Source organism: Pseudomonas sp. TE3644 (genome assembly GCF_056278815.1).
In genome coordinates this window covers 342377-800893 of the sequence record NZ_JBWBQF010000001.1, presented here as the reverse complement: position 1 = coordinate 800893, position 458517 = coordinate 342377, and the positions used below count along the sequence as shown (strand labels likewise).

The following is a 458517-nucleotide window of genomic DNA, read 5'->3' as shown; positions in this document are numbered from 1 at the left end:
CCTGCCCGAAGCCATCCCGGTGTTGCGTGACGTGCGCAAGCGCGCATTGGATGGCGCGCTGGTGATGATCAGCGCCAGCGACCCGTTGAACCTGGCCGGCACCCTGCTGCCCGGCGCCAAGGTACCGGCCATCAGCGGCAACCGCCTGGTGCTGCGCGACGGCTTGCCGGTGGCCGCCGTCATCGCCGGCAAACCCGTCTACTGGGAGCCCGAAACCCCTGCCATCCGCCAGGCGCTGCTGCACCCGTAGCCGCAACTGCTTTTGTGGGAGCGGGTTCGACCCGCGAAAAGGGCACCGCGGACTTTCGGGCGCACCGCGGTGTGCCTTTCGCGGGTAGAACCCGCTCCCACGAGCAACAATCGCCCCTGACAGTGCCGGCTACAGGCACTTATGTCTAATACCAGCTACTTTTCTCCAGGGTTACCGTCTTGCGCTTGTTACAGGGGATCCTGCATGAGTCTGTCGCTGCTAAGCCGTTACGCGTTTTTTGCCGCCTGCGTTGTCTTCACCCTCGCCTGCATGCCGTTCATGGACCACGACTGGCTATGGCCCTTCGCCTTCGCCGGTGCGGTGCTGAGCCTGATCGGCATCTTCGATCTGCTGCAAACGCCCCACGCGGTGCGGCGCAACTACCCGATCCTGGGCAACATTCGCTACCTGGTGGAAGGCATTCGCCCGGAGATCCGCCAGTACCTGCTGGAATCCGACAGCGACGCCCTGCCCTTCTCCCGGGCACAGCGTTCACTGGTATACGCCCGGGCCAAAAACGAAACCGCCGACAAGCCCTTCGGCACGCTGATCGACGTGTATCACCCCGGCTTCGAATTCATCGGCCACTCCATGCGCCCCGCGCCACTCAGCGACCCGGCCAGCTTCCGGGTGATCATTGGCGGGCCGCAGTGCACCCAGCCCTATTCGGCGTCCATCTTCAACATCTCGGCCATGAGCTTCGGCGCCCTCAGCGCCAACGCCATCCGTGCGCTGAACCAGGGCGCCAAGCTGGGCAACTTCGCCCACGACACCGGCGAAGGCAGCATCAGCCCCTACCACCGCGAGCACGGCGGCGACCTGACCTGGGAGCTGGGCAGTGGCTATTTCGGCTGCCGCACCAGCAACGGCCTGTTCGACCCGGAGAAATTCGCCGTGCAGGCCCGCGAGCCGCAAGTGCGCATGATCGAAATCAAGATGAGCCAGGGCGCAAAGCCTGGCCACGGCGGGATTCTGCCCAAGCACAAGGTCACCCGCGAAATCGCCGAGACCCGTGGCGTGATGATGGGCGAGGACTGCGTGTCACCATCCCGCCACTCGGCGTTTTCCACGCCGCTGGAAATGATGCATTTCATCGCGCAATTGCGTGAGCTGTCCGGTGGCAAGCCGGTAGGGTTCAAGTTCTGCATGGGCCACCCGTGGGAGTTCATGGGCATTGCCAAGGCCATGCTGGAAACCGGCATCCTGCCGGACTTCATCGTGGTGGACGGCAAGGAAGGCGGCACCGGCGCTGCGCCCGTGGAGTTCACCGACCACATGGGCACACCGATGCGCGAAGGCCTGCTGTTCGTGCACAACACCCTGGTGGGCATGAACCTGCGTGACAAGATCAAGCTGGGCGCCAGCGGCAAGCTGGTCAGCGCCTTCGACATCGCCAGCGTACTGGCCATCGGCGCCGACTGGGCCAACTCGGCGCGCGGCTTCATGTTCGCCATCGGCTGCATCCAGTCGCAAAGCTGCCATACCAACAAATGCCCCACCGGCGTCGCCACCCAGGACCTGCTGCGCCAGCGCGCCCTGGTGGTACCGGACAAGGCCCAGCGGGTGTTCAACTTCCACCACAACACCCTCAAGGCGCTGGCCGAAATGCTGGCTGCTGCCGGACTGGTGCACCCCTCGCAACTGGAGGCCAAGCACCTGGTACGGCGCATGTCGGCCACCGAAGTGAAGCTGTTTTCACAGCTGCATGTGTTCCTCAAGCCCGGCGAGTTGCTGACAGGGGAAGTGAGCGGCGAGTTCTACCAGCGCATGTGGGCCATGGCCCGGGCTGACAGTTTCGAGCCTAACCCCATCTGACCGTAGCCGCTGCCGCAGGCTGCGCTGGCCCTGAATTTCACTGAAGATTTTCAGGGTTCATGCGGGCCAGCGCAGCCTGGCGGCAGCGGCTACGGGCGGTGGCGTGGTAGGATGGGTGACATTTTGCGAGGCCGCCATGCTGATTCCCCACGACCAATTGTCCCCCGAGACCCTGACCCTGCTGATCGAGGATTTCGTCACCCGGGACGGCACCGACAACGGCGATGAAACGCCGCTGCAGACCCGGGTGGAGCGCGTGCGTCATGCCTTGGCCAAGGGCCAGGCCTTCATCGTGTTCGACCCCGAGAGCCAGCAGTGCACGCTGATGCTCAAGCACGATATTCCCAAGGAATTGTTCGACCTTTAAGCCTCACGGCGACACCGCTTCGCCTTGAGGCTGCGGTGCTGCCTGGCGCGCCAACTGCGCCAGGATGCGCCGGTACACCTCGGCGCGATGGATCTCGATGTGCTTGGGCGCCTGCACGCCAAAACGCACCTGGCCGTTGCGCACTTCAAGAATCTTTACCCAGATGTCATCGCCAATGGAGATGGCCTCGCCCACAGTCCGTGTCAATACCAGCATCGTCCCGCCCTCTGTCTCATGGAATGAGCCATGAGACTGCGCCGGGTATTGACGTCGATCAACGCCCACAGGCCAAAACAGCCTCGTCCTACAATATTTGTTGCCTTTTCCTACAGAAATGCCTGATGAATTGGCGTAGATCGGAACGAAGTTTGACCTGTTTGCACCTCATTGCACGCTTATGAACTGTGCAATTTCGGCCCCCACAGAATGATGCTGGCACCGATGACGCACAGCACGGCGCCCAGCCAGTCGCTGCCGGTGGGACGCACTTTTTCCACCACCGCCAGCCAGGCCAGCGACGTGACGATATACAGCCCACCATAGGCGGCGTAGGCGCGCCCGGCGTAGGCGGCTTCGACGCGGGTCAGCAGCAGGGCGAAGCAGGTGAGGCTGAGTAAGGCGGGTAACACCCACAGGGCGCTTTTGCCCAGGCGCAGCCACATGTAGAAGGCGTAGCAGCCGGCGATTTCGAAGACGGCTGCTAGGAAAAACCAGAGATAGTTGAGCACAGGGGAGTCGTTTGGGTGGGGGTGCAAGGTGCAATTCTAGCATTGCTGAGTGTCAGGGATGGCCTCTCGCGAGCAAGCTTTGCTCCCACAGTGTTGAGCCTGCCACGGCGGATGGCACACCACTGTGGGAGCAAAGCTTGCTCGCGATGAGGCCGGACCTGACACCCAGGTTAGCGAGTGATCAACCCGGGGTATGCCGCGCCTTGGCGCGCATTTTCTCGGCCATGCTGGCCATCTCGTCATAGAGCGCCTGCGGGTTGTGCTGCTTGAGCTGCCAGGCCATGCGCCCCTGCTCGTGGGGCAGAATCATGAACTCGCCTTCGGCCACCCGCTGGTAGATGTAGTCGGCGATGTCCGCCGCCGTGATCGGCGAGCTTTCCAGCAGCTTGCCCACCTGGGCCTTCATGGCCGGGGTGGGGCCGCGGAAGGAGTCCAGCAGGTTGGTCTGGAAGAACGACGGGCACACCACGTGCACGCCCACTTCCTGTTGCCGCAGCTCGGCCAGCAGGCTTTCGGACAGCGCCAGCACGCCGGCCTTGGCGACGTTGTAGTTGCTCATGGCCGGGCCCTGCATCAGGGCGGCCATGGAGGCGATGTTGATGATCTTGCCCTTGCTCTTCTCCAGCAACGGCAGGAACGCCTTGCAACCCTTGACCACGCCCATCAGGTTGATTGCGATCTGCCACTCCCAGTCTTCCAGTTGCAGCTCGCTGAAGAAGCCGCCCGACGCGACACCGGCGTTGTTGACGATCACGTCGACACCGCCCAGCTTTTCCTCGCAGGCCTGGGCCAGGGCGGTGAGCTGGCTGTAGTCGCGCACGTCACAGCGTTGCACAAAGCCATCGCCGCCCGCCTCGCGCACCAGTTTGAGTGTTTCCTGCAGGCCAGGCTCGTTGACGTCCGACAGCGCCAGCTGCCAGCCCTCGCGCGCCCAGCGCAAGGCAATTTCGCGGCCCAGGCCTGAACCGGCGCCAGTGATCATCATGCGATTGTGCATAGCCAATGCCCTGTGTTCCTTGAATGGTAGGGGGCAGTCTAGTGAAGGAAGGCAGCGGGCTCATGCACCATCAGGTTAGTGAATGGGTGATGCAAACATTGGCTGTGCGACACTTTTGTGACATTCAGTAATAACCCGCCTTTTGCAATCGCCGAGGAAAAACGCCAACCTCCCCGCCGCTGATCGGCAGCCGGGATCGCGGCGGAACCTGCGACGCTCTGTGCCTATCCTTATTCAATCACCACCCGCTCAAGGCAACCCCTCATGACCACCCAGCGCGACCACCGCATCGACTTCTATCGCGGCCTGGCGTTGATCTTCATCTTCTGGGATCACATACCGCAGAACCCGCTCGCCAATTTCACCGCACGCAACTTCGGTTTCAGCGACGCCGCCGAGATTTTCGTGTTCCTGGCCGGTTACGCCGCCGTGCTGGCCTACGGCAAGATCGCCCTGCGCAGCGGCTACCTGATCGCCACGGTGCGTATCCTGCGCCGCGCCTGGGTGCTGTACGTGGTGCACATCTTCCTGCTGGTGCTGCTGATGGGCATCATCTTCGTGGCCAACAGTCATGTTGAAACCCGCGACATGATCCAGGAGATGAACCTCAACTACTTCATCCTCAACCCCCAGCAGGCGCTGGTGGATGAGTTGCTGTTGCGCTTCAAGCCCAACCTGATGGACCCCTTGCCGCTGTACATCGTGCTGCTGGCGGGGTTGCCCGTGGTGCTGCCGCTGTTGGTCAAGCACACCAGCCATGCCGTAGGCGTGTCGCTGGCCGTGTACGGGCTGACCCAGTGGTTTGGCTGGAACATCCCCGCCCACGGCAATGGCTTGTGGTATTTCAACCCCTACGCCTGGCAGGCGCTGTTTGTGCTGGGCGGGGCGGCGGCGCTGCACAGCCAGGCGCCACAGGTGGCAGACCCGCGGCCGCTGCATCGTCAACCGGTGTTCATGACCTGCGCGGTGGCATTGGGTGTCAGCGTGGTCATTGCCCTGAGCTGGAAGTGGCCGGCCGTGCACGACGCGTTCATGCCGCAATGGATCGCCGAGCGCCTGTACCCCATCAGCAAGACCAACCTGGCCCCGGTGCGCCTGCTGCATTTCCTGGCACTGGCCTACTGCGTGGGCAAGCTGGTGCCCAACGGCCGCTGGGTGCAGCAGTGGCTGGTGCAGAAGGTGGCGATGATGGGCCGCTATTCGCTGGAGATTTTCTGCCTGAGCGTGCTGCTGGCACCGTTGGCCGACATGGCCAACGCCCTGGGCGACGACCGCATGCCGATGCAGATCGCCACCGCGCTGGCGGGGCTGGGCCTGATGTTGGCCCTGGGGCAGTGGCTGGACCTGAACAAGCGCCTGACCAGCCCGACGCCCGTGGCGACGGGCGCGGTCAGTCGCGCCTAGGCGTTGCCCGAGACCTTCATGCGCGCTGCCTGGGTGAAATCCAGCATGCGCTTGAGGGGGCGGATAGCCTGGGGGATCAGCGCCGGATCGACGAAGATCTCGTTGCGGCCTTCACGCAAGGCCGTAAGCGTGCGCTCCAGGGTGTTCATGGCCATCCACGGGCAATGCGCGCAGCTACGGCATGCCGCGCCGTTGCCGGCGGTGGGGGCTTCGACGAAGATCTTGTCCGGGCACAACTGCTGCATCTTGTAGAAGATGCCTCGGTCGGTGGCGACGATGAAGGTCTTGTTCGGCATGGTCTGCGCAGCAGCGATCAGCTGGCTGGTGGAACCCACCGCGTCGGCCAGCTCGATCACCGATTCCGGCGACTCGGGGTGCACCAGGATGGCGGCATCCGGGTACAGGGCCTTCATGTCCTCCAGCTGGCGCCACTTGAACTCTTCGTGGACGATGCACGAGCCGTCCCACAGCAGCATGTCGGCGCCGGTCTTTTTCTGGATGTAGCGGCCCAGGTGCTTGTCGGGGCCCCAGATGATGGTCTCGCCGTTGTCCATCAGGCTTTCGACGATTTCCAGCGCGCAGCTTGAGGTGACCACCCAGTCAGCACGGGCTTTCACCGCCGCCGAAGTGTTGGCGTACACCACCACGGTGCGCTCGGGGTGCTGGTCGCAGAACGCCGAGAAATCCTCCACCGGGCAACCCAGGTCCAGGGAGCAGGTGGCGTCGAGCGTGGGCATCAGCACGCGCTTTTCCGGGGTGAGGATTTTCGCCGTCTCGCCCATGAAGCGCACGCCGGCCACCACCACGGTCTTGGCCGGGTGGTTCTTGCCGAAACGGGCCATTTCCAGGGAGTCGGACACGCAACCGCCGGTTTCCTCGGCCAGGGCCTGGATGACCGGGTCGCAATAGAAGTGGGCCACCAGTACTGCGTCCTGAGCCTTGAGCTCGGCAGCGATGGCGGCGCGGTAGTCGGCTTCCTGCTCGGGCGTCAGCGGCTTGGGCTGCTTGGCATCGAGGTGGGCCTGGACCAGAAGGCGTTCGGAAATCTGCGTCATGTTGGCAAGACCTGCAGGCGCTTGTGCGCGAAAGTCGAGTATACCACCCCAGCTTACGCGAGCCCGGGCGTTGTTTCCCAGGTGATACAAGCCCCCGGGGCCGGGGAAGGCTACAGCCAATCGGATGATTTCCAAAGATTTTTTTGAGCCGTGCAACTCCCTTTGTCAGCTACCGCATCGGCGGTGCCTCCCCCGACGCCATCGCGGCCAAGGCCGGCTCCTACCCCATGATGTAGGAGCCGGCCTTGGCCGCGATGCAGACGACGCAATATTTGAGCGAAAGCTGTCATTCGGCGCCTTTCATCCGCCGCCCATAGCCAAGTGCATGGCACTAGGCTAGCCTGCGGTGTATCAAGGTTTTTCCGCCGTGCGTCCAGCACGACACATCACCCCGCGCACCGTCCCCGGTTGCCGTGGCGGTAGCATTGCCCTCCCCTTCGCGAAACCCTCCTCCGGCTGCTTCAGGCACGCCCGGACGAACCGCCGTTTTCGTCAGAGATCACCACCATGGCCCATGCCCCGAGCTTCCTGTCGGTCGTGTTCGTCGTCCGCAATCACGCCGATGCCCTTGAAACCCTGCTGGCCGATGCCACCCAGGTGGTCAGCGCGATGGTGCGCGACTATGAACTGATCGTGGTCGACAACGCCTCCACCGACGCCAGCATCGCGGTGCTCAAACGCCTGACCGGCGAGACCGGCATCGCCAACCTGCAGGTGTACGCCCTGACCAAGGAGGTGGATATCGACACCGCCTCTTGGGTGGGGCTGGAGAGCGCCCTGGGCGACCACGTGGCCGTGATCGACCCCATGACCGACGACGTGCGCTACCTGCCCAAGCTGTTGGAGCAGGCGCGGCTGGGCGCCGACGTGGTGTTTGTGTGCAACGAACAGCGCCCGCGCCAAGGCCTGGTGTATCGCCTGGCCTTCCGGGTGTTCCACTGGTGCTACCACCGTTTCAACGGCATCAACCTGGCCAAGGAGGCGCCGCCTTACCGGCTGATGTCCAAAGAGGTGATCAACTTTATCCTGCAACACCCCAAACCGGTCATCACCTACCGCCACCTGCCGGCCACCGGTGGCTTTGCCCGCGCCAACCTGCGCTACAGCGAGCCGCCCAAGCCGCAACCGCGCAAGCGCCTGCGTGACAACATCGACCGTGGGGTGGGCCTGCTGCTGTCCACCACCCGCGCGCCGATGCGCCTGGTCACGGCGCTGTCGCTGTTCGGCGCGGTGATGAACCTGCTGTATTGCGTGTACGTGGTGGCCATCGGTTTCTTCAAGGCCGACGTCGCCCCGGGCTGGATCAGCCTGTCGCTGCAGCAGTCGGGGATGTTCTTCCTGATTTCGCTGGTGCTGATGGTATTGGGCGAATACCTGATGAACATGGCCAGCGCCACCCAGCAAGGCCCCCACTGGCACGTGGCGCAGGAGTTCACCAGCGCGCGCATGACCCGCCGTGAGCGGCTCAATATCGAAGAGCCGGCGGTGGACAGCCCCGTGGTGGTCAATGGACGATTCTCGTAATGGTCGACCTTCCCGAACGTTTCGACGCACTGGTCATCGGCGGCGGCTTCTATGGCTCGGCCATCGCCGTGTACCTGGCCGCCCAGCGTGGCTTCAAGCGCATTCTGCTGGTGGAGCGCGAACCGGCGCTGATGCTGCGCGCCTCCCATAACAACCAGGCGCGGGTGCACAACGGCTACCACTACCCGCGCAGCTACACCACGGCCTACCGCAGCCGCATCAACCTGCCGCGTTTCGTGCGCGACTGGCCCGGCGCCGTGCGCCAGGATTTCACCAAGCTCTACGCCATCGCCCGGCACAACTCCAAGGTCACGGCGCGGCAGTTCGAGCGCTTCTGCCGCGACATCGGCGCGCCGATCCAGCCGGCACCCGCGCACCTGAGCGGGCTGTTCGAGCACCGCCTGATCGAGCAGGTGTTTGCCGTGCAGGAGTACGCCTTCGACAGCCGGCGCCTGGCTGAATGGGCCCTGCGCGAACTGGACCATTTTGCCGTGCAGGTGCACTACCGCACCCGCGCCACCGCCATCGAACGCGCCGAGGGGGGGCTGCGCGTCCACCTGGCGCGCGACTCGGGCGAAACCGACCGGGTGGCCTGCCGCTACGTCTTCAATTGCAGCTACAGCGGTACCAATCAACTGGGCGGTGATTTCCCGGGTGTCAGTATCGCGCTCAAGCAGGAAATCACCGAAATGGCGCTGATGGCCATGCCACCCGCCCTGGAGCGCCTGGGCATCACGGTGATGGACGGGCCGTTCTTCTCCATGATGCCCTTCCCCAGCCGCGGCCTGCACACCCTGTCCCATGTGCGTTTCACCCCGCACCTGCATTGGCAGGACGAACGCGGCACCGACCCCTATCGCAAGTTGCAGGAGTACCAACAGCCCAGCCGCATGGACCGCATGGTGCGCGACGTGGGCCGCTATATCCCGGCCGTCCTGGAGGCGCGCCACGTGGACTCGCTGTACGAAGTGAAGACCGTGCTGCAAAGCACCGAAGACAACGACGGCCGCCCCATCCTGTTCGAACGCCACGCGACATTGCCCGGCTGCTACTCGGTGCTGGGCGGCAAGATCGACAACATCTACGACGTGCTGGAGAAACTCGACGATGAAGTACTTTGACCTCTCCAAGCTCTGCACGCTGCTGGCCCTGGCCGTGCTGGCCAGCATCTTCCTGACCCTGTCCGCGCGCTCGGTGTGGCTGGACGAGGCGATGCTGCTCAAGAACATCATCGAGATCAGCAACCCCGCCGACTTCGCCGCCCCCCTGCCCTACTACGACCAGGCGGAGCCGGTGCTGGCGTCGGTGTTCTTCAAGGCGGTGATGTCGGTGTTCCACTATGACATCCGCGCCCTGCGCCTGTCGGTGCTGGGCTTGTCGCTGCTGATGGTGGCGCCCATCGCCCTGCTGTTCCGCCAGCAGCGCTGGGGCCTGTTCGTGTTTCTGGTGGCGTTGATCGGCAACTCGTTCTCCACCGGCTTCCACTTCACCGAGCTCAAGTTCTACTTCCTGGAAATGAGCGGCAGCTTCCTGGCCATGCTCGCCATCCGCGAGGCCGAAGAGCGCCAGGACATTTACTGGACGCTGCTGGTGGCCGCGCTGATCAGCCTGCTGGGGTTCTCGACCCTACTGATCGCCGGCGGCCTGCTGGGCTATGCCTGCGTGTGGTACGTGACCCGCGACGATGGCACCCAGCGCGGCTACAAGATCAGCGGTTTCGTGCTGGCCAGCGCCTGCGTCGCGCTGTCGTACCTGTACATGAAATACCTGACCATGTACCAGATCAGCAACTACAGCACCTATGCCGCAGCCACTCACCTGGACGCCTTGAAAAGCGTGATCAATGCGCTGCTGGGGGCCTATGGCAAGGCACTCATGATTGTGTCGGTGATCGCCAGCGTGACCCTGCTGTTCGTGGGCAAGCGCGGCTACCTGTACAACCTCAACCTGTTTTTCTGCGCCCTGGTCGGCGTCGTGATCGTGGGCAAGATCGCCGGTTTCTACCCCGCCACCTACCCGCGCCACGTGCTGTGGCTGGTGCCGATGAGCCTGGTGATTTCCACCTTCGCGATCCTCTCGTTCGTGCAAAGCCGGCGCCTGGCCCTCAAGGCCCTGGGCTGGGTGATGCTGTTGTTGCTGGGGCTGCAGGCGGGCAAGGCCTGCTACAACGACCTGGGCGGCGAGACCTATCAGTACACCGACAACAATCAGCTTTTCCAGTACCTGTCACAGATGCCGGCCAGCGACATCCTGGTGCATCCCAATGCCCAGCCGTCGCTGGAGTACTACCAGCTGCTGGACCCCGGGCTGGGCAAGCATCATTTCTTCGGCGACAGCGACGAAACTACCCATCGGCGTGACCCGGCCCTGGAAATGACCACCCTGAGCAACGACATCGATCGCCTGCTGGCCGAGCGCCCGAGCAACTCGGTGTACTTCCTGACCTCGCACCTGGACCTGCAACCCGGCGAAACCGGCGTGGGCAACCTGATGCAGCGTGAGCTGGACCAATATCACTGCACCTACACATCGGTGCTCAGCGTCACCGACGCCGAGCTGTTGCACCTCAACTGCCGAGACGCCCAATGAACAAGACCCGCGACGGACTGATCGGCTACAGCGGTTTCGTTGGCTCGACCCTGCTGCGCCAGGCCAGCTTCGATGCCCGCTACCGCTCCACCACCATTGCCGAGATCGACCATGAACAGTTCGATACCCTGGTGTGCGCCGGGGCGCCTGCGCAGAAATGGCTGGCCAACCGCGAACCGGCGGCCGACCAGCGCGCCATCGATACCCTGATCGGCCACCTGGCCACCGTGCGCTGCAAGGTCTTCGTGCTGATCAGCACGGTCGACGTGTTCGCCCATCCGGTGGGCGTGGACGAGTACAGCCCGGTGCAGGAAGGCGACCTGCAACCTTATGGGCTGCACCGTCGTTACCTGGAAAAGTTCGTGGCCAGCCACTTCCCCCGCCACCTGATCGTGCGCCTGCCGGGCCTGGTCGGCCCGGGGCTGCGCAAGAACGTGGTGTACGACCTGCTCAACGACAACAACCTGGGGGCCATCGACAGCCGCGGGGTGTTCCAGTTCTACCCTATGGTCAACCTGTGGTACGACATTCAGATCGCCTTGCAGGCCGGCCTGTCGCTGGTGCACCTGGGCGCCGAGCCCATCAGTGTGGCGCGCCTGGCGCAGCAGGGGTTTGGCCGGCCACTGGAACAGCACCTGGAGCAGTCGCCGGCGATTTATGACATGCGCACGCGTTTCGCCAACCTTTACGGTGCTGCGGGCCATTACCCCTACAGTGTGCGCGACACGCTGATGGCGGTGCGCGCCTACGCCCAGTCGGAGGCGCCGCATGCCGCACTGCCACGGGAGGCCAGCGCATGAGACTGGCCATTTCCAACATCGCCTGGGCGCGCACCGAAGACAGCCCGGTCAGCCAACTGCTGCAACGCCTGCAGATCGATGCCATCGACGTAGCGCCCGGCAAATACTTCGCCGAACCCGCCCAGGCCACCGAAGCGCAGATCAGTCAGGTCAGGCGCTGGTGGCGCTCGCGCGGCATCCAGATTACCGGCATGCAATCACTGCTGTTCGGCACCACAGGCCTGAACCTGTTTGCCGGGCCTGACAGCCAGGCCGCCATGCTGCACCACCTGACCGCCATCTGCCGTATCGGCGCAGGGCTGGGGGCTACCCGCCTGGTGTTCGGCTCACCGAAGAACCGCGACCGCAGCGGCCTGGACGATTCGCAAAGCCTGGAGATCGCCACCACCTTCTTCCGCCGCCTCGGCGACATCGCCCACGACCACGGCGTGACGATTTGCCTGGAGCCCAACCCGGCCTGCTATGGCGCCAACTTCATGCTGACCAGCAGTGAAACCGCACACGTGGTACGGCAGGTCGCCCACAGCGCGATCCGCATGCAGCTGGACACCGGCGCCCTGACCCTGAACGGCGAAGACCCCGGCCGAGTGCTCAATGACTGCGCCGATTTGATCGGCCATATACACGCCAGCGAGCCGCACCTGGTACCCCTGGGCGATGGCACCACCGATCACGCCCGCGTGATGACCGCCCTGCGCGGCCACCTGCCCAATCACGTGGTCACCATCGAAATGCTGTCACCGGCCGGCGAGCCATCATTGCCGGCCGTGGAGCGGGCACTGCGGGCCGCCACCCGGCATTACCGACACCTTGAAAGCGGAGTACGCGCATGAAATGGGCGATCCTGATTCTGGGCATCCTCTCCAACGCCTCGGCCAGCGTGCTGATCAAGATGGCGATGATGCCGCCGCGGCGCTTTCCGTCGCTGTCCGAGCCTGCTGAGGCGCTGAACAACTGGCCGTTCTGGCTAGGCCTGGGGCTGTACGGCAGCGCCTTTCTTCTGTACGCCGCCGCCTTGGCGCGCCTGCCATTGAACGTCGCACATCCGGTGCTCACCGCTGGCGCCGTGGCCACCGTGGCGCTGAGCTCGGTGCTGGTATTGCGCGAACCCTTCCACTGGACCACCGGTGCCGGTGTGTGCCTGGTCATTGCCGGCGTGGCGCTGATTACCGCCCGCGTCGCCTGAGGTATCCGATGAGCTCAGTCCAATCCATTCCTGCGGTGCTCGCCGAGCGCCAGGTGCCGCGCTATGAAATCCCCCTGTGGCTGGGGCGCCAGCACGCCTGGTGCGTGGTGATCCCGGTCATCAACGAAGGCCCGCGCATTCGCCGCTTATTAGAGCGCATGGCGATTCTGGCGCTGGACCGCCTGGTGGATATCATCATCGTCGATGGCGGCAGCCGCGACGGTTCACTGCACAGCGAACTGCTGCAGGCCACGCGGGTGCGTGGGCTGCTGGTCAAGACAGCGCCGGGCAAGCTCAGCGCGCAATTGCGCTGCGCCTATGCGTTCGCCCTGGATCAAGACTACGAAGGGGTGGTGACCATCGATGGCAACGACAAGGACGACCCGCGCGCCATCCCCGATTTTGTCCAGGCGTTGCGCCATGGCGTGGACTTTGTCCAGGCGTCGCGCTTTATCGACGGCGGCGTGGCCGAGAACACGCCCGCGTCGCGGGATTTCGCCATCCGCTATATCCATGCGCCGATGCTCAGCTGGGCCTCGGGGCATCGCTGGACCGATACCACCCAAGGTTTCCGGGCCTACAGCCGACGGTTGTTGATGGACCCCGAGGTGGCGATTTTTCGCGATGTGTTTGTGACCTACGAGCTGCTGGCGTACCTGTCGTACAAGGCGCCGCGGCTGGGCTATCGCTGTGTTGAACTGCCAACGGTGCGGCGCTACCCGGTGGGTGAAGTGCCGACCAAGATCAGTAGCGTGCGGGGGAACCTGGCGGTGTTGGCGGTGCTGGTGAAGGCGTGCCTTGGCCGCTACAACGTATAACAGCAACCATTTGTGTGGGAGCGACATAAACTGCAGACGAAAAAAAGCCGGAGCGTGCTGTGCACGTTCCGGCTTTTTTCTTCTTGCATATGGTGGGTCGTGTGGGACTCGAACCTACGACCAATTGGTTAAAAGCCAACTGCTCTACCAACTGAGCTAACGACCCATTGTGTTAGCACGCTAGCGACTGTGTGTCTGTGTCGCCGCGTTGTGGTGCGTATAATACTGATTTCTAACGAGAATTCAACACCTTATTTTAAAAAAATCAAAAATATCTGGTTGGGTCGCTAACACCGGCTGCGGCGAAGCCTTCAGCACGCAGGCGGCAGCTGTCACATTTGCCACAGGCACGGCCCTGATCGTCGGCCTGGTAGCAGGAAACGGTGAGGCTGTAGTCAACGCCGCGAGCCATGCCGGCCTTGACGATATCGGCCTTGCTGAGGTTTTGCAGCGGCGCCTGGATGGTGAAACCCTGCCCTTCCACGCCCGCCTTGGTGGCCAGGTTGGCCATGCGTTCGAAGGCTTCGACGAACTCGGGACGGCAATCCGGGTAGCCGGAGTAATCCACCGCGTTGACGCCGATGAAGATGTCACGGGCGCCCAGCACTTCTGCCCAGCCCAGGGCCAGGGACAGGAACACGGTATTGCGTGCAGGCACGTAGGTCACCGGGATGCCTTCGGTAGGTGCTTCCGGCACGTCGATGCTGCTGTCGGTCAGGGCCGAACCGCCAATGCCGTTGAGGTTCAGGCCGACGACCTTGTGCTCCACGGCGCCCAGGTCCTTGGCGACGCGAGCGGCAGCGTCCAGTTCGGCGCGGTGGCGCTGGCCGTAGTCGAAGCTCATGGTGTAGACGCTGTAGCCTTCGGCCTTGGCCATGGCGACGACGGTGGCCGAATCCAGGCCGCCGGAGAGCAGGATTACCGCTTTTTTGTCAGTCATGTCTGGTGTCCTTCACGGAAAAGTACGGAAACTGGCGATGCCCCTGTAGCAGCGGCCGCCAGGCCGCGTCACGGGGCGCGCGGTGCATCTGACACTGCGCGTGGCGCCGGACGCGGCCTGGCGGCCGCTGCTACAGAGGTCTGTGCGTGATCAGCGGCCGGGCTCGTCGTTCCACAGCAGTTTATGCAATTGCAGTTGGAAGCGTACGGGCAGGTTGTCGGCGACGATCCAGTCGGCCAGCTCAGTGCCGCTGATCTGGCTCTTGCTGGGCGAGAACAGCACATCGCTGACACGGCGGTCGAGGCCGTACTGGATCAGCTTGGAAACCGCCCAGTCGTAGTCGTCCCGGGAGCAGATCACAAACTTGACCTGGTCATTGGGGGTCAGCAGCTCGATGTTCTCGTAGCGGTTGCGGTGCGACTCCTCGGACGCCGGGGTCTTGAGGTCGAGCACGCGGCTGGCGCGGGTGTCGACCTTGGAAATGTCCAGCGCACCGCTGGTTTCCACCGACACTTCGTAGCCGGCATCGCACAGTTGCTGAATCAGGGGGATGGCATTGGGCTGGGCCAATGGCTCGCCACCGGTGACGCACACGTAGCGCGGCTTGAAGCCGGCCACCTGTTCCATGATGGATTCCAGGGTACGGATGGTGCCGCCGGTAAAGGCGTAGGCACTGTCGCAGTACTGGCAGCGCAATGGGCAGCCGGTCAGGCGAACGAAAACCGTGGGCAGGCCCGCGGTACGAGTCTCACCCTGCAACGAGTAAAAGACTTCGGTAATGCGTAATGTGTCTTGCATAGGGTCCACGGGCGGGACAGCTAAACAGGCTGACCGCCTCCGTTGGGCACTTCGAAAAACCCGCCAACGCGTAGTTCAGGGAAGCGTGTTCAAATAAAAGGGCATCAATTCTAACGAAAAAACCCGCGGCAAGCGCGGGTTTCTTCAAGCAGGCAGTGCCGGCTTACATTTTCTGCAGGTCACGCTGCGCCAGTTGGGCAGCCGAAGTACCTGGGTACTGGCTAACCACTTGCTGCAGGATACCCTTCACGCGGTCGGTGTGACCCAGGCGGCGCTCGACGTCAGCCAGCTTGTACAGCGAGTCGGGCACCTTGGCGTGCTTTGGGTACAGTTGGCTGACCTTGGCGAAGGCCTGACCGGCGCCTTGCAGGTCACCCTTAGCCAGGTTTACTTCACCCAGCCAGTATTGGGCGTTTCCCGCGTATTGGCTGTTGGGGTATTTGCGCAGAAAAGCGGCAAACGCCAGGCTGGCCTTGTCGAAGTCCTTGGCCTTGATCAGGTCGAAGGCGGCATCGTAGTACAGCTTTTCTTTTGCCGGGTCACCCGGCTCGGTGCTGGCCGCAGGCGCCTGGGCGGCTTGCGGTGGCACCGGGGTACCGGCGGCGTTTACATCGCCACCGGCTGGAGAATTCTCGGAAGGTGCGGCATTTGCAGGTGCAGTGCCGGTTCCAATACGACGATCGAGATCCTGGTAACGCTCCAGGCTTTGCTGTTTAAGCTGCTGGATATCGTTTTGCTGGACTTCGACCTGTCCGCGCAGACGCGCGATGTCTTCCTGCATTTGTTGCAGCTGCATGAACAGCTGACCTTGCGCGGAAACCGGGGCTTGCGCCCCGGAATCAGCGTAGGCGCCGCTCGTGCCATAACCCGAAGGTGGATAACTGCTGGCTCCATTGCTGGAACCATCACCATCAACCACAGGAACCTCGGCCCATGCCACGAGTGGCAGGGCGAGAGCCAGAATAGTTACAGCACGGCGGCACGTTCGCATATCGAATTACTTACGCAGTTCGACGCGACGGTTCTGAGCCCACGACTGCTCGTCGTTGCCAGTAGCCACTGGACGCTCTTCGCCGTACGAAACGATTTCCAGCTGAGCTGGCGAAACGCCTTGCAGGACCAGGTAGCGTTGAACGGCTTTCGCACGACGCTCGCCCAGAGCCATGTTGTACTCGCGAGTACCGCGTTCGTCGGTGTTGCCTTCCAGTACGACGTGAGCGCCATTGGCTTTCAGGTCTTTAGCGTGGACGTCCAGAGCGCGCATGGCTTCTGGTTTCAGGTCCGAGCTGTCGTATTCGAAGTAGAAGGTGGTGATTGCGCGCAGAGCAGCTTCTTCGCTCAGGGAGCCATCAACGGCACCGGTGTTTGCGCCGTAACCAGCGTTAGGGTCAACAGCTGCTTGACCAGCGTTGTCGCCGCCTTTCGAAGAGCAACCTACAGCTACGGCCATGGCCAGAGCCAGCGCAGCAAACTTACCAAACTTCAGCATTTCCATCGTGAAACTCCTAATGAACCCCAATGTGTTAAGTAAAACGTGTAGCGCCGCGTCAGTTCAGGTAAGGGGACCAGGACGGTTCTCTGACTTCGCCTTGAGCGGTAGGAAGCGGGAGCCTCACGCGGCCGTTTAGCGACACGAGCATCAAGACTCCCCGGCCCTGCTGGCGGGTGGCGTAGATTACCATGGTGCCGTTGGGCGCAACAGTAGGCGACTCATCAAGACTCGAATCTGTGAGGATTTTTACACTTCCACGCTCAAGATCTTGCGAGGCCACCTTAAAGTTGGTGAAACCGTCCTGGCGATGGATCATTACCAGGGTCTTTTCATCGGCGGAAAGTTTAGGGTTGGCGTTGTAGTTACCAATAAAGGTAACGCGAGTGGCACCGCCACCGCCCAGGGACTGTTTATAGATCTGAGGTTTGCCACCGCGGTCGGAGGTGAAGTAGATGGTGCGACCATCCTTGCCCCAGAACGGTTCGGTATCAATGGACGGATCGTTGGTCAGGCGGGTCAGGCCACGCGAGGCCAGGTCCATCACGTAGATCTCCGGGTTGCCGTCCTTGGACAGCACGAACGCCAGCTTGCTGCCGTCAGGCGAGAACGCCGGGGCACCGTTGAGGCCTTCGAAGTTGGTGATCTGCTGACGGGCGCCGGTGTCGACGTTCTGCACGAAGATGCGCGGACGCTTCTGTTCGAACGACACGTAGGCAATGCGCTTGGCATCGGGTGCATAACGCGGCGACAGGATCGGCTCGCGCGATTGCAGCAGGGTCACGGCGCGGGCGCCGTCGTAGTCCGAGCGCTGCAGGGTGTAGCGGGTGCTGTTGGTGCTGAAGCGTTCGGCCGTTACATAAAGGAGGCGAGTGGAGAACGCGCCCTTGATGCCGGTCAGCTTCTCGAACGACTGGTCGGAGATGTAGTGCGCCATGTCGCGCAGTTGATCCACGCTACCCGACACGCTGCCGGTCAGCACAGGCTGCTGGCTGCTGACGTTGAGCAGTGCGTACGACACCTGCAGGCGGCCGCCCGATGGGACGATGCTGCCGACCATGACGTACTGGGCGCCCAGGGCCTGCCAGTCGCGCCATACCACTTCGCTTGGCTGCGACGGGGTGCTGATCATGTTCTGCTTGTCGATCGGCGAGTAGTAACCGGAGTTACGCAGGTCGTTGCCGATGATCTGGCCCATGTCCTCGGGCAGCACGGAGCCGCCCTGGAAGCCGAAAGGCACGACGGCAATCGGGGTGGCCCGATCGCTGCCGCTGGTGACCAGAATGTTCTTTTCATCTGCCTGGGCAACGGCTGCAACGCAGCACAGTGCAACCAGCAGTCCTCGAAGAAGGTTAATCACAAGGCAAGGTCCTCAGGGGTGAATGTCATCTTGAAATTGCGGTAAGGGTTGAAATCACTTGGTTTCAGGCCCTGCATTTCGGTTAAACGACCAATATTCTTGACCGCAGCCACTGCCGACGCATCGAACGGACCGTCACCGCTGGACTTGGCCACGGTCACGTTGGTCACGGTGCCGTCAGGCAACATGTTGATCTGCAGTACCACTGTCATGTTCTTGCGCGCCGAGGGTGGACGAGTCCAGCCTTCTGCCGCACGCGAACGGATCAGGTCATCGAAGTTGCCGGCGGTTTCGTCGCCCTGCTCGTCCGCCAACGCCTGCTGACGCTGTGGCGTATCGGACAACAGGTCGGCCAAAGCCTGCGCCTTCTTGTCTTCAGCAGCCTTGCGGGCAGCAGCCTGAGCCTTTTTCTTGGCATCGTCGGCAGCAGCCTTCTTCGCGTCTTCGGCGGCTTTCTTCTTCGCTTCCTGAGCAGACTCGGCAGCCTTCTTGGCGTCATCCGCGGCTTTCTTCTTGGCGTCCTCGGCTGCTTTCTTCGCAGCTTCGGCAGCCTTCTTCGCGTCTTCCTCGGCTTTTTCCTTGGCGTCTTCTTCAGCTTTCTTCTTGGCGATGTCGGCCTGCTCGGCTTTCTTGGCCTCGGCAGCCTTCTTGGCGTCGTCGGCCTTCTTGGCAGCATCCGCCGCGGCCGCCTTGGCCTCGTCGGCAGCAGCCTTCTTGGCGTCATCGGCCTTCTTGGCTTCCTGGACTTTTTGAGCGGCTTCTTCCTGCTTTTGTTCCGCGGCCTTCTCAGCTTGCTCCTGCTTCTCCTGCTCTACCTTTTTCTGCTCCATCTGCTCGACTTCGGTCTGTTTGGCAGCCGATTTCTTGGCCTCCCCGGCAATCTTCTGATTGGTCTGGGTGGTGGCCTGGCTCTTGGACTTCAGCTGGTACAGCGTAGCCTGAACGATGGGCCTGGCAGGGGGCAGATCCGGGGTCATGGCAAAGCTTACGAACAGCATGCCAAAAATCAGGATATGCAGCGCAATGGCCCAGACACTGGGCCAGAAATAGCTTTCCGAGGCGGAGGGCTCTCGTTGTCGCATCAGGGCGCCTCGGTAATCAGGCCAACGTTACCGACACCTGCCTTCTGCAACCCGCCCATGGCACCCATCACGGCGCCGTAGTCCACGGACTTGTCGCCGCGAATGAATACCTGGGTGCGTTTGCCGCCTTCGTTGCCGGCGCGAATGATCTTGGTGACGGCGTCGGTCATGGCAGGCAGGGTCATTGCCTTGTCCTGCACCTTGTCGGTATCGACCTGGCTGCCAAGGTTCCAGTAGTAGGTCTTGTCGGCCTTGATCGAAATGGTCAGGACCTGGGTGTTGTTGTCCTGCGGCAAGGCTTCGCTGGAAACCTTGGGCAGGTCAACCTTCACGCCCTGGTTGAGCATCGGTGCGGTGACCATGAAGATAACCAGCAGTACCAACATCACGTCGATGTAGGGCACCACGTTCATCTCGGCGACCGGCTTGCGTTTCTGGCGAACTCGGGCCATGGGTAATTACCTGCTCACTCTTCGCTGGTGTGCACTTTACGGTGCAGGATGGCCTGGAACTCGTCAGCGAACGTGTAGTAACGGCTGATCAAGGTTTCGCTGCGGGCGGCGAAGCGGTTGTAGGCGATCACCGCCGGGATGGCCGCGAACAGGCCGATGGCGGTGGCCACCAGGGCTTCGGAAATACCCGGGGCAACGGTGGCCAGGGTGGCCTGCTGGGCGCCGGCCAGGCCACGGAAGGAGTTCATGATGCCCCACACGGTACCGAACAGGCCGATGTACGGGCTGACCGAACCTACGGTGGCCAGGAACGGCAGGGTCTGTTCCAGCTTCTCTTCTTCGCGGGAGATGGCGACGCGCATGGCACGGCCTACACCGTCCATGACCGCGTCAGGGTCGACACCCGGCTGCTGGCGCAGACGCGAGAATTCCTTGAAGCCGGCACGGAACACCTGCTCCACGCCCGAATCCGGGTCTGGGTTGCTGCCCGCCTGGCGATACAGCTTGGACAGGTCAATACCCGACCAGAAACGCTCCTCGAAGGTATCCAGGGCACGGCGGCCGGCACGAATCAGTGCGCTGCGCTGAAAGATCATGACCCATGAAGTGACCGATGCGGCTACCAGAATCAGCATCACCAGCTGTACAACCACGCTGGCATTGCTGACCAGGCTCCACATGGAGGTATGGTCGACGACGTTAGCTTCCACGCTTAATCTCCTGCTTTTGAGTGTGTACCCGGGCCGTCTGCGTCGGCGAAGGCCGCGCGCAGAGCTTCGGGAATGGCCCGGGGTTTGAAAGTATCGGCGCGCACGCAGGCCACCAAAAACTGCCCTTCGCAGAGCAGCGTCATATCCGCTGCGCGCCAGACCTGCTGCTTGAAGCGCAGGCTGGCACGGTTCAATTCAATTACGTGGGCCGTGACGAGCAACTCGTCGTCCAGACGGGCCGGCACCAGGTAGCGTGCCTCGCTGGAATGCACCACGAACAGCAGGTTCTCGCGTGCCAGAACCGACTGCACGTAACCCAGTTCACGCAGCCTTTCGGTGCGTGCCCGCTCCATGAACTTGAGATAGTTGACGTAATAAACGACGCCGCCCGCATCGGTGTCCTCGTAATAGACGCGACAGCGATGTGCGAACGACTCAACCCCATTTTGCGCGCGCATACTCTAGTGCTTACTCCTCAGGTTGCCAATCCGGCCAGGCAACTGTTTTTTAATCGTTTTTGCGCCGTTCAGGTGGGGCAAAAGGCTGCTTGCACCCTAGGACCGCAAAAACCTCAATTAAATCGCCATCATGGCGTTATTCATCACTCGAATCGACGAACTGCTCGCTTGCAGGCATTTCGCCCAGGCGGTTGGGAATATTCAAGCCGAAATGCAGGTACGCATGGCGGGTTACCACCCGCCCGCGCGGGGTCCGCATGATGTAGCCCTGCTGGATCAGGTAGGGCTCCAGCACGTCCTCGATGGTGTGGCGCTCTTCGCTGATGGCTGCGGCCAGGCTGTCGACGCCCACCGGGCCGCCGTCGAACTTCTCGATCATGGTCAGCAGCAAGCGCCGGTCCTGATGATCGAAGCCACGTTCGTCGACATCCAGCAGGTTCAGCGCCAGGTCGGCAATCGGCTTGGTGATATGGCCCTTGCCACGCACTTCGGCGAAGTCGCGCACGCGGCGCAACAGACGGTTGGCGATACGCGGCGTGCCGCGGGCACGACGGGCGATTTCGAAGGCGCCCTGCTCCTCGATGGGCAAGCCGAGAATGCCGGCAGAACGGCTGACAATCGTCGCAAGGTCCGCCGTGCTGTAGAACTCCAGGCGCTGAACAATGCCGAAACGGTCGCGCAGCGGGTTGGTCAGCATGCCGGCGCGGGTGGTGGCCCCGACCAGGGTGAACGGCGGCAGGTCGAGCTTGATGGAGCGCGCCGCCGGCCCTTCACCGATCATGATGTCCAGCTGGAAGTCTTCCATGGCCGGGTACAGCACTTCTTCGACGATGGGCGACAGGCGATGGATTTCGTCAATGAACAGCACGTCATGCGGTTCGAGATTGGTCAGCAACGCCGCCAGGTCGCCCGGACGCTCCAGCACGGGGCCGGAGGTGCTCTTGATCGACACCCCCATTTCCTGGGCGATGATGTTGGCCAGGGTGGTCTTGCCCAGGCCCGGCGGACCGAAGATCAGGGTGTGGTCCAGGGATTCGTTGCGCCCACGGGCGGCCTGGATGAACAGTTCCATTTGCTCGCGCACGGTGGGCTGGCCGATGTAGTCGGCCAGGCTGAGCGGGCGGATGGCCCGGTCTTGCTGTTCTTCCCGGTCGCGGCCACTGGTGGCGGCGATCAGGCGGTCGGCTTCGATCACTTAAATCATTCCCCTCAGGGCGTGGCGGATCAGGTCTTCGCTGCTCAGGCCCTTGGTCTTGATGGCCGAGACTGCCTTGCTGGCTTCCTGAGGCTTGTAGCCCAGCGAGATCAGCGCGCTGACAGCGTCGCTCTCGGCGCTGGGCACCGGCGCAGCGGTGTTGGGGCCGGTCGGCATCAGTTCGAACATCGCCGGCGCGGTTTCCCAGGCCTTGAAGCGGTCCTTGAGCTCGACCAGCAGGCGTTCGGCGGTCTTCTTGCCCACACCGGGCACCTTGGTCAGCGCGGACGCATCCTGGGCCTGCACGCACCGCACCAGCTCATCCACATCCAGGCTCGACATCAATGCCAGAGCCAGCTTGGGACCTACGCCATTGAGGCGAATCAGCTCGCGAAACAGCTCGCGCTCGCGCTTTTCAAAGAAGCCGTAGAGTAACTGAGCATCCTCGCGCACCACCAGATGGGTGTGCAAAGTCACCGCCTGACCGACCGGCGGCAGGCGATACAGCGTGGTCATCGGCACTTCCAGCTCGTAGCCCAGGCCGTTGACGTCGAGAATCAGGTGCGGTGGCTGCTTTTCCGCCAGGGTGCCGCGCAAGCGTCCAATCACGTTTCAATCCTATGTTCGATACCAGGCAAGCAATGCTCGCCATCATTGCAGGCCCGGCGGGCCATGCAAGTCAAAAATCTTCAGCAGATGATGCTATCAGAGCCGCAGGCGGCCACCGCGGCTGCGCGCCGTGCCCAAACCATGGGGAATCAGGCTGGAACGGGTGTGGGCATGGGTCAGGGCAATGGCCAGGGCGTCGGAGGCGTCGATCTGCGGCTTGGCCACCAGTTTGAGCAGGTGCATGACCATCATCTGCACCTGTTCCTTGTTGGCGCCGCCGGTGCCGGCCACGGCCTGCTTGACCTGGGTGGCGGTGTACTCGGCCACTTCCAGGCCCTCTTCCATGGCCGCGACAATGGCGGCACCGCGAGCCTGGCCCAGCTTGAGGGCGGAGTCGGCGTTGCGCGCCATGAACACTTTCTCGATGCCCATGGTCACCGGGCCGTAGGTCTGGATCACTTCGCGCACGCCGCGAAAGACGATTTGCAGGCGGTCCTGCAGTTCGCCACTGCCGGTACGGATGCAGCCCGAGGCCACGTACTCGCAGCCACGCCCGGTGTCACGCACCACACCATAGCCGGTAATCCGCGAGCCGGGGTCAATACCAAGAATTAACGTCATAAAGCCTGCAGCTGGAAAGTTGCCGAAAAGCAGAAACCGGAACGGCAAAGCCGCGCCTCAATGACGCGATTCTGCCGCTCCGGCCTCAAGAGTAGAACGTAGCGCTGGATCAGCCGAGCTTTTCCATCACCTCGTCCGGGATCTGCGCGTTGGAATAGACGTTCTGCACGTCATCCAGGTCCTCGAGCATGTCGATCAGCTTGATGACTTTTTCCGCGCCATCCAGGTCGAGTTCGGCGCTGGTACTGGGCACCATGACGATCTCGGCGTCGGTGGAGTTGAAGCCCGCCGCTTCCAGGGCGTTGCGCACCGCGTAGAAGCTGGCGAACGAGGTGAACACGTCCATCGAGCCATCTTCGTGAGTGGTGACGTCGTCGGCATCGGCTTCCATGGCCGCTTCCATCAGCGCATCTTCGTCGGTGCCCGGCGCGAAGGAGATCTGCCCTTTGCGCTCGAACAGGTAGGCCACCGAACCGTCGGTGCCCAGGTTGCCGCCCGATTTGCTGAAGGCGTGACGCACGGCAGCTGCGGTACGGTTGCGGTTGTCGGTCATGCATTCGACCATCACCGCCACGCCGCCCGGGCCGTAGCCTTCGTAGCTCAGCTCGACCATGTCGTCGGTAGCAGCCGCACCGGTACCGCGGGCCACGGCGCGATCGATGATGTCGCGGCTCATGTTGGCGCCCAGGGCCTTGTCCAGGGCCAGGCGCAGGCGCGGGTTGGACCCCGGATCACCACCACCCTGACGGGCGGCGACGGTCAGTTCGCGAATCCACTTGGTGAAGATCTTGCCTCTCTTGGCATCCTGACGCTCTTTGCGGTGCTTGATGTTCGCCCACTTGGAATGGCCAGCCATAACAACTCCGAAATTCTCTTATTACGCAATTGCGTGAGTGGATTTGGTGTGGGAGCGGGCTCTGCCCGCGAAGCGAACACCGCGGTGCCTGCTTCGCGGGCAGAGCCCGCTCCCACACAAACCTGCTCACGCCAGGCCGCCCTTTAAAGGCTCAAGCCTGCCATGTAAAAAGCGCATCCGAAGATGCGCTCTGTTTCAGCCTTTACTCAGCCTTTGGCTGTTCGCGCAGGCGGATGTGCAGCTCGCGCAGGGCCTTGGCGTCGACCAGGCCCGGGGCCTGGGTCATCACGCACGCGGCGCTCTGGGTTTTCGGGAACGCGATCACTTCACGGATCGACTGGGCGCCGGTCATCAGCATTACCAGACGGTCCAGGCCGAAGGCCAGGCCACCGTGCGGCGGTGCGCCGTACTTCAGGGCGTCCAGCAGGAAGCCGAACTTCTCTTCCTGCTCTGCTTCCTCGATACCCAGCAGGCGGAACACCGCCTGTTGCATTTCCTTGCGGTGGATACGGATCGAACCGCCACCCAGCTCGGTACCGTTCAACACCATGTCGTAGGCGCGCGACAGGGCGGTGGCCGGGTTGGCTTCCAGCTCTTCAGGCGTGCACTTCGGCGCGGTGAACGGGTGGTGCAGCGCGGTGAAGCTGCCGTCTTCGTTCTCTTCGAACATCGGGAAGTCGACGACCCACATCGGCGCCCACTCGCAAGTGTGCAGGTTGAAGTCGTTGCCGACCTTCAAACGCAGGGCACCCAGGGCTTCGCTGACGATCTTGGCCTTGTCGGCGCCGAAGAACACGATGTCGCCATCGACCGCGCCAACGCGATCCAGGATGGTGTTCAGCGCAGCTTCAGGGATGTTCTTGACGATTGGCGACTGCAGGCCCTCAACGCCCTTGGCACGCTCGTTGACCTTGATGTACGCCAGGCCCTTGGCACCGTAGATGCCGACGAACTTGGTGTAGTCGTCGATCTTGCTGCGCGGCATGCTGGCACCGCCAGGTACGCGCAGGGCGGCAACGCGGCATTTAGGGTCGTTGGCCGGGCCGCTGAACACCTTGAATTCCACGTCCTTGAGCTGGTCGGCAACGTCCACCAGTTCCAGCGGGTTGCGCAGGTCCGGCTTGTCGGAACCGTAGCGGCGCATGGCTTCTTCGAAGGTCATGTGCGGGAATTCGCCGAATTCCAGGTCCAGCACTTCCTTGAACAGGTTGCGGATCATGGATTCGGTCAGGCCCATGATGTCCTGTTCGTTGAGGAAGCTGGTCTCGATGTCGATCTGAGTGAACTCAGGCTGACGGTCGGCACGCAGGTCTTCGTCGCGGAAGCACTTGGCGATCTGGTAGTAGCGGTCGAAGCCGGCCACCATCAGCAGCTGCTTGAACAGCTGAGGCGACTGCGGCAGGGCGAAGAAGCTGCCGGCGTGGGTACGGCTAGGCACCAGGTAGTCACGGGCGCCTTCAGGGGTGGCGCGGGTGAGGATCGGGGTTTCGACGTCCAGGAAGCCGTTCTCGTCCAGGAAGCGACGGATGCTGGTGGTCATGCGCGAACGCAGACGCAGCTTCTCGGCCATTTCCGGACGACGCAGGTCGATGAAGCGGTAGCGCAGGCGGGTTTCTTCGCCCACGTCGGAGAATTCGTTCAGCGGGAACGGCGGGGTTTCGGCTTCGTTCAGCACTTCCAGCTCGTAACCCAGGACTTCGATCATGCCCGACGCCATGTTGGCGTTGCCGGCACCGGCCGGACGCAGGCGGACCTTGCCGGTGACCTTGACCACGTATTCGCTGCGCACACGGTCGGCAACGGCGAAGGTGTCGGCGCGATCCGGGTCGAAGACCACCTGGGCCAGACCTTCACGATCACGGATATCGAGGAAAATCACCCCGCCATGGTCGCGACGGCGGTGGACCCAGCCGCAAAGGGTGATTTCCTGACCGTCCAGGGTCTCGTTCAGTTGGCCGCAATAATGGCTGCGCATCATGATGGTGGTTTCGCTTCTCGTATTCGGTATTCGGGGAAGGCCTTGCACGCCCTGACTGGGGCTAATAGTGCAAGACCTTGCGGGTGCAGTTCAACTCAGTCGGCCTTGTCGCCGCCCGCCAGATTCTTTTTGCTGCCGGTCTTGAAGTCGGTTTCGTACCAGCCAGTGCCGCTGAGGCGGAAGCCTGGCATGGAGAGCAGCTTCTTCAGCTCCGGGGCCTGACAGGCCGGGCAGTCCGTCAGAGGCGACGCACTGATCTTCTGAATGACTTCCATCTGGTGACCACAGGAAGCACATTGATAGTCATACATGGGCATGGGAATGTCTCGGCAACAAATACACAGCACAGGCCGCGCCACGCGGCAAAGAGCGGGATTATATCCTTATACCGCGCGACTGTGCAGCCGTGGCGACGCCCCGAACGTCGCCCACCCCCTCAATGCGCCGTGCCACAGCGGTTGAGCAGATGCACCACGCACACCACGCGCACCAGCCCGCTGAAATTCTTGACCCCGCCGTGGCGCAGATGCACCTCGCGATCGACATGGGACAAGATGGCATTGACCGAACAGTCATTGGCCACGGCAATGCGCTCCAGAATCTTCCAGTACACCCGTTCCAATCGCAAACAGGTGGCAAAACCGTTCAATCGCACGGAGCGGGATAACGGCTGCGCCAACCCCATATTGAAATCCGCCACGAATGGATCCTCAAGTATCTTGCCGGTACGGGAGAGCGAGCGAGTACGTTGAATAATTTCGCTGGACATAATGTGCACCACATCCTTGTGTAGAAAAACACTTAGAAAAAACAAACATAGTTTTATCAGTTCCCTCCCCCATGAGGCCTTAACTATATATTCAGTGCCAGCAGAACAAACACTTGCGCGCGTAGGAACAAGCCGCCAAAGACCCGGAAATAGTTTACCGAGGCAGGCACCCAACACCCCTGAAAACCACGCCGCACGCCACGGATTTCAAGGCATGCAGGCAGGTGCGCAATTCAGGAAAAGCGCACTCGGCAGCAAATGATTCCAGGCCATTACCCACTCACCCTGCGCGCGATTTACAGCACACCCAAGATCCTGATTCCTACTACAGGCAATGCACTTTTCTTATTGCCCGGCTGGCGCCTAGTTTCAACTGGACATCGCCAGCGCAAACGTTTGAGCCGCCCCTTGCACAAATGACCGTCCGATCCGCTGATTTGAGTAGCCACAAGCTTTGCTGTTAAATAGAAGCCCTGCACCGCGCGCACCTTCATCTCGTGCCGGTCGCAGGCTGCATGCGTCCCGTGAACTGCGTCTCATTTTGTTCCGATGCGCACCGTGACGCGCCAGCTCTTCCTCGTGATCCGTCTGAACGTGAGTTAATAAAATGTTGAAAATCGTCCACCTCCTAACGGGTGCCGCAGCCTTGCTGCTGTCCTTCATCCCCAGTCTGCGGGCCGAAGCGGTGCCTTACCTGCAACAACCCGATGCCATCTACCTGGCGCTGTTCGGCCTGCTCAACCTGACCCTGGCGCCAGTGATTCCTTATTGGAACAAAGGCCCACGTCACCAACTGCAAAACCTGGTCAGCATGTTGCTGGTACTGGCCGTTGTGCTGCAGACCGTGACCCTGCTGGCCGAATGGACCAGCGTGGCGGGGTTCGCCCCGATGCTGCCCGCCCTGGCCTGCGCCCTGCTGGCGGTCGTGCTTCACCTGGCCGTCAGCTTCTACAAATCGTCACCTGGCACCGCCGCACCGTCGTACGACATGACCAACCGTGATACCGGTACCGTGAAGTGGTTCAACACCTCCAAGGGCTTTGGTTTCATTTCCCGCGACTCGGGCGACGATATCTTCGTGCACTTCCGCGCTATCCGCGGCGAGGGTCACCGCGTACTGGTCGAAGGCCAGCGCGTGGAGTTCTCGGTCATGAACCGTGACAAGGGCCTGCAGGCCGAAGACGTGATCGCCGCCTCGCCGCGCCGCTGATCACGCCAGCAACAAAAAACCCGCGTCCGGCCTTGGCCGAACGCGGGTTTTTTATGGCTACGGGACCTCAATAATGGGGCGGCGGCGCTTCCTGCTCGCCCATGCCAAACTGCCCCACCATCTCTTCCTGCCGCTTGAGCAGCGCAGCCATCTGCAATTGCAGGCGCTCGACCTGGCGCTGCTGCTGCACCAGCTCATCATTGAGCGCCTGGATGGTGTCGTCCTGGAAAGCCAGGCGGGTTTCCAGTTCCATGACCCGGGCTTCAAGCGTCATGGTCGGCCTCCAGGAAAACAAAGTCAGCGGTCAGCACCTGCTGCAGGCGCTGACGAATCGCCACAACTTGTTCATCGGTGTATGCCTGCGCGGCAACTTTGCCCCACACTGGCGCTGGCCATGCGACATCATCCTTGTGACGAACTATCACATGCATGTGCAGTTGGCTGACAACATTACCCAAGGTCGCGACATTCATCTTGTCAGCGGCAAAACTGTCCTTGAGTACTTGGGCAAGAAAGGTGGTTTCCTGCCACAGCTGGAATTGATCGGTGTCACTGAGCTGAAACAGCTCGCTGATACCTTCGCGGCGTGGCACCAGAATAAACCAGGGATAATTGGCGTCATTGCTCAGCAACAGGCGACTGAGTGGGAAGTCGCCGATGACGAGGGTGTCGTGCTGCAGGCGCGAATCTAAAGAAAACACCGCGATATCTCCGGCAAGGTGAACATTTTTTTAGGCCCATGCACCAGGGAAGGCCCATGAGCGCACAGGATACCCCTGATCGACCGCCGGTTCACGGACAAAGCCTGCAAGCGCCCCCGCACGGCCCGCGCACCAGCAAAAACCGTGCACCGCGCAGGTGCATCACGCACCACGAAAACCCGATGTTGCGTGACCCATCGGGCACGCCAGGCACCCTCGGCAAAACGCGGCGGCGCAATCGTTCGCGACTGACATCCCCCCGCCACCCCGGCGGGTTTGCCAAAGTGCAACTGTGGGCTAGGCTGCCATGGGCAACCGCTACTTTTCGCACCAAAATGGGCCAGAGTGAGTAAAGCCAGTGCGCCAGTCACGCCTAAAATTCCCACTTTTGCCGGACAACGGTAACGCTTTGCGGGCGGCGGAAAATACACCGCGATCACGCGAGCGCCGTCAAGTTCCCCGGCCGCCCCCCGATTTCATGAGGCGCGGCAGCCAAAACGCAAAAAAAGTGAAAAAAATGTCATGCCATGGCACGTTTGGGCGCGCTTGTTGCATTCCTACCCAGCCAAGTCCACAAGCCCCCGGAAACAGGGTGACGAGAGACAACTAACAACAGCAGCACGAAGGAACCATGCAGTTTTCAATAGGGAGCTTAGAATTATTTATCCTATGCTCAAGCCCTTGAAAACAGCGCTGAAGTTGGGCAGCTTTGTTGATCGAAAGCTGTGATTTGCGACAGGCATGGAAGGTTTTGCGACAGCCTCGTAAAGAAGCTGAAAGATTGAGCTGAGAAGTATCGCCATAAAGCGTCAGCGTGATATAAGTTTGCGCGGACACAAAAAGAAAGAGCCGCCCAGATAATAAACCAGGTGGGACGGCAGTACTCTTCCTAAAAACCAAAGGAGCAAATCACGATGAAAGTGATTAAGTGGAGCGCAATCGCACTGGCAGTTACCGCGGCTAGCTCGCAACTGGCTAGCGCCGCAGCATTCGTTAGCGATCAGGCAGACTCCAAGGGCTTTGTCGAAGACAGCACCCTGAACCTGCTGCTTCGCAACTACTACTTCAACCGCAACAAGAAAGGCGGTTCTGCGGACGACAAAGACTGGTCGCAAGGCATCCAGGGCGTCTTCACCTCCGGCTTCACCCAAGGCACCATCGGCGTCGGCGTTGACGCATTCGGTTACCTGGGCCTGAAACTGGACGGCGGCGCTGGCCACTCCGGCTCCAACAACCTGACCACCGAAACCGTCATCAATGATGACGGCACCACGTCGCCAGGCAAGAACCACGACAGCTACGGCAAAGTCGGCGCAGCCGTCAAATTCCGTATCTCGAAAACCATGCTGAAAATCGGCGACCAGCAGCCTTCCACCGCTCCGGTGTTCGCTGTTGGCGGCTCGCGCCTGACCCCGCAAACCGTGAGCGGCATCTCCCTCATGAGCAGCGAAGTCAAGAACCTGGACCTGGAAGGCGGTCACTTCTACTCCGGTACTGGCCCGAACACCACCAACCGTGATGGCGACCTGTGGGCTACCTACGCAGGCGTGCCAACCAAATCGGCCGATTACGCCGGTGGCAAATACGCGTTCAGCGACGCCTTCACCGCCTCGCTGTATGCCGCCAAGCTGGAAGACATCTGGAACCAGTACTACACCAACCTGAACTACGTACTGCCACTGTCCGACGCCCAGTCGCTGACCTTCGACTTCAACTACTACCGCACCACCGATACCGGTAGCGCGAACGCCGGCACCATCGACAACAACACGTTCTCGCTGTCGGCCGCCTACTCGTTCCTGTCGGCACACACCATCACCCTGGGCTTCCAGAAGGTCAACGGCGACACCCCGTTCGACTACATCGGTGTGGGTGACAAGAACAACGGTGGCGACTCGATCTTCCTGGCCAACTCGATCCAGTACTCCGACTTCAACGGTCCGGGTGAAAAATCGTTCCAGGCTCGCTACGACCTGAACATGGCTACCTTCGGCGTCCCAGGCCTGAGCTTCATGGCTCGCTACGCCCACGGTGATGACATCGACGGCACCAAAATGGCCGCTGACAGCCCATACCGTGCTTACGGCTATGGCGAAGACGGCAAGCACCACGAAACCAACGTCGAAGCCAAGTACGTAGTACAGGAAGGCCCAGCCAAAGACCTGTCCTTCCGTATTCGTCAAGCATGGCACCGTGGCAATGCTGACCAGGCCGAAGGCAACATCGACGAGTTCCGCCTGATCGTCGACTACCCACTGTCGATCCTGTAATACCAGGGCAAACGCCCACGGTACCGACAGCTATATAAAGGAAGCCCGGCTCATGCCGGGCTTTCCTTTTTGTGCCCTGTACGTCACCGGGCGTGCACCGTACAATGCCCAGCTTCAATAAAATTCAGCAACAGACACGGCCTATCATGCGCACCAGTCAATATTTGCTCGCCACCCAGAAAGAAATCCCCAACGACGCGGTCGTGATCAGCCATCAACTGATGCTGCGCGCCGGCATGATCCGCAAGCTTGCTTCGGGCCTGTACACCTGGCTGCCGATGGGCCTGCGCGTGATGCGCAAGGTGGAAAACATCGTGCGCGAGGAAATGGACGCCGCCGGCGCCCTGGAAGTGCTGATGCCCGGCATCCAGCCTGCCGAGCTGTGGCAGGAATCGGGCCGCTGGGAGCAATACGGCCCCGAGCTGCTGCGCCTGAACGACCGTCACGGTCGTGATTTCTGCGCCGGCCCCACCCACGAAGAAGTGATTACCGATCTGGCGCGCAACGAGCTGAACAGCTACAAGCAGCTGCCGATCAACCTGTACCAGATCCAGACCAAATTCCGCGACGAAATCCGTCCGCGCTTCGGCCTGATGCGCGGTCGCGAATTCATCATGAAGGACGCCTACTCCTTCCACGCCGACCAGGCATCGCTGCAGCAGACCTACGACCGCATGCACCAGGCGTACTGCAACGTGTTCACCCGCCTGGGCCTGAAATTCCGCCCGGTTGAAGCCGACAACGGCTCCATCGGTGGCGCGGGCTCCCACGAGTTCCACGTACTGGCCGAGTCCGGCGAAGACGACATCGTGTTCAGCGATACCTCCGATTACGCCGCCAACATCGAGAAGGCCGAAGCCATCCCTCGCGAGACCTCCCGTGGCGCCGCCACCGAGGAACTGCGCCTGGTGGACACGCCGAATGCCAAGACCATCGCCGACCTGGTGGAAAACTTCGGCCTGGCCATCGAGAAAACCGTCAAGACCCTGATCGTCCACGCGGCCGAAGAAGGCAAGCTGATCGCCCTGGTGATCCGTGGCGACCACGAGCTGAACGAAATCAAGGCCGGCAACCACCCGCTGGTAGCCAGCCCGCTGGAAATGGCCAGCGACGCCGAACTGCGTGACGCCATCGGCGCCGGCGCCGGCTCCCTGGGCCCGCTGAACCTGCCGCTGCCGTGCATCATCGACCGTTCGGTCGAGCTGATGAGCGACTTCGGCGTGGGCGCCAACATCGATGACAAGCACTACTTCGGCGTGAACTGGGAGCGCGACCTGCCGGTTCCGGAAGTCGCCGACCTGCGCAACGTGGTAGAGGGCGACCCAAGCCCGGACGGCCAGGGCACCCTGGTGATCAAGCGCGGCATCGAAGTGGGCCACATCTTCCAGCTGGGCACCAAGTACAGCGAAGCCATGAAGTGCCAGGTACTGGGCGAGAACGGCAAGCCTGTCACCCTGACCATGGGCTGCTACGGCATCGGCGTTTCCCGCGTGGTGGCTGCCGCCATCGAGCAGAACAACGACGCCGGCGGCATCATCTGGAACGACACCCTGGCGCCTTACCAGATTGCCCTGGTGCCGCTGCGCTACGAAACCGAGCAGGTACGCGAGGCGACTGACAAGCTGTACGCCGACCTGACCGCCGCCGGTTTCGAAGTGCTGCTGGACGACCGCGACAAGAAGACCAGCCCCGGCATCAAGTTCGCCGACATGGAACTGATCGGCATTCCTCACCGCATCGTCGTCAGCGATCGCGGCCTGGCCGAAGGCAACCTGGAATACAAGAGCCGCACCGAAGGCGAGGCTCAAGCCATTCCGGTCGCCGACGTGCTGTCGTTCATCCAGGCACGCGTGCGTCGCTGATTCCAGACACGAGACCCCATGTATAAGCAAAGTGGCTTGAAACTGGGGGGCGCCGCCTTGTGCGGCGCCCTGATGCTGAGCGGCTGTGCCAACCACTTGTCACAGCGAAGCGAGCATGACGAGCGGGTCGAGCGCAAGCTGCTCGACCATACCCTGCAGATCGATGCCGGCAGCCCCGCCGCCCTGGAGCTGCCGCAACGCAAGGTACGCATCCGCGAACAGAAGACCTTCGAGGTCACCGAGTTCGAGGTCACGCGCCGTTATGATCGCTACACGCCCTACCAACCCTGGCGCGAACTGTACGAAGTGCCGCTGGGTGCGGTGGCCGTGGTGGCCGGTGTGGGCGCCAACGTGGTCAACGTGCTGATGTTTGGGCAGTTGCCCGACAGCGTCACCAAGGACTGGATCAACTACGGTTTCGCCGGCCTCAACCCGTTCATGAACGTGCAGTCCAATGGCCGCGCCCAGCAGAACCTTGCCGGCGTGGACCAGGTGCAGAAGGACAAGCGGCTGGAAACCACCAGCCTGCCGTGGGGCGAGCGACCGGTTGAAGTGCAATCGGGCAAGCAGACCTATGAGCTGACCACCGACCGCAACGGCGTGCTCAACGTGAACCTGCTGGACAGCCCGTTTGCCGATCAGGACCTGAAAAACGTCAATCAGCTGAAGATCAGCGTTGAAGATGCGGACGATAACGTGCGTGCTGACTCGACACTGGGCCTGGGCAGCGACTTGCGCGGCAAGCTGGTTGAGGCCCACGCCTTGATTTACGACGATCTGGAAGGCGAAGACGTGCGGCAATGGGTGCATCGGGTCAAACGCCTGTCCGACCTGGGCATGGAAGAGGAAGCCAGCGAACTGGAGCAGAGCCTGATCGAGCTGACACGCAATGACCCGGAGCTGCAGCAGCAGTTTTTGAAGTCGTTGACCCGTGATGCGGGGCGATTGGTGGCTGATCCAGGCCTGTAGCCCTGTAGCCGCTGCCGCCAGGCTGCGCTGGCCCGCATCCCAACTCAGAATTTACCTGTGTATGGGCGGGCCAGCGCAGCCTGGCGGCAGCGGCTACAGCTTCAACTAAAACAACTCCAACTGCTCCAGCGCCCCACGCAAATCCTGCAACCGCACCCCAATCCCCAGCAGCCGCACCGGCTTGCCGCCCCGCGCCACCGCCTGCGCCAGCAATTGCTGGTAACTCTCCAGGTCCCTGCCCGCCCCCGCCTGTTCCAGCGTGGTCTGGGTGAAATCATGAAACTTGACCTTCACGAATGGCTTGCCGGCTTTATAGCTGCTGTCGATGCGCCCCATGCGCGTGGCCAGGGTTTCCATCAGCTCAGGCAACTTGGCCAGGCACGCCGTCACGTCCGGCAAGTCGGTGTCGTAGGTATTCTCGACGCTGATTGACTGGCGCCGACTGTCGTTGTGCACCGGGCGGTCGTCGATACCGCGCGCCAGGTTCCACAGCCGCTCGCCAAAGCTGCCGAATTCACGCACCAGGGCCAGCTTTTTCAAGTCGCGCAATTCCAGACACGTACCGATGCCCAGGCGCGCCAGCTTGTCCGCCGTGACCTTGCCTACGCCATGCAGCTTGTTGACCGGCAGCGCGGCGACGAAATCCTCGACTTCGTTGGGCGTCACCACAAACAGCCCATTGGGCTTGCGCCAATCACTGGCAATCTTGGCCAGGAACTTGTTGGGGGCCACCCCGGCAGACACTGTGATGTGCAACCGGCGTGCAACCTTGCGGCGGATATCCTCGGCGATACGCGTGGCGCTGCCGGAAAAATGCGGGCAGTCGGACACGTCCAGATAGGCTTCATCCAGCGACAACGGCTCAATCAGCTCGGTGTATTCGCGAAAGATGCCGTGGATTTCCCGCGATGCTTCCTTATAGGCGTCCATGCGCGGCTTGACGATGGTCAGGTCCGGGCACAGCTTCTGGGCGTGACGCGACGACATGGCCGAGCGCACGCCGTAGGCACGCGCTTCATAGTTGCAAGTCGCGATCACCCCGCGGCGATCCGCCGAGCCGCCGACGGCCAGGGGCTTGCCCGCCAGAGTCGGGTCGTCCCGCATCTCGATGGCTGCGTAAAAGCAATCGCAGTCGACATGGATGATTTTGCGCTGTGTCATGACCCGGCGTTCTGTCTATAAAGGGAGCGCTTTCCTACAAAGCGTGCCACCAGTATCTCACTCGCTTGGCTTGGATGGCAGGCTTGCGACCTGCGTTGAATTTATTTTCTCAATCAAAAGCAAGCCTGCAATAGGCTTGAGAGGCCCGGCCTGTATGGCCTGCGCCCCTTTCAGAGCACCCTAAGCAATTGAACGAAAAGACTTTTCCCGAAACTGGCATTTGACAGCCCAGGGGAATTCTGTAGAATCAACTCCACAGACGCGGGATGGAGCAGTCTGGTAGCTCGTCGGGCTCATAACCCGAAGGTCGTCGGTTCAAATCCGGCTCCCGCAACCAAACATCAAAGAAGGCCACTTGAAAAAGTGGCCTTTTTTGTTTGTCTTGAGTTTACCCCTTCCCGTAGCCGCTGCCGAAGGCTGCGCTGGCCCTAAGCCCTACTGAAGATCTCCAGGGCTCACTCAGGCCAGCGCAGCCTGGGGCAGCGGCTACGAATATGCTGATAAGTCAGATACTTGCACCATGCGTACAATTTTGTCGAAGGTTGACGATAACAGTTGACACACGCACGCTCTGCTGTAGAATCCGCCCCCACAGACGCGGGATGGAGCAGTCTGGTAGCTCGTCGGGCTCATAACCCGAAGGTCGTCGGTTCAAATCCGGCTCCCGCAACCAAACATCGAAGAAGGCCACTTGAAAAAGTGGCCTTTTTTGTTTGTCTTGAGTTTACCCCTCCCGTAGCCGCTGCCGAAGGCTGCGCTGGCCCTGTGCCTCACTGAAGGTCTTCAGGGTTCACTCCGGCCAGCGCAGCCTGGCGGCAGCGGCTACGAATATCCTGAGAAGTCAGATACTTGCGCAAACCGTGCCAGTTTGTCGCAGGACGGCAATAACAGTTGACACCCCACCGCCCTGCTGTAGAATCCGCCCCCACAGACGCGGGATGGAGCAGTCTGGTAGCTCGTCGGGCTCATAACCCGAAGGTCGTCGGTTCAAATCCGGCTCCCGCAACCATATATCGAAGAAGGCCACTCGCAAGAGTGGCCTTTTTCGTTTGGGCGCAGAAATAAAATGGGCACAATTGTGCCGTATCGTGGTCCACCCTTCCAGCACCGCCAGGTGGAAGAAACATGAAACTTCCCCTATAGATAATGCGTCCGAGCCCGATAAATGATCAAACGGGTTAATATATTCCGAATTATTTTTGTATAGGGATTGGTAACTTGACTGGATACCTTCATCCTGTTGCGCACAATCCACGAGGTGATTGATGCGCCCCGACTCGCCAGAACTGCCTGATACCGTGACTGCCCCACATCCGTTGAACCCAAGCAAAATGCGCTGGCTGGAGCTGCTGAGCAAGTACCGCCAACCCATTGGCCTGGTCGTTACCCTGCTGCTGTTCGGCATCGCGCTGATCGCCTGCCGCCATCTGCTCGCCGAGCTCGACATCTATGCCTTGCATGACTCGGTCGTGGGTACGCCGACCGCCTCGCTGATCGGCGCACTGGCGGCTGCGGCTGCCGGTTTTGTGGTGTTGCTGGGCTATGAATGGTCGGCCAGCCGCTATGCCGCCGTGACCTTGCCGCGCAAGACACTGGTGCTGGGCGGCTTTACCGCCTTCGCCATCGGCAACGCCATTGGCCTGTCGCTGCTGTCGGGCGGCTCGGTACGCTATCGCCTGTATGCCCGCCATGGTGTGGGCGCAGCCGAAGTGGCGCGCATGACCCTGTTCGCCAGTCTGTCGCTGGGTTGCGCACTGCCGCCGCTGGCTGCACTGGCCACCCTGAGCAACCTGCCGGCCGCGTCCGCTGCGTTGCACATGGGCCCTGCCCTGCTGGGCTGCATCGCCGGCGCCGTCCTCGCCGCCACCTTGCTGCTGGCCACCGGCATCTATCGCCGCCGCCTGGGCGAACAGCCCATTGCCGACAACCTGATCGTCAAGGTCGGCCGCCGCACCCTGCGCCTGCCCGGCGTGCGCCTGACCCTGCTGCAACTGGTGATCACTGCGCTGGACGTGCTGGCTGCGGCCACCGTGCTGTACCTGCTGCTGCCCGAAGCACCACCGTTCGGCGCCTTCGTGCTGGTGTACCTGCTGGCCCTGGCGGCCGGCGTGCTCAGTCATGTACCGGGCGGCGTCGGCGTGTTCGAAGCCATCCTGCTGGCCGCGTTCGCAAATGAGCTGGGCGCCGCGCCCCTGGCTGCCGCACTGCTGCTGTACCGCCTGATCTACGTGATGCTGCCGCTGCTGCTGGCCTGTATCGTGCTGCTGGCCACTGAAGCCAAGCGTTTCTTCTTTGCCCAGCAAGCCATTCGCGTGGCCTCGGGCCTGGCAGCGCCGATCCTGGCCTTGCTGGTGTTCCTGTCCGGCGTGGTGCTGCTGTTTTCCGGCGCCACCCCCGAGATTGATACCCGCCTTGAACACCTGGGCTTCCTGATCCCGCACCGCCTGATCGACGCCTCGCACTTCGGTGCCAGCCTGATCGGCGTGCTGTGCCTGCTGCTGGCCCAGGGCCTGCGCCGGCGCCTGTCGGCGGCCTGGATGCTCACCACCACGCTGCTGTTGGTGGGCGCGCTGCTGTCGCTGCTCAAGGGTTTTGACTGGGAAGAGGCCAGCCTGCTGATCTTCACCGCTTGCCTGCTGGCCATTTTCCGCCGCTCGTTCTACCGCCCCAGCCGCCTGCTGGAGCTGCCGTTCTCGCCGTTCTACCTGATGGCCAGCGCCTGCGTGGTGGGCGCGTCGATCTGGCTGCTGCTGTTCGCCTACCAAGACATCCCCTACAAGCATCAACTGTGGTGGCAGTTCACCCTGGACGCCGACGCCCCGCGCGGCCTGCGTTCGGCACTGGGCAGCGCCGTGCTGCTGGTGATCGTGGCCCTGACCTGGCTGCTGCGCACCGCACGCCCCACCATCCACCTGCCCGATGCCGAGGAGCTGGACAAGGCGGCGAAGATCCTGATGACCTCCGACCAGCCGGACGGTGGCCTGGCGCTGACGGGTGACAAGGCGCTGCTCTTCCACCCTAAGGACAACGCCTTCATGATGTACGCCCGCCGCGGGCGCAGCCTGGTGGCCTTGTATGACCCCATCGGCTCCACCCAGCAACGGGCGGAAATGATCTGGCAGTTCCGCGACCTGTGCGATTTCCACCACGCCCGCCCGGTGTTTTACCAGGTACGTGCCGAGAACCTGCCGTTCTACATGGACATCGGCCTGACCGCGATCAAGCTGGGTGAAGAGGCCCGGGTCGACCTGGTGCGCTTTGACCTGGAAGCCAAGGGCAAGGAGATGAAGGACCTGCGCTACACCTGGAACCGGGGCACTCGCGACGGCCTGTCGCTGGAGATCCACGAACCGGGCCAGGCGCCGCTGGACGAGCTGAAGGTGATTTCCGATGCCTGGCTGACCGGCAAGAACGTGCGGGAAAAAGGCTTCTCCCTGGGCCGTTTCAGCCCGGAGTACCTGCAGCATTTTCGTATTGCAATCATTCATTTCGAGGGACGCCCCGTGGCGTTCGCCAACCTGCTCGAGACCCACAGCCATGAGCTGGCCAGTCTGGACCTGATGCGCGCGCACCCCGAGGCACCAAAGCTGACCATGGAGTTCATGATGGTCGGCCTGATTCAACATTATAAGAGTCATGGTTACGCACGCTTCAGCCTGGGCATGGTGCCGTTGTCGGGCCTGCAACCGCGTCGTGGCGCACCCTTGACCCAGCGCCTGGGTTCGATGGTGTTCCGCCGGGGCGAGCAGCTCTACAACTTCCAGGGCCTGCGGCGCTTCAAGGACAAATTCCAGCCCGACTGGGAACCTCGTTACATGGCCGTGCCTGCAGGACTCGATCCGCTGGTGGCACTGGCCGATACTGCCGCCCTGATCGCGGGCGGCCTGACTGGATTGGTGAAACGCTGATGATTCGACGCAACTGGCGTAAAGGCCTGGCGGCCGTGGTGGTGGTGATCGCCGGCGCCGCGGCGGTGTACTGGTACATGAACCGCCCTGCCCCCGCGCCCCTCCTGGAACAAGTGAAGCTGGACGATGGCAACATCGCCACGCTGGTGACGCCTGGCACCCGTATCAAGGCCCGCGTGGTGCTGTCGGTGCCTGCCGAGCAGGCGCTGACCGACAAGCAGCTGACCGACCTGAGCAAGGACGGTTCGGCCCAGCTGGTGCAGGTGCTGCTGGCCAAGTCGGACTGCGACGAGCAGGAAAACGACATCAAGGGTGCCATGCAGCACCTGGACGGCCCGGCCACCGTGTTCGGCGGCATTGGCTCCGGCGCTGCCGAAGCCTGGTCGTGGCTGGCCAAGCAGACCGATGACAAGGCCGTTGCCGTGTCGGTGGGCTTCAGCCTGGAACAGCCTGGCTGCGCCACCCCGCTGCCGAAGAAGGCCGATCATGGCCACTGGGTCGTGGCCTGGAACGACAACCCGGATGACGCCAGCGCTTCCTTCGTGCGCGACACCCCCAATGCCGAGACCAGCATCAGCGACTACGACGTGCACTTGCCACAAGTGCTCAAGAACGAGCTGACCAAGCTGCTGGTGGGCGACAACAAGGACGCCCTGAGCATGCCGGTGGTTGAAGTGCCAGCAGGCCAGGCCACCGACACGGTCACCCTGTTCCTGTCCGGTGACGGCGGCTGGCGCGACCTGGACCGCGACGTGGCGGGCGAGATGGCGAAGATGGGCTACCCGGTGGTGGGCATCGACATGCTGCGCTACTACTGGCAGCACAAGACCCCGGAGCAAAGCGCCGAGGACCTGTCTGCACTGATGCTGCACTACCGTCAGAAGTGGGGCACCAAGCGCTTCATCCTGGCCGGTTATTCGTTCGGTGCGGACGTATTGCCGGCCACCTACAACCGCCTGCCGGCCGAAGACCAGAAGCGTATCGACGGCGTGCTGTTGCTGGCCTTCGCCCGCAGCGGCAGCTTCGAGATCGAGGTTGAGGGCTGGCTGGGCAACGCCGGCAAGGAAGCCCCGACCGGCCCCGAGATCGCCAAGATGCCGCAGAACAAGATTCTGTGTGTGTATGGCGTGGAAGAAGCTGACGAGACCGGCTGCACCGACAGCAAGACCTTCACCGGCGAGAGCCTGAAGCTGCCTGGCGGCCACCACTTCGACGAGGACTACCCGGCCCTCGCCAAGAAGCTGATCGATGCCATCGAGAAGCTGCAGGGCAAGCCACCGGTGGCCAAGGCGAACTGAGTTCGGCCCGGCCAACAAAAAGCCCCCGCACCTGTGAAGGTGCGGGGGCTTTTTTGTGCCTGCTGTCACCGCCCTGCAGCCGCTGCCGAAGGCTGCGCTGGCCCCATGCCTCACTGAGGATCTTCAGGGTTCACACAGGCCAGCGCAGCCTCGCGGCAGCGGCTACATCACGTGCAGCACCACCCGTAGCCGCTGCCGAACGCTGCGCTGGCCCCATGCCTCACTGAGGATCATCAGGGTTCACACAGGCCAGCGCGCCTGGCGGCAGCGGCTACAGGTTACATCTCCACCTGAGTACCCAACTCAATCACCCGGTTAACCGGCAACTTGAAGAAGCGCAGGTTACCGTTGGCATTCTTCAGCATGAAGGCGAACAACCCTTCACGCCACCGCGCCATGCCCACCAGCTTCGACGGGATCACGGTCTCGCGGCTGAGGAAGTAGGTGGTACGCATCGGGCTGAAGTCCAGGTCATCCAGATGGCACAGCTTCAGCGCGCCCGGCACGTCCGGCTCGTCCATGAAGCCATAGTGCAGAATCACCCGGAAGAAGCCTTCCCCGTAGGATTCCACCTCGAAACGACGGTTGGCCGGCACGCGCGGGTCATCTTCGTTGACCACGGTCAGCAATACCACCTGCTCGTGCAGCACCTGGTTGTGCAGCATGTTGTGCAACAGCGCGTGCGGCACGGCGTCGGAGCGCGCGGTGAGGAACACGGCGGTACCCTGCACACGATGCGGCGGCTGCACGCGGATGCTGCTGATAAAGATCGGCAACGGCAAAGCGCCTTCGTCGATGCGGTCCACCAGCAACTGCTTGCCGCGCTTCCAGGTGGTCATCAGGATGAACAGCGCACTGCCGGCCAGCACCGGGAAGGCGCCGCCCTGAACGATCTTGGGCACGTTGGCGGCGAAGAACATGCCATCCACCAGCAGGCACACGCTCATCACCGGCACGGCGAAGAACGGCGGCCATTTCCACATCAGCAACATCACCGCCGACACCAGGAAGGTGGTCATCAGCATGGTGCCGGTTACCGCCACACCGTAGGCCGAAGCCAGGGCGCCGGAAGACTCGAAGCCCAGCACCAGCAGGATCACGCCGCACATCAGCGTCCAGTTCACCGCACCGATGTAGATCTGCCCCTGCTCGTCGCTGGAGGTGTGCTGGATGTGCATGCGCGGGATATAGCCCAACTGGATCGCCTGCTGGGTCAGCGAGAACGCACCGGAGATCACCGCCTGGGAGGCGATCACCGTGGCCACCGTGGACAGACCGATCAGCGGCAGCAGCGCCCAGTTCGGCGCCAGCAGGTAGAACGGGTTGCGCGCGGCCTCAGGGTCGGCAAGGATCAACGCGCCCTGGCCGAAGTAGTTGAGCACCAGCGCCGGCAGCACCAGGATGAACCAGGCACGGGCAATCGGCTTGCGACCAAAGTGGCCCATGTCCGCGTACAGCGCCTCGGCACCGGTCAGCGCCAGCACCACGGCGCCCAGCACGGCCACGGAAATACCGAAGTGGCTGGCAAAGAAGCGCACGCCCCACATCGGGTTGATGGCCTTGATCACCTCCGGCTGCTGGGAAATGCCATAGGCGCCCAGCACCCCGAGCACCACGAACCAGGTCACCATCACCGGGCCGAACAGCTTGCCGATGCGCGCGGTACCGTGGCGCTGGATCAGGAACAGGCCGATCAACACGATCAGCGCCACCGGCACCACCCAATGGCTGATGCCATCGAAGGCCAGCTCAAGGCCCTCCACCGCCGACAGAACGGATACCGCCGGGGTGATCATGCTGTCACCGTAGAACAGCGCCGCACCGATCAGGCCGCATACCACCAGCATGCCGCTGAGCCGCGGGTAACCTGCCGAAGCGCGACGCGCCAGCGCGGTCAGGGCCATGATGCCGCCCTCGCCCTGGTTGTCGGCGCGCAGCACGAACAGCATGTACTTGATCGATACTACCCAGATCAGCGACCAGAAGATCAACGACAGAATGCCCAAAACGCCATCGTGATTGCTGGGAATCCCATAGCCACCGGAGAACACCTCCTTGAGGGTATACAACGGGCTTGTACCGATATCGCCGTAGACTACCCCGACGGCCGCCACCAGCATCGCGATCGGTTTTGCCGACGAATGCCCCGTGCCTGCCTGACTACTTGCCTGAACCATCAACCACTCCTACAACCTTGGACTTTGGGTGTTTCAAAATACTTCGGAACGCAACGCGGCGAAGCATAGCGCAGCACTCGTCGTATTTCCCTGCATAAAGCTGGTCAAGTGGCTTTCTCGTCGCTAGAATTGCGCACTTTTTGATCAGAGGCGCGTAAAGCGCCCGTCAGGGCTGCCACTGGCAGCTCTAATTAACACCGAGGTTAGTCATGTCCACCACTCCCGCGCCGTCCGCCCCAAAGGTTGGCTTCGTCTCTCTGGGCTGCCCCAAGGCCCTGGTCGACTCCGAACGCATCCTGACCCAGCTGCGCATGGAAGGCTATGAAGTCGTGCCCACCTACCAGGACGCCGACGTCGTGGTCGTCAACACCTGCGGCTTCATCGACAGCGCCAAGGCCGAGTCCCTGGAAGTGATCGGCGAAGCCTTGGCCGAAAACGGCAAAGTGATTGTCACCGGCTGCATGGGCGTGGAAGAAGGCGCGATCCGCAACGTGCACCCCAGCGTGCTGTCGGTCACCGGCCCGCAGCAGTATGAGCAGGTGGTGAACGCGGTTCACGAAGTGGTGCCCCCGCGCCAGGACCACAACCCGCTGATCGACCTGGTGCCGCCGCAAGGCATCAAGCTGACCCCGCGCCACTACGCCTACCTGAAGATTTCCGAAGGCTGCAACCACAGCTGCAGCTTCTGCATCATCCCGTCCATGCGCGGCAAGCTGGTCAGCCGCCCGGTGGGTGACGTGCTGAGCGAAGCCGAGCGCCTGGTCAAGGCCGGCGTCAAGGAACTGCTGGTGATCTCCCAGGACACCAGCGCCTACGGCGTGGACGTGAAGTACAAGACCGACTTCTGGAACGGCCGTCCGGTAAAGACGCGCATGCTGGAGCTGTGCGAAGCGCTGAGCAGCCTGGGCGTGTGGGTGCGCCTGCACTACGTGTACCCATACCCGAACGTCGACGACATCATCCCGCTGATGGCCGCCGGCAAGCTGCTGCCGTACCTGGACATCCCGTTCCAGCACGCCAGCCCCAAAGTGCTGAAGCTGATGAAGCGCCCGGCCTTCGAAGACAAGACCCTGGCGCGCATCAAGAAGTGGCGCGAACAGTGCCCGGACCTGATCATCCGCTCCACCTTCATCGTCGGCTTCCCGGGCGAGACCGAAGAAGACTTCCAATACCTGCTGGACTGGCTGACCGAAGCGCAGCTGGACCGCGTTGGCTGCTTCCAGTACTCGCCAGTCGAAGGCGCCCCCGCCAACGACCTGGACGCCGCGATCGTGCCTGACGACGTCAAGCAGGACCGCTGGGACCGCTTCATGGCCCACCAGCAGGCCATCAGCGCAGCCCGTCTGCAGATGAAGATCGGCCGTGACATCGAAGTGCTGATCGACGAAGTCGACGAACAGGGCGCCGTGGGCCGTTGCTTCTTCGACGCGCCGGAAATCGACGGCAGCGTGTTCATCGAAGGCGCCGAAGGCCTGAACCCGGGTGACAAGGTAATGTGCCGCGTGGTTGATGCCGACGAGTACGACCTGTGGGCCGAGCGCATCTAAGCGCCCTGCTCCCTGAAAAAACCTGCCCCAGCGGCAGGTTTTTTTATGCCCTGCACAAACCTGTAGCAGCTGCCGCCAGGCTGCGTCCGGCCGCAACACGGTATCGCCTGCTGACGCGGCCTCACGGCCGCTGCTACAGTCAATGGAGGATCAAGGAGAGACCGACATGGGCAAACATCTGGTCGTGCACACCCCCCGGGCCAACGACTACGCAGAACTGACACGGGTATGGGAAGCCTCGGTGCGCGCCACCCATCACTTCCTGCCCGACAGCTACATCATCCTGCTGCGCGAACTGGTGGAAAAACACTACCTGGACGCGGTGATGCTGATCTGCTGCAAGGACGAGCGCCAGCGCATCACCGGCTTTGCCGGGGTGGCAGCCGGCAAGGTCGAGATGCTGTTCATCCACCCCGACCATCGCGGCCAGGGCGTGGGCAAGCGCTTGCTGCATTTCGCCCTGGACAACCTCAACGCCGACCAGCTGGACGTCAACGAACAGAACGAACAGGCATTCGGCTTCTACCTGAAGCAGGGCTTCGAGGTAGTGGGCCGCTCGGAGGTGGATGGCATGGGCCAACCCTACCCGCTGCTGCACCTGCGGCGCGCGCAGCGACAATCTGCGCGGGCTTAACCGCCGCAGGGCGGTTACACTAGCGCCCTTCTTTCGTTACGGCTGCTGTCATGTCTGATCCCATTCGCCTTTCCAAACGCCTCATCGAACTGGTCGGGTGCTCCCGCCGCGAGGCCGAACTGTTCATCGAAGGGGGCTGGGTGACGGTAGACGGTGAAATCGTCGACGAGCCACAGTTCAAGGTGGCCGACCAGGTCGTGGCCCTGAGCCCCGACGCCAAGGCCGAGCAGCCTGAGCCCGTCACCCTGCTGCTGCACCAGGAAGCCGGCCAATCGCTGGAGCAGGCCCTGGCCAGCCTGGAAGCCGCCTCGCTGTCCACCGAGCACAGCTACAGCAAGCGCCCGCTCAAGGGCCACTTCCTGCGCCTGACCTGTGGCGCCGAGCTGCAGGCCAAGGCCAGCGGCCTGCAGGTGTTTACCCAGGACTGGAAAATCCTGCGCAAACTGACCGCCGACGCGGCCAAGATCGAGCAGGAATACGTAGTCGAAGTCAGCGGCCAGATGGCCGAACACGGCCTCAACCGCCTGATCCATGGCGCCATGCACAAAGGCAAGGCGCTGCCGGCGGTCAAGGCCAGCTGGCAGAACGAGACGCGCCTGCGCATCGCCATGAAGAACCCGCAGCCGGGCATCATCGCCCAACTGTGCGCCAGCGTCGGCCTGACCGTGGTGGGCATGCGCCGCATCCGCGTAGGCGGCGTGTCGCTGGGCAAGGTGCCGGCGGGCCAATGGCGCTACCTGGCCGGCAACGAGAAGTTCTGACCCTCTTTTTTTCGCAACACTCGGGATTTTCACCATGATTCACAATGATGTACTGCGCAGCGTGCGCTACATGCTCGACATCAGCGACGCCAAGGTAGTGGAGCTGATCAAGCTTTCGGGCCTGGAAGTCACCAAGGACGACGTCATCACCTACCTCAAGAAAGACGAGGAAGAAGGTTTCGTGCACTGCCCTGACCTGGTCATGGCGCACTTCCTGGACGGCCTGGTGTTCTTCAAGCGCGGCAAGGACGACAGCCGTCCGGCCCAGCCGATCGAGACGCCGGTCACCAATAACGTCATCCTGAAGAAACTTCGCGTGGCTTTCGAGCTCAAAGAGGATGACATGCACGCCGTGCTCAAGGCCGCCGAGTTCCCGGTGTCCAAGCCTGAACTGAGCGCGCTGTTCCGCAAGGTCGGCCACAACAACTACCGCCCGTGCGGCGACCAGTTGCTGCGCAACTTCCTCAAGGGCCTGACCCTGCGAGTGCGCGGCTAAGATCGACGCATAATAGCCGCTGCCGCCAGGCTGCGCTGGCCATCGCCCACACTGGAGATCTCCAGCGTACAGACGGGCCAGCGCAGCCTGCGGCAGCGGCTACGCATAAACAACTCTTTGAGGTATGCCGAGATGATTTCGCGTTTGTTGCTCGCAATCGCGCTTTCCCTGCCCCTGGTTGCCACTGCCGGCCCAGCCCCCTGGTACAAATGGCAAAGCATCACCCAGAACGGTGCCATGGTTTGCTCCCAGACCAACCCCGGTGCCGGCTGGCAGCGCATGTCCGGCCCTTATGACAATGCCGGTTGCCGTTGACCCCTGCCCATGACCTATAGCGTTTCCCCAATCGGCTTTGTCCGTTCCTGCTTCAAGGAAAAATTCGCCATCCCCCGCCAGCCGCAATTGGCACCCGCCGCCCGGGGGGTGCTGGAGTTGGTGGCGCCTTTCGATCAGGGCGATGCCGTGCAGGGCCTGGAGCATGTCAGCCACGTATGGCTGCTGTTCCTGTTCCACCAGGCGCTGGAGGACAAGCCACGCCTGAAGGTGCGCCCGCCGCGCCTGGGCGGCAACAAGTCCATGGGCGTGTTCGCCACCCGCGCCACTCACCGCCCCAACGGCATCGGCCAGTCGGTGGTGCGGCTGGAGAAGGTCGAGGCGGGCAAGCTGTGGCTATCGGGCATCGACTTGCTGGACGGCACACCGGTGCTGGACATCAAACCCTACGTGCCCTACGCCGACAGCCTGCCCCAGGCCCGCAACGACATGGCCAGCGGCGCGCCTGAGGCGATTGCCGTGACCTGGGCTGATGCTGCCTTGGTGCAGGCCCATGGCCACGCCATGCGCCTTGCAGAGCCCTTGGTGGAACTGATTGAACAGTGCCTGGCCCAGGACCCGCGGCCGGCGTATCAGGTGCCGGCGCCTGAGCGGGAGTATGGGGTGCGGTTCTGGGATGTGGAGGTGCGGTGGCATTATCCGACGCCCGATACCATCCGCGTGCTGGAGGTAGTCCCCGCGTAGCCTGCGGCAGCGGCTACAAGCGGTGAGCACAAAAAAACCGCCCAAATGGGGCGGTTTTTTTATGGGGCGAGGCTTACTTCTCGACGAAGGCGCGCTCGATCAGGTAGTCACCCGGCTCGCGCATACGCGGCGAAACCGTCAGGCCGAAGCTGTTCAGCACTTCGCTGGTCTCGTCCAGCATGCTTGGGCTGCCGCACAGCATGGCGCGGTCGTCCTGCGGGTTGATCGGCGGCAGGCCGATGTCGCTGAACAGTTTGCCACTGCGCATCAGGTCGGTCAGGCGGCCTTCGTTTTCGAACGGCTCGCGGGTCACGGTTGGGTAGTAGATCAGCTTGTCGCGCAGCGCTTCACCGAAGAACTCGTTCTGCGGCAGGTGCTCGGTGATGAACTCCCGGTAGGCGACTTCGTTCACGTAACGCACGCCGTGGCACAGGATGACCTTTTCGAAACGCTCGTAGGTTTCCGGGTCCTGGATCACGCTCATGAACGGCGCCAGGCCAGTGCCGGTGCTCAGCAGGTACAGGTGCTTGCCTGGCTTGAGGTCGTCGAGTACCAGCGTGCCGGTGGGCTTCTTGCTGATGATGATCTCGTCGCCTTCCTTCAGGTGCTGCAGCTGGGAAGTCAGCGGGCCGTCCGGCACCTTGATGCTGAAGAATTCCAGATGCTCTTCCCAGTTCGGGCTGGCGATGGAGTACGCGCGCATCAGCGGGCGGCCGTTGGGCTGCTGCAGGCCGATCATCACGAACTGACCGTTCTCGAAGCGCAGGCCCGGGTCGCGGGTGCACTTGAAGCTGAACAGGGTGTCATTCCAGTGGTGGACACTGAGTACACGTTCGTGGTTCATGTTGCTCATGTACGGGGGCTCCTCAGAAAACGCGTGCGCCGAACGAGAGCGCGATTGCGCAATATTCTAGCCGCAGCGACAATATCTGTTAATTGAATTATCAAGATATGGGTTATCGGTTATATAGATATGCGATTTACTCTACGTCAGCTCCAGGTGTTCGTCGCCGTGGCGCAGCAGGAAAGTGTCTCCCGCGCCGCCAGCCTGCTGGCGTTGTCGCAGTCGGCCGCCAGCACCTCCATCACTGAACTGGAGCGCCAGTCCAGCTGCCAGCTGTTCGATCGCGCCGGCAAGCGCCTGAGCCTCAATGCCCTGGGCCACCAACTGCTGCCCCAGGCCGTGGCCCTGCTGGACCAGGCCAAGGAAATCGAAGACCTGCTCAACGGCAAGTCCGGCTTCGGCTCGCTGGCCGTGGGCGCCACGCTGACCATCGGCAACTACCTGGCCACCCTGCTGATCGGCAGCTTTATGCAGGTGCACCCGGAAAGCCAGGTAAAGCTGCACGTGCAGAACACCGCCAACATCGTGCACCAGGTGGCGCACTACGAAATTGACCTGGGCCTGATCGAAGGCGACTGCAACCACCCGGACATCGAAGTGCAGCCCTGGGTGGCCGACGAGTTGGTGGTGTTCTGCGCGCCGCGCCACCCGCTGGCGGCCAAGGGCCGGGCGACCCTGGAAGAACTGACGCACGAGGCGTGGATTCTGCGTGAACAGGGGTCAGGCACGCGCCTGACCTTCGACCAGGCCATGCGCCATCACCGCTCGCTGCTCAACGTGCGCCTGGAACTGGAACACACCGAAGCCATCAAGCGCGCCGTGGAGTCAGGCCTGGGCATCGGCTGCATCTCGCGCCTGGCCCTGCGCGATGCCTTCCGCCGCGGCAGTCTGGTGGCGCTGGAAACCCCCGACCTGGACCTGACCCGCGAATTCTTCTTCATCTGGCACAAGCAGAAGTATCAGACCCAGGCCATGCGCGAGTTCCTCGAGCTGTGCCGCACCTTTACCGCCGGGGTGCGACGCAGCGACGAGATCGTGCTGCCGACCATCGCCTGATCAGAGCAGGATCACGCCCCACACCAGCGCGATCATGCACAACACCACGAACTGCGCGGCGCTGCCCATGTCCTTGGCATTCTTGGACAGGGGGTGGCGGTCCAGGGAGATGCGGTCGATGGCCGCCTCCACCGCCGAGTTGAACAGCTCGACAATCAGCGCCAGCAGGCACACCGCGATCAGCACGGCGCGCTCCACACGGCTGACGTGCAACAGGAAGGCCAGCGGTATCAGCACCACGTTGAGCAGCACCAGCTGGCGGAACGCCGCTTCGCCGACGAATGCGGCGCGCAGGCCGTCCAGCGAATAACCCGTGGCGTTGAAAATACGTTTCAGGCCGGTCTGGCCTTTGTATGGGGACATGACAAATCAACTGTTGCAGGAGAAAAGGGGCAAGCTAATTCAGCTTTTGTCAAAAAAGTGTGAAGGCAAAATGCCTTACGACGACGAAATTGACTCAAGTTGTTGCAGCAACAGCGCCGCCTGGGTCCGCGTACGCACCCCCAGCTTGCGGAATATAGCCGTGACGTGGGCCTTGATGGTGGCCTCCGACACACTCAACTCATAAGCGATCTGCTTGTTCAGCAGGCCTTCGCAGACCATGGTCAGCACGCGGAACTGTTGCGGGGTGAGGCTGGCGAGCCCTTCGCTGGCCGCCTTGGCCTCGGCGCTGACGCTGACGGCCTCGAACGCTTGTGGCGGCCACCAGACGTCGCCATCCAGCACGTTGCGCACCGCTTCCTGGATCACTTCCAGCGGGCTTGATTTGGGGATGAAGCCGCTGGCGCCGAATTCGCGCGCGCGCACCACTACCGCGGCTTCTTCCTGGGCCGAGACCATCACCACCGGTACCTGCGGGTATTGGCCGCGCAACAGCACCAGCCCGGAGAAGCCATAGGCGCCGGGCATGTTCAGGTCGAGCAGCACCAGGTCCCAGTCGGCCTTGGCGTTGAGTTGGGTTTCAAGCTCGGCGATGCTCGCCACTTCCACCAGACGGGTGTCGGGCCCCAGGCCCAAGGTCACGGCTTGGCGCAGGGCGCCACGGAAAAGGGGGTGGTCATCGGCTATCAGGATGTCGTATGTGGCCATCGATCTAATGATCCTGTTCTGTGCAGGCGCGCAAGGAGTCGGCCCCTGCCGAGGCGACCCGAGCTTTATTTTAGCGCCAACTCACGGTCTGTTTGGCGATTGCGGCAGTTCAGGTGCTCGGGTCGGCGCCAAGGATGCCGACGGCTGACAGGGTGGTCAAGTTTGGCGCTTTGCGGCTAAAGTCGCATCCCTTTTCGTGCAAGCGCCCTGGGGCGCGGTTCACCCCCTTCCAACAAGAGAAAACCCATGCGTCGCCAAGCCCTGCGTGCTGACCTGCTGATGTTGTTGACTGCCATGATCTGGGGATCGGGCTTCATTGCCCAGACCCTGGGCATGAACCACATTGGCCCCTTCCTTTATTCCGGCCTGCGCTTTGCGCTGGGCTCGCTGTGCCTGCTGCCGCTGGTGATTGGCCGCCGCACCAGCCAGCCACCGCGTGAACCGTTCATGACCCGCGGCCTGTGGATCGGCGGCGTGGTGATGGGCTTGGCCTTGACCCTGGGCATCAACCTGCAGCAAGTCGGGCTGCTGTTTACCAGCGTCACCAACTCGGGGTTCATCACCGGCCTGTACGTGATTGTGGTGCCGGTGCTGGGCATGTTGATGGGCCACAAGACCGGCACCGGCACCTGGCTGGGCGCCGGGCTGGCAGTGGCGGGCATGTTCCTGCTCAGTGTGGGCGACAACTTCCAGGTGTCGTCCGGGGACTGGCTGCAATTGATTGGAGCGTTCGTGTGGGGTGCCCACGTGGTACTGGTCGGCATCTTCGCCAGCCGGCATGACCCGATTCGCCTGGCCTTCCTGCAATTTGCCACCTGCGCGGTCGTGAGCCTGCTGCTGGCGCTCGTGCTGGAACCGATCGGGCTGGACGCCATCATCGCCGCCGGTCCCGCCCTGCTGTATGGCGGCATCGTGGCCGTGGGCATTGGTTACACGTTGCAGGTGGTGGCGCAAAAAGACGCCATTGCCTCCCATGCGGCGATCATTCTGTCGCTGGAAGCAGTGTTCGCGGCCATTGCCGGGGCGTGGTTGCTGGGCGAGTCGTTGCAGATGCGGGGGTATGTGGGGTGTGCGCTGATGCTGGCGGGCATGTTGATTGCGCAGTTGTGGCCGCAGCGCGCGCCGGCCGCTGCCACTGCGTAACCGCTTCGCCGCTAAATCGCTCAACCGCTCAACCGTAGCCGCTGCCGCTGCCGAAGGCTGCGCTGGCCGTGGGCCCCACCGGAGAGAGTCGGGGTTCTGGCGGGCCAGCGCAGCCTGGCGGCAGCGGCTACGGTTGAGCGGGTTTACGGGTTGCGGGTTAGGGGTTACTGGTTTCAGGGCTGTAGGGACTGCAGGCGTTGGTGGACCTCGTCCTGCTCGTCGAGCGGCAGTTGGAACTTGGCGGCCAGGTAATGGCCGGTGAATACGTCCAGCCAGGTATCAAGCACAGCGGCGGCGTGCTGATCACCAGCCAACTCCAGGCACAACGCCGCCACTTCAGCCGTGCAGAAATGGTCATCACGCTTGGAGCGCCGCAGCTTGTAGCGCGACAACTGATCACTGGCCAGGCTCAGCACCGGAAAGCGCGCCAGGTACGGGCTTTTGCGGAACATCTTGCGCGCCTCGGTCCAGGTCGCATCCAACAGGATGAACAACGGGCGTTTGCCCTGTTGAGGCTCCACGTGCGTTACCACGCGCTCGGGCGCCACGAACTCGCCCGGGAAGACAATATAAGGCTGCCATTGAGGGTCATCGAGCAACGCCATCAGTTGCGGATCGACCTCGGTGCGCGACCAGATGAACGCCTGGGTGTCGGGCAATATGTCGGCGATCAACCAGCCGGTGTTGGACGGCTTCAGCGGCTCGACATCGTGCATGATCAGGCACACGGCCGCCTGCGCATCGACCGTCGGGCGGAATTTGCACAGGCAGTAGTCGAAGATCACCCGGCAGCCCGGGCAGCGCGGCGCGCGCGAACCACGGTTGACGAAAGGCTTGACGCAACGGGCCAGACGCTCGGCGCGCAGGCGGGAAACAGCATGGGACATGGGCGGGCAAAGCTCGAAAGAGTCGACTGGCAATGGTCGCCAGCCTGAACGAGCGCGAGTTTATCAGAGCTTCAGCTGCCGATCCGTCGGGTTTGCCCCTATAATCGCGGCCTTTATGAACGCATGGACTGGTCACGGGTCCAATTGCCAGTCATTGAATCAGGAGAGCTTCATGCTGCGCTTTATCGCCCCCCTCACCCTCGTGCTGGCCTTGCCCATGGCCGCCCACGCAGCCTCGCTGCAGGAGTTCGAGCTGGGCAAGCTGCTCCAGCAGGTCGCCGAGAAGAGCAACGCCGGCACCCCGCGCGAGATCAACGAAAACATCCTCGACCAAGGTTACACCGTCGAGGGCAGCGAACTGGTTGACCACCTGACCGTGCAAAAAGGCGAAGCCGAAAACATGCGCGCCAACCCGGAGGCCGTGCGCGTGCAACTGGGCCGCAGCGTGTGCAGCAACAAAGGCTACCGCGAGCTGATGGCCAAGGGCGCCGCCATGCGTTACGAGTTCACCGAAAACCACACCAACCTGGCGGTCACCACCCAGCGCTACACGGCGCAGCACTGCGCGCTGCTGGACGCCAAGCCTGCCAAGAAGAAGTAATCAGCCCGCCCGTTCGCGCCGTTGCTCATCATCGGCGCGCAACTCGGCCACCAGTGCCTGCATGTACCGCGAACGTCGCTGCGCCCCGTCCAGCCGCCGCAGGCATTCCTCCTCCAGGGTCACGTTGTTGGCCTGGGCCGCCCGGCTCAGCAGCCGCATCAATTCGTTATCCACTTCCAGACTGATACGCATCATCCCTGTCTCCCTGCGCAAGCAGCATCCGCGACATTACTTTGCCATCTGTGCTTAACCAGTAAACCAGACCTTTGCATAAATCGGATCCGTTCAGACGAGCGGTCGGTGAACATTATTTTTCATGGGGTGCGGTGCATCGCTGCCGAGGCGCAAGCAGTGGGCAGGGTCTAGATTTAAACCAACGAACCTGATGCAGGGTACCGAGGCGACCCTGAAGACCATCACTGCCTCAACCGCCCCGCCGTGGGCTTACTGCAACGTCCAGGGCTTAACCTGGACAGCCAGCGACACAAGCAGTGTCGCGGCCTGGCCGAACTGCTCGGCCCGGCCAAAGGTTCATATGCAGAAGGAGACGTTTGAATGCCTTACGAACCGAATGAGTTCCTGTCCAACCATTTCAACAGCAATGGCCTGGACCTGACCCGCCAGGTCGAAACCCAACTGAACCTGATCGCCCCCAGTAGCCCCAACCTTGCGCTGTACCGCGACATGATCCTGACCGTGATGCGCATGGCGCAGGATGACCGCAACCGCTGGAACGCCAAGATCACCCTGCAGGCGCTGCGCGAGCTGGAGCACGCCTTCCGCGTGCTGGAGCAATTCAAAGGGCGGCGCAAAGTAACCGTGTTCGGCTCGGCGCGCACCCCCTTGGAACACCCGCTTTATGCCCAGGCCAAGGAACTGGGCGCCGCCCTCGCCCGCGCCGACCTGATGGTGATTACCGGTGCTGGCGGCGGCATCATGGCCGCCGCCCACCAGGGCGCCGGGCTGGCGCACAGCCTGGGTTTCAACATTACCTTGCCGTTCGAACAGCATGCCAATGCCACCATGGAAGGCAGTGACCAACTACTGCCCTTCCACTTCTTCTTCATCCGCAAGCTGTTCTTCGTCAAGGAAGCCGATGGGCTGGTGCTATGCCCCGGCGGTTTCGGCACGCTGGATGAGGCACTGGAAGTACTGACGCTGATCCAGACCGGCAAGAGCCCGCTGGTGCCAGTGGTATTGTTGGATGCCCCCGGCGGCAGTTTCTGGCAGGACTGCCTGGACTTCATCGGCAAGCAACTGCGCGACAATCACTACATTCTGCCCACCGACCTCAAGTTGCTGCGCCTGGTGTACAGCGCCGAGGAAGCGGTGCAAGAGATCAATCGCTTCTACGCCAACTTCCATTCCAGTCGCTGGTTGAAGAACCTTTTCGTGATGCGCCTGAAACACCCAATGAACGAGGCGGCGCTGGTGCAGATGCAGCAAGACTTTGCCGACCTGTGCCTGAGCGACACCTTCCACCAGCATGCCTACGACGAGGAGACGTATCAGGAGCCTCAATTCAGCCACCTGACACGCCTGGCCTTTACCTTCAACGGCCGGGATAACGGCCGCCTGCGCGAGTTGGTGGACTACCTCAACCAGCCCCAACACTGGGCTGCAGAGCCTGCGCCTACACTGCCAGCCAGCAGAGGCGCCCGCCCCAGGAAAAGTGCGAAGGTGACGTGATCAGTCGTCCAGCCCACGGCCGCTGAGCAAGCGGCCGATCAGGTCCATCGGGTAACCGCGGTAGGCCAGGAATCGGGTTTGCTGCGCGCGGCTGCGCGGGTCGACCGGCCGTTGACCGGCAAACTTGCGCTGCCAGACTTCGGTCAATTGTTCCATCCAGTTGAACTCGCTTTCACGCAGGGCTTGTTCCACGTCGGCACGCAGCAAGCCACGCTGCCCCAGTTCCTCACGAATACGCACAGGCCCGTAGCCTGAACGGGCACGGTAGTTGATGAAGGCTTCGAGGTAACGGGATTCGGACAGCAGGCCCTCTTCCGTCAGCCGGTCGAGTTGCTGGTCGATCATTTCGGGGAGTGCGCCGCGCTGACGCAGTTTGCGCGTCAGCTCGACCCGACCGTGCTCGCGTCGCGCGAGCAGGTCCATTGCAGCCCGTCGCACAGCGACGGGTGTATCGAGAATGGCAGCCATGACGTGATTAGAAATCGACGTCGGCGTCTACCATTTCGTCTTCGGCAGCAGCTTCGACAGCCGGGGCTTTCTTGGCATCAACACCGCCAGTCAGCAGCTTGTCGCGAATCTGCTTCTCGAGGGCAGCACCGATTTCCGGGTTGTCCGCCAGGAACTTGGCCGAGTTGGCCTTGCCTTGACCGATCTTGCTGCCTTGGTAGCTGTACCAGGCGCCAGCTTTTTCCAGCAGGCCGTGAGCCACACCCAGGTCGATGATCTCGCCGTTCAGGTAGATACCCTTGCCGTAAAGGATCTGGAACTCAGCCTGACGGAATGGCGGGGCCACCTTGTTCTTGACGATCTTGACGCGGGTTTCGCTGCCGACCACTTCGTCGCCTTCCTTCACCGCGCCGGTACGGCGGATGTCCAGACGCACGGAGGCGTAGAACTTCAGCGCGTTACCACCGGTGGTGGTTTCCGGGCTGCCGAACATCACGCCGATCTTCATGCGGATCTGGTTGATGAAGATCACCAGGCAGTTGGCGTTCTTGATGTTACCGGTGATTTTACGTAGCGCCTGGGACATCAGACGGGCTTGCAGGCCCACGTGCATGTCGCCCATTTCGCCTTCGATTTCAGCCTTGGGTACCAGGGCCGCCACGGAGTCGACGATGATCACGTCAACGGCATTGGAGCGCACCAGCATGTCGGTGATTTCCAGGGCCTGTTCGCCGGTGTCCGGCTGCGAAACCAGCAGGTCGTCGACGTTGACGCCCAGCTTGCCGGCGTACTCGGGGTCCAGAGCGTGCTCGGCGTCGACGAACGCACAGGTGGCGCCCATCTTTTGCGCCTGGGCGATCACGGACAGGGTCAGGGTAGTCTTACCCGACGATTCAGGGCCGTAGATCTCGACGATACGGCCTTTTGGCAGGCCGCCAATGCCCAGGGCGATGTCCAGGCCTAGGGAACCGGTGGAGATAGCCGGGATGGCCTGACGGTCGTGGTCACCCATACGCATTACGGCACCCTTGCCGAATTGACGTTCGATCTGACCCAGGGCCGCAGCCAAGGCTTTCTTCTTGTTGTCGTCCATTAAAGTCCTCTCTAAAAATCAATAAGGCCAGAAGGCCGGATAACTGTATAAGTAGCCAGTATTATTCCACAGGGATCAGTGCTCGCCTACCCCCGTGCCGACATTTCTGTTGCCACAAGACGTATCAACCCCTCTAGCGCGGCCTTTACCGTTTGTCGGCGGACCTCATCGCGGTCGCCGGCGAACTGTTGGCGCTCGGAAATCACCTGATCGCCGTCGGCCCAGGCGAGCCAGACGGTGCCCACCGGTTTCTCGGCGCTGCCGCCGTCCGGCCCGGCGATGCCACTGACCGCCACGGCGAAACGCGCCCCGCTGCGCTGGGTGGCGCCCAGCGCCATGGCCTCTACCACCTGCTGGCTGACCGCACCGACGCGGGGGAACAGTTCGGCAGGCACGCCCAGCTGGGCGGTTTTCTGCGTGTTGGAATAGGTGATATAGCCCGCTTCGAACCAGGCCGAGCTGCCCGATATCCGGGTGATGGCCTCGCCGATGCCGCCGCCGGTGCAGGATTCGGCGGTGGTGACCTGGGCTTTCGCTGTACTGAGGTGTTTGCCAAGGGCGGAGGATAAAGAGGTTATCGTATCCATGACATTGGTCCGTGAGGGCTAAGTAGCCGCTCACGGTACTCCATCCTACAAATCAGTCTCAACTGTACGAATCTTGGGACCCGGTACAGCATGCATAGACATCCTGAGGAGCAGCTGGATCTGGAATAGGTGCTTGGCCTTTTGATCGATCACCATTTATCGACTCAATGGATATTTCGATATTGTCATGACCGCCCGGGACTGCAGGGGCGCTCCCGACTGGGACTGCTCCAATGGCAAATCCAGGACCGCCACCTCCACCTGCTGGACTCCCCGAAGGATAGAGCAAATGCACGCTGCCCAAGGATGTAGCACCGGTACTTGGGTCCCAACGGATGGCAGCCACCATCCCCCTATGCTCTGTGTCAATTACCAACCGAGGGACAAGCAGAAGGTTGGGCGCGACCCAATGGTCCGGATACCCCCCAGGCGGTACGTCTGCAAAATACTTCTGTGCAATGGGCGCAATTACTGCATCGTGAATCATGCGAGCAGTGTCGGAAGTCACCAACCCAAGTGCCGACGCACCGACTGCCACAGCAGTGAAGCCCAAACTGGCCGGACCAAATCCTGCCAAGAAGGTGAACGCAGCAGCGGTCCCCGCAACGTTCCCAACGAGACTAATGACGTCCCCAACGCTGAATTGCCGGGTATCTTTATACTCTGCTGTAATTTTTAGAAAAGTGGTCGTACCAGCGAAGGTATTCGTCGCAATATTTAGAAAGGGAACAAACCCACCCATTACGCTGACGATGGATAATACATTTGCAACCGCCGCCCCTGTCTGCGCATGTTGATTGACAAGAGCAAAACCCTGCTTATCCGAGTTAAACTGTTCCACCACGGCAGTTGCACCTGCCGCCCCTCCAACACCATCACCCACATACCCAACAATAATCTCTAATTTAATCGCCATAGCATTTACCTCAAGAGTTTTTCGGCAACGACAAAGAAGCAATAAATACAAGCAACCTGCTTGACAATAACTACCCTTTACGCCAGTACCAAAACGCGAAAAGGAACGAGAGCACTGACAGACCAAAAAAATAGGCAGCATACGTTCGCAGCAATTGCTGACGGCCCAGCCTCACTTGTTCAGCCACAGCGTCATCAAATAAAATGCAACCTGCAGTGTTTGCAGCCGCCCTGATTGTAAAATCATCCCCCCGAACTTCGACACTCAGCCTTACCGTTTCACCAACCGAAAGACGCCGAGCCCCACATCGAGTACCACTGGCAGACAATGGAGCGAAAACCTGTCTGGATGCCGAGCCAGGTTCAACCTTCAATAGAAAACGCAAAATCGTCCGATCGTCATCACTAGCACCTAAGGATTTCCAGATAACACCGGTTGCAGGGATAAGGGGAGCCGACTTTGAAATAGCTCTTTCTTGAAAAAACAAAACCAAAACTAGCCCAATGACCAAAAACGATGAGGCCGTCCATGCAAAAACTTTCACTCGCTGGCGGTCGCTCAACCCAATAAACACCGCCATCATTGACCGACAAGGATTTACTCTCAACGCTTTATTTCGACCCACAAGACTTCCTATTAACAGTGACTAAAAAACAGTCTTGAATGCGATAGTCACCCTCAGCTGATCACAGGCCACGGAAGGCGACCGAGCGCTATGTGGAACCTGACCATTAAAAACAACAAACCTTCCAGAACGCGGCAAGACCGATTTTATGACGTTCATTTTCTGATGATCATAAAAGACCAACTCGCCGCCCCAGCAACTAGCCCAGTGGGAATTACAGAATAATACGACTGTTTTTCCCCGCTCCTGCGGCTTGTTATCACGATGAATTGGGGAGTCCTGACCAAGCGTCTGGCCGTTAGCATATACTCCCAACAAAATTGCATCGGGAATATGCAACTCTTTTATTCTGCTCCAGACAGAAGCAAGAAAACCCCACTCGGGATTCACGGCCAACTCACTCGCACAACACTCGCCTTCCGGACGGCGCGCTCCAGCTATGAATATATGCCAGCAGGGCCTAGCGAAATAGGCATCGCTCCGAGGCCAACCATAGCGCCACATTGCGGCGCTGAACTGAACAGCAATTAGATTCTGCTCCTCGACAGTGATGCCATCGTCATGTACTTGAATATCGTCACTGGTAAAAATCATATACCTTCCTCAAGACGAACCGACTAAGAATCCCCTACCTCCAAACAAGTGGTCGAGATACGCCTCCGCAAAATCGGAACATTCAGTGCTACCCAACAACAGAAGACACCATCGAATCTATGGAATAATTACCAAAGCATCAACAGCACAAATGTAAACTAATTTCTCCGAGATAAAATTTGCACCAGAACAATCGAATACCCACACACTCAAAAGCAGATCGCTAGCCACCCATATTAAAAGTCGCGGAAGATTGCTAAACAAATTGAGTTGTGCCGAATATCCAAAAATATCAAGGGGGCGATTTTTTTACTCGGTCACAAGCGCTTGCGCCGCCCCGCCGCTCCCAACCCCAAGCGCTTAACTACCCAGCGCTCATAAAGGCTGAGCGCCACGTCCGCACCCGCCATGGCGGTCATGCACCCCAGCGCGCTGGCCGACCACAACGAAAACCCAGCACCATAAAGCAGCATGGTACCCGCCAACCCGCAGACCATGCAGGCCCCGGAGCGCATCAGCACGCGGCGCAGCAGGTGCCAGCCTTGCGCGCCCTCCTTGTCGGCGCGCCACATCTCGCCGGTGACGCCACCCAACAGCGCCAGCATCACGACCAGCCAGACGGGGACTTCCTGTAGAAATGCCTGGTTCAATTGCATGTCTCTTCCTCCTGGCAAGACGTTACAAAACCAGACTATGCGCTAATGCATATTTAATCAATGCATAAACGCATATGTCGTAGCCGCTGCCGACAGGCTGCGCTGGCCCTGCCCGCCACTGGAAATTTTCAGGGTTCACACGTGCCAGCGCAGCCTGGCGGCAGCGGCTACGTGATTGCGTCAGGGCCGGCAGGTGCATGTCGTTGGTTTTGGGGCGCTCTGTAGATCGCGCGCCGCCCGCGCGGCGCTTCCCGAGGTCCCCTCCCACATCTGTTTCGGGCCAGTTATGCCTGTGGCATCACCTGGTTCGCCTTGTTGGGCTGGGTTGGGATCTTGGGAGGGCTGTCAGCGGGCGTACATGCCCCACCAGAAGACGTGGCCGAGGATGATGATCTGCTCATCCTGCATCTGGGCGAAGCTGTAGTCTTCGTCGGGGTGTTCTTCGCGGTTGAAACTGCGCAGGCGAATGCCGGTAGGCAGCCTGTAAAGCTGTTTGACGCGCAATTGGCCGTTGTGGTTGATGGCGTACAGGTCACCATCGATGATGTCACCGATGCCGCGCTTGCCGGCATTGACCCCAACCGTAGCGCCATCGCGCAACACCGGGAGCATGCTGTTGCCGCGCACGGTCACGCATTTGGCCTGGTCGAACTGCACGCCGTTGTGGCGCAGGCTGCGCTTGCCGAATCGCAGGCTGGCGCGTTCGCTTTCCTCTATGACGAAGCGGCCCGAACCGGCAGCCAGTTCGACCTCGCGCAGGAAAGGCACGGACACCTCATCGTCCTCCACAGGCGTGTCATCGTCCCACAGGCTGATGTCACGCAGCTCCGCATGCCCATTGCCCGCCAGGCTGGCACGACCGCGCAACTGGTCGGTGCTGACGCGAAAATACTCGGCCAGTTTGGCGATGTGCTTGTCGGCGGGGTCGACGATCTTGCCGCCCAGGATGCGCGACAGGGTGGATTGCGGAACACCTGTGCGGCGGTGCAGCTCCGTGGCGGAGAGGCCGTCGCGCGCGAGCAGTTCCTTGAGAATGAGGGCTACGGTACGTTTTTGCATAAATGCATACTGACTTGCTTTACAGCAATTTACAAACACTGATCAGAATACCGCGTGATATCACCTACAAAAAGCGCCTAGGCGCTTCGTTGTCCGACCTGCGATTCGTCGCCTCGCCGGCGAAGAAAAACAAACTTGCCGCTGACCAGCTTTTTGCGTTTCGCACCCGCCAACGCCCCCGTGAACACAACACCATGCTCGGCACTGAACCACTGAGTGAAGACGTCACGGTTTTGCGAAAGATAGGCCTGGATTCGACCGCGAGCCGCCTCCACGGACGAATGACTACCGAAAACCGTCCGAGGTTCTTCCGACACCCTGCCTTTCTTGATCTTGCCGCTGTGTTTTTTCATACCCGCCTCCACGAAGCTGAGTTGTTGGGCTGACATTAACCCATCGCTTTTTGCAGGTCAAAAAGCAGGTCCATCAACGGATCGCCTTGACCAGCAACTCATACCGCGGCCTTCCACCGCGCCTGAGACGCGCCCTGTCTGATGAAAGCATTTGGTAGCCCAGCCCCTCATAAAGCGGCACCACATTATGATCTGGCTTGGACACGGAAACATGGGTGGCATCGATGACGGCTGCAAACAGCTCTGCCTGAAGCATCGCAACACCGAGAAACCTTTCCTTCAGCGGATGAGCCGGGTCTGGACAGGCCTCCACATAGGCCACATTGATATTCACCCTGGCCTTGGAGATTGTTGCAATCATCAGCCCACATAACCGCTGGTTCACGTAAAAAGAGACATCCATGCGCTTGGGCTTCTTCCTGAATTCACGCAGGATTTTTCGCCAATCCCACTCCACCCGACAGGCAGGATGTCGACGCCAACAATCAACCTCCTGCAGTTCGGGCTCGCCGATGCCTTGCAGCGCGACGGGCAGACCTGATTCATGCTGCAGTACAGGCTCAATCAACCTGAATGCGGAATCTGCAAGTTTTAGATAACGCTCGCGCAGATGGCTTGCCAATGGGAATCCTTCCCGTAAAAAAGAAGCGATATTAGCCCACGATGCAAGAAACCGCCGAGGGCAGAAACGTCTCAATCCGTTGCATGATAGGATTACGGCCTTCACGCCAGGCAGCAGGCGGTTACCGCCATGTTTTCGCGCCCTCGAATTCTCAAGATTCCTTTATAAGCTATTGATGAATAAAGCAATTTCAGACCTCTCCAGCCACACCCCCATGATGCAGCAGTACTGGAAGCTGAAAAACCAGCACCCAGACCAGTTGATGTTCTACCGCATGGGCGACTTCTACGAGATCTTCTACGAAGACGCGAAGAAAGCGGCCAAGTTGCTGGACATCACCCTCACGGCTCGCGGCCAGTCGGCGGGGCAATCGATCCCCATGTGCGGCATTCCGTACCACGCGGCCGAGGGTTACCTGGCCAAGCTGGTGAAGCTGGGCGAGTCGGTGGTCATCTGTGAGCAGGTTGGCGACCCGGCCACCAGCAAGGGCCCGGTGGAGCGCCAAGTCGTGCGCATCATCACCCCAGGCACGGTCAGTGACGAGGCGTTGCTGGATGAGCGCCGCGACAACCTGATCGCTGCGGTGCTGGGCGACGAGCGTCTGTTCGGCCTGGCGGTGCTGGACATCACCAGCGGCAATTTCTCGGTGCTGGAGATCAAGGGCTGGGAAAACCTGCTGGCGGAGCTGGAGCGCATCAACCCGGTGGAGCTGCTGATTCCCGATGACTGGCCCCAGGGCCTGCCGGCGGAGAAGCGCCGTGGCTCGCGCCGTCGCGCGCCGTGGGATTTCGAGCGTGACACCGCGCACAAAAGCCTTTGCCAGCAGTTCTCCACCCAGGACCTCAAGGGTTTTGGCTGCGAGAACCTGACCCTGGCCATCGGCGCCGCCGGCTGCCTGCTGGGCTACGCCAAGGAAACCCAGCGCACCGCCCTGCCCCACCTGCGCAGCCTGCGCCATGAGCGACTTGACGACACCGTGGTGCTGGACGGCGCCAGCCGCCGCAACCTGGAGCTGGACACCAACCTGGCCGGTGGTCGCGACAACACCCTGCAATCGGTGATCGACCGTTGCCAGACCGCCATGGGCAGCCGCCTGCTGACCCGCTGGCTGAACCGCCCGCTGCGCGACCTGAAGGTACTGCAGGCGCGCCAGAGTTCGATCCGCTGCCTGCTGGAAGGCTACCGTTTCGAAAGCCTGCAGCCGCAGCTGAAGGAAATCGGCGACATCGAGCGCATCCTCGCCCGTATCGGCCTGCGCAATGCCCGCCCTCGCGACTTGGCCCGCTTGCGCGACGCCCTGGCCGCGTTGCCGGACCTGCAAGTGGCGATGTCCGACCTTGAGGCGCCGCACTTGGCCCTGCTGGCCACCATTGCCGGCACCTACCCGGAGCTGGCCGACCTGCTGAGCAAGGCCATCATCGACAACCCGCCGGCCGTCATCCGTGACGGCGGCGTATTGAAGACCGGGTACGACAGCGAGCTGGACGAGCTACTGGCCTTGAGCGAGAACGCCGGCCAGTTCCTGATCGACCTGGAAGCCCGCGAAAAAGCCCGCACCGGCCTGGCCAACCTCAAGGTCGGCTACAACCGCGTGCACGGCTACTTCATCGAGCTACCCAGCAAACAGGCCGAACAGGCGCCGGTCGATTACATCCGCCGTCAGACCCTCAAGGGCGCCGAGCGCTTCATCACGCCTGAACTCAAGGCGTTCGAGGACAAGGCGCTGTCGGCGAAAAGCCGCGCCCTGGCCCGCGAGAAGATGCTGTACGACGCGCTGCTGGAAAACCTGATCGGCCATCTGCCACCGCTGCAGGACACCGCCGCGGCCCTGGCCGAGCTCGACGTGTTGAGCAACCTGGCCGAGCGCGCACTGAACCTGGACCTCAACTGCCCGGTGTTCGTCGACGAGCCGTGCCTGCGCATCAACCAGGGCCGTCACCCGGTAGTGGAGCAAGTGCTGACCACGCCGTTTGTGGCCAACGACCTGGCGCTGGACGACAACACGCGCATGCTGGTGATTACCGGCCCGAACATGGGCGGTAAATCCACCTATATGCGCCAGACCGCACTGATCGTGCTGATGGCCCATATCGGCAGCTTCGTACCGGCAGCCGGCTGCGAGCTGTCACTGGTGGACCGCATCTTCACCCGTATCGGCTCCAGCGATGACCTGGCCGGCGGCCGCTCGACCTTCATGGTGGAAATGAGCGAAACTGCCAACATCCTGCACAACGCCACGGACAAGAGCCTGGTGCTAATGGATGAAGTGGGCCGCGGTACCAGCACCTTCGACGGTCTGTCGCTGGCCTGGGCTGCTGCAGAGCGCCTGGCACAGCTCAAGGCGTACACGCTGTTCGCCACCCACTACTTTGAATTGACGGTACTGCCCGAAAACGAGCCACTGGTCGCCAACGTGCACCTGAGCGCCACCGAGCACAAGGAACGCATCGTGTTCCTGCACCACGTGCTGCCAGGCCCTGCCAGCCAAAGCTACGGACTGGCCGTGGCACAGCTGGCCGGCGTACCGAATGCGGTCATCGCCCGCGCCAAGGAACACCTGGGCCGCCTGGAAACGGCGAGCCTGCCACACGAACCCATCGCCAGCGCCCCGGGCCAACCCCAGGTACCGCACCAGAGCGATCTGTTCGCCAGCCTGCCGCACCCGGTGCTGGAACAACTCAGCAAGACCGACATTGATGGCATGACGCCACGTCAAGCAATCGAATTGCTCTATACACTGAAGACTCGGATCTAACGCAGCAGCGCGCAAGCTGATAGAATCCCGCGCGGTTTGGGAATGCCACGAACTCTTAGCCTGGTTCGCGGGCTGACCAGCCCAGACCGAGCGGCCCTTTTTCAGGGGCTTCGCTGCCGCCTTGAGGAGATATTTTGAAATGACCTTCGTCGTCACCGACAACTGCATCAAGTGCAAGTACACCGACTGCGTCGAAGTCTGTCCGGTGGACTGCTTCTACGAAGGCCCGAACTTCCTGGTGATTCACCCGGACGAGTGCATCGACTGCGCGCTTTGTGAGCCTGAATGCCCGGCCGTAGCCATTTTCTCTGAAGACGAAATTCCTGCGGGGATGGAGAACTTCATCGAGTTGAACGCCGAACTGGCGGAAATCTGGCCTAACGTGACCGAGCGTAAAGACCCACTGCCTGATGCGGCGGAATGGGACGGCAAGACTGGCAAAATCGCTGAACTGGAGCGCTGAGGCGTTCCAGGCGGCACCCATGAAGACCCCGCGAGGGGTCTTTTTTTTGCCTGCACTGCCCTGCCCGTAGCCGCTGCCGCCAGGCTGCGCTGGCCCTGAAGTTCACTGTAAATCTGCTGTGCACGCCATGGCCAGCGCAGCCTGGCGGCAGCGGCTACGAGTCAGATTCGAGTTCATGCAGGTAATCGCCAGGCAAAAAAAAGGGGCGGTTTGACCCGCCCACCTTTTCTGTCCCTATTCCCTGTATCCCTGTCATCGTCCTGATGAACCGCGTCCTGCGGTGTCCTGACCCTCATCCTTGAGCGCCTGTGCCTGCTCCTTGGCACAGGTTCGATAATAGAGATTCCAGATGACGATTCAACTGCACAAATCTTTCAGGAAAAGTCTTTTCCGCGGCGAAACACTCTAAAAACCTCAGTAAAAACAACCTCCTGCACGCTACCATGGAGAATCGCCGACAAGCCCAGCGCACAATCGCTTACAGAACGGACCTGCGGCAACCTACCCCGGAAACAACAACGCCCCGAACCAGTCGGGGCGTTTTGCGCTGCGGCAACCAATTACTGGAACAGTGATTCGCTGGACAGGCCGTTTTTCTCAAGGATCTCGCGCAGCCGTTTAAGGCCTTCGACCTGGATCTGGCGTACCCGCTCACGGGTAAGGCCGATCTCCAGGCCTACGTCTTCAAGGGTGCTGCTTTCATGTCCGCGCAGGCCGAAGCGACGCACCACCACTTCACGCTGCTTGTCGGTCAATTCGGATAGCCACTGATCGATGCTTTGCGACAGGTCATCGTCCTGCAGCAGGTCACAGGGGTCGGTGGGACGGTCATCAGTGAGGGTATCGAGCAATGTCTTGTCGGAATCCGGCCCCAGGGACACGTCTACCGATGACACCCGCTCATTGAGCCCCAGCATGCGCTTGACCTCGCCCACCGGTTTCTCCAGCAAGCTGGCGATCTCTTCCGGTGATGGTTCGTGGTCGAGCTTCTGGGTCAGTTCGCGCGCCGCCCGCAGGTAGACGTTGAGTTCCTTCACAACATGAATCGGCAGCCGGATGGTCCGGGTCTGGTTCATGATGGCGCGTTCGATGGTCTGGCGAATCCACCACGTAGCGTAGGTGGAGAAACGGAAACCGCGTTCGGGGTCGAATTTCTCGACGGCCCGGATCAGCCCCAGGTTGCCTTCTTCGATGAGGTCCAGCAGGGACAGGCCCCGGTTGACGTAGCGACGAGCGATTTTCACCACCAGCCGCAGGTTGCTTTCAATCATGCGCTTGCGGCCAGCCGGATCACCTTTTTGCGACAGGCGCGCAAAATGCACTTCTTCTTCCGGAGACAGCAGTGGGGAAAAACCGATTTCATTCAAATACAGCTGTGTCGCATCCAGCGCACGGGTGTAATCGATGTACTTGTGCTGCTTGAGCGCAGTAGAGTTTTTGGTCTTGGCACGAACAGAAGTCACGACCGGTTCTTCGTCCGCCTCCGCGTCCAGAACGATGCCAGTCTCCATAAGGAGTACCTCATCGTCTATGTCAAACTCCGGCGCTTCTTTGTTGAGAGCCATTTGTTATAGTCCTTTGTTGAGTTCGACCTCAAGCTCCAACGTCGCGCTTATCCTTGGCAACGTTAAAGCCTGTCCCCACTACATCAGGAACAGGCTTGGCAACCGGTCAGCGACGCGGCAGGAATTGCAGAGGATCCACTGGCTTGCCCTGGCGGCGAATTTCGAAGTGAAGCTTCACCCGGTCTGTACCCGTGGAACCCATCTCGGCAATTGTCTGCCCGGCCTTGACCTGTTGCCCCTCCCGAACCAAAAGCCTGCGGTTGTGACCGTAGGCACTGACGTAGGTATCGCTGTGCTTGATGATGATCAACTCGCCGTAGCCCCGCAACCCACTCCCGGCGTACACCACTGAACCATCAGACGCGGCAAAAACAGGCTGTCCCAATTCCCCGGCGATATCAACGCCTTTATTCAAACTACCGTTTGAAGCAAATTTTCCAATCAGGACACCATTCGACGGCCAGGTCCAGCCCCCTGCGATCTTCTCTCCCGCAGGCACCGGCACGGGCTCGGGCGCAGCCACGACAGGCGCTGGCGCAGCGGTTTTCTGACCCGGCGCACCCGGCACCGGCGTGAAGATAATGGGCCGACGAGTGACCTTGAACGAGCCCGACGGCGACGCCGATGTATCAGTTTGCGTACTTGCAACCGGTACAGACGGGGCACTGCCGTCACCGAAGCGAATCACCTGTCCCGGATGAATGGTATAGGGCTCGGGAATGTTGTTGCGCGCCGCCAGGGCCTTGTAGTCCCAGGAGTAGCGGAAGGCGATGGAGAACAGCGTGTCGCCGCGCTTGACCCGGTATTGGCCCGTGGTGACCGGCTGGCGCTCGGGCGCGGCCGGTGCGGACGCGCCGCCGCTGCTGCGATCGACCACGCGCACGCCGCCCGCAGGGTGGCTTGCGCAACCGGCCAACGTGGTTGCAAGGGCGAGACCAATCACCAGAAGCTTGTAGCTCGATAGTCCTGCATGCTGCCGAATGACTGTGGGACTCACCCGCCGCTCCCTTGAAAATGGTGGCTGATAGAAAAATAGACTGTTGTGTCGCAATTATAACCATCCACTCGGACAATTCTGACGTATTCGCGTAACAACCTGTGAAGGCTGCGCTGTCAGACACAGGCTGCGCTCGAGAATTCACCCTTGCGTTGAAAACCCGCTCAGGCCAGCGGGCCGTTCAACAGCGGCACGAAACGCACAGCCCCCAGCACATGCCGGGAGAAGCCGTGCTCCTCGCGTACGATCAGCATCAGTTGCTGCACTTCACCGCTGCCCACCGGAATCACCAGGCGCCCCCCCGGCGCCAGCTGGTCGAGCAAGGCCTGGGGTACATCAGTGGCCACGGCGGTGACGATAATGCCGTTGTAAGGGGCCAGCGCCGGCCAGCCTTCCCAGCCATCGCCCCAGCGGAACACCACGTTGCGCAGGTTGAGCTCGACCAGACGCTCCTTGGCGCGGTCCTGCAGCACCTTGATGCGCTCCACCGAAAACACTCGCTCAACCAGTTGCGACAGCACGGCCGTCTGGTAGCCCGAGCCGGTGCCGATCTCCATGACCTTGTCCAACGGCCCGGCCTCCAGCAGCAGCTCGCTCATGCGCGCCACCATGTAGGGCTGGGAAATGGTCTGGTTATGGCCGATGGGCAGCGCGGTGTCTTCATAGGCGCGGTGCGCGAGCGCCTCGTCGACGAACAGATGACGAGGGGTGCGGCGAATCACGTCCAGCACCTGGCTGTTGCTGACGCCCTCTTCGTACAGGCGCTGGATTAGCCGCTCACGCGTGCGCTGGGAGGTGAAACCGATACCGCGCCGGGTCAGATCATCTTGCTCGCGCATCAACGCAGTCCCTCCAGCCAGCCTTCCAGGCCGGCAAAGGCCGGGTTGAATGTGCGGTCCAGTTGCAACGGCGTGACCGACACGTAGCCCTGCATCACCGCGTGGAAATCGGTACCCGGGCCGCCGTCTTCGGCATTGCCGGCCGCGGCGATCCAGTACCCTTCCCGGCCACGCGGGTCGACCATGCGCACCGGGGCCGCCGCACGGGCGCGATGGCCCAGGCGGGTCAGCTGGATGCCGCGGATGCGGTCCAGCGGCAAATTCGGGACGTTGACGTTGAGCACCGTGCGCGGTGGCAGGTCGAGCTGCCCGTGGGCCTCGACCAGATGACGCGCATACCAGGCCGCCGTCGCCAGGTTATCGACCTGGCGTGACAGAAACGAGAACGCGAACGCCGTGCGGCCCAGGAAGCGACCCTCCAGCGCAGCTGCGACCGTGCCGGAATACAGCACGTCGTCACCCAGGTTGGCGCCCATGTTGATCCCCGACACCACCAGATCCGGCTCCTGCGGCAGCAGGCCGTTGAGCCCCAGGTGCACGCAATCGGTAGGGGTGCCGTTGAGGCTGATGAAGCCGTTGGCCAGGCGCTGCGGGTGCAGCGGCCGGTCCAGCGTCAGCGAGCTGCTGGCACCGCTGCGGTCGCCGTCGGGGGCGATCACCGTGCACTCGGCGTAGTCGGCCAGCGCTTCATGCAGCGCGGCCAGGCCGGGCGCGGCGACCCCGTCGTCGTTAGATATCAGAATACGCATGGGCTGTCCGTCTGCCCTGCCGGCACCAGATCGACGAGCTCGCGCACCACGACGGTGGCGAAGCATCCGGCCGGCAGGACGAATTCCAATTGCAGAATGTCAGGCTCCGGATAATGCCACGTCAAACCGCCGATGGGCAGCCGCAGGATGCGTCGTTCGTGCGCCATGCCCGCTTTTGCCAGCCAATCTCCGAGCGGTGCCAACCGCGCACCGACATTCTGCTCCAGTTCATGGATGGCGCCCGCAGCCGGCGAGTCACCTTCGCCCCACATCGGGCCGGTGGGGTGCAGGTCGAGAATGGCCAGGCGCGGGTCGCTGCACTCGGCTTCACCGGCGGGGAAAAAGCTGCGGCTGTCGGTAAACGCCAGCAGGTCGCCGACCCGGGCCTGGTTCCAGCTGCCATCGGCCACCCGCGCTGCCAGCACCTGATTGAACAGGTAGCTGCGCGCCGTGGACAACAGGCGTGAACGCACGTTGCGCTGTTCAGGCAAAGCCTGGCGCTCAGCCCACTGGCGGGCGTCGTGGACGTTGCCACCCTGGAAGCCGAAGCGCTGGGTGCCGAAGTAGTTCGGTACGCCAGTAGTCTTGAGCTGCTCGAGGCGGGCGTCCAGTGCGGCATGGTCAGCCGCAAGGGCGGTCAGGCGCAGGGTGAAACCGTTTGCGGAGTGCGCACCGCGCTGCAACTTGCGCTTGTGGCGGGCAATCTTGAGGATGCTCAGGGTTTCGTTTTCGGCGGCGCTCAGATCCGGGTCGGCCTTGCCCGGCAGATGCAGGCTGAACCACTGACGGGTCAGCGCCTGACGGTCCTTCAGGCCCGCATAGCTGACCGTGCGCAGCGGCACGCCCGCAGCCTTGGCCAGGCGGCGTGCGGCTTCCTCGGTGTTGAGGTTGCGCTTTTCCACCCCACAGCCACAGGTGCTCGCCTTCACCGGCCAACGGGATATCCAGCACTTCATCCACCTGGAAGTCTTCGGCGGTGGCCTTGAGCACGGCACCCCCCAGCGCGGCCCCGGCAGCGCAGGGGCCCAACAGTTCGAGTTCGTTCATGCTGGCAACAACAAGGCGACGGCGTGAACCGCGATACCTTCCTCACGGCCGGTAAAGCCCAGCTTCTCGGTGGTGGTGGCCTTGACGTTGACCTGGTCCAGCTCGACCTGCAGGTCGGCGGCGATCAGGGCACGCATGGTGTCGATGTGCGGGGCCATTTTCGGGGCCTGGGCAACAATGGTGGCGTCGACGTTGCCGACCTTCCAGCCCTTGGCCTGGACGATGGCGACCACGTGGCGCAGCAGCACGCGGCTGTCGGCACCCTTGAATTGCGGATCGGTGTCGGGGAAGTGCTTGCCGATATCGCCCAGTGCGGCCGCGCCGAGCAGGGCATCGCTCAAGGCATGCAGCAGCACGTCGCCGTCGGAATGGGCGAGCAGGCCGAATTTATGGGCGATCTGGACGCCGCCCAAGGTAATGAAATCGCCGTCAGCGAAACGGTGCACATCGTAGCCGTGGCCAATACGCATAAATAGAAAAGCCCTGAAGGAGACAGGGCGTGATTCTACCTGCTTTATGTAACAACCGGGCTGCAAAAAACGGCCCCGAAACGCCGCAGGGCAAGGGCAAAACGACATCATCCGTACACGCAAAAAGCGTAGCCGCTGCCGCAGGCTGCGCAGGCCCCGTGCCTCACTGGAGATATCCAGCGGCCACGAGGGCCAGCGCAGCCTGGCGGCAGCGGCTACGTCAGTTCAGCGCCTTGGCGTGGTAGCGCAGGTGGTCATCGATGAAGCTGGCGATGAAGTAGTAGCTGTGGTCGTAACCCGGCTGCAGACGCAGTTCCAGGTCATGTCCCGCCACTTTCGCCGCCTGCACCAGCGCTTCAGGCTTGAGCTGATTGACCAGGAAATCGTCACGATCACCCTGATCCACCAAAAACGCCTGCGGCGCCTTGCTTTCGGCCATCAGCACCGAGGCATCCCACTCGCGCCAGCGCGAACGCTCTTCACCCAGGTAACGGCTGAACGCCTTCTGACCCCATGGGCAATCCATCGGGTTGCTGATGGGCGAGAACGCCGACACCGAGGCATAGCGCCCCGGGTTGCGCAATGCACACACCAGCGCCCCATGGCCGCCCATGGAGTGGCCGCTGATGCTGCGGCGCTCGGAGGCCGGGAAATGCGCCTCCACCAGGGCCGGCAACTCGCTGACCACATAGTCGTGCATGCGGTAATGCTGGGCCCACGGCTGCTGGGTGGCGTTGAGGTAGAACCCCGCCCCCAGGCCGAAGTCCCAGGCGCCGTCCGGGTCACCCGGCACATCGGCGCCACGCGGGCTGGTGTCCGGCGCGACGATGATCAGCCCCAGCTCGGCGGCCAGCTTGTGGGCGCCGGCCTTCTGCATGAAGTTCTCGTCCGTGCAGGTCAGGCCCGACAGCCAGTACAGCACCGGCAGCTTGCCGCCCTGCTCCGCCTGCGGCGGCAGGTACACGGCAAACACCATGTCACAGCCCAGCACCTCGGAACGGTGCCGGTAGCGCTTGTGCCAGCCACCGAAACTCTTCTGGCAGGAGATGTTTTCCAGGCTCATGACCCACCTCAGAAATGGATGACGGAACGGATGCTCTTGCCTTCATGCATCAGGTCGAAGGCCTTGTTGATGTCTTCCAGGCCCATGGTGTGGGTAATGAAGGTGTCCAGCGGGATCTCGCCCTTCTCGGCCATTTCCACGTAGCTTGGCAGCTCGGTACGGCCACGCACGCCGCCGAATGCCGAACCGCGCCAGACGCGGCCAGTCACCAGCTGGAACGGACGGGTGGAGATTTCCTGGCCAGCACCGGCCACGCCGATGATCACCGACTCGCCCCAGCCCTTGTGGGCGCATTCCAGGGCGGCACGCATCAGTTGCACGTTGCCGATGCACTCGAACGAGAAATCCACGCCGCCGTCAGTCATGTCGACGATGACTTCCTGGATCGGACGGTCGAAGTCTTTCGGGTTGACGCAATCGGTGGCGCCCAACTGGCGAGCGATCTCGAACTTGGCCGGGTTGATGTCAATGGCGATGATGCGGCTGGCCTTGGCCTTGACCGCGCCGATGACCGCCGACAGGCCGATACCGCCCAGGCCGAAGATGGCCACGGTGTCACCCGGCTTGACCTTGGCGGTGTTGAGCACTGCACCGATACCGGTGGTGACGCCGCAACCCAGCAGGCAGACCTTTTCCAGTGGCGCTTCTTTCTGGATCTTGGCCACGGAGATTTCCGGCAGCACGGTGTACTCGGAGAACGTCGAGGTACCCATGTAGTGGAACAGTGGCTTGCCGTTGTAGGAGAAACGCGAGGTGCCGTCAGGCATCAGGCCTTTGCCCTGGGTGGCGCGCACGGCCTGGCACAGGTTGGTCTTGCCCGACAGGCAGAATTTGCACTGGCGGCACTCGGCGGTGTACAGCGGGATCACGTGGTCACCCACGGCCACCGAGGTCACGCCTTCGCCGATGGCTTCGACGATACCGCCACCTTCGTGGCCCAGGATCGACGGGAAGATGCCTTCAGGGTCGGCGCCCGACAGGGTGTAGGCGTCGGTGTGGCAGACGCCCGAAGCGACCACACGTACCAGCACTTCACCGGCCTTGGGCATGGCCACGTCGACTTCGACGATTTCCAGCGGCTTCTTGGCCTCGAACGCTACAGCGGCACGGGACTTGATCATCGAAACCTTCTCCTGAATACATGAATGAGACGATCAGTGTAATTCATCGCTTGATGGGGAATAATCAGGCCAAAGACAAAACATTATTGCTGCACAGGGATAATCATGAGCGACAACCGCTGGGACGGCATCGACGAATTCGTCGCCGTGGCCGAGTGCTGCCAGTTCACGGCCGCGGCTGAACGACTGGGCATTTCCTCGTCGCACATCAGCCGGCAGATCGCCCGCCTGGAAGAACGCCTGCAAACGCGGCTGCTGTACCGCAGCACGCGACGGGTGACACTGACCGAAGCCGGGCAGACGTTCCTGCAGCATTGCCAACGCTTGCAGGATGGTCGCGAGGAAGCCTTGCGGGCCATGGGCGACCTGAACAGCGAGCCCAAGGGTTTGTTGCGCATGACCTGCGCGGTGGCTTACGGCGAGCGCTTCATCGTGCCGCTGGTGACGCGTTTCATGGGGCTTTACCCGCAACTGCGGGTGGACATCGAGTTGACCAACCGCACGCTGGACCTGGTGCATGAGGGCCTGGACCTGGGCATACGCCTGGGGCGCTTGCAGGACTCACAGCAGGTGGCGACACGATTGGCGCCGCGGCGCATGTACCTGTGCGCCTCGCCCTCCTACCTTGAGCGATATGGGCGCCCCCATAGCCTGTCGGAACTGGCGCGGCACAATTGCCTGATTGGCAGTTCGGAGGTGTGGCCCTTGCAGAACGAGGGTCGCGAACTGGCGCAGCGGGTGCAGGGCAATTGGCGCTGCAACAGTGGGCAGGCCGTATTGGATGCGGCGTTGCAGGGGATTGGCTTGTGCCAGCTGCCGGATTATTACGTGCTGGAGCATTTACAGACCGGCGCGCTGGTGTCGTTGCTCGAAGCGCATCAGCCGCCGAATACGGCGGTGTGGGCGCTGTATCCGCAGCAGCGGCATCTGTCGCCGAAGGTGAGGAAGCTGGTGGAGTATTTGAAGGAAGGGTTGGCGGTGAGGCCTGAATATCAGGCAAATCACCTGTAGCCGCTGCCGCCAGGCTGCGCTGGCCCGTGTATACGCTAACGATCTTCAGCGAGGCTTAAGGCCAGCGCAGCCTGGCGGCAGCGGCTACAGGGTTAGCGCGACCTTTGCGCCCACCGCTGGCGCAACCACTCCAGATCCTCAGGCCGGGTCACCTTGAGGTTATCCGAACGCCCTTCGATCAAGCGCGGCGCCTGCCCCGCCCACTCCATGGCACTGGCCTCGTCGGTAATCGCCACGTCCGCCACCAGGCTGTCCGCCAGCGCGCGGTGCAACACCCCCAGGCGGAACATCTGCGGCGTGTACGCTTGCCAGATGGTGCTGCGATCAACCGTTTCCGCCACACGCCCATGGGCATCGGCACGTTTCAACGTGTCCTTGGCCGGCACGGCCAGCAAACCGCCGACCGGGTCATGGGCCAGCTCGCCCAACAGCTTGTCCAGGTCGGTACGCGCCAGGTTGGGCCGCGCCGCATCGTGCACCAGTACCCAATCGTCATCGGCAGCGCCTTGGGCGTGCAGGTGCAGCAAGGCATTGAGCACCGAGTCGGCACGTTCGGCACCGCCGGGGGCGCGCTGGATACGGGGGTCGCGGGCACTGGCCAGGTCAGGCCAGTAAGGGTCATCTTCAGCCAGGCTGACCACCAACCCTTTCAGGCCAGGGTGGTCAAGAAAACAGTCCAGGCTGTGTTCAAGAATGGTTCGGCCGCCCAGTTGCAGGTATTGCTTGGGCCGGTCGGCTGCCATTCGGGCACCAACGCCCGCGGCAGGGATCACTGCCCAGAAGGCAGGGGAAGAGTATGTCATTGAGCCAACTGATAAAGGGTTTCACCGTCCTTGACCATGCCCAGCTCATGGCGAGCCCGTTCCTCGACGGTCTCCATGCCCTTCTTCAGCTCCGCCACTTCCGCATCCAGGATACGGTTGCGCTCCAGCAGACGCTCGTTTTCGGCGTGCTGGTCGGCGATCTGCTGCTCAAGGCTGGTGACCTGAGCCAGGCTGCCATTACCCACCCACAGGCGGTATTGCAGGCCACCCAGCAGCAACAGCAGAACAAGGAACAACCAATAGGGACTGCGCATCAAGGTATCCAGTGGAAATTAACGGCTGTACTGATGGCACGAAGCCTGGCTAGGCCAGGCTTTGTGCTGTACAGCGCTTGCTTTGTACCATCTAAAGCTTAGCCGCGAAACTCGGCACGGCCACGATAGACTGCCTTGGCGCCCAATTGTTCTTCAATACGCAGCAATTGGTTGTACTTGGACACGCGGTCGGAGCGGCACAGCGAACCGGTCTTGATCTGGCCAGCAGCGGTACCCACGGCCAGGTCGGCAATGGTGGAGTCTTCGGTTTCGCCCGAACGGTGCGAAATGACCGCAGTGTAACCGGCAGCCTTGGCCATCTGGATGGCTTCCAGCGTTTCGGTCAGGGTGCCGATCTGGTTGAACTTGATCAGGATCGAGTTACCGATGTTCTTGTCGATGCCTTCCTTGAGGATCTTGGTGTTGGTCACGAACAGGTCGTCGCCGACCAGTTGCACCTTGTCACCCAGCTTCTCGGTCAGCACTTTCCAGCCAGCCCAGTCGGACTCGTCCAGGCCGTCTTCGATCGAGATGATCGGGAAACGCTCGGTCAGGCCTTTCAGGTAGTCGGCGAAACCTTCGGCGTTGAAGGTGTGACCTTCGCCCGCCAGGTTGTACACGCCGTCTTCGTAGAATTCGCTGGCCGCGCAGTCCAGGGCCAGGGTCACGTCGGTGCCCAGCTTGTAACCGGCGTTGGCCACGGCTTCGGAGATGGCCGACAGGGCGTCTTCGTTGGAGGTCAGGTTAGGCGCGAAACCACCTTCGTCACCCACCGCAGTGTTCAGGCCACGGGCCTTGAGCACGGCTTTGAGGTGATGGAAAATCTCGGTGCCCATGCGCAGGCCTTCGGAGAAGGTCTTGGCGCCCACTGGCTGCACCATGAATTCCTGGATGTCGACGTTGTTGTCGGCATGCTCGCCACCGTTGATGATGTTCATCATCGGAACCGGCATGGAGTACACGCCCGGGGTGCCGTTGAGGTTGGCGATGTGTGCGTACAGCGGGATGTCCTGGTCCTGGGCAGCGGCCTTGGCAGCAGCCAGGGACACGGCGAGGATGGCGTTGGCACCCAGCGTGGCTTTGTTTTCAGTGCCGTCGAGTTCGATCATGGCGTGGTCCAGGGCTTTCTGGTCCGCAGGATCCTTGCCCAGCAGCAGCGAGCGGATCGGGCCGTTGATGTTGGCCACGGCTTTCAGCACGCCCTTGCCCATGTAACGGCTCTTGTCGCCATCACGCAGTTCGAGCGCTTCACGCGAACCGGTGGAAGCACCGGACGGCGCGCAGGCGCTGCCGATGATGCCGTTGTCGAGAAGCACGTCGGCTTCCACAGTGGGATTGCCACGGGAGTCGAGAACTTCACGACCTTTGATGTCGACGATTTTTGCCATTGTTATAAGCACTCCAAATTTGACCAAAACGACACTGCTGAGGGAAATCTGTTGTGGCCGAAGGCTCAATACGGCAGGCAGGCCTTCGGTCGACAAGGCTCTGGCCCGAGCGGGCCAGAGTGAATCGAGAGGTACTTTACCGGAAAAAAGTTGTTACGCGGTTTCTACCGTCGGAAAACTTTTAACCAGATCGTCCAACTGCTTGAGCTGTGCCAGGAACGGCTCCAGCTTGTCCAGGCGCAGGGCGCAAGGGCCATCACACTTGGCGTTGTCCGGGTCCGGGTGGGCTTCCAGGAACAGGCCAGCCAGGCCCTGGGACATGCCCGCCTTGGCCAGGTCGGTAACCTGGGCACGGCGGCCGCCAGCTGAATCCGACCGCCCGCCCGGCATTTGCAGGGCGTGGGTGACGTCGAAGAACACCGGGTACTCGAACGACTTCATGATGCCGAAGCCGAGCATGTCCACCACCAGGTTGTTGTAACCGAAGCTGGAACCGCGCTCGCACAGGATCAGCTGATCGTTACCGGCTTCCTCGCACTTGGTCAGGATGTGCTTCATTTCCTGGGGCGCGAGGAATTGCGCCTTCTTGATGTTGATGACCGCGCCGGTCTTGGCCATGGCCACCACCAGGTCGGTCTGACGCGACAGGAAGGCCGGCAGCTGGATGATGTCGCAAACCTCGGCGACCACGGCGGCCTGGGCCGGCTCGTGGACGTCGGTGATCAGCGGCACGCCAAAGGTCTTCTTCACTTCTTCGAAGATGCGCATGCCCTCTTCCAGGCCAGGGCCACGGTAAGAGGTCACGGAAGAACGGTTGGCCTTGTCGAAGCTGGCCTTGAACACGTAGGGGATACCCAGCTTCTGGGTAACCTCCACGTATTTTTCGCAGACCTGCATCGCCATGTCGCGCGACTCGAGCACATTCATGCCACCGAACAAGACGAACGGCTTGTCGTTGGCGATCTCAATGTTGCCTACACGGATGATTTTCTGCGCCATGCTGTATCGCTTCCTTGATCAGGCTTTTTTCTGGTGTTGAGCCAGGGCCGCCTTGACGAAGCCACTGAACAGCGGGTGGCCGTCACGCGGGGTCGAGGTGAACTCTGGGTGGAACTGGCAGGCCACGAACCATGGATGGTCCTTGGCTTCCACCACTTCAACCAGGGCGCCGTCGCCGGAGCGGCCGGACACCACCAGGCCAGCTTCGATCAGCTGTGGCAGCAGGTTGTTGTTGACCTCGTAACGGTGGCGGTGACGCTCCACGATCACGTCCTTGGCGTAGCAGTCGTACACCTTGGAACCGGCGATCAGCTGGCAGTCCTGTGCGCCCAGGCGCATGGTGCCGCCCAGGTCGGAGGCTTCGGTACGGGTCTCGACCGCGCCGGTGGCATCTTCCCACTCGGTGATCAGGCCCACGACCGGGTGGCCGCTGTTGCGATCGAACTCGGTGGAGTTGGCGTCTTTCCAGCCCATCACGTTACGAGCGAACTCGATGACCGCCACTTGCATGCCCAGGCAGATACCCAGGTAAGGCACCTTGTTCTCGCGAGCGTATTGCACCGCGGTGATCTTGCCTTCCACGCCACGCAGACCGAAGCCGCCGGGTACCAGGATGGCGTCAGCGCCTTCCAGCAGGCTGGTGCCCTGGTTCTCGATGTCTTCGGAGTCGATGTAGCGCAGGTTGACCTTGGTACGGTTGCTGATACCGGCGTGGCTCATGGCCTCGATCAGCGACTTGTACGCGTCCAGCAGCTCCATGTACTTGCCGACCATGGCGATGGTCACTTCGTGCTCGGGGTTGAGCTTGGCGTCGACGACCTTGTCCCACTCGGACAGGTCGGCGCTGCCGCACTGCAGGCCGAAGCGCTCGACGACGAAATCGTCCAGGCCCTGGGCGTGCAGCATGCCCGGGATCTTGTAGATGGTGTCGGCGTCTTCCAGCGAGATGACCGCGCGCTCTTCGACGTTGGTGAACAACGCGATCTTGCGGCGCGACGAGACGTCGACGTGGTGGTCGGAACGGCATACCAGCACGTCAGGCTGCAGGCCGATGGAGCGCAGCTCCTTGACCGAGTGCTGGGTAGGCTTGGTCTTGGTTTCGCCAGCGGTGGCGATGTACGGGACCAGGGTCAGGTGCATCAGCATCGCGCGCTTGGAGCCGATTTCCACGCGCAGTTGGCGGATGGCTTCCAGGAACGGTTGCGACTCGATGTCGCCCACGGTACCGCCGATCTCGACCATGGCCACGTCGGCATCGCCGGCGCCCTTGATGATGCGGCGCTTGATTTCGTCGGTGATGTGCGGGATCACCTGAATGGTGGCGCCCAGGTAGTCACCACGGCGCTCCTTGCGCAGCACGTGCTCGTACACGCGGCCGGTGGTGAAGTTGTTGTTCTGGGTCATGGTCGTGCGGATGAACCGCTCGTAGTGGCCCAGGTCCAGGTCGGTCTCGGCGCCGTCGTGGGTGACGAACACTTCACCGTGCTGGAACGGGCTCATGGTGCCCGGGTCGACGTTGATGTACGGGTCCAGCTTCAGCATGGTGACCTTAAGTCCCCGCGCCTCCAGGATGGCCGCCAAAGATGCCGAAGCAATGCCTTTCCCCAATGAAGAAACAACACCGCCCGTGACGAAGATGTAGCGCGTCATGAAAAACCCTAGAAGTCTGCGTTAAAGCGGTCAGAGCCGCCGGGGAAAGCGAAGGAAGGCCGAAGCCCCCGATGGCCAAAAACGGTTTGGCAATCGGCAACTGCCGTGTTTGCTGAGCAAGCACAGAAGTTGTATCAAGAAGGGAGCGTAGTCTACCGGAAACAGCCTTTCATCTCAAACGTTGTGCGTTCGTCGGTGGCAGCCATTGCAAAATAACCGTTGGCTCGCCGCCCAATGGCAGGTTGGCCACAGCCTGCAATTGGCCATCCACGAACAACAACGGCAAGCGCCCGCGCACGAACGCCGGCAGGCCCGATTCGTTGAGCAGGCGCTTGAGATCGCGGTGGCCGCGGCCCTCTACCTTAAGCACTTCGCCGCCCTGGCGGTAGCGAATCTGCACCCTGCCCTGCGGCGTCAGGCCGCACAACTGGACCTGGCCATTGCCGGGCAACGACAGTGCTTCACACGGTTGAGGCCACTCCATCACCCCCTCGGACGGCGTCGACCAGTCGTCGGGCAACCACCACAGCCGCGGGCCGCTGCGCAGCAACTGACCGTCGGCCAGCGCCCATACCGGGGTGGCCGATGGCGTCGCATCGCGCAGGGTGTACCAGCCGGCCCAGTGCTGGGTGTCGGGCAATTGCGTGAGGGACGACAGCCAGTGTTGCAGGGCGTTGCGCTGGCGGCCATCGGACAGCAACAGCAAGGGCGCCAACTCCAGCGATGGCAGGTTCAGCCAGGGGAACGGCGAGGCTGACTGCGCCGACAACAGATCCTGCTCGGCCACTTCCGTCAGCAGCGCCTGCGCCTCGGCCAGATGGCTGGCGGTGCGAGCGAAGGTCTGGGCAAAGCGCGGCCAGCGCCGGGCGATGACCGGCAGCACGTCGTTGCGCAGGTAGTTGCGCGAGAAGCGGGTGTCGGCATTGGACGGGTCTTCCACCCACTCAAGGCCATTGGCCTTTGCGTAGGTTTCCAGCGCGTCACGGCCTGTTTGCAGCAAAGGCCGCAACAGCATGCCCTGCCCCAGCGGACGCTGCGCCGCCATGCCTGTCAGGCCGCGCACGCCAGTGCCGCGCAACAGGCGGAACAGCAGGGTCTCGGCCTGGTCGTCGCGATGCTGGCCGGTGAGCAGGACTTCGCCCGCGCCCAGCGCCTGCTCGAACGCTGCGTAGCGTGCATCACGCGCGGCAGCTTCCAGGCTGGCGCCAGGGGCGACCTGCACACGCACCACGGTCAGCGGCACGCCCAACGCGTCGCACAGGCGCTGGCAATGTTGCGGCCAGGCGTCAGCCGCGGCTTGAAGGCCGTGATGGACGTGGGTGGCGTGCAAGGGGGGAAGCGATTGAGTGCGGGCCAGGATGGCCAGTTGGTGCAGCAGGACAGTGGAGTCGAGGCCGCCGGAGAGGGCGACGTGCCAGCGCGGAGAGTTGCGCCAGGGTGCAAGAAGCTCAAGCAATTGATGCATAAAAACCTCGTAGCCGCTGCCGCCAGGCTGCGCTGGCCCCTGAGTTCACTGAACATCTCAAGCGAGGCAGAGGGCCAGCGCAGCCTGGCGGCAGCGGCTACGGAGCGTGTTTACAGACCGTAGCTCATCAGGCGGTCATAGCGGCGCTTGAGCAGCGCGTCCATGTCCAGGCCCTTGAGCATGGCCAGCTGCGAGCTCAGTTCCTTGCGGATCAGTGCCGAGGCAGCAGCCGGGTCGCGGTGGGCGCCGCCCAGCGGCTCCTGGATCACCTTGTCGACGATACCCAGGCCTTTCAGGCGCTCGGCCGTGATGCCCATGGCTTCGGCGGCGTCCGGGGCCTTGTCGGCGGTCTTCCACAGGATGGAAGCGCAACCTTCAGGCGAGATCACCGCGTAGGTGGAGTATTGCAGCATGTTCAGCTGGTCGCACACGCCAATGGCCAGTGCGCCGCCCGAACCACCCTCACCGATCACGGTGGCGATGATCGGGGTTTTCAGGCGCGCCATGACACGCAGGTTCCAGGCGATGGCCTCGCTCTGGTTGCGCTCTTCGGCGTCGATGCCCGGGTAAGCACCCGGGGTGTCGATGAAGGTCAGGATCGGCATCTTGAAGCGCTCGGCCATTTCCATCAGGCGGCACGCCTTGCGGTAGCCCTCAGGGCGCGGCATGCCGAAGTTGCGGCGAACCTTCTCGCGCACTTCACGGCCTTTCTGGTGACCGATGACCATCACTGGCTGGTCGTCCAGACGGGCAATACCACCCACGATCGCGGCGTCGTCGGAGAAGTGACGGTCGCCGTGCAGCTCATCGAACTCGGTGAAGATGTGCTGGATGTAGTCCAGGGTGTACGGACGGCGCGGGTGACGCGCCATGCGTGCAATCTGCCAGCTGGTCAGGTTGCCGAAAATGCTTTCGGTCAGGGTGCTGCTCTTGTCTTGCAGGCGCGAGATTTCATCGCTGATGTTCAGCGAATTGTCGTTGCCTACCAGGCGCAGCTCTTCGATCTTGGCTTGCAGGTCAGCGATCGGCTGTTCGAAATCAAGAAAATTCGGGTTCATAGGCATCCGTCTTGGGTCGACGGCCAAGCGGCCGGCCGGTTGATCCGTTAAGCGCCCTACCATACGGGAAAGGGCGCATTGAGGTCGAGTTTAACGATCTGGGTCGAGTCTAGTCACCTTTGACAGGCTCAACGATATTGCAGGAAGACGTTCTCACGCCCGAACTGGTCACGCAGCGCTTGAATCAAACCGTCACCCGGGTCGATGCAGTGGTCGTCGCCGAACTGCAGCAACGCCTTGGCATCGGGGCCGGTGTACTCCATGGTGATGGGGCATGCGCCGCGATGGCGCTTGACCAGATCACCGAGCCAGGCCAGCCGGTCGCCCTTCAGGGCATCGGCATGCACCTTCAGGCGCAGGCTTTCGGCCAGGTTGGTGCGCGCGTCTTCCATGGTCATCACGCGGTTGACCCGCAGGCGCAGGCCACCGGAAAAATCATCGTTGCTGACCTCGCCTTCCACCACCACCATGGCGTCGGTCTGCAACAGCGACTGGGCGGCCATGAAGGCATCGGCGAACAGCGACGCCTCGATACGTGCAGAGCGGTCGTCGAGGGTGATGAAGCCCATCTTGTCGCCCTTCTTGTTTTTCATCACCCGCAGGTTGATGACCATGCCCGCCACCGTCTGCGCACCGCGCGCCGGCTTCAGGTCGATGATGCGCTGACGGGCGAAGCGGCGGATCTCGCCTTCGTATTCGTCGATCGGGTGACCGGTGAGGTACAGGCCCAGGGTCTCCTTCTCGCCGCGCAGGCGCTCCTTGAGGGTCAGCTCCTTGGCCTTGCGGTGGCTGGCGTAGACGTCGGCGTCCTCTTCCACGAAAAGGCCGCCAAACAGGTCGCTGTGGCCGCTGTCGTGGGTGCGCGCGGTCTGTTCGGCCGCCTTGATCGCCTCCTCCATGGCCGCCAGCAGCACCGCGCGGTTGCGGTCGATGTTGGCCAGGTAGGCCTTGGGCTCGTCATGGTAGAACGGGCCGAGGATGTCCAGCGCGCCGCTGCGGATCAGGCCGTCGAGGGTACGCTTGTTGACGCGCTTGAGGTCGACGCGCTCGCAGAAGTCGAACAGGTCCTTGAACGGGCCAGACTGACGCGCCTCGGTAATGGCCTCCACCGGGCCTTCGCCTACGCCCTTGATGGCGCCCAGGCCGTAGATGATGCGGCCTTCGTCGTTCACCGTGAACTTGAACTCCGAGGCGTTCACGTCCGGCGCGTCGAGGCGCAACTTCATGGTGCGCACTTCCTCGATCAAGGTCACGACCTTGTCGGTGTTGTGCATGTCCGCCGACAGTACCGCGGCCATGAACGGCGCCGGGTAGTGGGCTTTCAGCCAGGCCGTCTGGTACGACACCAGGCCGTAGGCAGCGGAGTGGGATTTGTTGAAGCCGTAACCGGCGAACTTCTCCACCAGGTCGAAAATGTTACCCGCCAGGTCCGGGTCGATGTTGTTGGTGGCGCAACCTTCAATGAAGCCGCCACGCTGCTTGGCCATCTCTTCGGGTTTCTTTTTACCCATGGCGCGACGCAGCATGTCCGCACCACCCAGGGTGTAACCAGCCATGACCTGGGCAATCTGCATCACCTGTTCCTGATACAGGATGATGCCGTAGGTAGGCGCCAGTACCGGCTTGAGGCCTTCGTACTGGTAGTCCGAGTGCGGGTAAGCCAGCTCGGCACGGCCGTGCTTGCGGTTGATGAAGTCGTCCACCATGCCCGATTGCAGCGGGCCCGGACGGAACAGGGCCACCAGTGCGATCAAGTCTTCCAGGCAGTCGGGCTTGAGCTTTTTGATCAGCTCTTTCATGCCGCGCGACTCAAGCTGGAACACCGCCGTGGTTTCGGCCTTCTGCAGCAAGGTGTAGGTCGGCTTGTCATCCAGCGGGATGAAGGCGATGTCCAGCGGCTCTTCATTGACCTTGGCGCGGTCGCGGTTGATGGTCTTCAGCGCCCAGTCGATGATGGTCAGGGTACGCAGGCCGAGGAAGTCGAACTTCACCAGGCCCGCCGCCTCCACGTCATCCTTGTCGAACTGGGTGACCAGGCCGCTGCCCTCTTCATCGCAATAGATCGGCGAGAAGTCGGTGAGCTTGGTGGGGGCGATTACCACGCCACCGGCGTGCTTGCCCACGTTACGCACCACGCCCTCGAGCTTGCGGGCCATTTCCCAGATCTCGGCCGCCTCTTCATCCACCTTGATGAAATCGCGCAGGATCTCTTCCTGCTCGTAGGCCTTCTCCAGGGTCATGCCCACTTCGAACGGGATCATCTTCGACAGGCGATCGGCCAGGCCGTAGGACTTGCCCTGCACCCGCGCCACGTCACGCACTACCGCCTTGGCGGCCATGGAACCGAAGGTGATGATCTGGCTCACGGCGTTGCGGCCGTATTTCTCCGCCACGTAGTCGATCACCCGGTCGCGGCCGTCCATGCAGAAGTCGACGTCGAAGTCGGGCATGGATACCCGTTCCGGGTTGAGGAAACGTTCGAACAGCAGGTCGTATTCCAGCGGGTCGAGGTCGGTGATCTTCTGCACATAGGCCACCAGCGAGCCGGCACCCGAACCCCGGCCCGGGCCCACCGGCACGCCGTTGCTCTTGGCCCACTGGATGAAGTCCATCACGATCAGGAAGTAACCGGGGAAGCCCATCTGGATGATGATATCCAGCTCGAAATTCAGCCGGTCCACGTAGACCTGGCGCTTGGCCTCGTAGTCCTCGGTGGTGTCGCGCGGCAGCAGCACGGCCAAGCGCTCTTCCAGGCCGTCGAACGACACCTTGCGGAAGTACTCGTCGATGGTCATGCCATCGGGGATCGGGTAGTCGGGCAGGAAGTGCTTGCCCAACTTGACGTCGATGTTGCAACGTTTGGCAATTTCGACGGTGTTTTCCAGCGCCTCGGGCAGGTCGCTGAACAGCGCGTGCATTTCCTCGGCGCTTTTCAGGTACTGCTGGTCGCTGTAATTCTTGTTGCGGCGCGGGTCGTCCAGGGCACGGCCTTCGCCGATGCACACGCGCGTTTCGTGGGCCTCGAAGTCTTCCTGGCGGATGAAGCGCACGTCGTTGGTGGCCACCAGCGGCGCGCCGAACTTGTCGGCCAGGGCCACGGCGGCGTGCAGGTATTCTTCGTCGTTGGTGCGGTTGGTGCGCTGGATTTCCACGTAGAAGCGGTCGGGGAACACCGCCATCCACTCCTGCAGCAGCACTTCGGCGTCCTGCGGGTTGCCGCCCAGCAGGGCCATGCCGATTTCACCTTCCTTGGCCGCGGACAGGCAGATAACGCCCTCGCTGGCTTCGGCCACCCACTCGCGCTCGATGATCACTTGGCCATTGCGTTGGCCATCGATGAAACCGCGGGAGATCAGTTCGGTGATGTTGCGATAACCCTGGGCGTTCATGGCCAGCAGGCTGATACGGCTCAACTGGCCGTCGGGATCCTTGTTCGACAGCCACAGGTCGGCGCCGCAGATCGGCTTGATGCCGCCGCCCATGGCCGTCTTGTAGAACTTGACCAGCGAGCACATGTTGTTCTGATCGGTGACCGCCACGGCAGGCATGTTCAGCCCGGTCAGGGCCTTGACCAGCGGCTTGATGCGCACCAGGCCATCGACCAGGGAATATTCGGTGTGCAGGCGAAGGTGAACGAAAGAAACCGACATGTTGATCCTATAGGTGCACAAAACAACAAAAGCGGGATTGTACCGTAATGGTGGTTACTTGAGCATGTAACCAGGGCAACGCAAACCCAATGCCATACAAACAAGGCGGACGGTGGAGACACCACTGGAATGGCACGCTGAAAACAAACTGTGGGAGGGGGCTCTGCCCCCGAAGCGCCGCGCGGGCGGCGCACGGTCTAGAGAACGCAGCAGAGACAACGACTGGCGCCTGGCGGCAGCGCAGCCTGACGGCAGCGGCTACGTTGATCGCGGGGAGGCTGGGAGGGGTGCGCTGGGGATCTGCTGCGTTCTGGAGACCGCGCGCCGCCCGCGCGGCGCTTCGGGGGCAGAGCCCCCTCCCACAGTTTGTTTTCAGCGCGCCATTCCAGTGGCATCTCCGCTGACCGCCTTGTTTGTATGGCTGGGGAGATTTTGTGGGCCGATGTCAGCTCTCTGCGAGGTCTGTATCCAGCATCGCCCGCGCTTCATACGCCTGACGAACGGGTGCAAACGAACGCCGGTGAATCGGCGTAGGGCCGAGACGTGCCAAGGCTTCCAGATGGACAGGTGTTGGGTAACCCTTGTGACCGCCGATGCCGTAGCCGGGGTAGATCAGCTCGAATGCCGCCATCTCTCGGTCACGGCTGACTTTTGCGAGGATGGAGGCAGCGGCGATCGCCGGCACCTTGGCATCCCCCTGCACCACCGGTGCACTGGGCACCGCCAGTTTGGGGCAGCGGTTGCCGTCGATCAGTGCCAGTTTCGGCGTGACGTGCAGGCCTTCCACCGCGCGCTGCATCGCCAGCATGGTGGCATGCAGGATGTTCAGCTCGTCGATCTCTTCGACCTCCGCGCGGGCGATATGCCAGCTCAGAGCCTTTTCACAGATTTCGTCGAACAGCTTTTCGCGCTTGGCTTCGGTCAGCTTCTTGGAGTCGTTGAGCCCCAGGATAGGCCGATTGGGGTCCAGGATCACCGCGGCCGTCACCACCGCGCCGCACAGCGGGCCGCGGCCCACTTCGTCGACGCCTGCGACCAGGTCTTCGACCAGAGTGTAGTCCAGGCCCATTTGCATTTGTGTGGTCATTGTTTCGCCAGCAGTGCCAGCACACCTTCCGCAGCCTGGTTGGAGGCATCGCGGCGCAGGGTGCGGTGAATGTCGTCAAAGCCCTGGGTCTGTTCCTGGCCGTTGTCCAGCAAGGGTAGCAGCGTTTGCACCAGGGCCTCGGGGGTGGCAGCGTCCTGCAGCAACTCAGGCACCAGCATGCGCTGGGCCAGCAGGTTGGGCAGCGACACGTATGGGCTTTTCACCATACGCTTGAGAATCCAGTAGCTCAGCGCCGCCAGGCGATAGGCGACGACCATCGGGCGCTTGTACAGCAGCGCTTCCAAGGTGGCGGTGCCGGAGGCGATCAGCACCGCGTCGCAGGCCGCCAGGGCGCGATGGGACTGGCCGTCCAGCAGCGTCAGCGGCAGTTCGCGCCCCACCAGCATGGCTTCGATCTGCGCCCGGCGGGCGGCGTTGGCGCACGGCAGCACGAAGCGGATACCCGGCCGCACGGCCAGCAACTGCTGGGCGGCGTCAAGGAACAGCTCACCCAGGCGCCCTACTTCACCACCGCGGCTGCCCGGCATCAGCGCCACCACCTGGCCATCCAGCGGCAGGCCCAGTTCGGCGCGCGCCTGGGCGCGGTCGGCGTGCAACGGGATGGTATCGGCCAGCGAGTGGCCGACGAAGCGCACTGGCACGCCCTTCTCTTCGTAGAACTTGGCTTCGAAGGGGAACAGCGTGAGCATCAGGTTGCAGCCTTCGCGAATCTTCAGCACGCGCTTCTGCCGCCACGCCCACACGGACGGGCTGACGTAGTGCACGGTCTTGATCCCGGCCTGACGCAGCTTGAGTTCGATGTTCAGGGTGAAGTCAGGCGCATCGATGCCGATGAACACATCCGGTTTGCGCTCGATCAGGGTCTGGATCAGCAGCTTGCGCCGGCCCAGCAGCTCGCGCAGACGCCCCAGCACTTCCACCAGGCCCATGACGGCCAGGCGCTCCATGGGGAAATCCGACACCAGGCCCTGGGCCTCCATCAAGGGGCCACCCACGCCGATGAACTCGATGTCGGGATGGCGCGCCTTGAGGGCCTGCATCAGGCCGGCGCCAAGGATGTCGCCGCTGGCCTCGCCTGCTACCAGCGCGACCCGCAGTGTGCCTGGCAACGGCATCAGCGGGTGATGCCGCGGGTCGAGGTCTGGATGGAACGCAGGAACACGTCCACTTCAGGGTGCAGGGCAGCCGGCTCGGCCAGCTCGGCGATGGCCTGGTCGACGGTCAGCCCCTGACGGTAGACCGTCTTGTAGGCACGGCGCAGGGCATGAATGACCTCATCGCTGAAGCCACGACGGCGCATGCCTTCGAAGTTCATGCTGCGCGCCTCGGCCGGGTTGCCGAACACGGTGACATAGGCCGGTACGTCCTTGCCGATGGCGGTACCCATGCCCGAGAAGCTGTGGGCGCCGATATGGCAGAACTGGTGCACCAGGGTGAACCCGGACAGGATCGCCCAGTCATCAACGTGCACGTGGCCCGCCAGGGCGGTGTTGTTGACCAGGATGCAGTGGTTGCCGATGACGCTGTCGTGGCCGATGTGGGCATAGGCCATGATCAGGTTATGGTCACCCAGGGTGGTTTCAGCGCGGTCCTGAATGGTGCCGCGATGAATGGTCACGCCTTCGCGGATGACGTTGTGATCACCGATTACCAGGCGAGTTTCTTCGCCCTTGTACTTGAGGTCGGGGGTGTCTTCGCCTACCGAGGAAAACTGGTAGATGCGGTTGTGCTTCCCGATTTTGGTCGGCCCTTTGAGAATCACGTGGGGGCCAATGACGGTCCCCTCGCCGATTTCAACACCAGCGCCGATGATCGACCAAGGGCCGACCTCGACGCCGTCTGCCAGGATGGCCGACGGATCGATGATGGCGCGAGGGTCAATCAAACTCATAGCTTGCGTTCCGCACAAATGATTTCAGCCGAGCACACTGGCTTGCCGTCAACCGAGGCCTGGCACTCGAATTTCCAGATCTGGCGCTTGCAGCTCAGGAACTTGGCTTCCAGGATCAGCTGGTCGCCCGGCAGCACTGGCTGACGGAAACGCAGCTTGTCCGAACCCACGAAGTAGTACAGGGTACCGTCAGCCGGCTTCACGTCCAGCATCTTGAAACCAAGAATACCAGCTGCCTGGGCCATTGCCTCAATGATCAGCACGCCCGGCATGATCGGGTGCTGCGGGAAGTGGCCGTTGAAGAATGGCTCGTTGATGCTGACATTCTTGTAGGCGCGAATGCGCTGTGCCTCGACGTCCAGCTCCACTACACGGTCCACCAGCAGGAACGGGTAACGGTGAGGCAGGTATTCGCGAATCTCGTTGATGTCCATCATTTCGGGGGGAAGCCTGTATAAAAGATAGGGAGCGCGCGACTGACGCGCAGCACTCCTATTGCAAATCAAGGAGGCAGTTTAGCGGCTGTGCACACTTGATATGGAAATGGTATCAGCCATCAGATGATGCTTTGTCGCCCGGGGTCACGGCTTCGACACGCTTTTCTACCTGTTTAAGACGACGGAACATGTCATCTATCTGTCGCAGGCGTGCGGCGCTCTTGCGCCATTCACCCGCAGGCTGCATCGCCGTGCCGGAGGAATAGGCCCCAGGCTCGGTAATCGAATGGGTCACCATGGTCATGCCGGTGATGAACACGCCGTCACAGATGTCGATGTGGCCCACCAGGCCTACACCGCCTGCCAGCATGCAGTTCTTGCCGATTTTGGTGCTGCCGGAAATCCCGACACACGCGGCCATGGCGGTATTGTCGCCGATCTGCACGTTGTGCGCGATCTGGATCTGGTTGTCGAGCTTGACGCCGTTACCAATGATCGTATCGGCCAGCGCACCCCGGTCGACCGCCGTGTTGACGCCGATTTCGACATCATCGCCAATGCTGACGCCGCCGATCTGGGCAATCTTGTTCCACACGCCCTTCTGGTTGGCAAAGCCGAAGCCTTCGCCACCCAGCACCGCACCCGATTGCACCACCACACGGTCGCCGATGCGCACGTCGTGGTACAGGGTAACGCGCGGGGCCAACCAGCCGCCTTCGCCAATCACGCAACGCGCGCCGATAAAGCAGTGGGCGCCGATGGTGGTATTGGCACCGATGCGCGCACCGCTTTCGATCACTGCAAACGGACCGATGCTGGCGCTGGGGTCAACCACGGCGTCGTCGGCCACCACGGCGCTGGCATGAATGCCGGCTGCCGCCTTGGGCTTGGGATCGAACAGGTGCGAGACGCGCGCGTAGGCCAGGTACGGATCGGCAACGATCAGCGCTGCACCTTCGTAACCTTCGGCATCCGCCGCCTTGAGCAACACGGCAGCGGCCGTGCAGTCGGGCAGGAACTTGCGATACTGGGGGTTTGCCAGGAAGCTCAACTGACCGGGGCCGGCCTCTTGCAAAGTGGCCAGCCCGGTAATTTCGGTTTCCTCGCTGCCCCGCAGGGTAGCACCGAGGAACTCGGCCAATTGGCCGAGCTTCAGGGTAACAGTCATGATCAGCGCGCTTTGTTCATGCGCTCGATGACTTGGCGAGTGATGTCGTACTGAGGTTTGACATCGATCACTGCGCCGCGCTCGAGCACCAGGTCAAAGCCGCCGTTCTTGATCACTTCTTCCACTGCGCCGTCCAGCTTTGGCTTCAGGGTCTTGAGCATGTCACGGTCAGCATTGGCCTTGGCTTCGTTCAGCTCCTTGGATTGGAACTGGTAGTCACGGGCTTTTTGCTTGAAGTCCAGTTCCAGCTTCTCGCGGTCTGGCTGTGGCAGCTTGTCGCCACCGTTGACCAGGCGGTCCTGGATACCCTTGGCGCTGCTTTCCAAAGCCTTGAGCTTGGTCAGCTGCGGGCCGAATTTTTTCTCGGCGTCCACGGCGTATTGCTTGGCGGCGTCGGATTCCAGCAGGGCCATCTGGTAGTTCAGCACGGCAATTTTCATGTCGGCAAACGCGGGGGTAGCGGTAGCGGCCAGGGTGGCTGCCAGAAGAACCATTTGTGTCAACTTACGCACGATGCACTCCTACGGAAACTGTTGTCGTTAGGGCAGACCTTAGAAGGTCTGGCCCAGGGAGAATTGGAAGATCTGGGTTTCGGAGAAATCTGGCTTCTTGATCGGCGTGGCCAGGCTGAAGCTCAGAGGACCCAGTGCAGTGACCCAGGTTACGCCCAGACCGACGGAGGCGGCCATCTGCGAGAAGTCGACGCTGGAACAGGCTTGCGATGTCTTCGAGCAGTTGGTATCGAAGGTGCTACCCATGTCCAGGAACAGCGACGTACGCAGGGAACGCTGGTCTTTCACGAACGGCATTGGGAACAGGATCTCGGCGCCGCCGGTGATCAGGACGTTACCACCAAAGGCTTCAGGGTCTTGGTCCGGGTCTGCCTCGGTGCCACGTACTGGGTCAAGCTTGCTCGGTGTGCTGCGAGGCCCCAGGGTGCTGTCCTTGAAACCACGCACGGAGTTGAAGCCACCGGCATAGTAGTTCTCATAGAACGGCAGACCAGAGGTAGAGCCATAGCCGTCACCGTAACCAAGTTCCGAGTGCAGACGCAGGGTGTAGGTGTCGGAAAGCGGCGCGAACAGTTGGCCGCGATAGTCGATCTTGTAGAACGACAGGTCACTGCCAGGCGTAGTGGTTTCAAACGTCAGGCTCTGCGAGTGACCACGAGTCGGCAACGTGCCTTTGTTGAGCGTCGAGTCAGACCAGCCAACCGATGCCTTCAGGTTGTTGAAACTGTTGCCTTCTTTTTCGATGAAATCGAAGATTTCTTCAACGGTATAGGTACCGGTGCTGATTTTGTCGTGTTGCAGCGTCAGGCCGTAGGTCATGCGCGACGTTTCGCTGATCGGGTAACCGAAGGTCACACCGGCACCGTAGCTGTCCACCGAGTAGCTGGCGATATCGACGTCGAGGTCGCTGTAGTCGGTTTTACGGTAGAAGGCGTTGTAACCCAGGCTGACACCGTCCGGCGTGAAGTACGGGTCGACGTAGCTGAAGTTGTAGCGGGTCTGGTATTCGGACTTGGTCAGGCCGATGGATACCTTGTTACCGGTACCCAGGAAGTTGCTCTGGCTGATCGAACCACCCAGGATCAGGCCGGCGCTCTGGGCGAAACCGACGCTGGCGGTGATGGAACCGGAGGCTTGTTCCTCTACCGAGTAGTTCACGTCAACCTGGTCGTCCACACCCGGTACGGCCGGGGTCTCGACGTTGACTTCCTTGAAGTAGCCCAGACGCTCCAGACGGGTCTTGGACTGGTCGATCAGGTAAGTCGACGCCCAGCCACCTTCCATCTGGCGCATTTCGCGGCGCAGTACCTTGTCGTCGGTCTTGGTGTTGCCGCGGTAGTTGATGCGGTTCACGTAGGCACGCTTGCCCGGGTCGACCACGAAGGTGATGTCCACGGTGTGGTCATCATCATGCGGGGTAGGCACACCGTTGACGTTGGCGAAGGTGTAGCCGTCGTTACCCAGTCGGCGGGTGATCAGCTCGCTGGTGGTGGTCATCAGCTTGCGCGAGAACACCTGGCCCTTTTCCACCAGCAGCAGCGACTTGACCTGGTCTTCAGGCACTTTCAGGTCGCCGGACAGCTTCACGTCACGGACGTTGTACTTCTGGCCTTCGTTGATGTTGACGGTGATGTAGACACTCTTCTTGTCCGGGGTGATCGACACCTGGGTAGAAGCAATGTCCATGTTGATGTAGCCGCGGTCCAGGTAGTAGGAACGCAGACGCTCAAGGTCGCCGGAGAGTTTTTCACGGGCGTACTTGTCATCGTTCTTGAAGAACGACAGCCAGTTGGTGGTCTTGAGCTGGAACTGATCGGTCAGTTCCTCTTCGGAGAACACCGTGTTGCCCACCACGTTGATGTGCTGGATGGCAGCGACGGTGCCTTCGTTGATCTTGATCTTCAGGCTGACGCGGTTGCGCGGCTGCGGCACCACCTCGGCGTCGACGGTGGCCGTGTAGCGGCCCTGGGCGACGTACTGGCGTTGCAGTTCATTGCGCACGCCTTCAAGGGTAGCACGCTGGAAGATTTCGCCTTCGGCGAGGCCCGACTGTTTCAGGCCCTTCATCAGGTCTTCAGTGGAGATGGCCTTGTTGCCCTCGATCTCGATACTGGAGACCGACGGACGTTCGACTACACTGATGACCAGGACGTTGCCGTCGCGGCCCAGCTGGATATCTTGAAAGAAACCGGTCTTGAACAGGGCTCGAGTGGATTCCACCAGGCGTCGATCATCCGCTTCGTCGCCCACGTTCATGGGCAAGGCGCCAAACACGCTGCCAGCGGATACCCGCTGCAGGCCGTTGACACGAATATCAGAGATCTTGAAGGACTCGGCGTGAACTTCGGTGACCATCAATGCGGCAAGAGCCGCAGTAAGCAGCAGACGTTTCATGAAGTCCTTTCTTATTCCAACTGGCAATAAGCGAGCCGCTGACAAGGCAGCGGGCTCACAATTGAGCGATGTATTACAGTCGACCCAAATCGTTGATCAGGGCAAGCAACATCACCCCGACTACCAAACTGATACCGATCTGGACCCCCCAACCCTGCACCCGATCCGATACTGGGCGACCACGCACCCATTCGATCAGGTAGAACAGCAAGTGCCCCCCATCCAACACAGGGATGGGCAGCAAATTCAGAACCCCCAGGCTAATGCTCAGATAGGCGAGGAAATTCAGGAAATCCCCCACGCCCGACTGGGCTGAAGCGCCCGCCACTTTAGCAATGGTTATCGGTCCACTCAAGTTTTTTACCGAGAGCTCGCCGAACAACATTTTCTTCAGCGAATCAAGGGTCAGCACGCTCATGGTCCAGGTGCGACGGGCACCCTCGCCGATCGCGGCAAGCGGGCCGTAACTGACCTCGCGGGTCATCTCCGGCGGCCATTGCACGGCCTTCACACCCGCACCCAGGTAGCCTGCGGCGGGCTTGTCGTCGCCACGGCTGGCCAGGGTAACCGGCACGTCCAGCTGTTGTTCATCACGCTGCACCCGCAGTATCACCTTGGCATCCGGACGCTGGCGCACCAGGTCCACTACCTGCTGCCAATCCGTCAGCGCCTTGCCGTCCAGGGACAACAGGCGGTCACCGGTTTTCAGACCAGCGGCCTGCGCCGGGCCCTTGGGGTCCAGCTCGGCCAGCACCGGTTCCAGGGCCGGGCGCCATGGGCGAATGCCCAGCGAGCGGATCGGATCCGGCTCGTCGGTACCTTGCAACCAGTGATCCAGCGCCAGGGTATGGGGCTCTTCGGCCGTGGAGCCCTGAGGCAGCACGTTGATATGCAGCGAACCGGTCTCGCCCAGACGGCGCACCAGTTGCAGGTTGACCTGGGACCAGCCGCCCGTGGCTTCGCCATCAATGGAAACAATTTCGCTGCCCGGGCTCAGGCCGGCAACCGCGGCAATACTGCCCGGCTCGACCGCGCCGATGACCGGCTTGACCTGCTGGCTGCCCAGCATCGCCAGCACCCAGAAGAAAAAGATCGCCAGCAGGAAGTTGGCGATGGGGCCGGCAGCGACGATAGCGATACGCTGACCGACCTTTTTGCGGTTGAAGGCCTGGTCCAGCTGCTCGGCCGGCACTTCGCCCTCGCGCTCGTCGAGCATCTTGACGTAGCCGCCCAGCGGAATGGCCGCCACCACGTATTCGGTGCCCTGACGGTCATGCCAGCGCACCAGCGGCATGCCGAAGCCCACCGAAAACCGCAAAACCTTGACGCCACAGCGCCGCGCGACCCAGAAATGGCCGAATTCGTGAAAGGTAACCAGCACCCCCAATGCCACCAGGGTGCCGACAATCATGTAGAGCGCACTCATAACTCTCTCCGAATTGCGTCGCGGCGCCGATCAGGCGGTGCGCATGCACACCGCGCTCTTCAGCGCCCGTGGCGATCCAACCATTGACCGGCCAGCCCGCGGGCCCGCGCGTCGGCGGCAAACACCGCGTCCAGCGCATCCAGCGCCACCACCGGTTCCTGGCCCATTACGTCCTCGATCATACGCGCGATCTCGGGATAACGGATGCGCCGCTCGAGAAATGCCGCCACAGCCACCTCGTTGGCGGCGTTGAGCGTGGTCGGCGCGCTATGGCCGGCCTGCGCCGCCTGCCGCGCCAGGCGCAGGCAAGGGAAGCGCTGCTCATCCGGGGCTTCGAAGTCCAGGCGCCCCACGGCGAACAGGTCCAGCGGCGCCACGCCCGAATCGATACGCTCAGGCCATGCCAGGGCATGGGCGATGGGCGTACGCATGTCGGGGTTGCCCATCTGGGCCAGCACCGAGCCGTCCACGTAGTCGACCATGGAGTGAATCACACTTTGGCGGTGCACCACCACCTCGACCTGCTCAGGGCGGGCATCGAACAGCCAGCAGGCCTCGATCAGCTCCAGGCCCTTGTTCATCATGCTGGCCGAATCGACGGAAATCTTGCGGCCCATGGACCAGTTGGGGTGCGCGCAGGCCTGTTCGGGGGTGACATGCTCCAATTCAGCCAAGGGCGTCTCGCGGAACGGGCCGCCGCTGGCGGTCAACAGGATGCGGCGCACGCCGACATGGCCCAGGCCACGAGCGAAATCGCCCGGCAGGCACTGGAAGATGGCGTTGTGTTCGCTGTCGATCGGCAGCAGCACGGCGCCACTGCGGCGCACCGCTTGCATGAACAGGTCGCCGGACATCACCAGCGCTTCCTTGTTGGCCAGCAGCACCTTCTTGCCGGCTTCCACTGCCGCCAGCGTTGGGCGCAGGCCCGCGGCGCCGACGATGGCCGCCATCACCGCGTCCACGCACGGATCGGCCGCCACCTGGCACAAACCTTCTTCACCGATCAACACCTGGGTGCTCAGCCCTGCGGCACGCAACCCGGCCTCCAGGCGACGCGCGCCCGTCTCGTCCGGCACCACGGCACACTGCGGACGGTGCTTGACGCACAGGGCCAGCAGTTCATCCAGACGGCTGAAGCCGCTCAGGGCAAATACCTGGTAACGATCAGGGTGGCGTGCCACCACGTCCAGGGTACTCAGGCCAATGGACCCGGTAGCCCCCAGCACGGTAATCATCTGCGGCGTACTCACAGAGCACTCCAATTGGCAGCCCACAGCAACACGGCGAACACCGGGATAGCCGCAGTCAGGCTGTCGATGCGGTCCAGAATACCGCCATGCCCAGGCAGCAGGTTGCTGCTGTCCTTGATGCCGGCGCGGCGCTTGAACATGCTCTCGGTCAGGTCGCCGACTACCGACAGCGCCACCACGATGGCCGCGCCGATCAGGCACAACAGGGTTTCACCGATGCCCCAGTGGCGAACCTGGCCCACCACCAGGGTGATCACCAGGCTGACAGCCATGCCACCGTAAAAGCCCGCCCAGCTTTTGCCAGGGCTGACCTGCGGGGCCAGTTTGGCCTTGCCGAAGGCCTTGCCAGAGAAGTAGGCGCCGATATCGGCGGCCCACACCAGCACCATCACCGCCAGGATCAGCCAGTTGCCCTGACCCTGGGCCTTGATCAGCACCAGGCCTTGCCAGGCCGGCAGCAGAATCAGCAGGCCGATCAGCAGCTTGCAGGCCACACTGGCCCACTGCTCGCTGGTACGGGGGAAGGTCAACACCAGGAAAGTGGCTATCGCCCACCAGATCAGCGCCGCAGCCAGCACAAAAGGCGCCAGCGCAGGGGTCAGGTAAAGGAAGAATAGGGCAACCGCCACCACGGCGGCAAAGCCCACGCGAGCAGGCTGAGCCTCGAAACCGGCCAGACGCGCCCATTCCCAGGCACCCAGGGTTACCACCAGGCCGATGAACAGGGCAAAGCCGCCCCCTTCGAGCAGGAAGAAACCGCACAGGGCGATCGGTAGCAGGATCAGCGCTGTAATGATGCGTTGTTTAAGCATTAAGCACGGGCTCCGGCTTCGACCTGCTCGCTTGTCTTACCGAAGCGGCGCTGGCGCGAAGCGAAATCGGCCAGCGCGGTGCGCATGGCGTCGTGTTTGAAGTCCGGCCAGAACAGGTCGGAGAAATACAGCTCGGCATACGCCAGCTGCCACAGCAGGAAGTTGCTGATGCGTCGCTCGCCACCGGTACGGATGCACAGGTCGGGCAACGGCAGGTCGCCGGTGGACAGGCAGGTCTGCAACAACCCCGGGGTAATATCGTCCGGGCGCAGGTGCCCGGCCTGGACCTCGCGCGCCAGCCGCTGGGCGGCCTGGGCGATGTCCCACTGGCCACCATAGTTGGCGGCGATCTGCAGCACAAAACGGTCGTTGCCGGCGGTCAATGCCTCGGCTTCACGCATGGCAGCCTGCAATTCAGGGTGAAAGCGCGAACGATCACCGATGATGCGCAGGCTGATGCGGTTTTCGTTCAGGCGCCGCGCTTCCCGGCGCAAGGCCGAGAAGAACAGTTCCATCAGGGCCCCGACCTCTTCGGCCGGACGTTGCCAATTCTCGCTGGAGAAGGCAAAGAGCGTCAGGACCTCGACCTTGGCCTCTGCACACACCTCAATCACCGCACGGACAGCGTCCACGCCCGCCTTGTGCCCGGCAATCCCGGGCAGCAGGCGTTTCTTCGCCCAGCGATTATTCCCATCCATGATGATCGCAACGTGTCGCGGTACCGAGGACGGCACAGTCAGCTTGGTCTTTTCCATGGAAACGCGCGGTTCCTTCTTATACAGCCATCAGATCGGCTTCTTTCTGCTTCACAGCCACTTCGATTTCAGCGACGAACTTGTCGGTCAGCTTCTGGACGTCATCAGCAGCACGACGCTCTTCGTCTTCGCTGATTTCCTTTTCCTTGACCAGGTCTTTCAGTTGACCCAGCGCATCACGACGGATGTTGCGCACGGCAACGCGACCGTCTTCAGCCGCTTCACGCGCCTGCTTGGTGAAGCCCTTGCGGGTTTCTTCGGTCAGGGCGGGCATGGTGATCAGCAGCAGCTCACCCAGGTTGGTCGGGTTGAAGCCCAGGCCGGAGCTCTGAATGGCCTTGTCGACGGCAGCCAGCATGTTGCGCTCGAACGCTACCACTTGCAGGGTGCGCGAGTCTTTCACGGTCACGTTGGCAACCTGGTTCAGCGGGGTGTCAGCACCGTAGTAAGGCACCATCACGCCACCCAGGATGCTTGGGTGAGCCTGACCGGTACGGATGCGGCTGAACGCGTGAGCCAGCGATTCCAGGGACTTCTGCATGCGCTCTTGAGCGTCTTTCTTGATTTCGTTGATCATTCTTCGCCTTCCTCGATCAGAGTTCCTTCAGCGCCGCCCACTACGATGTTCAGCAGAGCGCCTGGCTTGTTCATGTTAAACACCCGCAACGGCATGTTGTGGTCACGGCACAGGCAGATGGCGGTCAAGTCCATCACACCCAGCTTGCGATCCAGCACTTCATCGTACGTCAGGCGATCAAATTTCTCAGCATGCGGATCCTTGAATGGATCGGCAGTGTACACACCATCGACCTTGGTTGCCTTGAGCACCACGTCTGCACCGATTTCGATGGCACGCAGGCAGGCAGCGGAGTCGGTGGTGAAGAACGGGTTGCCGGTACCGGCGGCGAAAATCACCACATCGCCGGACTTCAGCAGGCGGTCAGCCTTGCGACGGTCGTAATGGTCGGTCACGCCAACCATGGTGATCGCCGACATGACGATGGCCGGAATGTTGGAACGCTCCAGCGCGTCGCGCATGGCCAAGGCGTTCATCACGGTGGCCAGCATGCCCATGTGGTCGCCGGTGACACGGTCCATGCCCGCCTCGCTCAGCGCAGCACCACGGAACAGGTTGCCGCCGCCGATGACCAGGCCTACCTGCACACCGATACCTACCAGCTGGCCAACTTCCAGGGCCATGCGATCCAGCACCTTCGGGTCGATGCCGAAGTCTTCCGAGCCCATCAGGGCCTCGCCGCTAAGTTTGAGCAAAATGCGTTTATAGCGAGGTTGACGACCACTAACCTGCTGAGCCATTGCGAATCTCTCCTGCGGCGTTAAAAAATTCTGAGCGGGCTGTTTGCAGCCTGCGCTAACTCTAGCTTGGCACTGCTGCAGTGCCATCGGAAGCGGCCTTGTAAGCCACGATTCCGTCTTTCACTTTGACAAAGAGGCTGCGCGCGTGAGCGGGCAGCCTCTTTGTGGCGACAGTGGTTAAACCGTCTTACTGCTTGGCAGCAGCCAGCTGGGCGGCAACTTCTTCAGCGAAGTTGTCGACTGGCTTCTCGATGCCTTCACCGACTTTGAAGTAGGTGAACGAAACGATTTCAGCGCCAGCTTTCTTGGCCAGTTCGCCGACTTTGACTTCCGGGTTCTTGACGAACGGTTGTTCGACCAGGGAAGCTTCAGCCAGGAACTTCTTGATGCGACCGTCGATCATGTTGGCGACGATGTTCTCAGGCTTGCCTTTCATCTTCTCTTCGTTCAGCTGCAGGAACACGGCTTTTTCGCGTTCGATGGCTTCGGCGGAGACTTGCGATGGCAGCAGGAACTCTGGGTTGCTGGCGGCCACGTGCATGGCGATGTCTTTGGCCAGCTCGGCGTTGCCGCCTTTCAGGGCAACCACTACGCCGATCTTGTTACCGTGCAGGTAGGCGTCGACAACGTCGCCTTCAACACGTACCAGACGACGGATGTTGACGTTTTCGCCAACTTTGGCAACCAGGGCTTCGCGAGCGCCTTCCTGAGCGGCGATCAGCGGGGCTGCGTCGGTCAGTTTGTCGGCCAGGGCTTTTTCAACGCTGGCAGCCACGAAGTTCTTGAAGTCGTCCTGCAGGGCCAGGAAGTCGGTCTGCGAGTTGACTTCCAGGATGACGGCCGACTTGTTGTCAGCGTCAACTTTAACGGCGATAGCGCCTTCAGCGGCAACGTTGCCAGCTTTCTTGGCGGCCTTGATGGCGCCCGAAGCACGCATGTCGTCGATCGCTTTTTCGATGTCGCCGCCAGCCTTGGTCAAGGCCTTTTTGCAGTCCATCATGCCTTCGCCGGTACGCTCGCGCAGTTCTTTGACCAACGCTGCAGTAATTTCTGCCATTTCAAAATCCTCTTGGATAGGTTTTCAACCATTCCACCCGATTGGCACGGGCGCTCAATTCTTGAACACTGCCAGCTACTGCGTTAAAAAAATGCAATGACTACGCAGACAGGTTCTCGAGGTGGCAAAAAGGGGGCCTAGCCCCCTTTTTGCGTACCGAGTAAACGCTGGGCGTCTAGACTCAGCCTTCTACCGCTGCAGCAGGTGCGTCCTGGACGTACTCTTCGGTACCGCCAGCAACGTGGTTGCGGCCACGGATAACGGCGTCAGCCATCGAACCCATGTACAGCTGGATGGCGCGGATGGCGTCATCGTTACCTGGGATGATGTAGTCAACGCCTTCTGGGCTGGAGTTGGTATCGACTACGCCGATAACCGGGATACCCAGCTTGTTGGCTTCGGTGATCGCGATGCGCTCGTGATCAACGTCGATAACGAACAGTGCGTCAGGCAGACCGCCCATGTCCTTGATACCACCCAGCGAGCGATCCAGTTTTTCCAGATCACGGGAGCGCATCAGGGCTTCTTTCTTGGTCAGCTTGGCAAAGGTGCCATCTTCGGCCTGGGTTTCCAGGTCGCGCAGACGCTTGATCGAAGCACGGATGGTTTTGAAGTTGGTCAGCATGCCGCCCAACCAGCGGTGGTCGACGTACGGCGAACCGCAACGTGCTGCTTCTTCAGCAACGATCTTGCCAGCCGAACGCTTGGTGCCGACGAACAGGATCTTGTTTTTGCCCTGGGCCAGGCGTTCAACGAAAGTCAGAGCTTCGTTGAACATTGGCAGGGTTTTTTCAAGGTTGATGATGTGAATCTTGTTACGCGCGCCGAAAATGTACTTACCCATTTTCGGATTCCAGTAACGGGTTTGGTGACCGAAGTGCACACCGGCCTTCAGCATATCGCGCATGTTGACTTGGGACATGATAGTTCCTTGATAAGTCGGGTTAGGCCTCCACGTACCCCAATGACCAACCAGCAGCATTAAGCTGAAGGCACCCAGGTCATCGTGCCGGCACGTGTGTGGGTTTGTGCTTTCGGGGCTATCCCCGGAAAGCGGCGCATTTTATACCACAGAACCTTTGCCAGCGAAACCCGAATTCACGTTGTCGATCAACGACTTTTGCGTGCGAGCTTGTTTCGCGCAACAATGGCCCCATGACTCTATATAGAGAAGCGATGCCTGGCGACAGTTCCGGCTGCCGTACGTCTGGTAGAATCGTTTCATCCCGTGTTTGCCTGCGCGTTCGCGCGCCTAGAGAGACCGTATGACCGTTACCATCAAGACCCCCGAGGACATCGAGCACATGCGCGTGGCCGGCCGCCTGGCCGCGCAAGTGCTGGAAATGATCGAACCCCACGTCAAGCCTGGCGTGACCACGGAAGAGCTGGACCGCCTGTGCCATGACTTCATCGTCAATGAGCAGAAGGCCATCCCTGCCCCGCTGAACTACAAGGGCTTCCCCAAGTCGATCTGCACCTCGATCAACCACGTGGTATGCCACGGCATCCCCGGTGACAAGGTACTGAAGGACGGCGACACGCTGAACATCGACGTCACCGTGATCAAGGACGGCTACCACGGCGACACCAGCCGCATGTTCCACGTGGGCACCGTGCCGGTGTGGGCCGAGCGCCTGTCACAGGTCACCCAGGAGTGCATGTACAAGGCCATCGAACTAGTGAAACCTGGCTGCCGCCTGGGCGACATCGGCGAAGTGATCCAGAAGCACGCTGAAAAGAATGGCTTCTCGGTGGTACGCGAGTTCTGCGGCCACGGCATTGGCAAGGTGTTCCACGAAGAGCCGCAGATTCTGCACTACGGCCGCGCCGGCACCGGCATGGAGCTCAAGGAAGGCATGACCTTCACCATCGAGCCCATGATCAACCAGGGCAAGGCCGACACCAAGGTGCTGGGCGACGGCTGGACCGCCATCACCAAGGACCGCAAGCTGTCGGCGCAGTGGGAACATACCTTGGTGGTGACCGCCACCGGTTATGAGATCTTCACGTTGCGGGCCGATGACACGATTCCGCGGGTTTCTGCGTAGGGCTTGATAGGGGTGGTGGGGCCTTCCCGGGCAGAGCCCGGTCCTACACCGTTCGCGGCAGTGGTGTCAGTTAGGCAAAGCGGTCCGCCTTGGGAAGCACACATCGACCTGCGGTGCGCCAAAAGGCTGCGCTTTGCATCACTGACACCACTGCCGCGGACGGTGTAGGACCGGGCTCTGCCCGGGAAGGCCCCACCACCCAATCAAGCCAACCCCAATACAGTTCAGGAAGGCCCATTCGATGCCCCAGGTGGATCCGGAGTTGTTCGATCGCGGTCAGTTCCAGGCGGAACTGGCCCTCAAGGCGAGCCCCATCGCCGCGTTCAAGAAAGCCATTCGCCAGGCCCGCGAGGTGCTCGACGGGCGTTTTCGCGCCGGCCGCGATATTCGCCGCCTGATCGAAGACCGTGCCTGGTTTGTCGATAACATCCTGCAACAGGCCTGGAACCAATTCGACTGGAGCGAGGAAGCCGACATCGCCCTGGTGGCCGTGGGTGGCTATGGCCGCGGTGAGCTACACCCCTACTCCGACATCGACCTGCTGATCCTGCTGGAAAGCTCGGACCACGAGATTTTCCGCGACTCCATTGAGCGTTTTCTCACCCTGCTGTGGGACATCGGCCTGGAAGTGGGCCAGAGCGTGCGCTCCATCGAAGAGTGCGCCGAACAGGCCCGCGCCGACCTGACCATCATCACCAACCTGATGGAAAGCCGCACCGTGGCCGGCCCCGAGCGCCTGCGCAAGCGCATGCTGGAAGTCACCGGCACCGCGCACATGTGGCCCAGCAAGGAATTCTTCCTGGCCAAGCGCGCCGAGCAGAAGGCGCGGCACCACAAGTACAACGACACCGAATACAACCTGGAGCCCAACGTGAAGGGCTCCCCGGGCGGGCTGCGCGACATCCAGACCATCCTCTGGGTTGCCCGCCGCCAGTACGGCACCCTGAACCTGCACGCCCTGGCCGGCGAAGGCTTCCTGCTGGAAAGCGAGAACAACCTGCTGGCCAGCTCCCAGGAATTCCTGTGGAAGGTGCGCTACGCCCTGCACATGCTGGCCGGGCGCGCCGAAGACCGCCTGCTGTTCGACCACCAGCGCAGCATCGCCGGGCTGCTGGGCTTCAAGGACAGCGACGCGAAGCTGGCCATCGAACGCTTCATGCAGAAGTACTACCGCGTGGTGATGAGCATCGCCGAACTCAGCGACCTCATCATCCAGCACTTTGAAGAGGTGATCCTGGCCGACGACGTGGGCAGCGTCACGGCGCCGATCAATTCGCGCTTCCAGCTGCACGACGGCTACATCGAGGCGGTGCACGCCAACGTGTTCAAGCGCACGCCGTTCGCCATGCTGGAAATCTTCGTGCTGATGGCGCAGAACCCCGAGATCAAGGGCGTGCGGGCCGACACCATTCGCCTGCTGCGCGAACATCGCCACCTGATCGACGACGATTTCCGCAACGATATCCGCAACACCAGCCTGTTCATCGAACTGTTCAAGTGCGAGATTGGCATCCACCGCAACCTGCGACGCATGAACCGCTATGGCATCCTGGGGCGCTACCTGCCCGAGTTTGGCCATATCGTGGGGCAGATGCAGCATGACCTGTTCCACATCTACACCGTGGATGCGCACACGCTGAACCTGATCAAGCACCTGCGCAAACTGCAATACACGCCGGTATCGGAGAAATTCCCGCTGGCCAGCAAGCTCATGGGCCAGCTGCCCAAACCTGAGCTGATCTACCTGGCCGGCCTGTACCACGACATCGGCAAGGGCCGTAACGGCGACCATTCGGACCTGGGCGCCATCGACGCCGAGGCCTTCTGCCAGCGCCACCAACTGCCAGTGTGGGACAGCCGCCTGATCGTGTGGCTGGTGCAGAACCACCTGGTGATGTCCACCACCGCCCAGCGCAAGGACCTGTCCGACCCGCAGGTGATCCACGACTTCGCGCAACTGGTGGGCGACCAGACGCACCTGGACTACCTCTATGTGCTGACCGTGGCCGACATCAACGCCACCAACCCCAGTCTGTGGAACAGCTGGCGCGCCAGCCTGCTGCGCCAGCTGTTCACCGAGACCAAGCGCGCCCTGCGCCGTGGCCTGGAGAACCCGCTGGACCGCGAAGAGCAGATCCGCCAGACCCAGAGCGCCGCCCTGGACATTCTGGTGCGCGCCGGCACCGACCCTGATGATGTGGAGCAACTGTGGTCGCAACTGGGCGACGATTACTTCCTGCGCCACACCGCAGGCGACGTGGCCTGGCACAGCGACAACATCCTGCAGCAGCCACTGGACGGCGGGCCGCTGGTGCTGATCAAGGAAACCACCCAACGCGAATTCGAGGGCGGCACGCAGATCTTCATCTATGCGCCCGACCAGCACGACTTCTTCGCGGTGACCGTGGCGGCCATGGACCAGCTCAACCTCAACATCCATGACGCACGCATCATCACCTCCAGCAGCCAGTTCACCCTCGACACCTACATTGTCCTGGACACCGATGGCGGCTCGATCGGCGACAATCCCGTGCGCGTGAAGGAAATCCGTGACGGCCTGGCCGAGGCCCTGCGCAACCCCGATGACTACCCCAACATCATCCAACGCCGGGTGCCGCGCCAGCTCAAGCATTTTGCCTTTGCGCCGCAGGTCACCATCCATAACGATGCGCAGCGCCCGGTGACCATCCTGGAGCTCAGCGCCCCGGACCGTCCCGGCCTGCTGGCGCGCATTGGAAAGATTTTCCTGGAATTCGACCTGTCGCTGCAGAACGCCAAGATCGCCACCCTGGGCGAACGCGTGGAAGACGTGTTCTTCATCACCGACGCCGACAACCAACCGCTTTCCGATCCGCAGCTGTGCAGCCGCCTGCAGGATGCCATCGTCGACCAACTGAGTGTCAGCCAGCCGCAGGGCGTCGAGCTGTCGCGCCTGAGCATTTAGAGGAACATTCGTGAACAACGCTTTGAACCAGCTTCAGCCCTACCCGTTCGAGAAATTGCGCAAGCTGCTGGGCGCCGTCACGCCCAACCCCGACAAGCGCGCCATCGCCTTGTCGATCGGCGAGCCCAAGCACCGCTCGCCGGCGTTCGTGGCACAAGCCCTGAGCGACAACCTCGACCAGATGGCTGTATACCCCACCACCTTGGGCATCCCGGCGCTGCGCGAGGCCATCGGCCACTGGTGCGAGCGCCGCTTCGGCGTGCCGGCCGGCTGGATCGACCCGGCGCGCCACGTGCTGCCGGTCAACGGTACCCGCGAGGCGCTGTTCGCCTTTACCCAGACCGTGGTTGAACGCAGCGACGACGGCCTGGTGATCAGCCCCAACCCGTTCTACCAGATCTACGAAGGCGCAGCGCTGCTGGCCGGGGCCAAGCCGCACTACCTGCCGTGCCTGGACAGCAACGGCTTCAACCCGGACTTCGACGCCGTATCGGCCGAGACCTGGGACCGCTGCCAGATCCTGTTCCTGTGCTCGCCGGGCAACCCCACCGGCGCGCTGGTGCCGATGGACACCCTGAAGAAACTGATCGCCCTGGCCGACAAGCACGATTTCGTGATTGCCGCCGACGAGTGCTACAGCGAGCTGTACTTCGACGAGCAAACCCCGCCACCGGGCCTGCTGAGCGCCTGCGTGGAACTGGGCCGTGAGGACTTCAAGCGCTGCGTGGTATTCCACAGCCTGTCCAAGCGCTCCAACCTGCCCGGCCTGCGTTCGGGCTTTGTGGCCGGTGACGCCGAGATTCTCAAGGCCTTCCTGCTGTACCGCACCTACCATGGCTGCGCCATGCCCGTGCAAACCCAGCTGGCCAGCATCGCCGCCTGGAATGACGAAGAGCACGTGCAAGCCAACCGTACCCTGTACCGCGAGAAGTTCGACGCCGTATTGGCGATCCTGGCACCTGTGATGGATGTACAGCGCCCGGACGGCAGCTTCTACCTGTGGCCGAAAGTGCCGATGGACGACGCGCAGTTCTGCCAGCAGCTGTTCGAGCAGCAGCATGTGACCGTGGTGCCAGGTTCTTACCTGTCCCGCGACGTCGACGGCGTGAACCCGGGCGCCGGCCGAGTGCGCATGGCCCTGGTCGCACCGCTGGCCGAGTGTGTTGAAGCCGCCGAACGCATTCGCGACTTCATCACACAACGCTAACAAGCGCCCCACACCGCGACCCAGGTAGGCCCCTACCACGGACAGCGTAGGAGCCGACCTTGGTCGCGATACAGCCACCGCGATGCAGCAGGGATGACGCCATCGCGGCCAAGGCCGGCTCCTACGGACCGGTGGTCATGCCGGCTCTGGACAACGCCCACCCCCTGGGCTAAATATGGGGAACGCGCAGGCTTTGCGCGCGCATTACTTCTACCCTTTCAGCGCTCACGCGTGGCGGTAGCCGTCCCCCGGCTTTCTTCGCCAACGGTTTTCTGCGCCTCGAATCCATCCCCTCGTCGAGCATCCGGCCATGACCACCCACCATAACCCGGCGCTAGGCTATCGCCCGGAAATCGACGGCCTGCGCACGCTCGCCGTACTCCCGGTGATTCTGTTTCACGCTGGCTTCTCGGTATTTTCCGGCGGATTCGTTGGCGTTGACGTGTTTTTCGTGATCTCCGGCTACCTGATCACTTCAATCATCATTGCCGAACTGCAGGCGGGCCGGTTCTCGGTCATCACCTTCTACGAACGCCGGGCGCGGCGCATCCTGCCGTCGCTGTTCGTGGTCCTGTTCACCTGCCTGCCCTTGGCCTGGCTATGGCTCAACCCGCTGGAATTCAAATTCTTCGCCAAGAGCCTGGTGGCGGTGCCGACCTTTTCATCGAACATTCTGTTCTGGCGTGAGAGCGGTTACTTCGACGTGACCTCCGAGCTCAAACCGCTGTTGCATACCTGGACGCTCGCGGTGGAGGAACAGTACTACCTGGTGTTTCCGCTGCTGCTGATGGCTTGCTGGCGGCTGGGCCGCACGCGCTTGCTGGTCCTGCTCGCCGCCCTTGCCATTGCCAGCCTGGCGCTGGCCGAACACGGTGCCACGCGCCAATCCTCGGCGGTGTTCTACTTGCTCAGCGGTCGCGCCTGGGAGTTGCTGACGGGCTCATTCATCGCTTTCTATTTCGCCTGGCGCCCCACTGCGAATCAAGGCGACGGGCCGACTCATCAAATGGCCACGCTGATGGGCGTGGCCCTGATCGCCTATGCCATTCTCGCCTTCGACAGCACCACGCCCTTCCCCGGCTTGCATGCGCTGGTACCCACCGCGGGCGCCGCGCTGATCATCCTGTTCGCCAATCACCACACCTGGGTGGGGCGGCTGCTGAGTACCCGACCGTTCGTACTCATCGGCCTGATCAGCTACAGCGCCTACCTGTGGCACCAACCGATCTTTGCCTTTGCCCGCGACGGCAACCTGATGGAGCCCAGCCCGTTGGCCATGCTGGGGCTGTCGGCGCTGTCGCTGGTGCTGGCCTGGTTGAGCTGGCGCTTCGTAGAACAGTACTTTCGCCGCAAAAGTGCCATCAGCCGCAAGCAGGTATTTACCGCTGGCGCCTTCGGCTCTGTGCTGTTCATGGCCCTGGGCCTGACGGGTTACTTCAACAACGGCTTCGCCAACCGCTTCGACGTGGGCCCGGCAGCGCTTGAAGCCTTTGCCTACACGCAGATTCGCGTGCCCTGCGACAAAAACTACAAAGGGGATGGCTGGAGCATCGACTTTTGCCGCTTCGGCGCCGCCCGCGCCGACGTGACGCCCGATGTCGCTGTGTTCGGCGACAGCCATGCCGAAGTACTGCTGCCCGCGTTCGACGCCAGCGCCAAGGCTCTGGACAAGACCGTGGTACACATCGGCCTGGCCGGCTGCCCGCCGCTACTGGGGGTCGATGTGGCGCGCGGCAACTATGAGCCCGGCGTGTGCCCGGCCCTGGCGCAGCGCGAGTACGACTACGTGAAGGCCAACGGCATTCGCCAGGTGATCCTGGTGTCGCGCTGGACGCTGTATACCGACGGCGAGTACGACAAGGCGCAAAAGTCGGATTACTTCCTGGTCTCCGACAGCCAGCGGCAACTGGGCAAGGAGGCGTCGCGCCAGGTGTTCGAACAGGGGCTGGCGCGTACCGTGCAGGCGTATGCCGCCCTGGGCACACAACTGGTCATCGTCGAGCAGGTGCCGCAGCAACAGGTCGATGCAAAAAACCTGTATTACCGGCTGGCCCGCGGCGGGCACCTGGACGAGAAAAACACCTTGGCCCGGGTAGGCGAATTCTCTGTACCGCGTGGCAAGCATGAGCAGTTGCAGCAGTTCAGCCGCCACCTGATGGAACTCGACAGCGGGCCGGGCAAGGCGACACTGCTGTCACTGGACAACCTGTTCTGCCGGCAGACTGAGTGCCTGATCGGCGACGATCAGCCTTGGTACATGGATAACAATCATTTGAATGCCCGCGGGGCTGCGCTGGCGGTGAGCGTGATCGATCAAGTACTGGAACACTAGGGCATCATCTATGTAACACCCTTGCAGCAACCAGCAAGGCGACGCTGTGACTCCCTTTTCGGAGACATCAGCATGCACAGCCACTTCTGCAAAGCCATCCATTGCCCTGACCCACACCTATCGTCCACCAAAGCCATCGAAGAAAACCCCGACAATGCCCCCTTGGGTAGCGGCCGCCGCAAGCGCTCGGTGGGCGAAGTCAAGAAACTCTGGAAGCCAGGACGCACCCTCAGGATCGCCTTCGTCAACGAGCCTTCACAGGCTTACCGCGATGCCGTCAAGGCCGCTGCGAGCCTGTGGTTGCCGTGGGTCAACCTCACGTTCGATTTTGTCCCCGGCAAGCGGGGTGAAATCAAGATCTTCACCGACTACGACCAGACCTACTCGCTGATCGGCACCGATGCGCTGACAGTAGGCCCCAGCGACGCCACCATGGTGCTGGGCCTCAAGCTGGACGACCCGCATTTTGAAGCCAAGGTGGTACATGAGTTTGGGCATGCCCTGGGCATGCACCACGAACACCAGCACCCTGACGCCGATATTCCGTGGGATGTACCCAAGGTGTATGCCCACTTTGCCAAGGAAGGTGTATCTGCTGCGGAGGTGGATCAGCAAATCCTTAACAAAGTGGATCGCAGCCTGATGCTGGCCAGCCGCTACGACCGCAACTCGATCATGCACTACCCGGTGCGGCAGGAATTGACGCTGGGTGACTGGTCGATCCCGCAAAACCTTAAGATCAGCAGCAAGGACAAGGCGTTCATGCGCAAGGCGTATCCGCCGGCGTAATACCTTGTAGCCGCTGCCGCCAGGCTGCGCTGGCCCTTGTTTACGCTGGAGATCTCAAGTAAGGCATCAGGCCAGCGCAGCCTGGCGGCAGCGGCCACAGATTTCAGCAATTCAGCGCTTCACGCCCAGATTGGCCTCGTTGAGGTCCAGTTCACTGAGAATCTCGCGCAATACGTCATCACCGATATGGTGGTGACGACGCAGGTCATAAAGCTCCAGGCGCTGCGCCCGCAAGCCGCGGATACGCAGGCGCCGCTCCAGCTGGTCCATCTGCTGCGCCAGGGCCTGGGCTTCGGCGGAGTCGTTGTACACCTCCAGCTGGTGGCGATACTCGGCCATGATCTGCGCCTTGAGCTCAGTGGCCAGGGCGGCCTGGGCCGCATCGGGCGCAGGCGCGGCCGGGTCGGTGACCTCCTCGGTTTCCAGCGCCCGGATGGCCGCCTCGGCGGTACGCCGCCACACCTCGCGCACCTCCTTGCGCATGGCCTCATCAGAACTCTTCTCTACCCCTCGCAACAACAGCGGCAAGGCAACGCACGCCGCCACCAGCGACAGCAGAATCACCCCTGCGGCGATGAAGATCAGCAGATCGCGCTCGGGAAAATCCTGCCCCGCCCCCAGCAGCAGTGGTACCGACATCACGCCGGCCAATGTCACTGCACCGCGCACGCCACCCACCGTCAACAACCAGCACGACCGCGCCGTGGGCATCAGCACGATGGTTTCCTTGCCCCGCCAGCGCCGCAGCATGCCGATAAAGCGCCAGGTGCTTTGCACCCAGACAAACCGCAACACCACCAGCACGGCAAAAATGCACGCCACATCGAACATCCGATAGGCCAGGGTGGGCCACAGCGACGCCTCGTGACTGCTGACCGCCTTGATGATGTCCGGCAGTTGCAGGCCCAGCAGCAGGAAGATCAGGCCATTGAAGGCAAATTCCAGCAACGACCACACGCTGCGGTTGAGCAGTCGCGTGCTGGTCTGGCGCGGCAGCAGGTCCAGCCAGCTTTGCATCATGCCTGCCGCCACCGCCGACAGAATGCCCGAAGCCCCTACACGCTCCGCCACCACGTAGGCGGCGAACGGCAGCAGCAACATGAACACCACGTGGGTGGCGGGATCATCCCAGCCACGGTCGATCATCCACACGCGCAGCCGTCCCACCAGCCAGCTCATCACCACGCCAATCGCCAGGCCGCCCAGCGCCACCAGCACGAACGTCAGGCTGGCCTCGGCCAGGGAGAAGTAGCCAGTCACCGCAGCGGCCAGTGCGAACTTGAAGGTCACCAGGCCCGAGGCATCGTTCATCAGCGCCTCGCCTTGCAGGATGCGCATCAGCGGCGTGGGCAGCTTGTCCTGGGCAATGGCCGACACCGCCACGGCATCGGTAGGCGACAACACGCCCGCCAGGGCAAAGGCCACCGGCAGGGGGATGGCGGGGATCAGCCAATGGATGAAATACCCGGCGCCCACCACCGTGAACAGCACCAGCCCCACTGCCAGCATCAGGATCGAGCCGCGATAGCGCCACAGGTCACGCTTGGGCATGCGCCAACCGTCGGCGAACAGCAGCGGTGGCAGGAACAGAAACAGAAACAATTCCGGGTCCAGCGCCACATGCAGGCCCAGGGTCGGCCACGCCAGGATGGCGCCCGCGGCGATCTGCACCAGCGGCAATGGAATGGGTATCACCCTGGCCACCAGCCTCGAGATGCTGACCAGCATCAGCAGGATCAGGACGGTGTAGGCGGTTTGCATAGGATGGTTTTCCCCTTTTCGTTCTCACCAGTGCCCGGCGATATGGACCACGCCCGACATCAAGCGATACATCTTAACGACCAACGCTGATCCAGGCTTGTGCACCATGGTCGCAGGTGAAAACAGAACTTGAACAGGACGCCGCGTCATGACAATTTACAGCCCGATCCCTCACGAAGTCGTCAGCCGTATAGTCGACGGACTAACCCCCATCCGTGCCTGGCGCGAATACCTGAACCTGACACAGGATGAGGTTGCCCGTCGCATGGGCATCACTCAGTCGGCGTACGCCCAACAGGAAACCGTGGCCAAGCCGCGGAAGGTGACCCGCGAAAAAATCGCGACCGCGTTCAGGATCACTGCACAGCAACTGGAACTTTGAATCGATTTGCAAGGTAACAGTCATGGCGCCGAAAGAATCGATCCCGCATAATTCGTGGATTCGTTTCCAGGAGATAGCAGAGCAAGGCCCACCCGCAGGGCCGCTCCCTTTGAAACCATGGCTTATACACTGTTTGGCATCAAGGCCTGCGACACCATGAAGAAGGCCCGCACCTGGCTCGACGAGCACGGCGCCGCTTACGCCTTTCATGATTACAAGACCCAGGGCATCGACCGTGATCACCTGGAGCAATGGTGCAATGAACACGGCTGGGAAGTCGTGCTCAACCGCGCTGGCACCACCTTCCGCAAGCTCGCTGACGAGCAGAAGGCCGATCTGGACCAGGCGAAGGCCATCGAACTGATGCTCGCCCAGCCCTCCATGATCAAGCGCCCGGTGCTGGACCTTGGCCACCGGACCCTCGTGGGCTTCAAGCCCGATATTTATGCGGCGGCCGTCCAGCAATAATGCTGGCAACAGGCCCCATTCATTTGCAAAGAGGTAACTGCATGTCCACTACCCTGTTCAGCCTGGCTTTCGGCGTCGGCACCCAGAATCGCAACGGCGCCTGGCTGGAAGTGTTCTACGCACAACCACTGGTTTCGCCTTCGGCCGAGCTGGTCGCCGCCATCACTCCTATCCTGGGCTACACCGGTGGCAATCAGGCCATCACCTTCACCACCGCCCAGGCTTCGCAACTGGCTGAAGCCGTGAAAGGCGTCGACGCTGCCCAGGCCGCCGTACTGACCCGCCTGGCCGAAAGCCACAAGCCACTGGTCGCCACCCTGCTGGCCGAAGATGCTGCCCTGACCTCCACCCCGGAGGCGTACCTGAAGCTGCACCTGCTGTCGCACCGCCTGGTCAAGCCGCACGGCGTGAGCTTGGCCGGCATCTTCCCGCTGCTGCCAAACGTGGCGTGGACCAGCCAAGGCGCAGTCGACCTGGCTGAACTGGCCGAACTGCAACTGGAAGCGCGCCTCAAGGGCGAGTTGCTGGAAGTGTTCTCGGTGGACAAGTTCCCGAAAATGACCGACTACGTGGTCCCGGCCGGCGTGCGTATCGCCGATGCCGCCCGTGTGCGCCTGGGCGCCTACATCGGCGAAGGCACCACCATCATGCACGAAGGTTTCGTCAACTTTAACGCTGGCACCGAAGGCCCGGGCATGATCGAAGGCCGCGTGTCGGCTGGCGTGTTCGTGGGCAAGGGCTCGGACCTGGGCGGCGGCTGCTCCACCATGGGTACCCTGTCGGGCGGCGGCAACATCGTGATCAAGGTGGGCGAAGGCTGCCTGATCGGCGCCAACGCCGGTATCGGTTTCCCACTGGGCGACCGCAACACCGTGGAAGCGGGCCTGTACATCACCGCTGGCACCAAAGTGGCCCTGCTGGACGACAGCAATCAGCTGGTCAAAGTGGTCAAGGCCCGTGACCTGGCCAACCAGAACGACCTGCTGTTCCGTCGCAACTCGGAAACCGGCGCCGTGGAATGCAAAACCCACAAGTCGGCCATCGAGCTGAACGAAGCGCTGCACGCTCACAACTAAGCGGCACCGCGCAGGCCCGGCGCTATGCCGGGCCTGACTGCCCCGAGCCCCGATATCATGTTCCAGCCCTCCCCGTGGCGCGCCCACTTCCCGGCCATCGCCGCCCTGCAACGCCAGCACCAGACCTATCTGGACAATGCGGCAACCACTCAGAAACCCCAGGCCCTGCTCGACGCACTGGCCCACTATTACAGCCACGGCGCCGCCAACGTGCACCGTGCGCAACACCTGCCTGGCGCCCTGGCCACCCAGGCGTTCGAAGCCAGCCGCGAAAAAGTCGCGCAGTGGCTCAACGCTGCCAGCCCCAGCCAGATCATCTTCACCCATGGCGCCACCAGCGCCCTGAACCTGCTGGCCTATGGGCTGCAAGCCTGGTTCCGGCCCGGCGACGAGATCGTCATCAGCGCCCTGGAGCACCATGCCAACCTGCTGCCCTGGCAACAATTGGCCCAGCGCGCCGGCCTTGGGCTGGTGGTACTGCCGCTGACCGATGCAGGCCTGATCGACCTTGAGGCAGCCGCCAACCTGATTGGCCCGCGCACGCGCCTGCTGGCCGTCAGCCAGCTGTCCAATGTGCTGGGTGCCTGGCAACCGCTGGAGCCGCTGCTGGCGATGGCCAAGGCGCATGGCGCCCTGACCGTGGTCGACGGTGCCCAAGGCGTGGTCCATGGTCGTCATGACGTGCAGCAACTGGGCTGCGACTTTTACGTCTTTTCCAGCCACAAGCTGTATGGCCCGGATGGCGTCGGCGTGCTCTACGGCCGTGCCGAGGCCCTGGGGCATTTGAACCACTGGCAGTTTGGCGGCGAGATGGTGCATGTCGCCGACTACCACAGCGCCAGCTTTCACCCCGCGCCATTGGGTTTCGAGGCCGGCACACCGCCGGTCGCCGGTGTCATCGGCCTGGGGGCTACGCTGGACTACCTGGCCAACCTGGATCATCAGGCCGTCATGGCCCACGAAAGCGCGCTGCATGGTTTGCTGCTGCGCGGCCTCAATGACCGCGAGGGCATCCGCTTGCTGGGCTCGCCGCAGCTGGCGCTGGCCAGCTTTGTGGTTGAAGGCGTGCATAACGCGGACCTTGCCCACCTGCTGACCGAACAGGGTATTGCCGTGCGTGCCGGGCACCACTGCGCCATGCCGCTGCTCAAGGGCCTGGGGCTGGGCGGCGCCATTCGTGTGTCATTGGCGCTGTACAACGACAGCGACGATCTGCAGCGCTTCTTCGAGGCGCTGGACAAATCACTGGAGCTATTGCGATGAACCTGCCCGCACAGGCTGCCGAAGCGCTGGCCGCTTTCGAGCAGGCCGCAGGCTGGGAACAGCGTGCGCGGCTGCTGATGCAGTGGGGTGAGCGCCTTGCCCCTTTGGCCGACGACGAAAAAACCGCCGAGCATCTGGTGCACGGGTGTGAAAGCCAAGTGTGGCTGATCGCACATCAGGTTGACGGTCAGTGGCAGTTTCGTGCCGGTAGCGACGCGCGGATGATTCGCGGCCTGCTGGCGCTGTTGCTGGTGCGGGTCGAGGGCTTGAGCGCGATTGAGCTGAACGCGCTGGACCTGCCAGGCTGGTTCCAGCAGTTGGGCCTGGGCCGTCAGCTCTCGCCCTCGCGCAGCAATGGCTTGAATGCAGTGCTAAAACGCATGGCCCAACTGGCCGGTTGATCGGCGGCGACTATTTCGCGGACACGGTCCGCTCCTACAGGGCCCACGCAATCCTGTAGGAGCGGACTGTGTCCGCGAAACAGGCGGCGCGCAGCCTTGCTCAGGCGCGTTCTGAAGGACGCCGAACACCCGCCACCAACTTGTCCACCGCCCGCGCCGCCGCCACCATGCCGAACGTCGCAGTCACCATCATCACCGCACCAAACCCACCGGCACAATCCAGCTTCACCCCCTCCCCCACAAACGCCTTGGTCAGGCACACGCCCCCCTTGTTGTCGGGGTAGCGCAGCTGTTCCGTGGAGTACACACACGGCACGCTGTAATGGCGGGTGGTGTTGCGCGAAAAACCATAATCACGGCGCAAACAGGAACGCACATTCGCAGCCAATGGGTCATTGTGCGTACGATTCAGGTCACACACCTTGATCTGCGTCGGATCAATCTGCCCGCCCGCGCCGCCCGTGGTGATGATGCCGATCTTGCGCCGCTTGCACCACGCAATCAGCGCCGCCTTGGCCAGCATGCTGTCGATGCAGTCGATCACAAAGTCCAGGTCAGGGGTGATGTACTCGGCCATGGTCTCGCGGGTGACGAAGTCGCTCACCGCATGCACCGTGCACGCAGGGTTAATGGCGCGCAGGCGCTCGGCCATCACCTCGACCTTGGCCTTGCCGACATTGCCTTCCAGCGCGTGCAACTGGCGGTTGGTGTTGCTCACGCACACATCGTCCAGGTCGAACAGCGAGATCTCTCCCACACCGCTGCGGGCCATGGCCTCGGCCGCCCACGACCCCACGCCGCCGATGCCGACAATGGCCACATGGGCGGCGCGCAGGCGCTGCATGCCCTCGCGGCCATACAGCCGGGTAACACCTTCGAAACGTGGATCTTCTGTGCTCATGACCTGGACCTCAAAAACCGGCGCGCATTATAGGCGTGTCACGGGCTTAGATCACCTGCTGCGTTTAATGCGCTACAACTAATAGCAGGCAAGAACTTAACCAAAAAATTCCAATCTAAACGTATGTTTTCGGACATCTCCTATACACACTTGTAACGTGCAGAGTAGGATGCGCGCCGGTTCGGCGCCTGTCGCCGGCACTCCCCCGTTCCCCCGCTTCGGAACCCAAGCCCCCATGTCATCGCGTAAATTTGGTCTCAACCTGGTGGTAGTCGTCGCGATCGCGGCCCTATTCACAGGTTTCTGGGCGCTGATCAACCGCCCGGTCACCGCCCCCGACTGGCCTGAACAGATCTCCGGTTTTTCCTATTCTCCGTTCCGCCTGGGCCAAAGCCCGCAGAAGGAGCAATACCCCACTGACGACGAAATGCGTCAGGACCTTGAGCAGATGAGCAAGCTGACCGACAGCATCCGCATCTACTCGGTGGACGGCACCCAGGCCGATATCCCCAAGATCGCCGAAGAGTTCGGTCTGCGGGTGACGGTGGGCGTGTGGATCAGCCCGGACCTTGAGCGTAACGAGCGCGAAATCGCCAAGGCCATCGAACTGGCCAACAGCACCCGCAGCGTGGTGCGTGTGGTGGTGGGTAACGAAGCGCTGTTCCGCAAGGAGGTCACGGTCAAGGACCTGGAGGCCTACCTGGACCGCGTACGCGCCGCCGTGAAAGTACCGGTGACCACGTCCGAACAGTGGCACATCTGGGAACACAATCCATCCCTGGCCAAACACGTTGACCTGATTGCCGCACACATCCTGCCGTACTGGGAGTTCATCCCGATGGACAAGGCCGGCCAGTTCGTCCTGGACCGCGCGCGGGAACTCAAGCACATGTTCCCCAAGAAGCCGCTGCTGCTGTCTGAAGTGGGCTGGCCGAGCAACGGCCGCATGCGCGGTGGCGCCGACGCCACCCAGGCGGATCAGGCCGTCTACCTGCGTACCCTGGTGAACAAGCTCAACCGCCAGGGCTACAACTACTTCGTGATTGAAGCGTACGACCAGCCATGGAAAGCCAGCGACGAAGGCTCGGTGGGCGCCTACTGGGGCGTTTTCAACGCTGCGCGCCAACAGAAATTCAACTTCGAAGGCCCGGTAGTGGCCATCCCGCAATGGCGGGTACTGGCCGTAGGCTCGGTGGTGCTGGCCATGCTGTCGCTGGCCCTGCTGCTGATCGACGGTTCGGCGCTGCGCCAACGCGGCCGCACCTTCCTGACCTTCATCGCCTTCCTGTGCGGGTCGGTGCTGGTGTGGATCGGCTATGACTACAGCCAGCAATACAGCACCTGGTTCAGCCTGACGGTCGGTTTCCTCCTGGCCCTGGGCGCCCTGGGCGTATTCATCGTATTGCTGACCGAGGCCCACGAACTGGCTGAAGCCGTATGGACCCACAAGCGCCGCCGTGAATTCCTGCCGGTGGAGGGCGACTCAAACTACCGGCCGAAAGTGTCGATCCACGTGCCGTGTTACAACGAACCGCCAGACATGGTCAAACAGACCCTGGACGCCCTGGCCGCGCTGGATTATCCGGACTATGAAGTCTTGATCATCGACAACAACACCAAGGACCCGGCCGTTTGGGAACCGGTGCAGGCGTACTGCGAAACACTGGGCCCGCGCTTCAAGTTCTTCCACGTCGCCCCACTGGCCGGTTTCAAGGGCGGTGCGCTGAACTACCTGATCCCGCACACCGCGCCGGATGCCGAAGTGATCGCCGTGATCGACTCCGACTACTGCGTGGACAAGAACTGGCTCAAGCACATGGTGCCGCACTTCGCCGATCCGAAGATCGCCGTGGTGCAATCGCCCCAGGACTACCGCGACCAGAACGAAAGCACCTTCAAAAAGCTGTGCTACGCCGAGTACAAGGGCTTCTTCCATATCGGCATGGTGACCCGCAACGACCGTGACGCGATCATCCAGCACGGCACCATGACCATGACCCGTCGCACGGTGCTCGAAGAGCTGGGCTGGGCCGACTGGTGTATCTGCGAAGATGCCGAACTGGGCCTGCGCGTATTCGAAAAGGGACTGTCGGCGGCGTACTACCACCACAGCTACGGCAAGGGCCTGATGCCCGACACCTTCATCGACTTCAAGAAGCAGCGTTTCCGCTGGGCCTACGGCGCCATCCAGATCATCAAGCGCCACACCGCCAGCCTGCTGCGCGGCAAGGACACCGAACTGACCCGCGGCCAGCGCTACCACTTCCTGGCAGGCTGGTTGCCATGGGTGGCCGACGGCATGAACATCTTCTTCACCGTGGGCGCCCTGTTGTGGTCGGCGGCGATGATCATCGTGCCGCAACGGGTCGACCCGCCGCTGCTGATTTTCGCGATTCCGCCCCTGGCGCTGTTCGTGTTCAAGGTCGGCAAGATCGTATTCCTGTACCGTCGCGCCGTGGGCGTAAACCTCAAGGACGCGTTCGCTGCTGCATTGGCGGGCCTGGCGCTGTCGCACACCATCGCCAAGGCGGTGCTATACGGCTTCTTCACCACCAGCATCCCGTTCTTCCGCACGCCCAAAAACGCCGACAGCCATGGGCTGCTGGTGGCCATCTCGGAAGCCCGTGAAGAGCTGTTCATCATGTTGCTGCTGTGGGGCGCGGCGGGTGGTATCTGCTTCGTGCAGGGCCTGCCGAGCTCCGATATGCGCTTCTGGGTGACCATGTTGCTGGTGCAGTCGCTGCCGTACCTGGCGGCGTTGATCATGGCGTTTTTGTCGTCGCTGCCCAAGCCGGCGCCGGCGCCGGAACCGGTGACAGCGCAATAACCCGAAGAGGCCCGCAGATGCGGGCCTTTTTTATGGGGTATCGGCGCGCTACGACAAAAAACGATGAACAATCAATACGCCAAGACCTATGACGAAGGTTACGGAAAAGGGGATGAGTCCATAGGTTTCGGCCCAGGACTCCTTCCGGCCCATGCTCTCATCTAGCCGTGCGATGGCTTTGTCGATGGCAGCCTGATGTCGTTCCGTTGCATTATTCATGGGAATACCTCTCATATTCACCACAGCCTAGTGTGGCTCCAAAACTGGAGCAATGTTGAAAATCCGCCAAACTGTTTCGCCATCTGGGCGTTGCGACCCAATATCCCATCTCAAAACTTGTTCCAGATGCCCGCAAGCGCGGTAACGACGGCAGCGCCAACCAACGCTGGATAGAGCATCCCTTCGCGTTTCAGCTTTACAGTCTCTGCTCTCAGCTTTTCGGTTTCGGAAACCAGTTTTCGGGTTCCATCAGCGTCCTGCGGTTCTCGATGAAAACCACCTCACCCTCGGCACTTGCCTTATCGTCCAGATACATTCCATTGCCTCCATGATTGGCATTCAGGGCGTAAGGAACATTCTGCCGAGGCGCGATAAGGAAATATGCCGGTTGTCTCCGACACTTCTGTAGGAAGCTTCTCCTTTTGAACCATTCCTGTCGCTCCCCTTCTAGCCAGTTGCTGCCGCAGGCTAGAGGAGTGCGCCAGCCCCGCCAATCTCGTTGGCCCTGCGCCGTCGTCCGTTTTGCTTTAAGATGTCGCCCTCTTTCCAAGCGCCTTGCCCTGTTTCCGGAGTCTTTCCCATGACGGCCCACGCCGACCTTTCGCCGACGCTGCAGCTTGCCTGCGACCTGATTCGCCGCCCTTCGGTCACCCCCGTGGACGCCGACTGCCAGAAGCTGATGATGCAGCGCCTGGGTGATGCCGGCTTCAAGCTTGAGCCGATGCGCATCGAAGACGTCGACAACTTCTGGGCCAGTCACGGCACCCAGGAAGGTCCGGTACTGTGCTTCGCCGGCCACACCGACGTGGTGCCTACCGGCCCGGTCAGCGCCTGGCAGACCGACCCGTTCGACGCCCTTATCGACGAGCAGGGCATGCTCTGCGGCCGTGGCGCGGCAGATATGAAAGGCAGCCTTGCAGCCATGTTGGTGGCGGCGGAGCGCTTTGTCGGCGACTACCCCGACCACCGCGGCTCGGTGACCTTCCTGATCACCAGCGACGAAGAAGGCCCGGCCCACCACGGCACCAAGGCCGTGGTCGAGCGCCTGGCCGCGCGCAACGAGCGCCTGGACTGGTGCATCGTCGGCGAACCATCGAGCACCACCCTGGTGGGTGACGTGGTCAAAAACGGCCGTCGCGGCTCACTGGGCGCGACCCTGACCGTGCGCGGCAAGCAAGGCCACGTGGCCTACCCGCACCTGGCGCGCAACCCGATCCACTTGGCCGCGCCGGCCCTGGCCGAACTGGCCGCCGAGCACTGGGACAACGGCAATGCGTTCTTCCCGCCGACCAGCTTCCAGGTCTCCAACCTGAACTCGGGCACCGGCGCCACCAACGTCATCCCGGGCGACCTGACCGCCGTGTTCAACTTCCGCTTCTCCACCGAATCGACGGTAGAAGCCCTGAAGGCACGCGTGGCCGCCATTCTCGACAAACACGAGCTGGACTGGCACGTGGACTGGGCGCTGTCGGGCCTGCCGTTCCTGACCGAGCCGGGCGCCCTGCTGGACGCCGTGTCGGCCAGCATCAAGGCCGTTACCGGCCGCGACACCCAGGCTTCCACCAGCGGCGGCACTTCCGATGGCCGCTTCATCGCCACCCTGGGTACCCAGGTAGTTGAGCTGGGCCCGGTCAACGCCACCATTCACCAGGTCAACGAGCGCGTGCTGGCCAGCGACCTCGATGTGCTGACTGAGATCTACTACCAGACCCTGGTGAAACTGCTCGCATGATGCTCACCTGCCCCATCTGCAACGCCGGCCTGGCCAACGCCAGCGTCGGCACCGGCGTAGTATGCCCCGCTGGCCACAGCTTCGACCGTGCTCGCCAGGGTTACCTGAACCTGCTGCCGGTGCAGCACAAGAACAGCCGCGACCCGGGCGACAACCAGGCCATGGTCGAGGCGCGCCGCGACTTCCTCAACGGCGGGCACTACGCCCCCGTGGCCCAGCGCCTGGCGGAACTTGCGGCCGAGCGCCAGCCCGGCCGCTGGGTGGACATCGGCTGTGGCGAGGGTTACTACACCGCGCAAATCGCCGAGGCCCTGCCCAAGGCTGACGGTTACGCGCTGGATATTTCCCGCGAGGCGGTCAAACGTGCCTGCAAACGCAATCAGGCCGTCACCTGGCTGGTGGCGAGCATGGCGCGCATCCCGTTGCCGGACGCCAGTTGCCAGTTCCTGGCCAGCGTGTTCAGCCCACTGGACTGGCAAGAGGCCAAGCGCCTGCTGGTGCCCGGTGGGGGCCTGATGCGCGTGGGACCTACCCGCGAGCACCTGATGGAACTGCGCGAGCAGCTGTACGACGAAGTGCGCGAGTACGTCGACGACAAGCACTTGCTGCAAGTGCCCGAAGGCATGGTTCTGGCCCACAGCGAAACCCTGAAATTCAAGATCAAGCTGATCGATGGCCCGTCCCGCGCCAACCTGTTGGCCATGACGCCCCACGGCTGGCGCGCCAGCGCCGAACGTCGCGCCAAAGTCATCGAGCAGCCACGGCCCTTCGTGGTCACCGTTTCCATGCGGTACGATTATTTCGTGCTGCAACCCTGATTCCCGAGAGTACGCCCATGCGCCAACCCGATATCGAGATTTACCTGAAGGACGCCGACGTCGACCACAAGGCCATTGCCGCGTGGTTGACCCAGGCCCTGGGCCCTTGCAGCGACTGGGTACAGAAAGGCCAGACCTGGAAGTGCAAGGCCGGCAACGTGCCCGTGACCTGGCTGCCCAAGGCCGTAGGCAAATGGAACAGCCTGTACCTGGAAAGCGACCAGACGCCGTGGGACGACGACATTGCCTGCGCCCGCGCAGCCTTTGCCGCCCTGCAGGTTGAAGTGCGCTGCGCACCGGGCAGCTGGGTAGAAGAGGAAGGCGAAGAAAGCGCCGACACCTGGATTCGTGTCAGCGCCGACGGCGAAGAGCAGATCACCTGGCGTACCAGCTGATCTTCGTGGGAGCGGGCTCTGCCCGCGAACGAATCACCGCAATGGCCGTTCGCGGGCAGAGCCCGCTCCCACACTAGCCGATTACACGCTCTGCACATCCTCGGCCTGCGGGCCTTTCGGGCCGTTGACCAGGGCGTATTCCACCTGCTGCCCCTCTACCAGCGACCGATGCCCCTCACCGCGAATGGCGCGGTAGTGCACGAACACATCGGCCCCGCCCTCACGCTGGATAAAGCCATAGCCCTTGGCATCGTTGAACCATTTGACGCTTCCTGTCTCACGAGACGACATCGCACTACTCCGTTTTTTCTATTTATGGAACAGCTGTTGCCGCCGGCCCTTGCCTGGACCTGGCGCGCATCCCTTCGTACGGGGCGCCCCCATTCTGGAGCCCACCCGACACAATTATTATGACGGCGGCGCTTTTTGCCAGAGGATCGACCCTGTACAGTGCCAATCATCGTTTTAAGCAAGCACAGCCCTTATGACCCGTTTCCCGTTCCGCCGCTTCGCCTTTGGCACCCTGCGCCGACTGCTGTACCTGTGGGTTCGCTCCGAAACCATCAACCAGTCGTCCTTCACCCTGAACCTGGACCGCAGTCGGCCGGTGTTCTACGTGTTGCAGTCGCCCTCGGCCGCGGACCTGGCCGTGCTGGACACCGAGTGCACCAAGGCTGGCCTGCCACGCCCGGTATTGCCGGTAGCCGTCGGCGAGCTGTTGGAGCCCGCCGCCTTCTTCTACCTCACGCCGGAACCCGACTGGCTGGGCCGCCACGACAAGCGTGGAGCACCGCCGACTCTGGAACGCCTGATAGCGGCCATTAGCCAGAACGCCGAAGAAGATGCACAAATCATTCCCGTCAGCGTGTTCTGGGGTCAGACACCGGCCAGCGAGTCCAGCCCCTGGAAGCTGCTGTTCGCCGACAGCTGGGCGGTTACAGGCCGGCTGCGCAAGCTTGTCAGCATCCTGATCCTGGGCCGCAAGACCCGCGTACAGTTCTCCGCGCCCATCCATTTGCGCGAGCTGGTGGCCGAGAACAAAGGCCCCGAACGCACCCAACGCATGACCCAGCGCCTCCTTCGGGTGCATTTTCGTAACCTCAAGGCCGCGGTCATTGGTCCGGATATTTCCCACCGGCGTAACCTGGTCAAGGGTCTGATCCACGACAGCCAGGTACGCCAGGCCATCGCCGAAGAGGCCGAGCGCCAGAACATCCCGCTGGAAAAAGCCGAAGCCCAGGCCTTGCGTTATGGCAACGAGATCGCCTCGGACTACACCTACACCGCCATCCGCTTCCTGGAAGTGGTGCTCAGCTGGTTCTGGAACAAGATCTACGACGGCATCAAGGTCAACAACATCGAAGGCGTGCAGGACATCGCGCCCGGCCACGAAGTTATTTACGTGCCGTGCCACCGCAGCCATATCGATTACCTGCTGCTGTCGTACCTGCTGTTCCGCAACGGCCTGACGCCTCCGCACATTGCTGCCGGCATCAACCTGAACATGCCGGTGATCGGCGGCCTGCTGCGTCGCGGCGGCGCGTTCTTCATGCGTCGTACATTCAAGGGCAACCCGCTGTACACCGCCGTGTTCAACGAATACCTGCACACCCTGTTCACCAAGGGCTTCCCGGTCGAATACTTCGTGGAAGGCGGGCGCTCGCGCACCGGGCGCATGCTGCAGCCCAAGACCGGCATGCTGGCCATTACCCTGCGCAGCTTCCTGCGCTCCTCGCGCATGCCCATCGTCTTCGTGCCGGTGTACATCGGTTACGAGCGCGTGCTGGAGGGCCGCACCTACCTGGGCGAACTGCGCGGCGCCAGCAAGAAAAAAGAATCGATCTTCGACATCTTCAAGGTCATCGGCGCACTCAAGCAGCGTTTCGGCCAGGTGGCGGTGAACTTCGGCGAGCCGATCAAGCTGGCAGAATTCCTCGACAGCGAACAGCCCGACTGGCGTCAACAGGACCTGGGGCCGCAATTCAAACCCCAGTGGCTGCACGACACCACCCACCGCCTGGGCGCGCGGGTAGCGCGTCACCTCAATGAGGCGGCGGCGGTGAACCCGGTCAACCTGGTGGCCCTGGCCCTGCTGTCCACCACACGCCTGGCCCTGGACGATGGCGCCATGGCACGGGTGCTGGACCTGTATCTGGCGCTGCTGCGCAAGGTGCCCTACTCGCCGCACACCACCCTGCCTGAAGGCGACGGCCGCGCGCTGATCGAGCATGTGAAGGCCATGGACCTGCTGTCCGAGCAAAGCGACGCCCTGGGCAAGATTCTGTACCTGGGTGAGCAGAACGCCGTGCTCATGACCTACTACCGCAACAATGTGCTGCACATCTTCGCCCTGCCGGCGTTGCTGGCCAGCTTCTTCCAGAGCAGTTCGCGCATGAGCCGCGACCAGCTGCTGCGCTACACCCGCGCGCTGTACCCGTACCTGCAGTCGGAGCTGTTCATTCGCTGGTCCATGGACGAGCTGGATGCCGTGGTCGATCAGTGGCTGGAGGCCTTCGTCGAACAAGGCCTGCTGCGCTTCGAGAACCAGGTGTACCTGCGGCCCGCGCCCAGCTCGCGCAAATTCGTGTTGCTGACCCTGCTGTCGCGCAGCATTGCCCAGACCCTGCAACGCTTCTACATGGCCATCGCCCTGCTGATCAACGGCGGCCAGCATGCCCTGAGCGCCGAAGAGCTGGAAGACCTGTGCACCATCATGGCCCAGCGTCTGTCCATCCTGCATGGCCTCAATGCGCCGGAGTTCTTCGACAAGAGCCTGTTCCGCCACTTCATCCAGACCTTGCTCGACCAGGGCGTGGTCACCCGCGACGCCGCCGGCAAGCTGGGCTACCACGCGTTGCTGGGCGAGCTGGCCGAAGGCGCGGCCAAGCGCGTGCTGCCGGCCGAGATTCGCCTGTCGATTCGCCAGGTAGCACTGCATCGCAGTGACGAGGCGTTTCAGGGGAGCTGAAGTATCGGGCGATTATCCGTATCCTGTGCACTGTTGCTGCATTCGATACGGAGATCTGCCCATGAAGAAACTGACCCTCGTGCTGTTCAGCGCCCTGCTGGGCGCGTGCAGCACCTTCGACGGCGCCCCCGAGGCAAATCTGGACGGCGAAGTGTTCTACCTGCAACGCATGGCGTTGCCACCCACCGCCACCTTGAGCGTGAGCCTGCAGGACGTCTCGCTGGCCGATGCGCCCGCCCAGATACTGGCCAGCCAGAATGGCCCGATCAAAGGCCAGGTGCCGCTGCCGTTCCACCTTCAGTACGACCCCCGTCACATCCAGCCCGGCCATCGCTATGCCGTCAGCGCACGCATCGAGGCCGACGGTCAGCTATTGTTCATTACCACCGAACAGCACACCGTGCACCTGGATGGCAAAGACCCGCAGCCGTTGCGGATCCGCCTCAACCCCGCTCGCTAAACACTTTTTCCGATAAGGACGCTTCCATGCTTCGTCGCTCCGCTCCCTTCGCAGGCCTGATGGCCGGCCTGCTGCTGTGCACCCAAGCCTTTGCCCTGGACCTTTCCAGCCTGTCCCAGGGTGACGCCAGCGGCGGTTTGAAAGATGCCCTGACCCAAGGCGCCCAGGTGGCGGTCAAGCAACTGGGCACGCCTGGCGGCTTCAACAACAACCCTGACGTGCGCATCGAACTGCCCGGCAAACTGGGCAAGGCTGCCAAGGCCATGAAGAAATTCGGCATGGGCGCCCAGGTCGACGCACTGGAAACCAGCATGAACCAGGCAGCCGAAGCCGCCGTACCGCAGGCCCAGGCGCTGCTGGTCGACGCCGTGAAGAAAATGAGTGTTACCGACGCCAAGGGCATCCTCACCGGCGGCAACGACTCGGCCACCCAATACCTGAGCAAGACCAGCCGCGAACAGATCCGCGCCAAGTTCCTGCCCATCGTCAAGCAAGCCACCGACAAGGTCGGCCTGGCGCAGAAATTCAACAGCTTTGCCGGCCAGGCCGCCAGCTTGGGCGTGATCGACAGCAAGGACTCGAACCTGGAAGGCTACGTGACCGAGCAAGCCCTGAACGGCCTGTTCAAGGAAATCGCCAACCAGGAAGCCAGCATCCGCAAGAACCCTGCGCAGGCGGCTACCAGCCTGGCGAAGAAAGTCTTCGGCGCGCTGTAATCAGTCTGTAGCCGCTGCCGCAGGCTGCGCTGGCCCTATGCCCCGCTGAAAATCTTCAGCGTACAAAGGGGCCAGCGCAGCCTGGCGGCAGCGGCTACAAGGCGCTGCCCCAGTTTTGCCGGATATCCATCTGTTCGGCCATGGTGAATATCCACTCCCTGCCACGCTTGGTCTTGATGAACAAATCAAGGTCCACCAAACCATTCAATGCGGCCGATGCCGTGTTGTAGGAACACCCCAGGTTTTCCTTGACCGTAACAGCAGTGAACTCCGAGCCCTTCCCCACCCTGGCCACCTGAAGAATCGCCCGCTGATGCTCGCTGAGGTGCCTGAACACCTCTGAGCCCCTCAGCCATTGTTCAAACGACTGGGCATCGGCAAGGCTACGGGCATACACCTCGGCGAACCCGCTGACCGCTCGCTTGATCACCGCGCACTGGTAATCGATGAAGTAGGTCAGGTCCAGATCATCGGTTTCGGTACACAGGTAGGAACGTCCGTACTTCACCGGGGCATTTTTGAGTAGAACGCTGATGGCGATGTAGCGAAACGCGCTGTAGTCATTCTTGAACATGAACCAGTAAAACAACGCCCGGGCGACTCGACCATTGCCATCGCGAAACGGATGTTCAAAGCCCACCGCGAAATGCAGCGCGATCGCCCTGATCAGCGGATGAAGATAGTCGGGAGCCTCCAGATCGGCAGGGGCGGCGTTGATCCAGTCAGCCAGGCGTTGCAACCGCTGTTCCAAGCCTTGTGCTGGCGGCGGGGTATGCACGACGTTGCCGTCCCCATCCTGCACCACCACCTGATCATGATTGCGCAAATGGCCAGGGGCGTATTTGTCATCGTCGATGCCGGAGACACCCACCTCATGCATTTGCTCGATCAAGCCTACGCTGAGAGGTACGTGCCGCTGTTCCCAGGCAAACCTCATCATTCGGTAATTGCCCAGGATCATTCGCTCATCGGGCGTGCGCGGTACGCGCTGGCGTTTGAGCAGATCCTTGGCCACCAGGGTCGTGGTGGCTGCGCCTTCCAATTGGCTGCTGCTGATGGCCTCGTCCTCAATCAGGTCGTTCAGCAGATACCTGAAATGCTCTTTTTCACCCAGGTTGCTGGTCATGTACTCCAGTGCTGCGGCGCTTGCCTGCCGATCCACCAGCGTAACTGCAGACTGAATCATCGGCGTTGAACACCACGAGGACCAACGGGCAGGCTGGTCAAGCGGCATTACCGGCAACTGTGCACTGATGCGCGCCGACTTCACCATAGACCAGCACAGGATAGGCACGAGGTTCGCCGGCCAGCGATGACGCAAATCATCAAAATGAAGATACCGCCCTTTGTCATCCAAGGGTTTATGCAACGCCAGGTACTCACCTGCCGCCGGGGCGAAAGCCGGGTGGCTGGCGACCCCGCTCAGACTAAGGATGGCCGGAGGCGGCTTGAGCATAACTGTCTCAATAATCGGCTAAGTTGAGATAACAATACCTCATTTTTGAAGCTCATCTCAATTTCCGTAGAAATTGAGACAAGCCGATGACGGCATCATTAGAACCGATAAACCGCCGACAACACCGCCGACCGCCCATCCCCAAACTCCACCGCCGAAGACCGCTTGTTATTCCCCGTCACCGTGCGCACCCGCTCGATGTACCTGGCGTTCAACAGGTTGTCCAGGTTCAACTGCACGTCCAGCTCCTTGCTCACCTGATACCCCAGCATCGCCTGATGCACCCAGTAGCCATCCACCTTGTAGGCCTCGTCATTGCGCAGGTTGCGCTCGCTGACGTGGCGCAGGCCGTAGCCCGCTCGCCAGTCACCCGGTAACTGGTGGGTGGTCCACAGGCTGAACGAGCGCGGCGGGGTGTTGGCCAAGGTATGGCCTTCGGCTTTTGGGTTGGTCCTGGATTTCAGGGTTTCGCTTTGCAGGTAGGTGTAGGTCGCCGTCACCTGCCAGTCTTCGCTCAGGTGGCCGACGGCGCCCAGTTCCAGCCCTTGCACCCGTTGCAGGCCCGCCAGCAGCACCTGGCCGGTTTCCAGCTTCTCGCGGACGTTGTCCTTCTGGGTGCGGAATAGGGCGCCGTTCAACTGCAGGTCGCCCGCCAGCAAGTCCCACTTGGTGCCCAGCTCCCAGGTACGGCTGGTTTCGGGAGGGGTGTTGCGGGTCTGTTCGCCCACGCCATAACCGCCCGTGACGAGGTGCTCGGCGCTTGGGTTGAAGGAATTGCCGTAAGCCAGATACACCCGGCCGTTAGGTGCTGGCTTGTACACCAGGCCTGCGCGGTGGCTGAGGAAGGCGTCCCGGGTTGTGTATTCGGTGTGCCCGCCTTCAGGCTTGCGTTCCAGGCTGCTGCCGTCGATCCAGTCGTGGCGCAGGCCCAGGGTCAGGTCCCAGGCGGGGCTGAGGCTGAGAGTATTGAAGGCATAGACGGCAGTGGTTTGCAGACGGTTGCGCATGGACGCCAGGCGCTCGCGGTTGAGCGGGCCGGTCCAACGGCCGGGCGGGTTGTTGAGATCGAACTGCTTGTCGGCGGACTGTTTGCGAATGTCGTACAGGCTGGTGTCGCGACGATAGCGCTCGTAGGAAACGTCAACGCCTGTGACCAGTGCGTGGCCGATGCCGAAGGTGTCGAAACGGCTGGTGAGCGTTGTGCTGTTAAGCCATTGATCGGTCACGATATCGCGCCCGTAACCCTGGGGGCCGGCAGGCCGGTATTTGCCGGGCGGTAGGCCGTCGCGATCCACGTGTGAAGCGGACACCACGCCGCTGCGTTCAACACGGCCATAGCGAAGACGGTTCTGCAGGGACATTGACTCGCTGAACTCATGCTCGAACACCGCGCTCAAGCGGTCTGTGGTGATGCGGTCCTTGTCCAGGTTGCGCCAGCCGAAATAGGCGTCGCGCTTGACGCCCTCGATCACCTTGCCGCGATAGGTGGGCAGGCCATAGTCGGGCAGGTTGTCGTCTTCCTGGTGCAGATAACTGAAGGTCAGCCGCGTGTCATCGCTCAGCCCCAGCAGAACCGAGGGCGCCAGCCCCCACCGGGAGCGGTCAATGCTCGGGCGACCGGGTACGTCATTGCCGTGGGCCATCAGGTTGAGCCGTACCGCACTGCCGGTGCCTACCCCGGACAACGGCTGGTTGGTGTCCAGCACCAGACGACGGTAGTGATCGGTGCCCACGCCCGCCCCCACTTCCGTGAAGGCATCGGCCTGGGGTGTCTTGCTGATCAGGTTGATGATGCCGCCCGTGGTGCCCGCGCCGCCGAATACCGAGTCCGGGCCCTTGATGATTTCGACCGCCTGCAGGTTGAAGCTGTCGCTGCGGGTGGTCTGGGCGCTGTCGCGCAGGCCATCGATCAGCACGTTGCTGGTGGCATTGAAGCCACGGATGTTGATGAGGTCGCCCGAACCGCCGCCCCCTTCGCCAGCATCGAAGGTGATGCCAGAGACGTTGGACAGCACCTGGCGCAGGCTGAGGGCGTTCTGCTCGCGCATGACCTGCTCGTTGACCACGGTGATGGTCTGCGGCTGGTCGAGCAATGATTCGGTGAGCTTGGACGACGCTGAACGGTCGGCCTTGTAGCGTTGCCGCTCACGTTCAGCGCCTACCTCCACCGCTTCGAGCTGCATCGGCGCGCCGTCGGCGAATGCCAGCCACGAGCACGACATCAGTGCCAGGCCGCTGGCCGGTCGTGTAAATGCCTTGCGTTGATCTGCCATGAAAACCTTCCTCCCCAAGAATTTGAGCAGGAAGTCTACGGGCCGAAATCAGGAAAAAACCGCCGCCGCAAAAATCAGGAAGCGTCCTACCTCGCGTCTGTAGGACGGAAATCCCTACGGTTTCAGCGCCTTTTTCGGATAGATATCATAGCGGCTGGATTTGCCGTCAAGGCTGTGGCTGGGCTTGGGCCCCTCAATGCACGGTGCCTTGCGCGGACGCTTCACCACCACCCGGTGCGTGGCCAGTTCCAGGGCAGCAGCCAGCAGCGCCGGGGCATCCATGTCGTCACCCACCAGGGGGCGGAACAGGCGCATTTCCTTCTTCACCAGCGCACTTTTCTCACGATGAGGGAACATCGGGTCCAGGTAGATGACCTGCGGCGGCTCACCTTCCCAACCGCGGATCAGCTCAATCGAATTACCCTTTAGCAAGCGCATGCGGGCGACGATGGCACCCACTTCAGCATCGCCTTGGGCGCGGGCCAGGCCGTCTTCCAGCAGGGCGCCGATGATGGGCTGGCGTTCGATCAGGCTCATGTCGCAGCCCAGGCTGGCCAGTACGAACGCGTCCTTGCCCAGGCCTGCCGTGGCGTCCAGCACCCGTGGGCGCACGCCCTGCTGGATGCCCACGGCCTTGGCGATCATCTGCCCGCTGCCACCACCAAACAGGCGCCGGTGCGCCACGGCGCCTTCGACGAAGTCCACGCGTACCGGGCCCGGCGCATCCGGCCCCAGTTGCTGCAATTGCAGGCCGGCTTCGGTGGCCTGCAGGGCGAATTCGGCATCGTCGATGGCCATGGGCAGCGCCAGGCGTTGTGCCCAGGCCTGGGCCTGGGGTTCAAGGGCGCTGTGTTGGGCCTCGACACGGATGCGCACCGGCGCTTGCTGCTCTGCCATGAAAATCCACTACTCAAAAAATTTAAAGATCGGCCAATTCGGCCGATAACGAATGTATCCGGTATTTTGCCAGAGCCAGCGCCCAATAGTGCCATGAGCAACCTCCAGACCACCTCGATCGGCTACATTTCGCCCCACGGCGACTTCAGCCGCCAGAACACCCAGGCATTGGGTGGCATCAGCCACCTGTGGTCGGACTTCTTCGCCCAGGCGATGGCTGACCAGGTGGGTGATCAGGCCGACGGCGCGCTGGCCCTGCCTGACGTTGCGCAGGACCCCGAAGTAGAACCTGCCGGTGGTGGTGATGTACTGGCGCAGATCCTGTCCCAGCGCCTGTGCGATGTGCAGGATACCGAAGTTCGCCCGCCCGAGCCGCTGTTCCTGCCCAAGGCGGAGTTCGAGACCGAGTTGCTGGACAAGCCTGCCCCGCCCTACCCGCCTGAAGAAATTGTCGACCAGCAAAAGCAGCTCGATTACGACAATGGCTGGGTACGCCCTGTGGTGATGAATGCCAACCAGCCGCAGCCTGAACCAGGCCCTGCGCCGGAACCCAAGTCGTTGTTCCTGCCGATTGCTGAATTCGAGTGGGACTTGGCAGACAAGCATGTGCCCTTCGACGCCGAGACCCTGGCAGAGCAGGACAAACAATTTGCGTATGACACCAAGTGGGCGCGCCCGCTGATCGTCAACAACCTGCGCCTGGCCGCCTAACGGCACACCGCCCAGCCGCCCATATCCAGGTGAAAGTGGTTGCGATGGGCCGCGTTGTACGCCGGGCCCAGCACAACATTGAAGCTGTCACAGGCGCCGTCGTGCACCTGGCGCAGAAAACTGCCTACCTGATCCTGCCTGGCCCAATCGGCCAGCACACTGACACGCCTGCCATCCCCCAACCTGAACCCCGCGATATCCAGGGCATTGGCGGTGGCGTGCTGGCTGCGGCGGCCTTCGGCGCGGTTATAGATGTTGCGACAGGCGTAGCTGCCCAGGTGATCGACCTGCACAACCGGCGCGCCGAGCATTGCTTGCGCAGCAGGCACCAGGGTGTGCCGCTCGAACAGCGCATAGGCCACCGCCAATGGGCAGGTGGCCAGGAATGAACTGCTGAGCCGCAGTTGCCCGCCCTGTACCCGCACCACACCCTTGAGCGGGCATGTGGCGCCGCCGGGGCTGTCCAGCTGAGCAGCTGTACGCAGTTGGGAGGTGGCCAGTGCCTGTTCGCACAAGGTCGGGTTGTTGGACAGGCGCGAAAGTTTGTAGCGGGTCAGCAGGTTGGGGGGATCGCGCACGTCGAGGGGGGCCCAGGGGTTCCAGGCGGGTGGGAGGTGGCGCATTGCCTGCCAGGTTGCGATGGCCAGGAGCAAGAGGATGATCAGGCCTTTGGGGATTTGCATGGTGCTGGTCTCTGCCTGGGTGCTGTTTTGGGTGCTTGTCGTTGGCTTTCTGGCGCCCTTGAGATCGAGCGCCGCCCGCGCGGCGCTTCGCCGCCTGACGCGCAAGCCCGCTCCCACGTTGGTTGCAACGTACCCCGCTGTAGATTGGTGGTGCGCCTGGTCGCACCAACACAGATCTGCAGTGGACAAAAAAGGCGGACCAGGTGATGGCACTGGCATAACTGGCCCGAAACAAACGTGGGAGCGGGCTCTGCCCGCGAAGCGCCGCGCGGGCGGCGCGCGATCTAAAGCGCGATACACCTATCAAGACAGGCCCATCCCAGCCCCCACCCCAATCTACCGCCGACTGCTTTTAAAACAACCCCAAGGTTGTCCCTTCACCACCGAACTCCCCTTCGGCCCCCTAACCACCGCCAACCTCAAACTCTTCACCGTCCGCCCCGGCCTGCCCGCCGAGGAAGCCCTGCTGCACGCCTCGCACCTGCTCGACTGCATCGCCAGCACGGCATACGAGCACGCCGATGGGCTGCAAGGGCATGAGCGCAAGCAGGGGATGTCGGTGTATCACTTGGTGGAGATGGCCAAGCCACTGGTGGACGCGGCGATTCAAGGGCTGCACCGCTAGCCTGTAGCCGCTGCCGACAGGCTGCGCTGGCCCTGTGCCTCGCTGGAGATGTTTTGTGAACCTTGGGGCCAGCGCAGCCTGGCGGCAGCGGCTACGAAGTCAGAGCAAACCCAACTGCTCGGCAACCGGCTCACGAGGGTGCTCCGGCAACGCTGGCAACCCCGGCAACCGCTGCATCAGCTGCCCATGAAACCGCCGCGCCAGTATCGGTGCCCGGTGGTTATCCGAGGTATGCAGAAAGATATACGGCGTACGCCCTTCCTCGATCCACCCCGCAATCTTCTCCACCCAAGGCAACAGAAACGTATCGTTGGCCTCTACCTCCGGATGCCCAATAAACCGCACCTGCGGGCTCAGGCTGAACGCCGTGGGCCGCGGCGGCACTTTGGGCTTCTTGTCCTGGGCATGCAGTACGGCAGGCGTCTGCAGGGTGCAACTGAACAGCGCCCGCGGGTCCAGGCAGATACGCTCAACTTCGCGCGCCATCAGCAGGCGATTGAGCATGCGTTCTTCATCCCCCCGGGCAAAGAACGCCGGGTGACGCACTTCCACGGCCACCGGCTGCTGCAGTTCGTCGATGAAGGCCATCAGTTCGGCCAGCCGATGAGGGCCAAACGCGGCTGGCAATTGCAGCCAAAACGGTGCCACTCGCCCACCCAGCGGCTTGAGTAACCCCACAAAGGATTCAGCCGCCGGCAGCAGCGCGCGCAAATCAGCCCCATGGCTGATCTCGCGGGGAAACTTGGCGGTAAAGCGAAAATGCTCGGGCATGCTCTGCGCCCAACGTTCCACCGTGGCGGGGCTGGGTTGCGCATAGAAGGTGGTATTGCCTTCCACGGCGTTGAACACCTGGCCATACAGCTGCAGGAAGTCAGCCGGGCGGGCGTTTTCCGGGTACAGGTGATCGCGCCAGGCCAGCTCGCTCCAGGAAGGACAACCGAGGTAGTACGGCAGCAATGACACTGTCAGATATGGACGTCCAGGCCTAACACTTCGCCATCCCAGTCAACGAAACCTGAGGTGGTGAGGTAGCTGCTGAGGGCGGTTGCCACGCGGCGGCTCATGGCGCGGTGGAAGATCATGTCCTGCGGACGCGCCGGCAGGTTGCTGACCGCACCGCCACGGGGGGCGCTGCGCTGCGCGGTGGACTGGACCTCGAAGTCGCCTTCAATGTCTTCGCCGTCGTCTACCTGCGCCGGCGCCTTGCGGGGCTTGCGTTTGATGGGGTAGGAACTCGACGAATAGCCGTCTACACGCATAACTGCTTACTCTAAACCGATGATGGCAATTTAGCGGCACCTGGACAGGTAAGCAAATGGCCGAGTGATAACTAGACCACAGTTCTCGGAAAAGGTTTACCCCCGAAAAGCAGTTACCCGATGAACTGCTCAAAAAACGAGCAGTTAGCGGTGCCATTCATCGGTCAACGGGCTTTTGGCGTGGCCACTTTATCGCGCAGGTACACCGGCTGGGCCAGGTCGGCAGCGACGCCTTCGCCACGGGCCCAGGCACCTTTGGCCAGGGTCAGCAGGTCCAGGGCGTGGGGCAGCAGGGTGGCGTCGCAGGCCACCGGTTTGATGGCCAGGCGCTCGCCATAACCCCAACCGGTGCCGGCGCCGTACCAGTCGCCCGTGGCGCCAGCCGGCAGCAACACCGACTCGGGTGCCAGCACGGCTTCATCGCCCACCAGCTTCATTTCATCGCCATCGGCCTGGTAGCAACCCCAGTACACCTCGTCCATGCGCGCGTCGATGGCGGCGGCCACCTGGCGGGCGCCCTGTTCGCGCAGCGCGCGCTGGGCCAGCAGGGCCAGGTTGGACACCGGCAGCACCGGGCGGTCGAGGCCAAAGGCCAAGCCCTGGACCACGCCGATGGCGATGCGCACGCCGGTGAAGGCGCCCGGGCCACGGCCAAAGGCAATCGCGTCCACCGCCGACAAGCCGATGCCCGCCTCGCCCAGCAGGGTCTGGATCATGGGCAGCAGCTTTTGCGCGTGCAGGCGCGGGATCACTTCGTAGTGGCTCAACACCTTGCCGTCATGCAGCAGGGCGACGGAGCAAGCTTCGGTAGCGGTATCCAGGGCCAGCAAGGTGGTCATTGCGCGAATCCATCAGAAAAAAGTGCAGCATTATAAACGTCAACGGCCCGCAAGCGGGCCGTCGATTGATCAAGGGCTTGATCAGTTCAGTGCAGCCAGTACCTTGGCGGTAATGGCGTCAACCGAACCCACGCCTTCGATGTGGCTGTAGACAGGCTTGCCTTCAGCGGCCGACAGCTTCTGGTAGAAGGCTACCAGTGGCTCGGTCTGGGCATGGTAGACCGACAGGCGATGACGCACGGTTTCTTCGGTGTCGTCTTTGCGCTGAACCAGTTCTTCACCGGTCTCGTCGTCCTTGCCTTCCACTTTCGGCGGGTTGTAGACCACGTGGTAGACGCGGCCCGAACCTTCGTGGACACGGCGACCGGCGATACGCTGGACGATGTCTTCGTCCTGGACCGCGATCTCGACCACGTAGTCCAGCTCGACACCGGCGCTCACCAGGGCTTCAGCCTGGGGAATGGTGCGCGGGAAGCCGTCGAAGAGGAAACCCTTGGCGCAGTCGGCCTGGGCAATACGCTCCTTGACCAGGGCGATGATCAGGTCATCGGACACCAGGCCACCGGCATCCATCACGCTCTTGGCCTTGATGCCCAGCTCGGTACCAGCCTTCACGGCGGCACGCAGCATGTCACCGGTGGAGATTTGCGGAATACCGAACTTTTCGGTGATGAACTTTGCCTGAGTACCTTTGCCGGCCCCGGGAGCTCCCAGCAGAATCACGCGCATCGATATGCTCCTCAACTTTTTATATGGAAATCGTCAGACCCGCCTCAGCGCAGCTAACTGCCTGAAGCCAATCCCAAAATCGGTTGGTGGCCACAAAAATGGCCAAAAGGCTGACCAAGATACACAGCGGTTCAAAGCCACACAAGCCGTCCAAAGCAGGAACAACCTGCGTCCCATGCGCACGCCCCTTGCCGGTGGCGCCCGGTGCAACCGCTGGCGGTTGCGACCCGGGCCCGGGTGCCGGCACGGTCCCCTCACAGATAGTGGACGCGCCGGGCCTGGTTCGCCAGCGTCAACCGGTGTTGCGCAGACCGGCGGCAATGCCTGCCACGGTGACCAGCAGGGCCTGTTCCAGAGGGCTGTCCTGTGCCGCCTGCTGGCTGCGCGAACGGGCCAGCAGCTCGGCCTGCAGCAAGTGCAGCGGGTCGAGGTAGGTGTTGCGCAGGCTGATGAATTTCAGCGTTTCGGGGCTGTGGGCCAGCAACTGGCTCTGGCCGGTCAAACCCAGCACGACGCTGCACGCCTGCGACAATAGGTCGCGCAGCTGCGCACCCAGGGGTTTGAGTGAATCCTGCACCAGCCGCTCGTCATAGAAGCGGGCGATGTCGGCGTCGGCCTTGGCCAGCACCATCTCCAGCATGTCGATGCGGGTGCGGAAGAACGGCCACTGTTCGCGCATGCTCGCCAGCAGCTCGCCCTCGCCGCGCGCCAGGGCCTTGCTCAAGGCCGCTTCCCAGCCCAGCCAGGCGGGCAGCATCAGGCGGGTCTGGGTCCAGCCGAAAATCCACGGGATGGCCCGCAGGCTTTCGATGCCACCCTGGCGGCGCTTGGCCGGGCGGCTGCCCAGGGGCAGGCGGCCCAGTTCCTGTTCAGGGGTGGACTGGCGGAAGTACTCGACGAATTGCGGGTTCTCGCGCACCACGTCGCGGTAGGCCTTGACGCCATCGGCGGCCAGCTCGTCCATCAGGGTGCGCCAGGCCGGTTCCGGCGGTGGCGGCGGCAACAGCGTGGCCTCCAGCACGGCAGCCAGGTACAGGTTGAGGTTTTGCTCGGCAATGTCCGGCAGGCCGAACTTGAAGCGGATCATCTCGCCCTGCTCGGTGGTGCGGAAGCGCCCGGCCACAGAACCCGGCGGTTGCGAGAGGATGGCCGCATGGGCCGGGCCGCCGCCACGGCCCACGGTGCCGCCACGGCCATGGAACAACAGCAGTTCGACGTTCTGCGCGTGGCAGATGCGCACCAGATTCTCCTGGGCGCGGTACTGCGCCCAGGCGGCTGCGGTGGTGCCGGCGTCCTTGGCCGAGTCGGAATAGCCGATCATCGCTTCCTGCGGGCCGTGCAGACGGCTGCGGTAGCCCGGCAACAGCAGCAGGCGCTCGATCACAGGGCCCGCGTTATCCAGGTCGGCCAGGGTCTCGAACAGCGGCACCACGCGCATCGGCCGCTGTACGCCGGCCTCCTTGAGCAGCAGTTGCACCGCCAGTACGTCAGAAGCGGCGCCCGCCATGGAGATCACGTACGAGCCCAGCGAGGCAGCCGGCGCGGCCGCGATTTCACGGCAGGTGGAGAGCACTTCGGCCGTTTCCGCGGCTGGCTTGAAGTAGCCCGGCAGTAGCGGCCGGCGGCTGTTGAGCTCTTGCAGCAGGAAGGTGATGCGAGCTTCCTCGTCCCAGTCGGCGTAGCGGCCCAGGCCCAGGTAATCGGTGATTTCGGTCATGGCCGCAGTATGGCGCGCCGAGTCCTGGCGCACGTCCAGGCGCACCAGGAACAGGCCGAAGGTGACGGCGCGGCGCATGCAGTCCAGCAGCGGGCCATCGGCGATCACGCCCATGCCGCACTCATGCAGAGACTGGAAGCACAGCTGCAAGGGCTCCAGCAGGTCGCGGTTGTTGCTCAGCACCTCGGCGCTGGCCGGTTGTGGCTGCGTCAGCGAGGCGTGGGCCCAGTTGCGCGTGGCGCGCAGGCGTTCACGCAGTTGCTTGAGCAGGGTGCGATAGGGTTCGGCAGTATCGCCCACGGATTGGCGCAGGGCAGCGCTGGCCTGCTGCATCGACAACTCGCCAGCCAGGTGGTCAACGTCACGCAGGAACAGGTCCGCGGCCATCCAGCGCGCCAGCAGCAGCACTTCGCGGGTGACGGGCGCGGTCACATTGGGGTTGCCGTCGCGGTCGCCGCCCATCCAGGAGGCGAAGCGGATGGGCGCCGACTCCAGCGGCAGGTGCAGGCCGGTGGCAGCGTGCAGGGCCTGGTCGACCTTGCGCAAATGGTGAGGGATGGCGTGCCACAGCGAGTGCTCGATGACCGCGAAGCCCCACTTGGCCTCGTCCACCGGGGTTGGGCGGGTGCGGCGGATTTCCTCGGTGTGCCAGGCCTCGGCGATCAAGCGCTGCAGTCGTTGGCGGATGTCGTCGCGTTCGGCCGGCAGCAGGTCGCGGTGGTCCTGGGCGGCCAGTTGCGCGGCGATGGCGTCGTATTTCTGGATCAGGGTGCGGCGCGCCACTTCGGTGGGGTGGGCGGTGAGCACCAGTTCGATGTCCAGGCGGCCTACCTGACGGGCCAGTGATTCAGCGCTGTGGCCGGCCTGTTTCAGGCGGTCGAGCAACTGCGCCAGTACGGTGTTTTCGAAGGGCGCTTCCTGGTCTTCGTCGCGACGGCGGATCAGTTGGTACTGCTCGGCGATGTTGGCCAGGTTGAGAAACTGGTTGAAGGCCCGCGCCACAGGCAGCAGGTCCTGCTCGGGCAAGTCATTGAGGCGGCTGCTGAGCTGCTCGGTAGCGGTCTTGCCATCGTCGGGGCCACTGCGGCGGTCGGCCTTGGCGTCGGCCCGGATGCGCTCGATGGTGTCCAGAAAGGCTTCGCCGTACTGCTCGCGAATGGTGTTGCCCAGCAACTCGCCCAACAGGTGCACATCTTCGCGCAGGCGCGCATCGATCTCGGTCATTGCCACAGTCTCCTTGATTGTTCTTGGCGCGCTGTCCATCGCAGGGGGTGTGGGCCTGGCAAGTGAACAAGCACAGGAAAAACCGCTCTATCTTCAAGAGTGCCCAGCGCGCTCGATTATGACAAGGGCCTTGGGCGCCTGTGTTCAATCGGTTATTCGGGGCTACGCTGAAATAAAGGCCCTGCATCGCCTGATCAATGAGGTCGACATGAAAATCCGCGAGCTTGCGCAACACTGGGAACAGAACGCCAAGGGCCGCCTGAGCCCCACCGGCTACAACATTCACCTGGACATGGAATCGGCCGCACGCCTGGCGGCCATCACCGAAATGTACCCCAAGCATCATCCTGAAGAGCTGTTGGGCGAGTTGATTGGCGCTGCCCTGGAAGAGCTGGAAACCAGCTTTCCGTACATCAAGGGGCAGAAGGTGATTGCCACCGACGAGGAAGGTGATCCGCTGTATGAAGATGTGGGCCCTACCCCACGTTTTCTGGCGCTGTCGCGCCGCTATCTGCATGACCTGTCGGCCAAGGCTGACGAATCCCAGCACTGATCCCTCACACCTTCACACCCCCTGTGGGACCGGGCGAAGCTCGGGAAGAGGCCCGTGATTAGACCGCGGCGGCGGCTTCCCGAGCTTCGCCCGGTCCCACAGGGGGTGTGCTGTCTGTACGGTCAAGAATTTCCTGCCTGCCGCAAAATTCGAGTGAACCAATTAAAAATCGCTCCGGTCCGAACCAATAAGCCATCACAGAAGACCCTTCGAAATGTGGCTCAGGCGTCCCGTATTCCGGGCCCGCATGGAAGATCTGTCATGGGTGAGTTTTCAGGAGTCAGACAATGGAGTTGCAACCATGAATACCAGCACTGCCAAAACCTCTAACCTGCGCGGGCTGAAACTGGCGGCCCTGGCGCTGGGCACTTCCTTCATCCTCGCCGGCTGCGCCGGCAAGCCCCCTACCGAGCAGTACGCCGTGACCCAATCGGCGGTCAACAGCGCGGTCAGCGCGGGCGGTACCGAATACGCGGCGGTCGAAATGAAAGCCGCCCAGGACAAGTTCAAGCAGGCCGAACTGGCCATGCACGACAAGCACTACGACCAGGCACGCGTGCTGGCCGAGCAGGCTGAGTGGGACGCCCGTGTAGCCGAGCGCAAGGCCCAGGCTGCCAAGGCCCAGAAAGCCGTGCAGGACGCCCGTGCCGGTGTCCAGGACCTGCGTGAAGAAGGCATGCGCAATACGCAGCAGCAGTAAGCGTTGCTCAGCCATCGCCACCCGTATTCGATTTAAAGGATGAACACCATGCGTAAACACTTGATGATCCCTGCCCTGCTGGCCGCCAGCGTAGCCCTGGCTGCCTGCGCCACCAAACCCAACCCCAACCTTGAACAGGCGCGCACCAACTTCCAGGCCCTGCAAAGCAACCCGCAGGCCAGCCAGGTGGCGGCCCTGGAAACCAAAGACGCGTCCGACTACATGGACAAGGCTGACAAGGCCTTCCTCAACCACGACGACAGCCGTGACGTTGATCAGCTGGCCTACCTGACCAACCAGCGTGTGGAAGTGGCCAAGCAGACCATTGCCCTGCGCACCGCTGAAGCCAACCTGAAGAACGCCGCCGCCCAGCGCGCCCAGGCCCGCCTGGATGCCCGCGATGCGCAGATCAAGCAGTTGCAGGACAGCCTGAACGCCAAGCAGACCGACCGTGGCACCGTGGTGACCTTCGGCGACGTGCTGTTTGACGTGAACAAGGCGGGGCTCAAATCCAGCGGCTTGATGAACGTGAACAAGCTGGCCCAGTTCCTTCAGGAAAACCCGGACCGCAAGGTGATTGTCGAGGGTTACACCGACAGCACTGGCTCTGCGGCCTATAACCAGACCTTGTCTGACCGCCGTGCAGGCTCGGTGAGCACCGCGCTGGCGAAGATGGGCGTGGACCCTAGCCGTATCGTGTCGCAGGGGTATGGCAAGGAATACCCGGTGGCCGATAACACCAGCGTGTCGGGGCGGGCGATGAATCGTCGTGTGGAAGTGACCATTTCCAATGACAACCAGCCAGTGGCGCCGCGGGGTGCGGTGACTTCCACCAACTGATCCAACCCTTACCTCACTGGAAATCTTCGGTGAGCTTACGGGCCAGCGCAGCCTGCGGCAGCGGCTACATTCGTTTGTAGCCGCTGCCGTCAGGCCGCGCTGGGCCTGTGCCTCGCTTCACGGCCAGCGCAGCCTGGCGGCAGCGGCTACAGGGCTTTATTTGATGCAGTGCACCGCCTGCTTCTGGTTATCCACTAACACCCCACTCAACCCCTTCTGCGTGGTATCGAACAGCACCACGATGCCATCGATGCACTGTGCCACTTCATTGGCCGGGGTAACGGAGACTTTGTAGTCCTCGCCCGGAATGGTCTTGAGCATGGTGAAGTCGGTCAGCAGCAAGGCATCTTCGGCCTTGGCGAAATGCAGGTAGCCGTAATACCACAGGCACGCCACCGTACCGATGATGCTGCACACCCCGGTGATGATCAGCGGGATGGCGTTGCGTTCTTCACTCATGGGGTTTCTCGGGGTAATTGGGGATCTCGCCCAGCCGTCGCAGGCCGTTGAAGTGCTGCGGGTCTTCCAGGAAACGCATCATCACCGTGCGCCAGGTGGGGACGGCGAAGGTCTGCACGTGGCCACCACGGGTCAGTTGCAGCACCCGGGGCGGCGGGGCCTTTTTGTACAGTTCCAGGCCATTGGCCAGGGGCACTACCGCATCGTCCATGCTCTGGTAGAACAGCATGGGCGTACCCTTCAGGGCTTGGATGGAATAAAGGGCGCTGTCGCTGTCCGGCACCAGCCAGGACAACGGCACTTGCAGCGGCCAGGTCAGCCACGAGGTGCTCAGCGCAAAGCGCCCTACCCCGCGATAACTGGACGGCACGCCGTCGAACACCAGCGCCTGCAGCCGCTTGAGTTGCTGCGGGTGGTCGGCCAGGTAGTGGATACCCATGGCACCGCCCAGGCTCTGGCCCAGCAACACCAAGGGCTTGTTCTGTACGTCGGGTTGCTGGCCAAGCCAGGTGAAAGCGGCGTCGATGTCCTGATAGATCGCGGGCAGGCTCGGGCTGCCTTCGGACAGGCCATAGCCGCGGTAGTCGATCAACAGCACCTGATAGCCCTGCTCGGGCAGCCACCAGCTGCCACCCAGGTGCCAGGCCATGTTGCCGCCGTTGCCGTGCAAGTGCAGCACCGTGCCCTTGACCGGTACCCCGGGCTTGGCCGGCAGCCACCAGCCATGCAGGCGGGTGCCGTCGGCGGCGGTCAGGGTCACGTCGCGGTACACCAGTCCGGCCTTGTCGGGGGCAAAGGGCTGGCCCTTTTCCGGGTAGAACAGCAGGCCACTGCAACCGCTGAGCAGCGCCAGCAGCAGCAGGCCGCTACAGAATGTTCGAATAGTCCGCTTCAATGCGATCCAGGCTCAGGTGGTTGAGGAAGTTGGAGAAGCACATCCACGCCGACAGCGCGTTAAGGTCGCGGAACTGCTCGGGCAGGTACTTGGGCGGCGTCACCAGGCCCTCATCCACCAGCTGGCGCAGGGTACGCATGTCTTCCAGGGTGGTCTTGCCGCAGAACAGCAGCGGGATCTGCTCCAGCTTGCCCTTGCGCACCGCCAGCTGGATGTAGTTGTAGACCATGATGAAGCCCTTCAGGTACGACAGGTCCTTGGTGAAGGGCAACCCCGTGGGCGTGGAGCCACGGAACACGCGGCTGGCATTGCCGTAGCTTTCCGGCATGCCGAAGCCCTGCTCGCGGAAGAAATCGAACACCTGCAAAAAGTCCGCGCCCTCCTCCACCATGTGAATGGCGCGGGTGCGGTTGGTGAGCTTGCGCAGGCGGCTGGGGTAGGAGGCGAAGGCGATCACTTCCATGAGGATGGCCAGGCCTTCCTGGGTCACTGTCGAGGAGGGTGGGCCCTTGGACAGGAAGGTGCAGATCGGCTGGTTCAGACCGTTGAGCGTGGTGCCGACGTGGACCAGGCCTTCATGCACTTCCAGGGCGCGCACGTCACGCTCGTTGAACAGGGCGTCGCTGCGGATCTTGATGTAGTCGGCGCCAGCCGCAGCGTCGGCGACGATGCCGTCGGACTCGAACACGCGGATGGTTTCCTCGGCCTCGCCAAAGGTACGGTTCAGGCGGCTTTGCAGCATGCCCACAGCGTCCTTGGCGGTGAGGGTCTTGGGCTCGTCCTTGAGGTCGCCGCGGCCGTCGATGTTGTTCAGGTAGTCCGACAGCATCAGGCCCAGGTCGGCCAGGGTCGGGTCACCGGCATGGAAGGCGTCGGAGGCGGCGCCGTACAGCTCTTGGGAAATCAGCCCGAAATCCTCGGTGCCGCGCGCTTCGAGCATGCGCACCACCATGCGGTATTCCTTGCACATGCGCCGCATGATCTGGCCCACCGGGTTGAACTGGCCCAGCTGGCGAGTGATGTCGCGCTCGATGTTCTGGAACTCCAGTTTCACGGCGCTGGAGTCGAATTGCAGCGGCCGGCTCTGGTAGTAGGCGCGGTCCACGGCCGGCATGGCCTTGCCCTTGGCCTTGAGGAAGTCCTGGCGGATGCTGTCATCCCACTTCACCGCATCAAGCACGCGGATGGGCGCCTGGGCCAATACGATGCGATCGGACAGGCCGCGAATCGTCTGCTGATACTCGTCCACCGGCGACTCCTTGCTATAACTGCGATTTTTTTGACGGGGCCCGCGTGTAGCGGGCAATTTCCACGAAGATGTCCGAATTGGCCGGATCGTCCAGGTAGGCGAACACCTGGCTCAGGTCACTGTCCACACGTACGCCCTGCCCTTGCGGCGTGTCCAGGGCGGCGCCCTTGAGCGCCTGCTGGGCGATGGCCTGTTGCACCCGGTCAACGTCGAGGTTGTAGACCACCAGGGCGCCATCGTCGGTCAACTCGAAGCCCACCAACGCATACTGCCCGCCGTATTCGGCCGGCAGGCGCGCCGAGGCGTACCAGCGGCTGCCATGGCCGGCCACGGTAAAGCCTACCTCATCACGGGGCTGGCCGGCGGGCGTGCTGATGGCCAGGTAGTGATCGGCGCCCTGGCGCTTGATGGTCAGGGCCAGATGCTGGCCCCAGGCGTCCTTGCTCACCCAGCGGCCCACCAGCGCGGCGGGTGCGGCCTGGGTGGCCGGCAGCGGGTCATTGAAGCTGACCAGGCAACCGCCCAGCAGCAACGACGACACAGCGATGAGCAGCAGGCGCCAGGCGTTCATCCACACTCCTTGGGCAGTCGGGCGTCCGTGGTTCAGGCCGAGGCCAGCACCAGATGCATGTAGCGGGTGAGGATAGCCAGCATTTCCTCATCGGGCATGGGCGCCTCAGTGTTGAGCAGGCCCTGATACTCCATGCGGCCGATGATGGCCGTCAACACCTTGGCATCCTGCTGCGGCTCGCGCGAGCCCAGTACTTCGAGCAATTGGCAGGTGCCCTGCAGCAGAATCTGCTGGTGCGAGGTCACCAGTTCGGCCAGGCGTGGGCTGAGCAGCGCTTCCTGGCGGAAGGCCTGTTCGGCCATCAGGTAATCGCGGCGGGTCAGCAGTTGCCGGTGCACGTACTCGGCGGTCATGCGGGCGATGTCGTCGGCCAGCTGGGCACGGGCGGCGGGACTGCCGTCGTTGCGCGCCATCACGCCGCGCAGCATCTCCTCGGTACTGGCCCACAGCTTGGCCATGTAGGCGGCGCTGCGCTCCACGTACTGGGCGAAGGTGTCGGTCAGCAGATCTTCGATGTCCTTGAAATAGTAGGTGGTGGCCGACAGCGGCACGCCGGCTTGCGCCGCCACTGCCCGGTGCCGAACCCCGCGTACGCCGTCGCGTATGACAATGCGCATGGCCGCGTCGAGAATCTCCTGACGACGCTGTTCACTTCCCTGGCGGCTAGCCTTGCGGCCCTGATACTGAACACTTTCCGCCACTGCTGTCGCTACACCGGCAGCACCTTGTTGAGCCATTGCAGGAGTCACTACCCTAATCCTCTTGAATAAAACCGATCCGTCGGTGAACTGTTCGTAGCAGCTGCCGAAGGCGGCGTCTGGCGCACGCGGTGCATCAGGTGCACCGCAGCGCCTGCAACGCGACCTGGCGGCCGCTGCTACAAAGGGTGGCGCAATCCCTGTAGCAGCTGCCGAAGGCTGCGTCCGGCAGCACCACCAGTGTAAAGCCAGGACGCAGCCTTCGGCAGCTGCTACAGGATATTCGTGCATAAAAAAGCCGCCCCGGGGGGCGGCTCGTTCAGCTGACTCAGGCCTGCGGACGCATGTGCGGGAACAGGATCACGTCGCGGATGGACGGGGAGTTGGTCAGCAGCATCACCAGGCGGTCGATGCCGATGCCTTCACCGGCCGTTGGCGGCATGCCGTACTCCAGCGCGCGCACGAAGTCGGCGTCGTAGTGCATGGCTTCGTCGTCGCCAGCGTCCTTGTCGGCCACCTGGGCCATGAAGCGCTCGGCCTGGTCTTCCGCGTCGTTCAACTCGGAGTAGGCGTTGGCAATTTCACGGCCGCCGATGAACAGCTCGAAGCGGTCGGTGACGTTCGGGTTGTCGTCGTTGCGACGGGCCAGCGGCGACACTTCGAACGGGTACTGGGTAATGAAGTGCGGCTGCTCCAGCTTGTGCTCGACCAGTTCTTCGAAAATCATTACCTGCAGTTTGCCCAGGCCTTCGAAACCCAGCACCTTGGCGCCGGCTTTCTTGGCGATTTCACGGGCCTTGTCGATGTCGGTCAGGTCGGCTGCGGTCAGTTCCGGGTTGTACTTGAGGATCGAGTCGAATACCGACAGGCGCACGAACGGTTCGCCGAAGTGGAACACCTTGTCGCCGTACGGCACGTCGGTGCTGCCCAGCACCAGCTGCGCCAGTTCGCGGAACAGTTCTTCGGTCAGGTCCATGTTGTCTTCATAGTCAGCATGGGCCTGGTAGAACTCGAGCATGGTGAACTCGGGGTTGTGCCGGGTGGAGACGCCTTCGTTACGGAAGTTGCGGTTGATCTCGAAGACCTTTTCGAAACCACCCACCACCAGACGCTTGAGGTACAGCTCCGGCGCGATACGCAGGAACATCGGCAGGTCCAGGGCGTTGTGGTGGGTCTCGAACGGCTTGGCCGCCGCGCCTCCAGGGATGGTCTGCAGCATCGGCGTTTCCACTTCCAGGAAGTCACGCTTCATCAGGAAGCTGCGGATGTGGGCGATGACTTGCGAACGCACGCGGAAGGTGTCGCGCACTTCTTCGTTGACGATCAGGTCAACGTAGCGCTGGCGGTAGCGCTGTTCGGTGTCGGTCAGGCCGTGGTGCTTGTCCGGCAGCGGGCGCAGCGACTTGGTCAGCAGGCGCACGTTGGTCATTTCCACGTACAGGTCGCCCTTGCCCGAACGGGCCAGGGTGCCTTCGGCTGCGATGATGTCGCCCATGTCCCAGGTTTTCACCGAGGCCAGGGTTTCTTCGGGCAGGGTCTTGCGGTTGACGTAGACCTGGATGCGACCGGTCATGTCCTGGATCACCATGAACGAGCCACGGTTGAGCATGATGCGACCGGCCACCTTGACCGGGATGGCCAGGGCTTCGAGCTCTTCCTTGGTCTTGTCGACGTACTGCTTCTGCAGGTCGCCTGCATAGCTGTCACGGCGGAAGTCGTTGGGGAAGGCCTGGCCCTTGGCACGCTCGGCAGCAAGCTTTTCCTTGCGCAGGGCGATCAGGGAGTTTTCTTCCTGTTGCAGGGCTTGCGGGTCGAGTTGTTGGTCGCTCATGTCTTGAAAATTTCCATCACGGGGTTGTTGCCCCCGCCTTGCGGCGGGGATCGCGGGCAGGGTCGCCCCAGCGCGGGGCGCCTGCCTTACAGGCCTTGCTTGAGGCTGGCCACCAGGTATTCGTCGATATCGCCGTCCAGTACCTTGTCGCAGTCGCTGCGCTCGATGCTGGTACGCAGGTCCTTGATACGCGAGGCGTCCAGCACGTAGGAGCGAATCTGGTGCCCCCAGCCGATGTCCGACTTGCTGTCTTCCATGGCCTGGGACGCGGCGTTGCGCTTCTGCACTTCCTGCTCGTAAAGGCGCGCCCGCAGCATTTTCATGGCGGTGTCCTTGTTCGCGTGCTGGGAACGTTCGTTCTGGCAGCTGACCACGGTGTTGGTCGGCACGTGGGTGATACGTACCGCGGAGTCCGTGGTGTTTACGTGCTGACCACCGGCGCCCGAGGAGCGGTAGGTGTCGATGCGCAGGTCCGACGGGTTGATGTCGATTTCGATGTTGTCATCGATTTCCGGCGACACGAACACGGCCGAGAACGAGGTGTGGCGACGGTTGCCGGAGTCGAACGGGCTCTTGCGCACCAGGCGGTGCACGCCGATCTCGGTGCGCAGCCAGCCAAAGGCGTACTCGCCCTTGATGTGCAGGGTAGCGCCCTTGATACCGGCCACTTCACCGGCCGACAGCTCCATGATGGTGGTGTCGAAGCCGCGCTTGTCGGCCCAGCGCAGGTACATGCGCAGCAGGATGTTGGCCCAGTCCTGGGCTTCGGTACCGCCGGAGCCGGCCTGGATGTCCAGGTAGGCGTTGTTGGCGTCCATCTCGCCGCGGAACATGCGACGGAATTCGAGCTTCTCCAGCGACTCGCGCAGGCGATCGACTTCCTCGGTCACGTCGGCGACGGCGCCTTCGTCTTCTTCCTCGGCGGCCATCAACAGCAGGTCCTTGGCATCGGCCAAGCCCGCGTTCATTTCATCCAGGGTGTCGACGATCTGGGCCAGCAGCGCGCGCTCGCGGCCCAGGTTCTGAGCGTACTCAGGGTTATTCCAGACTGCCGGATCTTCAAGCTCGCGGTTGACCTCGGTCAGACGCTCATGCTTTTGATCGTAGTCAAAGATACCCCCGAATGGTTTCGGAGCGCTCGGACAGGTCCTTGATGGTGTTCAGGATCGGGTTGATTTCCATGGCGGGCAGCACTCGTACGTAACTGGTCAAAAGCCGGAGAGTATAGCGTACTCGTGGGCAGGAGGCAGCCCGCTGGGCGGCAAACTTGCGAGATGGGCCCGGAGACACGACACCTGTGGGACCGGGCGAAGCTCGGGAAGGCATCGACGCGGTTCCCTGAACAGATCGCGTCGGCCGCTTCCCGAGCTTCGCTCGGTCCCACAAGGGGGGGGATAGGCGCTTAGTCGCTGATGCCTACCTGATTACGGCCATTGTGCTTGGCCTGGTACAGCCCCTTGTCCGCGGCCGAGATCAGCTGGCGGCAGTGCGAGCCCGCCTGGGGGATCTGGGTGGACAGGCCGATGCTGACGGTCAGGTGCGAGCCTTCGCTGGGCGCAATGTGCGGGATTTTCAGCCCGGCGATGGTCTGCCGCAGTTTTTCCGCCACCAGACGTGCACCGCCTGGCGAGGTGTTGGGCAGCACCAGGGAGAATTCCTCGCCGCCGTAGCGCGCCGGCAGGTCGGTGGAGCGGCTGCAGCTGTCGCGGATGGCGTCGGCCACGCGGCGCAGGGCTTCGTCGCCGTCCAGGTGGCCGAAGCTGTCGTTGAACGACTTGAAGTAGTCGACGTCGATCATCAGCAGCGACAGCTGGGTCTGGTCACGCAAGGCGCGACGCCATTCCAGCTCCAGGTATTCGTCGAAGTGGCGGCGGTTGGACAGGCCCGTCAGGCCGTCCGAGTTCATCAGCCGTTGCAGCACCAGGTTGGTGTCCAGCAACTGCTGCTGGCTGACGCGCAGGGCCCGGTAGGCTTCGTCGCGTTGCAGCAGGGTCTGGTAGGAGCGCGAGTGGTAGCGGATGCGCGCCACCAGCTCAATGGTGTCCGGCAGTTTGACCAGGTAGTCGTTGGCCCCGGCGGCAAAGGCGGCGCTCTTGACCAGCGGGTCTTCCTTGGTGGACAGCACGATGATCGGGATGTCCTTGGTGGCCGGGTGGTTGCGGTAGTCGCGCACCAGCGTCAGGCCGTCCAGGCCGGGCATCACCAGGTCCTGGAGGATGACCGTGGGCTTGAGCCGGATGGCCTGCTCGATGGCCTGGTGCGGGTCGGCGCAGAAGTGGAAATCGATGTTGGTCTCGTTGGCCAGGCCACGCCGCACCGCTTCGCCGATCATGGCCTGGTCGTCGACGAGCAGCACCATGGCCTTGTTCTCGTCGGTAGCCTTGAACTCTTCGATCTGCAAATCAATCATGCGTTATCCACCTGATCACTGCCTTTACGCCGGCACGGCATGTTGCTGGGGTCATGGCTGAAAAATTTCCGTCAGTCTGGGAGCAATCCGCTCCAGTGGGCGGATTTCCACCGCCGCATCAATGGCCGCCGCTGCCTTGGGCATGCCATACACCGCACTGCTCTGCTGGTCCTGGGCAATGGTCAGGAACTGTTGCTGGCGCAGCAACTTGAGGCCCTGGGCGCCATCGCGGCCCATGCCGGTCAGCAGCACACCCACCGCATCACCGCGCCAGAAACGCGCAACGCTTTCAAAGAACACATCAATGGACGGCCGATAGATTTCGTTCACTGGCTCCTCCGTGTAGGCCAGTGTTCCGTCGCTCAACAGACGGAGGTGGTGGTTGGTGCCGGCCAGCAATACTACGCCAGGTTGCGGCGGTTCGCCCTCGCGGGCCAGGCGCACGTCTAGGCCGCTGGCCCCGGCCAGCCAGTCGGCCATGCCCGCGGCGAACACCTGGTCCACGTGCTGCACCAGCACAATGGCGGCGGGAAAGTTTTTCGGCAAGCCCTTGAGCAAAATTTCCAGTGCAGCCGGCCCGCCCGCCGAAGAGCCGATGGCCACCAGGGCATGCCGCTGCGCACCGGTACGCAGGGGTGTTGGCACCGCCTTGACGGTGCTGCCGCGCTGGCCGATCAACCAGCCGATGTTGAGGATTTTGCGCAGCAGCGGCGCGGCCGCCTCACGCGGGTTGCCGGCGCCCACGGCCGGCGTGTCGACCACGTCCAGGGCACCATGGCCCATGGCTTCGAACACCCGGTGCATGTTCTGTTGGCGGTCCACAGTGACAATGACGATGGCGCACGGGGTGGCGGCCATGATCTGCCGCGTGGCTTCCACGCCATCCATCACCGGCATGATCAGGTCCATCAGGATCAGGTCTGGCAACTGCTCGGCGCACTTGGCCACGGCCTCGGCGCCATTGCCAGCTACCCAGATGATCTGATGCGCAGGCTCGAAAGCCACTGCCCGGCGCAGGGCTTCGACCGCCATGGGCATGTCGTTGACGATTGCGATCTTCATCCCTGGGCACTCCCGATCAACTCGACCACGGCGTCCAGCAAGGCATCGTCGTGGAAACTGGCTTTAGCCAGATAGTAGTCGGCCCCGGCATCCAGACCACGCCGTCGATCCTCTTCACGGTCCTTGTAGGACACCACCATCACCGGCAGCGATTGCAGACGGCTGTCGCGGCGCACCAGGGTCACCAGTTCGATGCCGTCCATGCGCGGCATGTCGATGTCGGTGATCAGCAGATCGAAATCCTCGCTGCGCAGGGCGTTCCAGCCGTCCATGCCGTCCACCGCCACGGCCACTTCGTAACCGCGATGGCTGAGCAGTTTGCGTTGCAGTTCACGCACCGTCAGCGAGTCATCCACCACCAGCACGCGCTTGCGCGCCTGTTCGGTGCCCACACGGGCCCGACGATCGATGCGTTCCAGACGACCAGTGGTCAGCAGCTTCTCCACCGAGCGCAGCATGTCTTCGACATCGACGATCAGCACCACCGAACCGTCGTCCAGCAAGGCACCGGCCGAAATGTCCTGGACCTTGCCCAGCCGCGCATCCAGCGGCAGCACCACCAGGGTGCGCTCACCGATGAAGCGCTCTACCGCCACACCGTAAATGGCGTCGCGCTCGCGGATCACCACCACCCGCAACGATTCCTCGCTGGCCTGCCCGGCAGGGCGTTGCAGCAACTGGCTGGCAGCGACCAGGCCTACGTGGCGGCCCTCGTACCAGAAGTGCTGGCGACCCTCCAGCTGGACGATGTCCTCGGCCGGCAGGTCCAGGGTGTGCTCGATGTGCGCCAGCGGGAAGGCATAGGCTTCCTCGCCCACTTCTACCACCAGGCTGCGCACCACCGACAGCGTCAGCGGCACTTCGATATGGAAGCAACTGCCCTGCCCCGCCACCTGCGTCAGCTCAACCGAGCCGCGCAACTCGCGCATCATGTGGTGCACGGCGTCCAGGCCGACGCCGCGGCCCGACACTTCGGTAACCTTGTCGCGCAGGCTGAAGCCGGGCAGGAACAGGAAGGTCAGCAATTCTTCTTCGCTGAGCTGGGCAGCGGTTTCGGCCGGCGACAATTGGCGTTCGACGATACTGCGACGCAGCCGTTCCAGATCAACGCCACCGCCGTCGTCGCTCAGTTCCACCACCAGCAATCCGGCCTGGTGCGAGGCACGCAGCAACACCCGGCCTTCGGCTGGCTTGCCGGCCAGCAGGCGCTGTTCCGGGCTCTCGATGCCGTGGTCAACCGCGTTGCGCAACAGGTGCGTCAACGGCGCTTCGAGCTTTTCCAGCACGTCGCGGTCGACCTGGGTTTTCTCGCCTTCAATGTCCAGGCGCACCTGCTTGCCCAGCGAGCGCCCCAGGTCGCGCACCATCCGCCCCTGGCCGCCCAGCACGTCGGCAAACGGCCGCATGCGGCACGCCAGGGCGGTGTCGTACAGCAACTGGGCGCGCTGGCTGGCCTGCCAGCCGAACTCGTCCAGCTCGCTGGTCTGGTGCACCAGCATGTGTTGGGTTTCGGCCAGCAGCCCCTGGACCAAGGCCAGGGCTTCATGCACTTCTTCGGTCTGGGTGGTGGCCTGCAGGTGTTCCTTCAGGCCGTCGAGCGCGCGCTGGCTCTGGCCCTGCATGCGCTTGAGGCGCTGCATGGTGGCCAGGTAGGGCTTGAGGCGCTGGGTTTCGACCAGGGACTTGCTCGACAGATCCAGCAGGCTGTTCAAGCGTTCGGCAGTGACCCGCAGCACGCGTTCGCCGCCTTCGAGCGGGGCCTTGGCTTTACGCCGTTCGGGCGTAGCCGTGGGCTCCGCGGCGGTTTCCGGTTCAGGCGCAGGCGGCGCAATGGGCTGCGGCGCAGGCGTGGGCGTTGAAACGCGCGGCGGCGGCACGGCGGAAGGGTCCAGCAGCGCGGTCATGCGCACCGAGTAGGTGGCGATGTCCTCGGTGGTGGGCGCGCCCTCGGGCGTGGCGATGCGCATCAGCAGGTCGGTGCCGTGCAACAGCGCGTCAATGTGCTCGGGGGTCAGCAGCAGCCGACCTTCCTGGGCACTGACCAGGCAGTCTTCCATCACGTGGGCCACGCTGACGCCAGCGTCCACGCCGACAATCCGCGCGGCGCCCTTGAGCGAGTGCGCCGCGCGCATGCAGGCTTCCAGGTGCTCGGCGTGGGTGGGGTTGCGTTCAAGCTCCAGCAGGCCGGTACTGAGCACTTGCGTCTGAGCTTCGGCCTCGAGGGCAAAGAGTTCAAGCAGGGAGGCGTCGCGCATCTGATCCGGGGTCATGTGAGGCTCCGGGCAACGGCTTCCAGCAATTTGCTTTCGTCCAGCACCCTGACACTGCGGCCTTTGAAGGGCAGCACGGCATCGGTGAAACGGTTACCGGCCTGGCCCACGGCGGGCGATGCACCTTCCAGCTGGGCGAGTTCGATGCGGTGGATACCGTCCACCTCTTCCACCGGCACCACCACCGAGCCACCGGCGGCGGCCAGGATCAACATGCGGGGCATGACCCGAGCCGAAGTGGCCGGGCTGACACTGGTGTCCACCCCCAGCAATTCGGCCAGTGACAGGCACGGCACCAGGGCACCACGCACGTTGGCCACGCCCTGCAGCGCGCGCGCGCGCTGATGCGGCAGCGAATGCACGGGCTGCACCGGGGCAATTTCGACCAGGCAGCGGGTGGCCAGGGCCAGCCACTCTTCGGCCAGGCGGAACACCACCAGCGAGCGGGAGGCCACCTGGCCCCGTTCTTCCACGACTTCGCCACGCACCGCTTCGCGCTTGAGCGCATAGCGGTCCAGCAGGCGCACGGCGGCGGCCGCGTACACCTGGCAATTACGGCAATGAATATGGTCGGCCAGCAACGGGCATGACTTGTCGCCATGAATCCCGATCCGGTTCCAGCAATCGTCAATCGCTTCGCCATCCCCCTGGATGACGTCAAGCGAGGCCAGGCCAATCATCGTTTACGCTCACTGTCAGCGGTTCGGTCACTGCGCGCGGCGCGCTCCTGCAGGCGCCTTGCCCCCACGCTGTCGCCCTGGGCGGCCAGCAGCATGGCCAGATGGGCCAGTGCTTCGGAGTGCTGCGGTTGCAGGTACAGCGCCTTGCGGTAAAAATCCTGGGCCTTGCGGGCATCGCCACCGACATCGTTGAGCAAACCGAGCCAGTAGAACGCCTGCGCATGGGGCCCATGGTGCTTGAGGTAAGCCTCGCAGGCCTGCATGGCCTCCTGGCTCTTGCCCTCGTTGGCCAGGCTGGCGATTTGCTCGAGAGTTACCTGTACCGCTTTTTCGGCCGCAACCGGCGCCACTTGAGGCAGCGGCGGCATTACCCGCGAGCGTGGCGTCGGTGCCGGAGGCGGCGGTGGTGTCGGCCGGGCCACAGGCGCTGGACGCACCACGGGCTCGGGCGCAGGGGTATCGTCGCGCACGAAGGCAAATGACTGGGGGATGCCCAGCGGCCGCATGCCCAGGCGCGCCAGCAGGCTGCCCTCGGCCGGGCCGATGAACAGCGCGCCTTCCTTGTCGTTGAACCCCTTGAGCACCTCAAATACGCGCTGTTGGGTTTCCAGGTCGAAGTAAATCAGCAGGTTGCGGCAAAACACAAAATCGTAAGGTGCCTCGCCTTTGAGCAACGCCGGATCCAGCACGTTGCCCACTTGCAGACGCACTTGCTGGCGCACCCGCTCGCTCAGGCGATAACCGTCGTCCACCGCCTCGAAATGCCGCTCGCGAAAGGTCAGGTCGGCACCACGGAACGAGTTGCGCCCGTATACGCCACGTTGGCCCTTGGCCACGGACAGCGGACTGATGTCGACGCCGTCGACGCTGAACATCGCGGGGCAGATGCCGGCGTCCAGCAGGGCCATGGCGATGGAATAGGGTTCTTCACCCGTGGAGCATGGCAGGCTGAGAATACGCAGTGCCCGCTTGCCCTTGAGTTCCGCCAGGCGCGTCTGCGCCAGCCTGGCCAGGGCGACGAAGGTCTCGGGGTAACGCAGAAACCAGGTTTCGGGGACGATCACCGCTTCGATCAAGGCCTGCTGCTCGGCACTGCTGCTCAGCAGCAACCCCCAGTAAAGGTCCGCATCGCCCGCACCGCTGGCGGCGCAGCGTTGAGTGACCGCGCGCTCGATCAGCGCCGGCCCCACCGACGCCACATCCAGGCCGATGCGGTCACGCAGAAACTTGAAGAAGCGCGGGTCGCTGTCCATCAGTCATCCCCATCCTTGAGGCTGTCGGCCAGTTGCGGGGCGAACAGCAGTTCGCGCACCCGGTCGTCGAGCAGGTCCTGCACGCCCACCCATTGCATCAGGCCCCGTTCGTCCTCGCGCACCGGCCCCAGGTAGGGGGTATTGCGATTGGACAATTCACTGGGCTGGAAATCCCGGGGGTCGCAACGCAACGTCTGAGTGGCATGTTCCAGGATCAGACCCAGGCGCAGGTTGGTGCGCGTCGGGTCTGCGCGGTAGTGCACCAGCACCAGGCGCGTGCTGGTGCGCTGCGCGGCGGGGGTGCCGAACATCAGTTGGCCGACGTCGATCACCGGCACGACACGCCCACGGTGGGCAAAAATGCCCGCCACCCAGGCGGGCGACTGCGGCACCGGCTTGAGCGGCACCCACGGCAGCACTTCACCGATGTCGGTGGCGGCCAGGGCGAAACGCTCGGTGCCCACCTGGAACACCAGGAACAGCTTCCCCTGCGCGGCAGGAGCGGCCCGGGCTGGCCGCAGCAGCTCGCTCATCAGACTTTGAAACGCGATACGCCGCCACGCAGGCCGGTGGCCACCTGGCTGAGCTCGTCGATGGCAAAACTGGCCTGGCGCAACGACTCCACGGTCTGGCTGCTGGCATCACTGAGTTGCGACAGCGCGTGGTTGATCTGCTCGGCGCCGGTGGCCTGGGCCTGCATGCCTTCATTGACCATCAGTACGCGCGGCGCCAGGGCCTGCACCTGCTGAATGATCTGCGACAGCTGGTCGCCCACCTGCGTCACCTCGAACATGCCGCGGCGCACTTCCTCGGAAAACTTGTCCATGCCCATCACGCCCGCCGATACGGCGGACTGGATCTCGCGCACCATCTGCTCGATATCATAGGTGGCCACGGCGGTTTGGTCGGCCAAGCGGCGCACTTCGGTGGCCACCACGGCGAAACCGCGGCCGTACTCGCCGGCCTTCTCGGCCTCGATGGCGGCGTTGAGCGACAGCAGGTTGGTCTGGTCGGCCACCTTGACGATGGTCACCACCACCTGGTTGATGTTGCCGGCCTTCTCGTTGAGGATCGCCAGCTTGGCGTTGACCAGGTCGGCGGCGCCCATCACCTGGTGCATGGTGTCTTCCATGCGCGACAGGCCCTGCTGGCCGGAACCGGCGAGCATGCTGGCCGCGTCGGCGGCCGAGGTGACCTCGGTCATGGTGCGTACCAGGTCACGGGAGGTGGCGGCGATTTCGCGGGAAGTGGCGCCGATCTCGGTGGTGGTGGCGGCGGTTTCGGTGGCGGTAGCCTGCTGCTGCTTGGAGGTGGCGGCAATCTCGGTGACCGAGGTGGTCACCTGCACCGACGAACGCTGGGCCTGGGACACCAGGGCGGTCAGCTCGGTCATCATGTCGTTGAAGCCGGTCTCGACCATGCCGAACTCATCACGGCGCGCCAGGTTCAGGCGCGTGCTGAGGTCACCCGTGCGCATGGTTTCCAGGATGCTGACGATCTTCTGCATCGGCTGCATGATGGTGCGCAGCAACAGCAACCCGCATACACCCGCGGCGATGATGGCCAGCAGCAGCGCAATGCCCATGGTCAGCTTGGCATCGCTGACGGCCTGGGAGCTGGCCTGGGAGGCGTGTTCCGCTGCATCCCGGTTGCGTTCGATCAGGGTATTGAGCTGCTTGCGACCAGCGATCCAGGCCGGGGTGAGTTGATCGTTGAGCAGGTCCTGCGCCTGGCTGAAGTGTTTCTGGTGGTAGGCGTCCAGCACCTTGGCCAGTGTCTGCGAATACTCGTTGCTCAGGCGCGCGAATTCGCCGAAGGCAGCCTTGTCTTCGTCGTCGAACACGGTTTTCTGGTAGTTGGCCATCTGCTCGGCGAGGCGGCTGGCGAAGGCCTTGTATTGTTCTTCGTCGGCGGTGACGAATTCGCGCTGAAAGCTCAGCCCCACCAGTTGCTGGGTGTAGACATAACTGTCGACCCAGGCGCTGCGGATCATCGAGCTGTAATAGACGCCCGGGACGCTGTCGTTACGCACCGTTTGCTGGGCATCGTCGATGGCTTTCAGGCGCGTGTAGGATGCGACCACCATCAACAGCATGATGGCAATAATCACGGCGAAACTCGCCAGAATCCGTTGGCGCAAGGTCCAGTTCTTCACAGTCTTCCCTCGAGAGTGCTACAGCTACCGGCAAATTGGCCGAGTATAGCCTAGGGATAACCCTGCTGACTGTGTCGTTTTTGCCTACTTTCTGCGCTCTTTCCGACACGAAGGCCCTTGATGCGACCTCACGAAGGGGGCACACCGCGCGGGCCATGACGCCGCCTTCGGCAGCTGCTACAGGACCGCGTCGTCTGTATCGCGGCCAAGGCCGGCTCCTACCACGGTCGGTGTAGGAGCCGACTTTAGTCGCGATGCAGGCGACGCGGTGTCAAGACAGTTGCTGCTATAGGTACAGCTCATAATCCCCAAATCAGAAACAATCATTTCAAAAAAAGGCCAATTGTTCCTTGCAGGATCAGCGGCCAGAATGGCTCCACTTTTCCAGCCCTCAAGGAACGACCATGCGCCCCCTCCACTCCTCTGTCGCGCCGGCCCTCAGTTTCAATGGCGGCTTCGTCGACACCGTCGGCTTCCTGGCCCTGCAAGGCCTGTTCACCGCCCATGTCACCGGCAACTTCGTGACCTTGGGCGTGAGTATCGTGCATGGCACCTCGGGGGCCATCGCCAAGCTGCTGGCGCTGCCGGTATTTGTGCTGGTGGTGGGCCTGGCACACCTGTCCGCCGCAGCGTTGCACCGCCGCAACCTGGCGTCGCTGCACTTGCTGATGGTGGCGCATACCCTGCTGCTGGGGCTGTTCCTGGCGCTGGCCGTGTGGCTGGGGCCCTTCACCGACGGCGACAGCATGGCCGCACTGATCACCGGCATGACCGGGGTGGCGGCCATGGCCATTCAGAATGCGCTGTCGCGCCAGCACCTCAAGGCCGCGCCACCGACCACGCTGATGACTGGCAACGTCACCCAGGCGGCTATCGATATTTTCTCGTTGATGGCCGTGCGCGACCCGGCCGAGCGTGAAGCGGCGAAGACCCGCCTGGGGCCGATCGGCCGCAACCTGCTGGGCTTTACCCTGGGCTGCGTCAGCTCCGCCCTGCTGTACCTGGCCGTGGGGCTGTGGTGCCTGGTGGTGGCCGTGGCGGTAGCGGCCTGGACCTGCGTGATGACCTACGAAGGCAAGGGCGAACTGGCCAAGGCCTGACCCCAGGCGCAGCGCAGGCAATCGCGCCCGGCATCCTTGGCGGTGTACAGGGCGCGATCGGCCTCGGCAATCAAGGCATCGGCGCCGGTGTGCGGCGCCATTGCCGCGGCTATCCCCAGGCTGACGGTTACCCGTGCGCCGTCGCCCAGCACCGGATGCGGTATGGCCAGCGCGGCCACCGCAGCGCGCAAGGCTTCACCCAGCGCACGGGCCTGCTGCGCATCGGCATCCACCCGCAACACCAGCACTTCCTCGCCGCCAAAGCGGAACGCCAGGGCACCTCGAGCCTGCGCGGCGTCCTGCACAGCCCGGCTGACCTGTGTCAGGCAGGTATCGCCTTGCAAGTGCCCATAGTTGTCGTTGTAGGCCTTGAAGTGGTCGATATCCAGCAGGATCACCGCCACGCCCGTCGGCGCTTGCACGGCCTTCTCCCACACGGCAGCCATGACTTCGCCCTGGTAACGACGGTTATATAGCTGGGTCAAGGCATCGGTACGGGCGATCTGCAATAACTGCAAACGCAACAGGCGGCCGCGCAGGGCGAACAGGTAACTCAAGCGGCTGCCGCGCTCCTGGAAGTAGGAGGCCATCAACAGCAGCGCAACCGTCGAGACGAACAGCAGCGCGTTGGCCTGCCAGATCCTGAAGTCGGCAAAGTCAGCCAGGTAGGTGGTCACCAACTGGATCGCCAGCATGCACAGCATGGCCACCGAGGCAAAACGGGTGGGCAACTGCTGAATCATGGTGCAGTAGACCATGATCAGCAGCATGCCCAACTGGTAGTGCAGCCGGTAGGGGCTGTGGCTGTAGATCATCACCACCAGGGGGATCAGCGACGACACCACCGTGCCGGTCGCCGCTGCCGCTTCAACGGCCCAGCGGCGGGTGAGGCGCTGGCCCAGCACCAGCAGGGCGATGAACAGTGGCGTGACCAGCAATAGGCGGCCGGCGGCCACGTAGGCGAACAGGTCGTTGAGGGTCAGCCAGTCGCTGAGCAGGAACAGGTTGTAGACCACGGCGCCGCCGATGCCCACGGCGGTGATGAACTGCAGGCGCTGCTTGACGGTGTCGGTTTGGTAGCGGCGCTCCAGGGCATCGCTGAAGCGCAGGGTACGGACACCGGACGCAATGGCCCGCTCGATCTCGACCAGGGTGTGTGCATCATCGGGGGTCGGGCGTTCAAGGTCTGAATCGGGCATTCGGCACCGGGTGGGATCGGGGGACAACGGGGTATCGGCCGCGACAGGCAAAAACTGCTGCCGCTGGTCCGACTCACGCCGCGCCCGAGTACCTTAGACCACACGCCAACATATGCCCACCCGAGGTAACGCTGACAACCCCGAACGCCCCTGTCGCCGCTGCCGTCAGGCTGCGCTGGGCAGTGTGAACCCTTGAGATTTACTGTGAGGCCCAGGGCCAGCGCAGCCTGCGGCAGCGGCTACCTGACGCCCACCTACGCAGCTGACTTTGCCTGACGCTCCAGTTCGGCTTTGAGGGCGGCATCCAGGCTCAACTGGCGCGCCAGTTCATCCAGGTAGGTACGTTCCATGAACTGCGCTTCGTCGACCATCATCACGCTGGCCAAATACATTTCGGCGGCCATCTCCGGCGTACCGGCCGCGCGGGCCACGTCCACCGGGTCCAGCGGTTTGTTCAGTTCCGCGTGCAGCCATTGCTGCAATTGCGGGTCGGCAGTGAGCTGCTGAAATTGCCCTTCGATCAGTTCGCGTTCGCGAGCATCCACATGGCCGTCGGCCTTGGCCGCAGCGATCAGCGCCTTGAGCACGGCCTGGCTGTGCTGTTCGGCCTGGGCCGCAGGCAAGCGGTCGAGGGTTTGCGCCGGCTCACGCGGGGCGGTGTGCTGCTGGGCCTGCCAGTTGCTCCAGGCCTTGTAGGCCAGCACGCCGACGGCGGCGATGCCGCCATAGGTCAGCGCCTGGCCGCCGATCTTGCGGGCTTTCTTGTTGCCCAGCAAAAGGCCCATGGCGCCAGCGGCCAACGCCCCGCCGCCTGCGCCGGAGAGCAGGCTGCCCAAGGCGCCGGTGGCGGGCGATGAAGGCGCTGAGCCCTTGCCTTGCAACAGGTCGGTACCGGATTTGAGCAACTGGTCGAGCAGGCCGCGGGTGTTCATGGGGAATCTCCCGGAAGTAGAAGCGAAGACCTCGAGCTTAAGACGAAGGTGGACAGGCCGCCCGTGGGGATTTGCTTCCGAATGTTGCGTGAACATCCCCAAGGCAGCCTTCGAAAAAAAAGATATACACTCCCACCTTTCGCCACTTCGCGTACCTGTAGCCGCTGCCGTCAGGCTGCGCTGGACCTGTGCCCCGCTGAAGTTCTTCGGTGTGTTGGTGGGTCAGCGCAGCCTGGCGGCAGGCTACGGTGCGACTTGCCTTGAGTGCCGCGCCATGATGACCCTGCGCCAGATCCGCCATTTCATCGCCGTGGCCGAGACCGGTTCGATCTCGGCCGCCGCCCAGGCGGTGTTCATCTCACAGTCCACCCTGACCCTGGCCATCCAGCAACTGGAACAGGAGATCGGCGTCAGCCTGTTCAACCGCCACGCCAAAGGCATGACCCTGACCCACCAAGGCCACCAGTTTCTGCGCCAGGCACACCTGATCCTGGCCACCGTCGACAACGCCAAGCGCAGCCTGCAGCAGAGCACCGACCAGGTAGCCGGGCAACTGATCATCGGCGTGACCAGCCTGGTGGCCGGCTATTACCTGGCCGACCTGCTGACCCGTTTCCAGCGCGCATACCCCAATGTCGAACTGCGGGTGATGGAGGACGAGCGGCCCTACATCGAACACCTGCTGGTGAGCGGTGAGATCGACGTGGGGGTGCTGATCGTCTCCCACCTTGAGGACCGTCATGCCCTGCAGACCGAGGTGCTGACCCACTCACCCCATCGCCTGTGGCTGCCCGCTCAGCACCCGCTGCTGGAACACGACAGCATCACCCTGGCCGACGTGGCCCGCGAACCGCTGATTCAGCTCAACGTCGACGAAATGGACCGCAATGCCCAGCGCATCTGGACCAGCGCCAGCCTGACCCCGCGCATCAGCCTGCGCACGGCGTCAACCGAGGCGGTGCGTAGCCTGGTGGCGGCAGGCCTGGGGGTGTCGATCCAGCCGGACATGACCTATCGCCCCTGGTCACTGGAAGGCGACATCATCGAGGCGCGCCCTTTGGCCGACCTGACCCGCACCCTTGACGTAGGCCTGGCCTGGCGCCGAGGTACGGCACGCCCGGCACTGGTTGATCCGTTCCTGACCGTGGCCCGCGAACAACCCCACGCTGGACGCAGGCTATCGATTTAATCGAATGCTGCATTCAGTATTTAGAATTTGTAGCCCGCTCGCCCGCGCACTAGTCTCTACCCACCGAGACAATCCGTGCCCGGGCGGCCCCCAAGGAGCCAGCCCGTGAGCCCAAAAGAAAAGAGACCTCGCAAGATGGCCGGCACCTCCCCCACCCCGCTGTGCACCGCACTGCTGATCGACGGCGAACTCGTCGCCGGCCAGGGGCTGGTGGAGCCGATCATCAACCCGGCCACGGCTGAGGTCCTGACCCATATTGCCGAAGCCAGCAGCGAACAGGTCGAAGCCGCCATCATGGCTGCGCATCGGGCCTTCGCCGGCTGGTCGCGGACCACGCCGCAACAGCGCGCCAACCTGCTGCTGGAGATCGCCGACGCGGTGGCCCGCCAGGCTGACCAGTTGGCGCGGCTGGAAGCGCTGAACTGCGGCAAGCCGCTGCACCTGGCGCGCCAGGATGACCTCAACGCCACCGTCGACGTGTTCCGCTTCTTTGCCGGCGCCGTGCGCTGCCAGACCGGCCAGTTGGCCGGGGAGTACGTGCCTGGCTATACCAGCATGGTGCGCCGCGACCCGATCGGCGTGGTGGCCTCCATCGCGCCCTGGAATTACCCGATCATGATGGCGGCGTGGAAGATCGCCCCGGCGCTGGCCGCTGGCAACACCCTGGTGTTCAAGCCGTCCGAACACACGCCGCTGTCGATTCTGGCCCTGGCCCCGGCGCTGGCGCAGATCCTGCCACGTGGCGTGCTGAACATCGTCTGTGGCGGCGGCGAAGGGGTGGGCAGCCACCTGGTCAGCCACGCCAAGGTGCGCATGGTGTCGCTGACCGGCGATATCGTCACCGGGCAAAAGATCCTTCAAGCGGCCTCGCGCACGGTCAAACGCACCCACCTGGAACTGGGCGGCAAGGCACCGGTGATCGTCTGCGATGACGCCGACCTGCAAGCCGTGGTCGACGGTGTGCGCACCTACGGTTACTACAACGCCGGGCAAGACTGCACGGCCGCCTGCCGCATCTACGCCCAGGCCGGCATTCACGACCGATTGGTGGCCGAACTGGGCGCCGCCGTCGGCAAGCTGCGCTTTGCCAGCAAGCGCGACGCCGACAATGAACTGGGGCCGCTGATCAGCTCGCGCCAACGCGACCGCGTGGCCAGCTTCGTCGAACGCGCCCTCAGCCAGCCGCACATCGAACGCATCACCGGCGCCGCCGTGCACTCGGGGCCCGGCTTCTTCTACCAGCCGACGCTGCTGGCCGGCTGTCGGCAGAACGACGAGATCGTGCAGCGCGAAGTGTTCGGCCCAGTGGTCACCGTTACCCGCTTCGACGAACTGAGCCAGGCAGTGGACTGGGCCAACGACTCCGAATACGGCCTGGCCTCTTCAGTGTGGACGCAGAACCTGGACAAGGCCCTGCAAGTGGCGGCGCGCCTGCAATACGGCTGCACCTGGATCAACAGCCATTTCATCCTGACCAGCGAGATGCCCCACGGCGGCCTGAAGCGCTCGGGCTATGGCAAGGACCTGTCCAGCGATTCACTGCACGACTACAGCGTGGTGCGCCACATCATGGCCCGGCACGGGGAGCATCTCTGACCACAAACGCGCCACGGTCACTATTCTAATAATCAGCCTCGACGAAGGCCCGCAGCACCTGTTCGTACTACTGCCCCGACCATAATTAAAGAAGAGGGATACCATGCACGCGCACAAGACCGCACTGCTCAGCGCCTTGACCACCGCCCTGCTGGCCAGCGCCAGCCTGCAGGCCGCCGAACCGCTGAAGGCGGTGGGTGCCGGTGAGGGGCAATTGGATATTGTTGCCTGGCCGGGTTACATCGAACGGGGCGAAAGCGACAAGAACTACGACTGGGTAACCGGCTTCGAGAAAGAGACCGGCTGCAAGGTCAACGTCAAGACCGCCGCCACCTCCGACGAGATGGTCAGCCTGATGGCCAAGGGCGGCTACGACCTGGTCACCGCCTCGGGCGACGCCTCGCTGCGGCTGATCGCCGGCAAGCGCGTGCAGCCGATCAATACCGCGCTGATCCCCAACTGGAAGAACATCGACCCGCGCCTGAAGGATGGCCCCTGGTATGTGGTCGACAAGCAGACCTACGGCACCCCGTACCAGTGGGGCCCCAACGTGCTGCTGTACAACACCAACGTGTTCAAGACCCCGCCCACCAGCTGGAGCGTGGTGTTCGACGGCCAGAACCTGCCCGACGGCAAGCCCAACAAGGGCCGCGTGCAGGCCTACGACGGCCCGATCTACATCGCCGACGCGGCGCTGTACCTCAAAAGCACCAAACCCGAGTTGGGCATCCAGAACCCTTACGAGCTGAACGAAACCCAGTACAAGGCCGTGCTCGACCTGCTGCGCGCCCAGCACGCGCTGGTGCACCGCTACTGGCATGACGCGACCGTGCAGATGAGCGACGTGAAGAACGAAGGCGTGGTGGCTTCCAGCTCCTGGGGCTACATGGTCAATGGCCTGAAAGCCGACAACCAGCCCGTGGCCTCGACCATTCCCAAGGAAGGCGCCACCGGCTGGGCCGACACCACCATGCTGCACGCCGAGGCGGCGCACCCCAACTGCGCCTACAAGTGGATGGACTGGTCGCTGCAACCCAAGGTGCAGGGTGACGTGGCCGCCTGGTTCGGCTCGCTGCCGGCGGTACCGGCGGCGTGCACCAGCAGCGAACTGCTCGGCGCCGAGGGCTGCAAGACCAACGGCATCGACCAGTTCGACAAGATCGCCTTCTGGAAAACCCCGCAGGCTGAGGGCGGCAAGTTTGTGCCGTACAGCCGCTGGACCCAGGATTACATCGCGATCATGGGCGGCCGCTAACGCCTACCTTACTTGCGCGTCGTTCCTGACGCGGCCTGGCGGCCGCTGCTACGGGACCGTGTCGTCTGCATCGCGACCAAGGTCGGCTCCTACGCCCGCGATGCGGACGACGCGGTCCTGTAGCAGCTGCCGCAGGCTGCGTCCGCGGCACGCGCGGTCTATGCATCTGGTATTTCGGAGTAGCGCATCATGACGCTTGCAGTCCAGTTCACCCAGGTTTCCCGCGTGTTCGGCGAGGTGAAGGCGGTTGACCGGGTTTCCATCGATATCCAGGACGGCGAGTTTTTCTCCATGCTCGGCCCCTCCGGCTCGGGCAAAACCACCTGCCTGCGCCTGATCGCAGGGTTCGAGCAGCCCAGCGCCGGCTCGATTCGCATTCATGGCGCGGAGGCCGCGGGGCTGCCGCCCTACCAGCGCGACGTCAACACGGTGTTCCAAGATTACGCCCTGTTCCCGCACATGAATGTGCTGGACAACGTGGCTTACGGCCTGAAGGTCAAGGGCGTGGGCAAGCAAGAGCGCCGCCAGCGCGCCGAGGAAGCCCTGGCCATGGTCGCCCTGGGCGGCTACGGCCAGCGCAAGCCGGTGCAATTATCCGGCGGCCAGCGCCAGCGCGTGGCCCTGGCCCGCGCCCTGGTCAACCGCCCGCGGGTGCTGTTGCTCGACGAGCCGCTGGGCGCCCTGGACCTGAAGCTGCGCGAGCAGATGCAAAGCGAGCTGAAAAAGCTGCAACGCCAGCTGGGCATCACCTTCATTTTCGTCACCCACGACCAGACCGAAGCGCTGTCCATGTCCGACCGCGTGGCCGTGTTCAACAAAGGCCGCATCGAACAGGTCGACACCCCGCGCAACCTGTACATGAAACCGGCCACCACTTTTGTCGCCGAGTTCGTCGGCACCTCCAACGTGCTGCGTGGCGAGGCCGCGCGGCAGTTGAGCGGCAGCGACCTGCCCTTCTCCATCCGCCCCGAGCATATCCGCTTCGGCGAGGCGGCCACCGTGCATGAGATCCAGGTCAGCGGCCTGCTGCACGACATTCAGTACCAGGGCAGCTCGACCCGCTACGAACTCAAGCTGGACAGCGGCCAGGTGATCGCCATCAGCCAGGCCAACAATCAGTGGCAGGAACCGAGCATCGTCTTGCAACCCGGCCAGCGCCTGAACGCGCGCTGGGCCCGCGAAGCCATGACCGCCCTGCGCGACACCGAGGGCCTGTGACATGAGCCTGGCCCTGGACAAACCCGCGCCGCTGGCGGACTACTCGCCCCTGCGGCGGCTGTGGACGCTGCTGTACCGCAAGCCCAACCTGTACCTGTCGCTACTGCTGGTGCCGCCGCTGCTGTGGTTCGGCGCCATCTACCTTGGGTCGTTGCTGAACCTGCTGTGGCAAGGTTTCTACACCTTCGACGACTTCAGCATGACGGTCACGCCTGACCTGACCCTGGCCAACTTCGCCGCGCTGTTCAACCCGGCCAACTTCGACATCATCCAGCGCACCCTGGCGATGGCCGTCGCGGTGTCGCTGGCCAGTGCCCTGGTGGCCTTCCCCATCGCTTACTACATGGCGCGCTACACCACGGGCAAGACCAAGGCGTTTTTCTACATCGCGGTGATGATGCCCATGTGGGCCAGCTACATCGTCAAGGCCTACGCCTGGACCCTGCTGCTGGCCAAGGGCGGCGTGGCCCAGTGGTTTGTCCAGCACCTGGGGCTGGCGCCCGTGCTGCAAGTGATCCTGAGCATTCCAAGCGTTGGCGGCAGCACCCTGTCCACCTCGCACCTGGGGCGCTTTTTGGTGTTTGTGTACATCTGGTTGCCGTTCATGATCCTGCCGATCCAGGCCTCGCTGGAACGCCTGCCGCCGTCGCTGCTGCAAGCCTCGGCCGACCTGGGCGCCAAGCCCCGCCAGACGTTCACGCAGGTGATTCTGCCACTCTCTGTGCCGGGCATCGCTGCCGGCTCCATCTTCACCTTCTCGCTGACCCTGGGCGACTTCATCGTGCCGCAGTTGATCGGCCCGCCTGGGTACTTCATCGGCAGCATGGTCTACGCCCAGCAGGGCGCCATCGGCAACATGCCCATGGCTGCGGCCTTCACCCTGGTGCCCATCGTGCTGATCGCGGTGTACCTGTCCATCGTCAAACGCCTGGGGGCCTTCGATGCGCTCTGATAAACCATCCATCGGCCTGCGCATCGCGGCCTGGGGCGGGCTGGTGTTTTTGCACTTCCCGATCCTGATCATCTTCCTGTACGCCTTCAACACCGAAGACGCGGCCTTCAGCTTTCCACCCCAGGGCTTCACCCTGAAGTGGTTCAGCGTCGCCTTCGCCCGCAGCGACGTGGTGGAGTCGATCAAGCTGTCTTTGCAGGTGGCGTGCGTGGCCACGCTGATCGCCATTGTGCTCGGCACCCTGGCCTCGGCGGCGCTGTACCGGCGCGACTTCTTCGGCAAGGAAGGCATCTCGCTGATGTTGATCCTGCCCATCGCCCTGCCCGGCATCATCACCGGCATCGCGCTGCTGTCGGCGTTCAAGACCTTGGGTATCGAGCCGGGCCTGATGACCATCGTCATCGGCCACGCCACCTTCTGCGTGGTGATCGTCTACAACAACGTCATCGCCCGCCTGCGGCGTACCTCCCACAGCCTGATCGAGGCGTCCATGGACCTGGGCGCCGACGGCTGGCAGACCTTCCGCTACATCATCCTGCCCAACCTGGGCTCGGCGTTGCTGGCGGGCGGCATGCTGGCGTTCGCGCTGTCGTTCGACGAAATCATTGTCACCACCTTCGCCGCCGGCCACGAGCGCACCCTGCCGATCTGGTTGCTCAACCAGCTCAGCCGCCCGCGCGACGTGCCGGTGACCAACGTGGTCGCCATGCTGGTGATGCTGGTGACCATGCTGCCGATCCTGGGCGCCTACTACCTGACACGCGGCGGCGAAAGCGTGGCCGGCAGTGGCGGCAAATAACACCTTCAAGGGGGAACAACCATGCAAACCCAACTGCTGATCAACGGCCAATTCGTGCCGGGCGAAGGCCCGCTGCAATCGGTGTTCAACCCCGCCCAGGGCCGCGTGCTGGTGGAGATCCACGAAGCCAGCGAAGCCCAGGTGGACGCTGCCGTGCGCGCCGCCGATGCCGCCTTCGACGGCTGGTCGCAGACTGCGCCCAAGGATCGCGCCCTGCTATTGCTGAAACTGGCCGACGCCATCGAAGCCCATGGCGAAGAGCTGGCCAAGCTTGAGTCGGACAACTGCGGCAAGCCTTACAGCGCGGCGCTGAACGACGAGATCCCGGCCATCGCCGACGTGTTCCGCTTCTTCGCCGGTGCCACCCGCTGCATGAGCGGCTCGGCGGCAGGCGAGTACCTGCCGGGCCACACCTCGATGATCCGCCGCGACCCGGTGGGTGTCATCGCCTCGATCGCGCCGTGGAACTACCCGCTGATGATGGTGGCCTGGAAGATCGCCCCGGCACTGGCGGCGGGCAACACCGTGGTCCTGAAACCATCGGAACAGACGCCGCTGACCGCCCTGCGCCTGGCGCAACTGGCCAATGACATTTTCCCCGCCGGCGTGCTCAACCTGGTGTTTGGCCGCGGGCCTACCGTGGGCCATCCGCTGGTCACCCACCCCAAGGTGCGCATGGTGTCGCTGACTGGCTCCATTGCCACCGGCGCCAACATCATTTCCAGCACCAGCGACAGCGTCAAGCGCATGCACATGGAGCTGGGCGGCAAGGCGCCGGTGATCATCTTCGACGACGCCGACATCGACGCCGCCGTGGACGGCATCCGTACGTTCGGCTTCTACAACGCCGGCCAGGACTGCACCGCGGCCTGCCGCATCTACGCACAGAAAGGCATCTACGAGCAGTTCGTCGAGAAGCTGGGCGCCGCGGTCAGCAGCATCAAGTACGGCCTGCAGGATGACCCCGAGACCGAGCTGGGCCCACTGATCACCGCCCAGCACCGCGACCGCGTGGCCGGGTTCGTGGAGCGTGCACTGGCGCAGCCGCACATTCGCCTGGTCACCGGTGGCAAGGCGGTGGACGGCAACGGGTTCTTCTTCCAGCCCACGGTGCTGGCCGATGCCCAGCAGGATGACGAAATCGTGCGTCGCGAGGTGTTTGGCCCGGTGGTCTCGGTGACCCGTTTCGACGACGAAGCGCAAGTGCTGGGCTGGGCCAACGACTCGGACTACGGCCTGGCCTCGTCGGTGTGGACCCGCGACGTGGGCCGCGCCCACCGCCTGAGCGCGCGCCTGCAATACGGCTGCACCTGGGTGAACACGCACTTCATGCTGGTCAGCGAAATGCCCCACGGCGGACAGAAGCTGTCGGGGTACGGCAAGGACATGTCCATGTACGGCCTTGAGGACTACACCACCGTGCGCCACGTGATGTTCAAGCACTGACGTCCTGCAACCGCTGCCGCCAGGCTGCGCTGGCCCTCTCCCTCACTGAAGATCTGCAGTGCACACAAGGGCCAGCGCAGCCTGGCGGCAGCGGCTACATCTCATAAAAAACGATCCGGGGTGTGCCTTTGGGCACCACCCCCGGGCACCTGCAACCTGAATCTGCCGATTCCTTCGGAGCACACACATGAGCGTCACACCCGACATGGCAGCCGTTGACCACGATGCCGAACAGCTCAGGCAACTGGGCTACACCTCCAACTTCAACCGCAGCATGAGCCTGTGGGAAAACTTCGCCCTGGGCTTCACCTACCTGTCCCCCGTGGTAGGCGTGTACACCCTGTTCGGCCTGTGCCTGGCCGCCGGCGGCCCACCGATGTTCTGGGCTTACCTGTTGGTGGGTTTCGGGCAGATGCTGGTGTGCCTGATTTTCGGTGAAGTGGTGTCGCAGTTCCCGATTTCCGGCGGGGTGTACCCCTGGGCCCGTCGCCTGGTAGGCAAACGCTGGGCGTGGATGGTGGGCTGGATCTACTCCATCGCCCTGTGCGTGACCATCGCCGCCGTGGCCGTGGGCGCCGGGCCCTACCTGGCAGTGATGCTGGGCTTTGAACCGAGCAACAACACCAATATCGTCATCGCCCTGATCCTGACCCTGTTCGCCACCCTGGTGAACCTCAGCGGCACCAAGATGCTTGCACGCATCGCCATGTTCGGCTTCATCTGCGAACTGGTGGGCGCGCTGATCGTCGGCATCTACCTGCTGATCTTCGAGCGCCACCAGCCGTTCAGCGTGCTGTGGAACACCTTCGACATCAGCGTCGACGGCTCCTACCTGCCGGCCTTCCTCACCGCCTCGCTGGCGGGGATGTTCCTGTACTACGGCTTCGAAGCCTGCGGCGACGTGGCCGAGGAAACACCCAACCCCAGCAAGCGCATCCCGATTGCCATGCGCATGACCATCTACATCGGCGGCATCTCGGCGATGTTCGCCTGCCTGGCGCTGATCCTGGCCGTGCCGGACATGCAGGCTGTGATCAACGGCACCGACAAGGACCCGGTTACCACCGTGCTCAACAACGCCTTCGGCAGCGTCGGTTCACGGGTGATCATGGCCGTGGTGATGGTGTCGTTCATCTCTTGCGTGATCAGCCTGCAGGCCGCCGCCAGCCGCCTGCTGTACTCCTACGCCCGCGATGAAATGGTAGTGGGCAGCGGCCTGCTCAAGCGCCTGTCCACCACCACCCAGGTGCCGGTCAATGCGCTGTTCGTGGCCGGCATTCTGCCTGCGCTGATCATCATCCTCGGCTTCTTCCTGCAGGACGCCGTGGCCACCATCGTCAGCTTCGCCGCCATCGGCATTTACCTGGCCTTCCAGATGATTGTGCTGGCCGCCCTGTATGCCCGCCTGCGCGGCTGGAAACCCAGTGGCCAGTTCAACCTGGGCCGCTGGGGCCTGCTGGTGAATGTCGGCGCGCTGGTGTACGGCGTCGGCGCGATCATCAACATGGCCTGGCCGCGCACACCGGATGCGGCCTGGTACGTGAACTACGCCATGGTGGTGACCACCGTGGTGGTGATCGGCCTGGGCCTGCTGTACATGTGGCTGGCCAAGCCCTACGACCGCGGCAATGCGCCGGCGGGCGACGCCTGGACCCTGGGTCGCTGACCTACAGCATCTCGCGGGCGTAAAGGCGAAAACAGCGCGACTCGTCGCTGTACACCGCCATATCGCCGCGCCACTGCAACACCGCCTGCCGCAACGCCTCCGCCACCCGGGGGCGCTGTGCTTCACCGCGGTAGACGCGCTCGGCGTAAGGCAGCAAGCGGCTGAGTTGCACACGGCGCCAGTCGCTGCCGTCGAAGATGCTGGCGGCGAAATAGCCTGGGGGGCCTTGGCGGCTGGCTTGATCGGCTGGTGTACTGATTTCGCAGCCGTAGAGGTGGATGTCGCCGCAGCCGCCGAAATTGGCGTCGAAGACGACGTGGCCGGTGACGATGAGGCGGGTGGGTCTGGGTTTGGACATGGGGGGAATCCTCTCGGGTGGAGAGGGGATTGTTGCGGGTGGGGCTGGGGGAGAAAGGAGGAAGGTTCTGGACGTTCTGTAGGACGTTTCCTATAGGCTAGCTTCCACGCGTGTCGACATGCAGCGCATCCGCAGAGGCCGGGACACAATTTGCCCCATCGGTCTTGTAAAACGTCAGGATCAATTCACCCTCAGCGCCCACCTTGAAATCCACCTGGTCCCCAGCTTCAAGATTTAAAGCAAGGCGGAACACCTTGGGAATGGTTATCTGGCCTTTGCGGTTGATTGTTCCAAGCATGACGAGTCCTCGGGGCCATATACGCGCCACAGGTTAAATCAATCGGAATAAATCTACTGTCGGCTGTTTCTTTGCTCGATGTAGGATTTAACCTTAAGTACAGACAGGCCATGGCGTGGTGAAACGCTATAGAATCGGGATTGTGCATCGGGCAGCACTTGATGTTGTGAGCGCTTGGCCTGACCACAATCTCATAGCCGCTGCCGAAGGCTGCGTTGGCACGATGTCTCGCTTGGAAATTTCGAGGTTCATACCGGCCAGCGCAGCCTGGCGGCAGCGGCTACGAGTTCGCGGTGTGGCTTGGAGGTGCATGCCTTGGGGTTTGTGGGGGTTCTTGAGATCGAGCGCCGCCCGTGCGTCGCATCGCCGCCTAGCGGCAGCTCCTACATTTTGTTGCAACGTGCCATGGCCTGGCGGACCGAGTTGTCCGCCCTTGGCGCATGTCTTGAGCGCTGATGAAATTCACAATTTTTTCCCCCACCTTGCGAACCCACCGCCCACTTTGTTATCTGTTATGAGTTGGTTGCGTTTGGCCGAGGGCATGTCCAGACCTTTATCTCGATCCAGCCAGGCTGCCAGGAGGCGGCCCGGATTATTTGCAGACAGGTTTACTTATGCACCGTAGGCACCTTCTCAAGGCCTCGATGGCGCTAGCCGCCTATACCGGCCTTTCCGGCACCGGATTGCTGGCCGCACAGGCCATGGCGGCCACCGCCGATGGCGATGCCGAGCCGTTCAGTTTCGATTTGCTGCAGGCCCAGGCCCGGCAGTTGGCCACCCAGGGCTACACCGATCGCAAGCAGGTGCTGCCGCCAACCCTGGCGAACATGACCCCGCAGCAGTTCAACGCCATCCAGTACGACCCCAAGCATTCGCTGTGGTACGACAACAAGGGCCAGCTGGACGTGCAGTTCTTCCACGTGGGCATGGGCTTCAAGCTGCCGGTGCGCATGTACAGCGTCGACGCCGCCAAGCAGCAGGCGCGCGAGGTGCACTTCCACCCGCCGCTGTTCCGCTATGACAACACGGGTGTCGACACCAAGCAGCTCAAGGGCGACCTGGGCTTTGCCGGCTTCCGTCTGTTCAAGGCGCCTGAGCTGGACAAGCACGACATTCTGTCCTTCCTCGGCGCCAGCTACTTCCGTGCGGTGGACGCCACCGGCCAGTACGGCTTGTCGGCCCGTGGCCTGGCCATCGACACCTACGCCAAGAAGCGCGAGGAATTCCCCGACTTCACCAAGTTCTGGTTCGACACCCCGGACAAGGAAAGCACCCGCTTCACCGTCTACGCCCTGCTGGAGTCGCCCAGCGCGACCGGTGCCTACAAGTTCGACATCGATTGCCAGGCCCAGCAGGTGGTGATGGCCATCGACGCCCACGTGTTCGCGCGCACCGACATCGAACAGCTGGGCATCTCGGCCATGACCAGCATGTTCAGCTGCGGCACCCAGGAACGCCGCATGTGCGACACCATTCACCCGCAAATCCATGACTCCGACCGCCTGGCGATGTGGCGCGGCAACGGCGAGTGGATCTGCCGGCCGCTGAACAATCCGGCCACCCTGCAGTTCAACGCGTTCGCCGACAACAACCCCAAGGGTTTCGGCCTGGTGCAGACCGACCACGAGTTCGCCAGCTACGAAGACACCGTCGACGGCTACGACAAGCGCCCAAGCCTGTGGGTGGAACCGACCACCAACTGGGGCGAAGGCTCGGTCAGCCTGATGGAGATCCCGACCACGGGCGAAACCCTGGACAATATCGTGGCCTTTTGGACACCCAAACAGCCGGTCAAGGCCGGCGACTCGCTGAACTTCGGTTACAAGCTGTACTGGAGCGCATTGCCGCCGGTAGGCACGCCGTTGGCGCGGGTGCATGCCACGCGGTCGGGCATGGGCGGTTTCACCGAAGGCTGGGCACCGGGCGAGCATTACCCGGAAGTCTGGGCTCGACGTTTTGCCGTGGATTTCAAGGGTGGCGGTCTGGAGCGCCTGCCTGAAGGCACGGGCATCGAGCCGGTGGTGACGGTATCCAGCGGCAAGGTGCAGGACTTCAACGTGCTGGCATTGCCGGACAAGGGCTACCGCATCACCTTTGACTGGCACCCGACCAGCGACAGCGTGGAGCCGGTGGAGATGCGTTTGTTCATCCGCACCCAGGACCGTACGTTGAGCGAGACGTGGTTGTACCAGTACTTCCCGCCGGCGCCGGACAAGCGCAAGTACACCTGAGCCACGCTCTGTAGCCGCTGCCGCCAGGCTGCGCTGGCCCTGTGCCCCACTGGAGATCTCCAGGGAACTTCAGGGCCAGCGCAGCCTGGCGGCAGCGGCTACAGGGTTCAATCGCGCAGGTCGGACTCGTGGATCGGCTGGTCGCGGTGGGTGGCGCGCTGGTACTGGGCGGGCCAGGTCGCCTGGCGGCCGTTGAGGTCGTCATCGGCGTGCAATGGCCAGTACGGGTCGCGCAGCAGTTCACGGGCCAGCAGGATGATATCGGCCTGGCAGGTGCGCAGAATATGCTCGGCCTGGGCCGGTTCGGTGATCATGCCGACCGTGCCCGTGGCAATGCCCGATTCCTTGCGCACACGCTCGGCGAAGCGGGTCTGGTAGCCCGGGCCAGTGGGGATCTCGGCATTCGCTGCGGTACCACCTGATGATACGTCGATCAAATCCGCGCCAATCGCTTTCAAGCGCTTGGCCAACTCCACGGTCTCATCCGGGTTCCAGCCGTCTTCTACCCAGTCAGTGGCCGACACTCGCACAAACACCGGCAACTCCTGCGGCCATACGGTGCGAATCGCTTCGGTCACCTGCAAGGTCAACCGGATGCGGTTTTCAAACGAACCGCCGTAACTGTCCTGACGCTGGTTACTGATGGGCGACAGGAACTGATGCAGCAGATAGCCGTGGGCCGCGTGCACTTCCACCACTTTGAAATTGGCTTTCAGGGCGCGCCGTGCGGCCTCGACAAAGGCCAGGATAACTTCCTGGATCTGCCCTTCGTCCAACGCAGTGGGGGCGGTGTGGCGCGGATCGAAGGCGATCTTCGACGGCCCCACGGGCACCCAGCCGCCTTCGCTCACCGGGATACTGCCCGGCTTGTTCAACCACGGGCGCCAGGTGCTGGCCTTGCGCCCGGCATGGGCCAACTGGATACCAGGCACGGCCCCCTGGGCGGTGATGAACCGGGTGATGCGCTGCAGCGGCTCGATCTGCTCGTCGTTCCACAGGCCCAGGTCTTCGGGGGTGATGCGGCCGTCGGCAGTCACCGCCGTGGCTTCGGTGAACACCAGGCCCGCGCCACCGACGGCGCGGCTGCCCAAATGCACCAGGTGCCAGTCGTTGGCCAGGCCATCGACACTGGAATATTGGCACATGGGCGACACGGCGATGCGGTTGGGCAGGGTCAGCTGACGCAGGGTATACGGTTCAAGCAGCAAGCTCATGGGGCACCTCTCAAGGCTTGGGGTCGGGCGCAGACAATGTCTAGAGCCTAGTCGACAACACCGCCTTGAGCAGGGTTCAGCGTGCTTCCATGTGGGCGATCAGCAGCTGCACGGTTTCCTGGCCACGGAATTCATTGACGTCCAGCTTGTAGGCCAGCTCCACCCAACGCACGGTCGGGTTGGGCCATACCTCACGGTCGATGCCGAAGGCGATGCCGTCGAGTTTCACCGAACCACACTCGCTTTTGAGCACTACCTTGAGGTGGCGCTCGCCGACGACACGTTGTTCGGCCAGCTGGAACACGCCGTGGAACAGCGGCTCGGGGAAGTGTTGACCCCAGGGGCCGGCGTGGCGCAGGGCGCGGGCCAGTTCCAGGTGAAACTCCTCCACGGCCAGGCTGCCATCGGTCAGCAGGCGACCGGTCAGGTCTTCTTCCTGCAGTTGGCGCCGTACTTCTTCGTCGAACGCGTCGGCGAACGGCTGGAAATTCGCTTCGGGCAGCGACAGGCCCGCTGCCATGGCGTGACCACCGAACTTGCTGATCAACTGCGGGTGACGGGCCGCCACGGCGTCCAGCGCATCACGAATGTGGAAGCCCGGCACCGAGCGCGCCGAGCCCTTGAGCATGCCCTCCCCCGCATCGGCAAAGGCAATGGTGGGGCGGTGATAGCGCTCTTTGAGGCGCGAGGCCAGAATCCCGATGACACCCTGGTGCCAATCGGCATCGAACAGGCACAGCCCGAACGGCATGGACTCCACCGGCAGGTCCTTGAGCTGGGCCAGGGCCTCGCGCTGCATGCCCTGCTCGATGGATTTACGATCCTGATTGAGGTCGTCCAGCTGCGCGGCCATGGCCTGGGCCAGCGCGGTGTCGTCGCTGAGCAGGCATTCGATGCCCAGGCTCATGTCGTCCAGACGGCCGGCCGCGTTCAGGCGCGGGCCCAGGATGAAGCCCAGGTCCGTGGAGGTGATGCGCCGATGATCACGCTTGGCCACTTCCAGGATCGCCTTCAGCCCAGGCCGCGCGCGACCGGCGCGAATGCGCTCAAGGCCCTGGTGCACCAGAATGCGGTTATTGGCATCCAGCGGCACCACGTCGGCAACGCTGCCCAGGGCCACCAAGTCCAGCAGTTCGCCAATGTTGGGCTGCGGTTTGCTGTCGTAATGGCCCAGGCTGCGCAGGCGTGCGCGCAAGGCCATCAGCACATAGAAGATCACGCCCACGCCGGCCAGGGACTTGCTGGGGAAATCACAGCCCGGCTGGTTGGGGTTGACGATGGCGTCGGCCGCCGGCAATTCATGGCCTGGCAAGTGGTGGTCGGTGACCAGCACCTTGAGCCCCGCTGCCTTGGCCGCTGCTACGCCTTCGACGCTGGAAATGCCGTTGTCCACGGTCACCAGCAGGTCGGGTTGACGCTGCAGGGCCACGGCGACGATTTCCGGGGTCAGGCCGTAGCCGTATTCGAAGCGGTTGGGCACCAGGTAGTCGACATGGGCAGCGCCCAGCAGGCGCAAGCCCAATACCCCGACGCTGCTGGCGGTGGCGCCGTCGGCGTCGAAGTCACCAACGATGAGGATGCGCTGGCGGCTGGCCAGCGCTTGCACCAGCAGGTCCACCGCCGCGTCGATGCCCTTGAGCTGCTGGAACGGAATCAACCGCGCCAGGCTCTTGTCCAGTTCGGCCTCCGACTGTACCCCCCGTGCCGCGTACAGGCGGGTGAGCAAGGGCGGCAGGTCGCCGAGGAACGGCAGGATGGCGGGCAGTTGACGCGGTTCGATACGCATGGGGCTTCTTTTTCAGTCAAACACAATCAGGAAAGGGGATGCGGCTCAGCCGCGCTCGCCCATCAGCCACTGCAGCTGCACTTCGTGCTGGCCACGGTCGTCGGTGACGAAGATGGTGCCTTCGCTGATCATCACGTCCCACTTGATGGCGCGCGGCATGTCCTTGGCCAGGGTTTCCAGCACGTCCTGGGGTACGGCAGCGATGTTGACGTTTTTCAGGTTTTTCACCGCACCCACCACCTTGGTTTCCCACACGCGCAGGCTGCCATAGGCCAGCAGGCTGGTACGTTCGGTGCGGCGCGAGCACCAGGTGAGGCGGTCGGCGTCAGGCTGGCCCACTTCGATCCAGTGCAGCACGCGGTCGTCCAGGCTCTTTTCCCACAGGGCAGCTTCATCAACGTCCGACAGGCCGCGGCCGAAGGACAGCTGCTCGTTGTACCAGAAGGCGTAGGCCAGCAGGCGCACGGCCATGCGCTCTTCGGTTTCCGAAGGGTGACGGGCGATGGTCTGCTTGACGCTTTCGTAGACCCCACGGTCGAGATCGGTCAGATTGAGTTCGAATTTGTAGGTCGTGGAAGGCTGGGCCATGGAAAGAGGCTTCTTGATGCAAGGAAAAGTCGCACAGTCTAACCGATCATGGCCTAATCAACTAAGACCGATGGCCGACAACGTTACCGAGCAGGCGCAGACCTGTGACCATTCTCTACTCAGCTGTTTTCGGAGCTTGCATCATGGAAGGTTGCCGCCGATTGACGTTGCTGTTGTTGTGTCTAGTTGCACCGCTGGCCGCCAGGGCGGGCGAACCTCTGACGTGGCTGCTGCGTGATTTGCCACCGTTGACCATTGAGGCAGGCCCCCGGGAAGGCCAGGGCGCGGTGGACAAACTGTTGCCACTGTTGATGCAGGCCTTGCCCCAATACGCGCACAGCGTAGTGCGCGTGAACCGCGCACGCGCCACGCAGATGCTGCTGGAGCCCGGGCTCAGCTGCGACCCGATGCTGCTGTGGACCAAGCAGCGCAGCCAGGACCTGGTGTTCTCCATCCCGATCCTCACCACCCTGACCAACGGTTTGATCATCCGCCGCCAGGATCGCCACGGTTTCACCACCTTCATCCACCACGGGGAGCTGGACTTGCCCGCCGTGCTGGCCAGCCCCAATATCAAGATCGGCCGGGTGGCCGAGCGCAGCTACGGCGCGACAATCGACACCGTCCTTGCCGCCGCGCCCGGCGGTGCGGTCACCGCCCATCACGGCAATGACGCGGTGGCCAGCCTGTTGCAGATGCAGCAACACGGACGCCTGGATGGCGTGCTTGGGTATTGGCCCGAGGCCCTGTATCTGGCGCCCCAGGAGCAGATCGACAGCAACCAGCTGGTGTTTCTGCCGGTGCGCGGAGTGCCCCGATACCAGCCGCTGTACATCGCCTGCTCCAATACCCCGGCCGGGCGGACCGTGGTGGAGCAGTTGAATCAGGTGTTGGTGGGGCTGCGCAGCAGCGTGCTGCCGGGGTTTTACGCCGATTGGCTGGATACGGCGAACAAGGGGGACTATTTGCGTGATTCGCGGCGCTTCTTCGAAGAAGCGGCGCAGCATTGAATCGCGTCGCCTTTATCGCGACCAAGGTCGGCTCCTACACCGGACAGCGTAGGAGCCGACCTTGGTCGCGATAAAGGCGACGCGGTTTACCGGCAGCACCCGTTGCGCGAATCGCAGGCAAAAAGAAACCCCGGGCAGTGGGGAGGCTACCCGGGGTTAAACATGGCCCACTGGGGGCCAGTACGACAGGTGGCAAGCACCGGAGCACAATGCAGGCCCCCCTGTCCTTACCGAATGTGAACGCAGCGGTGGCCGAAGGTTCCCCTACCCCAGCGCAGCACCTACTACAGGCGCCGCATTTTGCGCCGCCAGTGCGGCGATCATGCACGGTTGCAGTCGCCCTTCAGCTACCATCAGGTCGCGATGCAGCCCGTCGACCACGTCGGTCAGGGCGTGTTTATCAGCAAATTGCCGACGGTCGAAGCGTCGATCCAGCACCAGAGCGCCGGTCGAATCGCGCAATATCACCCGGCATTCAAGCGGGCCGCCCACATCGACCACGTCCACGTGGTAGGGCGTCAGTGCTTCAGTCAGCAGCTCGTTGATATTTTCCATTCGATCACCACTCTCAGTTGTTCGAAATCAAGGTGTCTATCAATGACCCGCCGCCATGGCAAAAAGTTCTAAAAAGCCCTGCGACGGGGCGTTTCAGCTTGCCCGTCGAATATGACAGTTAGGACGCCTAAAAAGCCAGCCCCCCGCCGCCTGTCGGGCAGGCTTGTACCGTCCGGATGTGCCAGACTGCACACCGCAAGCCTTCACCCGACCGGAGCACTGTCGTGATCAGCCCGCACCCCTCCCCGCTGCGCATCCTGGTGGCCGATGATCATCCGATCTTCCGCATCGGCCTGCGGGCCGTGCTGCAGCAGGACCCTGGCCTGGCCGTGGTGGGTGAAGCCAGCAGCCCCTCGGAATTGACCCAGTGGCTGACCGAGGGTGAGTGCGACCTGTTGATCACCGATTTCATGATGCCGGCCGAAAATGAAAACGACGGCCTGCGCTTGCTGGAGACCGTGCGCCGCCATTGGCCCGATTTACCCATTCTGGTGGTGACCATGCTCAACAACGCCGGGCTGTTCCGCTCCATGCTCAGCCTGGGCGTGAAAGGGGTACTGGGCAAGGCCAGCCTGGTCAGCGAACTGCCGATCGCCATCGCCCAGGTGCGGCGCAACAAGGTGTTCATCGCCGACTCGGTGGGCCAGGCGTTGCTGCAGGAGGGCGAAATACGCCCCGATCGCATGTTTGAACGCGAAGCCCTGTCACCCAGGGAGATTGAAGTCACCCGAATGTTGGCCGGTGGTCTGTCGGTGGGCGAAATCGCCGCCCTGCTCAATCGCAGCAAGCAGACGGTGAGCGCCCAGAAGGTCAGTGCCATGCGCAAGCTGGGGGTGGCCAATGATGCCGCCCTGTTCATCTACCTGCAGGAACATGGCCTGAGTTGACCCCTATGCCGAGCAATGATGCAGCAGCTGACTGCGCCACTGGCTGATGTCGCGGCTGGCCATCCAGTCAACCAGAGCGTCGGCCGGCATCGGCCTGGCCACGTAGTGCCCTTGCAGGGCAGGCTGGCCCAGGGCCTGGAGGGCATGAACGTCGTCTGCCGACTCCACCCCTTCCACGACCACGCTCAGCCCCATGCGCCGCGCCATGATCAGGGCACCGGCGACCACTGCAGCCTTGCGACCGTCTTCGGCCATGCCGCGCACGAATTGGCTGGAAATTTTCAGTTCCGAGAACGGTAGATCCAACAGGCGCTGGATATTGGCATCGCCCACACCAAAGTCATCGATGGACAGGCGGCAGCCCAGCATGCGCAGCCGCAGCAGGGCTTCCATCTCCAGGCTGGTGGCCGGCGCCTGGCGGCGCTCCAGCAGCTCCAGGGTCAGCACGCCAGCCGGCAGGCTCATCTGTTCCAGCAACGCCTTCACTCGAGGGGCAAAGCTATCGAGTTCGATGATACCTGGCGCGATGTTCACCGACACCGGCAAGGCCTGCCCCTGCTCGTCACGCAGCCGGGCGCTGAGGCGCAATGCGGTTTCCAGCACGTGCCACGTCAGGTGCGGCATCAGGCCGGCGTAGGTAACCAACGGCAAAAAGCTGGCCGGGGACAGCATGCCCCGCACCGGGTGCTGCCAGCGCACCAGGGCTTCCACACCCAGCAACTCCCCATCCACCGCCACCTTGGGCTGGAAATGGATGAGCCATTGCTGCTGAAGCTGCGGCAGGCGCTCAATGCTCAACTCGGCCAGGGACACCAGTTCATCCACCTCCACCAGCGGCATGGCAGGCTGGACAGGCACGGGCGGCCGATCATACGCCTGCAGCAGATCGTGCAGCACCCCCAGATTGGCAGGCTTTTCCAGCACGCCAAGCACGTGCAGCCCCAAGTGACGCGCCAGTTGGCCAACGCTGTCGAGCACGCTGCGTTCCAGGCTGGAGAGGATGATCAGCGCCCGAGCCTGGCGATGACGCGCCAGATGGCGGATCAGTTGCAGGCCATCGCCCTCCTCCAGTTGCAGGTCACAGATGGCGATGTCCACCGCCCCGCGGTTTTCCAGCGACTGGAGGGCCGCGCTGACGCTCTCGGCGGTCAGTACGTCAAACACCCCGCTGGCGTTGAGCATCTGGTGCACCGCCATAAGCTGGAAGGGGCTGTCTTCAAGAACCAGGACTTTCAATGTATGCATGCGCAGGCCTCCGGATCACGCCAACGTCGTCATTGGCACTGGTTGCCCACTCTAGAGACCGGAAACAGAACGCTACATAGGACAAGTCCTAATCTTTGTAGGACGTTTCCCAAAGTTGCTTTTCGATGTCGGCTGCCAGCGCTTGCAGCCGCACTTTGAGGCTGGCCCACTGCACAGGGACGACCTCGGCATGCCGCGCCTTGGCACTGCTGTCCAGTTCTGCACTGGCCCGGGCCATGGGCGCCGCGTCGATCAGGCAAGCCACACCTTTGAGGCGGTGCAGCGAGGCGCGCATCGACGGCCAGTCGCAGGTGGCCACCGCCGCATCAAGGGCCTGGCTTTCCTCGGCCAGGTTCTTCTGCAACTCCACCAGCATGCGCCGCAGGGCCACCTGGTCGGCCTGGGTCATGCGCCGCAAGGTTTGGATATCAAACGCCAGCGGTGGCACTTCCAGGTTCGACAAGACCTGCTCCAACTGCCCAAGGCTGATGGGCTTGACCAACAGTTGGTCCATGCCGGCCTCGCGGCAACGCTGCGCTTCGTCCTGGAAGGCATTGGCGCTACAACCGATGATGGGCAGGCGCGCCCTGCCGCTGGCCGCCTCGGCCTGGCGAATGCCCTGGGCCAGCGCGAAACCACTCATGTCGGGCATGTTGCAGTCGGTGATGATCACCTCCAGGGGCTGGGCCTGCCACAGCGCCAGCGCTTCCTGGCCACTGGCTGCAGCCAGTACCTGATGCCCCAGAAAGGTCAACTGCTGGCTCAACACCAGGCGATTGGCCGACAGGTCGTCGACCACCAGTACGCGCAGCGGCCTGACAGTCGCGCCGGCAATGGCAGGCGCCACGGCCTCGGGCCGTGAGGTGGCACGCGGCAGCGGCAGGCTCATGATGACCTGGGTGCCCTGCCCCGGCTTGCTGTGCAGCTCGATTTCGCCGGCCATCAGCGTTACCAACTGCTTGCAGATACTCAGGCCCAGGCCCGTACCCTGAGCCTGCTGTGCCGAAGGTGCGCCAACTTGCACGAACGGCTTGAACAGGCGGGCCTGAAGTTGTTCGTCGATGCCCACCCCGGTATCGCGCACCTCGATATGCAACCTGTCCGGGGTGGCCGCGCGCACCTCCAGAACCACAGAGCCCTCATGGGTGAACTTGAGAGCGTTGCTGAGCAGGTTGTGGATCACCTGGCGCAGGCGTAGTGGGTCGAACCAGTAGCTGCTCTCCACTTCGGGGGCCAGCATGAGTTCGAGGTGCACCTGCGTGTGGCTGGCCTGGGCGCTGAACAATTGCACGATAGCTTCCAGGAAGGGCCGCAGCGGCGTGGCCTCAGGCGCCAGGTTCAGGCTGCCCGATTCAATCTTGGCCAGGTCCAGGCTGTCGCCGATCAGCGCGATCAAATCGCGAGCCGACTGATAAGCCACATCGATGGCTTGCGACGGTTGCCCCCCTTTGGCGCGGGTCATTTCCCGCTCCAGCTCCAGCAGGCCGATGATGGCGGCCATCGGGGTGCGAATTTCGTGGCTCATGGTCGCCAGGAACGCGCTCTTGGCCTGGCTGGCCTGCACCAGTTCTGCCTCCAGGCGTTTGCGCTCGCTGATGTCGATCCAGCCACCGAGCATGCCCTGCAACTGGCCATCGGCCCGGTAGAACGGCACCATCCACTGCCAGGCGTCAACACGCTGGCCGCCCAGTTCTATCTGACGATCCACGAACAACGGCTGCTGGTCCTTGAGCAGTGTCAGGTAGTCGGCATGCAATTGCGCGGCACTGTCAGGCGCAATCAGATTCACCTCGGGCAGCAGCGTGCCGCGGACCTGCTCAAGACGCGTGGAAAAAACGGTCTCGTAGCTTTTATTGCACATCACCATCCGACCTTGCAGGTCACGCACGTAGATGGGGTTGGGGATGCCATCGAGCAACGCACGCTGAAAGGCCAACTGGTCGTTGAGCGCTTCTTCGGCGCGTTGACGCTGCTGGATCTGCGCCTTGAGCCGACTGTTCCACATCAGCGAGACCAGGCCGAACAGCAGCGCGGCCGCCAGCGCCCACCACACCCAGGGTGCGATGCGCTGCCACACGGGCGGCGCGCCGTCGACGGCGCCCAGCCACTTGAGGCGCACCGCACGCAGTTCGGCGACCGGGTAGGCCTCAAGGGACTTGTTGAGAATGCTCAGCAGCAAGGGTTCGTCCAGGCGCACGGCAAAACGGTCCGAGGCCCAGCGCCCCTCCAGACTGCGCCCCACTTTCAGCTCGCCCGGCGGGTAGCGGCCAATGGAACGCCAGGCGCTGACCTCGCTGTCCAGCGTGGCGTCGGCTTCGCCCTTGCGCACCAGGTCGCGGGCCTGATCGTAGGTGTCGACCAGGCGCAGGCGGATACGTGGGTATTGCTGGAGGATGGTGCTTTCCAGGGCGTGCTGCCGGGGCAGCACCAACACTCGCCCAGCCATCTCCTCAAGCGATGCCGCGGCCGGCCCTGTGCCCCGCACCACCAGCACCCAGCCCTGGCCGCCGAAAGAGTGGGAGAACGCCAGGAAGGCTTTGCGCTCGGTGCTTTCCGACAGCGTGGTGTTCATGTCCGCCTGCCCGGTGCGCAATACCTCCAGGCTCTGGGCGATGGAGGTCGACGGCACGAAGTCGAACTGCAGGCCGCTCATGGACGAAATGGTCGCCAGCACGTCGCGCCCCAGCCCTACCCAGTTGCCTTGCCGGTCGCGGTACAGGTAGGGCGGGTAGTCGCTGGCAATCACCCGCACCCTGGGATGCTCGCGGCGCCAGGCCTGCTCCTCATCGGTCAGGGCCACCCGCGGCTGGGCGATGTCCGAGCCCAGCCCGGCGGTCCAGCGCCCCAGTATCTCGCGGCGCAGCGACTCGTCGATGCTGGCCAGGGCGCGGTCGAGCATCGAACGCAAGGCGGTATCGCTGTCGCGAACCGCGAAGGCGAACCCGGCGTTGGGCAGCTCGGCGCTGCCGACAATGCGCAACCCCATGAAGGGGCGCAGGGCACTGTAGGCCCGAACCACCACTTCGTTGCCGATGAATGCTTGCACCTCGCCCTGGGCCACCGCCTCAAGGCCGCTCGCCAGGCTGGGCGCCAGGATGATTTCGCTGCGCGGATAGACGCTGTGCAGCACATCCAGGTTCAGGTAACCGTCCAGCACGGCGATGCGCGCGCCGTCCATGGAGACCGGCGTGGTAACACCCTGGCGCTGTACCAGCACCGCGTCGTCCGGCATGTAGGCACGGCTGAAGGCCAGCCCCTTGCGCTTGCGCTCGAAGCCGTTGGCGCTGGTGAGGATATCGATCTCGCCCTTCTCCAGTGCCTCAACGGCCTCTTCACGACGGGCAAAGCCGTGGATCTGCAGCGGCTCGTCGAGACGGCTGGCGATGAGGTTGAGGTAGTCGGCGCTGATGCCGCGGTAACGGTTGCGATCGACGGTGATGTCGACAGGCTCGTGATCGGTGATCGACACGCCGACGCGCAAGGTGCCGCGCTGGTTCAGCCAGGTGCGATCACTGGCGGGCAGTGGCAGGGGGTCAAGGCGAGTGAAGGCTGGCATCAGGGCAAATGGCAGGCTTTGGGCTGCCTGGCCGGTGCCGCAGAACGCCAGGCACAGCAGGGTCAGCCAGGCCAGTAGCCAGCGTGTGCCTGTGTGGTGGGGGTGCTTCATGCCGTGTCCTTGCGCCTGCGTGAGTGTGCAGGCTCAAGTTTGACACGTACCCACGATAAAGCCCGTCGAGGGACGGGCTTTATGTGTTGCAGCATATTCACCGCAGCCTGGCGGCAGCGGCTACGGGATTACAGCGGCTTGCCGCGGTTGCCGTGCTGGCTGACGAAGGCCTGGACGGCTTTCAGGTCGTTGGCCAGAACGGTGCATTTTTCTTCGCGGCTGAACAGGTCGGCCAGGTGCGCCGGCAGTTCCAGGGCCTTGCCAACACCGGCCTTGACCACGGCATCCGGGAATTTGACCGGGTGCGCGGTGCCCAGCACTACCATCGGGATGTCCAGGCTGCGACGGCATTCGCGCGCGGCCTTGACGCCGATGGCGGTGTGCGGGTCCAGCACTTCGCCGGTCTGGGCGAAGACTTCGGCGATGGTTTCGCAGGTGGCTTCGTCACTGACCGCCAGGGAATCGAACAGCTTGCGCGCCTCGGTCCAGCGCTCTTGCTCGACGCTGAAGCCGCCGCCTTGCTTGAAGGTGTCCATCAACTCGGCAACGGCGGCGCCATTGCGACCGTGCAAGTCGAACAGCAGGCGCTCGAAGTTCGACGAGACCATGATGTCCATCGACGGCGACAAGGTGGCGTGCAGGGTTTCCTTGGCATACTGGTTGCCGCTCATGAAGCGGTGCAGGATGTCGTTGCGGTTGGTGGCCACGATCAGCTGGTTGATCGGCAGGCCCATGTTGCGTGCCAGGTAACCGGCGAAAATGTCGCCGAAGTTGCCGGTAGGCACCGAGAACGACACCGAGCGCGCCGGGCCGCCCAGCTGCAAGGCTGCGTGGAAGTAGTAGACGATCTGGGCCATGATACGCGCCCAGTTGATCGAGTTCACCGCTACCAGGCGGGTGCCCTTCAGGAAGCTCTGGTCAGCGAAGCTGTTCTTGACCATTTCCTGGCAGTCATCGAAGTTGCCTTCGATGGCGATGTTGTGGATGTTGTCGCCGAACAGCGTAGTCATCTGCCGACGCTGCACTTCCGACACGCGCTGGTGCGGGTGCAGGATGAAAATGTCGACGTTTTCGCAGTGCTTGCAGCCTTCGATGGCGGCGGAACCGGTGTCACCGCTGGTGGCGCCGATGATCACCACGCGCTCGCCGCGCTTGGCCAGGGTGTAGTCCAGCAGGCGACCCAGCAGTTGCAGGGCGAAGTCCTTGAAGGCCAAAGTCGGGCCGTGGAACAGTTCCAGCACCCACTCGTTGCCGTTGAGCTGGCGCAGTGGCGCCACGGCGTTGTGGGCGAACTTGCCGTAGGTTTCTTCGAGGATTTTCTTGAAGTCGGCGTCCGGGATGCTGCCGGTGACGAACGGGCGCATGATGCGGAAGGCCAGTTCGTGGTACGGCAGGCCGGCCCACGAGGCGATTTCTTCAACGGTGAAGCGTGGCAGGTTTTCCGGCACGTACAGGCCGCCGTCACTGGCCAGGCCAGCCAGCAGCACGTCTTCGAAGTTCAGGGCCGGGGCTTTGCCGCGAGTACTGATATAACGCATGGTTCCAAACCTTTGTTTCGCACCGCCAGCCCCGCCGGGGCTGGCGGCGGCTGATTAGTTGAGGTGCTCGACGCGGATGCGGACAACGGGGCTGACCACGCCTTCCAGACCTTCCAGGGCCTTGATGGCGTCGTTCATGCGCTGTTCCTGCACGCGGTGGGTCAGGAGGATCATCGGCACGCGGCCGTCCTGTTCCTCGACTTCCTTCTGCATGATCGATTCGATGTTGATGCCGCGCTCCGACAGGATGCTGGCAACCTGGGCGAGCACGCCCGGGTGGTCCTTGGCGTGAATGCGCAGGTAGTAGGCAGTCTCGCACTGGTCGATCGGCAGGATCGGGTGCGCCGACAGCGAATCGGGCTGGAAGGCCAGGTGCGGCACGCGGTTTTCCGGGTCGCTGGTCATGGCACGGACCACGTCCACCAGGTCAGCAACCACGGACGACGCGGTAGGCTCCATGCCGGCGCCGGCGCCGTAGAACAGGGTGGAACCGGCAGCATCACCGTTGACCATCACGGCGTTCATCACGCCATTGACGTTGGCGATCAGGCGGTCGGCCGGGATCAGCGTCGGGTGCACGCGCAGCTCGATGCCGGCGGCCGTGCTGCGGGCCACGCCCAGGTGCTTGATGCGGTAGCCCAGCGCTTCGGCGTAGTTGACGTCGGCGGTGGTCAGTTTGGTGATGCCTTCGGTGTAGGCCTTGTCGAACTGCAGCGGGATGCCAAAGGCGATGGACGCCAGGATGGTCAGCTTGTGCGCCGCGTCGATGCCTTCCACGTCGAAGGTCGGGTCGGCTTCGGCGTACCCCAGGGCCTGGGCCTCGGCCAGCACGTCTTCGAAGGTACGGCCCTTCTCGCGCATTTCGGTGAGGATGAAGTTGCCCGTGCCGTTGATGATGCCGGCCACCCAGTTGATGCGGTTGGCCGACAGGCCTTCGCGGATCGCCTTGATCACCGGGATACCACCGGCCACGGCCGCTTCGAACGCCACGATCACGCCTTTTTCGCGGGCCTTGGCGAAGATCTCGTTACCGTGCACGGCAATCAGCGCCTTGTTGGCGGTAACCACGTGCTTGCCGTTCTCGATGGCCTTGAGCACCAGCTCGCGAGCCACGGTGTAGCCGCCGATCAATTCGATGACGATGTCGATGTCCGAGTTGCTGGCCACGGCAAAGACATCGTTGGTAATGGGGGTACCGGTAATCTGGCAATTCGGGTTGGGCGAACGCATGGCAATCTGAGCCACTTCGATTCCACGCCCGGCACGGCGGGCAATCTCCTCGGCGTTGCGCTGAAGTACGTTGAAGGTGCCGCCACCGACGGTACCTAACCCACAGATGCCTACTTTGACCGGTTTCACTCTGAACTCCCCATAAAACGGCCGACGCAGGGTCGGCCGTGACAAACCGCCGCACACCGGTGCGGCTTGGTAATTTACGGCCTGGCGGGCATTCCCGTCAGGCCTTGATCTTTGATGACGCAAGCACGGCGCGCATCAGCCCTTGGCGCCCAGGGCCAGCTTGGCCACTTGCGGGGCCGGCTGGTAGCCAGGAATCATCTCGCCGTTTTCCAGGACGATGGCCGGCGTGCCGTTGACACCGATGGACTGGCCCATGGCGAACTGTTTGCTGACCGGGTTGGCGCATTTTGGCGCCGAAACGTCTTTGCCGTTGATCAGCTTGGTCAGCGAATCCTGACGATCCTTGGAGCACCACACGGCCTGCAGTTGCGCATCGCCCGGCGAGCCGAGGCCCTGGCGCGGGAAGGCCAGGTAACGCACTTCGATGCCCATTTTGTTCAGGGCCGGCACTTCTTCGTGCAGCTTGTGGCAGTACGGGCAGGTGGTGTCGGTGAACACGGTGATGTGCGACTTGGTCTCGCCCACGGCCGGGAACACCACCATTTCGGCGGCAGGGATGGCGTTGATGGTTTTGGCCACGCCCTGGCGCTCGGTGATTTCGGTGAGGTTGACCGGCTTGCCGTCCTGCACCTGGAACAGGTAACCCTGCATCACGAACTTGCCGTCGGCGCTGGCGTACAGCACGCGGCTGCCCTGCAGCTTGACTTCGTACAAGCCGTTGAGCGGGCTGGCGGCGATGCTCTCCACCGGGGTGTCGAGCTGCAAGGTGGCGAGGGTTTTGCGAATGGCCTGTTCGGCCTTGTCGTCGGCCATAGCCACGGTGCTGAGCAGCGCAAGGGCGGCGGCAGCGAAAATTCGGGTCACGCGCATGGAAACTCCTGAGGCAGCGGACGAAGGGGCCAATCGTGCTGGGTCGGCTGTCCGGAAACGGCCGGCATTCGATGCCCGCTTTGCTAACCGCCCAAGCCTACCACATTCGCAGGATCTGTCCGAATGACACGGCAACAAGAGATGTGCGGTGATCGCCTCAGCCACGCGGGTGATGACGTGCGTGCAGGTCCTGCAGGCGGGCGCGGGCCACGTGGGTGTAGATCTGCGTGGTGGACAGGTCACTGTGGCCCAGCAGCATCTGCACCACGCGCAGGTCGGCGCCGTGGTTGAGCAGGTGCGTGGCGAAGGCATGGCGAAGGGTGTGCGGCGACAGCGCCTTGCCGATGCCGGCCACGCTGGCCTGGTGCTTGATGCGGTGCCAGAAGGTCTGGCGGGTCATTTGCTCGCCGCGCTGGCTGGGGAACAGCACATCGCTGGGGCGCCCGCCCAGCAGGTCATTGCGGCCGTCGCGCAGGTAGCGCTCGACCCACACCACCGCCTCCTCGCCCATCGGCACCAGGCGCTCCTTGCTGCCCTTGCCCATCACCCGCAGCACGCCCTGGCGCAGGTTGACCTGGTCCAGGGTCAGGCTGACCAGTTCGGTCACGCGCAGGCCGCAGGCGTACAGTACCTCAAGCATGGCCCGGTCGCGCTGGCCGATGGGCTCGCTGAGGTCCGGGGCCTTGAGCAGCGCCTCGACGTCGGCTTCCGACAGGGATTTGGGCAATGGCCTTCCCAGTTGCGGCATGTCGACCTGCAAGGTCGGGTCCACGGCGATCAGCTTTTCACGCAGCAGGTAGCGATAAAAGCCACGCACGCCGGAGAGAAAGCGCGCTGTGGAACGCGGCTTGTAGGCCTGGTCCACGCGCCAGGCCAGGTGGTCGAGAATCAGCTCGCGGCCCGCCTGGGGCAATTGAATGCCCTTGTCCTGCAGCCAGCCGTTGAACAGCGTCAGGTCACTGCGATAGGCATCGCGACTGTTGTCCGACAGGCCTTTTTCCAGCCACAGGGCGTCGAGGTACTGGTCGATGAGCGGGTGGTCTACAGCGGGCATCTGGTCGAACCGGGCGATGGAAAGCTGCAGTCTACCTTACAGGCCGGGCAATACCGGCACCGGGCGCTTGTCATCGTCGATGGCGACGAAGCTGAACACGCCTTCGATGGCTTTCTCGCGACCGTCGCAGCTCATGCTTTCGACGAAGACTTCCACCAATACCTTGAGGCTGGTGTTGCCGACTTTCACCACGGCGCCCACCAGCTCGACGATGCTGCCGGCGGGGATCGGGTGGTTGAAGTCGATACGATCGGTAGACACGGTGACCAGCGGCAGGCGGCAGAAGCGCGTGGCGGTGATGAATGACACTTCATCCATCCAGGCCAGGGCGGTGCCGCCGAACAGGGTGTTGTGGTGGTTGGTGGTGGGCGGGAATACTGCTTTGGTGACGCGGCTGACCGACAGTTCGGTGCGGCGCTGAATTTCGAGGTCGCGTGGGGTCACGGACTGTACCAATGAAAAACTGGCTCTGTAGCCGCTGCCGCCAGGCTGCGCTGGCCCTAATCCACACTCCAGATCTGTAGTGTAAGAGAGGGCCAGCGCAGCCTGCGGCAGCGGCTACAGGGTGCGATGGGCGCGGGCATAAATCGCGGGCACAAAAAAGCAGCCCGTAGGCTGCTTTCTTCTTGCATCGGTAAAACGGCTATTAAGCCAGTTTTTCCTTGATGCGAGCTGCTTTACCCGACAGGTCGCGCAGGTAGTACAGCTTGGCTTTACGCACGTCACCACGACGTTTCACGGCCATGCTGTCGATCTGCGGGCTGTAGGTCTGGAAGGTACGCTCTACGCCAACACCGTTGGAGATTTTACGAACAGTGAAAGCACTGTTCACACCACGGTTACGCTTGGCGATAACAACGCCTTCGAACGCCTGCAGACGAGCGCGATCGCCTTCCTTCACTTTCACCTGAACGACGATGGTGTCGCCCGGGGCGAAGGCCGGGATTTCTTTGGTCATCTGCTCAGCTTCGAGTTGCAGAATGATTTTGTTGGTCATGCTGTGCTCCTAAGGTAAATCCTTGTGATTTACCATCGATACGTTAACTATCGTCCCGCTCACGGAGATACTCCGTCAGCAGCTTCTTCTCTTCTCCAGAAAGCGAGCGTCTTTCCAGAAGATCGGCACGTCGTTCGTAGGTCCGCCCAAGGGACTGCTGCAAACGCCAGCGCCGGATGTGTGCATGATTGCCACTTAGCAATACGTCGGGAACACGCTGATCCGCATACACCTCCGGTCGGGTGTAGTGCGGGCAATCCAGCAGCCCATCCGTGAAGGAGTCTTCCTCCGCGGAGTCCGCATGCCCTAAAGCTCCGGGCAGCAGTCGTGTAACCGCATCGATCAGGACCATCGCCGGCAGCTCACCGCCAGACAGTACATAGTCGCCAATCGACCACTCTTCATCGACATGAGCCTGAATAAACCGCTCGTCAATGCCTTCATAGCGACCTGCGATCAGAATCAAGGATTCCGATTCAGCCAGTTCGCGAACCCCCTGCTGAGTCAGCTGGCGGCCTTGCGGCGACAGGTAAATGACCTTCGCCGACTCCCCCGCTGCGTTCCTGGCCTCGGCCAGCGCATCTTCCAGGGGCTTGATCTTCATCACCATGCCCGGACCACCGCCAAACGGACGATCATCCACCGTATGGTGACGATCTGTGGTGTAGTCCCGCGGATTCCAACAGGTCAGTTGCAACAACCCCTGTTTCACCGCACGGCTGGTAATGCCGTACTCGCTGATGGCCGAAAACATCTCGGGGAACAGACTGATCACTTCTACGCGCAGGCTAGCCATTGCCTAGAAGTCCGCATCCCAATCAACCTTCATCTCGCCCGCGGCCAGGTCGACAGCCAACACACACTGCTCCGTATAGGGCAGCAGGCGCTCGCGATCATCCAGGCTGCCAGCGCAAGGCTTGACCACCATCACATCATTCGAACCGGTCTCCAGCAGGTGATCGATCTTCCCGAGCAGTTGCCCGAGTTGGTCGATGACATTCAGACCTTCCAGCTGGTACCAGTAGTACTCGCCGTCGTCCAAATCCGGAAACAGATCACGTGGCACGCAGATCTCGTAACCGGACAGAAGCTGGGCTTCGTCGCGGTCGTCAAGACCCTTGAGCTTCGTGACCAGGAACTTGCTCTGCAAGCGCCCGCTGACCAGCTCTACCTGCTTGTCCACGCTGCCTGCGCGCTTGAGCGTCCAGGTTTTGTAGTCCAACAGGTTGTCAATCGGATCAGTAAAGGAATAAACCTTCACTTCGCCACGAACGCCGTGAACCGAGAAAATCTTGCCGATAACGATCAAATCATCAGCAGTAGCTGGCGTCGTGTTCATATTGCTCAGGCCGCAGCCTTGGCAGCTTCCTTCAGCAACTGAGCAACGCGCTCAGAAGGCTGTGCACCAACGCTCAACCAGTGGTTGACGCGCTCTTGGTTCACGGACAGGCGGATTTCCTGACCACGAGCCACTGGGTTGAAGAAGCCAACGTGCTCTTTGTGCGAGCCGTCACGCGGGTTACGCGAGTCGGTCACGGTCAGTTGGTAGAATGGGCGCTTTTTAGAGCCGCCACGGGCAAGACGGATGGTTAGCATTGAACATCGTTCCTGTAGTCGGTGCTGCAAATCATAATGCACAGCGGGCACACGGGTGCCCGAAAGGCCGCATATTCTCAAGGAATATCCGGACTTTTGCAAATGCCTTTTTCCGGCGCATTGGACGCGCCCGATAGATTTGCTTCATATGGCCACCCGAAGGGGTGGCCGGTGGACCTGCCGAGGCAGGTTTACCGCAGTGCCCGCGTTGCCGCGGGCGGTGCCAGCCCTGGGGCTGGCACGGGTAATCACATTTTCGGCATGCCACCGCCGCCGGGCAGCATGCCGCCCATGCCGCGCATCATTTTGGCCATGCCGCCCTTGGTGGAGAACTTCTTCATCATCTTCTGCATCTGCTTGTGTTGCTTGATCAAGCGACCGATGTCCTGCACCTGGGTACCGGAACCCATGGCGATACGGCGTTTGCGCGAACCGCTGATCAGGTCAGGGTCACGGCGCTCGGCCGGGGTCATGGAGTTGATGATGGCTTCCATCTGTTTGAATTGCTTCTCGGCGGCGTTCTGGGCATTGCCCATCTGCGACAGGTTCATGCCACCGATGCTCGGCAGCTTGTCCATCAGGCCACCCAGGCCACCCATGTTCTTCATCTGTTGCAGCTGGTCACGGAAGTCTTCGAGGTCGAAGCCCTTGCCCTTCTTCAGCTTTTTGGCCAGTTTGTCGGCCTTCTCTTTATCCAGGGTCTGCTCGGCCTGCTCGATCAGGCTGAGCACGTCACCCATGCCCAGGATCCGCGAGGCGATACGATCCGGATGGAAGGGCTCGAGCGCTTCGCTCTTCTCGCCCATACCGATGAACTTGATCGGCTTGCCGGTGATGGCACGCACCGACAGGGCGGCACCGCCACGGGCGTCGCCGTCGACCTTGGTCAGGATCACGCCGGTCAGCGGCAGCGCATCGCCAAACGCCTTGGCGGTGTTGGCGGCGTCCTGGCCGGTCATGGCGTCGACCACGAACAGCGTTTCCACCGGCTTGATGGCCGCGTGCAGGGCCTGGATCTCGCCCATCATCTCGGCGTCGATGTGCAGACGGCCGGCGGTGTCGACGATGACCACGTCGATGAACTTGAGCTTGGCTTCGCGGATGGCCGCTTCAGCGATAGCCACTGGCTTCTGGGTGATATCGGACGGGAAGAACGTCACGCCGATGTCGTTGGCCAGGGTTTCCAGCTGTTTGATGGCCGCCGGACGGTACACGTCGGCCGATACCACCATCACGCTCTTCTTCTTGCGCTCTTTGAGGAAGCGCGCCAGCTTGCCGGCGGTGGTGGTTTTACCCGCACCCTGCAGACCGGCCATCAGCACCACCGCAGGCGGCGCGGCGTTCAGGGCCAGGTCTTCGTTGGCCGCACCCATCAGGCCTTCGAGCTCGATCTGCACGATCTTCACGAACGCCTGGCCAGGCGTCAGGCTGCGCGACACTTCAGTGCCGACCGCGCGTTCCTTGACCTTGTTGACGAAGTCCTTCACCACCGGCAAGGCGACGTCGGCTTCCAGCAACGCCATGCGCACTTCACGCAGGGTGTCTTTGATGTTGTCTTCCGTCAGCTTGGCCTTGCCAGTGACATGGCGCAGCGTCTGCGAAAGACGTTCGGTAAGGTTTTCAAACATGCGCGATCCTTTCAGGCTCAATTGAACCGAGGTTAAGCAGCCTGGCCCGTGAATAAGTAGAGGCGCGGCGTGGGCCGGTCGGCGATTATAGCGAGAAGTACGCGCCACGGACACCAGTGCCGCGCCAGTCTTTCGTCCGGCGGCCGTTCTATGCCACACTCAGCGACTTTCGGGCTTGCTCCACAGGACTTATGCTCCCCTTGTCACCCAGTTTGCTACCCAGTCTCGCCGCCGCCTTCCTTTATGCCGCTGCGACCGCCTACCAGGGCACCCGAGTCGGCCAGCGCGCCGCGGTGGACAAGCGCCTGCTGTACATCATCGGCGCCCTCGCCGTGGTGGCCCAGGGCCTTGCACTCAAGTACCAGCTGATCACGCCGCTGGGCCTGAGCCTGGACTTCTTCGGCGCCGCCAGCCTGATTTCCGCTGCCGTGATTGCCCTGACCCTGATCGCCTGCACGCGCATCCCGGTGGAAAACCTGCTGCTGTTGCTGTTCCCGCTGGGCGCGCTGACCACCCTGGTGGCGCAGTTCATCCCCAAGGGCACGGTGCCGCTGATCAATGAAGAGCCGGGCATGCTCGCGCATATCCTGCTGTCGATCCTGGCCTACGGCATGTTCACCATCGCGGTGTTCCAGGCGCTGTTGCTGCTGGTGCAGAACCACCAGCTCAAGCACAAGCACCCTGCCGGGCTGATCAAGAACTTCCCGCCCCTGCAAACCATGGAAAGCCTGCTGTTCGGCTTCTTGTGGGCCGGCTGGGCGCTGCTGTCGATGTCGCTGATTTCCGGCTGGCTGTTCGTGGAAAACCTGTTCGCCCAGCACCTGGTGCACAAAACCCTGCTGGCGTGCCTGGCCTGGATCGTCTTCAGTGTGTTGTTGTGGGGCCGCAACCGTCTGGGCTGGCGCGGCCACAAGGCGATTCGCTGGACCCTGGCCGGTTTCTGCCTGCTGATGCTGGCGTACTTCGGCAGCAAGCTGGTCCGCGAATACATTCTGCACATCTGACAGGCGAGTAAATGGACAATCTGCCGTTGGGCTCGATGCTGGGTGTCGTGCTGTTGTCGATCCTCTGGTCGGCGCTGTTCACGGGCGTGGAAACCGCCCGCAACCACTTGGCCGCCCTGCGCACCCGGCGCAAGGTGGGCGAGCGTCCCAGCCTGGCCTTCCCACTGGAAAGCCTGGTGCTGTGCAACACCCTGTGCCGCGTGCTGGCGGTGGTGCTGGGGGTGTTCGTGGCGGTGTACCACTGGCACTTCAAGGGCCTGTGGATGGGCGGGCTGATCATGGCGGCGCTGCTGCTGACCTTCTGTGAATACCTGCCGCGCCTGCTGGCGCGCCGCCATCCGGATGCCTTCATCGGCCTGGGCAACTCGCTGCTGCGCCTGCCACTCAAGCTGCTGTACCCGCTGGTGTGGCCATTCAGCGGCATCGCCCGACTGCTGCTCAAGCCGTTCGCACCCATCGCCACCCCGATCGCCCGTCAGCATGACGAGCCGCTGGATGAAGGCGCCGAGGACGACCTGGAGCAGGATGAAATGCCCACCGCGCCACACCTGCTGGGCGGCCTGCAAGCGCTGAACCGCATCACCGTCAACGACATCCTGGTGCCGCGCAGCGAAGTGGACGGCCTGAACCTGGATGACCCGATCGAAAAAATCGCCGAACAGCTGATCATCAGCCGTCATACCCGCCTGCCGGTGTACCACAACGACATCAATCAGGTCGAAAAGGTGCTCAACACCCGCCAGGTCAGCCACCTGCTGCCCAAGGGTGAACTGACCATGGAAGCCCTGCTGGCGGCCTGTTACGACGCGTATTTCGTGCCGGAAAGCACCCCCTTGCACCTGCAACTGCTCAACTTCCACAAACAGCAACGACGCATGGGCGTGGTCGTGGATGAGTACGGGGAAGTGCTGGGCCTGGTGACGCTGGAAGACATTCTGGAAGAAATTGTCGGCGAGTTCGAAGACGAACACACCATGGACAACCCTCACGTGCACCCACAGGCCGATGGCCGCTTCGTGGTGGATGGGGCGGCGTCGATCCGCGAGCTGAACAAGACGCTGGGCTGGCACTTGCCCAGCGATGGGCCCAAGACCCTCAATGGGCTGGTGACCGAGGCGCTGGAGAGCATCCCTGACTGTGCGGTGTGCCTGAAGATTGGGCGCTATCGGCTGGAGATCCTGCAGGCCGAGGAGAACCGGGTGACTCGCGTGCTGATCTGGCATACCTCGAGCCTGCCCAAGCTGGCCTGATATCTCTGTAGCCGCTGCCGCCAGGCTGCGCTGGCCCTGATGTGCGCTGCAGACTTTCAGTGAGGCAAAGGGCCAGCGCAGCCTGCGGCAGCGGCTACAGGTTGCACCACCGGCTGCAATTCATATAATCGAAACAGCTTACCCAGCGCCTTGCCGCCCGCCCCCTGCTACCCGCACGGACGTGAACCGGCCCCCTTCCTGCGGCCCACCCTGCCCCGCACCTATAATAATTCACGATTGCCAGGGACCTGCCATGAGTACCAGCACCTACGCTGCCAGCGGCGACGCGCCGCCGCTCAACTCCACCGCCCGCGTGGCCACTGCCAGTTTCATCGGCACCGCCATCGAGTTCTACGATTTCTACGTATACGCCACCGCCGCCGCGCTGGTGATCGGCCCGGTCTTCTTTCCCCAGACCTCCGGCACCGCGCAGATGCTGTCGGCCTTCCTGACCTTCGGCATCGCCTTCCTTGCTCGCCCCCTGGGCTCGGCGCTGTTCGGCCATTTCGGCGACCGCATCGGTCGCAAATCCACGCTGGTGGCTTCGCTGTTGCTGATGGGTGTGTGCACCACACTGATTGGCGTGCTGCCCGGCTACGAGCAGATCGGCGCCTGGGCGCCGATCCTGCTGTGCGTGCTGCGCTTCGGCCAGGGCCTGGGACTGGGTGGCGAATGGGGTGGCGCGGCGTTGCTGGCCACCGAGAATGCGCCCAAGGGCAAGCGCGCCTGGTTTGGCATGTTCCCGCAACTGGGCCCCTCCATTGGCTTCCTGGCGGCCAATGGTCTGTTTCTGAGCCTGGCCATGGTGCTCAGTGACGAGCAGTTCCGCGCCTGGGGCTGGCGCCTGCCGTTCCTGCTCAGCGCGCTGCTGGTGATGGTGGGCTTGTACGTGCGGCTCAAGCTGGAAGAAACGCCGGTGTTCGCCAAGGCCATGGCCAACCACGAAAAGCTGAAGATGCCGCTGGCGGAACTGTTTGCCCAATACTGGCGGCCGATGCTGCTGGGCGCAGCGTCCATGGTGGTGTGCTATGCGCTGTTCTACATCTCCACGGTGTTTTCCCTGAGCTATGGCGTGGCCAGCCTGGGGTACAGCCGTGAGAGCTTCCTGGGCATGCTGTGCTTCGCCGTGTTGTTCATGGCCTTGGCCACGCCGATTTCGGCGGCGCTGAGCGACCGTTTCGGGCGCAAGCCGGTACTGGTGTTCGGCGGCGTGCTGGCGATAGCCTCGGGGTTTGTCATGGAGCCGTTGCTGACGCAGGGGTCGACCACCAGCGTGGCGCTGTTCCTGAGCATCGAGCTGTTTTTGATGGGCTTTACGTTTGCGCCCATGGGGGCGTTGCTGCCCGAGCTGTTCCCTACCCGCGTGCGGTATACCGGGGCGTCGGCGGCCTACAACCTGGGCGGTATCGTCGGGGCCTCGGCGGCGCCGTTTGCGGCGCAGAAGCTGGTGGCCATGGGTGGCTTGAGCTGGGTGGGTGGGTATGTGTCGGCGGCGGCGCTGCTCAGCGTGCTGGCGGTGCTGTGCCTGAAGGAGACGCGGGATGAGGACCTGAGCCAGGTCAAATGACCGTAGCCGCTGCCGTAGGCTGCGCTGGCCCTTTGCCTCACTGAAGATTTTCAGCGGGGTTAGGGGGCCAGCGCAGCCTGGCGGCAGCGGCTACAGGGGTTTACATCTCTACGCTGACAGCCTGAGCAGCACGGGTCGCCTTGGCGCGGGCCGCTTCGATCGACTCGTCACGTGCCAGGGCCACGCCCATGCGGCGCTGGCCAGCCACTTCCGGCTTGCCGAACAGACGCAGCGCAGTGTCCGGCTCGGCCAGGGCCGCGCCCAGGTTGGCGAACGCCGTTTGGGTGGAGTTGCCTTCCACCAGGATCACGGCCGAAGCCGACGGGCCGAACTGGCGCACCAGCGGAATCGGCAGGCCGAGGATGGCGCGGGCGTGCAGGGCAAACTGCGACAGGTCCTGGGAAATCAGGGTAACCAGACCAGTATCATGCGGGCGCGGCGACACTTCGCTGAACCACACCTGATCGCCCTTGACGAACAGCTCCACACCGAACAGACCACGACCACCCAGGGCCTCGGTCACGGCCTTGGCCACGCGTTCGGATTCTGCCAGGGCCACCGGGCTCATGGCCTGGGGCTGCCAGGATTCCTGATAGTCGCCTTTTTCCTGACGGTGACCCACCGGGGCCAGGAACGTGGTGCCGCCGACGTGACGCACGGTCAGCAGGGTGATTTCGTAGTCGAAGTCGATGAAGCCTTCGATGATCACCCGGCCTTTGCCGGCACGGCCGCCTTCCTGGGCGTAGTCCCAGGCCTTCTGGATATCATCCACGCCCTTGAGCAGGCTCTGGCCCTTGCCCGACGAGCTCATTACCGGCTTGACCACGCAGGGGAAGCCCAGGTCTTCAACGGCCTTGCGGTACTCTTCGAAAGTGTCGGCGAAGTGGTACGGCGAGGTCGGCAGGTCCAGCTCTTCGGCGGCCAGGCGACGGATGCCTTCGCGGTTCATGGTCAGCTGGGCAGCGCGGGCGGTGGGCACCACGGTGAAGCCTTCGGACTCCAGCTCCACCAGGGTGGCGGTGGCGATGGCTTCGATTTCCGGCACGATGTAGTGCGGCTTCTCGGCCTCGATCACCGCACGCAGCGCGGCGCCATCGAGCATGTTGATCACATGGCTGCGGTGGGCGACCTGCATGGCGGGGGCATTGGCATAACGGTCGACGGCGATCACTTCAACGCCCAGGCGTTGCAGCTCGATCACCACTTCCTTGCCCAGCTCGCCGCAGCCACACAGCAGTACGCGCGTCGCGGTCGGCGACAGTGGAGTTCCGATACGGGTCATTTCAGGTCCTTAAGGGGAACAGGTTATCGCGGGCCGCCCGGGTGCGGCCCACCGAGGCGGGCATTTTACATCAATCGGCGCGGGGCGGCGCTGCGACACGACCGCCTGACTTACGCATGGCTTGGGATTCGTGGCGCCTCCATCGCGAGCAAGCTTTGCTCCCACAGTGTTGCGCCATCCACCGTGGTTGGCGCAACACTGTGGGAGCAAAGCTTGCTCGCGATAGCCGCGCCGCGGTCTAGAGCGAACTTCAGGCGCCAGCGACAAACATCATGCCGCTGGCCACCGCGCGCTCGTGGCACTTGACCAGCACTTCGCGGCGCTCCTCGTTGGTCATGCGCCCCCAGCGGGTGATTTCGGCGGCGGTGCGCTGGCAGCCGGTGCAGATGTCGTCGTCATCCAGGGCGCAGACCTGTACGCAAGGCGAGGCGACGGGGCGTTCTTGGTTCATCAGTCTTCCTGGGGTGCGAGGTCCCGCGCGTAGCGCCGGGCATTGTGTACGTAGTGGGCAGCGCTGCCCTCCAGCATCTTCTTCTGCGCATCGGTCAGTTCACGCACCACCTTGCCGGGCGACCCCATGACCAGGGAGCCATCGGGGATCTCCTTGCCCTCGGCGATCAGCGCGTTGGCGCCGATGATGCAGTGCTTGCCGATTTTCGCGCCGTTGAGGATGACCGCATTGATGCCGATCAGACTGTAGTCGTCGACGCTGCAGCCATGCAGCATGGCGTTGTGGCCAATTGTAACACCGCGACCGATGGTCAAGGGTGACCCCATGTCGGTGTGCATCACGGTGCCGTCCTGCACGTTGCTGTCCGGGCCGATGTCGATCAGTTCATTGTCGCCGCGCAGCACGGCGCCAAACCACACGCTGGCATTTTCCTGCAGGCGCACCTTGCCGATCAGGGTGGCAGTGGGCGCGGTCCAGCTGGAAGGATGGGTGTCGACGCGGGCGTCGCCCAGGCGGTATTTCATCGGATGTCCTCAGGCAGGCAAGGCGGCTCGGGTGTCCGCTCAAATTGACGTGTAATGCTCGGGGGGGCGATGCAGGCTGATGTCGGCGTCGTAGATCAGGTTGACCAGCTCCACGATCATGATCGCCGACAGGCCCCATATCTTGTAGCCGCCGTAGCGGTAGCTGGGGACGTACCAGCTGCGGCCCTGGTAGTCGATGCGGTGGGTGTGCTCGCGCGGGTCTTCGCGGAAGAACGCCAGGGGCACGCTGAACACGGCGGCGATTTCGGCGTCGTTGGGACGGTACTCGACGAAGTCGGGGATCACCCCGACAAAAGGCGTGACCTTCAGGCCGTGCTTGGAGATCAGAGGGCTCAGGGGGCCCAGCACTTCGACCAGGCCGGGCGGCAGGCCGATTTCTTCCTCGGCCTCGCGCAGGGCAGTGAAGGTCAGGTCCGGATCTTCGGGGTCGCGGCGCCCGCCTGGGAAGGCGACTTCACCGCCGTGGGTGGACAGGCCCTTGGCGCGCAGGGTCAGCACCAGCTCGGGCTCGTCGCTACGCGTGATGGGCATCAGCACAGCCGCCTCGGGGAAACGACGATCGGTCTCCAGGGTCCGTGGCCTGTGGCTGCTCATCCGGCGCAGTAGCTCGTCCAGCATGGTGTCTCCCCATTCGATGCGTGGTCCAATCATGCACCAAAGCCGCGCCCTGCCCAACCCCCTTGTCGGTGCAAACCCACCCTTGCAGGCCGCCCCCCGGTGGCGCCAAGATAGGCGCAGACAACAGGAAGCCCGACATGAAATTCTGCAGCCAGTGCGGCAACCCGGTCACCCAGCTCATCCCGCAAGGCGACAACCGCCTGCGCTATGTGTGCGGGGCCTGTGAATTCATTCACTACCAGAACCCCAATATAGTCGCCGGCTGCCTGCCCGTGTGGGGCGATCGCGTATTGTTGTGCCGGCGCGCCATCGAACCGCGCCGCGGTTACTGGACGTTGCCGGCAGGCTTCATGGAAAACGGCGAGACCCTGGAACAGGCCGCCAGCCGCGAGACCGAGGAAGAAGCCTGCGCCCGCGTCCGTCAGTTGGCGCTGTACACGCTGTTCGACTTGCCACACATTAGCCAGGTGCACGTGTTCTTCCGCGCCGAACTGGCCGACCTGGATTTCGCCGTGGGCGAGGAAAGCCTTGAGGTTCGGCTGTTCGAGCAAAGCGAAATACCCTGGTCGCAGCTGGCTTTCCCCACGGTCAACCGTACCTTAGAATGCTACTTCGCCGACCGCCTGGGCAAACACTACCCGGTGCGCAACGAATTTCTGCCGCCACTGCACGGTTTGGCGCAGAGCTGAACCTGATCGTGTCACGCGGCACCGGCGCAAGCGGGGTGCACCCCCTACTTGCAGGATTGATCGTTAAATGCGCTGGTTGCTTGCCCTTTTCTGTCTGTCGTTCGCCACGGTGTCTTCGGCTGCCTTCACCGTCACCATCGAGAAAAAGCCGGTGTCGCAACTGGCCCCCAATGTCATCGACCCCGTGCACAGCGTCACCCCCAGCGTACCGCCGGGCCTGACCAATGCCGTGGTCGACAAGGTGCTGGTGCTCAAATCGACCCATCAGTTGCAATTGATCAGCCGCGGCCAGCCGCTCAAGACCTACCGCGTATCGCTGGGCAAGAGCCCGCGCGGGCCCAAGGAATACGAGGGTGACATGCGCACCCCCGAAGGCTTCTACTGGCTGGACTGGCGCAAGGTCAGCGACCGCTACAACCTGGCCATCCACGTGTCGTACCCCAACGCCAGCGATTCGGCCAAGGCGCGCAATGCCGGCCTGCCACCTGGCGGCATGATCATGATCCACGGCACCCCCGACAGCGAGGAATACCCGGAGTGGTATTTCAACACCCTGGACTGGACCGACGGCTGCATCGCCATGAAGAACCAGGACATGCGTGAGCTGTGGAGCATGGTCAAGGATGGCACCATGATCGAGATTCGCCCGTAGCAGCAAGGGCATTAGGTGGGAGCGGGCTCTGCCCGCGAAAAGAGCGCTGCCGCCAGTCAGCCATTACGCGGTGTCAGTTTCGCGGGTAGAACCCGCTCCCACGCCGATAGCAACCATCCAGAAACGTCCTACAGCATTACTGGACCCATCCGACCTCAATTGTTCTCGTAGATCGGTAAATTCCATCCACTCGGATGCATTTACCAAACAAGAACAATTCTTATGCGTGCCCTGATCACCTGCTGCGCCCTACTGCTTGCCCCCCTTGCCCTGGCCGACGATAGCCTGCGCTGGCTGGACCAGGAGCGTCGCCAGCGCGAAACCCTGGAGCGCGACCAGCGCCTGCGCCAATTGCAGCGCCCGGCTCCGTCACCCCAAGTTCCGGCCGTTCCAGGCACAGCGGACCAGCACTGCTGGCAACTGCCAGGCGTGACCCTGCAAGGCAACCGCCTGATCAGCGACCAGGCACTGCAACAGGCCCTGCGCCCGCACGTCGCCCAGTGCATGGGTGTCAACGCCATCCGCCGGGTGCTGGCGCGCATCAGCCAGCTCTATATCCAGCACGGCTACATCGCCACCCGCGCCTACCCCACCCAGCCTCCCGAGGACGGCCAGCCGCTGTCGATCCTGATCGAGGAAGGCTTTGTCGAAGCCATCGAACTGGACGGCCCGGACCTGCCCATTTCGTTGCGCAACGCCTTCCCCGACCTGATCGGCAAGCCACTGCACCTGCCCACGCTGGAGCAGGGCCTGGACCAACTCAACCGCCTGCGCAGCATTGATGTGGAGGCGCAGATCGCACCGGGTGACTTGCCAGGCGGTTCACGAATCATTCTGGCCGCGCGCAGCCACCTCTCGCCCTGGGGCGCACGGGTGACCTACGGCAACGGCGGCGACCGTTTCAGCGGGCGGCACGGCGCCAGCCTGGTGCTGAGCCGCGACAACCCCTTGCAGCTCAACGACGCCCTGCAGGTCAGCCTGTTCGGCACCTTCGGCAACACTCCCAACTACAACCGCGCACTGGGCCTGTACTACAGCGTGCCCTACGGCCCGTGGACCCTGGGCGCCAGCCTGGCGCGCAGCCAACAGGTAGCGTTCACCCCGGTGGGCCGGCACCGCAACACCTACCTCACCGACAGCCGCGGCCTGAGCCTGGGCCGTACCCTGTGGCGCAACCAGACCACCCTGCTGGGCGCCCAATTGCGCCTGAATCAGAAACAGCGCCAGCGCTGGTTCAACAACCGACACCTGCCCGTGCCCGACCCTCGCCTCACCGACCTGGGCCTGGACCTGACCCTGCTGTGGCTGGGCCGTGCCACCTGGAGCGGGCAGTTGGGCTACAGCCACAGCCTGAACTGGCTGGGCGCCGACAGCCGCGACTACCAGCAATGGCGCATGGCACTGCTGCGCACCCAGGTGTGGCCTGGCGCCGGGCACTATTGGCGCTGGGACAGCGGCCTGGAAACCCAATACAGCCCCAACCGCCTGCCCGCCAGTGAGCAGTGGCTGTTGAGCAGTTCCGCCAGCGTACGCGGCCTGCGCGACAGCAACATCGCCGCCAGCAGCGCGGCGGTGTGGCGCAACAACCTGACGCTGGCGATTGCCATCAGCCCCGGCTGGACCGTCAGCCCGCGCCTTGGCCTGGACTACGGCCGTGGCTGGGACACCTGGATCAGCGACCAACAACACCCTGCGCTGGCGGCCATCAGCACCGGCGCCAGCCTGGCCTGGCCCGGTGGCCAGGCATCACTGGATTATCGCCACGCCGTGGTGATCAAGGACGGCCCTCGTGCAGAGCCTGGCTTCTGGAACATGGAGCTGAAACTGGACTTCTGACTCATCGACAAAAGAGATAAAAAACATGACTCAGCGACCTCCTCGCTTCCCCCTCAACCACCTGCGCTGGGCGATTTCCGCCGCGCTGCTGACCTACAGCCTGCCCGGCCTGAGCGAGGGCATCACGCCCCTGCCCGGCGCCAACGGCCAGGCGGTGCTGGGCGAGCAACAAGGCGTAGCCACCCTGGACATCGTCGCCCCCGACGGCGCCGGCACCTCGCACAATCAGTTCAATGACTACAACGTCGGCCCGCAGGGCGTGGTGCTCAACAACGCCCTGCAGCCGGGGCAAGCGGCGCTGGGCCCGATGCTTGATGCCAACCGCCACTTCCAGGGCCAGGCCGCCAGCACCATCGTGCTTGAGGTGAGCGGGCTCAGCCCGTCCAACATCCACGGCCCGCAGGAAATCTTCGGCCAGCGCGCCGACTACCTGCTGGCCAACCCCAACGGCATCAGCCTCAATGGCGCCAGCTTCATCAACGCCAACCGCGCCAGCTTCCTGGTGGGTATCCCGGAGCTGGAAGACGGCCGCATCGTGCGCCTCAGCGCCAGCCATGAGCAGGCGGTGCTGCACGTGGGCCAGGGCGGTGCCAGCAACGTCGACGGCGCCCTGGAGTTGATCACCCCACGCCTGGACACCGACGGCAAGCTGGCGGCCCGTGACAATCTGGACCTGATCATCGGCCACAACACATTGAACCACGCCGATCGCGCCCTGCTGGCTACAGCCCCCGCCACGGCGCCCGCGGTGGATGGCCGTCTGCTGGGCGCCATGCACGCCGGGCGCATCCGCATCATCAGCACCACTGAAGGCGCCGGGGTGCGCCTGCCCAACGCGCAATTGGTGGGGCGCCAAGGCATCGAGATCGACAGCCGTGGCGATCTGCAGATCAGCGGCACCCAGGCGCGCAATGGCCTGATCAAGGCAGCCGAAGGCGATGTCACCTTGAAGTCCGGCGGCGACATGCGCTTCACTGCCCTGGACATCGAAGGCGGTGCAATCAAGGCCAAGGCCGGCAAGGCCCTGCGCATGGATACCCTGACCCGCGAGCAGATCACCAAAGCCCACGACCAATGGAAGCGCAAGGCCTGGTTCATCCCCACCGAGGAATATTCCAAACGCACCACGCAAACCACCCGCCAGCACCTGGCCACCCGGCTGGAGGCCCGCGACGGCATCGACCTGGAATCAGGCACGGACATGCACCTCACCGCCGCCCAACTCAAGACCCCGGGCGACTTGCGTGTACGCAGCGGCGGCGAGCTGACCATCGACGCCGCGCTGGACAGCACCACCGTGTTCCAGACCGTACGCCACCGCAAGCACCTGTGGCGCGGCGACAGCAACACCACCGATGTGCACGAAACTGCGCGTGGCAGCACCCTGGAAGGCGGCACGGTGCAGATCGACAGCGTGGGCGACGTTACGGTGCGCGGCAGCCGCCTGCACAGCCAAGGTACCGGCACCCTGCGCAGCGCAGGCAAGGTCACGCTGGACGGCATTGCCGTCAAGGCCAGCCATGACAAGGACGACTACCGCGGCGACCTAGTGGGCGGCGCGTTCTTCAGCAAGACCGTCAATGACGAACGCCGCAGCAGCGACCCGCATCGCACCGAGGTGCGTTCAGAGCACAACCTGCAGATCACCGCCCACGACAAGATGAAAATGGTCGGCCCCAAGGTCAGTGCCCCCGGTGCCGTGCAGCTGAAGGCGGAAAAAGGCATAGAGTTGCTGCCCGCCCCAGCCACCCGCACCGACAGCACCACCACCCGCACCCAGGGTTTCACGGCCAAGGTCGGCGAAACCAAAAAAGCTGCCGATGACAAGGAGGGCAGCAAGCAGTACTTCGCTCAAGTGGGCTATGAAGTGACCGACACACGCAAGGACACCGCCAGCAAGACCCACGTGCCCACCCACGTGGCAGGCCATACCGTGGACATCGAGGATGCGACCGCCATCAAGACCGTGGGCGCGAAGGTCGAAAGCAAGGAACGCACGCGGCTCAAGGCGCCCGACGTCCAGACCCGCGCGGCACTGGACGAGCACAGCAGCACCGAGCAAACCTCCACCAAGGACGGCGCATTGCGCCTGACCGGCGGCATTGACCGCGCAGGCAGTGCCTTCAGCGGTGGCGTGGAAAATGATCGCAAACAGGTCGAGGACAGGACCCACCAACCTACCACCTTGCTCACCGACGGCAGCACCGAAGTAGACGCCGAGACCCTGCTGCAGCAAGCCACGATCATCGCCAGCAAAGGTGATACCCACCTCAAGGCCACGACAGCCACCCACGCCGACGCCACCGACGAACACCAGGAAACCGCGTCCAGCAACCGCACCCGCGTCGACCTGGGCGCCACCGTCGAGTACACCGACCTCACCCGCCCCATCGAGAAGATAGTGAAAGGCGAGGACCAGAGCCGCTTCCAGCATCAGGCGTTGGAGGACAACCTGTTCGCCCCAAGCCTGGGCGCCGACCTGAACGTGCTGCACGAACAACGCAGCGCCAGCAACCACCAGCAGCAAGGCCGGGTCTCGCAATTCAGCGGTGCCAACGTGAAGCTGGACATCGCGCAGACACTTGAGGATATCGGCAGCCACTACGCCGCCACCAACGGCACGCTGGCGATCAATGCCGGCAGCCATGAGCAGAAAGCCAGCCGCACCGTCGAGACTCGTACCCTCACCCGGCTGGACACCGACACCCGCGCCCGCCTGGACACCAACACCGGCACCGACATCAACTTCAAGATGGTCGGCAGCGGCGGTTCCACCACCAGTACCACTCGCGATGGCAAAGCACTGCCAAGCTTGTACCAGGGCCAGGCGGGCGTGCAGATCCAACTGGGTACGGATGGTCTCTATGAGGGCGCCACCTTCGAGTCCGCCACAGGGCCGGTGAGTGTCGAGGGCGCAGGCAATCTGGCATTCGAGCAGGCGCGTGATGAGCAGAGTCAGGCCAGCACCGTGATCGACGGCTCGGCCTGGGCCAAGGTGGGCACCAGCCCTACGGCGGGTAAAAGCATGGGCGGCAGTGTGATCGGCAAGTACACCACCGCCAGCAGCGCCGACAGCCAGGGCCGCGCCGTGCAGATCCACACCCCGGGCGCCGCGACGATCGGCGCGGGCAAACAGGTGTATCTGGAAGGCACGCAGTTCGGCAGCCAGGACCGCAAGGTCGGCAGCCTGGACATCAAGGCCGGTGACAACGCGACAATCGTCAGCGCCACCGACACCCACCAGGCCGATGGCAGCGTTTACGGCGGCGGCCTGCAGATGAGCCTGTCGCGCAACGCGCCAAGCGGCGGCAAGGGCGGCGGCATGGGGGCCAGCCTGGAACTGGGCCGTACCGATGAGCGCAGCACCACGGCCCAACCTGGCCAATGGCACGTCGACAATAGCGCCAAGGTTACTGCAGGCAGCAGCGCCGAGAAGGCCATCGACATCCAGGGCCTGCAGGTGGATGCCAAACAGCTGACACTGGACGCCAGCAAAGGCGGTATCGCCATCACCAGCGGCCAGAGCGAAGATCAACGCAACAACAAGGGTGTGGGCCTGGGCCTGGGCGTCAATGGCGCCAACACCACCGACGCCGCCAAAGGCCATACCGCCGTCCATGGTCGCGCCACCCTGGACCTCGACAAGCTGGCCAGCACCACCCACAAAAACACGGAAATCCGTGTGGAGCATCTGGGCATCAACAGCCGTCGCGACACCCACATCGCCGGGGCCACAGTGACTGCCGACAAGATCGCCGGCAGCGTGGGTGGCGACCTGATCGTCGAAAGCCGTCAGGATCAGGTCAACGGCCACAAGGTCAATCTGGACGCGCGCCTGAACGCCGAGAAAAACCCCCAGGGCCTGGTCAACGGCGCCACGGCGCTGGCTGGCCCCGCGGGCGACAAGGTCAGGGCGAAGATCGGCAGCGGCCTGCAGAAAGTCGACCTGGGCTTCGCCCCCACCCTGAACCTGGACGTGAGCAAGACCCAGCGCGACACCGCCGCAGCACAAACCGTGATCAGCGGGCGTGACGGGATTGCACTGCAGGTGGATGGCACCACCCTGCTCAATGGCGCACAACTCAAAAGCCCGCGTGGGGAAGTTGATCTGGGGGGCAGCACCGTGAACAGCAGCAGCCTGAGCGGCAGCGATCATTCGTTCGGGCTGGAGGGCAAGTTGTCACTGGTGCCTGAGGAAATGACCCAGAACCTGATCAATGCCTTTACCGGCGCTAAAGACAGCAAGGACAGCACGTCGGATTTAGGACTGTTGCGCACCAAGGGGCATGATCAGCAGCAGACGCTGGAAGGAGGGATCAAGCACAAAGCCGGATGATCTGTAGCCGCTGCCGCAGGCTGCGCTGGACCCTGCGTACGCTGGAGATCTACAGCGAGGCACAGGGCAAGCGCAGCCTGGCGGCAGCGGCTACGGATATCAGTGAGCGAGGGGTTATCAGAAATCGGCGAGGCGCCAGACTTCGTAGGCCGGCGTTTCGTAGGGGTGGCTGGCCTTGAGGGCCGCCACCACCGTTTCGATCAGCTCGTCAGCCACCACAAGCTCAACCTTCCATTCCTCCACCCGCTCAAGCAGACCGGTCTGGCCCACAAACGGCGTTGCGCCGTCCATGGGCCGGAACTGGCCATGCCCCAGCGTCTGCCAGGCGCAGCTGTCATAGTCGCCGATGCGACCGCCACCGGCGGCAAACACGACGTTTTTGACAGCTTCCACATGGCTGGGCGGCACGAAGAAGGCAAGCTTGTACACAGCCTTAGTTCACCCAGACGCGCGCGTTGCGGAACATGCGCATCCACGCCGCGTCTTCGTTCCAGTCATCAGGGCGCCACGAGTTCTGCACCGCGCGGAAGACCCGCTCCGGGTGCGGCATCATGATGGTGACGCGACCGTCGCGGCTGGTCAGACCGGTGATCCCGCGCGGCGAACCGTTCGGGTTGGCCGGGTAGGCTTCGGTGACCTTGCCGTGGTTGTCGACGAAACGCAGTGCCACGCAACCCGACACGTCGGCTTCGATCAGCGCCTGCTGGTTGGCGAACTCCGCATGGCCTTCGCCGTGGGCGATGGCGATCGGCATGCGCGAACCGGCCATGCCCTGCAGGAACACCGAGTTGGACTTCTGTACTTCAACCATCGCCACGCGCGCTTCGAACTGCTCGGAGCGGTTGCGCACGAAGTGTGGCCAGAACTCGGTGCCCGGGATCAGCTCGTGCAGGTTGGACATCATCTGGCAACCGTTGCACACACCCAGGGTGAAGGTGTCGTTGCGCTCGAAGTACTGCTGGAACGCATCGCGGGCACGGGCGTTGAACAGCGCCGACTTGGCCCAGCCTTCACCGGCACCCAGCACGTCGCCGTAGCTGAAGCCACCACAGGCCACCAGGCCCTTGAAGTCGTTCAGGTCGACGCGGCCGGCGAGGATATCGCTCATGTGCACGTCGATGGCGTTGAAGCCGGCGCGGTCGAAGGCGGCAGCCATCTCGACCTGGCCGTTGACGCCCTGCTCGCGCAGTACGGCAACCTGAGGACGCACACCGGTCTTGATGTACGGCGCGCTGACGTTTTCGTTGACGTCGAAGCCCAGCTTGACGCTCAGGCCCGGGTTGTCTTCTTCCAGCAGTACGTCGAACTCCTGATCGGCACACTCGGCGTTATCACGCAGGCGCTGGATCTGGTAGCTGGTCTCGGCCCACTGGCGTTGCAGCAGACGGCGGTCGCCTTCAAACAGCTGCTCGCCGTTCAGGCTGATGTACACGTGGCCGTTGTTGACCGGCTGGCCGATCACGGCCACGCAGTCACCCAGGCCAGCAGCGCTGAACTGGGCGAGGATGTCGGCGGTGGCGTCCTGGCGAACCTGAATGACCGCGCCCAGCTCTTCGTTGAAGAGGATGGCGTTGATCTCTTCCTTGGCGTCGGCCAGGGTGTCCAGTTGCAGGTCCAGGCCGCAGTGGCCGGCGAAGGCCATTTCCATCACGGTGGTCAGCAGGCCGCCGTCGGAACGGTCGTGGTAGGCCAGCAGGTGGCCGTCGGCGTTCAGGCCCTGGATCACGGCGAAGAAGGCTTTCAGGTCTTCGGCATCGTCCACGTCCGGCGCGGCCTTGGCCAGCTTGGCGTGGGCCTGGGCCAGGATCGAGGCGCCCATGCGGTTCTGGCCGCGGCCCAGGTCGATCAGCACCAGGTCGGTCAGGCCCTTGTCCATGCGCAGTTGCGGGGTCAGGGTCTTGCGGATGTCCACCACCGGGGCGAAGCCGGTGATGATCAGCGACATCGGCGAGGTCACGGTTTTCTCGGTGCCCTCATCGCTCCAGCGGGTTTTCATGGACATGGAGTCCTTGCCCACTGGAATGGTGATGCCCAGCTCAGGGCACAGCTCCATGCCGACCGCTTTCACGGCGTCGTACAGACGGGCGTCTTCGCCTGGGTGGCCGGCAGCGGACATCCAGTTGGCCGACAGTTTGATGTCGGACATTTTTGCGATGGACGAGGCGGCGATGTTGGTCAGGGTTTCACCCACGGCCATGCGCGCCGATGCCGGGGCATCGAGCAGCGCCAGCGGCGTGCGCTCGCCCATGGCCATGGCTTCACCGGTGTACACGTCGAAGCTGGTGGCGGTGACGGCAACGTCGGCCACCGGCACTTGCCACGGGCCCACCATCTGGTCGCGGTTGACCAGACCGGTGATGGTGCGGTCGCCGATGGTGATCAGGAAGCTCTTGCTGGCCACGGCAGGGTGGTGCAGCACGCGCTCGATGGATTCGGCAAGGTCCAGCTGGGCCGGGTCGAAGTCATCGCCCTGTTCGGCTTCGCGAACGGCGCTGCGGTGCATGCGCGGGGCCTTGCCCAGCAGCACTTCCAGCGGCATGTCGACGGCGTTGTTGCCGAAGTGGCTGTCGGTCACGGTCAGTTGCGGCTCGGCCGTTGCCTCGCCCACGACCGCGAACGGGCAGCGCTCGCGTTCGCAGATGGCCTGGAAGCGCTCGAAGTCAGCGGCGTCGACCGCCAGCACGTAGCGTTCCTGGGACTCGTTGCTCCAGATTTCCAGCGGGGCCATGCCCGGCTCGTCGTTGGGCACGTTACGCAGTTCGAAACGGCCGCCGCGGCCACCGTCGTTCACCAGCTCCGGGAAGGCGTTGGACAGACCGCCCGCGCCCACGTCGTGGATGAAGCTGATCGGGTTCTTGTCGCCCAGCTGCCAGCAGCGGTCGATGACCTCTTGGCAGCGGCGCTCCATTTCCGGGTTTTCGCGCTGTACCGAAGCGAAGTCCAGGTCAGCCGAGCTGGTGCCGGTGGCCATGGAGGAAGCGGCGCCGCCGCCCAGGCCGATGAGCATGGCCGGGCCGCCCAGCACGATCAGCTTGGAGCCGACAGTGATCTCGCCTTTCTGCACGTGCTCGGCGCGGATGTTGCCCATGCCGCCGGCCAACATGATTGGCTTGTGGTAGCCGCGCACTTCTTCACCGTGCGGGGTGTCGATGGCCTGCTCGAAGGTACGGAAGTAGCCGGTCAGGGCCGGACGACCGAATTCGTTGTTGAACGCGGCGCCGCCCAGCGGGCCGTCGATCATGATGTCCAGCGGGGTGACGATGCGCTCGGGCTTGCCGTAGGCCTTTTCCCATGGCTGTTCGAAGCCGGGGATGTTCAGGTTGGATACGGTGAAGCCGGTCAGGCCAGCCTTTGGCTTGGCGCCGCGACCGGTGGCGCCTTCGTCACGGATCTCGCCACCGGAACCTGTGGAAGCACCCGGGAACGGCGCGATCGCGGTCGGGTGGTTGTGGGTTTCCACCTTCATCAGGATGTGCACCGGCTCCTGCACCGCACCGTACTGGCGGGTTTCAGGGTTCGGGAAGAAGCGACCGGCCACGCTGCCGACGATCACCGAGGCGTTGTCCTTGTAAGCGGACAGCACGCCTTCGTTGTGCATCTGGTAGGTGTTCTTGATCATGCCGAACAGGCTTTTTTCCTGGCTCTGGCCGTCAATGTCCCAACTGGCGTTGAAGATCTTGTGGCGGCAGTGCTCGGAGTTGGCCTGGGCGAACATCATCAGTTCGATGTCGTGGGGGTTGCGACCCAGACCTTCGAAGCTTTTCACCAGGTAGTCGATCTCGTCCTCGGCCAGGGCCAGGCCCAGCTCGACGTTGGCTTTTTCCAGCGCGGCGCGGCCGCCGCCCAGCACGTCGATGGCGGTCAGCGGTTTTGGCTCGGCGTGGCTGAACAAGCCGGCGGCCTCTTCCAGCTTGCCCAGCACCACCTGGGTCATGCGGTCGTGCAGCAGGCCGGAGACGATCTGCGCCTCGGCGTCGCTGAATTCACCGCTGACATAGAAGGCAATGCCACGTTCCAGACGCTGGACGTTGGCCAGGCCGCAGTTGTGGGCGATATCGCTGGCCTTGCTCGACCATGGCGAAATGGTGCCGAAGCGCGGCATGACCAGGAACAGGCGGCCGGTTGGCTCCTGCACCGGCACGCTCGGGCCGTACTTGAGAAGACGAGCAAGGACTTGCTGCTCATCGGCGGTCAGTTCGCCAGCGACTTCGGCGAAGTGGGCAAATTCAGCGTACAAGCCACTGACAGCGGGGACTTTCTGGCTCAGTTGCTCGAGTAATTTACCGTGGCGAAAGGCAGAAAGGGCAGGAGCGCCGCGCAGGATCAACATCTTCGGGACAGCCTCAGAAAGGGGTGTGCTTAGAGGCCGTGCATTCTAGCGTAAACCGCCGCCGCAGGCACTCAAAACGGTACTGATGGCGCTGGGCGGGCGCTGGAAGGCATATCCTGTCTCCAGAGTCAAACATTTCACCCCCTGTAGCCGCTGCCGCAAGGCTGCGCTGGCCCTTCCCTTCCACTCAATATATTCAGCGTCACACATGGCCAGCGCAGCCTGGCGGCAGCGGCTACAAGCTCCTAGCAGACTCGCGCGATACTGTCGAGATATGGCGCCCTCCTCGCTTTGCGTATACTGCAAGGATGCATTCAAAGACTGCTTCACGCCCGCGCTTCGCCAAATGGCTGATCGCAACCGGACTACTCCTTCTGCTCAACGGCTGCGTCGACAAACCCAGCACGCTTGAGCGAGTCAAGGAGGATGGCGTATTGCGCGTGATAACCCGCAACAGCCCCGCCACCTACTTCCAGGATCGCAACGGCGAAACCGGTTTCGAGTACGAACTGGTCAAGCGTTTTGCCGATGACCTAGGGGTAAAACTGGAAATCGAGACCGCCGACAACCTCGACGATCTGTTCGGCCAGGTGGGCAAACCCAACGGCCCGGTACTGGCTGCGGCCGGCCTGGTCAGCGATGACCAGCGCAAGGCCCAGGTACGGTTCTCACACTCCTACCTGGAAGTGACCCCGCAGGTCATCTACCGCAACGGCCAGTCGCGCCCAACCGATGCCGCCGATCTGGTGGGCAAGAAAATCATGGTGCTCAAGGGCAGCAGCCACGCCGCCCAGCTGGCCGAGCTGAAAAAGCGTTATCCCGCCATTCAATACGAAGAATCCGACGCGGTTGAGGTGGTTGACCTGCTGCGCATGGTCGACGAAGGTCAGCTGGATCTGACGCTGGTGGACTCCAACGAGCTGGCGATGAACCAGGTGTACTTCCCCAACGTGCGCGTCGCCTTCGACCTGGGCGATGCCCAGCAGCAACGCTGGGCCGTGGCTGCCGGCGAAGACAACAGCCTGCTCAACGAGATCAACAGCTACCTGGACAAGGTGCAGAAGAACGGCACCCTGCAACGCCTGAAAGACCGTTACTACGGTCACGTGGACGTACTGGGCTACGTGGGCGCCTACACCTTCGCCCAGCACCTGCAGCAGCGCCTGCCGCATTTCGAGAAAAACTTTCACACCTCGGCCAAGAACGAACAGGTGGACTGGCGCCTGCTGGCTGCCATCGGCTACCAGGAGTCCATGTGGCAGGCCGACGTGACGTCCAAGACCGGCGTGCGCGGCCTGATGATGCTGACTCAGAACACCGCCCAGGCCATGGGCGTGTCCAACCGCCTGGACCCCAAGCAGAGCATCGAGGGCGGTGCCAAGTACTTCGCTCTGGTGCGTGATCAGCTGGACGACAAGATCGAAGAGCCGGACCGCACCTGGTTCGCCCTGGCGGCCTACAACGTGGGCGGCGGCCATCTGGAAGACGCCCGGCAGCTGGCACGCAACGAAGGGTTGAATCCCAACAAGTGGCTGGACGTGAAGAAAATGCTGCCACGCCTGTCGCAGAAGCAGTGGTACAGCAAGACCAAGTACGGCTACGCCCGTGGCGGTGAGCCGGTGCATTTCGTGGCCAACATCCGCCGCTATTACGACATTCTGACCTGGGTAACCCAACCGCAGATGGAAGGTGGGCAGGTGGCCGAGGGGAATATGCATGTACCCGGGGTGAACAAGGACAAGCCGGCGCAGGATAATCCTGCCCTTTAAAGGCCCCGTTCCCCCGACATTCGCCGTATGAGCCCCTCCCTCTGACGCAGGCCTGATGCTTGACGATTTGACGAATCGATACAAATAGTGGCATTTTGCCTAAATCTGAGAATGAGCATTGATGCTCTGACCCAAAAGGATTTAGGTATGGTCACGAGACCACAATGGCTAAAAGCCACCCTCCAAGAATACGTGCACGACGTCATTGATAACGACCCTCGCACGGATGAATATGCCTATTTAGGCTGTGATAAAAAAGAGGTATACAACGCCATCAATTTTGGTCAGGCCAATTTCGATCAGAAATTCGGCACGCTTGATGGCATCGACAAGGCGTTGCTCTACGCCAGATACAACCAGCCCGGCCACCTCGACGAACTTTCCCACGCGTTCAGCACCCTGCTCGACGGTCAACCATTGGGCCGCACTCATGTTTTCGATATTGGCTGCGGCCCTTTCACTGCCGGGCTCGCGTACGCAGAAGTCGCAGGCACACAGCGTTCGTTCACATACTACGGGGTCGACCTTTACGACTCGATGCTGACGCTGGCGGCTCGCTTGGCCGAGGGCGCCCGGAAGCACAAGGGGCTTCACCCTCAAACAAAGTGCACATTCCATAAAGACCTGGCTGACGTGCAGTTCTCCCCTTACGCCAGCAATGACATCAAGATATTCATCACCTCCTACCTGCTGGCCAGCAAAACCCTGGATGTCGAAAAACTGGTGACCAGTATTGCTGACACCTCGCGACGCTGCAGCCGTGGCCCCGCCTTCCTGCTTTACACCAATAGCGCACACCCCCTTGCGCGGCAAAACTTTCCCGACTTCAAGGCGCACCTGGCAGCACACGGCTTCCATCTGGTGGATACAGACCGGGAAGAGATGTTCGACGCCACGCGCAAGCCTAGAAAGATTCACTACGCGCTTTTTCAGAACACGAAAGATCTATATCAAGGTTAAATCGTATGTTGCTTCCAAAACTGGACGATCTCATTGACGAGCAAGATAGCGTTTATACGCACCCTATCAATGAGCATCTCCTAGTCGTCGGCCCGCCTGGTTCAGGAAAAACCAGCCTTGCTGTGCTCAGAGCTCAGTACCTGAAGAACCGGGGCAAAAAAACACTGCTGATAACCAAAAACCGAATGCTCGCGGTGTTGGCAAATCAGTTAGGCAACGGCACCGTCACAACCATGACGATGCACTCCTTCGTATCGAACCACTACTACAGCCTATTCCAGAAACAGATACCACAGCATGCGCCGTATCACTACGTTTGGCCGCAGGTCATTCAGCAATACGAGGATGTTGAGTATGGTTACTGCTATGATCATATTGTGGTGGACGAGGGGCAAAACTTACCAGCGGGCTTTTATCAATGGATGGTGCGCTACGGAGCACCGACCGTAAGCGTTTTCACTGACGAAAACCAGACAACTGATGATCAAAGCTCAACCATTGGCCACATGCGCGCAGCCTCTCTTCCGGAGGAGAAACACCTTTACGAAAACCATCGAAACACTGACGAAATTGCACGTGTCGCAGAGCACTTCCACCGATCCATACATCTCGCCCCAGCTCGGGTACGACGCGCCTTCAGTGGCGAGATACCCCGACTTGAAACAGGCCGCACCTGGGAAGAAATCGCAACACTCGTCGCTAACCGCTTCACAAATCGCAAACAATCGGTCGGTGTTATAGTACAGAAAGTAGATGATGCCTTGGAGGTCCAGGGTTTACTCAAGGCTGCTCTGCCCAGCGGAACACGTATTGATGTCTACACGCACAAGACGCCCCAACAGGCTGTGGCAAACATCAAGATCATGGATGAGGGCATCACCATACTGACCGGAAAATCTGCAATCGGGCTTGAATTCAATCATGTCTTTTTGCAGGATCTGCATCAATCATTGCCAGCCCAAACCCCTATACAATGTCGCCGACTGTACATGCTGTGCGCGCGGGCGCGGGACACGCTGACACTTGTAGACGGCCCGCAACCCTTGACTCCGCGCCAGCTTGCCGACCTTCCTGACTCTACGTTGCTCACTCGATGAACCAAGATCCCCCGATGACATTGTCCCTCTTTGCCGAGTCGGACGAACACGTTGGCCGCGAAGGCGTTCAGCTGACACTCACACTCGACAGCAGGTCGTGGCTTAGCCTGCTGGCAGAAAAGTGGTGGCCTGTCAGAAGCAGCCCAACACCCATAGTCCTGGGCGTGGGAAAGCCGGTCATCCAGGGCGATCGCAATGCCAAGACCGAAGTAACTGCCTGGCTCGATCTGGCGGTATTGATGCTTGAGCGCGTGCAGGTGCTGCGTCACTCCAAGTGGCAGGAATGCCTGCTGGGCGAAGTAACCGAGGGCGATGTAGCCGTCGCCTGGCATGGCCCCCTACCACTGACGGCCATCAAGCGCTTCACGGTTGGGTCTGATGAACAACAGGCGCATTTACTCGCCATGGCACAGGGCTTTGCGAACCTGGAAAGCCCGCGCCAGCCGGTTGAAGTAGAGCAACTAGAGCCCCTGCAGGTCCCCACACCGTTCCAGGTCAAGGCACGCTCCAAGCTCGCTGCTTCACGGTATAGCCCCCCTGAGTCATGGAACGCTTTTCGAGGGGCGGCCGCCATGGCGGTGTGGGCAGTACCCTCCATCAGGCCGTGGCTTGACGTGCTGTGCAATATGCTTTCAGCCAAGCCAGCGAAAAACTGTCGCACCGAGCTCCAGGCACCATGGCTAAACCAACCAGCGTGGCAGGTGGCCGAGCAAAAACCCACGAAGAATGGCCGTAGTCGCGATCTAATACTGTGGTCGGCAATCATCCGCACCCTGACCAATATCCGTATCAAGGAAGCATGGCGGCCTGCGGAAGTACTTGAACAAATTTGCGATGACGCCCGGCACAACGGGGCGCCGCCGAGCTCTCTCGATGGTCTTTTGTTCACTACATCCTCCATTCTTGACGACACCCAGACCGTCGATATCGGTTTTGGCGCCGTCGACCCATTGGGAATGGCGTTGCAATTGGTCCTTTTGCGTCCACGACCAGAACAGTTTGTAACCTGGCGAAACGATCTGCCCGCGCTCCCCCCAGCCATCTGGTGGACGGGCGCCATTCTCTCGGGGCTGATCAACGGTTACCGCAACCTGGATCTGAAATATCGCCCAGACGACGCAACCGGCGCATTGCTCGATAGCATCACGTGGGTTACCCGCCAGCCATCGCCTTGGGGAGTCCTCTCCCCCCTGCCTTTGACGTGCACCATTAAAGAGAACAGTGCGTATCTCTCGACAGAAAATGGTACTTGGCTAACCCGCGAACTGGGCCGGCGGGGGCGCTGGTACGAAGCGGATCTAAACACTACCGAGGTCAAGGCACTCGCCATCATCCAAGCTGCAGCGCTGGCGCCCGCCACGTTGAAACAACGAATCAAGCTCAGCGGCAGCAGCTCGTTTGAGAGTCAATCGGCAATCAAGATCGATAACAAACGGAAAACGATCACGGTCGCTGGCGAAGGCGATGCGTATCTGGAACTCAATGATAGGATCGAGCTGGTCGAGCACCTGGACAGCGCTGCGTTCAAATGCTGGCTGGCCAGTGCCGGTGAAGCGAGAGCCTTGCCAAAGTTGCCCGTACAGAAACAGCTGGAAATTCCGCCGGCAGGCTTAAGGGTGGTAGAAAATTTCCTGTCCGAGGCCGACGAGCAAAGACTGCTAAGACTCATCAATGAAGGGCCGTGGTCCAACGAGCTGAAACGCCGAGTGCAGCACTACGGCTGGAAGTACGATTATCGGGCCCGGCAGATTCGTCCGGATGCCTACCTCGGGCCACTTCCTGCTTGGGCGGACCAAATAGCCGAGCGCCTAGTGACGCTAGGGCTGATGCCCGAAAAGCCTGATCAAGTGATCGTTAACGAATACGTTACCTTGCAAGGGATCAGCGCCCATGTAGACTGCAGAACCTGCTTCAAAGGTCCGGTCGTCACGATCAGCCTGCTGGAGTCCTGGCACATGCTGTTCAGGAACGGCAAGGCGCGCCACGAAGTGCTTCTTCCACGATCAAGCGCCACGGTAATGGCAGGGCCTGCTAGGGACGAATGGACTCACGAAATACCTGCCCGCAAGCAGGAATCAGGCGTACCACGAACCAGGCGGGTCTCACTTACATTCCGCAAAGTAAACGTCGCAGGTTGAATCAAGTGCGGCTTCGGCGAGCCTTGAAGAACTCAGTCAAGATCGCCCCGCACTCCTCTGCCAGCACACCGCCTTCAATCATCACCCGATGATTCAAGAACCCCTGGGTAAAGAACTGCCCCTGACTCTGCGCCACCCCCGCCTTGGGCTCCAATGCCCCGAACACCACCCGCGCAACGCGCGAATGCACGATCAACCCCGCGCACATGCTGCACGGTTCAAGTGTCACGTAGAGCGTACTGCCCGGCAGCCGGTAATTGCTGACCGACTGCGCCGCGTTGCGGATGGCAACCATCTCGGCATGGGCGCTGGGGTCACTGCCGCTGATCGGGCAATTGAACCCGCGCCCGACGATTTCCCCGCCCTGCACCAGCACCGCGCCCACCGGCACCTCGCCCATGGCCGCGCCCTGGGCCGCCAACGCCAGCGCTTCGCGCATGAAATGCTGGTCGCGGCTACGATCGATGATCTGTGGCTGGCGCATGTCAGGCCACCTCGATGGCGGCCATCAGGCCGGTTTCCATGTGGTCGACCACGTGGCAGTGGAACATCCAGGTACCGGGGTTATCGGCCACCAACGCTACCTGTGCCCGCTCGTGCTTGCCCAGCAGGTAGGTGTCGGTGAAATACGGCTCGATGCTGTGGCGACTGGACGCAATCACCTTGAAGGTCATGCCGTGCAGGTGGATCGGGTGCTGGTACTGGGTCATGTTCTTCAATTCGAAAATGTAGCTTTTGCCCCGCGTCAGCCGGGCGATGGGCCGGTCGGCGCAGGTTTTGTCGGTGACGTCCCACGCCTGGCCGTTGATCTGCCAGAGGCTGGGCGGGCGGCCATTATCACCTGTCGCCGACACTGAGCCTACCCACTCGACATTGAAGTTGAGCACTTCGGCGCTGGCCAGGTCCGGCTCGGCCACCGGATTGGGCGGCAGCGGCGCCGGCCAGTCACCTGCAGGGCCCGCATGGGCCACCGCCCGCAAGGTGCCCAGCCGTACCGAACCGTCGCGCACCGCCACTTCCTGCCCCACGGCCGGCATCTTCACCGCCAGGCAGACGCGCATGCCCGGCCCCAGCCAGTAATCCTTGCCCAGTGCACGGGGTCGAATCGGGTTGCCGTCCAGCGCGTACAGGCGCGCCTCGGCGACGCCGCGCAGGTTGATGCGGTAAGTGGCGGTGTTGTCCAGGTTCAGCAACCGCACCCGTACGATCTGTCCGGCCGGCAGGTCCAGGGTGGGCTGGGTCATGCCGTTGAGCGTGGCCAAGCGGCCAAGGGTGCCATTGCGCGCAGCCTCCCGCGCCACCATGAACGGCAGGAAGGCGCCCTGCTCGTCCACGTGCCAGGTTTTAAGGCTCAGGGTGGCCTCATGGGCAAACCCTGTGGGCTCGCGCTCTTCGACGATCAGCGGCCCCACCAGCCCGCGCCCCAACTGCTCGGTACTGGCCACATGCGGGTGATACCAATAATTGCCCGCATCCGGCACCTTGAAGCGGTAGTCGAAGTATTCACCGGGCAACACCGGCAGCTGGGACACGTAGGGCACGCCGTCCATTTCAAGCGGCAGGCGGATGCCGTGCCAGTGAATGGTGGTGGGCACCGGCAAATGGTTGATGAAGCGCACCCGCAGCCATTCACCCTGACGCACCCGCAACTCGGTGCCCGGTACCGAATCACCGAAGGCCCAGGCCTCGGACAGCCGGCCGCTGACCAGCTCCATGGCCAAGGGCGCTGCCACCAGTACATAGTCATGGCCGGCACCCGGCTGGGCGCGTCCCATCCAATAACGCGCCAGCCCGCCCGCGCCTACGCCCACCGCTGCAAGACCAGCCACACCACCCAGCCATTGCCGACGCGTCAACGCCATGATTACTGCCCCTCGATTGCCCTTGCCCGCCAGCCGGGCACGATACACCCCGAGGCACGCCTGCGGGAGCAATGAAACATTTTGCCAAGAAATCACGAACGCTACGCCGGGATAGCTATGCACCACCCCTCAATCGGGATCCGCCTCACACTGACCGTCCACTTATCGACAAGGACGTCAGAAATGACCACAGAACCCAAAGCAGCCGACCGCCAACACCTGATCGATATCGCCACGCGACTGGCCGAGAACCTGCCGGACATGCGGCAAAAAGCCAGGGATACCGCCAATCTGATCCTCAAGCGCCACACCGGGCACGAAGGTGAGCCTGACCATATCTGGTGGCACCGCTGGGATTCGGCCAACAGCACGCCGCGCTCCTTCACCGGCTGGGAGCATTGGGGCAAGCCCATCGAGTCCATGACCTTTCCGCAACTGGTGATGGCCCGCTTCCAGCCCGGCGACCAGGACAATGCCGACTTGCTGCACCAGATGGGCGGGTTTTACACCCAGGGCCCCAACGAGCGGGTGTACAACGAAAAGAATGAAGTGCGCCTGGACCCCCAGGACGTACTCAATGACTTCTGGGGGCTGAATTTTGCGTCGGAATTTTCCAGCGAAATGATCCACTTCTGGGCCACTCATCGCGACGACTTCCGCATCATGGCCAAGGCCAACTTCATCTCCAAGGCCCTGGAGGACCGCGAAGCCCGGCGCATCTCCGATCGCCAGTTCAAGATAGTGCTGCGGGCCGTGGCCGGTGACGTGCCCTTCCCCATCTCCCTGATGTCGCTGCGCAAGCAAGTGCCCCCCTCCAAGCGCCTGAAGGTCTACCCGTTCGCGATCGGCGGCCTGGTGGCCACCGATATCCTGCGCATCGTCGATGAGGACGGCTGGCAGTACCTGTACATGCCCGGCTCGGTCAACACCTTCCATGCCTTCGAAACCGAGCAGGACCTGTACTGGTGGGTCATGCTGGAAACCAATATGGCCGAGAACCGAGCCCGGTTCATGAGCCATTGGGCCGTAGTCGACAACAGCAACAACGCCCTGCACAACAAGATCGACCAGTTGTTCTACAACTGGGGGCATGACACCTCGAAGCTGATTGACCCCAAACTGCAACCCTTGCAGCAGGACCCGTTCACCTTCCTGGCCGGGTGCGCCGAACGTCGCATGCACGCTGACCTGGCCCTGCTGGGCCACTCCAACGACGAACTGCGCAAACAGATGTGGGTGGGCTACCTGCGTGCGTTCGGCAAGACCTTCGGCGGCATGGCCGCAGTGGACTGGCCGGTGACACTGGCCGTGGTGGGCGCCGGCATCGCCGAACTGGGCCTGCACATCGACGAGGCGATCAATGGCCACACCACCGCCAAGCGCAAGGAGGCGGTGATCGCCTCGATTGTCAGTGCGGTCGATGTGCTGTTCAACGCCACGTTCTTCTGGGCAGGGATGGATGAAGGGGTGGGCAGCGAGTTCCGCCTGGCCGAGACGCGCTTCACCCTGGACGACATCCAGGCGCAACTGCCCACGCCACTGGCCCCTCTGGAGACCAACGAACTGCTGGCGCCACTGGAAACCAACGAAATACTGGACGGTTTCCCCGCCGGCAAGGTGGGCAAAATGCGTGGCGTACGCTTGAACGAGGACGGCCAGCCGCATATCGACATAGACGGCATCGCCTATCAGGTGGGCTGGGTCAACGACCAAAACCACTGGGCCATCGTTGACCCGGCCAACCCGCACTCTTTCTATGGCAGCGTACCGGTGCGCCTCACCGCCGACGAGACCTGGGAACCTGTGGGCCGCCTGGGCCTGAAGGGCGGCGGCAAGTTCTTCGGCAAGAAACCGTGGGGCAACCCGGTGGCCGGCCCCAGCACGGCGCTGACTCCCACGTTCCGTTACGACCTGCCAGCAGCCCTGCGGGAGACCCTGCAGGACGCGGCGATGGGCCATGAGGACAAGCTGCTCAGCGGCGAGCGGGCAGCGATGCTCAAGCCAGGGCAAACCAGCGACAAGTACATGGACTTTCGGGCCATACGTGAGCGCCTGCGCGCCGACGCAGAGGAGTTCATGGCGCAACCCAATGTGGCGGCGCGGCCGGAGGTGCCCGACTTCGCCCCACAAACCTCGCAGCCGGAAATCATCAAAAGCCTCTACGCCAAGACCGATGGCGTGGTGATAGGCGAAGCCCACGCCAGCATTGCCAGCAAGAAGTTCCTTATCGACAACATGGAGCTGCTAGCCAAGCAGAAGGTGCGCACGCTGTTTCTGGAACACTTGCTGACCGATTTCCACCAAGTGCACCTGGATGCGTTCGCGCGCACCGGGAAGATGCCACCAGAGCTGGAAATGTACCTGGACAGCCTGGACAAGGGTTTCCACACCGATCCCCAGGGCCGTTACAACTTCATGGAACTGGTAAAAACTGCAAACCGCCACCACCTCCGGGTACAGGCGCTGGACTGCATGGTCAGCTACCGGCAGGCGGGGCTGAAAGACACCACCGACACCTTGCGGCAGAAGATGATGAACTACTTCGGCCACACCGTAATTGCCTCCGATACCAACATACGTGGCAAGGCCAGATGGGTAGCACTGGTGGGGAATACCCATGCCAACACCTACAAAGGAGTGCCCGGCATGGCTGAACTGGAGGGGGGCATAGGCCTGCGGATCGATGACGTCCGCCTGCCGAGCGAGCACGGCCTGGAAGTCGACCCGGGGGTGCACCTGCTGGGCGAACCGGGACAGCCTGGGGGCTTCGTGAAAAGCGATCTGCATTACGCCATGTCGACACTGCACAAGGCCCGCGACCTGGAAACGGAACTGTCGCACCCGGGCATGTTTACCCTCGACCATGTCAGCGGCCAGAAGGTGCTGGTACACCGCGCCGGTGACGGCGCGCTGGTGTATACGCCCATCAAGAAGGACGGCGAGTTCATCTACATCGAACGGCCAAAGTGGACCACCGTGCACAACCGGCGCTTTGACAACACTCGCGAGCTGATCACGGCCTTGACGCTGATCGGCATGAAAAACGTCGGCTGAGCAACGCACGACGCGATCGACGGGGTACGCCGCACCTCTGTAGCAGCAACTGTCTTGAAACAGCGTCGTCTGCATCGCGACTAAAGTCGGCTCCTACACCGTCCGTGGTAGGAGCCGGCCTTGGCCGCGATCCAGACAGCGCCAGCCTGTAGCAGCAACTGTCTTGAAATCGCGTCGCCTGCATCGCGACTAAAGTCGGCTCCTACGCCGTCCGCGGTAGGAGCCGGCCTTGGCCGCGATGCAGGCGACGCCGTCTTTCAGGGCCACGGCGTTAATGCCATCGCGAGCAAGGGCTCGGCGCCCCCTTTGATCCCACGGTGTACGCCCACACCTGCAAGCTGCCGAAGGCGGCGTCACAAGCTGCGCGGTGGATCAGGCCTGACGGCCTTGCAAACGCACCCTGAAATGATGCGCAGGTTCAATCAGGTACCTGTCTATTCCCGGCATTTCGCGAAGCATAAAAAAACCGCCCGAGGCACAAGGCCCCGGGCGGTTTTTTTCAGCCATCAGCCCTCAGGCCAATCGCATCATTCCCACTCAATCGTCGCAGGCGGCTTGCTCGACACGTCGTACGTCACGCGCGAAATACCTTCGATCTCATTGATGATACGGCCGCTGACGGTTTCCAGCAGCTCGTAAGGCAGGTGCGCCCAACGTGCAGTCATGAAGTCGATGGTTTCAACGGCGCGCAGGGCAACAACCCAGGCGTAACGACGGCCGTCACCGACCACGCCCACCGATTTCACCGGCTGGAACACCACGAAAGCCTGGCTGACCTTGTGGTACCAGTCGGCCTTGCGCAGTTCTTCGATGAAGATGTGGTCGGCGCGACGCAGCAGGTCGGCGTACTCTTTCTTCACTTCACCCAGGATGCGCACGCCCAGGCCCGGGCCCGGGAACGGGTGACGGTAGACCATGTCGTACGGCAGGCCCAGTTCCAGGCCCAGACGACGAACTTCGTCCTTGAACAGCTCGCGCAATGGCTCGACCAGCTTGAGGTTCATCTCCTCCGGCAGGCCACCCACGTTGTGGTGCGACTTGATCACGTGGGCCTTGCCGCTCTTGGCGCCAGCCGACTCGATCACGTCCGGGTAGATGGTGCCCTGGGCCAGGTACTTGATGTTGTCCAGCTTGCAGGATTCGGCATCGAACACGTCGATGAAGGTGCGGCCGATGATCTTGCGCTTCTTCTCAGGGTCGGCTTCGCCGGCCAGGTTGTTCAGGAACTGGTCTTCGGCGTTGGCGCGGATCACCTTGACGCCCATGTTCTCGGCGAACATGGCCATCACTTGCTCACCTTCGTGCAGGCGCAGCAGGCCGTTGTCGACGAACACGCAGGTCAGCTGGTCGCCGATGGCCTTGTGCAGCAGGGCTGCAACCACCGAGGAGTCAACACCACCGGACAGGCCCAGCAGGACGTTGTCGGTACCCACCTGAGCGCGGATGTTGGCGATGGCGTCTTCAGCGATCTTCGACGGCGTCCACAGGGCTTCACATTCGCAGATGTCGAGGATGAAGCGCGACAGGATGCGACCACCCTGCTTGGTGTGGGTCACTTCCGGGTGGAACTGCACGCCGTAGTAGCCACGAGTGTCGTCGACCATGCCGGCGATCGGGCAGCTTGGGGTGCTGGCCAGCACGTGGAAGCCTTCCGGAATCTTGGTGACCTTGTCACCGTGGCTCATCCACACGTCCAGGCCGAACACGCCGTCAGCGTCGACGTGGTCTTCGATGCCGTCGAGGATGCGGCTCTTGCCCACCACGTCGACACGGGCGTAGCCGAACTCACGCAGCTCGGAACCTTCAACCTTGCCACCCAGTTGCTCGGCCATGGTCTGCATGCCGTAGCAGATGCCGAATACCGGCACGCCCAGGTCCCACACCGCTTGCGGTGCACGCGGGCTGTTGGCTTCGTGCACGGATTCCGGGCCACCGGCCAGGATGATGCCGCGCGGGGCGAATTCGCGAATCGCTTCGTCGTCCATGTCGAAGGGGTGCAGCTCGCAGTACACGCCGATTTCGCGCACGCGACGGGCGATCAGCTGGGTGTACTGGGAACCGAAGTCCAGAATCAGGATTCGGTGGGCGTGAATGTCGAGGGCCATGACTAGTTCTCGTCAGTGGTAATCGGAAACAACACGGGGCTGCAATGAACAGCCCCGCCTAAAAATTCAGCAAGCGCCCGGGGCGGTGGCCACGGGCGCTTGAGGTCAACCTACGCGATAGTTCGGCGCTTCCTTGGTGATCTGCACGTCGTGGACGTGAGATTCAGCCATGCCGGCACCGGTGATGCGCACGAATTCAGGCTTGGTGCGCATTTCTTCGATGTTGGCGCTGCCGGTGTAACCCATGGAAGAACGCAGGCCACCCATCAGCTGGTGGATGATGGCGGTCAGGGTGCCTTTGTACGGCACGCGGCCTTCGATGCCTTCCGGTACCAGTTTTTCGGCGCCAGCGGCCGAATCCTGGAAGTAACGGTCGCTCGAGCCCTGGGCCTGGGACATGGCGCCCAGCGAACCCATGCCGCGGTAAGCCTTGTACGAGCGGCCCTGGAACAGCTCGATCTCGCCCGGGGCCTCTTCGGTACCGGCGAACATCGAACCCATCATCACGCACGAGGCGCCCGCGACGATGGCCTTGGACAGGTCACCGGAGAAGCGGATACCGCCATCGGCGATCAGCGGCACGCCCGAACCTTCCAGGGCGGCGGCGACGTTGGCGATGGCGCTGATTTGCGGCACGCCTACACCGGCAACGATACGGGTGGTGCAGATGGAGCCTGGGCCGATACCGACCTTGACTGCATCGGCGCCGGCCTCAACCAGGGCCTTGGCCGCAGCGCCAGTGGCGATGTTGCCACCGATGACCTGCACTTGCGGGTAGTTGTCCTTGACCCAGCGAACGCGATCGATCACGCCCTTGGAGTGACCGTGGGCAGTGTCGACCACCACCACGTCAACGCCGGCGGCTACCAGGGCGGCAACGCGCTCGCCGGTGTCCTTGCCGGTGCCGACGGCCGCGCCGACGCGCAGGCGAGCCTGGTCGTCCTTGCTGGCCAGCGGGTAGGCCTTGGCCTTTTCGATGTCCTTGACGGTCATCATGCCCTTGAGCTGGAACTTGTCGTCCACGATCAGGACTTTTTCCAGGCGGTGCTTGTGCAGCAGCTCGCGCACTTCGTTCTTGTCGGCGCCTTCGCGCACGGTGACCAGACGCTCTTTAGGCGTCATCACTTCGCGAACGGTGGCTTCCAGACGGGTTTCGAAACGCACGTCACGGGAAGTGACGATACCGACCAGGTCGCCATCGTGCAGTACCGGAACGCCGGAGATGTTGTGCAGGCGGGTCAGCTCGAACAGGTCACGTACCGTGGCGTCAGCCTCGATGGTGATCGGGTCCTTGACCACGCCGGCCTCGAACTTCTTGACCTTGCGCACTTCGGCAGCTTGCTGCTCGATGGTCATGTTCTTGTGGATGATGCCGATGCCGCCTTCCTGGGCCATGGCAATGGCCAGACGGGCTTCGGTCACGGTGTCCATGGCGGCGGAGACCAGAGGAATATTCAGCTCGATGCCACGGGTCAAACGGGTCTTCAGGCTGACTTCATTAGGCAGTACTTCGGAATAACCGGGTACGAGAAGAATGTCGTCGAAGGTCAGTGCTTCTTGGCTGATACGCAGCATCGCGGGGGCTCCCGAGCGGGAAAAATGGAAGCGCGCCATTATACTCATACATGCCCCGATGCTCAATGTAAACATCAGGGCAATTGCGTCGCACCCTACAGATCGACCCGCACCACGCGCACCTTGCGTTCCAGACGCTCGCCGAACTCGTAAAGAAATTCGGGCTTGAACCGTGCGTCGGCCCAGCCATTAAAGATGAAGCCCAGGTTGGAAAACGCGCAGGGGTCCAGGAACAGGAAGCCGTTGATGTCGTCTTCATGGCGGCATTCGGGGCACATGAAGTTATCGGTGTGGCCGGGCATCCAGTCTTCCAGGCTGTCGAACAGCGCCTCGCCGATTTCCTGGCGGCATTCGGGGCAGCCGGCTTCTTCCTTGAAGTTTTGGGTGGGGGTGAAGATGCAGCGCTTGGTCACCAGCTCCAGGCCGTTGACCGGCTGGCCGTAGGGCAGCAGCTCGGGATGCTCGACCACATTGCGCGCGCCCGGGCCGATGGCGTAGCCCATGCCATTGCCGGTGCGGCCGCAGGTGGTCAGCTGTTCTTCGATGATGTTTTTCTGCCACAACCAGCGCAGCACCCGCCGGGCCTTGCCTTCGCGCCCGGGAAAACTGGAAATCAACGGGACGATAATGCTTTGCGAACTCATGACGGCTGACCTGCGTGTGGCGTGAATCCGCGCAGCATAAAGCCATGGGGGCGCAGGTCAAGCGCCCAGGTAGCGACCGATCAGCGCGAGGCCGCTGGCCAGCACCAGCCAGTTGACCAGGCGCACGAAGGCTTCACGCGACAGCCCCATGGTCAGGCGGCGGCCCATCCACAGGCCCAGGGCCATGGCGGGCAACAGCGCGGCGGCCAGCACCAGCAGGCCGGCGTCGGTATAGACGCCGGCGATGATGAACAGGGTCAGGCGCACCACGGTGCTGCAACTGATCAGCGCGCTTTGGGTGGCGCGGGCGGGCTCTTTGTCCAGGCGTGCATTCAGATAAATGGCATAGAGGAAGCCGCCGCTGCCGAACAGCGCACCGAAGAGGCCGCCCACCACGCCCATCGGCATGGCCCAAGCCGCCCGCAGGCGTGCTGGCCGAGCCTTCACCAGCAGGCCATAAAGGGCGTAGGCGCTGATGAACAACCCCATCAACAATAGAAGCAGACGTGACTGGAGGTTGAGCAGGAAGACCACGCCTACCGTGCAGCCCACCGCCATGCACGGCAAGAGACGTTTCAATTCACGCCCGGCCACCGCCGTGCGTGACGGCAGCAAGTTGCCGAACGCCGCAACGAAATCCAGCAGCACCAGCAGCGGGATGATCCGTGCCAGCGGCATGAAGCAGATCAGTACCGGCCCCGCCACCAGCGCGGTGCCAAAACCGGCGATGCCGAACACGATGTAAGCCACGGCCACGCCCAGCAGCATGAGCGTCCAGTCCAGCCCGGTGAATGGCAAGGCGCTCAGCAAGTGCATCGGCTATCTCCTGCGTTGATGACACGTCACTTTAGTCACGGACCAGGCATCGCGACTAATATGCAATTTGCCCAGCAGCTATCTCGAAACGGCATACCATGATCTCAACCCGGCAACTGCACTACTTCGTCGAAATCGCCGACAGCGGCAGCTTCAGCGTGGCGTCCGAGCGGCTGTTCATCGCCCAGTCGGCGTTGAGCCGGCAGGTAAAGGAGCTGGAGGGCGAGTTGGGCACCCAGTTGTTCGAGCGTACGGCCCGTCAGCCGCGCCTGACGCCCGCCGGGGAAAACTTCCTACCGCGGGCACGGGCCACGCTGGCGGAACTGAGCAAGGCCAGCACGGCGGCGCGGGAAATTGGCCACGGGCAGCGTGGGCAGATTCGCCTCAGCCACTCCAGCACGGTGCCGTTGACTGGCCGGTTGCTGGCAACCATCAAGGGCTACCTGGCCGAGCAGCCCGGGGTAAGCCTGGAAATTGCCCAGCAATCGTCGGAAGCGCAGTTGCAGGAACTGCATGAGCACCGGCTGGATGTGGGGCTGCTGCGCTTGCCCGTGTTGCGGCAGCGCGAGGGTATTGTGTTGCGGCCATTGTTTACCGAAGCGTTGAAGTTAGCGGTGGCAAGTGATCATTGGCTGGCTTCGCGGCAACAGGTAAGCCTCAAGGAACTGGCGCGGGAGCCGTTCATTTCCATCCCGCATCGGGACCGTGGCGGCTTGAGTTACCTGTCGGCGGAGCTGTGTATGGCAGCGGGATTTTTTCCCCGGGCGGCGCAGGTGGTGTCGCGCAAGACCACGCAATTGCAGTTGATCGAAGCGGGGTTTGGCGTGGCGTTGCTGCCGGTGAGCATGGCGGCGCTGGCGCCTGCCGGGGTGCGGCTGATTGATCTTGAGGAAGACTGCCAAAGCACGGTGGCGCTGGCGTGCCGCGCCGACGATTCATCCCTGATCGCCGAGTTCTGCCGCGCATTCCCACCGCTGTAGCCGCTGCCTCCAGGCTGCGCTGGCCCCAGTGAGCACTGCTGACCTTCAGCGAGGCTTGAGGCCAGCGCAGCCTGACGGCAGCGGCTACGGTCCATGACCGGTGGCTGGCCGGCCATATTCCCCTTATGATGCCCCCATGAACAAAGACCCCTTTGCCGTACTCGGCCTGGACCGCGAGGTCCTCACCGTCAGCCAGCTCAACGGCCGCGCCCGCGTGCTGCTCGAAGACGTGTTCAGCAACATCTGGGTGGAAGGCGAAATCTCCAACCTCGCCCGCCCGGCGTCTGGCCACGTGTATTTCACCCTCAAGGACAGCGGCGCCCAGGTACGCTGCGCCCTGTTCCGGCAGAACGCCCAGCGCGTGCGCCAGGCGCTGAAGGACGGCCTGGCAGTGAAGGTGCGCGGCAAGGTCTCGCTGTTCGAAGGCCGCGGCGACTACCAACTGATCCTCGACACCGTGGAGCCGGCCGGTGACGGCGCCCTGCGCCTGGCCTTCGACGCGTTGAAGGAAAAGCTCAGCAGCGAAGGCCTGTTCAGCAGCGACCGCAAGGTGCCCCTGCCCGCCCACCCGCAGCGCATCGGCATCGTCAGCTCGCCCACCGGCGCGGTGATCCGCGACATCATCAGCGTGTTCCGCCGCCGTGCGCCGCAGGTCGAGCTGACCCTGATCCCCACCGCCGTGCAGGGCCGCGAGGCCATCAACCAGATCGTGCGCGGCATCCGCCTGGCCGACGCCGGCGGTTTCGACGCCATCATCCTCGCCCGTGGCGGCGGCTCGCTGGAGGACCTGTGGTGCTTCAACGAAGAAGCCGTGGCCCGCGCCATCGCCGCCTGCGTGACGCCGATCGTCAGCGCCGTCGGCCATGAAACCGACGTGTCCATCAGTGACTTCGTCGCCGACGTACGCGCCCCCACGCCCTCGGCCGCCGCCGAACTGCTGGCACCCGACAGCAGCGACCTGCAACGCCGCCTGGAAAGCCTGCAACGGCGTCTGCTGATGCGCATCCAGAACCGCCTGGCCCACGACCGCCTGCGCCTGGACGGCCTGACCAAGCGCCTGCGCCACCCCGGCGAGCGCCTGCGCCAGCAGGCCCAGCGCCTGGACGACCTGGACATGCGCATGCGCCGCGCCTTCGAGCAACGCCTGAACCTGCGCAAGCACCGCCTGGCGCAGCTGGAAACGCGCCTGGCCGGGCAACACCCGGGCCGCACCCTGGCCATGCTGCGCCAGCGCATCGAAGGCCTGGCCGAGCGCCTGCCGCGGGCCATGCGTGACGGCCTCAAAGCCCGCCGCGTGCAGTTGAACAACCAGATGCAGACCCTGCACATCGTCAGCCCCCTGGCCACCCTCAGCCGCGGCTACAGCATCCTGCTGGACGAACGTGGCCAAGCCGTGCGCCGCGCCGAGCAGACCCGCACCGGCCAGCGCCTGACCGCCAAACTGGGCGAAGGCGAACTGCAGGTGCGCGTCGAAGACAACCACCTGACTCCGGTCACCCTCTCGCTACTGGACTGAACCATGCGCCGCCTGCTGCCTGCCCTGCTATTGCTGTGCCTGGGCTTCAATGCCCAGGCCGACAGCTACCTGACCCGCCTGCTGAACAAGCCGGTGCCCGGTGGCGTCGCCGTCATCGACCTGGGCAGCGCGGCCCAGGCGCCCAAGGCCTACTTCGACGGCAAGCCCGTGCTGGTGGTACGCGAACAGCAGAACTGGCGTGCCATCGTCGGCCTGCCGCTGACCCAGAAACCCGGCGCGGCACGCATCACCACAGTCGACCAGCGCAGCCTGGGCTTTGTGGTGGGCAGCAAGCACTATCCCGAGCAACACATCACCTTGAAGAACAACCGCCAGGTCAATCCGAACCCGGCCGACCTGAAACGCTTCGAGGTGGAACTGGCCGAGCAGCTCAAGGCCTACCGCAGCTTCAGCCCCGGCACGCCGAGCAACCTGTTGCTGGACAAGCCGGTCAACGGCCCGCTGTCGAGCCGGTTTGGCGTACGCCGCTTCTTCAATGGCGAGGAGCGCAACCCCCATGCCGGACTGGACTTCGCAGTGCCGGCCGGTACGCCGATCAAAACGCCGGCGGCGGGCAAGGTGATTCTGGTGGGCAACTACTTCTTCAACGGCAACACCGTGTTCGTCGACCATGGGCAGGGGTTTATCAGCATGTTCTGCCACATGTCGAAGATTGACGTGAAGGTGGGGCAGGATCTGGCGCGCGGTGCGGTGGTGGGGCGTGTAGGCATGACTGGGCGGGCGACGGGGCCGCATATGCACTGGAACGTCAGCCTGAATGATGCCCGTGTGGACCCCGCCATCTTCATCGGCGCGTTTCAGCCCTGACAGATGCGGCGGGCCACCGGGCCTCTCGCGAGCAAGGTCGAGCGCGACCCCGGTTGCTCCCACGGTGTAAGGCCATTCACGGTGCTCGGCTTGACATTGTGAGCAAAGCTTGCTGCCCTAGTGTGAGGTCTTCCTCGGTGGCTGCCTTGACACTGTGGGAGCAAAGCTTGCTCGCGAGAGGCCGGCAGCCACACCGCAATAGTCCGCCGGTGTCAGTCAGGATTGTTGAAATACGCCAACGCATCCCTCAGCTTCGCCTGCGTTTCTTCACTGAATGATGCCACCTCATCCTCGGTAAGCAGCCCCCTCACGTAGACCGCTTGAAGGTTAATAGAGGCATATCCTCGCGAATGGCGAAAGTTATCGAACACCCGTACCACCTCTTCGTTACCCTCATTGCAGAGGTCTCTAACCGCATGAAAATGCTCCCGCGCCAACGCCGCATCATCCGCCGCCGCCGCCATCATCTTGCGCCGTAGCCGTTCATACAGGCGCTCAACGGCCAATGGACGATATTGACTCCACAGTTTCCACTCAGCTTCAGTCATGACCCTGCTCCGCGCTACTTGACCCAAGCCAATATACGAGATTGCGCACCGCGAATCACCCAAACAATTTTCCCTCAAAAAAATTCGATTAAAGAGCACAAAAAACCACAAAAAAGCCAACAGAGATAACTTATCTCAAAGTTTCACAGATGCTTGCCATCCCCTGCCGCAATGGTTAAGTTGAACCCATGAAAACTCTTCACACCCTCATTCTCCTTCGTCAACACCGCTGCCTAAGCCTGGTCAGTGCACGACTGCCACGCTGAATCGCGTCGCCTCGCCCTTCTCTTTCAGTTTTAGCCGGCAGGCCCTTTTCAAGGCCGCACAACAAGGATTGCCCATCATGACCATGCTCAAAGACCCGTCGTCCAAATACCGCGCCTTCGCCCAGGTCAACCTGCCTGACCGTACCTGGCCGAACCAGACCATCACTACCGCGCCTATCTGGTGCAGCTCCGACCTGCGCGACGGCAACCAGTCGCTGATCGAGCCGATGGACGCGGTGAAGAAGCTGCGTTTCTGGAAGACCCTGGTCAGCGTGGGCGTGAAAGAGATCGAGGCCTCGTTCCCGTCGGCTTCGCAAACCGACTTCGACTTCGTTCGCACCCTGATCGAAGACAATCACATCCCGGAAGACACCACCATTCAGGTGCTGACCCAGGCCCGTGAAGACTTGATCGCACGCACCTTCGAATCGCTGAAAGGCGCCAAGAAGGCCATCGTGCACCTGTACAACGCCACCTCGCCGTCCTTCCGCAAGATCGTCTTCAACCAGGACAAGCAAGGCGTCAAGGACATCGCGGTCAACGCGGCCAAGCTGTTCGTCAAATACGCCGCCCAGCAGCCTGAAACCCAGTGGACCTTCCAGTACTCGCCGGAAACCTTCAGCGCCACCGAGCTGGAATTCGCCAAGGAAGTCTGTGACGCCGTGATCGAGGTGTGGAACCCGACGCCAGAGCACAAGATCATCCTCAACCTGCCGGCCACTGTCGAAGTCAGCACCCCAAACATCTACGCCGACCAGATCGAATGGTTCGGCCGCAACGTATCGCGCCGTGACAGCGTGATCATCAGCCTGCACACCCACAACGACCGTGGCACTGGCGTAGCCGCTACCGAGCTGGGCCTGATGGCCGGCGCCGACCGCGTCGAAGGCTGCCTGTTCGGCAACGGCGAGCGTACCGGCAACGTCGACCTGGTGACCCTGGCGTTGAACCTGTACACCCAGGGCGTGAACCCTGAACTGGACTTCTCCGACATCGACGGCGTGCGCAAAGTCGTCGAAGAGTGCAACCAGATCGCCGTGCACCCGCGTCACCCGTACGTGGGCGACCTGGTCCACACCGCGTTCTCCGGTTCGCACCAGGACGCCATCCGCAAGGGCTTCACCCAGCAAAAAGAAGACACCCTGTGGGAAGTGCCTTACCTGCCGATCGACCCGGCCGACATCGGCCGCAGCTACGAGGCGGTCATCCGCGTCAACAGCCAGTCGGGCAAAGGCGGCATCACCTACCTGCTGGAACAGGAATACGGCATCAGCCTGCCACGCCGCATGCAGATCGAGTTCAGCCAAGTGGTACAGGGTGAAACCGACCGCCTGGGCCTGGAAATGACTGCCCAGCAGATCTACGCCCTGCTGCACAAGGAATACCTGCAAGCCAACGCCCCGTACGCGCTGGTCAGCCACCGCCTGCAGGAAGAGAACGGCAACAGCAAAGTCGATGTGGAAGTGCACAGCGACGGCGAAACCGTACACTGGCGCGGCAAGGGCAACGGCGCCCTGGAAGCCCTGGCCTCTTCCATGCCGGTACCGGTGGAAATCATGGACTACAACGAACACGCCATCGGCGCGGGCACCAACGCCAAGGCGGCGGCCTACATCGAACTGCGCGTAGCCGGCGGCCGTGCGGTGCATGGTGTGGGTGTGGACGAGAACATCACCACGGCCAGCTTCAAGGCGCTGTTCAGCGCGCTGAACCGCTCGTTGAGCCAGCAGGAAGCCAAGGCGGCGTAACTGCCAGCCCTACGAAAAACCGGCCCAAGTGGCCGGTTTTTTTGTGCCTGCGCGCGCCCTTGTGGGACCGGGCGAAGCTCGGGAAGCGGCCACTGTGGTTTTTCATGTAACTGCGCGGTGTGCTTTTCCCGAGCACGCCCGGTCCCACAGGGGGGACGAGTACGGTTTGGAGAGGAGTTATTCCTGGCGCAGGAACTGATTGGGAGGCATCCCCACCAGACGGGTGACCATAAAACTAAACGCACTGGGGTTGCTATAGCCCAGCTCAAAAGCAATTTGAGCAATCGGCATCCCCTTCGCCGCCAACGTCAAGGCATGAGCCAACAGCACCTTCTGGCGCCACTCCTGGAAAGTGCTGCCCATTTCCGTATGAAAAAGCCTGGTAATGGTACTTACGCTGGCCCCGGACTTATTGGCCAAATCGTGCATGGACCTGTCTTGCCTTGGGCATGCAAGAAATGACTCACAGAAAGCGCGTAAGCGCCTCTCTGACGGCAGGACGATTCCCAATTGCACGGATGGCGCACGAAGCACCTCAAGCAGCGTCAGCGTACAAAGCGCTCGGTAGCGCGCTTGGGAGCGGTCGACAGCGTCCTCATCTGCCAGTGCGCGCACCAGACCACGAAGAAGCACGCCGACTTCCATTACCCGCCCCTCCTTGCCCTCCAACGCGGCCAACAGGTCGAGATCGACTTCGCTGGAAAATCTCGACACCAATAGATGCAGCGAATGCAGTTCTGAATCTGCCAACACTGTCACGACATGCTCGACCCCCGCCGGAATCCAGATTGCACGCCAAGGCTGCACCGTGTAGACCGACTGTTGCATGGACACTCGAATGATGCCCCGAGTGGAAAAAACGATTTGTACCCAGGAGTGGCTATGCGCTTGAATTTCGGTCTCGGCAGGATGAAAGCGCACAGTGCATCTCAGAGGTTCCTCTGCCGACGGCTGAAATTTTCTGTCATCAAGTGCAGACACACTTTGACCGCGCGGTCTGATTCTTGACATCTATTCGATACCGAATGATTTTCATTCGATAGTAGCCCTGTAATTACCCCCAGTACACTTCCCCCCGTACCAAAAGCCAAGCTCATTTCATTACAAAATAAGTCAATCTTATCATGGAAGACCAGGAGTCAACCTATGCCCCGCGCTGACAACTCACTCATAGATTCAGGACTGCGAAAGTTTCAAACACTGTCCTTTGAGATCCAAGGCTACTCAGAACAGTGCAAATCAATCCTAAATCTCCGCGACCACCTACTTATCGGAATCAGCCCGTTCAACTCCAGGTTTTCTCCAACCTATGTCGAATCTCTCATCAATTGGGGGCATAGCGAATTCAAAAGCGTGGACATTTTACTACCAGACGAAGATAACAGCGCCTTATTACTAAACGACAGCGTGCACACACCAGAGAAAATCGCCAGAAAAGTTCGCAAAGAACTAAGACGCCACCGCCGCACTATTTCCGAAGTTATCAATTCGCTTGGCAAGCGAGCCAAACACACCCGACTAATGGAATTCTCGGACTTTTTTGAACTGCAGGAGTATAAGACATTGCGGGCAGAGGTAGATGATGCGTACCTCAAAAGCGAACCTTTCCGAACGGCGTGCGCAGCAATGTCTCAACAAGCAATCCTGGGGCGTCAATCGGGGTGCAATGCCACTGCCAAACTCCCTTCGGAGATAGATCAGCATGTAGCCTTCGCCACCCGATACATTTTAGCGGAGCTTCCCTTTTACCTAGACACTCCAAAAATGATTGGCACCTCAACATCCGTATTTGCCTATCATCGAATTTGGCCCATAGGCGAATCACTTTGGGCAAAGAAATTTCCGCTTAAAATGGGAAAAAACCAAGCCCACGGAATTCTATCGACTGGCGCGTGAACATCTAAAAACAAGAATTCCAAAAACAAAAAAAGAGCAGACAATGAGAACCATCAAGCAGATAGACATTCGCGCCTTCATCACACCATCAAATCTACCCGCGCTGTACTCTCAAGCCTACGACGCGACCCAAATACTGTATGACCCTGGATTGAACGCTTATTTCATTGGGTGCTACGACGACGTGAACGACGTGCTTCGTTCATCATCCTTTACCACCACTCCGCTGGGTCAGCGCGCTCAGCCGGTCATGGGCGAGCGAGTACTGGCTCAGATGGACGGCTCTGAGCACCATTCAAAACGTAAGGGTGTGCTCTCTGGGTTGACTGGACACCTGTTCAGAGAAAAATACAGCACGATGATTACTGAAATCACCGAGTCAATACTTAAGAGATTTCTACCAGCAGGTAAAATCGATCTGATTTCTGAATTCGGCAAAGAGTATGGCGTAAAGGTCACACTCAGGGTGCTGGGACTACCAACAGAGAGGCATGAGCAAGTAGCTGCCTGGCACCATGGCATAGCGAATTTCATCACCAGCCTGGATCTGACTGACACCGAAAGAGAATTCAGCCTTGATTGCAGTAGACGCTTGATACAGTACCTGACACCACTCATAGAGCACAAAATTCAACACCCAGATGAAAGCCTGATTTCCGCAATCTACGGTAGCACGCCGCCAGAACAAAAAATGACCACCGCAGAGCTTGTGGCATTGGTCCTGAATATTCTCCTGGCAGCTACGGAGCCAGCGGATAAAACGCTAGCCTATCTATTCAAGCATCTACTAGAACAGCCTGAACTGTTTCAACGAGTCGTGAAGGACAGAAGCCTGTTAACCAGTGCAATCAACGAAACATTACGGATGAGCTCACCGGTTCAGCTGATCCCTCGTCAAGCCGAGCAAGGAGCAACCTTACCGGGCGTGAAGTTTTCAAGGGGAGACCTTGTGTTCTGTATGCTTGGGGCAGCCAATCGGGATCCTTCGGCTTATCACGCTGCCAGTGAGTTCAGGATTGATCGACGGGGCGAGAGCCATAGTAGGAATGAAAAAATATCACCGCATTTGGCTTTCGGCACAGGCCCGCACGTGTGTGTCGGCGCGGCGTTCTCCATGATGCAAATCAGGCATACCGCGAACCTGATTCTTGACCACATGAAAGATCTGCGCCTGGCCCCTGACTGCAGCTTCCACGAGGACGGATTTTACACCAGGGGTTTCAGCGCGCTGACATTACTATTTTCGCCAACCACATTGACGTCGACTCCAGATAAGCGTCCGACGGATGCGCATGCATGAACACACGACAGACTTCAGAGCGGTTGGATAAGGCCGATAAGCGTCTTGTTTATACTTTGGCAAGCGGAGCGATTCTTCCTCTTCTTGACACCACAATGGTCAACGTCGCAGTCGGTGGCATCGCTGAACAACTGGGTGCATCACTCAACTTAGCCCAATGGGTCATCACTGCCTATGCATTGGCCGCAGCCAGTGCAGTACCTCTCTCGAGCTGGTGTGTCGGGAAGGTCGGAGCAAGACAGGTATGGCTGTACAGCTTGTGGCTATTTCTAGCTGGAGCGATGTTGTCGAGCGCTGCGCAGAACATACACATGCTTATCGCAGCCCGAGCACTCCAAGGCATCGCGACAGGGCTGCTGCTACCCACTATGCAGACTATCGTGATGAGCTCTGTAAGTAAGGGGAAGGCAAAAACGGCGCTGGCGGCTATTGCGATCCCATCGGTTTTAGCGCCCATCTTGGGCGCTCTAACAGGGGGGGCGATTCTGGAAGCTCTGGGCTGGAGGAGTGTATTTTACCTTCACTTACCCATCTGCCTAATCGCTGTAGTACAAGCCAGGCGCCTCATTCCGATTACCAAAGAGCATCAACACATACAGTTTGACGCCCAAGGTTTCTTGATGCTGTGCCCCGCAATGGCGCTGGTCATTCTGGGAATCACCAGGCTTACCGGATCAATACAGACCTCTGTCACGCCCATAGGTATCATCATCGCCGGCCTGGCCTTGTTCGCCATGTTTGCCAACCATGCAATGCGAGCACCGGCTCGGGCGTTGCTGGATTTAACTATATTACGCATGAACCACGTAAGGCGTTCCTGCGTTCTGCTGTTTCTGTCGAGCGTGCATTACTACGGTTCGCTACTGCTGTTACCGCTTTACTTCGCACGTGTTGGGAATTACTCGTCGGGAACGGTAGGCCTACTTTTGGCGCTTCACGGCCTCGGCACTCTATTGGCCAGACAGTACATAGCCAGACAAAACGCCCGTTGGTGCGAGCGCACGGTGGTCTGGGCAGGTACCAGCGCTGCGCTGTGCGGATCTATGATAATGGCATGGCCTGCGCTGGCTCCGACGATACCAGCCATGGCATTGGGTATCTTCTTACGAGGCGCGGGTGTGGGCATTCTAACCCTGCAGGCAATGTCAGGGGCCTATGTGGGCCTGCACTCTACACAGATCAGCCACAGCAGTGCGTTGACCAGAATGCTGACGCTGTTGGGCGGGGCCACAGGCGTAGCGATTGTCGTTGTGTCATTGGACTGGACTGCAACACTGAATAGCTTTGTGCCCCCACATATCGCGCTGATCGTGATTACGGCGATGTGTTGTCTGGCCGCCCCCAAGTCCAGAGCCAGCCGTTGATGATGGCGTGTGGGACCGGGCGAAGCTCGGGAAAAGCACACCGCGTAGTTTCAGGAAAACCGCGGTGGCCGCTTCCCGAGCTTCGCCCGGTCCCACAGCAGGGAGGTAGGCGGTTCAGTGGAGGTCGAAGGTATCGGCGTCCAGGTGCGCGGGGAAACGGGTGCGGTAGGCCGCCAGTTCGGCGGCGCTGAGGGCGACGTGGAATACGCCATCCGCCTCCCCTGCGCTGAGCAGGCTCTCGCCCTGGAAGTCCAGCACCTGGCTGTCGCCGGTGTAGGCAAAGCCTTTGCCATCGGTGCCCACGCGGTTTACTGCCGCTACGTAGCAGAGGTTTTCGATGGCCCGCGCCGGCAGCAGGCGGTTCCAGTGCAAGCGCCGTGCACCTGGCCAGTTGGCGGTGTACAGCAGCAGGTCGGTGTCGCTGGCATCGCGGCTCCACACCGGGAAGCGCAGGTCGTAGCAGATCAGCGGGCGCACCCGCCAGCCCTTGAGCTCGAACTGCACCTGGCGCTCGCCGGGGGTGTAGTGCTCGTGCTCGCCGGCCATGCGGAACAGGTGGCGTTTGTCGTAGTGCAGCAGCTCGCCATCGGGGCGCGCCCACAGCAGGCGGTTGCGATGGCTGCCGTCGGCGGCCTGGATGATCACGCTGCCGGTGACCACGGCGTTCAGCCGCGCGGCCTGGGCGCGCAACCATTTGCTGGTGGGGCCGTTCTCGGGCTCGCACAGGGTGGCCGAGTCCATGGAGAAGCCGGTGGTGAACATCTCCGGCAGGATGATCAGGTCTGCACCCCGGGCCTGCTCCAGCAGGGCCTCGAAGTGTTCAAAATTGGCTGTGCGGTCGTGCCAGGCCAGGGTGGTTTGCACCAGGGCCAGGTTCAGGTTCGCCAGCGTGCTCAAATCACGCATAGTTTCTTCGCCGCTTCCCGCAGCGTCTCCTCGCGTTTGGCGAAACACAGGCGTACCAGGCGCTGTTCCGGGATAGGGGTCTGGTAGAACACCGACACCGGAATGGTCGCCACGCCGTGCTCGCGGGTCATCCACAGAGCCATGTCCACATCGTTCAGGTCGGGACGGATCTGCGAGTAATCCACCAGCTGGAAATACGTTCCCGCCACCCGGGTGAAGCTGAACCGCGACGGTGCCAGCAAGTCGCAGAACAGGTCGCGCTTGGCCTGGTAGAAACCGGGCAACGCTTCGACGTGTTCAGGACTGGCCGCCATGTAGTCCGCCAGCGCCCACTGCAACGGCGTGACACCGCAGAAGTTGACGTACTGGTGCACCTTGCGCAGCTCGGCGCTGAGCGCCGGGGGAGCGATCACGTAACCTGTCTTCCAACCGGTGACGTGGTAGGTCTTGCCAAACGAGCTGACCACGAAAGCCCTGGAATAGAGCGCTTCGTGGCCCAACACGCTGGCATGTCTGACCCCATCGTAGACCAGGTGTTCATACACTTCATCACTGATCAGGTAGATATCGCGACCTTCGATCAGTTTCGCCAGCCGGCCCAGGTCGGCGGCGCTGATCAGCGCCCCGCTGGGGTTGTGCGGGCTGTTGAGGATGATCATCCGCGTGCGTGGGCTGAGGGCGTCGGTCAGCTTCTGCCAGTCGATGGAAAAGTCCTGCGCATCGAGTTGCACGTGCACGCAGCGCCCGCCTGCCAGCTCCACAGAGGGCTCGTAGCTGTCATAGCAAGGGTCGAAGACGATGACCTCATCGCCGGCACGCACCACGGCCTGCACGGCGCAGAAGATGGCCTCGGTGGCGCCGGGGGTGATAGTGACTTCGGTGTCGGCGTTCACCCTGGCGCCGTACTGACGCAGCACCTTCGCAGCCACCTGTTCGCGCAGGGCCGGCAGACCGGTCATGGGCGCGTATTGGTTGTGGCCGGCGTTGATATGGTGCACCACGGCGTCGCGCAGCCCTTGGGGGCCGTCGAAGTCGGGGAAGCCTTGGGACAGGTTGAGCGCGCCCGTTTCGGCGGCGAGCTGGGACATGGTGGTGAAGATGGTCGTGCCGACATTGGGCAGCTTGCTGGTGATCATCGGGCCTATCCCTGACAGCTGGGGAGCCCAGCAGGATAGCCCAAGGCATTGCGCAGATACCAGTGTGGGACCGGGCGAAGCTCGGGAAAAGGACGCCGCGATGCATCAGGTACTACGCGGTGTGCTTTTCCCGAGCTTCGCCCGGTCCCACAGGGTATTGCAGAGCCAGGAATCAGCGCTTGTCGCGGCGCTTCTTGTCGGCTTTCTTGTGGTGCGACATCAAGCGACGCTTCTTGTTGACCTGGCGGTCGGTCAGCGTGTTCTTGTTGCCTTCATACGGGTTGTCGCTGCCCTTGAACTCGATGCGGATCGGCGTACCGACCAGCTTGAGCACACGGCGGTAGGTGTTTTCCAGGTAACGAACGTAGCTGTTCGGCACCTTCTCCACCTGGTTGCCGTGGATCACGATCAGCGGCGGGTTGGCACCACCCAAGTGGGCATAGCGCAGCTTGATGCGGCGGCTGTTGACCATCGGCGGCTGGTGCTCTTGCACCGCGTCTTCGAGGATCTGGGTCAGGCGGCTGGTAGGCCAGCGGGTGATCGCCGACTTGAACGAGGCCTGCACCGAACCGTACAGGTTGCCCACGCCGGTGCCGTGCAGCGCCGAGATGAAGTGGATGTCGGCGAAGTCGACGAAGAACAGCCGGCGTTCCAGCTCGGTCTTCACGTAGTCGCGCTCGCTAGGCTGCATGCCGTCCCACTTGTTCAGTGCGATGACGATGGCGCGGCCCGACTCCAGGGCGAAGCCCAGCAGGTTCAGGTCATGGTCCACCACGCCTTCACGGGCGTCCATGACGAAGATCACGACGTTGGCATCCTTGATGGCCTGCAGCGTCTTGACCACCGAGAACTTCTCGACTTCCTCGTGGATCTTGCCGCGCTTGCGCACGCCAGCGGTGTCGATGAAGGTGTACTTCTCGCCATTGCGCTCGAACGGGATGTAGATACTGTCGCGGGTGGTGCCGGGCTCATCGTAGACGATGACGCGGTCTTCACCGAGCATGCGGTTGACCAGGGTCGACTTGCCCACGTTGGGGCGGCCGATGATGGCGATCTTGATGCCATCCTTCTCGCTCGGGCCAGGAATGCGGACCTGTTCTTCGCCTTCGGCAACGCCTTCAGCCAGGTCTTCCTCTTCCACATCACGCGGGAACTCGCCGATGGCGGCTTCCAGCAGGGTGTTGACGCCACGGCCCTGTGCACCGGCAACGCCAATGGCGTGGCCCATGCCCAACGGGGCGAATTCGGCGCGGGCCATTTCAGGATCGATGTTGTCGATCTTGTTGGCTACCAGGATGGAGCGCTTGTTGCGCTTGCGCAGGTGCTCGGCAATCATCTGGTCGGCGGCGGTGAAACCGGCACGGGCATCGACCAGGAACAGCACGACATCGGCTTCTTCGATGGCCAGCAGCGACTGCTCGGCCATTTTTTCGTCCATGCCGTGCTCGTCACCGGAAATACCGCCGGTGTCGATCAGGATATAGGAACGCCCTTGCCAGTGCGCCTCTCCGTATTGGCGATCACGGGTAAGACCAGACAGGTCGCCGACGATGGCGTCGCGGCTTTTGGTCAGGCGGTTGAACATGGTGGACTTGCCGACGTTCGGTCGGCCCACCAGGGCGATTACGGGAACCATTAGGCTCTCCATTGCGTTATTTCAGAAAATACAAAGGCCGCTGCAGGCAGCGGCCGGAGTTCGTGGCGGCATTGTACACATGCCGCAGGCCCAATCGTGACCGGGCCGCCGGAGGGCATCGCTGCCCTCCAGCATAGTCAAAGCCTTACTTGACGGTGAGGGCTTCGAGCTTGCCGCTGTTGCCGAACACGTAAATCATGTTACCGGCCACCAGCGGACGGGCGCGCAGGCCGTCGCCGTCGATTTTCTCACGGGCCACGAAGCGACCGTCGACCTGGCTGAGCAGGTGCAGGTAGCCTTCGAAGTCACCCACGGCCACATAGCTGGAGAAGACTTCAGGGGCCGACAGCTGGCGGCGAGCCAGTTTGTCGTTGCTCCACAGCGCGGTGGTGCTGCGCTCGTCCACGCCTTCCACGGTGCCGGAAGCCAGCGCCACGTAGACGCTGCCGAAGCCCTGGGCTACGCCGGCATAGCTGGAAGCATCACGCTGCCACAGCACACGGCCGCTTTCCAGGTCCAGGCCCGCCATGCGGCCCTGGTAGCTGGCGACGTACAGGGTACCACCGGACAGCAGCAGGCCGCCGTCGATGTCGACCACGCGCTCAAGCTCCGAACGGCCCTGAGGCGTTGCAACGCGCTGTTCCCACACCGGCACACCGTTGCTGATGTCCAGGGCAACGACCTTGCCGGTGGACAGGCCAGCCACCGCCAGGTGGTTGGTGACCAGCGGGGCACTGGTGCCGCGCAGGGTCAGTACCGCCGGGGTGCTGTCGTAGATCCAGCGCTGGGCGCCAGTGTTGGCGTCCAGGCCGACCAGACGGTCGTCCTGGGTTTGCACGACCACAACGTCACCGTTGCTGGCCGGCGGTGCCAGCACTTCGCTGTTGACCTTGGCGCGCCACTTGACTTCACCGTTGGTGGAATCCAGGGCGATGACTTCACCGCTGATGGTACCCAGCATCACCAGGCCGTAACCGACACCGACCGCACCGGACACCGAAGCGTTCAGGTCTTTCTTCCAGATCACGTCACCGGTCAGACGGTTGAGGTCCATGATCACGCCGGTCACGTCAGCGGCATAGATGCTGTCGTTCTCGATCGCTGGAACAAGCATGTTGTAGGTCTCGCCCTGACCGTCACCGATCGAGCGACTCCACTCCTTGTGCAACGAGACTTCAGCTTTGAAGTCGGTCAACTCGGCTGGAGGCAGTTCCTTCTTGCTGTTGCTGCTGCAACCGGCTGCCAGGATGGCCAGGGCCAGCAATGCTGCATGTTTCCAACGGATCACGTCACGCATCTTTTTTCGCCAGGTCGTCGAGTTTGATTTGCAAGCCACCTACCGCTGCCTCGTCGGACAGTGCCGCCTTGGCCTTCAGATACGCGGCGTGCGCATCATCGGTACGGCCCAGCTGCACCAGCAGGTCACCCTTGAGTTCTTCACGGCTGGCGAGGAAGGCCTTGTCGGCGTCGCCTTCAAGCAGCTTCAGGGCGTCTTCGGCCTTGTTCTGCGCAGCCATTACCTGAGCCAGGCGCTGACGGGCGATTTCACCCAGCATGGCGTCCTTGGGCTTGTCGACCACAGCCTTGAGCTCGGCGGCGGCGTCGTCCAGCTTGCCAGCGTCCACGGCCACCTTGGCCACGAACAGGCTGCCGTACTGCGCGTACTCGCTGTTGCCGTACTCGCTCTTGAGCTTGTTGGCCAGGTCCGCGACCTGCGCGGTGTCCGGCTTGCCGGTCGGGTTCAGCGCGGTTTCCAGCAATTGCTGGTACAGGCTGGACGCGCCTTGCGACTGGTTGGCCTGGTATTTGTGCCAGGCTTGCCAGCCAAACACCACGACCAGGGCCAGCAGGACGCCGGTGACCAGAGGCTTGCCGTTACGCTGCCAAAAGTCCTTCAACTCGGCGAGTTGTTCATCTTCGGTACTCGACACCCCAATACTCCTATTTCGCAAATTCGGCCTGAAGCCTGCCTCAACCCTGCACGACGCAAGTCGCCAGATGCTCACCCAGAGCATCCCAGGCAATGTTTTGTTGTTCGCCCTGGCCACGCAGGGGTTTGAAACCTACCACTTGTTGCGCCAGTTCGTCGTCCCCCAGGATCAGGGCATACAGCGCGCCGCTTTTGTCGGCTTTCTTGAACTGGCTCTTGAAGCTGCCGGCACCGGCGTTGACCTGGATGCGCAGGTTGGGCAACTGGTCACGCAGACGCTCGGTCAGGGCCAGGCCAGCCAGCTCGGCCTGCTCGCCAAAGGCGCACAGGTAAACGTCGACGGTACGGGCGATGGACTCGGGCACCTGCTCCAGGGTTTCCAGCAGCAGGATCAGCCGCTCGATACCCATGGCAAAGCCGACGCCGGTGGTGGGCTTGCCGCCCATCTGCTCGACCAGGCCATCGTAGCGCCCCCCGGCGCACACGGTGCCCTGGGCGCCGAGCTTGTCGGTGACCCATTCGAAAACGGTCTTGCTGTAGTAATCCAGGCCACGCACCAGCTTGGGGTTGATCACGTAGGGGATGCCGGCAGCGTCCAGGCGAGCCTTGAGGCCCTCGAAGTGCACGCGCGACTCTTCGTCCAGGTAATCAGCCAGCTTCGGCGCATTGACCAGCACGGCCTGGGTCTCAGGGTGCTTGGTGTCCAGCACGCGCAGCGGGTTGGTTTTCAGGCGGCGCTGGCTGTCTTCGTCGATCTGGTCCAGGTGCTCGGTCAGGAACGCCACCAGCGCTTCGCGATAGCGACCGCGGGCTTCGCTGGTACCCAGGCTGTTGAGCTCGAGCTTCACCGCGTCACGGATGCCCAGGGCACCCCACAGGCGCCAGGTCAGCACGATCAGCTCGGCGTCGATGTCCGGACCGTCGAGGTTGAACACTTCGCAGCCGATCTGGTGGAACTGGCGATAACGGCCTTTCTGCGGACGCTCGTGACGGAACATCGGGCCCACGTACCAGAGCTTCTGCACCTGGCCACCGCCGGTGATGCCGTGCTCCAGCACCGCACGCACGCAAGCAGCCGTACCCTCAGGGCGCAGGGTCAGCGAGTCGCCGTTGCGGTCCTCGAAGGTGTACATCTCTTTTTCGACGATGTCGGTGACTTCGCCGATCGAGCGCTTGAACAGGTCGGTGAACTCGACGATCGGCATGCGGATCTGCCGATAGCCGTAGGTGTCCAGCAAACCTGCCACGGTGCCTTCGAAGTAGCGCCACAGGGGCGTCTGGTCGGGCAGGATGTCGTTCATGCCACGGATGGCTTGCAGCGTCTTACTCACGAGAAATCCTTAGTGTTCTTTTGATCAGCCACGGGCGATCAGCGCCGCGTCAGCCTCGACCTTTTCGGCCGCCTTCTGGCGAATCAGCTTCTCGAGCTCTTGCACCAGGTTGTCGTTGGTCAGTTTCTGCGCCGGCTTGCCGTCGATGTAGATCAGGTTCGGCGTGCCGCCGGTCAGGCCCACGTGGGCTTCCTTGGCTTCGCCGGGGCCGTTGACCACACAGCCGATCACCGCCACGTCCAGCGGCACCAGCAGGTCTTCCAGGCGCCCTTCCAGCTCGTTCATGGTCTTGACCACATCGAAGTTCTGCCGCGAGCAGCTTGGGCAGGCGATGAAGTTGATACCACGCGAGCGCAGGCGCAGGGACTTGAGGATGTCGTAGCCAACCTTGATCTCTTCCACCGGGTCTGCGGCCAGGGAGATGCGGATGGTGTCGCCGATGCCATCGGCCAGCAGCATACCTAGGCCCACCGAGGATTTCACCGTGCCCGAGCGCAAACCGCCGGCTTCGGTGATGCCCAGGTGCAGCGGCTGGGAGATCTGGGTGGCCAGCAGGCGGTAGGCGGCGACGGCCATGAACACGTCGGAGGCTTTCACGCTGACCTTGAAGTCCGGGAAGTTCAGGCGCTCAAGATGCTCCACATGGCGCAGTGCCGATTCCACCAGGGCTTCAGGCGTAGGTTCGCCGTACTTTTTCTGCAGGTCCTTTTCCAGGGAGCCTGCGTTGACGCCGATGCGGATCGGGATGCCACGGTCCCGGGCGGCATCGACCACGGCGCGCACACGGTCTTCGCGACCGATGTTGCCCGGGTTGATGCGCAGGCAGTCCACGCCCAGTTCGGCCACGCGCAGGGCGATCTTGTAGTCGAAATGGATGTCGGCCACCAGGGGCACGCGCACCTGCTGCTTGATCTTGCCGAACGCCTCGGCGGCGTCCATGTCGGGCACCGAAACGCGCACGATGTCGGCGCCGGCGTCTTCCAGGCGGCGGATCTGCGCCACGGTGGCAGCGACGTCGTTGGTGTCGGTGTTGGTCATGCTTTGCACCGCGATGGGGGCATCGCCACCCACCGGTACATTGCCGACCCAGATTTTACGGGATTCGCGACGTTTGATCGGGGATTCGCCGTGCATGATTTATTGCCCCACTTTCATGCGAGCAGTCTCGCCGGAGGTGAATGGCGCCACGTCCACGGGTTGGCCGTTGTAGGCCACTTGCGCACCGCGGGCATAGCCCAGGCGCACCGCGAACGGCGGCTTGCCGTTCAGGTCAATGGTATCGCCCTTGCGCTTCAGGCCGCTGAGCAGCACCTTGCCGTTGCCGTCGGTGACCTGGGTCCAGCAGTCGGCGGTGAACTGCACGTGCAGTTGGCCCTGGCCAGCCACAGGCGCTTCAGGCGCTGCCACGGCAGCAGGCGCAGCGGCTGCCACCGTCGGCGCAACCGGGGCGACCGGCTGATGCACCACGGCAGGGGCTGGTTGATGCACCACAGCCGGGGCCTGGGCAGGCGCAACAGGGGCCGCCGCCACGGTAGGGGCAACCGGCTGAACGGCGGCTGTCGCAGGCACGGTGGCCGGCGCTTCAGCGGCTGCAGCAGGCTCGGTGACCTCGGGTTTCTGGGCTTCGGTCACGGCCTGGTCTTCAGGCTCGTCGATCGGATGAATCTGGGTGGTGCCGTCGGCGCTTTCGACTTCAACATGCTCCATGGCCAGGCCAGCCTGGTCCTTGCCGCGCTGGCCGGTCTGATCCTGCCACCAGAAGAAGCCGCCGCCGATGACCAGCACCAGCAACAGCAGGCTCACGCCGCGCAGAATATTGTGGGACAGGCGTACCGGTTCTTCGATGCGGCCCAGCGCGTGCACTTCGCTGCCCTGGGCGTGGCTGCCCGTGGCCTGGTCGAAGGCCTGCACCAGCGGCGCCTGGTCCATGCCCAGCAGCTTGGCGTAGGCACGGATGTAGCCGCGGGCGAAGGTATGCCCCGGCAGCTTGTCGAAGGCGCCGGCTTCCAGGTTGCCCAGGGAGGTGGCCGTCAGGTTGAGTTTGACGGCCACGTCGGCCAGCGACCAGCCTTTGCTTTCGCGGGCCTGGCGCAAGGTATCACCAGGGTTCACGCGAGTCGCTGCTACAACTTCGGGATGCGCCGCTTTCATCATTGCTCCGACAGGTATTGCTGATATTCCGGCGTACCGGGATAGAGTCTTCTGAGTTGCAGGCCGTAGCTGGCGGCCCTGTTCTTGTCTTGAAAAATCCGCGCCAGGCGCGTGCCCAGCAACAGGCTGCGAGCGTTCTGTTCGCTCAGCTTGCCGAAGCGGTCATAGTAATCGCGCGCCGGCACATAATGCCTGTCTTCGTAAGACAACTCAGCCATTTCCAGCAACGCCCGTGGCTGGTCGGCATTAAGCCGCAAGGCCTTGTCGAACAACTGCATGGCCAAGGGTTTGTTGCCCATGGCCCGAGCGGTCAGGCCGAGGTTTTCGAAGACCCGCGAGCGCTCAGGATACAGGGGATCGTCGGTCGCTTTCTCAAAGGTTTCGTAAGCGTCCTGATACCGCTTCTGCTCGTACAGGAAACCGCCGTAATTGTTGAGCGTGCGGGCATCCCTGGGGCGGCTGGACAGCGCCTTCTTGAAGTATTCCTCGGCAAGCTTGGGCTCCAGTTCAGCCTGGAACACCAGGCCCAGGGCGCCATTGGCCTCGGCATCGGAGCTGTCGATTTCCAGCGCCTGCTTGAGCGGCACCTTGGCCTGCTCGGCCTGACCGGTCTGCAAGTAACCCAGCCCCAGTTGCACCAGGGCCTTGCGCGCTTCCTCGCGCCCCTTGCTGGTGTCCATCGCGGTTGACTTTACCCGTGGAGACGCAGCCAACCAACAGGTTGAAACACAACAGCAGGAGCGCGGCGCGCACGGTCATGGAGATCCTCTCTCAGGGCCGGTTTTCGGCGTTGAGCGGCATATCGTCGGCCGCCAGCTGGCGTACGGCGATATAGCGTTCGCTACGGCGGGTGCGGTCCATCACCTGCCCTACCAATTGACCACAGGCGGCGTCGATGTCTTCGCCGCGGGTAGTGCGCACCGTGACATTGAAACCGGCCTGGTGCAAATGATCCTGGAAACGACGGATGGCATTGTTGCTGGGCCGCTCGTAACCGGAGTGCGGGAACGGGTTGAACGGGATCAGGTTGATCTTGCAGGGTACGGTCTTGAGCAGCTCGACCATTTCCACCGCGTGCTCGAGCTTGTCGTTGACGTCCTTGAGCAGGGTGTACTCGATGGTCAGCACGCGCTTCTCGCCCAGCTGGGACATGTAGCGCTGGCACGACTCGAGCAGCATTTTGAGCGGGTACTTCTTGTTGATCGGCACCAGCTGGTTGCGCAGCGCGTCGTTGGGCGCGTGCAGCGACAGGGCCAGGGACACGTCGATGTGATCGGCGAGCACGTCGATCATCGGCACAACGCCGGAGGTAGACAGGGTGACCCGGCGTTTGGAGATGCCATAGCCCAGGTCATCCATCATCAGGCGCATGGCGCTGATGACGTTGTCGAAGTTCAGCAATGGCTCGCCCATGCCCATCATCACCACGTTGGTGATGGCGCGGTCGATGGTAGCCGGGACACTGCCGAAGGATTTGTTGGCAATCCACACCTGGCCGATGACTTCGGCGGCGGTGAGGTTGCTGTTGAAGCCTTGCTTGCCGGTGGAGCAGAAACTGCAGTCCAGGGCACAGCCCGCCTGGGACGAAACACACAAGGTGCCGCGCTTGCCCTGCGGAATATAGACGGTCTCGACGCAGCTGCCGGACTCCACGCGCACTACCCACTTACGGGTGCCATCGCTGGAGATGTCCTCGCTGACCACTTCGGGACCACGAATTTCGGCACAGGCCTTGAGCTTCTCGCGCAAGGCCTTGCCGACGTTCGTCATGGCGTCGAAATCATCGACGCCAAAATGGTGAATCCACTTCATGACCTGACCGGCACGAAAGCGCTTCTCCCCGATCGAGTCGAAGAACTGTTCCATCTCAGGTTGGGTCAAGCCCAACAGGTTTGTCTTGCCAGTCATTGCGGTCATGGTTTCACCTTCACTCAGTAGCCGAGGCTTAGCGAGTGGTTACTTCGGTAGCAGCGAAGAAGTACGAGATTTCGCGGGCAGCAGCGGCTTCGGAGTCCGAACCGTGTACGGCGTTGGCGTCGATGGAGTCAGCGAAGTCAGCACGGATGGTGCCGGCAGCAGCTTCTTTAGGGTTGGTAGCGCCCATCAGCTCACGGTTCAGAGCGATGGCGTTTTCGCCTTCCAGAACCTGGACAACAACAGGACCGGAGATCATGAAGGCAACCAGGTCGCCGAAGAAGCCACGAGCGCTGTGCTCAGCGTAGAAACCTTCAGCTTCGGCCTTGGACAGTTGCTTCAGTTTCGAGGCAACGACGCGCAGACCGGCTTTTTCGAAACGAGTGGTGATCTCGCCGATGACGTTCTTGGCAACAGCGTCAGGCTTGATGATGGAGAAAGTACGTTGAACAGCCATGGTGAAACTCCAGAAACAGTGATTGTTGCGAAAAATTAAACCCGCGAATTATACGCGGGTTCTGGGGTAATGCCTAACCTGCAAAGATGATCAGTCTATTTCGTCGGCCCAAAGGGTCTGGACCGCCTCCAGCACTTTCTCGCCTACCCGGCCAGAATTGCTGTCGAAACCAGGCAGTTCCTTGATCCATTGCTGCAGATCGACGAAATTAACCGAATAAGGGTTAACGCCCGGCTTGGCCTCGGCCAATTCCTCTGCAATACGTTGTACATCATTCCAACCGTAGCTCATGACAGCTTCCCGATCAGTGCGGCGCTTCGGCCGCATGGTTGAGCGAATATTTCGGGATTTCGACCGTCAGGTCCTCGGTTCCCACCACCGCCTGGCACGCCAGACGCGAGTTGGGCTCCAGGCCCCAGGCCTTGTCCAGGTAATCCTCTTCCAGTTCGTCGACTTCTTCCAGCGAATTGAAGCCTTCGCGAATGATGCAGTGACAAGTGGTGCAGGCGCAAACGCCGCCGCAGGCGCTTTCGATCTCGATGTGATGATCGTGGGCCAGCTCAAGGATCGAAGTGCCGGTCGGGGCCTCGACTACCAGCCCTTCCGGGCAGAATTTCTCGTGGGGCAGAAAAATGACCTGCGGCATCGTTATTCCTCAATCTCATTCAGGTTGCGCCCGGCCAACGCGGCTTTCACCGTCGAGTCGAGGCGGCGGGCCGCGAAAGCGTCGGTGACCTGCGACAGACGCTTGGTCTGTTGCTCGATGGCCGCGCCGTCGGTACCGCTCATCAATTCACGCAATTCAGTCATTTGCAGCTCGATCACCATCCGCTCTTCGGCGTCCAGCAGGCGATCGCCATCGGCTTCGATGGCCGCCTGCACGGCCTCGATCAGGCGCTCGGCGTCGACCTGGTGCTCGCGCAACTGGCGCGCCACCTTGTCGTCACCGGCGTACTGGAACGAGTCTTTGAGCATGCGGGCGATTTCGCCGTCGGTCAGGCCGTAGGACGGCTTGACCTGGATGCTGGCTTCCACGCCCGAGCCCAGCTCTCGCGCCGAAACGCTGAGCAAGCCATCGGCATCGACCTGAAAGGTAACGCGGATTTTCGCTGCACCGGCGACCATGGCCGGAATGCCACGCAATTCGAAGCGTGCCAGCGAACGGCAGTCACTGATCAATTCACGCTCGCCTTGCAGCACGTGAATCATCATGGCCGACTGGCCGTCCTTATAGGTGGTGAAGTCCTGGCCACGGGCGACGGGGATGGTGGTGTTGCGCGGAATCACCTTCTCCATCAGACCGCCCATGGTTTCCAGCCCCAGGGACAGCGGGATCACGTCCAGCAGCAACAGCTCGTCACCGTCACGCTTGTTGCCAGCCAGGGTATCGGCCTGGATGGCAGCACCAATGGCCACCACCTGATCAGGGTCGATAGAGGTCAAGGGCTGGCGGCCGAACAGCTCGCCAACGGCTTCACGTACACGTGGCACGCGGGTGGAACCGCCGACCATGACCACGGCGGCCACCTCGTCGAATTCCACGCCCGAGTCACGCACGGCGCGGCGGCAGGCCTTGAGGCTGCGGGCCACCATGGGCTCGATCAGGGCATTGAAGCCGTCACGACTGAGCTCGGCGTGCCAGTCACCATAGACGACCGGCACCGAAGCGGCGTCGGTCAGGGCTTCCTTGGCAGCGCAGGCTACCTGCAGCAACTGGCGCTGAGCGCCCGGATCAAGGTTGGCCGAGACACCAGCCTGCTCCACGATCCAGCTGGCGATGGCATGGTCGAAATCGTCGCCGCCCAGGGCACTGTCGCCACCGGTGGCCAGCACTTCGAAGACACCGCCAGTCAGGCGCAGGATCGAGATATCGAAGGTGCCGCCACCCAGGTCATAGATGGCCACCAGGCCTTCGGCATGCTGATCCAGACCGTACGCCACCGCGGCCGCAGTCGGCTCATTGAGCAGACGCAGCACGTTCAGGCCGGCCAGCTTGGCCGCGTCCTTGGTGGCCTGGCGCTGAGCGTCGTCAAAGTAGGCCGGGACAGTGATCACCGCACCTACCAGCTCGCCACCCAGGGTGGCTTCGGCACGCAGGCGCAGCACCTTGAGGATGTCGGCAGAGACTTCCACCGGGCTCTTGGCGCCCTGCACCGTTTCAATGAACGGCATGTGCGACTCGCCGCCAACGAAGCGGTAGGGCAATTGCTCACCCAGCAGCTTGACGTCGGCCAGGCCACGGCCCATGAAGCGCTTGACGGAAACGATGGTGTTGAGCGGATCGGTGGCGGCGGCAGCCTTGGCGGTGGCGCCCACTTCGATGCGGTCAGCGTGGTAGCGGACGGCGGACGGCAGAATGACCTGCCCCTGCTCGTCGGCCAGCGGCTCGGACAGGCCGCTGCGCAAGGCAGCGACCAGCGAATTGGTAGTGCCAAGGTCAATGCCCACAGCCAGCTTGCGCTGGTGCGGTTGAGGACTCTGGCCGGGTTCGGCGATCTGCAGTAGGGCCATGCTTATCTGAATATCAGGCGTGCAGCCGTAGCAACACTGGGTTAATCGTCGAGGCGCTCTTCCAGCTGGCGCACTTCGTAGGACAGCTTGTCGAGGAACTGCATGCGCCGCATCAGGCGTTCGGCCTGTTCGCGCTGCGCAGCATCATCCCAACAGCTGGCGAAGCTCTCGTTCAGTTGCTCCTGGGCCTTCTTCACCCGCTGCTTGAACTGCGCCACACCGTCAAGGTCGGCACTGTCTTGCAGGTCTTCGAGCTCTTCGCGCCACTGCATCTGCTGCATCAGGAACTCAGGGTCGTGGACCGTGACTTCCTGGGGCACTTCGTGGCCACCGATGGCCAGCAGGTAACGGGCCCGCTTGGGCGCGTTCTTGAGCGTCTGGTAGGCCTCGTTGAGGCCAGCGGACTGCTCAAGCGCCAGGCGCTGTTCGCGCTCGGACGCATCGGCAAAGCGATCGGGGTGAACGGCACGCGCCAGCTCGCGATAACGCGAAGCCAGCTGGTCGAGGTCCAGGCGGAAGCCAGGCCGCAGGTCGAACAAGGCAAAATGACAAGGAGTACCCACGGTCAGCCTCAAACGTTGAAGCTTTCGCCGCAGCCACATTCACCGCGTACGTTGGGGTTGTTGAACTTGAAGCCTTCGTTCAACCCTTCCTTGACGAAATCCAGCTCGGTGCCGTCAAGGTACGCCAGGCTCTTGGGGTCGATGATCACTTTCTCACCGTGACTTTCGAACACCTGGTCGTCTTCGCCAAGGCTGTCCACGAACTCCAGCACATAGGCCAGGCCCGAACAGCCGGTAGTGCGAACACCCAGGCGGATACCCTCGCCCTTGCCACGACCGTCCAGGGAACGGCGGATATGCTTGGCGGCGGCTTCTGTCATGCTGATAGCCATCGAGACTCCTTACATCGTGCGATGCGTGCTGTTAGAGCAAACCTTTCTTCTGCTTGTAGTCGTGAACGGCGGCCTTGATGGCGTCTTCAGCGAGTACGGAGCAGTGGATTTTCACCGGCGGCAACGCCAGTTCTTCGGCCAGCTGGGTATTGCTGATGGTGACCGCTTCATCCAACGACTTGCCCTTCATCCACTCGGTGGCCAGGGAGCTGGAAGCAATGGCGGAGCCACAGCCGTAGGTCTTGAACTTGGCGTCTTCGATGATACCCTGCTCGTTGACCTTGATCTGCAGGCGCATTACGTCGCCGCAGGCTGGAGCGCCAACCATGCCGGTGCCCACGTCCGGGTCTTCGGCATTCATCTTGCCGACGTTACGTGGGTTTTCGTAGTGGTCGATGACCTTTTCGCTGTAAGCCATGATTCTCAATCCTCACTCATCAGGGCCGCTCTGAAGGCCCTGTAGATACGCCTGCGTTAACGCCACGTCTCTACAGGATCTGGATGGTGGCGGCTTCTTTGTTTAGTGTGCCGCCCACTCGATCTTCGAGATGTCGACGCCGTCTTTGAACATATCCCACAGCGGCGACAGTTCGCGCAGCTTGGTCACGGCCTCGCAGACTTTCTGCGCGGCGTAGTCGATTTCTTCTTCGGTGCTGAAGCGGCCGAAGGTGAAACGGATCGAGCTGTGCGCCAGTTCGTCGTTGCGGCCCAGGGCACGCAACACGTAGGACGGCTCGAGGGAGGCCGAGGTGCAGGCCGAACCGGACGATACGGCCAGGTCCTTGAGCGCCATGATCAGCGACTCGCCTTCCACGTAGTTGAAGCTCAGGTTCAGGTTGTGCGGTACGCGGGCGGTCAGGCTGCCGTTGACGTACAGCTCTTCCAGGTGCTCGACCTGCTTGAAGAAGCGGTCGCTCAGGGCCTGGATGCGCTGGTTTTCAGCGGCCATTTCCTGCTTGGCGATGGCGAAGGCTTCGCCCATGCCGACGATCTGGTGGGTAGCCAGGGTGCCCGAACGCATGCCGCGCTCGTGACCACCGCCGTGCATGGTGGCTTCCAGGCGTACGCGAGGCTTGCGGCTGACGTACAGCGCGCCGATGCCCTTGGGGCCGTAGGTCTTGTGCGCCGAGAACGACATCAGGTCGACCTTCAGCTTGGTCACGTCGATCTCGACCTTGCCGGTGGACTGGGCGGCGTCAACGTGGAACATCACACCGCGCGAGCGGGTCAGCTCGCCAATGGCGGCGATGTCGTTGACGGTGCCGATTTCGTTGTTCACGTGCATCACCGACACCAGGATGGTGTCGTCACGCAGCGCCGCTTCGATCATGGCCGGGGTGATCAGGCCGTCTTCCTGCGGGTCGAGGTAGGTAACCTCGAAGCCTTCACGCTCCAGTTGGCGCATGGTGTCCAGGACCGCCTTGTGCTCGATCTTGGAAGTGATCAGGTGCTTGCCCTTGGTGTGATAGAAGTGCGCGACACCCTTGATGGCCAGGTTGTCGGACTCGGTTGCACCGCTGGTCCAGACGATTTCACGCGGGTCGGCGCTGACCAGGTCGGCGACCTGGCGACGAGCGTTCTCAACCGCTTCTTCAGCCTTCCAGCCGAAAACGTGGGAACGGGACGCCGGGTTGCCGAAGTTTCCGTCAACCAGCAGGCAGTCGCTCATCTTTTGCGCTACACGCGGGTCAACCGGCGTGGTGGCGGAGTAATCGAGGTAAATCGGCAACTTCATTGAAATTCTCCTATCAGGCGGGCTAGCCATAGTCCCGACGTCATTCGACGAAGGACGTTTCGATCTTGTCCAGGCGCTGGCTCTTGGTGGTGTTGCAACGGCGCAGGTCCTGGCGCTGGGCGACCTCTTGCACTTCACGGCGAGTGACAAGGTCAGCCAGACTGATACCGCTCAAAAACTCATGAATCTGCTGGCTCAGGTCGCACCACAGGTGGTGGGTGAGGCAGGTGTCGCCGGCGTGGCAATCGCCCAGTCCCTGGCAACGGGTTGCATCGACCGACTCGTTGACCGCATCGATGACCTGGGCCACCTGGATGCCTTCCATCTCGCGCGACAGCTGATAGCCACCGCCGGGCCCGCGCACGCTGGACACCAGATTGCTGCGGCGCAGCTTGGCGAACAGTTGCTCCAGGTACGACAGGGAAATGCCTTGGCGCTCGGAGATATCGGCCAGTGAGACGGGCCCATGCTGCGCGTGCAACGCCAGGTCGAGCATGGCGGTCACGGCGTATCGGCCTTTAGTTGTCAGTCGCATGGCGAGTACCACGGGGTTACGAAAAGGGAGTAGCGGAATACTGGCAAGTATGCAATTCCCGAGTAATTAAGTCAACTTTAAGACCTACTACCTTAGTCGGGAATAGCGGCAAAACGGGCGGCGTACTATAGCACGGGATTTTTGGTTTGCCTGCAGCCGCTGCCGAAGGCTGCGCTGGCCACGTGCCCCGCTGGAGATCTCCAGCGAACATCAGGGCCAGCGCAGCCTGGCGGCAGCGGCTACGGGGTCAGCGGGCTTCGGCGGCAGGCGCCTCGACCTCACCCTTCACGCATTTGAAGTCTTCATCGCGCAGTTGCGGCAGTTCCTTGGCGCAATAGTCACTGCCCATCCGCGTCATCGCCCCGCACATGTCCTCCAGGCGGCCATCCACGGCGTGCAGATGATCCAGCAACTGGCCAATGGCGCGCGCCACCGGGTCAGGCATGTCTTCGGTCACGCCATAGGCATCGAAGCCGATCTTCTCGGCCATGGCCTTGCGCTTGGCGTCCACGGCGTCATCGCTCTTGACGATGATGCGCCCCGGAATACCGACCGCCGTAGCGCCGGCCGGGACCGGCTTGGTCACTACCGCATTGGAGCCTATCTTGGCCCCAGCCCCCACAGTGAAAGGCCCCAGCACCTTGGCGCCCGCCCCCACCACCACGCCATCTTCCAGCGTGGGGTGGCGCTTGCCCTTGTTCCAACTGGTACCACCCAGGGTCACACCCTGGTAGAGGGTGACGTCATTGCCGATCTCGGCGGTCTCACCGATAACAATGCCCATGCCATGGTCAATGAAGAAACGCCGGCCGATCTTGGCGCCTGGGTGAATCTCGATGCCGGTCATCCAGCGACCGAAGTTCGACACCATGCGGGCCAGCCACTTGAACTCGGCCTTCCACAGCTTGTGCGCGCCGCGGTGCAACCAGATGGCGTGCATGCCGGGGTAGCTGGTCATCACCTCGAAGGCGTTGCGCGCCGCCGGGTCGCGATGGAATACGCTTTGAATGTCTTCACGCAGACGTTCGAACATGGTCAGTCCTTCCGCTTATGCGGCTCGCCACGGGCCACTTTCTGGGTTTCCGTGAGAATGCCGCGCAATATGTTCATTTCCGCCTTGGCTACCGAGCTGCGGCCGTACAGGCGACGCAAACGCGCCATCAGGTGCCGCGGGCTTTGCGGGTCGAGGAAGCCGATCTCCACCAGGGTGCTCTCCAGGTGTTCGTAGAAACGCTCCATCTCATCGCTGGTCGAGAGCTCTGCGCTCTTGACCGACGCCACTTCGACCTTCTCGGTCTTGGACGCCTGCCCTTCGGCTGCCAGCCAGGCCATACGCACTTCGTAGGCCAGTACCTGCACCGCCGCACCCAGGTTCAGCGAGCTGAAATCAGGGTTTGACGGGATATGCACGTGGAAATGACATCGCTGCAGCTCGTCATTGGTGAGGCCTGCGTGTTCGCGGCCAAACACCAGCGCCACCTCGCCACCCAGCTGGGCGGCCTCTTCGACGCTTTTGCTGCCGCACTCGCGCGGGTCCAGCAGCGGCCAGGGGATACGACGCTCACGGGCGCTGGTGCCCAGCACCATGGTGGTACCCACCAGGGCTTCTTCGAGGGTGGCGACCACCTGGACGTTTTCCAGCACGTCATCGGCACCCGATGCACGGGCACTGGCCTCGTGAGAAGGGAAATCCAGCGGATCGACCAGCACCAGGCGCGACAAGCCCATGTTCTTCATGGCGCGCGCAGCCCCACCGATATTGCCGGGGTGGCTGGTGTTGACCAGGACGACACGAATATTTTGCAGCAAGGCGAGTGCTCACAGACTGGAGGAAAGAGGTGAAATCTTACCGAACAGATACCGCTTGCGCTACGAAAGCTGATCACCCTCTTCTTCGCGGGAACTTTTCTGTTAGAATATTCGGCTTTCTTTAACGACCTAGGTGAAACGTCCATGCAGCCCATGCTGAATATCGCGCTGCGCGCCGCCCGCAGCGCCAGTGAATTGATCTTCCGCTCCATCGAGCGCCTGGATACCATCAAGGTTGATGAAAAAGACGCGAAGGATTACGTCTCTGAAGTAGACCGTGCGGCCGAACAGAAAATCATCGACGCCCTGCGCAAGGCCTATCCGACCCACACCATCCGTGGCGAAGAAACCGGCCTGCACGCCGGCAGCGGCGAAGGCGCCGAATACGAGTGGATCATCGACCCACTGGATGGCACCACCAACTTCCTGCGCGGCATCCCGCACTTTGCCGTCAGCATCGCCTGCAAATACCGCGGCCGCCTGGAGCACGCCGTTGTTCTGGACCCGGTTCGCCAGGAAGAATTCACCGCCAGCCGTGGCCGTGGCGCCCAGCTGAACGGCCGTCGCCTGCGCGTCAGCGGCCGCACCAGCCTGGAAGGCGCCCTGCTGGGCACCGGCTTCCCGTTCCGCGACAACCAGATGGCTGACCTGGACAACTACCTGGGCATGTTCCGCTCCCTGGTAGGCCAGACCGCCGGCATCCGCCGCGCCGGTGCTGCCAGCCTTGACCTGGCCTACGTGGCCGCCGGCCGTTTCGACGCCTTCTGGGAGTCGGGCCTGAGCGAATGGGACATGGCCGCTGGCGCCCTGCTGATTCAAGAAGCAGGCGGCCTGGTGAGCGACTTCACCGGTGGTCACGACTTCCTGGAGAAGGGCCACATCGTTGCCGGTAACATCAAGTGCTTCAAAGCAGTACTGACGGCCATCCAGCCGCACCTGCCTGCTTCGATCAAGCGCCAAGCGTAAATCGGGCACAAAAAAAGCACCCTTCGGGGTGCTTTTTTTATGCCTGCGGTTTGCTGCGCCATCCGTAGCCGCTGCCGTCAGGCTGCGCTGGCCCTTGTGAACACTGGAGATACCCAGCGAGGCACAGGGCCAGCGCAGCCTGGCGGCAGCGGCTACAGGTTACTGCTGGGTCAGCACCAGTTGGCCATCCTTGCTCACCGGGATCTTGGACCCAGGATCACGGTCCATCTTCACCTGCCCCACCTGACCGTTCAGCTGATACTTCACGTTATAGCCAACCACCTTGCTGCTGATGTCGTTGACCGTGTTGCAGCGGCTTTCCGTGGTGGTGTAAGTGTCACCGTTCTGCATGTGCTCCTGCACCTTGTTGCCCGCATAGCCACCGCCCACGGCGCCGGCCACGGTGGCCAGGGTCTTGCCCTTGCCGCCACCGACCATATGGCCCAGCAGGCCACCGCCCACGGCGCCCAGCACGGTACCGGCCACCTGGTGCTGGTCCTGCACGGCGCGGCGGTGGGTTACCGCTACGTCATGACACTCCTTGCGGGGCGTCTTGATCTCTTGATTGATAGGGTCTACAGCCAGAACTTCTGCGTACTCTGGGCCACTTTTCACGAGGCTGTAGGTCGCGACAGCACCACCGGCGGTTACCGCCACGGCACCCAACACTGCACCAACCAGCAACGATTTGTTCACTTGAACCTCCTGACCTTCTTATACGGATCAACGTCCGCGCTTCTCCCAGCCTTGGAGCACAAAAAAAGGCGCGAGTTCAAAACTCGCGCCTTTTCAGGGGATTAAGCGACGGCGATCACATTAGGGGCGATCGTCGACTTTATCCTTGGTGACCGGAGCAATCAGGTCGTCACTGTTCAGGTTCAGCCAGATCAGCACCACGTTGGCGATGTAGATCGAGGAGTAGGTACCCGCCAGCACGCCAATGAACAGCGCGATGGAGAAACCGAACAGGTTGTCGCCGCCGAAGAACAGCAGCGCGGCGATGGCCAGCAACGTCGAGATCGAGGTAGCCAGGGTACGCAGCAGGGTCTGGGTGGTCGAGACGTTGATGTTCTCGATCAGCGAAGCCTTGCGCAGCACGCGGAAGTTCTCGCGCACCCGGTCGAATACCACGATGGTGTCGTTCAGCGAGTAGCCGATGATGGCCAGTACCGCCGCCAGCACCGTCAGGTCGAAGGTGATCTGGAAGAACGACAGGATACCCATGGTCACGACCACGTCGTGCACCAGGGAGGCGATGGCGCCTACCGCGAATTTCCACTGGAAGCGGAAAGCCAGGTAGATCAACACGCCGCCCAGGGCCATGAGCATGCCCAGGCCGCCCTGGTCACGCAGCTCTTCACCCACTTGCGGGCCGACGAACTCGGTACGGGTGACCTTGGCCGGGTTATCACCGCCCACCTTTGCCAGCGCTTCAGAAACCTGGGCGCCCAGCTTGGGGTCGTCGCCCGGCATGCGCACCAGCAGGTCGGTGGTGTCACCGAAGTTCTGCACGATGGCTTCGTGGTAGCCAGCGGCAACCAGTTCGCTACGCACCTGGGTCAGGTCGGCCGGCTTCTCGTAGTTGAGCTCGATCAGCGTACCGCCAGTGAAGTCCAGACCGAAGTTCAGGCCCTTGTGGAACCAGCTGAACAACGCCAATACCGTGAGGAACAGTGTCAAGGCGAACGCAATGTTGCGAACGCCCATGAAGTTGATGGTACGTTTCATGGCAGCCCCTTAAATCCACAACTTCTTGAAGTCACGACCGCCGTAGATCAGGTTGACCATTGCGCGGGTCACCATGATGGCTGTGAACATCGAGGTAAAGATACCCAGGGACATGGTCACGGCGAAGCCTTTCACCGGGCCGGTGCCCATGGCGAAAAGAATGCCGCCTACCAGCAAGGTGGTCAGGTTGGCGTCGACAATGGCGGTGAACGCACGGCCGAAACCTTCGTTGATCGCCCGCTGCACGCTCATCCCGGCGGCGATTTCCTCGCGGATACGCGAGAAGATCAGCACGTTGGCGTCAACCGCCATACCCATGGTCAACACGATACCGGCAATACCCGGCAGCGTCAGGGTGGCACCCAGCACCGACATCAGGGCCAGCAGCGCCACCATGTTCAGCGCCAGCGCCACGGTGGCGATGATGCCGAAGAAGCGGTAGATGGCGATGATGAACAGCGACACAAACAGCATGCCCCACAGGGACGCATGGATACCCTTGGTGATGTTGTCGGCACCCAGGCTTGGGCCAATGGTGCGCTCTTCGGCGAAGTACATCGGCGCGGCCAGACCACCGGCACGCAGCAGCAGGGCCAGTTCCGACGATTCACCCTGGCCGTTCAGGCCGGTGATGCGGAATTGCGCGCCCAGCGGCGACTGGATGGTCGCCAGGCTGATGATTTTCTTCTCTTCGCTGAAGTCCTGCACGGCCACGTCTTTCTCGACGCCGTCGACAGTCTGCTTCTCGTAGCGGGTGAACGGCTTCTGCTCGATGAACAGTACCGCCATGCTGCGGCCGACGTTGCTGCGCGTGGCGCGGCTCATCAGGTCGCCACCGTGGCCATCAAGCTTGATGTTCACTTGCGGCTGGCCATGCTCGTCGAAGCTGGCCGACGCGTCGGTCACCTGGTCACCGGTGATGATCAGGCTGCGCTCGACGGCGGCTGGCGGACGGCTGCCGTCACGGAACTCGAAGGTCTCGGTGGTGGCACGCGAATCATCGGGGCCTGCGCCCAGACGGAATTCAAGGCTGGCGGTCTTGCCCAGGATGCGCTTGGCTTCTGCGGTGTCCTGCACGCCTGGCAGCTCCACCACGATGCGGTTGGCACCCTGGCGCTGTACCAGTGGCTCGGCCACGCCCAGCTCGTTGACGCGGTTACGTACCGTGGTCAAGTTCTGCTTGATGGAGTATTCGCGGATCTCGGCCAGCTTGGCCGGGGTCAGCGTCAGCGACAGTACCTGCAACTCCCCACGGGTGGAGGTGGTCAGGTCGAAATCGGTGTAGGTCTTGCGAATGATCGCCTGGGCCTGGGTCAGGCTGTCGGCATCGGCAAAGCCCAGCTGAATGGCAGCGGCCTGCTGAGGCATGCTGCGGTAGCGGATCTTTTCCTTGCGCAGCTCGGTCTTGACGTCGGCTTCGTAGATTTTCAGGCGGGCATCAATGGCCTTGTCCATGTCCACGGCGAGCAGAAAGTGCACACCACCGGACAAGTCCAGGCCCAGCTTCATCGGGTGCGCGCCAATGTTGCGCAGCCACTGCGGCGTGGTAGCCGCCAGGTTCAGCGCTACAACATAGTCGTCGCCCAAGGTTTTGCGGACCACGTCCTTGGCAGGCAGTTGGTCATCACGCTTGGCCAGACGCAACAAACCGCCCTTGCCATTCTCGGCCAGCGTTGCCGCCTTGACCTCGATACCGGCATCGGTCAGCGCCTTGGCGCTGCGGTCCAGATCAGCCTGGGTGACTTGCAGCGCAGAGCTTGCGCCCGAGACCTGGATGGCCGCGTCATCAGGATAGAGATTGGGTGCGGAATAAATAAAACCGACCGCCAGCACCGCCAGGATCAGTAGGTATTTCCACAGAGGGTATTTGTTCAGCATCACGCCGCCCGTTCAAGACGCGGGGCGCCTTGCGCGCCCCGTCGATTGGTAAAAGTCTGAAACTTAGATCGCTTTGAGCGTGCCTTTCGGCAGGGTCGCGGCAATGGCGCCCTTCTGGATCTTCAGCTCTACAGTGTCCGAAACCTCGATCACCACGAAGTCGTCGGTCACTTTGTTGATCTTGCCGGCGATACCACCGGTGGTCACAACTTCGTCACCTTTCTGCAGGTTGCCCAGCAGGTTTTTCTGCTCTTTGGCACGCTTGGCCTGCGGGCGCCAGATCATCAGGTAGAAGATGACCAGGAAACCGACCAGGAAAATCCACTCGAAGCCACCGCCCATAGGGCCTGCAGCTGCCGGTGCACCGGCGTCGGCCAACGCGTCAGAGATAAAAAAGCTCATTTAGCACTCCAGTTGCAAAATTGTTGACTCAAAAGGGTCACGAACTCAGTCCAAAGGCGGCGTTACAAGCCCGCGTTTGGCGTAGAAGGCATCGACAAAGGCGGCCAATGTACCCTGTTGAATAGCCTCGCGCAAACCAGCCATCAGCACCTGGTAATGACGCAAATTGTGGATGGTATTCAACATGCTCCCCAGCATTTCGCCGCACTTGTCCAAATGGTGCAGATAAGCACGGGAGAAGTTCTGGCAGGTGTAGCAGTCGCAGGTCGGGTCCAGCGGCGAATTATCATGACGATGAAACGCGTTGCGGATCTTCAGCACGCCGGTGTCGATGAACAGATGCCCATTGCGGGCATTGCGGGTTGGCATCACGCAATCGAACATGTCCACACCGCGGCGCACACCCTCCACCAGATCTTCCGGCTTGCCAACACCCATAAGGTAACGAGGTTTGTCAGCGGGCATCTGGCCCGGCAGATAATCCAGCACCTTGATCATCTCGTGCTTGGGCTCGCCCACCGACAGACCGCCGATGGCCAGGCCGTCGAAGCCGATCTTGTCCAGGCCTTCCAGCGAGCGCATGCGCAGGTTCTGGTGCATGCCGCCCTGGACGATGCCGAACAGCGCCGCGGTGTTGTCACCGTGAGCGTTCTTGGAGCGCTGAGCCCAGCGCAGCGACAGCTCCATGGACACACGGGCCACGTCTTCGTCAGCCGGGTACGGGGTGCACTCGTCGAAAATCATCACCACGTCGGAGCCCAGGTCGCGCTGTACCTGCATCGACTCTTCGGGACCCATGAACACCTTCGAGCCGTCCACCGGGGAGGCGAAGGTCACGCCCTCTTCCTTGATCTTGCGCATGGCGCCCAGGCTGAACACCTGGAAACCACCCGAGTCGGTCAGGATAGGGCCCTGCCACTTCATGAAATCGTGCAGGTCGCCGTGGGCCTTGATCACTTCCATGCCCGGGCGCAGCCACAGGTGGAAGGTGTTGCCCAAAATCATGTGCGCGCCGATGGCCTCGATGTCACGAGGCAGCATGCCCTTCACGGTGCCATAGGTGCCCACCGGCATGAACGCCGGGGTTTCCACCACGCCACGCGGGAAGGTCAGGCGGCCACGACGGGCCTTGCCGTCGGTGGCCAGCAGTTCGAACGACATACGACAGGTGCGACTCATGCGTGATCCCCTGGCGCCGCTTCGCTAGGACCGCGGGGCGCCGGATTGCGGGTGATGAACATGGCATCACCGTAACTGAAGAAGCGGTAACCGTTGTCCACCGCAGCCTGGTAGGCCGCCATGGTCTCGGGATAACCGGCGAAGGCCGACACCAGCATCAACAGCGTGGATTCCGGCAAATGGAAATTGGTGACCAGGCAATCGACCACGTGGAACGGCCGGCCCGGGAAAATGAAGATGTCGGTATCACCGCTGAACGGCTTCAACACGCCATCGCGCGCCGCGCTTTCCAGCGAGCGCACGCTGGTGGTACCCACGGCCACCACACGGCCGCCACGGGCCTTGCAGGCGTTGACCGCGTCAACCACGTCCTGGCTGACCTCCAGCCACTCTTTATGCATGTGGTGATCTTCGATCTTCTCCACACGCACCGACTGGAAGGTACCGGCGCCCACGTGCAAGGTCACGAAGGCGCTTTCCACGCCCTTGGCCTTGATCTGCGCCAGCAGGCCTTCATCAAAGTGCAGGCCGGCGGTAGGCGCCGCCACCGCACCGGCACGCTCGGCGTACACGGTCTGATAGCGCTCGCGGTCGGCGCCTTCGTCGGGGCGGTCTATATAAGGCGGCAGCGGCATATGGCCGACGCGGTCGAGCAGCGGCAGCACTTCTTCATTGAAGCGCAGCTCGAACAGCGCGTCGTGGCGCGCGACCATCTCGGCCTCGCCACCGCCGTCGATGAGAATCATCGACCCCGGCTTGGGCGATTTGCTGGAGCGCACGTGGGCCAACACCGAATGGGTGTCCAGCACACGCTCCACCAGAATCTCCAGCTTGCCGCCGCTGGCCTTCTGGCCAAACACACGGGCAGGGATGACCCGGGTGTTATTGAACACCATCAGGTCGCCGGGGCGCAGGTGCTCCAGCAAATCAGTGAACTGACGATGGGCCAGCGCACCGCTGGGCCCGTCCAGGGTCAACAAACGACTGCCGTGACGCTCGGCCAGCGGGTGGCGTGCAATCAGGGAATCGGGAAGCTCGAAGGAAAAATCGGCGACGCGCATGATGGTGATCGGTTTGACAGGGCCGCGAAGTTTAGCCCAAAACGCACAAATTGACCACGCAAGAGAGTTGACCAACGGTCGAGGCCTCTTTATACTCCGCGGCCATTGAGCCCTGATGGCGGAATTGGTAGACGCGGCGGATTCAAAATCCGTTTTCGAAAGGAGTGGGAGTTCGAGTCTCCCTCGGGGCACCAAGATTCAAATCCCTTCTACCAGGGATTGCAGCAAAGAAACCGACCTTGAGTCGGTTTTTTTGTGTCTGGGATTTGGCTGGCGGGTGCCGATTCTGTAGCCGCTGCCGCCAGGCTGCGCTGGCCCTCACCTCCCCCACAAGTCTCGAACCGCTGGGAATTGCCCACAACCGTTCCCGTGTACACAAGGCTGGCAACGCCTATCCATCAGGCCATGGCACGTTGCAACAAATGTAGATGCTGCCGCCAGGCTGCGTCGCGCCGCGCAGGCGGCGCTCGATCTCAACAGCGACAGAAAAACCAAGGCATGCGCCTGTGAGCCCTGATGCGGTTGCACGGCAGGCACATCGGGCGTTCTTCGCAGGTTCCGGCCTCGGATTGCGTCAAGGCCACCAAGCGCTAGCCGGTATTGTTTTGCCGCTCTTGAGATCGAGCGCCGCCCGCGCGGCGCGACGCAGCCTGGCGGCAACATCTACATTTGTTGCAACGTGCCATGGCCTGATGGATTGGCGTCGCCAGCCTTGTTTGCCCGCTTTAGATAGATATTATCCTCACCCAGGCGGCTAACCCCTGCCCGGATGCAGATCTATGGCGGGTTGCACAGGGACTTGTTCGCAAGTGCCGGTTCGTTCTGTCCGGTCCGCCAACCTTGTGCAATCCGTCACCCAAACCTGCTTGGCGGCAGGCGGTGCCGGTCTGACCTACAGAACGGATACTACTCAATGACCGATCCAACCCCGCACCAAACCAAGGCCAAACCACCTTTGCCACTTGCGGCCCCACCGCCACCCCACTGTTCACCGTCAACCCCGACATCCCGCTCGTGGATGCCCTGGCTCACAGCTCTAACCTGCAACTCATCGCCAACCAACTGATGACAGACACCGCCATGGGCGACGACGGTCCTCATCTGGCGTGGGCAGCGGCTTACCTGGGGGAGATGGCACAGGCGATCGTGCATGATCTGACGATTCCGGTGGCACACAACAACGTAGCTTGATCGCGTTGTGACGCTGGGCTGGATTAGCGGCTGGTTTGGCGTTCTGAACAGGCGGAGCGACCTCACCACCGGCGCTTGGACAACTGCGCCCCTGCGTCACCTGGTCCTGCAAAACCGACCCCGATTGCCTTCCACCAGCTTCAATCCTGAACGGGATGCTTCGCCCGTGCCCACAGTAATCAGTGCGCCGACCACAACCGCAAACCGCATTCCATTCACTGGTGCAAGCCCAGGCCCCACAGCCTCGATCAGTCGTTTGGAGTAATGTCATAAGGTGCATTGGCAACAAAAAGATTAAGCCAAGTGCCCTGCCACTCCGGAACTCCCAGAGAAAACGATCTGCGCGCCTTATGAAACGTGACCCAGGTAATGGACAACTCACCCTCCGTTTCAAACGGCGAACGCATATCCAACAATGAGGCCGCGTAAAGGGGCGTGCGGTAAACATCACCCGGTCGCGTCGCATCCACGACTCTTAGAAATACCTTATCGTGAAAAGGAAACAATAACCCACCCAAGGTGACACTTTCGATAAGGTAGTCGCCTTTGGGGCTACGCAGTGTAAAGTCCGCCTCCCTATTCAATTGCCTGCAAAACTCACCCCCCGCCGCGACAATAACCACCACGATGGCAAGAGAAAAAAACTTAACCTTTTTAAAAATAGTCATTTGATAGCAATGCCCCCTCGGTAATGGACGCTCCGCAACGGCAGGTGTCGCCAACTGTGGCCACTGGCATGCCCTCGAAAATCACATTGGGTGAACCGCTTGCGATGGGATTTGGCGCATGACCGGAAATGGGGCAAGAGTGCGTATCGGAAATGCGAGCCGCTGGTTTTGCGGATATGGAGAAGCTCCTTTTCGAAGATCGTCCTACCGTGGACGCTGGCGCGGCATTTTACAGTGAGTGCAGTCATTGATAAACCAACCGGGCCACCCGCGGACTGTTCCTTGCCAAGCAGCCGTTGAGATGGAGCGCCGTTTTGGTGGGAGCTGCACTGGCGTGGGCGGCGGGCTATCTGGGGAAGATGGCTCAGGCGAACGTGCATTCTGACGATTCCGGTGGCACACAACAGCGCAGTTTGATCGCGTTGTAACGCTGGGCTGGATTAGCGGCTGGTTCGGCGTTTTGGATTGGCTGGGGATTAACTGGGGATTGGCCGGGTTCGGCTGTAGGGCCAGCGCAGCCTGGCGGCAGCGGCTACGGATGACAGTCACCATAGTGGTACCAGCAGGAAATACCCGTGTCTGCGTGCCCTTTACCGGTAACTCGCAGGTACCGCAGGAAAGCGGCAATCGACCATGATTTGAGAAACAGAAAAAGGCCCCGCGAGCGTCCTTTCTTGTTTCGCCGTAGCGCTCATCAGAACGCTGCAACGCGATATTTGAAGCTGGAAACGCGACTCGAAACAGTCTGCGAAACACAGAGAAACAAGACCAGAGAGAAGCAGCGCGACCGAAGCCGGTAAGATTTCCCCCGCGCAGATACGAAAATGGCCCCGCAGAGCGGGGCCATAAATACTTACCTAGTGTCATCACCAGCATGAACCAGAAGGACTTCTGGGAGAGGACGGGCTAGGGCTGCAGCACCAATATAAGCGGTCACGCCAGGATGCGCAAATTTGAGCAACGCGATAGCAGAATCCGTCCTTGAAAGCCTTTTCTCCAAGCCCAGGATCGCCCGCTATGCAGTGAATCCTCGTGGGGCTGCTGCTTCGATTGCTTACCTGTACAACCTGCAGCTGGCAGAGTCGATCATGCCCTGCCTGCACATTTTAGAGGTAGCCCTGCGCAATGCGATCGACAGGCAGCTGAAAGCCAAATACGGCAGGACAGACTGGTGGACCATTGCACCAACCCTTACCCCGAAAGAGATCGAAGTAATTTCCAGCGCCCAGCGGAACATTCAGATGAAGCGCCATGCGGCCACGCCTGACCGAATCGTGTCTGAGCTGAGCTTTGGGTTTTGGGTCGCTCTTTTCAACCTTCGCCACGAGTCAGAGCTGTGGAAGGAACTGCGACTGGCCTTTCCTCGCTGCCCCAAGAACAAACGAAAGCGGACTGAAATCAGCAAGGCTCTCAACATGGCGAGAGACCTCCGTAACCGCGTCGCTCACCATGAAGCTCTGCTTTGGTTGCAGCCGGATATGCAGCATGGCTATCAGGTTTGCCTTGAGGTGATTGGATGGCTTGATCCGCAATTAAAAGCTTGGCTACGGACCGTCTGCAGATTCCCGGTGATGTGGGGAAACTGGATGAACTGCCCACTGCCAAGGAGCGAATGACCACAATTATCCGAGCCAGCCGCCGACAACCCGAGGGGCCAGCTGCCGCTAGAACCAAGCTATCACGCCTGCCACTGAAACATGTCCAGTGTCGCTTGGACCGGCTCCTTCCCTGAATTGATCTTTCTCACCACTCCCGGTAGCCTTGAACGGTTGCCCAATGGCAACCGAGCTTGGCGGCTCGACCAGCAATAAGGCGCAACAACGCCGCACCTCACCATCGCAAGCACCCCTCCGTGCCCGCGATGCTGCGTTATGGCGGGTTGCGCAGGGACTTCTTCGGAAGTGCCGGTTTGCCTATTGCCCGGTCCGCCAACCTTGTGTAACCCGTCACCCTTCTCCTGCTTGGCGGCAGGTTGGGTGATGATCCATCTTGCGATAGGAGATTCACCGATGACCGATCCAACCCCGCACCACACCCAAGGCCAAACCACCTTTGCCCCTTGCGGCCCCACCGCCACCCCACTGTTCACCGTCAACCCCGACATCCCGCTCGTGGATGCCCTGGCTCACAGCTCTAACCTGCAACTCATCGCCAACAACTGATGACAGACGCCGCCATGGGCGACGACGGTCCTCATCTGGCGTGGGCAGCGGCTTACCTGGGGGAGATGGCACAGGCGATCGTGCATGATTTGACGATACCGGTGGCACACAACAGCGCAGTTTGATCGCGTTGTGACGCTGGGCTGGATTAGCGGCTGGTTTGGCGTTTTGGATTGATTGGGGATTGCCCAGGTTCGGCTGTAGGGCCAGCGCAGCCTGGCGGCAGCGGCTACAGATGACAGGGCCGACCAATACCAATAAAGGGGTCACGCAGGATCGCACCAACCAGCTTGTCCACCGATTCACGTTTGCCCGGCAGCAAACGGTCACACTTTAGCGGGGGCGTTACTCTTGCTCTGTGGCTGCCAGCTCCCCGACATCCACGGAGTCCTTCCTGATAAACGCCTTTCCGGCTTTGTGCAAAGCGATGGATTCAAGCAAGCGCCTGGAGTTCTCCTGCGAGCTCAGAAGGTACAGCGTCTCCTCCATGGCGTTGTAATCCTCCAATGACAGGAGCACCATTGGCTCGCCTTGTTGGCGTGTAATAACGGTCGGTTCATGATCACGGCAAACGTCATCCATTGCCTGCTTCAAGCCAGCGCGTGCCTGGCTAAAGGTGATTACATGCATCGTTGACTCCTTCCTGAGATTCTTTAAGGTCCTGACCAGGCTAGGGTTTGATACGGCCACCGCTAATTTATAGCGAGGGCGAATGAATCGCATCATGGCCCTTGTTCGCCGACCTGGTGGAATCTGCCCTTCAAACCTGCGGTTTGATCCATGAAGCCGAGAGCACTTCGCCAAACAAACTGACTCTACTGCTTACAAATCAGTAAGTTGAATATTCTTTCAATTTTTCAAAAGCTATTCCGTCGCTTTCTTGACCAAGCTTATTGACGACGCATTTGGTAACACCTTAAATATCCTTATTCGCCGTCAACACCCCTTTCAGTCATATGAAACCAGCGCTAATCCGCCTTCGGCGGTAGCGCGCCTACAAGTTTCAGGGCAACCCACCATCATGGGCGCGCCCAACCGCAGCCCTTCAGATTTCCCCAACACCACCAACCTGGCCAGCCCCATCAACGGGTCCCCCACCGACATGCCTGCGCCCTACCCGCAGCGCGTGCGGTTTCTTCTGCAAGAGGAATTTTCGATGAAAGTCGTCAACACGCGATTTCTGGCCCAGGAAAAAAGCGAGGTGCTGCAATGAGTCGACTCGCCTACCTCGATTCCCTGCGGGGCCTTGCTGCCGTGCTGGTCGTCATTACCCACCTTTGGCTACCCTCGCTAGGGGCGTGGTCGCTGCCTGACCACTTCCTGCTCGACATCGGCAAGATGGGGGTTATCTGGTTCTTCCTGCTCAGCGGGGTGGTCATTCCGTTCAGCCTGCAGCCAGGCCCCGGCGGCGCGCGGCGCTTTATCGTGTCCCGGGGGCTGCGACTGTATCCGACGTATTGGCTGTCGATAGCGGTGTTCGTCGCCATGTTGGCGCTGACCGGCGCGCAGCTGCCCAGTGGCAGCACCATCCTCGCCAACCTGACCATGCTGCAGGCAGCGCTTGGCTACGGTGACGTGGAGGGGCTGTACTGGACGCTGTTCATCGAATGGGTGTTCTACGCCCTGTGCCTGGGCCTGATGCTGATGGGTAATCTCTACGACACCGAGTTTCGCGCCTTCTGCGCGCTGGGATTGCTGCTGGTCGCCCTGGCAATGGGTTTGGCCCGTATGCTGCTGCACCGCAAGTTGCCGGTCGCCCTGCCTCTGGGGCTTTCGTTGATGTTGTTCGGCTCGATCTGGCGCGACTGGATACTGGGGCAGGCGAACGCTGCGAGTAAACGCTGCGCCGTTGCACTGCTCGTGGCTTTCTGCGTGCTGTTGCCGCCGACCTTCTACACGGCCTACGGCTTCGATACCGGCCTTGGCGAGTACTGGGTGCGTTATCTGTTTACCTATGCGCTGGCCATTGGCAGCTTCCTGGTGCTGACCCAGCGCGTCCGCCTGCAACAGCCACTGCTGCTATGGCTGGGCACCCGCAGTTACTCGCTGTACCTGCTGCACCCCAGCATGGCGTTGCTGGCGGGTTACTGGCTGGGTAGCGCCCAACCGTCGATTCTGGTGGCGCTGGTGGGGACCAGCCTGGCGTTTCTGGCAGCGCATTTGAGTTATCGCTACGTCGAGTTGCCGTTCATGCAGTTGGGTAAACGGCTCAACGGCAAGGCGCGGGTCCCCGTGTCCTTTACCGGTGAATTGCAGGTGCCGCAGGAAAGCGGCAATCGACCATGATGTGAGGAACAAAAAAGGGCCCCGCGAGGGTCCTTTTTTGTTTCGCCGTAGCGCTCCTCGGAAGGCTGCAGCGCCCAGATTCTGAGGGCCAGCGCAGCCTGTCGGCAGCGGCTACAAAGCCTACATGGGCATCCATGCGGAGCATCGACGGACGTTCGGGAACAGCGGTTCAAAATCCTGTTGCATCACCCATTGTCGAAGCAACTCCCGACTGCGCGTCCGCATCCCGCCATCCACCCCACGACGAAACACACGCGGCGGCGGCAAGCGGTATCCCACCCGTTTATCACTATGAAACCGTGCCAGCTGCCGGCGCACCGCCTTCGTGCGGGCGACGGCCCGACAAGGCTCGAATGCCCAGAGCGCGAACGGATAATCGTACTGGCAACCCCGGCGACGGTAAGTACGGGCCATGTCTGTTCCTCCAAAGGTTTATCTGGCTGACATGGCGAGCTCCTTTTGCGGGTCTCAAGGCAGTGAAGCCCGGCCGATAGGTTGGGATCGACCGGGGCATGGCGGTCAGTCGGCGTCGTTGTCGTCGGCCAGCCGGGCCAGGATGGGGCCGACATCGATGGCGCCCTGGGGGGCCGCACCCAGAACGTCCCAGTTGAGCGCCCAGAGCCCCGTCTGGCGGGCGTAGGTCAAAATGCCAAAATCCTTGAGGATGGCGGCCAGCTTGCTGGTATCCGGCACATTCCCACGGCCATTGGTAGCGCGCAGGTACGCCAGGCCAATGCCTTCAGGGCAGGTTCCGGCGCGCACGCCATCGGCACTGTTGGCCAACGGGAACGATGCGGTACCAAACATCATGGAAAGGTTAGTCAGGGTCTGGTTGATCACCGTCAGGGAGAAGGTGGGGTTACCCTGGACGATGATTTCGCTCGGCGTGATGCGATAATGGAAGGGTTTACGCTTGGTCAGCGTGAACCCAGGTAGCCAGACAAACTCTGCCTGGACTGGCTTCACGCTGACCAAGGTTGCGACCTGTGCCGTGCCCAGGTCGTACCCGATCATGAACAGGGCAGCCTCAAGCTTGCGCAGCCCGTCACCCAGCGCGAATTCGTGCTCATGGTCCAGCGGGCCATTCAGCACGGCGCGCAGCACCCAGCTGGCGCGCATGTTCCACTGCACATGCAGGGTGCCCGCCTGCAACCGTGGAAACACCAAGGCACCCCGAGCAGGGTTACGGTTCTTGGGCGTGGCGCTATTGCCCTCCTTGGCTGGCGCCCACGGGAATGCCAGTTCGGGGGGCACCGAGGACAAGCCGTGCAACGTGCAGTATTTCACCACCACCCACCCCAGTGCCGCCGCGACACGGCTGTCGTAGATGATGGCGTCGCGGCAGATCAGCGAATACACCTTGGTCATGCCTGCGTTGAAGCGCAGGCTCGGGCTGAGCAGGGCGGGCGCGGCCAGCGTGTCGCTATCAATCGCGTCGCGCACCTCGACGAGCAATGCGGCCAGGCCCTGACGGTGCTCGATCAGCCAGTCGACGTTATGCGCTTGCACGCCGCCCCAGATCATCACCTCAATCGCCGCCTGGCAGGCCACGTCGTCATCCAGGTGGGCCCCCAGCGCACCCTGCAATTGCTGTTTCAGCGCCAACAGGGCTGCCGCATTGCTGGCGGCCGTATGGCCCTTGTCGATATCCAGACGGCTGATCGACGGGTGCGGCCAGCGGTACTGGCGGTAGGCATCGGTGAGGCTCTGGCACTGCCAGGGCTGCCCGGTGAGGCGGTTGACGTAGCCGTGCTGGAACAGGGGGCTGTCCAGATGGCTGGCCATCCAGTGGATGAAGTGCTGCACAATAGGAGTGGAGAGGTAGGTGCGGCGATGCATTCAGGTATCCTTACAGACGCTTGGGGAGTGGAGCGGAGTATCCGCTACACTGGCGACATTTCGTGTCGCAAGAGTTTGAAATAGTTATGAAGCGTCTGTCGGTGCGTTTGATGTTGATACTGGACTGTCTCAGGGAGGCTGGCTGCGAAGAAAAGACCGCAGATGTGCATGAGCGGATCGTGGAGCGACTCGGTCGCAAGGTCTCTCACAGGACAACCCAGCGTAACTTGGCCGCCCTGAAGGCTGCCGGTGCAGCTGGCGTGGTAAAGCGCAACGGCAAAGACTACTGGTTCAAGAAAAAGGTCGCGACCTCGATTGACCGAATCGGCCAACTTCACCCCGATCAGGCCATCAACCTTATCCTGCTGCTGGAGCACGGCGCACGCTTCGGCATGAAGCAGCAGGTGATGGGGCTTGACGTGCTTCGGCGCTATGCCGAGGCCGTGTTGCTGGAGGCCACCGCCGATAACGCCTGGACTTCGAAGCGCCTGACCAGCAGTACCCGTTTCATGGCGTTGCAGCCGGCCGTCATCGACCAGCAGGCATTGAAACAGGTGCAGGATGCATTGGTGCTCAATCGTGTCATCACGGTGAGTTATCGCGTCCCGGAGCGCGATCTGGTTGTCGACTATCGCCTGCAGGTCATGGGCTTGTCGTTTCAGGACGCCAACATCTACGTCTGCTGTCAGGTGTTGGAGGAGTGCTGGCCCCTTGGCCATGAACCGGCCCCCGGGTCGCCGCGCTACAAATACGAAAGCAACGGCGTGCAATCGCCTTCGGTGCTGCAGATGCACCGCATCCAAGCCGTGACGATGATGCGCGAGGATGCGCCGGCACTGGCCGACTACGACATCAATGCACCCCACGTGAAGAAAGATTTGGTGTCGCTGTACGCCAGTGAACCGATCAAACTGTGTCTGCGCCTGACATTCAATCTGTACAAGCGCCTCAGCGAGAACCGGTTGATGGACGATCAAGTGATTACTCAGGAGGATCAGGGCACTTGGCACCTGAACTGTCACGTGGAAGATGGCCAAGGCCTGCGATTGTGGTTGTTGAGCAATGCCGACCAGATCGAAGTGTTGGGACCCCACTACCTACGGGACTTCATGCGCGACAGCTTACGCAAGGCGTTGGCGGCGTATGGTTAGTAACGCTGGGACGTTGACAGCCTCCTCGCCCGCCCAAGGCTGGCAAGGGGAATTGTGGCTTGGCCGGGACTTTTGTCTGATCGCGGGTATGGCAGGCGCTACCCACGCGCATGCTCATTACGCCCATCAAATTCTCATCGCTTGCCAGGGGCAGGCTGAGGTCATTGTCGAGGGACAATTGCATCGTGGCCAGGTGCTGCTGATCGATTCAGGGCGCGAGCACGCCATGCTTGCGCCCAGGCAACCCTTGATCACGCTTTACGCTGAGCCGCTGGCGTTCGAATTGCAGGCTTTGCATGAGTGCTGCCTGACTGCCGGTGCTGATCTGGAGCGGCTTGCCGAGCAGATCGAGAACCTGCCCCGGCGCGTACTGGACATTCGTTTACAGAAGGCGCTGGAGCGGATTCGCGCCGTAGGCGACGACGCCTTGCCCGCAGATCAGTTGGCGCATGCAGCGGCGCTTTCGGTCAGCCAGCTGGAGCGGCTGTTCACGGGTAGCCTGGGGATATCTGCAAGACGGTTGGTCTTGTGGCAGCGGTTGCGGCAGGCACTGAAGCTGGCGTTGCAGGGCAGTAACCTGACAGAGGCAGCGATGGCGGCTGGGTTTGCCGATTCGGCGCATTTTTCGCGCAGCGTTCGGCGGCAGTTCGGGGTTCGGGCTGACAATACGTTGCGGCATCTTTGTCTGCGGCTGCTGGAATGAGGCCGATATGAAGGTAATTGGCAACGGTGCGCCCGGTCGCCGACGCGCGTTGCAACCTTGCCGGTTACTTGATTGCCTTCTGCCACGCCGGGTCTCCATACCGCAGCAGTTCCGCCACCTTGCCCGTGGATACCTGCCCTTGTACCTGCCCTGCCCGCAACAACCCTGCCACCGTAGCCAGCAACAGATCATGACTCATGATCCCCGTCGCCAACCCCGCAAACACCGTCTTGCCCACCGCCCCCTTGATTACCACCTTCTCTGACCATGCACTCAAATCAACGCCACGCAAGCTGGCCATCGATACCTTGTGCCCCTCCACTTCCAGGTACTCACGCGTCACCACGATGGGCTCGGTGGTGACACTCAGGAAGTTGCCGCCGATGCGCTTGCCCCACACCTGCCCGCTGCTGAGGTAGCTGAATGTCACCGCGCCGCCGGCCTCCAGCGTCTGCATCACCACTGGCAGCCGCTCGCGCAGATAAAGTTCGCGCACCCACTGCACCAGCCCCAAAAAGCCCTTGAGCTGCATCGTGATGCGCTTGAACGGCTCGCTGGCGTCGCGCCGGTAGGCCAGGTTGGTGATCAGACCGCTGAGGGCGGTTTGCCCGGAGCTGAACAGGTACAGATCCTGAATCTCGGTGAACGGGGTGTAGTCGCGCTGGCTGCCGATGACCTGGGTGATGCCGTGTTCATACACCTCGTAACTAGCCCGGCGCAGGTTGCGCTGCCACAGGGCCAGGCCCAGCATGCTCGCCGCCAGGGCTGCCAATAAGGCGGCGGTGGCGTAGAGCATCATGCTCTGGCTGGCGAAGGTGATGTCCATGCCACGGCTGGCCTGCACGCTGATAGGACCGGTAGTGGTGATGTGAGGGGCGATCTGCAGGTACAGGACGAAGACGGCGACTGCCAGCAACACGATGCCGAACAGGCCAGTGAGCAAGGGAAGCATCTTGCCGTGCTTGAAGGTCTTGATGTGTTTGCCGGTGTCGGCAGGGGTGGTTTGCATGAGCCTGTTTCCTTGGCTGGCTGGGCTTCGGAGCGCGCTTCGGGCTGGCTGGGTGGTTCGCTGAATGACCGCGCTGAGTTTTCAGCTTAGCCGCGTTTCAGGCTGAGGTTTGTGGTGGCCACTACACCGTCCTGTGGGAGCAAAGCTTGCTCGCGATGGCATCGACGCCTAATCCAGGAAAACCGCGTCGTCTGCATCGCGAGCAAGCTTTGCTCCCACAGTGGGCACCTCTACAAGACAGTTGCTGCTTCCCGAGTTGCGCCCGGTCCCACAAGGGTCAGGCCGGGCTTCAAGGGTTCGGGGTTGGCCCCATCAGGGTATTGGCTTCGCGAAACGTCAGCGCGGCATCGGCGTAGTCGAAGCTGCCGCCATTTTTGACTTCCAACGCGGCCCGCATGAACGCCCCCAAGGCCGCGCGAGCAAATGAGCTGCCCACGCTCACCCGGCGCACGCCTGCCCTTTCAAGCTCGCCGACGGTCAGTTTCGAACCCGCCAACCCCATCACCACATTCACCGGCTTGCCCAGCGCCTCGCACACCAATCCAATCGCCTCAAGGTTGGGCAGGGACGGCGCAAACAATACATCAGCACCTGCCCGCTCAAATGCCACCAGGCGGCGGATGGTGTCGTCCAGGTCATGAAGCCCTGCGCTGAAGTTCTCCGCACGGGCCACGAAAGTGAACGGAAACGGCAGGCTGCGGGCCGCTTCGACACCGGCAATGATGCGTTCCAGGGCATGGTTGAAGTCATAGATCGGCGAGGCAGCGTTACCCGTGGCGTCCTCGATCGAGCCGCCCACCAGGCCAACCTCCCCCGCCAGGCGGATGGTAGTTGCGACTTGCTCGGGGCTGTCGCCAAAGCCGTTTTCCAGATCCGCGCTGACGGGCAGGTTCGTGGCCCGCACGATGGCCTGGGCATTGGCCAGGGTTTCGCTGCGCGACACCGCGCCCTCGCCGTCACGGCGGCCCAGGCTGAAGGCCAGGCCGGCGCTGGTGGTGGCGATGGCCGGGTAGCCCAGTGATTCGAGGATCTTCGCGCTGCCGGCGTCCCAGGCATTGGGGAGGACGAACAGCTTTGGGCGGGTGTGCAGCCCCTGGAAGGCCAGGGCTTTGTCGAGGGTTTGCATGGTGGGCCTCACTAAATCGAGCGAGGTTTAAGTTGTAGCAGATCGATATCCATCGCCAGAGCCATCGCCACATCGCACGCACCGCCTAAAGATTCGCTCATCGGATTCGTATTTCCTGACTGCTATCCACCCCGGATCAATCAAGGAAAAGATCGATGAAGTCACTGCATGCGCTCGCCGCCCTGGCCCTGGCCACCGGCATCACGGCTACCGCCCAAGCCGCCGAGCCCATCTTCGAAAGCCTGGCCACCCTGCACGTGGTGCCTGCGCAACTGGCATCCTTCACCGCCGCCCTGCGCGACAACGCCGCCCACGCACGCACCGAACCTGGCAACCTGTCGTTCTCCCTGCTCCAGTCGCAGACCGATCCGGACACCTTGTATGTACTGGAACAATGGAAAGACAAGGCCGCCTATGACGCCCACCTCAAGCAGCCCAAGCTAGTGGCCATGCATGAACTGGCCAAGACCGCGCTGCTGGGCAGCATCGACCACACCACCCTGCACCCCATCGCCCCAGGCAGCGACCCGCAGCCAGCGCACATTGATCACTCGCCCACTACCAGCAACGTGTTGTTGTTCCTGACGCTCAAGCCGGGCGCGCTGGACTCGGTGCGCAGCACCATCGCCCAGGTGTCCCCTACCTTCCGTGCAGCGCCCGGCAACCAGGTGTTCGATGTGTACCAGGACCAGGAGCATCCTGAGCAACTGGTGCAGGTGGAGCGCTGGACTGACGAGGCGCAGCATCAGGAAAACCTGAAGCGGCCGGTGATCCAGCTGATTCGTGCAGGCTACAAGGACACCCTGGCCAAGCCGATGATGTCGGGGCGTGTGCCGGTGAATGACATTACTGAGGGGTAAACCCCAGACAACAAAAAACCCGCCGAAGCGGGTTTTTTGTTGGCCTGTTCAACTCCCTGTCGAAGTGAATCCTTTCGTGGCCTGTCTTCCGTGACGCCGGGCAAATCCTTTGCCTCAGCTGTTGGGTGTAGATTACGGCGGTGGACGGGTTTCCCATAGAGGAGATCGGGAGCACGGCGTGTAAGACATCGGCTATAGGTGCTGCAGCCAATGCCGCGCATGGGGTAGGCTTTTGGAACATGCCCCGGACCGCGGCGTCTTACATTTGCTCATGGTTTTCCCAGGCGCAACGCCCGCTGCCGCGGTAATGTGCCGGCCCATTTTTCAAGGACAGACCTCATGCCCTCTCGCCTGCTGTTGCTCGCTGCATTGTTCACCTCCTGCGCGGCCGTGGCCGCTACGGAGCCCAAGCTGGACTGCGCCAACGCCAGCACCACCGTGGCAATGACCCAATGCGCGGCGATGGACGCCGATGCCGCCGAGGCCAAACTGAATGCGGCCTACAAGGTGCTGGTGAAAAATCTCACCCAGCCCGACACCGCCACCGACAACTACACCCTGATGCGCCAGAAGCTGCAGGCTGCGCAACGTGCGTGGATCAAGTTTCGCGATGCCGATTGTGATGCGGTGTATCAGGTGAATAGCAGCGGCACCTTGCGTGGCTTGGCGGCGGTGGGCTGCAAGCGCCAACGCGCCGAGCAGCGCACCCGGGAACTGCAAGCCTACCTGGCGCCCTGACACCCGTAGCGGCGGCGGTACTGTGTGAGCCCCGCGAGTCTGCAGCCAGGCACAAGGCCAGCGCAGCCTGCGGCAGCGGCTACAACGCCTGTCTGTAGCCGCTGCCGCCAGGCTGCGCTGGACCGAGTGAACACCACGCATCCCCAGCGAGGCACAGGGCCAGCGCAGCCTGCGGCAGCGGCTACAACGCCTGTCCGTAGCCGCTGCCGCCAGGCTGCGCTGGAACGCGTGAACACCACACATCCCCAGCGAGGCACAGGTCCAGCGCAGCCTGCGGCAGCGGCTACACCGCCTGTCTGTAGCCGCTGCCGCCAGGCTGCGCTGGAACGGGTGAACACCACGCATCCCTAGCGAGGCACAGGGCCAGCGCAGCCTGCGGCAGCGGCTACACCGCCTGCCCGTAGCCGCTGCCGCCAGGCTGCGCTGGACCGGGTGAACACCGCACATCTCCAGCGAGGCACAAGGCCCGCCCCCCTACACCAGCGGCTACGGAGTAAACCCGTTAAGATGGGCCTTCCTCCCCCTTGTCGCAGGCTGCCCCGTGTCATCGATCAACACTCAGCCTGCCGACGCGCCCATCGTCGCCCTCGGCGCTTCCGCCGGCGGCCTGGAGGCGCTGGAGCGTTTCCTGCAATCAATGCCCGTGGACACGGGTGCAAGCTTCATCGTGGTTCAACACTTGGACCCGGACCACCCCAGCCTGCTGACCGAGATACTGGGCCGCGCCACGTCCATGGCGGTGGTGGAGGCCTGCAACGGCGCCCGCCTGGCCGCCAACACCGTTCAAGTGATCCCACCCAACCAAGACCTGCGCCTGGCCGGCGATGCCCTGGCGCTCAGCCCCCGGCAACACAGCGCCGGCCTGAACCTGCCGATCGATGCCTGTTTTACTTCCCTGGCCGAGCAACACGGCGCCCGCGCCGTGGGCATCGTGCTGTCGGGCACCGGCAGCGACGGCACCCTGGGTTGCCGGGCCATCCTCGACCACGGCGGCAGGACGCTGGTGCAGTCCCCCGAGGAAGCTACCTACGCGGGCATGCCCGACAGCGCCATCCAGGCCGGCAACGCCACCCACGTGCTGAGCGTGCAGCAAATGCCCGGCGCCGTGATGGGCAAGGCCACAGCCACCACCACCGGCGTGCTGCAACAGATGCTGCTGCACCTGCGTAGCGCCACCGGCCACGATTTCACCCAATACAAGACCAGCACCATCGCCCGCCGCATCGAGCGACGCATGCAGGTGCAACAGATCAGCGATGAATCGGAGTACCTGGCACTGCTGCGCGAAAGCCCCTCTGAAAGCCAGTTGCTGTTCAATGAGCTATTGATCAACGTCACCCAGTTCTTCCGCGACCCCGAAGCGTTCCAGGTGATGCAGGCGCAAATACTGGAGCCACTGCTGGCAGCCAAGCCGCGCGACGGCGTGCTGCGCGTGTGGGTAGCGGGCTGCGCCAGTGGTGAGGAGGCCTATTCGGTGGCCATCTTGCTGCACGAATTGCTGCACACCTATGGGCTGGCGCTGACCATACAGTTTTTTGCCACCGACCTGGATGCCGACGCCATCACTACCGCGCGCGCCGGGCTGTACCCGGTCAGCATCGCCGCCGACATGAGCGCCGAGCGCCTCAAGCGCTACTTCATCCAGGAGGAAAGCGGCTACCGGGTGCGCAAGGAAATCCGCGAAATGATCGTGTTCGCGATGCAGAACGTGATCAAGGACCCGCCCTTCACGCGCCTTGATCTGCTGTGTTGCCGCAACCTGATGATCTACCTGGCCCAGGCCCTGCAAAACCGCCTGATTCCCAGCTTCCACTACGCGCTCAAACCGGGCGGGGTGCTGTTCCTGTCGCCATCGGAAAGCATCGGCGGGCATGCCAGCCTGTTCGCGCCCATTCACCGCAAATGGAAGTTCTACCGGGCAATCAAATCGCCCGCCCCCAAATCCATGCCGTTGGACAGCAGCCTGTCGTGGGTGCCTGAACGGATCAGCAAACTACCGGACCACCCAGCCAAAATGATCAGGGAAACCAACATTGCCGAACTCACCCGCCGCGCCCTGCTGCAGGACTTCGGCCCAGCCTCGGCGGTTACTGACCTTGCCGGCAACATCCTGTACATCCATGGCGACACCGGCAATTACCTGCGCCCGGCGCCCGGCCAGGCCAGCCTGAATGTCATCGACATGGCCCGTGAAGGCCTGCAGCTGGAGTTGCGCAGTGCCGTTCAGCGCGCCGGCACCAGCACCGAGACCATTGTCTCGCCGCAGCTGACCGTCATCGGCCCGGGTGCCCCGGTGCAGGTCAGCCTGACCGTCCGTCGCATGGTGGACAGCGCCCAAGGCGAGCGGTTGCTGCTGATCACCTTCCAGGAGCCACCCGCAAGCAGCGTCGCTCCCCCCGTCAAACCCGCCAAGCGCGGCACGCCCACGCAGTCTACCGAGCAGATCAGCCGCCTTGAACGAGACCTGGCCTACACCCGCGAGAACCTGCAGGCCACCATCGATGAGCTACAGGACGCCAACGAAGAGCTGAGCTCCACCAACGAGGAAATGCAGTCCACCAATGAAGAACTGCAGTCGTCCAACGAAGAGCTGGAAACCTCCCGCGAAGAGCTGCAATCGGTCAACGAAGAGCTCGTGACCGTCAACGCCGAGCTGCAAGCCAAGATCGAGCAGCTGGGCGACATGCAAAACGATATGAAGAACCTGCTCGACAGCATCAATATCGGGACTATATTCCTTGATACCCGACTGACCCTGCGACGCTTCACCCGTGACGCGGTGAAGATCTATCGCCTGATCCCCAAGGACGTCGGGCGGCCTTTGGCCGACATCACCTCGTACCTGGAATCCATCGACCTTCTGATCCCGGCGCAAGCAGTACTGGATACCCTGATACCCCGTGAGATAGAGCTGTGCACGACATCAGGCGATTGGTTTCTGGCCCGGTTGCTGCCTTACCGGACCCTGGACAACGTGATAGACGGCGTAGTGATGACCTTCCATGACATCAACACGCGCATGGCCAACGAACAGGCGGTGCAAGCCGCTCGCGAGCTGGCCGAGGCCATTGTCGATACCGTGATCGAGCCGTTGCTGGTGCTCGATCAGGATTTGCGCGTGGTGTCCGCCAGCCGCTCCTATTATCGAAACTTTCAGACCAGCGGGGAGCAAAGCATGGGGCGCAGGCTTTTCGAACTGGGCAATGGCCGCTGGGACAACGCCGCGCTTCGCACGCAGCTAGGTACCATCCTGGAAGAAAACACCAGCTTCGACGGCTTTGAGCTGCAGCAGACCCTTCCCGATGCCGGGCTGCAAACCATCACCCTCAATGCCCGTCGCGTGGCTGGCAAGGGCGTGCGGCCGCATTTGATCCTGCTGGCCATGCAACTTCAGCGCACCGAGCACTGACCCGTGAAAACTCCGACGCCTTCACCCGCGCCGCAGCGGGCGGACGACGTCGGCGGCAATGACCGGCTGTTACAGGAACTGCAGGCCCACCAGATCGAACTGCGCATGCAGAACGAAGAGCTGCGCCACGCCCAGGTGGCCCTGGAAGCCTCCCGCGACCTGTACCTGGATTTGTATGAACACGCACCAGTGGGCTACCTGACCGTCAGCCTGGAAGGCATGATCCAGGCGGTCAACCAGACCGGTGAGCAACTGTTGGGCTACCCCCGCGAGCTGTTGCTCAAGCGCCGCTTTGCCAGCCGCGTGATAACCGATGACCATGATCGCTGGCATCAGGTATTCATGCGGGTATGCCGCGGGGCGTTGCCCGAGGAATGCGAACTCGGCCTCACCCGGCCCGACGGCAGCCACTGGGTGGCGCGCCTAAACTGCGTGCGGCATGGTGAGTGCCACTCCACGGTGCGCATCACCCTGACGGACCTGACCTCGCGACGGCAGATCGAGCGCCGCCTGAACCTGGCGGCCAGTGTGTTCACCCATGCCCGCGAGGGCATCATGATTACCGACGCCCAGGCCTGCATCGTCGACGTCAACGACGCCTTCACCACCATCACGGGCTACCCCCGCGAGCACGCCCTGGGCAAGAACCCGCGCTTTCTCGCCTCCGGCAACAACCAGCCCGAGCACTACCGAGACCTGTGGCGCTGCCTGCTGGAAGACAACCACTGGCAGGGCGATCTGTGGAATCGACGGCGCAATGGCGAAACCTTCGCCACCCGCCAGACCATCACCGCCATCCTCGACTCCCAGGGCCTGGTGCAGAACTACGTGTCGCTGTTCACCGACGTCACCGAACTGCATGAACACCAGCGCCAGCTGGAATACATCGCTCACTACGACCCCCTGACCCACCTGCCCAACCGCGTGATGCTGGCCTCGCGCATGCAGCAAGCCATGCTCCGCGCGCAGAAGCTGGGGGGCAAACTGGCACTGGCCTACCTGGACCTGGACGGCTTCAAGGCCATCAACGACCTGCACGGCCACGAATGTGGCGACAAGGTACTGACCACCGTGGCCCGGCGCATGAAGCACACCCTGCGCGATGCCTGCACCCTGGCCCGGCTGGGCGGCGACGAGTTCGTGGCACTGATCGTCGACCTGGACCAAGTAGTCGACAGCCTGCCCATGCTCGAACGGCTGCTGACGGCGGCCAGCGACGTCATGCACCTGGGCCCACTGGAGATAGAGCTGTCGGCCAGCATCGGCGTCAGCTATTACCCCCAGGAAGGCGAAGTCAGTGCCGACCAGCTGCTGCGCCAGGCCGACCAGGCCATGTACCAGGCCAAGCTGGCAGGCAAGAACCGCTTCCACGTGTTCGATGCCCAGCACGACCTGGACCTGCGCGGCCACAATGCGCGGCTGGACCGCATCGACCGGGCCATTCGCGAGCATGAACTGCGTTTGTATTACCAGCCCAAGGTCAACCTGCGTACCGGCCAGGTGGTGGGCGCCGAAGCCTTGGTGCGCTGGCAGCATCCGGACCACGGCCTGATGAAACCCGAGAGCTTCCTGCCCTGGATCGAGGGCAACGCGCTGTCGGAGGTAATCGGTGACTGGGTGCTGGAGAGCGCCTTGCAGCAGATCCAGGACTGGCAGGGCAATGGCGTGCAGCTACCGGTCAGCATCAACGTCGGTGCCCGGCAACTTCAACACCCGGACTTCGTCGCCAACCTGATGGATCGCTTGGCAGCGCACCCGCAGGTCCACCCACGCATGCTGATGATCGAGATCCTGGAAACCAGCGCCCTGGAAGACATAGACGGCGTCACCCAGACGCTGCGCACCTGCGCGGCCATGGGCGTACGCTTCGCGTTGGACGACTTCGGCACCGGCTACTCGTCGCTCAGCTACCTCAAGCGCCTGCCGGTGGCGCAGTTGAAGATCGACCAGACCTTTGTCCAGGGCATGCTCGATGCCCCCGAAGACATCTCCATCCTGCAGGCCATCCTTGGCCTGGCCAACGCCTTCGGGCGCGAGATCATCGCCGAGGGCGTCGACAACGCCGCCCAGGCTCAGCGCCTGTTGCAGATGGGCTGCGAGTTGGCCCAGGGCTTCGGCATCGCCCAACCCATGGTGGCCGACGCCCTGCCCGCATGGATCGAGCGTTGGCAGGCCAACCCGGTGTGGCAGCCCGGGCTTCAGTAAACCTGCGGCACGAACAGTTCGGCGGGCACTGGCGTGCGGGTGTAGTCTTCCTGGCGTTCGCGTTGCGGCAATTCGATCACCGGGTGCGCGACCTCTTCATAGGGCATCTGCCCCAGCAGGTGGCTGATGCAGTTCAGGCGCGCCTTTTTCTTGTCGTCGGCCTGCACCACCCACCACGGCGCTTCATGGATATGGGTGCGCTGCAGCATGACTTCCTTGGCCTTGGTGTAAGCCTCCCAACGGCGCCGCGACTCCAGGTCCATGGGGCTGAGCTTCCATTGCTTGAGCGGGTCGTGAATGCGGCTGAGGAAGCGCAGGTGCTGTTCCTGGTCGGAAATGGAGAACCAGTACTTGATCAGCTGAATACCCGAACGGGCCAGCATGCGCTCGAACTCCGGTACGGTACGGAAGAACTCTTCGTACTGTTCATCGTTGCAGAAGCCCATGACCTTCTCCACGCCCGCGCGGTTGTACCAACTACGGTCGAACAGCACGATCTCCCCCGCCGCCGGCAAGTGGGACACATAGCGCTGGAAATACCACTGGGTGCGCTCGCGATCATTGGGCGCCGGCAACGCCGCCACCCGGCATACCCGCGGGTTCAGCCGCTGGGTAATGCGCTTGATCACCCCACCCTTGCCCGCCGCATCGCGCCCTTCGAACAGGATGACCACCTTGTGGCCGGTCTTGACCACCCAGCTCTGCAGCTTGACCAACTCGCCCTGCAAGCGGAACAGCTCGGCAAAATATTGCCGCCGTGCCTGCTTCTCGGCGCTTTCCGGGACGTTGTTGTCGAACAGCACGTCAAAGTCGTGGTCGTCTTCCATCAGTTCCAGTTCAAGCTCTTCGTCACCGTGATCGACCAGCTCACGGTGAATGCGGCGCATCAGGGTATCGGGGCTGGCGTGCATGACGGGGCTCACTTTGATGTCGGACGTTTCCGAAATCTTAGGGAGACTTTGTGACTGGGTGGTGAAGCTTCAAGCGTGGGCGGCGCGCTCGAATACTTCATCTGCCCATTGATTCAGACTTTTGCCCGCCGCTTGCGCAGCGATGGTAGCCGCGGCATGAACCTCGGGTCGAATTCGCAACATCACCTTACCCGAGGCAGGCTTCTCGGGGCTTATTCCACGCTCCGCGCAGTCCAGCAGATAATCATCTACGGCAAGCGCCAACTGCCGATGAAGCGCATCCACCGAATGGGCATGAAAACTGATGATGTCCCGCACGCCCAGAAGGCGGCCGACGAAAATATCATCACGCGGATCAAATTCCACACGCGCGGTGTAGCCCTTATATGTCATGCAATTCATGATGAAACTCCGAGAGCCCTCGCGCTCATCTATTCGCCCTCCGAGACCGAGCACCAGCGACTCAATTTCGGCAAAGATAATCGACGCACTCGTGGGCCTTCGACCGATGGCGGCGAGCGTTTTTCTAAATTTGCTCTTCTTCGCCGCATGCTATCAATTAATGATAGCAGACATCCAAGAGGCTTTGTTTCCATATGTGTTTGAGCCGATCGCCTAGATAACAAAGGCTCAAAACGCCATCATGAAATTTGTGACTACCTCGTCACTTTTAGCACTACGCCATCAAAAGTACTCACCACGCTACATTTTTGACACCACAAACCGTCAATATAATGTTACTAATAGTGTGGATATCAAGAAGCCAATCCCATTCTCATTTTCACCCGGCGGTCGCTCTAGCCTGATGCTTACAGACCGCCCTCACCAAGACACGGAGGTCTTATGCGTCTTTCCTGCCTTCCCGCCCTGCTCGCCGTCTCCCTGATGCCCCTGGCCCATGCTGCCGAGCCCGAGGAACACCTGTGTGGCTGGTACGAAAACCCGATGCCGCGGGTCATCAACCTGATTGACCACGACGGCAGCTGGAAAGTGGCCACCTCCGACGGCTACAGCGCACCGGGGCAGAAGCCGGTGTTCCGTTCCAGCCAGTGGGTGCGCACCAATGGTGACTATGGCTATGGCTGCGCGTGCCTGTCGGGGGACATCGATGAGCAGACCCACACCGTCAACGCCATCACCGCCGCCACACCGCGCACGCTGGCGGCGTGCCGGGCAGACACCAGCCTGCGCGAGCCGTCGGGGCTCAAGGGCAAGAATGTGGTGGGTGCGATCGTGATGTAGGCCGGCTTCTGTAGCCGCTGCCGCCAGGCTGCGCTGGCGGTGAGCCTCACGGGAAATCCGCAGGGCTCACACCGGCCAGCGCAGCCTGGCGACAGCGGCTACCAGCTTGGTTTGGCTTGATCTGTGTGATTGTTGTCATTCAGGCCAACCCCAGAAAGGTGATGATTAAGGCCACTTACCGCCTTGGAGCCTATCATGCGCCCTACCCTCACCGAACTGGTCCGCCAGCGCACCCTGGACATCAACTTGCTGCTGTACCCGGAGGTCGAGATCCTCGACTTCGCCGGCCCCTATGAAGTGTTCAGCGTGGCAAGCCGTGTGGCCCTGCGCGACGGCGTGCTGCCCCACAATGCCTTCCGCGTGCACACCGTGGCGGCCGATCCTGACCTGGTGCGCGCCCGCTACAACTTGCGCGTACAGGCCGATGCCAGCCTGAGCACCGCCGGGCCCTGCGATGTGCTGATTGTGCCCGGCGGCGTGGTTGACCAGCCGCTGGCGCATCACCCTACCCTGGATTGGGTCGCGAGCACCGCTGCGCGCACGGCGCTGGTCACCTCGGTGTGCACCGGCGCGCTGATCCTGGCCAAGGCAGGCGTGATCACCAACCAGCGGGTCACCACCCATTGGGGTGACCTTCAGTTGCTGCAAAGCGAGTACCCCGCCCTCGAGGTGGTGGCCGACGTTCCCTACGTAGACCTGGGCGCCTTGATTACTTCCGCGGGCATTGCCGCCGGCATCGACATGAGCCTGCACGTGGTGGCACGTGTACTGGGCATTGAAACCGCCCATTCCACCGCACGGCAGATGCAGTACAGCTGGGCTGAACAGCTCTAGATCAGGCATTCCAGAGCCCCTTCAGAAATTTCGCAGTTTCTGTCGGAAAAATCGCGGAAACAATCAGAAACCGCCGATTATCCCCACACATCCCCACAGTCAGAATCTCTGCATCGAGGTCACCCGCCTGCCTCGACAGACATTCCGAACCCGGCCACGGATGGCATTTACCCTGTGGAGTCCCTATGAACGTTCTTACCCGAGCCGCCCTGCTGACCATGGCCTGCACCGCCGGCCTGACCTCTTACGCCCAGGCAGCTGATGGCGAAATCAATTTTACCGGCAGCATCACCAACAGTACGTGCGCCATTTCCGTGGGCGACACCACCGGTGGCATTGCCGGCGAAGTGAAGCTGGGCACCGTGCCGCTGGGCAGCCTGGCCGCAGCCGGCAACGTCGGCGGTGGTGGTGCGTTCTCGCTGTTCATCGACGACAGTGACGCCGCGTGCGACCTGACCGGCAAGAAGGCCACCGTGACCTTCCTGGGCCTGACCGGCGTCGACGGTCCGGCCGGCCAATGGCTGGGCGTTGATAAAGTCACCGGCCACGCCACCAACGTCGCCATTCAACTCAAGGATGCCAAAGGCAACGAGGTTCGCGTCTCGGAGCCCTCCAGCGAATACCTGCAACTCAAGGAACCCCTGCGCTTCACCGCCAACTACATCGCCACCGGCAAGGCCACCGCTGGCCCGGCCAATGGCAAGGCCGCCTTCACCGTGAACATTCAGTAAGTTCTTCTGGCTGCGGTGCCCGCCTGCCCGACAGGCGCGGCATCCGCGGACGCGACCGAGGTAACCGCCATGTTCCATCCCTACCTGCGTACCAGCCTGGCAGCACTCCTGCTGCTGGCCAGCGCCAACACTGTGGCCGGCATCAGCCTGAGCCATACCCGGCTGATCTTCGAAGGCCAGCGCAACGACGTCTCAATCACCCTGGGCAATGCCACCACCCGCCCCTACGCGGTGCAGACCTGGGTCAACACCGAAGCGGACGACAACAGCCTGGCGGCCCCCTTCATCGCAACGCCCCCGCTGTTCCGCCTGGAGGGGCGCAAGGAACAGCTGGTGCGCGTCGTGCGTACCGGCAACATACCGGTAACCGATCGCGAGTCGGTGTTCTACTTCAACGCCCAGGAAATTCCCGCCGCCAGCGCCGAGGACAATGTGCTCAAGGTGGCGCTGCGCACCCGCATCAAACTGTTTTACCGCCCTGCCGGGCTCAAGGGCAGCCTGCTTGACGCCCTGCCAACGCTCAGTTGGTCGTGGTCCAGCAGCAATGGCAAGTCAATGCTCAGGGTGGACAACCCTTCAGCCTTCCATGTGTCCTTCATCGACATCCAGATCGGCAGCGGCAAGCAGCGTATCGAGGTCGCCGCCCCAATGATGGTCGCGCCGTTTTCCCATAAGGAGTATCCGGTCACGCTGGCACCGGGGGCACACCCCGATGCCGTGTATTTTTCAGCCATCAACGACCATGGCGGCTACACCGAACCCGCCCGCGTAGACCTGCCCACATTGGCGCGCTGACGCCCACTGCTGACGACGCCGTCTGTGACGCAGTGGCCGCGTCGAGTTGAAACCATCATGCCCAACGCCCACAACACAACGCCGGCCCCCGTGCGCGCGCTCGACCGGCTGCGCTGCCTGCTCGCCCTTTCCAGCGCCCTCGGCGCTTGCCCGGTACTGGCTGACAGTGCCGAATTCGACAGCAGTTTCCTGCAACCCTTCGCCGGCACAGGCGCTGGCCCCAACCTGGACCTGGACGCCATCACCCGCAGCAGCGTCATCGGTCCTGGCACCTACCCCGTTACCCTGCGCTTGAACCAGAGCTTCTTTGACCGTCGCCAGGTCACGTTCGCGAAACCTGAGGGCCGCGACGAGGTCAGGCCCTGCCTGACCGCTGCCCTGCTGGATGAACTGGGGGTCAAGGGCTACGATCGAGGCGCCGGGACGCTGGCGCCCACAGGCTGCGTCGAGCTGGAAGCTGCGGTGCCAGGGGCCTCGGTCAGCTTCGATGGCAACCAGTTGACCCTGGACCTGTTAGTGCCACAGATTGCCCTGCGGCGCGATGCCATCGGCTATGTGGCAGAGCAGCAATGGGACAGCGGCATCAACGCCGGCCTGCTCAATTACCAGTTCAATGCCACCCAGGCCCACAGCGACCAGCAGGGCCAGAGCGCCCAGTACAGTCTCTACACCCGCAGCGGCCTCAACGTGGCTGGCTGGCGGCTGCGGGCCAACTCGGTACTGTCCCAGGACGGCCAGGCCACCCGGCGCTGGCAGCGCACCAGCACCTATGCACAGCGGGACCTGCCAGGGCGGCTGGGCACACTGACCCTGGGCGAAAGCTTTACCCCGGGCGATGTGTTCGACAGCCTGCCACTGCGCGGCGTGCAGGTGGCCAGCGACATGGGCATGTTGCCCGACTCGCTGCAAGGCTACGCGCCCATCATCCGTGGCGTGGCGCAAACGTACGCGCGGGTGGATGTGAAGCAGAACGGTTATGCCCTGTATTCCACCTACGTGCCGCCGGGCCCGTTCGAGATCAGCGACCTCACTGCGGCGGCCGGCAGCGGCGAACTGGAAGTGCTGATAACCGAAGCCGATGGCCGCGAACAGCGTTTTACCCAACCGTATGCCACCTTGGGCAACCTGCTGCGAAGAGGCATCTGGCGCTACAGTGCCGCCTATGGCCGCTACAACAGCAGTGACGAAAACCAGCCGCCCTTCGGTCAGGCGTCGCTTGCCTACGGCCTGCCCATGGACTTCACCCTTTACGGTGGCGTGCTTGGCGCAGACTTTCATCAGCAAGGGCAGTTGGGCCTGGGCAAGAACCTGGGCAGCCTGGGCGCCCTGTCGGTGGATGTCAGCCACGCCGTCACTGACAACCCGCATGGGCCGACCGACCACGGCCAAAGCTATCGCTGGCGATTCGGCAAGGCTTTCGCCAGCGGCACCTCGGTGCGCTTTGCCGGCTATCGCTATTCCACCCGCGGTTACCGTGATTTTCCCGAAGCCGTTGCCCAACAGCACCCGCTGGCCGGCGGCCGTTACACCAAGCGCAGCAAGCTGGAAGCCAGCGTTGCCCAGCCATTGGCCAAGGGCTCGATGTACCTCAACCTCAGCCAGCAGGACTACTGGGGCACACGGCGTCAGGACCAGCAGTTACAGCTGGGCTACAACGGCTACTGGCGCGGCCTGAACTTCGGCGTCTATGCCAGCAAGGCCCTGGACGACAACCACGGCCAGGACAAGATGCTGGCCGTGACCCTGTCGGTGCCGCTGGGCAACGGCAGCAACGCCAGCTACGGCGTAACCCGCAATGCCGATGCCAGCCTGGACCAGCGCGCGGGCCTGAACGGGCGCGTGGCAGGCCAAGAGCACCTGGGCTATAACTTGGACCTCAGCCATTCCAGCCGGGGCACCCACGCTGCCACCGGCTCGCTGAACTACCTGGCGCCCTACGCGCAAATGGGCGCCAGCCTCAGCCATGGCAGCGGCTACCGTCAGGCCACTGTCAGCGCGTCCGGGTCGCTGCTGGCCCACGCCGATGGCTTGGTGCTGGGGCAGACTTCCGGGGAAACCATGGCGTTGGTACATGTCCCGGACACACCCGATGTTGGCGTGATGAATGCCCCGGCATCGCTCACGGATGCCAAAGGATACCTGCTGGTACCCTTCCTCACCCCCTATCGCAAGAACCGCCTGGCCTTGGACAGTGGCCTGGTCGATACCCAGGTCGATATCGACAACGGTGTCGGCTACGCGGTGCCGCGCCGTGGCGCGGTGGTCAAGGCAGTGTTCCAAGCCAGCCGTTCGGACAAAGTGGTGGCGGTGCTGAAACTGGCCAACGGGGCGACGCCACCGTTCGGCAGCAAAGTCATGGTTGGCGCCCAGACGGTCGCGGTCGTCGGCCCTGGCGGGCAAGTACTGCTATCGATCAAGCCAGACAACCAGGTGTTCATCGCGCGTTGGGGGCAAGGCAACACGCAGCAGTGCCACTTCTCGATCCCCTGGCCCCAGCCGCCGGCCCAGGGACACTACCCCACTATCGGGGCCATGTGCACATCCCTCGCCCCACAGGAGCCGCAACCATGAACCGCATCTTCACCCATTGCGCCGCCACCGGCGTGTTGCTCGCCGCCCCGGCGGCATGGGCAGTGTGCCCCCCACCCAACACGGTCAACCAGCACGATATGGGCGAGGTGTTCATCCCGCGCGATGCTCCGCCGGGCTCGCAAATTGCTCAGAACGCGGCGGGTCAGGCTTACTCCATCGAATGCCCCCGCAACCGTGTCGGCCATCACATGCTGATCGGTCCGCGGCTGGCGTCGATAACCGCAGCCGCGCAAAGCAACACCTCCATCAGCAAAGGGGACCACCTGTACGACTCCGGGGTGAAAGGCATCGGCATCGCGGTGCAGCACACCCGCGGCTGGATTTGCCTGTCCGGTCAGTACATCCTCCCCAACGATGCCTTCTTCCCATTTACCGGCGAGATATGCCCCCAGGGCGGTTCCACGCCGCAGTATCCGTACTACAACAAATCGACGGTTTACCTGGTCAAGACCGGCCCCATTGACCTGGGCCGCCATGTGATCAACAAGACGCTGTACAGCATCGATTACAACGGCACGCAATGGGCAACCGGAACCCTGAAGGCTGCCGTGACCGTGTCCGGGTGTGAGCTGCCGGGCGCCCCGTTCAAGCAAATCGACGTGCGCCTGGGTGATCACGACAAGAACGTTTTTACAGGCAAAGGCAGCGCTACCCAATCAGTGCAGTTCGACATCCCCCTGCATGGCTGCCTGGGCCACACTGAAGATACCTATGCCTGGAACTACTTCAAAGGCAATTACGCCAACATCAGACTCGACCCCGCCCAGGGCGCCCCGGTGATCGATGCCGCACAAGGCGTGCTGGGCCTCAAACCAGACTCCACGGCGTCTGGGGTGGGTGTGCAGGTGTTGCAGCCCGACGGCACGCCGATGGTGCTGGGCCAGGAAGTCCGTCTCAACAGAATTGAAAACGGCACCACCCTGGTGCCGTTGAAAGCGCGCTATGTGCAAACCACTGAGCAAAGCCCTGAACCCGGTTCTGCCAACAGCGCCGCCAATTTCACCGTGACCTATCAGTGAGGCGGACAACGCTGACAAACCGCATCGCCCTCGTCGCGAGCAAGGTCGAGCGCGACCCCGGTTGCTCCCACAGTGGTGAGCCAACAATCGATGTAAGGCTTTACTCTGTGGGAGCAACCGGGGTCGCGCTCGACCTTGCTCGCGATGAGGGCAACGCGGATTAAGCGCTTGAAACGCCATCGGCTCGGAACATCTGCCGAATGCCACGAATGGCCTGGCGAATGCGGTCCTGGTTTTCGATCAACGCGAAGCGCACGTGGTCGTCACCGTATTCACCAAAGCCGATGCCGGGCGATACGCACACCTTGGCCTCGGCCAGCAGTTTCTTGGCGAACTCCAGCGAACCCAGGTGGGCGTACTGCTCGGGGATCTTGGCCCACACGTACATCGACGCCTTGGGGTTCTCGACCATCCAGCCCAGCTCGTGCAGGCCCTTGACCAGCACATTGCGGCGCTGGCGGTACTGCTCGGCGATGTCCAGCACACATTGCTGATCGCCTTCCAGCGCGGCAATGGCCGCCACCTGCAGCGGCGTGAAGGTGCCGTAGTCGTGGTAGCTCTTGATGCGCGCCAGAGCGTTGACCAGTTCGGGGTTGCCGACCATGAAGCCTATACGCCAGCCCGCCATGTTGTAGCTTTTGGACAGGGTGAAGAACTCCACCGCAATGTCCTTGGCGCCGGGCACCTGCATGATCGACGGGGCTTTCCAGCCGTCATAGACGATGTCGGCGTAGGCCAGGTCGTGCACCACCAGTACGTCGTACTGCTTGGCCAGGGCCACCACGCGCTCGAAGAAATCCAGCTCCACGCACTGGGCGGTAGGGTTGGACGGGAAGCCCAGAATCATCATCTTCGGCTTGGGAATGGAGCCGCGAATGGCCCGTTCCAGCTCATCGAAGAAGTCCACGCCTGGCACCAGCGGCACCGACCGCACCTGGGCGCCGGCAATCACGGCACCATAGATGTGGATCGGGTAGCTGGGGTTGGGCACCAGCACGGTGTCGCCCTGGTCCAGGGTGGCCAGCATCAGGTGCGCCAGGCCTTCCTTGGAGCCGATGGTGACGATGGCTTCGTCTTCAGGGTCGATCTCGACCTGATAGCGGTCGGCGTACCAGCGCGAAATGGCGCGACGCAGACGGGGGATGCCACGCGAAGTCGAGTAGCCGTGGGTGTCTTCACGCTGGGCGACGCTGACCAGTTTTTCCACGATGTGTGGCGGAGTGGCGCCGTCGGGGTTGCCCATGCTCAGGTCGATGATGTCCTCGCCACGGCGGCGGGCAGCCATCTTGAGCTCGGCAGTGATGTTGAAGACGTAAGGGGGGAGACGATCGATACGCGAAAAGCGGCGCGGCGAAGAACCGTTGTCAGCCATGTTGAAACCTCGAAACGTAAGCGCCCGGAACCGTCCGAGCGACGCGGCCAGTGCGCTGGCCAGAGGCAAACAATAAGCCTGGGGAAGAAAGGTTGTCCAGCCCCCATTCAGGGATATTTGAATTATTTACAGTAGAACCAGATATTTCACCTTAAAACACTGACATATTCAGGTAATTATCCCGCAAATCATAAATCTACCGTAGCCGCTATGCCTCGCCCTGGATCTACAGCGTACATCAGGGCCAGCGCAGCCTGGCGGCAGCGGCTACAGGTTTGTGATAGGTCGACGAACGAACAAAAACGCCCCGTACCTTTCGGTACGGGGCGTTTTCGGTGTAGCAGGACAGCGATCGAGTCAGCGTTCACAACACTCAGTGAGCGTAGGTCAGCAACAGCTCCGTCGGCGCCTTGAAGTCCAGGGACATCATCACGCTCAGGGCCGTGATGGTGAAGATGGAGAACACGAACAGCTTGCGTGCCCACACCTTGTCATCAACTGCCTTGTAACCGGTCCAGGCCATGTACAACCAGTACATGCCCATCGCTGCCGCCACTGCCAGGTAGCTCATGCCTGCATAACCACCAAGGGTCAGCATGAGGGTAGCCAGCAGGAACGCCAGGATGTAGAGCAGGATGTGTTTCTTGGCTACAACGATGCCACGCTTGACCGGCAGCACCGGAATCGATGCGGCCAGGTAGTCGTTGAAGCGGAAGATCGCGATGGCATAGGAATGCGGCATCTGCCAGAGGCTGAACATCACCAGCAGGGTCAAGGCAGCCATGTCGAAGTGACCGCTCACGGCAACGTACCCGATGACGGGCGGCATGGCTCCGGAGAGGCTGCCGACCAGGGTACCGTGTACCGATTTGCGCTTCAGGTACAGGCTGTAGAAACCCACGTAGATGATGAAGCCGATCAGGCCGCCCAAGGCCGCCAGCGGGTTGGCCATTTTGTACAGCATGGCCAGGCCCGCCACACCCAGCAGGGTGGCGTAGGCCAGGGCGACCTTCAGCGAGATCAGGCCCTGGACCAGTGCGCGGTTCTTGGTGCGTTCCATCTTCACGTCGATGTCGCGGTCAATGCAGTTGTTGAATGCACAACCCGACGCCACCACCAGTGAAGTGCCAATCACCGTGGCCAGGAAAAGGGCAACATCTACATGCCCTTGCGAGGCCAGGAAAAAGCCGCCTGCCACAGAAAGCACGTTACCGAAAATGATCCCCGGTTTGGTGATTTGGATAAAGTGCTTAACGGACATGCAGTTTTCCTCAGTGCGCCATCATGACGGTATGGATGCTGAACATGATCCACAGCGCCAGACCAACCAGAAGCGCGATGACGATGCCGGCGAACACGAACGCAATCACGTTGTTGCGCTGCGCTTCGCTACGATCCAGGTGCAGGAAGTAAACCAGGTGCACCAGCACCTGGATCACTGCGAACGCCAGGACCAGGACCAGGGTCGCGGACTTGGAGAACGTCGGGTACATCACCAGACCGAATGGAATCGCGGTCAGGATGATCGACAGTACAAAACCGATCATGTACGACTTGAAGCTGCCGTGGCTGCCAGTGTCGTGGGAATGAGCGTTAGCCATTACAGAGTCCCCATCAAGTAGACAACGGTGAACACGCAGATCCAGACCACGTCCAGGAAGTGCCAGAACAGGCTCAGGCAGCTCAGACGGGTGTTGTTGGTCGGAGTCAGGCCGTGTTTCGAGACCTGGTACATCATCACCGCCATCCACAGCAGACCGCTGGTAACGTGCGCGCCGTGAGTACCGACCAGGGTGAAGAAGCCCGACAGGAAGCCGCTGCGCGACGGGCCGAAGCCCTCTTCGATCAGCTTGTGGAACTCGTTCACTTCCATGCCGATGAAGCCCAGGCCGAACAGGAAGGTGATGAACAGCCAGCCCAGCACGCCGCCCTTGTTACCTTTGTGCAGCGCCAGCATGGCGAAGCCGTAGGTGATGGAGCTGAGCAGCAGGCAGGCGGTTTCGCCCAGTACGTACGGCAGTTCGAAGATGTCGTGACCCGACGGACCACCTGCAACGTTGCCCGACAGTACGGCGTAGGCAGCGAAGATCGATGCGAACAGGATGCAGTCCGTCATCAGGTAGATCCAGAAACCAAATACGGTCATGGGACCCGCATCATGGTGTTCGTGGTCGTCGTGCCCATGGTCGTGACCATGGGCAGTTCCAGCGTTCAATACTATGTTCGACATTGTTTAAGCCTGTTCAAGCGCGTTGACTGGGGTCTTGGAGACACCGGCCACGTTTGCTTTCGCCAAGGTTTGTTGACGTTCGCCTTCGATGCGAGCCACTTCTGCTGCAGGGACCATGTAGCCTTGATCATCACGCGCGGCGTGGATGATGAAGTAGATCACTGCACCGGCCAGGCCGATGGCGGCCAGCCAGAAGATGTGCCAGATCATGGCGAAACCGAACACGGTCAGGAAGGCACTGATAACCAGGCCGCTGGCGGTGTTGTTAGGCATGTGGATATCCGAGTACTTGGCCGGAACCGTGTACGCGGTACCTTTGCGCTTGGCATCGGTGAATGCGTCGATGTCGCTTACAACTGGCAGGGTAGCGAAGTTGTAGAACGGAGGTGGCGACGAAGTCTGCCATTCCAGGGTGTGGCCGTTCCATGGGTCGCCGGTCACGTCGCGGTTCTGCTCGCGGTCGCGGATCGACACGTACAGCTGGATGAACTGGCACAGGATACCGCACAGGATCAGTACCGCACCGCCCATGGCCACGTACAGGTACGGGGTCCAGTCCGGGTTGTCGGTGTGGTTCAGACGACGGGTCATACCCATGAAGCCCAGGGCGTACAGCGGCATGAATGCAACGTAGAAGCCCGAGATCCAGAACCAGAAGGAGCGCTTGCCCCACTTCTCGCACAGGGTGAAACCGAACGCTTTCGGGAACCAGAAGGCGAAGCCTGCGATGTAACCGAATACAGCACCACCGATGATCACGTTGTGGAAGTGAGCCACAACGAACAGGCTGTTGTGCAGAACGAAGTCAGCACCAGGAATGGCCAGCAGTACGCCGGTCATGCCGCCGATCGAGAAGGTGATCATGAAGCCCAGGGTCCACATCACCGGCGCGGTGAAGCGCAGGCGGCCCTGGTAAATGGTGAACAGCCAGTTGAACAGCTTCACACCCGTCGGGATTGCAATCAGCATCGTTGCCAACCCGAAGAAGGAGTTGACGCTGGCGCCCGAACCCATGGTGAAGAAGTGGTGCAGCCACACCATGAAGCCCAGTACCGCGATGCAGCCCGAAGCCAGAATCATCGACACGTGGCCGAACAGACGCTTGCCGGAGAACGTGGAGATGACTTCCGAGAACACGCCGAAGGCCGGCAGGATCAGGATGTACACCTCAGGGTGACCCCATGCCCAGAACAGGTTCACGTACATCATTGGGTTACCGCCCAACTCGTTCGTGAAGATGTGGAAGTCCAGGTAACGGTCGAGGGTCAGCAGTGCCATGGTGGCGGCCAGGATCGGGAACGAAGCCACGATCAGGACGTTTGCCCAGGTGCAGGTCCAGGTGAAGATAGGCATGTCCATCAGTTTCATGCCAGGGGTGCGCATTTTCAGCACGGTCACCAGGAAGTTCACACCGGTCAGGGTCGTACCGATACCCGACAGCTGCAGTGCCCAGATGTAGTAGTCAACACCCACGCCCGGGCTGTAGCCCAGTTCGGACAGCGGCGGATAGGCAACCCAGCCGGTACGGGCGAATTCGCCGACGCCCAGGGACAGGTTGACCAGGACCACGCCCGATACCAGCAGCCAGAAGCTGAGGGAGTTCAGGAACGGGAACGCTACGTCGCGTGCGCCGATCTGCAGGGGCAGGGCCAGGTTCATCAGGCCAGTGAAGAAAGGCATCGCCATGAAGATGATCATGATCACACCGTGAGCGGTGAAGATCTGGTCATAGTGTTCAGGCGGCAGGTAGCCTTCGCCGCCGTTGGCGGCCAGCGCCAGCTGCGAACGCATCATGATGGCGTCGGCAAAGCCACGGATCAGCATGACCATGGCAACGATGACGTACATCACGCCGATTTTCTTGTGGTCGACCGAAGTCAGCCATTCGGTCCACAGGTAGGACCATTTCTTGTAGTAAGTGATCAGCCCGACCAACCCCAGTCCACCCAGCGCGATGACGGCGAGCGTCACCATGACTATCGGGACATGGAAGGGGATCGCTTCCAAAGTTAATTTACCAAACATCGTTTACTCCTCTGCCCCAGCAGCTGAATGCGAACCCATGTCCATACCTTCCATACCTTCCATGCCGGCGACTTCTTTGCCTTCATGCGCGATGTGACCTGGGTTCATGCCTTCATACTTTTTGATGATGGTCTGGAACAGGTTTGGCGCGTATGTGGAGTAAAGCGCGACAGGATTTTTCTCGCTTGGTTTGGCCAGGGCAGCGTACTCAGCCGAATCAAGCTGTTTAGGTGAATTCTTGACTTCGCTGACCCATGCATCGAAATCCGCCTGGGTGGTGGCGAGTGCCTTGAACTTCATGCCGGTGAAACCTTCGCCGCTGTAGTTGGCGGAGATACCATCGAATTCATGTGGCTGACTGGCCAGCAGGTGCAGCTGTGTAGTCATGCCGGCCATCGAGTAGATCTGGCCGCCCAGGCCCGGGATGAAGAACGAGTTCATCACCGAATCAGACGTAATGCGGAAGTTAACTGGCGTGTTGGCCGGGAACACGACCTTGTTCACAGTGGCGATACCCTGGTCCGGGTAGATGAACAGCCACTTCCAGTCCAGCGAAACCACCTGGATGGTGATTGGCTTGACGTCGGACTCGATCGGACGATACGGGTCGAGAGCGTGGGTGGACTTGTAGGTGATCACGCCCAGCACGATCAGCAGGCACAGGGGAACGCCCCAGATGACCGCTTCGATCTTGTTGGAGTGGCTCCAGTCCGGCGTGTACTTGGCCGCGGTGTTGGTAGCGCGGTATTTCCACGCGAACACGACGGTCATCACAATGACGGGTACCACCACCAGCAGCATCAGCAGGGTAGCGATAATGATCAGGTTTCTCTCGTCGAGACCGATCGGCCCTTTCGGGTCAAGCAGGGTCCACTTGCATCCACCGAGAAAAAGCATGCCGAAAAAGGGCAATATGCCAAACAGTCTGGGGTAACGCTTTTTGCTCATCTCACGACCTCTAAGCAGCTTGCATCAGTGCAATTGTGTTTTGATCGCCAACACTTCGTCCTGCCAAGCGTCAGCATTTATCGAGTTGGATACGGGCATGCCTAGAGATCAGCTGCTGCTGTTGGCAGACCTGTGTGGTACGGTAATTTCTTATTGTGCCTTTGCAGGCTAAGCAGGTTAGTCGGCATTAGCCTGTCTGCAGACCAAATCCATTTGGGTGCGGAAACACAAGGTGGGCTCTCAACCCCGCGCTTGACGTGGCCTGCAGCGCTGTCGAAGGGTGGTTTAGACCGTTCGTCGAGCGGCTTGCAAAGCCTGGCCCAGCGGATTTTGCGGGGATTGTAGATACCTCAGGTTTCATTGACTATGGCTTATTTAGCAACAATAAGTTTCCGCTAGTGTAACAATGAACGCGAGTTTCAAGGGATTGCGACACGATGTCGCACCCCCTGCCACACCCCGAAAAGCCTATGTTTGCTAGGGATAAAGCCCTTACAAAAGGTCTGTGCTTATCGGTCACGCCCTGCGCGGGCGGCTAAATCGGCACGATTAATGATTTGTAACTTGACCTTGAGCGGCCCGTTTTCAGGCCTTGCGACGGTTGCGATAGATACCCAGCGGCACCAGGACGACCGTCAGCGTGAAGGCTACCAGAGCCCACTGGGCCAAGGACAGCCCCAACACGGGCGGATAGGGTGTGGTGCAGAAGCCGCTGACCTGAAACACCAGTGGCAAGGCATTGGCCAGCGGCAAGCCGTCGACGATGGGTTGCAGCACGTCCACGCCACAGCTTACCGAAGGGTTGGCCAGCACGTAGACATGATTACCCGCCGCCGCCATGCCGCCCAGGGCGCTGAGCACCACAAGGGCTTCGAACACCGTGACGCTGCGCTTGCCGGGCATGGCAGCGCCGATGAAGGCGAACAGGGCAATGAGCAGCAGCGCATAGCGTTGCAGGATGCACAGCGGGCACGGGGCTTCCTGCAGCACGATCTGCATGTACAGCGCACCGCCGATCAGTGCCAGGCAGATGATGCCCAGCAAGACCAGGAAACGCTTCTCGCGGCTCAGCTGGGTGTTCACATCACTCATTGCTCGTCCCTTCATTGGTGTGGGTTGGCTAACGATTCATTTCGCTCGCCAGTCTACACGCTCACCAAGACCTTGAAAAAAGGCGATGGTTCCCGGTTTGGCGCAGGTTGCTGGAGTTAAGCGCAGCGCCATTAACCCTGCGTTAACCCGGTGGGAGCCAAGCTTGCTCGCGATGGCGTCGACGCCGTGATCCAGAAAAACCGCGTCGCCTGCATCGCGGCCGAGGCCGGCTCCTACCACGGATGGCGTAGGAGCCGGCCTTGGCCGCGATGCAGGCGCCGCGGTCTTTGCGAGCTACGGCCGCGGTCAGAGTTCGGCGGCGGGGCCGAAGAACTCATAGTGCGCCTGCCCGTCCGGCACGCCCAGCGCCTTCAGGTGGCCCTTCACCGACTTCATGAAGCCCTTGGGGCCCAGGAAGTAGGCATCCACATCGCGATCCGCAGGCAGCCACTGCGCCAGCAGCGGCTGGTCCAGCAAGCCGATGGCATCCGCCTGGCCGCCCGCCTCGGCATGGCAGTAGAAAGCCTTGAGCTGCGGATGCCGCGAAGCCAGGTTGTCCACCCAGGCCCGGAACCCCTGCACTGCCGCATTGCGGGCGCTGTGCACAAAGTAGATCGGGCGCCCGGTGGGCAATGCTGCCTCCAGCATGGCCAGGGTCGGGGTAATGCCCACGCCGCCACTGATCAGCACCAGCGGCTTGCTGCCCGCCTGCAGCACGAACTCGCCCGCCGGCGGGAACAGCTGCACCCGATCGCCCACCTGCAGATGGTCATGCAGGAAATTGGAAACCTTGCCGCCCGCTTCGCGCTTGACGCTGATGCGGTAGTGGCCAGCCTTGGCCAGCGCCGACAGCGAATAGTTGCGGCGATGCTCTTCGCCCTCGATCATCAGTTTGATGCCGATGTATTGGCCTGCGGTGAAGTCGAGAATCGCTTGGCCATCGACCGGTTCGAAATAGAACGAAACGATTTCCGCGCTTTCCTCCACCCGCGCCGCCAACTTGAAGTCGCGGCCACCGCGCCAGCCACCTGGGGCCTTGGCCTTCTGCTGGTACACCTCGGCCTCGGCCGCAATCAGGATATCGGCCAGTTGCTGATAGGCGTTGCCCCAGGCGCTGAGCACTTGCGGGGTGGCGATTTCGCTGCCCAGCACCTCCTCGATGGCACGTAACAGGCAAGCGCCGACGATAGGGTAATGCTCGGCCTGGATCTGCAAGGCCACGTGCTTGTTGATGATGCGCGCCAGCAGACCACCCAGCTGGTCCAGCTCATCGATATGCCGCGCGTACATCAGCACGCCATTGGCCAAGGCGCGTGGCTGGTCGCCACTGGCCTGGTTGGCCTGGTTGAACAGAGGGCGCACGCCCGGGTTCTCGTCCAGCAGGGTCCGGTAGAAGTGGGTGATGAGCGCTTCGCCACCGCTTTCCAGCAACGGGACGGTGGATTTGACGATGGCGCGATCCTGGGCACTGAGCATGGGGGTGACTCCTTGGAACCGAGAGTAGAAAAGGTTGCTCAGTACCTATCACGCTTCGTGCCAATTATTTTTTCTATATAGATCAATAACTTAACTATTATATGGTCAAAATGACTCATATTAAGCTACAGTCATAATGACTACACGAGGTCATTATGACTGCAAAGCCGCTGCTCACCGCCCTCCTCCCCCTGGTCTCGGACCTGTCCCGTGACCTGCCCGAACGCGAGCGCTACCGACGTTTGCTGCAAAGCCTGCGCACGTTGCTGCCCTGCGACGCCACCGCCCTACTGCGCCTTGACGGCGAATGGCTGGTACCCCTGGCCGTGGACGGTTTGAGCACCGACACCCTGGGGCGGCGTTTCAAGGTCAGCGAGCACCCACGCTTCGAGATCCTGCTGGCCAGCCCCACCCCTACCCGCTTCGACAGCGACACCACCTTGCCCGACCCCTACGACGGCCTGGTGGAAGGCCTGCACGAAGACCTGCACGTGCACGACTGCCTGGGCTGCCCGCTGTTTGTCGACGAGCGCCCTTGGGGCCTACTGACCCTGGACGCCCTGGACCCGCAGCGCTTCGACAGCCTGGACCTGGATGCCCTGCAGGCATTTGCCAGCATGGCTGCGGCCACCGTGACCGTGGCCGAGCGCATCGAGCACCTGGCCATGCGCGCCGAGGACGAGCACCAGCGTGCCGAACAATTCCGCCAGGCCAGCACCCCGCAGCCGGGAGAAATGATCGGCCAAAGTCCGGCACTGCAACGCCTTGGCGATGAAGTCCGCCTGGTGGGCGGCAGCGACCTGACCGTGCTGATCACCGGCGAGACCGGGGTGGGCAAGGAACTGGTCGCCCAGGCCATCCACCAGTCCTCGCCCAGGGCCGGGCAGCCAATGATCAGCCTCAACTGCGCAGCGCTGCCCGACACCCTGGTGGAAAGCGAACTGTTTGGCCACGTGCGCGGCGCATTCACCGGCGCCACCACCGACCGGCGCGGCAAGTTCGAACTGGCCAACGGCGGCACGCTGTTTCTCGATGAAGTGGGTGAACTGTCCCTGAGCGTGCAGGCCAAGCTGCTGCGCGTGCTGCAAAGCGGCCAGTTGCAGCGTCTGGGCTCGGACCGCGACCACCAGGTGGACGTGCGCCTGATCGCCGCCACCAACCGCGACCTGGCCGAAGAGGTGCGCGAAGGCCGCTACCGGGCGGACTTTTATCACCGGCTCAGCGTCTACCCGCTACAGGTGCCGCCGTTGCGCGAACGCGGCGCCGATATCCTGCTGCTCAGCGGTTACTTCCTCGAGCAGAATCGCTCGCGCCTGGGCCTCAACAGCCTGCGCCTGAGCCCCGACGCACAGGATGCGTTGATGGCGTATGGCTGGCCGGGCAACGTCAGGGAGCTGGAACACCTGATCGGTCGGGCTTCGTTGAGGGCCTTGGGGCAGGCCGGCAAGCGCCCGGCTATCCTCACCCTGAGCGCGGCAGATCTGGATTTGCGCACAGCCCAGGTCGGGATCGAAGCGATACCGCCAGATGCCGTGGAGCTGCCCGCCACCGATATCGACCTGCGCCAGGCCACAGACGCCTTCCAGCGCCGCCTGATCCAGGCCTGCCTGACCCGTCATCGGCACAATTGGGCCGCAGCCGCCCGCGAGCTGGCCCTGGACCGCGCCAACCTCAGCCGCCTGGCCAAACGCCTGGGCATCAAATAGGGGCTCGGTCCCAGAGATATGTAACTAACCGCCTAATGGCCTAAAGCCTGCCCTTGGCAGGTCGATAAACCTGGCATCGAATTGAAACCGGTCTGACAGAGAAGGTCCCCATGTCGTCCAAGAATGCCCGCGCAGACTCACTGTCACTTTTGCTGTTTACCTTGCGCAGCGGCAAGCTGATGGCCATCAACCTGCTGAAAGTCAGCGAAATCATCCCCTGCCCGCCCCTGACCCGGCTGCCCGAATCGCACCCGCACGTCAAAGGCGTGGCCACCCTGCGGGGCAATTCCCTGTCGGTGATCGACCTGAGCCGGGCCATTGGCGAGATGCCCCTGCTCGACCCCAGCGGCGGCTGCCTGATCGTGACCGACATCAGCCGCTCCAAGCAGGGCCTGCACGTTCAGGGCGTGAGCAAGATCATTCACTGCCTGACCACCGACATTCGCCCACCGCCCTACGGCGCCGGGATCAAGTCGTTCATCACCGGCGTCACCCAGGTGGACGGCTCGCTGGTGCAGGTGCTGGACATCGAGAAGGTCATTCATGGCATCGCCCCGGCGCCGATCGTCGCCGCGCCGCAAACCCTCAGTGAAGACGACGCCATGCTGCTGGCCCAGGCCAATATCCTGGTGGTGGATGACAGTCAGGTAGCGTTGCAGCAATCGGTGCTGACCCTGCGCAACCTGGGCCTGGAATGCCATACGGCCCGCAGCGCCCGCGACGCCATCGACACCTTGCTGGAACTGCAGGGCACCCCCGGGCAGATCAATGTGCTGGTGTCGGACATCGAGATGTCGGAGATGGACGGCTACGCCCTGACCCGCACCCTGCGCGAAACCCCGGACTTCAAAGACCTGTACGTGCTGCTGCACACCTCGCTGGACAGCAAGATGAACAGTGAAAAGGCCAAGGCCGCCGGCGCCAACGCCGTACTGACCAAGTTCTCGTCGCCGGAGCTGACCCAATGCCTGATACGCGCCGCCCGTGCGGTGATCGGCCTGGACAACTGAGACCCCGGCCGTGGCCGAATGCATCCTGATGCGTCAGGCGCTATCGATTGCCGAAGCAGCCGTGCAATGGCCCCAAGGCATTGAACTGCGCCCCTGGGACGAGGCACGGGCACAAGCCGTGCTGGATCTGCTGCTCAGCGTCCAGCAAGTGGAAGCCAACACCCAACTGACGGGCTGGCTGGCGCAACTGGCCGGCGATGCCGAGTTCGACCCGCGCCTGTGCCGCCTGGCTTACGGCCCCGCTGGCCTGGCAGGCTTTGCCATGGGCTGGACCAGCAGTTTCATTCGTCATCTGGCCGTGCAACCGGGCGCCCGCCGGCAGGGGCTGGGCCAGGCACTGCTTAATGATCTATTCAACGCCTACCGCCGCCGCGACGAGGCCTTCGTCGACCTCACGGTGCTGGCCGACAACGCCAACGCCCTCAGCTTGTATGCACGGGCCGGCATGATCGAAGTTCGTCGTTATACTCAGTAACAACGCCAGCTGCGGGTCACCAGCGGCGCTCATGCATAATCCGCTTCTTTATTTCCGGGACCCGTTCATGCACAAGACAGCACTTTATGGGTTGGCCCTGGCCGCCACCCTTGGCACCGCCCATGCGTCCAGCGAACAAGCCTGGGCTGCCCACGACGACGACGTGATCAACACCTGCCTGGCCGCCAGCCAGCTCAAGACTGCCCAGGCCGTGGGGCGCCCGGCCGAGTTCGACGATGCCGTGGGCTACAGCGCCATCCTGATCCAGGGACGCTACCCCCAGCCGCACATGAAAAACGCCCTGGGACGCGAACTGTGCCTGTTCGACAAGCAACGCCGCACGGCGCATGTCAGCGAGTGGGATTCGATCATGAATGTACGCAAGCCCTGAGCGTCACAACCACACGAACTGGTACAGCAACGTCACCAGCGGCATCAGCGCGTCGCGGTCATTGGCCAGCGCCAGCGACACCACATTGACCAGCAATGCAGCAAACAGCGAACCCGTGAACCACAGGTTGTCACGCACCAGCGCAGCCAGGCAGAACGCCATCCCGCCCAGGGTGGCGGACCATGCCCTGGCGCCGGGTGTCAGTGGCAGGTAGTGCAGCACCAGCAGCAACAGCGGCACCAGCATCGATAACGCCACGGGCTTGCACCATGCGCCCAGGTTGCGTGGAATCAAGGGGTTACCTCTGCAATAAGTGGAAACGTAACCAAGTGTCTCCACAACGAAAAACGATCGCTATTGGCCGTTTCCCATCTGCTTGTAGGAAACGTCTGAATTGATCCTTTCCGCTTGACCCGCCTCGGCGCCGCTCTTCCTGACAAAACTGACAGCGTTCGGTCATGGTGACGACCCGATTGCCACTATATAAAGAGCAGTACTACCCCATTCCCGCCCACGACCCTGGCGTCCCACCCGAATGCGCACACCGATAACAAGAAATCTGCTGTTGGCCCTGATCGTCATTGCCCTGCTGGGCGCCGGCCTGTGGTATTGGAAAAAGCCGGTGCACAAGACTGCTGCCGCGACCAGCATCCCTGTGCGCGTGGTACAGGTCACCCGCCAGGACGTGCCCCGCTACCTCACTGGCATCGGCACCGTACAATCACTGCAAAGCGTCACCGTGCGGCCGCAGATCGACGGGATCCTGGCCAAGCTGGCCGTCAAGGAAGGCCAGTGGGTCAAGCAGGATGACCTGCTGGCCAGCATCGACGACCGCGCCATCCGCGCCAGCCTCGACCAGGCCCGCGCCCAACTGGGCCAGAGCCAGGCGCAACTGCAGGTGGCAGGGGTGAATCTCAAGCGCTACAAGGACCTGAGCGTCGACAATGGCGTTTCGCGCCAGACCCTGGACCAGCAACAGGCATTGGTTGACCAACTCAAGGCGACCATTCAGGGCAACCAGGCGGCCATCGCCGCCGCCCAGGTGCAGCTTTCCTACACCCAGATCCGCTCCCCGGTGACCGGCCGCGTCGGCATCCGCACCGTAGATGAGGGCAATTTCCTGCGTGTCACCGACACCCAGGGCCTGTTCACCGTCACCCAGATCGACCCCATCGCCGTGGAGTTCGCCCTGCCGCAGCAAACCCTGCCGACCTTGCTGGCGCTTACCCATGGCAACGATGCGGCACAGGTAAAAGCCTTCGTCGATGGCGACAGCGAGAACGGCAACCTGCTGGGCACCGGTCACCTGACGCTGATCGACAACCAGGTATCGGCCACCACCGGCACCATCCGCGCCAAGGCCGAGTTCGACAACGGCGAGCAGAAGCTGTGGCCAGGGCAACTGGTGAACGTCAGCGTGGAGAGTCAGGTGCTGCGTGATGCCCTGGTGGTACCGCCCCAGGTGGTGCAGCGCGGCGTGGACAATCACTACGTGTACCGGGTCAAAGGTTCCGCCGTGGAGTCGGTGCCCGTCAAGGTGCTGTATCAGGACAGCGAACGCACCGTCATCGACGGCGTAGCCGACGGTGACACCCTGGTCAGCGATGGCCAGTCACGGCTCAAGCCAGGCAGCGAGATCGAAGTGGTCAAGCCGCAGCAGCCTGCGGTTGCCGACACCGCCGCGGAGCCGCAGCCATGACCGGCCGCGGCGGCGTTTCAGGCTGGTGCATCGACCACCCCGTGGCCACCCTGCTGCTGACCTTCGCCCTGGTGCTGCTGGGCTGCATTGCCTTCCCCCGCTTGCCGGTGGCGCCGCTGCCAGAGGCAGAATTCCCCACCATCCAGGTCAGCGCCGCGCTGCCGGGCGCCAGCCCGCAGACCATGGCCTCCTCGGTGGCCACGCCCCTGGAGGTGCAGTTCAGCGCCATCCCGGGCATGACCCAGATGACCTCCACCAGCGCCCTGGGTACCAGCAACCTGATCCTGCAATTCTCCCTGGGCAAGAGCATCGACACCGCCGCCCAGGAAGTGCAGGCGGCCATCAACACCGCCGCCGGCCTGTTGCCCAAGGACATGCCGACCCTGCCCACCTGGAAAAAGGTCAACCCGGCCGACAGCCCGGTGCTGATCTACAGCATCAGCTCCTCGCAAATGCCTGGCACCGAGCTGAGCGACTACGCCGAATCCCTGCTGGCCCGGCAGATCAGCCAGATCGAGGGCGTGGGCCTGGTGAACATCACCGGTCAGCAACGCCCGGCCATCCGCGTGCAGGCCTCGGCCGACAAACTGGCCGCCATCGGCCTGACCCTGGCCGACGTGCGCGTGGCGCTGCAGAACACCAGCCTCAACCTGGCCAAGGGCGCCCTGTACAGCGATTCCAGCGTGTCGACCTTTTCCGCCAACGACCAATTGTTCCAGCCGGCCGACTATGCCCAGGTGATCGTTTCCTACAAGGAGGGTGCACCGGTGCACCTGACTGACGTGGCCAAAGTCATCAACGGTTCGGAAAACGCCTACGTGCAGGCGTGGTCCGGCGACCAGCCCGGGCTGAACCTGGTGGTCACCCGTCAGCCGGGCGCCAACATTGTCGAGACGGTCGAGCGTGTGCAGGCGGCCATGCCCGGCTTGCAGGCGATGATGCCGGCCTCGGTCAAGGTCACCACCCTGACCGACCGTACGCGCACCATTCGCGCTTCGCTGCACGAGGTGGAAACCACGCTGCTGATCGCCGTGCTGCTGGTGGTGGCGGTGATGGCGCTGTTCCTGCGCCAGTGGTCGGCCACGCTGATCGTGTCCAGCGTGCTGGGGGTTTCCCTGGTGGCCAGCTTTGCGCTGATGTACGCCCTGGGGTTCAGCCTCAACAACCTGACCCTGGTGGCCATCGTGGTGGCCGTGGGCTTTGTGGTGGACGACGCCATCGTGGTGGTGGAAAACATCCACCGCCACCTGGAGGCCGGCGAAGGCATGCGCGAGGCCGCCATCAAGGGTGCCGGCGAAATCGGCTTCACCGTGGTGTCGATCAGTTTCTCGCTGGTGGCCGCGTTCATTCCGCTGCTGTTCATGGGCGGCGTGGTGGGTCGGCTGTTCAAGGAGTTCGCCCTGACGGCCACCTCCACCATCCTGATTTCGGTGGTGGTGTCGCTGACCCTGGCCCCTACCCTGGCCGCCATGTTCATGCGCGCCCCGGTGCATCACGCCAACGCCAAGCCCGGTTTCGGCGAACGCCTGCTGGCGGGCTATGAACGCTACTTGCGCAAGGCGCTGGCGCATCAGCGCCTGATGCTGGGCATCTTCAGCCTGTCGGTAGGCTTGGCGATCTGCGGCTACGTGTTCATTCCCAAAGGCTTCTTCCCCATTCAGGACACCGGTTTCGTGCTGGGTACCACCGAGGCCGCCGCCGATGTGTCCTACCCGGACATGATCGCCAAGCATAAGGAGCTGGCGAAGATTGTCAGCGCCGACCCGGCCGTGCAGGCCTATTCCCATTCCGTGGGGGTGACCGGTAGCAACCAGACCATCGCCAACGGGCGGTTCTGGATTTCCCTGAAAGACCGGGGCGACCGCGATGTGTCGGCCAGCCAGTTCATCGACCGCCTGCGGCCAAAACTGGCCAAGGTGCCGGGCATCGTCCTGTACCTGCGCGCCGGGCAGGACATCAACCTCAGCTCCGGCCCCAGCCGCGCCCAGTACCAGTACGTGCTTAAAAGCAACGACGGCCCCACGCTGAACCTCTGGGCCCAGCGCCTGACCGACAAACTGCGCTCGCTGCCGGCCTTCCGCGACCTGTCCAACGACCTGCAACTGGGTGGCAGCATCACTCACATCAGCATCGACCGCAGCGCCGCCGCGCGCTTCGGCCTCAGCGCCGCCGATGTCGACCAGGCCCTGTACGACGCCTTCGGCCAGCGTCAGGTCAACGAGTTCCAGACCGAGACCAACCAGTACAAGGTGGTGCTGGAACTGGACGCCGCCCAGCGCGGCAAGGCCGAAAGCCTCAACTTCTTCTACCTGCGCTCGCCGCTGACCAATGAAATGGTGCCGCTGTCGGCGCTGGCGCGGGTCGACGCCCCCACCATCGGCCCACTGTCCATCGCCCATGACGGCATGTTCCCGGCCGCCAACCTGTCGTTCAACCTGGCACCGGGCGTGGCCCTGGGCGACGCGGTGCAAATCCTCAACCGCGCCCAGAGCGAAATCGGCATGCCAGCGTCCATCACCGGCAACTTCCAGGGCGCGGCCCAGGCGTTCCAGAGCTCGCTGGCCAGCCAGCCGTGGCTGATCCTGGCGGCGCTGGTGGCGGTGTACATCATTCTGGGTGTGCTGTATGAAAGCTTCGTGCACCCGCTGACCATCATTTCCACCCTGCCCTCGGCCGGCCTGGGGGCGCTGATCATGCTGTGGCTGTGCGGCCAGGACTTCTCGATCATGGCGCTGATCGGCCTGGTGTTGCTGATCGGCATCGTCAAGAAGAACGGCATCCTGATGGTCGACTTCGCCCTGGAGGCCCAGCGTCACGAGGGGCTGTCACCCCAGGAGGCGATCTTCAAGGCCTGTATCACCCGGTTCCGTCCCATCATCATGACCACCCTGGCCGCGCTGCTGGGCGCCCTGCCGTTGATGTTCGGCTTCGGCGCCGGTGCCGAGCTGCGTCAACCGCTGGGCATGGCGGTGGTCGGCGGCTTGCTGGTGAGCCAGGCACTGACACTGTTCACCACCCCGGTCATATACTTGCAACTGGAGCGGCTGTTCCACCGGCGCCAGGCGGCACCCGCCGCGGCGCTGCCGGCCGGCCATTGAGAGCGGACCATGCGTATCCTGATTATCGAAGACGAAGAGAAAACCGCCGACTATTTGTACCGCGGGCTCACCGAACAAGGCTTTACCGTGGACCTGGCGCCTGACGGCATCGAGGGCCTGCACCTGGCACTGGAAAGCGATTACGCCGTGATCGTCCTCGACGTAATGCTGCCCGGGCTGGACGGCTACGGGGTGCTGCGCGCCCTGCGTGCGCGCAAGCAGACGCCGGTGATCATGCTGACCGCCCGCGAGCGCGTGGAAGACCGTATCCGCGGCTTGCGCGAAGGGGCCGACGATTACCTGGGCAAGCCCTTTTCGTTCCTGGAACTGGTGGCCCGCCTGCAGGCCCTGACCCGCCGCAGCGGCGGCCACGAACCGGTGCAGATCAGCGTCGCCGACCTGTGGATCGACCTGATCAGCCGCAAGGCCAGCCGCGCCGGCCAGCGTCTGGACCTGACGGCCAAGGAGTTTTCCCTGCTCAGCGTGCTGGCGCGCCGTCAGGGCGAAATCCTGTCGAAAACGGCCATTGCCGAAATGGTCTGGGACATCAATTTCGACAGCGACGCCAACGTGGTTGAGGTAGCCATCAAGCGCCTGCGCGCCAAGCTGGACGGCCCGTTCGAGGAAAAGCTGCTGCACACCATCCGTGGCATGGGCTACGTGCTGGAAAGCCGCCGTGAGTACTAACTCCATTGCCGTGCGCCTGAGCGCACTGTTCACCCTGGTGGCCGTGGTGATTTTCCTGCTGATCGGCTGGGCGTTGTACCGCCAGGTCGACAAAAGCCTGGGCCTGTTGCCCGAGGCCGAACTGGACGCGCGTTACAGCGTGCTCGAATCGGTGCTGACCCGCGATGGCTCGCCCGAGCGCTGGGCCAAGATCGTCGCCAAACTGCGGCTGCTGGAGGAGGAAGACCGGCGCCTGCACTTCTGGGTGGTCAGCGGCGACCCCTCTTTTGAATACGGCCACCCCGACCAGCAGGTCCGCGACTTCGCCCTGGGCAAACCTGGCAAGCGCGACCTGGCATTGGCCGAACACACCTATCCGCTCAAGGTGCTGGTCAACGCCCTGCCCGCAGTGGACCGGCGTCCGCCGTTACGCTTTCTGGCCGGCATCGAGACCGATACCTTCTCGCAAACCCAGCACACGCTGCTAATCGCGCTGATCAGCTTCGCGGCATTGGGCGTGCTGCTGGCCTCGGCACTGGGCTACTGGGTGGCGCGCGTGGGACTGCGGCCGCTGGTGAGCTTGTCGCGCGAGGCGCAGAAGCTAGCGCCGCCACGCCTGTCCGGGCGCCTGCAACTGTCGCCGCTGCCGCCGGAACTGAGTGAATTCGTGCAGGCCTTCAACTCGTCGCTGGAACGGGTGGACCAGGCCTATTCGCGCCTTGAGGCTTTCAATGCCGACGTCGCCCATGAATTGCGCTCGCCGCTGACCAATCTCATCGGCCAGACCCAGGTCGCCCTGACCCGGGGCCGCTCGGCCGAACATTACTTCGAAGTGCTGCAGTCCAACCTGGAAGAGCTGGAGCGCCTGCGCAGCATCATCAACGACATGCTGTTCCTGGCCAGCGCCGACCAGGGCAGCAAGGCCACACAACTGACGGCCAGCTCCCTGGCCGAGGAAGTGGCCACCACAGTGGAATACTTGGACTTCATCCTCGAGGACGCGCAGATCAGCGTGCACGTCAGCGGCGATGCCCAGGTGCACATTGAGCGCGCCCACTTGCGCAGGGCGCTGATCAACCTGCTGAGCAACGCCGTGCAGCACACTGCCGCCGGCCAGCAGATCGACGTGCACATCGCCCCGCACGACCAGCAGGTAGACATCGAAGTCAGCAACCCCGGGCCGCAGATCGACGCCGAACACCTGCCCAAACTGTTCGAGCGCTTCTACCGCGTGGACGCCTCGCGCAGTAACAGCGGTGCCAACCATGGCCTGGGCCTGGCCATCGTCAAGGCCATCGCCCTGATGCACGGTGGCAGTGTTTTCGTGCGCAGCCAGGACGGCGCCAACACCTTTGGCATCAGCCTTCCCGCCTGATTTACCGCCACTGTTACAAGTTTCGTAAAGGCTCTTATCTTTATTTTCACTTGTTCAGTGGCGCCTCGCTTTATATATTGGCGCCACACCAACGAACTTGCAGACGCAAGAAGGTTTTCCAAAATGTCCAAATCATTGGGTATTGCCGGCGCTATTATTCTGTCTTCCATCCTGTTGTCCCCACTGGCCATGGCGGAAGAATCGCCGGCATTCGTGGCGCGGAACGAGGCTGTTCAAGCCAACTTCGAACAGCATCAGGAAGCAGTGGCGCTCAAGGCCCAGCAACATCAGAATATTCAGCAGGCGCAGGCTGCGAAGCCGCAAAGCAGTGACGCCAAGGACAGCTGAAATTGGAAATGAACCCCTTTCCCTCGACGTTGCTTAGATGATGGTTGTCCAAGCGATTGATCTTAAAGCCGCTGCTATTAGCGGCTTTTTTTTCGTCTGTGGAAAACACGCAGATGTAAACGATTTTACCCATTATAAAAAACTGAGCTGATGAAAATAACAACTGCCAAAGTTAAAAAACATTTACCAAGGAGTTTATAAACTGTGAAATCCACTTTCCGCTTCAGCCCGTTGTTCGTTGCATTGGCTGCAACGATGTCTGGTGCCGCGTTTGCTGACGACGCCCCTGCAGCCAACAGCCAGGACGGCTTCATTGCGGGGTCCAGCCTGACCCTGGACCTGAAGAACTACTACTTCAACCATGATCGGCACAACGGCCAGAACGACAGCAAGGAATGGGGCCAGGGCGTCATCGGCATCTTCCAGTCGGGGTTCACCGAGGGCACCGTGGGCTTTGGTATCGACGCCAACGCCATGCTGGGCCTGAAACTGGACGGCGGTGGCGGCACCAGCGGCTCCAGCATCCTGCCCACCTCGCCCACCGACAAGGAAGGCAACCTCTACAGCAAGGCGCCGGGCTCGTTCTCCTCGGCCGGCGGCGCGGTGAAAATGCGCGCGTTCAACACCATCGTCCGCGCCGGTGACCTGTTCCTCAACAACCCGGTAATCGCCGGCGGCTCCACCCGGATGCTGCCCATGACCTTCCGCGGCGTGGAAGCCACCAATACCAGCATCGATCACCTGACGATCGACGCCGGCCAGGTCAGCTTCGACAAGTTGTTCAACCAGAGCGGCAACGGTCGCATCGGCACCTATTACGGCACCTTGCCCGATGGCAAGGAGAGCAAGCACATGGACTGGGCCGGCGGCACCTACACCGGCCTGCCGGGCGTGACCACCAGCCTGTATGCCTCGCAACTCAAGGACATCTGGAACCAGTACTACTACGACCTGGACTACACCTGGGCACTCAATGACTTGGTCAGCCTGAACCCCGGCTTCCACTACTACCACACCGAAGACAGCGGCCAGGCGTTGCTGGGGCCCATCGACAACAACACCTTCAGCCTGCACCTTGGCGTGACGGTGGGCCACCAGACCGTGACCGCGTCGATGCAGAAGGTCAACGGCAACACACCGTTCGACTATATCCAGGACGGCGACAGCATCTTCCTCGACAACTCCCAGCAGTACTCGGACTTCAACGCCCCGGGGGAGAAATCCTGGAAACTGCAATACGCCTATGACTTCGTGGGCTGGGGCCTGCCAGGCCTGACCTCGGCCGTGTCCTACACCCGCGGCACCATGGACCTGACCAAGGCGACCCAGGACGCCGATTCGGGCTACAGCTATTACAACGCTGACGGCAAGGACGCCAAGCACTGGGAACGCGACATGGACATCAAGTACGTCGTACAGGAAGGCCCGGCGAAAAACCTGGGCGTGCGCCTGCGCTGGGCCACCAACCGTGGCGGCGACGGCTACAAGGCCGTGGACCACAACGCCGACGAATACCGCGTAATCGTCGATTACCCGATCAACATCTTCTAATCAAACGTTTGTATGTAAAAAAACCGGCACTTGATGCCGGTTTTTTATTTGGCTGCTAACCTGCGGAAACGCTTGAGAAATCAGGGAAATTGCCTGACCGATCGGTCAAACCGTTCATCTGGCAAAATGCCATTACCCTCCCGGACGGGTTGTCCGCTCTGATACACGCCCCTAGAATGTCGCCGCCTTGCGCGCCCCACGCCCCGTCCCGCCTGCCTTTCAGCCCGGCAGCGCGTGTGCCCGTGGCGACAATAATGATCAGAGCTCGCCAACTTGCGCCCTTCCCATTCCCCGACACGGCATCAGTCTCGTGCACCCCAACGGTACCTCAATACCGGCTGTGCACTGACCATTCTGGCCATCATCGCGATCGTCACGTTCCTGCTTGCGCGCGAACATGCTGCCGCCGAACGGGATGCGGCCCGTGCCGCAAACAACATCGTGCAACTGATCAATGCCGATGTGCAGCGCAACGTCGACCTGTATGACCTGTCCTTGCAGGGGCTGATCGAGTCATCCCAGCACCCGGATTTCCAGCGCATGCCCCAAAGCCTGCGCCACCGGATGCTGTTCAACGGCATCATCACCGGGCCCTATCGGGGTGACATCCTGTGGCTTGGCCCCCGGGGCGATATCGTCGCCGACTCACGCGCCTGGCCGCCGCGCAAAGGCAATTTCAGTGACCGGCCCAACTTCCAGCACCTGCGCGACAACCCGGACGCTGGCCTGGTCATCAGCGACCCCTTCCAGGACCGCATCGGCGACCTGGGCTGGTGCATCAGCTTCGCCCGGCGCATCTCCTCGCCCACAGGCCAGTTCCTGGGGGTGGCGTCCGGCGCCCTGCGCCTGGCGTACTTCGCCGAACTGTTCAAAGGCCTGGCGATTGGCAGGGACAGCAGCGTCAACCTGATCAGCGAACAGGGGCTGTTCCTGGCGCGCGAGCCGGAGCTGGGTGGGCAGAACCTGATCGGCCAGGACTTCAGCCAGCGGCCCAACTTCGTGCGGATAGTGCGTGAAGGCAGCGGCAGCTTCGTGGGCATCTCCAGCCTGGACCATAAAGAGCGCCTGTACATCTTTGCCAAGGCGGGCAAGCTGCCGCTGATCGTGATCGTCGCGCTGTCCACGGATGAGGTCTACGCCTCCTGGCGGCGCACCGCAATTGTGGTCGGCATTGCCACCGCCCTGCTGTGCGTCGCCCTGCTGTGGCTGTGCCTAATGATGGGCCGCGAATTGCGCCGCCGTCTCAGCGCCGAGCGCGAACTGGCCACCCTGGCCGCCACCGACAGCCTCACCGGCCTGGCCAACCGCCGCAGCCTGGACCGGGCACTGCGCACCGAGTGGGCGCGTTCGCAACGCAACGGCAAACCCTTGTCGGTGCTGATGATCGATGTCGATCACTTCAAGGCCTTCAATGAACGACACGGCCATGCCGGTGGCGACGAAGCCCTGCGTCGCGTGGCCAGGGCCATTGACGGATGCGTGCGGCGCCCGGCCGATTTGTCGGCGCGCTATGGCGGTGAGGAATTCATGGTGGTGCTGGCCGAGACTGACATCAACGGTGCGTTGATCATTGCCGAAACCATCCGCAACGCCATCGAGCGGCAGGCCCCGTATGGCGACGATGAGCGGGCGGTGACCGTCAGCATTGGCGTGGGTACCCGGCGTTCGCGGTCGGGCACACGGCTGGAGGACCTGCTGGCAGCGGCGGATACGGCGCTGTACCAGGCCAAGGACAGTGGCCGTAATCAGGTGGGGTTTTGCGAGAAAGCGGCTTAGGTGGCAACGCGGCGCCTGCATCGCGACCAAGGTCGGCTCCTACGCGGATCGGTGTAGGAGCCGACCTTGGTCGCGATAGGCCGCACGCAAAAACGCCGGCATGCGCCGGCGTTTTGCTAACTGACCGAAGGCCTTAGCTGGCCCGCGCAATATTGCGCAGCGCCTTCACCTGGTCGTGATTGCGTTGCACACCATGGAATTGACGCTCCACGATGGCATAAACGTTGGCCGGCAGCGGCTTGGCCAGTGCTTCTTTATAAGCCTTGATAGCATGGTCTTCACCACGCTCGGCTTCATTGAGCACGGCCTCTTCGTCCTTGCCGGTGAAGACTGACTTCACGTCTACCCAGCGACGGTGCAGGTCACCTGCAACGCTGGTGGAGTCTTCAGGTTCGCCACCCAAGGCGTGCACCTCGGCCTGCAGTTCTACGGCGGCTGCCGCGCATTCCTGGGAGCGCTTGACAAAAAGTGCCTTGAGCTCGGCATTTTTGATGTCTTCAGCGCACGTCTTGAAACCTTCCTGGCCGTCCTTGCTGGTCTGAATCAGGTCGTTGAGTACCGAGATAACTTCTTTGTTTGGATTGGACATTTTCGATTCCCTCGTGGGTTGAAAGGTTACGAAGGTATATCGCAGAGTTCGTGCCAAAATTTTCATTCTAAAAAAGCGATATAAATCAATTGCTTATAATTATTGAATTATTTTGATCACCGTGTTCTGCATGAAATGCCGTTTGGCCTTCATGCAGAATGCATGTATGTTCAATCTCTTTTTGCGTCCCAGTATTTGATACCCATGAATCCGGAAAAACTTGAACTGCTGATTATCCGTGAGATGCCCTTTGGCAAGTACAAGGGGCGGATCATTGCCGACTTGCCGGGGCCTTACTTGAACTGGTTTGCGCGCGAGGGGTTTCCCAAGGGGGAATTGGGCGGGTTGCTGGCCCTTATGCAGGAGATTGACCATAACGGGTTGAGTGATCTGCTGGAGCCGCTGCGCAAAAAGCATAACCGACCTGCGCCCAAGCACTGACGTAGCCGCTGCCGCCAGGCTGCGCTGGCCTGTGTGAACCCTGGAGATGTGCAGCGAGGCAGCAGGCCAGCGCAGCCTGGCGGCAGCGGCTACGGGCTGCTCTTTTCTGCAGACAAAAAAAAGGGGCGCCGACCAAGCGCCCCCAAAAGCCGTAAAACAATCAACAGCAAGCAACAAATTCAGTCGAACAGGGCGAGCGCCTCGGCGGTGCACTCCTGGATGCGCGCCCAGTCGCGGTTCTTGATCCAGGCGCTTTCCAGCATCCACGAACCACCCACGCACATCACGTTGGGCTGGGCCATGTAGTTCTTCAGGTTGGCCGGGCCGACGCCACCAGTGGGGCAGAAGCGCACGGACGGGAACGGTCCGCCAAAAGCCTTGATCGCCGCCACGCCACCGCTGACTTCAGCGGGGAACAGCTTGAAGCGGCGGTAGCCCAAGGCGTGGCCCATCATCAGCTCGGAAGGGCTGCTGATGCCCGGCAGCAACGGCAGCGGGCTTTCCACACCAGCTTCGAGCATGTCCTGGGTCACGCCCGGGGTCACGGTGAACTGCGAGCCAGCCGCTTCGGTGGCCGCCAGCATGTGGCGGTCCAGCACGGTGCCGGCACCGACGATCAACTCGGGGCGCTCCTGGCGCAGGATCTGGATGGCCTTCAGGCCCAGCTCCGAACGCAGGGTCACTTCCAGTGCAGTCAGGCCGCCGGCCGCCAAGGCGTCCGCCAACGGCAGAATGTCTTCTTCACGGGCGATGGTAATCACCGGAAGAATCTTCGCCTTGGCGGCCAGCTTGTCGATCAGGGCAACTTTGTCCGCCATGCGGTTTTGCACCAGCTGTTGTTTTTCGAGTGTCGTCATAGCGGCTGATCCTTGGCTCAGGGGCACCAGTAGATGTCCAATGGGGAGTGTAGGAAGGCGCGCACCGGCATCTGGGCAACGTCGTCGCCCGCCAGCGCGTCGCGCAACGTGTTCAGTTTGCCTGCGCCTTGCAGCGACAGCGCGGTGTAGCCGGCGCTGGCCAACAGGGCACGGGTCATGGTCAGGCGCTGGTGCGGCACGGTCGGTGCCAGCATCGGCAGGCAACGACGGCTGCCGGCAGGCTCCAGGGCGTGGGCCAGGTTCGGGCTGTTGGGGAACAGCGAGGCGGTGTGACCGTCATCGCCCATGCCCAGCACCAGCACATCGATGGCCGGCAGCTCGGACAGCAGCGCGTCGGTCTCTTCAGCCGCCAGCTCCAGGTTCTGGGCCGGGTTGTACAGGCTGACGAAACGCGCCTTGGCCACCGCGCCTACCAGCAGGTAGCGCTTGAGCAGGCCAGCGTTGCTGTCGGCGTGTTCCACCGGCACCCAGCGCTCGTCAGCCAGGCTGACCACCACTTTCGACCAGTCCAGCGCCTGGCGCGCCAGGCACTGGAAGAACATCACCGGGCTACGGCCACCGGAGACCACCAGGGTGGCAACACCCTGGCGCTCGATAGCGCTGCGCAGTTGATCGGCCACCGTCGCCGCAAGGCCTTCGGCCAGCAGCGGTGCACTGGCGAAGTCACGTGGCACCACGTCACTAGGCAGTTTGAGTTCAGATATCGCCATACCAAGACCTCCCATCGCGGGTAATCAGTGCGATGGAGCTCATTGGCCCCCAGGACCCGGCCGCGTACGGCTTGGGCGCATCACCGGACTTCTTCCAGCCGGCGATCAACTGGTCGCACCACTTCCACGCATATTCGATTTCATCTTTACGGACAAACAGGTTCTGATTGCCCTGCATCACCTCCAGCAACAACCGCTCGTAGGCATCGGGGATGCGCGCGCTGCGGTAGGTGTCGGAGAAGTTCAGTTGCAACGGCCCGCTGCGCAGCTGCATGCCCTTGTCCAGGCCCTGCTCCTTGGTCATCACGCGCAAGGAAATACCTTCGTCCGGCTGCAGGCGGATAATCAGCTTGTTGCTGATCTGCAGGCGCTGCTCGGGGGCGAAGATGTAGTGTTGCGGTTCCTTGAAGTGGATGACGATCTGCGACAGCTTTTGTGGCATGCGTTTGCCGGTGCGCAGGTAGAACGGCACCCCGGCCCAACGCCAGTTGCGAATATCGGCACGCAAAGCGACGAACGTCTCGGTGTCGCTCTGGGTGTTGGAATTTTCTTCTTCCAGGTAGCCCGGCACGGCCTTGCCCTGGCTGTAGCCGGCGATGTATTGGCCGCGTACTACCTGGGTGGTCAGGCCTTCGGCGCTGATCGGCGCCAGGGCCTTCAGTACTTTTACCTTCTCGTCACGGATGCTGTCGGCCGACAAGTCCGCCGGTGGGTCCATGGCGATCAGGCACAGCAGCTGCAACAGGTGGTTCTGGATCATGTCGCGCAGTTGGCCGGCCTTGTCGAAATAGCCCCAGCGCCCCTCGATGCCTACTTCCTCGGCCACGGTGATTTCCACGTGGGAGATGTAGTTCTGGTTCCACTGGGTTTCGAACAGGCTGTTGGCAAAGCGCAGCGCGATCAGGTTCTGGACGGTTTCCTTGCCCAGGTAGTGGTCGATGCGATAGGTGCGGTTTTCCGGGAAATACTGCGCCACCGCGTCGTTGACCCGGCGCGAGGAAGCCAGGTCATGACCGATGGGCTTTTCCAGCACCACACGGCAACGGTCGGCCAGGCCCACCTTGTGCAGGTTTTCGCAGATGGCGCCGTACACCGCTGCAGGCGTCGCGAAGTAGGCGATCACTTGCTCGGCAGGGCCGATCTGCTCGGCGAGGTTGACGTAGTCCGCCTCATTCATGAAATCGACATGCACGTAGGCAATCCGCGCCAGGAAACGGCTGAGGGTCGCTTCCTCGACTTGCGCCTTGGCCACGAAAAGCCGCAGGTGCTCCTCGATGTTGGCCAGGTGTTGCTGCGGCGTGCCGGCTTCGCGGGCCAGGGCCAGGATGCGGGTGTCGTCGTGCAGCAACTCGGCTCGATCAAGCTGGTAGAGCGCCGGGAACAGCTTGCGCAATGCCAGGTCGCCTAGGGCGCCGAACAAGGCAAAGGTGCAGGGTTCTACGGATGTCGAAGGCATGATGTTTGTTCTTTTATCAAGTTAGACTAGAAATACCTTTTTTCAAGGCACCATTCAAGGGAAAATGTAGTAATAAACACAACATTTTCCCGGCAAATCAGATTCGAGTGGTGATCGCACCAAGCCCTCAGTACGATAGGCCACCCGTGAATACAGCCGCGCCAGACAGCTGTACTGGCTGCATCCTCGACCCAAGGACATAACATGGACCGCGTGCGCAATCTTCTGGAGCAGATCCAGAGCCGCCTCGAAGAGCTGAACAAGGCTGAACGCAAAGTCGCCGAAGTCATCCTGCTCAACCCCCAGCAAGCCACGCGCTTCAGTATTGCCGCGCTGGCCCAGGCCGCCTCTGTCAGTGAACCGACGGTAAACCGTTTCTGCCGTTCGTTCGGCGTCAGCGGCTACCCGGAGCTTAAACTGCAACTGGCCCAGAGCCTGGCCAGCGGCGCTGCGTACGTGAGCCGCGCCGTGGAAGCCGACGACGATCCGGCGGCCTACACCCAGAAGATTTTTGGCAGTGCCATTGCATCATTGGATAGCGCCTGTCAGCAACTGGATCCTCAGTTGATCAGCCGCGCCGTGGACATGTTGATCCAGGCCCGGCAAATCCATTTCTTCGGCCTGGGCGCCTCGGCGCCAGTGGCGCTGGATGCCCAGCACAAGTTCTTCCGTTTCAACCTGGCCGTGTCGGCGCATGCCGATGTGCTGATGCAGCGAATGCTGGCGTCGGTGGCGCACACCGGTGAATTGTTCGTGATCATTTCCTACACCGGCCGCACGCGCGAGCTGGTGGAGGTGGCCCGCGTGGCGCGGGAAAACGGTGCCTCGGTGCTGGGGCTGACCGCCAAGGACTCGCCGCTGGCCAAGGCCTGCAGCATGAGCGTGCACATTCCGCTGCCCGAAGACACCGACATCTATATGCCGATGACCTCGCGGATCATTCAGTTAACCGTACTCGATGTTCTGGCCACCGGCATGACCCTTCGTCGCGGCGCGGACTTCCAGCCGCATCTGCGCAAGATCAAGGAAAGCCTGAATGCTAGCCGGTATCCCATTGATGAATGATGCCCTGTAGCCGCTGCCGCCAGGCTGCGCTGGCCCTGTGCCTCGCTTGATATCTTCAGTGAACATCAGGGCCAGCGCAGCCTGGCGGCAGCGGCTACAGGGTTAGTTCAACAGGCGCGCCTGCAGGCTGATATGAGCTTTTTCGCCGGGCGCCAGGCTCAGGTTGTCCTGGCTGCCACTGGTGGCTTCCACACACAAAAACCCTTGGCTCTCGTTACCCGCCACGCCCATCAGCGGCCGTGAACCCGGGTGCCACACCACGGTGTCATCACTGTCGGCGGTATGAATCGCCAGCTTGCGCGCCCAGGCATGGTCCTGCAGCTGCACCTGATTGGCACCACTGAACACCCGCTGGCACGCCCCCGTCACTTCCAGCTCGCCCTTGTGGGTGGTGGTCTTGCGGCTGAGCTTGTCGTAACTCTGCGTGCCTTCCAGCCCCGCCAGGGTCACTTCGTTGACATCACCAATGCGCCAGTAGGCCAACAGCGCATGGCTGAGCTGGCACGGCTCGCTGTCCTGATGCTCGGTGCTCAGACGCAACTCCATCTGGTCACCCAGGCGGGCGTGCAGGTCCACCTGCCAGTCGCACAGCAGCAGGCGCCAGTGCAGGGTCACGCCCTCTTCGTCTTCGCTGCTAGCGTGGAGCTTCCAGTCGACCAGGCGGCCCCAGCCGTGGGCCGGCCACATCCCTTCGCTGGGGTGGCGGCCGTACCAGGGCCAGCACACCGGCACGCCGCCACGGATGGCGCCGGCCTGGGGCCAATGGGCTGAGCACCACAGCCACGGCTTTTGCCCCTGGGGGCGGAAGTGCAGCAGTTGCGCACCCTGGCGGCTGAACACTGCCTGGCATTTGGGATGGTCAATGACCAGCACGTCACGTTGCTGAAAACGCTCCCACTCGAAGGTAGGCCGGGGCCGCTGCGATTTGAAGAAGCGCTGGAGCGGGTGGTCGTGCATGGCAGTAGAAGTCCTGGACACGGTACTAAAGCTCACCGAATACGGCTGATATTGTTAGAGGTAGCGCTATCTTACCGATATAAAGCGAATTTTCGCCGAGCTTTTTGCCGCATGGCTGTTCGCCCTGCCGCCGAGATCAATGTGGGAGCGGGCTCTGCCCGCGAAGACCACACCGCGAAATGCCTGTACCACCGCAGTGTTTGCTTCGCGGGCAGAGCCCGCTCCCACAGAGGTTAATGCCTACCCGTTAGAACTTGGACTGCACTTTCAGGCCGGCCACGATGGCGTCGTCGACCTGGTTAACACCACCAGGGTGTTTGATGTACTGCAGGTTGGGACGCACGGTCAGCCAGTTGGTGACGTGGAAGCCGTAGTAGATCTCGGCGTCGTACTCGGTGTCCTGCACAGGCAGGTAACCCGGGTTGTCGTAGTCGTCGATACCGCTCAACTGGTTGACCAGCTTGGCACGGTCCTGGGCGTCGTCGTTCACGTGGATACGACCGATACCTACACCGATGTCATCCTTGGGACGCGAGTCGAAGGCGCCTTTGTACACCAGGCCTACCTGCTGGTAGTTGTCGATGTAGTTGGTGGCCTTGTCATGCACGGTGAAGTTGGCGAACAGGCTCAGGCCGCGGTTGGCATCGCCGTTATGCGCGGTGATCTGCTGCTGCGCCACGATCCACCAGCCATGCTTGCTGCCATGGCTCTTGAAGGTGCCCGATACAGGCTGCGGCTGGCCGTCGATGCCGTCGTAAACGTCGTCAGCCTTGGCGGTGCTGTAGTAGTAACCCAGACGGTATTCGCCCGGCAGGCCATTGACCTGGGGTGACCACACGGCTTCCACTGGCAGGATGGTGCCCTTGGTGCCGCTGCCGTTGAGCTTGAAGCCGTTGCCGGTTTCCAGGTTGGACGGGTTCTGGTTGTACGCACCCACCTGCAGGAAGAACTCTGGGGTCAGGTTGTACTTGACGCGGCCAGCCCACTGGCTGACAGGCCAGTTGTACCAGATGCCACCCACCCAGTTGCCCACCTGCGAGCCGCAGAAGGTCAGGTTCTGGAAGTCGCACGGGAAGCTGTTGAAGTCTTCGCCCGGGCCGAAGCGGCCGACCTTGATGTCCAACGCACCGTCGAAGAATTTCTGCTTGTACCACATCTGGGTCAGGCGCCAGGTCTGGCCCCGGCCCCACACTTCCTGGGACGAGCTGAGGGTGCCGGCGCGCGGGTCGCCGATACGGTCGTTGGAGATGTTGCGGCCACTACGCTCGGTGATCGCCAGCTTGAACTCGGCATCGTGCCAGCCCAGGATTTTCTGCAGGTCCATCTGCACGCCCAGGGCGAACTGGTCGCTGTAGCGAGCGGTGCGGTCATTGTTGTAACCGCCCTTCAGGTTGCTGGCCGCTTCCCCCACGTACTCGAAGGAAAAGTCATACCCCTTGTTCAGCAACTCTGTCCTCGCCCCACCCCAGTCGCCCAGCATCCAGGGCGACTCCGGGTCGAAGGCGTCGTACGCATGGGCGCTGCCGGCAAGGCCCAGTGCGCTGAGCACCGAGACCTGCAACAAACGATTGCGTGCTGACTTGTTCATGCGCTTTTTCATCCTTTGCTTCCTCGTCTTATTGTTATTGGCTGTTGATTAAACGCGGTGTACTCCGGTGGCGCCGGGCTACAGGCCGCCCGGCGCGGATTCAGCGCCCCTTGAACTGGGCGACGTTGTCGCCCGTCACAGGCGCCTGTGCACGCCCCACCGCCCCCAGGCGTTCGCCGGTCTTGGCGTCGAACAGCAACACCTTGGCCGGGTCGAATTGCAGATTCAGCGTTTCACCCACTTGCGGCGCCACGTCCGGCGCCAGGCGGCAGCAGACCTTGGTGTCGTTGAGGGTGACAAAAACCAGGGTGTCCGGCCCGGTAGGCTCGGTGACCTGCACCTCGGCGCGAATGGTGGGCAGGCCATTGGCTTCGGCGCTCGCCAGCACGATCTGCTCGGGGCGCATGCCCAAAATCACTTCACGGTCTTCAAGGCCCGCATCGTTCATGCCCAGCGGCAGCTCGCAACGCGCCTGGCCGCTGTCCAGCAGCGCCAGCAGGCGGCCTTCCTTGCGCTGCAGGCGCAGGGGGATGAAGTTCATTGGCGGCGAGCCGATGAAGCTGGCCACAAACAGGTTGGCCGGGTCGTTGTAGATGTCTTTCGGCGTGCCGAACTGCTGGATGATGCCGTCCTTCATCACCGCCACCTTGTCACCCAGGGTCATGGCCTCGATCTGATCGTGGGTCACGTATACCGTGGTGGTTTTCAGGCGCTGGTGCATCAGCTTGATTTCGGTCCGCATCTCTACACGCAGCTTGGCGTCGAGGTTGGACAGCGGTTCGTCGAACAGGTAGATCTTGGGCCGCCGCGCCAACGCCCGGCCCATGGCCACGCGCTGCTGCTGGCCACCGGACAGCTGCCCCGGCTTGCGGTTGAGCAGGTGTTCGATCTGCAGCAGCTTGGACACCCGCGCCACTTCCTCGTCGATGGCGGCCGCCGACATCTTGCGGATCTTCAGGCCGAAGGCGATGTTTTCGCGCACGGTCATGGTCGGGTACAGCGCGTAGGACTGGAACACCATGGCGATGTCACGGTCCTTGGGGCTCATGCCGCTGATGTCGGCGTTGTCCACCAGGATCGCGCCGCCGGTGATGTTTTCCAGGCCGGCGATGCAGTTCATCAGGGTGGATTTACCGCACCCCGACGGGCCGACCAGGATCAGGAATTCGCCGGAGTCGATTTTCAGCTGGATATCTTTCAAGGTGTCCGGCAGGCCGCTGCCATAGGTCTTGATTACGTTGCGCAGTTCGAGCGTTGCCATGTTCCTACCCCTTGACCGCGCCGGCTGTCAGCCCACGCAGGAAATACTTGCCGGCCATGATGTACACCAGCAGCGTTGGAAGGCCGGCGATCATTGCCGCGGCCATGTCTACGTTATATTCCTTGGCACCGGTGCTGGTGTTGACCAGGTTGTTCAGCGCCACGGTGATCGGCTGCGAGTCGCCACTGGCGAATACCACGCCGAACAAAAAGTCGTTCCAGATCTGGGTGAACTGCCAGATCAGGCACACCATGATGATCGGCACCGACATGGGCAGCAGGATCTTGTTGAAGATGGTGAAGAACCCCGCCCCGTCCAGCCGCGCCGCCTTGACCAGTGCATCCGGCACGGCCACGAAGTAGTTGCGGAAGAACAGCGTAGTAAACGCCAGGCCATACACAACGTGGACAATCACCAAACCGGTGGTGGTGTTGGCCAGGCCGAGTTTGCCCAGGGTAAAGGAAGCCGGCAGCAGCACGGTCTGGAACGGCAGGAAGCAGCCAAACAGCAGCAAGCCGAAGAACAGTTGCGAGCCGCGGAATTTCCACATCGACAGCACGTAGCCGTTCATGGCGCCGATGAAGGTGGAGATCAGCACGGCCGGCACGGTGATTTTCACCGAGTTCCAGAAGAACCCGCCGACGATGTCCCAGGCCTTCAGCCAGCCAATGCCGGTGAACACTTCGGGCATGCTCAACAGGTTGCCGGTGCGGATGTCGTCAGGGGTCTTGAGGCTGGTCAGCAGCATCACCACCAGCGGCACCAGGTACACGGCCGCAGCCAGCAGCAGCGTGGCGTAGATCGCCACGCGGCTGAACGTGAGCGAGGATTTGCCATAGGCATTAGTCATGGCGCTTGTTCCTCAATTCCGAATACAGGTACGGCACCAGGATCGCCAGGATCGCGCCCAGCATCAGCATGGCGCTGGCCGAACCAATGCCCATCTGGCCACGGCTGAAGGTGAACGAGTACATGAACATGGCCGGCAGGTCCGAGGAGTAGCCCGGGCCGCCCGCGGTCATCGCCGCCACTAGGTCGAAGCTCTTGATGGCGATGTGCGCCAGGATCATGAAGGCACTGAAGAACACCGGCCGCAGGCTGGGCAACACGATCTTCAGGTAGATGGTGGGCAGGCTGGCGCCGTCCACCTGGGCGGCACGGATGATCGACTGGTCGACCCCACGCAGGCCGGCCAGGAACAGCGCCATGACAAAGCCCGAGGCCTGCCACACGGCGGCGATCACCAGGCAGTACACCACGCGATCCTGGTCAATCAGCCAGTCCAGGCGGAAGCCTTCCCAGCCCCAGTCACGCAGCATCTTGTCCAGGCCCAGGCCAGGGTTGAGCAGCCATTTCCAGGCGGTGCCGGTGACGATCATCGACAGGGCCATGGGGTACAGGTAGATGGTGCGCAGGAAGCCTTCGCGGCGGATGCGCTGGTCCAGCAGCACCGCCAGAAACACCCCCAGCACCAGGCTGATGCCGATGAACAGGCCACCGAACACCGCCAGGTTCTTGCTTGCCACCCACCAGCGATCGTTGTCGAGCAGGCGCGCGTATTGCTGCAGGCCGACGAACTTGTACGTCGGCATGAAGGTGGAATTAGTGAAGGACAGTAGGAACGTCCAGAAGATATAGCCATAGAAACCGACCAGCACGAGCAGCATGCTTGGCGCTAGCACCACCTTGGGGAGCCAGCGTTGCAGCGCATCGAACGGCGAGGCCTTGCTGAACACAGCCACAGAGCTCATCGAGAAATCCAGTGTAAAGGTCAATCGGCACCGAATCCCTGCGCCGGGGGATGGGGAGGGAGAACCCCGGCGCAGGTATCGGACGCTTTATCTATACGGCGTTACTTGGCCGAAGAGATACCGGCATACAGTTGCTTGGCAGCCTTGGCAGGGTCGGCGTTCTTGTCACTCATGAAGTTGGTGACAACGTCGAAGATCGCGCCTTGCACTGCCAGCGATGTGGCCATGTTGTGCGCCATGCTCGGTTCCAGCTTGCCGGCCTTGTCAGCGTCGGCGAAGTCTTTGGCCGAGGCCTGGCCACAGCTGTCGAACTTGGTCATGTCCAGGTCGTTGCGAACCGGGATGGAGCCTTTGTTCTGGTTGAACACGTACTGGAATTCCGGCTCCAGGGCGACCTTGGCCAGGTCGTCACGCGCAGCGTTGTTGCCGGGGGTGTCGTTCTTCTTGGCCAGCTTGAACATGGCCAGGGAGTCGATGTTGTAGGTGTAGCTGCCCTGGGTGCCGGGGAATGGCACGCACTCGTAGTCGCTGCCGGCTTTCTTGCCTGCCGCGCTCCACTCGCTCTTGGCCCAGTCGCCCATGATCTGCATGCCGGCCTTGCCGCTGATGACCTTGGCCGCTTCCAGGTTCCAGTCCTGGCCAGCGCCGTCCGGGTCCATGTAGGTCTTGAGCTTTTTGAGCTCGGTGAACACCTTGGTCATTTCAGCGCCGGTGAGGGTCGCCTCGTCCTGGTCGATGAAGGCTTTCTTGAAGCCGTCGGCGCCCATGACGCTCAGTACCATGTCTTCGAACACGGTGCTGTCCTGCCATGGCTGGCCACCGTGGGCGATCGGGATGATGCCGGCGGCCTTCAGCTTGTCGCCAGCGGCGTAGAGTTCTTCCAGGGTAGTGGGGGCCTTGGCGATGCCGGCCTTCTTGAAGGCCTCGGGGTTGACCCACAGCCAGTTGACGCGGTGAATGTTCACCGGCACGGCCACGTAATGGCCTTCGAATTTCATGGTGTCGGAGACGGTCTTGGACAGCAGCTTGTCCCAGTTGTTGGCCTTGGCCACGGCGTCAACATTGGTCAGCAGGCCCAGGGAGGCCCATTCCTGAATGTCCGGCCCCTTGATCTGCGCGGCAGAGGGCGGGTTGCCCGACACGGCACGGGTTTTCAGCACGGTCATGGCAGCGGCACCACCGCCGCCGGCGACAGCGCTGTCCTGCCAGGTGTAGCCATCTTTCTCGACGAGCTGTTTGAGCACACCCACAGCCTTGGCTTCACCGCCCGAGGTCCACCAGTGCACCACTTCGACGTTGCCTTTGGCATCGGCAGCGTGCGCGGCGAGGGGAAACAGGGTGGCAAGCGAAATGACAGCGGCGAGGCGATTGATCGCGTTCATCGGATTCCCTTTTTTGTTGTTATGCATTGCAAGTCTTATGCTTGCGCTGCGATGGAGTGTAAACAGGGTCGTTAGTACGCCAGGTAACGAAGCGATGCACAATTGTCACCACCCGGTGACAATGTGCTCGCCGCCCTGTTTGGCCAAGCCACTGGCCAGGCTGGGCGCCAGCGGCAGGCGCGGCAACAGCACCGCCTGGAGGGAGTGATAGAGGTCGGGCTTGCCGGCCCACACCTTGGCGCCGGGGCGGTTGTGCTCGTCCAGTTCGTGGTGCCAACTGCCGTGTTCGCGGTCCAGCAGATGCTGGGCGGCGAATTCCCAGAATTCGCGGTACCACTGCTCGTAAACGTCCTCGCCGGTGCGTCGCAGCAGTGCGGCGGATGCGGCGATGGCCTCGCAGGTGACCCAGTGCATGCGTTGACGCACCACGGGCTGGTCCTGCCAGTCCAGGGTGTAGACCAGCCCCGGCGCACCATCGACATTCCAGGCGGTGCGGCAGGCTTGCTCGAACAGCCCACGGGCGTCGGCCAGCAGCCAGGTGGGCGCTGGGCGCACGGCGTCCAGCAGCGCGGCTTCGAGGTGCAGCAGCAAGCGTGCCCATTCGAAAGCGTGGCCGGGGGTGCTGCCGTAGGGCCGGAATGGGTCGTCGGGACGGGCGTGGTTGTATTCTAGATCGGCTTCCCAGCCGGGGTGGAAATGCTCGATCACCCGGTACTGGTTGGGCGCCGCATGCTGATGGATCACCCGCTCGGCGATGCGCAGGGCGCGCTCCAGCCAGCGGGTGTCACGGGTGACGTCAGCCAGGGCAAGGAAGGCCTCGACGCTGTGCATGTTGCTGTTGGCGCCACGGTAGGCTTCCTCGCGGCTCCAGATACGGTCGAAGGATTCACGCATGGCGCCCTCCTCCTCGTTCCAGAAGCGCTGTTCGATCACTTCGATGGCCTGGTCCAGCAATGCCTGCGCACCGGGCCTGCCGGCCACCACGGCGCTGCTGGCGGCCAGGGCGACGAAGGCGTGCAGGTAGGCGGCCTTGCCCAGGTCGCCGTCGCCTGCGTGGGCCACGGCGTACCAGCCGCCCTGGTCAGCGTCGCGCAGACAGCCGTTGAGCGCGGCCAGACCGTGGTCGACCAAAGGCGCGGCGCCTGGCAGGCCTTGCAGGTTGGCCAGGGCGAAGCTGTGGGTCATGCGCGCAGTGATCAGGGTTTGCGCCGGGGCGTCGGGCAACCAGCCGCGTTCATCGAGGTGGCCAAAGCCTTCGGGCAGCCGCGAAGCGCGGGCGAAATCCAGCAGGCGCAGGCCTTCGGCGGCGAGCCAGTGGTGGTGGGCGGGGGTGTTGAGCCAGCTGTTGAAGTCGAGGGGGAGCCTGTCCATGGGGGGCCTTGGGGTTTTTATTGTTGGTGGGGGGAGTTTAAACAATGGGGGGGTGGAGGGTGGGGAATGAAATGTCACGGGGGTGTGACGATGGGGGTTGGGGTGGGGTTGGAGGTGCATGTCTTGAGTTTTTTAGCGTTCTTGAGATCGAGCGCCGCCCGCGCGGCGCTTCCCGAGCTTCGCTCGGTCCCACATCTGTTTCGGGCCAGTTTTGCCTGTGGGTTCACCTGGCCCGCCTTGGTGCACCAGCACAAATCTGCAGTGAACAAACAAGGCGGACCAGGTGATGGCCCAGACATAATTGGCCCGAAACAGATGTGGGACCGAGCGAAGCTCGGGAAGCGCCGTGCGGACGGCGCTCGATCTCAAGAGCGCCAGAACAACAACGCCATGCACCTGTGCGCCCTGACGCAATCTCAACCCAGGCCTGTAGCCGCTGCCGCCAGGCTGCGCTGGCCGATGTGAACCCTGAATATCCCCAGCGAGGCGCAGGGCCAGCGCAGCCTTCGGCAGCGGCTACATGTCAGCCCTCTACGGGCATGATCGACGCATCCACCAACGCCTTACCCATCTGGACCAATTGCGCCGTGACAACGCCGAGGGATCGACTCAGTTGCAGGTCCGCATCACAATTCTCAGCGGCCAGCAGTTCGGCACAACCGAAAATCACGCTGGCCTGGGCCAAGGCTTCATGCACGGGGATGCCCGGCTGAACGCTGAATAGCGGGACACCGTTGGCGCTTGGGCAAAAAGGAAGATGCTGCGTTAGAAGAACGGAATCATTTTGCATAGTCATATCTCAGTGAATATCGGATAGACCACCCCGCCCGCCGTCAAACGGAGCATGGGTGGCAGCTGCACGCGGGTTGACGGACCGGTCACTAAGAAACCCGGCGCACGCGAACGTGCCCCACGCGCAGCCGCCATTGCGAAAACGACAGGCGTAGAGGTACGCCATCGTCTGCCTTGCGGCATGCGGTGTTTCTTAGTGATGAATCGGAGCCGTCAAACCCCATCACGGGTGTGCCGTGACGGGGTGGAGGATAGGGATCGAGGGGGTGTAGGTCAATCGATTGGGGGTGGGTTTTAGAGGTGCATGTCTTGGGTTCTTTGGTGTTCTTGAGATCGAGCGCCGCCCGCGCGGCGCTTCCCGAGCTTCGCTCGGTCCCACATCTGTTTCGGGCCAGTTTTGCCTGTGGGTTCACCTGGCCCGCCTTGGTGCACCAGCACAAATCTGCAGTGAACAAACAAGGCGGACCAGGTGATGGCCCAGACATAATTGGCCCGAAACAGATGTGGGAGCGGGGGGCCGGCCATCCGGCGAAGCTCGGGAAGCGCCGTGCGGACGGCGCTCGATCTCAAGAGCACCAGAACAACAACGCCATGCACCTTAACGCCCTGACGCATCTCAACCCAGGCCTGTAGCCGCTGCCGCCAGGCTGCGCTGGCCCGCGTGAACCCTGAAGAGCTCCAGCGAGGCGCAGGGCCAGCGCAGCCTTCGGCAGCGGCTACAGGCCAGTTGTCGATGGACATAATCGACGCATCCTCCGAATGAGGCATGCGGTGGTTCTTGGTGGAGGATAGGGATCGAGGGGTATAGGTCAACTGATCGGCGGCGGGTTTTAGAGGTGCATGTCTTGGGTTTTTTGGTGTTCTTGAGATCGCGCGCCGCCCGCGCGGCGCGCGATCTCAAGGGCACCAGAACAACAACGCCATGCACCTATGCGCCCTGACGCAATCTCAACCCAGACCTGTAGCCGCTGCCGCCAGGCTGCGCTGGCCCGCGTGAACCCTGAAGATCTCTAGCGAGGCGCAGGGCCAGCGCAGCCTGGCGGCAGCGGCTACGGGTTACGTGCGCGGCAGGTACAGGGTTACCCGCAACCCACGCTCGGGCAGGTTCTGCAGGCTAACTTCGCCCCCATGACTGTGCGCAATATTGCGCGCAATCCCCAACCCCAACCCATACCCATGCTGGTTCCCTGACAACCGAAAATGCGGCTCAAACACCTTCTCCAACCGCGGCGCCGGCACCCCCGGCCCTTCATCGTCCACGTGCAGAACGAACGCCAGGGCATTGTCCTCAACATGCAAATGCGCCCGCTCGCCATACTTCAAGGCATTGTCGATCAGGTTGCCCATGCACCGTTTCAACGCCAGCGGCTTGCCCGGATAGGGCTTCCACGCGCCGCCATGCAAGGTCACCCGGCCATTGCCCTCCGGCGCCACGAAGGGCTCGATCAGGCAATCGAGCACATGATTGAGGTCCACCGGTTCGATGTTTTCGTGGATGTCGGTGTCTTTCACGCACTGCAGCGCGCCCTTGACCAGCAGCTCCAGCTCATCCAGATCGCGGGTGAATTTAGCGGCCAAGGGGTCGTCTTCCAGCAACTCCACCCGCAGCCGCAGCCGGGTGATGGGCGTGCGCAGGTCGTGGGAGATGGCGCTGAACAGCTGGCTGCGCTCGGTCAGGTAGCGGCTGATGCGCCCGCGCATGGCGGTGAAGGCGCGGCTCACTTCGATCACTTCGCTGCCACCGCCCTCCACTTCCGGTTCTTCGGGCTCGGCGCCCAGCGACAGTTCGCGGGCGGCGCGGGCCAGGCGCTTGAGCGGGCGGCTTTGCCAGTGCACCAGCAGGCCGATGAACAGCAGCAGGAACGAGCTGGTGAGCAGGATGAACCACCACTGCTGGGTGGGCAGGCCTTCTTCCTCAAGGCTGGTGTAGGGCTCGGGCAGCAGCGAGGCGATGTACAGCCATTCGCCCTCGCCCAGGCGAATCTGGGTGACCAGCACCGGCGGGTTCACCGGTTCCAGGGTCAGCGAATAGTGCGCCCAGGAGCGCGGCAGTTCATCCAGGGACAGGCCGGTGTTGAAGATGCGCAGGTCCTGGGGGCTGACGAACTGCACCGAAATGTCCATCTGCGACCCCAGGCGCTCGCGCAGTACTTCGTCCACGGCGCGGATCACCGCCGCCTTGCGCGGTGTGGATTCGAGCACGCGCATGTCCAGCGGTCGGTCGTTGAGCGACACCACGAAGCGCGTGCCACCCATGCTGCGCAACTGGTCCAGCACCATGGGCCGATAGGCCAGCGGCAGCGAGCGGAAGTAGCTGACGCTGGCCGTCATGGAATGGGCCAGGCTGCGCGCGCTGGTGACCAGCCCCTCAAGCTGGGTAGCGCGCAGTTGCGAGACCCAGATCAGGCTCGACAGCGCCTGCGCCAGCAACACCACCAGCAGGGTCAGCAGCAGCATGCGCCCCAGCAGCGAGCGCGGCACCAGCCGCTTAAGCCGTGACAACGTTGGCCGCCAGCAGGTAGCCACTGCCGCGCACGGTACGGATCAGCCGCGGCGGTTTGTCGGTGTCGCGCAGGCGCTGGCGCAGGCGGCTCACGGCCATGTCGACGATGCGGTCGAGGGGCATCAGGTCACGGCCACGGGTGGCGTTACCGATGGTGTCGCGGTCGAGAATTTGCTGGGGGTTGTCGAGGAACAGCTTGAGCAGGGCGAAATCGGCGCCGGAGAGGAACACTTCCTCGCCGTCGATGTGAAACAGCCGGTGGCTGATCATGTCCAAGCGCCAGTCGTCGAAGGCCACTACCTCGCCGCCGCGTTCCTGGCCGAATTGCGCGCGGCGCAACAGGGCCTTGATGCGCGCTTGCAGCTCGCGGGGGCTGAAGGGTTTGCCCAGGTAATCGTCGGCGCCCAGTTCCAGGCCAATGACCCGGTCGGCTTCGTCGGAGCTGGCAGTGAGCATGATGATCGGCATCTGCGCCTGACGCGGGTGCTGGCGCACCCAGCGGCACAGGCTGAAGCCGTCTTCATCGGGCAGCATGACGTCAAGAATGGCCAGGTCCGCCGGTGCCTCGTTCAAGGCCTGGCGAAATTGCTGACCGTCACCCGTGGTGCGGACGGTGAAGCCCGCGCGGGTGAGGTAGGTGTCCAACAGTTCGCGGATTTCCTGGTCATCGTCGACCAGGAGGATCGTTTTGCCGGCAGTGGTCACGTGCTGCGTCCTTGTGTCCAGCGTCGGGTCGAGGCGCCCGATCAATAAACGCAGATTAAACGCCTACCCCCGTGCCTGCTGCAAGGCCACACCAGCCCCAATCAGCCCCGAGAACTCGGCGGTCACAACCCAGACGGGAATGCCCTGGAAGTATTCGCTCATGCAACCCTTGTCGGCAAAGCTCTCGGCGAAGCCGCTGCTGAGGAACAGATCGAGGAAACGCGGGATCACGCCACCGACGATATACACCCCGCCACGACCGCCCACGGTGAGCACGTTGTTGCCCGCCACACGGCCCAGGAAGCGGCAGAACTGGTCGATGACCGCCATCGCCACCGGCTCGCCGGCGAGCGCCGCCGAGGTGATGGCCGCAGGCGTCACCAGGGTGGCCTCGTGACCATCGACCGCGCAGACCGCCTGGTACAGACGCAACAGGCCGCCACCGCTGAGGATGGTTTCGGCGCTGACATGGCCGATTTCGTTCTGGATGTGCTGGCGCAGCTGCGCCTCGCGGGCATTGCCCACCGGCAGGTCGACATGGCCACCTTCGCCCGGCAGGGCCATGTAGCGCTCCTCGCCCAGGTTCAGCAGGGTGCCAACGCCAAGGCCAGTGCCCGGGCCGATAACCACAGCGGCACGCGCAGGGTCGGCAGCACCGGGGCAGACGGTTTTGAATTCGCCGTCTTCCAGGCGCGTCATGCCCAGGGCCATGGCGGTGAAGTCGTTGATCAGCAGCAGATGTTCAACCTGCAGCGTCTCGCAGAACGCCTTGCGGCTCAAGCGCCAGTGGCTGTTGGTGAAGCGGAACTCATCGCCGCTGACCGGCCCGGCCACGGCCAGGCACACCGCGCCAATGGCGCCGCGCTCATGGCCCAGGTCCTTGAGGTAGACCCCAATGGCCTGCTCGGGGCTGGTGTAGTCCGCGGTCGGGAACACGCGCACCGAGTGCAGCGCGTTGTCTTCCCACAACGCAAAACGTGCGTTGGTACCGCCAATATCGCCAACAAGGGCGAGCTTCATTTGAGATTCTCCAGGCCGGACGTGAAGGCGCTGGCGCCCTGCTCCGCCGAGCTGAAGGCCAGCCGCATGAAACCGAACAACTCACGACCACAGCCCACGGCGTTGGCCAGTTGACCCACGGCAGGCGTGCGTTCGGCAAATTCGGCAGCGTCTACCAGCACCTGCAGGGTGCCCTTGACGCCATCGACGCGGATGATATCACCGTCGCGCACCTTGGCCAGCGCCCCGCCATCAAAGGCTTCCGGGCAAACATGGATGGCGGCCGGGATCTTGCCCGAGGCGCCGGACATGCGCCCGTCGGTCACCAGCGCCACTTTGAAGCCGCGATCCTGCAGAACGCCGAGGAACGGGGTCATTTTGTGCAGTTCGGGCATGCCGTTGGAACGCGGGCCCTGGAAGCGCATCACTGCGACAAAATCACGCTCCAACTCGCCGGCCTTGAAGGCGTCGGCCAGGTCTTGCTGGTCTTCGAACACCCGCGCCGGGGCTTCGACGATCTGGTGCTCGGGGGCCACGGCCGAGACCTTCATCACGCCACGACCCAGGTTGCCTTCCATCACCCGCAGGCCGCCTTCCGGGGAGAAGGCACGCGCCACCGGGCGCAGGATGTTCTCGTCCAGGCTGTTGACCGGGCCTTCGCGCCATACCAGCTTGCCGTTGTCCAGGAACGGCTCCTGGGTGTAGCGGCTCAGGCCATGGCCGGCGACGGTGTTGACGTCTTCGTGCAGCAGGCCGGCGGCCAGCAGTTCACGCACCAGGAACGACATGCCGCCAGCGGCCTGGAAGTGGTTGATGTCCGCCTTGCCGTTTGGATACACGTGCGACAGGGTCGGCACCACTTCAGACAGGTCAGCCATGTCCTGCCAGGTGAGGATGATGCCCGCCGCCATGGCGATGGCCGGCATGTGCAGCGTGTGGTTGGTGGAACCGCCGGTGGCGTGCAAAGCGACGATGGAGTTGACCAGCGACTTCTCGTCGACGATCTCGCCAATCGGCATGAAGCTTTCGCCGCTGGCCTTGGTCATGCGCGTGACCTGATGCGCTGCCTCTACGGTGAGGGCATCGCGCAGCGGGGTGTTGGGGTTGACGAACGAGGCGCCCGGCAGGTGCAGGCCCATCACTTCCATCAGCAACTGGTTGGTGTTGGCGGTGCCGTAGAAGGTGCAGGTGCCGGGGCTGTGGTAGGACTTCATCTCCGACTCCAGCAGCTCTTCGCGGCTGGCCTTGCCCTCGGCGTAGCGCTGGCGAACGTCGGCCTTTTCCTTGTTGGAAATGCCCGACGGCATCGGCCCGCCCGGTACGAAGATCATCGGCAGGTGGCCGAAGCGCAGGGCGCCCATCATCAGGCCCGGCACGATCTTGTCGCAGATGCCCAGCATCAGCGCGGCGTCGAACATGTTGTGCGACAGCGCCACGGCGGTGGACATGGCGATCACTTCGCGGCTGGCAATGCCCAACTCCATCCCCGGCTCACCCTGGGTGACGCCATCGCACATGGCCGGCACGCCACCGGCAAACTGGCCCACCGAACCGATCTCGCGCAGGGCCTGCTTGAGCTGCTCGGGGTAGGTTTCATAAGGCTGGTGCGCCGAAAGCATGTCGTTATAAGACGACACGATGGCGACGTTGGCGGAGTTCATCATCCGCAGCGCGTTCTTGTCCTCGGTGCCGCACCCGGCCACGCCGTGGGCGAAGTTGGCACATTGCAGCTTGGCACGCATCGGGCCATCACTGGCAGCCCCGCGGATCAGTTGCAGGTAACGCTCGCGCGTTGCGCGGCTGCGATCAATCAGCCGTTGGGTAACCTCTAGAACACGGGGATGCATGTGAAGAACTCCAGGCTATGGGGGCAACCGCTGCACTCCTTCCCATTATCCCATCTGCCGCCTAGGCTCAGTGCAAAGGCTTGCTTTTGATCAACAGGAACAGCCGCGCCGGTCACTCGTTGTAGATAAAACAAAATATTGCCACCAAAAAGGCTTGTTTTCTATTTTTTTGCGAATAATCTTGTAATTCCAATAACAAAACAGATTCTGTGAACGATTCCCCTGGCCTGGCGCCTGATGCATAGAGGGGCACCGCACACAATCTGAACGCAGGTACCGACATGACTCTTCGAATTGCCATCAACGGTTTTGGCCGCATCGGCCGCAACGTCCTCCGTGCACTGTATACCCAAGGCTACCGCCAGGACCTGCAAGTCGTCGCGATCAACGACCTGGGTGACAGCGCGATGAATGCCCACCTGCTGAAATTCGACAGCGTGCATGGCGCCTTCGACGCCACCGTTGAGTGCGACCAGGAAAGCATCACCGTCAATGGTGACCGTATTGCCGTCAGCGCCATCCGCAACCCCGCCGACCTGCCGTGGAAAGCCGAACGCGTTGACGTGGTATTCGAATGCACCGGCCTGTTCACCGACCGCGCCAAGGCCGCCGCGCACATCAGCGCCGGCGCCCGCAAGGTGATCATCTCGGCCCCGGCCAAGGGCGCCGACGCCACTGTGGTGTATGGCGTGAACCACGACATCCTGCGCGCCTCGCACCAGATCATTTCCAACGCCTCGTGCACCACCAACTGCCTGGCCCCAGTGGCCCAGGTGCTGCACCGCGAACTGGGCATCGAACAAGGCCTGATGACCACCATCCACGCCTACACCAACGACCAGGTGTTGACCGACATGTACCACAGCGACCCGTACCGGGCGCGTTCGGCCACCCAGTCGATGATCCCCAGCAAGACTGGCGCAGCCGAAGCGGTGGGCCTGGTGCTGCCGGAACTGGCGGGCAAATTGACCGGCATGGCGGTGCGTGTGCCGGTGATCAATGTGTCGCTGGTGGATTTGACCTTGAACCTGTCCCGCGAGGCTAGCGTGGATGAGGTCAATGCGTTGATGAAAGAAGCGGCTCAGCATTCGAAGATTCTGGGTTACAACACCTTGCCGCTGGTGTCGTGCGACTTCAACCATAATCCGCTTTCGTCGATTTTCGATGCCAATCACACCAAGGTGGCTGGGAAGATGCTGAAAGTGATGGCTTGGTATGACAATGAGTGGGGGTTCAGCAATCGGATGCTGGATAACTGCCTGGCCTTGTGGAATGCACAATAAAGCTGACGCCTCTCCCCTGTAGCCGCTGCCGCCAGGCTGCGCTGGCCCCGAACCTCACTGAGTGTCTCCAGGGTTCACAGCGGCCAGCGCAGCCTTCGGCAGCGGCTACAGTAACAACCTCGACACCGAAATTTTGCACGCAAGTACTTGACCAATATGGCAGATGATAAGCATTATCATTAACACCTTCTTGGCCCGGTACCGCTGTGAGTCAGTCCCACTTCAATTCCGTCTTCCTTGCCCAGCGGCTCAGCCTGCTGCGCACGCTGCAACGCATGGTCGACAACCCCAGCACGGCCGAAGACCTGCTTCAGGAAACCTACTTGCGGGTGACGCGCGCCTTGAGCGAGCGGGCCATCGAGCACCTTGAACCCTTCGTCTTCCAGACCGCCCGCAACCTGGCGCTGGACCACCTGCGCGCGCGTCGGGTGCAAGAACGCACCTTGGTCGAGGACGTGCCCAACGAGGTGGTGCACAACGTCGCGGCCAGCCAGAGCACCCCGGAGGAAGCCGCCCATGCCGAGCAATTGCTGATGCGCCTCAACACCAGCCTCAGCCAGCTGACGGCCCGCCAACAACGCATCTTCATCCTCAGCCGCCTGCACGGCTGCAGTTACCTGGAAATCGCCGGCGAGTTGGACGTATCCGCCAGCACGGTGCAAAAGGAATTGAAATTGATCATGGCCATTTGCGTGGGCGTGGCGCAGCGGATGGATGTCTGACAGACACGCTGTAGGACGTCTCTGAAGTGACATGACCTTCACCGCACATGCTCCCAGTCTTTGGTAAGCTTTCCCCCTTGCCACCGCCATGAACTCGCCACCCGAGGAACCCGCGTGACCGAACACCCCGCCGCCGACGACAGCGCCATGGACCAGGCACTGGACTGGCTGATCCGCCTGGATTGCGCCAGTGCCGAGGAGCGCCTGGCGTTCGAGCAATGGCTGGCGGCCACGCCTGCCAACGCCCAGGCTTTCGCCCAGGCCAGCGCCGTGTGGAATGGCGCGGCGGTCAACCAGGCCGCTCAGCAGTTGCAGACGGTGACCGTGCGTTCGTGGCGGGCGCGCTTGCGGCCATTCTTCAAGCCCATGGCGGCGGCCGCGGTGATTCTGGTGGGGGTGTTCAGCTTCACCAACGTGCCGTTGCGCCTGGAGGCGGACCACCTCACCGTGGTGGGCGAACGCCAGCGCCTGCAACTGGATGATGGCTCCAAGGTGCTGCTCAACACCAACACGGCGTTTTCCTCGCACATCGACCCGGTGCGTCGCGAGGCGCGGCTGTACCAGGGTGAAGCGTTTTTCCAGGTGGCCGGCAACCGCCAGCAGCCGCTGGAGTTGCAGGCCGGCCCGGTGCGCGCCAGCATCCGCGACACCGACTTTGCCGTGCGCCTGCTCGATGGCGTGGCGCAGGTGCAGGTGCAACGGGGCAATATTGACCTGTCTAGCAACGATAACGGCCACGTGCGCCTCAGTGCCGGCGACAGCATCCGCGTCGGCCCCCAGGGCTTTGGCCAGCGCCAGCACCTGGATGCGCAGAAGGACCTGGCCTGGGTGCAGGGCCGTCTGGTGTTCGAGAACTGCCCGCTGAGTCAGGTGCTGGATGAACTGCGCCGCTATTACCCGGGGTGGATCGTCAACACCAATGAGCAACTGGCCAAGGTCGAGGTGACCGGCAACTATCGCCTGGAGAACCCGCTGGACGTGGTGCGCTCGCTGGCGCACATCACCTCGGCGTCGCTGCATGAATACCCGGCGCTGGTGATCCTCAACTGACCTGACACCTTTGTAGCCGCTGCCGCCAGGCTGCGCTGGCCCTGGAACACCCTGAAGATTTCCAGCGAGGCCAGGGGCCAGCGCAGCCTACGGCAGCGGCTACGCAGTAAGCGCCGCCTGGAATTAAACACTTTTCAATTATTTTTACGCGACCCCGTCCCCTGCTTCGTCTCGTTATAGCCAATGCAACTGATTCGCATTATTTAATCAGTTCATCACTAGAACGCCGCGCCACAGGGAGCGCCCTTCGATGTCCTCAGGTTTCAATCGCTTCAGCACCACCAAACCCGGCCCGCGCACGCTGTCCGTGCTGACCATGGCCATCCTGCTGGCTGCCACCCAGGTAGCGCCGGCGATGGCCGCAGAGACTGCCGGCAGCAGCCAGGCCATGGGCAACTACAGCTTCGCCATCGGCCAGCAGCCGCTGGTGTCGGCGATCAACGCGTTTTCGCAGGTTACGGGCTGGCAGGTGGGGCTGTCGGCGGACCTGGCCCAGGACGTGCAATCGCCGGGCGTGCGTGGTTCGCTCAAGCCTGAACAAGCGCTGGACCGCCTGCTGGTGGGCACCAACCTGAGTGTGCACAAGATCGGCCCCAACAACGTGGTGCTGGAACGCCGCAACAGCGGCGCCATCGCCCTGCAACAGGTGACCGTCAGCGCCACCCGTAACGCCCAGGACGTCAACAGCGTCCCCGCCACCGTCACCGTGCAAGACCGCGAAACCCTGGACCGCAACAACGTCAACACCATCAAGGACCTGGTACGGTACGAGCCAGGCGTGTCGGTGGGCGGCGCTGGCCAACGCTCGGGCATCACCGGCTACAACATCCGCGGCATCGACGGCGACCGCGTGCTGACCCAGGTCGACGGTGTGGAAATACCGGCCAGCTTCTTCAACGGCCCCTACGCGCAGACCAACCGCAACTACGTGGACCCGGAAATCGTCAAGCGCGTCGAAATTTTGCGCGGCCCGGCCTCCTCCCTGTACGGCAGCAGCGCCATCGGCGGCGCCGTCAGCTACTACACCCTGGACCCGGACGACATCATCAAGCCCGGCCAGGACTTCGGCGCCCGCCTGAAAACCGGCTACAGCTCGGCCGACCGCAGCTGGCTGAAATCCGGCACCATCGCCGGCCGCGAAGGTGATTTCGATGCCTTGCTGCACGTGAGCCAGCGCGACGGCCACGAAACCGAATCCTACGGCAGCCACGGCGGCACCGGCCTGAACCGCACCGCCGCCAACCCCGAAGACGCCAAGACCACCAACGTGCTGGCCAAGCTGGGCTGGAACTACGGCGACGACGCACGCCTGGGCCTGACCTACGAAAAGTACAAGGACGACCGCGACACCAACCAGAAAAGCGCGGTGGGCGGGCCCTTCGTCAACGGCTCAGGCTTTGGCATGTACAAGGCGCGCAGCGGCAACACCACTACCTCGCGTGAACGTTTCGGCATCGAAAACAGCTTCGGCCTGGACAGCTACCTGGCCGACCACGTGAAGATGAGCCTCAACTACCAGATCGCCAAGACCGACGAAACCACCGAGGAGATCTACGCGCCGTCGCGGGTGGTCTACCGTACGCGCGACACCCAGTACAAGGAACGCACCTGGATCTTCGATGCGCAGTTGGACAAGTCCTTCGCCATCGCCGACACCGACCATCACCTGACCTACGGCACCACGCTCAAGCAGCAGAAGGTCACCGGCCTGCGTACCGGTGAAGGCATCTGCATGTCGGTGGCCACCTACTGCACCTCGATCGGCGCGGTCAGCACCAACACCACCGACACCCCGGCCGCAGCCAGCGACTTCCCGGACCCAACCGTCAACACCTACAGCCTGTTCGCCCAGGACGAAATCAAGTGGGACCAGTGGACCTTCCTGCCGGGCCTGCGCTATGACTACACCCAGATGAAGCCGCACATCACCCAGGAATTCCTCAACACCGCGTCGCAGAGCGGCGACGATGTCAGTGCCGCGGAAAAAACCTGGCACAAGGCAACCCCGCGCTTGGGTGTCACCTACGCCTTCAACGACAACTACACCTGGTACGGCCAATACGCCGAAGGCTTCCGCACGCCGACCGCCAAGGCGCTGTACGGCCGCTTCACCAACACCTCCCAGGGCTACACCGTGGCGCCCAACCCCAACCTGAAGCCTGAAAGCAGCAAAAGCTTCGAGACCGGCCTGCGCGGCCAGTTCGAGCACGGCACCTTCGATTTGGCGGTGTTCTACAACAAATACCACGACTTCATCGACGAGAACTCGCTGACCCCGGGTTACACCGAAACCACCTTCCAGAGCGTCAACATCAAGAAGGCCACCATCAAGGGTGCCGAGGCCAAGGGCCGCCTGAACCTGGACGCCTTCGGCCTGCCATCAGGCCTGTACACCCAGGGGTCGGTGTCCTACGCCTACGGTCGCAACGACGACACCGGCGAGCCGCTCAACAGCGTCAACCCGCTGACCGGCGTGTTCGGCCTGGGCTACGACCAGGACAACTACGGTGGCCTGGTGAGCTGGACCGTGGTTAAGAAGAAAGACCGCGTCGACAGCAGCACCTTCCACACCCCCAACGGCGATACCACCGCCTTCAAGACCCCAGGCTTTGGCCTGGTGGACCTGACCGGTTACTACAAAGTGACCAAGGACGTGACCGTCAGCGCCGGCCTGTACAACGTGCTCGACAAGAAATACTGGCTGTGGGATGACGTGCGCGGCTACGACAGCGTTGGCGAGGCCTCGGTCACCCAACCGGCCAACCTCGACCGCCTGACCCAGCCGGGCCGCAACTTCTCGGTCAATCTGGTCTGGGACATCTGAGGTGTTTCGCGGTACCGTTGCCTCGGCTGACGGTGCCGCGAAGTTTTTTTACTGAGTTAGCCGCGCTGATTCGTCTAGTAAGGCAGCCTTCTTCGTTTTCAAGGATTCCTGCATATGAGTGCCATCGAAACCAACGCCGCTGCGGCCACCGAGCAGCCAGCCCTGCGCTCGGCACGCCTGCGCCAGGCCAGTGCCGTGCTGCACGACCAACTGGAACACGCCGTGGGCGCCCACGCCCCGTTCGAAAGCCGTGAAAGCTACGGCCGCTTCCTGCAGATGCAGTACCTGTTCCAGTCCGAACTCAAGCACCTGTACAACGATCCGCAACTGAACAAGCTGTTCCCCGACCTGGCTTCGCGCTGCCGCGCCGACGCCGCCCTGGCCGACCTCAACGATCTGGGCCTGGCCGTGCCGACCAGCGTGCCGGGCGCGCTGGCCAACCCGAACCAGGCCACCGCCCTGACCTGGATTCGTGTGTCCGAGGGCTCCAAGCTGGGCGCTGCCATCCTGATCAAGCGCGCCGAAGCCATGGGCCTGAGCGAAACCTTCGGTGCCCGCCACCTGGCAGAACCCGAGGGCGGCCGCATGCGCGGCTGGAAAGCCTTCAACGCCATCTTCGACGCCCTGCCCTTCACCCCAGGCGAAGAAGCGGACGCTGATCAGGCCGCGGTTGACGCCTTCTCCCGCCTGCAAATACTCTTGCAGCACACGTATTCCACTCACGCCTGAGTCGACACCGGTCGCGGTTCGCCTGCGGCCGGTTGCTGCTTCCTTATGCCTATCCCATGACCTGTCGACTGTCCGCCAAAACCAAACGCCTGCTGTACGGCCTGCTTGCCTATACCAGCCTGGGCGTGGGCCTTGTGGCCATCGTCATCCCCGGCCTGCCCACCACCGAGTTCATCCTGCTGTCTGCCTGGGCCGCCACCCGCAGTTCGCCGCGCCTGAGTGCCTGGCTGGAAAACCATCGCCTGTTCGGCCCCATGCTGCGCAACTGGCGCAATGGCAAGATCATCGCCCGCCGCGCCAAGATCAGCGCCACCCTGAGCATGGTGCTGTGCAGCGTGGTCATGCTGATGACCCTCAACCACGCCTGGCCGGTATTCGCCGCCATTGGCGGCATGCTGCTGGTCAATCTGTGGATCTGGTCACGTCCTGAGCAGACCATTCGCGAAAATTGATCGCCGCCTGTCAAAAATATTTAAAGTTGTCCGTGTAAAGGCCGAACTCCCGGTATCGCTGAAGAGATTCGGCGGGCGGGATCGTGCGCGATCCCCGCTGTCCCGACTGGTCAACTTGTGAGTGAGCGCCCCATGTTCGACAACCTTTCCATTCGTCTCAAGATCGTGCTGCTGGCGGGCCTTTGCCTGCTCGGCGTGGCAGGCCTGATCGTCGGGATAAACCTGTACCAGACACGGCAGAACAACGAGCTGGTGAGCAGCTCCAGCAGCAAGATGCTGACTGAAAGCGTCCAGAATTTGCTACAGGCAAAGGCGGCCGAGAAAGCCGCGCACATGCAGAAGACCTTTGGGGACAACCTGCTGGTGGCCAATGCCGCCGCCGACCAGATCCTGGGCCTGCGCGCCTTGGCCGAACACCGCGGCCTGCCACCCGCCGCGCTGCGTGAAGAACTCAACCAGGCGTTGAAAGCCATTTTTGAACGCAACCCGAAAATCCTGGGTGTGTGGACCTCGTTCGAGCCCCAGGCGCTGGATGGCCATGACGGCGACTTCCTCAACGACCTCAAGCGCGCCTCCAATGAGAGCGGGCGCTTCGCCCCGTACTGGAGCCGCGCCAACGGCACCGCGCTGAACACGTTCACGTCCGAAACCGACATGAACAAGACCGAACTGAACCTCACCGGCACCCCGTACAACGTGTGGTACACCTGTGCCCGCGACAGCGCCAAGCCGTGCCTGCTGCAACCCTACACCGACACCGTGGGCGGCAAGCTGATGCTGATGACCAGCATCGCCGTACCGCTGCTGGACCACGGCAAAGTGGTGGGCGTGGTGGGTGTCGACCTGGCGCTGGACTCGCTGCAATCTTCGGCGGAGAAATCCCAGGCCGACCTGTTCAACGGCGCCGGGCGCATCATGATCGTCTCCACCGCCGGGGCCCTGGCGGCCAACAGCGGTGACGCCAGCCTGCTGGGCAAGAAAATCGATCAGGTACTGGGCAGCGACGGCCGCGACATCATGCAACTGGTCGCCGCCAACCAGGCCAAGGTGCTCAAACAGGGCAGCACCATCCGTGCGGTCTACCCCGCCGCCCCCATCACCGACGGCAGCCCGTGGGGCGTGGTCATCGACCTGCCCGAGCAAGTACTGCTGGCCGACGCGGTGAAACTCCAGGGCGTACTCGACGCGGCCCAGACCCGCGGCACCATCACCGTGATCGTGGTGGGCATCATCGCCACCGTGGTGGGCCTGTTGCTGCTGTGGCTGACCGCCAGCGGCGTGACCCGGCCGATCAACAGCGTGGCCGCCATGCTCAAGGACATCGCCAGTGGCGATGGCGACCTGACCCAGCGCCTCAAGTACAGCAAGAAAGATGAGTTGGGCGAACTGGTGAGCTGGTTCAACCGCTTCCTCGACAAGCTGCAACCCACCATCGCGCAGATCAAGCAGACCGTCAGCGATGCGCGCAACACGGCTGATCAGTCTTCGGACATCGCCCGCCGTACCAGTGATGGCATGCAGGTGCAGTTCCGCGAGATCGACCAGGTGGCCACTGCCTCCAACGAAATGAGCGCCACGGCCCACGAAGTCGCGTCCAGCGCCTCCAACGCCGCCAACGCGGCGCGCGGTGCCGATCAATCGGCGAAGGATGGCCTGTCGATCATCGAGCGCAGCACCCGCGATATCAACGTGCTGGCCGAAGAAGTGAGCAAGGCGGTTGGCGAGGTCGAGACCCTGGCGGTCAACAGCGAGCAGATCGGCTCGGTGCTGGAAGTGATCCGCAGCATCGCCGAGCAGACCAACCTGCTGGCCCTCAATGCTGCCATTGAAGCTGCCCGTGCCGGCGAAAGCGGCCGTGGTTTTGCCGTGGTGGCCGATGAAGTGCGCAACCTGGCCAAGCGCACCCAGGACTCGGTGGAAGAGATTCGCCACGTGATCGAGCGCATTCAAAGCGGCACCCGTGGCGTGGTGCAGACCATGCATTCCAGCCACACCAAGGCCCAGGAAAACGCCGGGCAGATCCAGCAGGCCGTGCAGGCACTGGGCAAGATCAGCGAGGCCGTGGGCGTGATCAGCGACATGAACCTGCAGATCGCCAGCGCCGCCGAGGAGCAGAGCGCGGTGGCCGAAGAGGTCAACCGCAACGTTTCGGCCATCCGCAGCGTGACCGAAACCCTGACCGGCCAGGCCACCGAATCGGCCCAGGTCAGCAGCCAGCTGAATGCCCTGGCCACGCAGCAGATGAAATTGATGGATCAATTCCGCGTTTGACGGTCAAACCCTGTGTATTGTTGATGCAATGCACAGGGACTGTCGCTACCACGGTCCTTCAACCAGGAGGACCGCTGGGATGCCAGCATTACTCGCACGCTTCGCCCAGGCACTGCAATTGCCGCTCGACGACCTGCCCCAGGTCGCCTTCCCGGGCATGGGCGCCCTGCCCTCCACCTTCGCCGTCACCGACTTTGCCAGCGCCAGCATCGCTGCCGCAGGCCTCGCCGTGGCCGACCTGCTGCGCAAACAGGGACATGCCGTAGCCGACATCAGCGTCGACCGCCGCCTGGCCTCGTTCTGGTTCGCCAGCAGCCTGCGCCCCATGGGCTGGACGCCGCCCCCGCCCTGGGACCCGATTGCCGGGGACTACGCCACGGCCGATGGCTGGATACGCCTGCACACCAACGCCCCGCACCACCGCGCCGCCGCACTCAGCGTATTGGGCGACTGCGACGAGCGTGACGGCGTGGCCGCAGCGGTCAGCCAATGGAGCGGCGAGGCGCTTGAGCGCGCGGTGGTCGAGGCCAACGGCTGCGCTGCCCGGATGCTCGACGTGGCGCAGTGGGCCACTCATCCCCAAGGGCTCGCCGTGGCAGCAGAACCCCTGATCGAGCAGGTGGCGGGGCCTGCGGAACGGGCGCTGCCCTGGCATGACAACCCATGCCAACCGCTGGCGGGCATCAAGGTGCTGGACCTGACCCGCATCCTGGCCGGCCCTGTGGCCACGCGCTTCCTGGCCTCGATGGGCGCCGAAATACTGCGCATCGACCCGCCTGGCTGGGAAGAACCGTCACTGGCACCCGAGGTGACCCTGGGCAAACGCTGCGCCCGCCTGGATTTGCATGACAGCCTGGACCGCATCACCTTCGAGCGGCTGCTGGCCCAGGCCGACGTGTTCGTCCATGGCTATCGCGCCGATGCGCTGGAACGGCTTGGCTACGACGGCGAACGCCTGCACCAGCTCAATCCCGCCTTGATCGACATCAGCCTCAACGCCTATGGCTGGACGGGGCCTTGGCGCAACCGGCGCGGTTTCGACAGCCTGGTACAGATGAGCACCGGCATCGCCGCCGCCGGGCAGCAATGGCGACAGGCCGACCAGCCGGTGCCATTGCCCGTGCAGGCACTGGACATGGCGACCGGCTACCTGGCCGCCGCCGCTGCAATCACCGGGTTGGCCAGCGGCCGGGCGAGTTCGGCACGCCTGTCCCTGGCCCGCACCGCCAAGGCCCTGGTGGATCACGGCCAGGTCACCACAGACCTGCCTTTGGCGGCAGAAAGCGGCAGCGACCTGGCCACCCAGATCGAGCACACCCCTTGGGGCCCCGCCCAGCGCCTGGCCCCGCCGCTGACCATTGCCGGCACGCCGATGCAATGGGCCAGCCCGGCGGCCGAACTGGGCAGCAGCCCTGCCAGCTTCAGCTGATTCAAATCCATCTGTAGCAGCGGCCGTCAGGTCGCGTCACAGGCGCCGCGCACTGGCTGACCCACCGCGCCGCCTGTGACGCAGCCTTCGGCAGCTGCTACAGGGGCGAGGCATAGGCTGTGTGGGGGAACGCGTAGCCGCAACCGGGGGTCTATCCTCTACCCTTTCCATGAAGGAACCGCCCCATGGCCCAGTTCGAACCCGGCTACCTGCACCTGCAGCGAGCGGCCCTGCAGCCTGATGATTTCAGCTACGACATCACCCTGCGCTACGACGTGCTGCAGGATGCCGAACGCGGCAAATACGTGCACTTCAACGTCGAAGGGCACATCAACGACCAGGCCTTCGATGACGAATTCGAGCTGGGCAAGGATGAGTGGTACAACTTTGCCAGCTCGGCAGATCACATCGCGCGCAAGAATGGGTTGCCGGCAACGCATGTGTTGTCGCTGTCGGTGCACAGTCATTATGACGCTGCGTTTGAAGATATTCGTAGCAGGATCGGCGCGAAGTCTGGGGACGCCGTTGCTCCGGAGCATTTGTCCCCTTACTGAAGGCAAAGGCTCCATCCGACGAAGACGTCAGAAACGCCCTTCATCCATATACGAATCATCTGATTTAATTAATTCGCTTCGGGAGTAGAATGAGCTGACCGTAACGCTTTCCGGAGAACCCCATGAATACGCCGGCCCCATTGAAACATCCTGCCAGTGACCAGGCTGAGATTGGCCGTGTTGCCCTGACGTTCTTTTTCAATCTCATGGACCACTGGCAATGCACTGCCGATCAGCAACGCGTTCTGCTGGGAAGCATCGGCAATACCACCTATTTCAATTGGAAAAAGCGTCCGTCGGTGCGCCTGCCTCACGATACGCTGGAGCGTATTTCCTACCTGATGGGCATACACAAAGCCCTGCGTATTCTGTTCAGCAACCAACCCGAACGCAGCTATGAATGGGCGAGTAAAGAAAACACTGCCGCGCCTTTCAACGGCCGCTCCGCCTTGGACTACATGCTGGGTGGACGCGTGGTAGATCTCGCGGATGTAAGGCGGTACCTGGATGCGGTGCGTGGTTGATGAGCGACGCTCTACTTCCCGAATGGAGTCAGGCATTCCGTATCGTCAACAGTGCATTTCCCCCGATCAGCGTGTTTGAGGACACGCTGGACGCCGCTGACCTTGAGACTGCTTTCATCATCGAAAGCCTGACCAACGACAGATTGTGCGACGAGGCGGGGCAGATTCAACGCGTTCCGCCCCATGACCGAGTGTGCGGCCCTGGCTCTACGCCCATCATGGCCGCCTTTACTCATATCGGACGCGCCAGTCGATACACCGATGGCAGCTTCGGGGTTTACTACTGCGCGAACGCGATTGAAGCGGCGATTGCTGAAACTCGTCATCACCAGGAGGCATTCTGGCGCGCCACTGCCCAGGACAGCTTTGAAGTCACGATGCGGACGTACATCAATCAGGTGGTAAGACCGATGATCGATGTACGGCATAGGGATGACTTCCATCATCCTGAAGCCGGCAGCTACCCGTCGACCCAGACGTTCGCACGCCAGCAACGCGAAGCCCAGGCCTGGGGGCTGCTGTATCGCAGTGTGCGCTCACCCGGGCACGAATGCGTAGCCGCCTTGCGGCCGCCGGCATTGTCACCCACCACGCAAGGCCCCCACTTTCGCTACTGCTGGGATGGCAGAACACAAACCTTCAGCCACGTGCTGGAATTCAGGGAGTTCCCCAACCTGTAGCCGCTGCCGCCAGGCTGCGCTGGCCCTTGAGTACAGCCCGCAATCCCAGGTTGCAATACGGGCCAGCGCAGCCATCGGCAGCGGCTACAGGATGCACGATGCCCCCGAGGCAAGGCATACTCGCCGTCCCTGCTGTCCAGATTCCCTGCCCGCCCATGCGCATTCATGTCAGTTTCATCGATCGAGTCGGTATCACCCAGGAAGTCCTCGCCCTGCTGGGCGCGCGCAATCTCAACCTCGATGCCGTGGAGATGGTGCCGCCCAACGTCTACATCGATGCGCCTACCCTGAGCCCCAAAGTGCTGGACGAACTGCGCGAGGCGCTGTTGAGCGTGCGCGGGGTACAGAGCGTCAGCGTGGTGGACATACTTCCGGGCCAGCGGCGCCACTTGCAGCTGGATGCGCTGCTGGCGGCCATGACCGACCCGGTGCTGGCGCTGGACAGCGCCGGCAATGTGCTGCTGGCCAACCCGGCGTTGATCAGCCTGTATGGGCGTGAGCCGGCCGGCGAATCGGTGACCGAACTGTTCCGCGACCCGACCCTGCTCGATACGCTGCTCGACCAGGGCTTCCGCCTGCCGCTGCGCGAAGTCAGCGTCAACGGTGAAACCCTGCTGCTGGACGCCACGCCCATCACCGATGCTGGCGCGTTGCTGACCCTGTACCCGCCCAACCGCATCGGTGAACGCCTGGCCGCCCTGCACCATGACCATGCCGAGGGTTTTGATTCGCTGCTGGGCGACTCGCCGCCCATTCGCACCCTCAAGGCCCGCGCCCAGCGCGTGGCGGCGCTGGATGCGCCGCTGCTGATCCAGGGCGAAACCGGTACCGGCAAGGAGTTGGTGGCCCGCGCCTGCCACGCCATCAGTGCCCGCCACAGCGCGCCGTTCCTGGCGCTGAACTGTGCGGCCCTGCCGGAGAACCTCGCCGAAAGCGAACTGTTCGGCTACGCGCCGGGCGCGTTCACCGGTGCCCAGCGCGGCGGCAAACCGGGGCTGATGGAGCTGGCGCACCAAGGCACGGTGTTTCTCGATGAAATCGGCGAGATGTCGCCGTACCTGCAGGCCAAGCTGCTGCGTTTCCTCAACGACGGCAGCTTCCGCCGCGTGGGCGGCGACAAGGAAGTGAAGGTCAACGTGCGCATCCTCAGCGCCACCCACCGCAACCTGGAGAAGATGGTCAGCGAGGGCGCCTTCCGCGAAGACCTATTCTACCGCCTCAACGTACTCAACCTGGAAGTGCCACCGCTGCGCGAGCGCGGCCAGGACATTCTGCTGCTGGCGCGCTCGTTCATGCAGCAGGCGTGCACACAGATCCAGCGGCCCATCTGCCGCCTGGCTCCCACTACCTATCCAGCGTTGCTGGGCAACCGCTGGCCGGGCAACGTGCGGCAGTTGCAGAACGTGATCTTCCGGGCGGCGGCCATTTGCGAAGGGGCGCTGGTGGACATTGGTGATCTGGATATTGCCGGCACTGCAGTGGCGCGACAGGGCAGTGACGGTGAAGTGGAAAGCCTTGAGCAAGCCGTGGACGATTTTGAACGGGCGCTGCTGGAGAAGCTGTACACCAGCTTCCCCTCCACCCGCCAGTTGGCCACGCGCTTGCAGACCTCCCACACCGCCATCGCCCACCGCCTGCGCAAATACGGCATCACCGGCAAATAGCCGTCTGTGTGGGACCGGGCGAAGCTCGGGAAGTGGACGACTCCATCACCTTGCTTGCCGCTTCCCGAGCTACGCCCGGTCCCACAGGGTATACCCACACAATGCAGCCATCACGGACCGATGGAACGAATTCAATACATCGTACCGATTTCGTTCCATGGCGGTTTCGAGCTTCATTCCCAAGGCCCTGATCCCCTTCATAAATCTTTCCCTCCGAGCCATGTAGCGATTTCGCTACAGATGCGCTTGCCCGCCGCTCTCCAAAACCCGCTAAAACCCTGATTTCAAAGGCCAAACCCAAGGTTGGCAACGAACTTGCTAAGTAACCGGCAGACCCCGTCCGGTGCCTTGCCCCGGACACATCCATTGCGTTGGCCAGCCGTCATCTGGCCTCGAGGAGTTTCCATGAGCGAATTGCGTTTTACTGTCGAACACGAATGGCTGCGCGTTGAAGCGGACGGCAGCGTGACGGTCGGCATCACCCCCTTTGCCCAGAACGCCCTGGGTGACGTGGTGTTCGTGCAATTGCCGGAACTGACCACCTACGCCAAGGATGCCGAAGTCTCGGTACTGGAATCGGTAAAGGCCGCCAGCAGCATCAACATGCCCCTGGATGGCGACGTCGTGGAAGTGAACACCGAACTCGACGCCAGCCCCGAGCTGGTCAACGAAGACGCACTGGGTGCCGGCTGGTTCTTCCGTTTCATCCCGGCCGACGCCAGCCAGGTGGGCGAACTGCTTGACCAGCAGGCCTACGACAACCTGATCGCCGCCCAGGCCTGAGGACTGACCGATGACCACTTCGCTGAACACCAACAACGAATTCATCGCCCGTCATATCGGCCCGCGCGCCGCTGACGAGCAGGCCATGCTGACCACCCTGGGCTACGACAACCTCGACGCCCTGACCGCCAGCGTAATCCCCGACACCATCAAGGGCACCGCCGTGCTCGACCTGCCGGCCGGCCAGGGTGAAGCCGAGGCGCTGGCCGCCATCAAGGCCATCGCCGCGCAGAACAACCTGTTCAAGACCTACATCGGCCAGGGCTACTACAACTGCCACACCCCGGCGCCGATCCTGCGCAACCTGCTGGAGAACCCGGCCTGGTACACCGCCTACACCCCGTACCAGCCAGAAATTTCCCAGGGCCGCCTGGAGTCGCTGCTCAACTTCCAGACCCTGATCAGCGACCTGACCGGCCTGCCGATCGCCAACGCCTCGCTGCTGGACGAAGCCACCGCTGCCGCCGAAGCCATGACCTTCTGCAAGCGCCTGAGCAAGAACAAGGCAAGCCACCGCTTCTTCGCCTCCGCCCATTGCCATCCGCAAACCCTGGACGTGCTGCGCACCCGCGCCGAGCCACTGGGTATTGAAGTGGTCGTCGCCGACGAGGCCCAACTGGCTGACGTCAGCGAATTCTTCGGCGCCCTGCTGCAATACCCGGCCAGCAACGGCGACATCTTCGATTACCGCGAACTGGTAGAGCGCTTCCACGCCGCCAACGCCCTGGTGGCCGTGGCCGCCGACCTGCTGGCCCTGACCCTGCTGACCCCGCCAGGCGAATTCGGCGCCGACGTGGCTATCGGCAGCGCCCAGCGCTTCGGCGTGCCGCTGGGCTTCGGCGGCCCGCACGCGGCCTATTTCTCCACCCGCGATGCGTTCAAGCGCGACATGCCCGGCCGCCTGGTGGGCGTGTCCATCGACCGCCACGGCAAGACCGCCCTGCGCCTGGCCATGCAAACCCGCGAGCAGCACATCCGCCGCGAGAAGGCCACCAGCAACATCTGCACCGCCCAGGTACTGCTGGCCAACATCGCCAGCATGTACGCCGTGTACCACGGTCCGGCCGGCCTGACCCAGATTGCCCGCCGCACCCACACCCTGACCGCGATCCTGGCCCAGGGCCTGAGCGCCATGGGCGTCACCGTCGAGCAGCAACACTTCTTCGACACCCTGACCCTGGCCACCGGCAGCGCCACCGCCGAGCTGCACGCAAAGGCCCGCGCCGCCGGCCTGAACCTGCGCGAAATCGACGCCCAGCGCCTGGGCCTGTCGCTGGACGAAACCACTCGCCAGGCTGACGTGGAAGCGATCTGGGCACTGTTCCCAGGCCAGCAACCAGCCTTCGATACCCTGGCCGCCGCCGTGGCCGAGCGCCTGCCGGCCGCCCTGCTGCGCCAGTCGCCGATCCTCGCCCACGAAGTGTTCAACCGCTACCACTCCGAAACCGAGCTGATGCGCTACCTGCGCAAGCTAGCCGACAAGGACCTGGCGCTGGACCGCACCATGATCCCGCTGGGCTCGTGCACCATGAAGCTCAACGCCGCCAGCGAGATGATCCCGATCACCTGGCCGGAATTCGGCAGCCTGCACCCGTTTGCCCCGGCCGAGCAGAGCAAAGGCTACCAACTGCTGACCGACGAGCTGGAAAGCATGCTGTGCAAGGCCACCGGCTATGACGCCGTGTCGCTGCAGCCCAACGCTGGCTCCCAGGGCGAGTACGCCGGCCTGCTGGCCATCCGTGCCTACCACCAGAGCCGTGGCGACGAGCGTCGCGACATCTGCCTGATCCCCTCGTCGGCCCACGGTACCAACCCCGCCACCGCCCACATGGCCGGCATGCGCGTGGTGGTGACTGCATGCGATGAACGCGGCAACGTCGACATCGAAGACCTGCGCGCCAAGGCCATCGAGCACCGCGAGCGCCTGGCCGCGATCATGATCACCTACCCGTCCACCCACGGTGTGTTCGAGGAAGGCATCCGCGAAATCTGCGCCATCGTCCACGACAACGGCGGCCAGGTGTACATCGACGGCGCCAACATGAACGCCATGGTCGGCCTGTGCGCCCCGGGCAAGTTCGGCGGCGACGTTTCGCACTTGAACCTGCACAAAACCTTCTGCATCCCCCACGGCGGTGGCGGCCCGGGCGTCGGCCCGATCGGCGTCAAGTCGCACCTGGCGCCGTTCCTGCCAGGCCACGGCACCATGGCCCGCAAGGAAGGCGCCGTGTGTGCGGCACCGTTCGGCAGCGCTTCGATTCTGCCGATCACCTGGATGTACATCCGCATGATGGGCGGCGAAGGCCTCAAACGCGCCTCGCAACTGGCCATCCTTAACGCCAACTACATCTCGCGTCGCCTGGAAGAGCACTATCCTGTGTTGTACACCGGCAGCAATGGCCTGGTGGCGCACGAGTGCATCCTGGACCTGCGCCCGTTGAAGGACAGCAGCGGCATCAGCGTCGACGACGTGGCCAAGCGCCTGATCGACTTCGGCTTCCACGCCCCGACCATGTCGTTCCCGGTCGCCGGCACGCTGATGATCGAGCCGACCGAGAGCGAATCCAAGGCTGAACTGGACCGTTTCTGCGACGCCATGATCTGCATCCGCGAAGAAATCCGCGCGGTGGAAAACGGCACGCTGGACAAGGACGACAACCCACTGAAGAACGCGCCGCACACCGCTGCCGAACTGGTGGGCGAATGGGCCCACGCCTACACCCGCGAACAGGCGGTGTACCCGCTGGCCTCACTGGTGGAAAGCAAGTACTGGCCGCCGGTAGGGCGCGTGGACAACGTGTTCGGCGACCGCAACCTGGTGTGCGCCTGCCCGTCGATCGAGGCGTATCAGGACTGATCCGCGGCGCCTGATTCCCGAGCTTCGCTCGGTCCCACACCGGTCGCGGCAGTGGTGTCAGGGAGGCAAAGCACACAGCCTTTGGAAGCAATGCAGGTATTTCTGTAGTGCCACCAAAGGCTAAAAGCTTGATCTCATTGATTCAACTGCCGCGACCGGTGTGGGACCGAGCGAAGCTCGGGAAAAGGCCACCCCGTTCCCATGCCAGCCCCTGGAGAACTTGTATGTCTTTAAGCGTTTTCGACCTCTTCAAGATCGGCATCGGCCCCTCCAGTTCCCACACCGTCGGCCCGATGCGCGCCGCCGCGCGCTTCGTCGAGGGCCTGCGCCGCGACGACCTGTTGTCGGCCACCGCCACCGTCAAAGCCGAGCTCTACGGCTCGCTGGGCGCCACCGGCAAAGGCCACGGCAGCGACAAGGCCGTGCTGCTGGGCCTGGAAGGCTCGCACCCTGACACCGTCGACACCGAAACCGTGAACGCCCGCCTGCAGACGATCCGCGACAGCGGCCGCCTCAACCTGCTGGGCGAACACAGCATCGCCTTCGTCGAAAAACAGCACCTGCTGATGATCCGTAAACCCCTGCCCTTCCACCCCAACGGCATGATCTTCCGTGCCCTGGACGAATATGGCCTGGAGATCCGCAGCCGCGAGTATTACTCGGTGGGCGGTGGCTTCGTGGTGGATGAAGGCGCGGCGGGCGCTGACCGCATCGTCGAAGACACCACGGTGCTGCCCTTCCCCTTCAAGACGGGCAAGGAACTGCTGGCCCATTGCGCGGCGCAGGGCATGACCATCAGCCAGCTGATGCTGGCCAATGAAAGCGCCTGGCGCCCGGAAGCCGAAACCCGCAGCGGCCTACTGAACATCTGGCAGGTGATGCAGGACTGCGTGGAGGCTGGCTGCCGCAACGAGGGCATCCTGCCGGGCGGGCTGAAGGTCAAGCGCAGGGCGGCGGCGCTGTACCGCCAACTGTGCAAGAACCCGGAAGCGGCCCTGCGCGATGCCCTGTCGGTGCTGGACTGGGTCAACCTGTACGCCCTGGCGGTGAACGAAGAAAACGCCTTTGGTGGTCGCGTGGTGACCGCGCCCACCAATGGCGCCGCCGGCATAGTCCCGGCTGTGCTGCATTACTACATGCGCTTCGTGCCCGGTGCCAACGAGGACGGCGTGGTGCGCTTCCTGCTCACGGCCGCCGCCATCGGCATTCTCTACAAGGAAAACGCTTCCATCTCCGGCGCCGAAGTGGGCTGCCAGGGCGAGGTCGGCGTGGCCTGTTCCATGGCCGCCGGTGCCTTGTGCGAGGTGATGGGTGGCAGCGTGCAACAGGTCGAGAACGCCGCCGAGATCGGCATGGAACACAACCTGGGCCTGACCTGCGACCCCATCGGCGGCCTGGTGCAGGTGCCCTGCATCGAACGCAATGCCATGGGCTCGGTCAAGGCCATCAACGCGGTGCGCATGGCCCTGCGCGGCGACGGCGTGCACTACGTGTCGCTGGACAAGGTAATCCGCACCATGCGCCAGACCGGCGCCGACATGAAAAGCAAATACAAGGAGACCGCCCGCGGCGGTCTGGCCGTCAACATCATCGAGTGTTGAACCCCTCTTTCTGGAATTCTGGAGTCAACGATGTCCGAACAACTGCAACAAACGCCGCTGCACGCCCTGCACCTGGAACTGGGCGCCCGCATGGTGCCGTTCGCCGGCTATGACATGCCCGTGCAATACCCGCTGGGCGTGATGAAGGAACACCTGCACAGCCGCGAACAGGCCGGCCTGTTCGACGTGTCGCACATGGGCCAGATCCGCCTCACCGGCAGCGACGCTGCCGCTGCCCTGGAAACCCTGGTGCCGGTGGACATCATCGACCTGCCCGTGGGCATGCAGCGCTACGCCATGTTCACCAACGAGCAGGGCGGCATCCTCGACGACCTGATGGTGGCCAACCTGGGCAACGACACGTTGTTCCTGGTGGTCAACGCTGCGTGCAAGGACCAGGACCTGGCCCATCTGCGAGCCCACATTGGCACCCGCTGCACCATCGAGCCTCTGTTCGAAGAGCGCGCCCTGCTGGCCCTGCAAGGCCCTGCAGCGGTGACCGTGCTGGCGCGCCTGGCGCCGCAGGTGGCACAGATGACCTTCATGCAGTTCGCCCCCGTGGCCCTGCTGGGCGTGGACTGCTACGTCAGCCGCTCGGGCTACACCGGTGAAGACGGCTTCGAAATCTCCGTGCCCGCCGCCCACGCCGAGGCCCTGGCCCGACGCCTGCTGGCCGAACCGGAAGTGGCCGCCATTGGCCTGGGTGCACGTGATTCGCTGCGCCTGGAAGCCGGTCTGTGCCTGTACGGCCACGACATGAACGAGCAGACCACGCCCATCGAGGCCAGCCTGCTGTGGGCCATCTCCAAGGCCCGTCGCGCCGACGGCGCGCGTGCCGGTGGCTTCCCCGGCGCCGAGGCGGTATTCGCCCAGCAGCAAGGCGGCGTGGCCCGCAAGCGCGTGGGCCTGTTGCCTCAGGAGCGCACCCCGGTGCGCGAAGGCGCAGAGATCGTCGACGACAGCGGCGCCATCATCGGCACCGTGTGCAGCGGCGGCTTTGGCCCTACTTTGGCAGGCCCGGTAGCCATGGGTTATGTGGACACCGCCCACGCCGCGCTCGACACCCCCGTGTGGGCCATCGTGCGTGGCAAGAAGGTAGCGATGAAGGTCAGCAAGATGCCGTTTGTGGCACAGCGCTATTACCGCGGATAAGCGCCTTACCATGGCAGCCCGTCGGGCTGTCATGGAGCCGACATACGCCGCGTGTTTTATTCGATTTCGACCTGACCCAAGATCATTCGAAAATACCTGAATGAAAAGGTCGGAAACCCCCGCAGGAAAAGGCTCGAACAGCGGTAAAAAAGGTGGAAATCCAGCGCTCGCGAGGGCTTGTTTTTCTTCCCGAAGTTAGCGTAGAGTTTCCTCACTGTGTTTGCATGGGTCGCTATGGTTCGTGACCTGGGCAGTAGCTCTGAGTATTGCTACAACCCGTTCGACGGCTCTTACTTTCCTGCAACCAGCCCAGTATCTCTTTCACCTGAAAGAAGCTGTCACCAATTCAAGTTCCAAGGAAATAAGAAAATGTCTACACGTCAGAGCGGTACCGTCAAGTGGTTTAACGACGAGAAAGGTTTTGGTTTTATCACTCCAGAAAGCGGTCCGGATCTGTTCGTGCACTTCCGCGCTATTCAGGGCAACGGCTTCAAGAGCCTGAAAGAAGGCCAAAAAGTGACTTTCATCGCCGTTCAAGGCCAGAAAGGCATGCAAGCTGACGAAGTTCAAGCCGAAGGCTGATTCGTCTCGTTGCTGAAAAAAGCCCCTGCCGGGAACGCCAGGGGCTTTTTTGTGCCCGGGATTTGATCGCACCCCTCATGGAGAGCCAAGGATGACCCGACGACTGACCCCGCAAGGTGACTTCGCCCCCGCCCCGTTCGGCCGCCGCATGGCCGCCGTGCTGTATGACTTCCTGCTGTGCATTGCGCTGCTGATGGTGACCACGCTGGTCTACAAGCTGATCATGATGGCGTTCATCGGCGAGGCACGCCTGCGTGCCTTGTCGGAATCCGGCTCGCTGGATGGCGATCCCTTCCTGTCGACATTGCTGTTCTGCGCCCTGTTCGCCTTCTTCGCCAAGTTCTGGATGCACGCCGGGCAGACCCTGGGCATGCAGGTGTGGGGCGTGCGCGTGCAGAACCCTGATGGCACCGCGCTGACGATCTGGCAGGCGCTGCTGCGCTTCATCGTCGCCATCGGTTCGTGGCTGTGCTTCGGCGCGGGGTTCTGGTGGGCATTGATCGACAAGCAGAAGCGTGGCTGGCATGACATCTATTCGGGGACGCAGCTGGTGCATATCCCCAAGCGCAAGGCATAACCGTAGCCGCTGCCGAAGGCTGCGCTGGCCCTGTGCCCCACTGGAAATATCAGGGGTTCACTCAGGCCAGCGCAGCCTGGCGGCAGCGGCTACAAGGCGGTTTTCTATCGCTGAAGTATCAGCCCGCGCGGCGCAGCAACCACCACCCCACCACCGCACAGAACAGCGACGGAAGCACCACCGCCAGCAGCGGCGGGAAGCCGAACACCAGGCTGGAGGGGCCCAGCAGGTCCTGAACGATGCGGAAGGTAAAGCCCACCAGCACACCGGTGAACACACGCTGGCCCAGGGTGACCGAACGCAGCGGCCCGAAGATGAACGAGATCGCCATCAGCACCAGCGCCGCCGTCACCAGCGGTTGCAGGATCTTGGTCCAGAACGCCAGCCAATAGGTGGAGTTGCGCAGCCCCTGGTCCGACAGGTAGTGGATGTAGCTCCACAGGCCAGTGATGGACAGCGACTCCGGCGCCATGATCACGGTGCTGAGCAGCTGCGGCGTCACGGTCACGTCCCACTCTTCGGATGGGCTGTTGATCACTTCGGTACGGTCGCCATGGAACACGGTGGTGGCCACGTCGGTCAGGTTCCAGTGGCCATCGCCGTACTGGGCCTTCTTGGCGAAGCTGGCGGTCTTGATATGGCGCTGGTCATCGAAGGTGTAGCGCGTCACGCCATACAACAGGCCAGCGGGCTGCACCGTGTTGATGTGGATGAACTGCTCGCCTTCGCGATGCCACAGGCCGTGGCGACCACTTTGCGCGTCACCGATGCCCTGGGCCAGGGAACGGTCGGCCTGGGCCTTGGCTTCGGTGACGGGCGCCACGTACTCGCCCACCAGCAGGCCACACACCATCAGCACCAGCATGGGCTTCATCACCGCCCAGACAATGCGCGACACCGACACGCCGGCGGCGCGCATGATGGTCAGTTCGCTGTTGCTGGCCAGGGTACCCAGGCCGATCAGGCAGCCGATCAGGGCCGCCATGGGCAGCATGTCGTACAGGCGGCGCGGCGCGGTCAGCAGCACGAACCAAGCGACGTCGACCAGCCCGTAGGTAGGGCTGATGTCGCTCATTTCGTCGATGAAGGCAAATAGCGTGGCCAGGCCGAGGATGACGCCCAGCACGGCCAGGATCGCCATCAGCACACTGCTGCCGATGTAGCGGTCGAGTTTAACCACGGGCCACCTCCAGCGAACGGCGGCTGGCCATCTTCAAGCGCAACGGCTCCCAATACATCAGCCCCAGGCCAATGGCCAGGAACAGACCGTGCACCCACCACAGCCCCAGGGAGGAGTGGATCTTGCCTTTCTCCATGGCGCCACGCGCCGAGATCAGAATAGTCAGGTACGCCATGTACAGAAGAATCGCCGGCAGCAGTTTGAGGAAGCGCCCCTGGCGCGGGTTGACCCGCGACAGCGGAACGGCCATCAGGGTCACGATGAACACCAGCAAAGGCAGCGACAGGCGCCATTGCAGTTCGGCAGGATCATTGGCCTCGCCGGAGAACAGCTTGCTGCTGGGGATAGCATCGCGGTCAGTGACTTCTTCACTGACCTCGGGCTTGGGCAGCATCACGCCGTAGGTTTCGTACTGGATGGCGCGGTAGTCGGCCTGGCCGGGGATACCGTCGTAGCGGTAGCCGTTGTTCAGGATCAGGTAACGGCTGCCGTCGGGGCGGCGCTCCTGGCGGCCCTTCTCGCCCAGCAACAGGGTGATGCCACGGTCCTTGGCGTCCTGGCCCAGGCGCTTCTGCGAGATGAACACGCCGCCCAGGTTGATGCGGTCGTCACTCATGCTCTCGGTGTAGGTCACCCGGCTTTCGTCGCGCAGGGCCTGGAAGCGGCCTGGCTCCAGGGTGTCGAACTCGGTCATGGCGTCCTGCTGGTTGAGCACCTGGGAGAACTGCTGCGCACCCAGGGGCGCCAGGCTCAGGCTCAGCCAGGCCACAATCAGCGCGACCAGCGCGGCGGGGGCCATGGTGATGGCCAGCAGGCGCTGCTGGCTCATGCCGGTGGCAGCCAGCACGGTCATCTCGCTTTCCAGGTACAGGCGGCCGTAGGCCAGCAGGATACCCAAGAACAGGCCCAACGGCAGGATCAGCTGCAGGAAGCCCGGCAGGCGATAGCCCATGATGAGGAACAGCACGCCCGGGTCCAGGGCGCCCGAGGCGGCCTGGGCCAGGTACTTGACGAAGCGCCCGCTCATGATGATCACCAGCAGTACCGCACTGACGGCACTGAGGGTGAGCATGACTTCGCGGGACAGATAACGGAAGACGATCAAACCGGACACTCCAGGGTTGTCAGGCTCAGACGGCCGAACAAGGGATACATAGCTGACACTTCTACGGGTGGGCTCGCTCAACGCGAACCGCAAAAAAGTTGGCGCATTATCCTGTGATTGGGCCTGCCTGTCACTTCGCGTGCACACACAGTTACGCAAAGCCTGCGCGAAGGGTTGTCAGGCCCGGCCGGCAAGGGTCAAACTGGGACCTTTGGCCTGGCCGTGCCAGGCTGCTTCAAGGCGCACCCGACAGGGGCTGCGCACTTCGACAGTTCATTAGGGGACCCGGAAATGGAATTGGTTGTAAAAAGCGTCAGCGCTGAAAGCCTGAAGACCGCGACCCTGGTCGTCGCCGTGGGCGAAGGCCGCAAGCTGGGTACCGTGGGCAAGAAAGTCGACGAACTGAGCGGCGGCGCCCTGGCCACCATCCTCAAGCGCGGCGACCTGACCGGCAAACCGGGCCAGACCCTGCTGCTGCAGAGCCTGCCGGGCCTGAAAGCCGAGCGCGTGCTGCTGGTAGGCACCGGCGCCGACGAACTGCTGGGCGACCGCGCCTGGCGCAAACTGGGCGCCGCGGTGCTGGGCGCGCTGAAGGGCCTGGGCGGCAGCGACGCGGTGCTGGCCCTGGACGAACTGGGCGTGAAAGGCCGTGATGCCTACGCCAAGGCCCGCCTGCTGGCCGAAACCCTGCAGGACGGCGAATACGTCTTCGACCGCTTCAAGAGCAAGAAGGCCGAGCCTCGCGCCCTGAAGAAAATCACCCTGCTGACCGACAAGGCCAGCCAGGCCGATGTCGAGCGCGCCGTGACCCACGCCAGCGCCATCGCCACCGGCATGAGCTTCACCCGCGACCTGGGCAACCTGCCGCCCAACGTCTGCCACCCAAGCTACCTGGCCGAGCAGGCCAAGGAACTGGGCAAGGAACACAAGAACCTCAAGGTCGAGATCCACGACGAGAAGAAACTCAAGGAACTGGGCATGGGCGCCTTCCTGGCCGTGGCCCAGGGCAGTGACCAGCCACCTCGCCTGATCGTGCTCAACTACCAGGGCGGCAAGAAGTCCGAAAAACCGCACGTGCTGGTGGGCAAGGGCATCACCTTCGACACCGGCGGCATCAGCATCAAGCCAGCCGCCGGCATGGACGAGATGAAGTACGACATGTGCGGCGCCGCCAGCGTGTTCGGCACCCTGCGTGCCGTGCTGGAACTCAGGCTGCCGATCAACCTGGTGTGCGTGCTGGCTTGCGCCGAGAACATGCCAAGCGGCAAGGCCACGCGCCCGGGCGACATCGTCAGCACCATGAGCGGCCAGACCGTTGAAATCCTCAACACCGACGCCGAAGGCCGCCTGGTGCTGTGTGACGCCCTGACCTACGTTGAACGCTTCAAGCCGGCCTCGGTGATCGACATCGCCACCCTGACCGGCGCCTGCGTCGTCGCCCTGGGCGGCCACACCACGGGCCTGATGAGCAACAACGACGAGCTGGTCGAGCAACTGCTGGAAGCCGGCAAGCAAGCCGATGACCGCGCCTGGCAACTGCCGCTGTTCGAGGAATACCAGGAACAACTGGATTCGCCGTTCGCTGACATCGCCAACATCGGCGGCCCGAAAGGCGGCGCCATCACCGCTGGCTGCTTCCTGTCGCGCTTCACCAAGAGCTACGCCTGGGCGCACCTGGACATCGCTGGCACCGCCTGGGTCAGCGGCGGCAAGGACAAGGGCGCCACTGGCCGCCCAGTGCCCCTGCTGACCCAGTACCTGCTGGACCGCGCTGGCGTGTGATGTAATACCCGTAGCCGCTGCCGCCAGGCTGCGCTGGCCTGACGTACGCTGGAGATCTCCAGTGCATTGCAGGGCCAGCGCAGCCTGCGGCAGCGGCTACAGGCCTGCGTACTACTGACTGGCGAACCATGACCAAAGTCGACTTCTACATTCTGCCCAGCCCGCTGCCCGCAGCGCGGCTGGACTTCGCCTGCAAGCTGGTGGAAAAGGCCTGGCGCCTGGGCCACCGGGTGTACCTGCACTGCAGCGACGCCGAGCAGCGCGAGCAACTCGACGCCCGCCTGTGGGCGTTCAAGGGCGAAAGCTTCGTGCCCCATAGCCTGGCTGAACAAGACCCGGACGCCGTCATCGCCCTGGGCCTTGCCGACGCACCCGCCAGCCACCAGGACCTGCTGGTCAACCTGGACCTGAAAGTGCCTGCCTTCGTCGGCCGCTTCGCCCGCGTGGCCGAAGTGGTGGTCGAAGACCCTGCAATTCGTCAGGCCGCACGGGAGAGTTTCCGTTTCTACCGTGAACAGGGCTATCCTCTGCAAGATCACCGCTTACAGCGACTCTGAGCCAACGATGGACACTGCGAACAATTTGCCCAAGTCCGCGCACCTGCTGGACGACCTCGAGTCGATCCGCAAGCTGCTCGGCGACGATACCCTGCAACCGCCGCTGTTGACCGATACCGTGGTCAGCGCCGAACAGATCCCGCTGCTCTTCGACCAGCTCGAAGCCCAGCAAAAGGCCGAGGCCCAGGCCGCGCCTGAGCCTGCCCCGCCGCCACCGCCCACCCCGGCCCAGAACCGCCAGGACACCCTGTTGCATCTGGACGCCGAACTGCGCGCCGCTGCCCAACTGATCATGCAAGACGTGATCGACGATTTCGCCCCGCACATCGAGACCGAAATCAAGCGCCGCCTGGAAGCGCGCATGGAACGGCTGCTCAACCCGTGAGCCCTGACTTACTCTGATTTTCTCTGTGGGAGCGGGCTCTGCCCGCGAAAGGCACACCGCGTAATGCCTGAATGCTCGCGGCGCCCTTTTCGCGGGCAGAGCCCGCTCCCACAGGGGGGACTGCGAGGATAGCGCCTACCGATCCCGGCCCATCCCCGTTATACTAATCGGCTTTCCTGAATAAATGCCTATTAGGGTCCCGCCGAGCATGGATAAGACCTACCAGCCGCACGCCATTGAAACTTCCTGGTACCAGACCTGGGAGTCCGAGAACTATTTCGCTCCGCAAGGCGCGGGCGACTCGTACACCATCATGATCCCGCCGCCGAACGTCACCGGCAGCCTGCACATGGGCCATGGTTTCAACAACGCGATCATGGACGCCCTGATCCGTTTCCGCCGCATGCAGGGCCGCAACACCCTGTGGCAGCCAGGTACCGACCACGCCGGTATCGCCACCCAGATGCTGGTAGAGCGCCAACTCGAAGCCCAGGGCCAGAACCGCCATGACCTGGGCCGCGAGAAGTTCCTGGAAAAAGTCTGGGAGTGGAAGGATCAGTCGGGCGGCAACATCAGCCGCCAGATCCGCCGCCTGGGCTCGTCCGTGGACTGGACCCGCGAGCGCTTCACCATGGACGACGGCCTGTCGGAGTCGGTCAAGGAAGCCTTCGTGCGCCTGCACGAGGACGGCCTGATTTACCGCGGCAAGCGCCTGGTCAACTGGGACACCAAGCTGCACACGGCCATTTCCGATCTGGAAGTGGAGAACCACGACGAGAAAGGCTCGCTGTGGAACCTGCGCTACCCGCTGGCCGACGGCGCCAAGACCGCCGAAGGCCTGGATTACCTGATCGTGGCCACCACGCGTCCGGAAACCATGCTGGGCGACGCCGCCGTTGCCGTGAACCCGAATGATCCGCGCTACCAGGCCCTGATCGGCCAGTTCGTCGAGCTGCCGCTGGTCGGCCGCCGCATCCCGATCATCGCCGACGACTACTGCGACCCTGAATTCGGCACCGGCTGCGTGAAAATCACCCCGGCTCACGATTTCAACGACTACGAAGTCGGCAAGCGCCACAACCTGCCGCTGCTGAACATCTTCGACAAGAACGCCAACGTGCTGCCGGCTGCCCAGGTGTTCAACCTGGACGGCACGCTGAACGACAGCGTCGACGGTTCGCTGCCTGCCGAGTACGCCGGCCTGGATCGTTTCGAAGCGCGCAAGCAAATCGTTGCCGCCTTCGACGCCGCAGGCCTGCTGGTCAGCGTCGACGACCACGCGTTGAAAGTGCCGAAGGGCGACCGCTCGGGCACCATCATCGAGCCGTGGCTGACCGACCAGTGGTACGTGTCGACCAAGCCGCTGGCCGAGCCTGCGATTGCCGCCGTGGAAGACGGCCGCATCCAGTTCGTGCCCAAGCAGTACGAGAACATGTACTTCTCGTGGATGCGTGACATCCAGGACTGGTGCATCAGCCGTCAGCTGTGGTGGGGCCACCGCATCCCGGCCTGGTACGACGAGTCGGGCAAGGTCTACGTAGGCCGCAGCGAAGAAGAAGTGCGCGCCAAGCACGGCCTGGGCGCCGACGTGGTCCTGAACCAGGACAACGACGTGCTGGACACCTGGTTCAGCTCGGGCCTGTGGACCTTCTCCACCCTGGGCTGGCCGGAACAGACCGAGTTCCTGAAGAAATTCCACTCCACCGACGTGCTGGTCACCGGTTTCGACATCATTTTCTTCTGGGTTGCCCGGATGATCATGCTGACCATGCACCTGGTCAAAGACCCGGACGGCACCCCGCAGGTACCGTTCAAGACCGTCTACGTGCACGGCCTGGTACGTGATGGCCAGGGCCAGAAGATGTCCAAGTCCAAGGGCAACGTCCTGGACCCGCTGGACATCATCGACGGCATCGAGCTGGAAGCCCTGGTGCAGAAACGCACCAACGGCCTGATGCAGCCAAAACTGGCGAAGAAGATCGAGAAGCAGACCCGCGACGAGTTCGCCGACGGCATCGCCAGCTACGGCACCGACGCCCTGCGCTTCACCTTCTGCTCGCTGGCCTCCACCGGCCGCGACATCAAGTTCGACATGGGTCGCGTGGAAGGCTATCGCAACTTCTGCAACAAGATCTGGAACGCTACCCGCTACGTGCTGGACAAGGGCGAAGACTGCGGCCAGAACGGCGAGGCCTTCGAGCTGTCCCTGGCGGACCGCTGGATCATCTCGCAGCTGCAGCGCACCGAAGCCGAAGTGACCCGCCAGCTGGACCAGTTCCGCTTCGACCTGGCCGCCCAGGCCCTGTACGAGTTCATCTGGAACCAGTACTGCGACTGGTACCTGGAGCTGTCCAAGCCTGTGCTGTGGGACGAGAACGCCCCGGTCGAGCGTCAGCGCGGCACCCGTCGCACCCTGGTGCGCGTACTGGAAGTGGCCATGCGCCTGGCGCACCCGTTCATGCCGTTCATCACCGAAGAAATCTGGCAGCGCCTGGCGCCGCTGGTGGGCGCGGAAGGCAAGACCATCATGCTGCAACCTTGGCCAGTGGCCAATGAAGCACGCATCGACGAGGCGGCCGAGAACGACATCGAGTGGCTCAAAGGCCTGATGCTGGGCGTGCGCAACATCCGTGGCGAAATGAACATCGGCCCGGGCAAGCCCCTGGCGCTGTTCCTGAAAAACGCCAGCGCCGAAGACAAGCGTCGCCTGGTGGAGAACGAAGCCCTGCTGAAGAAGCTGGCCAAGCTCGAATCCATCACTGTGCTGGAAGCCGGCGCCGAAGCCCCGTTGAGCGCTACCGCGCTGGTCGGCGAGCTGGAAGTGCTGGTGCCGATGGCCGGCCTGATCGACAAGGACGCCGAACTGGCGCGCCTGGACAAGGAAATCCAGCGCCTGCAAGGCGAAGTGGCACGCGTGGGCGGCAAGCTGTCCAACGCAGCCTTCGTCGACAAGGCGCCGCCTGCCGTGATCGACAAGGAACGCGCCAAAATGGCCGAGGCCGAGCAAGCCCTGAGCAAGCTGGCCGAGCAGCACGCGCGCATCGCCAGCCTGTAAATCCTCCGGCGGCCTCTTCGCGGGCAGAGCCCGCTCCCACAAGGTTTTGTGAACACAGGACCCCATGTGGGAGCGGGCTCTGCCCGCGAAGGGGCCCGTACGGACAACGGAAATATCCCCTCATGTCCGCCCCCAGCAAACCCACCTTCCACCCCCGCAACCGCCATCAAGGCCGTTACGACTTCCCACAACTGATCAAGAGCAGCCCCGAGCTGGGCCAGTACGTGATCCTCAACCCTTACGGGAAGGAAAGCATCGACTTCGCCAACCCGGCGGCGGTCAAGGTGTTCAACCGTGCCCTGCTCAAGGCGTTGTACGGAATCCAGCACTGGACCATTCCGGAGGGCTACTTGTGCCCGCCCATCCCCGGGCGCGCCGACTACATCCACGCCATCGCCGACCTGCTGGCTGAAACCAACGGTGGCGAGATCCCCCGTGGCAGCTCGGTGCGTGCGCTGGACATCGGCACAGGTGCTAACTGCATCTACCCGCTGCTGGGCCACAGCGACTACCGCTGGCACTTCACCGGCTCGGACATCGACAGCGTGGCCCTGGCCTCGGCCAAGGCCATTGTGCAGGCCAACAAGCTCGACAAGGGCATCAGCCTGCGTCAGCAGGCAAACCCCAGGCACATCCTCACAGGCCTGCTGAAGGCCGATGAGCGCTTCGACCTGACCCTGTGCAACCCGCCCTTCCACGCCTCCCTGGAAGAGGCCACCCGTGGCAGCCAACGCAAATGGCGCGCCCTGGGCAAGGCCGACCCCAAGCGCAAGCTGCCGGTGCTCAATTTCGGTGGGCAAAGCAATGAGTTGTGGTGCGAGGGGGGCGAGATTCGCTTCGTGACCCAGCTGATCAATGAAAGCGTGGGGGTGGGCCAGCAGGTGCTGTGGTTCAGTACCCTGGTGTCCAAGGCCTCGAACCTGCCGCCGATCCAGGTAGCGCTGAAGAAGGCGGGGGCCGTGCAGGTGCGCGTGGTCGAGATGGGCCAGGGGCAGAAGCAGAGCCGCTTTGTGGCCTGGACCTTCCAGACCGAGGCGCAGCAGCAGGCCTGGTACCTAAAAAGCTGACGCTGTAGCCGCTGCCGCCAGGCTGCGCTGGCCCGGTGTCTCACTTGAGATTTTCAGGGTTCACGCCGGCCAGCGCAGCCTCGCGGCAGCGGCTACAAGGCACAAAAAAAGCCGTGACCGGGTTGCCCCGGTCACGGCTTTTTCACGACTGGTTACAAAATTACTTGTTAACCGAATCAGTCAGCACTTTGGCTGGAACAAACTTGACGACTTTCTTGGCAGCGATTTCGATCGGCGCGCCAGTCGAAGGGTTACGGCCGGTGCGAGCTGGACGCTCGGTGATTTTCAGCTTGCCAATGCCTGGCAGGGTGATTTCGCTGCCATTTTCCAGCTGGTCGGCAACGATCTGGCCCAGTTGCTCGAGAGCATTGCGCGCGGTGGTTTTTGGCGCGTCGATGGCTTCAGCGATGTCGGCGATCAGTTGGTCTTTGGTCAATGCCATGGTGGTGTTCCTTCCCTATCAAATTCAGTTGGATTGCAGAGTGCAACATCAGTCAAAAACGCCGTAACCCCTCGGGGCCGGCAATCGGTCTACAGCCACGCCAATCGCGAATGTAGATGCACAAATCGGTATTTGGTTCGACCTGACGGCAGCTATCTGCGGGCGATGCGCCCTTGTGGAGCGCAAGACCGGGCAAAACTAGCACACAGAAACAGAAATATCCGCCACTACCTGGCCATTTGTTCAGGTTTATCGCAGGTTTGGTTGAAAAATAGACAAAAGTCTCTAATTCAACCCCTGAAACAGTGCCGCCGGGCCGCCAAACCCCCAGTTGCGTTACACTTGCCGCCTTTGCGCCCGGCCGACACGCTGGCCCCGGCCCTCCCCCTTTCGACGCACCGAGAAGCCCCATGCCGATCCGTCACTGCATTGTCCACCTGATCGAAAAAAAGCCCGACGGTACCCCTGCGGTGCTGCACGCCCGTGATACCGAACTGAGTGAATCCCAGGCCATCGAAAACCTGCTGGCCGACCTCAACGACAGCTACAACGCCAAACAAGGCAAAGCATGGGGCTTCTTCCACCCTGAGTCAGGCGCCCACCCGTTCAGCGGCTGGCTGAAGCAGTACATGGACGCCGAACAGGACTTCACCGCTTTCAGCCGCGAGGCCGTCGAACATCTGCAAAAGCTGATGGAAGAATCCAACCTGTCCACCGGCGGCCACGTGCTGTTCGCCCACTACCAGCAAGGCATGACCGACTACCTGGCCATCGCCCTGCTGCACCACAGCGAAGGCGTGGCCGTAAACGCCGAGCTGGACGTGACCCCGTCGCGCCACCTGGACCTGGGCCAACTGCACCTGGCCGCGCGCATCAACATCTCCGAGTGGCAGAACAACAAGAACTCCAAGCAGTACATCTCGTTCATCAAGGGCAAGAACGGCAAAAAGGTGTCGGAGTATTTCCGCGACTTCATCGGCTGCCAGGAAGGTGTCGACGGCCCGGGTGAAACCCGTACCCTGCTCAAGGCCTTCAGCGACTTCGTGGAAAGCGAAGACCTGCCCGAGGAAGCCGCCCGCGAGAAGACCCAGGCGCTGGTGGAATACGCCACCACCCAGACCAAACACGGCGAACCGGTGGCCCTGGAAGAACTGTCCGGACTGATCGACGAAGACCGTCCACGCGCCTTCTACGACCACATCCGCAACAAGGACTACGGCCTGTCCCCCGAGATTCCGGCCGACAAGCGCACCCTCAATCAATTCCGCCGCTTCACCGGCCGCGCCGAGGGGCTATCGATCAGCTTCGAAGCGCACCTGCTGGGCTCCAAGATCGAGTATGACGAGGAAGCCGGCACCCTGATCATCAAGGGCCTGCCTACCCAGCTCACCGACCAGCTCAAGCGCCGCAAGGACTGATCGGGTGCTGAACAAGGCCCTCAAGCGGGTGCTGCCGATTTTGCTGGTGGTGGTGGTGTTCCAGCAGTGGCCCAAGATCCAAGCGTATTTCAGCCCCACCTCGCAGGTGTCGGAACAAGCCCGGGCAAGCGCCCGGGTGACGCTGTATGCGACTGACTGGTGCGGGTACTGCAAGGACTTCCGTCGCTTCCTGGATCGCCAGGGGGTGGCATATAAGGAGTTCGACATCGACAAGGATGCCGAGGCACGCAAGCGCTATGAGGCCTTGGGTGGACGGGGTATTCCCATGCTGGATGTCAACGGCGTGCAGCTACGCCAATACGACGAAAACCAAATCCTCCAGGCCTTGCAGCACCCGTAGCCGCTGCCGCAGGCTGCGCTGGCCCCGTGCCTCACTGAAATTCTCCAGCGCATATACGGGCCAGCGCAGCCTGGCGGCAGCGGCTACGGATCAGTGTCTCTGCAACTTGAAGCCCAGGCGCGGGAAGTGCACATGCACTACACCCGCCTGAGGGTCTTCGCGGCGCACGATCAGCTCCTCGACGCCGGCGTACACGAGCTCGCCCGCCACAGGATCAACGCCATAATCGATGGCCGACACCGTCACCGCATCCCCCGCCTTGAAACCATTAGGGTCGACAAACCCACCCACCGGCAACGCCGCCGGGGTGCTGTTGCGGGCCACCTCAAGCGCCTGCTCGGCAGTGAATTCACTGTACGCGCCATGCCCGAAGCCCAGCACGCGCCCCAACAACGCATGCACGGCCGGGTATTCATCCACCAGCGGTGAGGTCACCGGCGTGCCCTTGAGGAACCACATCGGGTGGGCGACGGCAAAGTCGGCAATCGACGGTTCGCCGAACAGGTAGTCGCCTTCTTCACGTTGCAACTGCTGCTCCAGCCGAGCCATGAACACCGGCCACTGATGCTTGGCCTGCTCAACTGGCAGGCGTGTGGCGCTGCCGCCACTGAACAACTGCGCACGGTCGGCGATGAACGCTTTGACGGCCTCCGGGGGCAAGCGCGCAAAACGCACCGCCACGGACTCGGGCTGGAACACCAGGCTGACGGCGTGCTGGAACAGCGTCGCGTCGGCCCAGGCGGCGAATGCCGCGACGGTCATTTCCTGGCCTTCGGGGAAGAACGCTGGCAACGCCTTTTCCTGGTCCAGGCGGCGAGCGATCAGGGACGTATCGCAATAGATGTCAGCGCCAACCTGCAGCACCGGGGTTTTGCGGTAGCCACCGGTCAGGGCCACCAGATCAGGCTTGGGCATCACCGGCGGAATCAGTACGGAGCGCCACGACAGGCCCTTGAACCCCAGCATCAGGCGGGTCTTTTCAGCGAACGGGGACGCGGGGTAGTGATGCAGGATCAGGTCGGTCATCTTCGGTTCCGCCAACAGGGGTAAACCCCAAGCTTAACCGCGCTATCGAGAGCGGCCTACCCGCTCAGGCTGATAGGGGCTCATCAACCGCATCAATCGGCACGTAGGAGGCCACCAGACGCTCCTTGGCGCTTTTGCGCAGGCGCTTGATCAGCCGCTCATGGCGCAGGGCTTCGCCCTTGTCGGGCCAGCATTCCACATACACCAGCGCCATGGCCGGGCTGGAACTGAAAAAACGTGCGCCCTTGCCGCTCTGGTGCTGGGCGAAACGGCGCTGGGGGTTATCGCTGATCCCGCAGTACAGCGAACCATTGGCGGCGCGCACCAGGTACACATACCAAGGCTTGGGGGATGACGGCAGAGTGGCTTCGATCACGCAGGCAAGACCGCTTTGTGGACGGGCGCATTCTACCTTTTTCTGACGGGGAACAGCCCCCTTTCTCACCGATCCTACGCCTGCCAAGACTGAAGACACGCGTGCTCATCGGTTTTTTGCCAAGGCCGCGCGGCCGTCGGGCGACATACCCTGACGGTCGAAAAAAATAACGTGGGTAGCCCAACCCCAAGAGGCTAACCCCATGAAAACCACCATCACCCTTTCACTGGCCTGCCTGCTGACAATGCCGCTGAGCAACCTCGCACTGGCCGATGTTGGCACTGACACCGCCAAGGCCATGACCGCTTACTACAACGACACCCGCCAGGCTTGCGGCGAGGCCCCCGCGTTCAAATGCAGCGGCATCATGCTGCGCGCCACCAAACCATCAGACAAGTACTTCACCTGGGACCACAGCCCCGGCACGCTGGAGAAGAATGCTGCGTCGTTTTCCTACCTGCGCGCTGATGCTCGTTTCGATCGCCTGGCCGAAAGCGGTCGCAGCGGCTACACCCTGTTCCCTGAGCACCATAAGCCGGCAGGCAGCCTTGATTACCATACCCTGTGCGCCTTCCCCACCGATGGCGACAGCTGGAAGCGCAGTAATGGCGGCTGCGGTGATAACCAACGCACCCCGGAGGTAAAGGAGCGGCTTTGCGACAAGGCAGGCATCCAGACGGCCGAACAATGGATTGATCACTACCGCGCTTCCAAAGACCCACTGGTGCTGGATCGCTGGGAGGGCAACCCGGATTATCGCTTCGCCAGCCAATGCAGCTTTGATGTGCGCGACCGACACGGCGCGGTCGCTGCCGACCGGTTCTATCAGAGCCTGCGGGTGATGCAGCTAATGAACGACCGGCCATTTCCCTGGAACGAAGTCATGATTCAGGCGTGGGACCAGAGCAAATTCCCCGATCTGCCTATCCAGTCGTTCTTCCACATCGAAGGCATGGGCGGCCTGGGCGATGCGCAGAAAGTGCAGAAGCAGTGGCACGACAAGACCGGGAAATTCATCCCCGTGATCGGCATCCGGCTACCGGCGGGCAGCCAACCTGCGCAGTTCACCTACCGTGCAGACCATCAGCACAAGGGCGTGCCCAACTGATCAGCGCCCCTGCTGAAACGCCCTGAGCCCCTTGAGCGCCTGCTGCCGGACCTTGCCCTTGAGCATCGGCGACCAGCCCAGCAGCAGACCAGGGGTGCCCAGGGCCTGGCGTGACCAGCGCCAGAAATCGAAGTGATCGTGGTGCTCGCAGATCTTGCCGTCACGGAACACGAAGCGGGCGTGAATATCGTTGACCACCGTGCGGCCGGTCTGGCTGAACAGATACGTGGCGACCCAATGCGCCGCCCCTGTGTTGTCGCTGGCATGTACATGGTCAAACGTCAGGGAAAAGTCCTTGGCCCTGGCCGCCAGCATGCGCCACATGTCGCCAGCGTCCTTACCTCGCAAAGTACCGAACGCCGGGTCGCTGAACACCACATCGTCGGTATAACTGGCCGCCATGGCCTCGGCGTCCAGGCGCTGGAAAGCCAGATAGAAACGGGTGATCAGGGCTGCGTTGGCTTCGCTCATGGGCAAGACTCTTGTTGGGATGGCTGCATCCTAACAGGTGTAGCCGCTGCCGCGAGGGTGAGCTGGCCTTTTGCCTCACTGGCAAAGCTTCAGTGGGTATAAGGGCCAGCGCAATTGGCGGCAGTGGCTACGGTTGGTTTTGGGTGCCAGGCTTACCGTCGAGTGTGTATGTGACGGGCCCCGGCGTCCCCTCCCACCTGATAGAAAAACCTTCGTTAGTCCATTGTACGGAAGAGAAGTCACTATCCTGACCTTCGTCGCCCGTACTCTGACTCGAAAGCGCAATTGAATGAAGGCAACTGCTGACCAGCACATCCTTGCGCATCACCAAGCCCGTTCCGTCTATGCGGTACACCTTAAGCCGTATTTCACGGCCAGCACCGCAATAGCCGGAAGGGTTACTTGGGTTTGACGCGTTGGATAGAAACACTGAAATGTAACGCTGATCGCCGACCGGGTGCTTTCTCGGGTCAAGGAAAACGCCATCCACATTGTCTGGCAGTGCAAGGGAATATGTACTGCCGTCCGACATCTTTAATTGGATTACCCCGGTTTCTTTTGACTGCAGGCTAGTGTCGTCTGCGGCTATAGCTGTACCCGCAAGAGCTACAAGCACAAAAGACATAATGCCTGACCAGATGTTATTGATCGCTAACGTGGTCGGCATAGCAGACTCCGTTATAGCTCCACGCATGCTCATCTGACTGCCCTCTTGTTCCCCTGCTGTAAGTAGCCTTATCTCGCTCGCGTAACTGAGACTCGGTTTTACCGACGTTCTGAGGCTTGTTCATCGCCCAGCCGATCACGCTCCCTCAGGCCGCTGGCCTTTGCCTCCCACTCAATTGCCCAAGACCAAGTGTACTCGCCAACGAAACTGGCTTCGAATTCAAAGATGATCTCGGGCATCAACGCTTCAGTCGTGATCTGGAATACGTCGGCTTCGGCTGGAGAGACCCAGGTCAGCGATGGCTTGGAAGAGGTCACCAGAGTGACGGAGTGATGGTTCGCTTGGGTTGAGCCTGCGTTGTTGACTTGTTGCACCACGCTACCCTCTTGTCATGGTCGCTGCCGGTCAGCGGCAGGAATCAGAAGAGGAACTCTGGCAGAAGACTGCAAATCACGAATATAGGAAATTTCCGAGTAACCAGACGGGAAATGCCACCACGGCAACGAAGCGCCGACCCACTGGATGTTTTCAGTGAATCTCAAGGCCAGCGCAGCCTCGAGGCAGCGTCTACAGCGGCGTCGCCTGCATCGCGGCCAAGGCCGGCTCCTACCACGAACGGGGTAGGAGCCGACTTTAGTCGCGAAGCAGTCGACGACGTTTCAAGACCATTGCTGCCAAAGATCAAACCTTCTCGCTGCGGACCTGCACATGCAACGCCCGACCAGCCCCCATGCCGGCGATGATCGCCAGGCCGCCGATGACCGCAAAGATCCAACCCACCGCACTCCAGCCACCGGTCCAATCGTGCACCAGGCCCACGGCCAGCGGCCCCATGGACGCCAAGGTGTAACCCACGCCCTGGGCCATGCTCGACAGGTTGGCGGCCACGTGCGCATCGCTGGCGCGCAGCACGATCAGGGTCAGCGCCACGGCGAACATGGCGCCCTGCCCCAGCCCCAGCACCACGGCCCAGAACCACAGGCCGCCCAGCGGGGCGTACAGGCAACCGAACAGGCCCGCCAGGGTCAGGCCCATGACGGTGACGATGGCGATACGCTGATCCTTGCCGCGCGTGGCCAGCCACGGTGCGATCAACGAGCTGCCCAGCTGGATGATGATCGAGAACGACATCACCAGCCCCGCCTCGGCAGCGCCCAGGCCACGGCCGATCAGCATCGACGGCAACCAGCCGAACACGATGTAGGCCAGCGACGATTGCAGGCCCATGAACAGTGTCACCTGCCAGGCCAGGCGATCGCGGAACAGACCGCGCACGCGATACGCTGCATGGTGGGCACCGTGCTTCTGGAGGGTCTGGGGCAGCCAGAACAATGCCGCCAGCACAGCCGGTGCTACCCAGAACCCCAAGCCCATGCTCCAGCGGTTGCCGAACACTTCGGCCAGAGGCACGCTGGCGCCGGCCGCCAGGGCCGCGCCCAGGCACAGCGCCATGGTGTACACACCGGTCATGGTGCCGGCGTTTTTCGGGAAGTCGCGCTTGACGATGCCCGGCAGCAACACGCCGATGATGCCGATGCTGGCGCCCGAGACAACGCTGCCGGCAAACAGCCCGACCACCCCGAACTGGCTGCGCAAAGCGATGCCGGCGGCCAGCAGCAACAGGATGCCCAGCACTACCCGTTCGGCACCGAAACGACGCGACAGCAGCGGCGCCAGGGGCGCGAACAGGCCCAGGCACAGCACCGGCAGGGTGGTCAGCAGCCCCGCCGTCGACCCGCTCAGGCCCAGGCTTTCAGACACCTGCCCCAACAATGGCGCCATGCTCGACAACGCCGGGCGCAGGTTGAGTGCCACCAGCACCAGGCCCAGCAGCAACAGCCAGGGCTTGGGCAAGCTTGCCGGTTGGTCGGTTGAGGCGCTCAGCGTCTCGGTGGTTGGCGTGGACATAAGGCAGTTTCCTCGATCATAGATCCGGCCCGTCGATCAGCTCGCGGCAGATCGACATGGCGCGTTGCGGGTCGCTTGCTTCGATGGCAGCCAGCAGCTCGCCATGCAAGTCGAATACGTGGGGGTTGCGCGGGGTGTGGTTGAGCGAATGCAGAATCGCCCCGCCGACGACGCTGGAAAAGAACCGGTACAGCTGGCTCAGGGTGGGGTTGTGCGCGGCATCCACCAACAGCCGGTGGAACACCAGGTCGCAAGCGATGTAACCATCCAGGTCAGTGTGGTAATGCGCACCGCTGTGCTTGAGCGCTTCGCGCAGTGCCGCCAAATCCTCCTCGGTACGCCGCTGCGCCGCCAGGCCAATAGCCTCCACCTCAATGATGCGCCGGGTTTCGCGCGCCTGTTCGATTGAGCAGTTGGACAGCACCTTGAGCGTATCGAACGGATCGACACTGCCGCGCAGGTAACTGCCATCGCCTTGGCGAATCTCGATCATGCCGCTGAACGCCAGCACGCGCATGGCCTCGCGCACGGTGTTGCGGCTGATGCCCAGCTCCAGGGCCAGCTCGGGCTCGGTGGGCAGGCGTTGGCCCACAGTCCAGTGACCGCGGGTGATGCGGTCGCGCAATTGGTCCAGGGCTTGATCGACCAGAGAGCGTTTGATCAGGGTGGACATCGTCCAATCATCCGATGAATTTCAATGAGGAATTAGGGTATGGAATGAGACTGGGGTTGGCAAGATAAATTGCTAGCCATTCGTCGTACAGGCTGCCTGCCATGGCTGTCCCTTATCTCCACGGGGCAACCACTGTCCAAAACGCCCTAGGCTCTGTACGAAATGCATCCCAGCTCGCCCATGCTGCGTTGAAAACAGGCTCGCTGTCGTGTTGGCGAGATCATTTAAAAACTCATTAAAACACGCTGAGACCTAACCGCTCCCGCCCATGCGCCAGCGGTGAAGTAATTTTTTACTCAGAACAAAAACTGCTGCAAAGTGCAAAAAAGCCGGGACTGCAAAAAGCATTCGCCCCTCGCAAACGCTAGAAGCCCATACCCACAAGTTCAAGCTTCCAAACAGCAAGAGTGGTGCGGAAAAAACCAAAGACACCCAACCGCGCCGAAACCTATATGAAAGCCACTCACCGAGCAAATGAATCGCGCACACTACAGCTGACACAACCAATGCCGCAACCCAAAAAAAGAACAACGAAGGGGCATCAGACCAAACAGCAGAGTAAAAACCCGGAATATATATCAAAGACACCCAAGCAACGCTTACAAAAAACACCTCAAGCATCTTAATCTCCTTGCGCCTGGCCTGATGAGCTCAACAAACTATCGTTCAATCACCACAGGTAGTTCACCATCAATTGCAATCGTATACGGGGTTCCCTTCAAAAACTTCTCCAACTCTGCAAGAACCCCCGTTGCTGACTCACTTAGCGCATCTCTATGAGTACTTTTATTAGCGTCATATCGGTCGTGATAGGCCCTCGCTATGCCCTCGAATCTGATAGAGTCACTATTCTTATGTAATACCCCCTCAAGCTTCAAGGAAATAGAGCCTAGCCAAAGCCCAGTCGCCCAAGAATCGTTCCCTGTCATATAAGGAAACTTTTGAATTGCAATAGGGCTTGACCCCAGTGGGGCGGACTCAATCAGGCTTTCCAACTCAGGAATAGGCCTAGAGTAAATTTTTAAGCCCAGTGTATTGATATTTGTCCGAACCTCCCCCCCATCACCATTTAAAAAATGCGACAAAGCAGAAAATGGAGTGAGCGTCCCTCCTGACAAATTTCTAGCTTCGCTAAGCGGAGGCAAACGCCCAAGTGAGTGAGCATAGTGCAGCGCCTGAAGCGCCGTAACGGAAGGATTTACACACATATAATTATCAGCGATAGGCAGAACTCTGAAATCCATCATCAGCTTGCTGTTAACAAAGGTGATTTTGCCATCCCGCATTGCGCCTTTCTGCTCCTCCAAAAGCTTCGTCAGCATTTCCCGCCAATACCCGTTACTGTAAACCTCATAACGTTGCAACGATAGGGCCTGCATGACATGACCAGGATTGGGAGCGCTCCATGGTCCGCCCCCAAGATCGTGGCGAGAAAGCAAACCACCAGGCCCCGATGATCCGACACCAACTCCGGCCACCGCGCCTATATTAAGAGGAGGCAAAACTATTCCATTACTCATTATATCTCTCCACCATTTCTATTTTGCAAAACTTAATTACCACGGAAATTGCCCGCTTCAAAAAGCATAGCCATGGTGTAAGACTATGAATATCGGAAAAACTCTATTTGGACGGACAGATTCTTCCTGTATATGCGTATGATTTACCCTACACCCCCTGCATCAAACAGAAGATAAACAGAAGATAACCAGCTATTTTTTCCTTCTCGATCGTTTTGTGCTATCAAAGAATATTGAAAACACCGAAACATATATTACATAAAGTAAAATCAAACAATAAGGACGGACAGTTTCGTAGACCAGGCTGCAGGATCGGCGTCGCCAGCCTTCTGTGCATGGCGTGAGACCGGCATCGCGCCATAAAAAAACCCGGCACCAAGGCCGGGTTTTTCGATCACGCATCAATCCATCAATGCAGAATCTGCCCCAAGAACAACTTGGTCCGCTCGTTCTGCGGGTTATCAAAGAACTCGTTCGGCGGCGCCTGTTCGACGATCTCGCCCTTGTCCATGAAGATCACCCGGTTGGCCACGGTGCGGGCGAAGCCCATTTCGTGGGTCACGCAGAGCATGGTCATGCCGTCTTCGGCCAGGCCGATCATGGTGTCGAGTACCTCTTTCACCATTTCCGGGTCGAGCGCCGAGGTCGGTTCGTCGAACAGCATGATCTTGGGCTTCATGCACAAGGCACGGGCAATCGCCACGCGCTGCTGCTGGCCGCCGGACAGTTGGCCGGGGAATTTGTGCGCCTGCTCCGGGATGCGCACGCGCTCCAGGTAATGCATGGCGATTTCCTCGGCCTTGCGCTTGGGCATCTTGCGTACCCACATCGGCGCCAGGGTGCAGTTCTGCAGAATGGTCAGGTGCGGGAACAGGTTGAAGTGCTGGAACACCATGCCCACTTCGCGGCGGATGGCCTCGATCTGCTTGAGGTCGTTGGTCAGCTCCACGCCATCGACCACGATGCGGCCCTGCTGGTGCTCTTCCAGACGGTTGAGGCAGCGGATGGTGGTGGACTTGCCCGAACCCGACGGCCCGCACAACACAATGCGCTCGCCCTGCTTGACGTTCAGGTTGATGTCTTTCAGTACGTGGAACTGGCCGTACCACTTGTTCACGCCCTGCATCTGGATAATGCCATCGGCGCCCACAGGCTGTTTGATTGCTTCACTCATGATGACACTCCTAACGCTTGTGGCCAGTGTCCAGCTTGCGCTCCAGGTGCACGGAGTAGCGGGACATACTGAAACAGAAAATCCAATAGACGGCAGCGGCAAACACATAGCCTTCGGTGGCCATACCCAGCCATTTGGGGTCGGCACCGGCTTGCTTGACGCTGTTGAGCAGGTCGAACAGGCCGATGATGATCACAAGGCTGGTGTCCTTGAACAGCGCGATCAGGGTGTTGACGATACCCGGGATCACCAGCTTGAGCGCCTGCGGCAGAATCACCAGGCCCATCGCCCGCCAGTAGCCCAGGCCCATGGCCGCGGCGGCTTCGTACTGGCCCTTGGGAATGGCCTGCAGGCCACCACGCACCACTTCGGCGACGTAGGCGGACTGGAACATGATCACCCCGATCAGGGCCCGCAGCAGTTTGTCGAAGTTCATGCCTTCAGGCATGAACAACGGCAGCATCACCGAGGACATGAACAGCACGGTGATCAGCGGCACGCCGCGCCAGAACTCGATGAAGGTCACGCACACCACCTTCACCGCCGGCATCTTCGAACGCCGCCCCAGCGCCAGCAGAATCCCCAGCGGCAAGGCGCCGGCGATGCCCACGGTGGCGATCACCAGGGTCAGCATCAGGCCGCCCCACTGGCTGGTGGCCACGCTTTCCAGGCCCAGGTAGCCGCCATGCAGCAGGCTGTAGGCCACGATGGGGAAGATCACCAGGTAGCACAGGCCGTACAGCGGTTTGCGGGGCATGCGCGCGATGAACAGCGGCGCGGCGCCCAGCACGGCCAGCCACACGGTCAAGTCTACGCGCCAGCGCAGTGCCTGTGGGTAGTAGCCGTACATGAACTGGCCGAAGCGCTGTTCGATGAACACCCAGCAGGCACCGGCCTTGGTGCAGTCTTCACGGGTGGTGCCTGTCCAGTTGGCGTCCACGAACGCCCAGCTCAGCAGCGGCGGTACGATCAGGTAGATCAGGTACAACGCCACCAGCGTCAACAGGGTGTTGAACCAGCTGGAAAACAGGTTGGCGCGCATCCAGGCGACAGGGCCCACCGCCATGTTGGGCGGGGGCATGTTGGGTTTGAAAATATGCGTCGTCATGGGCGTTTCCTCACCGCTCGATCAGCGCAATGCGCTTGTTGTACCAGTTCATCAGCAGCGAAATGCTGATGCTGATCGCCAGGTACACGCTCATGGTAATGGCGATGACTTCGATGGCCTGGCCGGTCTGGTTGAGCACCGTGCCGGCAAAAAGCGAAACCATTTCCGGGTAACCGATACCGGCCGCCAGCGAAGAGTTCTTCGCCAGGTTCAGGTACTGGCTGGTCAATGGCGGGATGATCACCCGCAGCGCCTGGGGAATGATCACCTTGCGCAGCGTCGGCCCGGAGCGCAGGCCCAGGGAACGGGCTGCCTCGGTCTGGCCGTGGCTGACCGACTTGATGCCCGAGCGCACGATCTCGGCGATGAACGCCGCGGTGTACACACTGAGTGCCAGGGTCAGGGCCAGCAGTTCCGGGATCATCACCCAGCCGCCGACGAAGTTGAAACCGCGCAGTTCCGGCATCTCCCAATGCACAGGGCTGCCGAACACCAGCATGCTCAGGCCCGGGATGACCACCAGCAGGGCAAGGCCTGCCCAGAACTTGTGGAACGGTTGCCCGGTTTCCTCGAAGCGCTTGTTGGCCCACTTCACCATCACGCCGATGGCAACGAACGCCAGCACGACAGCGATCAGGAATGGCCAGATACCCTCGGCCGTGATGGCCGCCGGCATGTTCAGGCCACGGTTGCTCAGGTAGAACATGCTCCACAGGTTATGACTGCCGCGCGGGCCAGGCATGGTGAGGAACACGGCGAAATACCAGAACAGAATCTGCAGCAGCGGTGGAATGTTGCGGAAGGTCTCGACATACACGGTGGCCAGTTTGTTGACCATCCAGTTGGACGACAGCCTGGACACACCGATGATGAAGCCCAGCACGGTGGCCAGGATCACGCCGATGAACGTCACCAGCAGGGTGTTGAGCAGCCCGATCACGAATACCCGCGAGTAACTGTCCGACTCGGTGTAGGGGATCAGGTGCTGAGCGATGCCGAAGCCGGCACTGCGGTCCAGGAAGTCGAAGCCGGAGGTGATGCCGCGGTGTTGCAGGTTGGTCTGGGTGTTGTCGAACAGGAACCAGCCCAGGGAGATCACCGCCACAATGGTGATGATCTGGAAAAGCCACGCACGCACACGTGGATCGGTCAGGGAAAACCCTTTGGGTGCGCCGATTTGATTTTGCATGAAGTGCCCCGGAAGAAAGGGAATGTAACAGCGCCTGGCGGCATACGGGCCGCCAGGCGCGGGGCCTGCTTAGCGTACTGGTGGCGCGTACTGGATGCCGCCGTTGTTCCACAGGGCATTCAGGCCACGGTCAATGGCCAGCGGGGTGCTTTTGCCCAGGTTCTTCTCGAACACTTCGCCGTAGTTGCCGACTTGCGAAACGATCTTCACCACCCAATCCTTCGGCAGTTTCAGGTCCTTGCCATATTCACCGTCGCCACCCAGCAGACGGGCCACGTCCGGGTTCTTGGTGGACTTGGCTTCCTCGACCACGTTCTTGGAGGTGATGCCTGCCTCTTCGGCGTTGAGCATGGCGAACAGGGTCCACTTGACGATGCTGAACCACTCTTCGTCGCCTTTACGCACGACCGGGCCCAGTGGCTCCTTGGAGATGGTTTCCGGCAGTACCACGTAGTCGCCCGGGGAGGCCAGCTTGGAGCGTTGTGCGTACAGCTGCGACTTGTCGGAGGTCAGCACGTCGCAACGGCCGCTTTCCAGCGACTTGGCGCTTTCGTCGGAGGTGTCGAAGGTGATCGGGGTGTATTTCAGGCCATTGGCGCGGAAGTAGTCCGACACGTTCAGCTCGGTGGTAGTACCGGCCTGGATGCAGATGGTTGCACCGTCCAGTTCCTTGGCGCTTTTCACGCCCAGTTTCTTGTTGGCCAGGAAGCCAACGCCGTCGTAGTAGGTAACACCGGCGAACACCAGGCCCATGCCCGCGTCGCGGGAGCTGGTCCAGGTGGTGTTGCGCGACAGCACGTCGATTTCGCCGGACTGCAGGGCGGTGAAGCGCTCTTTGGCGTTCAGCTGGCTGAACTTGACCTTGTTGGCATCACCGAACACGGCTGCGGCCACGGCGCGGCAGACATCGGCGTCGATGCCCTGGATCTTGCCGGTGGAATCGGGAACGGAGAAGCCAGGCAGGCCGTCACTGACGCCGCACTGAATGAAACCTTTCTTCTGAATCGCGTCCAGAGTGGCGCCTGCCTGAGCGAAGCTACTGACACCGAGGACGGTGGCGGCAGTCAGGACAGCCAGGGTGGATTTCAGCATGTTCATTCAAACCTCCAAATGGCTCTTGTTGTGTAGAGCGTGTGTCCTGCCGCACCCTTTTGAGGCGATTTCGACCCAGTGTCGGCTTGATTTTGGGTCAAGCGGTGAAGGACGCATTTTTTTGATTGTGTGAGCGCGACTTGCCCTGGGGCTTGTTGCAAACTCACGGCTCCTTGATCGGTCGAACAGATGAGGCGTTATCGGTCGCCCCTGTCGTTTCGCGCGACCCGTGGAAGGTCATCCATCCGTTTGCGCAGAATCGCTATTTAGCCACCGGGCGTACAGCCTGATAGTGTTACCGGATGGTTCTTTCCTTCCACTTGGCGGATACATAGCAAAGCGCGTACCACGTTACAGAGCGCAAGCGTTTCAGCCTCCGTCAAGAGGAAAACTTGTACCCTTGCGACATCTTTTTCCCGTATCGCACCGATACGCCCCTTTGCAATGCACTTTATGAGAGCGTTCGCACTTTTTTGGAGCAGCCATGAGCAACCCGATGATCCTCGAACCTACCCAGCCAGCCGACGCCTGTGTGATCTGGTTGCATGGCCTGGGTGCCGACCGTTATGACTTCCTGCCGGTGGCCGAAGCCCTGCAGAACACCCTGCCCAGCGCCCGCTTCATCCTGCCCCAGGCGCCTACCCGGCCGGTGACCATCAATGGCGGCTACGAGATGCCAAGCTGGTATGACATCAAGGCCATGACCCCCGCCCGAGCGATAGACGTCGATCAATTGGATGAATCGGCCGATCTGGTCAAGGGCTTGATCGAAGCGCAATTGGCCGCTGGTATTAAGGCCTCGCGCATTTTCATTGCCGGGTTCTCCCAGGGTGGCGCCGTGGTGCTGCACACTGCTTATGTGCGCTACCAGGGTGCACTGGGCGGCGTACTGGCCCTGTCCACCTACGCGCCCACCTTTAGTGACGAGGTGCAACCCGGCGATACCCAGCGCGCCACCCCGGCACTGTGCCTGCATGGTGACCAGGATGAAGTGGTGTTGAACGCCATGGGGCGCACCGCCCACGATTACCTGGCGCAATGGAGTGTGGACGTGCAGTGGCGCGAATACCCGATGGGCCATGAAGTGGTGATCGAAGAGATCCGCGACATCGCCCAGTGGCTGGCCCAGAAGCTGGCGTGATATTCAGTCCTGTAGCTGCCGCCAGGCTGCGCTGGCCTGCGTGAACCCTGGATGTCTCGAGAGAGGCACAGGGCAAGCGCAGCCTGCGGCAGCGGCTACAGCGCAGGTGCAGCCCTGTGTATCGGCAGCGGCTACACCGCGCCCGATTCTTGCATTACACTGCCCGGCGTACATTCCTTAACCAAATTAATGAGAAGACCGTGCTCAAAGCACTCAAGAACCTGTTCGGAAAAAGCGAGGCTGAGCCGCTCGCAGCCGAAATGACTGCTGCTGTGGCACCGAGCCCTGCTCGGGAAACGGCCATCCCCCAGCCACCAGAGCCGGAACAGACGGCCCCCGTGGTGCCCGTGGTGCCTATGGTGCCTGTGGAAGCAGCGCCCCCTGCGCCCCTGCCATCCAAAGAAGCCGAGCTGGTCAAACCCTCGCCCCGCGAGCGCAAGCCCAAACCGCCCCGCGCGCTGTGGAAGCTGGAAGACTTCAAGGTCGACCCTCAGGAAGGCAAGACTCGCTTCCATGACTTCAAGCTCTCCGACGAACTGATGCACGCCATCCATGACCTGGGCTTCCCCTACTGCACGCCAATCCAGGCGCAGGTGATGGGCTTTACCCTCAAGGGCAAGGACGCGATCGGCCGCGCCCAGACCGGCACCGGCAAGACCGCGGCCTTCCTGATTTCGATCATCACCCAGCTGCAACAGACCCCGCCGCCCAAGGAACGCTACATGGGCGAGCCGCGCGCGCTGATCATCGCCCCCACCCGTGAGCTGGTGGTGCAGATCGCCAAGGACGCCGCCAACCTGACCAAGTACACCGGCCTGAACGTGATGACGTTCGTGGGCGGCATGGACTTCGACAAGCAGCTCAAGCAGCTGGAAGCCCGTCACTGCGACATCCTGGTGGCCACCCCAGGCCGCTTGCTGGACTTCGCCCAGCGCGGCGAAGTGCACCTGGACATGGTCGAGGTGATGGTGCTGGACGAAGCCGACCGTATGCTGGACATGGGTTTCATCCCGCAAGTGCGTCAGATCATTCGCCAGACCCCACCGAAAAGCGAACGCCAGACCCTGCTGTTCTCGGCCACCTTCACCGAAGACGTGATGAACCTGGCCAAGCAGTGGACCACCGACCCGGCCATCGTCGAGATCGAGCCTGAGAACGTCGCCAGCGAAACCGTGGAACAGCACGTCTACGCCGTGGCCGGCAGCGACAAGTACAAACTGCTGTACAACCTGGTCAACGATAATGGCTGGGAGCGGGTGATGGTGTTTGCCAACCGCAAGGACGAGGTGCGGCGCATCGAGGAGAAACTGGTGCGTGATGGCGTCAACGCCGCGCAACTGTCGGGCGACGTGCCGCAGCACAAGCGCATCAAGACGCTGGAAGGCTTCCGCGAAGGCAAGATCCGCGTGCTGGTGGCCACTGACGTGGCGGGCCGTGGTATCCATATCGATGGCATCAGCCACGTGATCAACTTCACCCTGCCCGAAGATCCGGACGACTACGTGCACCGTATCGGCCGTACCGGGCGTGCGGGCACCAGTGGTGTGTCGATCAGCTTTGCCGGTGAAGATGACTCCTACCAGCTGCCTTCGATCGAAGCGCTGCTGGGCCGCAAGATCAGCTGCGAGATGCCACCGACCGAGCTGCTGCGGCCGGTGCAGCGCAAGCATTCCTGATCATCTGCCGGCGGCAGCAGTTACGCGATTCCCCGTAGCCGCTGCCCCAGGCTGCGCTGGGCCTGGGCCTCGCTGAAAACCTTCAGGGTTCACACCGGCCAGCGCAGCCTTGCGGCAGCGGCTACACGTTCCAGCGTTCAGCCGCGCTTTCGTCGCTGGCCTTGCCCTCCACCCAGCGCTCCCCTGCCCCGGTCTGTTCCTTCTTCCAGAACGGCGCGCGGGTTTTCAGGTAGTCCATGATGAAGTTGCAGGCATCGAATGCCGCCTGCCGGTGGGCACTGGCCACGCCAACGAAGACGATCGGCTCGCCCGGTTCCAGGGCGCCGATGCGGTGCAGCACCTCGACCTTCAACAATGGCCAGCGCTGCTCGGCTTCCACCACGATCTTGCCTAACGCTTTTTCGGTCATGCCCGGATAATGCTCCAGAAACATGCCCGACACCTCCAGCCCGTCGTTGAAGTCACGCACGTAACCGACAAAACTCACTACCGCTCCCACGCCGACATTGGCGGCATGCATGGCATTGACCTCGACACCGGGATCGAACGCCTCGACTTGCACGCGAACGCTCATCTCAGCCCCCGGTCACAGGTGGGAAAAACGCCACCTCGTCGCCGTCGGCAACGGGTTCTTCAAGCTTGCACAAGTCCTGATTGCGCGCGCACATCAGGTTGTTCTCGCCCAGCACACTCCAGTTGCCGCCGCGCTCCAGCAGCTCCTGGCGCACGTCCTGAAGCGTGTGGAACTGACCCACCAGCTCTTCGCCATCCATCCCCATGGCTTCACGGTAGCGCGCAAAGTAAACGACGTTGATCTTCATGCCGGGTCCGCCTGGTAGTGGCCGCTCTTGCCGCCGACTTTTTCCAGCAGGCGTACGTTTTCAATGACCATGCCCTTGTCCACGGCCTTGCACATGTCGTAGATCGTCAGCGCCGCGACACTGGCGGCCGTCAGCGCCTCCATTTCCACCCCGGTCTGCCCGGCCAGTTTGCAACGCGCGACGATGCGCACCGCGTCCTCGCCGTCCGCGCTCAGCTCGACCTTTACGCTGGTCAACATCAGTGGGTGGCACAGGGGGATCAGGTCGCTGGTCTTTTTCGCAGCCTGGATACCGGCAATGCGCGCCACGGCAAATACGTCGCCCTTGGGGTGGTCGCCGTCGACGATCATGCGCAGGGTGAGCGGCAGCATGCGCACCCAGGCTTCAGCCACGGCTTCGCGGGAGGTCACCGCTTTTTCGGTGACATCGACCATGTTGGCGCGGCCTTGGGAATCGAGATGGGTCAGCACGGGGGCATTGCTCCTGGGGACGGAAGGTCGATTGTAAACCCCGAGGCCGGGCGATGCACAAAATCGCGATTGCCTACCTTCGGAATTTTCGCACTTTGTTTGGGAAGCTTCCGACTGCCTGCCCGTGACAGCTTCGGGACAATCCATGCCCCTGGATTACTCTGGAGCATCTGTCATGCCAGCTTCCACCCCTTGGGCGCCAGTGCGCTGCTTGCTACTGGGTCTGTTGTGCCTCTGCGCCGACATGGCCGTAGCGGTCGAGGCGCTGATCACGGCGCGCGTCGAGGACGAGAAAATCGTCAATACCACGCCGCGATCCCGATACTGCTCGGCGTGGAACCTGTGCAATAGCCACAGCACCATCGATGTACCCTTTGAATTGAGCAAGGACATCGACCTTTCCTCTTCGGACAACCGCAAGAAGGTCTACGTCCATCTACCCTCACGCCAGTCGTTCAGTCTCACCAACCGCTCCACCGGGCAGACGGCAAACGTACAACTGGGCTTCCGCTTCGTGAGCCAGAAGGTCACCTACCAGACCCAACCCGTACTGACCACCCGGGTCAATGGCGGATGCTCCGCCGAAGGCCTGACCGGAGGTGCAGGCTTCAGCAAGTTTCTGTGGAACTCCTACTACCCCGATGCCCAGCGTGGTTGCTACGGCGCAGCCACGGGCAGCGAGGTGCAACACTCAGCGCTCAGCGAGTTGATGCTGTCCTACATGATCGACTTCCCCCCCGCTTCTTCGCTGAGCCCCGGCAGATGGGAGGGGTTCATCGACTACCCGATCGGCGTGGCGGGCGGCTTCGACTTCGGCGACACCACCATGATCAACAGTGACAACATCCGCTTCCGCGTGGAAATCGAGGTGCAGCACGACATGCGCGTGGATATGCCCGCCAACGGTGGTGAAGTGGAGGTTGTACCGCCCGGGGGGTGGAAACAGTATGAAACCAGCAATCAGGTACCGCCCCGGCTGTTTCACGACGCACCTTTGAGCGTCTGGGCTTCCAGCCCCTTTTCGGTCTATGTGGAATGCGAGCATCGTCCGTGCGGGATAAGCCGCGCGGTTGGCGCGCAGGTGGTGCCGCTGGCTACGGCGCTGACGTTGCCGGGCACGTTCAACCACAACGGCCAGCCGGTCAATCGCCTGCCACTGGGGGTTGGGCGCATGAACGCCAAGACCATCGCCGTGGCCGGCAACGTGTCGAACCAGCCCGGGCACGTGCATTTCGACGTGAGACAGCAGGACATCCGGCAGATGCTCAACAACCGCGGGGCCAAATACCAGGGTGGGGTTACCCTGATATTCGACGCCAACCCGTAAATCCGTAACCGCTGCCGAAGGCTGCGCTGGCCCTGAACCACACTGCAGATTCACAGTGCATTCAGGGGCCAGCGCAGCCTGGCGGCAACGGCTACAGGGTTACAGATGCGACTCGGCGTACTCGGCCAGGATCGAGCGCGGTACCCCTTGCAGGGTGATGTGCACCCCGTTGGGGAAGTCCTTGAAACGCTCGGTCAGGTAGGTAAGGCCCGAGCTGGGCGCCGACAGGTACGGAGTGTCGATTTGCGCCAGGTTACCCAGGCAGATCACCTTGGAACCTGCGCCCGCACGGGTGATGATGGTTTTCATCTGGTGCGGGGTGAGGTTCTGGCATTCGTCGATCAGAATCAGGCTCTGCTGGAAACTGCGCCCGCGAATGTAGTTCAGGGATTTGAACTGCAAGGGCACCTTGCTGAGGATGTAGTCGACGCTGCCGTGGGTGTTTTCATCGTCCATGTGCAGGGCTTCGAGGTTGTCGGTGATGGCCCCCAGCCAAGGTTCCATCTTCTCCGCCTCGGTGCCTGGCAAAAAGCCGATCTCCTGATCCAGCCCCTGCACGCTGCGCGTGGCAATGATGCGACGATAACGCTTGGTGACCATGGTCTGCTCGATGGCCGCCGCCAGCGCCAGGATGGTCTTGCCCGACCCCGCCGCACCGGTGAGGTTGACCAGGTGGATGTCCGGGTCCAGCAGCGCGAACAGCGCCAGCGCCTGATGCACGTCCCGGGGCTTGAGGCCCCAGGCTTCCTGGTGCAGCAGGGGTTCCTGGTGCAGGTCGAGCAGCAGCAGCTCGTCGTCCTTCACGCCCTTGATCCAGCCCACGAAGCCTTGCTCATCGATGATGAATTCATTGATGTGCGCCGAGGGCAGCGGTTCCTGCAACTGCACGCGGTGCCAGGTGCGGCCGTGGTCCTGACGGGTTTCGACCTTGTTGACGCGCTCCCAGAACGAGCCGGTGACCTCATGGTAGCCGCGCGACAGCAGCGAGACGTCGTCCACCAACTGGTCGGTGCTGTAGTCCTCGGCGGCGATACCGCAGGCGCGGGCCTTGAGGCGCATGTTGATGTCTTTGGACACCAGCACAACGTCCCAGTCCTTCTTGCGTTGGTGCAGGTCAACCAGCTGGTTGATGATGATGTTGTCGTTGAGGTTGCCCGGCAGCACCGTGGTGGGTGGGCCGCCCTTGGTCATGAGAATGGACAGGAAGCCCTTGGGCTCGCCCTTGCCGCGCTGGATCGGCACACCCAGTTCCACGTCGGCGGGGCCGGCATCGCCCAGGGTCTGGTCGATCAGGCGGATAGCCTGCCGGCATTCGGCAGCCACCGATTGCTTGCCACTCTTGAGTTTGTCCAGCTCCTCCAACACGGTCATGGGGATGGCGACGTGGTGTTCTTCAAAGTTCAGCAACGCATTTGGATCGTGGATCAGTACATTGGTATCGAGCACATAAAGGATTGGCTTGTCGGAAGAAATGGTGCGTCCTTGATCATCCATACTCGGTCACCTTTGAGAGAGCCGTTCGACGCAATACCTGAACGGTGCTGCGCCGCGAAGTGACCGCCGCTTCCGCACGACCCAGAGGGCTGTGGTCGAGCGGAACTGCCAGTAACGGTGGGCCGGGTGACGACGCCACCTGTGCTGCAGGGTTCGGCGATCTGTCTTCGTAATACCGCAAAACCCATGACGTTAAAAAGCACTTTGACGCTTTTTTGAAGTTTATTTTTCTGCATGACGAATAACGCTTGGCGCAGGGGGCAGGTACCGTTAAAGTCGGAAGTCAACCCCGCTGAAAACCGCTTCAAAATTTTCTCCCCGCCCCACGAAAACTGCCTATTTGCTGCTTTTAGCCATGTTTTCACTGAAATTCACGGCACTCCTGCCAACCGATCCCCGCCTCCGCCGTTTGCTTGAGCAACCAGGGCAATGCCACCTGAACCTTGGCCTGGGTATCATGGAATGCGATCACACCGTGGCGCCACAGCAGCATCAGCGTCAGCACGCGCTGGGCGCTTTGCTCGGCCGTCAATTGACTGTTGCTGTCCATGGAATCAATGTCCCACAGGGCGACCTTCATCTGCTGCGTGTCCAGGAAAGTGCTGGCGTCGGGCCGGCGCGTGCCATAAGGCGGGCGGAACAAAGGCACGTAGTTATCCGGCACTTCGCCCTCCACCACCGTGGCGCTGCGGGTAATCGAACCCTGCCAGTCGTTCCAGTCGGCATGGGAGCGGTACTGCCAGCCTTGCACCCCCACGCATTGCCCCTTGTAAAGCGCCGGCAGGCTGCCCGGCTCGCCTTTGTCCCGGCGGTTGGCGAAGTTCTGCCCCAGCACGAAGAAGGTGCCGTTGATCTTCTGTTTGCGCAGGAAGTCGGCCACCCATTCGGTACTGCCGACGGCGATGCTGGGGCCGCTGTCGAAGGTCAGCAGGAACACCCTGTCGTTGAAATCGCTACCGTTAAGCTCCTGATCGGCGACTTTGAGCACTTCGCTGCTGATCTGGGGTGACAGCGCCGCCTTGCGCAGCAGTTCGTCCACATAGATGAGGTCGAACACCCGGGCAGGGGCGCCCCAGTTGGCATAAAAGGAATCGGGGGCCACGGCGAAGTTGTTGGCCTGGGTACGCAGGTCATCGAGGCTGTCGATGGCGAAACAGAACGAGGCGTCCTGCTCGCAGCTTTGCTGGGCCTGGTTGTAGTTCTGCCACAGGCGTTGCCATAGCTGTCCGCGCAGTTGGTTGACGGCCACCATGTTGATGGTACGCAGGTCCAGGCGGTCGGCCAGGGCTTGCTCGTCCAGGGCTTCGGACTGCAACAGCACGTGGGAGAACATCAGGATTTCGGCGCGCGAGGCCACGTCGAACAGCGCCGGAGAGGTAAGCGTCTCGGGCCAGCTGCTGCGGTCGATGGTGGCCACGGGCGGCGGCACGGCGGCATGGGCGGCGACGCTGGCAAGGGCGGCAAGGATCAGGCAGGCAAGGCGCAAGGGCAGATCTCCATGGGCGGGGTGCCAGAATCATAAACTATCGAGCCCCCTCCCGTAGCCGCTGCCGAAGGCTGCGCTGGCCCCAAGCCCCGCTGAAAATCTTCGGGGTCCACACCGACCAGCGCAGCCTGGCGGCAGCGGCTACATCTGCCCGTAGCCGCTGCCGAAGGCTGCGCTGGCCCTGCGCCCCGCTGAAAATCCTCGGGGTTCACACCGACCAGCGCAGCCTGGCGGCAGCGGCTACATCTGCCCGTAGCCGCTGCCGAAGGCTGCGCTGGCCCTGTGCGCCGCTGAAAATCCTCGGGGTTCACGCCGGCCAGCGCAGCCTGGCGGCAGCGGCTACGGGGGAACCGCCGATCTCGCTATTACCCCAATAGATGGAGTTCCCCGCCCCCAACCCCTAAAATCGCCGCCACGATAAATGGAGACGATTTCATGCTGACGGTGATTTCCCCCGCCAAGACCCTGGATTACGAAACACCCCCGGTGACCGACCGCTTCACCCAACCCCAATACCTGGACCACAGCCAGGAACTGATTCAGATCCTGCGCGAACTGGCCCCCGCGCAGATCAGCGAGCTGATGCACCTGTCCGATAAGCTGGCCGGCCTCAACGCCGCGCGCTTCGGCAGCTGGAACCCGGCTTTCACCCCCGACAACGCCAAGCAGGCGCTGTTGGCCTTCAAGGGCGACGTGTACACCGGCCTCGACGCCAACACCCTGACTGACGCCGATTTCACCTACGCCCAGGACCACCTGCGCATGCTGTCCGGCCTCTATGGCCTGCTGCGCCCGCTGGACCTGATGCAACCCTACCGCCTGGAAATGGGCACCAAGCTGGCCAATGCCCGTGGCAAGGACCTGTACGCCTTCTGGGGCACGCGCATCAGCGAGTGGCTGAACGAAGCGCTGCAGGCCCAGGGCGACGACGTGCTGCTGAACCTGGCCTCCACCGAGTATTTCTCGGCGGTCAAGCGCACGGCCCTGAAGGCGCGCATCATCGGCGTCGACTTCAAGGACCTGAAGAACGGCCAGCACAAGATCATCAGTTTCTACGCCAAGAAAGCGCGCGGCATGATGAGCCGTTTCGTCATTCAGGAACGCATCAACGACCCGCAGGCCCTCAAGCAGTTCGATGAGCAGGGTTACTACTACAGCGCCGAACAATCGAAACCTGATCACCTGGTTTTCCTGCGCGACCATCCCGCCGACTGAAGCGTCTTTTCGGTGCACTTTTTGTCCTACAAAACGTGCACCGCTACCCCTGCAAAAAAGTCCACATTGCCACTATCTGTCAACGAAGTGACGTCAATAACTCGTCAAATTAGATGACTGGTACCCTCTATTCAGCCTTTGTTCAGCCTGCGTTCAGGAAATTTCGCTTTTTTTGACGACTTTTTTTTGAATGCTGGCACAAAAATATGACGCCACCCCAACCCCCCATGCCTAAAGGACAAAACCGTACTGTGCTATCAGTTTGAGAGCATTTGTAACGATGAATTTCTTGAAGAATTTGTCATTGGCGCGTTTTACCCTCAGGAACTAATCGCAAATTCCACTGCTCATACCACCCGTAACGATTCTCGAGCGCTATGTGAGAGATGACCTACAAGGGAATGGAATGGGTTTGAGCAGGAAGCTCGCAGAACTTTGATTAAACCGCCATGCGAATGAACCAAAGTTGATCTCAGGAGAGAACGCACCAAAAACAACCCTCACATTGGCCAGGCCAGAGCCCCGTTTACCGAGCTCCTGCAAAGCGTCTTAGTGCTTGATTTCATTGGCGTATAGCCAAGATCGCAGTCAGCACTGCAAGCTGGGAAGTCGTCTTTGTAATACAGGCTGGCTACACATTAGGGCATCAGCCCACGACACGGCCAAGTGCTGCGCTACTTGGGTGCATTATAACGCACTCACTTTTAAATATATGCCTGCAAGCGGGAGCATGACATTCAACTGTCACACTTCCGAGTGCGCGAATACTGCTGGTTAATTAAACCCGGTCTGGCTCTTACTTGTTTGAGTCGGCGCGATAACACATGAGGTGAATGCGATGCGTATCAGCATCTTCGGTTTGGGTTATGTCGGTGCAGTGTGTGCCGGTTGCCTGTCTGCACGCGGTCACGACGTGGTTGGCGTGGATATTTCCAAGGCCAAGATTGACCTTATCAACAACGGTAAATCGCCTATTGTCGAACCGGGTCTGGAAGAGCTGTTGGCACAGGGGATTCAAAGTGGCCGCCTACGTGGCACCACCGACTTCTCCGAAGCCATTCGTGACACGGATCTGTCGATGCTTTGCGTCGGTACCCCGAGCAAGAAGAACGGCGATCTGGAGCTCAACTACATCGAGTCGGTATGCCGTGAAATCGGTTTCGTACTGCGCGACAAGACCACTCGCCACACCATCGTGGTACGCAGCACCGTGCTGCCGGGCACCGTCAAGAACGTGGTGATCCCGATCCTGGAAGACTGCTCGGGCAAGAAAGCCGGCGTCGACTTCGGCGTGGCCGTGAACCCCGAGTTCCTGCGTGAATCCACCGCCATCAAGGACTACGACCACCCACCGATGACCGTCATCGGCGAGTTCGACCCAGCCTCCGGTGATGCCCTGCAATCGCTGTACGAAGAACTCGACGCGCCGATCATCCGCAAGGACATCGAAGTGGCCGAGATGATCAAGTACACCTGCAACGTGTGGCACGCCACCAAGGTCACCTTCGCCAACGAAATCGGCAACATTGCCAAGGCCGTGGGCGTGGATGGTCGCGAAGTGATGGACGTGGTCTGCCAGGACAAGGCCCTGAACCTGTCGCAGTACTACATGCGCCCAGGCTTCGCGTTCGGCGGCTCCTGCCTGCCCAAGGACGTACGCGCCCTGACCTACCGCGCCAGCTCCCTGGACGTGGACGCACCGCTGCTCAACTCGCTGATGCGCAGCAACGTGTCCCAGGTGCAGAACGCCTTCGACATCATCTCCAGCCACGACAAGCGCAAAGTTGCCCTGCTGGGCCTGAGCTTCAAGGCCGGCACCGACGATCTGCGTGAAAGCCCGCTGGTAGAGCTGGCCGAAATGCTGATCGGCAAGGGCTTCGAGCTGAAGATCTACGACAGCAACGTCGAGTACGCCCGCGTTCACGGTGCCAACAAGGACTACATCGAATCGAAGATCCCGCACGTGTCCTCGCTGCTGGACTCGGACTTCGACGGCGTGATCAACAACTCCGACGTGATCATCCTGGGCAACCGCGACGAGAAGTTCCGTTCGCTGGTGCAATCGGTGCCACACGGCAAGCAGGTCATCGACCTGGTGGGCTTCATGCCCAACACCACCTGCCCGGAAGCCCGCACTGAAGGCATTTGCTGGTAAGGCCTACGGGCCTGCCGGTTAGCCGGCAGGCCCGCTCCCCTTCCCCGCAATGACCGACAATCGATACGGACGCAGATCATGCACAGGCTAAAACACGGTCTACTCCAGGCCGCCGGATGGTTGTTCTACCTGACATTGCTGATGGCAATCGCCCTGGCGTTGCCGACGACTCTTTTCGACTCGCAGTCGAAAGACTTTATTTTCCTGATTGGCGCCGTGGGTATCTGGCGCTATTCGATGGGCGCCACGCACTTTGTGCGCGGCATGCTGTTCCTGTACGTGGTGTACCCGCACCTGCGCCGCAAGGTACAGAAACTGGGCGCCGCGGCTGATCCCAGCCACGTGTTCCTGATGGTCACCAGCTTTCGCATCGACGCGCTGACCACCGCCCAGGTGTACAGCTCGGTAATCCGCGAAGCCATCAACTGCGGCTACCCCACCACCGTGGTGTGCTCGCTGGTGGAGATGTCCGACGAACTGCTGGTCAAGGCGCTGTGGGCCAAGATGGCTCCCCCTGACCGCGTGTCCCTGGACTTCGTGCGCATCGCCGGTACCGGCAAGCGCGACGGCCTGGCCTTCGGCTTCCGCGCCATCTCCCGCCACCTGCCGGACGACAACGCCGTGGTCGCGGTGATCGACGGCGACACCGTGCTGGCCGATGGCTGCGTACGCAAGACTGTGCCCTGGTTCAAGCTGTACGAAAACGTGGGCGGCCTGACCACCAACGAGTTCTGCGAAGTGCGCGGCGGCTACATCATGAGCGAGTGGCACAAACTGCGCTTCGCCCAGCGGCACATCAACATGTGCTCCATGGCCCTGTCCAAGCGCGTGCTGACCATGACCGGGCGCATGTCGGTGTTCCGCGCCACCGTGGTCACCAACCCCGAATTCATCGCCGACGTGGAAAGCGACTCGCTGGAACACTGGCGTCTGGGCCGCTTCAAGTTCTTGACCGGCGACGACAAGTCCAGCTGGTTCAGCCTGATGCGCCTGGGTTACGACACTTTCTACGTACCGGATGCCGCGATCAACACCGTGGAGCACCCGCCCGAGAAGAGCTTCCTGAAGGCCAGCCGCAAACTGATGTACCGCTGGTACGGCAACAACCTGCGCCAGAACTCCCGCGCGCTGGGCCTGGGCGTGCGCCGCCTGGGTGTGTTCACCAGCATCGTGCTGTTCGACCAGCGTGTGTCCATGTGGACCAGCCTGCTGGGCCTGACCGCGGCGATCATCGCCACCCTGAAATTCAACATTGCGTTCTTGCTGGGTTACCTGCTGTGGATCGGCATCACCCGATTGATCCTGACCATCATGCTGATGTGTTCGGGGCACTCCGTCGGGCCCGCTTATCCGGTGATCCTGTATTACAACCAGATCGTCGGTGCACTGATGAAGATCTACGTCTTCTTCCGCCTCGACAAGCAGTCCTGGACTCGCCAGCCCACCGTGCTCAAACGCGATCTCGCCAGCTTTCAACAATGGTTCAACACCTGGTCTTCCCGGACCATGACGTTCTCGGCCGCCAGCATCTTCGTGGCTGTGCTGTTCGTGATCGTGTGAGCCGGACACTAATGGATTAAGTAGGAATTACCGCCATGAATAACGCCGTGAACGTCAATGTTGTGCATGAGTCCGAAGCCCAGCGCCAGCACGCCCGGGTCAAGCTGCCCGCCAAGCTGCGCTACATGGGGCCCAACCGCGAGACCATCGAGGTACGCATCGAAGACCTGTCGGCCGGTGGCCTGGCCTTCCACGCGCCCAAGCCGCTGGCTGAAGGCGAGGTGCACCGCGGGCGCCTGATGTTCGTCATCGACACCCTGGGCCTGGGCATGGACATCGAGTTCCAGGTGCGCTCCTTCAATGACAGCACCGGCCGCGTCGGCTGCCAGTTCCAGAACCTGGAACAGCAGGACATCGCCACCATGCGCCACCTGATCACCTCGCACCTGAGCGGCGAGATCATCAGCGTCGGCGACGTGCTGGGCACCCTGCAGCGCGACAACTTCACCAAGGCGCGCAAGGACAAGAAAGCCGGTGGCGGCCAGTCGGCCTTCGCCCGCCTCAAGGCCGTGACCTTCAGCGCCGGCGTGTTCGTGGTAGGCCTGGCTGCCTTCGGCTTCGTGCTGAAATCGGTGTACGGCCTGTACTTCGTCACCCACGCCCAGGCAGGCCTGGTGTCGGCGCCGTCGATGAACATCACCATGCCGCGTGACGGCACCGTGCAGAGCCTGGTGGGCGCTGACGGCGTGGCCCCCAAAGGCGCACCGCTGGCCAGCTTCAGCACCAGCATGCTCGACGTGCTGAAAGGCAACCTGGACCCGGACCAACTGCAACCGGACAAAATCACCGAACTGTTCGGCAAGCAAATGACCGGCACCCTGACCTCGCCGTGCGACTGCACCGTGGGCCAGCAACTGGTCGCCGACGGCCAGTACGCCAGCAAGGGCGACGTGATCTTCACCCTGGTACCGCGCAACACCACCGCCAACGTCGAAGCGCGCTTCGCTTACCGCCAGTTCGGCGATATCACCCCAGGCACCCCGGTTAACTTCCAGGTAGCCGGTGAAGAGGGCGTGCGCCAAGGCAAGGTGGTCAACGCCACCAGCATCAACCCGCTTGACCTGTCCTCGGACCTGCGCGTGCAGATCCAGCCCGACGAGCCACTCAACAGCAGCCTGACCGGCCGCGCCGTGGACGTCAGCAGCGACCGTGGTCCGTCGCTGAACTGGCTGATGAACAAAGCCATGGCCGCCGGCCAGTAAGTGGGATCGAGGAGAACACCTGTGGCTAGCACTCTAAGAATATTGCCAGGATCGGCGCTGTTGGGCCTGGCCGTCGCGATCGGCCTGGCCGGTTGCGCGGGCCTGCCGGACCAGCGTCTGGCCAACGAAGCCTTGAAGCGTGGCGACACGGCGCTGGCCCAGCAGAACTATCAGCAACTGGCAGACCTGGGCTACACCGAAGCCCAGGTAGGCCTGGCCGATATCCAGGTGGGCACCCGCGACCCCGAGCAACTGCGTCAGGCCGAGGCGACTTACCGCGCCGCGGCCGACACCTCGCCACGGGCCCAGGCACGCCTGGGCCGGTTGCTGGCCCTCAAGCCGCACCCTACCGAGGCCGAGCAACGCGAAGCCGAAGGCCTGCTGAAGAAAGCCTTTGCCAACGGCGAGGGCAACACCCTGACGCCGCTGGCCATGCTCTACCTGCAATACCCCAACACCTTCCCGGGCGTGAATGCCCAGGAAAAGATCAATCAATGGCAGGCCGCCGGTTACGCCGAGGCCAACCTGGCGCAGGTGCTGGTGTACCGCATCCAGGGCACCTACGACCAGCACCTGGACGACGTGGAAAACCTGTGCCGCAAGGCCTTGAACGTGGCCGACGTGTGCTACGTGGAACTGGCCACCGTGTACCAGAAGCGCCAGCAGACCGACCGTCAGCAAGCGCTGCTGGCCCAACTGCAGGCCGCCTACGCCCGCGGCGCCGTACCGGCCATGCGCGTGGACGCTGTGGCACGCGTACTGGGTGATGCCACCCTGGGCCAGACCGACGAGAAAACCGCCCAGTCCATGCTGGAGAAGATCGCCCCGGTGTACCCGGCTTCCTGGGTCAGCCTTGCGCAACTGCTCTACGACTTCCCCGAACTGGGTGACGTGGACAAGTTGATGGAGTACCTGGACAAGGGCCGCAACGCCGACCAGCCGCGCGCCGAACTGCTGCTGGGCAAGATCTACTACGAAGGCAAGCTGGTGATCCCGGACGCGAAAAAGGCCGAGGAACACCTCAATGCCGCAGCCCCCACCCAGGTCAGCGCGCACTACTACCTGGGCCAGATCTACCGCCGTGGCTACCTGGGCAAACCCGAGCCGCAAAAGGCCGTGGACAACCTGCTGGTCGCCGCCCGCGGCGGCCAGGCCAGCGCGGATTTCGCCTTGGCCCAGCTGTATTCCGGCGGTCGCGGTACCCAGCCCAACCCGGTGTACGCGTACATGTTCGTGCAACTGGCCAAGGCCCAGCCGGAGCCTGCCCAGCCGGTACTGGACCTGGCCACCCAGCTTGAAACGGCCTTGTCGCCCGAGCAACGCGCCCAGGCCCAGCAAATGCTGCAGCAAGAACAGCGCGTGCGCGGTGCCATGAACCAGAACAGCAGCATCGCCCTGCAGACGCTGGAAGAAGAAGACGGTGAGGACAAATCGCTATGAAACTGAACCAATGGATGAAAGCCGGCATTGGCCTGGGTTTCGCCGCGCTATGGTCCTGCCCGACGCTGGCGGCGCTGACCGCTGACCAAAACTTCGGTATCGAAGTCAAAGGCACCCTGCAGTCCGAAGACGACCGCGACCTGGGCACCCGCTCGGGCGGCGACGTCAACGGCCTGGGCCTGGACCTGCGCCCTTGGGCCTACGGCCAATGGGGCGACTGGAGCGCCTACGCCATGGGTCAGCTGGTCACCGCCACCGACACCATCCAGACCGATACCCTGCAGGAATCCAACGTCAGCAGCGACAGCACCGCCAGCGGTCGCGAGCAAAAGAAGACTTACCTGGCCATGCGTGAATTCTGGGTCGGCTACAGCGGCTTCACGCCCTACCCCGGCGAGATCCTGAAGTTCGGCCGCCAGCGCCTGCGCAACGACGACGGGCAGTGGAAAGACACCAACATCGAAGCCCTGAACTGGGACTTCGACACCACCCTGCTGCGTGCCCACGCCGGTGTGGCCGAGCGTTTCAGCGAGTATCGCACCGACCTCACCGAGCTGTCGGCCAGTGACAAGGACGTGCTGCACGCCTACGGCGACGTCTCGTACCAGTGGACCCCGGGCCAGTGGGTAGGCCTGCGCGCCCACCACACCCATGACAGCGGCAGCCTGCCCAGCACCGGCCAGGCCATCGACGATTCGGACAAAAGCAGCACCGGTGACCTGACCTGGTTGGGCCTTGAAGCCGACAGCGACGCCTACAACCACGACAACCTGAACAACATCAACTATTGGGGCAGCCTGACGTTCATGTCCGGCAACCGCGACAGCATCGGCAGCAACGTGGTCAACGGCCAGACCGTGGCCGGCGACAAGACCAGCGGCCACGTCAACGGCTGGGCCACCGACCTGGGCCTGCGCGTACACCTGGACCCGAACTGGCAAGTGGGCGGCGCCTATTCGCGCGCCAGCCGCGACTACGAACAGAACGGCCTGCAAAGCAACCGCTCGACCTGGACCGGCACCCGTGCCCGCGTCGCCCGCTTCGGCGAGGCCTACCAGGCCGAGATGGCCAACGTGCAAAGCGCCTCGCTGTTCGCCAGCTGGCAACTGCGCGACGAATACGACGCCAGCCTGATCTACCACAAGTTCTGGCGTGTGGACGGCAACCAGGGCATCGGCACCAGCACCCTGGACGCGGTCAACACCACCACCGACCCGGAAAACCCGACCGACATCACCTCCATCAGCTCGCTGCCGCTGGCTGACGGTGACAAGGACCTGGGCCAGGAGATGGACCTGGTGGTCAGCAAGTACTTCAAGCAAGGCCTGTTGCCGGCCTCCCTGAGCCAGTCGGTGGACGAACCCTCGGCCCTGGTGCGCCTGCGCGCCGGTGTGTTCAAGCCAGGTTCGGCCTATGGCAACCAGGTGGACAGCTACATGCACCGCGCCTTTATCGACGTGATCTGGCGCTTCTGATGCGACCGCGAAGGGAGTGCGATGAAATGATGAATTCAGACCGATTGCCGTTTTCCAGGGCCGTGCTGGCCACCGCGCTGCTGCTGGCCAGCGGCCTGGCCCTGGCCAGTGCCCCGGCCGCGCACCCGGCGGCAGCTGCGGCGCCAGACAAGGACGAAGCCAAGACCCTGCAACTGGCCAAGACCTACACCATTACCACGGCCCCACCGGAGTCGCTGGAACTGGCTGCGCCCAAACTGCCCGACCTGACCGGCTACACCGCCCAGGCCGTGGCCGCCAAGATCGACCGCCGCAAGCCCGGCAAGATCATGGTCAAGCGCATGCTGCAGGAAGACGTGCTGAAGGAATTCATCGGCGGCGACAACAAGATGGCCGAATGGGTAAACCGCCAGCACGGCATTCCCCAGGCCATCTTCGTCGAGGACGGCTACGTCAACCTCACCGAACTGGTAAAAAAGCTGCCCAAGCAATACATCCGCGAAACCGCGCCGGGCGTGTACTTGTCGCGCCTGCCGATCGTGGTCGGGCACAACGGCATCTTCGAGGTGGACAAGCAGACCAAGGAACTTCGCCTGTCTCAGGAAGGCGGCGCGTTCCTGGTCAACGACGGCAAACTGTTCCTGCGCGATACCCGCGTGATTGGCTGGCGCGAGGCTGACAACGGCCCGTCCACCTTCCGCCAACCCAAGGAGTTCCGTCCGTTCCTGCTGTCCTGGGGCGGCACCGAGACCTACATGGTCAACACCGTGATGGCGAGCATGGGCTACAACCAGTCCAAGTCGTACGGGGTGAGTATTTCCCAGTACACGCCGAACATGACTGCGCAGATGGGCCGCGGCGAGCCTACCGGCTGGATCATCGGCAGCACCTTCTCGGACATGTGGTACGGCTTCTACTGCTATGAAACCAGCGACTTCGTGGTCAAGAGCAACACCTACCACGACAACATCATCTACGGCATCGACCCGCACGACCGGTCCCACGGCCTGATCATCGCCGACAACACCGTGTACGGCACCAAGAAGAAGCACGGCATCATCGTCTCGCGGGAAGTGAACAACAGCTTCATCTTCAACAACCGCAGCTACGACAACCACCTCTCGGGCGTGGTGATCGACCGTAACAGCGTGGGCAACCTGGTGGCCTACAACAAGATCTACAAGAACCACACCGACGGCATCACCCTGTACGAAAGCGCCGACAACCTGCTGTGGGGCAACATGCTGCTGGGCAACAAGCGCCACGGTATCCGCGTGCGCAACAGCACCAACATCCGCCTCTACGAGAACAAGGCGCTGGGCAACGGCCTGACCGGTGTGTACGGCCACATCAAGGATTTGAGCAACACCGACCGCAACATCAAGCTCGACCCCTTCGACGCCCAGGTCTCGCTGATCCTGGTGGGTGGCGAACTGGCCGGTAACGGTACCGGGCCGCTGTCCATCGACTCGCCGCTGTCGGTGGAGATGTATCGCGTGTCGATGCTGGCCCCCACCAAATCCAGTGGCATCAGCTTCACCGGCATCCTGGGCGACCGCCAGGCCGAAATCATGGACCTGATGGTTCGCCAACAAAAAGCCGTGCTGATCGACCCCGTCGAACGCCAGACCGAAATGCAGGACTGAGGATGAACTTCATGCACCCCACCTTGATCAAGCTGCTCAGCCTGTCCGGCCTTGCCGCCGCCATGATGGCAGCGTCCAACGGCGCCAGCGCCCAGGACTTCGCCGCGCCCAAGTACGAAGCCGCACCCTGCTGCAGCCTGTGCCCAGCCGCCCATGACGCCAAGAACTACGTGAGCCGCTACCAGCAGAACTTCACCACGCTGGTGCAGGCCCAGGGCGACTGGCTGTTCCGTACCCAGGAAGACCTGCGCACCGAATTCGACACCACGCCGGAAGGCTACCGCCGCCTGCAACAGCTGCACGACGCCTTCAAGAGCAAGGGCGTGGAGCTGGTGGTGGTGTACCAGCCGACCCGTGGCCTGGTTGACCGCAACAAACTGTTCCCGGCCGACCGCGACAAGTTCCAGTACGACAAGGCGCTGAAGAACTACCAGGCCATGCTGCAACGCTTCGCCGGCATGGGCTTCAACGTGCCCGACCTGTCGCCGTTGACCAATGAGCAGCAGGCCCACGACTTCTACTTCCGCGGTGACCAGCACTGGACCCCGTACGGCGCCCAGCGCACTGCGAAGATCGTCGCCGAGACCGTGAAGAAAATGCCGGCCTTCGCCGACATTCCCAAGCGCGAATTCGAAACCCACCTGTCCGGCCGCATGGGCAAGACCGGTACCCTGCACAACATGGCCGGCCAGCTGTGCGGCACCAGCTACGCCATCCAATACATGGACCAGTTCACCACCGAGCCCAAGGGCGAGGCGGCCGACGGCGACCTGTTCGGCGATGCCGGCACCCCGCAGATCACCCTGGTGGGCACCAGCCACAGCGGCAAGAACTACAACTTCGCCGGCTTCCTGGAACAGGACATCGGCGCCGACATCCTCAACGTCGCCTTCCCCGGCGGCGGCCTGGAAGGCTCGATGCTGCAGTACCTGGGCAGCGACGACTTCCAGAAGCACCCGCCGAAAATCCTCATCTGGGAATTCTCGCCGCTGTACCGCCTGGACCAGGAGACCATCTACCGCCAGATGATGTCGCTGCTGGATAACGGTTGCGATGGCAAACCTGCGGAACTGCAAGCCAGCGCCACGCTCAAAACCGGCAAGAATGAATTGCTGGTCAACGGCCGCAATGGAATCAAAGACTTGCACAACGGTAATCACCAGATCGACATCAAATTCGCCGACACCTCGGTCAAGACCCTGCACGCCACCCTGTGGTACCTGAACGGGCGGCACGAAGACCTGAAGATTGAGAAACCAACCACCTCGGACACCGACGGGCGCTTTGCCTTCGAGCTGCGCAACGACGAGGACTGGGCTTCGCAGAACCTGCTGGCCCTGGAAGTGGAAGGCCCTGAAGCCGGCCAACCCGCCCAGAAAGTCGAAGCCACCGTGTGCAAGCGCAACGTCTTCCCTGGCGTTCAGCAATCACCGAAACAACAGAACGCCCAAGCCGGACTGTGAGGTTATTTATGAACCGCACCAACGCACTACGCCACCTGCTCGCGCCCACCCTGCTGGGCCTGGCCATCTTCGCCGGCAATGCCCAGGCGGCTGCGCCCCTGCACCCGCCACAGGGTTACCTGGCGGCCGTGGACAAGTTCAAGACCAATGCCAAGGATGAAGGCTGCCAGGCCATGCCGCAGCCTTACACCCAAAGCCTGCAGTTTCGCAGCAAGTACGAAGGTTCGGACAAAACCCGTTCGACCTTCAACGCCACGTCTGACAAAGCGTTCCGCGATGCCACCAAGGACATCACCACCATGGAGCGCGGCATCAGCAAGCAAGTGATGGTGTACATGCGCGACGGCAATCCGCAGCAGCTGGACTGCACGCTCAACTGGCTGACTGCCTGGGCCCAGGCCGATGCGCTGATGTCCAAGGACTTCAACCACACCGGCAAGTCCATGCGCAAATGGGCGCTGGGCAGCATGGCGTCGGCCTATGTGCGGCTGAAGTTCTCCGACTCGCACCCGCTGGCCACCCACCAGCAGCAGACCCAGGTGATCGAAGCCTGGTTCGGGCGCCTGGCCGATCAGGTCGTCAGCGACTGGAACAACCTGCCGCTGGAAAAAACCAACAATCACTCGTACTGGGCCGCCTGGTCGGTGATGGCCGCCTCCGTGGCCCTGGACCGCCGCGACCTGTTCGACTGGTCGGTGAAGGAATACAAGATCGGCGCCAATCAGGTTGATGCCGACGGCTTCCTGCCCAACGAGGTGAAGCGTCAGCAGCGCGCCCTGGCTTACCACAACTACGCGCTGCCGCCGCTGTCGATGATTGCCAGCTTCGCCCAGGCCAACGGTGTGGACCTGCGCCAGGAAAACAACGGTGCCCTGAAACGCCTGGGTGACAAGGTGCTGGCCGGGGTGAAAGACCCGGACATCTTCGAAGCCAAGAACGGCAAGGACCAGGACATGACCGACCTTAAGGTGGACAGCAAATTCGCCTGGCTGGAGCCCTGGTGCAGCCTTTACAGCTGCCCGCCGGACGCGCTTGAACGCAAGCACGAAGGCCAGCCGTTCAAGACCTTCCGCCTGGGCGGCGACCTGACCAAGGTCTACGACCCCGAGCACGAAAAAGGCAACAAGGGCTCGTGATGACACACCACCCGTAGCCGCTGCCGAAGGCTGCGCTGGCCCTGTACCTCACTGGAGATCTACAGGGTTCACACCGGCCGGCGCAGCCTGGCGGCAGCGGCTACGAGATGGCGCAGGACGTGATTTACCCCCTGGAATAAATGGGGGGTTTGGGGGGGCTTCGGCCCTTGTGTATGGATCAAACAAGGAGAGATCGGGATGGTTTTCTCATCTAACGTGTTCCTGTTCCTGTTCTTGCCGGTCTTTCTCGGCTTGTACTACCTGTGCGGCAATCGTTACCGCAACCTGCTGTTGTTGGTCGCCAGCTACGTGTTCTACGCCTGGTGGCGGGTGGATTTCCTGGCGCTGTTCGCCGCGGTCACCCTGTGGAACTACTGGATCGGCCTGCGCGTAGGCGCCGCCGGCGTGCGCACCAAACCCGCACAGCGCTGGCTGCTGCTGGGCGTGGCGGTGGACCTGTGCGTACTGGGCTACTTCAAGTACGCCAACTTCGGCGTGGACAGCATCAACGCCATCATCAGCTCGTTCGGCATGCAGCCGTTCATCCTGACCCATGTGCTGCTGCCCATCGGTATCTCGTTCTACATCTTCGAATCGATCAGCTACATCATCGACGTGTACCGCGGCGACACCCCGGCCACGCGCAACCTGATCGACTTCGCCGCCTTCGTCGCCATCTTCCCGCACCTGATTGCCGGGCCGGTGCTGCGCTTCGCGGACCTGGTGGACCAGTTCAACAACCGCACCCACACCCTGGACAAGTTCAGCGAGGGCGCGACGCGGTTCATGCAGGGTTTCATCAAGAAGGTGTTCATCGCCGACACCCTGGCCACCGTCTCGGACCACTGCTTCGCCCTGGCCGCCCCCACCACCGGCGACGCCTGGCTGGGCGCCCTGGCCTACACCGCGCAGCTGTATTTCGACTTCTCCGGCTACAGCGACATGGCCATCGGCCTGGGCCTGATGATGGGTTTCCGCTTCATGGAAAACTTCAAGCAGCCCTACATCAGCCAGTCGATCACCGAGTTCTGGCGCCGCTGGCACATCAGCCTGTCGACCTGGTTGCGCGACTACCTGTACATCACCCTGGGCGGCAACCGCAAAGGCACCCTGGCCACCTACCGCAACCTGTTCCTGACCATGCTGCTGGGCGGGCTGTGGCACGGCGCCAACTTCACCTACATCATCTGGGGCGCCTGGCATGGCGCGTGGCTGGCCATCGAGCGCCTGCTGGGCATCAACACCACGCCGCGCGCGCTGAACCCGATCCGCTGGGTACTGACCTTCCTGCTGGTGATCATGGGCTGGGTGATCTTTCGCGCCGAAAACCTGCATGTGGCTTACCGCATGTACGCCGCCATGTTCAGCTTCGGCGACTGGCACCTGTCCGAACTCAACGCCGCCAGCCTCACCGGCCTGCAAGTGGCAACCCTGGTGATTGCCTACATCACCCTGGCGTTCTTCGGCCTGCGTGACCTGTACACCAACCAGCCCAAGCCAAAAGCCAAGGCCCCGGTGGCCGAAGCCAACGGCCCGGCCACCGCGCAACCTGGCCTGTATCGCGCCACCCCGGGCGACAACCCGGCCGCGCTGGCCGCCCACGCCCATGGTCACCAGGTGCAAGCCTCGTACTGGACCGTGGACTGGTCGCGCTACCTGATGCGCACCCTGGTGCTGGTGTTGTTCCTGGCCTCGATCCTGAAACTGTCGGCGCAGAGTTTCTCGCCGTTCCTCTACTTCCAGTTTTGAGCGAGCCGACCATGACCCGATCATTACGCATCCTCTACATTCTGCTGTTCCTGGCCGTGCTGCTGGGCCTGGGCATCTGGTCGCTGTGGAGCTTCGCCAGCTTCAACCGCACCGAGCAGATGACCGTGCTCAACGGCAAGTTCACCAAGGCGGTGGAAACCCACTACGACGACCAGTTCCCGATCAAGCGCCTGGGCACCAACCTGTGGGCCGCGGTGGACTTCAAGCTGTTCAAGGAAGGCCGCCCCGGCGTGGTACTGGGCCGCGACCAGTGGCTGTACAGCGACGAGGAATTCAACCCCGTGGCCAACGGCGCGCAGGTGGAAGCCGACAACTTCGCCCTGATCAAAGGCGTGCGTGACCAGCTCAAGCAGCACGGCGTGCAACTGGTGCTGGCCATCGTCCCGGCCAAGGCCCGCCTGTACCCCGAGCACATCGGCGCCACCGCCCCGGCCGAGTTGCACAAGGACCTGTACCAGCAGTTCCACGCCCAGGCCGCGGCCGCCGGCATCTTCGCCCCCGACCTGCTGGCCCCGCTGGAGCAGGCCAAGGCCCAGGGCCAGGTGTTCCTGCGCACCGACACCCACTGGACGCCCATGGGCGCCGAAGTGGTGGCGCGCAACCTGGGCACCGCCATTGCCCAGCACGCCCCGCTCAGCGGCGAGCCGCAGACCTTCGTCACCGCCAGCGACGCGGCCAAGCCGTACAAGGGCGACCTGACCAACTTCCTGCCGCTGGACCCGCTGTTCAGCAACCTGCTGCCCAAGCCGGACGAACTGGCCCAGCGCACCACCACCCAGGCCGGCGACAAGGCTGAAAGCGGTGACGCGCTGTTCGGCGGCAACGAGATTCCGGTCGCCCTGGTGGGCACCAGCTACAGCGCCAACCCGCACTGGAACTTCCTGGGCGCCTTGCAGCAGTCGCTGCGCAGTGACGTCGTCAACTACGCCGAAGACGGCCACGGCCCGATTCTGCCGATGCTCAAGTACCTGCAAACCGACGCCTTCAAGAACAGCCCGCCCCAAGTGCTGATCTGGGAGTTTCCGGAACGCTATCTGCCAATCAAGAACGACCTCAGCGACTTCGACCCCAACTGGATCGCCGAGCTGAAAAAAGACCCGAATACCAACCAGAACCTGGCTGTGGGCCAATCCAACTGAGCCGTTGAAAAGCTCAACCCTTACAAGCAAAGAGGAAATGCACATGACCGCACATAATCGCAAAAACCGTCTGGCCGCTGCCCTGATTGCCGCCACCGGCCTGCTCTCCGCACACGCCTTCGCCGGTGGCGATGCCGCCCTCTACGGCCCTACCGCGCCTAAAGGCTCCGCCTTTGTCCGTGTCTACAACGCCGGCAACCAGGAAGTCAGCGCCAGCGTCGGCAACACCAACCTCAACGAGATCGCGCCGCTGGCCAGCAGCGACTTCAGCTTCATGCCCCAAGGCGACTACAGCGCCAAGGTCGGCAGCAAGACCCTGCCGGTGAAGCTGGCCTCGGACCACTACTACACCGTGGTCAACAACACCAACGGCAACCCACAGCTGGTGGAAGAGCCACCGTTCAAGAACAAGCAGAAGTCGCTGGTACGCGTGCAGAACCTCAGTGACAAGCCGCTGACCCTGAAGACCGCCGACGGCAAGACCGACGTGGTCAAGGACGTGGCCGCCAAGGGCACCGGCGAGCGCGAGATCAACCCGGTGAAAGTCAGCCTGGCGCTGTACGAAGGCGACAAGAAAGTCAGCGACCTCAAGCCAGTGGCCCTGGAGCGCGGTGAAGCGGCCGTGCTGTACGTGACCGGTGAAGGCACCAGCCTGTCGCCGGTGTGGGTACAGCGCCCGGTTTCCACCCGCTGAACAGAATCGAGTTGGCCGCCCGCTGAAACGGGCGGCTGACAGGGAACAAAAACAAGACAGAAACGGCAACGCGTCTAACTAACCATTCGTTTTATTGGAGAAACAATATGATTCCGGTGATCTTGTCAGGTGGTAGTGGCTCTCGTCTGTGGCCGCTTTCGCGTAAGCAATTCCCCAAGCAATTCCTGGCCCTGACCGGCGAGCACACCCTGTTCCAGCAAACCCTGGAGCGCCTGGTGTTTGAAGGCATGGAAACCCCGATCGTGGTCTGCAACAAGGATCACCGTTTCATCGTCAACGAGCAGTTGGCCAACCTGAAGCTGGAAACCCAGGGCATCCTGATGGAGCCCTTCGGCCGCAACACTGCCCCCGCCGTAGCCCTGACCGCCATGAAGATGGTCAATGAAGGCCGCGACGAGCTGATGCTGGTGCTGCCCGCCGACCACGTGATCGACGATCAGAAGGCCCTGCAACGCGCCCTGGCCCTGGCCACCGTGGCCGCCGAGCGTGGCGAGATGGTGCTGTTCGGCGTGCCGGCCACCAAGCCGGAAACCGGCTACGGCTACATCAAGTCCACCAATGACGCGCTGCTGCCCGAAGGCGTGAGCCGCGTGGCGCACTTCGTCGAGAAGCCGGATGAAAAACGCGCTGCCGAATTCGTCGAAGCCGGTGGCTACTTCTGGAACAGCGGCATGTTCCTGTTCCGCGCCAGCCGCTTCCTGGAAGAACTGAAGAAGCACGATCCGGACATCTACGACACCTGCATGCTGACCCTTGAGCGCAGCGTGAAAGACGGCGACAACGTCGAAATCGACGAAGCCACCTTCGCCTGCTGCCCGGACAACTCCATCGACTACGCCGTGATGGAAAAAACCCAGCGCGCCTGCGTGGTGCCGCTGACGGCTGGCTGGAGCGACGTGGGCTGCTGGTCGTCGCTGTGGGACGTGCACGAGAAAGACGCCAACGGCAACGTCACCAAGGGCGACGTGGTCGTACAGGACAGCCGCAACTGCATGATCCACGGCAACGGCAAGCTGGTGTCGGTGATCGGCCTGGACAACATCGTGGTGGTGGAAACCAAGGACGCCATGATGATTGCCCACAAGGACAAGGTCCAGGGCGTGAAACAGATGGTCAACACCCTCAACGAGCTGGGCCGCAGCGAAACCCAGAACCACTGCGAAGTGTACCGCCCATGGGGTTCGTACGACTCGGTGGACATGGGCGGCCGCTTCCAGGTCAAGCACATCTCGGTCAAGCCGGGCGCCTGCCTGAGCCTGCAGATGCACCACCACCGCGCCGAACACTGGATCGTGGTATCGGGCACCGCCGAAGTCACCTGTGACGAGAACGTGTTCCTGCTGTGCGAAAACCAGTCCACCTACATCCCGATCGCCTCGGTGCACCGCCTGCGCAACCCGGGCAAGATCCCGCTGGAAATCATCGAAGTGCAGTCGGGCAGCTACCTGGGCGAGGATGACATCGAGCGCTTCGAAGACATCTACGGCCGCTCCACCCCGGTAGAGCGTGGCGTGTCGGTGAAAACCATCGCGCAGTAAGGTTGTTTGAAAGCCCCTGCCTCATCCGCTGCGTCCCCTATCCGCAGCCGGTGAGGCAGGGGCTTTTTTGTGTCCGGCCTGTAGCCGCTGCCGCAGGCTGCGCTGGCCCTCGGCAACCCTGAGTATGCCCAGCGGGGCTTAGGGCCAGCGCAGCCTGGCGGCAGCGGCTACAGGTGGTACCATGGCAGGCCTGTCCAGCCACACGCGAACCCACGCCATGCTCATCGGCACCCTGCTCATCATCTCCTGGCTTTTCCTGCTGATCCGCTACCCGAAAAAGGCCTTGCCCATCTCCCTGGTCGCCTTGGCGGGCCTGGCCATGGTCGGCCTCAGCGTGCTGTGGCAGGACAACCGCGAGCTGGCGCAACTGGCGCGCATGGGCCTGCACTTCCAGTACGCTGCCGACGAGTGCCCCGCCGACAAACCGCTGCAGGTGAGCATGAAGAACGGCAACAGCGTGCCCATGACCGAACTGCAATGGCGCCTGGCGGCCTTCGCCCCCGGCGACACCGTGAACCTGGTGCAGGACGATTACGACGCGCCGCGCTATCGCGGCCCCGGCCAGTTGCAACCCGGCGCCAGCTGGAAGGACTGTCTACCCGTGCCGCCGCTGCGCCCCGGCTACCGCGCGCAAACCTTGGAATGGCGCGCCGAGCGGGTGCAGGGCAGCTTCGCCAACTGACTGTCAGTTCTTACAGTATCGCGTGGCCCCCGATAGGCGTTGAATGAGTCAACACGTCATTCAACTGGGGACACGACATGAACGCGATCAGGGAACTCAAGGATGCCACCGCCTTCGCCGAGCACTTCGGCGAAGGCAAGCAGACCGGCGCCAACCAATACCTCTTCTCGCGGGCCCGCAAAGGCCGCCTGCTGGTGCTGCACTCGGCCAATTGCCCTGCCTGCAAGATGCGCCTGGATTACCTGGCGAGCATCGCCGGCCAGCACCCCGACGTCGATATTTTCACCATGCACACCGAAGGCAACGGCGCCTTGTGGCAACCCTTGGGCGTGGCTGGCGTGCCAGCGCAGTTCGTGGTGCACGCCGATGGGCGCGGTGTATTGATTACAGGCGGCAAGGATGAGCAGCTAGACTGCGCACTGATCGATCTGACCCCTGACTCAATGCACAAGGACCCTGTATGCCCGTCACCCTCATCACCGGCTGCTCGAGCGGCATCGGCCTTGCCGTCGCGCGGGCTTTCCGGCAGGCCGGCCACAGCGTCTGGGCCACGGCCCGTCGACCGGCGGACGTAGAACGCCTGGCGGCCGAGGGCTTCCACGCCCGCCAGCTCGACGTCAACGATGAACCCGCGGTAGCGGCCCTGGCCGCCGAGCTGCCGGGCCTCGACATCCTCATCAACAACGCCGGCTACGGCGCCATGGGCCCGTTGCTGGACGGCGGCGTCGCCGGCATGCGCCAGCAGTTCGAAACCAACGTGTTCGCCATCGTCGGCGTCACCCGCGCCCTCTTCCCCCTGCTGCGCGCCAGCCGGGGGCTGGTGGTGAACATCGGCAGCGTCTCGGGCGTGCTGACCACCCCGTTCGCCGGCGCCTACTGCGCCTCCAAGGCCGCCGTGCACGGGCTCTGTGATGCGCTGCGCATGGAACTGGCGCCCTTTGGCATCCGGGTGATGGAAGTACAGCCGGGGGCCATCGATACCCAGTTCGCCAGCAATGCCAGCCGCGAGGCGGAACAGGTGATTGCCGAGGGCTCGCCGTGGTGGCCGTTGCAGGCGCAGATTCGCGCACGGGCCACGGCTTCGCAGGACAGGCCGACTTCGGCTGTCGTGTTTGCCGACCGGTTGGTGGCGGCGGTGGAGAAGCCGGTGCCGGCGCGGTTGGTGCGGATAGGGAATGGGAGTCGGGCGTTGCCGTGGTTGGAGCGGTGGGTGCCGAAGGGCCTGCTGGAGGGAATCCTGAAACGCAAGTTCGGCCTCAACCGAGACCTGTAGCCGCTGCCGCCAGGCTGCGCTGGGCTTGGCGGTCGATCGCGTCGGGGCTTCCAGGGGCATGTCTTGAGAGGTGCAGTGTCCTTGAGATCGAGCGCCGCCCGCGCGGCGCTTCCCGAGCTTCGCTCGGTCCCACATCTGTTTCGGGCCAATTATGCCTGTTAAATCACCTCGACCGCCTTGTGGGTACCAACACAGATTTGCAGTGAAAATACAAAGCGGGCCAGGTGATGCGACAGGCATAACTGGCCCGAAACAGATGTGGGACCGAGCGAAGCTCGGGAAGCGCCGTGCGGACGGCGCTCGATCTCAAGAACGCCAGATCATCATCGCCTGGCCCCTGGCGGCCATCACGCAACCCCCCACCAGCCCCTCCCCCCTCACAGAGCCCCAGCCGACCCCTGCTTAACAATCACCGTACAAGTCGTCCCCGCCGCCAGCAAAAACCCCTCCGGCACCTCATCAATATGAATCCGCACCGGCACCCGCTGCGCCAACCGCACCCAGTTGAACGTCGGATTCACATCCGCCACCAGCTCCCGGCTCTCAGGGTTATCCCGGTCATAAATACCGCGCGAAATACTCTCGACGTGCCCCTTCAACACCTCGCCGCTCATCATCTGCAAATCAGCCTTGTCGCCCACATGCACGTTCGGCAATTTGGTCTCTTCAAAGAACCCGTAAACCCAGAACGAATTCTTGTCGACCACCGCCATCTTCGCCTCACCAGTGCGGGCGTAGTCGCCCACGTGCACATTAAGGTTGGTGACGTAGCCATCCACCGTGGCCACCACCTTGGTGCGGGCCAGGTTCAGCTGGGCAGCGTCCAGGGCAGCCAGGGCCTGCTGGTAGTCGGCCTCGGCACTGCTTGCGACGTTGCCGGCGTCATCGCGGCTTTCCTTGGACACCACCAGGTTGTCCATGTCGGCGCGGCGCTTGGCGTTGACCTGGCGCATTTCCCACGTGGCCTTGCGCGAGGCCACCAGGGCCTGGGCCTGCTTGACGGCGATCTGGTAGTGCTCGGGGTCGATCTGCAGCAGCACGTCGCCCTTCTTCACCAACTGGTTGTCGCGCACCGGCACGGCCACCACGTAGCCGGTCACGTCCGGGGCCACGTTGATGATGTCGGCGCGCACGCGGCCGTCGCGGGTCCAGGGGGTTTGCATGTAGTGCACCCACAGCTCGCGGCCGATGAACACGGCCACGGCCAGTACCAGCAGGGTGGCGATCAGGCTGAAAAACTTTTTCATCAAGTCAGTCTCAACGGTAAACGGTCAGCGCCAGGGCGCCGAACAGGCAGACGAACAGGCTCAGGCGCAACAGCGCCGGGTGCCAGAAGAAGCGATACAGGTCCAGGCCGCTGAGGAAGCGGTCCAGGGCCCAGCCCACGCCCAGGGCGATCAGGAACATCAGGGTCATGGTGGGCATGTACACACCATGGAAAGCTATTTCACGCGGCATGGGTCAGTCCTTGGGCAGGCGCAGGGGGCGCCAGCTCAGCGAGCGGTGATTGCGGGTCCAGCAGGGTACTGCGGATAAAGTGCAGGTAGCTTTGCACCCGGCGCAAAGCCGAGGTGTCGAAGTGCCGGGCGAACGGCTCGTCGGTGTCGCGCACGCAATAGATGGCCTGGTCCACCGCCGCCAGGCTGCGTTCCAGGTTGGCGCGGCTGGGCTGGATGAACAGACGAATCAGCGAGCGGCCCATGACGCGGATGGCCTGGCGCCACGGCTGCGATTCGGCATAGGCCGGGTGCACCGGCAGGATCGCCTGTTCGCGACGCAACTCGATGACCGCGTGGCCCACTTCCAGCACCACGAACATCCAGCGCAGCAGGTTGCGCTGCACCTCGGGCTTGCCGGCCGCCAGGCCATACGCCTGGTTGAGCACGTCACGGGTGCGGCTCTCGAACGCCGAGCCCAGGCCGCGCAGCTTGCCGCTGATGGCGAACACCACTTGCTCGCGCAGGTTGTGCTCCAGGCGGCTCCACAGCCAGCGGCTGTTGGGCGGCAGGATAATCGCGCCGGCGGCAGCACAGGCGAGCATGCCGATGATCATGCCGATGTAGTCGTTGATGAAGGCGTAGGCGTTGTACACCGTGAGGTTGTCGGGCACCGAGCCGATGCTGAAGAAAATCAGCAGGCCCAGGCCATAACCGGCCCACTGTGGCCGCGAGGCCAGGAACGCGCCGAACATCAACACCGGCGCCAACACCATGCACAGCAAGGGGAAGCCGTCGATCCAGGGGAACACGAAGAAGGTTTCGGCAAAGCCCACCACCGCGCCCAGCATGGTCCCGCAGGCCATCTGGAACGACATGCGCTTGGGGTTGGGCGCCGCTGCCGACAGGCCGACGGTGGCCGCAGCCACCAGGGTCATGGTGGCGCCGCTGGGCCAGGCCGTGGCCACCCAGTAGCTGCCCAACAGGCCCAGCACCGACATGGCCCGCACCGCCGCTGCGGCCGACACCCACCAGCTGGTCTGGGGCATGAACGGCTCGTCCCACTTTTCCCGCTCGTGGCTGTGATCGGCCAGGGAGGCGTGGGTCTGAGCGTAGCTGAGCAGTTCGTCGACGAAGCGGTACAGCAGCTCGTAGGCCGTGTGGAAGTCCAGCAGGTCGTCTTCGCTGGGGTGGCTCTCGACGAAGATGGCGCGCAGGCGGCGCACGTGGGACGGCAGCTCTTCCTTGTACAGCGCCATCTGTTCGGCCAAACGCTTGGCGTCGTCGACGGTCAGGGCACGGCCGGCGTAGTTTTCCAGCAGCGCGGCCAGCGCTTTCAGGCCGGGTTCGATGGCGGTCACCACCTCGGCGTGGCCACGGCCGCGGATACGCTCCAGCAGTTGATGCAGGGCGTTGAAGCGCGTGGTGATGCCCATGAATTCACTGTTCAGGCGGCTGACCCGGCCACTGCGACGGCGCATGTGCGGGTCTTCGAAGGCCACCACGCCACGCAGGCTCTCCAGGCCCACGGCCTCGGAAATGAAGCGCACGTTGGTGCTCTCGAACGTGGCGCGCTGACTCGCACCGCGCAGGCCCTCGGCGACAAAACCGGCGAACACACCAAAGCGCTGGTACATGGCGTTGCGCATCGAGGCGCTGGCCGACTGCGGCAGGATGGCCGCGCTGACCGCCGTGGACACGATCAGCCCCAGGGAGATTTCCAGCACCCGCCACATCGCCGCCATGAACGCCCCTTCCGGGTGCGCCAGGGCCGGCAAGCCGATAAAGGCGGCGGTATAGCCGGCCAGCACGAAGCCGTAGCCCTTGAAGTTGCGGTGGCGTACGGCGCCGGCCGAGCAGATGCCGAACCAGATCACCAGGCTGGGCAGGAACAGTTCGGTGTTCTGCGCGAACAGGGCGATCAGCGCCACCGTCACCACGGAACCGGCGATGGTCCCCAGGAAGCGGTAGAAGCTCTTGGCGAACACGTGGCCGCTTTGCAGCTGCATGACGATGAACACGGTGATCATCGCCGTGCGCGGCTGCGGCAGCTCCAGGCGCATGGCCAGCCACAGGGTCAGGAACGCGGCCAGCAGCGTCTTGAAGATATACGCCCAGGTCACGCCGTCACTGCGTGCCCACTCGAAGAAACCACGGCGCCACTGCAGCGAACCCAGCCGGCGCAGCGGTGCAGACAGAGAAGTCATGAATCGATCCGTCAGTGATTGAGGATGGCCAGGGCCGCCGGGGTAGGCGGTGCGGCAGTCTTGGCGTCGCTGGGCACGTCGTTGCCTGCCTGCAACCCGCCGCCCAGCGCGGTCACCAGTTCAGCCTGGGCGGTCAGTCGCGCGGCCTGCACCTGCTGCTGGATTTCCTGCTGATGGAACAGCTGGGTCTGGGCATTGAGCACGTTGAGGAAGTCGGTCAGACCGCGCTGGAAGGCCACCTGGGCAATGTCGTAGGTCTTCTGCGCCGAGGCCACGGACTCGGCGGCAAAGGCCTGTTGCTTGTCCATGGACTCGCGGCGGATCAGCTGATCGGAGATGCTTTTCAGCGCCTCGACCAGGGTCTGGTTGTAGTGCGCCACGGCGATGTCGTAGCCGGCCGAGGCTTCACCCAGCTGCGAGCGCAGACGGCCGCCGTCGAAGATCGGCAGGCTGATCGCCGGGCCCACGGTGTAGCTCAGCTTTTGCGCGGTCAGGAAGCCCAGCATGCTGCCGCCGGTGGCCATGTAACCCAGGCTGGCCGTGAGGTCGACGTTGGGATAGAAGCCGGCGTGGGCCACATCGATGCCACGGGCCTGGGCCGCCACTTGCCAGCGGCTGGCGACCACGTCGGGGCGCTGTCCCAGCAATTCGGCTGGCAGCGCCGACGGCAGTTTCAGCGGCGCGCCCAAGGCCAGGGTCGGTCGTTGCAGGTGCGCGGCGTCGCCCGGGCCTTTGCCCGCCAGCGCCGCCAGCTGGTTGCCGCTCAGGGCGATTTCTTCGTCCAGGGCGTCGATCTGCCGATGGGTTTCGGGCAGTGGCGTCTGCGCCTGGCTGACCTCGAACTGGGTGCCGATGCCGTGGGCCAGGCGCTTCTCGGCCAGTTGCAGAATTTGCTGCTGTTGCGCCAGGGTCGCCTGGGCGATATCGCGCTGGGCGTAATGCAGCGACAGCTGGATGTACACCTTGACGATGTTGTTGGTCAGTTCCAGCTGCGCCTGACGGGCCTGGGCCACGCTCATGTGCGCCATGTCCACCGCCTGCTCGGTGGCATTGCTGTCACGGCCCCACAGGTCCAGGTCGTAACTCAGGCTCAAGCCTGCGTTGTTGTCCCAATCCTTGACGCCACTGAGCTCGCCGGGGCCGTAGAAGTTGTCCTGCGGCCACTTGTGCCGGGTCAGCGAGCCCTTGCCGTTGATCTGCACCGATTCGGCCGACTCGGCCACGCCAGCCGCCGCCTTGGCCTGGCGCACGCGGGCGGCGGCCATGGCCAGGGTCGGGCTGCCTTGCAGCGCCTGGTCTACCCACTGGTTGAGTTGTGCATCGCCATAGGCGCGCCACCATTGGCTGGCGGGCCAATGGGCGTCCTTGGCGGCGGCCTGGATGGCTTCGTCGGTGGCCAGGGTGTTGGCAGACAGGGCCTTGCCTTGGGGGGCAATGCCGCCAGTGCCGATGCAGCCGCTGATGGTCAAAGTTAAGGCCAAAACGCTGAAAGCATTCAGCTTTCCAAATATGCGACGCGGCACTGCTGCTAATTCCTGACTGAAAGAGAGGGGATTACCTTGAGGCGCCGATTCTAGGGGGTGAAACGGGCGCCGATAAGCGGGTGTTCGTGTGAATCTTTATTACGTAAAAAGCGATAATCGGTGTAAAGCCGCGAGACGACAATTGTTACTTCATGCGACAATTTGCCGTCTATTTAGAGAGTGACCCATGGACACCCTGCAAAACATGCGTGCTTTCAGTTGCGTGGCCGAAGCGGGCAGTTTCACTGCCGCCGCCGTGCAGCTCGATACCACCACCGCCAACGTCTCGCGGGCGGTTTCCAATCTCGAAGCGCATCTGCAAACCCGTCTGCTCAACCGCACCACCCGACGCATTGCCCTGACCGAAGCAGGCAAGCGTTACCTGCTGCGCTGCGAGCAGATCCTGGCCTACGTCGAGGAAGCCGAAGCAGAAGCCAGCGACGCCCATGCCCGTCCCGCCGGCCAGCTGAAAGTGCACACCATGACCGGTATCGGCATGCACTTTGTCATCGACGCCATCGCCCGCTACCGCAAGACCCACCCGGACGTGACCTTCGACCTGACCCTTGCAAACCGCGTACCGGACTTGCTGGACGAAGGCTATGACGTGTCCATCGTGCTGGCCAGCGAACTGCCGGACTCGGGGTTCGTGTCCCAGCGCCTGGGCATCACCTACAGCATCGTCTGCGCCTCGCCCGAGTACGTGAAGGCCCATGGTACTGCGCGCAAGCCCAGCGACCTGATGTCCCACGCCTGCCTGCGGCTGATCAGCCCGGTGGTGCAGTTGGAGAAATGGCTGTTCGACGGCCCCGAAGGCCAGGAGATGGTCAACATCAGCAATGCACCGTTTCAGGTCAATTCCGCCGACGCGATGAAAAGCGCGATCATCAGCGGCATGGGCGTGGGCGTGCTGCCGATCTACGCGGCCATCGACGGCCTGCGCAACGGCACCCTGGTGCGCATCCTGCCGGACTACCGCCTGCAGGAGCTGAACCTGTACGCCATCTACCCGTCGCGCCAGTACCTGGATGCGAAGATCAAGACCTGGGTGGAATACCTGCGCGGTTCGCTGCCGGACATCCTGGCGGCCCATGAGGCGGACCTGAAGACCCATGAGTTGAACATGGCGATCTGAACTGTGGGAGCGGGCTCTGCCCGCGAAAAGAACACCGCGGCGCGTCAGGAAGCCCGCGTTACCTTCTTCGCGGGTAGAACCCGCTCCCACACAAGCTACTGGCTCAGGGTTTGTAACGCGCCGGCCGGGAATGTTAGCGTGCTCACATTCTTCACCCGACTGTCGAGAACAAGCCCAATGAAAAAGACCGTACTTGCCTTCAGCCGCATCACCCCGCCCATGGTCGAGCGCCTGCAGCAAGACTTCGACGTGATTGTGCCCAACCCCAAGCACGGCGATATCGCCGCGCAATTCGACGAAGCCCTGCCCAACGCCCATGGCCTGATCGGCGCCGGCCGCCCGCTGGGCGCCAAGCAACTGGCCAGCGCCAGCAAGCTTGAGGTGGTGTCCAGCGTCTCGGTGGGCTACGACAACTACGATGTCGCCTATTTCAACGAGCGCGGCATCATGCTCACCAACACCCCCGACGTGCTCACCGAAAGCACCGCCGACCTGGGCTTCTCGCTGATCATGAGCAGCGCCCGCCGCGTGGCCGAGCTGGATGCCTGGACCAAGGCCGGGGAATGGAAGGCCAGCGTCGGCGCCAACCATTTCGGTACCGACGTATTTGGCAAGACCCTGGGCATCGTCGGCATGGGCAACATCGGTGCGGCCATCGCCCGCCGCGGTCGCCTGGGCTTCAACATGCCGATCCTGTACAGCGGCAACAGCCGCAAGACGGCCCTTGAGCAGGAACTGGGCGCGCAATTCCGCACCCTGGATCAGCTACTGGCCGAAGCCGATTTCGTCTGCCTGGTCGTGCCGCTGAGCGAAAAAACCAAGCACCTGATCAGCCACCGCGAACTGGCGCTGATGAAGCCCTCTGCCATCCTGGTGAACATCGCCCGCGGCCCGATCGTCGACGAACCGGCGCTGATCGAAGCCCTGCAGAAAGGCACCATCCGTGGCGCCGGCCTGGACGTCTACGAGAAAGAGCCGCTGGCCGAATCGCCGCTGTTCCAACTGAAGAACGCCGTCACCCTGCCCCACGTCGGCTCTGCCACCTCGGAAACCCGTGAGGCCATGGCCAACCGCGCCATGGATAACCTGACCGCAGCCCTGAAAGGCCAGCGGCCACAGGATCTGGTGAACCCGCAAGCGTTCAAAGGCTGATCACGCCAGCTTGGCTTCGGCCGCCACCACCGGCGGCCGAGGCTTGCGAAACACCAGCACATTCCCCGCCATCACCAGCACCAGCCCCATCAACGCCGGCGCCGTCCATTGATAGCCCTCGGCAAACGCCGACACGTTCAACGCCACCAGCGGGAACAGCACCGTGCAGTAAGCCGCACGCTCCGGCCCCATACGCCCCACCAGCGTCAGGTAGGCGGTGAAGCCGATCACCGAGCCGGGGATGACCAGGTACAGCAACGAACCGATGTACTGCACACTCCAGTCGACATTGAACGGCGTACCGCGCACCAGGCAGTAACCGGCCAGCATGATCGAGCCATACAGCATGCCCCAGGCGTTGGTGGTCAGCGGCTTGAGCCCGGCCTTCTGTTGCAGGCTGGAGAGCATGTTGCCTGCCGAAAAGCACAGTGTGCCCAGCAATGCCAGCGCCAGCCCGATCAGGGTTTCGCGGCTGGCCGAATGCCCGGCCAGTTCCGGCCAGAACAGCAAGCCCAGCCCCAGCAACCCCAACGCCCCGCCGCCCAGCACGTTGCGGGCGATGCGCTGGCCGAAGAACACCCGCGCGTTCAAGGCGTTCCACAAGGTGGCCGTGGAGAACACTACGGCCACCAGGCCGCTGGGCACCCATTGGCTGGCGGTCAGGAAGCACATGAAGTTGACGCAGAACAGGCACAGGCCCTGGGCCAGGCAAATCAGGTGGCCACGGCGATTCATCGGTTGCAGGCGCCGACTAAGCAGCAGGATGGCGAACAGCACCACGGCCGCCAGGGCGAAGCGGTAAACGATCGACACTGGAATAGCGACTACGCCCAGTTGCAGTTTCAGGGCGATCCAGGTGGTACCCCAGATGAGGACGGTGAGCAGGTAGAGGAATAGGTTCATGGCACGGGCTCCTTTGGGCACTCAGTGTCCCAAGGTGAAGCGCGGTGCACTTGCGGATTCTTGCGCATTTTGTCCCTTGGCCACTCCCAGCTCGCGCGCAAGCGCGTACGATGCACGCAGAGGACCACGCCCATGACCGCCAACCCCCACATCCAGGTTTTCCAATGCCTGCACCGTTCCCCCCACGCGCGCCTGGAGCAGAGCGCGACCCTGGGCGACGGGCTGGTGGCGGCGTTGTGGAACAACCGGCACGACGCCCAGCATTACGACGCGCCCAGCCATCACACGCTGTCCTGCTACCTGGCAGGCGGCACCGGCACTTTCAGGGCCGATGCACCGGACCGCAAGGGCGCACCGGATCGCTTGTGCACCCTGCCCGCCGGGCATGATTCGGGCTGGGTGATCAACGGTGAGCTGCGCCTGGCACATGTGTATTTCAGCGAGCAGCATTTCGCATTGGGCTGCGTGACCTTGCTGGATCGCGAGCCGCGGGAAATGCAGTTGCAGGAAGGGACTTTTCTCGAAGACCAGCGCCAGGCCGAGCGTTTTCGCCAGTTGATCGCCCTCGATTGGCAAGAGCCGGGCGATCGCCTGCTGGGCACCAGCCTGGCCCATGAGTTGATCAGCCACACGTTGTTGAACCAGGCCGGACTGCGTCAGGGGTTGCAAGTCAAAGGTGGCCTGGCGGCGCATCAGCGTCGCCGATTGGTGGATTACATCGACACCGCCTTGGACCAGCCCCTGACCCTGGGTGACATGGCCGCGCAGTGCAGCCTGTCCGAGTACCATTTTGCCCGCATGTTCAGCGTCAGCTTCGGGTTGCCACCGCACCAGTACGTGCTGGCGCGGCGCATGGCGCGTGCCTGCCAGCTACTGCGCGGCAGTACCCAGGCGCTGGGCGACATCGCCCTGGCCTGCGGTTTTGCCAGTGCCAGCCATTTCAGCAACCGTTTCCGCCAGACCATGGGGGCGGCGCCCGGCGTTTACCGCGCAGCCCTACAGGGCTAAGCCCAGCAGCGGCGCCGCTATTACGCTGGCAGCGGCCATGCCCAGGGCCAGACGCGGGCGATACGGCAGCACGAACACCAGCACCATGACGCTGGCCATCAAGGCGGCAAACCAGTGCACCAGCCCCATGCTCCAACCACCATCGGCCCCCACCGCCAGCCACAGGGCGGCGGCCAGCAGCAGCACGGCCATCAGCCGCAGCCCCCAGCTGATGCGTGGTTGCAGCGGGCGTCCCACCAGTTCCCGATAATGGCGCTCCATGCCCAGGCACAGCCCGGTGAAGCCTGCGTAGCACAGCAACCCGATGATCAGCATCATGAAGGCTCACCTTCGACACTCAGCGCCACCTTGCGCGCGCTGGTGGCAGGCGCCTGCCGCCACAGTTTGCGCACGGCCCACGCCAACAGCAGCCCCCAGCCCAGCGCCGTCAGGTCGACCCCGGCCATTGCCCAGTCGCCCGCGATCAGCGAGTGGTCCAGGCCGTGGGCAGTGGTCAGTGCGTTGAGGATGGGCAACCCCATGAATAGCAATGTCGCCAGCCCCAGTTGTTCCAGCCACGCCTGGCGGGCGGGGCGCAGGGCGGCATGCACGGCCGACAGGCCCCAGAGGGAGAAGAACACCTTGATTTCCACGGCGGCGCGCCCCGGCATCTCCAGCGGCAGCAAGCGATTGGCCCAGAAGAAGCCGATCACCGCCAGCATCAGCCCCGCCATGCTCATCACGTTCAGCACAGCCACCAAGCGCAGGTGGGAAGGCTGCCGCGCGCTTTTGGCATGCTTGAGCTGACGCTTGCCCAGCCACATCACCAACCCGGTGCCGATCATGGCGGTGCCGCCCACGCCGGCGAGGAAGTACAGCCAGCGCAACCCTGCACCGGCGAAATGCCCCATGTGCAAACCGTATAACCCGCCAGCCAGCATCAACGGTATCGTGTTGACCCGGCTGTCACTGCGCAGTGCGCCGGTGACGCCGTCGAACACCAGGCCGTAGCCGACCTGGTGCACGATGCGATCGGCGCCATGACGGGCGAACACCACGGTGGCATTGGCATCGCCGGGATGGTCGACCTCCACCAGGCCCAGGTGGCTGTCAGGCTCCTGTTGATGGAACCGCGCATAGAGATCGGCCAAGGGCGCCAGCGGCGCGGCCTGCCCAGCTGCCTCGGGGTTCTTGCTGGTGGGCATCAACTCCTCGTAGATCGTCGCGCTCTGCGCCCCGTACTGGGCAAGGATGTTGGCGGGCAGCAGCATGACCATGAAAATCACCAGGCTGCTGTAGGCGATCATCAGGTGGAAGGGCAACACCAGCACACCAATGGCGTTGTGGCCATCCAGCCACGAGCGCTGCCCCTTGCGCGGCCGGAAGGTGAAGAATTCCTTGAAGATTTTCTTGTGGGTGATGATGCCGCTCACCAGCGTCACCAGCATCACCAGCGCGCATAAGCTGGCCAGCCACCGCCCCCACGGATAAGGCAGTTGCAGTTGAAAGTGGAAGCGATAGAAAAACTCGCCGCCCATGGACTGCCGGGCGGTGATCGGCTGACCGGTGCGGGCATCGAGGCTGACCTGCTGGAAGCTTGAATCACCGCGATACATCAGCGAGATATCCGGCCGGCGCTCGTCCGGCACGTTGATGTACCACACCGGTGCCTGCGCCGCATTGGCCTGCAGATAGCGCTGGGCATGGGCCAGGCTGGCCGCATCATCGCGCGGATAGGCCGTGATTTCCGGGTGTGTCCAGTGGCTGATCTCCTCCTTGAAATACGTGAGGGTGCCGGTGAGAAAAATGGCAAACAGCAGCCAGCCGAACACCAGCCCCATCCAGGTGTGCAGCCATGCCATGGCCTGGCGGAATCCTTCCTTCATGACAGTCGCATCCAATAGAACAGGCCATAACCGGCCGACAGCAGCACACAAGGCACCAACAGCCCCAGCCACGCACGCCAGGCGCTGCGGCAGGCGAAGCACCACAGCACGGCCACCACATACACCAGAAACGACAGCATCATGCCACTGACCATGGCCTCTGCCCGCACCATGGGCAGCAGCGCCGCCAGGCAGATGCCCGCCAGCGAAGCCAGCACGTAACCGCCCAGGGTCGCGGCAACGATGCGCGAGCAGACGCCCAGGCGGTAGGCAACCGGCACGGCGGCGGTGGTCTTTTTCATGGCACAGGTTACGCCCTGGAATGATCAGGCAGCGATAGTAATGATAAATATTCTCATAGGCAAAAATATGCACATCCTTGTAGCCGCTGCCGAAGGCTGCGCTGGCCCTGTCATTCACTCCAGATACCCAGCGTACACAAGGGCCAGCGCAACCTGCGGCAGCGGCGACAGAGACGGCAGTGTCTTCGTTACCAAATATTTTTCTTCATCAAGGGGTTGAATTGTTGGCTCAACTGCCTGACCTTGTAGTCAAGAGGCGCTGATTTCCACCCTCGGCGCATCTCTTGCGAGCTAGCTGAATAAGGGATGAACTATGCAAATCCAAGTCAATAGCGACAACCATATTCAAAGCAGCATCCGACTGGAGGAGTGGGTACGCAGTACCGTCGAAAGCACGCTCGACCGCTACGAAGAGGACCTCACCCGCATCGAGGTTCACCTGGCCGATGAGAACGGCGACAAGCCCGGCCTGCACGACAAGCGCTGCCAGATGGAAGCGCGGCCAAAAGGCCATCAACCGATTTCCGTGACCCACAAGGCCGCCACGCTGGATCAGGCAGTGGATGGCGCCGCTACCAAACTTCATCATGCCCTGGAACACCTGTTCGGCAAGCTGCGCAGCAAACGTGCAGTCAGCAGCCAGAATGGTGCAGGTGATAACCCCGACGCCCTGTTACAGGAAGAATTCCTGGAAAACGAACAGGTGCTCAATAGCTAGACACAACCTGTAACGAAAGAAGGCGAGCCCACATGGCTCGCCTTTTTCATGCCCGCAAATCCCCGTAGCCGCTGCCGCCAGGCTGCGCGGGCCTTCGAATACACCGTGAATTTCAATGTTGGGATACGGGCCAGCGCAGCCTGGCGGCAGCGGCTACGGGCGTGAGGTGGATTGCGGGCATGGGGCTTGCTTTAACCCAATGGTCAGGGTGGGCGAACTAACGTGCAAACACCCAGTCAATTGATGCACGTCTTATATCTTCAGGTGACACACCATGGATAACCCCTTTCAAGCGATCAGTGATGCATTCCAGCCCGAATACCGGGTCAACCTCAGCATCGAGCGTCTGGACGGCAGCATCATGCTGACCCTGTCCAATGAAACAGGGGTAGTGGCCAAACGGATGATAAGCGCCGAGCAGCGCAACGACCCCAAGCGCGTAAAGCGCCTAATCGAGAGCATCAAGTTCGGCATTGCCATCGAGCGCGGCCACAGCGCCATCGAGATTCTGGCAGCCATGACTGACGGCGACGCCCTTAACCTGCCCGCCCCGCCCGCCAAGGGCTGGCTGAGCAACAAGCCGGGGCTGCAAGTCGGCATCTGACGAGCTTTATTGCCTGGCGTTGCAACCCCGGCCCGTTCATGATGAGGTTGAACCTGCAACCTCATCATGGACAGCAGCACCGCAATGGACCTTGCCACGCACATCCCCACCTGGGCGGAAATCGAGCGCAACCTGAACCACAAGTTCAGCGACTTCCACCACACCTTGAATCACGGCCTGAGCAGCGCCAGCAGTGGCTTGCACGCCAGCTGGAACGGCATCAGCCAACGCCTGGAACACGGCGCCAGTCACGTCTACGCCGAACTCGGTGGCCAGCGCATCGACGCCGTGCGCCAAGCCATGCAGCGCTCCTATCCCCTCATCCACCATGACCTGAGCCAGCGCTGGGCAAGCATCAATATCGACGAAATCCTCGATGTGCTGCTGGGCCTGGTCAAGCAGGTGGCGTTGATTCTGGGCGGCAGCGTGACCTTGGGCAGCATCGCCGGTGGCGTGGCCGGTGGGGTGCTGGGGGGTGGCGTCGGCGCAGCCCCTGGCGCCGTGGCCGGGGCGGGCGTGGGCTTGGAGATCGGCAACCTGATCCTGTTGGGCCTGGGGCTATCGGCCATCGCCGAATATTTTTACACCGGCCTGCCCGCCTGCCTGGAAACCTTGCAGAACGGCATTGTCACCGCCTGGCGGGTCGACAACAAGGCCAGCGGCAGCCGCCTGGAAGCCGGTGGGGGTCACGCCAGTACACGCCAGGCACGTATCGACCAGGCGGCCCGACAACTGGCGCGCGGCCAGGAGCAACTGGTGATGCTGCTGTTGACCGCCATCGTCACCTACCTCACCCGCGGCCAGCTCAAGGGCGCGCTGACCAGCAGCGCCGAAGGCATTGCCGCGCGCTCGGCGGTGCTGCAACAGCAGATCAGCGAAAGGCGCCTGGCTGACTGGCTGGCGCGCAATGAACAGAAGTTACTGGCCGAGCGCTCGTTGCAGCCACGTACCAGCGCGCCGGTGCAGCAAGCCGAAGAGCCGATTCGGTTGCGGCCCAAGGCTGAGCAGGCCAAGCCCGTGGACCCTGTGGAACCGCCAGGCGAGCCGGTAAAGGCCACCCAGTCACGCAGGGAGTACCTGAACCAGCGCTACAAACGCACGGGCGACCTGAACCGCGATATCAACATTCGCGCCAACCGCCAGCTGGCGGCCAACTTCTTCAAGGAACAGGGCTACAACGCCAAACAGACCGCGTCCTACATGAACGGCCTGGACTTCAACTATCCCGTGGAGGTTCAGACATTCAACAGCAGCAAGAACCTGTGGCAATATCAGTCACCGGGTGCGCCCCAGGGCAATTGGTACTCGCTGAGCCCGACCGTGCAGCCCACGCAGCTGGGCATCAGTCCCATGGGTACCAACCGCGCCTTGAACACCATTGAGCCCAAGGTGCTCAACAGCTACCAAACTGCCGACAAGGTAACGGTACTGCGCAGTACGTCTGCAAAGGTGAATGACACCTGGTCCGTGGAGGGTCAATCATTCCCCACCGAAGGCGGCGCACAGCAACTGTTCTCCAATCAAAAAAACCTGTTCAACCCAGGAAGCCCATGAACGCTCTAGACTTCATCGACAAAGCCATCGCCCTGAGCCAGGACCGCTACCGCAAAATCCCTGGCTTCAAAGTGTACGGGTCGGTCCTGAACCAGCTCGAATTCATCAAGGCCATCCTTGAGGGGCGCGAAACCGACAAGTCCCGCTTGCACGACCTGACCTTGGGGGCCATTGCCACGAAGGAATTCGGGGAAACCGACCCCGAATTGTCCGATGCGTTGATCGACGCCTACTACATCGCCGATCAGATGGCCCGGGGCCTCAAGGTGCAGTTGCCTTAAGTCTCGCCTTTCTCTTCAGTCAGCGCGCCCTTGGTGACCGCGTCCGGGTCCGGGACCTTGGCCGAGGGGTACTGCGAGGAGGCATACCGCACCACCAGAATCGCGAACGCCAGCAACAGGATCGCGCCTGACAGATACACCACGCCCAGGTCAGCCGGGCCGTGGTGCGACACGTCGGAGATCAGCAGGCGGGTCAGCGCGGTGATCGCCACGTAGATCAGGAAGCGTACCGGCATGTGATTGGTCTTGAAATAAATGCCAACCATCGCCCCCAATTCCAGGTAGATGAACAGCAACAGAATGTCATCGACCGTGATGTTGCCCTTCTCCACCATCCCCAAAAACGCCATGACGGCAGCCCACGCGGTGATGGCACCGATGGCGAACAGCGCCAGGTAATGGAACGTCTCGACCAGCAGGTTGCCCAGCGAGCCAGCCAGATGGTGGACATTCTTGCGCATGGCATCAGCCCAATTGATTTTCACGGTGCAGGTTCCTTGACTCGTGGGTATCGGATGCTTTCATTGTGCATCAGTGGCCTGACCTTGCGGTGACGGCAATTTGTCTCACCCTGCTACAACCCTGAGGTAATTTGCCACTATTCAGCGGCAGCAAAATCCCTTATCCTTCCACTGTATAAACAACCAGTGGTCGAAATCGACAACTTTCGTAAAGGCATGTGAGGTGGTGAATGGCCGTCGAAGTGGTATACCGCAGCAGCCGAGATCTGGAGCGCCTGTTCATGGATAAAGCCGAAGCTGACCGTCATGACAAAATGCTCGAGCTCGCTGAACTGCTCGCAGAAGTCCTGAAAAAGGCCGTCCCGTCCCTGACCGAGCAACAGGTTGAAGACGCGGGCATCTACATGGCCAAGAACCGTGACGTGTTCGCCAAGGCGTTCAAGAGCCAGCCCGATGCGCTGAATGAGCTGATCAGCGGCGAAGGCGCGGAATAACCGTAGCCGCTGCCGCCAGGCTGCGCTGGCCCTGGGCCCCACTGTAGATCCTCAGTGAACGCAAGGGCCAGCGCAGCCTGGCGGCAGCGGCTACAGGGTTACGGCTTCTGTAGTTCCTCTACCAACGCCCGCATGAACCGCGCGGCCTCCCCGCCCGTCACCGCCCGGTGATCGAAGGTCAGCGACAGCGGCAATATCGGGTGCACCACCACCTGCCCCTCCACCGCCACCGGCTCCTCACGAATTCCCCCAGCACCAATGATCGCCACTTGCGGCGGCACCACCACGGGATTGGCGTAACGCCCAAACAAGGTCCCGAAGTTGGACAGCGTGATGGTCGCCCCCATCATTTCCCGCGGAGGGATGGACCGCGCTTTCACATCCGCACGTAGACGGCTCATGCCCTCTTTCAAATCCTCGGCACTGCGGTTGCCCACATCGCGCAGCACCGGCACGAATAATCCGTCGGGGGTGTCGACGGCGATCCCCAGGTCGAGATTCTGATGGGTGCGAATGGACAGGCTGCGGCCATCGAACCAGCTGTTGAGCACCGGTTCCACTTTGCACGCCGCCGCCATGGCCTTGCCCAGGCGGATCAGCGGGTCGCGGGCCTGGCCCCAGCGGTGCAGGTCGGCGTCACCAAAGATGGTGACCGGCACAACCTCGGCATGGGACTTGGCCATGTTGAGGGCCATGCTGCGGCGCACCCCGCGCAGTTTTTCACCACCGAAGCGGTCCTGGGCGCTTTGGGCGGCGGCCTCGACATCGGCGCGGGTGATCAGGCCTTCACTGCCTGAACCGCTCAGAGCGCTCAGTTCAACGCCCATCTGCCGGGCCAATTGGCGTACAGCAGGGGTGGCACGAGCGGCCAGGTGTTCGCGTGTAGAAGGCGCAGCCCCCACGAAGAAACGGTCTTCGCTGGCATTGCCGCCCCCCTCCAGACGGCCCACCACGGTGCCGGCATCGGCTTCGCCTTCGTAACCCAGCAAAGGCTCGCCCACATGCAGAATGTCGCCTTCGCCGCCGAAAGTCTTGGCCACCACGCCGTCATAGGGCGCCGGGATGTCCACCAGCGCCTTGGCGGTTTCCACTGACACCAGCAGTTGGTCGGCCTTGACCGTGTCGCCAGCCTTGACGTGCCATTGCACGATTTCGGCTTCTTGCAGGCCTTCGCCCAGGTCGGGCAGTTTGAAATATTTCATCGCAGCCTCCTCAGGCGTAGTTCAGCACGGTGTCGCAGGCGTGGAGAATGTCCGGCACGGCCGGGATGTACAGCTGTTCAAGCTTGTACAGCGGTGGCGGGATGTCCGGGGCCGTGACGCGCTGGATCGGCGCTTGCAGGTCCAGCAGGGCGCGTTCGTAGAGGCTGGCGGCGATTTCCGCGCCCACCCCGCACGAGCGCGGCGCTTCGTGGACGATCACGCAGCGCCCGGTCTTGCGCACCGAGGCTTCCAGGGTGTCCAGGTCCAGGGGCTTCACGCAGGCGACGTCGATGACTTCCGCCGACACACCGCGCTCGGCCAGTACGTCAGCGGCCTGCAGGGTTTCGTGCACACTGGCGCCCCAGCTGATCAGGGTCAGGTCGCTGCCCTCGCGCAGGGTGAAGCACGTGTCCAGGGGCAGGCGTTTGCCGTCGTCCACCAAAGGTTGCGGGTTCATGCGGTACAGGCGCGTGGGCTCCAGGAACAGCACCGGATCAGGGTCATCGATGGCCGCCAACAGCAGGCCGTAGGCCCGCGCGGGCGATGATGGAATCACCACGCGCAGGCCGGGAATGTGCGCGAACAACGCCTCGGTACTTTCACTGTGGTGCTCGGGGGCCCGAATGCCCGCGCCCATGGGCGTGCGCAGTACCATGGGGCAAGTCAGGCGCCCCCGGGTGCGGTTGCGCATTCGGCTGGCATGGGACACCAGGTGCTCCATGGTGGCGTGGATGAAACCCATGAACTGAATTTCGACAATCGGTTTGAGACCCTGGGCGGCCATGCCGATTACCAAACCGGCAAGCATGGTTTCGGCCAGGGGCGAGTCGATCACACGCTTGAAGCCGAATCTGTCGCGCAGGCCTTGGGTGGCGCGGAACACGCCGCCGTTGACGCCCACGTCCTCGCCCAGCACCACCACGTTGTCGTCCTCGGCCATGGCGCGGTGCATGGCCAGGTTCACGGCCTCCAGCAGGCTGATTTTTTCACTGTTCATGGTCTTGCCCTCCCTGACGACGTGCCACCCGTTCCAGGAATTCCTCGCGCTGGTCGGCCAGCACGGCGGGCCACTTGGCATAGACATGGTCCATGACCGACTCCGGCGCCTGGGTGCCGGCGGCGTCGAAGTTGTCCACCGACTGCTGCACCAGCGCCTGGCACTCGGCAATCAACGCCTGCTCACGCCCCTCGTCCCACACGCCCTGCCCGGCCATGAACGATTGCAGGCGCTTAATGGGCTCTTCCTGCCAGGCCTGCTTGACCTCCTCGGCGCGGCGGTAGCGGGTGGCATCGTCGGCGGTGGTGTGGTCGCCCAGGCGGTAACTCAGGCATTCGAGCAACACCGGGCCCTTGCCGTGGCGGGCACGCTCCAGCGCTACCTGAATGCGGTCGTATACGGCCAGGATGTCGTTGCCGTCCACCTGCTCGCCATGAAAGCCCGCGCCGATGGCTTTCTGCGCCAGCGTCGGCGCGCCGCACTGGATGCGCCGGGGCACCGAGATGGCCCACTGGTTGTTGTTGATGACGAAGACCACGGGCAACTGCCAGGCACCGGCGACGTTCAGGGCTTCAAGGAAATCGCCCTTGCTGGTGGCGCCGTCGCCGCAGGTGGTCACGGCCACGCGGTGCTCGCCACGGATCTTGAACGCGCTGGCCACGCCGCAGGCATGCAGGGCCTGGGTGGCGATGGGCACGCACAGGGGAAAGTCCTGGGCCACGGCAGGTTCGGCGTAGTCACTGCCGCGCTCGTCGCCGCCCCAGTACAGCAGGATTTCTTCCATGCGCACGCCGCGCATCAGCTGCACGGCGGTGTCGCGGTAATAGGGAATCAGTACATCTTCGGGGTGCATCAGGCTGCCGATCGCCACGCCGATGGCTTCCTGGCCCAGGGTGGGTGCGTAGGTGCCGATGCGGCCAGTGCGCTGCAAGGCCACGGCTTTCTGGTCGAACAGGCGGGTCAGCACCATCTGGCGGTACAGGCGGGTCAGCAGGTTGAAGTCGTCAGCCCAGTCGGGCAAAGGGCCAAGCAGGCGGCCATCGGGGGATAAATAGCGGGTGAAGCCAAGGTCGATCTTGTTGGATGTCATCGCACAACTCCTGACACACGGGGTACGTGTGGTGGTCATGACCCGCCGCTTGTGGCCGCAGGTCTTGTCGGAGCTGGCGCCGGTCAGGCGCCGGCTCGCTTGAATCAGGCGTAAATCAGTTTCTCCGCCAGTGTCTCGGCCACCCGCGCCGGTGAGCGCTTCTCGGCCTGGGCATGGGCGAACACTTCGGTCAGGCGCGTGCCGATGCGCGCCAGATGGGCGGTGATGGTGCCCACCTCCTCGCCCTGATGCTTGAGGGCGACGTAGATCAGGCCACCGGAATTGATCACGTAATCGGGGGCGTAGAGGATGCCGCGTTTTTCCAGCTGGTCGGCCACAGGCAGGCTGGTGAGCTGGTTGTTGGCCGAGCCTGCGACAGCGGCGCAGCGCAGTTGCGACACGCTCTGGCCATTGAGAATGGAACCCAGGCCGCACGGGGAAAAAATATCGCAGGGTGTGCTGGCCAGCGCTTCGGGCTGAACCGGGTGCGCGCCCAACTGCTCCATGGCCAGTTGCACCTTGCCGGGGTCCAGGTCGCTGACCAGCAGTTCGGCACCGGCGGCGTGTAGCTGCTCGGCCACCGCGTAGCCGACATTACCCAGACCCTGCACGGCAATGCGCAGTCCCTCTAGGTTGTCGGTACCCAGGCGGGCCATGGCGGTGGCGCGGATGCCGGCGAACACGCCCATGGCCGCATGGGGGGATGGATCGCCTGCGGCGGTGGTGCTGGTGACATGCCGGGTGTGTTGCGCCACGCAGTCCATGTCAGCGGTGGACGTGCCGCTGTCGACGGCAGTGATGAAGCGACCGTCCAGGGTCTCGATGAAGCGCCCGAACGCCTCGAACAGACCGGCACGGTTTTCCACGTGCGGGCTGCGGATGATCACGGCTTTGCCGCCGCCGAATGGCAGGCCGGCCAGGGCCGCCTTGTAGCTCATGCCCTGGGCCAGGCGAATGGCATCGACCATGGCGCTTTCGTCATCGGGGTAAGCCAGGTAGCGACAGCCACCGATGGCAGGGCCGGCGCGGCAGTTGTGAATGGCGACCACGGCACGTAACCCGGTAGCCGGGTCGACGGCCAGGTGCAGCGCATGGGTGCGGGTACTTTGCATGAGAGCGAACATCGACTGGCTCCCGATCTTGTTGTACCTCCAGTGTAGTCCACGCCCCGGATTTGCCCCGTGATCCATCTTTGTAGCCGCTGCCGCCAGGCTGCGCTGGCCGGTGTGAACCTGACAGATCCTGGGTGGGGCTCAGGGCCAGCGCAGCCTGGCGGCAGCGGCTACACGCGCCGCGCTACTGGACGAAATCGCGGCACAGGGCTACAAGAGAAGCTATGAAGCCCACCGTGAACGCCCCACGCCAGGCCTGCCTGACGTGCCTTGAGCAATCCCCGCCCGCAACTTTCGAGGCCGCGTTGTGGATCGCTGCCGAACATGAAAAGGGCTTTGTACCGCAGCGATGCGATGAGCAATTGCGCGAGCTGCAACTGCAGATCAGCGTCGGCCTGCCCATGCTGCCGGTCAGCGAGCTGGCGCAGCCGCTGCTGCGCAGGCTCAATGCCCTGGGTTTTGTACAGGATGATTTTCATCCGCTGCGCCCCCAGGCGGCGCTGCTGAACAAGGTGCTGGAACGCAAGCGCGGCCAACCCCTGGCGATGGCGCTGCTGGCCCTGGAAATGGCGCGGCGGCTGGACATCCCGCTGATGGGGGTGAATTTCCCCGGCCATTTCCTGCTGCGCGTGCCCGGTGCCGACCATCAACTGGACCCCTGCGGCGGACGACGCCTGTACCCTACCGATTGCCGCGACCTGCTGGGCCGCCAGTTCGGCCCGCAGATCCCGTTGCTGGCCGAACACCTGGCACAGGCAAGCCCGGTGCAGATGCTGCAACGCCTGTCGCGTAACCTGCGCCAACTGCACAGCAGCCACGAAGACCATGAGGCGGCCCTCAAGGACGCCGAGCGTGTATTGATGCTGGGGCCACCCAGCGCCGCCGACTATGTGGCGCGCGCCGGCATCTACCAGCGCCTGGAATGTCCGCGCGGCGAACGCTTCGACCTTGAGCACGCGCTGCTGCTCAGCGAAGACCCCATCCAGCGCCTGCGCCTGACCACCCGCCTGCAGGAATTGCCACCTGCCCCCTCGTCACTGCATTGACCGCTACGGCGGCGTATCCGGCTGGCAGGAGGGATGTGCCAAGGCAAAGGCCGGGTGCCCGGCTGCCAGCGCCGCAACGCGGCTGATCCGCGGCCACGCCGCCAGCGAAACCTTGAAACGCTCGGCCGCATACACCTGCGGCAGCAGGTACAGGTCCGCCAACCCCGGTTCCGGCCCCAGGCAATAGCCATGGTCGCCAATCAAGGCTTCCACCGCTGCCAGCCCCTGCCCGATCCAGGCGGCGATCCAGTCCTGCACCTGCACCTCGTCTTGGCCCAGGCTACGCAGCCGATTCAGCACGCTGACGTTGTGCAGGGGGTGGATATCGCAGCCGATCAATGCAGCGATGCCCCGCGCCCGTGCCCGCAGTACCGGGTCAGCGGCCAGCAACGGCGACTGGGGATAACATTCCTCCAGGTATTCGATGATGGCTGCCGACTGGATCAGTACCTGCCCATCCTCAAGGGCCAGTGCCGGCACCCTGCCCTGCGGGTCGATGGCAAGGTACGGCGGCTGGCGTTGCTCGCCCGCCAGCAGATTGACCGGTATCGCCTCATACGCCAGGCCCTTCAGCGCCAGCGCGATGCGCACCCGGTACGACGACGTGGAACGGTAGTAGGTATAGAGCTGCATGATCGCATCCCCCTCACGTTGCCGCGATCACCCGCCCACGGCATTCACCGAAGCCGATGGACACCTGCCCCGGCGCCGAACAGCGCCCGCGCAGAATCACCTCGTCGCCATCTTCGAGGAAGCGCCGGCTCTCGCCCGAGCTCAACGTCAGCGCCTGCTTGCCGCCTTCAGTGATCTCCAGCAGGCTGCCATGCTGGCCCGCCGACGCGCCCGACAGGGTACCGGAGCCAAACAGGTCGCCCGGCTGCAATTGGCAACCGTTGACGCTGTGATGGGCCACCAGCTGCGCCACGGTCCAGTACATGCTGCGGCTGTTGCTCAAGGCTATGCGCTCGGGCGCCCGCCCCTTTTCGCGCATGCGCGCGGTTTGCAGCAACACCTCCAGTTCGATATCCAGCGCCCCCTGGGCCTGGTCAACCGAATGCCACAGGTACGGCAACGGCCGCGGGTCGCCCTCGGGGCGCGGCGCCTGGGGGCAACGGAACGGCTCAAGCGCCTCGGCGGTGATGACCCAGGGCGACAGGCTGGTGATGAAGCTCTTGGACAGGAACGGCCCCAGCGGCTGGTATTCCCAGGCCTGGATATCCCGTGCCGACCAGTCATTGAGCAAGCAGAAGCCCGCTACATGGTCGTCGGCCCGGTCAATGGCAATGCGCTCGCCCATGGCATTGCCCGCGCCTATCCAGATGCCCAGTTCCAGTTCAAAGTCCAGCCGTGCGCAGGGGCCAAAGCTGGGCGCCTCCTGCCCGGCTGGCAGGGTCTGCCCCACGGGGCGCCGAACCTGCGTGCCGGACGGGCGCAAGGTGGAAGCCCGGCCGTGATAACCGATGGGCACGTACTTGTAGTTGGGGAGCAAAGGGTTGTCGGGGCGGAACAGCTTGCCGACGTTTTTCGCATGCTCGATGCCCACGTAGAAATCGGTGTAATCGCCGACCCGGGCCGGCAACGACATTTCACAGTCGGCCGCCGGGTGCAGGCATTGCTGCACCACCCCCCGGGTTTCGCTGCCATCGATCAACAAGGCGGTGAGGCGCTCACGCAGGGCCAGGCGCGGCGTACGGCCCAAGGCGAAGAACGCGTTCAACTGCCCGCCTTCGCAGGCCAGGGCGGCGATGGCCGCCTCGCCCTGCACCAGGCCGGTGGCCAGCAGCGCCTCCAGGTCCAGGATCGAATCGCCAATCGCCACCCCGGCGCGCGGCTTGCCGCCGGGCGGGCTGAAGATGCCCATGGGCAGGTTCTGCAAGGGGAAGTCGGCGTGGCCGTTGGCGCTGGCAACCCAGCTGTGCGGATGATTCATGCGTCTCTCCGGTTCGGGTTGAAGGTGCTGGGCAGGCTGGCCCAGCAATCATCATAGCGGGGCTGCAGTTGCGCACACTCCAGGGCGTGGCGGCTGGGGCGCAGCACCTGGCTGGTCTCGAACATGAACGCCATGGTCTGCTCGATGCGCGCAGGCGCAAGTTCGACAGCCATGGCCCGGGCGCAGGTTTCGGCGTCGGGGCCGTGGGCACTCATGCAACTGTGCAGCGATGCGCCGCCAGGCACGAAACCCTCGGCCTTGGCATCGTAGGCGCCCTGGATCAGCCCCATGTACTCGTTCATCAGGTTGCGGTGGAACCAGGGCGGTCGGAAGGTGTTTTCCGCCACCATCCAGCGCGGGGGGAAAATCACGAAGTCCATGTTGGCCATGCCGTGCACGCTGGTGGGCGAGGTCAGCACGGTGAAGATCGAGGGATCGGGATGATCGAAGCTGACCGTGCCCAGGGTGTTGAACAGCCGCAGGTCATATTTGTACGGCACGTTGTTGCCGTGCCAGGCCACCACATCCAGCGGCGAATGATCGAGCGTGCAGCCCCACAGCCGTCCCATGAACTTCTGCACCAGCGCCACCGCGCCGCTGGCGTCCTGATAGTGCGCCACCGGCGCCAGGAAGTCCCTGGGGTTGGCCAGGCCGTTGCTGCCGATCGGCCCCAGGTCGGGCAGGCGCAACGGCGCGCCGTGGTTTTCCGCCAGGTAGCCACGCGCCTCTGCGTCGAGCAGCTGCACGCTGAATTTCAGCCCCCTGGGGATGACCGCGATTTCCAACGGTTCGATGTCCAGCACGCCCAATTCGGTGAGCAAACGCAAACGCCCCTGCTGCGGCACCAGCAGCAACTCGCCGTCGGCGTCGTAGAACACCCGCGTCATGTCGCGGTTGGCGGCGTAGTGGTACAGGCTGACACCCGCGGGCGCGTGGGCATCGGCGTTGGCGGCCATGGCGACCCAGCCGTCGATGAAGTCGGTGGCGGGCACGGGCAATGGCAGCGGATCCCACCGCAGGCGGTTGGGGGTGGGCTCGCCCAGGGGGCCACCCTGCAATTGCCGGTTCAGGGGTTCGAAGCGCGGATGAAGGGCAGACGGGCGGATGCGATACAGCCAGGTGCGCCGCGCTTCGCTACGAGGGACAGTAAAGGCCGTGCCGGAAAACTGCTCGGCATACAGACCGTAAGGGGCTTTCTGCGGGGAGTTGCGCCCCACCGGCAGCGCACCGGGCAAGGCCTCGCTGCTGAACTCATTACCGAAGCCGCCTTGATAGCGCGGCGAGCCGGTGCCAGGAAGCAGGTCCATGAAACCTCCGACGTTGGGGTGCTATTATTTTTATCGTAATCCAATTACGAATAACGTAATTTGATCAACCCAAGTCGTCAAGTTATAAAGACGCCCACGTGCCCCCGAGACCACCCCGCCATGCCAGCCCCCACGCCTCCCGCCGAAGCCGTCAACAAACAGAAAGTCCGTTCGGCCGAGGTCGGCACCGACATTCTCAAGGCGCTGGCCGAACTCACCCCCTCCACCTCGCTGTCACGCCTGGCCGAGCATGTGCAGATGCCGGCCAGCAAAGTGCATCGCTACTTGCAGGCGCTGATCGCCAGCGGTTTCGCCGAGCAGAACCCGGCCACCAACCATTATGGGTTGGGGCGTGAGGCACTGCGCGTAGGCCTGGCCGCCCTGGGCAGCATGGACGTGCTGAAGCTGGCGGCACTGCCGCTGTCGGACTTGCGCGACGAGCTCAATGAAACCTGCTTTCTGGCGGTGTGGGGCAACAAGGGCGCCACGGTGGTGCAGGTGGAGGCAGCGGTGCGTGCGGTCACGGTGGTGACCCAGGTGGGATCGGTGTTGCCGTTACTCAGCTCGTCCACCGGGCTGGTGTTCGGGGCGTACCTGCCCGAACGCGAGACCCAGGACCTTCTCCAGCAGGAGTTGCCCCGGGCGACGCCTGCCCAATTGGAAGCAGTACAGGCCACCCGCGCAACGATCCGCGAGAGTGGCCTGCACCAGGTGCATGGCTTGTTGCTACCGGGCGTAGACGCGCTGTCTGCCCCGGTGTTCGATGCCTTGGGGCGCATCGTCGCCGTGTTGACCGTGGTCGGCCCGACCTCGATGTTTCACGCCGATGCCCACGGGCCGGCGGCCGCCCGGTTGCTTGCCACCAGCCAGGCCATCAGTTGGCGGATGGGCCATTACGCCTGAAGCCAGGCATGCGTCGGCGCGTCACCTTTCTCGGCGATCGTGACCGAGCGCAGGTAGCTGTCCAGCTCGTCCTGCAGGCGGCCGGAGAAATTGTCGATCATCTTCTCGGCCAGATCCGGCGGCGGCCCCTTGAACAGTTTTTCCAGGAATAGCTCCTGGGGCTTTCCGGCAACCCCAACCACCGATGCCACGCCCAGCGCCGCGTCCAGCAAATGCCAGGCGGCCTGCGCCCGGTCGGCGTAGCGATAGGCCTCAACCGCCTTGTAGAGATCGATCAGCACCTTGGTAACGCCCAGGGCCATGCGCGCCGGGGGGAACGGCAGCGCCAGTACACCCAGGGCCTGGAACATGCGCTCGATCACCAACGCCGAAAAGCGCTCGGCCTTGCTGACGGTGCTGGCGTCCACGTCGCGCAGAATGCCGAGAATCATCGCATCGTGTTCGCTGGTGAAACTCGACACCAGGCCATGGACGCCGACGCGACTGGCGATGAAATCGCTCGAATAACCGGCGTTGGCGAGCTTGTCCAGGAACCGGTCGAATCGAGGCAGGTGCTTGAACGGCACCCGGTCGCGCAGGTAGGGCCCCAACCCATCATGCTCGATGGCCTTGCCCAGGTCGGCAATGGAGCGGAACCAGACCCCGTCCGGCGCATGCGGCGTATACACCACATCCACATGGCCACCCTTGACCACGTCACGGAACACGTACACGCCTTGAACCTGCTCATCCTTGACCTGCAGGTGATATATACCCGCCTGTTGCTTGCCCTGGGGCATAGCGCTGCTGCTCACCGCGCCCAAGTCGATGGGCCTGCCCGCTTGCAGCACCCTCGAGCGCGCATCGATGCGCTGGCGCTGCTGCGGGTCCAGTTGCAGTTGCAGCCGGGCACGGTCCAGTTCCAGTTGAGTGATGCGCACATGCAGCTGCGTGCGCCAGGCTCTCTGGTCGGCCGCCGGGTCGAGGAACATCTGCTGGAGGGTGCGCGTGTAATCCTCGGGTACATCGTGGCTGGCAAGGAACCTGGCCATGAGGTCTGCCACGATGCCGCGCTCGGCGTTGCCCACCTTGGCAGTGGTTGCCACCGGCAACTGCGCCACATCGGTACCGCCGGCCACGCCATTGATGGCGACCCAGACCAGGCTGCGCCATTGCCCATTGATCTGCAGCTCGAACCGATCGACGTCGTAGCGGCTGGAAGAGTGGCTGTACTTGGGGTCGCTATCGAAGGCGGCCTGCAAGGTCTGGCGGGCATAGTCGAGCAAGGCCGGGATCCGGGTGATGGCCCGGTACTCTTTGGTCAGGGCCGCGATGTCATTGTCCAGGCGGGTGAGTGTCTGACGCTCGGCGCGCCCGGCGGTGATGTACCAGTCAGGGGTCAGGATCTGTGATTCGTCAATCACCCGCACGGTTTGACGGTAGGCCATCAGCGCTGCCATCTGGCGCCATGAGGCAAACACCGAGTGGTTGAGTTTCACCGATTCGGGCTTGACCACGTGCGGGGTCAACGCGACGCGCTCCATGAACAACGACAGGCGCGCACGGTCCGACCAGGCCACCTGCGCCAGCAGGTATGCCCTGCCGGCGGCCGTCCCCATCCAGCCACCGATGGTGTCCAGTACTTGCTTGCTGCTGTTGCACTTGAGCCAGTCGGCGCCATCGGGTGAGTGAGGCGCGTAGAGCAGGAAAGCCTCGCCCCCGGTGTCGGCATACTTGAGCACCAACACATCGGCCAGCATGTATTGATCACTGTCCAGGTGGACAAAGTAGGTGCCGATGCCGCGCTGCTCGGGTGGCAAGGAAGCGTCGCGCAAGTCGTCGAATGTCGCCAGCAACGACGCAGGGATCACACCCTGCAGCCGGGCGCCGTGCAAGCTGTTGGACAGCCGGGCAACCTGCAGATCCTGCATGGCGTTGATCAGGTCGTCGTCAGTGTGGCGGTCGCGCAGCAAGCCCGGGTAGACGATGCGCAATTCATGCTGTTGCACGATTTTGCGCACAATCTCGGCAGTCAGCCCCCCGGCCTGGTCAGCGTCGGCCACCTGGAGCCTGGGCGGGTTGCCCGGCTGATCAGGAAGGCCGTTGATCGCCAGCTTTGCAAGCGTCAGCTGTCGCTGGTGGGTCAGCGTTCGACCGCCAAGCACCGTGCTGGTTTGCAGCGTCACTTTCACGCGCGCAGGGTCACGGTCGATCCCATATTTACCCAGTTCGTCGCGCAAATAGGCCAGGGCGAAGACCTCGTTGTCCTTCAGCTTGCCAACCTTGCCATCAACCGCCTCAAGGCATTGTGCGTAATGTTTGCCACGGGCGGAGAACTCCGCCTGATCCTCGGCGCTGGCATATTTCAACCAATCGGGTGTGTGCGCCTGGCGCATCGCCGACAGGCACTGCAGCCACTTGCGCGACAGCGCCGCTTGGAACCCAACCAGGCCACGAACCTGCTCGGCCACGGTCTGGCGGCCCTCCTGGGTGGTAATCGCCGCCAATTGCTCGACGATCGTCGACAGGCCGTCGTACTGAGCGGACTGCAGGGCCGCCACGCGCTCGCTGAATACATCCTTGCTCGATAGCGCAAAAGAGAATCTGGGCGCCTCGCCAGCTTGCAAGTGACGATTGACGCGCAACTGCTGGGAATGGCTCATCATGCCAAGCAACGTTTGCCACTGCGCAGCCTGGCCGAAGATCAACGTCAGGTGCTGTACCACGTCTTGCTGCGAGGCAAAGCGCTGAATGGCACCATCACGCGGCAACAACCATACGGCCTGCCCGACCGCACCCGAGGGAACGGCAGGGTTCATGACCATTTCAATGGGTAGCCGAATAACTTCCCTGGCCAATGACATGTTCACGGCATAGGCTTGACCTGGTGCAGTTGCACGCAACATGGCGCCCAGACTGTCGGCTTGTTCCCAAGTAACTTTCTGCGTTTCTTTCATCCAGCGCAGTTCTGCCAGCGCGGTATCACGAAGCAGCTTGATCAATACATTCCCGACACTTCCCTTATAGTCGGCGCCTATATCGGGACATGGGCCATCCCAGAATTGCTTCACCTGTTCCCGGTACTGGGCAAGCGCCGTTTCACCCACGGCGCCTTGCACTGGCAAGCCCGGGGAATGCATCAGCAGCACGCTGGTGGAAGCGAATAATTGGATCAGCTCCCGGTCGGCAGCGGTGCTTGCAGACAATGGGTCCATCATGCAGTTTCTCCTTGTTTTCACAATATTCCGAAGCTCGAAGCAGCTCCAGGCATGCGCTATGAAACAAGTAAAAAACTGCGCCCGCGGTATAACTATCTATTGGCCATTGTGCGCGAGTGTTTTCCATTTAAACGACGAGGGGAATATCCCCCCGCCAGACGCTGCATGGATCCTAAAAGTTCACGCCTATTGTTAATGAAATATAATCACGGTCTTTCAACGTATTATATTTCCCACCCGAAAATTCGGTGTAAGCCAGGCTGGCGGTGTAGAGCTGCTGGAAGTTCGCGCCCACCCCCAGGGTCAATGCCTTGGCCCCTTGGTTGAACAGGCCATTGGGGCCATAACCCGTGACGTCGTGAGACCAGCCCAGGCTCGGCTTGAGGGTAACGCCCGGCCACACGTTCGCGTACTCCAGCTGCGCGCGCGCCCTGTAACCCCACGCGTTGCTGGTGACGAAACCTTGATTGCCCGCCGTGCCGAATACCGCATCGCGCCCCAGGCGATCGCTGCTGGAGATATCGTCCACATGCACCCAGGCAGCCTCGCCGACCAGTGACAGACGCTCGGCGCCCAGCACTTCATCAAAGTCCTGGCTCAGGCTGCTTTGCAATTGGGTGATGGCCTTGCGCTCGTAACCACTGTTGACCTGCCCCGCCGGGCCATACAGCGCCTGGGTCAGGTCCGCCAGATTACGTTGCACCGGCGCGTCGGGACGGTAGCTGAGTTCGCCGCGCCACGTGGCACCGGCGGCCAGCAGCGTGGAGAAACTGGCACCGTATAACTGGATGTCCTGCGGGTACTGCAGGTTGTAACTGCCATCGAGCAGGGTGGCATCTGCGGCCTGGCTACTGGTCAGGGTGCCCAGCCCGGCTGGGATGCCGACGCCGTTGCGGGTCTGGATGAACGCCTGGCGGCTGTGATAATTCATGAAGTAGAAGCCGTAGTCGACGTCATCGACCTGCCAGTGCAGGGCCGTGCCCCACTGGCCGCCATCGCGGGCGCGCTCATCATGGCCACGGGGCACCACCACGCCTTCGCTGGTGACCGCATAGCCGGCACCCTGCTGGGCCGGCAACGTTGAGGCCACGGTGAAACCACGACTGCAGCCGCGCGCGGTGATGTCATCAGCGAAGTAAGTGCCGCAGTTTTCCGCCTGCGAAGCGTCCCACTGCAACTGGTAGAACGCATCCAGGGTCAGGGCGTCGGTCAGGCTCTGGGACACATAGAGCAGGTTGGTGGGCAACAGGCTGTCGCTGACCTTCTCGCCCGGCTGGTGCAGGGTGGACAGGTCCACCGGGTTGATGCTGTTGATCGAGTTGCCGATGAACACGCTTTCGCCCCAGTTCACCACCTGGCGCCCCACCCGCACGGTGCCCGGCTGATCGGCCACGCTGTAGTGGTGATACACATAGGCATCCAGCCATTGCCCGCCAGCGGCCCGGGCACCCTCTTCGCGCCCCTGGTCGCTGATCGACTTGAACTGCTGAGCGCCGTCCTGCTCGGCGAAGTCATACCAGTAGCGACCGCGCACGTACACGCCGCTGTCGCCGTATGTGAGGGTCAGTGCATGCTCGCCTTGCAGGCGTTTGGAAAACGCCTGGCCGGCTTTGAAATTCAGGCGCCCATCATCGCCAAGGCTGGAATGGCCGCTGCCGCCATTACTGGCACCCACCAGGTGCTGATCGGGATTGCGCAGCCCCCAATCGGTGGTAAAGCTCAAGGTGGTGTCGAATTGCCCCTCCACGTCACCGACGTTGAACGGCAGCGCTTGCGCCGTGCCGCACGCTGCGGCGGCAACACTGAAAGCGAGGGAAAGTGCTTTGAACGGCGGTCGTTTTGGCGGCATGACAGGACTATTACAGTGGCGGTAATAGTCATTGTCGCAAACTGGTATTTTTCAGGCTACAACCAGGGCTTATTATTTATTCAGTCGCCCAGGGAACTAACCTGAACCCCAAGGGTTAATGATGAATTAATCTTCATTGTGTATTGTCCGATGCAGATCCCCGGCCTGCCTGGCCTGGCGACACCCTGTTCACTGACGTTGATTTGAAGCTCCTTGATCGAACGTCTTACTTGGCCGCTGTTTTACAGCGGCCTTTTTTATGCCTGCGATTTGTAGCCGCTGCCGCCAGGCTGCGCTGGCCATTTGCCGCAATGACGATCTGCAGTGTATACGAGCGCCAGCGCAGCCTTCGGCAGCGGCTACAAGTTGCTTGTACTATCGTGCTGATATTTTTGCAGGTTATTCATCATTTCCCGCAAGGCTTCAATATTATCGGCAGGGTGAACGGCCTGTTCAAAGTTGCCGATATTCGCCCACTCTTTTGCAATGTCTTCCACGCTCATGCCGCGGTGTGGATCGAAACCCACGCCAAGGCTGCGCTCCCAACGTACTTTGCCTACCCAGCCACCACCCACTTCATACAAGCCACCGCTGTCCAGGCATTGCTCGCTGCCCAGGTAAACCACCAGCGGGCTGACCAGTTCGGGTTTCAGCAAGCCGAACACCTCCGGCGGCATCAGCCCTTCGGTCATGCGGGTACCGCCGGTGGGGGCAATGGCGTTGACCAGAATGTTATGCCGCCGGCCTTCCAGTGCCAGGGTGCGCGTAAGGCCGTAGAGGCCCAGCTTGGCCATGGCGTAGTTGGACTGGCCGAAGTTGCCATAGATGCCCGAGGTCGATGAGGTGAAGATCACCCGCCCGAAGTTCTGTTCGCGCAGGTGCGGCCAGGCGGCATGGGTCAGCTTGTAGGCGCCTTCGACGTGCACCTGGTACACCTGCTGCCAGTCGCTGTCGTCCATCTTGTGGAAAGACTTGTCCCGCAGAATGCCGGCGTTATTGACCAGCACGTCCACGCGCCCGAAGCTGTCCAGGGCCTGCTGGACGATCCTGTCGCCGTCGGTGACCGATTCGTGGCTGGCGATGGCCGTGCCACCCTCCTCACGAATCTGCGCCACCACGCGGTCTGCCGCCGAAGCATTGGCGCCTTCGCCCTGGGTGGAGCCGCCCAGGTCATTGACGACCACCCACGCACCATGACGGGCAAACAGCAAGGCGTGGGCGCGGCCCAACCCGCCGCCGGCGCCGGTGACGATCACTACTTTATCTTCGAAACGGACGGCGTCGCTCATGGCACAACTCCTGGCAGCACAATGGTCATGTGGGCAGTGTCGTGTACGGGCGTACCAGTCACAATAAAGTCAGCCCTGCCTGAATACGTCCCGATAAGGCAGGGGGATTATCCATCCCCCTTCGGCGCATCAGCAGCACAGGCGTTGGCGGGCCTGGGCCTGCAGGCGGTTGCGGAAGTCCAGGTAATGCCGCAGGACCAGCACGGGCGCCTCGGTGTGGGGATAGTGGCCAATGTCGGTCAGCAGCACGGTGTCGCCACGGTAAATCAGCTCCCGGTAACGGGCAGCCATATGCCGACCGCATACCGGGTCGCGCACGCCATTGATGAACCGCATGGGCACCCCTGCATGCTGCATGGCGCTGACCCAGCGATCCCGCTGCTGGTGCCGCTCGGCGAGGAAGGCGGCCAGTCGGTGCAGCACGCGGGTGCCCTGGTTGGCGCTGATCAGGCTCCACCAGTCGTCCAGCGCACTTTCGCTGGGGCGGCTGTGTGGGCCGTACATCTGCAGCGCGCTGTTGACCAGCGACTCGCGATTGAATGCGCGGCTGACCAGCCAGCCAAGCGGGCTGCTCAGCAGCTTATGGATGAGCATGGTGTGATGCGCTTCCGGAAAAAGCCCACCGTTGAGGAACACGCAACTGGCGATGCGTGCCAGGCCCTGTTGGTGCCGAGCGAGTAATTCCTGGGCGACGCTGTCGCCATAGTCGTGGGCCAGGACGTGCACCGGCTGGGCAATGTCCAGGTGCGCCAACAAGGCCTGCTGCAAGTCGGCCTGCTCGATCAGGCTGTAATCATGGTTGCGCGGCTTGCTGGAGTCGCCGAACCCCAGCATGTCACAGGCAATCAACCGATAGCGCTGGGACAGGGGTTGCCACAGGTAGTGCCAGTCCCAACTGGCCGTGGGGAAGCCGTGCAGCAATAGCAGGGGCTCGCCCCGTCCGGCTACCCAGTAGCGGATCTGGTGGCCACGAAACTCGAAATTCTGGGCACGGGTACGCCATACCCGCAGGGGGATCTCGGCCAGCGAAGTGACCGAACGCCCAGGCAACGGCGGCACGGCTGTGTGCGCTGCGCGGGTAAAACGATGGCTGTCGTCACGAACTACGGCAGTGGATGGAACCTGGACTGTGGTCACGGTGATTACCTCGGCACTGGCTCGTGCTCTCTTGGCAGGAGTCTACTCAGCCCCCTGCCTGGAGGTAATTGCGTTGGCAGCCAGCTTATTGGCCTTGCGAGTCACCTGTAAAATCAATCAGATGATGGATCCATGTAGGCGCGTTGTGGGAGCGGGTTCTACCCGCGAAAAGAACCACGCGTTATGTCAGGCGTTGCGCGGAGCCCTTTTTCGTGGGCAGAGCCCACTCCCACAAGGACAGTTGTTGGCACATGCCTCGCGATTCAGGCGGCCTGCAGGCGGGTGATCAGCTGCGCCAGCCAAGGCTCGGCGTCCGATTCAGGGGTTACCGACTCGCTGGCGTCCAGGCGCAGCATGTCCTGGACTTCATTCACGCCCAGTTCTGCGAACAATTCGCGGATCTGCTCGCCACCCCCGCAGAAGGTATCGCCGTAGCTGGCGTCGCCCAGGCCGATCACCGCGCCTGGCAAACCGCGCAATTGCGCCGGCAGGCGATCACGCAATTCGGCGTAAAGGGGCTGCAGGTTGTCCGGCAACTCCCCCATGCCCGTGGTCGAGGTCACGGCCAGCAGGGCCTGGGGGGCGCTTGCCAGCAGCTCGTCAAGGCTGGCGCGCGGGTTGTACGAGGTATCGAAACCGGCGGCCTCGAGCAGGTGCTTGGCGTGCCGCGCCACTTCTTCAGAGGTGCCGTACACGGAGCCGGACAGGATGACGACTTTCATGGGCAGAGGGGTCCTGGACAGGTCAAAACGCCGATAATAACAGGCCAGGCAAGGCGCCGCTGGTCAGCACGAAATGGCCATATGCCACACGCGGGGATGTGCCAACGCTGCCGATCCTCTAGAATAGAGGCCTGGACTGCCGTGGAACTGCCTTCAACATGATCAACGCCAAGCTGTTACAACGGATGTTGGACGCCTCCAATGATGGAATCGTCGTGGCCGAGCAAGAAGGCGAGGACAATATCCTCATTTACGTGAACCCTGCGTTTGAACGTCTGACCGGCTACACCTCCAACGAAATCCTCTACCAGGACTGCCGCTTCCTGCAGAACGGCGAGCGCGACGAGACGGCGCTGGCGTTGATCCGCCAGGCCATCGACAGCGGTCAACCTTGCCGCCAGCGCCTGCGCAACTTCCGCAAGGACGGCACGGCGTTCTGGAACGAGCTGTCGATCACCCCGGTGTACAACGAGGCCGACAAGCTGACGTACTTCATCGGCATTCAGAAAGACGTCACCGAACAAGTCGAAGCGCAGCAGGAAGTGGACGAGCTGAAACGACAGCTTGAGCACGCACAGGCGCGCATACGTGCCCTGGAAAACGACCAACGGCCGTAACAAAGCACGTTTCTTGCTGTCTACTGCCTGACCCTAGTATTTCTCTGCCCCAGAGCACGATCATGCCAGTTGATGCCCTCCTCACCCAGGATGAGCTGGATTTCATTCGCACCATGCAGCACAACCCGCAGCTTAACGTGCGTGATACCACGGCGAGCCTGCTGGTCAATGGCGGCACGCAGATCCGTGACTTGCTGACGCGCCTGGTGGCCAACGAGCAGGTGACCATCCAGGCCCAGTTCGAAAACCAGCAAATGAGCTTCCCGCTGCAACTGGTGGAAGACGAGTTCCATGCCGTGCATTTAAAGCTGGGGGCACCGAGCATCTTCGAAGACGGCCCCATGGTGCGTCCGTGGCGGTTATCGTTGGACGAGCCGGTGGTACTGGAAGACAATCTGGGCCGCATGAGCGGCCTGCAAGTGCGGGAGATTTCCTTCAAGGGCGTGCTGCTGGAAACCCGCAACGGCCGCAAGCCGCCGCAGCGTTTCTCGCTATGGTTCAACCCGCCTGGCCATGAGCCCATGCCGCTGCGCGGTACCTTGCAGCGCAAGACCGAGCAGGGTCACTACGCCTACCACCTGAGCGAGTCCACCCCCCAGGACACCGAGCGCCTGCGCCAGTACATCCTGGCCCAGCATCGTCGCGAACACCCGCAGTTCCACGCCTGAGCCCGGCTCAGGTATCCAGGTGGCCCGCCAGGTACTGCTGCAGCCGACGCTGCATCAAGCGCCCGTCGCTGCCCAGACACACCAGTTCAGTACCCACCAGCGCATCCTGCAGCAGGTCGCTGGCGTCGCCGGCGATCATCAACGGGCAATCCAGGGTCAAGCCCAGCTTGCGCAGGCGCTTGGGCGTATCCGCAGCCGGCGGGTGGTTGGAAAACAGCACCATGGCCTGGGGCGCGAGCTTGTCGCAGACCAGGCTCAACTCTTCCAACGGCTGCCCTACCGCCAGCACCTGCACGGCGATATCGCTGCTGGCCATCAGCAAAGCGGCCACCAGCAACTCCAGTTCATGGCTCTGGCCCGGCACGGCGGCCATCAGCACGGTGTTTTCCTGGTTCTGATTGCGTAGCAGTTGCAGGCGTTGAAGGGTGCGCGCACGCAGGAAGCTGTCCAGCATCAGCCACTCGCTGGTCTGGCCAAACGCGTCCTGGCGCAGCAGGAGTTGCTGCCACACCGGCATCAACACGTCCTGGAACACCACCACCACGGGGTAACTGGCGAACACCTGGCCGTACACCTGCTCCAGGCGGCGCTCGTCAAAGGCTTGCACGGCGCGGCGCACCTGCTCCTGCCACTCAGCCCACTCGCCGCTGACCGGGGGACGCTGCAGCGGCTCGGCCTGGACCTTGAGCGAACTGCTGCGCGCCAGGATCTTGCCCACCTTGCTGACGGCCACCCCGCGTTCGATCCAGCCCAGGATGCTGCGCACCTCATCGATGTCGGCCTGGGAGTACAGGCGATGCCCACTTTCAGTGCGCGTGGGCTGAATCAGCCCATAACGGCGCTCCCAGGCGCGCAACGTCACCGGGTTGATACCGGTCAGCCGTGCCACTTCGCGGATGGGAAACAGCTCCTGGCGCGAAGGGTCGCTGGCAGCTGGGAAGGCTGGATCGAAATCGGACATCGTTCGGTGCGCCAAGGGCCTGGGGGTAAGCGGCACATTGTAACGCGCTTGGCACCCAGTACCCAATGGGGCAAAAAAACTGGCGTCAGCAAAACAGCGCTGATTTATTTCGGGGAACCGGGAATAATCCTTGCTTGATATTTCATGCAGGCCACCACCCCGGCCTGCATCAAGAGGCGTGCCCTACCCGGGAGGCCCGTTTTGCACGGAGATACACAATGTCTACCCCACCCGTCACGCTGATGGTCGCGCGCCGTGTTGCCAATGGCCGCTACCAGGACCTGATCGCCTGGTTGCGCGAAGGCGAACAACTGGCCACCGACTTCCCCGGTTACCTGGGCTCAGGCGTCCTCGCCCCGCCGCCCGGTGACGACGAATTCCAGATCATTTTCCGCTTTGCCGATGAGACCACCCTGCACGCCTGGGAGCACTCTGCCTCGCGCGGGGCCTGGCTGAGCCGTGGCAGCGGGCTGTTTGCCCAGCCTCACGAACACCGTGTCAGCGGCATTGATGGCTGGTTTGGCGACACCGGGCATCAGCGCCCGCCGCGCTGGAAGCAGGCGGTGGCGATCTGGCTGGCGTTCTTTCCGGTGTCGTTGCTGTTCAACTTTGTGCTGGGGCCGCTGTTGGGCGATTTGAGCCTGGCGCCACGCGTTCTGGTCAGCACCATGGCGCTGACGCCGATCATGGTGTTTTTCTTCATTCCGCTGTCGACGCGGTTGTTGCACAACTGGCTGCACCCCGCGCCACAACGTCATTTGGCCGTGGCACCGCGCTGAGGCCTTCCCGAGCTCCGCTCGGTCCCACACCTTTCGCGGCAGTGGTGTCATAAAGGCAAAGCACTCAGCCTTGATGGGCTCAGCAGGTCATTGGTAGTGCCACCCAAGGCTAAGCGCTTTGCATCACTGACACTCATGGCCAGGAAGATGTGGGACCGAGCAAAGCTCGGGAAACAGGCAACTCGGTTTGTACATTGCCCCACCACTGGTATAAGTTCGCGGTAGACACCTGCCGCGAGCCCCTGCATGCCTTGCCCCGCCCCTATCCTGATCACCGGCGCCAGCCAGCGCGTCGGCCTGCACTGCGCCCGGCGACTGCTGGACGACGGCCAGCCCGTGATCATCAGCTACCGCAGCGAGCGCGACAGCCTCACCCAATTGCGCGAACGCGGGGCCATCACCCTGTTCGGCGATTTCGACACCGAGGCGGGCATCCTCACGTTCATCGACACGCTGAAGAAACATACCGGTGCCCTGCGCGCCATCGTTCATAATGCGTCTACATGGCAGGCCGAAACACCCGGTCAGGAAGCCCAGGCGTTCGCCCGGATGGTCAGCGTGCACATGCTCGCCCCTTACCTGATCAACCTGCACTGCGCTGACCTGCTGCACGGCAGCGAAGTGGCCGACATCGTCCACATCAGCGACGACGTTACCCGCAAGGGCAGCAGCAAGCACATCGCCTATTGCGCCAGCAAAGCCGGGCTGGACAGCCTGACGCTGTCGTTCGCGGCCAAGTACGCACCCCGCATCAAGGTCAACGGCATCGCCCCGGCGCTGCTGATGTTCAATGAAGACGACGACGCGGCGTACCGCGCCAAGACCCTGGCCAAGTCGGCCATGGGCATCGAGCCGGGCCCCGAGGTGGTGTACCAGAGCCTTCGTTACCTGCTCGATAACCCTTATGTCACCGGCACTACCTTGACCGTCAACGGCGGCCGGCACGTAAAATAAGCGCACCGCGCGAGGATGTAGCCTTCATGAACCCAAGCCTGCCGCAGCACTACCGCGAGATCCTCAAGGAACTGGGGGAAGACCCCGAGCGCGAAGGCCTGCTGGACACCCCAAAACGCGCCGCCAAGGCCATGCAGTACCTGTGTCACGGCTATGAGCAAACCCTGGAAGCCATCGTCAACGGCGCCCTGTTTGCCTCGGACAACGACGAGATGGTGATCGTCAAGGACATCGAGTTGTACTCGCTGTGCGAACACCACCTGCTGCCCTTCATCGGCAAGGCCCACGTGGCCTACATCCCCACCGGCAAGGTGCTGGGGCTGTCGAAGATCGCGCGCATCGTCGACATGTTCGCCCGGCGCCTGCAGATCCAGGAAAACCTCACCCGCCAGATTGCCGAGGCGGTGCGTGACGTCACCGGGGCCGCAGGCGTGGCGGTAGTGATCGAGGCCAAGCACATGTGCATGATGATGCGCGGCGTGGAGAAACAGAATTCGGTGATGAACACCTCGGTGATGCTCGGCGCCTTCCGAGACTCGAGCACCACCCGCCAGGAATTCCTGCAATTGATTGGACGGAGCAACTAGCAATGCCACAACTGGAACCAGGAATGGCGCGCATCCGGGTCAAGGACCTGTGCCTGCGCACCTTCATCGGTATCAACGAGGACGAGATCCTCAACAAGCAGGATGTGCTGATCAACCTGACCATCCTGTATGCGGCCCAGGAAGCGGTGCGTGACAACGACATCGACCACGCGCTGAACTACCGCACCATCACCAAGGCCGTTATCCAGCACGTGGAAGGCAACCGCTTTGCCCTGCTGGAGCGCCTGACCCAGGAACTGCTGGACCTGGTCATGGCCAACGAAGCCGTGCTGTATGCCGAAGTCGAAGTCGACAAACCCCATGCCCTGCGTTTTGCCGAGTCGGTGTCCATCACCCTCGCCGCGCGGCGCTGAACGGAACCTGCCATGAACGATCAACAACGCCTGGAACTTGAAGCCGCGGCCTTCCGCCGCCTGGTGGAGCACCTGGGCAAGCGCACCGACGTGCAGAACATCGACCTGATGAACCTGGCCGGTTTCTGCCGCAACTGCCTGTCCAAGTGGTACAAGGCCGAGGCCGATGAGCGCCAGATCGAGGTCAGCCTCGATGACGCCCGTGAAGTGGTGTACGGCATGCCGTACGGCCAGTGGAAAGACCTTTATCAGAAAGAAGCCAGCGCTGAACAGCAAGCGGCGTTCGCCAAAGGAAAAGAGTAATGACTGACCTGAATACCCTGCGCACCAGCCTCGCCAGCGGCGAACACGTGTTTGCCGACACCCTGGCTTTCGTGGCCGCGCACTACGACTACCAGCAGCAGGCGTTCACCAACGGTGAACTGGAAAACGCCGCTGGCCAGAACGAAGGCTCGTGCAAAACCCTGGGCCTGGCCGTGCTGGAAGGACTGAGCGACCAGGAAGCGCTGCTGGCGTTCGGCGAGCACTACCGCTCGGTAGTGGCCACGCCTGAAGGCAGCGACCACGGCAACATCCGCAACCTGATTGCCCACGGCTTGGCCGGGGTGAAGTTTGCCGCACAGCCGCTGACGCGCAAGGGCTGATAGTCGCCCACAAAAAAACCGGCCTTGATGGCCGGTTTTTTTGTGCCTGAATCAGTACCTCAGAGGCCTGTTGTACTCTGTGGGAGCGGGCTCTGCCCGCGAAAAGAGCACCGCGCAACTACTGAAGAATCGCGTCGCCTTCTTCGCGGGCAGAGCCCGCTCCCACAGGACTTCAGCGTCCTGAGAGGGCAGCCCTCAGAACGAGGCGTTCTGCAGGCCGTCCAGGTAGCGTTCCACGTCCAGTGCGGCCATGCAGCCGGCGCCGGCCGAGGTGATGGCCTGGCGGTACACGTGGTCAGCCACGTCGCCGGCAGCGAACACACCTTCCACGCTGGTAGCGGTGGCGTTGCCTTCACGGCCACCGCTGACCACCATGTAGCCGTCCTTCAAGGCCAGTTGGCCTTCGAACAGCGAGGTGTTCGGAGTGTGGCCGATGGCGATGAACACGCCGTCAACCTTCAGCTCGTCGAAGCTGCCGTCGTTGTTCTTCAGGCGCGCACCGGTCACGCCCATGTTGTCACCCAGCACTTCGTCCAGGGTGGCGTTGAGCTTGAGCTCGATCTTGCCTTCGGCTACACGGGCATGCAGCTTGTCGATCAGGATCTTCTCGGCGCGGAAGGTCTCGCGGCGGTGCACCAGGGTGACCTTGCTGGCGATGTTGGCCAGGTACAGCGCTTCTTCCACGGCCGTGTTGCCGCCGCCGACCACGGCGACCGGCTTGTTGCGGTAGAAGAAACCGTCACAGGTAGCGCAGGCGGAAACGCCCTTGCCCATGAAGGTTTCTTCCGACGGCAGGCCCAGGTAGCGAGCGCTGGCGCCGGTGGCGATGATCAGCGCGTCGCAGGTGTAGGTGGTGCCTTGGCCGGTCAGGGTGAACGGACGCTTGGCCAGGTCCACGCCTTCGATGTGGTCGAAAACGATTTCGGTCTCGAAACGCTCGGCGTGTTCACGCATGCGGTCCATCAGCGCCGGGCCGGTCAGGCCGTGGACGTCGCCCGGCCAGTTGTCGACTTCGGTGGTGGTGGTCAGCTGACCGCCTGCCTGCATGCCGGTGATCAGCAGCGGCTTGAGGTTGGCGCGGGCTGCGTAGACGGCAGCGCTGTAACCGGCAGGGCCGGAACCGAGGATGATCACTCGGGAATGACGTGCTTCAGACATGGTTGACTCCTGTGGACGCCGACATTGTAACGCCAGGGTCGCAATACCGGCGCACCGGCTGGAATTAAAAAAGGACGGCTGAAACCTTGGGGAAGGCTATTGCTCACCCGTCCTGAAAAACACTTACAGGCTGGTGGCATTCTCGGCCAGGTAGTCAGCCACGCCTTGGGCGTCGGCTTTCATGCCTTTCTGGCCCGGGCGCCAGCCGGCTGGGCACACTTCGCCGTGCTGTTCGGTGAACTGCAGGGCTTCAACCAGACGCACCATCTCGTCTACTTCACGGCCCAGCGGCAGGTTGTTGACCACCTGGTGCTGTACCACGCCTTTCTGGTCGATCAGGAACGAGGCACGCAGGGCCACGCCGTCTTCGTGCTCGATGCCGTAGGCACGGGTGATCTCGTGCTTGACGTCGGCCACCATGGTGAACTCGACTTCGCCGATGCCGCCCTTGGCCACCGGGGTGCTGCGCCAGGCGTAGTGGGTGAACTGCGAGTCGACGGACACGCCAACCACTTCAACGCCCAGCTCGCGGAATTTGGCGATGCGGTTGTTGTGGGCAATGATTTCCGATGGGCAGACGAAGGTGAAGTCCAGCGGCCAGAAGAACAGCACGATGTACTTGCCGTGCAGCGAGGACAATTTGAAGCTGTCGACGATCGAACCGTCGCCCAGTACGGCCGGGGCGTCGAAGTCGGGGGCTTGCTTGTTGACCAGAATGCTCATGGGAATTCCTTTAAGTTGAAGACCGGGAAGGGTTAAAAATTTGATGTGCGCACTGTAGCGAGACCGGCAAGGGTAAGGAAATATCGAATTACAATCCACCTCATAGGCCCTCTCTATGCGATCGAACGCGTCTGGCCGGGGCTTTGTTACAGTAGATTTCCTGGCCACGACTTCACTTTCCCGCGGCAGCCAAAGCCGGTAATGTCGGCCCGTTTTCACTACGGAGCACACCATGCACGCCCCTGTCCTGTCTGGCCCCCAGTACCTGCGCGAAGGCCTGAAACTGGTCCTCAGCCCCGGCCTGCGACTATTTGTCCTGCTGCCCCTGGCCATCAACCTGGTGCTGTTCGTCGGCCTGATCTATTTCGCCGGGCACGCGTTCAGTCAGTGGGTTGATCACCTGATGCCCACCCTGCCCGCGTGGCTGAGCTTCCTCAACTACATCCTGTGGCCGCTGTTCGTGGCGCTGGTGGTGTTGATGGTGTTTTTCTGTTTCACCCTGGTGGCCAACATCATTTCGGCACCGTTCAACAGTTTCCTGGCCGAGAAGGTGGAAATCGTGGTGCGTGGCCAGGACGACTTCCCGCCCTTCAAATGGAGCGAGCTGGCCAGTGAAGTGCCGCGCACGGTGAGCCGCGAAATGCGCAAGCTGGGTTATTTCCTGCCACGCACCCTGGCGTTGTTCGTGCTGTCGCTGATCCCGGTGGTCAACGTGGTGGCCGCGCCGCTGTGGCTGTTGTTCGGGGTATGGATGATGGCCATCCAGTACATCGACTACCCGGCGGACAACCACAAGATGACCTGGCCGGACATGCTGGCCTGGCTGCGGCAGAAGCGCTGGCAGAGCCTGGGGTTTGGCGGGATTGTGTACCTGGTGCTGCTGATTCCGGTGGTCAACCTGCTGATGATGCCGGCCGCGGTGGCGGGCGCCACGCTGTTCTGGGTGCGCGAACGCGGTTGAGATCGCGTCGCCTGCATCGCGGCCAAGGCCGGCTCCTACCACGGACGGCGTAGGAGCCGGCCTTGGCCGCGATGCAGGCGACGCGCTAAGTCGACTCCGCCCAATACACCAGCAAAATGAACACCCACACCAACACCCCCGGCACCAGGCACAGGTAATCCACCAGCCCCAGCCGCGCATTGCTTTCCCCCAACGGATCATCGGCAGCGAAGTTCAGCACCTGCTGGCTCTTGCACACCGCCAGCCCCTGCACCACCAGCATCGCCAGGCAGCCCAGGTCGGTCAGCGGCGCACCGATGTCGTTGCGCGCCAGCCCGTTGAAAATCACGCCCATCACCGTCGCCGCTACAAACCGGTTGGCCCATACCTCAGGCGGCTCGGTGCAGTGCATGCCACGCTCGTGCAGCAATTCCTCGGCACGGAACATCAAGGCATGGGTGAAGAACAACGGCAGCAGGCCACGTGCCAGCGGTGACACCCTGGCCCCCGTGGCGCGCTGGTAACGTCGCCAGTTTTTCCAGGACCAGTACAACAGGTACAGGCCCAGGCTGGCGAAAAAGAGGGTGAAGAACTTCCCATCTGAAACGGTGTAGAACGCGGGCTCCCTGACCGCTGGCATACGCAGATCCGCCTGAGGCGGTGCGTAAAGGTTATCGGTCATGGCGATTACCCAAATGCGCGCAGGTTGTTCTTAAACACTAGAAGATTTATGGCCGCCCGTGCACCGTCATTAATTTGTCATCGGCGTGACACATGCCCGCAATCGGCTGATCCGACACTGGTTTCATGACCACACCATCGCTGCGCATCACCCTGGTTACCGAAACCTTTCCATCCGAAATCAACGGCGTGGCCAATACGCTTGGCCGTCTGAGTGAAGGCTTGCGCGCCCGCGGCCATCAGGTGGAGATCGTCCGCCCCCGGCAACTTCTCGACGAACGGGGCCCGGCAGACGACCAAGTGATGCTGTGCCGCGGCTGGCCCTTGCCCGGCTACCCTGGTTTGCAGTGGGGCCAGGCGTCCATGCACAAGCTGCTGCGGCGCTGGCGCCGGGTACGCCCGGACGTGCTGTACATCGCCACCGAAGGCCCGCTGGGGCTCAATGCCCTGCGCGCCGCACGGCGGCTGAAGATTGCCGTGGTCAGCGGCTTTCACACCAATTTCCAGCAATACACCCGCGATTATGGCCTGGGCCTGCTGACGCGCCTGCTCACCGGTTACCTGCGCTGGTTCCACAACCGCACGCAACTGACCCTGGTGCCCAGCGCCACCCAGCGGCTGAGCCTGGAGCGGCGCGGCTTCGAGCGCCTGGCGCTGCTGTCGCGTGGCGTGGACAGCCAACTGTTCACCCCCGCCCGGCGCAGTGAGGCCTTGCGCGAAAGCTGGGGCCTGGCGCCGGACGATATCGCCCTGATCCACGTCGGCCGTCTGGCGCCCGAGAAAAACCTGGGCCTGCTCAAGCGCTGCCTGGATACCTTGCAATTGAACTACCCGCTGCAGCGTTTGCGCCTGGTGGTTGTGGGTGATGGCCCGCAGCGCGCCGAGCTGGAGCGGCAAATGCCGGAAGCGATTTTCTGCGGCGCCAAGCGCGCCGAGGAACTGGCCATGCATTACGCCAGCGGTGACGTGTTCCTGTTTCCCAGCCTGAGCGAAACCTTTGGCAACGTGGTGCTGGAAGCCCTGGCATCAGGCCTGGGCGTAGTCGCCTACGACGAGGCCGCCGCCGGCCAGCACATCCGCCATGGCCACAATGGTGCCCTGGCCATGCCGGGGGATGAGGAAGCCTTCTTCGACGCCGCCGGCTGGCTGCTGGAAGACAGCGAAACCCTGCGCCGCGTTCGCCTCAACGCCCGCCAGCACGCCAGCCGCCAGGGCTGGGCGTCGATCATCGATCAGTTCGAAGGCCAGTTGCGCGGCGCCTGTCAGGCCGCCGCGCAACGCATGGGTGCCTTCGCGATCAAACCAGGCTCGCCAACGCTTCCCGGCTGAAGGGCAGAATGTCCTGCTCGCGGCCGTCGCGTACCTTGGCGGCCCAGTCCGGGTCCACCAGCAAGGCACGGCCTACCGCCACCAGGTCGAATTCATCGGCGTTCAGGCGCTTGAGCAGGTTCTCGAGGCTGGCCGGTTGCGCGACCTTGTCGGTGTCCACCATGAACTGCAGGAACTCGCCGTCCAGGCCCACACTGCCCACGGTGATGGTCGGCTTGCCGGTGAGCTGACGGGTCCAGCCGGCCAGGTTGAGGTCGGAGCCTTCGAACTCCGGCTCCCAGAAGCGCCGGGTAGAGCAGTGGAAAATATCCACGCCTGCGTCCACCAGTGGCTTGAGGAATTCGCCCAGGGCCTCGGGGGTCTGCACCAGGCGCGCGCTGTAGTCCTGCTGTTTCCACTGGGAAAAGCGGAAGATGATCGGGAAATCAGGGCCTACCGCCGCGCGCACGGCCTGGACCAGCTCCACGGCGAAGCGCGAACGCTTGGCCAGGCTGCCGCCGTATTCGTCGTCGCGCTGATTGCTGCCTTCCCAGAAGAACTGATCGATCAGGTAGCCGTGGGCGCCATGGATCTCCACGCCGTCCATGCCGATGGCCTTGGCGTCGGCGGCGGCCTGGGCAAACGCGGCCACCACCTCGGCGATGTCCTGATGGCTCATGCCATGGATCAGCACCTTGCCGTCCTTGACCTTGGCCTGCGGGCCGTAGCCAGGCACCGTGGCGTCAGGCTCGGTACCCAGGCGACGCACGTTGCCCACGTGCCACAGTTGCGGGACGATCTTGCCGCCTTCAGCGTGCACGGCGTCCACCACCTGCTTCCAGCCGGCCAGGGCATCGTCGCCATAAAAGCGCGGCACATGGGGGTAGCCGTTGGCGGCCTGGTGGCCCACGGTGGTGCCTTCGGTGACGATCAGGCCTACGCCGGCGGCAGCGCGACGACGGTAATACTCCACCACCTTGGCGGTGGGCACGCCGCCCGGCGAGAAGGAGCGAGTCATGGGGGCCATGACCACGCGGCTCGGCAGCTGCAGGGTACCTAACTGGAACGGCTTGAACAGAGCGTTGACCGACATGCGCAGATCCTCTGAAAGAAGGCTCAAAGATCCGCAGCATAAATCGCTGGCCGTGCCTGTCACAGCACTATTGATAAGCGTGATAACAGCCGCTTGCCGGGCGCAGGGGCCCGGCAGTCAGGGCCTCAGCCCAGGGCTTTTTCGATGGCGTGCAGCACGGTGGGGTCGTCGGGCGCGGTACGTGGCGAGAAGCGCGCCAGCACCCGGCCATCCTTGCCCACCAGGAATTTCTCGAAGTTCCAGGTGATATCACCGGGGAACTCCGCGCCCTCGCCCGCCAGCAACTGGTACAGGCGATGACGGCCGTGACCGTTGACCTCAAGCTTGGCGCTGAGCGGAAAGGTGACGCCGTAGTTCAGGCTGCAGAACTGCTGGATTTCCTGCTCGGTGCCCGGCTCCTGCCCGGCGAACTGGTTGCAGGGCAGGCCCAGCACACTGAAGCCCTTGTCCTTGTAGGTTTGATACAAGTTCTCAAGCGCTGCGTATTGTGGTGTCAGGCCACATTTGGAGGCCACGTTGACCACCAGCACCACCTTGCCCTTGAAGGGCGCCAGGGGCAGTTCCTGGCCATCGAGCGCCTGCAGTTTAAGGTCGTGGAAAATACTCATGACGAACTCCCCTATCCATATCCCCATGGCGCGAACGCGCTGTGCTCGAAAAGCTTTTTCCCAAATCAGGACACTAGCAGACAAAAAAGGCGCCCGTCCAAGCCCGATGATCACTCTTGCGAGATTTCATCCGGCCCGAACGGACGCCTTTCGGGCAATCCGGGCTTACACGCGCGGATTAATGGTGGTGACCACCTTCGCCGTGCACGTGACCGTGGGCGACTTCTTCTTCGCTGGCATCACGGATGGCGACGATCTTGACCTGGAAGTTCAGGCGCTGGCCAGCCAGTGGGTGGTTGCCGTCGACGGTGACGTCGTCGCCGTCCAGGTCACGGATGGTGACGATTTGCATCTGGCCGTCCGGAGCGGAGGCGTGGAACTGCATGCCCACTTCCAGTTCGTCGACGCCTTCGAACATGCTGCGGCTCAGGGTGCTGACCAGTTCGGCCGAGTACTCGCCGTAGGCTTCTTCAGGTTCGATGGCAACGGTCAGTTCTTCACCGACATCCTTGCCTTCCAGGGCTTTTTCCAGGCCTGGGATGATGTTACCTGCGCCTTGCAGGTACACCAGCGGCGCGCCGCCGGCGGAGCTGTCGATGACCTCACCAGCGTCGTTGGTCAGGGTATAGTCGATGGAGACAGCCTTGTTGGCAGCGATCGGCATGGGGCGACACCTTTTTGCATAAGTATGTAGAACGAACAAGTGTAACCAAGGCGTGGCCCGAAAGCTAACGCAACCCGGACAAACGGACCCGATGGCAGACTCCTTCATAGAAGATTTCATCCGCGACGAACACGGCCATTGGGTGGCCGTGCTGTCGTGCGGGCACACTCAGCACCTGCGCCATCAGCCCCCTTGGCAGTCGCGCCCGTGGGTGCTGGACCCGGCCTTGCGCGCGCAACAAATTGGCAAAAGCTTTCGCTGCGGCTGGTGTGCACAGCGCCTGGATAACGATACCCTTGCCCCCTGATTTCGCGATCGGCCAGCCATAGGCCGACGCCCGCGCAGTGCTCACTTCGGGAAGCTCGCATGCAGACATTTTTTATCGCGCCAACTGATTTCGGCGTCGGCCTCACTTCCATCAGCCTGGGCCTGGTGCGCACGCTTGAACGTGCCGGCCTGACCGTCGGTTTCTTCAAGCCCATCGCCCAGCCGCACCCTGGCGACACCGGCCCGGAACGCTCCACCGAACTGATGGCCCGCACCCACGGCCTCAACCCGCCCAAGCCCCTGGGCCTTGCCCATGTGGAGCGCATGCTGGGCGACGGCCAGCTGGACGAGCTGCTGGAAGAAATCATCACCCTGTACCAGCAGGCCGCCGTGGGCAAGGACGTGCTGATCGTCGAAGGCATGGTGCCCACCCGCCACGCCAGCTACGCCGCGCGGGTCAACCAGCACCTGGCCAAAAGCATGGACGCCGACGTGATTCTGGTGTCGGCCGCCAGCGAGACCGAAGCGCTGACCGAACTGTCCGGGCGGGTGGAACTGCAAGCGCAATTGTTCGGTGGCCCGCGCGACCCGAAGGTGCTGGGCGTGATCCTCAACAAGGTGCGCACCGACGAAAGCCTGGAAGCCTTCGCCGCGCGTCTCAAGGAGCACTCCCCCCTGCTGCGTGGCGGCGATTTCCGCCTGCTGGGCTGCATTCCCTACCAGGCCGACCTCAACGCGCCGCGCACCCGCGACGTGGCCGAACTGCTGGGCGCCCAGGTGATCAACGCCGGTGACTACGACACCCGGCGCATGTCGAAAATCATCATCTGCGCGCGCACCGTGCTCAACACCCTGCAACTGCTCAAGCCGGGCGTGCTGGTGGTGACCCCGGGCGATCGCGACGACATTATCCTGGCCGTGAGCCTGGCCGCCCTCAACGGTGTGCCCCTGGCCGGCCTGCTGCTGACCAGCGACACCGTGCCCGACCCGCGCCTGATGGAACTGTGCCGCGGTGCCCTGCAGGCGGGCCTGCCGGTGTTGTCGGTGAGCACCGGCTCGTACGACACCGCCACCTTGCTCAACCAGTTGAACAAGGAAATCCCCATCGACGACCGCGAGCGCGCCGAGATCATCACCGACTTCGTCGCCAGCCACCTCGACGCCCACTGGCTGCACCAGCGCTGCGGCACGCCACGGGAACTGCGCTTGTCGCCGGCGGTGTTCCGCTACCAGCTGATCCAGCGCGCCCAGCACGCCAACAAGCGCGTGGTGCTGCCCGAAGGCGCCGAGCCGTTGATGGTGCAGGCCGCCGCCATCTGCCAGGCCCGTGGCATTGCCCGCTGCGTGCTGCTGGCCAAGCCTGAGGACGTGCATGCAGTGGCCAGCGCCCAGGGCATCGTGTTGCCCGAAGGCCTGGAAATTCTCGACCCGGAAGCCATTCGCGGCCGCTACGTGGAACCCATGGTCGCCCTGCGCAAAAGCAAAAGCCTCAACGCGCCCATGGCCGAACAACAGCTGGAAGACAACGTGGTGATCGGCACCATGATGCTGGCCCTGGACGAGGTCGACGGCCTGGTCTCGGGCCTGGTGCATTCCACCGCCAACACCATCCGCCCGGCGCTGCAACTGATCAAGACCGCGCCGGGCTGCAGCCTGGTGTCGTCGGTGTTCTTCATGCTGTTCCCCGACCAGGTGCTGGTGTACGGCGACTGCGTGATGAACCCGCACCCAAGCGCGGCGGAGCTGGCCGAAATCGCCCGCCAGAGCGCCGACTCCGCCGAGGCTTTCGGCATACCGGCGCGGGTGGCGATGATCAGCTACTCCAGCGGCGATTCTGCCAGCGGCGACGACGCCGAGAAGGTCCGCGAAGCCACCCTGCTGGCCCGCGAAACCCAGCGCGATCTGTTGATCGACGGGCCGCTGCAGTACGATGCCGCCGCCAATGAAACCATCGCCCGGCAACTGGCCCCCGACAGCGACGTCGCCGGCCGTGCCACGGTGTTTGTATTCCCCGACCTGAACACCGGCAACACCACGCACAAGGCCGTGCAGCGCAGCGCCGACTGCGTCAGCCTGGGCCCCATGCTGCAAGGCCTGCGCAAGCCGGTCAACGATTTGCCGCGCGGCGCCCAGGTCGACGACATCGTCTACACCATCGCCCTCACCGCCATACAGGCCCACCGTAGCCTGGATAATCAGGACGCCCCATGAAGGACTTTCTACCGCCACTGCGAGGCGTGATCGCCTCGCTGCTGTTGGCGTGCAATACCGTGCTGTGCTGTACGCCACTGTTTATCGTCAGCCTGTTCAAGCTGTGCCTGCCGTTCCCGGCGGCGCAGCGTGTAACCGACGAGCTGCTACGGCACATCCACGAACTGTGGATCACCTTCAACAAGGGCTGGATGAAGCTGCTGTGCGGCACGCGCTGGCAGGTCAGCGGGCTGCAGGGCCTGGACTACGAACACTCCTACCTGATCACCAGCAACCACCAGAGCTGGGTGGACATCCTGGCGTTGCAGTACGTGCTGAACCGGCGCATCCGCCCGCTGAAGTTCTTCCTCAAGCAGGAACTGATCTGGGTGCCGGTGATAGGCCTGGCGTGGTGGGCATTGGGCTTCCCGTTCATGAAGCGCTACTCCAAGGCTTACCTGGCCAAGCACCCGGAGAAGCAAGGCAAGGACCTGGAAACCACGCGCCGCACCTGCGCCAAATTCGCCGGCAAGCCCACGGCCATCTTCAACTTCGCCGAAGGCACGCGCTTCACGCCGGGCAAGCATGCCGCGCAGCAGTCGCCGTTCAGGCACCTGCTCAAGCCCAAGGCCGGCGGCATTGCCTTTGTGCTGGATGCCATGGGCGAGCAGTTGGAGTCGATCATCAACGTGACCATCGACTATCCCGAAGGCCGCCCTGGGTTCTGGGACCTGCTGTGCGGGCGGGTGGGCAAGGTGACGGTGCAACTTGAGGAGATCGCCATTCCGGCGCAGTTCATTGGCCGTAGCTACGACCAGGATGTGCAGTACCGGGCGCAGTTTCAGCAGTGGGTGACTGAGCTGTGGGTGGCGAAGGATGCGTTGCTGGAGAAGATGAAACACTGAGGATCTTTCCCTGTGGGACCGGGCGAAGCTCGGGAAAAGGCCGCTGCGGTGCAACAGTTTATCCGCGGAGCCTTTTCCCGGGCTTCGCCCGGTCCCACAGGGTGAAACAAAAATCCCGCCTTAGGGCGGGATTTTTGTTTACTGCTGCTGGTACTGCGCGCCCGGCAACGGCTTGAGGTTCACCTCTACCCGGCGGTTCTGCGCACGCCCATTGGCGTCGGCGTTGCTGGCGATCGGCTGATCGGGACCTGCACCGCGCACCGACACGTGCGACGGGTCCACGCCCTGCGAGGTCAGGTAGGTGGCCACGCTCTGCGCACGGGCCTGGGACAGGTCCATGTTGTGCTGGCGGCTGCCGGTGCTGTCGGTGTAGCCGACAATCTCGATCAGGTTCTGGTTGTACTGCTTGAACGAACCGGCCAGGTTGTTCAGCGGCGAGTAAAAGCTTGGCGCGATGGCCGACGAGTCGGTGCCGAAGGTGATGTTGCCCGGCATGATCAGCTTGATCTGGTCACCCTCGCGCTGCACCTGCACACCGGTGTTGGCCATCGAGGCACGCAGGGCCTTCTCTTGCTTGTCGGCATAGTAGCCATAGCCGGCAGCGCCAGCGCCTACCACGGCGGCGCCGATCAGCGCGCCCTTGCCACGGTTGTTGTGGTCGATGGCCGCACCGGCCACCGCGCCTGCCAGGGCACCCAGGCCACCGTACTTGGCGGTCTTGCTCATGCCCGAGCCAGAATCCTGGCTTTGGCTGTCATAAGGGTTTTGCGACGCGCAGCCGGCCAGCAAGGCAACGGCGGTGGCGACGATAATGAGACGACGCGACATTCAGGAGACTCCTGTACTTACAGTTGTGAAGCAGCGGCTGTTGGCAAAACGGACTGCTGCGCGGATTAGAGCATCTGGACACGAAATAATTCAGTGAAGATACATTCAGTTACGAACGAATGGATTTTCACGCATCTCATCACCCAGACGGGTGTCCGGACCATGCCCGGTCACCACCGTTGCATCCTCATCCAGGCAGTACAAACGCTCCTTGATCGAACGAACGATAGTCCGCTGATCGCCACCCCACAAATCCGTGCGGCCAATGCCACGACGAAACAGCGTGTCGCCGGCGATCAGCAGCTTGGCGTCGGCAAACCAGAAACTCATCGAGCCTGGCGTGTGGCCAGGTGTGTGCAACGCCACGCCGCAGCCGCAGGCCAGCTCCTCGTCGTCACCCAGCCAATGGTCGGGCGGCGGCACCGGGGTGTAGGGCACGCCGAACATCTGGCACTGCATTTCCAGGTTGTCCCACAGGAACTGGTCTTCCTTGTGCAGGTGCAGGGTGGCGCCGGTTTTTTCCTTCAACTGGCCCGAGGCCAGGAAGTGATCCAGGTGGGCGTGGGTGTGGATGATGCTCACCACCTTAAGGCCATGGGCGTCGAGGCGGGCCATGATCAGGTCGGGGTTGCCGCCGGGGTCGACGACGATGGCCTTTTTGGTGATGGGGTCGCCGATGATGGTGCAGTTGCACTGCAGCGGGCCGACGGGGAAGGTTTCGCGGATGAGGGGCATGGGGTGTTCCTGTTCTGGTACCGACTTTAGAGCGATTTGACGCTAGCCACGCAGGGCTTGCAACCGGGCTGTAGCCGCTGCCGCAGGCTGCGCTGGCCCTTGTGGTCACTGAAGATCCCCAGCGAGGCGACGGGCCAGCGCAGCCTGGCGGCAGCGGCTACAGCTCAATGGCGGTGGCGCACGCGGATGCCGTCGACGGTGGGGGCGTTGATGCACAGGGCGCGGGTACCCAGGCGCGGGGCATTGCCTTGCAGGCCTGCCGGCTGGTTCCAGTGCGCGGAGACATGGATGTAGGTGAGCATCAGCAGACGCTCTTCGTCCGCGCTGAGCGCGAATTTTCCGGCCATGAAGCGCTTTTCCAACGCGTGCAGCTCAGTCGGCAAGGCATGCTCGGCCGTCGATGGTATCGCCTGCAATGGCAC

General features: G+C 62.6%; 419 protein-coding genes, 5 tRNA genes and 6 pseudogenes (2 of these 430 only partly in view). 186 read left to right on the top strand and 244 right to left on the bottom strand.

Going from position 1 to position 458517, the window contains the following annotated elements; genetic code table 11:
• The 3 genes from ACZ9GA_RS03615 to ACZ9GA_RS03605 form a co-directional block, all read left to right on the top strand.
• Nucleotides 1–250, top strand: partial view of a DEAD/DEAH box helicase gene (locus tag ACZ9GA_RS03615; RefSeq protein ID WP_457357025.1) — the 3' portion only. It extends 3980 nt beyond the left edge of the window; only the last 250 of its 4230 coding nucleotides appear in the window; its start codon lies beyond the left edge, outside the window; it ends in the stop codon at nt 248–250.
• A gap of 204 nt (nt 251–454) precedes the next feature.
• Nucleotides 455–2065 (top strand): FMN-binding glutamate synthase family protein, encoded by a 1611-nt coding sequence (locus tag ACZ9GA_RS03610; RefSeq protein WP_457357027.1) that lies wholly within the window; start codon nt 455–457, stop codon nt 2063–2065.
• Nucleotides 2066–2201: 136 nt separating this feature from the next.
• Nucleotides 2202–2432, top strand: a complete 231-nt coding sequence (locus ACZ9GA_RS03605; protein WP_457357029.1) for a YheU family protein — start codon at nt 2202–2204, stop codon at nt 2430–2432.
• A gap of 3 nt (nt 2433–2435) precedes the next feature.
• Here ACZ9GA_RS03605 and csrA read toward each other — a convergent pair whose 3' ends face one another.
• From csrA to ACZ9GA_RS03590, 3 genes are all read right to left on the bottom strand, one after another.
• Nucleotides 2436–2648: a carbon storage regulator CsrA gene (gene csrA, locus ACZ9GA_RS03600; RefSeq protein WP_457357031.1), complete on the bottom strand. Its 213-nt coding sequence runs from the start codon at nt 2646–2648 to the stop codon at nt 2436–2438.
• 179 nt (nt 2649–2827) lie between these two features.
• Entirely contained in the window at nt 2828–3160 is a 333-nt protein-coding gene (locus tag ACZ9GA_RS03595; protein ID WP_457357033.1) for a YnfA family protein, read from the bottom strand.
• 181 nt (nt 3161–3341) lie between these two features.
• Nucleotides 3342–4157: an SDR family oxidoreductase gene (locus ACZ9GA_RS03590; RefSeq protein WP_457363584.1), complete on the bottom strand. Its 816-nt coding sequence runs from the start codon at nt 4155–4157 to the stop codon at nt 3342–3344.
• A 264-nt stretch (nt 4158–4421) separates the two neighbouring features.
• On the opposite strand from ACZ9GA_RS03590, the gene ACZ9GA_RS03585 reads away from it, so the two are divergent.
• Nucleotides 4422–5561: an OpgC family protein gene (locus tag ACZ9GA_RS03585; protein WP_457357035.1), complete on the top strand. Its 1140-nt coding sequence runs from the start codon at nt 4422–4424 to the stop codon at nt 5559–5561.
• Here ACZ9GA_RS03585 and nadA read toward each other — a convergent pair.
• Nucleotides 5558–6616: a quinolinate synthase NadA gene (gene nadA / locus ACZ9GA_RS03580; RefSeq protein ID WP_457357037.1), complete on the bottom strand. Its 1059-nt coding sequence runs from the start codon at nt 6614–6616 to the stop codon at nt 5558–5560. The two genes, ACZ9GA_RS03585 and nadA, sit on opposite strands and share 4 nt — an antisense overlap.
• 507 nt (nt 6617–7123) lie before the next feature.
• On the opposite strand from nadA, the gene ACZ9GA_RS03575 reads away from it, so the two are divergent.
• Genes ACZ9GA_RS03575 through ACZ9GA_RS03545 form a run of 7 tightly spaced genes read left to right on the top strand, consistent with a single transcriptional unit; the run spans nt 7124 to nt 13533 of the window.
• On the top strand, nt 7124–8140 hold the full coding sequence (locus ACZ9GA_RS03575) for a glycosyltransferase (RefSeq protein WP_457357038.1): 1017 nt from the start codon (nt 7124–7126) through the stop codon (nt 8138–8140).
• Nucleotides 8140–9261 (top strand): NAD(P)/FAD-dependent oxidoreductase, encoded by a 1122-nt coding sequence (locus ACZ9GA_RS03570; RefSeq protein ID WP_457357040.1) that lies wholly within the window; start codon nt 8140–8142, stop codon nt 9259–9261. Before ACZ9GA_RS03575 ends, ACZ9GA_RS03570 begins: the two co-directional genes overlap by 1 nt.
• Nucleotides 9248–10729: a hypothetical protein gene (locus tag ACZ9GA_RS03565; protein ID WP_457357042.1), complete on the top strand. Its 1482-nt coding sequence runs from the start codon at nt 9248–9250 to the stop codon at nt 10727–10729. Before ACZ9GA_RS03570 ends, ACZ9GA_RS03565 begins: the two co-directional genes overlap by 14 nt.
• A complete protein-coding gene (locus ACZ9GA_RS03560; RefSeq protein ID WP_457357044.1) occupies nt 10726–11529 on the top strand; it encodes an NAD-dependent epimerase/dehydratase family protein in 804 nt (267 codons plus the stop codon). The genes ACZ9GA_RS03565 and ACZ9GA_RS03560 overlap by 4 nt, the downstream gene beginning before the upstream one ends.
• The gene (locus ACZ9GA_RS03555) at nt 11526–12362 is read left to right on the top strand and encodes a sugar phosphate isomerase/epimerase family protein (RefSeq protein ID WP_457357046.1); all 837 of its coding nucleotides are present in this window, start codon (nt 11526–11528) and stop codon (nt 12360–12362) included. Before ACZ9GA_RS03560 ends, ACZ9GA_RS03555 begins: the two co-directional genes overlap by 4 nt.
• Nucleotides 12359–12715, top strand: coding sequence for an EamA family transporter (locus ACZ9GA_RS03550; RefSeq protein ID WP_457357048.1), 357 nt, complete (start codon nt 12359–12361; stop codon nt 12713–12715). The genes ACZ9GA_RS03555 and ACZ9GA_RS03550 overlap by 4 nt, the downstream gene beginning before the upstream one ends.
• Nucleotides 12716–12723: 8 nt before the next feature.
• A complete protein-coding gene (locus tag ACZ9GA_RS03545; RefSeq protein ID WP_457357050.1) occupies nt 12724–13533 on the top strand; it encodes a glycosyltransferase family 2 protein in 810 nt (269 codons plus the stop codon).
• 90 nt (nt 13534–13623) lie between these two features.
• Here ACZ9GA_RS03545 and ACZ9GA_RS03540 read toward each other — a convergent pair.
• From ACZ9GA_RS03540 to ACZ9GA_RS03460, 17 genes are all read right to left on the bottom strand, one after another.
• A tRNA-Lys gene (locus tag ACZ9GA_RS03540) sits at nt 13624–13699 on the bottom strand.
• 99 nt (nt 13700–13798) lie between these two features.
• Nucleotides 13799–14473, bottom strand: a complete 675-nt coding sequence (gene queC, locus ACZ9GA_RS03535; RefSeq protein WP_457357052.1) for a 7-cyano-7-deazaguanine synthase QueC — start codon at nt 14471–14473, stop codon at nt 13799–13801.
• Nucleotides 14474–14623: 150 nt separating this feature from the next.
• Nucleotides 14624–15271, bottom strand: coding sequence for a 7-carboxy-7-deazaguanine synthase QueE (gene queE / locus ACZ9GA_RS03530; protein WP_457357054.1), 648 nt, complete (start codon nt 15269–15271; stop codon nt 14624–14626).
• Nucleotides 15272–15434: 163 nt separating this feature from the next.
• The gene (gene ybgF / locus ACZ9GA_RS03525) at nt 15435–16262 is read right to left on the bottom strand and encodes a tol-pal system protein YbgF (protein WP_457357055.1); all 828 of its coding nucleotides are present in this window, start codon (nt 16260–16262) and stop codon (nt 15435–15437) included.
• Nucleotides 16263–16268: 6 nt separating this feature from the next.
• On the bottom strand, nt 16269–16766 hold the full coding sequence (gene pal / locus ACZ9GA_RS03520; RefSeq protein WP_027978757.1) for a peptidoglycan-associated lipoprotein Pal: 498 nt from the start codon (nt 16764–16766) through the stop codon (nt 16269–16271).
• Nucleotides 16767–16818: 52 nt separating this feature from the next.
• Nucleotides 16819–18120: a Tol-Pal system beta propeller repeat protein TolB gene (gene tolB, locus ACZ9GA_RS03515; RefSeq protein WP_027978758.1), complete on the bottom strand. Its 1302-nt coding sequence runs from the start codon at nt 18118–18120 to the stop codon at nt 16819–16821.
• Complete coding sequence (gene tolA, locus ACZ9GA_RS03510; RefSeq protein ID WP_457363585.1) at nt 18117–19205, bottom strand: cell envelope integrity protein TolA; 1089 nt, start codon at nt 19203–19205, stop codon at nt 18117–18119. The genes tolB and tolA overlap by 4 nt, the downstream gene beginning before the upstream one ends.
• Nucleotides 19202–19654, bottom strand: coding sequence for a protein TolR (tolR, locus tag ACZ9GA_RS03505; RefSeq protein WP_455923768.1), 453 nt, complete (start codon nt 19652–19654; stop codon nt 19202–19204). The genes tolA and tolR overlap by 4 nt, the downstream gene beginning before the upstream one ends.
• Before the next feature lie 14 nt (nt 19655–19668).
• Nucleotides 19669–20364 carry a protein TolQ gene (tolQ, locus tag ACZ9GA_RS03500; RefSeq protein ID WP_027978760.1) on the bottom strand — a complete coding sequence of 232 codons (696 nt, stop codon included), beginning with the start codon at nt 20362–20364 and terminating at the stop codon, nt 19669–19671.
• 2 nt (nt 20365–20366) lie between these two features.
• Nucleotides 20367–20822 (bottom strand): tol-pal system-associated acyl-CoA thioesterase, encoded by a 456-nt coding sequence (ybgC, locus tag ACZ9GA_RS03495; RefSeq protein WP_027978761.1) that lies wholly within the window; start codon nt 20820–20822, stop codon nt 20367–20369.
• 136 nt (nt 20823–20958) lie between these two features.
• A complete protein-coding gene (gene ruvB / locus ACZ9GA_RS03490; RefSeq protein WP_457357058.1) occupies nt 20959–22017 on the bottom strand; it encodes a Holliday junction branch migration DNA helicase RuvB in 1059 nt (352 codons plus the stop codon).
• Nucleotides 22018–22626, bottom strand: a complete 609-nt coding sequence (ruvA, locus tag ACZ9GA_RS03485) for a Holliday junction branch migration protein RuvA (RefSeq protein ID WP_457357060.1) — start codon at nt 22624–22626, stop codon at nt 22018–22020.
• A gap of 96 nt (nt 22627–22722) precedes the next feature.
• Nucleotides 22723–23247, bottom strand: a complete 525-nt coding sequence (ruvC, locus tag ACZ9GA_RS03480; protein ID WP_455923764.1) for a crossover junction endodeoxyribonuclease RuvC — start codon at nt 23245–23247, stop codon at nt 22723–22725.
• A gap of 109 nt (nt 23248–23356) precedes the next feature.
• A complete protein-coding gene (locus tag ACZ9GA_RS03475) occupies nt 23357–24103 on the bottom strand; it encodes a YebC/PmpR family DNA-binding transcriptional regulator (protein WP_457357062.1) in 747 nt (248 codons plus the stop codon).
• A gap of 202 nt (nt 24104–24305) precedes the next feature.
• A complete protein-coding gene (gene aspS / locus ACZ9GA_RS03470; RefSeq protein ID WP_457357064.1) occupies nt 24306–26081 on the bottom strand; it encodes an aspartate--tRNA ligase in 1776 nt (591 codons plus the stop codon).
• Nucleotides 26082–26176: 95 nt separating this feature from the next.
• On the bottom strand, nt 26177–26398 hold the full coding sequence (locus tag ACZ9GA_RS03465; protein ID WP_008366515.1) for an FmdB family zinc ribbon protein: 222 nt from the start codon (nt 26396–26398) through the stop codon (nt 26177–26179).
• Nucleotides 26399–26517: 119 nt separating this feature from the next.
• Complete coding sequence (locus tag ACZ9GA_RS03460) at nt 26518–26850, bottom strand: ribbon-helix-helix domain-containing protein (RefSeq protein ID WP_457357066.1); 333 nt, start codon at nt 26848–26850, stop codon at nt 26518–26520.
• 607 nt (nt 26851–27457) lie between these two features.
• On the opposite strand from ACZ9GA_RS03460, the gene ACZ9GA_RS03455 reads away from it, so the two are divergent.
• Entirely contained in the window at nt 27458–28060 is a 603-nt protein-coding gene (locus ACZ9GA_RS03455) for a cold shock domain-containing protein membrane protein (RefSeq protein ID WP_457357068.1), read from the top strand.
• Nucleotides 28061–28127: 67 nt separating this feature from the next.
• Here the strand turns inward: ACZ9GA_RS03455 and ACZ9GA_RS03450 are convergent, their stop codons facing one another.
• Both ACZ9GA_RS03450 and ACZ9GA_RS03445 read right to left on the bottom strand, forming a co-directional pair.
• Nucleotides 28128–28334, bottom strand: a complete 207-nt coding sequence (locus ACZ9GA_RS03450; protein WP_457357070.1) for a SlyX family protein — start codon at nt 28332–28334, stop codon at nt 28128–28130.
• Complete coding sequence (locus tag ACZ9GA_RS03445) at nt 28324–28761, bottom strand: HIT domain-containing protein (RefSeq protein WP_457357072.1); 438 nt, start codon at nt 28759–28761, stop codon at nt 28324–28326. Before ACZ9GA_RS03445 ends, ACZ9GA_RS03450 begins: the two co-directional genes overlap by 11 nt.
• 914 nt (nt 28762–29675) lie before the next feature.
• Here ACZ9GA_RS03445 and ACZ9GA_RS03440 point away from each other — a divergent pair.
• The 3 genes from ACZ9GA_RS03440 to ACZ9GA_RS03430 all read left to right on the top strand — a co-directional run bounded on the left by ACZ9GA_RS03440 (nt 29676) and on the right by ACZ9GA_RS03430 (nt 33862).
• On the top strand, nt 29676–31031 hold the full coding sequence (locus tag ACZ9GA_RS03440; protein WP_457357074.1) for an OprD family porin: 1356 nt from the start codon (nt 29676–29678) through the stop codon (nt 31029–31031).
• Nucleotides 31032–31177: 146 nt separating this feature from the next.
• A complete protein-coding gene (locus ACZ9GA_RS03435) occupies nt 31178–32893 on the top strand; it encodes a proline--tRNA ligase (protein ID WP_457357076.1) in 1716 nt (571 codons plus the stop codon).
• An 18-nt stretch (nt 32894–32911) separates the two neighbouring features.
• Entirely contained in the window at nt 32912–33862 is a 951-nt protein-coding gene (locus ACZ9GA_RS03430; RefSeq protein WP_457357078.1) for a hypothetical protein, read from the top strand.
• A 105-nt stretch (nt 33863–33967) separates the two neighbouring features.
• On the opposite strand, the gene dinB is transcribed toward ACZ9GA_RS03430, so the two are convergent.
• Nucleotides 33968–35023: a DNA polymerase IV gene (gene dinB / locus ACZ9GA_RS03425; protein ID WP_457357080.1), complete on the bottom strand. Its 1056-nt coding sequence runs from the start codon at nt 35021–35023 to the stop codon at nt 33968–33970.
• 260 nt (nt 35024–35283) lie between these two features.
• On the opposite strand from dinB, the gene ACZ9GA_RS03420 reads away from it, so the two are divergent.
• The 5 genes from ACZ9GA_RS03420 to ACZ9GA_RS03400 all read left to right on the top strand — a co-directional run bounded on the left by ACZ9GA_RS03420 (nt 35284) and on the right by ACZ9GA_RS03400 (nt 40229).
• Nucleotides 35284–35360: transfer RNA gene (locus ACZ9GA_RS03420), tRNA-Met, on the top strand.
• A gap of 259 nt (nt 35361–35619) precedes the next feature.
• A tRNA-Met gene (locus ACZ9GA_RS03415) sits at nt 35620–35696 on the top strand.
• 259 nt (nt 35697–35955) lie between these two features.
• A tRNA-Met gene (locus ACZ9GA_RS03410) sits at nt 35956–36032 on the top strand.
• Nucleotides 36033–36354: 322 nt separating this feature from the next.
• Nucleotides 36355–38931 (top strand): bifunctional lysylphosphatidylglycerol flippase/synthetase MprF, encoded by a 2577-nt coding sequence (gene mprF / locus ACZ9GA_RS03405; protein WP_457363586.1) that lies wholly within the window; start codon nt 36355–36357, stop codon nt 38929–38931.
• A complete protein-coding gene (locus ACZ9GA_RS03400; protein WP_457357082.1) occupies nt 38931–40229 on the top strand; it encodes a virulence factor family protein in 1299 nt (432 codons plus the stop codon). The genes mprF and ACZ9GA_RS03400 overlap by 1 nt, the downstream gene beginning before the upstream one ends.
• A gap of 278 nt (nt 40230–40507) precedes the next feature.
• On the opposite strand, the gene ACZ9GA_RS03395 is transcribed toward ACZ9GA_RS03400, so the two are convergent.
• Nucleotides 40508–42406, bottom strand: coding sequence for a potassium transporter Kup (locus tag ACZ9GA_RS03395; protein WP_457357084.1), 1899 nt, complete (start codon nt 42404–42406; stop codon nt 40508–40510).
• Nucleotides 42407–42615: 209 nt separating this feature from the next.
• Between ACZ9GA_RS03395 and rimO the strand changes: the two genes are divergently transcribed.
• The 6 genes from rimO to tsaA all read left to right on the top strand — a co-directional run bounded on the left by rimO (nt 42616) and on the right by tsaA (nt 46861).
• Nucleotides 42616–43953 (top strand): 30S ribosomal protein S12 methylthiotransferase RimO, encoded by a 1338-nt coding sequence (gene rimO, locus ACZ9GA_RS03390; protein ID WP_457357086.1) that lies wholly within the window; start codon nt 42616–42618, stop codon nt 43951–43953.
• A gap of 166 nt (nt 43954–44119) precedes the next feature.
• Entirely contained in the window at nt 44120–44587 is a 468-nt protein-coding gene (locus ACZ9GA_RS03385; RefSeq protein WP_457357088.1) for a GNAT family N-acetyltransferase, read from the top strand.
• Nucleotides 44588–44637: 50 nt separating this feature from the next.
• Nucleotides 44638–45348, top strand: coding sequence for an rRNA pseudouridine synthase (locus ACZ9GA_RS03380; protein ID WP_457357090.1), 711 nt, complete (start codon nt 44638–44640; stop codon nt 45346–45348).
• Nucleotides 45349–45382: 34 nt separating this feature from the next.
• Nucleotides 45383–45844, top strand: a complete 462-nt coding sequence (locus ACZ9GA_RS03375) for a YehS family protein (protein ID WP_457357092.1) — start codon at nt 45383–45385, stop codon at nt 45842–45844.
• A gap of 132 nt (nt 45845–45976) precedes the next feature.
• Nucleotides 45977–46159, top strand: coding sequence for a hypothetical protein (locus ACZ9GA_RS03370; protein ID WP_455924350.1), 183 nt, complete (start codon nt 45977–45979; stop codon nt 46157–46159).
• 9 nt (nt 46160–46168) lie between these two features.
• Nucleotides 46169–46861, top strand: coding sequence for a tRNA (N6-threonylcarbamoyladenosine(37)-N6)-methyltransferase TrmO (tsaA, locus tag ACZ9GA_RS03365; RefSeq protein ID WP_457357094.1), 693 nt, complete (start codon nt 46169–46171; stop codon nt 46859–46861).
• Nucleotides 46862–46934: 73 nt separating this feature from the next.
• On the opposite strand, the gene fpr is transcribed toward tsaA, so the two are convergent.
• The gene (fpr, locus tag ACZ9GA_RS03360; protein ID WP_002554680.1) at nt 46935–47714 is read right to left on the bottom strand and encodes a ferredoxin-NADP reductase; all 780 of its coding nucleotides are present in this window, start codon (nt 47712–47714) and stop codon (nt 46935–46937) included.
• Nucleotides 47715–47834: 120 nt separating this feature from the next.
• Between fpr and ACZ9GA_RS03355 the strand changes: the two genes are divergently transcribed.
• The gene (locus ACZ9GA_RS03355; RefSeq protein ID WP_457357096.1) at nt 47835–48761 is read left to right on the top strand and encodes a LysR family transcriptional regulator; all 927 of its coding nucleotides are present in this window, start codon (nt 47835–47837) and stop codon (nt 48759–48761) included.
• Here ACZ9GA_RS03355 and ACZ9GA_RS03350 read toward each other — a convergent pair whose 3' ends face one another.
• Both ACZ9GA_RS03350 and erdR read right to left on the bottom strand, forming a co-directional pair.
• Nucleotides 48762–49124 (bottom strand): diacylglycerol kinase, encoded by a 363-nt coding sequence (locus tag ACZ9GA_RS03350; RefSeq protein WP_416422881.1) that lies wholly within the window; start codon nt 49122–49124, stop codon nt 48762–48764.
• 75 nt (nt 49125–49199) lie between these two features.
• Nucleotides 49200–49850: a response regulator transcription factor ErdR gene (gene erdR / locus ACZ9GA_RS03345; RefSeq protein ID WP_027978785.1), complete on the bottom strand. Its 651-nt coding sequence runs from the start codon at nt 49848–49850 to the stop codon at nt 49200–49202.
• Between the two features lie 246 nt (nt 49851–50096).
• On the opposite strand from erdR, the gene ACZ9GA_RS03340 reads away from it, so the two are divergent.
• Nucleotides 50097–50993 (top strand): DMT family transporter, encoded by an 897-nt coding sequence (locus ACZ9GA_RS03340; protein ID WP_457357098.1) that lies wholly within the window; start codon nt 50097–50099, stop codon nt 50991–50993.
• A gap of 173 nt (nt 50994–51166) precedes the next feature.
• On the opposite strand, the gene ACZ9GA_RS03335 is transcribed toward ACZ9GA_RS03340, so the two are convergent.
• On the bottom strand, nt 51167–51880 hold the full coding sequence (locus tag ACZ9GA_RS03335) for a tRNA-uridine aminocarboxypropyltransferase (RefSeq protein ID WP_457357100.1): 714 nt from the start codon (nt 51878–51880) through the stop codon (nt 51167–51169).
• Nucleotides 51881–52052: 172 nt separating this feature from the next.
• Between ACZ9GA_RS03335 and ACZ9GA_RS03330 the strand changes: the two genes are divergently transcribed.
• The gene (locus ACZ9GA_RS03330; protein ID WP_457357102.1) at nt 52053–52481 is read left to right on the top strand and encodes a PA3611 family quorum-sensing-regulated virulence factor; all 429 of its coding nucleotides are present in this window, start codon (nt 52053–52055) and stop codon (nt 52479–52481) included.
• On the opposite strand, the gene ACZ9GA_RS03325 is transcribed toward ACZ9GA_RS03330, so the two are convergent.
• Nucleotides 52482–52676, bottom strand: coding sequence for a hypothetical protein (locus ACZ9GA_RS03325; RefSeq protein ID WP_457357104.1), 195 nt, complete (start codon nt 52674–52676; stop codon nt 52482–52484). It abuts the gene before it with no gap.
• 360 nt (nt 52677–53036) lie between these two features.
• Here ACZ9GA_RS03325 and ACZ9GA_RS03320 point away from each other — a divergent pair, with 360 nt between their 5' ends.
• On the top strand, nt 53037–54170 hold the full coding sequence (locus ACZ9GA_RS03320) for an LOG family protein (RefSeq protein WP_457357106.1): 1134 nt from the start codon (nt 53037–53039) through the stop codon (nt 54168–54170).
• Here the strand turns inward: ACZ9GA_RS03320 and recX are convergent, their stop codons facing one another.
• The 10 genes from recX to ACZ9GA_RS03270 form a co-directional block, all read right to left on the bottom strand.
• Complete coding sequence (gene recX / locus ACZ9GA_RS03315; protein WP_457357108.1) at nt 54171–54638, bottom strand: recombination regulator RecX; 468 nt, start codon at nt 54636–54638, stop codon at nt 54171–54173.
• A gap of 7 nt (nt 54639–54645) precedes the next feature.
• The gene (gene recA / locus ACZ9GA_RS03310) at nt 54646–55710 is read right to left on the bottom strand and encodes a recombinase RecA (protein ID WP_457357110.1); all 1065 of its coding nucleotides are present in this window, start codon (nt 55708–55710) and stop codon (nt 54646–54648) included.
• A gap of 86 nt (nt 55711–55796) precedes the next feature.
• Nucleotides 55797–56297, bottom strand: a complete 501-nt coding sequence (locus ACZ9GA_RS03305; protein WP_457357112.1) for a CinA family protein — start codon at nt 56295–56297, stop codon at nt 55797–55799.
• A 58-nt stretch (nt 56298–56355) separates the two neighbouring features.
• A complete protein-coding gene (locus tag ACZ9GA_RS03300; protein ID WP_457357114.1) occupies nt 56356–57213 on the bottom strand; it encodes a hypothetical protein in 858 nt (285 codons plus the stop codon).
• Nucleotides 57214–57283: 70 nt separating this feature from the next.
• A complete protein-coding gene (locus tag ACZ9GA_RS03295) occupies nt 57284–57838 on the bottom strand; it encodes a hypothetical protein (RefSeq protein ID WP_457357116.1) in 555 nt (184 codons plus the stop codon).
• Between the two features lie 21 nt (nt 57839–57859).
• On the bottom strand, nt 57860–58432 hold the full coding sequence (locus ACZ9GA_RS03290; protein WP_457357118.1) for a 2OG-Fe(II) oxygenase: 573 nt from the start codon (nt 58430–58432) through the stop codon (nt 57860–57862).
• Nucleotides 58433–58749: 317 nt separating this feature from the next.
• Nucleotides 58750–59088: a phage holin family protein gene (locus tag ACZ9GA_RS03285; protein WP_457357120.1), complete on the bottom strand. Its 339-nt coding sequence runs from the start codon at nt 59086–59088 to the stop codon at nt 58750–58752.
• Between the two features lie 345 nt (nt 59089–59433).
• Complete coding sequence (locus ACZ9GA_RS03280) at nt 59434–60147, bottom strand: LexA family transcriptional regulator (protein WP_457357122.1); 714 nt, start codon at nt 60145–60147, stop codon at nt 59434–59436.
• 77 nt (nt 60148–60224) lie between these two features.
• The gene (locus ACZ9GA_RS03275) at nt 60225–60500 is read right to left on the bottom strand and encodes a hypothetical protein (protein WP_457357124.1); all 276 of its coding nucleotides are present in this window, start codon (nt 60498–60500) and stop codon (nt 60225–60227) included.
• Nucleotides 60501–60573: 73 nt separating this feature from the next.
• Nucleotides 60574–61122, bottom strand: a complete 549-nt coding sequence (locus tag ACZ9GA_RS03270) for a hypothetical protein (protein WP_457357126.1) — start codon at nt 61120–61122, stop codon at nt 60574–60576.
• 187 nt (nt 61123–61309) lie between these two features.
• Here ACZ9GA_RS03270 and mutS point away from each other — a divergent pair, with 187 nt between their 5' ends.
• The gene (mutS, locus tag ACZ9GA_RS03265; RefSeq protein ID WP_457363587.1) at nt 61310–63877 is read left to right on the top strand and encodes a DNA mismatch repair protein MutS; all 2568 of its coding nucleotides are present in this window, start codon (nt 61310–61312) and stop codon (nt 63875–63877) included.
• Between the two features lie 139 nt (nt 63878–64016).
• A complete protein-coding gene (fdxA, locus tag ACZ9GA_RS03260; RefSeq protein ID WP_027978797.1) occupies nt 64017–64340 on the top strand; it encodes a ferredoxin FdxA in 324 nt (107 codons plus the stop codon).
• Nucleotides 64341–64900: 560 nt separating this feature from the next.
• Here fdxA and rpoS read toward each other — a convergent pair.
• The 8 genes and pseudogenes from rpoS to ACZ9GA_RS03220 all read right to left on the bottom strand — a co-directional run bounded on the left by rpoS (nt 64901) and on the right by ACZ9GA_RS03220 (nt 72191).
• Nucleotides 64901–65905, bottom strand: coding sequence for an RNA polymerase sigma factor RpoS (gene rpoS / locus ACZ9GA_RS03255; protein ID WP_455924336.1), 1005 nt, complete (start codon nt 65903–65905; stop codon nt 64901–64903).
• A gap of 106 nt (nt 65906–66011) precedes the next feature.
• A complete protein-coding gene (locus ACZ9GA_RS03250; protein ID WP_457357128.1) occupies nt 66012–66902 on the bottom strand; it encodes a peptidoglycan DD-metalloendopeptidase family protein in 891 nt (296 codons plus the stop codon).
• A 164-nt stretch (nt 66903–67066) separates the two neighbouring features.
• Nucleotides 67067–67741 (bottom strand): protein-L-isoaspartate(D-aspartate) O-methyltransferase, encoded by a 675-nt coding sequence (locus ACZ9GA_RS03245; protein ID WP_457357130.1) that lies wholly within the window; start codon nt 67739–67741, stop codon nt 67067–67069.
• On the bottom strand, nt 67741–68490 hold the full coding sequence (gene surE, locus ACZ9GA_RS03240) for a 5'/3'-nucleotidase SurE (protein ID WP_457357132.1): 750 nt from the start codon (nt 68488–68490) through the stop codon (nt 67741–67743). Before surE ends, ACZ9GA_RS03245 begins: the two co-directional genes overlap by 1 nt.
• Nucleotides 68478–69537, bottom strand: a pseudogene (gene truD, locus ACZ9GA_RS03235) (tRNA pseudouridine(13) synthase TruD). Before truD ends, surE begins: the two are co-directional and overlap by 13 nt.
• Nucleotides 69534–70007, bottom strand: a complete 474-nt coding sequence (ispF, locus tag ACZ9GA_RS03230) for a 2-C-methyl-D-erythritol 2,4-cyclodiphosphate synthase (RefSeq protein ID WP_027978803.1) — start codon at nt 70005–70007, stop codon at nt 69534–69536. The pseudogene truD and the gene ispF overlap by 4 nt, the downstream one beginning before the upstream one ends.
• A gap of 220 nt (nt 70008–70227) precedes the next feature.
• A complete protein-coding gene (gene fghA, locus ACZ9GA_RS03225) occupies nt 70228–71070 on the bottom strand; it encodes an S-formylglutathione hydrolase (RefSeq protein ID WP_457357135.1) in 843 nt (280 codons plus the stop codon).
• Between the two features lie 8 nt (nt 71071–71078).
• Nucleotides 71079–72191: an S-(hydroxymethyl)glutathione dehydrogenase/class III alcohol dehydrogenase gene (locus ACZ9GA_RS03220; protein ID WP_455924329.1), complete on the bottom strand. Its 1113-nt coding sequence runs from the start codon at nt 72189–72191 to the stop codon at nt 71079–71081.
• Between the two features lie 105 nt (nt 72192–72296).
• Here ACZ9GA_RS03220 and ACZ9GA_RS03215 point away from each other — a divergent pair, with 105 nt between their 5' ends.
• Nucleotides 72297–73202: a LysR substrate-binding domain-containing protein gene (locus tag ACZ9GA_RS03215; protein ID WP_457357137.1), complete on the top strand. Its 906-nt coding sequence runs from the start codon at nt 72297–72299 to the stop codon at nt 73200–73202.
• Nucleotides 73203–73294: 92 nt separating this feature from the next.
• On the opposite strand, the gene ispD is transcribed toward ACZ9GA_RS03215, so the two are convergent.
• The 23 genes from ispD to rpsB form a co-directional block, all read right to left on the bottom strand.
• The gene (gene ispD / locus ACZ9GA_RS03210; protein ID WP_457357139.1) at nt 73295–74005 is read right to left on the bottom strand and encodes a 2-C-methyl-D-erythritol 4-phosphate cytidylyltransferase; all 711 of its coding nucleotides are present in this window, start codon (nt 74003–74005) and stop codon (nt 73295–73297) included.
• A complete protein-coding gene (gene ftsB / locus ACZ9GA_RS03205; protein ID WP_455924326.1) occupies nt 74002–74280 on the bottom strand; it encodes a cell division protein FtsB in 279 nt (92 codons plus the stop codon). Before ftsB ends, ispD begins: the two co-directional genes overlap by 4 nt.
• Before the next feature lie 98 nt (nt 74281–74378).
• The gene (gene eno / locus ACZ9GA_RS03200) at nt 74379–75668 is read right to left on the bottom strand and encodes a phosphopyruvate hydratase (RefSeq protein ID WP_027978808.1); all 1290 of its coding nucleotides are present in this window, start codon (nt 75666–75668) and stop codon (nt 74379–74381) included.
• A gap of 153 nt (nt 75669–75821) precedes the next feature.
• Nucleotides 75822–76667 (bottom strand): 3-deoxy-8-phosphooctulonate synthase, encoded by an 846-nt coding sequence (kdsA, locus tag ACZ9GA_RS03195; RefSeq protein ID WP_455924325.1) that lies wholly within the window; start codon nt 76665–76667, stop codon nt 75822–75824.
• 18 nt (nt 76668–76685) lie between these two features.
• On the bottom strand, nt 76686–78317 hold the full coding sequence (locus ACZ9GA_RS03190; RefSeq protein WP_027978810.1) for a CTP synthase: 1632 nt from the start codon (nt 78315–78317) through the stop codon (nt 76686–76688).
• Nucleotides 78318–78486: 169 nt separating this feature from the next.
• Nucleotides 78487–79782 carry a tRNA lysidine(34) synthetase TilS gene (gene tilS / locus ACZ9GA_RS03185; RefSeq protein WP_457357142.1) on the bottom strand — a complete coding sequence of 432 codons (1296 nt, stop codon included), beginning with the start codon at nt 79780–79782 and terminating at the stop codon, nt 78487–78489.
• A 110-nt stretch (nt 79783–79892) separates the two neighbouring features.
• A complete protein-coding gene (locus ACZ9GA_RS03180) occupies nt 79893–80840 on the bottom strand; it encodes an acetyl-CoA carboxylase carboxyltransferase subunit alpha (protein WP_027978812.1) in 948 nt (315 codons plus the stop codon).
• A 128-nt stretch (nt 80841–80968) separates the two neighbouring features.
• Complete coding sequence (gene dnaE / locus ACZ9GA_RS03175) at nt 80969–84490, bottom strand: DNA polymerase III subunit alpha (RefSeq protein ID WP_457357145.1); 3522 nt, start codon at nt 84488–84490, stop codon at nt 80969–80971.
• Nucleotides 84491–84935: 445 nt separating this feature from the next.
• Entirely contained in the window at nt 84936–85565 is a 630-nt protein-coding gene (rnhB, locus tag ACZ9GA_RS03170) for a ribonuclease HII (protein WP_457363588.1), read from the bottom strand.
• A gap of 8 nt (nt 85566–85573) precedes the next feature.
• Nucleotides 85574–86707, bottom strand: coding sequence for a lipid-A-disaccharide synthase (gene lpxB, locus ACZ9GA_RS03165; RefSeq protein ID WP_457363589.1), 1134 nt, complete (start codon nt 86705–86707; stop codon nt 85574–85576).
• Nucleotides 86708–86712: 5 nt separating this feature from the next.
• Nucleotides 86713–87489, bottom strand: a complete 777-nt coding sequence (gene lpxA / locus ACZ9GA_RS03160) for an acyl-ACP--UDP-N-acetylglucosamine O-acyltransferase (RefSeq protein ID WP_457357147.1) — start codon at nt 87487–87489, stop codon at nt 86713–86715.
• On the bottom strand, nt 87486–87926 hold the full coding sequence (gene fabZ / locus ACZ9GA_RS03155) for a 3-hydroxyacyl-ACP dehydratase FabZ (RefSeq protein WP_027978817.1): 441 nt from the start codon (nt 87924–87926) through the stop codon (nt 87486–87488). Before fabZ ends, lpxA begins: the two co-directional genes overlap by 4 nt.
• Nucleotides 87927–88038: 112 nt before the next feature.
• Entirely contained in the window at nt 88039–89094 is a 1056-nt protein-coding gene (lpxD, locus tag ACZ9GA_RS03150) for a UDP-3-O-(3-hydroxymyristoyl)glucosamine N-acyltransferase (protein ID WP_457357149.1), read from the bottom strand.
• Nucleotides 89095–89096: 2 nt separating this feature from the next.
• The gene (locus ACZ9GA_RS03145) at nt 89097–89606 is read right to left on the bottom strand and encodes an OmpH family outer membrane protein (protein ID WP_455924319.1); all 510 of its coding nucleotides are present in this window, start codon (nt 89604–89606) and stop codon (nt 89097–89099) included.
• 39 nt (nt 89607–89645) lie between these two features.
• A complete protein-coding gene (bamA, locus tag ACZ9GA_RS03140; RefSeq protein ID WP_457357151.1) occupies nt 89646–92000 on the bottom strand; it encodes an outer membrane protein assembly factor BamA in 2355 nt (784 codons plus the stop codon).
• 73 nt (nt 92001–92073) lie between these two features.
• On the bottom strand, nt 92074–93426 hold the full coding sequence (gene rseP, locus ACZ9GA_RS03135; protein ID WP_457357152.1) for a sigma E protease regulator RseP: 1353 nt from the start codon (nt 93424–93426) through the stop codon (nt 92074–92076).
• 59 nt (nt 93427–93485) lie between these two features.
• Nucleotides 93486–94676: a 1-deoxy-D-xylulose-5-phosphate reductoisomerase gene (gene ispC, locus ACZ9GA_RS03130; protein ID WP_457357154.1), complete on the bottom strand. Its 1191-nt coding sequence runs from the start codon at nt 94674–94676 to the stop codon at nt 93486–93488.
• Nucleotides 94673–95488, bottom strand: coding sequence for a phosphatidate cytidylyltransferase (locus ACZ9GA_RS03125; protein ID WP_457357156.1), 816 nt, complete (start codon nt 95486–95488; stop codon nt 94673–94675). The genes ispC and ACZ9GA_RS03125 overlap by 4 nt, the downstream gene beginning before the upstream one ends.
• Nucleotides 95488–96243 (bottom strand): polyprenyl diphosphate synthase, encoded by a 756-nt coding sequence (gene uppS, locus ACZ9GA_RS03120; protein WP_457357158.1) that lies wholly within the window; start codon nt 96241–96243, stop codon nt 95488–95490. The genes ACZ9GA_RS03125 and uppS overlap by 1 nt, the downstream gene beginning before the upstream one ends.
• Nucleotides 96244–96262: 19 nt before the next feature.
• Nucleotides 96263–96820, bottom strand: a complete 558-nt coding sequence (gene frr, locus ACZ9GA_RS03115) for a ribosome recycling factor (protein WP_416422843.1) — start codon at nt 96818–96820, stop codon at nt 96263–96265.
• Nucleotides 96817–97560, bottom strand: coding sequence for a UMP kinase (gene pyrH / locus ACZ9GA_RS03110; RefSeq protein WP_008366369.1), 744 nt, complete (start codon nt 97558–97560; stop codon nt 96817–96819). Before pyrH ends, frr begins: the two co-directional genes overlap by 4 nt.
• Nucleotides 97561–97747: 187 nt before the next feature.
• Complete coding sequence (tsf, locus tag ACZ9GA_RS03105; RefSeq protein WP_455924313.1) at nt 97748–98617, bottom strand: translation elongation factor Ts; 870 nt, start codon at nt 98615–98617, stop codon at nt 97748–97750.
• Between the two features lie 181 nt (nt 98618–98798).
• Entirely contained in the window at nt 98799–99539 is a 741-nt protein-coding gene (gene rpsB / locus ACZ9GA_RS03100) for a 30S ribosomal protein S2 (RefSeq protein WP_008366367.1), read from the bottom strand.
• Between the two features lie 343 nt (nt 99540–99882).
• Between rpsB and map the strand changes: the two genes are divergently transcribed.
• The 5 genes from map (at nt 99883) to ACZ9GA_RS03075 (ending at nt 107937) form a co-directional block, all read left to right on the top strand.
• Nucleotides 99883–100665 carry a type I methionyl aminopeptidase gene (map, locus tag ACZ9GA_RS03095; protein WP_027978826.1) on the top strand — a complete coding sequence of 261 codons (783 nt, stop codon included), beginning with the start codon at nt 99883–99885 and terminating at the stop codon, nt 100663–100665.
• A 241-nt stretch (nt 100666–100906) separates the two neighbouring features.
• The gene (locus tag ACZ9GA_RS03090; RefSeq protein WP_457357161.1) at nt 100907–103609 is read left to right on the top strand and encodes a [protein-PII] uridylyltransferase; all 2703 of its coding nucleotides are present in this window, start codon (nt 100907–100909) and stop codon (nt 103607–103609) included.
• 10 nt (nt 103610–103619) lie between these two features.
• Nucleotides 103620–104816: a succinyldiaminopimelate transaminase gene (gene dapC, locus ACZ9GA_RS03085; RefSeq protein ID WP_457357163.1), complete on the top strand. Its 1197-nt coding sequence runs from the start codon at nt 103620–103622 to the stop codon at nt 104814–104816.
• Between the two features lie 310 nt (nt 104817–105126).
• On the top strand, nt 105127–107148 hold the full coding sequence (locus ACZ9GA_RS03080) for an acyltransferase family protein (RefSeq protein ID WP_457357165.1): 2022 nt from the start codon (nt 105127–105129) through the stop codon (nt 107146–107148).
• 72 nt (nt 107149–107220) lie between these two features.
• Nucleotides 107221–107937 carry a M12 family metallopeptidase gene (locus tag ACZ9GA_RS03075; RefSeq protein WP_457357167.1) on the top strand — a complete coding sequence of 239 codons (717 nt, stop codon included), beginning with the start codon at nt 107221–107223 and terminating at the stop codon, nt 107935–107937.
• 111 nt (nt 107938–108048) lie between these two features.
• On the opposite strand, the gene ACZ9GA_RS03070 is transcribed toward ACZ9GA_RS03075, so the two are convergent.
• Nucleotides 108049–109698 carry a Na+/H+ antiporter gene (locus ACZ9GA_RS03070; RefSeq protein ID WP_457357169.1) on the bottom strand — a complete coding sequence of 550 codons (1650 nt, stop codon included), beginning with the start codon at nt 109696–109698 and terminating at the stop codon, nt 108049–108051.
• A 166-nt stretch (nt 109699–109864) separates the two neighbouring features.
• On the opposite strand from ACZ9GA_RS03070, the pseudogene ACZ9GA_RS03065 reads away from it, so the two are divergent.
• The 5 genes and pseudogenes from ACZ9GA_RS03065 to ACZ9GA_RS03045 form a co-directional block, all read left to right on the top strand.
• Nucleotides 109865–110080 (top strand): annotated as a pseudogene (locus ACZ9GA_RS03065) (helix-turn-helix domain-containing protein); the annotation flags it as partial.
• Nucleotides 110081–110197: 117 nt separating this feature from the next.
• Nucleotides 110198–110548: an ArsC family reductase gene (locus ACZ9GA_RS03060; RefSeq protein ID WP_457357171.1), complete on the top strand. Its 351-nt coding sequence runs from the start codon at nt 110198–110200 to the stop codon at nt 110546–110548.
• Between the two features lie 41 nt (nt 110549–110589).
• A complete protein-coding gene (dapD, locus tag ACZ9GA_RS03055) occupies nt 110590–111624 on the top strand; it encodes a 2,3,4,5-tetrahydropyridine-2,6-dicarboxylate N-succinyltransferase (protein WP_457357173.1) in 1035 nt (344 codons plus the stop codon).
• Nucleotides 111625–111681: 57 nt separating this feature from the next.
• Nucleotides 111682–112887 carry an aminotransferase class V-fold PLP-dependent enzyme gene (locus ACZ9GA_RS03050; protein ID WP_476226247.1) on the top strand — a complete coding sequence of 402 codons (1206 nt, stop codon included), beginning with the start codon at nt 111682–111684 and terminating at the stop codon, nt 112885–112887.
• A complete protein-coding gene (locus ACZ9GA_RS03045) occupies nt 112884–113288 on the top strand; it encodes a SufE family protein (RefSeq protein ID WP_457357175.1) in 405 nt (134 codons plus the stop codon). Before ACZ9GA_RS03050 ends, ACZ9GA_RS03045 begins: the two co-directional genes overlap by 4 nt.
• A gap of 100 nt (nt 113289–113388) precedes the next feature.
• Here the strand turns inward: ACZ9GA_RS03045 and tcdA are convergent, their stop codons facing one another.
• Nucleotides 113389–114189 (bottom strand): tRNA cyclic N6-threonylcarbamoyladenosine(37) synthase TcdA, encoded by an 801-nt coding sequence (gene tcdA, locus ACZ9GA_RS03040; RefSeq protein WP_457357177.1) that lies wholly within the window; start codon nt 114187–114189, stop codon nt 113389–113391.
• Nucleotides 114190–114424: 235 nt separating this feature from the next.
• Here tcdA and ACZ9GA_RS03035 point away from each other — a divergent pair, with 235 nt between their 5' ends.
• Nucleotides 114425–117016, top strand: coding sequence for a glycosyltransferase (locus ACZ9GA_RS03035; RefSeq protein WP_457357179.1), 2592 nt, complete (start codon nt 114425–114427; stop codon nt 117014–117016).
• 48 nt (nt 117017–117064) lie between these two features.
• Here the strand turns inward: ACZ9GA_RS03035 and ACZ9GA_RS03030 are convergent, their stop codons facing one another.
• Nucleotides 117065–117235, bottom strand: a complete 171-nt coding sequence (locus ACZ9GA_RS03030; protein ID WP_457357181.1) for a hypothetical protein — start codon at nt 117233–117235, stop codon at nt 117065–117067.
• Nucleotides 117236–117815: 580 nt separating this feature from the next.
• Here ACZ9GA_RS03030 and dapE point away from each other — a divergent pair.
• Genes dapE through ACZ9GA_RS03015 form a run of 3 tightly spaced genes read left to right on the top strand, consistent with a single transcriptional unit; the run spans nt 117816 to nt 120180 of the window.
• A complete protein-coding gene (dapE, locus tag ACZ9GA_RS03025) occupies nt 117816–118967 on the top strand; it encodes a succinyl-diaminopimelate desuccinylase (protein WP_457357183.1) in 1152 nt (383 codons plus the stop codon).
• Nucleotides 118967–119785: a putative RNA methyltransferase gene (locus tag ACZ9GA_RS03020; protein WP_457363590.1), complete on the top strand. Its 819-nt coding sequence runs from the start codon at nt 118967–118969 to the stop codon at nt 119783–119785. The genes dapE and ACZ9GA_RS03020 overlap by 1 nt, the downstream gene beginning before the upstream one ends.
• Nucleotides 119786–119802: 17 nt before the next feature.
• A complete protein-coding gene (locus ACZ9GA_RS03015) occupies nt 119803–120180 on the top strand; it encodes a hypothetical protein (RefSeq protein ID WP_457357185.1) in 378 nt (125 codons plus the stop codon).
• Nucleotides 120181–120261: 81 nt separating this feature from the next.
• Here ACZ9GA_RS03015 and ACZ9GA_RS03010 read toward each other — a convergent pair whose 3' ends face one another.
• A complete protein-coding gene (locus ACZ9GA_RS03010; protein ID WP_455926052.1) occupies nt 120262–120471 on the bottom strand; it encodes a cold-shock protein in 210 nt (69 codons plus the stop codon).
• A 193-nt stretch (nt 120472–120664) separates the two neighbouring features.
• Between ACZ9GA_RS03010 and plsB the strand changes: the two genes are divergently transcribed.
• The 3 genes from plsB to ACZ9GA_RS02995 all read left to right on the top strand — a co-directional run bounded on the left by plsB (nt 120665) and on the right by ACZ9GA_RS02995 (nt 124324).
• Nucleotides 120665–123148: a glycerol-3-phosphate 1-O-acyltransferase PlsB gene (plsB, locus tag ACZ9GA_RS03005; protein WP_457357187.1), complete on the top strand. Its 2484-nt coding sequence runs from the start codon at nt 120665–120667 to the stop codon at nt 123146–123148.
• A gap of 61 nt (nt 123149–123209) precedes the next feature.
• The gene (locus tag ACZ9GA_RS03000; protein ID WP_455926050.1) at nt 123210–123608 is read left to right on the top strand and encodes a YbaY family lipoprotein; all 399 of its coding nucleotides are present in this window, start codon (nt 123210–123212) and stop codon (nt 123606–123608) included.
• A 26-nt stretch (nt 123609–123634) separates the two neighbouring features.
• Nucleotides 123635–124324 carry a DUF4197 domain-containing protein gene (locus ACZ9GA_RS02995; protein ID WP_457357189.1) on the top strand — a complete coding sequence of 230 codons (690 nt, stop codon included), beginning with the start codon at nt 123635–123637 and terminating at the stop codon, nt 124322–124324.
• Between the two features lie 94 nt (nt 124325–124418).
• On the opposite strand, the gene ACZ9GA_RS02990 is transcribed toward ACZ9GA_RS02995, so the two are convergent.
• The 3 genes from ACZ9GA_RS02990 to ACZ9GA_RS02980 all read right to left on the bottom strand — a co-directional run bounded on the left by ACZ9GA_RS02990 (nt 124419) and on the right by ACZ9GA_RS02980 (nt 128950).
• On the bottom strand, nt 124419–125780 hold the full coding sequence (locus tag ACZ9GA_RS02990) for a Fic family protein (RefSeq protein ID WP_457357191.1): 1362 nt from the start codon (nt 125778–125780) through the stop codon (nt 124419–124421).
• A 98-nt stretch (nt 125781–125878) separates the two neighbouring features.
• Nucleotides 125879–128053 (bottom strand): TonB-dependent receptor, encoded by a 2175-nt coding sequence (locus ACZ9GA_RS02985; protein ID WP_457357193.1) that lies wholly within the window; start codon nt 128051–128053, stop codon nt 125879–125881.
• Nucleotides 128054–128167: 114 nt separating this feature from the next.
• Entirely contained in the window at nt 128168–128950 is a 783-nt protein-coding gene (locus tag ACZ9GA_RS02980) for a class I SAM-dependent methyltransferase (protein ID WP_457357195.1), read from the bottom strand.
• Between the two features lie 93 nt (nt 128951–129043).
• Between ACZ9GA_RS02980 and ACZ9GA_RS02975 the strand changes: the two genes are divergently transcribed.
• Nucleotides 129044–129661 carry an energy transducer TonB gene (locus ACZ9GA_RS02975; protein ID WP_457357197.1) on the top strand — a complete coding sequence of 206 codons (618 nt, stop codon included), beginning with the start codon at nt 129044–129046 and terminating at the stop codon, nt 129659–129661.
• Here ACZ9GA_RS02975 and ACZ9GA_RS02970 read toward each other — a convergent pair.
• Complete coding sequence (locus tag ACZ9GA_RS02970; protein ID WP_457357198.1) at nt 129658–130344, bottom strand: extensin-like domain-containing protein; 687 nt, start codon at nt 130342–130344, stop codon at nt 129658–129660. The genes ACZ9GA_RS02975 and ACZ9GA_RS02970 overlap by 4 nt on opposite strands.
• Between ACZ9GA_RS02970 and ACZ9GA_RS02965 the strand changes: the two genes are divergently transcribed.
• Nucleotides 130319–130969 (top strand): DUF6124 family protein, encoded by a 651-nt coding sequence (locus ACZ9GA_RS02965; protein WP_457357200.1) that lies wholly within the window; start codon nt 130319–130321, stop codon nt 130967–130969. The two genes, ACZ9GA_RS02970 and ACZ9GA_RS02965, sit on opposite strands and share 26 nt — an antisense overlap.
• A gap of 99 nt (nt 130970–131068) precedes the next feature.
• On the opposite strand, the gene ACZ9GA_RS02960 is transcribed toward ACZ9GA_RS02965, so the two are convergent.
• The 5 genes from ACZ9GA_RS02960 to ppc form a co-directional block, all read right to left on the bottom strand.
• Nucleotides 131069–131938: a DUF72 domain-containing protein gene (locus tag ACZ9GA_RS02960; protein ID WP_457363591.1), complete on the bottom strand. Its 870-nt coding sequence runs from the start codon at nt 131936–131938 to the stop codon at nt 131069–131071.
• A complete protein-coding gene (locus ACZ9GA_RS02955; protein ID WP_457357201.1) occupies nt 131935–132228 on the bottom strand; it encodes a hypothetical protein in 294 nt (97 codons plus the stop codon). The genes ACZ9GA_RS02960 and ACZ9GA_RS02955 overlap by 4 nt, the downstream gene beginning before the upstream one ends.
• 164 nt (nt 132229–132392) lie before the next feature.
• Entirely contained in the window at nt 132393–133067 is a 675-nt protein-coding gene (gene tsaB, locus ACZ9GA_RS02950) for a tRNA (adenosine(37)-N6)-threonylcarbamoyltransferase complex dimerization subunit type 1 TsaB (RefSeq protein WP_457357203.1), read from the bottom strand.
• 81 nt (nt 133068–133148) lie between these two features.
• Complete coding sequence (gene adk, locus ACZ9GA_RS02945) at nt 133149–133796, bottom strand: adenylate kinase (RefSeq protein ID WP_457357205.1); 648 nt, start codon at nt 133794–133796, stop codon at nt 133149–133151.
• Between the two features lie 292 nt (nt 133797–134088).
• A complete protein-coding gene (gene ppc, locus ACZ9GA_RS02940) occupies nt 134089–136737 on the bottom strand; it encodes a phosphoenolpyruvate carboxylase (protein WP_457357207.1) in 2649 nt (882 codons plus the stop codon).
• Nucleotides 136738–136945: 208 nt separating this feature from the next.
• On the opposite strand from ppc, the gene ACZ9GA_RS02935 reads away from it, so the two are divergent.
• The 3 genes from ACZ9GA_RS02935 to lptF (ACZ9GA_RS02925) all read left to right on the top strand — a co-directional run bounded on the left by ACZ9GA_RS02935 (nt 136946) and on the right by lptF (ACZ9GA_RS02925) (nt 138830).
• Nucleotides 136946–137290 carry a hypothetical protein gene (locus ACZ9GA_RS02935; protein ID WP_027978854.1) on the top strand — a complete coding sequence of 115 codons (345 nt, stop codon included), beginning with the start codon at nt 136946–136948 and terminating at the stop codon, nt 137288–137290.
• Nucleotides 137291–137591: 301 nt separating this feature from the next.
• Nucleotides 137592–137990 (top strand): DUF4398 domain-containing protein, encoded by a 399-nt coding sequence (locus ACZ9GA_RS02930; protein ID WP_027978855.1) that lies wholly within the window; start codon nt 137592–137594, stop codon nt 137988–137990.
• Between the two features lie 48 nt (nt 137991–138038).
• Nucleotides 138039–138830: a lipotoxin F family OmpA-related lipoprotein LptF gene (gene lptF, locus ACZ9GA_RS02925; protein WP_457357210.1), complete on the top strand. Its 792-nt coding sequence runs from the start codon at nt 138039–138041 to the stop codon at nt 138828–138830.
• Between the two features lie 156 nt (nt 138831–138986).
• Here lptF (ACZ9GA_RS02925) and ACZ9GA_RS02920 read toward each other — a convergent pair whose 3' ends face one another.
• The 14 genes from ACZ9GA_RS02920 to ACZ9GA_RS02855 form a co-directional block, all read right to left on the bottom strand.
• Complete coding sequence (locus ACZ9GA_RS02920) at nt 138987–139289, bottom strand: PA3694 family proteiin (protein WP_457357212.1); 303 nt, start codon at nt 139287–139289, stop codon at nt 138987–138989.
• Complete coding sequence (locus ACZ9GA_RS02915) at nt 139282–140184, bottom strand: alpha/beta hydrolase (RefSeq protein ID WP_457357214.1); 903 nt, start codon at nt 140182–140184, stop codon at nt 139282–139284. The genes ACZ9GA_RS02920 and ACZ9GA_RS02915 overlap by 8 nt, the downstream gene beginning before the upstream one ends.
• Complete coding sequence (locus ACZ9GA_RS02910; protein ID WP_457357216.1) at nt 140156–141433, bottom strand: flavohemoglobin expression-modulating QEGLA motif protein; 1278 nt, start codon at nt 141431–141433, stop codon at nt 140156–140158. Before ACZ9GA_RS02910 ends, ACZ9GA_RS02915 begins: the two co-directional genes overlap by 29 nt.
• Before the next feature lie 13 nt (nt 141434–141446).
• On the bottom strand, nt 141447–142004 hold the full coding sequence (locus ACZ9GA_RS02905) for a hypothetical protein (protein ID WP_457357218.1): 558 nt from the start codon (nt 142002–142004) through the stop codon (nt 141447–141449).
• A 32-nt stretch (nt 142005–142036) separates the two neighbouring features.
• Nucleotides 142037–142741, bottom strand: a complete 705-nt coding sequence (locus ACZ9GA_RS02900) for a TetR/AcrR family transcriptional regulator (protein ID WP_457357220.1) — start codon at nt 142739–142741, stop codon at nt 142037–142039.
• Between the two features lie 289 nt (nt 142742–143030).
• Nucleotides 143031–144533, bottom strand: coding sequence for a lysine--tRNA ligase (gene lysS, locus ACZ9GA_RS02895; protein WP_457357222.1), 1503 nt, complete (start codon nt 144531–144533; stop codon nt 143031–143033).
• A gap of 86 nt (nt 144534–144619) precedes the next feature.
• Nucleotides 144620–145715 (bottom strand): peptide chain release factor 2 gene (gene prfB / locus ACZ9GA_RS02890; protein WP_476226234.1). Its coding sequence is split into 2 segments (ribosomal slippage): nt 144620–145642 and nt 145644–145715, totalling 1095 coding nucleotides; the frame shifts between segments, so codons are not numbered across the junction.
• Between the two features lie 220 nt (nt 145716–145935).
• Nucleotides 145936–146943, bottom strand: coding sequence for a diguanylate cyclase (locus ACZ9GA_RS02885; RefSeq protein WP_457357224.1), 1008 nt, complete (start codon nt 146941–146943; stop codon nt 145936–145938).
• A gap of 51 nt (nt 146944–146994) precedes the next feature.
• Nucleotides 146995–148005, bottom strand: a complete 1011-nt coding sequence (gene cheB, locus ACZ9GA_RS02880) for a chemotaxis response regulator protein-glutamate methylesterase (protein WP_457357226.1) — start codon at nt 148003–148005, stop codon at nt 146995–146997.
• Entirely contained in the window at nt 148002–150275 is a 2274-nt protein-coding gene (locus ACZ9GA_RS02875; RefSeq protein ID WP_457357228.1) for a hybrid sensor histidine kinase/response regulator, read from the bottom strand. The genes cheB and ACZ9GA_RS02875 overlap by 4 nt, the downstream gene beginning before the upstream one ends.
• Entirely contained in the window at nt 150272–150955 is a 684-nt protein-coding gene (locus tag ACZ9GA_RS02870; protein ID WP_457357230.1) for a chemotaxis protein CheW, read from the bottom strand. The genes ACZ9GA_RS02875 and ACZ9GA_RS02870 overlap by 4 nt, the downstream gene beginning before the upstream one ends.
• Nucleotides 150952–152208, bottom strand: coding sequence for a CheR family methyltransferase (locus tag ACZ9GA_RS02865; protein ID WP_457357231.1), 1257 nt, complete (start codon nt 152206–152208; stop codon nt 150952–150954). Before ACZ9GA_RS02865 ends, ACZ9GA_RS02870 begins: the two co-directional genes overlap by 4 nt.
• Entirely contained in the window at nt 152208–152741 is a 534-nt protein-coding gene (locus ACZ9GA_RS02860) for a chemotaxis protein CheW (protein WP_457357233.1), read from the bottom strand. The genes ACZ9GA_RS02865 and ACZ9GA_RS02860 overlap by 1 nt, the downstream gene beginning before the upstream one ends.
• A complete protein-coding gene (locus ACZ9GA_RS02855; RefSeq protein WP_457357235.1) occupies nt 152741–154363 on the bottom strand; it encodes a methyl-accepting chemotaxis protein in 1623 nt (540 codons plus the stop codon). The genes ACZ9GA_RS02860 and ACZ9GA_RS02855 overlap by 1 nt, the downstream gene beginning before the upstream one ends.
• A 404-nt stretch (nt 154364–154767) precedes the next feature.
• Here ACZ9GA_RS02855 and ACZ9GA_RS02850 point away from each other — a divergent pair, with 404 nt between their 5' ends.
• Nucleotides 154768–155463: a YoaK family protein gene (locus tag ACZ9GA_RS02850; protein WP_457357237.1), complete on the top strand. Its 696-nt coding sequence runs from the start codon at nt 154768–154770 to the stop codon at nt 155461–155463.
• Here the strand turns inward: ACZ9GA_RS02850 and ACZ9GA_RS02845 are convergent.
• Nucleotides 155430–156662: a GGDEF domain-containing protein gene (locus ACZ9GA_RS02845; RefSeq protein WP_457357239.1), complete on the bottom strand. Its 1233-nt coding sequence runs from the start codon at nt 156660–156662 to the stop codon at nt 155430–155432. The two genes, ACZ9GA_RS02850 and ACZ9GA_RS02845, sit on opposite strands and share 34 nt — an antisense overlap.
• Nucleotides 156663–156916: 254 nt before the next feature.
• Complete coding sequence (locus ACZ9GA_RS02840; RefSeq protein ID WP_457357241.1) at nt 156917–157594, bottom strand: tellurite resistance TerB family protein; 678 nt, start codon at nt 157592–157594, stop codon at nt 156917–156919.
• 274 nt (nt 157595–157868) lie between these two features.
• On the opposite strand from ACZ9GA_RS02840, the gene ACZ9GA_RS02835 reads away from it, so the two are divergent.
• The 8 genes from ACZ9GA_RS02835 to ACZ9GA_RS02800 all read left to right on the top strand — a co-directional run bounded on the left by ACZ9GA_RS02835 (nt 157869) and on the right by ACZ9GA_RS02800 (nt 167715).
• A complete protein-coding gene (locus tag ACZ9GA_RS02835) occupies nt 157869–158783 on the top strand; it encodes a LysR family transcriptional regulator (protein WP_457357243.1) in 915 nt (304 codons plus the stop codon).
• 135 nt (nt 158784–158918) lie between these two features.
• Nucleotides 158919–160379 carry a gamma-aminobutyraldehyde dehydrogenase gene (locus tag ACZ9GA_RS02830; RefSeq protein WP_457363592.1) on the top strand — a complete coding sequence of 487 codons (1461 nt, stop codon included), beginning with the start codon at nt 158919–158921 and terminating at the stop codon, nt 160377–160379.
• Between the two features lie 103 nt (nt 160380–160482).
• The gene (gene ydcS / locus ACZ9GA_RS02825) at nt 160483–161634 is read left to right on the top strand and encodes a putative ABC transporter substrate-binding protein YdcS (RefSeq protein ID WP_457357245.1); all 1152 of its coding nucleotides are present in this window, start codon (nt 160483–160485) and stop codon (nt 161632–161634) included.
• Between the two features lie 189 nt (nt 161635–161823).
• A complete protein-coding gene (locus tag ACZ9GA_RS02820; RefSeq protein ID WP_457357247.1) occupies nt 161824–162852 on the top strand; it encodes an ABC transporter ATP-binding protein in 1029 nt (342 codons plus the stop codon).
• Nucleotide 162853: 1 nt separating this feature from the next.
• Nucleotides 162854–163804 carry an ABC transporter permease gene (locus tag ACZ9GA_RS02815; RefSeq protein WP_457357249.1) on the top strand — a complete coding sequence of 317 codons (951 nt, stop codon included), beginning with the start codon at nt 162854–162856 and terminating at the stop codon, nt 163802–163804.
• On the top strand, nt 163794–164603 hold the full coding sequence (locus ACZ9GA_RS02810; RefSeq protein WP_457357251.1) for an ABC transporter permease: 810 nt from the start codon (nt 163794–163796) through the stop codon (nt 164601–164603). Before ACZ9GA_RS02815 ends, ACZ9GA_RS02810 begins: the two co-directional genes overlap by 11 nt.
• A gap of 21 nt (nt 164604–164624) precedes the next feature.
• Nucleotides 164625–166049: a gamma-aminobutyraldehyde dehydrogenase gene (locus tag ACZ9GA_RS02805; RefSeq protein ID WP_457357253.1), complete on the top strand. Its 1425-nt coding sequence runs from the start codon at nt 164625–164627 to the stop codon at nt 166047–166049.
• Between the two features lie 187 nt (nt 166050–166236).
• Complete coding sequence (locus tag ACZ9GA_RS02800) at nt 166237–167715, top strand: APC family permease (RefSeq protein ID WP_457357254.1); 1479 nt, start codon at nt 166237–166239, stop codon at nt 167713–167715.
• Between the two features lies 1 nt (nt 167716).
• On the opposite strand, the gene ACZ9GA_RS02795 is transcribed toward ACZ9GA_RS02800, so the two are convergent.
• Entirely contained in the window at nt 167717–168073 is a 357-nt protein-coding gene (locus ACZ9GA_RS02795) for a hypothetical protein (RefSeq protein ID WP_455922388.1), read from the bottom strand.
• Nucleotides 168074–168170: 97 nt separating this feature from the next.
• Complete coding sequence (locus ACZ9GA_RS02790) at nt 168171–168371, bottom strand: AbrB/MazE/SpoVT family DNA-binding domain-containing protein (RefSeq protein WP_457357256.1); 201 nt, start codon at nt 168369–168371, stop codon at nt 168171–168173.
• A gap of 614 nt (nt 168372–168985) precedes the next feature.
• Here ACZ9GA_RS02790 and ACZ9GA_RS02785 point away from each other — a divergent pair.
• Complete coding sequence (locus ACZ9GA_RS02785) at nt 168986–170602, top strand: glucan biosynthesis protein D (RefSeq protein ID WP_457357258.1); 1617 nt, start codon at nt 168986–168988, stop codon at nt 170600–170602.
• A 107-nt stretch (nt 170603–170709) separates the two neighbouring features.
• Here ACZ9GA_RS02785 and ACZ9GA_RS02780 read toward each other — a convergent pair whose 3' ends face one another.
• The 3 genes from ACZ9GA_RS02780 to ACZ9GA_RS02770 all read right to left on the bottom strand — a co-directional run bounded on the left by ACZ9GA_RS02780 (nt 170710) and on the right by ACZ9GA_RS02770 (nt 174190).
• Nucleotides 170710–171816, bottom strand: a complete 1107-nt coding sequence (locus ACZ9GA_RS02780) for an NADH:flavin oxidoreductase/NADH oxidase (RefSeq protein WP_457357260.1) — start codon at nt 171814–171816, stop codon at nt 170710–170712.
• Nucleotides 171817–171892: 76 nt separating this feature from the next.
• Nucleotides 171893–173602, bottom strand: coding sequence for a single-stranded-DNA-specific exonuclease RecJ (gene recJ / locus ACZ9GA_RS02775; RefSeq protein WP_457357261.1), 1710 nt, complete (start codon nt 173600–173602; stop codon nt 171893–171895).
• Between the two features lie 45 nt (nt 173603–173647).
• On the bottom strand, nt 173648–174190 hold the full coding sequence (locus tag ACZ9GA_RS02770; protein WP_027978884.1) for a YaeQ family protein: 543 nt from the start codon (nt 174188–174190) through the stop codon (nt 173648–173650).
• Between the two features lie 143 nt (nt 174191–174333).
• Here ACZ9GA_RS02770 and ACZ9GA_RS02765 point away from each other — a divergent pair, with 143 nt between their 5' ends.
• Nucleotides 174334–175200 (top strand): TIGR02285 family protein, encoded by an 867-nt coding sequence (locus tag ACZ9GA_RS02765; protein WP_457357263.1) that lies wholly within the window; start codon nt 174334–174336, stop codon nt 175198–175200.
• Between the two features lie 264 nt (nt 175201–175464).
• On the opposite strand, the gene ACZ9GA_RS02760 is transcribed toward ACZ9GA_RS02765, so the two are convergent.
• Nucleotides 175465–175755: a DUF3509 domain-containing protein gene (locus ACZ9GA_RS02760; RefSeq protein ID WP_457357265.1), complete on the bottom strand. Its 291-nt coding sequence runs from the start codon at nt 175753–175755 to the stop codon at nt 175465–175467.
• A gap of 224 nt (nt 175756–175979) precedes the next feature.
• Between ACZ9GA_RS02760 and ACZ9GA_RS02755 the strand changes: the two genes are divergently transcribed.
• Entirely contained in the window at nt 175980–176642 is a 663-nt protein-coding gene (locus tag ACZ9GA_RS02755; protein WP_457357267.1) for a response regulator, read from the top strand.
• 3 nt (nt 176643–176645) lie between these two features.
• Here ACZ9GA_RS02755 and ACZ9GA_RS02750 read toward each other — a convergent pair whose 3' ends face one another.
• The 12 genes from ACZ9GA_RS02750 to ffh form a co-directional block, all read right to left on the bottom strand.
• Complete coding sequence (locus tag ACZ9GA_RS02750) at nt 176646–177887, bottom strand: EAL domain-containing response regulator (RefSeq protein ID WP_457357268.1); 1242 nt, start codon at nt 177885–177887, stop codon at nt 176646–176648.
• 88 nt (nt 177888–177975) lie between these two features.
• Entirely contained in the window at nt 177976–181554 is a 3579-nt protein-coding gene (locus ACZ9GA_RS02745) for an ATP-binding protein (protein WP_476226226.1), read from the bottom strand.
• A gap of 128 nt (nt 181555–181682) precedes the next feature.
• The gene (gene thrC / locus ACZ9GA_RS02740; RefSeq protein ID WP_027978890.1) at nt 181683–183092 is read right to left on the bottom strand and encodes a threonine synthase; all 1410 of its coding nucleotides are present in this window, start codon (nt 183090–183092) and stop codon (nt 181683–181685) included.
• 54 nt (nt 183093–183146) lie between these two features.
• On the bottom strand, nt 183147–184451 hold the full coding sequence (locus ACZ9GA_RS02735; protein WP_457357270.1) for a homoserine dehydrogenase: 1305 nt from the start codon (nt 184449–184451) through the stop codon (nt 183147–183149).
• A 135-nt stretch (nt 184452–184586) separates the two neighbouring features.
• Nucleotides 184587–185321, bottom strand: coding sequence for a bifunctional protein-disulfide isomerase/oxidoreductase DsbC (dsbC, locus tag ACZ9GA_RS02730; RefSeq protein WP_457357272.1), 735 nt, complete (start codon nt 185319–185321; stop codon nt 184587–184589).
• Between the two features lie 157 nt (nt 185322–185478).
• Nucleotides 185479–186375 carry a site-specific tyrosine recombinase XerD gene (gene xerD, locus ACZ9GA_RS02725; protein ID WP_457357274.1) on the bottom strand — a complete coding sequence of 299 codons (897 nt, stop codon included), beginning with the start codon at nt 186373–186375 and terminating at the stop codon, nt 185479–185481.
• 36 nt (nt 186376–186411) lie between these two features.
• Nucleotides 186412–186819: an acyl-CoA thioesterase gene (locus ACZ9GA_RS02720; protein ID WP_457357276.1), complete on the bottom strand. Its 408-nt coding sequence runs from the start codon at nt 186817–186819 to the stop codon at nt 186412–186414.
• Between the two features lie 202 nt (nt 186820–187021).
• Complete coding sequence (gene rplS, locus ACZ9GA_RS02715) at nt 187022–187372, bottom strand: 50S ribosomal protein L19 (RefSeq protein WP_027978895.1); 351 nt, start codon at nt 187370–187372, stop codon at nt 187022–187024.
• Between the two features lie 43 nt (nt 187373–187415).
• The gene (trmD, locus tag ACZ9GA_RS02710) at nt 187416–188168 is read right to left on the bottom strand and encodes a tRNA (guanosine(37)-N1)-methyltransferase TrmD (RefSeq protein ID WP_027978896.1); all 753 of its coding nucleotides are present in this window, start codon (nt 188166–188168) and stop codon (nt 187416–187418) included.
• 3 nt (nt 188169–188171) lie between these two features.
• A complete protein-coding gene (rimM, locus tag ACZ9GA_RS02705; protein ID WP_416422769.1) occupies nt 188172–188711 on the bottom strand; it encodes a ribosome maturation factor RimM in 540 nt (179 codons plus the stop codon).
• 5 nt (nt 188712–188716) lie between these two features.
• Nucleotides 188717–188968: a 30S ribosomal protein S16 gene (rpsP, locus tag ACZ9GA_RS02700; protein WP_008366201.1), complete on the bottom strand. Its 252-nt coding sequence runs from the start codon at nt 188966–188968 to the stop codon at nt 188717–188719.
• A 248-nt stretch (nt 188969–189216) separates the two neighbouring features.
• Complete coding sequence (ffh, locus tag ACZ9GA_RS02695) at nt 189217–190596, bottom strand: signal recognition particle protein (RefSeq protein WP_457357279.1); 1380 nt, start codon at nt 190594–190596, stop codon at nt 189217–189219.
• Nucleotides 190597–190787: 191 nt separating this feature from the next.
• Between ffh and ACZ9GA_RS02690 the strand changes: the two genes are divergently transcribed.
• The 3 genes from ACZ9GA_RS02690 to ACZ9GA_RS02680 all read left to right on the top strand — a co-directional run bounded on the left by ACZ9GA_RS02690 (nt 190788) and on the right by ACZ9GA_RS02680 (nt 194417).
• On the top strand, nt 190788–191600 hold the full coding sequence (locus ACZ9GA_RS02690) for a cytochrome C assembly family protein (protein WP_455922373.1): 813 nt from the start codon (nt 190788–190790) through the stop codon (nt 191598–191600).
• Nucleotides 191601–191611: 11 nt separating this feature from the next.
• Nucleotides 191612–192850 (top strand): transporter associated domain-containing protein, encoded by a 1239-nt coding sequence (locus tag ACZ9GA_RS02685; protein ID WP_457357282.1) that lies wholly within the window; start codon nt 191612–191614, stop codon nt 192848–192850.
• A gap of 253 nt (nt 192851–193103) precedes the next feature.
• On the top strand, nt 193104–194417 hold the full coding sequence (locus ACZ9GA_RS02680) for an MFS transporter (RefSeq protein WP_457357284.1): 1314 nt from the start codon (nt 193104–193106) through the stop codon (nt 194415–194417).
• Nucleotides 194418–194517: 100 nt separating this feature from the next.
• Here ACZ9GA_RS02680 and purT read toward each other — a convergent pair whose 3' ends face one another.
• The 4 genes from purT to ACZ9GA_RS02660 all read right to left on the bottom strand — a co-directional run bounded on the left by purT (nt 194518) and on the right by ACZ9GA_RS02660 (nt 197313).
• Nucleotides 194518–195699: a formate-dependent phosphoribosylglycinamide formyltransferase gene (purT, locus tag ACZ9GA_RS02675; RefSeq protein WP_457357286.1), complete on the bottom strand. Its 1182-nt coding sequence runs from the start codon at nt 195697–195699 to the stop codon at nt 194518–194520.
• A 250-nt stretch (nt 195700–195949) separates the two neighbouring features.
• On the bottom strand, nt 195950–196150 hold the full coding sequence (locus ACZ9GA_RS02670) for a DUF1289 domain-containing protein (RefSeq protein ID WP_457357288.1): 201 nt from the start codon (nt 196148–196150) through the stop codon (nt 195950–195952).
• Nucleotides 196150–196674: a gamma carbonic anhydrase family protein gene (locus tag ACZ9GA_RS02665; protein ID WP_027978904.1), complete on the bottom strand. Its 525-nt coding sequence runs from the start codon at nt 196672–196674 to the stop codon at nt 196150–196152. The genes ACZ9GA_RS02670 and ACZ9GA_RS02665 overlap by 1 nt, the downstream gene beginning before the upstream one ends.
• Nucleotides 196675–196713: 39 nt before the next feature.
• A complete protein-coding gene (locus ACZ9GA_RS02660) occupies nt 196714–197313 on the bottom strand; it encodes a CoA pyrophosphatase (protein ID WP_027978905.1) in 600 nt (199 codons plus the stop codon).
• Between the two features lie 137 nt (nt 197314–197450).
• Between ACZ9GA_RS02660 and ACZ9GA_RS02655 the strand changes: the two genes are divergently transcribed.
• The 4 genes and pseudogenes from ACZ9GA_RS02655 (at nt 197451) to ACZ9GA_RS02640 (ending at nt 204826) form a co-directional block, all read left to right on the top strand.
• A complete protein-coding gene (locus tag ACZ9GA_RS02655; protein ID WP_457357290.1) occupies nt 197451–198002 on the top strand; it encodes an NUDIX hydrolase in 552 nt (183 codons plus the stop codon).
• A 235-nt stretch (nt 198003–198237) separates the two neighbouring features.
• Nucleotides 198238–198654, top strand: a pseudogene (locus ACZ9GA_RS02650) (L,D-transpeptidase family protein); the annotation flags it as partial.
• A gap of 222 nt (nt 198655–198876) precedes the next feature.
• Nucleotides 198877–200490: a ShlB/FhaC/HecB family hemolysin secretion/activation protein gene (locus ACZ9GA_RS02645; RefSeq protein WP_457357292.1), complete on the top strand. Its 1614-nt coding sequence runs from the start codon at nt 198877–198879 to the stop codon at nt 200488–200490.
• Between the two features lie 25 nt (nt 200491–200515).
• A complete protein-coding gene (locus ACZ9GA_RS02640) occupies nt 200516–204826 on the top strand; it encodes a hemagglutinin repeat-containing protein (protein ID WP_457357294.1) in 4311 nt (1436 codons plus the stop codon).
• Between the two features lie 117 nt (nt 204827–204943).
• Here the strand turns inward: ACZ9GA_RS02640 and ACZ9GA_RS02635 are convergent, their stop codons facing one another.
• Nucleotides 204944–205255, bottom strand: a complete 312-nt coding sequence (locus ACZ9GA_RS02635) for a YqfO family protein (protein ID WP_457357296.1) — start codon at nt 205253–205255, stop codon at nt 204944–204946.
• A 4-nt stretch (nt 205256–205259) separates the two neighbouring features.
• Nucleotides 205260–209156, bottom strand: a complete 3897-nt coding sequence (gene purL, locus ACZ9GA_RS02630; protein WP_457357298.1) for a phosphoribosylformylglycinamidine synthase — start codon at nt 209154–209156, stop codon at nt 205260–205262.
• A gap of 308 nt (nt 209157–209464) precedes the next feature.
• On the opposite strand from purL, the gene mltF reads away from it, so the two are divergent.
• From mltF to ACZ9GA_RS02610, 4 genes are all read left to right on the top strand, one after another.
• A complete protein-coding gene (mltF, locus tag ACZ9GA_RS02625; protein ID WP_457357300.1) occupies nt 209465–210925 on the top strand; it encodes a membrane-bound lytic murein transglycosylase MltF in 1461 nt (486 codons plus the stop codon).
• A 111-nt stretch (nt 210926–211036) separates the two neighbouring features.
• Nucleotides 211037–211885 (top strand): small ribosomal subunit Rsm22 family protein, encoded by an 849-nt coding sequence (locus ACZ9GA_RS02620; RefSeq protein WP_457357302.1) that lies wholly within the window; start codon nt 211037–211039, stop codon nt 211883–211885.
• A 5-nt stretch (nt 211886–211890) separates the two neighbouring features.
• Nucleotides 211891–212982 (top strand): AAA family ATPase, encoded by a 1092-nt coding sequence (locus tag ACZ9GA_RS02615; RefSeq protein ID WP_457357304.1) that lies wholly within the window; start codon nt 211891–211893, stop codon nt 212980–212982.
• Between the two features lie 14 nt (nt 212983–212996).
• Entirely contained in the window at nt 212997–215120 is a 2124-nt protein-coding gene (locus ACZ9GA_RS02610; RefSeq protein WP_457357305.1) for an alpha-ketoglutarate-dependent dioxygenase AlkB, read from the top strand.
• 1 nt (nt 215121) lies between these two features.
• Here the strand turns inward: ACZ9GA_RS02610 and tadA are convergent, their stop codons facing one another.
• Both tadA and ACZ9GA_RS02600 read right to left on the bottom strand, forming a co-directional pair.
• Entirely contained in the window at nt 215122–215604 is a 483-nt protein-coding gene (gene tadA, locus ACZ9GA_RS02605) for a tRNA adenosine(34) deaminase TadA (RefSeq protein WP_457357307.1), read from the bottom strand.
• Nucleotide 215605: 1 nt separating this feature from the next.
• Nucleotides 215606–216982: a multicopper oxidase family protein gene (locus ACZ9GA_RS02600; RefSeq protein WP_457357309.1), complete on the bottom strand. Its 1377-nt coding sequence runs from the start codon at nt 216980–216982 to the stop codon at nt 215606–215608.
• Between the two features lie 183 nt (nt 216983–217165).
• On the opposite strand from ACZ9GA_RS02600, the gene ACZ9GA_RS02595 reads away from it, so the two are divergent.
• A complete protein-coding gene (locus ACZ9GA_RS02595) occupies nt 217166–220036 on the top strand; it encodes a membrane-targeted effector domain-containing toxin (RefSeq protein WP_457357311.1) in 2871 nt (956 codons plus the stop codon).
• A 527-nt stretch (nt 220037–220563) separates the two neighbouring features.
• On the opposite strand, the gene guaA is transcribed toward ACZ9GA_RS02595, so the two are convergent.
• The 4 genes from guaA to ACZ9GA_RS02575 all read right to left on the bottom strand — a co-directional run bounded on the left by guaA (nt 220564) and on the right by ACZ9GA_RS02575 (nt 225176).
• The gene (gene guaA / locus ACZ9GA_RS02590; protein ID WP_457357313.1) at nt 220564–222141 is read right to left on the bottom strand and encodes a glutamine-hydrolyzing GMP synthase; all 1578 of its coding nucleotides are present in this window, start codon (nt 222139–222141) and stop codon (nt 220564–220566) included.
• A gap of 105 nt (nt 222142–222246) precedes the next feature.
• Nucleotides 222247–223716, bottom strand: a complete 1470-nt coding sequence (gene guaB, locus ACZ9GA_RS02585) for an IMP dehydrogenase (protein ID WP_457357315.1) — start codon at nt 223714–223716, stop codon at nt 222247–222249.
• 95 nt (nt 223717–223811) lie between these two features.
• A complete protein-coding gene (locus ACZ9GA_RS02580) occupies nt 223812–224360 on the bottom strand; it encodes a sugar ABC transporter ATPase (RefSeq protein WP_457357317.1) in 549 nt (182 codons plus the stop codon).
• 57 nt (nt 224361–224417) lie between these two features.
• Nucleotides 224418–225176 (bottom strand): TSUP family transporter, encoded by a 759-nt coding sequence (locus ACZ9GA_RS02575; RefSeq protein ID WP_457357319.1) that lies wholly within the window; start codon nt 225174–225176, stop codon nt 224418–224420.
• A 98-nt stretch (nt 225177–225274) separates the two neighbouring features.
• On the opposite strand from ACZ9GA_RS02575, the gene ACZ9GA_RS02570 reads away from it, so the two are divergent.
• The 3 genes from ACZ9GA_RS02570 (at nt 225275) to ACZ9GA_RS02560 (ending at nt 228500) form a co-directional block, all read left to right on the top strand.
• On the top strand, nt 225275–226156 hold the full coding sequence (locus ACZ9GA_RS02570) for a LysR substrate-binding domain-containing protein (RefSeq protein WP_457357321.1): 882 nt from the start codon (nt 225275–225277) through the stop codon (nt 226154–226156).
• 136 nt (nt 226157–226292) lie between these two features.
• Nucleotides 226293–227672 carry an exodeoxyribonuclease VII large subunit gene (gene xseA / locus ACZ9GA_RS02565; RefSeq protein WP_457357323.1) on the top strand — a complete coding sequence of 460 codons (1380 nt, stop codon included), beginning with the start codon at nt 226293–226295 and terminating at the stop codon, nt 227670–227672.
• Nucleotides 227673–227675: 3 nt separating this feature from the next.
• On the top strand, nt 227676–228500 hold the full coding sequence (locus ACZ9GA_RS02560) for a peptidoglycan DD-metalloendopeptidase family protein (protein WP_457357325.1): 825 nt from the start codon (nt 227676–227678) through the stop codon (nt 228498–228500).
• 212 nt (nt 228501–228712) lie between these two features.
• Here the strand turns inward: ACZ9GA_RS02560 and ACZ9GA_RS02555 are convergent, their stop codons facing one another.
• The gene (locus ACZ9GA_RS02555; RefSeq protein WP_457357327.1) at nt 228713–229048 is read right to left on the bottom strand and encodes a hypothetical protein; all 336 of its coding nucleotides are present in this window, start codon (nt 229046–229048) and stop codon (nt 228713–228715) included.
• 343 nt (nt 229049–229391) lie between these two features.
• Here ACZ9GA_RS02555 and leuA point away from each other — a divergent pair, with 343 nt between their 5' ends.
• Complete coding sequence (leuA, locus tag ACZ9GA_RS02550) at nt 229392–231062, top strand: 2-isopropylmalate synthase (protein ID WP_457357328.1); 1671 nt, start codon at nt 229392–229394, stop codon at nt 231060–231062.
• Between the two features lie 177 nt (nt 231063–231239).
• On the opposite strand, the gene ACZ9GA_RS02545 is transcribed toward leuA, so the two are convergent.
• The gene (locus ACZ9GA_RS02545) at nt 231240–232073 is read right to left on the bottom strand and encodes an AraC family transcriptional regulator (RefSeq protein ID WP_457357330.1); all 834 of its coding nucleotides are present in this window, start codon (nt 232071–232073) and stop codon (nt 231240–231242) included.
• A gap of 135 nt (nt 232074–232208) precedes the next feature.
• Between ACZ9GA_RS02545 and ACZ9GA_RS02540 the strand changes: the two genes are divergently transcribed.
• The 3 genes from ACZ9GA_RS02540 to ACZ9GA_RS02530 are packed head-to-tail and all read left to right on the top strand — an operon-like array spanning nt 232209 to nt 235622.
• The gene (locus ACZ9GA_RS02540) at nt 232209–232958 is read left to right on the top strand and encodes a tRNA-dependent cyclodipeptide synthase (protein WP_457357332.1); all 750 of its coding nucleotides are present in this window, start codon (nt 232209–232211) and stop codon (nt 232956–232958) included.
• 43 nt (nt 232959–233001) lie between these two features.
• Nucleotides 233002–234258, top strand: coding sequence for a cytochrome P450 (locus ACZ9GA_RS02535; protein WP_457357334.1), 1257 nt, complete (start codon nt 233002–233004; stop codon nt 234256–234258).
• Nucleotides 234255–235622, top strand: coding sequence for an MFS transporter (locus tag ACZ9GA_RS02530; protein ID WP_457357336.1), 1368 nt, complete (start codon nt 234255–234257; stop codon nt 235620–235622). The genes ACZ9GA_RS02535 and ACZ9GA_RS02530 overlap by 4 nt, the downstream gene beginning before the upstream one ends.
• A 114-nt stretch (nt 235623–235736) precedes the next feature.
• On the opposite strand, the gene ACZ9GA_RS02525 is transcribed toward ACZ9GA_RS02530, so the two are convergent.
• From ACZ9GA_RS02525 to trmJ, 21 genes and pseudogenes are all read right to left on the bottom strand, one after another.
• Entirely contained in the window at nt 235737–236528 is a 792-nt protein-coding gene (locus tag ACZ9GA_RS02525; RefSeq protein ID WP_457357338.1) for an amidohydrolase, read from the bottom strand.
• The gene (locus ACZ9GA_RS02520) at nt 236516–237664 is read right to left on the bottom strand and encodes a pyridoxal phosphate-dependent aminotransferase (protein ID WP_457357340.1); all 1149 of its coding nucleotides are present in this window, start codon (nt 237662–237664) and stop codon (nt 236516–236518) included. Before ACZ9GA_RS02520 ends, ACZ9GA_RS02525 begins: the two co-directional genes overlap by 13 nt.
• Before the next feature lie 172 nt (nt 237665–237836).
• The gene (gene der / locus ACZ9GA_RS02515; protein ID WP_455922338.1) at nt 237837–239300 is read right to left on the bottom strand and encodes a ribosome biogenesis GTPase Der; all 1464 of its coding nucleotides are present in this window, start codon (nt 239298–239300) and stop codon (nt 237837–237839) included.
• A 145-nt stretch (nt 239301–239445) separates the two neighbouring features.
• Nucleotides 239446–240597 (bottom strand): outer membrane protein assembly factor BamB, encoded by a 1152-nt coding sequence (gene bamB / locus ACZ9GA_RS02510; RefSeq protein WP_457357342.1) that lies wholly within the window; start codon nt 240595–240597, stop codon nt 239446–239448.
• Entirely contained in the window at nt 240590–241231 is a 642-nt protein-coding gene (locus ACZ9GA_RS02505; protein WP_457357344.1) for a YfgM family protein, read from the bottom strand. The genes bamB and ACZ9GA_RS02505 overlap by 8 nt, the downstream gene beginning before the upstream one ends.
• A 40-nt stretch (nt 241232–241271) precedes the next feature.
• Nucleotides 241272–242561, bottom strand: a complete 1290-nt coding sequence (gene hisS / locus ACZ9GA_RS02500) for a histidine--tRNA ligase (protein ID WP_457357345.1) — start codon at nt 242559–242561, stop codon at nt 241272–241274.
• 24 nt (nt 242562–242585) lie between these two features.
• Entirely contained in the window at nt 242586–243695 is a 1110-nt protein-coding gene (gene ispG, locus ACZ9GA_RS02495) for a flavodoxin-dependent (E)-4-hydroxy-3-methylbut-2-enyl-diphosphate synthase (protein ID WP_455922335.1), read from the bottom strand.
• Between the two features lie 3 nt (nt 243696–243698).
• Nucleotides 243699–244712 (bottom strand): helix-turn-helix domain-containing protein, encoded by a 1014-nt coding sequence (locus tag ACZ9GA_RS02490; RefSeq protein WP_457357347.1) that lies wholly within the window; start codon nt 244710–244712, stop codon nt 243699–243701.
• Nucleotides 244712–245471, bottom strand: a pseudogene (pilW, locus tag ACZ9GA_RS02485) (type IV pilus biogenesis/stability protein PilW). The gene ACZ9GA_RS02490 and the pseudogene pilW overlap by 1 nt, the downstream one beginning before the upstream one ends.
• 12 nt (nt 245472–245483) lie before the next feature.
• Nucleotides 245484–246629 (bottom strand): dual-specificity RNA methyltransferase RlmN, encoded by a 1146-nt coding sequence (rlmN, locus tag ACZ9GA_RS02480; RefSeq protein ID WP_457357351.1) that lies wholly within the window; start codon nt 246627–246629, stop codon nt 245484–245486.
• A gap of 28 nt (nt 246630–246657) precedes the next feature.
• Nucleotides 246658–247083, bottom strand: coding sequence for a nucleoside-diphosphate kinase (gene ndk / locus ACZ9GA_RS02475; RefSeq protein WP_007916882.1), 426 nt, complete (start codon nt 247081–247083; stop codon nt 246658–246660).
• 90 nt (nt 247084–247173) lie between these two features.
• A complete protein-coding gene (iscX, locus tag ACZ9GA_RS02470; protein WP_457357354.1) occupies nt 247174–247374 on the bottom strand; it encodes a Fe-S cluster assembly protein IscX in 201 nt (66 codons plus the stop codon).
• 13 nt (nt 247375–247387) lie between these two features.
• Nucleotides 247388–247729 (bottom strand): ISC system 2Fe-2S type ferredoxin, encoded by a 342-nt coding sequence (fdx, locus tag ACZ9GA_RS02465; protein ID WP_457357356.1) that lies wholly within the window; start codon nt 247727–247729, stop codon nt 247388–247390.
• A 2-nt stretch (nt 247730–247731) separates the two neighbouring features.
• Nucleotides 247732–249594 carry a Fe-S protein assembly chaperone HscA gene (gene hscA, locus ACZ9GA_RS02460; RefSeq protein ID WP_457357357.1) on the bottom strand — a complete coding sequence of 621 codons (1863 nt, stop codon included), beginning with the start codon at nt 249592–249594 and terminating at the stop codon, nt 247732–247734.
• 41 nt (nt 249595–249635) lie between these two features.
• A complete protein-coding gene (gene hscB, locus ACZ9GA_RS02455) occupies nt 249636–250157 on the bottom strand; it encodes a co-chaperone HscB (protein WP_457357359.1) in 522 nt (173 codons plus the stop codon).
• Nucleotides 250158–250165: 8 nt separating this feature from the next.
• Entirely contained in the window at nt 250166–250489 is a 324-nt protein-coding gene (iscA, locus tag ACZ9GA_RS02450; protein ID WP_027978942.1) for an iron-sulfur cluster assembly protein IscA, read from the bottom strand.
• Between the two features lie 31 nt (nt 250490–250520).
• Nucleotides 250521–250907, bottom strand: coding sequence for a Fe-S cluster assembly scaffold IscU (gene iscU / locus ACZ9GA_RS02445; protein WP_027978943.1), 387 nt, complete (start codon nt 250905–250907; stop codon nt 250521–250523).
• Nucleotides 250908–251009: 102 nt separating this feature from the next.
• Nucleotides 251010–252224 (bottom strand): IscS subfamily cysteine desulfurase, encoded by a 1215-nt coding sequence (locus ACZ9GA_RS02440; protein ID WP_457357362.1) that lies wholly within the window; start codon nt 252222–252224, stop codon nt 251010–251012.
• A 40-nt stretch (nt 252225–252264) separates the two neighbouring features.
• Entirely contained in the window at nt 252265–252759 is a 495-nt protein-coding gene (gene iscR / locus ACZ9GA_RS02435) for a Fe-S cluster assembly transcriptional regulator IscR (protein WP_008366125.1), read from the bottom strand.
• A gap of 247 nt (nt 252760–253006) precedes the next feature.
• A complete protein-coding gene (gene cysE / locus ACZ9GA_RS02430) occupies nt 253007–253792 on the bottom strand; it encodes a serine O-acetyltransferase (protein WP_457357364.1) in 786 nt (261 codons plus the stop codon).
• 2 nt (nt 253793–253794) lie between these two features.
• The gene (gene trmJ, locus ACZ9GA_RS02425; RefSeq protein WP_457357366.1) at nt 253795–254568 is read right to left on the bottom strand and encodes a tRNA (cytosine(32)/uridine(32)-2'-O)-methyltransferase TrmJ; all 774 of its coding nucleotides are present in this window, start codon (nt 254566–254568) and stop codon (nt 253795–253797) included.
• Nucleotides 254569–254712: 144 nt separating this feature from the next.
• Here trmJ and suhB point away from each other — a divergent pair, with 144 nt between their 5' ends.
• Nucleotides 254713–255534 (top strand): type III secretion system regulator SuhB, encoded by an 822-nt coding sequence (gene suhB / locus ACZ9GA_RS02420; protein WP_457357368.1) that lies wholly within the window; start codon nt 254713–254715, stop codon nt 255532–255534.
• 159 nt (nt 255535–255693) lie between these two features.
• On the opposite strand, the gene ACZ9GA_RS02415 is transcribed toward suhB, so the two are convergent.
• The 6 genes from ACZ9GA_RS02415 to queA form a co-directional block, all read right to left on the bottom strand.
• Nucleotides 255694–256230 carry a glycine zipper 2TM domain-containing protein gene (locus tag ACZ9GA_RS02415; RefSeq protein ID WP_457357370.1) on the bottom strand — a complete coding sequence of 179 codons (537 nt, stop codon included), beginning with the start codon at nt 256228–256230 and terminating at the stop codon, nt 255694–255696.
• 120 nt (nt 256231–256350) lie between these two features.
• A complete protein-coding gene (gene secF / locus ACZ9GA_RS02410) occupies nt 256351–257262 on the bottom strand; it encodes a protein translocase subunit SecF (RefSeq protein WP_457357372.1) in 912 nt (303 codons plus the stop codon).
• A 9-nt stretch (nt 257263–257271) separates the two neighbouring features.
• Nucleotides 257272–259140: a protein translocase subunit SecD gene (gene secD, locus ACZ9GA_RS02405; RefSeq protein ID WP_027978950.1), complete on the bottom strand. Its 1869-nt coding sequence runs from the start codon at nt 259138–259140 to the stop codon at nt 257272–257274.
• 63 nt (nt 259141–259203) lie between these two features.
• Complete coding sequence (yajC, locus tag ACZ9GA_RS02400) at nt 259204–259542, bottom strand: preprotein translocase subunit YajC (protein WP_008366112.1); 339 nt, start codon at nt 259540–259542, stop codon at nt 259204–259206.
• A gap of 45 nt (nt 259543–259587) precedes the next feature.
• Nucleotides 259588–260703, bottom strand: a complete 1116-nt coding sequence (gene tgt / locus ACZ9GA_RS02395; protein ID WP_199267081.1) for a tRNA guanosine(34) transglycosylase Tgt — start codon at nt 260701–260703, stop codon at nt 259588–259590.
• A 14-nt stretch (nt 260704–260717) separates the two neighbouring features.
• On the bottom strand, nt 260718–261782 hold the full coding sequence (gene queA, locus ACZ9GA_RS02390; protein ID WP_457357374.1) for a tRNA preQ1(34) S-adenosylmethionine ribosyltransferase-isomerase QueA: 1065 nt from the start codon (nt 261780–261782) through the stop codon (nt 260718–260720).
• Nucleotides 261783–261891: 109 nt separating this feature from the next.
• Between queA and ACZ9GA_RS02385 the strand changes: the two genes are divergently transcribed.
• A tRNA-Leu gene (locus tag ACZ9GA_RS02385) sits at nt 261892–261976 on the top strand.
• Nucleotides 261977–262685: 709 nt separating this feature from the next.
• Complete coding sequence (locus tag ACZ9GA_RS02380; protein WP_476227577.1) at nt 262686–262973, top strand: DUF3077 domain-containing protein; 288 nt, start codon at nt 262686–262688, stop codon at nt 262971–262973.
• A 248-nt stretch (nt 262974–263221) separates the two neighbouring features.
• Here the strand turns inward: ACZ9GA_RS02380 and ACZ9GA_RS02375 are convergent, their stop codons facing one another.
• Together ACZ9GA_RS02375 and ACZ9GA_RS02370 are read right to left on the bottom strand one after the other, a co-directional pair.
• Nucleotides 263222–263641: a hypothetical protein gene (locus tag ACZ9GA_RS02375; protein WP_457357376.1), complete on the bottom strand. Its 420-nt coding sequence runs from the start codon at nt 263639–263641 to the stop codon at nt 263222–263224.
• Nucleotides 263628–263828, bottom strand: a pseudogene (locus ACZ9GA_RS02370) (PAAR domain-containing protein); the annotation flags it as partial. The gene ACZ9GA_RS02375 and the pseudogene ACZ9GA_RS02370, both read right to left, overlap by 14 nt.
• A gap of 766 nt (nt 263829–264594) precedes the next feature.
• Here ACZ9GA_RS02370 and ACZ9GA_RS02365 point away from each other — a divergent pair.
• Together ACZ9GA_RS02365 and ACZ9GA_RS02360 are read left to right on the top strand one after the other, a co-directional pair.
• The gene (locus ACZ9GA_RS02365; protein ID WP_457357378.1) at nt 264595–265257 is read left to right on the top strand and encodes an Abi family protein; all 663 of its coding nucleotides are present in this window, start codon (nt 264595–264597) and stop codon (nt 265255–265257) included.
• A gap of 255 nt (nt 265258–265512) precedes the next feature.
• Nucleotides 265513–265928 (top strand): annotated as a pseudogene (locus ACZ9GA_RS02360) (DUF3077 domain-containing protein).
• A gap of 220 nt (nt 265929–266148) precedes the next feature.
• Here the strand turns inward: ACZ9GA_RS02360 and ACZ9GA_RS02355 are convergent.
• Nucleotides 266149–266433, bottom strand: coding sequence for a type II toxin-antitoxin system Phd/YefM family antitoxin (locus ACZ9GA_RS02355; RefSeq protein ID WP_457357379.1), 285 nt, complete (start codon nt 266431–266433; stop codon nt 266149–266151).
• A gap of 250 nt (nt 266434–266683) precedes the next feature.
• On the opposite strand from ACZ9GA_RS02355, the gene ACZ9GA_RS02350 reads away from it, so the two are divergent.
• Together ACZ9GA_RS02350 and ACZ9GA_RS02345 are read left to right on the top strand one after the other, a co-directional pair.
• The gene (locus ACZ9GA_RS02350; RefSeq protein WP_457357381.1) at nt 266684–267016 is read left to right on the top strand and encodes a hypothetical protein; all 333 of its coding nucleotides are present in this window, start codon (nt 266684–266686) and stop codon (nt 267014–267016) included.
• Nucleotides 267013–268089, top strand: coding sequence for an acyltransferase family protein (locus ACZ9GA_RS02345; RefSeq protein WP_457357383.1), 1077 nt, complete (start codon nt 267013–267015; stop codon nt 268087–268089). The genes ACZ9GA_RS02350 and ACZ9GA_RS02345 overlap by 4 nt, the downstream gene beginning before the upstream one ends.
• Nucleotides 268090–268608: 519 nt before the next feature.
• Here ACZ9GA_RS02345 and ACZ9GA_RS02340 read toward each other — a convergent pair.
• Nucleotides 268609–269928 (bottom strand): hypothetical protein, encoded by a 1320-nt coding sequence (locus ACZ9GA_RS02340; protein ID WP_457357385.1) that lies wholly within the window; start codon nt 269926–269928, stop codon nt 268609–268611.
• A gap of 86 nt (nt 269929–270014) precedes the next feature.
• Between ACZ9GA_RS02340 and ACZ9GA_RS02335 the strand changes: the two genes are divergently transcribed.
• A complete protein-coding gene (locus ACZ9GA_RS02335; RefSeq protein WP_081719177.1) occupies nt 270015–271079 on the top strand; it encodes a helix-turn-helix transcriptional regulator in 1065 nt (354 codons plus the stop codon).
• Nucleotides 271072–271782 carry a helix-turn-helix transcriptional regulator gene (locus tag ACZ9GA_RS02330; RefSeq protein ID WP_051373640.1) on the top strand — a complete coding sequence of 237 codons (711 nt, stop codon included), beginning with the start codon at nt 271072–271074 and terminating at the stop codon, nt 271780–271782. The genes ACZ9GA_RS02335 and ACZ9GA_RS02330 overlap by 8 nt, the downstream gene beginning before the upstream one ends.
• 64 nt (nt 271783–271846) lie before the next feature.
• Here ACZ9GA_RS02330 and ACZ9GA_RS02325 read toward each other — a convergent pair whose 3' ends face one another.
• Together ACZ9GA_RS02325 and ACZ9GA_RS02320 are read right to left on the bottom strand one after the other, a co-directional pair.
• Nucleotides 271847–272791: a hypothetical protein gene (locus ACZ9GA_RS02325; RefSeq protein ID WP_457357388.1), complete on the bottom strand. Its 945-nt coding sequence runs from the start codon at nt 272789–272791 to the stop codon at nt 271847–271849.
• A 289-nt stretch (nt 272792–273080) separates the two neighbouring features.
• Nucleotides 273081–273917, bottom strand: a complete 837-nt coding sequence (locus ACZ9GA_RS02320; protein ID WP_457357389.1) for an isocitrate lyase/PEP mutase family protein — start codon at nt 273915–273917, stop codon at nt 273081–273083.
• A 155-nt stretch (nt 273918–274072) separates the two neighbouring features.
• Here ACZ9GA_RS02320 and ACZ9GA_RS02315 point away from each other — a divergent pair, with 155 nt between their 5' ends.
• The 4 genes from ACZ9GA_RS02315 (at nt 274073) to ACZ9GA_RS02300 (ending at nt 281129) form a co-directional block, all read left to right on the top strand.
• Nucleotides 274073–274777 carry a putative quinol monooxygenase gene (locus tag ACZ9GA_RS02315; RefSeq protein ID WP_457357391.1) on the top strand — a complete coding sequence of 235 codons (705 nt, stop codon included), beginning with the start codon at nt 274073–274075 and terminating at the stop codon, nt 274775–274777.
• Nucleotides 274778–275116: 339 nt separating this feature from the next.
• Nucleotides 275117–275515, top strand: a complete 399-nt coding sequence (locus ACZ9GA_RS02310) for a lysozyme inhibitor LprI family protein (RefSeq protein WP_457357393.1) — start codon at nt 275117–275119, stop codon at nt 275513–275515.
• A gap of 541 nt (nt 275516–276056) precedes the next feature.
• Complete coding sequence (locus ACZ9GA_RS02305) at nt 276057–278924, top strand: chemotaxis protein CheB (protein WP_457357394.1); 2868 nt, start codon at nt 276057–276059, stop codon at nt 278922–278924.
• 3 nt (nt 278925–278927) lie between these two features.
• Nucleotides 278928–281129 carry a putative bifunctional diguanylate cyclase/phosphodiesterase gene (locus ACZ9GA_RS02300; RefSeq protein WP_457357396.1) on the top strand — a complete coding sequence of 734 codons (2202 nt, stop codon included), beginning with the start codon at nt 278928–278930 and terminating at the stop codon, nt 281127–281129.
• Here the strand turns inward: ACZ9GA_RS02300 and ppk2 are convergent.
• Both ppk2 and ACZ9GA_RS02290 read right to left on the bottom strand, forming a co-directional pair.
• On the bottom strand, nt 281123–282016 hold the full coding sequence (gene ppk2, locus ACZ9GA_RS02295; protein ID WP_457363594.1) for a polyphosphate kinase 2: 894 nt from the start codon (nt 282014–282016) through the stop codon (nt 281123–281125). The genes ACZ9GA_RS02300 and ppk2 overlap by 7 nt on opposite strands.
• 93 nt (nt 282017–282109) lie before the next feature.
• Entirely contained in the window at nt 282110–282442 is a 333-nt protein-coding gene (locus ACZ9GA_RS02290) for a type II toxin-antitoxin system HicB family antitoxin (RefSeq protein ID WP_457357398.1), read from the bottom strand.
• Nucleotides 282443–282883: 441 nt separating this feature from the next.
• Between ACZ9GA_RS02290 and ACZ9GA_RS02285 the strand changes: the two genes are divergently transcribed.
• The 6 genes from ACZ9GA_RS02285 to ACZ9GA_RS02260 all read left to right on the top strand — a co-directional run bounded on the left by ACZ9GA_RS02285 (nt 282884) and on the right by ACZ9GA_RS02260 (nt 289253).
• Nucleotides 282884–283282 (top strand): DUF4087 domain-containing protein, encoded by a 399-nt coding sequence (locus ACZ9GA_RS02285; protein ID WP_457357400.1) that lies wholly within the window; start codon nt 282884–282886, stop codon nt 283280–283282.
• A gap of 195 nt (nt 283283–283477) precedes the next feature.
• Nucleotides 283478–284116 carry a DJ-1/PfpI family protein gene (locus ACZ9GA_RS02280; RefSeq protein WP_457357402.1) on the top strand — a complete coding sequence of 213 codons (639 nt, stop codon included), beginning with the start codon at nt 283478–283480 and terminating at the stop codon, nt 284114–284116.
• Nucleotides 284117–284301: 185 nt separating this feature from the next.
• Nucleotides 284302–284847: a fimbrial protein gene (locus ACZ9GA_RS02275; RefSeq protein ID WP_457357404.1), complete on the top strand. Its 546-nt coding sequence runs from the start codon at nt 284302–284304 to the stop codon at nt 284845–284847.
• 69 nt (nt 284848–284916) lie between these two features.
• Nucleotides 284917–285642: a fimbrial biogenesis chaperone gene (locus ACZ9GA_RS02270; RefSeq protein WP_457357405.1), complete on the top strand. Its 726-nt coding sequence runs from the start codon at nt 284917–284919 to the stop codon at nt 285640–285642.
• Nucleotides 285643–285699: 57 nt separating this feature from the next.
• Nucleotides 285700–288213 (top strand): fimbria/pilus outer membrane usher protein, encoded by a 2514-nt coding sequence (locus tag ACZ9GA_RS02265; RefSeq protein ID WP_457357407.1) that lies wholly within the window; start codon nt 285700–285702, stop codon nt 288211–288213.
• Nucleotides 288210–289253: a fimbrial protein gene (locus tag ACZ9GA_RS02260; RefSeq protein WP_457357409.1), complete on the top strand. Its 1044-nt coding sequence runs from the start codon at nt 288210–288212 to the stop codon at nt 289251–289253. The genes ACZ9GA_RS02265 and ACZ9GA_RS02260 overlap by 4 nt, the downstream gene beginning before the upstream one ends.
• Nucleotides 289254–289413: 160 nt before the next feature.
• On the opposite strand, the gene alaC is transcribed toward ACZ9GA_RS02260, so the two are convergent.
• The 8 genes from alaC to hmpA all read right to left on the bottom strand — a co-directional run bounded on the left by alaC (nt 289414) and on the right by hmpA (nt 298396).
• The gene (gene alaC, locus ACZ9GA_RS02255) at nt 289414–290625 is read right to left on the bottom strand and encodes an alanine transaminase (RefSeq protein ID WP_457357411.1); all 1212 of its coding nucleotides are present in this window, start codon (nt 290623–290625) and stop codon (nt 289414–289416) included.
• A 373-nt stretch (nt 290626–290998) separates the two neighbouring features.
• On the bottom strand, nt 290999–291886 hold the full coding sequence (cyoE, locus tag ACZ9GA_RS02250) for a heme o synthase (RefSeq protein WP_457357413.1): 888 nt from the start codon (nt 291884–291886) through the stop codon (nt 290999–291001).
• Between the two features lie 10 nt (nt 291887–291896).
• Nucleotides 291897–292226, bottom strand: coding sequence for a cytochrome o ubiquinol oxidase subunit IV (cyoD, locus tag ACZ9GA_RS02245; RefSeq protein ID WP_027978974.1), 330 nt, complete (start codon nt 292224–292226; stop codon nt 291897–291899).
• A complete protein-coding gene (gene cyoC / locus ACZ9GA_RS02240) occupies nt 292226–292855 on the bottom strand; it encodes a cytochrome o ubiquinol oxidase subunit III (protein ID WP_027978975.1) in 630 nt (209 codons plus the stop codon). Before cyoC ends, cyoD begins: the two co-directional genes overlap by 1 nt.
• A gap of 3 nt (nt 292856–292858) precedes the next feature.
• Nucleotides 292859–294880, bottom strand: a complete 2022-nt coding sequence (gene cyoB / locus ACZ9GA_RS02235) for a cytochrome o ubiquinol oxidase subunit I (RefSeq protein WP_457357415.1) — start codon at nt 294878–294880, stop codon at nt 292859–292861.
• Between the two features lie 3 nt (nt 294881–294883).
• Nucleotides 294884–295828, bottom strand: coding sequence for a ubiquinol oxidase subunit II (gene cyoA / locus ACZ9GA_RS02230; protein ID WP_027978977.1), 945 nt, complete (start codon nt 295826–295828; stop codon nt 294884–294886).
• Nucleotides 295829–296413: 585 nt separating this feature from the next.
• Nucleotides 296414–296920, bottom strand: coding sequence for a disulfide bond formation protein B (locus tag ACZ9GA_RS02225; RefSeq protein ID WP_457357417.1), 507 nt, complete (start codon nt 296918–296920; stop codon nt 296414–296416).
• Nucleotides 296921–297226: 306 nt separating this feature from the next.
• Nucleotides 297227–298396 carry an NO-inducible flavohemoprotein gene (gene hmpA / locus ACZ9GA_RS02220; protein ID WP_457357419.1) on the bottom strand — a complete coding sequence of 390 codons (1170 nt, stop codon included), beginning with the start codon at nt 298394–298396 and terminating at the stop codon, nt 297227–297229.
• Nucleotides 298397–298551: 155 nt separating this feature from the next.
• Between hmpA and norR the strand changes: the two genes are divergently transcribed.
• The 4 genes from norR (at nt 298552) to ACZ9GA_RS02200 (ending at nt 301978) form a co-directional block, all read left to right on the top strand.
• The gene (norR, locus tag ACZ9GA_RS02215; RefSeq protein ID WP_457357421.1) at nt 298552–300102 is read left to right on the top strand and encodes a nitric oxide reductase transcriptional regulator NorR; all 1551 of its coding nucleotides are present in this window, start codon (nt 298552–298554) and stop codon (nt 300100–300102) included.
• A gap of 110 nt (nt 300103–300212) precedes the next feature.
• Nucleotides 300213–301112: a chemotaxis protein CheW gene (locus tag ACZ9GA_RS02210; protein WP_457357423.1), complete on the top strand. Its 900-nt coding sequence runs from the start codon at nt 300213–300215 to the stop codon at nt 301110–301112.
• Nucleotides 301113–301122: 10 nt separating this feature from the next.
• Entirely contained in the window at nt 301123–301587 is a 465-nt protein-coding gene (locus ACZ9GA_RS02205) for a GNAT family N-acetyltransferase (protein ID WP_457357425.1), read from the top strand.
• 67 nt (nt 301588–301654) lie between these two features.
• Complete coding sequence (locus ACZ9GA_RS02200; protein ID WP_457357427.1) at nt 301655–301978, top strand: hypothetical protein; 324 nt, start codon at nt 301655–301657, stop codon at nt 301976–301978.
• Nucleotides 301979–301981: 3 nt separating this feature from the next.
• On the opposite strand, the gene ACZ9GA_RS02195 is transcribed toward ACZ9GA_RS02200, so the two are convergent.
• Nucleotides 301982–302272 (bottom strand): hypothetical protein, encoded by a 291-nt coding sequence (locus tag ACZ9GA_RS02195; protein WP_457357429.1) that lies wholly within the window; start codon nt 302270–302272, stop codon nt 301982–301984.
• 241 nt (nt 302273–302513) lie between these two features.
• Here ACZ9GA_RS02195 and ACZ9GA_RS02190 point away from each other — a divergent pair, with 241 nt between their 5' ends.
• The 7 genes from ACZ9GA_RS02190 (at nt 302514) to ACZ9GA_RS02160 (ending at nt 312491) form a co-directional block, all read left to right on the top strand.
• Nucleotides 302514–303677 carry an efflux RND transporter periplasmic adaptor subunit gene (locus ACZ9GA_RS02190; protein ID WP_457357431.1) on the top strand — a complete coding sequence of 388 codons (1164 nt, stop codon included), beginning with the start codon at nt 302514–302516 and terminating at the stop codon, nt 303675–303677.
• Nucleotides 303674–306775: a multidrug efflux RND transporter permease subunit gene (locus tag ACZ9GA_RS02185; protein ID WP_476226187.1), complete on the top strand. Its 3102-nt coding sequence runs from the start codon at nt 303674–303676 to the stop codon at nt 306773–306775. The genes ACZ9GA_RS02190 and ACZ9GA_RS02185 overlap by 4 nt, the downstream gene beginning before the upstream one ends.
• Nucleotides 306776–306784: 9 nt before the next feature.
• A complete protein-coding gene (locus ACZ9GA_RS02180; RefSeq protein WP_457357433.1) occupies nt 306785–307462 on the top strand; it encodes a heavy metal response regulator transcription factor in 678 nt (225 codons plus the stop codon).
• A complete protein-coding gene (locus tag ACZ9GA_RS02175) occupies nt 307452–308816 on the top strand; it encodes a heavy metal sensor histidine kinase (RefSeq protein WP_457357434.1) in 1365 nt (454 codons plus the stop codon). Before ACZ9GA_RS02180 ends, ACZ9GA_RS02175 begins: the two co-directional genes overlap by 11 nt.
• A 123-nt stretch (nt 308817–308939) precedes the next feature.
• Nucleotides 308940–309164, top strand: a complete 225-nt coding sequence (locus tag ACZ9GA_RS02170; RefSeq protein WP_457357436.1) for a hypothetical protein — start codon at nt 308940–308942, stop codon at nt 309162–309164.
• 204 nt (nt 309165–309368) lie between these two features.
• Nucleotides 309369–310715 (top strand): OprD family porin, encoded by a 1347-nt coding sequence (locus tag ACZ9GA_RS02165; protein ID WP_457357437.1) that lies wholly within the window; start codon nt 309369–309371, stop codon nt 310713–310715.
• A 273-nt stretch (nt 310716–310988) separates the two neighbouring features.
• On the top strand, nt 310989–312491 hold the full coding sequence (locus ACZ9GA_RS02160; protein ID WP_457357439.1) for a sensor domain-containing diguanylate cyclase: 1503 nt from the start codon (nt 310989–310991) through the stop codon (nt 312489–312491).
• Nucleotides 312492–312624: 133 nt separating this feature from the next.
• Here the strand turns inward: ACZ9GA_RS02160 and ACZ9GA_RS02155 are convergent, their stop codons facing one another.
• Entirely contained in the window at nt 312625–313080 is a 456-nt protein-coding gene (locus ACZ9GA_RS02155) for a PA2169 family four-helix-bundle protein (protein WP_457357441.1), read from the bottom strand.
• Nucleotides 313081–313284: 204 nt separating this feature from the next.
• Between ACZ9GA_RS02155 and ACZ9GA_RS02150 the strand changes: the two genes are divergently transcribed.
• On the top strand, nt 313285–313521 hold the full coding sequence (locus tag ACZ9GA_RS02150) for a DUF3820 family protein (protein ID WP_457357443.1): 237 nt from the start codon (nt 313285–313287) through the stop codon (nt 313519–313521).
• Nucleotides 313522–313700: 179 nt separating this feature from the next.
• Here the strand turns inward: ACZ9GA_RS02150 and ACZ9GA_RS02145 are convergent, their stop codons facing one another.
• Genes ACZ9GA_RS02145 through zwf form a run of 3 tightly spaced genes read right to left on the bottom strand, consistent with a single transcriptional unit; the run spans nt 313701 to nt 316565 of the window.
• Nucleotides 313701–314378: a bifunctional 4-hydroxy-2-oxoglutarate aldolase/2-dehydro-3-deoxy-phosphogluconate aldolase gene (locus ACZ9GA_RS02145; protein WP_457357445.1), complete on the bottom strand. Its 678-nt coding sequence runs from the start codon at nt 314376–314378 to the stop codon at nt 313701–313703.
• Nucleotides 314379–314395: 17 nt separating this feature from the next.
• Nucleotides 314396–315109 (bottom strand): 6-phosphogluconolactonase, encoded by a 714-nt coding sequence (pgl, locus tag ACZ9GA_RS02140; RefSeq protein WP_457357447.1) that lies wholly within the window; start codon nt 315107–315109, stop codon nt 314396–314398.
• Nucleotides 315096–316565, bottom strand: a complete 1470-nt coding sequence (zwf, locus tag ACZ9GA_RS02135; RefSeq protein WP_457357449.1) for a glucose-6-phosphate dehydrogenase — start codon at nt 316563–316565, stop codon at nt 315096–315098. The genes pgl and zwf overlap by 14 nt, the downstream gene beginning before the upstream one ends.
• Nucleotides 316566–316778: 213 nt before the next feature.
• Between zwf and ACZ9GA_RS02130 the strand changes: the two genes are divergently transcribed.
• Nucleotides 316779–317630, top strand: a complete 852-nt coding sequence (locus ACZ9GA_RS02130; protein ID WP_455922405.1) for a MurR/RpiR family transcriptional regulator — start codon at nt 316779–316781, stop codon at nt 317628–317630.
• 102 nt (nt 317631–317732) lie between these two features.
• Here the strand turns inward: ACZ9GA_RS02130 and ACZ9GA_RS02125 are convergent, their stop codons facing one another.
• From ACZ9GA_RS02125 to edd, 12 genes are all read right to left on the bottom strand, one after another.
• Entirely contained in the window at nt 317733–318587 is an 855-nt protein-coding gene (locus ACZ9GA_RS02125; RefSeq protein ID WP_457357450.1) for a D-hexose-6-phosphate mutarotase, read from the bottom strand.
• 247 nt (nt 318588–318834) lie between these two features.
• Nucleotides 318835–320187 carry a carbohydrate porin gene (locus tag ACZ9GA_RS02120; RefSeq protein WP_457357452.1) on the bottom strand — a complete coding sequence of 451 codons (1353 nt, stop codon included), beginning with the start codon at nt 320185–320187 and terminating at the stop codon, nt 318835–318837.
• A gap of 88 nt (nt 320188–320275) precedes the next feature.
• The gene (locus tag ACZ9GA_RS02115; RefSeq protein WP_457357454.1) at nt 320276–321436 is read right to left on the bottom strand and encodes an ABC transporter ATP-binding protein; all 1161 of its coding nucleotides are present in this window, start codon (nt 321434–321436) and stop codon (nt 320276–320278) included.
• 4 nt (nt 321437–321440) lie between these two features.
• Complete coding sequence (locus tag ACZ9GA_RS02110) at nt 321441–322286, bottom strand: carbohydrate ABC transporter permease (RefSeq protein ID WP_457357456.1); 846 nt, start codon at nt 322284–322286, stop codon at nt 321441–321443.
• Entirely contained in the window at nt 322279–323187 is a 909-nt protein-coding gene (locus ACZ9GA_RS02105) for a carbohydrate ABC transporter permease (RefSeq protein ID WP_027979001.1), read from the bottom strand. The genes ACZ9GA_RS02110 and ACZ9GA_RS02105 overlap by 8 nt, the downstream gene beginning before the upstream one ends.
• Before the next feature lie 101 nt (nt 323188–323288).
• Nucleotides 323289–324569, bottom strand: a complete 1281-nt coding sequence (locus ACZ9GA_RS02100) for an ABC transporter substrate-binding protein (protein WP_457357457.1) — start codon at nt 324567–324569, stop codon at nt 323289–323291.
• Between the two features lie 105 nt (nt 324570–324674).
• Nucleotides 324675–325940 carry a D-mannose isomerase gene (locus ACZ9GA_RS02095; RefSeq protein ID WP_457357459.1) on the bottom strand — a complete coding sequence of 422 codons (1266 nt, stop codon included), beginning with the start codon at nt 325938–325940 and terminating at the stop codon, nt 324675–324677.
• A gap of 523 nt (nt 325941–326463) precedes the next feature.
• A complete protein-coding gene (locus ACZ9GA_RS02090; protein WP_457357461.1) occupies nt 326464–326730 on the bottom strand; it encodes a DUF3077 domain-containing protein in 267 nt (88 codons plus the stop codon).
• A 1058-nt stretch (nt 326731–327788) separates the two neighbouring features.
• Nucleotides 327789–329189, bottom strand: a complete 1401-nt coding sequence (locus ACZ9GA_RS02085; RefSeq protein ID WP_457363595.1) for a sensor histidine kinase — start codon at nt 329187–329189, stop codon at nt 327789–327791.
• A gap of 31 nt (nt 329190–329220) precedes the next feature.
• Nucleotides 329221–329940, bottom strand: coding sequence for a response regulator (locus tag ACZ9GA_RS02080; RefSeq protein WP_027979005.1), 720 nt, complete (start codon nt 329938–329940; stop codon nt 329221–329223).
• A 63-nt stretch (nt 329941–330003) separates the two neighbouring features.
• Complete coding sequence (locus tag ACZ9GA_RS02075; RefSeq protein ID WP_457357463.1) at nt 330004–330960, bottom strand: glucokinase; 957 nt, start codon at nt 330958–330960, stop codon at nt 330004–330006.
• A complete protein-coding gene (gene edd, locus ACZ9GA_RS02070; RefSeq protein WP_455925651.1) occupies nt 330957–332786 on the bottom strand; it encodes a phosphogluconate dehydratase in 1830 nt (609 codons plus the stop codon). Before edd ends, ACZ9GA_RS02075 begins: the two co-directional genes overlap by 4 nt.
• 281 nt (nt 332787–333067) lie before the next feature.
• Between edd and gap the strand changes: the two genes are divergently transcribed.
• From gap to ACZ9GA_RS01980, 18 genes are all read left to right on the top strand, one after another.
• A complete protein-coding gene (gene gap / locus ACZ9GA_RS02065; protein ID WP_027979007.1) occupies nt 333068–334069 on the top strand; it encodes a type I glyceraldehyde-3-phosphate dehydrogenase in 1002 nt (333 codons plus the stop codon).
• A gap of 206 nt (nt 334070–334275) precedes the next feature.
• Entirely contained in the window at nt 334276–334791 is a 516-nt protein-coding gene (locus ACZ9GA_RS02060) for an RNA polymerase sigma factor (protein WP_457357465.1), read from the top strand.
• 147 nt (nt 334792–334938) lie between these two features.
• Nucleotides 334939–335841: a FecR family protein gene (locus tag ACZ9GA_RS02055; RefSeq protein ID WP_457363596.1), complete on the top strand. Its 903-nt coding sequence runs from the start codon at nt 334939–334941 to the stop codon at nt 335839–335841.
• A 250-nt stretch (nt 335842–336091) separates the two neighbouring features.
• Complete coding sequence (locus ACZ9GA_RS02050) at nt 336092–338665, top strand: TonB-dependent receptor (protein ID WP_457357467.1); 2574 nt, start codon at nt 336092–336094, stop codon at nt 338663–338665.
• A 114-nt stretch (nt 338666–338779) separates the two neighbouring features.
• On the top strand, nt 338780–339394 hold the full coding sequence (locus tag ACZ9GA_RS02045) for a biliverdin-producing heme oxygenase (protein ID WP_457357469.1): 615 nt from the start codon (nt 338780–338782) through the stop codon (nt 339392–339394).
• Nucleotides 339395–339450: 56 nt separating this feature from the next.
• On the top strand, nt 339451–339846 hold the full coding sequence (locus ACZ9GA_RS02040) for a YbaN family protein (RefSeq protein WP_457357471.1): 396 nt from the start codon (nt 339451–339453) through the stop codon (nt 339844–339846).
• Nucleotides 339847–339978: 132 nt separating this feature from the next.
• Complete coding sequence (locus tag ACZ9GA_RS02035) at nt 339979–342117, top strand: methyl-accepting chemotaxis protein (protein WP_457357473.1); 2139 nt, start codon at nt 339979–339981, stop codon at nt 342115–342117.
• Nucleotides 342118–342196: 79 nt separating this feature from the next.
• Nucleotides 342197–343546 (top strand): CoA transferase, encoded by a 1350-nt coding sequence (locus ACZ9GA_RS02030; protein ID WP_457357474.1) that lies wholly within the window; start codon nt 342197–342199, stop codon nt 343544–343546.
• A gap of 185 nt (nt 343547–343731) precedes the next feature.
• On the top strand, nt 343732–344100 hold the full coding sequence (locus tag ACZ9GA_RS02025) for a DUF5064 family protein (RefSeq protein ID WP_457357476.1): 369 nt from the start codon (nt 343732–343734) through the stop codon (nt 344098–344100).
• Between the two features lie 122 nt (nt 344101–344222).
• Nucleotides 344223–344624 (top strand): MbcA/ParS/Xre antitoxin family protein, encoded by a 402-nt coding sequence (locus ACZ9GA_RS02020; RefSeq protein ID WP_457357477.1) that lies wholly within the window; start codon nt 344223–344225, stop codon nt 344622–344624.
• Nucleotides 344624–345304 (top strand): RES family NAD+ phosphorylase, encoded by a 681-nt coding sequence (locus ACZ9GA_RS02015; RefSeq protein WP_457357479.1) that lies wholly within the window; start codon nt 344624–344626, stop codon nt 345302–345304. The genes ACZ9GA_RS02020 and ACZ9GA_RS02015 overlap by 1 nt, the downstream gene beginning before the upstream one ends.
• Nucleotides 345305–345459: 155 nt before the next feature.
• Nucleotides 345460–346968 carry a sigma-54-dependent transcriptional regulator gene (locus tag ACZ9GA_RS02010; RefSeq protein ID WP_457363597.1) on the top strand — a complete coding sequence of 503 codons (1509 nt, stop codon included), beginning with the start codon at nt 345460–345462 and terminating at the stop codon, nt 346966–346968.
• A gap of 405 nt (nt 346969–347373) precedes the next feature.
• Nucleotides 347374–347751 (top strand): glycine cleavage system protein GcvH, encoded by a 378-nt coding sequence (gene gcvH, locus ACZ9GA_RS02005; protein WP_457357480.1) that lies wholly within the window; start codon nt 347374–347376, stop codon nt 347749–347751.
• 10 nt (nt 347752–347761) lie between these two features.
• Nucleotides 347762–350608 carry an aminomethyl-transferring glycine dehydrogenase gene (gcvP, locus tag ACZ9GA_RS02000; RefSeq protein WP_457357482.1) on the top strand — a complete coding sequence of 949 codons (2847 nt, stop codon included), beginning with the start codon at nt 347762–347764 and terminating at the stop codon, nt 350606–350608.
• Nucleotides 350609–350832: 224 nt separating this feature from the next.
• A complete protein-coding gene (locus ACZ9GA_RS01995) occupies nt 350833–352209 on the top strand; it encodes an L-serine ammonia-lyase (protein ID WP_457357484.1) in 1377 nt (458 codons plus the stop codon).
• Between the two features lie 30 nt (nt 352210–352239).
• Complete coding sequence (gene gcvT / locus ACZ9GA_RS01990) at nt 352240–353361, top strand: glycine cleavage system aminomethyltransferase GcvT (RefSeq protein ID WP_457357486.1); 1122 nt, start codon at nt 352240–352242, stop codon at nt 353359–353361.
• A gap of 369 nt (nt 353362–353730) precedes the next feature.
• A complete protein-coding gene (locus ACZ9GA_RS01985; protein ID WP_045196397.1) occupies nt 353731–353943 on the top strand; it encodes a cold-shock protein in 213 nt (70 codons plus the stop codon).
• Nucleotides 353944–354034: 91 nt separating this feature from the next.
• A complete protein-coding gene (locus ACZ9GA_RS01980; protein WP_457357487.1) occupies nt 354035–354520 on the top strand; it encodes an RDD family protein in 486 nt (161 codons plus the stop codon).
• A gap of 118 nt (nt 354521–354638) precedes the next feature.
• Here ACZ9GA_RS01980 and lptG read toward each other — a convergent pair whose 3' ends face one another.
• Nucleotides 354639–355700, bottom strand: a complete 1062-nt coding sequence (gene lptG, locus ACZ9GA_RS01975) for an LPS export ABC transporter permease LptG (protein ID WP_457357489.1) — start codon at nt 355698–355700, stop codon at nt 354639–354641.
• Nucleotides 355693–356805 (bottom strand): LPS export ABC transporter permease LptF, encoded by a 1113-nt coding sequence (gene lptF, locus ACZ9GA_RS01970; RefSeq protein WP_457357490.1) that lies wholly within the window; start codon nt 356803–356805, stop codon nt 355693–355695. The genes lptG and lptF (ACZ9GA_RS01970) overlap by 8 nt, the downstream gene beginning before the upstream one ends.
• Before the next feature lie 291 nt (nt 356806–357096).
• Here lptF (ACZ9GA_RS01970) and ACZ9GA_RS01965 point away from each other — a divergent pair, with 291 nt between their 5' ends.
• The 5 genes from ACZ9GA_RS01965 to rlmF all read left to right on the top strand — a co-directional run bounded on the left by ACZ9GA_RS01965 (nt 357097) and on the right by rlmF (nt 363651).
• Nucleotides 357097–358587 carry a leucyl aminopeptidase gene (locus tag ACZ9GA_RS01965; RefSeq protein WP_457357492.1) on the top strand — a complete coding sequence of 497 codons (1491 nt, stop codon included), beginning with the start codon at nt 357097–357099 and terminating at the stop codon, nt 358585–358587.
• Nucleotides 358588–358715: 128 nt separating this feature from the next.
• Nucleotides 358716–359144 (top strand): DNA polymerase III subunit chi, encoded by a 429-nt coding sequence (locus ACZ9GA_RS01960; protein WP_457357494.1) that lies wholly within the window; start codon nt 358716–358718, stop codon nt 359142–359144.
• 7 nt (nt 359145–359151) lie between these two features.
• Nucleotides 359152–359529, top strand: coding sequence for a DNA polymerase III subunit chi (locus ACZ9GA_RS01955; RefSeq protein WP_457357496.1), 378 nt, complete (start codon nt 359152–359154; stop codon nt 359527–359529).
• A gap of 208 nt (nt 359530–359737) precedes the next feature.
• On the top strand, nt 359738–362584 hold the full coding sequence (locus ACZ9GA_RS01950; protein WP_457357498.1) for a valine--tRNA ligase: 2847 nt from the start codon (nt 359738–359740) through the stop codon (nt 362582–362584).
• 122 nt (nt 362585–362706) lie between these two features.
• The gene (gene rlmF / locus ACZ9GA_RS01945) at nt 362707–363651 is read left to right on the top strand and encodes a 23S rRNA (adenine(1618)-N(6))-methyltransferase RlmF (RefSeq protein WP_457357500.1); all 945 of its coding nucleotides are present in this window, start codon (nt 362707–362709) and stop codon (nt 363649–363651) included.
• A gap of 160 nt (nt 363652–363811) precedes the next feature.
• Here rlmF and ACZ9GA_RS01940 read toward each other — a convergent pair whose 3' ends face one another.
• Nucleotides 363812–364093 (bottom strand): HU family DNA-binding protein, encoded by a 282-nt coding sequence (locus ACZ9GA_RS01940; protein ID WP_008371316.1) that lies wholly within the window; start codon nt 364091–364093, stop codon nt 363812–363814.
• Nucleotides 364094–364503: 410 nt separating this feature from the next.
• On the opposite strand from ACZ9GA_RS01940, the gene yejK reads away from it, so the two are divergent.
• Complete coding sequence (gene yejK / locus ACZ9GA_RS01935) at nt 364504–365511, top strand: nucleoid-associated protein YejK (protein WP_457357502.1); 1008 nt, start codon at nt 364504–364506, stop codon at nt 365509–365511.
• Nucleotides 365512–365515: 4 nt separating this feature from the next.
• Entirely contained in the window at nt 365516–365872 is a 357-nt protein-coding gene (locus ACZ9GA_RS01930; RefSeq protein ID WP_457357504.1) for a glutaredoxin family protein, read from the top strand.
• 90 nt (nt 365873–365962) lie between these two features.
• Here ACZ9GA_RS01930 and ACZ9GA_RS01925 read toward each other — a convergent pair whose 3' ends face one another.
• The gene (locus ACZ9GA_RS01925) at nt 365963–366898 is read right to left on the bottom strand and encodes a glutathione S-transferase family protein (protein ID WP_457357506.1); all 936 of its coding nucleotides are present in this window, start codon (nt 366896–366898) and stop codon (nt 365963–365965) included.
• A 64-nt stretch (nt 366899–366962) separates the two neighbouring features.
• The gene (locus ACZ9GA_RS01920) at nt 366963–367274 is read right to left on the bottom strand and encodes a GIY-YIG nuclease family protein (RefSeq protein WP_457357508.1); all 312 of its coding nucleotides are present in this window, start codon (nt 367272–367274) and stop codon (nt 366963–366965) included.
• A 202-nt stretch (nt 367275–367476) separates the two neighbouring features.
• Between ACZ9GA_RS01920 and ACZ9GA_RS01915 the strand changes: the two genes are divergently transcribed.
• Nucleotides 367477–368382 carry a hypothetical protein gene (locus ACZ9GA_RS01915; protein WP_457357510.1) on the top strand — a complete coding sequence of 302 codons (906 nt, stop codon included), beginning with the start codon at nt 367477–367479 and terminating at the stop codon, nt 368380–368382.
• On the opposite strand, the gene ACZ9GA_RS01910 is transcribed toward ACZ9GA_RS01915, so the two are convergent.
• From ACZ9GA_RS01910 to ACZ9GA_RS01860, 11 genes are all read right to left on the bottom strand, one after another.
• Nucleotides 368383–368853: a nuclear transport factor 2 family protein gene (locus ACZ9GA_RS01910; protein WP_457357512.1), complete on the bottom strand. Its 471-nt coding sequence runs from the start codon at nt 368851–368853 to the stop codon at nt 368383–368385.
• A 127-nt stretch (nt 368854–368980) separates the two neighbouring features.
• On the bottom strand, nt 368981–369520 hold the full coding sequence (locus tag ACZ9GA_RS01905) for a hypothetical protein (RefSeq protein WP_457357514.1): 540 nt from the start codon (nt 369518–369520) through the stop codon (nt 368981–368983).
• Nucleotides 369521–369618: 98 nt separating this feature from the next.
• Nucleotides 369619–369894 carry a hypothetical protein gene (locus ACZ9GA_RS01900; protein ID WP_457357516.1) on the bottom strand — a complete coding sequence of 92 codons (276 nt, stop codon included), beginning with the start codon at nt 369892–369894 and terminating at the stop codon, nt 369619–369621.
• A 307-nt stretch (nt 369895–370201) separates the two neighbouring features.
• The gene (locus tag ACZ9GA_RS01895; RefSeq protein ID WP_027979036.1) at nt 370202–371428 is read right to left on the bottom strand and encodes a CynX/NimT family MFS transporter; all 1227 of its coding nucleotides are present in this window, start codon (nt 371426–371428) and stop codon (nt 370202–370204) included.
• Nucleotides 371429–371444: 16 nt separating this feature from the next.
• On the bottom strand, nt 371445–372101 hold the full coding sequence (locus ACZ9GA_RS01890) for a FadR/GntR family transcriptional regulator (RefSeq protein ID WP_457357518.1): 657 nt from the start codon (nt 372099–372101) through the stop codon (nt 371445–371447).
• A 252-nt stretch (nt 372102–372353) separates the two neighbouring features.
• The gene (locus ACZ9GA_RS01885; RefSeq protein WP_457357520.1) at nt 372354–372722 is read right to left on the bottom strand and encodes a hypothetical protein; all 369 of its coding nucleotides are present in this window, start codon (nt 372720–372722) and stop codon (nt 372354–372356) included.
• Between the two features lie 38 nt (nt 372723–372760).
• Entirely contained in the window at nt 372761–373621 is an 861-nt protein-coding gene (locus ACZ9GA_RS01880) for a lipid II-degrading bacteriocin (RefSeq protein ID WP_457357522.1), read from the bottom strand.
• A gap of 409 nt (nt 373622–374030) precedes the next feature.
• Nucleotides 374031–374795 carry an amino acid ABC transporter ATP-binding protein gene (locus tag ACZ9GA_RS01875; RefSeq protein WP_008371306.1) on the bottom strand — a complete coding sequence of 255 codons (765 nt, stop codon included), beginning with the start codon at nt 374793–374795 and terminating at the stop codon, nt 374031–374033.
• Nucleotides 374796–374805: 10 nt separating this feature from the next.
• Complete coding sequence (locus ACZ9GA_RS01870; RefSeq protein ID WP_027979040.1) at nt 374806–375903, bottom strand: amino acid ABC transporter permease; 1098 nt, start codon at nt 375901–375903, stop codon at nt 374806–374808.
• 10 nt (nt 375904–375913) lie between these two features.
• A complete protein-coding gene (locus tag ACZ9GA_RS01865; protein WP_457357525.1) occupies nt 375914–377092 on the bottom strand; it encodes an amino acid ABC transporter permease in 1179 nt (392 codons plus the stop codon).
• 69 nt (nt 377093–377161) lie between these two features.
• Entirely contained in the window at nt 377162–378190 is a 1029-nt protein-coding gene (locus tag ACZ9GA_RS01860) for an amino acid ABC transporter substrate-binding protein (protein ID WP_457357527.1), read from the bottom strand.
• A gap of 478 nt (nt 378191–378668) precedes the next feature.
• Here ACZ9GA_RS01860 and ACZ9GA_RS01855 point away from each other — a divergent pair, with 478 nt between their 5' ends.
• Nucleotides 378669–379325: an alpha/beta hydrolase gene (locus ACZ9GA_RS01855; RefSeq protein ID WP_457357528.1), complete on the top strand. Its 657-nt coding sequence runs from the start codon at nt 378669–378671 to the stop codon at nt 379323–379325.
• 200 nt (nt 379326–379525) lie between these two features.
• A complete protein-coding gene (gene rhlB / locus ACZ9GA_RS01850; RefSeq protein ID WP_457357530.1) occupies nt 379526–381001 on the top strand; it encodes an ATP-dependent RNA helicase RhlB in 1476 nt (491 codons plus the stop codon).
• A gap of 121 nt (nt 381002–381122) precedes the next feature.
• Here the strand turns inward: rhlB and moaE are convergent, their stop codons facing one another.
• Genes moaE through moaC form a run of 3 tightly spaced genes read right to left on the bottom strand, consistent with a single transcriptional unit; the run spans nt 381123 to nt 382292 of the window.
• Nucleotides 381123–381575, bottom strand: coding sequence for a molybdopterin synthase catalytic subunit MoaE (gene moaE, locus ACZ9GA_RS01845; RefSeq protein ID WP_457357532.1), 453 nt, complete (start codon nt 381573–381575; stop codon nt 381123–381125).
• Nucleotide 381576: 1 nt separating this feature from the next.
• Complete coding sequence (gene moaD / locus ACZ9GA_RS01840) at nt 381577–381822, bottom strand: molybdopterin converting factor subunit 1 (RefSeq protein WP_457357533.1); 246 nt, start codon at nt 381820–381822, stop codon at nt 381577–381579.
• On the bottom strand, nt 381819–382292 hold the full coding sequence (moaC, locus tag ACZ9GA_RS01835) for a cyclic pyranopterin monophosphate synthase MoaC (protein ID WP_457357535.1): 474 nt from the start codon (nt 382290–382292) through the stop codon (nt 381819–381821). Before moaC ends, moaD begins: the two co-directional genes overlap by 4 nt.
• Before the next feature lie 175 nt (nt 382293–382467).
• On the opposite strand from moaC, the gene ACZ9GA_RS01830 reads away from it, so the two are divergent.
• Complete coding sequence (locus tag ACZ9GA_RS01830) at nt 382468–383619, top strand: hypothetical protein (RefSeq protein ID WP_457357537.1); 1152 nt, start codon at nt 382468–382470, stop codon at nt 383617–383619.
• A gap of 99 nt (nt 383620–383718) precedes the next feature.
• Here the strand turns inward: ACZ9GA_RS01830 and ACZ9GA_RS01825 are convergent, their stop codons facing one another.
• A complete protein-coding gene (locus ACZ9GA_RS01825) occupies nt 383719–385113 on the bottom strand; it encodes a PhoH family protein (RefSeq protein WP_455921939.1) in 1395 nt (464 codons plus the stop codon).
• Between the two features lie 361 nt (nt 385114–385474).
• Nucleotides 385475–386599, bottom strand: coding sequence for a polysaccharide deacetylase family protein (locus ACZ9GA_RS01820; protein WP_457357539.1), 1125 nt, complete (start codon nt 386597–386599; stop codon nt 385475–385477).
• Between the two features lie 435 nt (nt 386600–387034).
• Between ACZ9GA_RS01820 and yaaA the strand changes: the two genes are divergently transcribed.
• From yaaA to ACZ9GA_RS01740, 16 genes are all read left to right on the top strand, one after another.
• The gene (gene yaaA, locus ACZ9GA_RS01815; RefSeq protein ID WP_457357541.1) at nt 387035–387814 is read left to right on the top strand and encodes a peroxide stress protein YaaA; all 780 of its coding nucleotides are present in this window, start codon (nt 387035–387037) and stop codon (nt 387812–387814) included.
• A gap of 838 nt (nt 387815–388652) precedes the next feature.
• Nucleotides 388653–389969, top strand: coding sequence for a nucleotide sugar dehydrogenase (locus ACZ9GA_RS01810; RefSeq protein WP_457357543.1), 1317 nt, complete (start codon nt 388653–388655; stop codon nt 389967–389969).
• Between the two features lie 78 nt (nt 389970–390047).
• Complete coding sequence (gene alg8 / locus ACZ9GA_RS01805) at nt 390048–391529, top strand: mannuronan synthase (RefSeq protein WP_455921935.1); 1482 nt, start codon at nt 390048–390050, stop codon at nt 391527–391529.
• A 35-nt stretch (nt 391530–391564) separates the two neighbouring features.
• Nucleotides 391565–392731 (top strand): PilZ domain-containing protein, encoded by a 1167-nt coding sequence (locus ACZ9GA_RS01800; protein ID WP_457357545.1) that lies wholly within the window; start codon nt 391565–391567, stop codon nt 392729–392731.
• Entirely contained in the window at nt 392732–394171 is a 1440-nt protein-coding gene (algK, locus tag ACZ9GA_RS01795) for an alginate biosynthesis TPR repeat lipoprotein AlgK (RefSeq protein WP_457357547.1), read from the top strand. It abuts the gene before it with no gap.
• The gene (locus ACZ9GA_RS01790) at nt 394168–395646 is read left to right on the top strand and encodes an alginate export family protein (RefSeq protein WP_457357548.1); all 1479 of its coding nucleotides are present in this window, start codon (nt 394168–394170) and stop codon (nt 395644–395646) included. The genes algK and ACZ9GA_RS01790 overlap by 4 nt, the downstream gene beginning before the upstream one ends.
• A 26-nt stretch (nt 395647–395672) precedes the next feature.
• On the top strand, nt 395673–397271 hold the full coding sequence (gene algG / locus ACZ9GA_RS01785; protein WP_457357550.1) for a mannuronan 5-epimerase AlgG: 1599 nt from the start codon (nt 395673–395675) through the stop codon (nt 397269–397271).
• Between the two features lie 11 nt (nt 397272–397282).
• Entirely contained in the window at nt 397283–398734 is a 1452-nt protein-coding gene (locus ACZ9GA_RS01780) for an alginate O-acetyltransferase (protein ID WP_457357552.1), read from the top strand.
• 8 nt (nt 398735–398742) lie between these two features.
• The gene (locus ACZ9GA_RS01775; RefSeq protein WP_457357554.1) at nt 398743–399870 is read left to right on the top strand and encodes a mannuronate-specific alginate lyase; all 1128 of its coding nucleotides are present in this window, start codon (nt 398743–398745) and stop codon (nt 399868–399870) included.
• 198 nt (nt 399871–400068) lie between these two features.
• On the top strand, nt 400069–401619 hold the full coding sequence (locus ACZ9GA_RS01770; protein ID WP_457357556.1) for an MBOAT family O-acyltransferase: 1551 nt from the start codon (nt 400069–400071) through the stop codon (nt 401617–401619).
• Nucleotides 401620–401630: 11 nt separating this feature from the next.
• Entirely contained in the window at nt 401631–402779 is a 1149-nt protein-coding gene (locus ACZ9GA_RS01765; RefSeq protein ID WP_457357558.1) for an alginate O-acetyltransferase, read from the top strand.
• Nucleotides 402780–402822: 43 nt separating this feature from the next.
• Nucleotides 402823–403473, top strand: a complete 651-nt coding sequence (locus tag ACZ9GA_RS01760; RefSeq protein ID WP_457357560.1) for an alginate O-acetyltransferase AlgF — start codon at nt 402823–402825, stop codon at nt 403471–403473.
• Between the two features lie 107 nt (nt 403474–403580).
• A complete protein-coding gene (locus tag ACZ9GA_RS01755; protein ID WP_457357562.1) occupies nt 403581–405032 on the top strand; it encodes a mannose-1-phosphate guanylyltransferase/mannose-6-phosphate isomerase in 1452 nt (483 codons plus the stop codon).
• A 217-nt stretch (nt 405033–405249) separates the two neighbouring features.
• A complete protein-coding gene (locus ACZ9GA_RS01750; RefSeq protein WP_457363598.1) occupies nt 405250–405714 on the top strand; it encodes a multidrug transporter in 465 nt (154 codons plus the stop codon).
• Nucleotides 405715–405791: 77 nt separating this feature from the next.
• Complete coding sequence (locus ACZ9GA_RS01745; protein WP_457357563.1) at nt 405792–406289, top strand: TlpA family protein disulfide reductase; 498 nt, start codon at nt 405792–405794, stop codon at nt 406287–406289.
• Entirely contained in the window at nt 406175–406987 is an 813-nt protein-coding gene (locus ACZ9GA_RS01740) for an SDR family oxidoreductase (protein ID WP_457357565.1), read from the top strand. The genes ACZ9GA_RS01745 and ACZ9GA_RS01740 overlap by 115 nt, the downstream gene beginning before the upstream one ends.
• 377 nt (nt 406988–407364) lie before the next feature.
• Here ACZ9GA_RS01740 and ACZ9GA_RS01735 read toward each other — a convergent pair whose 3' ends face one another.
• From ACZ9GA_RS01735 to ACZ9GA_RS01720, 4 genes are read right to left on the bottom strand one after another with little or no spacing between them, the layout of a single operon-like run.
• Entirely contained in the window at nt 407365–408234 is an 870-nt protein-coding gene (locus tag ACZ9GA_RS01735) for an efflux RND transporter periplasmic adaptor subunit (protein WP_457357567.1), read from the bottom strand.
• A gap of 10 nt (nt 408235–408244) precedes the next feature.
• Entirely contained in the window at nt 408245–408445 is a 201-nt protein-coding gene (locus ACZ9GA_RS01730) for a DUF1656 domain-containing protein (protein WP_457357569.1), read from the bottom strand.
• Complete coding sequence (locus ACZ9GA_RS01725) at nt 408435–410630, bottom strand: FUSC family protein (RefSeq protein WP_457357571.1); 2196 nt, start codon at nt 410628–410630, stop codon at nt 408435–408437. The genes ACZ9GA_RS01730 and ACZ9GA_RS01725 overlap by 11 nt, the downstream gene beginning before the upstream one ends.
• An 11-nt stretch (nt 410631–410641) precedes the next feature.
• Nucleotides 410642–412153, bottom strand: a complete 1512-nt coding sequence (locus tag ACZ9GA_RS01720; RefSeq protein ID WP_457357573.1) for an efflux transporter outer membrane subunit — start codon at nt 412151–412153, stop codon at nt 410642–410644.
• 187 nt (nt 412154–412340) lie between these two features.
• On the opposite strand from ACZ9GA_RS01720, the gene ACZ9GA_RS01715 reads away from it, so the two are divergent.
• Both ACZ9GA_RS01715 and ACZ9GA_RS01710 read left to right on the top strand, forming a co-directional pair.
• Nucleotides 412341–413288, top strand: a complete 948-nt coding sequence (locus ACZ9GA_RS01715) for a LysR family transcriptional regulator (protein WP_027979071.1) — start codon at nt 412341–412343, stop codon at nt 413286–413288.
• A gap of 177 nt (nt 413289–413465) precedes the next feature.
• A complete protein-coding gene (locus ACZ9GA_RS01710) occupies nt 413466–414440 on the top strand; it encodes a 2-hydroxyacid dehydrogenase (protein WP_457357575.1) in 975 nt (324 codons plus the stop codon).
• Here ACZ9GA_RS01710 and ACZ9GA_RS01705 read toward each other — a convergent pair whose 3' ends face one another.
• Nucleotides 414441–415343 carry a DMT family transporter gene (locus tag ACZ9GA_RS01705; protein WP_457357577.1) on the bottom strand — a complete coding sequence of 301 codons (903 nt, stop codon included), beginning with the start codon at nt 415341–415343 and terminating at the stop codon, nt 414441–414443. It lies immediately after the preceding gene.
• Between the two features lie 132 nt (nt 415344–415475).
• Here ACZ9GA_RS01705 and ACZ9GA_RS01700 point away from each other — a divergent pair, with 132 nt between their 5' ends.
• Nucleotides 415476–416351, top strand: coding sequence for a helix-turn-helix transcriptional regulator (locus ACZ9GA_RS01700; RefSeq protein WP_457357579.1), 876 nt, complete (start codon nt 415476–415478; stop codon nt 416349–416351).
• Here ACZ9GA_RS01700 and ACZ9GA_RS01695 read toward each other — a convergent pair.
• Genes ACZ9GA_RS01695 through ACZ9GA_RS01685 form a run of 3 tightly spaced genes read right to left on the bottom strand, consistent with a single transcriptional unit; the run spans nt 416340 to nt 418518 of the window.
• Entirely contained in the window at nt 416340–416669 is a 330-nt protein-coding gene (locus ACZ9GA_RS01695) for a DUF3325 domain-containing protein (RefSeq protein WP_457357581.1), read from the bottom strand. The genes ACZ9GA_RS01700 and ACZ9GA_RS01695 overlap by 12 nt on opposite strands.
• Nucleotides 416666–418216 carry a PepSY-associated TM helix domain-containing protein gene (locus ACZ9GA_RS01690; protein WP_457357583.1) on the bottom strand — a complete coding sequence of 517 codons (1551 nt, stop codon included), beginning with the start codon at nt 418214–418216 and terminating at the stop codon, nt 416666–416668. Before ACZ9GA_RS01690 ends, ACZ9GA_RS01695 begins: the two co-directional genes overlap by 4 nt.
• The gene (locus ACZ9GA_RS01685) at nt 418213–418518 is read right to left on the bottom strand and encodes a DUF3649 domain-containing protein (RefSeq protein WP_457357585.1); all 306 of its coding nucleotides are present in this window, start codon (nt 418516–418518) and stop codon (nt 418213–418215) included. The genes ACZ9GA_RS01690 and ACZ9GA_RS01685 overlap by 4 nt, the downstream gene beginning before the upstream one ends.
• A gap of 313 nt (nt 418519–418831) precedes the next feature.
• Here ACZ9GA_RS01685 and ACZ9GA_RS01680 point away from each other — a divergent pair, with 313 nt between their 5' ends.
• The 4 genes from ACZ9GA_RS01680 (at nt 418832) to ACZ9GA_RS01665 (ending at nt 421675) form a co-directional block, all read left to right on the top strand.
• Complete coding sequence (locus ACZ9GA_RS01680; RefSeq protein WP_457357587.1) at nt 418832–419236, top strand: HPF/RaiA family ribosome-associated protein; 405 nt, start codon at nt 418832–418834, stop codon at nt 419234–419236.
• Between the two features lie 274 nt (nt 419237–419510).
• On the top strand, nt 419511–419840 hold the full coding sequence (locus ACZ9GA_RS01675) for a DUF3509 domain-containing protein (protein ID WP_457357589.1): 330 nt from the start codon (nt 419511–419513) through the stop codon (nt 419838–419840).
• 84 nt (nt 419841–419924) lie between these two features.
• On the top strand, nt 419925–421394 hold the full coding sequence (locus tag ACZ9GA_RS01670; protein WP_457357591.1) for a polymorphic toxin type 46 domain-containing protein: 1470 nt from the start codon (nt 419925–419927) through the stop codon (nt 421392–421394).
• On the top strand, nt 421391–421675 hold the full coding sequence (locus tag ACZ9GA_RS01665; RefSeq protein WP_457357593.1) for an immunity protein Tsi6 family protein: 285 nt from the start codon (nt 421391–421393) through the stop codon (nt 421673–421675). The genes ACZ9GA_RS01670 and ACZ9GA_RS01665 overlap by 4 nt, the downstream gene beginning before the upstream one ends.
• Here ACZ9GA_RS01665 and ACZ9GA_RS01660 read toward each other — a convergent pair.
• The gene (locus ACZ9GA_RS01660; protein ID WP_457357595.1) at nt 421672–422160 is read right to left on the bottom strand and encodes a phosphate-starvation-inducible protein PsiE; all 489 of its coding nucleotides are present in this window, start codon (nt 422158–422160) and stop codon (nt 421672–421674) included. The genes ACZ9GA_RS01665 and ACZ9GA_RS01660 overlap by 4 nt on opposite strands.
• A gap of 206 nt (nt 422161–422366) precedes the next feature.
• Between ACZ9GA_RS01660 and ACZ9GA_RS01655 the strand changes: the two genes are divergently transcribed.
• A complete protein-coding gene (locus tag ACZ9GA_RS01655; RefSeq protein ID WP_027979086.1) occupies nt 422367–422630 on the top strand; it encodes a YebG family protein in 264 nt (87 codons plus the stop codon).
• A 98-nt stretch (nt 422631–422728) separates the two neighbouring features.
• Here the strand turns inward: ACZ9GA_RS01655 and ACZ9GA_RS01650 are convergent, their stop codons facing one another.
• The 4 genes from ACZ9GA_RS01650 to ACZ9GA_RS01635 form a co-directional block, all read right to left on the bottom strand.
• The gene (locus ACZ9GA_RS01650) at nt 422729–423832 is read right to left on the bottom strand and encodes a dihydrolipoamide acetyltransferase family protein (RefSeq protein WP_457357597.1); all 1104 of its coding nucleotides are present in this window, start codon (nt 423830–423832) and stop codon (nt 422729–422731) included.
• Nucleotides 423833–423842: 10 nt separating this feature from the next.
• A complete protein-coding gene (locus ACZ9GA_RS01645; RefSeq protein ID WP_457357599.1) occupies nt 423843–424829 on the bottom strand; it encodes an alpha-ketoacid dehydrogenase subunit beta in 987 nt (328 codons plus the stop codon).
• Complete coding sequence (pdhA, locus tag ACZ9GA_RS01640) at nt 424819–425919, bottom strand: pyruvate dehydrogenase (acetyl-transferring) E1 component subunit alpha (RefSeq protein ID WP_457357601.1); 1101 nt, start codon at nt 425917–425919, stop codon at nt 424819–424821. Before pdhA ends, ACZ9GA_RS01645 begins: the two co-directional genes overlap by 11 nt.
• 104 nt (nt 425920–426023) lie before the next feature.
• Nucleotides 426024–427043 carry a Leu/Phe/Val dehydrogenase gene (locus ACZ9GA_RS01635; RefSeq protein ID WP_457357603.1) on the bottom strand — a complete coding sequence of 340 codons (1020 nt, stop codon included), beginning with the start codon at nt 427041–427043 and terminating at the stop codon, nt 426024–426026.
• A 212-nt stretch (nt 427044–427255) separates the two neighbouring features.
• Between ACZ9GA_RS01635 and ACZ9GA_RS01630 the strand changes: the two genes are divergently transcribed.
• Nucleotides 427256–428077 carry a SirB1 family protein gene (locus ACZ9GA_RS01630; protein WP_457357604.1) on the top strand — a complete coding sequence of 274 codons (822 nt, stop codon included), beginning with the start codon at nt 427256–427258 and terminating at the stop codon, nt 428075–428077.
• 3 nt (nt 428078–428080) lie between these two features.
• Here the strand turns inward: ACZ9GA_RS01630 and maiA are convergent, their stop codons facing one another.
• The 3 genes from maiA to hmgA are packed head-to-tail and all read right to left on the bottom strand — an operon-like array spanning nt 428081 to nt 431314.
• On the bottom strand, nt 428081–428710 hold the full coding sequence (maiA, locus tag ACZ9GA_RS01625; RefSeq protein WP_457357606.1) for a maleylacetoacetate isomerase: 630 nt from the start codon (nt 428708–428710) through the stop codon (nt 428081–428083).
• A gap of 13 nt (nt 428711–428723) precedes the next feature.
• On the bottom strand, nt 428724–430007 hold the full coding sequence (gene fahA / locus ACZ9GA_RS01620) for a fumarylacetoacetase (RefSeq protein ID WP_457357608.1): 1284 nt from the start codon (nt 430005–430007) through the stop codon (nt 428724–428726).
• Nucleotides 430004–431314: a homogentisate 1,2-dioxygenase gene (hmgA, locus tag ACZ9GA_RS01615; protein ID WP_457357610.1), complete on the bottom strand. Its 1311-nt coding sequence runs from the start codon at nt 431312–431314 to the stop codon at nt 430004–430006. The genes fahA and hmgA overlap by 4 nt, the downstream gene beginning before the upstream one ends.
• 120 nt (nt 431315–431434) lie before the next feature.
• Here hmgA and ACZ9GA_RS01610 point away from each other — a divergent pair, with 120 nt between their 5' ends.
• Nucleotides 431435–432217, top strand: coding sequence for an IclR family transcriptional regulator (locus ACZ9GA_RS01610; RefSeq protein WP_457357612.1), 783 nt, complete (start codon nt 431435–431437; stop codon nt 432215–432217).
• Here the strand turns inward: ACZ9GA_RS01610 and ACZ9GA_RS01605 are convergent.
• The 5 genes from ACZ9GA_RS01605 to ACZ9GA_RS01585 form a co-directional block, all read right to left on the bottom strand.
• Entirely contained in the window at nt 432208–435015 is a 2808-nt protein-coding gene (locus ACZ9GA_RS01605; RefSeq protein WP_457357614.1) for a hypothetical protein, read from the bottom strand. The two genes, ACZ9GA_RS01610 and ACZ9GA_RS01605, sit on opposite strands and share 10 nt — an antisense overlap.
• A gap of 571 nt (nt 435016–435586) precedes the next feature.
• A complete protein-coding gene (locus ACZ9GA_RS01600; RefSeq protein WP_457357616.1) occupies nt 435587–437263 on the bottom strand; it encodes a DUF1302 domain-containing protein in 1677 nt (558 codons plus the stop codon).
• 359 nt (nt 437264–437622) lie between these two features.
• The gene (locus ACZ9GA_RS01595) at nt 437623–438552 is read right to left on the bottom strand and encodes an SDR family oxidoreductase (RefSeq protein WP_457357618.1); all 930 of its coding nucleotides are present in this window, start codon (nt 438550–438552) and stop codon (nt 437623–437625) included.
• A 129-nt stretch (nt 438553–438681) separates the two neighbouring features.
• On the bottom strand, nt 438682–439602 hold the full coding sequence (locus tag ACZ9GA_RS01590; protein WP_457363599.1) for an alpha/beta fold hydrolase: 921 nt from the start codon (nt 439600–439602) through the stop codon (nt 438682–438684).
• Nucleotides 439603–439952: 350 nt separating this feature from the next.
• Nucleotides 439953–440411 carry a flavodoxin gene (locus tag ACZ9GA_RS01585; protein WP_457357620.1) on the bottom strand — a complete coding sequence of 153 codons (459 nt, stop codon included), beginning with the start codon at nt 440409–440411 and terminating at the stop codon, nt 439953–439955.
• 158 nt (nt 440412–440569) lie between these two features.
• Between ACZ9GA_RS01585 and ACZ9GA_RS01580 the strand changes: the two genes are divergently transcribed.
• Complete coding sequence (locus ACZ9GA_RS01580) at nt 440570–441028, top strand: PAS domain S-box protein (protein ID WP_457357622.1); 459 nt, start codon at nt 440570–440572, stop codon at nt 441026–441028.
• A 62-nt stretch (nt 441029–441090) separates the two neighbouring features.
• Complete coding sequence (locus ACZ9GA_RS01575) at nt 441091–441696, top strand: PilZ domain-containing protein (RefSeq protein WP_457357624.1); 606 nt, start codon at nt 441091–441093, stop codon at nt 441694–441696.
• Between the two features lie 7 nt (nt 441697–441703).
• On the opposite strand, the gene ACZ9GA_RS01570 is transcribed toward ACZ9GA_RS01575, so the two are convergent.
• Nucleotides 441704–442657 (bottom strand): MerR family transcriptional regulator, encoded by a 954-nt coding sequence (locus tag ACZ9GA_RS01570; RefSeq protein WP_457357626.1) that lies wholly within the window; start codon nt 442655–442657, stop codon nt 441704–441706.
• Between the two features lie 218 nt (nt 442658–442875).
• Between ACZ9GA_RS01570 and ACZ9GA_RS01565 the strand changes: the two genes are divergently transcribed.
• The 6 genes from ACZ9GA_RS01565 to ACZ9GA_RS01540 all read left to right on the top strand — a co-directional run bounded on the left by ACZ9GA_RS01565 (nt 442876) and on the right by ACZ9GA_RS01540 (nt 445995).
• Nucleotides 442876–443436, top strand: a complete 561-nt coding sequence (locus ACZ9GA_RS01565; protein WP_457357628.1) for an antibiotic biosynthesis monooxygenase — start codon at nt 442876–442878, stop codon at nt 443434–443436.
• Nucleotides 443437–443682: 246 nt separating this feature from the next.
• Nucleotides 443683–444390 carry a dihydromonapterin reductase gene (gene folM, locus ACZ9GA_RS01560; RefSeq protein ID WP_457357630.1) on the top strand — a complete coding sequence of 236 codons (708 nt, stop codon included), beginning with the start codon at nt 443683–443685 and terminating at the stop codon, nt 444388–444390.
• A gap of 26 nt (nt 444391–444416) precedes the next feature.
• On the top strand, nt 444417–444977 hold the full coding sequence (gene folE / locus ACZ9GA_RS01555) for a GTP cyclohydrolase I FolE (RefSeq protein ID WP_457357632.1): 561 nt from the start codon (nt 444417–444419) through the stop codon (nt 444975–444977).
• A 2-nt stretch (nt 444978–444979) separates the two neighbouring features.
• Nucleotides 444980–445351, top strand: coding sequence for a dihydroneopterin triphosphate 2'-epimerase (gene folX, locus ACZ9GA_RS01550; protein WP_008371174.1), 372 nt, complete (start codon nt 444980–444982; stop codon nt 445349–445351).
• A 12-nt stretch (nt 445352–445363) separates the two neighbouring features.
• Nucleotides 445364–445654 (top strand): DUF1244 domain-containing protein, encoded by a 291-nt coding sequence (locus ACZ9GA_RS01545; RefSeq protein WP_457357634.1) that lies wholly within the window; start codon nt 445364–445366, stop codon nt 445652–445654.
• Nucleotides 445654–445995 (top strand): HopJ type III effector protein, encoded by a 342-nt coding sequence (locus ACZ9GA_RS01540; protein ID WP_027979109.1) that lies wholly within the window; start codon nt 445654–445656, stop codon nt 445993–445995. The genes ACZ9GA_RS01545 and ACZ9GA_RS01540 overlap by 1 nt, the downstream gene beginning before the upstream one ends.
• A 195-nt stretch (nt 445996–446190) precedes the next feature.
• Here ACZ9GA_RS01540 and trxB read toward each other — a convergent pair whose 3' ends face one another.
• Both trxB and ACZ9GA_RS01530 read right to left on the bottom strand, forming a co-directional pair.
• Nucleotides 446191–447153: a thioredoxin-disulfide reductase gene (gene trxB, locus ACZ9GA_RS01535; protein ID WP_027979110.1), complete on the bottom strand. Its 963-nt coding sequence runs from the start codon at nt 447151–447153 to the stop codon at nt 446191–446193.
• Between the two features lie 123 nt (nt 447154–447276).
• Entirely contained in the window at nt 447277–447876 is a 600-nt protein-coding gene (locus tag ACZ9GA_RS01530) for a peroxiredoxin (RefSeq protein ID WP_457357636.1), read from the bottom strand.
• A 232-nt stretch (nt 447877–448108) separates the two neighbouring features.
• Between ACZ9GA_RS01530 and cysZ the strand changes: the two genes are divergently transcribed.
• Nucleotides 448109–448837: a sulfate transporter CysZ gene (cysZ, locus tag ACZ9GA_RS01525; RefSeq protein ID WP_457357638.1), complete on the top strand. Its 729-nt coding sequence runs from the start codon at nt 448109–448111 to the stop codon at nt 448835–448837.
• 85 nt (nt 448838–448922) lie between these two features.
• On the opposite strand, the gene ACZ9GA_RS01520 is transcribed toward cysZ, so the two are convergent.
• A complete protein-coding gene (locus ACZ9GA_RS01520; RefSeq protein ID WP_457357639.1) occupies nt 448923–449498 on the bottom strand; it encodes a hypothetical protein in 576 nt (191 codons plus the stop codon).
• 125 nt (nt 449499–449623) lie between these two features.
• Between ACZ9GA_RS01520 and ACZ9GA_RS01515 the strand changes: the two genes are divergently transcribed.
• Entirely contained in the window at nt 449624–450826 is a 1203-nt protein-coding gene (locus ACZ9GA_RS01515; protein WP_457357641.1) for a glycosyltransferase family 4 protein, read from the top strand.
• Here the strand turns inward: ACZ9GA_RS01515 and ACZ9GA_RS01510 are convergent.
• The 3 genes from ACZ9GA_RS01510 to ACZ9GA_RS01500 form a co-directional block, all read right to left on the bottom strand.
• Nucleotides 450795–451898, bottom strand: coding sequence for an NADH:flavin oxidoreductase (locus ACZ9GA_RS01510; protein WP_457357643.1), 1104 nt, complete (start codon nt 451896–451898; stop codon nt 450795–450797). The genes ACZ9GA_RS01515 and ACZ9GA_RS01510 overlap by 32 nt on opposite strands.
• A 125-nt stretch (nt 451899–452023) precedes the next feature.
• Complete coding sequence (locus ACZ9GA_RS01505) at nt 452024–452506, bottom strand: glutathione peroxidase (RefSeq protein ID WP_457357645.1); 483 nt, start codon at nt 452504–452506, stop codon at nt 452024–452026.
• Nucleotides 452507–452684: 178 nt separating this feature from the next.
• Nucleotides 452685–453170, bottom strand: a complete 486-nt coding sequence (locus tag ACZ9GA_RS01500) for an FKBP-type peptidyl-prolyl cis-trans isomerase (RefSeq protein ID WP_457357646.1) — start codon at nt 453168–453170, stop codon at nt 452685–452687.
• Between the two features lie 91 nt (nt 453171–453261).
• On the opposite strand from ACZ9GA_RS01500, the gene ACZ9GA_RS01495 reads away from it, so the two are divergent.
• The 3 genes from ACZ9GA_RS01495 to ACZ9GA_RS01485 are packed head-to-tail and all read left to right on the top strand — an operon-like array spanning nt 453262 to nt 456532.
• A complete protein-coding gene (locus ACZ9GA_RS01495; protein WP_455921883.1) occupies nt 453262–453477 on the top strand; it encodes a DUF3565 domain-containing protein in 216 nt (71 codons plus the stop codon).
• A 59-nt stretch (nt 453478–453536) separates the two neighbouring features.
• A complete protein-coding gene (gene pta, locus ACZ9GA_RS01490) occupies nt 453537–455648 on the top strand; it encodes a phosphate acetyltransferase (RefSeq protein WP_457357648.1) in 2112 nt (703 codons plus the stop codon).
• Nucleotides 455645–456532, top strand: coding sequence for an acyltransferase (locus tag ACZ9GA_RS01485; RefSeq protein ID WP_457357650.1), 888 nt, complete (start codon nt 455645–455647; stop codon nt 456530–456532). The genes pta and ACZ9GA_RS01485 overlap by 4 nt, the downstream gene beginning before the upstream one ends.
• A gap of 138 nt (nt 456533–456670) precedes the next feature.
• Here the strand turns inward: ACZ9GA_RS01485 and ACZ9GA_RS01480 are convergent, their stop codons facing one another.
• The 3 genes from ACZ9GA_RS01480 to ACZ9GA_RS01470 all read right to left on the bottom strand — a co-directional run.
• Nucleotides 456671–457360 (bottom strand): YiaD family glycine zipper/OmpA-like lipoprotein, encoded by a 690-nt coding sequence (locus ACZ9GA_RS01480; protein ID WP_455921880.1) that lies wholly within the window; start codon nt 457358–457360, stop codon nt 456671–456673.
• Between the two features lie 105 nt (nt 457361–457465).
• Nucleotides 457466–458095 carry an MBL fold metallo-hydrolase gene (locus ACZ9GA_RS01475; RefSeq protein ID WP_027979120.1) on the bottom strand — a complete coding sequence of 210 codons (630 nt, stop codon included), beginning with the start codon at nt 458093–458095 and terminating at the stop codon, nt 457466–457468.
• Nucleotides 458096–458259: 164 nt separating this feature from the next.
• Nucleotides 458260–458517, bottom strand: partial view of a T6SS phospholipase effector Tle1-like catalytic domain-containing protein gene (locus ACZ9GA_RS01470; RefSeq protein ID WP_457357652.1) — the end only. Its footprint extends 909 nt past the window's final position; only the last 258 of its 1167 coding nucleotides appear in the window; the start codon falls outside the window, past its right edge — the gene reads right to left on this strand; its stop codon occupies nt 458260–458262.

Bases quoted from the DNA above. Each gene is read 5' to 3' on its own strand.
- ACZ9GA_RS02840 (WP_457357241.1), bottom strand. From the start codon at position 157,594: ATGAACACCCGCGGCCTGCTCGACCAGTTGCTCAAATCCGGTACCGAC.
- norR (WP_457357421.1), top strand. From the start codon at position 298,552: ATGACTGCAAAGCCGCTGCTCACCGCCCTCCTCCCCCTGGTCTCGGAC.
- ACZ9GA_RS01505 (WP_457357645.1), bottom strand. From the start codon at position 452,506: ATGAGTATTTTCCACGACCTTAAACTGCAGGCGCTCGATGGCCAGGAA.
- fahA (WP_457357608.1), bottom strand. From the start codon at position 430,007: ATGAATCATCCGCACAGCTGGGTTGCCAGCGCCAACGGCCACGCCGAC.
- ACZ9GA_RS01750 (WP_457363598.1), top strand. From the start codon at position 405,250: ATGCTCATCGGCACCCTGCTCATCATCTCCTGGCTTTTCCTGCTGATC.
- ACZ9GA_RS03385 (WP_457357088.1), top strand. From the start codon at position 44,120: ATGGGCAAACATCTGGTCGTGCACACCCCCCGGGCCAACGACTACGCA.
- yaaA (WP_457357541.1), top strand. From the start codon at position 387,035: ATGCTGACGGTGATTTCCCCCGCCAAGACCCTGGATTACGAAACACCC.
- ACZ9GA_RS02975 (WP_457357197.1), top strand. From the start codon at position 129,044: ATGAGCAACCTCCAGACCACCTCGATCGGCTACATTTCGCCCCACGGC.
- uppS (WP_457357158.1), bottom strand. From the start codon at position 96,243: ATGGAAAAGACCAAGCTGACTGTGCCGTCCTCGGTACCGCGACACGTT.
- ACZ9GA_RS03610 (WP_457357027.1), top strand. From the start codon at position 455: ATGAGTCTGTCGCTGCTAAGCCGTTACGCGTTTTTTGCCGCCTGCGTT.
- moaE (WP_457357532.1), bottom strand. From the start codon at position 381,575: ATGAGCGTTCGCGTGCAAGTCGAGGCGTTCGATCCCGGTGTCGAGGTC.
- bamA (WP_457357151.1), bottom strand. From the start codon at position 92,000: ATGAAACGTCTGCTGCTTACTGCGGCTCTTGCCGCATTGATGGTCACC.
- kdsA (WP_455924325.1), bottom strand. From the start codon at position 76,667: ATGGCGCAGAAAATCATCCGTGTAGGCAACATTGAGATCGCCAACGAC.
- ACZ9GA_RS03285 (WP_457357120.1), bottom strand. From the start codon at position 59,088: ATGCAATTGAACCAGGCATTTCTACAGGAAGTCCCCGTCTGGCTGGTC.
- ACZ9GA_RS03550 (WP_457357048.1), top strand. From the start codon at position 12,359: ATGAAATGGGCGATCCTGATTCTGGGCATCCTCTCCAACGCCTCGGCC.
- ACZ9GA_RS02820 (WP_457357247.1), top strand. From the start codon at position 161,824: ATGACGCTTGCAGTCCAGTTCACCCAGGTTTCCCGCGTGTTCGGCGAG.
- iscA (WP_027978942.1), bottom strand. From the start codon at position 250,489: ATGGCTATCAGCATGACAGAAGCCGCCGCCAAGCATATCCGCCGTTCC.
- edd (WP_455925651.1), bottom strand. From the start codon at position 332,786: ATGCATCCCCGTGTTCTAGAGGTTACCCAACGGCTGATTGATCGCAGC.
- ACZ9GA_RS02020 (WP_457357477.1), top strand. From the start codon at position 344,223: ATGAATACGCCGGCCCCATTGAAACATCCTGCCAGTGACCAGGCTGAG.
- lysS (WP_457357222.1), bottom strand. From the start codon at position 144,533: ATGAGCGACCAACAACTCGACCCGCAAGCCCTGCAACAGGAAGAAAAC.
- ACZ9GA_RS02355 (WP_457357379.1), bottom strand. From the start codon at position 266,433: ATGCATGTAATCACCTTTAGCCAGGCACGCGCTGGCTTGAAGCAGGCA.
- rplS (WP_027978895.1), bottom strand. From the start codon at position 187,372: ATGACCAACAAAATCATTCTGCAACTCGAAGCTGAGCAGATGACCAAA.
- ACZ9GA_RS02845 (WP_457357239.1), bottom strand. From the start codon at position 156,662: ATGCCCGATTCAGACCTTGAACGCCCGACCCCCGATGATGCACACACC.
- ACZ9GA_RS02210 (WP_457357423.1), top strand. From the start codon at position 300,213: ATGTCGTCCAAGAATGCCCGCGCAGACTCACTGTCACTTTTGCTGTTT.
- gcvT (WP_457357486.1), top strand. From the start codon at position 352,240: ATGTCCGAACAACTGCAACAAACGCCGCTGCACGCCCTGCACCTGGAA.
- ACZ9GA_RS02015 (WP_457357479.1), top strand. From the start codon at position 344,624: ATGAGCGACGCTCTACTTCCCGAATGGAGTCAGGCATTCCGTATCGTC.
- ACZ9GA_RS03020 (WP_457363590.1), top strand. From the start codon at position 118,967: ATGCTCACCTGCCCCATCTGCAACGCCGGCCTGGCCAACGCCAGCGTC.
- ACZ9GA_RS02050 (WP_457357467.1), top strand. From the start codon at position 336,092: ATGTCCTCAGGTTTCAATCGCTTCAGCACCACCAAACCCGGCCCGCGC.
- nadA (WP_457357037.1), bottom strand. From the start codon at position 6,616: ATGACGCAGATTTCCGAACGCCTTCTGGTCCAGGCCCACCTCGATGCC.
- ACZ9GA_RS01875 (WP_008371306.1), bottom strand. From the start codon at position 374,795: ATGAGTGAAGCAATCAAACAGCCTGTGGGCGCCGATGGCATTATCCAG.
- fpr (WP_002554680.1), bottom strand. From the start codon at position 47,714: ATGAGCAACATGAACCACGAACGTGTACTCAGTGTCCACCACTGGAAT.
- ACZ9GA_RS01650 (WP_457357597.1), bottom strand. From the start codon at position 423,832: ATGAAATATTTCAAACTGCCCGACCTGGGCGAAGGCCTGCAAGAAGCC.
- ACZ9GA_RS01680 (WP_457357587.1), top strand. From the start codon at position 418,832: ATGCAAATCCAAGTCAATAGCGACAACCATATTCAAAGCAGCATCCGA.
- pdhA (WP_457357601.1), bottom strand. From the start codon at position 425,919: ATGACATCCAACAAGATCGACCTTGGCTTCACCCGCTATTTATCCCCC.
- hmgA (WP_457357610.1), bottom strand. From the start codon at position 431,314: ATGGACCTGCTTCCTGGCACCGGCTCGCCGCGCTATCAAGGCGGCTTC.
- ACZ9GA_RS01865 (WP_457357525.1), bottom strand. From the start codon at position 377,092: ATGCAAAATCAAATCGGCGCACCCAAAGGGTTTTCCCTGACCGATCCA.
- dapD (WP_457357173.1), top strand. From the start codon at position 110,590: ATGTCCACTACCCTGTTCAGCCTGGCTTTCGGCGTCGGCACCCAGAAT.
- rimM (WP_416422769.1), bottom strand. From the start codon at position 188,711: ATGAACACGACGCCAGCTACTGCTGATGATTTGATCGTTATCGGCAAG.
- ACZ9GA_RS02200 (WP_457357427.1), top strand. From the start codon at position 301,655: ATGCACAAGACAGCACTTTATGGGTTGGCCCTGGCCGCCACCCTTGGC.
- ACZ9GA_RS02085 (WP_457363595.1), bottom strand. From the start codon at position 329,189: ATGCTGCTGCTGACCCTGCTGGTGGTGTTGCTGGCGCAGGCGCTGTCG.
- queE (WP_457357054.1), bottom strand. From the start codon at position 15,271: ATGCAAGACACATTACGCATTACCGAAGTCTTTTACTCGTTGCAGGGT.
- alaC (WP_457357411.1), bottom strand. From the start codon at position 290,625: ATGGCTGACAACGGTTCTTCGCCGCGCCGCTTTTCGCGTATCGATCGT.
- ACZ9GA_RS02325 (WP_457357388.1), bottom strand. From the start codon at position 272,791: ATGCAAACCACCCCTGCCGACACCGGCAAACACATCAAGACCTTCAAG.
- ACZ9GA_RS02150 (WP_457357443.1), top strand. From the start codon at position 313,285: ATGAATCCGGAAAAACTTGAACTGCTGATTATCCGTGAGATGCCCTTT.
- ACZ9GA_RS02335 (WP_081719177.1), top strand. From the start codon at position 270,015: ATGAAGCGTCTGTCGGTGCGTTTGATGTTGATACTGGACTGTCTCAGG.
- ACZ9GA_RS03015 (WP_457357185.1), top strand. From the start codon at position 119,803: ATGCGCCAACCCGATATCGAGATTTACCTGAAGGACGCCGACGTCGAC.
- ACZ9GA_RS02795 (WP_455922388.1), bottom strand. From the start codon at position 168,073: ATGTCCAAACCCAGACCCACCCGCCTCATCGTCACCGGCCACGTCGTC.
- rseP (WP_457357152.1), bottom strand. From the start codon at position 93,426: ATGAGTGCGCTCTACATGATTGTCGGCACCCTGGTGGCATTGGGGGTG.
- ACZ9GA_RS02610 (WP_457357305.1), top strand. From the start codon at position 212,997: ATGACATTGTCCCTCTTTGCCGAGTCGGACGAACACGTTGGCCGCGAA.
- yejK (WP_457357502.1), top strand. From the start codon at position 364,504: ATGCCGATCCGTCACTGCATTGTCCACCTGATCGAAAAAAAGCCCGAC.
- ACZ9GA_RS02115 (WP_457357454.1), bottom strand. From the start codon at position 321,436: ATGGCAACGCTCGAACTGCGCAACGTAATCAAGACCTATGGCAGCGGC.
- ACZ9GA_RS02100 (WP_457357457.1), bottom strand. From the start codon at position 324,569: ATGAACGCGATCAATCGCCTCGCCGCTGTCATTTCGCTTGCCACCCTG.
- rlmN (WP_457357351.1), bottom strand. From the start codon at position 246,629: ATGACCGCAATGACTGGCAAGACAAACCTGTTGGGCTTGACCCAACCT.
- ACZ9GA_RS01595 (WP_457357618.1), bottom strand. From the start codon at position 438,552: ATGAGCGACGCCGTCCGTTTCGAAGATAAAGTAGTGATCGTCACCGGC.
- ACZ9GA_RS01940 (WP_008371316.1), bottom strand. From the start codon at position 364,093: ATGGCATTGACCAAAGACCAACTGATCGCCGACATCGCTGAAGCCATC.
- ACZ9GA_RS03575 (WP_457357038.1), top strand. From the start codon at position 7,124: ATGGCCCATGCCCCGAGCTTCCTGTCGGTCGTGTTCGTCGTCCGCAAT.
- ACZ9GA_RS03380 (WP_457357090.1), top strand. From the start codon at position 44,638: ATGTCTGATCCCATTCGCCTTTCCAAACGCCTCATCGAACTGGTCGGG.
- ACZ9GA_RS02330 (WP_051373640.1), top strand. From the start codon at position 271,072: ATGGTTAGTAACGCTGGGACGTTGACAGCCTCCTCGCCCGCCCAAGGC.
- fghA (WP_457357135.1), bottom strand. From the start codon at position 71,070: ATGAGCCTGGAAAACATCTCCTGCCAGAAGAGTTTCGGTGGCTGGCAC.
- frr (WP_416422843.1), bottom strand. From the start codon at position 96,820: ATGATCAACGAAATCAAGAAAGACGCTCAAGAGCGCATGCAGAAGTCC.
- ACZ9GA_RS01890 (WP_457357518.1), bottom strand. From the start codon at position 372,101: ATGTCCACCCTGATCAAACGCTCTCTGGTCGATCAAGCCCTGGACCAA.
- dapE (WP_457357183.1), top strand. From the start codon at position 117,816: ATGACGGCCCACGCCGACCTTTCGCCGACGCTGCAGCTTGCCTGCGAC.
- ACZ9GA_RS01610 (WP_457357612.1), top strand. From the start codon at position 431,435: ATGCCAGCCCCCACGCCTCCCGCCGAAGCCGTCAACAAACAGAAAGTC.
- ACZ9GA_RS02765 (WP_457357263.1), top strand. From the start codon at position 174,334: ATGGAAGGTTGCCGCCGATTGACGTTGCTGTTGTTGTGTCTAGTTGCA.
- ffh (WP_457357279.1), bottom strand. From the start codon at position 190,596: ATGTTTGAAAACCTTACCGAACGTCTTTCGCAGACGCTGCGCCATGTC.
- rimO (WP_457357086.1), top strand. From the start codon at position 42,616: ATGTCCACCACTCCCGCGCCGTCCGCCCCAAAGGTTGGCTTCGTCTCT.
- ACZ9GA_RS01880 (WP_457357522.1), bottom strand. From the start codon at position 373,621: ATGAGTAATGGAATAGTTTTGCCTCCTCTTAATATAGGCGCGGTGGCC.
- ACZ9GA_RS02860 (WP_457357233.1), bottom strand. From the start codon at position 152,741: ATGAGCGAGCTGCTGCGGCCAGCCCGGGCCGCTCCTGCCGCGCAGGGG.
- ACZ9GA_RS02570 (WP_457357321.1), top strand. From the start codon at position 225,275: ATGATCTCAACCCGGCAACTGCACTACTTCGTCGAAATCGCCGACAGC.
- cyoB (WP_457357415.1), bottom strand. From the start codon at position 294,880: ATGTTTGGTAAATTAACTTTGGAAGCGATCCCCTTCCATGTCCCGATA.
- ACZ9GA_RS01950 (WP_457357498.1), top strand. From the start codon at position 359,738: ATGGATAAGACCTACCAGCCGCACGCCATTGAAACTTCCTGGTACCAG.
- rpoS (WP_455924336.1), bottom strand. From the start codon at position 65,905: ATGGCTCTCAACAAAGAAGCGCCGGAGTTTGACATAGACGATGAGGTA.
- ACZ9GA_RS02595 (WP_457357311.1), top strand. From the start codon at position 217,166: ATGACCACAGAACCCAAAGCAGCCGACCGCCAACACCTGATCGATATC.
- pal (WP_027978757.1), bottom strand. From the start codon at position 16,766: ATGGAAATGCTGAAGTTTGGTAAGTTTGCTGCGCTGGCTCTGGCCATG.
- ACZ9GA_RS01710 (WP_457357575.1), top strand. From the start codon at position 413,466: ATGAAAAAGACCGTACTTGCCTTCAGCCGCATCACCCCGCCCATGGTC.
- ACZ9GA_RS03570 (WP_457357040.1), top strand. From the start codon at position 8,140: ATGGTCGACCTTCCCGAACGTTTCGACGCACTGGTCATCGGCGGCGGC.
- ACZ9GA_RS02930 (WP_027978855.1), top strand. From the start codon at position 137,592: ATGAATACCAGCACTGCCAAAACCTCTAACCTGCGCGGGCTGAAACTG.
- ACZ9GA_RS02090 (WP_457357461.1), bottom strand. From the start codon at position 326,730: ATGCAAAATGATTCCGTTCTTCTAACGCAGCATCTTCCTTTTTGCCCA.
- maiA (WP_457357606.1), bottom strand. From the start codon at position 428,710: ATGCAGCTCTATACCTACTACCGTTCCACGTCGTCGTACCGGGTGCGC.
- ACZ9GA_RS02615 (WP_457357304.1), top strand. From the start codon at position 211,891: ATGTTGCTTCCAAAACTGGACGATCTCATTGACGAGCAAGATAGCGTT.
- ACZ9GA_RS01925 (WP_457357506.1), bottom strand. From the start codon at position 366,898: ATGACCGACCTGATCCTGCATCACTACCCCGCGTCCCCGTTCGCTGAA.
- dsbC (WP_457357272.1), bottom strand. From the start codon at position 185,321: ATGCGCGTGACCCGAATTTTCGCTGCCGCCGCCCTTGCGCTGCTCAGC.
- ACZ9GA_RS01830 (WP_457357537.1), top strand. From the start codon at position 382,468: ATGCCAGCTTCCACCCCTTGGGCGCCAGTGCGCTGCTTGCTACTGGGT.
- ACZ9GA_RS02900 (WP_457357220.1), bottom strand. From the start codon at position 142,741: ATGGCTCAACAAGGTGCTGCCGGTGTAGCGACAGCAGTGGCGGAAAGT.
- ACZ9GA_RS01500 (WP_457357646.1), bottom strand. From the start codon at position 453,170: ATGCCGATCGCTGCCAACAAGGCTGTCTCCATCGACTATACCCTGACC.
- ftsB (WP_455924326.1), bottom strand. From the start codon at position 74,280: ATGCGCAGTCCCTATTGGTTGTTCCTTGTTCTGCTGTTGCTGCTGGGT.
- yajC (WP_008366112.1), bottom strand. From the start codon at position 259,542: ATGAGCTTTTTTATCTCTGACGCGTTGGCCGACGCCGGTGCACCGGCA.
- ACZ9GA_RS02620 (WP_457357302.1), top strand. From the start codon at position 211,037: ATGAGCATTGATGCTCTGACCCAAAAGGATTTAGGTATGGTCACGAGA.
- pyrH (WP_008366369.1), bottom strand. From the start codon at position 97,560: ATGGCTCAGCAGGTTAGTGGTCGTCAACCTCGCTATAAACGCATTTTG.
- ACZ9GA_RS02645 (WP_457357292.1), top strand. From the start codon at position 198,877: ATGCGTGCCCTGATCACCTGCTGCGCCCTACTGCTTGCCCCCCTTGCC.
- ACZ9GA_RS02170 (WP_457357436.1), top strand. From the start codon at position 308,940: ATGTCCAAATCATTGGGTATTGCCGGCGCTATTATTCTGTCTTCCATC.
- ACZ9GA_RS03455 (WP_457357068.1), top strand. From the start codon at position 27,458: ATGTTGAAAATCGTCCACCTCCTAACGGGTGCCGCAGCCTTGCTGCTG.
- zwf (WP_457357449.1), bottom strand. From the start codon at position 316,565: ATGCCTTCGACATCCGTAGAACCCTGCACCTTTGCCTTGTTCGGCGCC.
- ACZ9GA_RS01855 (WP_457357528.1), top strand. From the start codon at position 378,669: ATGAGCAACCCGATGATCCTCGAACCTACCCAGCCAGCCGACGCCTGT.
- cyoA (WP_027978977.1), bottom strand. From the start codon at position 295,828: ATGAGCAAAAAGCGTTACCCCAGACTGTTTGGCATATTGCCCTTTTTC.
- ACZ9GA_RS02270 (WP_457357405.1), top strand. From the start codon at position 284,917: ATGTTCCATCCCTACCTGCGTACCAGCCTGGCAGCACTCCTGCTGCTG.
- ACZ9GA_RS01910 (WP_457357512.1), bottom strand. From the start codon at position 368,853: ATGAGCGAAGCCAACGCAGCCCTGATCACCCGTTTCTATCTGGCTTTC.
- ACZ9GA_RS02025 (WP_457357476.1), top strand. From the start codon at position 343,732: ATGGCCCAGTTCGAACCCGGCTACCTGCACCTGCAGCGAGCGGCCCTG.
- ACZ9GA_RS01905 (WP_457357514.1), bottom strand. From the start codon at position 369,520: ATGCCGACCACGTTAGCGATCAATAACATCTGGTCAGGCATTATGTCT.
- aspS (WP_457357064.1), bottom strand. From the start codon at position 26,081: ATGATGCGCAGCCATTATTGCGGCCAACTGAACGAGACCCTGGACGGT.
- ACZ9GA_RS03035 (WP_457357179.1), top strand. From the start codon at position 114,425: ATGTCATCGCGTAAATTTGGTCTCAACCTGGTGGTAGTCGTCGCGATC.
- recJ (WP_457357261.1), bottom strand. From the start codon at position 173,602: ATGCGTATCGAACCGCGTCAACTGCCCGCCATCCTGCCGTTCCTCGGC.
- ACZ9GA_RS03320 (WP_457357106.1), top strand. From the start codon at position 53,037: ATGCCTTACGAACCGAATGAGTTCCTGTCCAACCATTTCAACAGCAAT.
- ACZ9GA_RS02265 (WP_457357407.1), top strand. From the start codon at position 285,700: ATGCCCAACGCCCACAACACAACGCCGGCCCCCGTGCGCGCGCTCGAC.
- ACZ9GA_RS02815 (WP_457357249.1), top strand. From the start codon at position 162,854: ATGAGCCTGGCCCTGGACAAACCCGCGCCGCTGGCGGACTACTCGCCC.
- ACZ9GA_RS01565 (WP_457357628.1), top strand. From the start codon at position 442,876: ATGTCTACCCCACCCGTCACGCTGATGGTCGCGCGCCGTGTTGCCAAT.
- cysE (WP_457357364.1), bottom strand. From the start codon at position 253,792: ATGTTCGAACGTCTGCGTGAAGACATTCAAAGCGTATTCCATCGCGAC.
- secF (WP_457357372.1), bottom strand. From the start codon at position 257,262: ATGAAACGTACCATCAACTTCATGGGCGTTCGCAACATTGCGTTCGCC.
- ACZ9GA_RS02320 (WP_457357389.1), bottom strand. From the start codon at position 273,917: ATGCAAACCCTCGACAAAGCCCTGGCCTTCCAGGGGCTGCACACCCGC.
- der (WP_455922338.1), bottom strand. From the start codon at position 239,300: ATGGTTCCCGTAATCGCCCTGGTGGGCCGACCGAACGTCGGCAAGTCC.
- ACZ9GA_RS03375 (WP_457357092.1), top strand. From the start codon at position 45,383: ATGATTCACAATGATGTACTGCGCAGCGTGCGCTACATGCTCGACATC.
- ACZ9GA_RS01745 (WP_457357563.1), top strand. From the start codon at position 405,792: ATGAACGCGATCAGGGAACTCAAGGATGCCACCGCCTTCGCCGAGCAC.
- ACZ9GA_RS01575 (WP_457357624.1), top strand. From the start codon at position 441,091: ATGCCAGTTGATGCCCTCCTCACCCAGGATGAGCTGGATTTCATTCGC.
- ACZ9GA_RS02105 (WP_027979001.1), bottom strand. From the start codon at position 323,187: ATGAGCTCTGTGGCTGTGTTCAGCAAGGCCTCGCCGTTCGATGCGCTG.
- ACZ9GA_RS01725 (WP_457357571.1), bottom strand. From the start codon at position 410,630: ATGACTTCTCTGTCTGCACCGCTGCGCCGGCTGGGTTCGCTGCAGTGG.
- lpxD (WP_457357149.1), bottom strand. From the start codon at position 89,094: ATGACTGTTACCCTGAAGCTCGGCCAATTGGCCGAGTTCCTCGGTGCT.
- folX (WP_008371174.1), top strand. From the start codon at position 444,980: ATGCCACAACTGGAACCAGGAATGGCGCGCATCCGGGTCAAGGACCTG.
- ACZ9GA_RS03305 (WP_457357112.1), bottom strand. From the start codon at position 56,297: ATGGATACGATAACCTCTTTATCCTCCGCCCTTGGCAAACACCTCAGT.
- ACZ9GA_RS01545 (WP_457357634.1), top strand. From the start codon at position 445,364: ATGAACGATCAACAACGCCTGGAACTTGAAGCCGCGGCCTTCCGCCGC.
- ACZ9GA_RS02055 (WP_457363596.1), top strand. From the start codon at position 334,939: ATGGACCAGGCACTGGACTGGCTGATCCGCCTGGATTGCGCCAGTGCC.
- ACZ9GA_RS01780 (WP_457357552.1), top strand. From the start codon at position 397,283: ATGCACCCCACCTTGATCAAGCTGCTCAGCCTGTCCGGCCTTGCCGCC.
- ACZ9GA_RS02665 (WP_027978904.1), bottom strand. From the start codon at position 196,674: ATGAAATACCGCCTGGGCGACGCCCGCGTCGACACCCATCCTTCCAGC.
- ACZ9GA_RS01770 (WP_457357556.1), top strand. From the start codon at position 400,069: ATGGTTTTCTCATCTAACGTGTTCCTGTTCCTGTTCTTGCCGGTCTTT.
- hscA (WP_457357357.1), bottom strand. From the start codon at position 249,594: ATGGCCCTACTGCAGATCGCCGAACCCGGCCAGAGTCCTCAACCGCAC.
- ACZ9GA_RS03430 (WP_457357078.1), top strand. From the start codon at position 32,912: ATGTATAAGCAAAGTGGCTTGAAACTGGGGGGCGCCGCCTTGTGCGGC.
- ACZ9GA_RS01895 (WP_027979036.1), bottom strand. From the start codon at position 371,428: ATGTCCACGCCAACCACCGAGACGCTGAGCGCCTCAACCGACCAACCG.
- surE (WP_457357132.1), bottom strand. From the start codon at position 68,490: ATGCGTATTCTGATATCTAACGACGACGGGGTCGCCGCGCCCGGCCTG.
- ACZ9GA_RS03590 (WP_457363584.1), bottom strand. From the start codon at position 4,157: ATGCACAATCGCATGATGATCACTGGCGCCGGTTCAGGCCTGGGCCGC.
- ACZ9GA_RS02530 (WP_457357336.1), top strand. From the start codon at position 234,255: ATGAACACACGACAGACTTCAGAGCGGTTGGATAAGGCCGATAAGCGT.
- suhB (WP_457357368.1), top strand. From the start codon at position 254,713: ATGCAGCCCATGCTGAATATCGCGCTGCGCGCCGCCCGCAGCGCCAGT.
- cheB (WP_457357226.1), bottom strand. From the start codon at position 148,005: ATGAAGATCGCAATCGTCAACGACATGCCCATGGCGGTCGAAGCCCTG.
- plsB (WP_457357187.1), top strand. From the start codon at position 120,665: ATGACCCGTTTCCCGTTCCGCCGCTTCGCCTTTGGCACCCTGCGCCGA.
- ACZ9GA_RS02680 (WP_457357284.1), top strand. From the start codon at position 193,104: ATGAGTACCAGCACCTACGCTGCCAGCGGCGACGCGCCGCCGCTCAAC.
- tsaA (WP_457357094.1), top strand. From the start codon at position 46,169: ATGACCTATAGCGTTTCCCCAATCGGCTTTGTCCGTTCCTGCTTCAAG.
- ACZ9GA_RS03565 (WP_457357042.1), top strand. From the start codon at position 9,248: ATGAAGTACTTTGACCTCTCCAAGCTCTGCACGCTGCTGGCCCTGGCC.
- eno (WP_027978808.1), bottom strand. From the start codon at position 75,668: ATGGCAAAAATCGTCGACATCAAAGGTCGTGAAGTTCTCGACTCCCGT.
- lpxA (WP_457357147.1), bottom strand. From the start codon at position 87,489: ATGAGTTTGATTGACCCTCGCGCCATCATCGATCCGTCGGCCATCCTG.
- ACZ9GA_RS01730 (WP_457357569.1), bottom strand. From the start codon at position 408,445: ATGCCGCGTGAAATAGCTTTCCATGGTGTGTACATGCCCACCATGACC.
- ACZ9GA_RS01775 (WP_457357554.1), top strand. From the start codon at position 398,743: ATGAACCGCACCAACGCACTACGCCACCTGCTCGCGCCCACCCTGCTG.
- ACZ9GA_RS02545 (WP_457357330.1), bottom strand. From the start codon at position 232,073: ATGTCAAGAATCAGACCGCGCGGTCAAAGTGTGTCTGCACTTGATGAC.
- ACZ9GA_RS02310 (WP_457357393.1), top strand. From the start codon at position 275,117: ATGCCCTCTCGCCTGCTGTTGCTCGCTGCATTGTTCACCTCCTGCGCG.
- ACZ9GA_RS03060 (WP_457357171.1), top strand. From the start codon at position 110,198: ATGGCTTATACACTGTTTGGCATCAAGGCCTGCGACACCATGAAGAAG.
- ACZ9GA_RS01635 (WP_457357603.1), bottom strand. From the start codon at position 427,043: ATGTTCGCTCTCATGCAAAGTACCCGCACCCATGCGCTGCACCTGGCC.
- ACZ9GA_RS02010 (WP_457363597.1), top strand. From the start codon at position 345,460: ATGCGCATTCATGTCAGTTTCATCGATCGAGTCGGTATCACCCAGGAA.
- ACZ9GA_RS02580 (WP_457357317.1), bottom strand. From the start codon at position 224,360: ATGAGTTCGCAAAGCATTATCGTCCCGTTGATTTCCAGTTTTCCCGGG.
- tsf (WP_455924313.1), bottom strand. From the start codon at position 98,617: ATGGCAGAAATTACTGCAGCGTTGGTCAAAGAACTGCGCGAGCGTACC.
- ACZ9GA_RS02260 (WP_457357409.1), top strand. From the start codon at position 288,210: ATGAACCGCATCTTCACCCATTGCGCCGCCACCGGCGTGTTGCTCGCC.
- ACZ9GA_RS03605 (WP_457357029.1), top strand. From the start codon at position 2,202: ATGCTGATTCCCCACGACCAATTGTCCCCCGAGACCCTGACCCTGCTG.
- ACZ9GA_RS02225 (WP_457357417.1), bottom strand. From the start codon at position 296,920: ATGAGTGATGTGAACACCCAGCTGAGCCGCGAGAAGCGTTTCCTGGTC.
- ACZ9GA_RS02375 (WP_457357376.1), bottom strand. From the start codon at position 263,641: ATGACTATTTTTAAAAAGGTTAAGTTTTTTTCTCTTGCCATCGTGGTG.
- ACZ9GA_RS02955 (WP_457357201.1), bottom strand. From the start codon at position 132,228: ATGCGTGTAGACGGCTATTCGTCGAGTTCCTACCCCATCAAACGCAAG.
- tcdA (WP_457357177.1), bottom strand. From the start codon at position 114,189: ATGAGCACAGAAGATCCACGTTTCGAAGGTGTTACCCGGCTGTATGGC.
- ACZ9GA_RS02280 (WP_457357402.1), top strand. From the start codon at position 283,478: ATGCGCCCTACCCTCACCGAACTGGTCCGCCAGCGCACCCTGGACATC.
- ACZ9GA_RS02575 (WP_457357319.1), bottom strand. From the start codon at position 225,176: ATGCACTTGCTGAGCGCCTTGCCATTCACCGGGCTGGACTGGACGCTC.
- ACZ9GA_RS02810 (WP_457357251.1), top strand. From the start codon at position 163,794: ATGCGCTCTGATAAACCATCCATCGGCCTGCGCATCGCGGCCTGGGGC.
- ACZ9GA_RS03075 (WP_457357167.1), top strand. From the start codon at position 107,221: ATGCACAGCCACTTCTGCAAAGCCATCCATTGCCCTGACCCACACCTA.
- ACZ9GA_RS03190 (WP_027978810.1), bottom strand. From the start codon at position 78,317: ATGACGCGCTACATCTTCGTCACGGGCGGTGTTGTTTCTTCATTGGGG.
- fdxA (WP_027978797.1), top strand. From the start codon at position 64,017: ATGACCTTCGTCGTCACCGACAACTGCATCAAGTGCAAGTACACCGAC.
- ACZ9GA_RS01870 (WP_027979040.1), bottom strand. From the start codon at position 375,903: ATGACGACGCATATTTTCAAACCCAACATGCCCCCGCCCAACATGGCG.
- ACZ9GA_RS02045 (WP_457357469.1), top strand. From the start codon at position 338,780: ATGAGTGCCATCGAAACCAACGCCGCTGCGGCCACCGAGCAGCCAGCC.
- ACZ9GA_RS02780 (WP_457357260.1), bottom strand. From the start codon at position 171,816: ATGAGCTTGCTGCTTGAACCGTATACCCTGCGTCAGCTGACCCTGCCC.
- ACZ9GA_RS02980 (WP_457357195.1), bottom strand. From the start codon at position 128,950: ATGGCAGAGCAGCAAGCGCCGGTGCGCATCCGTGTCGAGGCCCAACAC.
- ACZ9GA_RS02525 (WP_457357338.1), bottom strand. From the start codon at position 236,528: ATGCGTGATTTGAGCACGCTGGCGAACCTGAACCTGGCCCTGGTGCAA.
- tolR (WP_455923768.1), bottom strand. From the start codon at position 19,654: ATGGCCCGAGTTCGCCAGAAACGCAAGCCGGTCGCCGAGATGAACGTG.
- ACZ9GA_RS03585 (WP_457357035.1), top strand. From the start codon at position 4,422: ATGACCACCCAGCGCGACCACCGCATCGACTTCTATCGCGGCCTGGCG.
- ACZ9GA_RS01860 (WP_457357527.1), bottom strand. From the start codon at position 378,190: ATGAACATGCTGAAATCCACCCTGGCTGTCCTGACTGCCGCCACCGTC.
- ACZ9GA_RS01655 (WP_027979086.1), top strand. From the start codon at position 422,367: ATGGCCGTCGAAGTGGTATACCGCAGCAGCCGAGATCTGGAGCGCCTG.
- ACZ9GA_RS03125 (WP_457357156.1), bottom strand. From the start codon at position 95,488: ATGCTTAAACAACGCATCATTACAGCGCTGATCCTGCTACCGATCGCC.
- ACZ9GA_RS02995 (WP_457357189.1), top strand. From the start codon at position 123,635: ATGCTTCGTCGCTCCGCTCCCTTCGCAGGCCTGATGGCCGGCCTGCTG.
- ACZ9GA_RS01570 (WP_457357626.1), bottom strand. From the start codon at position 442,657: ATGTCCGATTTCGATCCAGCCTTCCCAGCTGCCAGCGACCCTTCGCGC.
- ACZ9GA_RS02640 (WP_457357294.1), top strand. From the start codon at position 200,516: ATGACTCAGCGACCTCCTCGCTTCCCCCTCAACCACCTGCGCTGGGCG.
- ACZ9GA_RS02790 (WP_457357256.1), bottom strand. From the start codon at position 168,371: ATGCTTGGAACAATCAACCGCAAAGGCCAGATAACCATTCCCAAGGTG.
- ppc (WP_457357207.1), bottom strand. From the start codon at position 136,737: ATGACCGAGATCGATGCGCGCCTGCGCGAAGATGTGCACCTGTTGGGC.
- ydcS (WP_457357245.1), top strand. From the start codon at position 160,483: ATGCACGCGCACAAGACCGCACTGCTCAGCGCCTTGACCACCGCCCTG.
- ACZ9GA_RS01515 (WP_457357641.1), top strand. From the start codon at position 449,624: ATGACCACACCATCGCTGCGCATCACCCTGGTTACCGAAACCTTTCCA.
- ACZ9GA_RS01690 (WP_457357583.1), bottom strand. From the start codon at position 418,216: ATGAAGGAAGGATTCCGCCAGGCCATGGCATGGCTGCACACCTGGATG.
- ACZ9GA_RS02965 (WP_457357200.1), top strand. From the start codon at position 130,319: ATGATCAGGCCTTTGGGGATTTGCATGGTGCTGGTCTCTGCCTGGGTG.
- ACZ9GA_RS02990 (WP_457357191.1), bottom strand. From the start codon at position 125,780: ATGCTCAAGCCGCCTCCGGCCATCCTTAGTCTGAGCGGGGTCGCCAGC.
- ACZ9GA_RS03475 (WP_457357062.1), bottom strand. From the start codon at position 24,103: ATGGCTGGCCATTCCAAGTGGGCGAACATCAAGCACCGCAAAGAGCGT.
- ACZ9GA_RS03560 (WP_457357044.1), top strand. From the start codon at position 10,726: ATGAACAAGACCCGCGACGGACTGATCGGCTACAGCGGTTTCGTTGGC.
- queA (WP_457357374.1), bottom strand. From the start codon at position 261,782: ATGCGCGTCGCCGATTTTTCCTTCGAGCTTCCCGATTCCCTGATTGCA.
- ACZ9GA_RS02745 (WP_476226226.1), bottom strand. From the start codon at position 181,554: ATGAAGCACCCCCACCACACAGGCACACGCTGGCTACTGGCCTGGCTG.
- ACZ9GA_RS01600 (WP_457357616.1), bottom strand. From the start codon at position 437,263: ATGCCGCCAAAACGACCGCCGTTCAAAGCACTTTCCCTCGCTTTCAGT.
- ACZ9GA_RS01760 (WP_457357560.1), top strand. From the start codon at position 402,823: ATGACCGCACATAATCGCAAAAACCGTCTGGCCGCTGCCCTGATTGCC.
- ACZ9GA_RS02290 (WP_457357398.1), bottom strand. From the start codon at position 282,442: ATGAATTGCATGACATATAAGGGCTACACCGCGCGTGTGGAATTTGAT.
- ACZ9GA_RS01960 (WP_457357494.1), top strand. From the start codon at position 358,716: ATGACCAAAGTCGACTTCTACATTCTGCCCAGCCCGCTGCCCGCAGCG.
- map (WP_027978826.1), top strand. From the start codon at position 99,883: ATGACCGTTACCATCAAGACCCCCGAGGACATCGAGCACATGCGCGTG.
- ACZ9GA_RS03340 (WP_457357098.1), top strand. From the start codon at position 50,097: ATGCGTCGCCAAGCCCTGCGTGCTGACCTGCTGATGTTGTTGACTGCC.
- recA (WP_457357110.1), bottom strand. From the start codon at position 55,710: ATGGACGACAACAAGAAGAAAGCCTTGGCTGCGGCCCTGGGTCAGATC.
- pta (WP_457357648.1), top strand. From the start codon at position 453,537: ATGCAGACATTTTTTATCGCGCCAACTGATTTCGGCGTCGGCCTCACT.
- tgt (WP_199267081.1), bottom strand. From the start codon at position 260,703: ATGTCGTTCGAACTGCTGGCCACCGACGGCAAGGCCCGTCGTGGCCGC.
- ACZ9GA_RS03245 (WP_457357130.1), bottom strand. From the start codon at position 67,741: ATGCGCGAGCAAGATGATCTGACCCGGCGCGGTATCGGTTTCACCTCC.
- ACZ9GA_RS01585 (WP_457357620.1), bottom strand. From the start codon at position 440,411: ATGAAAGTCGTCATCCTGTCCGGCTCCGTGTACGGCACCTCTGAAGAA.
- ACZ9GA_RS01645 (WP_457357599.1), bottom strand. From the start codon at position 424,829: ATGAACAGTGAAAAAATCAGCCTGCTGGAGGCCGTGAACCTGGCCATG.
- ACZ9GA_RS02905 (WP_457357218.1), bottom strand. From the start codon at position 142,004: ATGAACGCCTGGCGCCTGCTGCTCATCGCTGTGTCGTCGTTGCTGCTG.
- ACZ9GA_RS02275 (WP_457357404.1), top strand. From the start codon at position 284,302: ATGAACGTTCTTACCCGAGCCGCCCTGCTGACCATGGCCTGCACCGCC.
- ndk (WP_007916882.1), bottom strand. From the start codon at position 247,083: ATGGCTGTTCAACGTACTTTCTCCATCATCAAGCCTGACGCTGTTGCC.
- ACZ9GA_RS02670 (WP_457357288.1), bottom strand. From the start codon at position 196,150: ATGAACCAAGAACGCCCCGTCGCCTCGCCTTGCGTACAGGTCTGCGCC.
- mprF (WP_457363586.1), top strand. From the start codon at position 36,355: ATGCGCTGGCTGGAGCTGCTGAGCAAGTACCGCCAACCCATTGGCCTG.
- ACZ9GA_RS02440 (WP_457357362.1), bottom strand. From the start codon at position 252,224: ATGAAGTTGCCGATTTACCTCGATTACTCCGCCACCACGCCGGTTGAC.
- rnhB (WP_457363588.1), bottom strand. From the start codon at position 85,565: ATGCAAATGGGCCTGGACTACACTCTGGTCGAAGACCTGGTCGCAGGC.
- ACZ9GA_RS03010 (WP_455926052.1), bottom strand. From the start codon at position 120,471: ATGTCGTCTCGTGAGACAGGAAGCGTCAAATGGTTCAACGATGCCAAG.
- hmpA (WP_457357419.1), bottom strand. From the start codon at position 298,396: ATGCTCAGTGCCCAGGATCGCGCCATCGTCAAATCCACCGTCCCGTTG.
- ACZ9GA_RS03400 (WP_457357082.1), top strand. From the start codon at position 38,931: ATGATTCGACGCAACTGGCGTAAAGGCCTGGCGGCCGTGGTGGTGGTG.
- ACZ9GA_RS01630 (WP_457357604.1), top strand. From the start codon at position 427,256: ATGAAGCCCACCGTGAACGCCCCACGCCAGGCCTGCCTGACGTGCCTT.
- ACZ9GA_RS01885 (WP_457357520.1), bottom strand. From the start codon at position 372,722: ATGCTTGAGGTGTTTTTTGTAAGCGTTGCTTGGGTGTCTTTGATATAT.
- ispD (WP_457357139.1), bottom strand. From the start codon at position 74,005: ATGACATACTCTTCCCCTGCCTTCTGGGCAGTGATCCCTGCCGCGGGC.
- ACZ9GA_RS02885 (WP_457357224.1), bottom strand. From the start codon at position 146,943: ATGATTGATTTGCAGATCGAAGAGTTCAAGGCTACCGACGAGAACAAG.
- ACZ9GA_RS01705 (WP_457357577.1), bottom strand. From the start codon at position 415,343: ATGAACCTATTCCTCTACCTGCTCACCGTCCTCATCTGGGGTACCACC.
- ACZ9GA_RS01480 (WP_455921880.1), bottom strand. From the start codon at position 457,360: ATGTCGCGTCGTCTCATTATCGTCGCCACCGCCGTTGCCTTGCTGGCC.
- ACZ9GA_RS02830 (WP_457363592.1), top strand. From the start codon at position 158,919: ATGGCCGGCACCTCCCCCACCCCGCTGTGCACCGCACTGCTGATCGAC.
- ACZ9GA_RS01700 (WP_457357579.1), top strand. From the start codon at position 415,476: ATGACCGCCAACCCCCACATCCAGGTTTTCCAATGCCTGCACCGTTCC.
- ACZ9GA_RS01980 (WP_457357487.1), top strand. From the start codon at position 354,035: ATGACCCGACGACTGACCCCGCAAGGTGACTTCGCCCCCGCCCCGTTC.
- ACZ9GA_RS02180 (WP_457357433.1), top strand. From the start codon at position 306,785: ATGCGTATCCTGATTATCGAAGACGAAGAGAAAACCGCCGACTATTTG.
- ACZ9GA_RS01810 (WP_457357543.1), top strand. From the start codon at position 388,653: ATGCGTATCAGCATCTTCGGTTTGGGTTATGTCGGTGCAGTGTGTGCC.
- ACZ9GA_RS02875 (WP_457357228.1), bottom strand. From the start codon at position 150,275: ATGACCCCGGATCAGATGCGCGACGCCTCCCTGCTTGAACTCTTTGCC.
- ACZ9GA_RS01485 (WP_457357650.1), top strand. From the start codon at position 455,645: ATGAAGGACTTTCTACCGCCACTGCGAGGCGTGATCGCCTCGCTGCTG.
- ACZ9GA_RS03325 (WP_457357104.1), bottom strand. From the start codon at position 52,676: ATGATGCGTATCAGTCTGGAAGTGGATAACGAATTGATGCGGCTGCTG.
- algG (WP_457357550.1), top strand. From the start codon at position 395,673: ATGATGAATTCAGACCGATTGCCGTTTTCCAGGGCCGTGCTGGCCACC.
- ACZ9GA_RS02555 (WP_457357327.1), bottom strand. From the start codon at position 229,048: ATGACTGAAGCTGAGTGGAAACTGTGGAGTCAATATCGTCCATTGGCC.
- alg8 (WP_455921935.1), top strand. From the start codon at position 390,048: ATGCACAGGCTAAAACACGGTCTACTCCAGGCCGCCGGATGGTTGTTC.
- ACZ9GA_RS02540 (WP_457357332.1), top strand. From the start codon at position 232,209: ATGCCCCGCGCTGACAACTCACTCATAGATTCAGGACTGCGAAAGTTT.
- ACZ9GA_RS03465 (WP_008366515.1), bottom strand. From the start codon at position 26,398: ATGCCCATGTATGACTATCAATGTGCTTCCTGTGGTCACCAGATGGAA.
- ACZ9GA_RS01965 (WP_457357492.1), top strand. From the start codon at position 357,097: ATGGAATTGGTTGTAAAAAGCGTCAGCGCTGAAAGCCTGAAGACCGCG.
- ACZ9GA_RS03435 (WP_457357076.1), top strand. From the start codon at position 31,178: ATGCGCACCAGTCAATATTTGCTCGCCACCCAGAAAGAAATCCCCAAC.
- ACZ9GA_RS02835 (WP_457357243.1), top strand. From the start codon at position 157,869: ATGATGACCCTGCGCCAGATCCGCCATTTCATCGCCGTGGCCGAGACC.
- ACZ9GA_RS02805 (WP_457357253.1), top strand. From the start codon at position 164,625: ATGCAAACCCAACTGCTGATCAACGGCCAATTCGTGCCGGGCGAAGGC.
- ACZ9GA_RS02190 (WP_457357431.1), top strand. From the start codon at position 302,514: ATGCGCACACCGATAACAAGAAATCTGCTGTTGGCCCTGATCGTCATT.
- mltF (WP_457357300.1), top strand. From the start codon at position 209,465: ATGCATTCAAAGACTGCTTCACGCCCGCGCTTCGCCAAATGGCTGATC.
- moaD (WP_457357533.1), bottom strand. From the start codon at position 381,822: ATGAAGATCAACGTCGTTTACTTTGCGCGCTACCGTGAAGCCATGGGG.
- ACZ9GA_RS02145 (WP_457357445.1), bottom strand. From the start codon at position 314,378: ATGACGACACTCGAAAAACAACAGCTGGTGCAAAACCGCATGGCGGAC.
- dnaE (WP_457357145.1), bottom strand. From the start codon at position 84,490: ATGTCGGTTTCTTTCGTTCACCTTCGCCTGCACACCGAATATTCCCTG.
- ACZ9GA_RS02340 (WP_457357385.1), bottom strand. From the start codon at position 269,928: ATGCATCGCCGCACCTACCTCTCCACTCCTATTGTGCAGCACTTCATC.
- ACZ9GA_RS03545 (WP_457357050.1), top strand. From the start codon at position 12,724: ATGAGCTCAGTCCAATCCATTCCTGCGGTGCTCGCCGAGCGCCAGGTG.
- ACZ9GA_RS01985 (WP_045196397.1), top strand. From the start codon at position 353,731: ATGTCTACACGTCAGAGCGGTACCGTCAAGTGGTTTAACGACGAGAAA.
- erdR (WP_027978785.1), bottom strand. From the start codon at position 49,850: ATGGCCACATACGACATCCTGATAGCCGATGACCACCCCCTTTTCCGT.
- ACZ9GA_RS03395 (WP_457357084.1), bottom strand. From the start codon at position 42,406: ATGGTTCAGGCAAGTAGTCAGGCAGGCACGGGGCATTCGTCGGCAAAA.
- ACZ9GA_RS01530 (WP_457357636.1), bottom strand. From the start codon at position 447,876: ATGAGCATTCTGGTCAACAAGCAAGCCCCCGACTTCGACGCCCCGGCC.
- ACZ9GA_RS01665 (WP_457357593.1), top strand. From the start codon at position 421,391: ATGAACGCTCTAGACTTCATCGACAAAGCCATCGCCCTGAGCCAGGAC.
- ACZ9GA_RS02800 (WP_457357254.1), top strand. From the start codon at position 166,237: ATGAGCGTCACACCCGACATGGCAGCCGTTGACCACGATGCCGAACAG.
- fdx (WP_457357356.1), bottom strand. From the start codon at position 247,729: ATGCCGCAGGTCATTTTTCTGCCCCACGAGAAATTCTGCCCGGAAGGG.
- ACZ9GA_RS01605 (WP_457357614.1), bottom strand. From the start codon at position 435,015: ATGAACCCTGCCGTTCCCTCGGGTGCGGTCGGGCAGGCCGTATGGTTG.
- purL (WP_457357298.1), bottom strand. From the start codon at position 209,156: ATGTTGATCCTGCGCGGCGCTCCTGCCCTTTCTGCCTTTCGCCACGGT.
- ACZ9GA_RS01955 (WP_457357496.1), top strand. From the start codon at position 359,152: ATGGACACTGCGAACAATTTGCCCAAGTCCGCGCACCTGCTGGACGAC.
- ACZ9GA_RS01685 (WP_457357585.1), bottom strand. From the start codon at position 418,518: ATGAAAAAGACCACCGCCGCCGTGCCGGTTGCCTACCGCCTGGGCGTC.
- cyoC (WP_027978975.1), bottom strand. From the start codon at position 292,855: ATGTCGAACATAGTATTGAACGCTGGAACTGCCCATGGTCACGACCAT.
- ACZ9GA_RS02970 (WP_457357198.1), bottom strand. From the start codon at position 130,344: ATGCAAATCCCCAAAGGCCTGATCATCCTCTTGCTCCTGGCCATCGCA.
- ACZ9GA_RS01790 (WP_457357548.1), top strand. From the start codon at position 394,168: ATGAAACTGAACCAATGGATGAAAGCCGGCATTGGCCTGGGTTTCGCC.
- iscX (WP_457357354.1), bottom strand. From the start codon at position 247,374: ATGAGCTACGGTTGGAATGATGTACAACGTATTGCAGAGGAATTGGCC.
- folE (WP_457357632.1), top strand. From the start codon at position 444,417: ATGAACCCAAGCCTGCCGCAGCACTACCGCGAGATCCTCAAGGAACTG.
- trxB (WP_027979110.1), bottom strand. From the start codon at position 447,153: ATGTCTGAAGCACGTCATTCCCGAGTGATCATCCTCGGTTCCGGCCCT.
- ACZ9GA_RS03280 (WP_457357122.1), bottom strand. From the start codon at position 60,147: ATGCAAAAACGTACCGTAGCCCTCATTCTCAAGGAACTGCTCGCGCGC.
- ACZ9GA_RS02535 (WP_457357334.1), top strand. From the start codon at position 233,002: ATGAGAACCATCAAGCAGATAGACATTCGCGCCTTCATCACACCATCA.
- ACZ9GA_RS03000 (WP_455926050.1), top strand. From the start codon at position 123,210: ATGAAGAAACTGACCCTCGTGCTGTTCAGCGCCCTGCTGGGCGCGTGC.
- ACZ9GA_RS03275 (WP_457357124.1), bottom strand. From the start codon at position 60,500: ATGAAAAAACACAGCGGCAAGATCAAGAAAGGCAGGGTGTCGGAAGAA.
- ACZ9GA_RS02155 (WP_457357441.1), bottom strand. From the start codon at position 313,080: ATGTCCAATCCAAACAAAGAAGTTATCTCGGTACTCAACGACCTGATT.
- queC (WP_457357052.1), bottom strand. From the start codon at position 14,473: ATGACTGACAAAAAAGCGGTAATCCTGCTCTCCGGCGGCCTGGATTCG.
- ACZ9GA_RS02490 (WP_457357347.1), bottom strand. From the start codon at position 244,712: ATGAAAGCGGCGCATCCCGAAGTTGTAGCAGCGACTCGCGTGAACCCT.
- ACZ9GA_RS02690 (WP_455922373.1), top strand. From the start codon at position 190,788: ATGCTCCCCTTGTCACCCAGTTTGCTACCCAGTCTCGCCGCCGCCTTC.
- purT (WP_457357286.1), bottom strand. From the start codon at position 195,699: ATGACCCGTATCGGAACTCCACTGTCGCCGACCGCGACGCGCGTACTG.
- gap (WP_027979007.1), top strand. From the start codon at position 333,068: ATGACTCTTCGAATTGCCATCAACGGTTTTGGCCGCATCGGCCGCAAC.
- cyoE (WP_457357413.1), bottom strand. From the start codon at position 291,886: ATGTCCGTTAAGCACTTTATCCAAATCACCAAACCGGGGATCATTTTC.
- ACZ9GA_RS01675 (WP_457357589.1), top strand. From the start codon at position 419,511: ATGGATAACCCCTTTCAAGCGATCAGTGATGCATTCCAGCCCGAATAC.
- ppk2 (WP_457363594.1), bottom strand. From the start codon at position 282,016: ATGCGCCGCATTCACCGTGAGCTGGTCGATCACGGTGACGAAGAGCTT.
- ispG (WP_455922335.1), bottom strand. From the start codon at position 243,695: ATGCACGGCGAATCCCCGATCAAACGTCGCGAATCCCGTAAAATCTGG.
- ACZ9GA_RS03180 (WP_027978812.1), bottom strand. From the start codon at position 80,840: ATGAACCCGAATTTTCTTGATTTCGAACAGCCGATCGCTGACCTGCAA.
- secD (WP_027978950.1), bottom strand. From the start codon at position 259,140: ATGCTGAACAAATACCCTCTGTGGAAATACCTACTGATCCTGGCGGTG.
- ACZ9GA_RS03350 (WP_416422881.1), bottom strand. From the start codon at position 49,124: ATGTCCCCATACAAAGGCCAGACCGGCCTGAAACGTATTTTCAACGCC.
- ACZ9GA_RS01695 (WP_457357581.1), bottom strand. From the start codon at position 416,669: ATGATGCTGATCATCGGGTTGCTGTGCTACGCAGGCTTCACCGGGCTG.
- ACZ9GA_RS02030 (WP_457357474.1), top strand. From the start codon at position 342,197: ATGCCAGCATTACTCGCACGCTTCGCCCAGGCACTGCAATTGCCGCTC.
- bamB (WP_457357342.1), bottom strand. From the start codon at position 240,597: ATGCGTGACGTGATCCGTTGGAAACATGCAGCATTGCTGGCCCTGGCC.
- ACZ9GA_RS03090 (WP_457357161.1), top strand. From the start codon at position 100,907: ATGCCCCAGGTGGATCCGGAGTTGTTCGATCGCGGTCAGTTCCAGGCG.
- ACZ9GA_RS02035 (WP_457357473.1), top strand. From the start codon at position 339,979: ATGTTCGACAACCTTTCCATTCGTCTCAAGATCGTGCTGCTGGCGGGC.
- ACZ9GA_RS01735 (WP_457357567.1), bottom strand. From the start codon at position 408,234: ATGAAAAAGTTTTTCAGCCTGATCGCCACCCTGCTGGTACTGGCCGTG.
- ACZ9GA_RS01800 (WP_457357545.1), top strand. From the start codon at position 391,565: ATGAATAACGCCGTGAACGTCAATGTTGTGCATGAGTCCGAAGCCCAG.
- csrA (WP_457357031.1), bottom strand. From the start codon at position 2,648: ATGCTGGTATTGACACGGACTGTGGGCGAGGCCATCTCCATTGGCGAT.
- ACZ9GA_RS03220 (WP_455924329.1), bottom strand. From the start codon at position 72,191: ATGATCAAGTCCCGTGCCGCTGTAGCGTTCGAGGCCAAGAAGCCGCTG.
- fabZ (WP_027978817.1), bottom strand. From the start codon at position 87,926: ATGATGGACATCAACGAGATTCGCGAATACCTGCCTCACCGTTACCCG.
- ruvC (WP_455923764.1), bottom strand. From the start codon at position 23,247: ATGACGTTAATTCTTGGTATTGACCCCGGCTCGCGGATTACCGGCTAT.
- cyoD (WP_027978974.1), bottom strand. From the start codon at position 292,226: ATGGCTAACGCTCATTCCCACGACACTGGCAGCCACGGCAGCTTCAAG.
- ACZ9GA_RS01495 (WP_455921883.1), top strand. From the start codon at position 453,262: ATGGCAGACTCCTTCATAGAAGATTTCATCCGCGACGAACACGGCCAT.
- ACZ9GA_RS03450 (WP_457357070.1), bottom strand. From the start codon at position 28,334: ATGACGCTTGAAGCCCGGGTCATGGAACTGGAAACCCGCCTGGCTTTC.
- lptF (WP_457357210.1), top strand. From the start codon at position 138,039: ATGCGTAAACACTTGATGATCCCTGCCCTGCTGGCCGCCAGCGTAGCC.
- ybgF (WP_457357055.1), bottom strand. From the start codon at position 16,262: ATGCGAACGTGCCGCCGTGCTGTAACTATTCTGGCTCTCGCCCTGCCA.
- iscU (WP_027978943.1), bottom strand. From the start codon at position 250,907: ATGGCTTACAGCGAAAAGGTCATCGACCACTACGAAAACCCACGTAAC.
- ACZ9GA_RS01670 (WP_457357591.1), top strand. From the start codon at position 419,925: ATGGACCTTGCCACGCACATCCCCACCTGGGCGGAAATCGAGCGCAAC.
- ACZ9GA_RS02920 (WP_457357212.1), bottom strand. From the start codon at position 139,289: ATGAGTGAAGAACGCAACGCCATCCCGCTGATCATCACCGGGGTGTGC.
- ACZ9GA_RS01740 (WP_457357565.1), top strand. From the start codon at position 406,175: ATGCCCGTCACCCTCATCACCGGCTGCTCGAGCGGCATCGGCCTTGCC.
- ACZ9GA_RS02870 (WP_457357230.1), bottom strand. From the start codon at position 150,955: ATGATTGGCCTGGCCTCGCTTGACGTCATCCAGGGGGATGGCGAAGCG.
- xseA (WP_457357323.1), top strand. From the start codon at position 226,293: ATGAACAAAGACCCCTTTGCCGTACTCGGCCTGGACCGCGAGGTCCTC.
- ACZ9GA_RS02685 (WP_457357282.1), top strand. From the start codon at position 191,612: ATGGACAATCTGCCGTTGGGCTCGATGCTGGGTGTCGTGCTGTTGTCG.
- ACZ9GA_RS03070 (WP_457357169.1), bottom strand. From the start codon at position 109,698: ATGCAAACCGCCTACACCGTCCTGATCCTGCTGATGCTGGTCAGCATC.
- ACZ9GA_RS02285 (WP_457357400.1), top strand. From the start codon at position 282,884: ATGCGTCTTTCCTGCCTTCCCGCCCTGCTCGCCGTCTCCCTGATGCCC.
- ACZ9GA_RS02520 (WP_457357340.1), bottom strand. From the start codon at position 237,664: ATGATCACCAGCAAGCTGCCCAATGTCGGCACGACCATCTTCACCACC.
- ACZ9GA_RS03370 (WP_455924350.1), top strand. From the start codon at position 45,977: ATGATTTCGCGTTTGTTGCTCGCAATCGCGCTTTCCCTGCCCCTGGTT.
- gcvP (WP_457357482.1), top strand. From the start codon at position 347,762: ATGACCACTTCGCTGAACACCAACAACGAATTCATCGCCCGTCATATC.
- ACZ9GA_RS02600 (WP_457357309.1), bottom strand. From the start codon at position 216,982: ATGGCGTTGACGCGTCGGCAATGGCTGGGTGGTGTGGCTGGTCTTGCA.
- ACZ9GA_RS01765 (WP_457357558.1), top strand. From the start codon at position 401,631: ATGACCCGATCATTACGCATCCTCTACATTCTGCTGTTCCTGGCCGTG.
- ACZ9GA_RS01755 (WP_457357562.1), top strand. From the start codon at position 403,581: ATGATTCCGGTGATCTTGTCAGGTGGTAGTGGCTCTCGTCTGTGGCCG.
- ACZ9GA_RS03555 (WP_457357046.1), top strand. From the start codon at position 11,526: ATGAGACTGGCCATTTCCAACATCGCCTGGGCGCGCACCGAAGACAGC.
- guaA (WP_457357313.1), bottom strand. From the start codon at position 222,141: ATGGCCCTCGACATTCACGCCCACCGAATCCTGATTCTGGACTTCGGT.
- ACZ9GA_RS01580 (WP_457357622.1), top strand. From the start codon at position 440,570: ATGATCAACGCCAAGCTGTTACAACGGATGTTGGACGCCTCCAATGAT.
- ACZ9GA_RS02655 (WP_457357290.1), top strand. From the start codon at position 197,451: ATGAAATTCTGCAGCCAGTGCGGCAACCCGGTCACCCAGCTCATCCCG.
- ACZ9GA_RS02125 (WP_457357450.1), bottom strand. From the start codon at position 318,587: ATGCACGACCACCCGCTCCAGCGCTTCTTCAAATCGCAGCGGCCCCGG.
- ACZ9GA_RS01915 (WP_457357510.1), top strand. From the start codon at position 367,477: ATGAAAACCACCATCACCCTTTCACTGGCCTGCCTGCTGACAATGCCG.
- rpsB (WP_008366367.1), bottom strand. From the start codon at position 99,539: ATGTCCCAAGTCAACATGCGCGATATGCTGAAGGCCGGTGTGCACTTC.
- ACZ9GA_RS01995 (WP_457357484.1), top strand. From the start codon at position 350,833: ATGTCTTTAAGCGTTTTCGACCTCTTCAAGATCGGCATCGGCCCCTCC.
- ACZ9GA_RS03030 (WP_457357181.1), bottom strand. From the start codon at position 117,235: ATGAATAATGCAACGGAACGACATCAGGCTGCCATCGACAAAGCCATC.
- gcvH (WP_457357480.1), top strand. From the start codon at position 347,374: ATGAGCGAATTGCGTTTTACTGTCGAACACGAATGGCTGCGCGTTGAA.
- ACZ9GA_RS02935 (WP_027978854.1), top strand. From the start codon at position 136,946: ATGAAAATCCGCGAGCTTGCGCAACACTGGGAACAGAACGCCAAGGGC.
- recX (WP_457357108.1), bottom strand. From the start codon at position 54,638: ATGGCTGCCATTCTCGATACACCCGTCGCTGTGCGACGGGCTGCAATG.
- ACZ9GA_RS02850 (WP_457357237.1), top strand. From the start codon at position 154,768: ATGCGCCCCCTCCACTCCTCTGTCGCGCCGGCCCTCAGTTTCAATGGC.
- ACZ9GA_RS01715 (WP_027979071.1), top strand. From the start codon at position 412,341: ATGGACACCCTGCAAAACATGCGTGCTTTCAGTTGCGTGGCCGAAGCG.
- ACZ9GA_RS01540 (WP_027979109.1), top strand. From the start codon at position 445,654: ATGACTGACCTGAATACCCTGCGCACCAGCCTCGCCAGCGGCGAACAC.
- ACZ9GA_RS03300 (WP_457357114.1), bottom strand. From the start codon at position 57,213: ATGGCGATTAAATTAGAGATTATTGTTGGGTATGTGGGTGATGGTGTT.
- cysZ (WP_457357638.1), top strand. From the start codon at position 448,109: ATGCACGCCCCTGTCCTGTCTGGCCCCCAGTACCTGCGCGAAGGCCTG.
- leuA (WP_457357328.1), top strand. From the start codon at position 229,392: ATGACCATGCTCAAAGACCCGTCGTCCAAATACCGCGCCTTCGCCCAG.
- ACZ9GA_RS02865 (WP_457357231.1), bottom strand. From the start codon at position 152,208: ATGGACAGCGACCCGCGCTTCTTCAAGTTTCTGCGTGACCGCATCGGC.
- xerD (WP_457357274.1), bottom strand. From the start codon at position 186,375: ATGCCCGCTGTAGACCACCCGCTCATCGACCAGTACCTCGACGCCCTG.
- ACZ9GA_RS02760 (WP_457357265.1), bottom strand. From the start codon at position 175,755: ATGGAAAATATCAACGAGCTGCTGACTGAAGCACTGACGCCCTACCAC.
- folM (WP_457357630.1), top strand. From the start codon at position 443,683: ATGCCTTGCCCCGCCCCTATCCTGATCACCGGCGCCAGCCAGCGCGTC.
- ACZ9GA_RS02095 (WP_457357459.1), bottom strand. From the start codon at position 325,940: ATGGACAGGCTCCCCCTCGACTTCAACAGCTGGCTCAACACCCCCGCC.
- dinB (WP_457357080.1), bottom strand. From the start codon at position 35,023: ATGACACAGCGCAAAATCATCCATGTCGACTGCGATTGCTTTTACGCA.
- thrC (WP_027978890.1), bottom strand. From the start codon at position 183,092: ATGCGTTATATCAGTACTCGCGGCAAAGCCCCGGCCCTGAACTTCGAA.
- ACZ9GA_RS03050 (WP_476226247.1), top strand. From the start codon at position 111,682: ATGTTCCAGCCCTCCCCGTGGCGCGCCCACTTCCCGGCCATCGCCGCC.
- ACZ9GA_RS03330 (WP_457357102.1), top strand. From the start codon at position 52,053: ATGCTGCGCTTTATCGCCCCCCTCACCCTCGTGCTGGCCTTGCCCATG.
- ACZ9GA_RS03335 (WP_457357100.1), bottom strand. From the start codon at position 51,880: ATGTCCCATGCTGTTTCCCGCCTGCGCGCCGAGCGTCTGGCCCGTTGC.
- trmD (WP_027978896.1), bottom strand. From the start codon at position 188,168: ATGGCTAGCCTGCGCGTAGAAGTGATCAGTCTGTTCCCCGAGATGTTT.
- ACZ9GA_RS03290 (WP_457357118.1), bottom strand. From the start codon at position 58,432: ATGATTTTTACCAGTGACGATATTCAAGTACATGACGATGGCATCACT.
- ACZ9GA_RS02750 (WP_457357268.1), bottom strand. From the start codon at position 177,887: ATGCATACATTGAAAGTCCTGGTTCTTGAAGACAGCCCCTTCCAGCTT.
- rlmF (WP_457357500.1), top strand. From the start codon at position 362,707: ATGTCCGCCCCCAGCAAACCCACCTTCCACCCCCGCAACCGCCATCAA.
- ACZ9GA_RS03080 (WP_457357165.1), top strand. From the start codon at position 105,127: ATGACCACCCACCATAACCCGGCGCTAGGCTATCGCCCGGAAATCGAC.
- ACZ9GA_RS03460 (WP_457357066.1), bottom strand. From the start codon at position 26,850: ATGTCCAGCGAAATTATTCAACGTACTCGCTCGCTCTCCCGTACCGGC.
- ACZ9GA_RS02345 (WP_457357383.1), top strand. From the start codon at position 267,013: ATGAGTCGACTCGCCTACCTCGATTCCCTGCGGGGCCTTGCTGCCGTG.
- ybgC (WP_027978761.1), bottom strand. From the start codon at position 20,822: ATGCGCGCGCAAAATGGGGTTGAGTCGTTCGCACATCGCTGTCGCGTC.
- ACZ9GA_RS01825 (WP_455921939.1), bottom strand. From the start codon at position 385,113: ATGGATGATCAAGGACGCACCATTTCTTCCGACAAGCCAATCCTTTAT.
- ACZ9GA_RS01520 (WP_457357639.1), bottom strand. From the start codon at position 449,498: ATGACCGATAACCTTTACGCACCGCCTCAGGCGGATCTGCGTATGCCA.
- ACZ9GA_RS02120 (WP_457357452.1), bottom strand. From the start codon at position 320,187: ATGAAAAAGCGCATGAACAAGTCAGCACGCAATCGTTTGTTGCAGGTC.
- ACZ9GA_RS01510 (WP_457357643.1), bottom strand. From the start codon at position 451,898: ATGTCGGTCAACGCTCTGTTCAAGCCGTTCCAGTTAGGTACCCTGCAG.
- adk (WP_457357205.1), bottom strand. From the start codon at position 133,796: ATGCGCGTGATTCTGCTGGGAGCTCCCGGGGCCGGCAAAGGTACTCAG.
- ACZ9GA_RS02185 (WP_476226187.1), top strand. From the start codon at position 303,674: ATGACCGGCCGCGGCGGCGTTTCAGGCTGGTGCATCGACCACCCCGTG.
- ACZ9GA_RS02660 (WP_027978905.1), bottom strand. From the start codon at position 197,313: ATGCTGGACGAGCTACTGCGCCGGATGAGCAGCCACAGGCCACGGACC.
- ACZ9GA_RS02785 (WP_457357258.1), top strand. From the start codon at position 168,986: ATGCACCGTAGGCACCTTCTCAAGGCCTCGATGGCGCTAGCCGCCTAT.
- ACZ9GA_RS02040 (WP_457357471.1), top strand. From the start codon at position 339,451: ATGACCTGTCGACTGTCCGCCAAAACCAAACGCCTGCTGTACGGCCTG.
- tsaB (WP_457357203.1), bottom strand. From the start codon at position 133,067: ATGACCACCTTGCTGGCCCTGGATACCGCTACCGAAGCTTGCTCCGTC.
- ACZ9GA_RS01475 (WP_027979120.1), bottom strand. From the start codon at position 458,095: ATGCCCCTCATCCGCGAAACCTTCCCCGTCGGCCCGCTGCAGTGCAAC.
- ispF (WP_027978803.1), bottom strand. From the start codon at position 70,007: ATGCGTATTGGCCACGGCTACGATGTGCACCGTTTCGCTGACGGCGAT.
- ACZ9GA_RS03355 (WP_457357096.1), top strand. From the start codon at position 47,835: ATGCGATTTACTCTACGTCAGCTCCAGGTGTTCGTCGCCGTGGCGCAG.
- ACZ9GA_RS02075 (WP_457357463.1), bottom strand. From the start codon at position 330,960: ATGAAGCTCGCCCTTGTTGGCGATATTGGCGGTACCAACGCACGTTTT.
- tilS (WP_457357142.1), bottom strand. From the start codon at position 79,782: ATGCATCAATTGCTTGAGCTTCTTGCACCCTGGCGCAACTCTCCGCGC.
- ACZ9GA_RS02560 (WP_457357325.1), top strand. From the start codon at position 227,676: ATGCGCCGCCTGCTGCCTGCCCTGCTATTGCTGTGCCTGGGCTTCAAT.
- tadA (WP_457357307.1), bottom strand. From the start codon at position 215,604: ATGCGCCAGCCACAGATCATCGATCGTAGCCGCGACCAGCATTTCATG.
- guaB (WP_457357315.1), bottom strand. From the start codon at position 223,716: ATGCTGCGTATCAGCCAAGAAGCACTGACCTTCGACGACATTCTTCTC.
- ACZ9GA_RS03045 (WP_457357175.1), top strand. From the start codon at position 112,884: ATGAACCTGCCCGCACAGGCTGCCGAAGCGCTGGCCGCTTTCGAGCAG.
- iscR (WP_008366125.1), bottom strand. From the start codon at position 252,759: ATGCGACTGACAACTAAAGGCCGATACGCCGTGACCGCCATGCTCGAC.
- ACZ9GA_RS02770 (WP_027978884.1), bottom strand. From the start codon at position 174,190: ATGGCCCAGCCTTCCACGACCTACAAATTCGAACTCAATCTGACCGAT.
- pgl (WP_457357447.1), bottom strand. From the start codon at position 315,109: ATGGCGATATCTGAACTCAAACTGCCTAGTGACGTGGTGCCACGTGAC.
- ACZ9GA_RS03440 (WP_457357074.1), top strand. From the start codon at position 29,676: ATGAAAGTGATTAAGTGGAGCGCAATCGCACTGGCAGTTACCGCGGCT.
- ACZ9GA_RS02110 (WP_457357456.1), bottom strand. From the start codon at position 322,286: ATGACTAATGCCTATGGCAAATCCTCGCTCACGTTCAGCCGCGTGGCG.
- ACZ9GA_RS03215 (WP_457357137.1), top strand. From the start codon at position 72,297: ATGAGCGACAACCGCTGGGACGGCATCGACGAATTCGTCGCCGTGGCC.
- ACZ9GA_RS02315 (WP_457357391.1), top strand. From the start codon at position 274,073: ATGAAGTCACTGCATGCGCTCGCCGCCCTGGCCCTGGCCACCGGCATC.
- ACZ9GA_RS02985 (WP_457357193.1), bottom strand. From the start codon at position 128,053: ATGGCAGATCAACGCAAGGCATTTACACGACCGGCCAGCGGCCTGGCA.
- rpsP (WP_008366201.1), bottom strand. From the start codon at position 188,968: ATGCTAACCATCCGTCTTGCCCGTGGCGGCTCTAAAAAGCGCCCATTC.